This is a genomic window from Emergencia sp. JLR.KK010 (assembly GCF_037018265.1).
In the GTDB taxonomy this organism is placed as follows: Bacteria; Bacillota; Clostridia; order Peptostreptococcales; family Anaerovoracaceae; genus Senimuribacter; species Senimuribacter intestinalis.
Genome location: NZ_CP143550.1, coordinates 2,530,396 through 2,991,768, shown reverse-complemented (window position 1 = coordinate 2,991,768; position 461,373 = coordinate 2,530,396). Strand labels below are relative to the sequence as shown.

The following is a 461,373-nucleotide window of genomic DNA, read 5'->3' as shown; positions in this document are numbered from 1 at the left end:
GGTACTGTCTACGCTGAAATATTTCCGCGATGAGTATGAAGCCCACGTGGTAGACAAAAAATGTCCGGCTGGCGTATGCGTATCGATGCTGCGGTTCGTGGTGCATGATGAACTTTGTAAGCATTGTGGTCTTTGCGCGAGAAATTGTCCTGCGCAGTGTATTTCTGGCAGCAAGACAACACCTTACGTCATCGACAATGAAAAATGTCTCAAATGCGGCGTCTGCATGGAAAAATGTCCGTTTAAGGCTATCATGAAGAACGCATAAACTGGAGGGCGAAGTGATGAAGAATAAGAAAAGAGTACAATTAACCATAGATGGCATGGATGTCAATGTGCCAGAGGATTACACGATATTACAGGCGGCAAAACAGGTCAACATCAAAATTCCTACCTTGTGTTTTTTGAAGGACGTCTGCGAAATCGGTTGTTGCCGTATGTGCCTTGTCGAAGTGGAAGGTGCAAAGAACTGGCAGGCTTCCTGCGTGCAGAAGGTTGCGGAGGGTATGGTGGTCAAAACCCATACGCCGGACATTCTCAACTTTAGAAAAAAGAATTTGGAGTTGATTCTGTCCAATCATCCTGCTATGTGCCAGAGCTGCAATAGAGGTTCTACGGGATGCGAACTGAAAACGCTGGCCAATACGATGGATACAGAGTTTGCCAATTATGCAAAGAATCAGGAAGTGGTGACGGCCAATCAGGTTATGGATATCGACAACGGGATTTCCATCATGCGTGACCCGAATCGGTGTATTTTATGTAGAAGATGTATCAGTGTCTGCCACAATGTACAGACGGTTGGCGCAATTGATGTCATCAACAGAGGTTTCGGCACGGTTGTTAGCACAACATTCAATCGTCCGATTGACGAATCTAAATGTGTCAACTGTGGACAGTGCATTAACGTTTGCCCAACCGGTGCGCTGCAGGAGCATTCCAGCCTTGACGAACTTTGGGAGATTATGAAAGATTCGACAAAGCATGTCGTGGTTCAGACTGCGCCAGCTGTTAGAGCGGCTCTCGGTGAAGAATTTGATATGCCGCTGGGCATAGATGTAACAGGAAAGATGGTAACTGCACTGCGCATGATCGGGTTTGATAAAGTGTTTGATACGGATACTGGCGCTGACCTTACGATTATGGAAGAAGGCACCGAACTTCTCAATCGTCTGCAGAACGGCGGAAAACTGCCATTGATTACTTCTTGCTCACCGGGCTGGATTAAGTTCTGCGAGCATTTCTTCCCGGATATGTTGGATCATCTTTCTTCCTGCAAATCTCCGCACGAAATGCTTGGTGCGATGATCAAATCTTATTATGCGGAGAAGGCTGGTATTGATCCTGCTAATATTGCAGTTGTTTCTATTATGCCTTGTACGGCGAAGAAATTTGAGGCACAGCGAGAAGAACTTGCAGCAACAGGCTATCCTGATGTAGATTTAGTTTTAACCACTAGAGAACTAGCGAAAGCTATTCAGGCATTCGGTATTGACTTCCCGGCACTGCCTGACGGCGATTTTGACAATCCGCTGGGCGTTTCTACCGGCGCTGCCACGATTTTCGGCGCGACTGGTGGTGTCATGGAAGCAGCGCTGCGTACTGTTGCAGATATTATCACGGGTGAAAGTTCTGATTCTATCGATTACATGGATGTACGCGGAAAAGAAAAAGGAATTAAAGAAGTAGAGCTGCAGATTGGCGATGTAACGATTAAAGCGGCCGCAGCTCATGGTCTTGGCAATGCGAGGGCTTTGATGGAAAGAATCCAGGCGGGTGAGCATTTTGATTTTGTAGAAGTCATGGCTTGTCCGGGCGGATGTGTCAACGGCGGCGGTCAGCCGCAGCAGCCTTCTTCTGTTCGCAACTGGATGGATTTAGGCGCGGAGAGAGCAAAAGCGCTGTACAAGAGCGATCACGAAAGCTTCGTAAGAAAGTCTCACAAGAATCCTGTCATCAAGGAACTGTATAAGACTTATCTGGAGAAGCCGGGCAGTGAGAAGGCACACCACCTGCTCCACACCCATTATCATGCTAGATAATAATTCTAATAAACATTTTCCTAAACGCCCCGACTTGTAAAGTTGGGGCGTTCTCCTTACAAGTGGGAACGGGATTGTGATGCAGTACATTGTTTGCGCTAGCCGAACTATGGTATGCTTTGCACCTTCTTACTTTCCGGTAAAAGTGCAAAAGAAAACCCTCGCCAACAGAATGGCAAGGGGAAGTTTTTGCAAAAAACTTATTTTCTCTTGAAATCTTTCGGAGTTACGCAAGTACCAGTAGCTCTTGCAACTACGATTGGTTCTTCTAAGAAATCAGCAGCGGAAGCGTTGATGTCTTTTCTGGAAACGATAACTTTTCTTGCTTCGAAAGTCATCTTTCTGGAAGTGTTTCCGATTTTAGTGATTTCGCCGTAAGCTTCGATGTAGTCTCCAGCGTAAGTAGGAGCTAAGAATTCTACGTTGTCGTAAGCGCAGAACAGACCTTCATCTCCGTCTAGCTTGATTAACAGTTCAGTAGCAACATCGCCGAACAGGTGAACCATATGTGCGCCGTCAACCAGCTCTCCACCGTAGTGAGCATCTTTAGCGGACATTCTGACTCTGATTAATGATGTGATTTTCTCTTCCATTTTAATTCTCCTTATCATGTAAAAAAGTTACTTTTATTATATAACCAAAAAGATTATCTGTAAATAATAATTGCAAATTATGTGCCAATGGGTTATTATTGAAATTACAAAGGAAATGAACCGAAATGGGTTCGCATGAAAAAGGAGTGAATCGAAAATGACCCATAATTATGGAACCAATCGTGTATTGGAGCCACAGCATGTTTTGCCGACTTCGGCATGGCGACTTGACAACGGACGTAAGCTGTCGCCGGCAGAAATTAGGGTGGATATTAAGCGAATTCATATAGAGGGAACCAGCTTTAAACAAATTTGTCTGGAAGCCAATGACAACGACCAGCGAATCAAGCAGAAAATAATGGACATTGTAATCAGACGTGGCAAGCTGCACAATCCAGTGACGGATACAGGCGGACTGGTGTATGGTACAGTGTCAGAAATTGGACCTGAATACGACAACAAAAAAAATTTTGTGCCCGGGGAAGAGGTTGTCTGCAATGCATCTTTGGCATCGGTGCCAATCTATATAGATAAAATTCTGTCTATAGATAAAGCTTTTGGGCAAATAGAGGTAGAAGGCTACGCTATTTTATATGATGAAGTACCGCTGGTTCGAAGACCTGTAGGGATTCCGATTAACCTGCTGCTTTTTGCATTTAATGAGTCGGGAACCCTTTACAGAATCAGTAATACGGCGGTTGGCAAACGAAAATTTCTTATCGTAGGAAACAATCTTTTGTCTAATTTGCTCTTTGGCTATGCGGTACGTAAAGTGGCGCGCGAAGATGCAGAGGTTGTGTGTTTACTGGACAAAAAAACCGACGCAGTGCTGTGTGGAAAGTCCATTGACGATTTGATTGCAAAAGTATTTACTAAAGTTCATTATGTGGATATTTTAAAGCCGATGGAGTGTCTTTCCGGTCTGCAGGCGGATTCGCTATTTGATTTATCTATTAACTGTGCGGACATTCCGGGAGCGGAAACAATCAATATTCTTGCTACAAAAAGCGGTGGAACTGTTGTATTTGCGAACCTGATTAACAATTATAATATCGCCCTTTATATCACGGAATCTATCTCCAGACAGCTAGATATCAGATGTGCTGACGGCTATTTGGAGGCTTATGATGAATTCGATATTGAAATTGTCAAGGATTTGGTGCCGTATATCGAAAAGGCTGAAACTACGGACAGAAGTGTGGACGACGACCCATCCTATCCGATTAACAGGCAGACACGTCTAATGGAGGTCTCCGGGATGAGACAGACTTTGCTGGAGGATTTTGTATGTGAAAGCAGAGCCATGGCAAGCGTTTTGGACGAGATTCTGACCGTTTCAAAATACGACTGTAACGTGCTGATTACAGGAGATACCGGCGTTGGTAAAGAAAAAGTTGCCAATATCATTCACAAAAACAGTAACCGGAAGATGCAGCCCTTTATCAAAGTGAACTGCGCATCAATTTCCCCAACCCTGATAGAATCTGAATTCTTTGGATACGAGAAAGGGGCCTTTACTGGCGCTAACGCTGCGGGGAAAAAAGGCTTTTTTGAGCTTGCGGATAATGGGGATATTTTTCTGGATGAGATCGGCGAACTGCAGGCGGACATGCAGGCAAAGCTGCTTCGTGTCATTCAGGATGGTGAGTTTTTCAGGGTCGGTGGCACTACGCCAATTAAGACCAATGTGAGAATTCTGTCGGCGACCAACCGGGATCTTGAGGATATGATAGAAGAACAGCGCTTTCGTCGGGACCTTTACTACAGACTCAACGTAGTGCGCCTTAAAGTGCCAAATCTGAGGGAACGTTCCGGAGACATTCCGGCTTTGGTGAACCATTTTCTTAAAAAATATAGTGATAAGTTTGAAATTCAAAGAAAGATAGACGACGATGCTGTGGAATATCTGAAACAGTGCGAGTGGCCGGGTAATATCAGGGAACTGGAAAACATGGTGCAGAGGCTGATGATTTCGGCAAAAGGAGAGCAGATTACCCTTCTTGATGTCATGCGAGAACTTCACGCGGAGGTCTTTGAAACCAGCAGCTTGGACTTTGCTTCTATGCAGGAGGAGACTGGAAAGGTGATGGATTTGGAGAAGATGGTAGACAACTTTGAAAAAAACATTATCAAGCATGCCTGTGAAAAGTACGGGTCGACCAGAAAAGTTGCTAAAGCTATTGGAATTAGCCAGACACAGCTGGTGCGCAAGAAGAAAAAGTATGAGCTTTAAATGAGTTCTCACCACAAGCGAACACAAAACGGTTCGCATAAAAAGCTTATGAACACAAAACGGTTCGAAAAATAGAAAAACTAAACAGGAAAAACTGCAAACCCATTGGTAACAGTGGGTTTTTAGTTTTGGCACGACTTTTGCTTATTAGAATGATCGTTGCACAAATACGTTAATATAATGAAAAAGGAGATATATATGGAAAGCAAAACTTACAAAAAAGGCGACCTTTATGGCACCCACAGAGTCATCAGTCCGAAAGGAGCACTTCCGCAGCCGGCTGACATCATCGACAATACGATGGAGATTTATGATAACGAGGTTTTAATCGATGTTCACACACTGAACATTGACTCTGCTTCTTTTACTGAAATTGAAAAGAGAGCGGAGGGTGATGTAGAAAAAATTAAGGAAATCATTCTGGGCATTGTAGAAAAAACAGGAAAACACAAGAATCCTTGGACTGGTTCCGGCGGTATGCTAATCGGTAAAGTAAAGGAAATCGGACCGAACTACAAAGGGGATCTGCGCGTTGGCGATAAAATCGCAACACTGGTATCCCTGTCTCTGACACCGCTGAAGATTGACGAGATCAAAGAAGTGAGAGCTGACATTGACCAGGTTGATATCAAAGGTCAGGCTATTTTGTTCCAGTCTGGACTTTTCGGTATTCTGCCGAAAGATATGCCGAAAGAACTGGCATTGTCTGTTCTGGACGTAGCTGGTGCACCTGCGCAGACTGCAAAGATCTGTAAGCCTGGCGACACTGTTGTCGTAATGGGCGGCGGCGGAAAATCCGGTATCCTGTGCTGCTGGCAGGCAAAGAAGCAGGTAGGTATCAACGGCAAAGTTATCTGCGTTGACGGCTTCAAGAAATCCCTGAACAGAGCAATGTCTGTAAAATGTGCTGACGAATACATGGTAGTCAATGCAACTGACGCTGTGGAAATGTATAACGAAATCATGGAAGCAACTGACGGTGAACTGGCTGATGTTGTGATCAACGTAGTTAATATTCCTAACACAGAAATGGCTTCCATTATGGCATGCAAAGATGGCGGTATGGTATACTTCTTCTCCATGGCGACCAACTTTACAAAGGCTGCTTTAGGTGCAGAAGGTGTCGGCAAAGACGTAAACATGCTCATTGGTAACGGTTATACAAAGGGACATGCCAATGCAGCTCTTCAGGTTCTTAGAGAAGACGAAAGAATCATGAGACTGTTTGCTGAACTTTATGCATAAACGAATGAACCGAAAGTGGTTCTGTTCTTTTGAAAAACGAACACAAATCGGTTCGATTGTTAATTTAAAAATTATTTAGAAGTGAGCTAAAATTGGACTATGGACACTAAGCGGCAACAGTTTTATAATATAGATAGTCATAAATTATGCCTTGGCATAAATTTTAAAAGAGTTAATATTTTTCTAGGAGGATGATTATTATGAAAAAAGGATGCCCTTACGGAACCCACAGAGTTATTTCACCAAAAGGTGTTTTACCACAGCCAGCAGATGTGATCGATAACACTATGGAAATTTACGATAACGAAGTACTGATTGACGTTAAGACTTTAAACGTTGACTCTGCTTCTTTCACTGAAATCGTTAGAAGATCCTGCGATGGCAAGAAGCCTGCAGATATCGAAAACTCTCCTGAAGATCAGGAAAAAGTAAAGCAGACAATGATGAACATTGTTGCTAAAGCTGGTAAGCACAAGAACCCTTGGACTGGTTCCGGCGGTATGCTGCTTGGTACTGTTAAAGAAGTTGGTCCTAACTACGTTGGAGAACTGAAAGTCGGCGACAAGATTGCTACATTAGTATCCCTGTCCCTGACTCCACTGGTAATCGAAGAAATTCTGGAAATGAGACCAACCATCGACCAGGTTGATATCAAAGGTCAGGCTATCCTGTTCCAGAGCGGTATCTACGGAATCATTCCTGACGATATGCCGGAAGGACTTGCTTTATCCGCATTAGACGTAGCTGGTGCTCCTGCACAGGCTGCTAAACTGTGCCAGTCCGGTCAGAAAATTCTGGTTATCGGTGGCGGCGGAAAATCCGGCCTGCTGTGCTTATACGAAGCAAAGAAGAGAGCTGGCGTAACTGGTAAAGTTGTTTGCGCAGCTGGTTCCCAGAAGTCCGAAGACAGAGCGAGAGCATTAGATTTAGCTGACGAATATTTCCACATGGACGCTACAGATGCAGTTGGCATGTACAACAAAGCTATGGAATTAACTGACGGCGAACTGTTCGACGTAGTTATTAACTGTGTAAACATTGAAAACACAGAAATGGCCTCCATCTTAGCTACTAAGGATGACGGTGTTGTATACTTCTTCTCCATGGCTACTTCCTTCACTAAGGCAGCTCTTGGTGCAGAAGGTGTTGGTAAAGACGTGAACATGATCGTTGGTAACGGTTACACTAAGGGTCACGCAGCAATCACTCTGCAGTGCCTGAGAGAACACGAAGGACTGAGAAAGTTATTCGAAGAAATGTACGCATAATCAATCGATGATGTACATCAAATTATAAAATCAACATAACACAAACTTTACTGCCACGGCTTCCTTTTCGGAAGCTGTGGCTATCATAAGAAAAACTTCAATTTAATTTATAATCATACAAATTTAAATCACGAATTTAAGGAGATTTATTATTATGGCAATCAGAAATTGGAAAGACATTCCTCTGTTTAAGGATGTTACCGATGAACAGTGGAATGACTGGCACTGGCAGGTATCTCACAGACTTTCTACTCTGGAAGATATCGAACAGGTATTAAACCTGACTGACCAGGAAAGAGAAGAAATCCAGAAAGTTATCGGTGGATTCAGAGTAGGTATCACTCCTTACTATGCTTCCCTGATGGATCCAGATGATCCGAGAGATCCAGTTAGAATGCAGGCAGTTCCTACACTGGCTGAAATGCACAGATCTGAAGCTGACGATGCTGACCCTCTTCACGAGGACGCTGACTCCCCGGCTCCTGGTCTGACTCACAGATATCCGGACAGAGTACTGTTCCTCATCACTGACCAGTGCTCCATGTACTGCAGACACTGCACTAGAAGAAGACTTGCAGGTGAAACTGACGGTGCTAGATCCAGAGAAGATATCGATGCATGTATCGAATACATCAGAAAGACACCGGTTGTTAGAGACGTTCTGCTTTCCGGTGGTGACGCTCTGTGCGTAGAAGATGATACATTAGAATACATCATCAGCGAACTGAGAAAGATTGACCACGTGGAAATCGTAAGACTTGGTTCCAGAACTCCGGTTGTAATGCCAATGAGAATTACTGATAACCTGGTTAACATGCTGAAGAAGTATCACCCAATCTGGCTGAACACTCACTTCAACCACCCACAGGAAATCACTGAAGATGCAGCAGAAGCATGTCGTAAGCTTGCTGACGCAGGTATTCCTCTTGGTAACCAGTCCGTACTGCTCAGAGGTGTTAACGACTGTAAGCACATCATGAGAGAATTAGTACACAAGCTGGTTAAGAATAGAGTAAGACCTTACTACATCTACATTTGCGACCTGTCTGTTGGTATCGAACACTTCAGAACATCCGTTGCGAAGGGTATCGAAATCATCGAAGGTCTGAGAGGACACACTTCCGGTTATGCAGTTCCTACATTCGTAGTTGACGCTCCTGGTGGTGGTGGTAAGACTCCGGTAATGCCTCAGTACATTATTTCCGAGACACCTGATAAGGTAATTCTCAGAAACTACGAAGGCGTTATCACTACTTACACTCAGCCTCGTCTGCCGGATCTGAAGTGCACTTGCGACTACTGCACTGGTAAGAAGACTTATAAGTATCAGGGTGTATCTGCATTAGGAGAAGGATTACAGATTAAATCTATGGAACCTTCCAACCTGGCAAGACACGAAAGAAACAAACACTAATTGGTGTATGCGTATAGGGAGGCTTGGGTCTCCCTATACCTTTATAACGAGGAATACAGAAATTTTAGAACAAACAGGGATAAGAAATGGGTTTACTTTACGATTTGTCACAAAAATATAAAACGCTTTCCATCGTTGGCATGGCGAAGAATGCAGGAAAGACTACAGCGCTCAATTATCTCATTGAAGAAGCTGATGATGAGGGTATTACTCTGGGCATTACTTCTACCGGCAGAGACGGGGAAACACAGGACTTAGTAACGGGAACCGAAAAACCAAAGGTATATCTCTACGAAGATACCATCGTGTCCGTTCCGACACAGCTTTATGATTTGGCGGAAGCAGGACTTGAAATCGTAAAAAAATCAGATTACAGAACTTCTATCGGAGATTTGCTCCTCTGCAGAGTCGCTGATAGCGGCTATGTGCAGATAGCAGGACCTGTGGCGACTGCTCACACGAAGAAAATGTGTGAAGAGATGTTTGAAATGGGCTGTGAACTGATTCTCATCGACGGAGCTATCGACCGAAAGTCTATCGCTTCGCCGGAGACATCAGACGCAATTATCTTGTCCACTGGCGCAGTTTTGTCCCGCAGCATGAAGAAAGTAATCGAGGATACAGCGCACATCATCGGGCTTTACAGCATTCCTGAATTGGAAGAATGCAAGGCAAGAGCGCTCATTGCAGAGCATATGAATCTGGACAAGATTTTGCTTATCAAAGGTGATAATATAGAAGCCTTAGACCTTGCAACGGGTCTTGGATCCAGCCGCTTTATCGATGAAGCAATTGATGATGAAACGGAATATGTATACATTCCGGGCGCATTTACAAACAGCGTAATTGCAGACATCAACCCAAGTAAGCTAAAAAGAGTCCACTTTGTTCTCAAAGACCCGACTAAGATTTTCATCAATCAGATGGACTGGGGCAAGCTTCGCAAGAAGAAGTTCAAGGTCAGTGTCATGAAGAACATCAAAGTTGCGGCGGTAACGGTCAACCCGATTGCGCCTAGCGGCTACTCTTTCGACCACAAAGCTCTGCGAGATGCTATGCAGGAAGCGCTTCCGGATATTCCGGTCATTGACGTTAGAATATAAACAGAAGGAGGATTTATGAAACACGGTTCAAACAGGCGGCTTGCCAATGTCAAGACTAAAGCAGAAACTGGTCTTGACTATGTCATGCAGCAGATTGACTTAAATACCCCTTTTGGTAAAAATATATTAAAAGAAACCAAACCTTTTTTTCCGGGTGAAGAAGAGGAGCTTCGCGCAGAACTTGATAAGATCGAGGACATGATTGCCTTTGCGAAGGAAAATCAGCGCTGCGTAGAGCTGCTTTCAGAAGCCTTCATGGAAATTAAAGATACTACATATACCATCGAGCGAAGCAGTAGAAATGCACTTTCCGTCGTAGAACTCTACGAAGTAAAGACTCTGCTTCTGATGATGAGAAAAATTGAAAAGATTTGTGGGGAAACGACCACGAAAGTTCCGGTAGAGTTTACGCTGGAACCGACGGAAGCCCTTTTGGACGAGCTGGATCCAAGCAAAGACAGAATTAATACTTTTTATATCTATGATGACTTTTCTGAAAAGCTGGCGCAGCTGCGAAAGGAAAAGCACAGCATAGAGGTTTCCATCAGAAAGACGCAGAAGGCGAAAAAAGCGGAGATTCAGAGAGAATACGGTATCATTTTAACACCGAAGTTTGACTGTGCAGTATCGAAGACCGGCGGAGAGCTGGAAAAGTATAAAGCCGTGCCGGATTTGCAGCAGGTGGATGAAGATTACATGACCGTAACCTTTGAATTAAAACCTGATGAAAAGATTTATGCGCTGACAGAGCAGATGGAAAATCTGGTTACCGAAATTGAGGAAGAAGAAACCGTTGTAAGGCAGCGTCTTTCCCTAAAAATAGCAGAGTTTGCAGATGTGCTTCTGCGTAACTGTAAACGAATTGGACTTCTCGATGTGGCATTGGGCAAAGCCCTTTATGCCATCAAGCACGACTGCGTAAAGCCGGAAATCGTTGAGGCGCATATCGTTGAAATCGTAGAAGGCAGACAATCCAAAGTTGAAGACGTGCTGAAGTCCAAGGGGAAAACTTACTGTCCGGTAAGCATTTCCTTGACTGACGGAGTTACCTGTATTACAGGTGCCAATATGGGAGGTAAGACCATTTCACTGAAGCTTTCCGGACTGGTGCCGATTTTGGCGCAGTATGGATTCTTTGTTCCTTGTCAAAAGGCAAAGGTGGGTCTTTCTAACTATATGCAGATTCTAATTGGAGACAGCCAGTCGGTCGAGAGAGGCCTTTCCAGTTTCGGAAGCGAGATGGAAGAACTCAAAGAAATTTTAGATCACAGTGAGAATCGTTCGCTGCTTCTCATCGATGAGATTGCCAGCGGAACCAATCCGATTGAGGGTCTGGCGCTGACCAGAAGCCTTGTGGATTACCTCAAAGACAAACCGTATATTACCCTCATGACTACGCATTTTGAGGCGGTGACCGAGGAAAACGGGGTTAAGAATATGCAGGTGCGAGGCCTGGCAGATGTTGACTTCCGCAAACTCGACAGCGAGTTAAAATATGCGAATAGGAAAGAGCGGATTAATATAATTTCTAAGTATATGGACTATCGTTTATATACGGTAGAAAAACAAGGGCAAATACCAAAAGACGCGCTTAATATCGCGAAAATGTTAGGCATCAATAAGGAAATTATTGATGGAGCACAAAAATATATAAAATAAGGAGAGAGAAAAGGATGAAAAGCAAATTAAACCTTGACCCAAAAGTAGTTGACAGTGCTCGTCAGCATGCGGCAAACATTGCACATGACATGCAGGACTTCATTGACAGACACACTACAGTCAGCACAGAGAGAACAATTCTGAGACTTTTGGGAGTTGACGGTGTAGACGATGTTGACACACCGCTTCCAAACGTGGTAGTAGACCAGCTGAAGGATGCGGGTGCGCTGCCGACAGGTGTCGCTTATTGGATTGGTAATGCAATCGTACAGACTGGCAAGACACCGCAGGAAATCGCAGAAGAAATGGCTGCAGGCAAACTGGATATCACAAAACTTCCGACCTGCTCCCAGGCAGAAGCTGCTGAAGCATTAAAGCCTGCAATCAAAGCTACTTTCGAAAGAATTGACATGCAGAAAGCAAAGCGTCAGGAGTACTTAGACACTATCGGTGAAGGATCAGAGCCTTACATCTACGTAATCGTTGCTACTGGTAACATTTACGAAGACGTGATTCAGGCACAGGCTGCTGCCAGACAGGGTGCAGACATCATCGCTGTAATCAGAACTACTGCACAGTCCCTGCTTGACTATGTACCTTATGGCGCAACAACTGAAGGCTTTGGTGGTACTTACGCTACGCAGGAAAACTTTAGAATCATGAGAAAAGCACTGGACGAAGTTGGTGAAGAAGTTGGCAGATACATCAGACTGTGTAACTACTCCTCCGGTATGTGTATGCCTGAAATCGCTGCAATGGGCGCACTGGAAAGATTAGACGTAATGTTAAATGACGCTATCTACGGTATCCTGTTCAGAGATATCAACATGCAGAGAACACTGGTTGACCAGTTCATGAGCCGTGTTATCATCGGTTACTGCGGTATCATCTTTAACTCCGGTGAAGACAACTACCTGACAACAGACGACGCAATCGAAGCAGCTCACACTGTAACTGCTTCTCAGTTCATCAACGAACAGTTTGCAGTACTTGCTAACATTCCTGAAGAACAGATGGGTCTGGGTCACGCATTTGAAATGGATCCTGCTACAGAAGACGGCTTCTTGCTTGAACTGTCTCAGGCACAGATGGCAAGAGAAATCTTCCCTAAGGCAAGATTAAAATACATGCCTCCTACAAAGTTCATGACAGGTAACATCTTTAGAGGTCACCTGCAGGATGCGCTGTTCAACTTAGTAACAGTTTGGACGAATCAGTCCCTGCTGTTGACTGGTATGCTGACAGAAGCAATTCATACACCGCTGATGCAGGATAGATATCTGTCCATTGAAAATGCTCGTTACATTTTCAACAACTGCAGACACATCGGTGAAGAAGTTGAGTTCAAGAAGGACGGTATCATTCAGAAGAGAGCACAGGAAGTTCTGGGCAAAGCAGACGCTCTTCTTGCTGAAGTTGAAAAAGAAGGTCTCTTCTCCACAATCGAAAAGGGTATCTTCGGTGGCGTGAAACGTCCGTTTGACGGTGGTCACGGTCTGGAAGGTGTTTCCACTAAAGGTGAAAACTACTTCAATCCGTTTATTGAATTGTTTATGGATCATGAATAATAAGGAGGTGCAAGGTCATGACAACAGAATGCAAAGCAACAAGCAGTGTAGATTTAACTTGTGTTAAGCCTTACGGCGATGCACTTAACGACGGTAAAGTTCAGTTAGCCTTCACTCTTCCTGTACCTTACGGTGAAGAAGCTGAAGAATGCGCAAAGCAGTATGCTAAGAAATTAGGTTTGGCTGAGCCAAACGTAGCTTACTACTGCGAACTGACAACAGGATATACATTCTTTAACGTTTACGGCTCCGCACAGCCAACTATCGACTTTACAGCTATCAATGTTCCTAAGGTTGAAGGTACTGTAATGGATCGTGTGGAATGCGGCGAATGGATTGGCGAACACATCGGCAGAGATATCACCGTTGTAGGTGCATCCATCGAATCCGATGCTCATACCGTAGGTATCGACGCAATCATTCAGATGAAGGGCTTCCACGGTCACTTCGGTCTGGAAAGATTTAAGAATGTAGATCCGCATAACATGGGTTCCCAGGTTCCTTGTGAACAGTTAATTGCAAAAGCAAAAGAACTGAACGCTGATGCAATTCTGGTATCCCAGACAGTAACACAGAAGGATATTCACATCCAGCAGCTGACCAAAATGGTTGAACTGATGGAAGCAGAAGGTCTGCGTGACAAAATTATCCTGACTTGCGGCGGTCCTAGAATTTCCCACGAATTAGCACAGGAACTGGGCTACGACGCAGGTTTTGGTCCTGGAAAGTATGCAGAACACGTTATGTCCTACATCATGCAGGAAGTAGAAAAGAGAGGCTGGCAGGATAAGAAAAATATCGCTGATCGCTAATCTCATATGATAATATGACATGAGTTGCGGGCGCCTGAACTTTAAGTTCAGCGCCCATTATCACATGCGGAGGGTACAGATTTTGGACAAGAATCCTCTTGCAAGATGTATCCGTTTGGTGTATGATTTTCTCATGAACACTTATTGCCTTAGGACAACAAGGTTCCCGGGCACCCGCCCGAAGCTTTGCTTCGTGGAAGGGTGGGGTTGTTATTGTTTAAACTAATATGATATAGAAAGGTGATTGTAAAATGATTAACAAAATTATGACTGCTGATGAAGCAGTTGCAGGCGTTAAAGACGGCATGACCATTATGGTCGGCGGTTTCCTGGGCACAGGTTCCCCGGAAGTTATCATGGACGCACTTGTAAGAAAAGGCGTTAAGCATTTGACAGTAATCGGTAACGACGGCGGTCTGCCAGTAGGAACTTACGGCGCTAAGACTGCAAGAGGTATCGGTAAACTGCTCGAAGCTGGTATGGTTGACCACATCATCGCTTCCCACGTAGGTATGAACCCGCTGATTGGCGATGGCATGGTAGCAGGCACACTGAAGTGCACACTGGTTCCACAGGGTACTTTAGCAGAAAAGATCAGAGCAGCAGCTTACGGTCTTGGTGGTGTTCTGACTCCGACTGGTGTTGGTACACCGGTGCAGGAAGAGCTGGACGAATTAGGAAGAGAAAAGAAAGTTGTAGAACTGGAAGGCAAGAAGTACTTATTCGAAATGCCGCTGCGCGCTGACTATGCGTTCATCAGACCTACTGTAGCTGATAAATTTGGTAACTACTATTGTTCCAAGACAACGAAAAACTTTAACTATGTAATGGCTGGTGCTGCAGAGCACACCATCATTGCACCGGAAAAGATTGTTGAAATTAACGAGATTGACCCTGACTACTTTGCAGTTGCAGGCGTTCTCGTAGATGCTATTGTGGAAGGAGAAAAGAGATGGCAGATTTAAAACAGAGAATTGCGAAGAGATGCGCAAAAGAATTTAAAGACGGCGACTTTATTAACCTGGGAATCGGCCTTCCTACCATGGTAGCAGACTATATTCCAGATGACATTGCAGTAACCTGCCACTCCGAAAATGGATTTGCAGGTATTGATGCTGTTGCAGACGAAACCAATACAGATGTTGATATCATCAACTCTGGTGGTGTATATGTAACTGCACTGCCAAGAGCAAAGTTCTTTGATACTGCAGAATCTTTCGGTCTTGTAAGAGGCGGACACGTAAAAGCTACAGTCCTTGGTGCTATGGAAGTTGCTGAAAACGGCGACCTGGCAAACTGGATTGTTCCAGGCAAGAAGGTTGCTGGTATGGGCGGTGCTATGGACCTTTGTGCAGGCTGCCCTGAGGTTATCATCGTAATGCTGCACACCCAGAAGGGTAATCACAAAATCTTAGAAAAGTGCACATTACCTTTGACCGCTGAAAAGTGCGTCAGCAAAATCATTACTGAAATGGGCGTAATGGAAGTCAGAGAAGATGGCATCTGGGTAACAGAATTACATCCGGATTACAGCAGAGAAGATATTCAGGCAGCAACTGGCTGCAAACTTCACTTCGATCCAGAAATGAAACCGATGGAAGAAGAATAATCTTCAAACAGGACGAAAAATCTGATTGAGAATTACGGAGGAGACCCGCATGCGGATCTCCTCTTTGTTACGGGGAAAGTTATGAAAAATCATTCAAACAAAGGATATATCTATGTATTCGTTTCCGGCTGCCTTTGGGGAACCATGGGACTTTTCATTAACTTGCTTGGAAGTTACGGTGCATCGGGAGCAACGATCGTATTTTTTCGTATGGCATCGGCTGCCCTTTGGATTATACCGGTAATGCTTTTTCTTGGCGGAACGAAGCTATTTCGCATCGATGGAAAAGGGCTGCTGCTCTGTGCAGTTCTAGGTGTTGTATGTCAGGCGATGTTTAACTACGCCTATACCGAGGCAATCGGCAGTATTGGTGCTGCAACTGCTGCCGTACTGCTTTATACATCACCGATTTTTGTCTGCATTATGAGCAGAATCATTTTTAAAGAGAAGATAGGTGCAAATAAGATTGCAGGACTTGCTGTAAATATTGCAGGCTGTGCACTGACGGTAACCGGCGGTAATTTTGATACAGTTGATTTTCTAGGATATGGCGTTCTGATCGGTATTGCGGCCGGTTTTTTGTACTCGTTGATGACAATCTTCGGAACCATTGCGAAGGACTATGATACAACGACAGTGACTTTTTACAGTTTTCTCTTTGCATCTCTTACTATGGCGGTGATTGCAAAGCCATGGCTGGAGATAGGAGATTTGTGTTCTGCTGGCTTTATGGCGGGCGCTTTTGCATATGGACTGATTACAGCGGTGGTGGCATACTTTATCTATATGAAAGGGCTTTCCATGAATCTGGAAACCTCAAAGGTACCAGTCATCGCATCGGTAGAGACAGTAGTTGCTGCAATCATCGGATTTGTTATTTTACAGGAAGATTTTAGCTTGTGGAAGCTTGCCGGAATTGTTCTGGTGCTAGCGTCCATCGCCATTATGAACCTAGGTGGACAGAGACAGAAGTAAATTTAAATTACATAGAAAAAACACCTGTTAGCGCAGGTGTTTTTCTATTAGGTCGATAAAAGTATCTACATATTCGGCTTTAGGGAAGATGGCTCTGGCAGAACTTTGGTTGCCGCCGCCTTTGCCGCCGTAGATAGGGGCATTTTCTTTTACCAGTTTATCGCAGTCGTGCTGATCGGAGAACAGGAGAATGGTGTTCGTCGGCTGATGGACAAGAAAAGCGATGGTGGGGATGCAGCCGGAGAGACTGCGTCCAATCTCCAGTATATCGTTAATAGACAATTTATCGTAATATCTGACAAAAGCCGGGGAAATCTGCGCTTTTATATCTTCTATTTCTCGTGCAACGACCCATTTCTTCAAATGATAAAGTTCATCCCGGATACCCTTGTTTTTTGCGTTCTGAGCGTTATATTTGTCCAGCAGGTCGTCTGTACCTGCGGAAAGTTTATGTTCCAGATTCGTAAGGATATCGTAACGGTCCTGATAGTGGAGAAAGGCACGCTTGCCGGCTTCAAAGTAAATGCGGAACATGCCTTTATTCGGCTCTACCTTGTAGAGTTTTACTATGCCGACCTGACCGGAAGTAGCAGGGTGGGTGCCGCAGCAGGCGACACAGTCGGCAGGGTTTTCTATACTTCCCACGCAAACGATGGAAATATCTTCGTCAAAGGCAAGGGCTTTGCGCAGCGGAAGGTGTTCGGCTTCTTGTCTGTTGTCATAGTGGCGGGTAATGACCGGAAGATTTGCCCAGATTGCTTCGTTGGCAGCAAGCTCTGCCTCCTTTGCCATTTCCCAAGTGATTTTATTATATGCTGGATTTTCTTCCAGACTGATGTCGATGGTCATATAATCTTCACCCATGTGAAATCCACGGTTGACGCCGCCGAAGAGTTCATAGAATTTGCCGGATAAGATGTGCTCCCCGCAGTGTCTTTGCATATTATCAAATCTATGCTTCCAATCGATTGCAATATCTACTTCATCGCCTATCGACAATTCGCTTTCTTTTTCGACACAGCGGTGATAGATGTAGTCTTTATCTTCATACACGTGTGTTACAGTAAGGTCAGAAATGGTGCCGATATCACTGCTCTGACCGCCGCCTTCGGGAAAGAAAATCGTCTGATCGAGAATCAGCACGAGATTTTCTTCCTCCCTTTGTATATCGGTGATTACTGCCTTGGCAGTTTTTAAGTATACATCTTCTTTAAATAGTCTTCTTGTATCCATTTTGTGCTCCTTTTCTTCCTTTCAGTATAACACAGCTTTGGTCTTAAAACATCTACATGATTTTAGTTTTTACTTCATATATTGAAAAAAGAAGGAAGGAGAGAGAATTTGAGAGTAAAAAAAGGAGTGATGGTTCTTTTGCTGCTTGCATTTGTGTGTTTCAGTCCGAGCTACAGTAAGGTGGTCGAAACGGCAGGGAAGATGGAACCACAGGTGATTCTGGTGCTGGATGCTGGCCATGGAGGTATGGACGGCGGCGCGATAGGCGGTGACGGAACAAAAGAGCAGAAGATAAATTTAGATATTGTAAAGGCTTTGCAGGAAGAGGCGGAGAATTATGGTATGCAGATTATTTTAACCAGAGCAACAGAGGACGGTCTTATTGCTGAAGGGACAGAAAAATGGACAAAGGTTGGAGATTTAAAAGCGCGAAAAGAGGTAATAGAGGCGGCATCACCGACCTTGACTATCAGCATACATCTCAATAGTTTTCCATCGGATAGCAGTGTTCATGGGGCACAGGTGTTTTATCCGAAAGAAGTGGAAACGTCGCTTATGGAGGATAGCAAGGAAATTGCAGAGAAGATACAGGAGAGTCTAAAAGAGGAGCTGGGAGATGGTGCTGACAGAATTGTACTTCCTAAGAGCGGGATGTATCTGTTTCGAAATGCAGATCATCCGATGATTTTAGTGGAATGCGGTTTTTTATCTAACCCGGAGGACCTTGGAAATCTGAAAAATCCGACATATCAGCAAAAGATTGCAGAAGGAATAATCAGTGCAGTGGCAGAATATTATAATTTATCTTTGCCAAAAAATGGGCGAACAAAGATTGTAGACAGTCGAACAAATCCATGAGGATAATTTATACAAAAATTGTGGATAACTTCCTATTGACAAATTTATAATATACGAATTAGTATTGAAAAATAAACGTTTATGCTTTGTAAAGTTATCCATATCGTAATGTGCAGAAAAATGTATACAATCCGACTTATCCTTGTGGATAAGTCGCTGAAATGTCTAAATTCAAGGAATTCTCCCTTGTTGAAAAATCTTCGTTAAAAAAGAACACAGGTTGACATAAAACGACAACTTGTGTTCTTTTTGAGTGTAAATTTGGGATTAGATTTCATCACCAGGATTGTTCTGAATAATATCTACAAAAGTTTCAAAACGATCCATAGTACTTTGGATAAATTCGTAAAGAACTGGCTCCTGAAATTCATAACGCTGAGTTGGAATCAGACTTTTGGAAATGGCAGAGCCTGCGAGGTCTTTTTCCAAGAGATAGATATCTTCAAGCGTATAAGCAGCAGCAATTACCTGCCCCGCATCGGAAACGAAATACATGCCCAGGACATCTTCATTGAGACGATATTCCTTTCGTGCGACATGTTTATTATCGGAATGAAAAATCATGTAAAGTTTTCCGGTATCGTGAGGTGTTACCATTGCAGTCATGGCTTTTGGAGTCGTTTCTGAGGAGAAGGAATCTGGCTCCTCCAACATTTCATAGACGGTAACAAACTCCGAACGAGATAGCAGCATAGCGGCTTCAATCGGAGAAATTTTCATGATGCTGTTTCTTTCAAAGCTGCAAACAGTCAGACCAGACAATGTGATTTCCGTCAGTACGATATAATAGGAATTGCGAAATTCAACCAGGGACTGACACAGAAAAGTGTTCGGTGCGTCTGTGGGCTCGATCGTATTTTTGCAGAAGGTTCCTGCGTCATATTCTGGAAAAACATCCAGCAAAATGTCTCTATCAGAGAGAAATGCAGCGGCTTTGAAATCTCTGCCAAAAATACGCATGAGAAAATAGTTGATTGATTCGTAAGCATTTTCGGGTCTGACACACTGTTTTTGCATCAAAATGTAAAGCTCGGGCTCTGAAAGAGTAGCCTTTTCGTTAAGAAGGAATTCATATTCGGAAAGGCCCTCCGGCAAAGGGATATTGTGAGCACGGTTAAATTCGGCATATTCCTGCAGCAGATACTGTGCCTGTTTTTCCGTTAGGGGAATTTTTTTGCCGCCAAGACCGCCAATCAGAGAGTTTTCAATTTCAAAGATGCGTGTTCTGTTTTCTCCCAGAACGCTGTGATAGGTTTCAAAGCCGTATTCTTCGGCATCAAAGTAAAAGAATTGATGTAAATCTCGCTGGACGAGGTTATCTGGGAGTTTAAAATGCATATACATGCCCAGTACGCCCATCAATCGGGTGTTTGTTATATAAGCTGATACAAATTCTTTTCTGCTGGTAGCGGCACTGTCAAGCAAGCCGCCGCGTAAAACTGTAAATTGATTCTTTTTCAAACGTCTACCTCAATAAGCTAAAAATTTTTAAATGGTTCAATAAATAGAGTATATCCTATTTTGACAAAAATACAATATGTCATTGACAAAGAATTTAAAAAGAGTATAATTTATATGATAATCCTTATCAAGAGTGGCTGAGGGAATAGGCCCTGCGAAGCCCGGCAACCTAGGTGTCAGCTAGTACTGACAGAAAAGGTGCTAAATCCTACAGAATTATCTTATTCTGAAAGATGAGGAATGATGACCGATAATCAGACCTTTTCTTCCATATGAGAGAAAAGGTTTTTTGTTTGGTAATATTTGGGAGGAAATAAAACATGAAGAAATTATTTACATCAGAATCCGTGACAGAAGGACATCCTGACAAAATCTGTGACCAGATTTCTGACGCTGTTCTGGACGCAATTATGGAGCAGGACCCTTATGGACGCGTTGCCTGCGAGACGACAACTACCACAGGCTATGCAATGGTTATGGGAGAAATCAGCACCAAGTGCTATATCGACATTCCGAAAATTGTGAGAAACGTCATCACGGATATCGGCTATGACAAAGGGGAGTATGGCTTTGACGGAAATACCTGTGCAGTGCTGACTGCCATCGATGAACAGTCCGGCGATATCGCTATGGGTGTTGACAAGGCGCTGGAATATAAGGAAGGTACCCTCGATGACCAGATTGACACCATCGGAGCAGGCGATCAGGGGATTATGTTTGGCTATGCCTGCAATGAAACACCGGAATACATGCCGATGCCGATTCAGATGGCACACGAGCTGGCACTGCAGTTGACTAAGGTCAGAAAAGACGGTACACTTGCATATCTTCGTCCTGACGGAAAAACCCAGGTTACTGTGGAATACGATGGAAATCAGGTAAAGAGAATCGATACCGTTTTGATTTCCACGCAGCACGATCCGGAAGCGACCCAGGAGCAGATTAGAAATGATCTGATTGAGCACGTGATTAAACCGGTGATTCCTGCAGAACTTTTGGATGATGAAACCAAGTACTATGTCAATCCGACTGGCAGATTTGTCATCGGCGGACCTCATGGCGACTCCGGTCTGACCGGCAGAAAGATTATCGTTGACACCTACGGCGGTTATGCCCGCCACGGCGGCGGTGCATTTTCCGGTAAAGACCCTACAAAGGTGGACCGTTCCGCTTCCTATGCGGCAAGACACGCTGCTAAGAATGTGGTAGCTGCAGGACTTGCGGACAAGTGTGAAATCCAGCTAGCCTATGCAATCGGCGTTGCAAAACCGGTTTCCATCATGGTGGATACCTTCGGTACCGGCAAGCTTTCCGATGAGGAGATTGCTGACATTGTCGACAAGCATTTTGATATGCGCCCTGCAGCAATTATCCGCGATCTTAACTTGCGCAGACCGATTTACAGACAGACTGCCGCTTACGGACATTTCGGCAGAAAGGACGTCCAGCTGCCTTGGGAAGAACTGGATAAAGTGGATGAGTTGAAAGGTTATTTGAAATAAGCGTAAGCAGAATAATAGAGCAATACAAAATCCCCAGCAAAGGTAAACCAATGGCATTAAGTTAAGGGATTTAAAGAGAAGTTAGTATTGTTCGCGATATTAACTTCTCTTTTTTTCCTTTGATTCAAGCTGATAAATTGTTTTTTTGTAGATTTAAAAACGCAACAAATAGACAAGAGCGTTCCCTTGTCAAAAAAATAATGTATATTTCAAAAATCTATGCTATTCTATACATGAAACTTATTGCCTGTTTGGCTTTCATTTCACGAGGCCTTGAACGTCCAGGCCGAATGGGCGTTATATATCTTGCAATAAGTGATTCAATATTAGGTGGGATATTTATACTAAGCAGGAATTCACGGCATATATGTACTGCGACAGAAAAATTAACTTTATATTCATACTTTCTGTCTTTCTTTTCAATGACTACGTGCGAGGTAATCAATTCTGAAAAGTTATACATGATTAACCGTGCAAAGATTTCTTGAAGTATGTATTCCACCTTTTTTGAATGAAAATGAAGCAGTCCTACTGTATATTTCAAATCTCTAAATGAAGTTTCAATTCCCCACCGCATGCCATACAGTTGTTTCAGAGTATCCGCAGGGAATTCATCAGTATCCAGATTAGTTACTACAACTTCGTAATAATCCTCTGATATTGGAAAGCGTACAATGCGAAATGGCAAATTATAAAGTACTGCAGGATCAGATTTTCTGCTCTTAACAGGCAGATAGTCAAATGGTTTATTATGCGCGATTCTCCGATAGTGATTTCTCTGCTCAAAAAGCTTTTTCATTTCATTAGTCTGTTTCCGAGTTAATTTTAAATCGATATACTCATCGAATTCCTCAGTATCCGGCAGCTCCAAGCCATGCAGAATACCGGATGAATATTGATTAAAATCTTTCACCCGTATTAGATAAAACCATCCTTTTTCTTGGATATGAGCCATGTTGTTATATGCCTCATATCCTCTGTCTGCAATCACAATTACATTTCCCTGCAGAGCGGATCTGTCCACCATTTCAGTCAACGCTTTGTTTTCACCGGCTTCTTTGCGTTTGAAAACGACTGCATCCTCATAAGTGTGAGATTTCAGATTATATAAAGCATTCAAATGCAGCAGATTATAAGGTTTTACACCTTCTGCTATTTGAAAAAGTGAGTCTTTATCGTTTAGATTAGTTGCGATTTGAATATCTGAACCATCAACAGCCAAGAGTTTATATCCTTTATAATTATCATTACTATAAGTTGCTGCTGTAAAATCGTGGAAAAGCGACGCAAATGCTTTAGGAAGTATTTTCTTACGCTGCTGGACAAAAGCAGATGATGTTGCTGTATTTAAGCCATAGCCAAACTGCCGTAAAAGTTCATTTGATAAAGATGCTCCCTCCATTGTCAATAACGAAAGAATCATTTTCTCATATGGTATTTTTCTGTTTCTGGAAAAATCTGTTTTGGGGTTAGAAACAAGGCCTGTTAAATCCTGTTTCTGCTTATTAATAATGTCCATAATCAAATTTTTTAGTTCCAGTGAAGTCCTATTCATGCGGTATCCTCCTTGTAAAAAGATGTTATCTAATTACAAGGGCCGCTTTAGCTGCCTCTAAAATATTCAGCAGCTAAAGCGGCCGCATTTTTTTGTTCATATGTCAATACTTATTCTCAAAAAAATCCCACACCACATTTTCTGTGATGTGAGATTTTCTTAACTTAATGCCATTGAAAGGTAAACGCCGGGGATTTTTTGTGACTTTGAGGAGAAAACTGGTGAAAAAAATTTTTTAAAATAAAAAAGCGTTTTCATTTTGTTTTCATTTTTCTTCAGTATAGTAAGAGCATATCAAACAGAAATCTAATTTAGGAGGATAGAAAAATGACAAAGAAAAGAACTGGAAAAGTAATGTTAAGCATATTGCTGGCTTTATCGCTGGTAGTGACCGCCTTTGCATATGCAGGTGCAGCGGGAGGTGCTGATGCCGCCGCGGCTTCTAAGATTTCGTGGAGCAAAGCTAAAGCGATTTTTAAGGAAGAACTGCCAAAGGGTGCAACTGTAAAATATGTGCATTTGACCAGAGATGACGGGCGCAGCGTTTATAAAGGTAAAGCGGTAAAGAGCAAGTATGTGTATTCTATAGAAATAGCGGCGTCTGACGGCAGAATTTTAGATAAGGATAAGGACAACGAAGGTTCCAGATACACAGCTTCCAAGGTGGGTGCTGTAAGCAAAACCACCATTCGCAACAAAATTAAAAACAAAGTGCCTGGCGCTATCATCATCTACGTAAAATTGACTAGAGATGATGGAAGATACGTCTATGAGGCAGAGGCGTATAAGGATGGTTACGAATATGATTTTGAATTCTCAAAGAGAGGCGCAATCCTTGAGTATGAGAGAGATAAAGTGTAAAAGATGAAAAGAAAGAGGCTGTTTCAATAAGCTACTGAGCAATAGATTGCACCATTTTAGGCAAAAATGCTGGTAATGGTGCAATTCGTGTTTTTGTACCATTTGACGCTGAAACAAGAGAAATAGTGCAGTATGGCGGATTGTTCTTTCTGATTAGTGCTGAGAAGTTTCGATTACTTTTGGCTTGTATGTCATCTTGCAATAATAATTACAAATGGAAGAAAAAAATAGAAGATTAATTGTACATCTCATGGTATACTAGGAGAAGAGAATGACATTATAAATTTGACATATTGATTTGAGGCTAGGATTCAAGATTTTCATCATCGAATAGCGATGAGCGAAAATCGCATAATGTGTAAGCATCGTTAACCACATTTTCCATTGTGGTACTCTTGTGAACAATGCTTTTAGTAAAAAGCTGATACTGCATAATATTTCGCACTGCAAGCAGTCCCAATAGTCGTTTGCTAATAGCTTTGTTTAGTTGCATTTGTCTTTTTGTCAATTCCTGTAACAGCACTAACGCCTATGCCCATATATAATGGAACTTTAGACATGACATTCTTTGTTGGCTTAATATTTGTTTAATAGGGAGTTGCAGTATGAAAAAAGAAGTTAATTACATTGAAGAACATCAGTGGGACAAATCAGTTTTTGAGAAAGGGGAGGCTATGCCTTTGACAAATGAGCAAAAAGCGCATTTTGATTTGCTTCGATCACTAATAGAAACGAAAGAGTCTCAATATGAAAGAAGAAGAAATGAGCAGAAGTGGGATAATTTTGTAGAGGTACTTTACCCATCCCTTTGCCATATTGCAGAGATTCAGGGCGGATATGTTAAAATGAATGCGTGTGAAGATACCTATTTTGCAGAACTCATCTATATCGGAGAGAATCTCATATTGGATATTGACGGCGTTGAAGGTTTGGCAGACTTTAATGAGATTTTGTCTGCCGCGGATAGTTTTTCGATTGTTCCAGAAAAGGAAGGTTTTAAAATGCGTTTTACTTTTTCACTATACGATAGAGTTAAAATAGCGGACATGTCAGAGCGTATTGCGGTGATAGAGAAAAAAATGAAACAGCTGGCTACCCGAGAAGAGTAGAAAAATTCAGCTTGTGCGGTAACTGAACGACAGCCGGCATTTGGTAGATAATGACCAAATGCCGGCTGCATAGATACAAGGAAGAAATTTATAGAGGAACGGATTCTCCCTTTTTTAATACCAGAGCTATCTGCCTCAAGGCTTCGATGTCTTCGTCAGGTTTTCCGTCAAAGGCTGCCAGATTTGCGCGCTTTCCACAGGCGATAGTGCCGACCGTATCGCTGATATTTAGGATTTCAGCGTTGTTTTTCGTTGCCTGAATTAAGCATTCCAGCGGAGTGAAACCAGCAAGGTTGACTCTGGCGCGGAATTCATACAGCCCGTTTCCATGGCTGCCGGAATAAACGCCCGCATCAGTGCCCCAACCGATTTTTACCTTTGATTTTCGCAGTGCCCGCAGACCTTCAAACATGACCTCCGCCATCTGCTTCGATTTTTCGACGTAATGTGCAGGCTTTCCTTCTGGATTTTCTATAAAGTTTACCAAAGGTGAGAGTGTTGGAACCGGAAAAGAACGGTCAGCATTCTGATACATTCTGATACATTCATCGTCCATAATGGTGGAATGTTCCACGGTGCGTACGCCGCAGCGAATACACATTTTGATACCTTCTGTGCCGTGACAGTGCACAGCAACAGGAAGACCAACATAATCTGCGGCTCGGCAGGCAGCAGCAAGTTCTTCCTCGTAGAGAACAGGACTTCCCGGCACACCGCCTGGATTCATGACAGATCCGGTCCCCATGATTTTAATCCAGTCAGCGCCAAGCTGGTATTGACGGCGAACCGCTTTGGTATAAGCGTCGTTAGAATCACACTCTGCGTACATATCTCCGAAATAGTCGTTGCCTGCTTCTGTGGGTGAAAGAATCATGCCGCTTGCCAAAATATCAGGCGCCATGACCAGACCTTCCTTTACAGCGCGGGCAATACCGATTACTATGTTGTTCCGGTCGCCCACGTCGCGTACTGTGGTGTAACCCATCCGCAGGTTATCCTGCGCCAGACGAAGAGCCCGCATCACGCGGTAGCTTTCCTGCTGCACATTTTCTTCAAAGACGTCCATGCCGCAAAGATCCAAGTGCAGATGTGCTTCGATGAGACCGGGAATTAAAGTTTTTCCGGTTAAGTCGATGACCTCAGCCGCAGTGATATTCGCTGTTTTAGCAGGCTTGATTTCCTGAATCAAACCATTTTCTATGATTACGTCGCCAAACTGATCCGAAAAACCTTCGGTCAGCTGCGGAACAAGTCTTGCATTTCTTAAAACTAACATGCAGATGCCTCCCTGCTATTTTTTTTATTTATGCCTGCGAGATAACGATTCCAAATCAAGAGTGCGGCAATACCAACGACCATTACAATGCCGACGCCGATAAAGTAATATTTATAACCCAGCTCGGTATAAGTGTCAAGAACGTGACCTGCAAGGGTTGGGCAGATAACTTCAGGCAGATAGCCAAGGGTGCAGACAACGCCAATGGCAGTACCAGCTACGCTGGCTGGTATGCCACCTTCTTCCATCATGGAGAAAACGATGCCGTAGTTCAGATACATGCCAAGGTAGATGATAGCGCAGACGACAATGAAGAACGGTACACTCATATTTGGAAGCAGCGCGATGATAAATGTGCTGACACCCATGAGGAAAAAGCCAATAAACATAACCTTACTTCTGCCCAGTCTATCAGCTAAAATGCCGCCTCCCATAGAGCCTACCGGTCTAATATACTGGGACATCATGGTGACAATGGCCGCTGCTGTCGCAGTAATTCCAAATGATGACGTAGCATAAGGCGTAAAATAGTAGAAAGAAATATTCATGGTGTAGGTGCAGCACAAAATGAGAGAAAGAATCCAAATTGCCGGCATTTTAATGACTGTAATCACCTGCTTAAAGTTGAACTTTTCTCCATTTGCTGCGGTCGTATTATCCTTCATCAGGAAGAACACTAAAATGCCCAGCAGGATGACAATGACGGAATAGAAGGTGATTACACCATTAAGCCCTCCCAGATTTCCCGCTGTTTTACTGAGAAAGTTAAAAATTGCAAGGGTAATTGCAAGGTGCACGGCGTTGATGATACCGCGTCCGCCTTCCATAAAGCCATAGGCCTTACTTTGTTCGTGCTCAGCTGCAATACCGCGAAGGCCTTTTAACAGGGCAGGCCAGAAGGCAAACAGGGAAGTAAACCCCCAAATCAGATAGATGACAACCAGCATACCGTAGCTTGGGTGCATCAGATGGAGAAGCCCTGCGGCGCCTGTTAAAATCAGAGAAACAGACATAATCTTTCTTGGAGAAACCATGTCTGCGACGATGCCGCCAAAGAGATAAGAGATGGCGCCAAGAATTCCGAAAATGGAGCCAAAGGTTCCCATCTGCGTGTTGGTAAGATGATACGTTTCCAGATAAGCATCGTAATAGTAGGACCTGAAATACGGCAGACCGTAAATCAATGACCCGGCGATTGTAAGAATTACTAGACGCCAAATGTTGTTTTTTAATTTAGAAGTGATATTTTCGTTCATTTAAGTCTCCTTTCCATAAATTCTATCACAAAATAGAAGTTGGATATCATTTCAAAAAAATTATAAAATAATGTGCCGAAGCTGACAAATTATCAGGGATTTCTTTTTAAGATAGATTTAAAAGCTTTTTTTTTCGTGTTACGAGAAAAAATGGAGAATAGAGCAGATTACAAAAAAATATGCAAATCATCATCGCCATTTTTATAGAATTTTCAATTTATATGAGAATTTTTGCTGGTAAATGGAGAAATCTGATGATAGAATAAATGCAGCAGAGAAAGGAGAAGTGTCCGTGTCTGATAAGTTTTATCAAAATTTAGGCGCAAAACTGCGTGTCTATAGAAAAATACAGCAGATAACGCTGAAACAGCTTTCGGAAGCACTGAATAAAAGTCTTGCGACCGTTTCTAAGTATGAAAAAGGCGAGATTGTCGTAGATTTAGAAGTTTTGATTGATTGGTGCAGATATTTAAATGTTGACATAGCAACGCTGCTTCCGAGCTCGAAAGAGACGGAAACAGATAAGCAAAGGTATGCTGGGAATTATATAGACAGGCTGTATCTCTACAGCTATATGGGACACAAAAACAAGCTGCATATTGATGTAATTGAAATAGATAACACAAAGATGCGCGCCACTCTTTATTTAGATGTTGCGGATGTCTCTAATATTTACGAAAGCAGTTTTATCTATTTCGGAGAAGTGATTTATAGTGATATCAGCATTAATTTTGTGTTTTTTAATGCTTCACCGCCGTTTGATATGCTGACTTTTAGTATGCCAACGCTTTCAGAGGAACAGGATTATCGGATTGGAATGATGAGTTCCATGACCTTTACATATCAGAACATTGCCATCAAGGTACTGGCAAGCTGCGCACCGGTGACGGATAAGACGTTTTTGATAGAAAAGCTGCAGCTTTCCGGGGAAGAGTTTAGGAACATGAAACAGTTAAATTTTTTTAAGATATAAATTTAAGATATAAAGAGGTAATTTTATGTTATTTGATTCACATACCCATTTAAACAATGAACGGTACAGCGAAGCAGAAGTGCTGCAGCTGATGGAGGAAATAGAAAGCTCGGAGGTTTCTTATGTCATGGACGTGGGCTTTGACCTTGAAAGCTCTGTGCTGGCGGTAAAACATGCAGCAGAAAAGCCTTGGTGCTATGCGACAGTAGGCTTTCACCCGCATGATGCAAAAAACTTGGATGACATGACCTTGGAACTGATTCGCGGTCTTGCGAAAAAAGAAAAGGTACAGGCGATTGGTGAAATCGGTCTGGATTTTCATTATGATTTTTCAGAGCGAGATGTGCAGCGGTACTGGTTCAGAAGACAGATAAAGCTTGCAAATGAGCTGAAGATGCCTATCGCAATTCACAGCAGAGAAGCAGATCAGGAGACGATGGACATTTTGAAAGAGGAGGGTGCTTTTTCGGAGGAACGGCAAAGCTGGTTTCCGAAGAGGAAAGGACCAGACGGAGCGTTTTTACCGGACAGCAGAGTGCTGCTTCACTGTTTCTCCGGCAGCAAAGAGCTTGCTAAGCAGTATGTAAAGCTGGGTGCCACTCTTTCTATTTGCGGACCGGTGACATTTAAAAACAATCGCAAGACCCAGGCGGTCGTGCAGGAAATTCCATTAGAATTTCTGCTGGTGGAAACCGACGCGCCGTACTTAACGCCGGAGCCTTTTCGTGGACGTCCCAATAAAAGCCCTTATGTGGAACACACAGCAAGACGCCTTGCTGTGTTAAAGGGAATTTCTTATGAAGAGGTAGCAAGCATTACCTGCGAAAATGCAAAAGTTTTTTACGGAATTAAATAGACACACAAAAATTTCCTGCTTCGACACCCTGCTTCGACAGCTTCCTGCACAGCTTTTGTGCTATTCTGTCATTATCAAAGGAAGCAAAGGGGAAAAAATATGGAATTTATAGGAAATCAGATTCATGTAAAGACGATTTTAGCCACTTTGACAGTGGCTTTTTTTCTTGGGAGAATCAGACTGTTTGGGGATACTTTTCCAGCCGCTATTGCGCTGATTGCGGTAATGGTAGCAGTGTCGACGGTGTATATTTATTTAATACCGGTTTTGGTTGCGGCGATACTCACAAATTCCGCTGCTACAGGAGATTTCTATGGGGACATTATCGCAGTATTTCTGTGCGGACTGTTTTTTCTGTTCTTTCACAAAATCAGATTTTCTATTCATCAGACAACGGCAGCAGCGGTTATCGCTGTGGCGGTAGGAAATTGTCTTTACTACTCGGCAGCGCACATTCTTTATTTGCTGGATTTTCAGGTTTTGCTGAAAGAAGCCATTGCGGTGATGATTTACATAAGAGTTTTTAATACAGCAGCGAAGATGATTTTTGTAGGCAAAGAGCAGCGGGCAGTTTCAACGGAAAAGGCGGAGATTGCCCTGACGATTTTAACTGTTTCTATCATCGGTGCTATAGAGTATTCCCTTCTGGTGATACCTCTTTGGATTTTTGTAGTACTTGTGGTTCAGTACTGCAAAGGCATGCGGCAGGCATTGGCACAGACGGCTGTAATGGCAGTATTTGCAGCTTGTCAGGGGCAGGAGTTAGCAAAACTCATGACAGTGATTATGACAGCTGTGGTGGTATCATGGTTTCTGGCTGCTTTTGTCGATGGAAAATACCGAAAAGGGATTCTGGCAATGGTGATGTTTTTTACAGTCTGCAGCCTGTGCAGAGAAGAAATTTTTGGACTGGTAGCGGTGATATCGCTGTTTATCACTATCCCTCAGGGTCTTCTGGTAAAATGCTGGTGCGCTGGGGAGCAGCGGTTTATGCCAGAGGTTTTTAGTGAAGCAGATATGCAGCTTTATGCTGCCCAAGGGGATTTGAGGAAGAAAAAGCAGGTTTTTACTGCGCTGAGCAAGCTTTACGCCGGTGATGTGGAAAGTCATCAGATTATCTCCTACCAGTTTGCAGGCATGGCGAGAACCGTGGATAGCCTCTTGACAGATCTGCAGAAACAGAGGACGCACGCCGGCGAAGTGGAACGTGTGAAGCCGGTGATCATCGGAGAGGCGTCTTATGCCTTTGAGGCGGTGTCCGGAGACAGCAGTCTCTCTTTCTCCTTTGGGAAGCAAAAACAGGCTATTATCATTAGTGACGGGATGGGGAAAGGCAGCAGGGCGGCAGCGGAAAGCAATCTGGTCGTTAAGACCCTGTCTCAGCTTTTGGAAGCCGGGTTTGATGTGGATTTGGCAGTAAAGACGGTAAATGGAATTCTTATGACGGAAAATGGGGGAGACATGTTTGCTACGGTGGATCTTGCCATCATCGATAAAGTGACCGGAAGAACGCAGATTTACAAAATGGGTGCAGCTTCAACCTTTGTGAAACACGAGGGAAAGGTAGCCACGCTGAAAAGACCTGCACCGCCTGTTGGCATTGTGGAGGGGGTAAGTCTTGCGTATATTGACGTGCGGTTAAAGAAAGGCGACCTTTTGGTGATGGTTTCAGATGGTGTGACCGACTGCGACAGACAGGATACAGGATGCCAATGGCTGCAGGAGCGGCTGTCTCAGATTGGAACCAAAGACCCGGGAACCATTGCAGAGCTGATTGTAAATAAGGCGGCGGAGAAATACGGACTTAGGGAACGAGATGATTTAACGGTGGTGGTTGCAGCAATTTAGATACTTTTCGTATTTTGCTTTCAAAATGAAGTGAAATATGATATACTTTTAATGATGAAAAAACAAATTTTAGAAACCATACAAAGACATAATTTAGTCAAACTACATCAGCACATCGTTTTAGGACTGTCAGGCGGTCCTGATTCGGTGTGCCTTTTTCACGTATTTTTAGAGCTGGCGAAGGAGATGGACTTGCACCTTTATCCGGTTCACGTCAACCACAAATTTCGTCCCGGCGCTGCGGAGGAGGATCAGGCTTATGTGGAGCAGCTTTGCGAGACGGCAGGGTTTTCTTGCAGAACTTTTGTCATCGACTGCGTAAAGCTGGCAGAAGAAGAGCATTTGACGCCGGAGGAAGCGGGCAGAAAGGCGCGCTATTGCGCTTTTGCAGAGGTGGCAGACCAGCTTGTAAAGAGAGGCATTTCCCGCAGTGAAATTGTCATTGCTGTTGGCCACAATGCGGACGATCAGGCTGAAACGATTTTGTTCAGACTTCTTCGCGGTGCGGGCACTGACGGACTTTCTGGCATGAGATACTCCCGCTTTGATGAGACGGGGAATCGCATTATCAGACCTCTTCTCGACGTAAAACGAGAAGAAATCATGGCGTACTGCAAAGTGCAGAACCTTTTACCGAGGATGGATTCCACCAATGAGGAGGAAAAATATACCAGAAACAAAATCAGACTCAGTCTAATTCCGCATCTGGAACAGGAATACAATCCGGCGGTGAAGGATACAATGATTAGGATGGGGAAAGCGGCGGCGTGCGACAGTGATTTTCTATGGCAGCAGGCACAGGACGTATACGAAAAACTGGTGAAGAAAAGCAGTGAAACCCATGTGCTGCTCGATGGCCGCAGTCTTAAGAAGCTTCATCGGGCAATCAGACAGCGGGTGCTTGCCAGAGCCTGTGCGGACTTAGGACTTTCTCAGGATTTGGCGTGGACACATTTTGAAAATTGTGAAGCCATCGTTTTTCATGAAGGACCGTCAGCCAGCTGCAGCCTGCCGAAAGGCTATCGCCTGCAGAAGTGGTATGAGGATATTGATGTGATGCGTCCGTTTATTGAGGCGGGGGAGAATCTTCCTGCGCTGGAAGTTTATGTCCTTAGTAAAGACGCCTATGATTATTTGGCACCGGCTGAAAATCGCAGAGCGGTCTTTGACTATGATGCATTGACACAGATGTATGACAGTCAGGACTTACTGCCTGAAAAATCTATGACATTGGGCTTCCGGCAGCCGGGCGACTATATCGCCCTAAGCGAGGGAAAGACAAAGAAGCTGCAGGATTACTTTGTGGACCAGAAAATTCCTAAGTCTCAGCGTCCAGATGTTCCTCTTCTGAAAATAGGCAGAGAGGTTTTGTGGGTGCTTCCCTGCGAAGCAGACCCAAAAGGAAGATTTTCGGGAAAATATAAGCTGTGCGGGACAACAAAAAAAGTGATTTGTATTGAAATAATTTGTTAAATATGATAAAATTATAAAACTGTTTTGTTAAGAGAGAACAATTTTTTCAGAAAATTGCTATCAATAGACACGGGAGGAGAAAACTAAATTGAAAAAATTCGTAAAGAATATCAGTATTTATTTAGTGATTTTTGCACTGGTACTGGCAGCGGCTTTCTTCTATAAGGGAGGCGGCAGCGCAGAATACAAGCAAGTCAAGTTTTCGACACTGTCCAACTACTTAGAAAGCGGCAGAGTTACCGAAATCGAAATCGAGGACAGAAAGATCACTGCACAGATTGGAAAAGACAAGTATGTCTACACCTTTGCGGCAAATATTACGGATATCGACTGGATTGAGGATACGTATATTTTCCCGCAGGTACAGGAAAAGAAACTGGAATACAAGGGCGGACCGAAGCCTTCTTCTGGTTCTGTGATTCTGAATCTGCTGCCGACTCTGATTATGGTAATTGCTTTGGGATTCCTGTTCTACCTGATGATGAATCAGGGCGGAAACGGCAAAGCCTTTTCCTTTGGAAAGAGCAAGGCGAGACTTTATAAAGGTGATGGCAAACGAATTACCTTTAATGATGTAGCAGGTCTTGATGAAGAAAAAGAAGAACTTGAAGAGGTAGTAGATTTCCTCAAGGATCCTAGAAAATACAAAGAAGTCGGCGCAAGAATTCCAAAGGGAATTCTTCTTGTGGGGCCTCCGGGAACCGGTAAAACCTACGTTTCCAGAGCGACTGCGGGTGAAGCTGGCGTGCCGTTTTTCACCATCAGTGGTTCCGACTTTGTAGAAATGTTCGTAGGTGTCGGTGCGTCCAGAGTCAGAGACCTCTTTGACCAGGCGAAGAAGAACGCACCTTGCATTGTATTCATCGACGAAATCGACGCAGTAGGTCGAAAGAGAGGCGCAGGTCTTGGCGGCGGCAATGATGAAAGAGAACAGACCTTGAACCAGTTACTGGTTGAAATGGACGGATTTGGAGAAAATTCCGGCATTATCATTTTGGCAGCGACCAACAGACCGGATGTACTGGATCCGGCTCTGCTCAGACCGGGGCGTTTCGACAGACAGATTGTCATTGGCGTTCCGGATATCAAAGGCAGAGAAGAAATCATCAAGGTTCACTCAAAGAACAAGCCGTTATCCGACGAGGTTTCTCCGAAGATTCTGGCAAGAAGAACGCCGGGCTTTACTCCTGCGGATCTTGAGAACTTGCTGAATGAAGCTGCTTTGATTACGGCAAGGAGAAATGGCCGCAAAATCAGAATGGCAGAGATTGAAGAAGCTGCAACCAAGGTAATGGCAGGACCTGCGAAGAAGAGCAGAGTGATTAGCGAGGAAGAACGCAAGCTGACAGCCTATCATGAAGCCGGTCACGCAGTGGTAATGCGTACCCTGCCAAATTCCGACCCGGTACATCAGATTACCATCATTCCGAGAGGAAATGCCGGCGGATTTACCATGTCTCTGCCTGAGAAAGATAAGGCTTACGAGACCAAGAAAGGCATGCTCAATGCCATCAAACATCTTCTTGGCGGTCGTGTTGCAGAGCAGCTGACACTGGATGATATCAGTACTGGTGCCAGCAACGATATTATGCGTGCGACCGAAATTGCAAGAGGTATGGTTACCAAATACGGTTTCAGTGAAAAAATCGGACCTGTTAACTACAGCGATTCCGATGAGGTATTCCTAGGTAAGGATTTCTCCACCAGAAAGAATTACTCTGAGGGGGTTGCGGCAGAAATTGATAACGAAGTCAGAAACATCATTGAAGACGCTTACAATGAAACTGTAAAAATTTTAGAAGAAAATATGGATAAGCTGGAAAGAGTAGCGCAGGCGCTTTTAGAAGTGGAAACTCTGGACGGCGAGCAGTTCGAAGCTCTTTATACTGGAGAAGTCGACGCAAAGCAGCTGGCTGACATGGTGAGAGCAAAAGACGAAGAAATCCGCAAAATCAACGAGGAAGAGGCTGCTGAATTCGAAAGAATCCGCAAAGAAGAAGCGGAAAGAGAAGCAGCAGAGCTTGCAAAGTATGATACGGATTATATGGAAGAAGCAGAATCATCTGATTCCGATGGCGAAGAAATAAAGGAAACTGAAAGCGGCGAGGCGGAAGCTGATCCTGAAGGGGAGCATAAGGAAGAAGAATAGAGGTAATGTATGAAGATCACTGTAAATGATTGTTTGAGTTTAGAGGCATTCAGCCCCAGTATTCTTGCAGCAGGAAAGCGTAATATTGGAAATCGTGTGCGCTCTGTGTCGGTCATGGACGCAGTCAGCGTGGAAACTGCTGTTAAAAATAACGGTGTGCGTGAGCAGATTGTTCTGACATCATTTTACGGAATGCATGGCAAAGAAAAACTCCAGTGTGAGGTCATCAAGGGACTTGCCAAAAGCGGTGTCAGTGCGCTGGTTATTTTTCATGTAGAAAAGGGACTGACCAGCACTGACAGCGAGGTCATAGAAACGGCGGAAGCTGTTGGTCTGCCGCTGATTGTGATTCCTCAAAATAACAAGGCGGAATATTCTGATGCCATCGAGCAGATTATGGATAAGCTTTTATATGGCGACAACTTCAAGAATAGTCTTATCAACAACACCATCTACCATCTGCTGAACTTTGAAAAACACAAGACCTTTCAGGCGGCGCTGAGAGAGGCGGCTGTCAGCAATGATTTTCAGGTAGTGCTGTTATCTAAGGATTTTAATCCGATTCTGTCTATTGAAACGAGGCAGAGAACTACCATCGCCGACGCCATTCGCCTAGGCAAGGAACGCGATGTTGAAAAAGCTGGTATTTACACTTTTATCGATGTTAACGGCGTACTGACCTATTGGGGACCAATTACGATCAATAAAGAAAAATATTTCCTGTTTATCGTAGATAATGAGGATAATTACTCAGCAGGTGAAATCACCAAGCTGTCGGAGATTATCGAGCTTGCTATGGGCATGTGGAAGTATACGCCGGAGAGGGACGTGCGGGCAGAGCTGATTAAAGCGCTGATTCGCGGCAATAAGTCTTTAGCGTATTCTCTGAAAGACGAAATGAATGTCAAAGCAGACAACATTATCAGTGTCTTTTATGCAAAGGGCATTGAGAATAATCAGGGAAACAGTGTTATCAGTGATTTTGAAAAGCGAGAAGGCATTGAAGTGCTTCGTATTACCGAGGGTGAAGAAACTTACGGTATGATTTTAAAAAACGAAGAGAAGCGGGAGGACGAGGAAGTATCCCAGAAGACTAGCTGTCTGAACCTCTTTGATAAGCTGAAAGAAGGCAGTAAGACGGTGCGCATTTTCCATGCTACGGGCATTGACGGAATCGAGGGTGCAGGAGACGCATTCCGACTGATTAGTGAAACCTGGACTTTTGTGGAGAGCGTATTCCCATATAAGAGAGTGTTCACCAAATACGAACTTGCACTCGTATCGAACTGCATTAATCTGCAGGTGCAGGGAGGTTATTTGAAGAAGAATTATATGGATCTTTTAGAGCCATTTAAAAAGGAAATGGGTGAAAACAAGGCAAAGCAGCTTCTGGAGACTTTGGAAACCTTTGTCCTTGATGCAGGCATGAACAGCGGAAAGACTTCCGAGTTCATGGGAATTCATACCAATACCGTACAGTACAGACTGAAACGGATTAACGAAGTTTTGGGCGCAGAAATCACCGGAAACAGAGTCATTCCGGGACTTACCATGGCGCTTGCCCTAAAGCGGCTTGACCGAGTTGTGAAGTAAAATATGAAGGAGATATACGGAAATGCTTTTAGCTTTTGACGTTGGAAACAGTAATATCGTACTTGGCGTATTTAAAGACGGAAAGCTGATTACCAACTGGAGAATCAAGACTGATACGAACAAGAGTGCCGATGAATATGGCATGATTGTCAATCAGCTGTTTGCTTACGAGGGTCTAAAGACTTCTGAGGTTAAAGATGTGATTATTTCAACGGTTGTGCCGTCTGTGCTCTATACACTGCAGCATCTTTCTATGAAATATTTTGACAGACGTGCCATCACTGTGGAGTCTGGCATTAAGACTGGTCTAATCGTAAAATATGATAACCCTAAACAGGTTGGTGCTGATAGAATTGTCAACGCCGTTGCAGCAGTACATAAATATGGCGGACCGCTGATTATCATTGATTTTGGTACAGCGACCACCTTCTGCGCTATTACGGAAAATGCCGAGTATTTGGGAGGCACTATTGCACCGGGACTGAAGATTTCCTCTGAGGCGCTTTTTGAAAAGACCTCAAAGCTGCCGAAGGTTGAGCTGGAGGAACCAGGTCACACTATCTGCAAGAATACGATTCAAAGTATGCAGTCGGGTCTTGTTTACGGTCATATGGGCATGGTGGATTACATCGTCAAGATGATGAAGAAGGAACTGGAAGTTCTGACTGAGTCGGATAAGCCTGTGACAGTTGTTGCGACGGGAGGGCTTTCCACTCTCATAGATAGTGGTGTTTCCTGTATCGACTATGTAGATAAAATGTTGACCTTAGAAGGTCTGGAACTGATTTATCAGAAGAACAAAAAGGCTAGCAAGCCATGTAAAGGAACGAAAGAAAATGAATAAATCCTTGCAGATTGGAAATGTAACTTTGGACAATCCATTTTTGCTGGCACCACTTGCAGGAATTACAGACGCTCCCACTCGCAGAATCTGCCGCGAGATGGGGGCGGCTTTGGTATATTCGGAAATGGTCAGCGGAAAGGGGCTCTTTTATCGCGGGCAGAAGAGCGAGCAGCTGCTTTATGTAGATCCACAGGAAAAGCCGGTAGCTTTTCAGGTCTTTGGCAGCGAGCCGGAGATTATGGCATTTACAGCAAAGAAGTTGGACTCCTACGAAAACGCTATACTGGATGTCAATATGGGTTGTCCGGTGCCCAAAATCGTGAAGAATGGAGAGGGCTCTGCTCTTCTGAAAAATTTGGATTTGATTCACGATTTGATTGCCGCTATGGTGGCAAATACAAGCAAACCGGTTACCGCAAAAATTCGCATTGGTTTTGATTCTCACTCTATCAATGCGGTAGAGACGGCAAAGGCAGTAGAAGCTGCGGGGGCAGCGGCTATAGCAGTTCACGGCAGAACCAGAGAGCAGTATTATAGCGGAGAGGCTGACTGGAGTCAAATTGCTGCCGTCAAAGCAGCAGTGTCTATTCCGGTTATTGGAAACGGTGATGTGGTGGACGCAGTTTCCGCTATGGCGATGCTTGAAAGAACTGGCTGCGACTTTGTCATGATTGGAAGAGGGGCGCTTGGAAATCCTTGGATTTTTAGAGAAGTGACCGCCGCATGGCGAGGGGAAGAAGTACCTCCGCCACCAGAAATTACCGAAAAAAAGCAGGTGATGAAAAGGCATTTTTGTGCTATGATGGAATTAAAGGGAGATCGCGTTGCAGTCCGCGAAATGCGTAAGCATATGGGCTGGTATCTGAAAGGTCTTCCGGGAAGTGCCGCCATTCGTGGGAAAATCAATCAGATTGATGATGCGGACGCTTTATTACAAATGATAGGAGAGATTTAACGTGAGAAAGAAACTTTTTATCTGTTTGCTTGCGGTTATGCTGGTAATCGCATCCCTTTGCCAGACCGTATTTGCAGATTTTATGGATGATGTAAAACAGTCGCCCAATGCAGTGGTAATGGTAAGTGTGGACAATGAAGATTGTCTGGAACTTGAAAATTTAAAGGATTTGAAAGTGCGCCTCACATGTCCGGGCGCAGGACTGGATATGACTGTACCTGTGGAAGAAGTGCAGATGGATGGTGAAACCATGGGACTTTGGCTGGGCTTTCCATCTGAGAAAATCAGCGATGCAATCATGAACAAGCTGGCGGAGATGCAGGGAGAACTGGATTTAGGCGAGCTGGAAGAGGACCCTAAGCTGGACATGACGAGCATGGAAGATGCAGGCGATGTCATCGAAGATATTGAGAATCTTTTGACCGAAGTGGAAATCACTGTGGAGGGACTGCCGGAGGGTCACTATGTAGTGGACGGTTCTGCGGCTATTTTAACCCACGAAGTCTGCAAAGCTGCAATCGACATGATTATGGAAGCGGCAAGGGAAGAGTTTGGGGAAGTAAATAGTTTTTCTGAGCTTTTTGATAAACTGATGAAGCAGCTGGGTCTTGATCTTGATGAAGTTTTAGATACTTCAGCCTGGACCCAGGAGGACTGGGAAATCCTTGAAGAGATGGGTATTACAGAAGCGGACATCGAGAACATCAAGACTTTGATTGCAAATCTCGATCCCCTGATTGAGTACATAACCAGCGAGGAATTCAGCGGTATTCTTATCGCAAACGCGTATCTTGTCTGCGAGTGTCCGCAAATTTGTGACTATACTGTGGAACACCGCTATTACGAACGTGTAGACGGAAAATTAAAGCTTGTCGGAACTGTTAACGAAGGTGAAAAAGCGAATAACTATTATTTGATGGGAACCGAAGGAGACATCATCTACGCAGAGGATTTTAAGCAGCCGGTATATCAGGGAAAGACCTACGAGTATCTGGGAAGCTACAGTGACTATGCGTTGTATGATGATTACAATTGGAAGTATTATCGTATGAAGTCGCTGACCCTTGGTGACTATGAATCCGGTTCGGGTCTGGTGCTGCGTTATGTCTATGATAAAGATGGCAGTGCAGCTGCCGGCAGCACAGCAGGTACGTCCGGCAAGGGCGATGGGCAATCCGCGCCGGCGACCGGTGATGAACAGCCGCTAGGTATCTATGTGCTGGTGCTGGCTGCAGCATTGGGCTTAGCAATCAGCTGTGTAACCGGCAAAATGACACAATCCCGTTAAATCTAAGGCTTTTGTGTCAGTTTTGAAAATCTGGTTTTTGATGATTTGACACTTTCTCTATGAATTTTTAGAGAAAGTGTCATTTTTTGTACTTTTAGGAGTGGTAAAGCTGCAGCTCTCTGGGTCTGCAGTGCTGCACACCTCTGTAATCATAGCAATAGAAAGAAAAATTTCCTTCGTTATCATGAAAAAGTGACACAATCGGTGGAAATATCATGTCATAGTGTCAGAATTACTGAAACACGAATTTGAAAAATGACACAATGCATGGAATTTGTGAGGTTTTATGTCGTTTCTGACTAAACGTATTTATCTAGCATGCCCCCCCTTGCGATTCTCCTAAAAAATATATAGATTTTTTCTATGAATTGCGTTTTCCATAGAATATAATAGAAATCGGACAAACTAAAATGTAGATATGAAGAGAGGAACGTAGATAAGTTTGGAGAAAATTTTTAAATTGAAAGAGCATGGCACCACGGTCAGGACGGAAATCATGGCGGGTGCCACTACTTTTGTATCGATGGTATATATACTGGCAGTGAATCCTGCTATGCTGGCAGACGCAGGCATGGACAGTGCCGCAGTATTTACGGCAACGGCAGTTTCGGCGGCGCTGTTTGTTCAGAATCGGCACGCTGGTGGCGTAATAGTTTCCTTGACAATTGGGAAGAATAAGATGTATGAGTTTTTTAGAAAAAGCGAAACATTTTTAACGTTTATATTAATTGACATAACGCGGAGTTTTGTCTATAATAATAAACATTAAGAGGTGATTGCTATGAGAAAAACGTCGTATAATCTATTACCGACCACTGAGGATATACTAAAAACAATGGGCGAGCAAATCAAACTGGCTAGGCTTCGTCGCAATTTGCCTGTTGAGTTGGTTGCAAAGCGTGCGGGGATTAGCCGCGCTTCTCTTTGGAATGTGGAGAAAGGGAGTCCTTCCGTTGCCATTGGCATTTATGCAGCCGTTTTACATGCGCTGAACAACATGGATAAAGACCTGCTGCTTGTTGCCAAAGATGATGCAATGGGACGTAAAATGCAAGATTTGAATCTGACATTAAGAAAAAGAGCACCTCGGAGGGAGGATTAAAGCGCATGTCAATGAATAAAACTATCCTTGTCTATGACGATTTCAGTGGTGCTGTGCCTGTGTTGATTGGAAGACTTTATGTTGATGTAATTAAGGGCGGAGAAAGCTATTCCTTCGCATACGATGATGAATGGTTGGCTAACACAAAGTTGTCTCTTTCTCTTGACCCTGACCTGCCGACTTACGCCGGTAGACAATTCCCAAACGGCAGAACAATCTTTGGGGCCTTTGCGGATGCATCTCCCGATCGTTGGGGTCGGCTTTTGATGAATAAGCGAGAGCGTAACCTTGCAGATAAAGAAGAACGAAAACCGCGGAAACTTTACGACAGCGATTTTCTCCTTGGCGTATATGACGAAGCTCGCATGGGCGGTCTCCGCTTCAAATTAGAGGAAACGGGCGAATTCCTATCAAACGATAAAGAAACTGCCACACCCCCTTGGGCTACATTGCGAACATTAGAAGAGGCGTCGAGACAGTTTGAAAATGATGAAAGGGCTCTGAATGAAAAGTGGTTGAATCAGCTGATCCGACCGGGCTCTTCTCTTGGCGGAGCGCGTCCAAAAGCTACTGTTGTGGATACGCAGGGGCAATTATGGATCGCGAAGTTTCCGTCAAAAAACGATGATAACAATACTGGCGCTTGGGAGAAGGTTGTCCACGACCTCGCTCGCATGTGTGGTTTGAATGTACCAGAATCAAAGCTTGAGACTTTTTCGAAGCTCGGAAGCACTTTCCTTGTAAAACGCTTCGACCGAGACAGAGATAAACGAATTCATTTTGCATCAGCCATGACATTGCTTGGTAAAACGGACGGCGCCTCCGCTGCCGATGGTTCAAGTTATCTGGATCTTGTATCAATTATCACATCGAGTGGTGCTAATCCTACAGAAGATTTGATTGAACTATGGAAACGCATTGTTTTTAGCATGGCGATTTCCAATACCGACGATCATTTAAGAAATCACGCTTTTGTTTTAAAAAAGAGCGGCTGGGCACTTTCTCCACTTTACGATGTGAATCCCGTACCGTATGGTGATGAATTATCTCTCAATGTAAACGAGGCTGATAATCGCATATCCATACCTCTTGCCATAGAGACCGCATACCGTTTCAACATCGCAGAAAAAAATGCAAAAGAAATGGCAGATGCAATCACCACAATCGTTGGGAACAATTGGGAGAAGTTAGCTACCGAGTACGGTATTCCCCGCGGAAAAATCGAAGACATGCGTCCTGCGTTCAGCGCTTGTTATGAGTAAAAAATAGTCAAGTACGATTTGACAAATCTTACTTGACCAACACAAAAGATAAATAGATAATAAGGTTGTGCATATATTTTGTGTACAACCTTGTTTTTTTGAAGAGCTTGAATGTGTACCATTTCCGGTATTTTTAAAGAAAATGGTGCAGAAAAGACAAAACTAATGTTTGGACAATCCCTCATCTGCGCCCGCGCACTGCGGCAACAGCGGCGGACAGCCTGCCGACACCTTCTGCGATTTCTTCCTCGGTTACGTTGCCGTAGGCGAGACGGAGGAAGTTGTCTCCTTTGTTCATGAATGGGAAGAACAAATCGCCGGGCATATAGGAAATGCCCAGCTCATGGGCTTTGTACAGAAGTGCCTGTGGGTTGATATCTTCGTCTAGGCAGCACCAGAGGGCAGTACCGCCCTTTGGAACCTGAAACCTGTAGGCAATTTCATCGTAAGAAGAAAGTGCACTGCAGAGGCAGTCTCTGTTTTTTTTCCCGAAGTCGCAAAGAGTGTCGATGTGGTCATAGATGTAGCCTTTTTTGATAAATTCCGAAGCCAGATACTGACCGATAGGATTGACGAAGATCCGGCTGTTTTCCATCAGCATGGAAAACCTGTTTACTGTTCGCTCCGGTGCGACCATATAGCCCACCCTTACGCCGGGGCAGATGGTGGCGATAAAGGAATTGACGTAGATGACATTTCCCATGGTATCCAGAGATTTTAGGGACGGAATGGGAACTCCTTCATAGCGAAGAACGGAGTCGCAGTCTTCTTCCACGATGGGAATGTCGTATTTATAGGACAATTCCAAGAGCTCATATCGTCTGGAAAGACTCATGATGGTGTTTGTTGGAAAATGGAAGGTTGGTATGGTGTAAATCATGCGAGGTCTGTACTTTACAATGAGACCTTCCAGATACTGGGTCTGCATGCCGTTTTCATCCATGGGAATGGTGATGACATTCAGGGCGAGAGACTGCAGCACCTGCAGCATATCAGGGGAGATTGGCTCTTCGCAGATAATGGTATCACGTGCAGAGAGAAAAATTTGAGCAGCAAACTGCAGCGCTTCGTAGGTTTCGCCCACAATTTGAATTTCCTTGGGAGAAACGTGAATGTGCCGCTTTTCTAAAAGGGATTGAATGCTTTGAATCAGCTGAGGCAGCCCTTGGGAAGGTGCAAAGTCACACCAGTCGAAGCGGCCCTTTTCAGAAAGCTCGCTGAGAATCTGATTCAGCTGTTTTCTCGGATAAAGGTCAGGGGTAATGATATCAGCAGCCATGGAAATCAGCGGCACGTTGGGGCTGTCGACACCGCTGCTGTAAAACAGTTTGGCGAAAAGGTTGTCCATTTGCAGATACTCCTCTTTTAACATGAAACTCAGTGCGCCGGGATATCTGCTGCTTTTAAAGCTGCCGCCCCGTTTAAAGTCGGCAGGCTGACTGTACGTTACAAAATAGCCCCTAGGAGAGATGGAGGATTTGATTAGATCCTCGCTGATTAGTTCTTCGTAAGCCTTGACTATGGTATTTCTATGCACGCCAATATTGGCTGCCAGTGTTCGCTCCGCCGGCAGCTTGAATCCATTAGCAAGCTCACCAGAAAGAATCCTCTGCCGAATGTCATTTCGGATCTGTGCGTAGACCGGCGTGTGGGCTTTTCGATTGATAGAAATTTTCATTTGGCACCCTCCGTATAGTCCAAAAGTCGTATGATTTCTTCTTTTTTTATTATAAACCCAAAAAAAACGGCAAGTAAACAGAAATTTGGACTATTTAAAAGGGTACCATTTGGAACTTTTTATTTTTGACAGGGAGTATAAACTGATAAAAACGAAACAAGGAGGTAGACCCATGATTGTCATTCGTAATTGCAGATTGGTAAATGCTTTGACAGAAGGCTATAACGGCAGTACGGCAGATGTATATGTAAAGGGAAATAAGATTGCACAGATTCAGGCAGCAGGCACGCCCTATGAGGCAGATGAGCCGCTGACGGTAATTGACGGCACGGGGAAGACCCTAATTCCCGGACTGATTGAAATGCACGCGCATTTATATGGTTTTATCTTTAATTATTATGAACTGCAGTGTATGCCGGAGGGTAAGATTATTTTTGGCGTAGTGGATTTTGCTAATGAGTATTTGAAGCAGGGCTTTACTATGATTAGAGATTGCGGCAGTTCATATAATGCCGTGGCAACCGTAAGAAATGCCATCGAAGAAGGGATTATCAAAGGACCGAGACTGGTGCCTTGCGGTCTGATTATCACACCTACAGAAACAGGAAATGACTGCTTCAGTGATTTGTATTTGGAAGCGGACGGACCTTGGGAAATGAGAAAAGCGGTGCGCACAGAACTGCAGAAGGGCAACGACTTTATTAAGCTGATGGTTAGCGGTGCTTTTATGAACGAAGGCGCAGAGCCGGGTATTCAGGTTGCGGAGCTTGATGAGATTGAGGCGGCAGTGGCTGCGGCAAGGCGCAAGAATACTTATGTGTGCGCCCACTGCCACGGGGCAGGCTCTATCAAAGATGCCATCAGAGCAGGAGTCAGAACAATTGAACACGGTACTTTCCTCGACGATGAAGGGCTGCAGATGCTGAAAGAAAGCAAGGACTGCTACCTGGTGCCTACAGGTGCAGTAGGACTTTACTGTTTGGATACTAGCAACCCGGACATCACACAGGAACTTTATGAAAAGAGCAAAGCGGCGGCACAGATTGAAATCGATAACATCAACAGAGCGTATCGCGGAGGTCTGAAACTGGGTTTTGGTTCAGACATAGACCTTGAGGCGCTTCGCAAACACCCGGGCTATGAATTTATCGCAAGAAAAGAATATTACAATTTTGAAGATCTGGACATTCTGATTCAGGCGACAAAGAACAGCGCGGAGATTATGGGTTACGGCGACGAACTGGGTACAGTGGCGGTCGGAAAACTTGCGGATCTTGTGCTGGTTGACGGTAATCCTGACGAAGATATTTACGTCATGACAAAACCGCCGGTACACGTTTTGAAGGATGGAGAAATTCTAGTATAAAAAAGGAGAAATGACGATGAATATGAGAAAGAAATTAGGACTGGTCGTAATCGTGACCTTTTCCTGTATCGTACTGCTCATCCCTTATCTGGCGTACGATTTTTACAATCAGTTTTTGAATACATACGGCGTGACCGACACACAGATGGGCTGGCTTTTGACCATATACGGCGCGTCAGCTGTTCCGAGTTATTTTATCGGTGGTTGGGTTGCTGATATTTTCAACCCGAAAAAGCTGGTAATCGCATCTTGCGCACTGACAGGTCTGGTTGCCTTTGGCGTAGCCGTCAGTAGTTCCTTCACCATGCTGGCAATCTTATTCTTCCTCTTTGGGATCACAGCAATTACGCTGAACTGGAGTGCATACCTGAAAATTATCAAAATGCTTGGAGATGAAGACGAGCAGGGAAGACTTTTCGCTATGTCGGATATCGCTTATGCTGCGCTGTCGCTGGGTCTGCAGTATATCGTTCTTGCCATTATCACATGGGCGTTGGCAGACAATCCAAACGGATTTAAGGCAGCGTACATCATCTACGGCGCGCTGGCTATTATCGTTGGCGTTGTGGTACACTTTGCGATTCCGAACATGAGCTACGAAAAGGAAGGCAAGGGAATCAAAGAGGACCTACGCCTCATGGGACATGCCGTAAAGCTTCCAATCACCTGGTATTTATCCTTCTTTACACTGGGATATTTTCTGATTCGCTCTAATATTACCTACTTGAATCCTTATTTGACAGATGCTTTTGAAATCAGTATTCCTTTTGCCCAGGCATTTTCAGCAGCGATTAGAACTGGCATTCTAATGATTTTCTCGCCAATCGGAGGTACTCTCCGCGACAAAGGGCATACGGCAAGTTCCATGATTAACAAGCTGTCTATCGGTTGTATTATATTTTCTGTGGTGCTGATGTTAATTCCGCAGGGAAGACCGTACGTCATCTGGGTTATGCTTGCAGCCATTCTGCTCCTTGCCTGCAATGCGATGATGTCAAATTTCCTCTACACCCTGGTAACCACTGCAAAGGTGCCGAATCTCTATGTAGGAAGCGTATTCGGTATCGCCTCTGCAATCGGATATTCGTCCGATCTGTATCTTTACACCATTTGCGGTCATTATCTTGATACGATGGGTAACGCCGGGTATAAGGTTGTCTGGTTTGTCGGCGTCATAGGCGGACTTTTGATGTTTGCGATGGGGCATGCAATTAAGAAGACTTATGGATTTGAGCCGCTTGATGAAGAGGAAGCTCATTAAGATATCCGGTTAGACACCTGCTGCACTGCTGCCTGTTTTTTAGACACCGGTGTGGCAGGTGTCTATTTTTTTTCTGTGAAATTCTGGTAAACTGCAGATAAGTAAATCAATTAAGCCGAGCAAAGAGGAAAAAATCATCCAAAAAACATCCAAAAATAGCATATTTTAACCAATTAAAGCGCTTTATCGCATAACAGTGCGAAAGTGTTGGAATTTGGAGATTTTTGTTTTAAGCAGGAAGGTGTATTGGAAAAAGAACATGGAATTGCCAGAAACAGGAGCTTTTTTATCTTGACTTTGACAAGATGTCAGAGGTAATATGGGCAAAGATTCGCATTTTTGTGTTTTGAAAAATGAAAACTGGCAGCTGGCGCAGAAACGGGATATTTGAACTTGTTTTTGTGTATAATACAAAAAAGATATAGAAAGTTTGTAATTGCTGTGATTGTTTAGCAGATGGAATTGGTGGTATAATCAAATTAGGTAAAATCTTCCTGATGATAGGAAGATGCTATGGAGGTGGGAGAATGTTTGTCGAAGAACTGGAAAAAATCAGAGAAAGCGAATCTTTAGCGGATAGCCTGATAAAGCAGGCAAAACAGGATGGAAAAAAGGCTTTGGAAAATGCAAGGTGCAAAGCGGAGCAAATCATCGAAGACGCAAAAAAAAGCAGCAGTTTGCGAAAAGAAGCTCTTATCGCAGAGGGAGAAAGCATTGCAGGCAGCCAGTATGAGGAGGCGCTGAATCGCTGCAGGCAGCAGTGTCAGGAAATGACAGAGCAGGTCGCTTCCCGCGAAAATAGGGCAATTGAATTGATAATAGAAAGGATTGAGAGCGGTGTCCATTGTTAAAATGAAAAAGGCTGCTGTCATCGGTCTTGATACAGAAAAGGAAAGTCTCATCGCGGATTTGATGGATTTAGGCGTTATGCAGATTACCCAGCGAGAGGTAATGGATGAAGCTTTAGAAGACTATTCTTCTAAAGAACTGCCGCAGGAGGTAGACGAAAGTATTCTGGCTGCGCTGGAGCTGAAAATCAATGAGACATCTCTGGCACTGGAGACGCTGCAGAAGTTCAACACACAGAAAGAGCCTCTCTTTTTCACCCGGCGGGCGATGAAGAAGAAAGATTTTGCAGACCTCTGGGAAAATAGAGAGAAGACTTATGAAGACGTGGCGCATATTTTGGCGCTCAATGACAGACGGCATAAGCTAAGAGAGCTGATAAACAAAAAGCAGGCAGACCTTGCAGCCTTGCGCCCATGGCTGGTATATGACCTGCCTCTTGAACAGCGGGCGACGACAAATACGAGAATTAATCTGGGGATGCTTCCTGCTGCGGCTGATGTGGAAAGTCTGCGGCAGAGAGTTTATGACGGCAGAGAGGCAGTATTCTTAAAGGAAATCAATCGTGATAAGGATTTGATTTATCTGGCTGTTGTCACCATGAATGAAAATGATGAAGAAGTGCTGAATATCTTGAAACAGCACGGTTATACACCGGTTCCCTTCGAGGATTTTTCGGGAACTGCAGAGGAAAATCTCAGGCGAATTGCTGAAGAGATTGTGGCAGATGAAGGAGAATGCTCCCGCATAGAAGAGGAAATCACAAAACTTTGTCCGCTGAAAGAATCTGTCGAGGCCGTTTACGATCGACTTATTGTGGAACGTGATAAAGAAAAGGTAAAGGAGAAGCTCCTCAATACCAAACGTACTTTTACACTGGAAGGATGGGTACCGGAGTCCTGTCAGGAAGCGGCAGCTAAGACGCTGGAAAAACACGGATGCTGCTATGCGTTCCGCGATCCGAAGGAAGACGAAAATGTGCCTGTACTGACAGAAAACAGTGGGCTGGTGGATCCTTTTGAAGCCATTACAGAGATGTATTCCCTACCGGATTATCGGGGCGTAGATCCGACCAAGTATTTTGCTTTTTTCTATGCCATGTTTTTTGGCATTATGCTCAGTGACGCAGGATACGGCATTGTTATTGCGATTGCCTGCTTTGTGGTATTGCACAGATACGCACTGGAAGGTATGACTTACCGCATGATCAAGATGTTCTTCTATTGCGGACTTTCCACCGTGTTCTGGGGTGCGCTCTTTGGCGGCTGGTTTGGAGATTTCTTCCAGGTAGCGGCAAGAGTCATGTTTGGCAAAGAGATCACCATACCAGCGCTTTGGTTTAATCCGATTGAAGATCCGACCAAACTGTTGATCTGGTCGCTGATCTTCGGGGTGATTCATCTGTTCCTGGGTATGGGTATTAAAGCATCCATGCTGATAAAAAGAGGACAGTGGAAAGATGCAGTCTTTGATATTTTTTCCTGGTATATGGTTATCGGCGGCGCAGCTATGTGGCTTGCCGGCAGCAGTATCAGCCAGGCACTGGTAAAGCCGGGCATGTACATTGCTGTTTTAGGCGCAGCGATTCTGCTTTTGACCGGCGGAAGAAACAACAAAGGCATCGGAAAAGTTACAGGCGGCTTAAGCTCTCTGTACAATATCACCAGTTATATCTCGGATATTTTATCCTATTCAAGGCTGTTGGCTCTGGGCCTTGCCACCGGGGTTATTGCAAACGTGGTAAACACTATGGGCTCGCTGAAAGGCAGCGGTCTTGCAGGGACTATCATACTGCTTATTGTATTCGCTTTTGGACACACTTTCAATCTGGCAATCAATGCACTTGGGGCGTTTGTCCATTCCAGCAGACTGCAGTATATTGAGTTCTTTGGAAAATTCTATGAAGACGGCGGTGATGAATTTGACCCGCTGCGTAAAAATACAAAATATGTTCGTGTAGTTGAAGACACAGATGGAGGTAGAAAATGATTACGGGAAATGTTTTTGCACTGATGGGTGCAGCAGTTGCAGCGCTGGCAGGAATTGGAAGCGCAATGGGTGTTGGTATCGCAGGTCAGGCAGCAGCAGGTGTTCTTGCTGAAGATCCGAAAAAATTTGGTAAAACCTTAATTTTACAGGCGCTGCCTGGCACACAGGGTATTTATGGTCTATTGATGGCATTTCTGATTTTTATCAGAATTGGACTTCTAGGCGGTGGCATGGTTGACCTTACAGTTTCTCAGGGACTGTATATTCTGGCTTCTGGCATTCCAATCGGTCTTGTCGGCATCTGGTCCGGTATTGCGCAGGGTAAAGCGGCAGCAGCAGGTGTCATGCTTCTGGGTAAGAGATCCGATCAGATGGCAAAGGGTATTATTTATGCGGCCATGGTAGAAACTTACGCAATTTTCGCCCTGCTGATTTCCATCTTAATGCTCTTTAATCTTGGAATTTAACAGATGGGACGTGAAACCATGAGCATAGAAAAAATTACATCAAAGATTATCGCAGACGCGAGAGAGCAGGCGCTGGCCATCGCGGAAGATGCGAAAATGCAGTGTGATGAAATCCTTGCAAATGCAGAGAAAGAGGCAGCAGCCATTTTAGAAGATGGCGAAAAACGCGGTCAGGAAGAAAAAGAAAAACGGATTCAGAGAAAAAAAGCGGTGGCGGATATTGACGGACGCAAGTTGGTTCTGGAAACGAAACAAAAGCTCATTGCATCTTGCTTTGAAAAGGCGGAAGAAGCGCTGCACAATATGGAGGAAGAGCGGTATATTGCTTTTCTTGCAAGGGTTATTACTAGTACCGAAGAAGCTTCCGGCGAAGTGATTTTGAGTGCAGGCGACAGAGCGCAAATCGGCGATAAGCTGATTGCAGCGCTGAAGGAACAACTGCCCCAGGGTAATTTTACTTTGGCAGAGGAAACCAGAGAGACCGGCGGTGGACTGTTTCTGAAAAAAGGGCAGGTATATCTCAACTGCACGATTTCCGCATTTTTAGAGGAAGCAAGGGAGCAGCTGATCGGTCAGGTCGCACAGCAGTTATTTCAGTAAGGAGAACGTGCTATGGCAAAGCGAAAAATAGAAGAATACACCTTTGCAGACGCATATATTGGTAGTTTCACACGAAATCTGATGAGCCGCAAGGATATGATGAGACTGGCTTCCTGCAGGGATTTAAAGGCGGCGGAAGCTGTTTTGCAGGAGTTCGGCTACGGGGAAGCGAAAGAACTTTACGATGACGATATCGAGTGGTTTATCAGAAGAGAACAGAACAAACTTTTCAATCTGATTTACGACACGGTGCCGGAGAGAAAAGAACTGTCTATGTGCCTGTTTCCGTATGATTATCACAACATAAAGGTTTGCCTGAAGTCTGAATTTCTGGGAATTACGCCGACGGAGGACCATCTGATGTCCAACGGCGATATCGACTGGAAGCACATGGTAGCTATGGTGCGAGACAGAAACTTCACGTTTATGCCTACTGTGATGAAAGAAGCGATTATTGAGGCGACAGATCTCTTTGGCAGAAGCGGCGATCCGCAGGAAATTGACATCATTTTGGATAAAGCCTGTTACAAGCAAATGCTGCAGGCAGCAGAAGAAACAGGTGAGGATTTCCTGATCGGTATTGTAAAACGGCAGATCGACATTTTGAATTTAAAGACCTTTGTAAGACTGCGCCAGATGAAGAAGCCATGGAGCTTTTCCAGAAGGTTTATCTTGCAGGCGGAAATATCAGCGAAAGTTTTTTCTTTTCCGCATGGGAAGAAAATTACAGCCAGATTGCAGATAAGCTGACCCCGTATGGACTTTCAGAGGCGATGGCAAAAGGCGGCGCAAAGCTTTCTGAGACGGGAGATTTTGCTCTCTTTGAAAAGCTCTGCGAGGATGCGCTGATGGAATTTAACAAAAAGGCGAAATATGAGAGCTTCGGCATCGTGCCAATTGCGGGATACTGGTATGCAAAGGAACTGGAAATTGACAATCTGCGAATTATCCTGACGGGAATTTTAATCGGTTCTACGCCGGAGCAGATTGCAGAGAAATTGAGGGAGCCATATGTATAAGATAGGTGTAATTGGCGGCAGGGAATCGGTTCTGGGCTTTAAAGCTGTTGGACTTGATGTGTTTCCCGCTGCTGAAAGCGAAGAAGCAAAGAGCATCCTGCGCCGACTTGTAAAAGAGGGCTATGCGATTATTTATATCACAGAAGTGCTCGCAAAGGATATGGCGGAGGAAATTGACAAATACAAAGACAGCAGACTGCCTGCGATTATTTCCATTCCAGGAAAAGAAGGCGCAACCGGAGAAGGTATGCGCAGCGTAAGCAAGGCAGTGGAGCGTGCTGTGGGAGCAGACATACTATTTGGAGGTGAAAAATAGATGAGTCAGGGAAAAATCGTAAAGGTTTCCGGGCCGCTGGTCATCGCTTCGGGCATGGAAGACGCCGATATGTTCGACGTTGTACATGTAGGAGATCAGGGGTTAATCGGTGAAATCATAGAAATGCGCGGTGACATGGCGTCCATTCAGGTATATGAAGAAACAGCAGGAATCGGACCTGGCGCGCCGGTAGTTTCAACAGGGGCTCAGCTTTCTGTAGAACTGGGGCCGGGACTCATTGAGACCATGTACGACGGTATTCAAAGACCTCTCGTCGCCATGCGCGAAGTGGCTGGCGCAAATATCACCAGAGGTATTAAAGTACCGTCACTGGATAGAGAAAAGAAATGGGAATTTGTCCCTGCAGTCGCTGCCGGCGACAAAGTCGAGGCTGGCGACATCATCGGTACGGTGCAGGAGACCGTTATTGTAGAGCAGAAAATTATGGTGCCTTACGGCGTTTGCGGTACGGTGGAATCTATCACCGGCGGCAGTTTTACTGTAGATGAAGTGGTGTGCACCGTACGCAAGGAAGATGGAAGTCTGGCAGAGCTTACCATGATGCAGAAATGGCCGGTTCGCCGTGGCAGACCGTACAAAGAAAAACTGGTGCCTGAAATGCCGCTGGTTACAGGGCAGCGTGTGATCGACACTATGTTCCCAATTGCAAAGGGTGGCGTTGCTGCAGTACCGGGTCCATTCGGCTCCGGAAAAACTGTGGTGCAGCATCAGCTGGCAAAATGGGCAGATGCAGACATCGTAGTCTATATCGGCTGCGGTGAGCGCGGAAACGAAATGACCGACGTACTGATGGAGTTTCCTGAGTTAAAAGACCCACGGTCGGGAGAGTCATTGATGAAGAGAACTGTCCTCATCGCAAACACTTCCGATATGCCGGTTGCGGCTCGTGAAGCATCTATCTATACTGGTATTACGATTGCAGAGTACTTTAGAGATATGGGCTATTCTGTAGCTTTGATGGCTGACTCTACATCCAGATGGGCAGAAGCCCTTCGTGAAATGAGCGGTCGTCTTGAAGAAATGCCGGGCGAAGAAGGATACCCTGCTTATCTGGCATCCAGACTGGCACAGTTCTATGAAAGGGCTGGTAGAGTTATTTCTCTGGGTAAAGAAGGAAGACTCGGTGCGCTTTCCGCCATCGGTGCAGTATCTCCTCCGGGCGGTGATATTTCTGAGCCGGTTTCTCAGGCAACACTACGTATTGTAAAGGTGTTCTGGTGCCTGGATTCTTCTCTCGCCTACAAGCGTCACTTCCCAGCTATTAACTGGCTGCAGAGCTATTCCCTTTATGTAGATCGCCTAACTAAGTGGTATGAAGAAAACGTCAGCAAAGAGTTTCCTGCGCTGCGCGCACAGGCGCTGCTGCTTTTGCAAGAAGAGGCGGAACTGCAGGAAATCGTACAGCTGGTCGGCGTGGACGCTTTGTCCTTTGAAGACCGCCTGAAATTGGAAGCGGCGCGTTCTATTCGCGAAGACTATCTCCATCAGAATGCGTTCCACGATGTGGATACTTATGCTTCCTTAGACAAACAGTTTAAAATGCTGAAACTGATTTTGGGTTACTACGAGATGGCGAAGGATGCAGTGGGCAAAGGTGCTGATTTTGACGCACTGGCAGGGCTTTCTGAACGTGAGTCCATCGGTAGATTTAAGTATGTAGAGGAAGCTAAGGTTGACGAAACCTACGACGAAATTATGAACACCATGAAGCAGTCTATTGGGGATTTGACCAGAGGGGAGGCTGATGACGATGATGAAAGAATATAAGACCATATCAGAAGTTGCAGGTCCTTTAATGCTCGTCAAAGATGTAGAAAATGTGACCTACGACGAACTGGGTGAAATTATTCTGCAGAACGGCGAAAAACGATTATGCAAAGTTTTGGAAATTAACGGTACGGACGCTCTGGTGCAGCTCTTTGAAAGCGCTGCAGGCATTAACCTTGCGGAAAGTTCGGTGAAGTTTCTCGGAAGAGGCAATCAGCTTTCTGTTTCTCCGGAAATGCTGGGCAGAGTTTTTGACGGTATGGGACGCCCTGCTGATGGCGGTCCTGCTATCATTGCCGAAAAAAGATTGGATATCAACGGTCTGCCGATGAATCCGGCAGCCAGAGACTATCCGGCAGAATTTATTCAGACCGGTGTATCTGCTATCGACGGATTGAACACGTTGGTTAGAGGCCAGAAGCTGCCTATTTTCTCAGCTTCAGGTCTTCCTCATGCTGATCTTGCGGCACAGATTGCCCGTCAGGCGAAAGTAATCGGTGGTGAAAGTAATTTTGCGGTAGTATTTGCAGCGATTGGTATTACCTACGAAGAAGCGGATTTCTTTGCATCGGACTTCCGCCGCACAGGCGCTATCGACAGAACGGTTATGTTTATGAATCTTGCCAATGACCCGGCGGTTGAACGTATCGCAACGCCGCGTATGGCGCTGACCGCAGCGGAATATTTGGCATTTGATCTGGGCATGCACGTTCTGGTTATCATGACTGATATCACTAACTATGCGGAAGCTCTTCGTGAAGTTTCGGCAGCTCGTAAGGAAGTGCCGGGACGCCGCGGCTACCCGGGTTATCTTTACACCGACCTTGCGACTATGTACGAAAGAGCTGGTCGTAAGCGGGGGCAGGAAGGCTCTATCACTATGATTCCGATTCTGACTATGCCGGAAGAAGATAAGACGCATCCGATTCCCGACCTGACCGGATATATTACCGAAGGACAGATTATTTTGTCCCGCGACCTTTACAGAAAAGGTGTACAGCCGCCGATTGACGTTCTGCCGTCGCTTTCCCGTCTGAAGGATAAAGGCATCGGTGCAGGCAAAACCCGTGAGGATCATGCGGACACCATGAACCAACTCTTTGCGGCATACGCTCGCGGAAAAGAGTCGCTGGAACTGATGACGATCTTAGGTGAAGCCGCTCTCAGCGATATCGACCTGATGTACGCAAAATTCAGCCAGGAGTTTGAAAAACAGTACGTATCGCAGGGCTATGAAAAGGACAGAACCATTGAAGAAACGCTGAACCTGGGCTGGGAGCTTCTGAAACTCCTGCCGAAGAGCGAACTGAAGAGAATTAAAGACGAGTACATTGAGAAGTATTTAGGGTAGGTGAGGCATCATGGCTGAAAGAATGAATGTAAATCCTACCCGTATGATGCTGACGTCTCTGAAAAAGCGGCTAAAAACAGCTACTCGCGGTCACAAGCTGCTCAAAGATAAGCGTGATGAGCTGATGAAGGAATTTCTGGAACTGGCACGGGAAAACGGAAGACTTCGTAAGGAGGTTGAGGCGGCCCTTGCCGGCGTGTATCGGAATTTCTCTGTGGCAAGCGCCATGATGAGTCAGGAGGTTATGGAAGAATCCCTGATGTTTCCCAAGCAGGGTGTTCTGCTGGAAGTGGGAAACAAGAACATCATGAGTGTAGATGTTCCTGTCTTTGGCTTTAAGACCACGGCGGAAGATCCGACCAATATTTTCCCTTACGGCTTTGCCCGAACTTCGGGAGAATTGGATAACGCAGTAGCCGAACTGGCGGATTTATTTCCGGCGCTTCTGGAACTGGCTGCAAAGGAAAAGCAGACACAGCTTCTGGCAGCGGAGCTGGAAAAGACCCGCCGCCGCGTAAATGCTTTGGAATATGTCATGATTCCAAAACTTCAGGCAACCATCAAGTATATACAGATGAAGCTTGATGAAAACGAGCGCGGAAACCAGACCAGACTGATGAAGGTCAAGGATATGATGCTGGAAGAAACCCTTGCTGAGAAGAGAGCGAAAGATGCGGCGGTTTTTGGCGCTAAATGAAAATGGATTAGGAATAAAGAACACCTCGGCAAGATTTTGTTGCCGGGGTGTTTTACTGCAAAAATCATATTTGTTAAAGGTAAAGTTCCAAAAAGGAAAATGAAAATGCAGAGGTCTCGAATGTTTGTGCGGCAAAGTACATTTGAGAAAATGTTTTTGATAACGCTGCAACGTGAGGATTTTTTTGCAGCTGTGTGAACGTATATCCAAAGACTGGAATAGAACATACGCCTTGTAGTAAAGCTGTCTCCTTCAGAAACTCTACAAATAAGCTCCACTCTTTTCCTTCTGCTAAAACCGGCGTTTCCGATGGAACTGTAAAAGGAATACGTTCATAGGAGTTTTCGGCTTTTTTTGCTTTTGTGGGAGTTCCTAAGCAGAGATAAGAAAGACCTTCGTTAAGGAACTTTCCGGTAGCGCAATCATCAAAGGCAGATAAATATTCCTGTTTAGGTATTCCAACAGCGTAGGGTTCATTCGCCTCGGTTTTGGAGCGGTTTACAGACAAATAAGCTTTACGTAAGGTATGGCCATCAATTGGATCTATTTTTGTCACATATACATTGTCGCACAGCATAGAAGGTACAGTGAAGGTATCTGCAAAGCGCATTTTCGCTAGTGAAAATTGAAGCGCAATATGATTTATGATAACTAAAGATTCTTGTTTCATGGTCTCTTAAATGTGCCGTTGACAGCTTCTCTGGAAATCGGACCGGCAGTTGTAGTAACTTTAATATTCTTCACTCGAATCAGTACTTCTTTTACGGAAGAACCAGTGTACATGGTTTTATCATTTACGAGCGTTTTAGTTGTGCCGATTGATGGAATGTCAATTGTTGCGCTGCTTAACAGTTTATGATTAAGCAAATTAGCATCCCAAATTTCAATGTCAGCGTGATAGCTTGTCAATATTGAATGAGAACATGTAATGCCGACTCCAAAAGTAATATTAGAGCCTTTCCAGCTATGAACTTTAAAGTAGCCTTGGTAAGTCGCAATGGAAGATGGCCTGATATCTGAAGGAAGCTTCAAATTTCCATCGAACATTGGCACAATGACAGGTGCAGCCTCATCATCTGAAATAAGGATTGCAGTTCTCATTTCGGATTCTGAGTCTGTGAAAGCAATCTCTGAAAAATTGCAATCAGTTTTTGTACATTCCTCCGTGACAGAGTCAGCAAAAGAAGTACATGTCATGCTAAGAATTAGAATAGTAACAACAGTTAAAATGATGTGGAATTTTGTTTTGTTTTTCATGATTTTAGTCCTCCTTTATTTTAATAAAATCCTTATATATAAAATATAACATTAATTTAAAATTGTCAATCGTATTTCAGAAAATATAAAATATATAGAAAGATATATAAAATTGGGAATTTGCGGTTAAAATATACCTTTTGCTGTACCTGTGACAGAGTTATCCAAAAGCGTTATTTTTGTCAACGAATTTCTTGAAATATAGTGACTATAGTGACAGGCTAGCGGAAAACTGTCGCAGTTGTCACGATTTGAGGGAAAATGGAGTTGGAATTCGTTTATTTTGGTGACAAAACGGAGGCAAATTCGAAAATCTGTCACAGACTGAGCGAGAACCGTCGAAAGCGGCCATTGAAAAAATCGCAAAGTTGTGATAGCATGGTTTAGTGATATATGAAGAGGGAAAGGCAGGGAAGTCGTTTTGAATCAGACAGAATTTGTTGAAGAATTAAAGAGTGTGACGGGAAGCGCGGCGAAGCAGCCGGAGCGGCTTAATAACAGACTGGGACTTTACTATCTGGATTGTAATATTGAGGAAAAGTGGATTGAACTGGGATTTGATGTAGGGGAGTGGAGTAAGAACCCATCAGGTGATGTTCACGGCGGTGTCATTTGTAGTCTCTTCGATACGGCTACAGGCATGGGCGCTGTGGCGCTGACCCAGAAGAATGTGACAACGATAGATCTTTCTGTCAGTTTTTTGAAACCTTTTAACGGTACGCAGTACGTGTTCCATATCGATTATAACAATGTGGGGCGGCGCATGGTCAGAACCATCGGAAAAGCATATGACAGACAGAGCGGAAAGCTCTGTGCAACTTCCATGAGCAGTTTTATGGTAATCGGAGAGCGAAGCGAAGCCATGAGAGTGTAGGCATTTTTGTCAAAATAAAAAACTCGAAGGAAATGAGAGTATCTTTTCTTCGAGTTTTCTGTTTTTTGGAGTTTCTTTGTAAAAGTTTAGTCTTCTAAGAAATATCTGCGAAGGCCAACGGTGTGCTTGCCGTATTCGATGGCTTCTTCAGGGCAGCCGCAGATACATGCCATGCAGTGGGTGCAGCTACCGCCCCAGGAAGGCTTTCCGTCTTTGATAATGATGTTATTGAGCATACAGCTTTTGGCGCAAGCGCCGCAGCCGGTACATCTTTCAGTGGTATGGAATTTTTTGTCAGAAATAACCATCTTATAAAAAGTCTTGTTGACTATGCCGCTTTTTAGCTTGTCGATGGCAGTAATATTGCATGGCGGAAAGGCTTCTCTGTGGCGAATTGTCTCTGCCGCACGGGCAATTTTCTTATCAGCGGCAGTGATAATTCTTTTCTCTGTTTCTTCATCGGGTGCACGGAAGATAGCAATGTAATTTTCTGGCATTTTTATACCCAATACCCCTCGATATTGAAATCCTTTGCGAGCGCAAAAAGCTTTGATGCCTTTCTCGGCATTTCCGATTTCATCTCCGCAGTTCATGACAAAATAGCAGTCAGTGCTTCCGGAAAAAGTACTTTTATTTAAAAATTCCTCAAAGATGTGAGGCATTTGCCACGCATAGACTGGACAGACGAAGATGTAGGCTTTTTCCGAATGGAAGTCGCCGACTTTGTTTTCTTTAATATAGGAAACGGCGGAGATGCAGTCGTCGTCCAGAATTTTTGCTAGCTGCTGCGCCAGATGGCGACTGTTTCCGGTGCCGGTGAAATATATAATCATAGTATTCGTTCCTTTCTGGGGGTTTTCTAGTATCATAACACAGGTCTTGGACTGGAACAAGTCGGACTGATTTATCTTTCTTTACAACTTTCTAACATGTTTTTGTTATAATAGATCCATAACGAGAAAGAAAGCAGGGAGGCAAGATGGCGAATATTCTCATAGTTGAAGACGAAAAGGCAATCAGCGACTTGATTGTATTGAATTTGAGGCTGGCAGGACATGTGTGCCAGCAGGCATTTGACGGCAAAGAAGCGGCTGCCGTGATGGAGCAATGGCAGCCAGCGCTGATTTTACTGGATGTGATGCTGCCTGAAAGAGATGGTTTTTCGCTGATGGAACAAAAGGTATTTGGAGAAAAACCTGTAATTTTTCTCACGGCGAAAGACTCCACCGCAGATAAGGTGAAAGGGCTGAATCTTGGTGCTGACGATTATCTGACAAAACCTTTTGAGGCGGTGGAGTTGCATGCACGGGTGGAAGCAGTTTTGCGACGGACAGGCAGTGCGCAGCGGGTATTTGAAATTGGACGAACTGTGGTTTATCTGGATCAGCGAACGGCTGCGGTGGACGGCGGGACAGTAGAACTGACCAACAGAGAATTTGAACTGCTGGAGGTGCTGATTCAAAACCGCAATATCGCATTGTCCCGCGAAAAACTTTTGAATCTGGCGTGGGGCTATGACTATTTTGGCGACACCCGCACTGTGGACGTGCACATCACAAAACTGCGGAAGAAGCTGAAACTGGAAGATTACATTAAGACGGTATATAAGCATGGGTACCGTCTGGAGGTGCGATAATGAAATTTTGGCAAAAAATCTTTTTAGGCACGCTGCTCATTTTCGTGATTGCTTTTGATGCCGGCGTATATATTTTGACCAGCCGCGTCTATGATTTTAACAGGGAGAGAGAGACGAATAACAGCATTCGTGAGCAGAACGTCATTTTATCCTCGGTTACCGGCAGAATTTCTAATGCGGAAACTGTTTATGGAGATGCCGCTTGGAACGAGGACCGGCTGACTGCCCTTTTGCAGCCTCTTGGGGAGTACTATAAACCTCAAGGGGTTGTCTTGGCATTGTATGAAGAAGATACAGCGATTTATGGGGAATTGGAAGTGCCTGCGCTAAAGCTTCTGCACCTTTCGGATACGGAACATAAAAACACCATGGACGGAATGTGGGAAGGCAGGAGATATGTCTTTGTCGCATCCAAAATTCCAGATTATCCTCATTTAACGCTGGTCTACGGACGAGATATTAGCCAGCTGGACGGATTTCGTAAAGAGGTCAGCCGCATGTTCCTGATTCTGAATCTGGCGGTTATAGCCGCAATGGCAGCTGCCATTTACTTCCTGCTGAGACACATGACAAAGCCTATCGATCAGCTACATTTAATGACAGCTGAAATTGCAGGGGGCGCCTATAACAAGAGAGTTGACCTGCGCAGAAGTGATGAGTTTGGGCAGCTTGCGCAGAATTTTAATCAGATGGCGGAATCGATTGAAGAAAATATGGCGCAGCTTGCACAGGCAGCGTCTGACAGACAGCGGTTTATCGATGATCTGACTCATGAGATGAAAACCCCAGTCACATCGATTTTAGGTTATGCGGAGTATCTGCAAAAGGTCAACACCACGGAGGAAGAGCGGGAACTTGCCGCAGAGCATCTGTATGATGCGGCGCTTAGGCTAAAGAATTTGTCGGAAAAGCTGCTGGCACTGGCTTATTTGCGCGGGGAGCAAATTCAGCTTGGGAAAGTCAATGTGGCGGAGTTGTTTGAAGCCTTAAAGGCTGCAATGAGTCCAATTCTGGCAGAGAGAGGGCTAACCTTGACGATGCAGGCAAATATTTCTGAACTTGAAGGTGATGAAGTCTTGCTTCTTTCCATGCTTGCAAATCTTGTAGAAAATGCTGCAAAAGCATCTTTGCCTCAAGGCAGAATTACGGTTTGCGCCTGCAGGCAGGCTGGCTGCCGGGTGCTTTGGGTGCGAGACGAAGGTCATGGAATGAAAGCAGATGAAATTCAGAAAATCACAGAGCCTTTTTACCGGGTGGACAAGTCTCGTTCCCGCAAATTGGGCGGCGTAGGTTTGGGGCTTAGCATTGTCTCTCAAGTTGCGGAACTTCACGGTGCAAAGCTGGAAATTGAATCTGCGCCGGGGAACGGAACCACGGTGCGGATATGTTTTACAAGTTGATAATCATTTCATATTAAAGCGGAAATCTTCTGAAGCTAGACTATTTACTGTAGAGCACAGAGGTTGGAGGAAAGGAACAATGCAATACAAAGATAGGAGCGGAAAAGCTGTCACGACTGTGCTTATATGTATCCTGCTGGGCTTTAGCTTTTTCGTAATGCCGCCGGTACTGGCGGCTGTACCCGGTAATTCAAGGATACAGTCGGTATCGTTGAATCAGACGAATTTAGGAGCAGCAGAAGCTGTACAGACTGCGGATATAAATGCAGTTTCAAAGAAAACAGCCGTGGAGTCTGCAATTGCAGCCCTGAAAGAACAAGGTTTTGATATGAGGGAACTGAAAAGCCAGCCGGTTGAGGTGCGCTATATTGCAGAAAGTGCCCCTGCGGGGGATCCCGTTTGGGCGGTCATCTTTCGCAGCGATGAAAAAGGATATGCCTACGTATTTGGCGATGATATCAACAGCGAAAGCAGGAAAAAACTTGCAGCCTTAGGAAGGGTGGAAGACTGCACTGGTGCAGATGGGACGCCGGGCATTCGTGCTTACTACAGCTATACCAGATACACGTTGGTGGAAATCAATGCATTTAGCGGTGCATATATACGCCACGGAAATTCCGTTGCAGCGTATGGAGAAGCGCTGAATTTGGAGGAAACTCACTGGTTGCCGTCCAGTGAGGAAGATTGGACGCGGCAACTAGAAAAGCAAAACGCATTGGAGAAGAGTATGGAGTAATCCTATGAGAGGGGGATTTGTGATGAAGGAGAGTAAAAATAAAAAGACTGCCTGGATTTTTCTTGTTATAGCTTTGGCATTAGGAATTTTGAGCGGATGCAGCACTTTTGACGCCGGTTTTGATAAAGCCGGCAAGACGCAAGTTATGCCAGGACTGGAAGAAGAGCAGCCGCAGAATTTCACCATAAAACCGGAGCAGCTTGGCGAGATGGGAGAGCCTGTGGGCACTTACGATGTGCAAAACGGAGAAGTCGTTACCGATGCACTGTTTTACACAGTCAATGAGGTGCAGCTAGTGGATACACCACAGGAGATAAATCTGAGCCCAGAGGAACTGCTGCTTGACGGTGTGTCGGAGGAACTGATGGATGCAAACGGGAAGCTGAAGGAAAGTGTAAAGCTTTTGATGGTTGCGCTGACTGTGCAGAATGTACGGGCAGAGCCCGAGCGAAATATCACAAGCCTGGATATTCTCTGTGCAAACGGTGAGACAGAATTTTATGAACTGTATCCGACAAGTCCGGTGTATTTCTCCTGTCCGAGCGGGAAAAGAACGGCAGACGGCTGGAAGGATTACTACAAATACAGATTGCCTATCGGTCGAGAAAAAAATGTGAAGGTCTGTTGGTATGTGGATACACAGTGCTATGATCCGAAAAATCTGTATTTGACATTTGGATTTGATGAACTGCAAAAGTACATCAAATTGGTTTTTTAGGGGGGGTGAAGGGGATGCTTTGGAATATAGTAAAGCTGGAATGTAAAAAAGCGATTTGCAATAAGTTTTTTATTCTTGTTGTAGTCATTGGTATTGGTATCACTTTTTTGAGTCTGATCCCCAGTCTGGAGAGCTATCTGCAGGATATGGAAGCGCACCTACGGATTTCGGAGGAGTTCGGACTGCGCAATCCTCTGATGCCTATGGAGACCCTGTTTAACCACTGGATTGGCGGAGAACCGCACTCTACAGGCTCGCAGGATTATTTCTTGCTGTTTCCTCTTTTGATTTCGATTCCTTACGGGTGGTCTTACTGTGCTGAGCGGCGCAGCGGCTACGAAAAGAATGTAGTCATCAGGACGGGCAGGCTGCGGTACTACTTTGCTAAATATCTGGCGCTGTTCTTATCTGGCGGTCTTGCTATGGTGCTGCCGCAGCTGTTTAACTTTCTTCTTGCCGCTATGTTTTTTCCTGCAGTCACGCCCAGTGCAGTGTATGATACGGCGTATGGCATCAGCGCATCGTCTTTTATGTCGATGCTGTTTTATACCAGACCATTTCTATATGTGATCTTGTATCTTTTCATTGATTTTCTGCTCTGCGGTCTTATTGCGTGTCTGTGCTTTGTTCTGTCTGTTCTCGTGAAAAGGCCTGTGATGGTTACGCTGCTGCCCTTCTTTCTGCTGCTTGGCTTTAGCTATCTTTGCCAATCGTTTGTCTATCGGTCCAGCACGGTAATTTATACGGAACTGTCGCCTATGACGTTTTTGCGGGCTACTCCTGCGACATACGATACCAATGGATTTGTAGTCTTTGGCTGGGCAGCGGTGCTGTTTCTGCTGACTTTTTTACCAGTGGTACTAAGGGGGATCCGTCATGAAATATATTAGATTGCTTTGCTTTGATCTGGTGCATGGGCTTTTACAAAAGCCGCTGCTCTTTGCAGTGCCTGTTATTATCTGCTTGACCTCATGTCTGGATTTAAGCGCCCGCACTGCGGCTTTCGCCAGTATGGATTACTTCGGCGATGAGATCAAGGCGAGCTTTGGGGACTTTGTCATGTACATTTACGGAGGGCTGGGACCATTTCCGGAGCTGAGCGATTCGCCGGTGCGCTGGGCGGCAGTATTTCTTGTCCTTTGCTTTCTGACGCTGCAGTATCCCTATCAGGACATGCAGGGCGTGGGACAGCAGATTCTCATAAGAACAAAGAGCAGAACGGCATGGTGGCTGTCCAAATGCAGCTGGAATTTGCTCAGTGCTGCTGTTTATCACAGCATGATTTTCCTCACCGCCGGCCTGTTTTGTGCAGGAAGTAAGAACGCAGTTTTCACGGGAAAAATCCATAAGGCACTACTTTACGAGGTGTTTCGAGTGGAAAAATCGCAGATGGCGCAGGATGTCGAACCATGGTCCTTTGCAATGCTGTTTGTGCCGGTTTTTGTTTCCTTTGGAGTGAGCCTTGCACAGATGGTGCTGTCACTGTATCTAAAGCCTGTGTTCGGTTTTTTCGGGGTGGCGCTGATCATGGTTTCTTCGGCGTATTGTGCTTCGCCGTACCTGATTGGAAATTATGCTATGACGATGCGCTACGAAGAGGTTGTCACATCTGGTGTCAGTCAGATGACGGGCTTAGTACTTTGTTTGATCATGATATTTGGCTGCATAGTGATAGGATGCTGGAGCTTTCATCGCTATGATATTTTGAATAGAGATTAAAGAGCGTGGGAGGAATTTTGAATGGCAAGGATGGAATTAAAAAACGTATCGAAGGTTATACATAAACAGCCGGTGATAGAGGATGTTACCATGCTCATGGAATCGGGGCATATCTATGGGTTTCAGGGGGTCAACGGTTCTGGGAAAACTATGCTGATGCGACTTCTCTGTGGGTTAATTCGCCCAACCTGCGGCAGTATAGAAATAGACGGAAAGTGCCTGGGAAGGGATATAACTTTTCCGGAGAGTCTGGGGTTATTTTTGGAAAATGCGGCTTTTCTGGACGGCTATTCGGGATTTAAAAATTTGAAAATGCTGGCAGGGCTGCAGGGTCAAATCTGCGATGAGGAAATCAGGTGCGTACTGGATGCTGTAGGGCTTTCTGATGCTGCAGAGAAAAAATATCGCAAATATTCTTTAGGCATGAAGCAGCGGCTCGGTATTGGAGCGGCAATCATGGAGAAGCCGGATATTGTTGTTTTGGATGAGCCGACCAATGCTCTGGATACGGAAGGCATTGCACGAGTCAAAGAAATTCTGACAAGTGAAAAGGAGCGAGGCGCCCTGGTGGTCATTTCGTGCCACGATGGAGTAGTTCTGCAGGAACTGGCGGATGAAATTTTTGTGTTGGAGTCAGGTCGATTGAAAGCGCATCTGCACAGCAGTGATTTTAGCGATTTTGCGCAGGGGAGAAGGGAGCTTAAGCAATGAAAAAGGTTGTGATAGTGCTGCTGGCTGTTGTTTTGGCGATAGGAGGGGGACTTAGAGTTTATACAGTGAACCGGTCTGTGGATGTCCCTGTGATCCAGATGTTTTCAAAGGGAGAAGAGGTGCCGGTCGGCAAGGATTTTTTTAGCTATGCCGATGAGGATATGGACGGTTATATAGTTACAGTGCTGGACGCAGAACTGCTTTCTGCGACAGATTTTCTGAAAACTTATCACGCAGAAGCAAAGGCGCAACTTCTGGGGATTTTTACCGACTATATCTATACGGTGCACGTGCGTATCGCCAACAGAGATAATCCTCATACGGGGGAAAAGGGGATTTCGCTACAGCAGTATATGCTCTGTGGAACTGACTATATTTTGAGCCTTGAGGAAAGCTGTTTTCTGATAGCAAATCCAAAGATGCCGGGGTCTTCATTTTCTATGAAAAAGGGCACTAGTATGGAATTGCTGCTGACCTTTGACGTCATGTCTCAGACGGTCAGTGTAGAGCATCTGACAGAGGATGTTCCCAAACTGCTGATTAGTCAGTATCCTCATCAGAAAATGATTGAATTGGATTAGATTTGCTTTTGAGCCGGGGATGTCTCAAAATTAGTTTTGTCGCTCCTGCACCATTTTCCTTTAAAATACCGGAAATGGTGCATATGCAAAGAGGCTGTCTCATTTTATATGAGACAGCCTTGGTTTTGTTGTGTTTTCCGGCATTAATTCTGTCTTTTCGGCGGAAGGTATGGTATACTTTTATTAACGAGAAAAGAAAGTGAGAATTAAATGAATTATAATGAATCAATGATTGACAAGAGGATACTGAAAGGCCTGGATGAGATGGGTTTTGTTGAAATGACGCCGATTCAGGAGATGGCGATTCCGGTGCTTCTGGAAGGAAAGGACATCATCGGGCAGGCGCAGACTGGAACCGGCAAAACGGCAGCTTTCGGTATCCCTATGATAGAAAACCTTCGCAGCAAAGCTAGCGGTGTGCAGGGACTGATTCTCTGTCCAACTAGAGAACTCGCCATTCAGGCCTCGGAAGAACTGAAAAAAATGGCAAAACATGTGCCTGGTGTAAAAATTGGCGCTATTTACGGCGGACAGGATATTGAGAAGCAGTTCCGCCTTCTCCGCGGAAAACTTTCCATCGTAGTTGGCACGCCGGGGCGTGTGATGGATCACATGCGTAGAGGTACTTTGAAGCTGGACGCTTTGCAAATGCTGGTACTTGACGAAGCGGACGAGATGCTGAACATGGGCTTTCGTGAGGACATCGAGACCATCTGTGAGGCGATTCCTGCGGAGCGGCAAACGGCGCTGTTTTCGGCGACCATGCCTGATGAAATCATGGAAATTACAGGAAAATATCAGCGAAATGCTTTGCATATACACGTGCCCCAGGAGGAAATGACCATTCCTCTCGTCAAGCAGACCTATTATGTGGTAAAAGGAAGGGAAAAGGATACTTCCCTCTGCAGGCTTCTGGACTATATGTCACCGAAGCGGGCGCTGATCTTCTGCAATACTAAGCGGAAAGTCGACCAATTGACTTTGATTTTGAAGGGAAAAGGCTACTCGGCAGAGGCTTTGCACGGGGATTTGTCTCAGCATCAGAGAGATCGGGTCATGACCCTTTTCAGAAGTGGAAAGCTGGAGCTTTTGCTGGCGACGGATGTTGCGGCAAGGGGCATCGATGTAGACGATGTGGATATGGTGTTTAACTACGACATGCCTCAGGATATGGAGTACTATGTGCACCGAATCGGCAGAACCGGTCGCGCAGGCAGAAAGGGGAAGGCGATTTCCCTGATTACGCCGCGGGAGAAGTACAAAATTCGCTCCCTGGAGGATTACTGCAATACGAAGATTAAGGAAAAGGATATGCCGACGGCGGCAAGTGCTTTGACTGTCAAAGCGTACAAATCGGTGTCGGATGCTGTGGAATATTGTGAGGGCAAAGACCTGACTCCATATATGAAAATCGTATATAAACGATGTGTAGACGATGGGCTGGATCCGCTGGAAGTGGCGGCAGCCTTTTTGCGCATGAATCTGGGAGAAATTGAACCAGAGTCAGAGCAGGAACCTTCAGAAAAACGACGCCTGCGAGAAAAAAGTCACCGTAATGATAAAGGAAAAGGTGACAATGAATCGGGCGAAAAAAAGCGTCGAGGCGAAAAATCTGCGCGAGGTGTAAAGGAAAAGCGTAAGGCGGAAAAGTCCGGCAAGGGTTCTTCCGCAAAGAGCAAGAAAGGTAAAAAAGATGGAAAAAGGACAAATCGTTCAAATCAAAATAGAGGACATGACAAACGAAGGGCAGGGGCTCGGAAGAAGTAATGGCTTTGCGATCTTTGTAAAGGGCGCTGTGGTCGGCGATCTTGCAGAAGTGGAGCTTACTAAGGTAAAGAAGAACTACGCCTTCGGAAAGCTGCTTCGCCTAGTGGAGCCGTCACCGGACAGGATTACGCCAATGTGCGAATATAGCAGTCAGTGCGGCGGCTGCCCTTACAGCAATCTTTCCTATGAGGCGCAGCTTGCACTCAAGGAAAAGCAGGTGCGCGATAAGCTGGTACGGCTGGGCGGAATTTTGGAGCCAGAGATGGAGTCGATTATCGGTATGGAGGAGCCTTTTCGCTATCGGAACAAGGCTTCTATGCCTGTTTGGACCGGCGGCATTATCACCCGCAAAGGCGGTATCGTGGAGAATTTGGGCGAGCCGGCGGTGGGCTTTTATCGTGCAAAGAGCCACGAGGTAGTGGACTGCTACGACTGTCTGATTCAGTCAGCGCCTGCTATGGCAGCGGCGGAGGCTTTGCGTCAGTTTATGGAAAGCGACCATATTACGGCTTACGACCCCAAGTGGGAAAAGGGTTTAATGCGCCATCTGGTGGTGAAAACTGCCCGTGGCACCGGCGAGGTGATGGTAGTGCTGGTCATCAACGGCAAAGGGATTCCTAATGCTGCCAAGCTGGTGGAAATGCTGGATGATGCCATTTATGAACTGCCGGTATCCGATGACGGCGTGGAATACAGCTTGGAGAGCGTGGTCATCAGCGTCTGCAAAGGTAAAAACGGCGCGATGCCGGGCAGTGTTATGGGGGAGGAGTTGATTACCCTTGCCGGAAAACCTGTCATCAATGAGGAAGTGGGCGGTCTGGTCTTTGAAATTTCACCTCATTCTTTTTATCAGGTGAACCCAGTGCAGATGGAGAGGCTCTACGCCAAAGCCATGGAATATGCTAATCTTTCCGGCGAGGAGACGGTGCTGGATCTTTACTGCGGCGTGGGCACCATCGGGCTTTTTGCGGCAAGGCAGATGGAGGAGGCTTATATGGCGCGCCACGATGGCGTGCTGGATTATGACAAAGTGGGTCGCGTCATCGGTATCGAGTCGGTCAAAGGCGCCGTCCTCGACGCTAACCGCAATGCGGTCATCAATCACATCGTCAATGCCAGATATGTGTGCGGCCGTGCCGAAGAAGAACTGCCGAAGCTGGTCTCGGGCGAAGGCGTTGCGGCGGACGATGCCGGACTTCGGGTGGAAAAAGCCGACGTGGTGATTTTGGATCCGCCCCGTTCCGGCTGTGATGAAACGTTGCTGGAAACTGTGGTTTCTGTGGAGCCTGAGCGAATCGTCTATGTGTCCTGTGATCCGGCTACCCTGGCGCGGGATGTGAAATATCTGGGCGAGCATGGGTATCGGTTTGAGAAGGGCACGCCGGTGGATATGTTTCCTTGGGGCGTGCATTGTGAAGCCGTAACCCTGCTTACTAGGACCGAAGGGACGCGGTAAGCAGCGGTACGTCTCATGCAAAGTCTGCCCAACAAAGCGAGCGAAGTGAAGGAGGATTGGGTGCAGACGACTGCGGAAGTTGTGACGAAGCTGGTGAGGGTAGAAAGGGCGCGGTAAGCAGGGTGACAAAGGGGACGTTTTAAGATGATTTCATGACTTGAGAACAGGAGGGTAAGTATGATGGAGGATTTAACAAATTCGAGGCTGGACAGGTAAAGTATATTAAATAATGAAATTGCCATAGAGGAAATACAGCGGAAGTCAGGAATTGACGGTATTTTATGGGATGGGAAAATCTTTGTAACTCGAGAAATAACAGCCAATTTTTTTGAAGTCGATATAAGAACAATTAGTCGCTATTTGGAGCAATACGGAGAAGAACTTACTGAAAATGGATATCAGGTGCTCCGGGGTAAGAAATTGAAAGATTTTTTAGAGTGTGCAAAGGATTCTGGTAAGGACATTTGTGTCCCTACCAAAACTAAGGTGCTCGGAGTATTTGATTTTCGTGCATTTTTAAATATGGCGATGCTTTTATCTGAAAGTGATAAAGCAAGAGCACTGCGACAATTGATGTTAGATATAGTTAGTGACCTTATTAACCGAAAAACAGGTGGTGGAACGAAATATATCAATCAGAGGGATAAAGATTTTGTTTTTTCCTCAATATAAAAACACGATACAATAAAACCTTAACGGACGATATGATGAGAGAGTTTGGATGTATGGAATTTTGATTTCATACAGGTACTGGGGGACAATAAACTAGTTGCAGCCAGAGATAGCTGAGATTGTGGAAATGCCGAGTGAAGTGTATTATAAACAATGCTGTTAGTACATTATAAAACTGTGTACAACTGGAAACCTAATAGGCCATGAGGTGCTACAGTATATTGAGAGATGCGGTAATGTATGAATATCTTGTCATTGAGAGAAAAACTAAATTTTATTCATGTAGCGAATGATGGTACTGCTTGTGTAATTTTGAAGCGAGTGCAGATTTGTATTATACGATAATGCTGAAATGGCGAATACTATTGCATCCTAGGAAATATTGTCTTATAATAAAACAAAGATTGAGATTCAGGAAAGTTATTTTGAATATTGCTAATGTGATTAAAGTGTTGTATTTGAAATATAAAACAATAGACATAGTAGTTTTATATGGAAGATAACGCGACAGAATGAAACTATCATATAAAAAGTTATGGGTAAAACTGGTAGAACTAGATATGAAGAAAACAGAGCTTGCCAAGAAGGCGGGAATTAGTTCTACATTTGTAGCAAAGCTTGGCAAGGTGTTTAAACCACTATATATATGCAAGTAAGTATATGTAAGTATCTCGATTGTGGGACATTCTAATATTGTGGAAATAGTCCTAGATTAATCTTCAAAGGAGGAAAACTAAAATGGCAGATAAAAATACAGCTACAATTGGCTTTGAAAAACAGATATGGAATGCTGCTTGCGTTCTTCGAGGGAACATGGATGCATCAGAATATAAAAATGTGGTTCTGGGATTGATTTTTTTGAAATATATTTCAGACCGATTTGATGAAAAATATATGGCTTTAGTAGAAGAAGGAGACGGATTCGAGGAAGATATCGATGAATATACTTCTGAGGGTATCTTCTTTGTACCAGCTGGTGCACGTTGGAGTGAGATTGCAGCAAAAGCACATACTCCGGAAATCGGAACGGTGATCGATGATGCCATGCGTGCCATCGAAAAAGAAAATAAGCGTTTGAAGGATATTTTGCCTAAGAACTTTGCACGTCCGGAGCTGGACAAGCGTAGACTTGGTGATGTTGTGGACCTGTTCACCAACATCCAGATGATTGAACACGGTAGTGAAAAAGATATCTTGGGCCGTACCTATGAATATTGTCTTTCTATGTTTGCAGAACAGGAAGGAAAACGTGGTGGTGAATTCTTTACGCCTTCATGCGTAGTACGTACTTTGGTGGAAGTCTTGAAACCTTTCAAGGGACGAGTATATGACCCTTGTTGTGGTTCAGGTGGTATGTTTGTTCAGTCTGCGAAGTTTGTTGAGAATCACAGTGGTAATATCAGCAATATTTCTATCTATGGTCAGGACTCAAACCCTACTACATGGAAGATGGCGCAGATGAATCTTGCAATCCGTGGAATTGAGCCAGATCTTGGAACATATGCAGCAGATACTTTCCTTGATGATCGTCACCCAACCTTACGTGCAGATTATATTATGGCCAATCCGCCATTTAATCTTTCTGATTGGGGATTGGATAAACTAAAAGAAGATCAGCGTTGGAAGTATGGAACACCACCAGCAGGAAATGCCAACTTCGCATGGCTTCAGCACATGATTTTTCATCTTGCACCAGCAGGCCGTATTGGTATGGTATTAGCGAATGGTTCACTTTCTTCTCAATCAGGCGGAGAGGGTGATATTCGTAAGAATATTATCAATGCTGATTTAGTTGAGTGCATTGTTGCAATGCCAACGCAGCTTTTTTATACCACGCAGATTCCGGTTTCACTCTGGTTTATCAATAAACAGAAAAAACAGTCTGGAAAGACGCTGTTCATTGATGCACGCAAGATGGGAACAATGGTAAGCCGTAAACTTCGAGAACTTACCGATGACGATATCAAGAAAATTTCTGACACCTATGAAGCTTTTGTGGATGGATCACTTGAGAATGTGAAAGGCTTCTGTGCTGTAGCTGATACGGCAGAAATAGAAAAGCAGGATTATATTCTTACTCCAGGCAGATATGTGGGTATCGAAGAGCAGGAAGATGATAGCGAGCCGTTTGAAGAAAAGATGGATCGTCTGACATCGGAGCTTTCAGAATTGTTCACCAAGAGTCATGAGTTGGAAGCCGAAATAAGAAAGAAGCTGGGGGCGATTGGGTATGAAATATAAATTGTCTGAGCTGATGGATGTCATTGGTGGAGGCACACCTAAAACATCAAAGCCAGAATATTGGAATGGAAATATACCTTGGTTATCAGTTAAGGATTTTAACAATGATAGACGTTATGTCTATCAAACGGAAAAGAACATCACAAAAGAAGGATTAGAAAATTCATCAACAAAGTTGTTAGACAAGGGAGACATGATTGTTTCGGCGCGTGGTACAGTTGGAGAGATTGCAAGCATTCCTTACCAGATGGCATTTAATCAATCTTGCTATGGACTAAGAGCAAAAGAAGATTTAATTGCAAGCGACTTTTTGTATTATCTCATCAAACATAATATTGATATTTTAAAGAAGCAAACTCATGGATCAGTATTTGATACTATCACAAAGGATACATTTGATGGTATTGAAGTGGACATTCCAGATCTCGATGAGCAGAAGAGGATAGCCTCCTTGCTTTCAGATTTGGATAATAAGATTGAATTAAATATAAAAATAAATGAGAATTTACTTCAGCAAGCATTAGCAATTTATAAAGCTTGGTTCTGCGATTATGTGCTTTCAGATGGAGTACTCCCTGAAAGTTGGCATGTTACAACAATTGATGCACTCTCCAGCTTAGTTACCAGAGGTATTGCCCCTAAATATGATGACAGCAGCAATCAAATAGTTCTTAACCAGAAATGCATCCGAGATCACACCATTGATGTTTCTCTCGCTCGACGGCATCTGCCCAAAAAGATTAATGAGAAATGGATCTCCAAAGGTGATCTACTTATCAATTCTACAGGTACCGGAACGTTGGGACGTGTTGCTCAGGTTTGGTTTGATGCAAAAAACATAACTGTAGATTCCCATATAACTTTTGTTCGTCCAAAAGCTCCGATATTACAAAGCTACGTCGGCTTCTGGGGACTCTCTCATGAAGGTGAAATCGAAGCTCAACACACAGGAAGTACAGGACAAACCGAACTACCCAGAGACAGGGTCAAAGCTATGGAACTTCCTTTGCCTGACAGTGTGACCCTTGAAAAATTCAATGCGCTTATCATTCCAATGACCAACGCCATTGTTTCTAATCAAGAAGAAAACACAAGGCTGTATCAGCTTAGAGACACACTACTTCCTAGACTAATGTCCGGTGAACTTGATGTTTCGGATATCAATCTTTAAGCCGCTAAATTCTCATTTAAACTAGAAAGGAATGAATGTATGGGAATGTATGATTTTACATACGCGTTACCTAATGATTTTGATAATCGTGTATATCAATTGCTACAACAATTATATAAAAGTAATGAGTTAGCAAACGCGTTTGCTAATTGCAGATATGAATATGAAGATTTGGGATTGGCGTATTATGCAGGGCTTAAGGGGGATAATTGGAATAAAAACGCCATTGATATGACAATAGAAGGATCTGAAAGTGCCATTTTAGTTTTGAAAAGTAATAAAAGTGCTGTAGAAAACGCTATGTCAAAGGCTCTTAAATCTACAGAGACGGGACTTTTGCTACGAGATACGGTGTATTTAGTATCTGATGATTTTCCTGTTTTTCCTGAAACTAATGAGGAGCGACTTAATGCGGATATTAAATCTTCAGAATTAGTTCTTGCAGATTTAATCAAAGTAGGACAACGTTTGTGTTCAAACGCAACGTACGATGCTAATAGCAGTGAAAATAGTATTAACGATTTTTTTAGAGATACATTATCACTTATGGGATATAACGAAGTAAAGGACCAAACTAGACACGGTATATCTAGCAGTGGAAAGGATGCCGGAGAAGTCGATATACTGATAACAAAAGATGGTAAAGAAGCTGCTATATTTGAAGGATTAAAGCTTTCAAATGTAAATACTGCGTATATTGATAGTCACATTGAAAAAGCAATTACAAATTATAATGCACTTGGTACAGCAACATTTATTGTCTCATATGTTAGTACATCAAATTTTGAAAATTTTTGGAATAAATTTTTAGAATATTTGAAGACTCACAAATTTTCGCTGGATGTCAAAAGAAAACTGCAAAATCTATCTTATCCAAATGCTTCAACGAGAGTGGCAAAGACAGTTCTTTCTCGTGACGGATATGATTTTCCTACATATTTTATAACATTTAAACTTTTAAGATAGTAGATGTGATCTACAAAATACAGGAGGTTGAATATGCCGAGTTTATTTACAGAAGATACATACGAACAAGCAATCATTGAATTGTTTGAAAACATGGGCTATGACCACCTCTACGCTCCGGATTTTGATAGAGATTATACCAGTCCGCTTCTGGATTCTATTCTGAGAGATAGCTTGGTGCGTATCAACCGTGGTCTGCCTGTAGAAGCTATAGATGAGGCACTAGCCAAATTGAAGAATTTTGATACTGGAAGTCTGTTGCAGAAGAATATCATTTTCATGGATTATCTGCAAAATGGTATCACGGTTAAGTTCTTTGTAAAGGGCGAGGAGCAATCATCTATTGTACGCTTGATTGATTATGCAAATGTAAAGAACAACTCTTTCTATGTGGTAAATCAGTTTACGTTTTTAGAAAACGGAAACAACCGTCGCCCGGACATTATTCTATTTATTAATGGATTGCCCCTTGTTTTGATGGAATTGAAGAGCCCGGCTAAGGACGAGGTAGGAGCTGAGAATGCCTACCATCAAATCCGCAACTACATGCAAGATATTCCATCTATCTTTTATTACAATGCAATCTGTGTAATTAGCGACTTGTCTACAAATAAGGCCGGAACTATCACATCCGGATTAGATCGTTTTATGGAATGGAAAACCAAAGACGGTAATTACGAAGATACTGCGTATGCTTCCTTTGAAACCTTCTATGAGGGTATGTTCCAAAAGGAACGTCTGTTGGATATTTTGAAAAATTTTATTCTTTTCTCAGGCGTTAGCAATAGTCGTTTCAAAGTGTTAGCCGGATACCATCAGTATTTTGCTGTTCGCAAAGCGATAGAGAAAGCAAAGGTGGCAACGAAGACCGATGGTAAGGGTGGCGTGTTCTGGCATACACAGGGCTCTGGTAAGTCATTGTCGATGGTATTCTATGCACATTTATTGCAAGATGCATTAGATAGTCCAACTATCGTAGTTATGACAGACCGTATTGATCTGGATGATCAGCTTTATGCACAGTTCTCACAATGCGCAGATTTCTTGCGTCAGACACCGGTACAGGCAGAGAGCAAGGAACATTTGAAGTCACTTCTTGATGGCAGAAGTGCAAATGGAATTATATTTACAACAATGTTCAAGTTTGAACGTGGAGAGAAAGCTTTGTCAGAACGCAGAAACATTGTTGTTATGGCAGATGAAGCACATCGTGGGCAGTATGGTTTTGATGAAAAAATCGTTATGTCAGAGAATGAAAATGGTGAAAAGGAAGCGCATACTGTAATTGGTAATGCTCGTATTATCCATGACGCATTGCCGAATGCTACATTTATCGGATTTACCGGTACACCGATTTCAGCCAAAGATAGAAATACTCGAGAAATTTTTGGTGATTATATCGATGTTTATGATATGACACAGGCCGTGGAAGATGGTGCTACTCGTCCGGTTTATTATGAAAGCCGAGTTGTTCATCTGAAGTTGGATGAGAACACATTAGCGTTAATTGATTCCACTTATGATGTCTTAGAGCAACAATCTGATGCGCAAACGATCGAGAAGAGCAAAAAGATGCTTGGCCAGATGGAAAGCGTACTGGGCGCAGATTCTACGATTGAATCTCTCTGTGATGATATTGTTGAACATTACGAAAAATATAGAGCAAACCTTCTGACGGGTAAAGCCATGATTGTGGCGTATTCTCGTCCGATTGCAATGAAAATCTATCGCCGAATCTTGAAAATTAGACCTGAATGGACGGATAAAGTCGGTGTAGTTATGACTGGCGGCAACAACGATCCGGAAGATTGGAAAGAGATCATCGGAACAAAATCGCACAAAGAAGAGCTCGCAAGGAAGTTTAAAGATAACAATGACCCGATGAAGATTGCCATTGTAGTTGATATGTGGCTCACCGGTTTTGATGTACCTTCTTTGGCTACCATGTATGTGTATAAGCCGATGCATGGTTATAACTTGATGCAGGCTATTGCTCGTGTTAACCGTGTATTCAAGGATAAAGAGGGCGGATTGATCGTAGACTATGTTGGAATTGCATCAGCTTTAAAGGCTGCAATGAAGGAATATACGAAACGCGATCAGTCTAAATACGGTGATATGAACATTGCAAAGATGGCATATCCGAAGTTTCAGGAAAAGCTACAAGTTTGCAAGGATTTATTGCATGGCTTTGATTTTAGCAGATTTATAGGTGGCTCTCCACTTACAATGGCTAAGCTTATTACGGGTGGCGTAAACTTTATTCTCGATGCAAGTGTACCAGAAAGAAAAGATTTGTTCTTGAAGGAAGCCATGCTTTTGAAACAATCACACTCGCTTTGTTCCAGTATGACAACAGAGCAGGAACGCCATGAAGCGGCTTATATGGAGGCTTTGCGTTCTACGGTTATTAAGATCACGTATGGTGGAACAGGTGGGAAAAGTTTGTCGCTTACTGAGATCAATGATCAAATCAATGAACTTTTGAAAGCGGCAGTACAGAGTGAAGGTGTCATCAGCTTATTTGACAGCAGCAAGAGTGGCGGTGAAAATTTCAGCTTGTTTGATCCAGCAGTCCTGGATGAAATCTCTAGAATGAAGGAAAAAAATATAGCTGTCGAGATTTTGAAAAAACTTATGGCTGAGCAAGTGGCTCTTTACAAGAGAACAAATGTGGTACAGTCACAAAAATTCTCGGAGAAGATAGCACAACTGATGAACTCTTATTATAATGGACTAATCACTAATGAAGAGGTTATTAAAGAACTTCTGAAAACTGCAGAAGAGATTGCAAATCTCTATAAAAATGGTCAGGAACTGGGGCTTTCACAAGAAGAACTTGCGTTTTATGATGCTCTTACAAAACCGGAGCATATCAAGGATTTTTATAAGAATGATGAATTGATTGCTTTGACAAGAGAACTTACAGAAATGCTTCGTAAGAATCGCACTATCGATTGGCAGAAGAAAGAAACTGCTAGAGCGCAGATGCGTAAGATGGTTAAGCGACTCCTTAAGAAATATAAGTATCCGCCGGAAGACTATGATTTTGCAATAAGCACAGTAATTAGTCAGTGTGAGCTTTGGACGGATAATGTGGAACCACGAAAAGAGGAAAAACTCTATAAATATGTATCTGAAATAGAACTAAGCAAAGTGGCAGAGGATACGGTTTCTTATGGAGAAAAGAAGTAATGGAGGTGCGATATGGATGCACGTAAAGGCAATATTTATGAGATATTGAACGGAAATAAGCAATTCTTGATTCCGGTTTATCAGAGATTCTACAGCTGGGATATAGATCAGTGTAAACGACTTTGGAACGATATTGTAGAGATGCAGAGAAAAGGTAAAGTGGGCCATTTTGTAGGATCTATTGTTAATATTGCTGAGCAGGCAATGCCAACAGGTGTTCAGAAATACATGATTATTGACGGACAACAGCGAATGACTACCTTAACACTGCTTCTTCTGGCTTTGCGCGATTATGCAATAATGAATCCGAGTGACACAACAATTAATGCTCGTCGTATAGATAATATGCTTCTAAAAAACGAATATGAAAGTGGTGATGAACGATATAAGTTACTGCTGACTGAAACCGATCGAGATATTCTCATAAGCCTCGTTGAGAAAAAGCCAATTGCAGAAGACACTAGATCAAGACTTATTGAAAATTACAATTTTTTTGCTGGAAAACTCGCTGATAAAGAAATTCAGCCTGCAGAGGTATATGAGTCAATTGGAAAATTACAAATTGTTAATATCACATTAGATCGTGCTGTTGACGATGCACAGGCAATTTTTGAAAGTTTGAATTCTACTGGTAAGGAACTTTCTGAATCTGATTTGATTCGTAACTATGTTTTGATGGGATTAGAGCCATCTGAACAAACTTATGTATATGAACATCTTTGGCGGCCTATGGAACAGCTGTTTATCTATGAAACGCAAGGAACGGTAATGGATGCTTTCTTCCGCCATTACTTGACCATGAAACTTTCTCGTATTCCAAAGCAAGGACGTGTATATGAAGAATTTAAATTGTATCATTTGAATTGTGAATTTGGAACTATCAGAGAATTATGTCAAGATTTGCTTGAATATGCAAAATATTATACAAACATTGTATTCAAGCGAAATACTGACACGGATTTAAAGAAGTTATATGAGGACATTATCGATTTAAGAATGGAAGTATCTTACCCGTTCTTGCTGAAAATTCATCATGACTGCGTAGAAGGACTAATTACATCAGATGAACTGAAGAAAATTTTGAAGCTTTGTATTAGCTATGTTCTGAGACGTGTAATTTGTGAGATTCCGACCAACTCAATGAACAAAACATTTGCAACGTTGAAAAATTATATTAGACCAGATGATTATATGAATTCTGTTAAGGCATTTTTCGTGATGCAGGATACATATAAAGAATTCCCGGATAACGATAAGTTTGAAGGTGCATTTGAAAGCCGTGATATTTATAATATGCGTGCTAGAAACTATATTCTTAGTCGTTTGGAAAACTTTGAAAACAAAGCGCCAATTATAATAGAGAATTACACCATTGAGCATATTATGCCGCAGAACAAAAATCTTTCTTCAGAGTGGCAAGCTGATCTTGGTGCCGAGTGGCAGGAGATTCAAAAAAAGTATTTACATACAATTGGCAATCTTACTTTGACTGCATATAATTCTGAGATGAGTGACAGACCTTTCTTGGAAAAGATGGATATGCCGGGTGGATTCAAAGAAAGTGCACTTAGGCTTAATAAATATGTGGTTTTACAAAATAAGTGGAATGAAAAACATATCCAAGAGAGAGCAAACGAATTAGTAAAGAAAGCAGAATCTATCTGGCCATATCCAACTTTAACAGTTGCAGAACTTGCGCCATATCAAGTAGAAGAAAAAACAGTGCAGAAATATTCCTTGGAAACATATGATGTGAATGCTTTTACAAGAATACTATTCGAGTCTTTAGATAAGCGCATTATGAACTTATCCCCTGCGGTAAAGAAGGAATATAAAAAGTTGTATGTTGCCTATAAACTGGATACCAATTTTGTTGATATTGTTTTTCAGAAACAAAGATTGCGTATCTCGATTAATATGAAGTTTTCAGAGATTAATGACCCTAACGGTATTTGCAAAGATATTACTGGCTTAGGACGTTGGGGAAATGGTGATGTAGAATTGTTTATGGAGCATCAGGATGAATTAGATCAAATCATGGAAATTGTGAAACAATCTTTTGATGCACAGGCAGAATAATGATTTTGGGACGTTAAAGGAGGCCTCCTATTTGAAAAAGAAAAAAGACGAAATTACTATTCGTTCCAGCGCAGCAGAATACTTAACCTATGTTGCCTCTGTTGGCGATCAGCAGGACAGCATTGAGATGCGCTATGAGGATGAGAATATATGGCTGACACAGAAGATGATGGCGACTCTATATGATGTTGGCCTGCCGACGATAAATGAACATATAAAAAAAATATATGCAGATAGTGAGTTAGAAGAGACGGCAACTATTCGGAATTTCCGAATAGTTCAAACGGAAGGCTCTCGTCAGGTGAGTCGTGATACGAAACACTACAATCTTCAAATGATTATTGCAGTTGGTTTTAAGGTCAATTCTGAGCGTGCAGTGCAGTTCCGTAAATGGGTAAATCAGATTGCAAAGGACTACACCATCAAAGGCTGGGTTATGGATGATGAACGTCTGAAACGCGGCACTTATCTGACGGATAAATATTTTGATGAACAGCTTGAACGAATCAGAGAAATACGTGCAAGTGAAAGAAAGTTTTATCAGAAAATCACAGATATTTATGCTACTGCCATAGACTATGACAAAAATTCTGCAACAACGAAAAGATTTTATGCAACAGTCCAGAATAAAATGCACTTTGCGGTTCACGGTCATACGGCTGCTGAATTGATTGTAGAACGTGTCGACCATCAAAAGGAACATATGGGACTTACTACATGGGCAGATGCTCCGGACGGCAAGATTAAAAAAAGCGATGTGACAATTGCCAAAAATTATCTGAGTGAAAATGAATTGCATCAACTGAACCGAATGGTAACTGCATATCTGGATTTTGCTGAAAATATGACCTTAAGACGTATTCCTCTTACTATGGAGGATTGGGAAAAACGACTCAATAGCTTTGTTGAAATGTTTGATTATGGTATTTTACAGGATGCTGGAAAGGTTTCTGCAGAAATCGCTAAACTTCACGCTGAAACGGAGTTTGAGAAATATCGTGTCGTTCAAGATAGATTGTTTATGTCTGACTATGACAGATATTTACTTGAGTTGGAAGAGAAAACAAAAGAAGAATAAACGGGCGATTTGAATTTGGTGGTGATGTTAAAAGAATATTAAACTTGGTAACTGAATCATGCAATACAAAGCAGTACAACACAACAATAGGAGACCAACATGAAACACTTAGAAGTATGCGGTGCGATCTTACTAAAAGGAAACAAAGTGCTCTGTGCACAGAGAGGTGAAAACCAGTACGATTACCTTTCATATAGATGGGAGTTTCCCGGCGGAAAGCTGGAAGCAGGGGAAACTGCGGCGCAGGCTTTGCACAGGGAATTGATTGAGGAGATGGACGTGCATGTTGATGCGGAGGATATGGAACCATTCTATGTAGTGGAACACCAATATCCGGATTTTGAGCTGCGCATGCACTGCTTTATTTGCAAAGTGAGCGATTGTGAGGTAAGCTTAAAGGAGCACGCGGACATGTGCTGGGCTACCATCGATGAAATCGAAAAACTGGACTGGTTGCCGGCTGACCGTCCGGTCGTTGATGCGCTGGTAAAGAGAGGATTTTAACCATGGATCGTGCAGCTGAAAAGATTGCGCAAGGGCTACATTATGGCTTCATTGATAGTGAAACCACGGCTTTGGAGCAGTATGCACCGAGACTCATTGTAAACAACTATAAAGAAGGGATAAAGGTTTTATCTACCATAGAGGCGGAGCTGCGTGAATGCACGGAGTTCTACTTTTCTGTGGCGTTTATCACAAATAGCGGGGTGCAGTCCATCGTCAATTTGCTGGACATGCTGGAAGCTCAGGGTATAAAAGGAAAAATCATTACTTCACAGTATCAAAATTTTACGCAGCCAAGGGCGCTGCGGCGACTTTTGAAATACAAGAATATTGACCTTCGGATTGTGACCGAAGGTAATTTTCATGCAAAGGGATATATCTTCCGAAAGAAAGATGGCACTTTCTCTTTTTTGATTGGAAGCAGCAATTTGACGCAGAATGCCTTGAGCGAGAATAAAGAGTGGAATATTCGTTTGTCGGCTAGCGAAAATGGCTTTGCGATGCGCAGCCTGGTTAAAGAATTCAGAAACACCTTTAATGAGGCGGAAGTTGTTGATGAAGCGTGGATTCATAGGTACGAAAGAGAGTACTATTATATGAATCAGCTGCGAAAGGCTGTGGAGAAAACCCAAAAGCAAGGTCAGGTAATCAGGGTGAACCAGATTACGCCGAACAAAATGCAGAAGGAGGCTTTGAATGAGCTGGAAAAACTTCGCATGGAAGGCAAGGAGAAAGGGCTGCTGATTTCTGCAACTGGCACTGGAAAAACCTATTTAAGTGCTTTTGATGTGCAAGTCTTTGCGCCGAAGAAATTTTTATTTGTGGTACACCGTGAAAATATTGCAAGAGCGGCAAGACGTAGCTTTGAAAATGTGCTGGGATATAATCTTAATGCGGGATTTATGCTCGGCAGCAGCAAAGACTTTGACTGTGACTATATGTTTGCGACCATACAGACCATCTCAAAGCCTGACATTATGGAACGCTTTGGGAAAGAGCATTTTGACTATATTGTCATTGACGAAGTACACAAAGCTGGTGCAAGCTCTTATCAGAGAATCATTGAGTATTTTCAGCCGAAATTTTTACTGGGAATGACAGCAACACCGGAACGTACAGATGGATTTGACATTTTCAAAACCTTTGACTATAACGTGGCATACGAAATCAGGTTAGAGCGTGCTTTAGAAGAAAAAATGCTGACGCCGTTCCATTATTTTGGCATTCGTGATTTGTTCATTGACGGTGAAGTGATTGACGACTTTACGGAGTTCAATCGTTTAGTTTGTGATGAGCGTGTAGAGAAAATTTTGCAGGTTGCAAATCATTATGGACATGATGGGGATAGGGTGAAAGGCCTGATCTTTTGTAGCCGAAATGAAGAGGCGCGGCGTTTGTCGCAAAGCTTTAATTTGCGGGGTCTAAGGACCATTGCGCTGAGCGGCGCGAATAGTGAAATGGAGCGTGAGCAGGCAATTGAGCGGCTGGAAAGCGACGATGATGCCAATCGGTTGGATTATATATTTACGGTCGATATTTTTAATGAGGGTATTGATATTCCTGCGGTCAATCAGATTATTATGTTGCGTCCGACCCAGTCGACGATCATTTTTGTGCAGCAGCTGGGTAGAGGCTTGCGGAAAGCTGCTGGAAAAGAGTATTTAACGGTGATTGACTTTATTGGAAATTACAGTAATAATTATTTGATTCCAATCGCACTTTATGGTGATCGAACTTATAATAAGGACAACTTGAGAAAATTGATTAGCAATGGCAGCAGCATGATCCCAGGCGCTTCCACTGTGAATTTTGATGAGGTAACGAAGAAAAAGATTTACGAAGCGATTGATGCAGCCAACTTTAACGACATCAAGTTAATCAAAGAATGCTACTATAATTTGAAATATAAACTGGGGAGGATTCCAGCGCTTTTGGATTTTGAACGCTATGGAACGCTGGACGTCTTGCGCATTTTTGACAGCAAATCCCTGGGATCTTACTATATGTTCTTGAAAAAATATGAAAAGGATTTTGGGGTGCGGTTGAATGACGTGCAGGAGCAGATGTTGGAATATGTATCAAAGAAATTTGCTTCCGGCAAGCGTCCGCATGAGTTGATACTGGTTCAAACGATTATGAAGAAGAGGCATGATGTTTGGGATGCCTTTACTGCTGAACTGCGTGAAGGCTTTGACATTTCGCTAACCCCGTACAGCAAGGAAAATTTATGGAACTTAATGACAAATCTTTTTGCTGCGGGAGGAAATAAGAACACTTACAGTAAATGTGTTTTTCTGGAAGAAACAGAAATGCAGTGGAGTATTTCTGCGGCGTTTGAGAAAGCTTTGCAGGATGAGAACTTTGCAAAGATGCTATCCGAAGTGATTGAGTTTGGTTTACATCGCTGGGAGCAAAATTTCCGGAATACTTATGGGAGTACAAACTTCTGTCTGTATCAAAAATATACATATGAGGATGTATGCAGATTACTAGAATGGGACAAAGGTGAGGTTGCGCTCAACATTGGCGGTTATAAGTATCATGAAAAAACAAGGAGCTTTCCTGTATTTATTAACTATCATAAAGATGATGCCATCAGTGATACCATTGCCTATGAGGATGCGTTTATTAGCCCATCTCGTTTGCTTGCGTATTCTAAATCCAAACGTAAAGTCACTTCCAGTGATATTGTAACGATTTATCAGGCCAAAGAACTTGGTGTGCATATCGAACTCTTTGTGCGCCGCGATAAAAATGATGCAATTTCCAAGGAGTTTTATTATCTGGGACCGATTCATGCTGTAGGTGAGCCGGAAGGTATGGTGATGAAAAATAATGGACTGGATATTGTTCGGATTAACTATGAGCTGGAAGTACCGGTGCGGGATGATGTGTACCGGTATATTGTGATGTAAGGAAAATTGTGAACATAGGAGCACCATGAAACGTAAACCCATAAAAGTGAATATAGAAACATATCCGGAAACTGTGGCAAACTACATGAAGGACGCCAAACTTTTTGACAGTAGCAGTTCGCCGCAGGCAAGGGTGACTTTCATCGATAAAGATGATGGGTATTTTTTGAAAGAGGCTGCGGAAGGCACGCTGAAAACAGAGGCGCTTATGACTGCGTATATGCATTCGTTGAAGCGATCTGAAGAAGTGCTGTATTATGGCTTGGCAAATGGAAAGGACTATCTGCTAAGCAGGAAAATTCCGGGAGAGGACTGCACGCATCCGGATTATCTGGCAGAGCCGAAGAGGCTTTGTGATACCACTGCCGCGCTGCTTCGGGAATTGCATGAAATGGATGGGAGTGATTGCCCCGTGCAGGATAGAATCATGACGTATACGGAAGCCGTAAAACGAGGATTTGAGCAGCGCTTCTATGAGCCTGATTTGTTCAAAGGCATTTGGGAGTTTGCTTCTTTTCCGGAGGCGAAACGTGCGGCAGAAGAGGGTCTGCCGCTGCTAAAGAAGGAAGTCCTGATGCACGGCGATTATTGTTTGCCAAATATCATTTTACAGAATTGGAAGTTTTCGGGTTATATCGATCTTGACTGCGGCGGAATTGGTGATCGGCATATCGATGTACTCTGGGGAATTTGGACACTGCATTATAATCTTGGAACTACTGCGTATACAAATCGCTTTATGGATGGGTATGGGAGAGAACTGATTGAACCTGAGAAGCTTCGAATGGTTGCCGCTATGGAGATGATTGGGGCAATTTAAAAGAAAAGATGACAGATCCGGCCAGCAAGGAGATTTTCAATTTATGCTAAAACGATTCAAGTGCCCGCAGGGCGCATACACAGAAAAAATCATCGGACAGGACAGGTTTGCCTATGGGCATTCTGACACTAATGATTTTTACGATTTTGAGAACGGAACAGTTTATATGCCCTTTGAGAAGAAAAGAAATACGATTTACGGAAATCCCGTATTTGCGGACGGAGGAAATCCGGTGTATATCGTAAGCCAAGAGGAGCGCTTTGAATGCTATTATCCGCAGAGGATTTCTTTTCCAAAGAATGCCAATGAGAGCGCACTTTTCATCGAGGACAGCAGAATATACTTTGACGCATGGGTTGAAGAAGGCTGGGGTGAAGAGAATAATTGCCAGGCAGAGGCTTACAAGTACTATAACAAGGTGATTGTACGTGACTACGAAGGAAAGGCAATTTCAGAAGAGATAGGAAGCCTGTATCAAGCGGCAGACGGCATGTGGTGGATTGCCTGACTGTGTCTGACTACGATGAAGGATAAAAGAAGTTCCTACCTATTACCTTTCCTAAAAATTCACAGAAACCTGTGTCTCACTGTTGCTCTAAGATGTTCTGAGGGACAACTAAAAATTTTTCCATTCTAATCGCATCTAGCCAAAAATAAACATAGAATTCGCCATACACATAAATTATAATTGAAAAAAGTTAGAACTCTGAATCGTTATGTGCATGAATTTTAGGTTATTTTTGAACGTTTTCCTTTTTAGCAGTAAATCATACAAATATCTCCGAAAGAAGAGCACATGAAAAACGAAGGTACTTGCAAGAAGGGAGAACGGAATTACCCATGAAAAGTTTACCTAAATTGTATCAGAAGAAGGAATTTGAGCACGCCGACCGGCGAACGCTTCAAAGGAGGGTATGGCGTAAAATTGCCATCATAGCGCTTTGCATTTCTTTGATTGTTGCCAACGCAGCCGTAGCTTTAGCGGCGGGCTTTTCTGACAGCGAATCTCATGTTGTTTCGGAAACGGAAAAGACAACGGAGGAATCTGATGATATTCCCCGTGACAAAGATACCGTCTACACTCTTTATTTAACCCACATTTTTCAATTTACAAGCGGCGGACAGGGTAGAAGCATTGAGGCGTCTGAGACCCTGGAACTGACCGAGGCAGATTTTGAAAATGGGGTATGCGATTTGCGCCGCTTCACTTATGATCAGGCGCAGCTTGCGGTAACGGAGGCGAAGCCGCTGCATATCGAAGACTTTGATGAAAACAGGGAAGGCGGTGCGCGGATTGTTTATGCCGTAAAACGCGGCTGGAAGGTGGTACGTACAGAAAACGCCGCAGCCAAAGGCAGCGTACTGCGGGAAGTTTTTAACGGACAGCTTGCGGATTATGCCTTTGTGCCGGCAGAGGTGATACGGTTTCAAATGGAGTATCGATATTCCAATACGGGAGGTCTGGCAGGCAGCTTTGCGGCAGAGCCCGATACGGTGGAAGCAATGCCAGAGAAACAAGAAGACGGAACTTACCAGGTGGAATGGAAGCTGCCGACGACAGCGGGTTTCCGCATCGTTTTGAATCCGGAGCCGCTGAACCAGTATTTAGTAAAACCGCCGACCGGAAATGAAACGGCGGCGGAACTGGAAGCTGCGCTGGAACGCGGAGATTTTAATATTGATATAGAGCATCATCAGGTTTACTATGATCAAGAAAATGATGGTCAGGCGCATGCAGTGCTAAATCCAATCTATGGCAACCAATATTCGATGGAATATAATGAGGCGTGGGATCAGGCGCGTATTTTTAAGACGGATGGTTACACTGCAGCAGCCATGGGTGAGCATGACGAACCGGCGGGAATCGGTGCAAATCCGCTGGTGCATCCAAAGCTGAAAGTGACACTGACGGAGGCCCAGCTGGTGCAGGCGCTGGAAGGTGAAACGGATTTGTATCTCACTGTTTATTATCGCCGCAGTGCCGTTTCTTACACAGTAAACCATTGGGTGCCGAAGATTCTCTCTGGACTGGATGACTTTGCGGACATGGAACTGCAGACAATCGATGGTGTTGACTATGTTCGCCTCCACCGGGAAACCCTGCAGGGGCGCGTTGGAGCGACCACCAATGCGGCAGCAAAGACTGACGACATCTATGAAAAACTTACGCCAATGGATTTTTTTCAGAAACTGATTGAGAGCACATCCGATTCTGCGGGAACGACCGTAGATCTATATTATAAGGCGGCGGATTCTTATCGCGTGATTTTTGATACCAATTATACCTATATACCGAGACAACAGGTTAAATTGGGTAAGCGGGTTAATTTTGACCATGTCACAGAGCCAACGCGAACCGGGTATGCCTTTGGCGGCTGGAGATATCTGAAAAAAGACGCGCAGCCGGATGCCGACGGTGCATACAGAGATTGTGATTATGAAGAAGTGCCGCTTAATGCAGATGGCAGCCCGGAATTGACGATAAACGACGCTTTGATTGCAAAAGCAAAGCTGCAGGCGTCGGGTGGCGTGCTGGCGCTTCATCTGTATCCGAAATGGACACCGGAAAAAACGCAGGTGCGTGTCATTCTCTGGACGGAAGATTTGACCGGAACAGATGATGTACAGGCAATCGCAGAGGGCGGAAATGCGGAACAAGCAGGCAGCTACTACAAAGAACAGTACGCCGGTTATCAAAACGAACCGAAGTCCCATAAACCAGCACTAGGAAATGTCAATGCGCATTATAGCAATATGGGCAGCTTTACGATGGAAGTTACCACTGACACCCCTTTGTTAAAAAATGGGAACGAAAAAAAATTAGTCGATGCAATTCAGAGCCAGGTGACCACAGAGTTTGGAAAAACCATGGGACAGGAGCATGGCTTGGATGCGGCGCAGTTCTATTCTCAGGAAGCGTTTGAGATTGTACACGAGACCCAAAGTGGGCATGGGTCAGATCAAAACACGGCATCCGGCGACGGTAAAACCATGATCTATGTCTACTTTACCAGAAATATTTACACCCTGCAGTTTCATTATTACGGAAAGGGTTGGCAGGATTATCCATACTACGTTGCGATAAATACCGGCGGATTTAGCAAGCGCGGCGCGAAAGAGTGCGTAGTAAATGGGGAATTGAACTTTAACTTTGATCCAAATGGTATTTATGGAAATATAAAGAAACGAGCAGCGGTAAACAGCCATGAAGAAATGCCGGTGCCGCAGACGATTACCATCAAGGCAAAGTATGGTGCGGATTTGCAGGAGGTTTGGCCGATTTCAAGACCGGAAGAGTCTGTGACAGCAGAAACGAAAATAGCAGCGGTTACCTCCTGGGCGGTCACAGACGGAAAATTCCGTACAGATGCTTTGGAACCGGGAAATAGCCATTATAACGAATTTACGATTAAGGGGATCTATGAATCTATGGGAGCGGAACTGATTGCAAATCCCGAAGATCCTGGCAATGTGCATCACCTGGTCGCTTATTGGCGCTATAATATGAGTTCCAATTATTATCGCTATACTCATTGCTATGAAGTGCCGGCGTTAGATATTTCTGATATGCAGAAAGTCAGCATCTACAATGGAGATACAACAAACCCTCAAAACATGTTGTATCTGGTACCGGTGAATCATGAGGCAGTCGCGCAATACGGGTTTACGGATTTGATGCGGGTATCTTATGATCAGGGGCAGATTGTCTATCATGATCCGGAAGGGAACTATTATGCGGTGCGTGAATATACAAAAAATGGAGAGACTAAATATTATGCAGTCGCGCGGCAAGTGATTGCCATGTCTACAAACCGCATTGATAAGCAGGTGCCAAGTGCCAGACCGCATTTGACCAGAGTGAATGGCAACGCTGACCACTCCATAAAGTATCGGGATAGTGACGGCGCTAATCAGTACAATCGTATTGGTACTGCGGAAGATCCGTATGATCTGTATTTCTACTACAACAGAGATCGGTACCAGATTACCTATATCGCGCCAATCAATGCAGCAAATCGCGGGGAGAGCGAAGTGACGCTGGGAACGATTGAATTGCCTTACGGTACGCTGGTGACGCAGGAAGAATATGGATTTGCGCTAAAGGATGCGGATGATAATACCAACGGTTATCCCTGGCATATTGAGGCAGATGGCTATCGTGGTTCTGTCTGCCCCGATCGGTCAGAAAATGGAACAGCGGCATGGAAGTTCAAAGGATGGGGACTTGGACCTGCAGGTCAGAATATGCAGTGGTCTATGACGGAATATGCAGAACTGCAGCAGCATGCAGGAGAAGTTTTTGCTATTGCATCCAATTTGCATTTGTACGCAATTTGGGAAGCGCCGCTCTATACGGTGACCTTCCATCTAGACGGTGGAAAGGATGCAGGCAGAGCGCAGATTGCGTTGAAAGTTCCGGAAAACAACCGGTACTCCGCAATCGGCTTGATTCCGCAGCCGCTCAGAGAGGGATATACTTTGTCCGGCTGGTATCAGGCAGATGAAGATGGAACAATCACTGCGCCGAAAACTGAATTTGACTTCGATCAGGCGATTACAGAAAACAAGAACATTGCTGCAGCATGGTCGGCGGTCAGTGCAGAGACATTTGATTACCATATTTATTACGTGACAGACAGGCTGCGAGATGAAGATAAGGATAAGCACCATCTGACTGTACAGATTTCTGATGATAAAATCGTGGAAAGCGGTGGGAAAACCTATTATGTGCTGGAAAAATCTGTGAAGAAGGATCAGCTGTTCATTGCAGGCGCAGCACTGAATCAGACTGCAAAAATGCAAACGGGCTATGTTGCACAGGTTACAAATCAAATTTTGACGCTGCATAATCCGGATGATACCTATCACGTGATCTTCTACTATGATCCAGTCATCGCGCGTAAATATGTGATGAATTTTGTGGAAGCAGGTACAGAGCAGACGGCAAACCCGAAGATTATCAAGGGGATGGAGCTCGAAGCAGATCAGGCGGTCGTAACGCCGCAGCTCGCTATCGTCCAAGAACTAGCGGCAAAAGGGTATGTACTGGTAAATAAAAGTGCTGACGGCATATATTCACCGGCGGATAAAGCCGAAACTTTGACGTGGATGGATCAAGACGGCAGCATAAAGCCGATTGCGACTTTGACGGGAGCGAACATACCGGCTGTTGTCACTTATCTAGTGCAGCCGATTTCCTATACGATTGCATATCAGAACGGGCCGGATGCGCCGAGTGGAGCGGAGTATGCCCTTGAAGCTGTGACGGCGGCAAAAGATGTCCCGGTGGCGTCAGCAAAAGGAAAAAATCCAACCTGCTACACGGTGAAAGACAGCTTTACCATTAAAAATCCGCAGCCTGTGACGGAAAACGGGAAGCAGTATGTCTTTTCTCATTGGAGTTTGGGCAGTGATACGACAGAAAAAGATCATAAAACGGATTTCTCTGTACTCAAGGTAGAGGCGGGAACGATGGGAAATCTGACCTTTGTTGCCAACTGGATAGAAGTACCGGAAGGGTCGGACAGGCCGCAGACTCCGGAGGGGTCGAATCCGCCGAATATTCCGCAAGAACCGATGGAACCGGAACCGCCAGTCGATATAGAGGATCCCGATGTTCCGAAAGACGATCAACCGTCGATTGACATAGAGGAGCCGGATGTTCCAAAAGGCGATCTGCCGGCCATTGATTTGGATGAGCCAGAAGTTCCGAAAGCAGAGAATGCGCAGACACCGAATGTGCCTGCAGATACAAGTGTGACCGATGCGCCAGAGACAGGAGACAGCCGGCCTATATGGCAGTATCTTTGGATTTGTATATTGGCGTCGGGGCTTGCTGTTCTGACGCAGCGTAAGAGCCAGAAGAAAAAATAACAAGGAGTGTTTTATGCCAACTAAAATCGGTGTAATTTCGGATACTCACGGTCTTTTGCGGCCGGAGGTTGTAGAAGTGCTTAAAACCTGTGACTGTATCATCCACGGCGGCGATATCAACAAGACGGAGATTGTAGAGCAGCTAGAAGGCATCGCGCCGCTTTATGTAGTGCGCGGCAATAACGACAAGGAGTGGGCGGAGCATTTGCCTGCATCCTTAACATTTACAATCGAAGACTGTAAGTTTTTCCTGATGCACAATAAGAAAGAAGTGCTGGGAAAGCCAGAGGCGCTGGCAGGAATTGATGTGGTGGTTTATGGACATTCTCATAAATATGCGCAGGATATGATAGATGGCAGACTTTGGCTTAATCCGGGCAGTTGTGGCAAGCGGCGCTTCGATCAGGCGATTACCTTTGCCGTGATGGATGTGGATGGTAAGGATATCCACGTAGAAAAGATTACTATTTCGCACAACAACCCAACAAAGTAATAGGTATTCAAATGAAGAGAAGCATTGCTTTAACTATGGCGGCGGCAGTTCTGATCATCTGGCTGGGCGCATCAATCAATATGATGATTCGATATAATATGGACTGGATTGATTACGCTAGATACAGCCTTGACCTGACCGATGCGCAAAAAGAGTATTTCAGCAAGGCGCATATTACCTGCGGCGTACAGTACAATAGATTGCCCATTTCCTTTCTCAACGAGGAACAGCAGAATGACGGGATTTTTATCGATTTTATCAATCTGCTTTCTGTGGAACTGGAAAATGACATGGATATCAAATTGAATCAGGAAAGTGATTTGACTCGGGATTTTGAAACCGGGGCGATTCAGGCTGCCATTGTGGATAAGAGTCAGCTGCCGGCAGAGGACTTCCTTTTTACAGAGCCGCTGTATATCATGCACGGGAAGATACTGGTCAAGGAAAATTCGAGCTTTGATAATATTAATCAGCTTGCCGATGTGAGAATTGCAGTAGAAGAAGGAGAAGAAGATGTTGCAGAGCGGATTGAGGAACTTTACGGCGCCAAAGGCGTCAGCGTGGTCTTTGCAAAGGACTTTCAGCAGTCGCTGGACATGTTGGAAAATGATCGAGTGGCAGCGGTAGCAGGGGATGAGACGAAGCTGTCTTATCTGATTAACCAGCAGCGCAGCAATCGGTATTATAAATTCCTCAAGTATTCTTTTTCCAGAAAAGAGATCTGTGTGGCATTGAACAAAGATAACGAAGGGCTTTTAAACGCTTTTAATAAAGCGGTACTTTCCATGAAAAAGAAAAATCTCATTACCAAGACTCAGAGCAAATGGTTTGGTGCTATGGAGCCGGAGATTACCGACATGACGGAAGTAGATGTGATCTATAACATCGGTTTTTTCTTTATCATATGCGGTGCGGCTTTTACCATATGGAATTTGTCTACAGCGAAGAAGGTAACGGAAAAGACCAGAGAGCTGTTCAACAGCAAGGAACAGCTGCGGTTGATCATAGATACTTTGGATAGGGGGCTGATTATCGCTTCCGGCAGCGGAACGATTTTGGAGGTCAACGATGAGATCTGCAGGATCGCAGGCTGCAGCAAGAGGGAACTTTTGAAGAGCGATATTCATACCAACAAGTGGGTCATGCCTTATTTGCAGCAGGAGGACGAGACTGTCTACAAGCTGAAGGAACACTACTATATGAAGAATACCATGGATCTCAACGAAGGGGATAAAAAACTTTACATTGTGGAAGAGTGGACCCAGCGGTATATCAATGAGCGACGAAACATTCAGGAGGAAAAAATGATTGCGGTGGGGCAGCTTTCAGCAGGGCTTGCTCACGAGATTCGCAATCCTCTGGGGCTGATAAAAAGCTATATGTTCTTGATTCAGGATTTTGTAAAAGGTGAGGACGGTATTCATGCGGTGCGGGTTATTGATGACTCCATCAAGCGGATCAATCGCCTCATCGACAGCTTGCTGAAGTTTTCCAGGCTTTCCGGTGAGGATAATAAGGAAGTGGATATCGGTGAGCTGATCAGCAACATTTTGATTCTGGAAAAGAAACAGATGGACAGCAAGGATATTGATGTGACATTTTCTTTGAATGGAGAAAAGGCGAAGCCGGTGCTGCTTAATGAAGATCTTTTAAAGATTACCATTATCAATCTTTTGAACAACAGTATCGATGCGCTTGCGGAGGTAGAGCGCAAGCGAAAAATTGAGATTCGTGTCACAATCTGGGAAAGGACGGTAAATATCGTATTTCGTGACAACGGATGCGGTATCGAAAGTGAAAGGCTTTCGGAAATTTTCAATCCGTTTTATACCAGCAAAGAGAGGGGAACCGGTCTTGGACTTTACCTGGTGCATTCTCAGCTGGAGCAGGCGGGGGGTGCGATTCGCGCAGAAAGTGTGCGGGGAGAAGGCTCTGTGTTTTATGTAGAAATTCCCGTTAAAATGGCTTAAAGCAGGAGGAAGAATATGAAGACAGGATACAATATTTTAATTGTTGATGATGAACTGGAATATCAGAAAGTGGTGTCTATGATTTTAAGCCGGAAAGGATATCAGACCAGTACCTGTTCCAACGGGAAAGAAGCGCTGGCGTACCTTAAGGATCATGAGGTCAATCTGGTGATTACCGATTTGCGCATGCCGGAGCTTTCCGGGGAAGAGCTGATTCGTACCTTGACCGCTGAAAACGAGGACATCGATATTATCGTCATGACGGCTTACGGATCCATTGAAAGTGCGGTGGATTCTATCAAATACGGCGCAAAGGACTATTTTGTCAAGAGCAGCGATCTGGAGGAACTGATTATGAAGGTAGAGCGGCTGGCGAAGCTGAAGCGCCTGGCGGAAAAGAGCGACATCCTCCTTCGAAATCAATACGAAGAAAACGTATTCCTGGAGTCCAAGAATACGCAGTATTTGCGGCTTCTGGAACTTTGTGACAGGACCGCAGACACCAATATCAATGTGCTTTTACTGGGAGAGTCCGGTGTAGGAAAGGAAGTTTTTGCCAACTATATTCATAGCAAGGGGAGCCGAAGAAAGGAGCCTTTTGTGCCGATCAACTGTCAAAGCCTGCCGGAAAGTGTCATTGAGTCAGAGCTGTTTGGGCACGAGAAGGGCAGCTTTACCGGCGCTGTGGCGAAACGAGTCGGAAAATTTGAAGAAGCCAACTTTGGCACATTATTTTTGGATGAAATCGGAGATCTGCCTCTGGGCATGCAGGGAAAACTGCTCAGAGTACTGGAGAGCAGAAAGATTGAACGGATCGGGAGCAATAAGTCAATCGATCTGGACGTGCGGCTGATCTGCGCTACTAATAAATCCCTGGAAGAAGAAATTGCAGCAGGGAAGTTCAGGGAGGATCTGCTTTACCGAATCAACACCTTGACTTTAATTATTCCGCCTATTCGTCAGAGAAAAGAGGATCTGGAGGGACTTATAGAGTTTTTTCTCAGAAAGACCGAAGCGGAACAAAAGAAGAAAATCGAACATATCGACGGGCAGGTCATGTCTATGCTGCTGGGATACGACTATCCGGGCAACGTGCGGGAACTGAAGAATATCATTGAGCGCATGGTGGCGCTAAGCGATGGCGGCAGGATCACTATGAACGATTTGCAGCAGCCTTTGTGCGGAAAACTCCCAAAGGAACCGTTATTTTTGGAGGAACAGAAAGCATTGAAAGAGGCTAGAGCGGATTTTGAGAAGTACTATATAGAAAGGGCATTGAAAAGTACAGAAGGCAATGTGACAAAATGTGCTGTGGTCTTAGGGATTACCTCGCGGCAGCTTTGGAATAAATTAGGCGAATATGGAATAGATCCGAAAGCTGTGAAATAAATTTCATTATTAGGATTATGAACCAGGAAATAAATTTCATACTACACTGGAAATGACAGCAGGTGCAGCGGCGAAATTCCTTGAAAAATGGGGATTTTTGTTTGTGGCACAGTTCTTGCTCTTAAATATACCTGAAATATCTAATTAAAGGAGGAAATTTTATGGGTAAGAAAAGAACCCCAAGGCTTCCTAAGGTTTGGGAAGCACTCGTTCCAATCGTTTTTATGATGGTTATTATTATTTTAAGTACTGTAAAATGGGGATTGGACCCGCATATGCCAATTATTGCATCCTGTGTTGTGGCTTCTTTGATCGCAGTAAAATGCGGTTACAGCTGGGAGGACATTGCGGCGGGTGCTTATGACAGCATTCGCAGAACGGTAGAAGCATTTCTGATTATCATGTGTGTCGGTATGCTGATCGGCTCCTGGGTTTGGTCAGGCACTATGCCGGCTATGGTTTACTATGGGCTTGAAATTATTTCACCGGGCGCATTTTTAGTAGTAGGTGCGATTTTGACTGCTATTGTAGGGCTTGCAACGGGGTCTTCCTGGACTGCATCCGGTACGGTAGGCGTGGCGCTGATGGGTATTGCAATGGGTCTTGGCATTAACCCGGCTCTTGCAGCAGGTATGGTAATCTCCGGCGCATACACTGGGGATAAATTATCTCCGCTGTCTGACAGTACTAACGTTGCAGCAGCAGGGGCGGAAACGCCTTTGTATGATCATGTGGCTGCCATGATGACAACGACAATTCCGTCGTTTTTGATTTCTCTGGTGCTGTACGGCATCGTGGGCGCTATCGTTATCGACGAATCCGGCTATGACGCTTCTTTGGCGATGGATATTCAAAATGCTATCGCAGATAACTTCTATCTGTCTCCTTGGATTATGCTGCCGGTACTGGTGGTTATCTTCGGTGCAGTAAAGAGGATTCCGGCAATTCCATCGCTGCTTCTGGCTGCAGTCTGTGGTGGCGTAGTAGCAATGATTGCACAGGACGCGACTTTCCCGGAAGTGTTTGGCGGTATGCAGACCGGTTTCAGCATTGAATCCGGCAACGAAGTGACTGATAGTCTGCTCAACAGAGGCGGTATCGACTCCATGATGTGGACGATTTCCTTGATCATGTTCGCTTTGTTCTTTGGTGGCGTATTAGAAAAATGCGGATTTATCGAAGTACTGCTGGGCGGTCTTGTAAGAAGAGTAAAGAGTGTCGGCGGTCTGGTGCTGTGCACTATCGTAACCGGTATTATCTGTGATGTTGTGCTGACTGACCAGTATCTGGCGATTCTGGTGCCTGGTAGAATGTACATGAAAGCCTTTGATGAAAGAGGACTGAGCAGAAGCTTCCTGTCAAGAACCACAGAAGATGGTGCGACTCTCTGGTCACCGATGATTCCGTGGAATGGTTGCGGCGCTTATCAGTCTGCAACCTTAGGCGTGTCCAACTGGGCATTTATGCCGTACGCATTTATGAACCTGATTAATCCGGTTCTGGCAATTACAATTTCATATCTCGGCATTGGTATCAAATACAAGGAATATGATGGAAAATCCAGAGCAGAGATTAAGGAATTAAAAGCAAAGAGAAAGGCAGAAAAACGCAATGGATAAAATCAAGGCATATGATGACAGAACAATGCGGAAATCCACAAAGTTTGCAGCAGTCATATTTGGCGCAGGGCTGATTGTGTTCAGTTTCTATTCTACAGTCAAATATTCTGCAATTATCGGTGTGGTGCTGCTTCTTGCGGTGGTTTTCCAAAAGGAAACCTATGTCAGCAAGGAGGGCGTAGTTCTGGCATATGACTTTATCCTGCGCAAGCATAAAATTGTGTGGTCTTTTGAAGAGATTACAGATATTCACATCGAATATGTGGCGGATTCAAATTACGTGGTGCTTCATTTTCTTAGAGATGTCATGTCGCGGAGACTGGTGTTTCAAAAGAGGGAGTTGGAGCAGGTTTTGGAACTTGCTCGCAGTGTGAAACCGGATATTCATATTGAAAATGTGAAGTGATTTTGATGTAAATGGCGCCCGCGCCGGCTGCGAAATAGGAACAGCTGGTGCGGGCGTAGCTGGTTTTTGCAACTGGATAAGTAAAAACGTGTGGAAATGATGCCAGAAACTGCGTAAAAATGTGAAAAACCTGATATTGACACCTTGTGAAAAGTAAAATAAAATGATAACAGAAAGGAGAAGTGATATGGCGTATACTTTAATGCACAAAGAGATTTCTGTGCTGGATTTTGATTTAGATGAATATGGGCATGTAAAACAGGTGCATTGCGTATACTGCAGTGATCATCTCCCGGTAGGTCTTAAAGACGGTAAGTTTGCACAGGCTTTGGACTATCGCAAATTGAATCGCTGGTGGATGCACAGAGCCATCCCGGCAAGCAGAGATCGCATTAAAGCAGTACTTGAGGAACTATCGGCACCTTCTACAGAGTTTCTTCTTGCTAGAAGCTGGGGGTTGTCTCTTTCGGATCACTACTGGATTAAACCGGCAGGTGTGGAGTTAAAATGGTCGCAGGTTAATTTCTTTGAAAATGATTTTTCGGATGATTTGGGAGACATTCTTTTGGGTGTAAAGCATTCATCTCAGGTCAATGAAATTAGTTTTATGACCCCTGACGCTGCGTCAGATGGATGGTTAAAGAAGAAATGGAAAATTATTGACGGAAAACGCTGCTTGCTGAAAGCGGGCAGCGGTTATGGACAACAGGAGCCAGTTAATGAAGTAATTGCTTCGTGCATATGTGAAAAACTTGGAATACCGCACGTGCCTTATACCTTTCAGATCTATGACGATGGTATTTATTCTGTTTGTCCGGATTTTGTCGACAGAAATACAGAATTTGTGTCGGCATATCAGTTAGTGCAAACGCAAATTCAGCCCAATCATGTTTCGGACTATCAGCATTTTGTAAACTGCTGCGAAGCAATGGGGCTAATTGGCGCACAGGATTTTCTGGATAGAATGATTACGCTGGACTATCTAATTGCAAATACGGATAGGCATTACGGGAATTTTGGAATTGTTCGCAATGCGGATACTTTAGTGTCTTTGGGTTTTGCACCTTTATTTGATAATGGAACATCGATGTTTTCCCATACACCGACAAGTCAGATTAAGCCTCTTGCGGCGACTATTAGCGCAAAGCCGTTTAAAGGCACGCAGGGAGAACAGATTCGTCTAGTACAGTCCTTTGCATGGCTGGATTGTGAGGTATTACAGGAGATAGAGACTTTGTGCAGAGAAGTATTAAATGCTGCAACTTTCATAGATGAGGAACGAAAAAATGCTTTGTCTCAGGCAATTGCAGCCCGGGCAGAAAAACTTATAGAATTTGCAGATAAAAATAGAAGCTAAAGTCACAGCGCCGGCGATTTTCGCCGGCGCTGTGTACGTCTTCATATTTTCCTATATGGAAACCATGCAAGAAAGTATTATGTAAATGAACTTAACTGCTTTGATCACTTCTGTCGAAAATAATCTTCTATTGCATCTGCAACCTGTTTCATTTCGGGAATGCCGTATCTTTGGTCGCACTGCAGCATCAGATTGTGTGCGGATAGATACTGCGCGTCCTCTCCCGGCGTGTAATACTCCGTTGGCAGAATCCACTGAATTTCCGGGATAATATTGTGCTGAACCAGATGCTGATAAAGTCCGTTGCGGTCATCAGCTAAAATAGTCAGCCCAAAAGGAACGCAGTCACCATCTTCACCGATATCCCTGCTGAGCATGGTAAGTTCCGGAATTTGAAGAAGTCTGCTATAGAGATAGCGGAAGTTTTCGATACGCCGTCTCATGAGTGCTTGCGCGTCAGTGTCAAAGAAAATTTGTTTCGACTCCTCGGTCATTTTCCTCGGGGTCAAATTGACATAGCGGCTGGCGTTAGCTTCTTTTTCGCAAGCTAGATAAGATTCTTTTTCTAACTCCGGATTCGACGCATACAGCGGTCGCATGACTGAAATCAAAAGTTCTTTATATACGCTTTCGTCATAAGCGCTGGCAAGGGGTGGAACTGAATCACGGCTTGCATCTTCAAACACGTCATTTCTAATGGCGCAAATGCCGCCGTCGGTCATTGGAAACCATTTTCTAGTGCTGCCGACGATGTAGTCGCCAAAACCCATGCGGCGAAAAGCCGAATCCTTCGACGTCTTAGAAAAGAGAGCCTGCGTGATGTCCTCCATAATTAGCAGATTGTGCACCTTTGCAAGCTGACAGAGATATTTTACGGTATCCGAAGGCTGCGGCATGCTGAAGTAGTGAATGACATAAATCATGCCGACAGTTTCGTCCAGCTTAGACTCCAGATCTGCAAGGTCGATTTCCAGATCCTTTGTGACCCGATAGAAATCGTAAGAAAGTCCTTCCCAGCGGACGGCGCTGATGATGGAAAGGCATAGATAGTCGGGAAGAAGCACTTTTTTTCCTTTCATTTTATCTGCGCAATGCTCCATGGCATAAACCGAAGCAGTACGTCCGTTATTGGTATAAATCTTGTGCGTATATTGAGAACTTTTGCCTGCCGAACAGTCCAGCCGCAGCGCAAAATCATCGTTTTTCGGGCGCTCCATAAGCAGCGCACCGTCAACGCTGTAAAATCCTCCGATTAACATGACTTAGTCCTCACAAACGGGATAAACAGGGATATCATCGCGTTTTAAAAATGCGGTCAGGCAATGAACGGAGCCGCCGCCTTTTTTGATTTCGTCAAGGTCCAGCTCGATGACTTCGATACCTTTCTTGTTCAAAAGCTCCACAGTGCGCGGAGATCCCTTCGGCATGATAATCTTGCCCGGCTCCAGTGCGACGGAGTTTGCGGCAAAATTAATCTTTTCTTCAAAAGTCGGAATTTCTACAAATTCAAATCCCCGCTTTTCCAGCTCTTCATAGATGATATCCGGTGTGATATATGGATATGTCACGGCAACGTTGGTATCTACGATGGATAGGAAGCCATCCAGGTGGTTTTGGTTTCTGGCGATGCTGAGGGTGATGACATTTTTTACGCCCATGTGATGAAAGGTGTCTGTAACCTGTACCAGTCCTTCTTTGTTGCAGCGGCTTCCAGTTCCTACGAAGACCGTTTCACGGTCTACCCAAGTAGCGCAGGCGCCGTCAAAGATTCCGTTTCCATGGATGGTTTTGACGATGGGAACGCCGTGCTTAGCAACTTCCTGCGCAGCATATTTTACTTCGTTGTGGCGAATTTTAATCCCGGGTCTTGTGACAATTACGCCTTCTGGAGTGCCCAGAACCAGGTCGTGACAGTACATCGCGTTTGGACAGCTCGGATCGGTCTCATCAACATTGTAAACTGTGATGCCGTGGTCGCGATAGACCTGTACCAGCTGGTCGTGCTCCCATCTTGCCTTTTCCACGTCGATAAAATCGCGGAAATAGATGGCGGACGGGTCTTTGATGTTTTCGATTTCCTTGCCCGGACGATGAACCAGCACGGTGCGCAGCGTTCCGATTTCGGATGTAACACTGAAATTGTCGCCCCAGACAGCGGGCATATCTTCATAAAATGTGTTGAATTTTTCCATAGATGAGAATCTCCTTTTTTAACCTCTTGCTAGGGTTGCACTGCAGCAGTGGACAGAGCCCCAGCCCTTCAGCACTTCGTCGAAATCCAGACTGATGACTTCTACGCCGTTTTTCTCCAGCGCATCCTTAGTTTTAGGGTTTCCCTGTGCCTGGATGACGACACCGGGACGCAGTGCAACGATGTTCAGCCCCAGGGAAAATCTGGCTTCGTCCTGATCCGGCGCGTCGATGATATGATAGCCTGCGTTCATCAGGTATTCTACTACGTCGTAAGGTACCTGACGGGTGTTGATGATGACCTTGTCCACATCGACAAAATTCATGATACCGTCCAGGTGCGCATTGGTATAAGGAATTGGAACTGTCAGAATGGTTTCCACGCCTTGTTCACGGAGTACGTGAGCAACCTGATTATAGCCGGATTCGTTGGTGCGGGAGCTTCGTGCCAGAATTGCTGTCTTTCTGTCTACCCAGAGACAGTCTGCTCCTTCAAAGGTCCCCGTACCGGTAATGGTTTTCACAATTGGCACGTTAATAGCAGCAAGTGCTTTTGCCATAGCGACTTCTTCGCCGCGGCGGCAAGGTAGTGCCGGTCTGCAAATAATAGCGCCTTCCGGCGTCATAAACATCAAATCTCGGCAGTAGACTGCGTTAGGACGGTCAAGCCGCTGGTCTTCAAGAAAGTGGACTTCCACGCCCTGACTTAGGTAAAGATCCACAAGTCTTTGATGGGCCTGTCTGAATTTATCGGGATCAATGCCTTCGCGGAAACGGGCTTCCTCCCAAGAAAAGTTATCGATTTCAGCACCGGGGCGCCTGAGCATGACGCTTTTTAAAGGTGCAACCTGGGAGCAAATACCAAAGTCGCCCCAGTAAGTGGTGAGCTGATCTAAAAAAGGCGTTTCATCACGCCGCAGATTTTTATCTTTGCTGAGTTCTAAAAATGCCATACAAAACCTCCAAGATGAAAAATAGGGCGAAGCCTGTCTGCCTGCTTGATATAGAGGGAAAGACAGGCGGCTGGGCTTCGCTTCATAACTGTGCAAGAATTATGCTTCAACTTTCTTTCCGTAAAGTTTGGAAAGCGTAAGTACTGTTACGATCAGCAGGGCGATACCAACTGGCAGAGCGATCACGCTGCCGGTCATGCCTGCTACTGCGTAAGTCACGATTGATACACCGCCGACCATGAGTGCGTACGGAAGTTGAGTCTTGACATGAGCCAAAAGATCACAGCGTGCGCCGTTAGCGGATAAGATCGTAGTATCAGAAATCGGTGAGCAGTGGTCGCCGAAGAGACCGCCGGATAATACGGAAGCAATCGCTACGTGCATTGGTGCGTTCAGTGCCATAGCAGCAGGCACGGCGATGGTCATCATAATGGAGAAGGTTCCCCAGGAAGAGCCGGTGGAGAAGGAAATCACAGCACTGGCTACGAAGATAATCACTGGAAGAATCCAAGCTGGTACGCTATCCTGCAGCATATTTACAACAAATTCCGGTCCGCCCATCGTTTTTGTTACGCTGCTCAGTACCCATGCCAAAAGCAAGGTGATAAATACGCTGGCAATACTTTCAAGCCCTAATACGTAATCCCGACAAATGCTTTTAAAGGATTTGATTTTCAGTGCAACGACTAAAATGATGTTTGCGATAGAGCCGAACACGAAACCTGCAATCAGTGCGCCGCGAAGTGCGTCACCGTCAACAGACTTGAACGGGAAACCCTGCGGGCAGAGCATAAAGCACAAAGTGCCGATCATAACTACAAGAGGAATGATCATGACGATTGGGCGACTGTTTTCCAGCTTTGCGTCGGTGTCGATTTTAACAGCTTCAGCAACCTGTCCGCCAGGAGAAACCAGACCGGAAAGCGCGCGCATTTCAGCCCTGTGCATCGGTCCGAACTCTTTTCTGGTAAAAGCAATCAGCGGCACCATCAGCAGAGAGAGCAGTGCGTAGAACTGGAAAGGCCAAGCCTTCAGCAGCATGTCCCATTCACTGGACGCATATCCTGCTGCCTGAAATTCTGTACCCATCAGTCCCATGATGTAAGCGCCCCAGCCGAGGAATGGCACTAAGATGGAAAGGGGAGAAGCGGTGGTGTCAAGGATCCACGCCAGCTTTTCTCTGGAAACCTGCATCTTATCGGTTAGAGGCTGTACGATCGGACCTGCGATAATCGGGCTTCCGATATCGGAGAAAAATACCATGATACCAGCTACCCAGCCAGCCATCTGTGCTTTTGCGCGGCTGTTTACGAACTTCGTGACGCTTGATGCAAAGGCGTGAGCGCCGCCCGATACCTCCAGCAGTTTTACAAAACCGCCGATGAAAATCAGCAGTACCAGTACTTCTGCGCAATAGGAGTCTGTCATGTTCGGAACCAGATGATCGACAACGTAAGACATCATTGCGTCAAATGGATTTCCGCTGCACACGATCAGAAGCCCTGCAAAGGCGCCGGCAAATAGTGCGATAGAAATGTTTTTGAGCCACATGGCGATGACGATGGTCAGCGCGATGGGAAATAACGATAGAATACCATAATCCATAGTTAGTCTCCTTTCTGCTATGTTAATCTACGTCACACATATAGAGCAAAAAATATGCCATGTAGTTTTTGGGCGGATTTTGCAGAAAAGACGGATGGATATGTGATAAAAATTATCATAAAAGATAATTTTTATCAATTTTGATAATCTTTCAAAATGCGATACAAGGTAGCAATACCGATACCCAGACTTGTCGCTGCATGTTTTTTGCCTTTGGTATCCCAGCCGTATTTATCGAGGGCTTTTAAGACTTCGTCAATTTCAGTTTTTCGTCTGGTATCACGGAGTCTTGCAGCAGCAGACGGCACAGTTTGCGCAAGCACGGCAGCTTCTGCCTGAATCAGCTCAGCAGAATAGATATCAGTATTCTTTTTCGGAGATTTAATTCTCGCCGGAATGCTGAAACTGGTGAGAATTTCTTGACTTTCCACATTGAGTGCGCATTCAATGGTATTTTCCAGTTCTCTGATATTGCCCGGCCAGTGGTAATCCATCAGAATTTTCGCAGCCTGAGGGGTCATATCGCAGACGTGTTTGCGAAGATGTCTTGAATATTTCTCCATAAAATGACGGGAAATGACCAAAATATCCTCGCTGCGCTCGCGCAGAGGCGGAATGAAAATCGGAATGACGTTGAGTCTGTAATAAAGATCACTTCGAAATTCTCCATCCTCCATCATCGTTTCCAGGTTTCGGTTTGTTGCAGCGATTACCCGCACATTGATGGAAATGCTTTTGTTCCCACCGACCCGTTCAATGGTGCGTTCCTGCAGCATGCGCAGAAATTTTACCTGCAGGAAAATCGGGATATCGCCAACTTCGTCGAGAAAGAGAGTGCCGCCGTTTGCCAGCTGACATTTACCGATTTTACCGCCTTTTTTTGCACCTGTAAAAGCGCCGTCTTCGTAGCCGAACAGTTCGCTTTCCAGCAGCGTTTCCGGGATAGCGCCGCAGTTGATGGCAACAAAAGGTCCATCCTTTCTGCTGCTGTGATTGTGAATGGCTCTGGCAAAGAGTTCTTTCCCGGTGCCGCTTTCACCGCGGATTAGGACGGTAGAGTCGCTGCCGGCGATTTTATGAGAAAAATCGATGACTTCACAGATGGCTTTAGATTCACCGACAATATCGCTAAATTCCACCTTATAGTCGGATTTGTGTAGGATGTTAGAGGCGATATTGCTAGCTTCTGTAAAGCTTTTTATGTTGAGAATGGTGCCGTGCTTAGTGCCGCTTGCCTCGATTCGCTTGGCAGTGAGCAGCACATTGACTTCGCCTTGCTCGTTGCGAATGGTGACTTCATTGTCGATATAGAAAGGCGTCTTCTGAATATCGGCGATAACTTGGTCCGGCAGCACACAGCTGATATGGCTTCCGATGAGTTTTTCTGTAATGCCGAAGTTTCTGGTGGCAGACTCGTTGATTCGATAGATGATGGAGTCGTTATCTACAGCGATGACGCCATCATGAACTGAGTTCAAAATAGCAAGGGTTTCGTTGAGATTGACCATGAGCTGATCAGCATATTCGACGGTCTCAATTCTGCTGGAAATCAGTTCGGAGAGTTTTTCGGTGAAGTCGACGAAGAGATCGCGACCGAAGAGACCGTTGTTTTTCTGTTCGTCAGTAAAGGCAATAAAGCCGATTGCGCCGCGAATCTCACCGTTGACGTGAAGGGGCGCATAAACTGCTGCCTTTTCTTTACAGTTATTCTTATTCTCGCAGTCGGCGCAGGCAGGTTCTTTGCCGGGACTGCTGATTACTATTTTCTGATTTTGCTCTATTACACTCTTGAATACGTTGGAGTTTTCCACTTTACTTCCGATTTCTGCCTTGTACAGACCAGTGCCTGTAGTTCTGATAAAGCCTGTGTCGATGGTGGTAATGACCACATTGAAAAGCTCAGAAACGATTTCACAGGTTTCCTGAATAAAACTGTACTTTTTATTTATCATAGCGTATTTCCTTCCTGCTTTACGTGTACCTGGTTTAAGATGATTATATTCGTTCACAAAAATTTGTCAAATTTTTTGATTGGCACAAAACTTGCGGTTAGGGATATGGTATCACGAGAAATTTTCAGAACAAGGGAGGTCAATCATGACAAATAAAATGAAGCAGAGTGTGAAAATGGACACCATTCCGTTTTCTGGTATCAGAAAAGTATTTGAAGCAGCAGGAAAGCTGGAAAAGGAAGGAAGAGAAATTATTAATCTGGGCATCGGGCGCCCGAATTTTGATACGCCGGCATTTATCAAAGATGCAGCAAAGAAAGCTTTGGATGATGGGTATACCTACTATACATCCAATTACGGGACGGAAGGTCTGCGTCAGGCAGCAGCTGATAAATTCAAAAGAGACAACGGTCTTGATATGACGATGGACGACATCATCGTAACAGTCGGTGCTAATCAGGCAGTTTCCATCGCGATGACAGGGCTTCTGGATCCGGGCGATGAGGTGCTTGTTCCCAATCCATCCTGGCTCCACTATTTTTACTGTGCAGAACTTGCCGGAGCAAAGACAGTGTCTTATCCGCTGCTGGAGGAAAACGATTTTAATGTGCAGATTGAAGACATCGAAAAGCTGGTTTCACCAAAGACCAAGATGATTATCGTAAACACGCCGAACAATCCTACCGGCTCGGTACTCAGTAGAGAAAGTCTGGAAAAAATTGCAAAGATTGCAAAAGACAACAATTTGATCGTGCTTTCTGATGAAATTTATGAAAAATTGTTATATGATGGAAGTACGCACACCAGTATCGCATCTCTTCCTGGCATGGCGGAGAGAACCATCATCATCAACGGTGTATCCAAGGCTTACGCGATGACGGGCTGGAGAATCGGTTTTGCGGCTTCCAAGAATGCCGAATTCATCAGCGCTATGATTCGTGTACTGCAGTATACTGTAACCTGTGCTACTTCTGTATCACAGTATGCAGCTGAAGCGGCTCTGGCAGGACCGCAAGGATGTATTGAGGAAATGCGTGTGCAGTTTGATAGAAGAAGAAAACTGGTCTATGAGTCCATCAATAAAATCGAAGGTCTTAGCTGCAATTGCCCAAAGGGTGCGTTCTACTGCTTTATGAATATTAAAGGGCTTGGCATTACAGATGAAGAGGCTTCAGATTATTATCTGAATGAAGCTGGCGTCGCCATGATTCCGGGCTCTGCCTTCGGTGAATATGGAACAGGCTATCTGCGTATCGCTTTTTCTAATTCTTATGAAAACATCGAGAAAGCCATGGGCAAAATCAAGGAAGCGACAGAAAAGCTATTAAAAAAATAAACTGAGTTGGAGGATATTCCATGTTAAAGGTATTAGATTTTGAAATTGAAAAAGGCGATAAATGGATAAAAGATATACCGGTTTGCGATGAAGCTGGGACTGAAACCAGTTTTCCATTTTATGTTATCGCCGGAGAAAAAGACGGACCAGTGCTTTGCATTACCTCGGGCGTTCACGGTACGGAGTATCCGGGCATCGGTGCGAATTTGACGCTGTATCATGAAATTGAGCCCAGTCAGCTTTCCGGCACTATCATCGGCGTGCCTCAGTGCAACTTCGCATCTTTTCAGGCGAAGGTGCCTTTTGTGAATCCGCTGGATGGAAAAAATCTCAACGATACGTTTCCCGGCGATGCGGCAGGCACCATTACCGAGCGTCTTTGCTATACACTGGTTCATCAGGTTGCGGCAAAGGCAGACTATCACATCGACATGCACAGCGGCGACAGCATTGAGTGGCTGTACCCTTACGCCTTTTATCACATCAGTGAAAAAGACGAAAAGGTAACAGAAACAGCACGGGTGCTGGCAAAGGTATACGGGCTGGATTACGTGTCTTATACGGAAACGGATGGGGCAGGCGCAACGGACAGAGGAAATTTCTATGCCGCAGTCAGCGAGCTGGGCATTCCGAGCATTCAGCCGGAAATCGGTGGTATCGGACTCATCGAGGAGGAGACGAAAATGCTCCACTATGAAGGCGCAAAGAATGTGATGAAACACCTCGGCATGATTTGCGGCAGTGTAGCGGAAAATCCGCGCCAAAAGGAACTTTCCAGATTTTACCGTCTAAAAGCTTCACAAAACGGTATTTATAACTGCCGCGTAACCCCGGGTGAAAAAGTGAAAAAAGGTCAGCTGCTGGCAGTTTTGACAGACTACCATGGAGATCAGGTTTACAGGGAGTTTTATGCAGAAGAAGACGCAGTGATTTTATGGGTTATGTCTACTTTTGCTGCATGTGAGGGTGACAATCTCATGGCAATCGGTGTAATTTAAAGGAGGACGTGAATTTTGAACATAGGAATCATTGGTTATGGCGGTGTGGGAAAGGCACTGGTGCGACTTTTGAATATGCAGAAAGAAATGCTGGATGCGGAAGACCTCTCTGTTACGGTCAGCTATATCGTCGATTATTATGGCGGCATCTATGCTGCAAAGGGAATTGATTTGGCTGCCTTGGAAGTTTTTACAGAAAGAGAAAAGGATATTACCAAGTTTTCCGGCGGAAGTGCAGATATTACTGCAGCTGAGATAGCAGCGGATCCTGCGGTAGATCTGGCAGTGATTATGACGCCAACCAATAAGGAGACAGGACAGCCAGGGCTTTCTTATGCGGAAAGTCTGCTGAAAGCAGGAAAACACGTGGTGATCTCCGATAAGGGACCGATCATGCTGGCTTATCATAAGCTGGCAGCACTGGCAAAAGCCTGCGGTGTACAGCTTGGAATCGGCTGCACTACAGGAGGCGCTCTTCCATCCGTCAACGCCGGTGTCATGGACCTTGCGGGAAGCAGTATTACTTCCATTGAAGGCGTGCTGAACGGAACGACCAACTTTATTCTAAAATATATGGAAGATCATCACTGTGAATATGAGAAGGCATTAAAAATTGCTCAGGAGTACGGTATTGCCGAGACCGATCCGACTCTAGATGTGGAAGGCTGGGATACTGCCGGAAAGCTCCTGATTTTGACAAACGTGCTGATGGGCGAAGATAAAACGCTGGCTGATATCAAGGTAAGCGGAATTACTGCTCTCTCTGCGGCGGATATAGAAAGTGCAGCGGCAGCGGGGCTGAAATATAAGTTGGTCGGCAAAACCGTCAGAAAGGACGGACAGCTTCACATGTCTGTAGGCCTTGAGAGACTGCCGGCTGAACATCTGCTTTACAGTGTCGAGGGAAAGAACAAAGCAGTTCGTTATGTTTCAGACACTTTGGGGGAACTTGCGGTTATCGGAGGCGCCAGCGGTGTTATTCCGGCAGCAGCATCAATTTTGCGCGATATCGTCAATATACACAGAGGATATCAGTTTATCAGATAGGAGGCAAGAAATGCGTTTAGCGACTATTCAAATAAAAGGCGGGGAATTTGCAGGAATTGTAACGGAGAAGGGCATCGTTCCCATAGAAGAAGTCAATGCCACCTGCGGCACATCCTGGGAAACTCTGCTGTATGATTTAATCTGCACCGGACAGCTGGAAACTTTGACGGTCTGGTACAATGACGGCGGAAAAGAAAAGCTTGCAGAGATGAACTGTGTACCTTTTGCAGAAGTGAAGTACGCACCTCTTTACAGAAATCCCCAGAGAATTTTTGGAATCGGCTTAAACTATGTGGATCACGCCGGAGATTTAGGTGAAGGTGCGCCTAAGGGCTTTCCGGGGAGTTTCTACAAGCCGGCTTCTTGTATCGTAGGGCCGGGAGATGAAATCTGCATTCCTGCCATGGAAGAGGCGCAGAAAACCACCGGAGAGGCGGAACTGGGCATCATTATGGGAAAGAAGTGCAAGTTTATCGGTGAAGATGAATGGCAGGACTATATTGCCGGCTATACTACAATTCTGGATATGACGGAGGAATCTATTTTGCGTCAGAATCCGAGATTTCTGACCCTTGTTAAGGGCTTTGACACCTTTTTCAGCTTTGGTCCGCATTTGATTACGCCGGACGAAGTGGAAGATGTATCTGCCCTGGAAGTGCAGACGGTGCATAACGGAGAGATTCATGCGGCAAATACAGTGGCCAACATGACCCACAGTCCATCGAGACTGGTTTCGCTGATTTCTCATATGCAGGGGTGGCTGCCGGGTGATATTCTATCCACGGGAACTCCGAGAGCAGTGCATATCCAGGACGGTGATAGCTTGGAGTGTCGCATTTTTGGATCGGACGGCTTTGCCATGGAACCGCTTGTGAATCCGGTCGTGGATTTAAAATTACAGAAAGAAAAATAATGAGGAGGGAATATCTATGGATTTAGGTTTAAAAGATAAATGCGCTCTGGTGCTGGCATCAAGTTCAGGACTTGGAAAGGCAGTAGCAAGGGAACTTGCGGCCGAGGGAGCAAAGGTTATGTTGTTTAGCCCGTTTTTGGAGCAGCTGCAGGAGGCTAAGGCGGAATTGATCAGTGAAACGGGAAATGAAAATGTGGACTTTTTCTGCGGCGATATGACTCACCTTGCGGACATCAAAGCGCTGGTTGCTGCTACCTGCGAGAAATTCGGACCGATCTATGCGCTGTTCAACAATGCAGGCGGACCGCCGGCAGGACCACTTAATTCCTTTGACGATGAAGCGTGGTACAAAGCTTTTGACTTGACGCTTCTTTCTTATCAGAGAGTAGTGCGGGAGGTTGCACCGATTATGATGGAAAACGGCGGCGGCAGAATTGTCAACTCCACATCTTCTTCTGTGAAGGCAGTTCTCGACAATCTGGGGCTATCAAACACCATGCGTGCCGGTGTAGTAGGCTGGTCTAAGACTGTTTCTCAGGAGCTTGGAAAATATAACATTCTGGTCAATGTCATCGGACCGGGACGCATCGGCACTGCAAGAATCGATCAGCTGGACAAAATGCGTGCAGAAAAACAGGGTATTTCCGTAGAACAGCTGCAGGAAAACACTTGGAAGACCATTCCGCTGGGCAGGTACGGAAGACCAGAAGAATACGGCAAACTGGCAGCATTCTTGCTGTCATCTACTGCAAACACCTATATCACAGGTCAGACCATCTTAGTTGATGGCGGACTGGTAAAGGCGCTGTAACGAGTGGAAGGCTGCCTGAGCTAGTGTGCATAAATTTTAAAATAACTCTCAAAATATGCACACGGGCGTGCATAAATTTAAGAAAAACGACTGAAATATGCAGAAACGGCGAGGTTTATTCGGGATTATCCTATAAACCTCGCCTGTTTTTGGCAAAAATCTGCATATATAGCGAATTATTATGGAAAATATGCACGGATTTCTGAAGAGATGTGCATATTTTAGAGAAAATTTTCGATTATATGCACAACGGGAAAAAGGCGATGCAAGTGACTGTAAACCACTGCTACTCCATAAATGTTATCTTTCCCTGATATAAATCGGCAATGTTGATTTTTACTACCTTATCTTTCAGACTCAGCGTAAAATAGCTTTGGTCTGTGATATGGGTTTTGTTGCCGAAGGAATCATAAATGGTATCTTTGTTGATGAAGGTGTAGCCAAAGTAAGCCTTATTGCGGAGGACTTTTTTAAATGGATTTTTGTGGAAAGCTTCCAGCTCTACATAATCGACCTCTGCCTCACCGGCATTCTGGTGATAGCCGCCGACATAGCTGTTTAATATCACATTCTGCGATTTTGATGTAAAGATAATATCTACCATACCATCGAATTTTTCACAAGTAATGGTGATATCATTGATGTCAGGGCTAAAGCCGTGGGCAAAATAGTAAGTGCCGCCGCCGAAAATCAGCAGCAGGGTAAGGATTGTAATTCCCACCGCTCTGCGGGTACGCTTTCTCAGTTTGAGAAAGGGCTTAATATCGTGGTCGGCATCTGCTGCGGCGTTTTCTTTTTCCGAAGGCAGCTGGGGCATTTCAACAGCAGCTTTCATATCTTCTGCAATTTGCGCGCAGGCAGGGCATGTCTTTAGATGGTTTTCGATGGCTTCGCTGCTGGCAGGACTTGTTAGTCCCTCTAAATAGCTGGGAAGCAAATCTCTGGTTAATTCGCAAATAATTTCGTTTCTCATTCCTGTTACCTCTTATTCTTTCGATATTTTCTGCTTAGCGCGATAGAAGGTGACACGTGCCCAATTTTCTGTTTTTTCGACGATATCGCCGATTTCCTTAAAAGAAAAGGCGCCGGTCAGTCTGAGCAGAACGACTTCTTTTTCGATGTCAGAAAGCAGATGCACTTTGCGAAACAGCGCCATTTTTTCGTCTTTAACAGAAAATGCCTGTTCCAGCGTAAGTGCATCTGACACAAGGGCTTCACCGTTTAAATCTGCCAGCGGCACTGCTGATTTTCTCTGCCGCCGTGCAAGCTCCTGATACCAAAGGTGCTTGGCGATTTGACAAAGCCAGGTGGAAATTTTGCAGGAACCGTCGTATTTGTTTGCTGTGCGCACAGCCTGATAGAAGGTTTCCTGTGTCAGCTCCTCCGCCGTATTTTCTTCCATGCAAAGTGTCATCAAAAATTTGAACACGTAGTTGGCGTAGTCCTTGTATGCGGCGTCCATATCCAACATTTTATCACCTCTCTTTGTCCATATATCGGAAAAGATCGAATTTCGTTACAGGAATTTTAAAATTTATTATCGTAGGCTTTCCTCAGCCTCATCAATTGTCGCGTAGCCGTAGAGGTGCACCATGGAGTTTTGAATCATGATAGCAAGAGATTTGCCTTGGGATTTCAATTCTTTTAGATAGGCGGCGTAAAGTTCCAAAAGATCGGTCGGGTAGGTTGCAAGTTCGCCTCTCGCATAGGTTTCCTGAGAGGTAAAGCCAGTGCTGTCGCCGTCTGCGGTAATAGGTCTTCCTGCGCCGGAAAGTTTCGGATACTGCTTTGCAAAATCCTTTTCCCATTGGATCATGGTTTCCACGATTTCGTTGATTAGACGGTAATTTTTTACTGGCACGAAAGGCATATGGGATGCAACGTACTTGTTGTAGTAGTGTAGATCGGTGTATTCCATCATACGACCGTACTTCTCGGTCACCAGATTTCTGCCGTCAGCTTCGCAGGAACAGGCATACGCATAGTAGCGGGTGAGCATTTCGTCTGACCAGTTTTCGTACTGACTGCGGCGCATGATATAAAAGGTTTCAAAATCATCCTGACAGCTTGCTCTGCCGCCGATGTTTTCGACCTTTTGAAACATATTCCATTCTAAATCGATAATGTCTTCGATGAGCTTGATATCTTTTTCCATGTGAGATTTCCTTCCTTATATAATTAGTTAGGGCAGTCTGCCATGGGGTGCATGGCGGCAAGCTGCGGGTCCTTAATTCCTGCCATAAGACTTGCAAGGTGGCTCTGCAGGAAGTTATCTTCTTCCTGTGAAAGTCCCTGTGCGCGAAGCTCTGCTGCGACTGCAGCGCAAATTTCTTCCGTCAGCTTAAAGGCTGTGTCGTGGAGTTTTGCTGTAGGCTCTTTTTTCAGCAGAGCAGGAATGTCTGCAAGAGCTGTAAGCAGCGGTGCGACAGTGTCTGCCAGCCTCGGCAAAGTCTTCATGCTGAAAAATGCCCATTTATAAAATGGTGTATACCGCTTGTTCAAAAGATGCACCATAGAGATAGTCGCTTCTGTAAAGCGGGCAAGGGCAAGGGTTACCGCCACTTTATCCTGACGCTTAATTAGGCGGAGAAGATTGTATTGACCTGCCTGCGACATGATGGCGGCGCGAGCAGCAATTTTCTTGCGGCGAACATCTTCCGGATAAAAAGCGAGAAGGCTCCCCCTCGTCATAGAAAAGTCTCTGTTCTTATTATGAAAAAGCTGACCGTTTGTGGCGACAGCAAGCTGTGCTTCCGGGGTCATGAGCCAATCTAGATTGTTCTCGGGACCAGTAGGACTTCCAGTAAAACGCTGATAAAAGCTGCTGTTTGTCATCACACCCAGTCTGTCATCTGCGATGATATTTTCTCTTGAAAAGCCGCAGAAACTGTGGGGAAGCTTTTCATAAGCCTCCCGCAGTGCTTGTCCATAGCGGGCAAAGTCTTCTTCTGTGAGCCAGATGCAAAATCCCGGCGCAAAGTCGTGATCCTGAGAAATCGTATCGTCGAAACCCATGCACTGGGAGCCTTCGCCGCAAAGTCCTGCGGAAATCCGCTCAAAGAGGGACGGCTCTACACTTTCGATCATTTCTTTTCCATAGGTTTCGTAATACTTTCTTGATAGCTCTAGTCCGTTCATCTTCCAATCCTTTCGTAAATGGCGGCGGCTTTGTCTGCGAAGGATTTTGCAAGGTCTGTATCGCCTAGCTGCGTGTAACAGCGGGCAGTATTGTCTGCGAGGACGGCATAGCTTGCGTTATCATCGCCGAAATCTCTTGCCATAAGCTCCATCGCTTTTTTGAACTGATCGATTGCTGCTGCAAATTCGCCCTTTGCATAGCAGATTTCGCCAAGAACATTGACCGCTGCGGCATAGTGGACATCGCTGTCACCGCCGGCTTTTTCAAAGGACGCAAGCGCCAGCTGTACTTTTTCTTCGGCATCTTTTAGGCGCTTTGTGACGAGACAGAGCTGCGCCCAGTTGGTGTAGGTGATAGCAACTTCGGCTTCGGTTTCTGTCAGATTTTCTAAAACGGAAAGTGCAAGACGCAGGTATTTTTCTGCATTTTCAAAGTCTTCAAGATCCTGATACACAGAGCTGATGTTGTTGTATAAAGTCGCCATGCGGTAGTCTGCAGTCAGACCCTTTGCGGTAAAAATTCTGGCGGCTTCTCGGTAAAAGGAAAGTGCTTTTTCCTTTTCTCCGGTCAGCGTGCAGGTGGTGGCATAATTCATCAGGGTGGTGGCGTGGTGTTCACTACCGGAAAGTCCCAGCTGTTTCAAATAGCCGAGGGCCTTTTCGTAAAGAAGGATTCCCTCATTGTAGCGGGATAGCATGCGATAGTAGCCGCCAAGCTCACTGCAGATTGCGATGGCGGAGCCGAAATCGCCAGTGCTTTCTGCACTCTGCAAACTCTCTTTCATATATATTTCTGCCTGCTGCATTTCCTTGTTTGCAAAGAGTGCATCAAGCTTTGTAAAAAACTGATTTATATCCATAAGAAACTCCTTTCCATTGTACCTAATAGTATACCACAAAATTCCATAGGTGAAACCGGAAGATTTGGATAGGCGGGGTGGAGGGTTTTGCAAGTATATAATGATGTTTTAACTTATATTAATTTTTTTAGGGAAAAATGTATAAGTGAAAGTGTAAATCTTAACCGAGAATTGGAAAACGTGAAAAAAATGTATAAAAACACTTAGGAAAGACGATTCAATTTGAATCCAGGCAGGGCTTTATAGCCGATTTTGCAATGAAAGCTTGCATATTATGCAATATTTTGTGATTATGTTTAATATCTTGCAAGAACGTTTATACACTTTTTTCGAAATTACGCAATTTAGGTTAAATCACTTTTTTCATTTTTGTATGTTTATTGTAGAATAGGAATTGATAAAAATAAGGAAATATTGCGGACAAAGGGGAAGAAGTCTTATATTGACGAAAGAACGCACGTTTGTTATAATGAAATGACAGATGAGAAACAGGTAGTAAGCTGGAGACAGCTTCACATACCAGGGATAGAAATGCCGTTGGGCGGTTTGGTCACTCTCCAAAAGAGGGGGTGATGCGATGAACTACATAACAATATCTGATTTGCTTCAGTATACGTTAGTACTCATTGCCCTTGCGACCTTGTATAAAGGCCGCAAGTAGAGAAAACCGCCAAACGTGATTGTTTGACGGTTTAAGACAATGCTTTTGGACTAAGCCGCTCTACCACAAACGGCATATCCTTGTTAATAACAATATACCATACCACAGTCAGATATGTCAAGGGAATGGAATTGATAAAATATAACAGAATAACACATAGTAAGGAGAACTGATGATAAAAGGTTTTGTCTTTGATATGGACGGGCTTCTCTTTGACTCAGAGCGGATTGTGCAGCGCAGCTGGAATGCGGCAGGCAGTGAACTGGGCTATGAAGGCATCGGGGAGCAGATTTACAACACGCTGGGTTTTAACAGAGCGCGGCGGGCGGTATATTTTAAAGAAATTTACGGAGATGACTTTCCTGCTGAAGCGTTTCAGGAAAGGGCGGCGCGGCACTTTGTACAGATTGTAGACCTCGAAGGCATGTCCATGAAAGAGGGCGCTCGGGAGGTTCTAAAGTTTGCAAAGGAAAAAGGAATAGCTGTGGGGCTTGCTACTTCTTCATCGGAGGGCTATGCACGCGGCAATTTGCAGAGAGCTGGGATTGAATCGTATTTTGATGGACTGATTTCGGGTAATATGGTGGGACGCAGCAAGCCGGATCCGGAAATTTATCTCAAAGCCTGTGCAGCTATAGGGGTAGCGCCGGCAGAGGCGATAGCCTTTGAGGATGCAGCTGCAGGCATTTTATCTGCAAGCAAGGCGGGGCTTAGGACGGTTATGGTTCCAGATTTGGTGCAGCCTGCAGAAGAAATTTTAGAAAAAGTATGGATGCTGAAGCCCTCTTTGACGGAGGCGCTGGAAGAATTAAAGAAAATTTTGTGAGGAAATGAAATGAAGAAGAGCAAGTATATTGTCATAAGTTTATGTTTGGCGCTGGTGCTGGCATTGACCGCATGCGGCGGAGAAGAAAAAAACTACGGACCGCTTTTGGAGCAGGCAAAAGAGGCAGAACTTTATGTTGGGAGTCTGACGACAGGGCTGCTAGGGGACACTTTGTCCAACAGTTTCTTTGAATGGACGGTGAAAGATGTTCGAACCGAAAAGGAAATCTATGGAAAGACAGCAAAAGATGGCAAGAAATTTGTTATCGTAGATATTTCTGTGACCAATACAACTGATGAGGAATATGAAATCGGCAATTATGATTTTGTCGCCTATGTAGCGCCGGATATGGACAGCGGTTTGACAGATACTATGGACAGCTTTGATGACAGCATGTACCCGGATCAGGAAATGCTGGCTGCCGGGGAAAACAGAACCGGAAAACTGATCTTTGAGGTGGACGAGTCAGTAGAGGAACTGATTGTCGATTACATCGAATTTTTCGGGGATGAGGAGATGGGAAATACTAACTGGTTTGATTTGTTTGTGTAGAAATTACAAGAGGGAAGTGTAAATGCTAAGACGCAGTGATATTAAAGGTATGGCGGGGAATTCAACCTACGGGAGGGGCATAGAGCTGTACCAGAAGAGCAAGGTTTTGCAATACCATGTTGAGACAGATATGATAGATTCGGATTTTGAAAATGTCATTGCAAAGGTTAAGGGAAGCGGACGCAACACCTATACCGTTGAGATTACTTATGATATTGCAGGGGATGAAGTTGAGTCGACTTATTGTGACTGTCCGGCCTTTCAAAGCTATCGTGGGATTTGCAAGCACTGTGTGGCGGCGCTTCTTGAATATATGGAATATCAGCAGGAACAGGAGGGAAGATATAAGGCAGCTGCTGTGAAGCCACAATATCCCGGAATGATATCTAAAAACAGGCAGGATGCTGCCTGTCGGCAAGCGAAGGAAAGAGATACGACGGCAACATTCAAAGCTTTAATAGAAAAAGAGATTGCAAGAAGGACGGCACCTGCGCTGCAGCCGCAGCTACAGGGGCAGATTCGGCTGCAGCCCTACCTTGAAATGTCTGAGAATGCAGATATGCAGGTTTCATTTAAAGTGGGAAGTGAACATCTATATGTTTTAAGAGATATCTTTCAGTTTGTGGAGCGTATGCACAGGCAGGAAGAGTATGCTTACGGAAAAAAGCTCTCGTTTATTCATACACTGGAGGCTTTTGAAGAGGAGTCACGGGCTTATGTTGTGTTTCTAATGGACTGGGTGCGGGAAAATAAGAAAAGCTATCTGAAATCAAAGGGCTATTATAGTTTCTATTATGATACAGCACCGGCAATGCGATACATGGCACTTACAAGCAGTTCTTTGGAGAAACTTCTGGAAGCGACGCTGGGGCGGAGCATTGAAGCTTTTATCCCTGCTGCCAGTGCAAGAAACTGGGAAGTTTGTCAGGGAAAACCTGACCTGTCTTTAACCATTGAGGGACAGGAAAACGGCGTTGAAATGCACTTAAATTGCCCAACTGTTTACGAAAGCAGTCAATATCTGATCTTCTTTAAGAAGGGTGTAATTTATTTGCACAGGGACAGGGAAAATGCAGAACTGATGGAACTGATTCGCAGTTTTGCAGCGTCGGGAAAGACTGTTTATGTAAAGAAGGAGGATTTACCTGCGTTTTGCAGCCAGCTTCTGCCGAAGATAAAAGATTGGATGGAAGTGCAGTACGAGAACTTTGAGCCAAACGATTATGCTGCCGAGGAGGCAGCCTTTGAATTTTATTTAGATGCACCAATAAAGGATGTGATTACCTGTCAGGCAAAAGGTGTTTATGGAATGGAAAAATATAACCTTTTGGATCCATCTGTAGATTTAACCCGAAGAGATTTAGCAAAAGAGGCAGAGGTGCTCAGGCTGATTCGTCCATATTTTGAATCTGCAGCAGAAAAAAAGGATTGCCTTGCGGTGGAGAGAGACGAGGAACTGATTTTTGCGCTTCTTACAGAAGGTCTTGATAAGCTGCGGGAGATGGGCGATGTTTATATATCTGATGCTTTGAAAAAAATCAATGTGCATCCGACACCAAAGGTATCTGTACAAGTGTCTGTATCTGGAAGTCTGCTGGATTTATCGCTGCTTTGCGGGGATATGTCAAGGGAAGACCTTGTGGACATTTTGAGTCGCTACGATAAAAAGAAAAAATATCATCGCCTGAAAAATGGAGATTTTATCAATATCGATGACGAGGGCATTGATATGCTGGCGGAATTGAAAGAAAGTTTGCATTTGTCGGCAAGGGAACTTTTGGGAGACAAAGTTTTGCTCCCTAAATACAGGGCGATGTACCTCGATCAGGCATTAAAAGAAAAATCTTCACTTCCCGCTGAGAGAGACAGGGAATTTCGTGCGTTGATTCGTAATATGCGTACGACAGAGGATAATGATTATGAACTGCCTTCCGGAATTTGTGCGGCTCTGCGCGAATATCAGAAAAGAGGTTTTTTATGGATGAAAACTTTGTCCAGTTATGGATTTGGCGGCATTCTGGCAGATGATATGGGTCTTGGAAAAACACTGCAGGTGATAACCTATCTCCAGTCTGAATGGGAGGATAAAGGTCGGGGGCAAAGACCTCACCTGATTATTTGCCCTGCATCTCTTGTTTACAACTGGGAAAGTGAACTGCAGCGATTTGCGCCGGCGCTTCCTGTTCGAGTCATCGCAGGAAATGCGGCCGAGAGAAAGAGGGAAATTGCTGCTATTGAAAATGGAGATGTTTGTATCACTTCCTATGAACTTTTGCGAAGGGATATCACAGCGTATGAACAGAAGATCTTTGGCTGTCAGGTGATTGATGAGGCACAGTACATAAAAAATCACGGGACGCAGAGCGCAAAGGCAGTGAAATTGATTCGAGCGTCTTTTCGTCTGGCGCTGACGGGCACTCCAATCGAAAATCGCCTCAGCGAGCTATGGAGCATCTTTGACTATCTGATGCCGGGATTTTTGTTTGGATATGAGAGATTCCGCAAGGAATTGGAAATTCCAATTGTGCAGAGCAGTGATGAGGCTGTGATGCAGCGGCTTAGGAAAATGGTTCAACCATTTGTTCTTCGCAGGCTCAAGGCGGATGTGCTTCGGGATTTGCCGGATAAAATTGAAAAGAATACGTTTACCAGATTGACAGGTGAGCAGCAGGAACTCTATGATGCGGAAGTAAAGAAACTGCAGCTTATGCTGACGCAGCAAAGCGACGAAGACTTTAACACAGCAAAGATAAAGGTGTTGGCAGAGCTGACGAGACTGCGCCAAATTTGCTGTGATCCGGGACTTTTTCTGGAAGGATATAAAGGCGGTGCATCTAAGATGGAACTTGCTATGGAACTGATTGAAAATGCTGTATCCGGTGGACATAAAGTTTTATTGTTTTCTCAATTTACGTCGCTGTTCCCGCAGCTTATGCAAAAACTGACCGCGTCGGGGCATTCCTATTATATGCTGACTGGAGCAACGAAAAAAGAGGAAAGAACCCGGATGGTAAATGCTTTTAATCAGGATTATACCCAGGTGTTTCTAATTTCGCTGAAAGCAGGAGGAACGGGGTTAAACCTGACCGGCGCAGATGTAGTCATTCATTTTGACCCGTGGTGGAATCTGGCGGTGCAGGATCAGGCAACCGACCGGGCACACAGAATTGGTCAGAAGCGTGTTGTGAATGTGTATAAGCTCATTGCAAAGGACACCATAGAGGAAAAAATTTTGGAGATGCAGGAGAAAAAGAGACAGCTTTCGGAACAGCTTCTTTCAGGCGGCGATATGAGTGGGACGATGCTCACCAGAGAAGAATTGCTGGATCTCCTCAACTAAGAAAACCTTGTGAAAAAAATATTTATCAAAAAAGGCTGAAAAGGTTCAAATTTGCCCTTGAAAAAGGTCGCCAAATAGTATAAAATTATTGGCAACACTTTACGGCAGGAGACCTTTTCAGCCGTTTAATTTATAAGTAATTTGTTTAACATATTTTATTATTTTAGGAGAGGAGTAACATTAATGGCACACTATTTCAATGAACCTTCAAGAACTTTCAACGAGTACCTTTTGGTACCTGGCTATTCTTCCAAGGAATGCAGAGTAGAAAATGTTAGCTTGAAGACCCCGATTGTTAAATTTAAGAAAGGTGAAGAACCTTCAATTACCGCAAATATTCCACTGGTTTCCGCAGTCATGCAGGCCGTTTCCGATGATAAAATGGCAGTTGCACTTGCTAAGGAAGGTGGAATTTCTTTTATATTTGGTTCCCAGTCTATTGCTAGCCAGGCGGAGATGGTTCGCAAAGTAAAATCCTATAAGGCGGGTTTTGTAAAGAGCGATACCAACCTGAGACCGGATCAGACTTTGGAGGATGTACTGGAACTGAAGGCAAGAACTGGTCATTCTACCATTGCGATTACCGAGGACGGTACAGCAGAGGGAAAAATTGTCGGTCTGGTAACCAGCAGAGACTACCGTGTCAGCAGAATGTCCACCGACACCAAGATCAGCGAATTTATGACACCGTTTGAGAAGCTGATTTACGCCAAGGACGGATGCACTTTAAGCGAAGCTAACGATATTCTTTGGGATAACAAGCTGAACGCAGTGCCGGTCATCGACGATAAGCAGAGACTGACTCATTTCGTATTCAGAAAGGATTACGACAACCACAAATCCAATCCGAATGAGCTTTTGGATGCTCACAAAAGATATGTAGTGGGCGCCGGCGTAAATACCCGTGACTACGAGGAAAGGATTCCGGCTCTGGTCGATGCAGGAGTGGACGTGCTTTGTATCGACTCTTCTGAAGGCTACTCCGAGTGGCAGCTCGACACCATCAAATGGGTCAGAGAAAAATACGGCGACACTGTGAAAATCGGCGCTGGCAACGTTGTTGACCGCGATGGTTTTAATTTCCTGGCAGACGCTGGTGCAGACTTTGTAAAAATCGGTATTGGCGGCGGCTCCATTTGTATCACAAGAGAACAGAAAGGTATCGGCCGCGGACAGGCTTCTGCAGTAATCGAAGTTGCTGCTGCAAGAGATGAATACTTTGAGAAAACCGGTGTATACGTGCCGATTTGCTCCGACGGCGGTATCGTGTATGATTACCATATGACTTTAGCGCTGGCTATGGGTTCTGACTTTATCATGCTGGGCAGATACTTTGCCAGATTTGACGAATCACCGACCAACAAGCTGAATATCAACGGCAACTATGTAAAGGAGTACTGGGGCGAAGGCTCCAACCGTGCCCGCAATTGGCAGAGATACGACCTGGGCGGCGATCCTAGAATGAAGTTTGAAGAGGGTGTAGACTCTTACGTGCCTTATGCAGGACCGCTTCATGATAACGTGACGCTGTCTCTGAATAAAGTAAAATCCACCATGTGCAACTGTGGTGTTCTGACCATTCCAGATCTGCAGAAAAATGCGAAGCTGACGCTGGTATCTGCGACTTCTATCGTAGAGGGCGGCGCACATGATGTGATTCTGCGTGACAGTTCTCAGAATGCGATTAGATAGAGGCTGTCAAAATGAATAAAGAACTGATTATTGTTTTGGACTTTGGCGGGCAGTACAATCAGCTGATTGCCCGTAGGGTCCGTGAAGCAGGGGTTTACTGCGAAGTGCACCCTTATACAATGCCTTTGGACGAGCTAAAGGCGAAAAATCCCAAAGGGATTATTTTGACAGGAGGTCCTAACAGTGTATACGACATGGAGTCTCCTCATTATGACAAAGCGCTTTTCAGCGCAGGTATTCCGATTCTGGGCATTTGCTATGGCGCACAGCTGGTTGCCTGGGCTCTCGACGGCAAGGTGGAAACTGCGCCGGTCAGTGAGTATGGAAAGACAGAAATTACGATTAAAAATAAGGACGGGATTCTCCGTGATGTAGACGACTCTACTATCATGTGGATGAGTCATACCGATTATATTGCTAAAGCGCCGGCAGGTTTTGCGGTGACTGCAAGCACGCCGGTGTGCCCGGTGGCTGCGATGGAAAACGCAGAGGCGAAAATCTATGCGGTACAGTTCCACCCGGAAGTAACCCACTCGGTACAGGGAACTGAGGTGTTGTCTGCTTTCGTTTACGGTCCGTGTGGCTGCAAAGGGGACTGGAAGATGGACGCTTTCGTCGAAAACACTATCGCAGAAATCCGTGCCAAAGTGGGAAATGGAAAAGCGCTGTGCGCTCTGTCCGGTGGTGTGGATTCTTCCGTTGCGGCGGTTATGATGTCCAAGGCCATCGGAAAGCAACTGACCTGCGTATTTGTGGATCACGGTCTTCTGCGTAAAAATGAAGGGGATGAAGTAGAAGCTGTATTTGGTCCTGAAGGTCCGTATGACCTGAATTTTATCAGAGTCAATGCGCAGCAGCGTTTTTACGATAAGCTGGCAGGAGTGACCGAGCCGGAGGAAAAGAGAAAAATCATCGGTGAAGAATTTATTCGTGTCTTTGAAGAAGAGGCGCAGAAAATCGGTGCTGTGGATTTCCTGGTGCAGGGCACCATTTATCCGGATATCATTGAATCGGGATTAGGCGATTCTGCGGTAATCAAGAGCCATCATAACGTGGGAGGGCTGCCTGATTATGTGGATTTCAAGGAAATCATCGAGCCGCTGCGCATGCTGTTTAAGGATGAAGTTCGCCGTGCAGGTCTGGAATTAGGCATTCCGGAGTATCTGGTCTTCCGTCAGCCGTTTCCGGGACCGGGACTTGGGATTCGTATTGTCGGTGATGTAACTGCCGAAAAGGTAAAGTTGGTGCAGGACGCTGATGCGATTTACAGAGAAGAGATTGCTGCTGCTGGTCTTGATAAGGAAATCAACCAGTATTTTGCGGCCCTGACCAACATGCGTTCCGTCGGTGTCATGGGCGACTTCCGTACATATGATTATGCGGTGGCGCTTCGCGCTGTTACCACCAGCGACTTCATGACCGCTGAGGCAGCAAAACTGCCTTGGGAAGTCATCGAAAAAGTGACTACGAGGATTATCAACGAAGTGGATCACGTGAACAGAGTGTTCTATGACTGTACGGGAAAACCGCCAGGGACGATAGAGTTCGAGTAACAGATAAAATCCCGGAAATGCTGATAAAATGGGCATTTCCGGGAGTGCTTTATGCCGTTTGGCTCTAAAATGGCTCTAATTATTTGAGGAATACTGGATTTTGGGCGGGTATCATGATACCTGCTTTTTTAATACAGAGGAATTTCGCCCTCATAGTTGTCGGCTCTTTCCAACAGGGGACCGGTTGCACCCATTGTAAAAGCTATATCACTGCTTCGGATAGACAATAGTTCCATTCCAATCTTCAGATTAAGAAAATCTAATATCTGCTGATTAAGCTGAATTACACCATTCTCTGAAATATTTACCCAACAGTATGACCGCCCTTTGTATTTGACAAATTCGCCCTCTGCGGTCTGATAATTCAGTAAAGCCGGATTATCAGTAAGAATGTGTCCTAACTTTGATGGTTCTAACAATCCTTTTCTTGTCACACAAAAGCCGCCAGTGACCTTGCTTCCAGTAAAAAGATAGACTTTTCTCTCTGCTGTGGCGTTGTACTCTGTAAGAGCCTGTGTTGGGAGATGGATTGTCAAGTCATCTCGTATCAGCGATTTTCCGAAAATAAATTTACCGCCTTTATTCATCTGTGGCATATATCATCAACTCCTTTTCTTAAAAGTGGAAATCTACTATACCACAAGAAAGTTCAAATGTCACTAAGGCTCTCTAAAGTGTGGCAAATATTTTTCGGTATAGTGAGAATGGCTAATTTTCGGGATAAATTTTTACAGATATACCTCTAACACCTTTTTTAACAATCTTACTGTCATCAAGAATACTCTGCTTAACAGCGTCCAAATCCTTTGAGAGTGCTTCAATCGCCCGTTGGTGTTCTTCTTCTGACGAGAAGCGTTCCGTATCATTCAAAAGGTTCTCCTGCAATTCTCTTGCTTTCATGTATACGCCCAACTTATGATTGAGCAGGGAGTTCTTGAAAGATATTTTGATTGTAGCGGGATTAAAACTTCCGTCCTCGTACCTCTCAGCTTCAAAGTTCATATCTAATTGTTCGTCCATTTTCAAAATCAAAGACAATACATCTGACACTGTTTCTATATCAAAATCCATGAAAACATTGATACTGATACCCAAAGCATTTGCAATTTTCAGCAGTTGGTCGGGCTTGGGATTGCGGATGCCATACTCATACTTTTTAATTGTGGCGGAATTAATGCCGGAAAGCTGTCCAAGCGTTTCCTGTGATATGCCGCGCAAATTCCGAAAGTGTTTAATCTTTTCCCCGGTAGTCATGACAATACCTCCAATTTATGTGATTTTCGTTAGTGCTTAGTCTAATTCTATCATACTAGGACACATTTGTGTATAAAAATTTAAAATAAATACTTGACGTTCACAAAAGTGTACCGTATAATAAAAACATAAAGGTCACATATGTGTACCTAAAATAAAAAAGGAAAGGACAGGACTATATGGAGAATGGAAAGAAAATGTATGTAACGGTAGAGGAAGCGGCTGAAATGCTTGGTGTATCAACGGGTTATGCCTATAAGATTATCCGGGGGCTGAATGAGGAACTGAAAGCAAAGGGCTATCGGACAATCTGCGGCAAAGTCCCGACAAAATACTTTGAAGAAAAATTCTACGGTCTGACCGTAGCCATGTAGGAAAGGAGAGATTTTATGTCAGCGACAAGGGACGGAAAGATGTGGCGTTGCCAGTTCTATTATAAGGACTGGCAGGGCGTAAGCCACAAGAAGAACAAGAGGGGATTTAAGACAAAAGCGGAAGCGGAATAGTGGGAGCGTGACTTCCTGCAACAGCAGCAGAGGAATTTAGACATCAATTTTGAAAACTTCGTACAAATCTATTATGAGGATATGGAACACCGTCTGCGTGAAAACACCATGCGTACAAAGAAATTCATTATTGACTTGAAAATTATTCCGTATTTCAAGAAAAAGAACATGAATGAGATTAAGGCTTCCGATATTCGGGCGTGGCAAAATGCACTGATGAAAAAAGGATATTCGGAAACGTATCTGAAAACGGTCAATAATCAGTTGTCGGCAATCTTCAATTATGCGGTTCGGTACTATGACTTGAAAGACAACCCTTGCAGGAAAGCCGGGAGTATCGGAAAGAGCCACGCCGGGGAAAAGGAGTTTTGGACGAAGCAGGAGTTTAAGCAGTTTCTTGTGACTGTGGAGAACAAGCCGGAAACAAAAATGGCATTTTTGCTCCTTTACTGGACAGGCATGAGGATTGGAGAATTACTTGCCCTTACCTACAATGATATTGACTTAGAGAAGCGTACTATTTCCGTAAACAAGTCCTATCAGCGGATAGAGGGCAGGGATATTATCACACCGCCCAAAACGCCAAAGAGCAAGCGTGTCATAACGATACCGCCGTTTCTGACAGAGGAATTAAAAGAGTATACTTCGCACTTATACGGAATTATGGCAGACGAAAGTATGTTCCGTTTTACAAAATCCTATATGGAGCATGAGATTATCAGAGGTATCAAGGCTTCGGGAGTGAAAAGAATACGCTTGCACGATATTCGTCATTCCCACGCTTCGTTACTCGTGGAAATGGGTTTTACACCATTAGCGATTGCGGAACGGTTGGGGCATGAGAAAATCGAAACAACATTAAATACTTATTCACATTTATATCCCAACAAGCAGGGGGAACTTGCGGATAAATTGGAGATTGAGAACAGCAGGGAGGAAGAAGAATGAGTGGAGTGCATAAATACCCAACAATCAGCTTTCGCATTTCCCCCAGAGAGAGGGAAGAAATCGAAGCGAAGATTTTAGCAAGCGGACTTTCTAAGAAAGATTATTTTGTCCGTTCCTGCATTTATAACCGGGTGTGCGTGGTTGGTAAAAAAGAATTGGTTTATCAGTTGGTAGAGGAACTAAAGATAATGCAGACAAATATCCGGGAAGTGACGGAAGCGTTTGAAAAGACAGAGATTGATTTAACGCCGGAGGAATTGGAAGATATGCGGAATGACTGTCTTGATATGCTGAAAGCTATCCTGTGGGTGTTGGACGGAGCAAAATATCTGTGGCAGGGAAACGCCAACGGAGAAGAAAAAAGCCCCGACAGCGGCAACTGTTAGGGCTGTGATAACTGGAAAACCTCTGTTATCAATCTCACAATTTAAGTATAGCAGAGGTTTCTTCCAGTGACAACGATTTTTCAGAAATGGAGGGCATTATGGAAGAAACAAAAACAGAATTACAGTTGATTAAATTGTCGGAGATACAGTCGCAGGAAGTTTCTTGGCTGTGGTTTCCGTTTATCCCTTATGGCAAGCTGACTATTGTTCAAGGCGATCCGGGGGACGGAAAGACAACATTTATTCTGAATATAGCGGCGAAACTGTCTAAGGGAGATAATTTAGACAATGGAATGAATTTTACAGAGCCTTTGAATGTAATCTATCAGAGTGCGGAGGACGGTCTTGCCGATACGGTAAAGCCACGGTTAGAACAGGCGGGGGCAGACTGTGAGAAAATCTCTGTCATTGATGGAAAGATAAAATCACTTTCCATGATAGATGAACGCTTGGAGCAGGCTGTTATAAAGACAGGCGCAAAGCTGCTGATTTTAGACCCGATACAAGCCTATTTAGGCAGTGGTATGGATATGAACCGGGCGAATGAAGCAAGGGATATGACAAAGAAACTGGCGGCACTGGCAGAGAAATACCAGTGTGCGATTGTCCTTGTCGGGCATATGAACAAGGCAGCAGGAAATAAAGCGGCATACCGGGGAATGGGTTCGATTGATTTTTTTGCAGTCGCTAGAAGCGTTCTCTTAGTCGGCAGGGTTGAGGGAGAAGAAAATATAAGGGCTGTGGTGCAGATTAAAAATAATCTTGCGGCGTTCGGACACCCGAAAGCATTTGCGTTGTCAGAGAACGGTTTTCAATGGCTTGGAGATTATGAGATTACGGCTGATGAAGTCTTAGGCGGCATTGCCCCGAAAGCAAATAAAATGGAACAGGCGAAGCGTCTGATTAGGGAACTGGCAGAAACAAATAATGCCATGCAGAGCAATGAGATTTTCAGTCTTGCGGACGAACAGAACATATCAAAACGGACACTGGAAAACGCGAAAAAAGAGTTAGGTGTCCGGGCAAAGCGGATAAACAATACATGGTATTGGGAACTGGATAAAATCGGACAGTGATGTATAGGGAAAGATAACAGCGCAACAATGCAGGGTATTAGCATTTTGCAGTATTGGAATTGCGTTCTTGAAGATTGAAAGGTTGCAAAAATTATAGACATTGCAGTGTTGCGCTGTTGGGAGAAAGCAGGAAAGCGGCAGCAACAAGGCGGCGAAAAGCCGCCCCGTCCGTTAGGACGGTATGCTGTCCAACGGACAGCTAGCCCCCGGCAGGGCGCAAAGGCGCTTTTGATAGAGCGTAGCCTGTCGAAAGTGCTTTTGCGTTACTTTCGCAGAAAGTAACAAAGGCTATGCGCCGTTTCTGGCGCTCATTACCCAATAGGGAGAAAGGAAAAATTATTGAAGCGGACTATCAGCGTTATGACAGGGAAAGGCTCTGTCAACCATAACAGCAGAAAATTCCACGCAAAGAACACTGACCCGGAGCGGAGTTGTCTGAATGTGGAATACTGCAATGAAAATATCAAAGACGTATACCACGAATTATTTGCTGAAGCACTCGCCCGGTACAATGAGAAGCAGACAAGAAATGACCGCATAATTGATGATTATTATGAGAAAATCTGTTCCGGCAAACAGGAGAAGCCATTCCATGAGATTATTTTGCAGATAGGAAACAAGGACGATATGGGGGCAAAGACAGAGGACGGACAGCTTGCGGCGAAAATACTTGATAAATATATGCAGGACTTTCAGCAGCGCAATCCTACATTAAGGGTATTTTCAGCGCATCTTCACATGGACGAAGCTACGCCGCATCTGCATATAGATTTTATACCCTATAAGACTGGAAGCAAGAGAGGGCTTGAAACAAGAGTGTCATTAAAAAAGGCACTTGCGGAGCTTGGTTTTAAAGGTGGCACAAGGAGCGAAACAGAACGTAACCAGTGGGTAGCGGCAGAGAAAGAACGGCTTGTGGAGATTATGCTACAGCATGATATTGAATGGGAGAAAAAGGGAACGCATGAGAAGCATTTATCGGTTTTGGATTTTGAGAAGCAGGAACGGCAGAAAGAGGTTGCGGAATTGGAGCGGACAATCTCCGGCAGTAAAGAGGAATTATCCGATATTCTTCATCAGCAGATAGCAGCAGGACGGGAAACGGAGCAGATACGGAAAGAGGGCGAAGCAATCTGGCAGGAAGTATCGGAACTTACCACAACAAATCATCTGCTGAAAGAGCAGACGGAAGAACTAACAGAGGATAAAGAAAAGTTGCAATCTGAAAATGAAAAATTGGAAAAACAGCAGAAAAAGTTACAGCAGGAACTTAACAAAATGGTACAGTCAAAAGAAGTCATGGAGCGCAATATACACACCTATGATGAAGATGTGAAATGGCAGTTAGCAGAGCCGGGGGCATTGATAAGCGCAAAGAATTATCGGGATAAAAAAGCACTTTCGCTTGTGGAGAAATTGAAAGAAGTGGTAAAAAATCTGACTATCAAATGCGTACAGCTTACGGAACAAGGCAAGAAGCTGACCGCCAAAGTGGACGGGCAACAAAAGCAGATTAGCCGCTTGACGGATAAGGTTATGGAGCAGAACGATACCATAGAGCGATTGCAGGAAAAAGCGTCTGACTTGGGGTGTTTGGAACGTCATTTAGGCAGGGAACAGGTGCAGTCGATAGTAGAACATTCAAAGGCATTAGAACAGGCGGAGAGGGCAAATAAACGCCCGAAACGTCCCTTTGAAATGAGCCGATAGGAAAGTGAGGATTGATAGGATATGACGGATATGGAGAAGAAAGTTATGATACGGCTGTGTGCTAAAATCGTGGCAGATACAGACCTTTACGAAACGGATAAGGAAGTACAAAATTTGATAGACTGGGTATGTCTTTCGGAGCAGATAAAGGAAAACAATAATACAATCCGCAATCTGACCGGGGAGTATAAGAAGATAGAGCCGGATTGTCGGGAGGGAGTGCGGGCGCAGTTGGAACGCATGAAAGAACTGTGCAAAGAGCGGAATAATCTTTATGAGAAACAGAACGACTTGAAAGGTCAGAAACAGAAGATTGAGAAGTCGTTGGAGCGATAAGAAATGTGGGGCGTGGTGGTTGCTATGCCCTAAATTTTATAATGGCAAACAGAGAATGGAAGTAGTATAATCAAATGGAGAGATTAGGAGCGAGGGGATAACGTGAATAAGAAAACAGAAGAATCAAGAATTGCATACAATAAAATAGCATCTGAATATGATGCGTCAAGGGAAGGACAATATACAAGATTTCATATTATGGAACTATCTAACACTATAGATTTACATGAGGGTAATGTTGTCCTTGATGTTGCATGTGGAAATGGAACTCTGTTGCGGGAATTATCGAAAAAAGCAAAAATCCAGGCAAATGGAATAGATATATCTGAGAACATGATTTGTTCTGCAAAGATGCGATACCCTAATATGAGTTTTGAGGTCAAACCATGCTATCCGCTTGAATGGAGTAATGAAAGTATTGATATTATAACTGTATGTTGTGCGTTTCATCATTTTGACAATCCGCAAGGTTTTGTTAACGAGTGCAAAAGAGTTTTAAAGAAAAACGGTACAGTGTATATAGCTGACCCTAATTTTGGAGCAGTAGTCAGATTTATAGCAAATAAATTATGGTTTCCCTTTTCAAAAAGTGGAGATGTAAGAATATACAGCAAAAAAGAGTTAGAGGAAATCTTTTACAATTGTGGATTTAAAACAGTGCAGGTTTATAGGAAAGGAAAAGGGGTGTTTCTTAAAGCTGAAAAATGAGCATCAAATTTTCGTCTGTAAGAAAGGCAGAATATTTTTCCTTTGTAATGATTTGAACATGGTGCTAGCACCATGTAAGTTAATTCGGATAAGGAAAATGTGATAATGTGGCAGTTCACACTATTAAGCGAATTGCCACATTTTTATAGCAAAATAAGCGGTTATGTGGTAATATATAGGGGCAAAGATAAAAACACAACGCAAGGTAATCTTGCAGTACTGGTAGGTAGTCCAGTCGCACCGATTTGGTGTAAGTAGCCCTCCCTCCTTAGGGTCGTCCGTTCTTTGTTCATTACAATCATTTTAAGGAGGAATTGTCATGGACAAAGTATCGGGAAAGCTGACGGTATTTTTTGAAGAGCCCTTTTGGGTCGGAGTGTTTGAGCGGGTATCAGATGGAAAGCTATCTGTGTGTAAGGTTACGTTTGGTGCAGAACCAAAAGACTATGAAATATATGATTTCGTTCTGAAAAATTACTATCGGCTGCGATTTAGTCCGGCTGTGTCAACTGATGTAAAAGAAACTGGTCGCAATCCTAAACGGGTACAGCGTGAGGTACGAAAACAGGTACTGAATACCGGGATAGGAACAAAATCGCAACAGGCTTTGAAATTACAGCAGGAGCAGTTGAAAACTGAACGCAAAAATGTGAGCCGGGAACAACGTGAGGCAGAAAGACAGCGGCAGTTTGAACTGAAACAGCAAAAAAGGAAAGAAAAGCATAGGGGGAGGTAACTCCTCTCTTGCCGCTATAAAAAATGGGAGGAGAATAAGTGAAAATGGCTCTCAAGATTAGTGAAATGGAAGCAGGACAGATAATTTGATTTTCTAAATCTATATGTTTCAAGTTTGTTAGAGTATTAGAGGTGGTGGCATTGGAAAGATGATATTAATGCGGAATACTACTATCAACGCGTTATTTGTGATGTAAAACATGGTCTTAGAACCATGTAAGTAAAGCGATTAGGGTATCGTGCGCCATGATTCATAGGCAAACTTTTTTTATAAGGATGTAATTATAATGGGAGATGCAATTGGAAAAATCATAGAAGAATTAGTTGAATTATTTAAACGAAATTATAGAAGACCAAGGTTATGGCTTTTTATAGCGATTGTTTTATTTATTATTGTTCTTATTATTCCATATATAGATTCTAATTTCTTTTATTTTTCCAGGATGGAAAAAAGAATAAATGTGCTTGAAAAGGTAATGGCATTAGATGAGGAAAAAATAAATAGTAACCAAGCATATATAGATGAATATCAAAGAATTTTACAAGAAATGGAGTAGCAGGGTGAACGTTCTATAAATTCGTTAATGAATAAATTTATTATTCAGATGAATTATATAACTTCAATGGGAAATGGAGAAGGAAATAGAGCATTAAAATTTCTTTCGGGTGCATTTTGGTTATTATTAATTACTGTCTGTGTACCTTTTATGAATACGTTTAAAAAGAGAAGTGATAAGCTAATAGCATTTGTTTTGTTATTAATAATGTCTGGGATAATCGGTTGGGCTTTCTCAATGGTTCCAGTTATAATTTCTCCGATGGTTAATTATATTGGAGTACCACTTTTGCAAATTATTGCAGTAATAATTATTGTGGTAAAGAGTAGTAAAAAGAAAAGATAATGTGATACCCGTATGATACCTATTTGGTCTGAAACTGTAAATATGGCGTAAAATGTGTATATTATGGCTATGAAAAACCTTAAAGAGCATCAAATATTTAACAATTATGTTATGGTTATAGGGAGTTCGAATAAACAAAAATGTTTAGTTAATCCAGTGTTTATGCGGGTTTGCGGACTTTGGAAAGGTCTTTTGATAACAAATTGATAACAGTCGTTTGAGTGCGATTATTCTTACTGTCAAGTGGTTTGTTGATGGGGGAATGATTTGTAAGCGGTTTGGATGACTGAAATAAATCCATATTAGAAACGCCCTTAGCTGTGGGTAGGAACTCATGGCTAAGGGCGTTTTTTGTCGTGTTTGTCAATCAGTTTTTAGTTTGTCTTTAAATGATTCGACTAAGACATCGCTCAATTCCTTAGAGGGGACTTTCGCCCAATGCTGCGTGGTGTCAAATTTTGGGTAATTGTACCGCCACTGGTCGTAATCTTCCCTGCTGATTTCTTCGGCAGAGAGTTTGTCCGCCTGCTCTTTCCAAGCGCAGAGCATTTTCAGCAGCTCGTCGGCGTTCTTACTTTTGTCTTTGTTGACTTTCAAACAGACTTCCCCGTCTGTTTCGCTGATGGTAAGTCCGTAAATGTCTTCAAGGGCAAATAAGGTGTGCATAAGCCCGATGTAGCTGTCAATGTCGGGTATGTCCAGAGCCTGCGGCGCAACGTCAAGAGCCTGCGCCAGTGCAGCCGTCAAGTCTGCCTTTGGCTTGCGTGAGCCAGTTTCGTACTGTGCCAGACGCACGTCTGCGCTCCGTTCGGGAAACCCGACAAGCATACCAAGATATTTCTGTGTCATGCCCCGCATGATGCGGAAAAAATGTATTCTTTCGCCAATCGCCATAATGTTTCACTCTTTTTATTCGTGGGGATGAGGTGGTGCAGGAGCTTTCTGTATTAAATCCTTACGCATATAAGCTCATCAAGAAATTAAATGACGAGTTGAAAGAGCAAGGATTTATCACGATTGCGGGAAATTGTGGAGAGTGAGATAATCTATTCATAAGCGGTGAGTGACATTTCTGCGGTATGTGGAAGTGTCGCTCTTAAGAAAAAGCAGTTCGAGGAATTGAAAAACCTTATAATTTCATGTATACTTAGAAAAAGAAATTAGGAGCTATATTAGGAGGGCTAAAATGCTTGATACGATACCAAATGAAGAAGAAATGACAGCTTTAGTTGGAAAATCCCTATATGATGTATGGAATAAGCTATGTGCTTTAATTGATGAAAAATATGATATGGATTGTTTGTGGAATAAGGGTGGTAAAGCATGGAAATATGAATATAAATATCGTCGGGGTGGTAAAACATTGTGTGCATTATATGCAAGAGAAAACTGTATGGGTTTTATGATTATCTTAGGGAAAGACGAACGGTTGAAATTTGAAACAGATAGAGAAAATTACGGAGAGGTAGTTCAAAAAATATATGACGAAGCTCAAACTTACCATGATGGAAAATGGATAATGTTTGAACCAGTGGATACATCTTTGTTTAATGACTTCATTAAACTGTTGAGAATTAAAAGAAAACCAAACAGAAAGTAAAGTTACCGTTGAATCAGATAACTTGGAATTTGAAAGGGTGTTAGCGAATATGAAAAGATATATTGCATTTCTGCGAGGTATCAATATAAGTGGCAAAAATAAAGTATCGATGGCCGAATTAAAGAAAGAGTTTGAAAAACTTGAGTTTGGAGAGGTTAGGACATATTTGAACAGCGGTAATGTGGCTTTTTCGAGTGAGAAAGGTGACACAGAGAAGTTCACGAAACAGATTGAGATAATGATAAAAAAACAATTCACCTTGGATATTCCTGTTTTTGTCATATTAAGAGAAGAACTTGATGACATCTTGCACAATGCGCCTGACTGGTGGGGAAACGAAAATAAGGAAATCTATGACAATTTAATTTTTATTATGCCACCCGCTACATTCGCAGAGGTATATTGTGAGATTGGAGAGCCTAAAGAGGAATTAGAAAGGATTAAAGATTATAGTGAAGCAATATTCTGGTCTTTCAGCAGGAAAGATTATCAAAAAACAAATTGGTGGTCTAAGACAGCAAATGCCAATATCAGTAATAAACTAACAATAAGGACGGCAAACACTGTTAAAAAAATGGTCGGTATGTAATTATTTTTTGAATTCTCACTTGTGAAGGAGGATTTTATGCTAGTCAATATAGCGGAAATCTTTGAATTATTGTTTGATAAGAATAATAATGTTGCTTACAAGGCACTACAAGAATTACAAAGAAAAAGTGAAGAAACGGATTGCGTTTATCCTTTTATAGATAGGTTAAGTGATATGCTTGAGAGTGACAATTCTTATATTCGCACACGGGGGCTTACACTACTTGCTTATAATGCAAAATGGGATAAAGAGTATAAAATTGATGAAATCATTGATGAATATTTGAAACACATAACAGATGTTAAACCCATTACAGCGCGACAATGTATTAAATTGTTGCCTATTATTGCAAAATATAAGCCAGAATTGAGGAACGACATACTTTTTGCACTTAATAAGGCAAATATATCTATTTATGACGATAGTATGCAATCATTGGTTTGTAAGGACATTCGGAAAGCGTTGAAGGAAATAGAAAAATTATAAAAACAACAAAACGATATTTGCTAATTTGGAAGTAATATTATGGAAGAATTAAAATCTATTGTGGAGAAGTTTGTTATATCTGGTTGGGATTTAATATCTATTCTCGCACAACAATGGTTAGATGGAAAAGCTCATAAAGATACTTTAATATCAGCAATTAAACAGGCAAACGAAAAATGTGGAAGTAGTGGTTGTGATTTAGACCCACTATATAAAAGAACTTTAGAGATGATTTAACAATACAGGCAATTGTTGTTTAGAGGACTTTCGCCCTCATAATTGTCGGCTCTATCCAACAAAGGACCGGTTGCACCCATTGTAAAAGCTATATCACTGCTTCGGATAGACAATAGTTCCATTCCAATCTTTAGATTAAGGAAGTCCAATATTTGCTGATTAAGCTGAATGATACCATTCTCTGAAATATTTACCCAACAGTATGAACGCCCTTTGTATTTGACAAATTCGCCATCTTCGGTCTGATAATTCAGTAAAGCCGGATTATCAGTAAGAATGTGTCTTAATTTTGACGGTTCTAACAATTCTTTTCTTGTTACACAAAAGCCGCCAGTGACTTTGCTTCCAGTAAAAAGATAGACTTTTTCCTCTACTGTGGCGTTGTACTCTGTAAGAGCCTGGGCTGGCAGATGGATTGTCAAATCATTTCGTATCAGTGATTTTCCGAAAATAAATTTACCGCCTTTGTTCATCTGTGGCATATAGAATCAACTCCTTCTTTTGAAAGCGGAAGTCCACTATACCACAAGAAAATTCAAATGTCACTAAGGCTCTCTAAAGTGTGGCAAGCTATTTTTCAGCATAGCGAGAATGATTAGTTGCCGGGATATATTTTTTAGAGAGAGTGCCTGTTGCCTCTAATTGTTTTCGGAAACGTTGTTCTCCGAGTAATAACGGAACGCTTTTACAATATAATCAGAAGCCCCTTTTCCATATTGACTGTCAGTCATGCTTTTAATATAATCGCTTGAATATGTGTCGATAAGAACATTGATATAGAGCTTATCAAGGGATACGTTAGAGCTGTTTTTCTGTATAAGCTGCAACAGTTCATCTACAATGGATTGTATTTTAGGGGAGGAAACATCTTCTGACAAATTAGTGGTTAGTATGCCATACAGAATATCAGATTGTTTTCCAATTTCTTTCACTTCTTCCATTAGTTGTGTTTCCATGAGTTCAGAGAAATGCTCTAAATTATGTTTCATGGCTTCGGTGTACTTTTCAATACTGCCGAATTGTTGAATGGCGAGTTTAGCTAATTCGGATTCATCATCTTTGATTTTCTGAATAAACATATCAAAATTTTCAATACTTCCCCAGTGTTTGATAACATCATCAGTGCTGTTATTTTTAAAATCTTCTAAAGCGGTGATGTAATCGGACAGGTCAAATTCTTTAAAACTCATATATTGTTCTCCTTTCTCTAAGCGGCTAAGAAGCTGTATAAGTCTGTCTGTCCGATTGCGCTTCAGCAGAAGCAGTTCTTTTTATCTTTTGAAAGCCTTGATTCTATCAAAGTCAGGTTTTGGCAGGATTTCCTTAATCTTTTTCAGCTTAAATCCCAATTCCTTAATAAATAGAAGACATCTTCAATTGACTTGACAAAAATGTATGGGGGGGGTATAATTTTACCGGATAAAAAGTATTTTGTTGAAAAGACACGAATGGACGAATGAAGGAAATCTGTTTTCTTGGAAGAAAAAGATATTGGAGGAAAGAGCCTCCAGGGCATATCTAGCCAGAACATGGATTTACTGCGTTTGTCGTATTTTTGTATGAGGAAGGGAGAACAAATGAGAGGCAAACCATTAGTAAAGAAGGTAGCTAGTGTTTTGCTGTGTTTTATGGTAGTGCTTGCATACGCAACTGGATTTCGTGATATTTTTAGAGCCAGTGCAGAGGAGGCTACCGTAAGAGATGGCAAGGCAGAACAACATGCTACAGATGATTCGACTTACGTTGGCAGTTTAGTTGGCGAAAATACTCTGAATGAGGTACAGTCAGGCAGTGACGGACGACTTCCGGATGGCAGTGTGGAGAACCCAGAAAGGGTTGTGATTGCTTCCTGGACGTGGGCAGATAATGACGGATTGCTGGCGTACGATAAGAAGACAGAAAAATGGTATCTGGACACTGCGGCAGATGCAGAAAACCCGCTTACAGCAGAATTGCTGGAGGGATGTTTCCCGCAGTCCATCAAGGCAGTACTGGAAGACGGTACAGAAGAGGAATTAGAAATTACCTGGGACTTTAGCCCGTTAGGTGATGGCGTGACAAAAGGCGAACACACTTTGCAGGCTTCTTTACCAGAAGGTTATATATTGGCGGAAGATGCTGAAACGCTGGCTGCGACCATAATGCTGGGCGGCAGCATCATGATGGCAGCAGAAGAAACGCAGGAAGGTCAAGTAACTGCCGGTGGTTTAACCATTACAGGAAAAGGTATTAGTGAGGGAAATGGTGTCACCACTGGTACAGATCCTACATGGGGAGCCTATATTCAGATTGAAACCGATACACCAGTAACAATTTCTGGGACATCAACTACCCATAATATTTGGATTAAGGAAAACACAACAGCAAACATTACGCTGGCTGGTGTGACGATTACAGAGAGTGCAAAAAAAGATTCTCCAATCAACTTACTTCCGGGAAGTACATGTAATTTGACATTGAAAGATGGCGCTACAAATACCCTGACTATTTCCGGTAGTCAGTCAGCTGCAGCACTTCATGTTGCGCAGACTGCAACCCTTCGTGTCAATGGAAATGGCACGCTGAACGCTACTGGCGGACCAAATTCTGCTGGAATAGGTGGTGGACATTCAGAAATTGCGGGAACTATGATTTTCAATAGTGGAGTGGTTAATGCTCGCGCGTGGACAAGTGGCACCGGAGGAACCTGTGCAGGTGCAGGGATTGGTGCCGGTGTTGTTGGTGGTTCCACACATATTGAACTAAATGGTGGAGACATTAACGCTTGGGGAGCCTATCATGCCGCGGGAATTGGCGCAGGATATGGCAATTTAGATGTCGTACCTTATAGTGAGGGTAATTCTCAGCATGGCGCAGTGAAAGGCGCAAATCGTCACAAATTTTATAGAAAATGTGGCGATATAACCATTACCAATGGATTTATCAAATCTACAGGTGGCACACATGGCGGCGCATTTGGAGCGGCCTGTGTTACAACTGCGCAGGGCTGTGTCATCAGGGTTACAGGCGGAACCTTGATTGGAAAGGCAACCTCAGCAGATATGTATGCAATTGATGGTAACGGAGGGAAAATCTACATAACCGGAGGTTCCGTTCACCCGGATGGAGGCAAGGGATTCCGTATGGAGAATGGCGTTAACTATGCATATGACGCAGAGGGAGGTCATGTATTTATGACTACAATCGATCTTTCTGCAGATCTTGCTGGCAATCTTAATGCGATTATAGACCGTAGTGGTGGGGAAGTAACCATTGGCGGTAAACCGTACAACTATGGCCCTCCATATTGTATGGATAATGGAAAACTTTATTTATGGGTACCGGAATCAGCCAAAGGAGAAAGACTTTCTATCAAGTTCTCTTACTGGGATAAAGATGGGAAGTTACAAGGATTAGACCCTTTATTTGTTGAAGAAGCTGATGGAAACGGTTCTTCTCTATTAAAGAGATATGTTGAGTTCGAAATACCAGTAGATTATATAAAGGACCTCAATAAATTCTACGATGGACTTAATTTTGAGAACTTCGATTTTACAAAGAATGGAGGAATCAAGGCGTCAGACGATAGAATCTTAGACGAGAATGATGATATCACCGTTATGACGCAGAGATATGATAAAGAGAATGGCACGCCGATTGAAAAAGAAGTATCATCTGACAAGATGCCGGCAGATGCGGGCATATATAAGTTCACTTTGATTTCCAAACAGTACGCAAAACCAGGAAGTGCTTTCGAGACGTCTTATTGGGGACATCAAGCTACAAGCTGGGCAACAATCAAGAGAATCCCATCAAAGATTGACGGAGCAGAGTATTCCATTGAGACGGAAGAAAAAGACGGCGAAAAGGTTGTAAAATCGATGACCTTTAAAGCGAATATAAAACAGGGAGATAAATATAGAAAGACGACCTGTAAAGCGCCAGATGGAGAAATGCAGTTCTATGTAAATGGTGTAAAAGTAGGCGCACCGATTAAGAATCAAGTATCCAAAGCAACGTCGGGGGATATAGTAAAGAATACTGTGTTGACAGAGGACGGCGGATATGCGTATAGGGAAGTAGAACTTGTAGTTGACTTTAGTGGAACAAAGTATCCCGCCATTCCTAATTTAGATTCCGGAAAAATTGACGTAGAGGTGAAATACACTGGTGGATATAACTACGAAGAATCCAGCGCTGTAGCAAAGATACAAAAGGATAAACCGGACAACTTCCCATTTGTCAATCCACCGATTCCGATGATTCCAAATGGAGAGGTGGATCCGGATGATCCAGACAGTGAGCCGGATGGAAAGAAGCTGTTTCCAGACGAGATTGAGCGAATTGAAGATGGTACTGATCTTTTACGACTGCATGGTAAAGTGAATGATAGTATCTCTCGGAAGACAGAAAAAGATAAAACAGTTGCCTTGGACGAATTGGAAGCATTATTCGAGAAAAGATATGTATTCGTTGGCTTGGATGGACGTCTGCTGGAAGTGGATCGTTCTGAAATTTCTATCGTCGATCGAGATGGAAACCCGGTTACAGAAATCGATTTATCAAATCCGGGGAAATATATTGTAACCCAGACGGTAACCGATAAACAGGGAAATAAGACCACCATCAATTTGACCTATAATGTACGGAAACCGAGCTTGCTTGATCCAGATTTGAACAAGGACACCAACGATGACGGGATTCCAGATATCAACATTGATACCGACGATGACGGATTGCCAGATATTAACATCGATACCGACGGAGATGATAAACCAGATATCAACATCGACACCGATGGAGACGGAAAGCCGGATGTAGATATCGATACGGATGGAGACGGAAAGCCAGACATCAACATCGATACAGATGATGATGGCAAACCAGATATCGACATTGATACCGACGGAGATGGCAAACCAGATATCAACATCGACACCGATGGAGATGGAAAACCAGACATTAACATTGATACCAATGACGATGGAAAACCGGATGTAGATATCGATACCGACGGAGATGGCAAACCAGATATCAATATCGATACCGATGGAGACGGCAAACCAGATATCGACATCGACACCAACGGGGACGGAAAGCCAGACATCAACATCGACACCAACGGAGATGGAAAGCCGGATATCAATATTGATACCAATGGGGACGGCAAACCAGATATCGACATTGACACCAATGGAGATGGAAAGCCGGACATCAACATTGATACCAATGGAGATGGAAAGCCAGACATTAACATCGACACTAATGGAGATGGCAAACCGGACATTAACATTGATACCGATGGAGATGGAATTCCAGACATTAACATTGATACGGACGGAGATGGGATTCCGGATCTCAACGTGGATATCGATGGAGATGGAATTCCAGATATTAACATCGATACAGATGGAGACGGTATTCCGGACAAGAATATCAAAACACCAGAAGAAGTTGAGAATATCATCAAGGAGCAGAATCCGGAAACAGATGAACTGCCGTGGTGGATTCCAAGAACAGGCGATGCAGCGAATATGCTGGCATGGCTTGCGGTGCTGGTAGCGGCGGCAATTGGGCTGGGCGGTACAGCATATGCAGTGAAAAAGAAATATAGATAATCCATTTTTTATGATTTGGGCAGGTATCGTGATACCTGCCCTTTTAAGATGACAATTTTGAAAAAATCTATTATGCGTATACGAAACACGATCGTTATGAAAATACTAGCGGGGGAAAGATGCTTTGGACAAAGCCGGAATTCAAGTGATTTCTTGTGACAGGCGGGACGATATCGACATTACAGAGGGGATACAATGCTTGAAAATATATCATCTGAATCGACGGTGACTGAATTGCTCGGACAATCCTTGTTTGAAGTCTGGCAAAAGTTATGTACGGCGATTGACGAAAAATACGAAATGAAGTTAGACAGAGGTTTTTCCTGTTTTTAAAATATAAAAAGGAGTTACGTCATAAAAGATATGAATGGCAAGAAGATTTTTATAAATGTAGCAGATACTTTTTGTTAAACCGTGACAAAAATAAAAAAACAAGTTATACTAATTTTGAAAAAGCAAATTTGATGTATTTATTTATAGCGCATAATATAAGAAAACGGAGAGTCTTAATTCGAATAGCTATTCGCCCTTTGTATTAGATTACATTTTTATTTATCATTCTGGGGGATTTTGTTTTGAAAGGGGATTGATTGAACTCATGAATGAAGTTGAGGCTGCGTGTAAAGAGTATAAACGTCAATTTAAGAGGTGAAGTGTTTGTGTGTAATCAAGAAGAGAAATCAGTATTATGTAAACACCTGATTGATGATGAAATTGAAGAATTAAAAAGAGAATCATTAACTTCGCTTGGACGAGCTGCAGAATATAATGAAAAAAGCAATTTTCTTAAAGAACAAAGTGATGCATTTTCAGATTGACTTTTTTCATGGAAAGTCCTTTATTGAGCCTCAATCTAAAATTTATTATGAGATAAGGAATACGGGAGTTTTGCTGTATGAAAAATAGAAATGTTATGCAGAAACAAGACATCTATGCCTATTTAAAAACGAAGAATATCCGGCATGAGATTATAGAGCACAAGGCGGTGTATAATATGGAAGAGGCTTCCAAACTACAATTGCCTTATCCGGAAGCCGATGGGAAGAATTTGTTTATTCGAGACGACAAGAAAAGAAATTACTATTTGCTCACCGTGAAGGGTGATAAAAAAGTAAACCTGAAAGCGTTTAGAGAAAAGAATCATACCCGTGCCTTGAGCTTTGCGCCGGAGCATGATTTGATGGATATGCTGGGAGTAACTGCGGGCGCTGTAACGCCCTTTGGCTTGCTGAACGATAGTGAGCGAAAGGTGCAGTTTTGTATTGATAAAGATTTTTTTGGTGGTTCCCAAATGATTGGGGTGCATCCAAATGACAATACGGCAACCGTATACCTCAAGGTGGAAGTCTTGATTCGCATCATAGAAGAACATGGAAATCAGGTATACGTCGTAGAGTTTTAAAAAGGAGAAGCATATGAATTTGATCGAAACTGAAAACAGAACCGAAGAACTGATACAGCAGCTTACAGCTTGGATTCATGGGAGTGGAAAACCGGAAACTGGAAATGCTGTTTATCGTGCCGCAGGCGGTTGGCTTCTATACCCACATGGGATTTCGGCTTGCTCGGCGGACGGAAATCGATGAGCAGGGGCATCCGTATCCGATTTTGTATATGAAATTGGATGCATAAAGCAGCGTGCAGGGGATTTTTGATTCTGTACTATAAAGCAGATGCTGATTTTCTGTATTGCGCACTGAACTTTTGTGAAGTATAATAATGCCATATGCATGGAAAGGAGGGGAAGTGCTTGAAAGTGGAATCTTTGACAGGTTATTTGATGTCAGAAGACAGAAAAATCGCTGAGATTGAGAATGGGAAAATCCTTAAGTTTGACAGCGCTTTGCTGCCGCTGTATTTAAAGAGAACAGAGGACATAGCGGGATGGCTGGCAGGTCGTGCCATTGATACGCATCGGGTAAATTCCCGTCTGCTGAAAAAAGTGTTTCGTCTGCATACCGCTGATGATGCGGAAACTGCCTTGTCCGTCAATGGTGCAACCATTACAGATACTTACTGGATTTGCTCTGCGAATCATCTGGTGCATTACGCAGATGTTTGCTTTAAAGAAAATGATTTTGATGGTCTTGCCCTTTATGGTGACCCTGACAGCTTTTCACAGAGACCTTCCAGAACACCGGAGTTGACCAACATTGGGAGTTATGAAAAATGCTGGCGTCGAAAGGATGGCGCCTGGTGGATGTATAAGGCGGGAACACCTTGGGAGTATTTTTCGGAGTTGTTCATTTGCAGACTGGGTCTTGAGATGGGGTTTTCTATGGCATGGTATGAGATGGAAGAAGGTTATATCAGAACCAAAGATTTTACAGGCGGTGCCAAAATGAATTTTGAAACGGCAGATGGTGTGATGGGCGAAGAGGACGATTATGCCCGGAGCTATAAAAAGTTATGCGCGCTAAATCCTGCTTTGGGGTCTGATTATTTGAAAATTCTCTGGATGGATACCCTTTGCTTTAACATGGATCGACATACGAAAAATTTTGGACTGCTGCGAGATAGGACGAGTGGCAGGATTTTAAAAATGGCGCCGAACTATGATAATAATATTGCACTGGTTTCCAGAGGTTACAGCCGTGATATCAGCCGCAGCGCAGATGGATTGATTCGATTTTTTCGCGAGTTTATACAAGAACAGCCGGAAGCAAAAGATGTGCTTTGTAAATTAATCGCCTCCAGCGAAATTCCACTTGTTACAGAGGAAATGCTTTTGAGTGTTCTTGCGGAAACAGATGCCGAGCTTCCCGGCGCAGGCGTGGATCTGGATTATATAAAACAATTTGTGGAAAACGGGCAGAAGCAGCTGCTTGCAATATTAGATTTATAAAACATTGCTGGAACTTTCGCTATACTTTTTCTGATGGGAACAGATCCCCTTGTACTATAGGTGCAAATACGTTACAATAAAACACACTACAGGAGGAAAGAACATGAAACCGGTTATCAGCAAATCTGCCCATATTGCGAAAGAAAGTATTTTGATTGGAGATGTGCATGTAGGCAATGAGGCAACGGTGCTGTATTATGCTGTTTTACGGGGAGATAATGGGCGTATCAGTGTTGGAGAACGGACCAACATTCAGGAGCACTGTGTGCTGCACACTGACCCTGGACATCAGGTTCTGATTGGAAATAACGTAACAGTAGGTCACGGCTGTATTCTTCACGGCTGTCAGATTGACGATGAAACGATGATTGGCATGGGCTCCATCGTTATGAATGGTGCGAAGATTGGAAAGCACTGTCTGATTGGCGCGGGCAGCCTGGTCACAGAAAACACAGTAATTCCGGATGGATTTCTTGCTCTTGGCAGACCGGCAAAACCTATAAGACCGCTGAATCAGGATCAGCTGGCGATGCTAAAAGAGAGTGCTGCTGAGTATGTGGAAACGGGGCGGAAGCTACTGGATTAAAATAACTATTTTCATTTTAGATGATATGAGTACAAACGGGCATTTTTATGGTAATATATATATGCAAAGATAAAAACACAAACGCAGAAATTTTATTGCAAGATTCCTGCAGAACCGGTAGGTAGTCCGGTCGCACCGATTTGGTGTAAGTAACCCTCCCTCCTTAGGGTCGTCCGTTCTTTGTGCATTACAATTATTTTAAGGAGGAATTGTCATGGACAAGGTATCGGGAAAGCTGACCGTATTTTTTGAAGAACCTTTTTGGGTAGGCGTCTTTGAGCGTGTAGAAAAGGGAAAACTATCAGTGTGCAGGGTGGTTTTCGGTGCAGAGCCGAAAAGCTACGATGTATATGATTTTGTTTTAAAGAACTACAATCAGTTGCGATTCAGTCCGGCTGTGGAGGCGGCCTTTCAGAAGGCCAGTATCAATCCGAAGCGCGCCCAGCGCCAGATTCACAGGCAGGTGCAAAACCAAGGTATTGGAACCAAATCTCAGCAGGCGTTGAAACTGCAGCAGGAACAGATGAAAACGGAGCGCAAGGCAGAAAGCCGAAAGAGGAAAATGGTCGAGAAGAAGCGCCAGTTTGCGTTGAAACAGCAAAAAAAGAAAGAAAAGCATAGGGGCAGATAGCTGCCTCTATGTTTTTTATCTTAAGTATGATAAACTATAAACGAAAAATAAAGTGGAGGATTGCGATGGAACTTGGAATTACTATCCCGCTGCAGCGTTTTTTGAAACGAAAACAGCCAGCCTACGGTGGAATGACTGACCTTTTTTTCTGCTGGGATTTGCACAATGTCACTTACCAGGGCAGAGATGTCCTTTTAGTTGTAAATGCGTCTAATCGATTTACCTGTGTCACAGCGAACTTGTGCGCAGCAGATTGGACAAACCTGGAGGAAATGGTGCAAAAAACCATAACCGAAGGATTACTGGCAGAGGGATACAGCTGGGAACAGGTGTATTGCTATCTGCAAGCAGCAGGCGAGGTATGGATTACAAAGACTCATGGGCGCAGACCGGTTGCTGCATTGAATCGCGCAGTGGAGCGGCTTAGCTGGATGGCAGAGCCGATGTCAGAAGAGCGACAGTTTCAAGAAGTCCACAGTAGATGGGTCAATGAAGAACTTTGCAAAACCGCAGGTTTTGTACAGCGAGGAAAACCCAAAGACTTTTTTTCTGCTGAGCTGGAACAGATATTATAAAGAAATCTTATCATTTCTCAGGAACTCCTAGATATATTTGCTGTGCTGCAGATTCTCGTAAGCCTTGAGAAGAAGAAAAAAATAGTATATAATGAACACAACTTTTCAACGGAAGAAATAATTTTAAACTGAGAGGAGAAGCAAATGGGAACAGAGACGATTAAGACGGAGAGGTTGACACTTAGAAAATTTTACATAGACGATGCGAAGGCGATGTACCGCAATTGGGCGTCTGACTGCGAAGTAACCAGGTTCTTAACATGGCCTGCCCATGATAATATAGAAGTAACCAGGACAGTGCTGAAGGATTGGGAACAGCAGTATGCTGATGAAAATTTTTATAACTGGGCTATTGTGCTAGATGAGGTTGGCGAACCAATCGGCAGTATTGGCATGGCTGCAGCGGATTCGGACACTCGTATGATTGCCATTGGATACTGTATTGGAAAAAAATATTGGCATCAGGGTATTGCGTCGGAGGCACTGCAGGCTGTCATCGATTTTCTGTTTCAGAAAACTAATTATAATCGGATTGAAGCCAGACACGATGTATTCAATCCCCATTCCGGTATGGTGATGAAAAAATGCGGTATGCAGTACGAGGGGACTTTGCGCGAAGTAGCGAGGGATAATACAGGGCTTTCAGACTGCCGATATTACTCCATTCTCAGAAAGGATTACGAAGCAAAAGCAGAAACCGGGCAGATTGCCTTTGAAGAAACGGAGAAAACCGATGTGATTGCGTCCTTTGAAGGAAAGCTGCGGGAGAAGACGGTTGGATACGCTCGTATTGCCCACTATGATGGAAGAGCAACGGAGCTTTGCGGCATCTGGCTGACCGATGAGGGAAAAGAGCTTTTGGAAATTACCGCTTTTGCGGAAGGCTTCTTCACGTTTTTAAAAGAACGTGGATATGAGGAGTTGTATCTGGAAAATGAGGATATGGATTTTGGCGATAGGTTTGGATTTACGTTGGAGTCGCGGGACGCTTCAGGCTGGTATCCGAAGTATGAGTTCCGGAGAAAACTAGTGTAGCCTTAAAAATAATTGCGACAAAATCAAAGCAAACATGACACACTGCTGTCGTGTTTGCTTTGCTATTATGAGGATACTATACAAAAGAGGAGATTTTATTTATGAAAATCGACCGGCTAATCGGCATTTTATCTGTGCTTTTGCGATGTGAACAGGTTACAGCGCCAGAACTTGCAGAACGCTTTGAAGTGTCCAGAAGAACCATCAACAGAGATATCGAAGCCCTCTGCAAGGCGGGGATTCCTATTGCGACCAGTCAGGGAAGCGGCGGAGGCATTTCTATTATGGATGGCTACAAAATTGACAGAACACTGCTTACGACAAAGGATATGCAGATGATTTTAGCAGGTCTGCGGAGCCTTGACAGTGTTAGCGGAAGCAGTTATTATGAGCAGCTGATGGAAAAGTTAAAGCCTGGCGCGTCGAGCTTTACCTGCGGCAGCGATTTTATGCTGATTGATTTGTCTTCTTGGTACAAAGAGACTCTGGCGCCGAAGATTCAGTTGATGCAGGAGGCGATTTCGGAGAAAAGGAAGCTGACATTTCGGTATTATTCGCCGAAAGGAGAAGAAATGCGAACGGTGGAGCCGTATTACCTGGTATTTCACTGGTCCAGCTGGTATCTGTGGGCGTGGTGCGAAAAGAGACAGGATTTTCGTCTGTTTAAGCTCAATCGGATGACCTACGTGGAAAAGGTGGGGGAATGCTTTGCTGGGCGTGATGTACCTTTTCCGGAACTTTCTAACGAGAAAATTTTTCCAGGAGAAATCAAGGTAAAAGCACTCTTTGAAGCCGGGGCAAAATGGCGATTAATTGAGGAGTTTGGAGCGGACTCTTTTCGAGAGCAGGAAGATGGAAGGCTGCTTTTTTGTGCGGACTATACCGACAAGGAAAATCTGCTGATATGGTTGCTTACTTTCGGAGCGCAGGCGGAACTTTTGCAGCCGGAAGAACTACGAGAAGAATTGCGCCAGATAATCCAAAAAATGGAGGAAAAATACAATGGAGTACATCAAACTGACTGAAGAAAATCTGGAAAAAGAGCACATTTGCTGTGCCATATCATCGAATAGAGACCCGCAGGTGACCAGCAAGAAAGGCTGGCTGAAAGAACGGTTTGCAGATGGTTTAGTGTTTCTGAGGGCTGATACCAGGGGAAAGTGCTTTATCGAGTATATCCCTGCGGAAAAGGCGTGGCTGCCTATTGAGGCTGAAAATTACATGCACATTAACTGCTTCTGGGTGTCGGGTGCAAGCAAGGGGCACGGCTATTCCAGCGAACTTCTGCGCACCTGTATTGCAGACGCAAAAGCACAGGGTAAATCGGGTCTTTCAATCATTTCATCTGAAAAAAAGAAAGGTTTTCTGTCTGATCCAAAGTATCTGCAGCATAAAGGCTTTCTGCTTGCTGATACGGCGGAACCGTATTTTACGCTGCTGTATCTGCCGTTTTCGGCGGACGCGGCAAAACCCGTATTTCGTCCCAATGCGAAGCAACCGGCGCTGAAAGAGGAGGGCTTTACGCTGTATTACACCAGCGGCTGTCCTTTCACCGCAAAATATGTGCCGGTGATTGAAAACCTGGCAGAGGCAAAGGGTATCGCTTTTGAGAAGAGAAAAATCGAAACCTGTGAGCAGGCGCAGAATGCGCCCATGGCATGGACCAATTACGGACTGTTTTATAATGGAACTTATATCACCCATGAAATTCTTTCAGAAAAAAAGTTTGAACGTCTCTGTGAAACTTTGCTTTGACGAAATCGGGTAAGAAAGGAGTAAAAGGATGGCATCTCATTTAGAATTCGTAGAATATGTGGCAGGACAGCTTTCGGAAGCGGGAGAAATCACATACCGGAAAATGTTCGGCGAGTACGGCATGTATCTGGACGGTAAAATTTTTGCGGTCATTTGCGATGACCAGCTGTTCATCAAGGTAACTGAGGCAGGGCGCAGGCTCGCACCCCAGCTGACCCTTGCGCCGCCTTATGAAAGTGCGAAGGATTATTTTCTTTTTGAAGATATCGACAATCGGGAATTTCTAGTCAGCTTTGTGAAAACAACGTGGGCGGATTTGCCTATGCCGAAACCGAAGAAAAAGAAGGTGAAGTAACAATGGCGTTTGATTATAAAAAGGAATACAAAGAGTTTTATCAACCGGGGAAGAAGCCGTCTTTGGTGGAAGTGCCCAAGATGCGTTATATTGCAGTTAGGGGAGAGGGAGACCCCAATGAAGAGGGAGGCGCGTACAAAGAAGCTATCGGATTACTATATGCCATTGCTTTTACGATTAAGATGAGCAAATTGGGCAGCCATCGCATTGAGGGCTATTTTGACTATGTAGTGCCTCCGCTGGAAGGATTTTGGTGGCAGGAAGGCGTGCAGGGCGTCGATTTCAGCAGGAAAGAAGATTTTCAGTGGATTTCAGCCATTCGGCTGCCGGATTTTGTGACCAGAGAAGAATTCGACTGGGCGATCTCGGAAGCAACAGCAAAGAAGAAACGGGATTTCTCCAAAGTGGAATATCTGACGATGGAGGAAGGACTTTGTGTTCAGTGCATGCACGTGGGGGCTTATGATGACGAGCCGCAAACGGTGGCGCTGATGGAGGCATACGTGGCAGAGCAGGGTTTTGTGACAGACTTTACAGAAAACCGGCGGCACCACGAAATTTATCTGTCCGATCCAAGAAGAGTCGCCGCACAGCGGTGCAAAACTGTGATTCGGCATCCTGTGAAGAAAGCTTGCGCAGCGGAGGAAAATAGAGTATGATAAGAAAAAACAAGGAGGCGCTACAACATGGGGAAAGTGAGTTTTTGTACCTGCAATGACTATGATTGTCCTTTTAACCCGGTCAATCATAATGAAGGATGCACGCCTTGTATTGCGAAGAATCTGAAAGAAAGAGAAATTCCTAGCTGCTTTTTTAATGCACAGGATCCGGATCGAGAGACTGATCGGGGCAGCTATAAATGGGAGGATTTTGCAAGAGTGGTAGCAGAGTCTTCTGGCGAGGACGGCAAGCAAGTGAACATGTAAAATGGATAGACTGAAAGCAGAGGCTTTCGGTCTATTTTTTTCTTTGTCCGCATATTCTGGTAGGAAGTACAAAGGGGGATTCGCGTTGAAAGAAAAAATTAGTATCATCCGGGTTATGAAGTATGCTGGAGCCTATATCGCCTTTGAAATCGGCTCTGGTTTTGCAACGGGACAGGAAATTTTACAGTTTTATACATCTTATGGAACTATGGGAATCGCTGGAGCCATTGTCAGTATGATTCTTTTTTCCTGGGCAGGTGGCAGCCTGATGAAGATTGGACATCGGGTAGGTGAAAAAGCTGCAGAAAAGCCATACCAGCTTTTTTGCGGAAAAATACTGGGAACTTTCTATGAATATTTTGTTCTGTTTTATTTATTTGCAGTCCTTGCTGTGATGATTTCCGGTGCAGGAGCGTCGCTTTCGGAGTATTGCGGGGTCAGTTACTATGTAGGGGGACTGATTATGGCGCTTCTGGTCTTTGGCGCTTTTGCTTTTGGACTTGATAAACTCATTGATATTGTAGGGCTTATGGGACCGCTTATCATTGGTTTTTCTGTGTTTATTGCAATCTGCACGATTACAGCGAACTTTGGTGATCTGATGGCGGGAAATGTAGATGTGGAATTTTTACAGAATGCACGCCCTGCACAGAACTGGTGGTTTAGCGGCATTTTGTATGTTGCCTATAATACAGTCAGTTCAGTTGCATTTCTGATGGCGCTGGGAAGGGATGCGAAATCTGAAAGAGAGGCAGCGGCTGGCGGCATTGCGGGTGGCGTACTGCTGATGATTACGGTGATCTTCATGAATTTGGCATTGACCTCACGGCTGGATTTGGCAGAAAGCAGTATCGTGCCTTCTCTGAAACTGGCAGAAAACGTATCATCTGCAGCGGGAACGGTGTTTGTCTGTATTATGATCTGCGGCATCTTCTCTACAGCAGCGCCGGTGCTCTGGTCCATCTGCAATGGTCTTGCAAGACCGAAGAGTAAAGCGTCTCTGATTATTGCTTTTCTGGTCAGCGCTGACAGTTTTATCCTGGGGCAGCTGCCTTTTGACAAACTGGTAGCATTTATTTATCCTTTTACGGGATATCTGGGCATTATACTGCTGTTCTGTGTGTTTCGGTGGCAAATTGGACATAGGAAGAACACTGTGCAAAGAAATTAATTTTTTCATGAAAAAAGCTCTTGCCAGAAAGGGGAGAGGCAAGAGCTTTCCTATTGCATACTTCAATTCTGAAAGAATAGGAGGGAGTATGCAGAAGGGATGGAAGAATTTAGTTTGTTTCGTTTAGTTGGAAGCGATTATAATGGGCAGACAGCAAATCCTTTGCGGTGCTGTAATCGCCGCTGATGATAGCGCTCAGAATCTGCTGGTGTTCCATGACAGTGTGATTTCTGCTTCTGTCAATATGCCAGTGATTATAGAGTACAATCATGTAAAATAAATCTTCGATTTGACCGTACTGCCGTGTGATATAAGGATTGTCACAGCAGGTGATGAAAGCGGACTCGAAACTGATGGAATAACGAACGTATTCCTGCATATTGTCTACCTCCAGATGGTCAATCTGTGCTTTCAATGTTTTCTGTAAAAGTTCTACAAGCTGATCCATTCTGCCGGTCTGCTGGCAGATCTCAAAGGCGCCAAGAAGCATGCTCAAAATTGCCTGTGCAATCTGTGCAAGTCTTCGCTCGGAAAATTTAATGACGCTGGGTCCGGAATTGGGATAAATGTCGATGATACCGTCGCGATTCAGCATGGAAAGTGCTTCTCTCACTGGAGAATTACTGACATTCAGTTCTTTGGAAAGGGCTGTAATGCTTAGGCGGCTTCCGGGTTCGTATTTTCCTTCAATTATATTTTTCTTGATGATGTCGTAAATCTGATCCCGTATAGGGGCTTTCTTAATCGGCTTGTTCATAGTCTGGTATTCCTTTGTCTAGTCTTCATATCGATAGGCATATTTTAAGGGATTTTCACCATAATGTCAATAGTTTTCTGATTTCTTTGAAAAGGGTTTGACGAAAAATAATGAATGATTGATAATGCCTTATTTTTACGGGAAAAATATGGTGAAAATGCGGGAAATGTGTAATTATATGCACCTTTATCATTGGAAAAATCGGATTTATGGAAAAAATAGAGCATTCACGGTTTATTGTATACAATAATTACAAATAAATAAAAAATAGATATAAAAATTGTTTACGTATACATAAAGCAGAAAAAATTGAAAAAAATATAGGTTGATTTGGTGAAATCAATTGACAACGGAAATTTCCGGTTCTAAAATGTGGTTAAGAAGTTAATCATGTAAGAGATTACTTGGTAGATAGAAGAAGGAGGATTCACCCTTATGAAAAAATTATTAACAGGCGATGAAGCTATTGCAAGAGGGGCTTATGAGGCTGGCGTAACACACGCATCTGCATATCCTGGAACGCCTAGTACAGAAATTTTGGAAAATGTTGCTAAATATAAGGAGATTTACGCTGAATGGGCACCGAACGAAAAGGTAGCCATGGAATCCGCAGCAGGGGCATCAATGGCTGGGGCAAGAAGCATGGCTTCCATGAAGCACGTAGGTGTAAACGTAGCTGCTGACCCGATGATGACCTTTGCCACCATGAGAGTAAACGGCGGTTCCGTACTGGTAACAGCTGATGAGCCGGGCATGTTCTCCTCTCAGAATGAACAGGACAACAGAAACTTTGCTAAGATGGCAAAGATGCCGATGTTTGAGCCTGCAGACTCTCAGGAATGCCTTGACATGATGAAGGAAGCTTATGAAGTTTCCGAAACCTATGGCGCATTGGTGCTGATGAGAATGGTTACTCGTGTATGTCACTCTAAATCGCTGGTAGAAGTTGGCGAAAGAGTAGAAGTTGCCAACAGACCTTGGGAAAAGGATCTGGCAAGATTCGTCTGCGTGCCTGCTAACGCAAGAGTCAACAGAGTAAACATGGAAGAAAGAACCAAGAAGTTGGAGGCGTACTCCGAACAGTCCAAGTTCAACTTTGCTGAGATGAACGGAACCAAAATCGGTGTTATCGCATCCGGTCCTTCCTATTACTATGCGAAGGAAGTATTCGGAGAAGATGCTTCTTATCTGAAATTAGGCTTCACATTCCCGCTGCCGACAGAGATGATCAAAGAGTTCTGCAGCAAGGTAGAAACGATTTATATCGTAGAAGAAGACGATCCATATATCGAAGAATTTGTACAGCGTCTCGGATTTGCATGCCACGGCAAGGACACATTCCCTGCATACGGTGAAATGACTTCCGACGTGCTGAGAAAAGCGCTTTACGGTGAAGAACTGCCGCAGATTTCTTATGACAAAGAAAAAGTCATCAAGCGTCCGCCGACACTTTGTGCAGGATGTCCGCACAGAGGACTGTTCTATAGACTGGGCAAGAGAAAAGATGTGATGATTACTGGCGACATCGGCTGCTATACTTTGGCATACGGCGCGCCTTATAATGCAATGGACGCTGCGATCTGTATGGGCGCATCTATTTCTATGGGGCACGGCGCGCAGAAAACCTTCAACAGAGAAGGCATTAAGAGAAAGGTTGTTACCGTACTGGGTGACTCTACATTCTTCCATACCGGCGTAAACTCCCTGATGAACACCGTTTACAACAACAGCAATACCATCAACGTAATTCTCGATAACAGAATTACCGGTATGACGGGTCATCAGCAGAATCCGGGTACTGGCTACACCGTAAAAGGTGAAGAAGCTAACATGATCAACATGGAAGCGTTGGTTAAAGCCATCGGTATCAAGCATGTAAAAGTAATCGATCCGAACGACCTGAAAGCAGTTGACGCCGCCTTTGATGAATTTTGGGATCTGGATGAACCATCTGTTATCATCACAAGATGGCCGTGCGTGCTGAAGAAATTCTCTCAGGCTGATCTGGAAGAATTCCCGGGTCTGTTCCAGACAAAGGATGTTGTAGATCCTGACAAGTGTATCGGATGTAAGGCATGTCAGAAGACTGGATGTCCTGCACTGATCTTTGACAAAGATACTAAGAAAGTACATATCAATAGAGCTGACTGTGTAGGCTGCGACGTTTGCGCACAGGTTTGCCCGGTAGATGCCATCGTAAAGGAGGAGAAATAAAATGACAAAGAATATTTTATTATCAGGTGTCGGCGGACAGGGCACCATCACTGCTGCAAAGATGCTGACCTTCGGTCTGATGGAAGCAGGCTACGACGTAAAGATGAGTGAAATTCACGGCATGAGCCAGAGAGGTGGCGACGTGGTTTCTCAGGTTAGATACAGCAAAGAGAAAGTATTCTCTCCTGTCATCGAAAAGGGTACTGCAGATATCATCGTTTCCTTTGAAGAAATGGAAGCGCTGAGAACTCTGGATTATCTGAAACCAGATGGCGCAGTGGTTGTCAATACAGAGAGAATTCCTTCCATGACCGTACTGACCGGCGTAGAAGAATATGCAAACGATGTCATTGAAGAAATTGAAAAGGCAGCAGACCGCGTACATACCATGGACGCATCCAAAATGGCTGCGGACCTGGGCAACGTAAAAGCGGCTAACGTCATTCTTCTAGGCGCCCTTGTAAAATTGATGGGGCTTGACGATATCGACTGGGAAGATATCATCAGAAAGAATGTAAAAGAAAAGTTCATCGATCTGAACCTGAAAGCATTCAAAGTAGGCGCAGACGCTGTAAAATAACTATAAAATTTAAAAGACAGGAATCTCTTGCATGAAAGGGATTCCTGTTTTTCTGTTTTTGGTACTACGGATTTTTTTATTAAGTAGGAAAAATAGGTAGAGAAGCTGATGATTGACAATATGTAAAAAACTATCTAAAAAGTAAGGAAATGAGACAGTTCTTTTGAAGTAAAAGTGATATTGGAGCGAAAAAGAATCCAAGATAAATGCCAGGATGAAGTTTAATCTGATTTAATGATTGGTATGCAGTATTTCATGCTGTGGAGAAACCGGTGCGCCATAATCTCAGGATTTTTTTGTATATATGGCGTTCATCTCCTGGAAAACGCCATATTTTAAGCGTTTTTTTGTATACATGGCGCCAGCCATCCGCCAACCGCCATATTTGGATTCATTTTCTCAAATACTGGCACGAGCCTGCCGCCCGATACTTGCTTTTTTGATATTTTACTGTAGGATACCAAAGTTTTTCCGACTATCTGTCTGCATTTCTTTCTGCAGCCGCCATTTTTTCTTAAAAAGCTTTTGTATCTGGCACTTTCTCAAAGGTCCGCGCCATGTATACAGAAATCAAGCTAAAATATGGCGCGGGGTAAATCATCGGCATATCTTGATTCTCTTTCTGCCAGGTTTGCTCCCGTACATGAACTTGCCGGACTAGCTGCTTGTAGCGGGCGCTGGCCTAAAGCCGAAAAGAAGCTGTCTCATTTTATTTTGAGACAGCTTCTTTCAACCTTATGCAAGAAGGGGTTGTTATTTTTTCTTCGAGACAGCGATGCTGATCAGACCGCATATTGCCATCAGGTAAGGATAGAACAGATACGGAATAATATCAAAGGAGGTTAGTCCTGTCAGTGTTGCAGCAGACAGCAGCTGGGCGCCGTAAGGAATAATCCCCTGAAATACGGAGGCAAACATATCCAGAAGGGAAGCGCTTCGTTCCGGTGAAATGCCGTAGTCGTCGCTGATTTCTTTTGCGATTGGGCCCGCAATTACGATAGCCACGGTGTTGTTGGCGGTCGCTGCGTCAACAACAGAAATCAGAGCAGCAATACCAACTTCCGCGCCTTTATATGTATGAATACGGCTATGGATTTTTTCGAGAATAAAAGCGAATCCTCCGTTTTCTTTGACCAGTGCGCTGATGGCAGCAACCAGCATGGAAATTACAGTGATATCATACATACCGGTGACGCCGCTGCCGATAGAAGTGAATACTTCAGATACGACAAGGGAGCCGGTGAAAAGACCAACGAGAATGGAAAGTACGGTGCCGCTGATTAAAACAACAAACACGTTGATTCCGATTACGGCAGTCACTAATACAAAGATATACGGCATAACCTGCCAGATATTATAATTGAGCTCTGCCTCTAATGTAAAAGAAGCGCCGCGAGTCAGGCAGAACAGTATGACAACGGTGATAATTGCTGCTGGAAGTACAATCAGAAAGTTCTTTCTGAATTTATCTTTCATCTCACAGCCCTGGGTTCTTACCGCTGCGATGGTGGTATCTGAAATCATGGACAGATTGTCGCCGAACATAGCACCGGACACAACTGCACCGATACAGATTGGCAGCGCAAAGCCGGTCTTGTCCGCAATGCCTACAGCGATTGGTGCAAGGGCTGCGATGGTACCCATGGAAGTACCCATGGAAATTGAGATAAAGCAGCCGATGACAAACAGACCGATTACTGCAACGCTTGGCGGCATCAGGGAAAGCCCCAGATTGACGGTACTGTCGACTCCCCCTGCTGCAGATACTGCTCCTGAAAAAGCGCCTGCGGCAAGATATATCAAGCACATTGTGATGATATTATCTTCCCCGATTCCAATAGCAGCAATGTGCAGCTTTTCGGTAAAGGTTTTGCCCTTTGTCTGGACAAATGCTACGATAAGCGCGATTAAGAAGCCTACAACAGCTGGCATGGTATAAAAGTCATTGAGTAGAATTCCGGTTCCTAGAAATAGGATTAGAAATACCAGAATTGGAAGCAGAGCCCAGCCGTTTGCCTTTGGTTTTGATTCGTTCATTTCTTCGTCTCCTTTTTGCGTAAATTAATAATAAAATCCTGAGAAAAAAAGTCGGACCTTTGTGGGGTTCGACTCAGGGACAATTGCTATTTACATTTTATCAAATTATTATTTGCGGTGCAAGGGTAATTTGCGAAGTTTTAGCTGTCTGTAAGGGGAATAAAGCAGACCCAGACTGCGATTGTAGGCGCGGAATCCAAGGGAGGCAGCTATAGAATGTCTTTTTTTGTGCTTCGGGAGCATGATTCGTTCTGTACCTCCGAAAGCAATGATTCCACCGCAGGTAATAGCGGAGATTAAATCATTGTTGCAGGTGATATTCTCATGGAAAGCAGTAAATGCCATGCCAACATAATCTTCTTTGTGAGAGTCTGAACCGCCGATACAGGGTTTGCCATATGCTTTTGCAAGGGCCTGCGCTTTCTGGTTGGCAAGGGGACTTTCACAGGTGTTAAAGCCTTCAATAAAATCAAAGTGGTTGACAAGCTGAGGATTTTTGCGCAGCTTGCGGAGAAGCAGAGCGCTGTTGTAGCGAGTGCCGAAAGGATGAGCAGGTCCTAGAATTCCGCCATACTGATGGACCAGCTTTATCAGTCGCGCAATGGACATGCCGCGGATTTTTAGCACAGGCAGAAAAATGCCATCTGGCATAATCACCAGAATGTGACCGGCGTCCCTGGTATCGTATTCCACTCCGACCAGTACTGTAAAATCGCTGGTTATGCTGTGGCAAAAATTTTTAAAATACCGATAGCCTTTGTATGTATCGTGGTCAGTTATCAGCATACCGGAGAAACCGTGAGATATTAAAAGTTCAATATAGCGTTCGATTGGAATTTTTGCATCGATGGAACCGGCTTTGGTGTGACAGTGCATATCGAATTTTATCATCAAATTCACTTCCTTTCGCGATATAGCCTTTACATATGAAATGGATTTTATACAGGTATTTTATGCAAAAATGCAGTTTGAAATGTGCTGCATCATTGTCACCTTTTATTAAAAAACAAGGTTGACATGAAGAGGCGTAGATGTTATACTCTCTTTAGTTCAAGAAAGAAGGAGTATTTAATTATGACTACAACAAGAAATAAAACCTATGATATGATTTGTGTGGCAATGTTTGCAGTTATTATGGCAGTATGTTCCTGGATATCAATTCCTACTTTGGTTCCTTTTACGATGCAGACCTTTGCGCTGTTTTTAGCCTTTGGTGTGTTAGGGGGCAAGAGGGGCACTCTGGTCGTTGTTATCTATGTTCTGCTGGGAGCTGTTGGTGTTCCAGTCTTTGCAGGATTTTCCAGTGGGCTTGGTGTGCTGATGGGTACTACCGGCGGATATGTGCTGGGATTTTTGCTCAGCGGACTTCTCTATTGGAGTTTAGAGCGGCTGCTCGGTGAGAAAATCTGGGTGCGTGCTCTCTCCATGGTTTTGGGAATGGTTACCTACTACGTATTTGGGACTATTTGGTTTATGGTGGTGTATACCCAAAACACGGGAGCTATCGGTCTCAGCGCAGTGTTGGGCTGGTGTGTATTCCCATTTTTGCTGCCGGACAGCATAAAAATGGTGTTGGCACTTATACTTAGTGACAGGCTGAAAAAAATCATGAAGAAAAGTGGATGGGAGTAAGCTCATCTGTGCGGGCTACTTCCGATAATCCAGATATTCCAGAAAACGCTTTACCGCAAGGGAAGCGTTTTTTTTGCTGCGCAAAATCAGTGCAAGGTCACGGTAGGCGGGTTCTTCTAAAGGCTTTGTGATGATGTTGTAGGGGGAACGCTTTAAAATCAGGCTGGGCAGAATGCTGATTCCCAGACCGCTTTCCACCATTGCCATGATGGCGTAGTCATCGAAAGTAGAACAGCGAATCTTGGGCGTTAACTGATGATAGCGAAAAATCTGTTCAGCGTCCACGCGCTTTCCTGTTTTTGGAAGAATAAAGGGATCGTCGCACAGCGCCTTTAGAGGGAATTTTTTGCAGTGTTCAAGGGGGTGACCTTTGGGAAGTGCCACCAGCAGTTCGTCCATTTCAAGATGAATGGTTTCCAGTGAGGATCGGATGGGGAGAGGCAGAAAGCCGCAATCCGCTTTGCCGCTGACGACCCAAGCTTCGATTTCTTCGTAGTCACCCATGAGCAGTTCATAGTCAATGCCGGGATAGTCCGCTTGAAAATGTTTGATGATGTTAGGAATCCAGTGAGTAGCAATACTGGAGAAGGTAGCAATTCGGATTAGTCCTGTGTGAAGACCGGAAAGCTCGTCTACCTGTTCTGTAAGGGCATCGTATTCTCTGCATAAAGACTGAATAAACGGAAGCAGCTTTTTGCCCTGAGAGGTCAAGAAGACGCCAGCTTTACCGCGCTCTAGAAGCGTTAGATTCCATTCTTTTTCTATGTCGGAAATCATGCGGCTGATTCCTGACTGGGAATAGTTCAAAAGTTCAGCGGCTTTGGTAAAGCTGCCATATTCCACAGTCTTGAGAAAGGCTTGGTATTTCTGTAAATTGGATTCCATCGTTTTCACTCCTATATATCTGATTTTATAATGTAAAACATGAAAAAAATTCGCTTTTGTGATTTATACTTTTATGATACAGTATGAGAGAGAAAAATACAAGACAGATAAAAAAGAAAGTGAAAAGAAGGAAGGAATTTGTAATGCAGGAGAATTTATCTGTGCAGAGAGAACCGCAGCTGACAAAACCACAGATGAAAATTGTGGAAAATAGAAAGCCCCGGGTGAAAAATGCGTTTAGTCTGGAAACATTAGTATTTTTAGGAATCTTTGGCGTGATATTTGGGTACCTTGGAATTACCATGGGAACTGTCAATATGATGAATACGCTGATGAATACAGCCTATGACCTCTTACTGAACACGGTATTTTATATTATGGCAATCGCCGTACTTGCTGGTGCGGCTGCTGGATTATTAACGGAATTCGGCGTTGTAGCAGCGATTAATAAAATTTTGTCACCTTTAATGAAGCCTCTTTACGGGCTTCCAGGCGCAAGCATAGTAGGCGTAGTTACTACTTATTTGTCCGATAATCCAGCAATTTTATCTCTGGCAGAGGACGATAATTTCAGAAGATATTTCAAAAAATATCAGCTTCCGGCATTGACTAACATTGGGACGGCCTTTGGTATGGGCATGATTATTACTACCTTTATGATTGGGATTAAGGCACCGGCAGGCGAAAGCTTTGTGGTGGCGGCTCTGATTGGTAATCTGGGTGCAGTCATTGGCAGTATTGTCAGTGCAAGATTAATGCTTCGCCATACAAAGAAAATTTACGGAACAGAAGCGGAAGTCGATGTGAAATCCGGTTGTGGTCAGATTTCCCTTGACGAAAGAATGATTCGTGAGGGCAGCCTGGGTGAACGTTTCATGGGTGCTATGCTGGAAGGCGGAAAAAATGGCGTATCTATGGGATTTGCCATTATTCCTGGCGTGCTTATCATCTGTACTATCGTGATGATGCTGACTGGCGGACCTTCTGCTGATGGAACTTTTACTGGTGCAGCTTATGAAGGCGTTGGATTTTTGCCGTGGCTTGCGGAAAAAGTAGAATTTATTCTGACCCCATTGTTTGGCTTTACTGCGGCAGAAGGGATTTCTGTGCCAATTACGGCGCTGGGCGCTGCGGGTGCTGCCATTGGACTGGTGCCGAATTTAGTAGCAGATGGTCTGGCTTCTGGTAATGATATCGCAGTTTTTACAGCGATGTGCATGTGTTGGAGTGGTTATCTGAGTACGCACGTTGCGATGATGGATTCTTTGAGATTCAGAGAATTGACAGGAAAGGCAATTCTCTGCCATACAATCGGCGGTCTGATTGCTGGTGTCAGCGCACACTTATTATATATGCTTATTGGATAAAGCTTTCTTAAATTATATCGTAAAATGCGGATGCTGCATGATTAGGCATCCGTATTTTATTTCACTAATTCTGACTGGGTGTAGCGGAAGGCGCGCCATAATTGACGTCCGCAAAGGAACGGAAAAGATAGAAAAGAAGTGATAACAAGAGTTGATTTTCATATAGGGAAGCGTATATAATAGAACCATGATTTTACTAAATGCAGAACATATTAAAAAGAGTTATACAGAAAAGCCGCTGCTGATGGATGTGAACCTTTCCATCGATCAGGAGGATAAAATTGGACTAATCGGCGTCAACGGAAGCGGAAAATCTACTTTGCTGAAGATTCTTGCGGGTGCAGTCGATGAGGAAGGCGGCACCATCACAAAATCCAGAGAGCTTCGCAGCGCATATCTGGCGCAGAATCCGCCCTACGACCCAGGGCTGTCTGTGATGGAACAGGCATCGCGGTATCTTTTGGAAACTGGCAGTCAAGTTGAGCAGTATCAGTACCAGTCCATGCTGACAAAGCTTGGCATTACCGACTTTGAACAGAAGATGGGGCAGCTTTCCGGCGGACAGAGGAAACGGGTTGCCATGGCAGCAGTTTTGACGGCGGAAAGCAATTTGTTAATCCTGGATGAGCCGACCAACCATATGGACAGCGATGTCATTATTTGGCTGGAAGAATATTTGCTTCGCTACAAAGGTGCGATATTCATGATTACCCATGATAGGTATTTTTTGGATCGAGTGGCTAACCGAATTGTGGAAATCGACGGCGGAAAGCTTTACAGCTATGATGGCAATTACGATTACTATTTGGAGACCCAGGCTGCCAGAAAGGAGATGGAACTGGCATCGGAGAGAAAGCGGCAGGCCATTTATCGCAAGGAACTTGCTTGGATTCGTAGAGGTGCTAAGGCGCGTACTACAAAGGCAAAGGGCAGAATTGAGAGGTTCCATCAGCTGGAAGAAAGTAAATTGGTAATAGACGATGCCGCGCTGGAAATGACTGCCGCATCCAGCAGACTGGGCAAGAAGATTATCGAGATTGAACATCTCAGCAAAGCCTACGGCGATCTGCGGCTGATTGATGATTTTAGCTATATCCTTTTACGAAATGACAGAGTCGGTATCATCGGACCTAACGGCTGTGGAAAGTCGACCCTTCTCGGTATGCTTATGGGGCAAATCGCCAGTGATAGTGGTAAAGTGGAAAAAGGTGATACCGTAAAAATTGGCTATTTCTCGCAAGAAAATCAGGCTCTCGATGAGGATGCCAGAGTGATTCGTTATATTTCTGATATTGCAGGCACTGTGCAGACCAGCGAAGGGAGTTTCTCAGCCTCCCAAATGCTGGAGCGCTTTCTGTTTCCGCCCCATATGCACTCTGTCAAAATCGGACATCTTTCCGGTGGTGAGAAGCGAAGACTGTACCTGCTCAGTATTTTGATGACAGCACCAAATGTACTGATTTTGGACGAACCGACCAATGACCTGGATATCGAAACCCTGACGGTGTTGGAGGACTATTTGGACGATTTTAATGGTGCGGTCATCGCCGTATCCCATGACCGATATTTTCTGGATAGAGTGACCCGAAAGACCTTTGCATTTTTGCCGGGTGGTGAGATACGCCAGTACAATGGAGGGTTTACAGACTATGAGGCAAAGCACAGTTTAGAGCTTTTGGAACAGCAGACAATAGCAAAACAGGAAAAGGCACCAGAGCCTAAGCGGCGAGAAACAAAGCCGCAGAAACCCCGTTTCACATATAATGAACAGAAAGAGTTTGAGACGATTGATGCGGATATTGAGGCGCTGGAAAGCCGGCTGGCAGAAGCGGAAGCAGAGATGAGCCGACATGCCACGGATTTTTCAAAGCTGGCAGAGCTGCAGATGGAGAAGGAAGAACTTGAAACACAGCTGCTTGAAAAGATAGAACGGTGGACGTATCTGAACGAGTTAGCAGAGGAAATTGCCAATTACAAGAAATAAGAAGAGTGAGGAGAGAGTTATGGCAGATATTAAATATGAAATCATAGAGGAAATCGGCGTGTTATCAGAAGGTGCAAGAGGTTGGCGCAAGGAGCTGAATTTGGTCAGCTGGAACGGTGCTGCACCGAAGTATGATCTGCGAGACTGGGCGCCTGCGCATGAGAAAATGGGAAAAGGCGTTACCTTAACAAAAGATGAGGCAAAAGCGCTGGCAGCCTTGCTTGGCGAGATACAGTAGGAGGCGAGAAATGGAAAAACTGTTATTCATAGACGCATGTGTCAGGGATGAAAGGTCCAGAACTAAGATTTTGTGCGACGTTTATCTGGAAGAATTTCTGAAAAAAAATCCGGAGACTGAGGTTGAAACGGTAGTCCTCAGAAACGGCAGCGTGCAGCCTCACACTATGGAGAAATTGGATATTCGGGACGACCTGGTTCGCAAAAAAGACTTCACGCATCAGATGTTCAGCCTGGCGAAGCAGTTTAAGGAAGCGGACTATATCGTAATCGGCACACCTTATTGGGATTTGTCCTTCGCAGCAATTCTTAAAGTCTACATCGAAAATATTATGGTAGCAGACTTGACCTTTAAAGCTACTAATACAGGATTTATCGGACTGTGCAATGGAAAAAAGCTGACATATATTACGACAGCGGGCGGCTTCATTGGAGAAAAAAATTATGGTTACGATTATATGTGTGGAGCAGCCGATATGCTTGGCATTCCTGAAACAGAATGCATCAAAGCAGAAGCGCTGGATATCGAAGGATTTGATGCAGAGAAGATTGTGGCGAAAGCCGTCGAGGAAATTCGCTGCAAATTCAAATAGACTAGGTATGCTTGGGAAATACAAACAAAGAAAAGAAAAAATGTTTGTAGAATATAAACAAAAACTGTTGACATTCTGCTGGCAAAAAGGTAGAATAGTCATGAATTAAATTTCATATGAACCAAAGACTTTGACGGAGACAGTAGATTTACGCCAAAAAGGTAAGAGCGAGCCGGGGATGGTGAAAGCCCGGTACTGAATGTAGGCATAGATTGAATATCACTCCTGAGTTGCAGGGCTGAAAGACTAACCTGTGTTAATAAATGCGGCGGTTGAGTAAGTGCTGACGGGCCTTCCCCGTAATCGGAAGAACATATGATGGTATGTTGTAGCAGGTGGTTAAGCGAAGATTTTATATCTCCGTCCTGATACAGGACGGAGTTTTTTTATGACATAGGAGAAATATTGGGTCTTCGATATTTCCGTATGTTTCAAGAAAAGCACCTTGCGAAGCGTCGCCTCATAGCGAGCGACATTGACAAATTTCGCGAAATAGGACATTTTTGTCAACAGGCTGCAGCAAAGCAAGTGATCTGGAACAGATCTTTAATTAATAGGAGGAAAACGAATGCAAAAGAATAACGATACGGTAGAGATCAGATGGCACGGCAGAGGCGGTCAGGGCGCCAAAACAGCATGTTTGCTATTAGCCGATGTAGCGTTTAGCTCCGGAAAACAAGTACAGGGATTTCCTGAATACGGTCCGGAGAGAATGGGCGCGCCAATTACGGCTTATAATCGGATTTCTGATCATGAGAATAAAGTTCACTCTAATATTTATAACCCTAATTATGTGGTTGTGGTAGATGAAACCCTGCTGCATACTGTAGATGTGACAGCGGGACTTTCTGAAGATGGCGCGATTATCATTAACAGCAGCAAGGAGCCTTCAGAACTGAGACCGCTGCTACGCGGCTATCGGGGAAAGGTGTGCACAGTAGATGCAGAGAAAATTTCTGTTGCTACACTGGGAAAGAACTTTCCAAATACACCGATGCTTGCTGCTGTAGTAAAGGTCAGCAATGTCGTTGACAATGAGAAATTTCTGCAGGATATGGAAACTTCCTTCAGCCATAAATTTGCGAACAAGCCCGGCGTGATTGCAGGCAATATGGAAGCGCTGAAGATGTCCATGAACGAAGTAAAAGTAGGTTAAGTTAAAAGGTAGGTTAAGTCGAGATGAAATTAGCAAAGAATATCAACGAGCAAAGTGCGTGGCAGGAGCTGACCACAGGGGCAGAGATCTATGAACCGGGCACTTCCAGATTAGTAAATACCGGAGAATGGAGAGTATTAACCCCTTTCTTCGATGCAGAAAAATGTAAGCACTGTATGCTGTGCGTGCCGTTTTGTCCAGATGTTTCGATACCGGTGAAAGACGGAAGAAGAGAGGATACAGACCTTTATCACTGCAAAGGCTGCGGCGTCTGTGCAAAAGTATGTCCCTTTGGGGCAATCACTATGGGAAAGGAGGAAAAGTAAATGGCAGTAAAAGACAGAATGAGCGGCAACGAAGCAGTTGCAGTGGCGATGAGACAGATTAACCCCGATGTGATGGGGGCGTTTCCGATTACACCATCTACAGAAATTCCACAGTATTTTTCCAAGTATATCGCTGACGGTCTGGTAGACACAGAGTTTGTAGCAGTAGAATCTGAACATTCCGCAATGTCCACCTGTATCGGAGCTTCCGCAGCAGGTGCAAGAGCAATTACGGCAACCTCTTCCGCAGGTCTTGCCTTGATGTGGGAACTGCTTTATGTAGCGTCTTCCTCCAGACTGCCGATTGCCATGGCAGTGGTAAACCGTGCGCTGACCGGTCCTATTAATATCAATAACGACCACTCCGACTCCATGGGCTGCAGAGATGCAGGCTGGATTCAGATTTATGCAGAAAATAATCAGGAAGTTTACGATAACTATATTCAGGCAATGCCGATTGCAGAAAGCTGCCGCCTGCCGATTATGATCTGTCAGGACGGCTTTATTACGAGCCATGCTGTTGAAAATATCGAGCTTCTCGATGATGCAGATGTAAAAGCTTTCGTTGGAGAATACGAACCGGAAAACTATCTTTTAAAGGCTGAAAATCCTCTTGCGGTAGGTCCTTATGGCGTTTCTCCATACTATATGGAAATTAAAAAAGCGCAGGCTGAAGCCATGAAAGACGCCAAGACAAGAATCTTGGAAGTTGCAAAGGAATACGAGAAAGTTTCCGGCAGAAAATACGGGTTCTTTGAAGAGTACTATATGGATGACGCAGAAGCGGCGGTAGTAGTAATCGGCTCCTCCGCAGGAACTGGAAAAGCTGCGGTGGACATGCTTCGTGCAGAAGGCAAAAAGGTTGGTCTCATTAAGCTGAGAGTGTTCAGACCATTTCCGATGGAGGAGCTGGCGGCAGCCCTTTCCAAAGTAAAAGCTGTAGCGGTAATGGACAAGAGCGAAGGTTTCTCTGCTTGCGGCGGTCCTATTTTTGCAGAGACGCGAAGTGCTTTATACGATCTTGCAAAAAGACCGATGGCAGTCAATTACGTATATGGTCTTGGTGGCAGAGATGTAACCATTTCCACTTACGAAGAAATTTACGACGCCCTCTTTAAAATGATAGAAACAGGTCAGGTCGGCCAGGTTTACAGACATATCGGCGTTAGAGATTTGGAGGATAGATAGACATGGCTTACAGTTTAAAGACAGAATTAGAAAAGAAAAATAGATTTGTACCAGGACACAGACTCTGTGCTGGCTGCGGTGCGGGCGTTGCCGTAAACGGCGTGCTTCGTGCCCTTGACGAAGGAGATAAAGCAGTAGTATCCAATGCGACAAGCTGTTTGGAAGTTTCCACTTTTATGTATCCATATACAGCTTATGAGGACAGCTATATTCACAGTGCTTTTGAAAATGCAGCAGCCATGACCGGCGGCGTAGAGACGGCTTATCATGTGCTGAAGAAGAGAGGTAAAATTAAGGACAACTATAAGTTTATCTGCTTTGGCGGAGACGGCGGTACTTATGATATCGGTTTTCAGTCTCTATCGGGGGCGATGGAACGTGGACACGATATGGTCTATGTATGCTATGACAACGAAGCGTATATGAATACGGGGATTCAGCGTTCATCTGCAACACCTCGTTTTACAGATGCGACGACTACACCGGTAGGAAGCAAGTCCTATGGAAAAGTACAGAACAAGAAGAATTTGACAGAAATCATCGCTGCGCACAACGTGCCTTATGCAGCGCAGACTACTTTCCTTGGAGATTTTAGAGACCTGCATAACAAAGCACACAAGGCGATTTACACTGAAGGACCGTGTTTCCTCAACATACTTTCTCCTTGTCCCAGAGGCTGGAGATACGAGATGGAAGATCTTGCGGAAATCTGTAAACTGGCTGTGGATACTTGCGTTTGGCCGCTTTATGAGATTGAGCAGGGCGTATGGAAGCTGACTTATGAGCCTGCAAAGAAACTGCCGGTGGAACGTTTCCTCGAAAAGCAGGGCAGATTTAAGCACATGTTTGCAAAGGGCAATGAGTGGATGATTGAAGATGCGCAGAATTATGTGGACGAACAGTGGGAAAAACTGAAAGAAAAATGCCAGCGATAAAATCGTTTTAAAAATGACCAGCTCCTATCACGCTGATAGGAGCTGGTCATTTTATATATAAGAAAACCACGCGTTGGATGCGTGGCGGGTGTTTATTTAGGGGCTGTGCTGTGAGTTTTTTACCTTTTTCAAAACATGTGTTAGGAACGAAAATTTTCTTTGGTGCAGTTTTCAAGGATAAGATTATATGATATACTTTTACTTAGAATTTTGCATGAAGGGAGTGAAAATGATGAAACTGGCTATTGCAGCAGCTCCATGCAAGGCTTAAGGGTGAACTTGTATGGAGTGAACGGAGATTCGCCCAAGGGCTTTGCAGTCTATTTGGAAATTATCTAAATAAAAAGGAGCAAAGTCTTATGAACAATTTAAAAATGATATGTAAGGAACTTCACAGTTTCCTAATTTTGTGGTCTACTCAGTCCTTGTCGCTGCTGGGCAGTTCGATGACCAGTTTTGCGCTGATTTTGTGGACATATGAGGAGAAGGGATCTGCTTTGACGACGGCGCTTTTGGCAGTATGCTCGTATGCGCCTTATGTTGCGATGAGCATTTTTGCAGGCGCCCTCAGCGATAAGTGGAACAAAAAGCTGACATTGCTGGTAAGCGACAGCTTTGCAGCGGTCTGCACATTCGTGGTGCTTGTGCTTTTAAAAACGGGGCAGCTGGAAATCTGGCACCTTTATGCGCTAAACGCATTGAACGGTCTCATGGGGACGGTGCAGCAGCCGGCAGTAGATGTGACGGTGACTTTGATTGTGCCGAAGAAGCATTACCAACGGGTGTCAGGCTTGCGGTCGCTGTCCAGCTCTGTGGTAAATATTTTGACTCCAATAGCAGCAACGACACTATACGCAGTGTTTGGTCTATCCGCGGTGGTTTACTTTGACCTGGCAACTTTTCTATGCGCCTTTGTAACGCTGTGCCTATGGATAAAAATTCCTGAGGGCAAGTGTGCAGGAGAAGGCAAGGAGCCTCTGGTACAGTCTGCAAAGGCAGGACTTTCCTATTTGTGGAGCAATAGAGGGATTCTCGACCTAATGTTGTTTCTGGCGGCAATTAATCTGACGGCATCTATGTACAATGCAGCTTTTCCGGCAATGCTGCTGTCAAGAGCAGGCGGAGGAGAAACCGCTCTTGCGGCAGTCAATACGGCAACGGGGCTTGCTATGTTGGCAGGCAGTATTGCAGCTTCGCTGCTGCCGGAGCCGAAAAGCCGAATCCGTGTTATCTGTAATACGCTTCTATTAGCTATGAGTACGGAGAATTTTATCTTAGCCTTAGGTACTTCGATACCGGTGTGGTGTATCGGCGGAGTGCTGGGATGGATCTGGATTCCGATTATGAACGCCAATATGGATGTAGTTATGCGCAGCCATATCCCTGTTGAAATGCAGGGCAGAGTGTATGCGGCAAGAAATACGCTGCAGTTTTTCACCATTCCTATCGGTTATCTTTTAGGTGGTCTGCTGGTTGACAGGGTCTTTGAGCCGTTTATGGCAGTACAGTCTTCTGCCGGTACTGCCAGCCTGTGGTGCAGTCTGTTCGGCAGTGGAAAAGGCGCTGGTGCAGCGCTATTCTTCTTCGTGATTGGCATTTTGGGTGTGGTTACCTGTTTGATGTTTCGCAGGGATAAGCACATATGGAAACTGGAGGAGTGATAGGTTATATATAAAAAAGCAGGGTCGCTGAGCGGCCCTGTTTTAATGTGCGTTTGAAATTGAGTTAGAATCCACCGTTTGCATACGCGCGGGCGATAAAGTAGGAAGGCTCGTAATAGGCGCCGGTTGTGTAGTCGTCCAGTATATCACATATGGGCGCGTTATAGATGCGAAGCAGGGCGTCTATATAGGTTTCATCATTGGTGATCGTGTCGACGATAAGCCGCTGATAAACTTTTCCCATTTGCGTAGCTGTGGGCAGGTTTTCTGGCGCCAGGTCAGTGTTTATTTCCATAATGTCAAAATCCCCTTGGGTCAAATCATAATTTGCAATCCAGTCGTCTTCCACCTGTAATGGATTTTCACAATGCAGGACTGCGGCGCTTTGGATGAGGTGCAGCCACTGGTCTTTGCTGATAGTATTTACGATGTAACTGTTATGCCTGTGAAGCCGTCTGCTGATCCGTTCAATCATATAGCAGAGAAAATAAAGGTCATTTTCTGTTACTGGTTCATCTAAAAAATAAATCTTTTTCATAAAGAAACACTCCTGTTGAATTTTAGAGTAGGAAGAGATTTTTCTGTACAAAAGACAATCTGGTGTGTTGGATATTTGAATTTTGCAAGTGCCCAAAAGGCCTCTCTGGAAATGATACCGCGTGTAAAATCTTCTACATAATCCCAAATGGTGTCATCTGCCATAGGACCTTCTACTATATCGAAGTCATGTTCAATTCCGCGTCTGCAATTGACTACAAAATCAAGCCATGCTTCTGTTAATGCAGGAAAATGCAGCATGTGTAAATTTTTATCTTCTTCATAATCATATACATTGATGATATGCGTTGGCTGTTTTGTGAGCGCCCATCTTGCGGCTTGTTTTTCTAATTCAGTACAGTAGAATCCATAGCCGAAATCTTTGAAGTGTCCATGTATCAGGATACGAGGTGTTTCTACAATTGTATTACTTCCGTGGTATAAAAGCATGTTTGTTTACTCCTATTTTGGGGTTTTGGTAAAGAGTTTGATTCGATAAGAAAACCGAAACAAACTCTTTTTATTATCCATTTTAACATTTCAATCCACTGGAATTTCCAGACACGAAAATTCTAACATAGCCAAAATAGAAAATCAAGTTGCAAAATGATTTTCCATTTTAACGAAAATATGATTGCATATATTTACGTTAGAGAGTATAATAGAGAAAAAATAAAGCAACAAGGAGGTGAAAAAATGGCTAGAAAAAAAGATGTCCATTTAGCACATCTGGTGGAAAGAGATGGGAATTCTAGAGAGCAGTCTGTGCGCGAACATGCGCGCCAGACTGCTGCATATGCAGGGGAATGTCTGAAACATGCAGGGCTTGCCAACACAGGATTTCTTGCAGGATTATTACACGATATGGGAAAGTGTAGAGCAGCCTTTACAACGTATCTTGAAGAATCTGTAGCAGAGCAACATCCTGCCAAAATCAATCATACCTTTGCAGCGGTAAAGTTTATTATGGAAAAAGCAGAGCACTTAGAGAAAAAAGATACCCTTAGTACACTTGCCTGTGAAATACTGGCATCAGCAGTGGGGATGCATCATGGACTGTGGGATATTTACAAGCCGTTAGATCCTAGTGCCAAGGACGGACTGTCGCATCGGGTTGAAACGCCGGAAGAAGAAATAGGCTATTCGGAAGTGGTGCACAATTTTTTTCAAGAAGTTGCAGATGAGCAGGAAGTTGACGCCCTGTTTCTGAAATCAATAGAGGAATTAAGGCATGTGGTGCAGAAGATTTTGCAGATTAAGGATTTTCAGAGCGAAGGAAAGAAACTTTGCTGCGGATATCTCACCAGACTGATTTCCTCTGCGGTAATAGAAGGCGATCGCAGAGATACGGCGGAATTCAATGATGAGAAGAACGATGAGAAAACCAAAGAAAAGAATGGAGCACGATACCAGGGCAGCAAGGATTTCTGGCAGGAGCAGCTTACTGTTATGGAAGAAAAGATGCGGACAGAATTTAAGTATACGACAGCTATTTCCAAGGTGAGAGGTCAAATCTCGGAGCAGTGTAAAGCCTTTGCGAAACGGGAAGGTGGTATCTATAGATTGACTGTTGATACGGGAGGCGGCAAGACTTTATCGTCCTTGCGTTATAGCCTTGCCCATGCCATGGAATACGAAAAAGACAGGATTATATTCATCATTCCACTTCTCAGCGTGCTGGATCAGAACAGCCAGGATATTAAGGATTATTTGAAAGATCCTAATGCGGTGCTGGAACATCATTCTAATGTGGTGAATACGGAGGAAGATGAGGAAGCTTGCAGTCAACGCGAGCTTCTGACGGAAAGCTGGGACGCGCCGGTTATAGTCAGCACGATGGTACAGCTTCTGCATGTTTTATTTTCGGAGAAAACCAGCGCGATCAGGCGTATGCAATCCTTGTGCAACAGTGTCATTGTGATTGACGAGATACAGATGCTTCCGCTGAAATTTATGCAGCTTTTTGCCGCACAGCTGGAATTTCTGGCTGCATGCTGCGGTACCACCATTGTACTTTGCTCTGCAACGCAGCCGGCATTTGATCGATTAAATTGGCCGGTGCATTTTGGCGAAAAAGCAGAGATGGTGCGTCTGGATCAAGAAACGAACAAAGTGTTTAAACGGGTAAACATTGTGGATCGGACAACTCCGGAGGGGATGTCTTTGGAAGAACTAGCGGATTTTGCGCAGGAGCAGATACTGCAAAAGGATTCGTTGCTTGTCATATGCAATACAAAGAATACGGCGAAAGAACTTTATCGTAAACTGGAACAGTGCAAAGAAAACGACTGGGAACTGTATTACCTTTCGACAGCGTTATGTGGAAAACATAGAGAACAGGTGCTTGCTGCCATTGGGAAAACGCCGGGACTCCGTGAAGACCGAAAAGTGATCTGTATTTCAACGCAGATGGTGGAATGCGGGATCGATTTTTCGTTCCAGTGTGTCATCCGGGTTCTTGCCGGGATTGAGAATATTGTGCAGGCAGCAGGTCGGTGTAACCGAGGCAACGAGTGGAACCACATCTGTGATATGTTTATCGTGAATTTGCAGGAAGAAAGCTTGCGATTTCTGCGGGAGATTAAAGAGGTACAGGACTGCTGCAGACAGATTCTGAATCTGCAAAGAGGTAAAGTTGATTTGTTGTCCAAAGATACAATCTCTGCATATTATAAAGCTCTTATGGAGTCTACATATTTTAAAAAGCAAATTACCTACCCTGTAAAGACATCCGACCTCGATTTTTCGATATTGGAGTTGCTCAGTGTGAATCGGTGCAATGAAGATCGGAAACGCATTTTACGGCAGGCTTTTTTAACAGCAGGCAAGAACTGTGAGGTATTTGATACAAAAAAGACAGATGTGATTGTGGAATTTGACGATGATGCGAAAAAAGCGATTGACAATCTGACGTCAAAACACGGCTTCAGCAATGGCGTAATCAGAGACTTATCTTTTGTAAAACAACAACTGGCGGAGCTGCGCCCCTATACAGTCAGTCTGTTTGATTGGGAACTTGCCAAATTACGAGAAGATCAAAAGATTGACGAAAATCGGGTTCCCGGTGTTATCTTCCTTGACTCAGCAGCCTACGACAGTAGGGAAGGCGTCAGGATCGATCAATATGAAAAAAAGGGAGACTTTTTAAACGCTTAAAGAATGGAGGGATTACATGCAGTATAAAAACATCGTAGAATTTGAAGTTTCCGGTGATTATGCACTTTTCTCAGATCCGATCAATCGGGTCGGCGGTGAAAAGTTTTCGTATCAGGTGCCGACTTATGAGGCTTTGAAGGGCATCTTACATAGTATTTACTGGAAACCGACACTGACCTGGATTGTTGACGCGGTCAGGGTGATGGAACCGATTCAGACAGAATCCAAGGGAATTCGTCCCATCAAGTATACCAGCAGCAAAAATGATTTGTCTTTTTATACGTATTTAAAAGGCTGTCGATATCAGGTTAGAGCACATTTTGTCTGGAATGAAAACAGACCGGAGCTTGCAGAAGATAGAAATGAACATAAACATTTTCAGATTGCGAAACGAATGATTGAACGCGGAGGACGGCGGGATATCTTTCTGGGCACGCGAGAGTGCCAGGGGTATGTGAAGCCTTGTGTTTTCGGCGAGGGAGACGGTGCATACGATCATACGCCGGAATTGGATTTTGGCATGATGTATCATGGCATCACCTATGCGGATGAGGCTTACTCTGAGGAAACGAAAAACAAAATGACAGTGCGGCTTTGGAGGTGCGTGATGCATAACGGGGTGATTACCTTTGATCGTCCGCAGGCATGTATCCATCGTCCGGTACGCGAAATGGAAGTCAAACCGTTTGGCGCTGTCTATGGGAATTTTGAAACAGTTGATAAAACAGGAGGTGATATTTTTGACCTGGATGAAAATGGCATGTGATACCTATGATCAAAATCCCGGAATGGTCGCTAATTTTCAAAGTGACGTGTATCTTTGTCCTATTGCGCATATGGAATCCAGCGCGCAAATTGAAGTCAGTCTGGATTTACAGGGCAATCTAACCGGTGCTCGTTCGATCGAAGACAAAGAGGCTGCTGCCTGTATTATTCCTGTGACTGAAGAATCAGCAAGCCGTTCCAGCGGTGATGCGCCTCACCCCCTTTGTGATAATCTGACCTATGTAGCGGGAGATTATGCCGGGTATGCGAGGTCAGAAAAGGAAGCGAAAACTGCAAAAGGACGGTTTGCAAAGTATATAGAAGGGCTGGCAGCATGGAAAGATTCTAATTACAGTAATGCAACAATAGAAGCAGTGTATGCGTATCTGTCTAAAGAACAGCTTATGGCAGATTTGATCCAGGCTGCAGTGGTGAAACTTGACGGAGAAGGAAAGCTAACAACAAACAAAATTGGCGGAAATACTTATGATAAGTGTATCGTCAGGTTTCAGATCGACGTGCTTTCCGGTGAAAAAAATTGCTGGCAGAATTTACAGGTAATAGAGGATTATCAGCATTACTATCTGGAGAAAAAAGCACAGGAGGCAAGAGAGGATATTTGTTATCTGACGGGAGAAACAGGTGTGATTTCTGCGAATCATCCGAAAGGCATACTGGCAGCCAGTTATGGCGCGAAGTTGATTTCTGCCAATGATGATAAAGATTTTACCTATCGGGGGAGATTTTATACGGGAGAAGAGGCGTATGCTGTCAGTTATGAAGCATCCCAAAAAGCGCATAATGCATTGCGCTGGCTGGCGAAACAGCAGGGGTTCTATGTTGGTAAAACGGATAAACGCTTTTATCTATGTTGGAATCCTGCGGGAAAGCATGTGCCGCAGGTTGGAGAGAATCTGTTTGGCTCGTCCTCTGATGAGGGTATTTTTTCGAAACCAACCACAATGCCGGAGTATAAGACGCAGCTGAAAAAGTGCATCAACGGGCATAAGAATCAATTTAAGACTTCAGATGATATTGCAATTATGGCGATGGAAGCGGCGACCACGGGACGGCTTTCTATTGTGTATTATCATGCAATGAAGGCGCCGGAGTTCTTCGCAAGAATTGAAAACTGGTATCAAGACTGCTGTTGGACGTTTCCCGTATTTGATGCGGATCGAAAACGGAAGCTTGTTGTAAAAACACCGGAAATTATACAAATCGTAAACAACGCATTTGGTGTGGAACGAGAAAACCAGCAGGGAAAATCGATGCTGTATGTCAATGACAAACTGATGATTATGCAGTATCAAAGATTGTTTCACTGTATCGTGGATGGAAAAATACTGCCGCGAGATTTTGTGGATGGGATTTTCAGACAGTGCAATAAACCGCTGTCGTTCTCAAAGAGAAACAGAGAATACATATTGTCCACAGCTTGCGCATTGATTCGAAAATATTGGAAACAGACGTATGGAAAGGAGATTGAAATGGCGCTGGATAGAAAAGAGCAAAATAGAGATTATTGTTATGGACGGCTGCTGGCGGTATATGAGAAGATAGAGCGCAGTACCTATGGGAAGGATGAAAACAGAGAACCGAATGCGATTAGGATGCAAAGTATGTATGTGCAGCGTCCAGCATCGACTTTGGCTTTATTAGAACAAAAATCGATTCCATATTTAGAGAGCTTACCGCCGCAGAAGAGGGAATTTTATCGACAGGAAATTGGCGAAATTCTAAATCTAATAGGAATTGATAAAGAAAATAAAGCGTTGGGCTATCTCTATCTTACCGGATATTATGCTGAACGGGAAGACCTAAGATGGAAGAATAAAGCGAAAAGTGAGGAAAAAGAGGAGGAAACCAAATGAGTATTTTACAGAACAAGATTGATTTTATTGCGCTGGCAGCAGTAACAGACGCCAATCCAAACGGCAACCCACTGGATGGAAATCGCCCAAGAACTACTTATGATGGGAGAGGCGAGATTTCAGACGTATGCATTAAAAGAAAACTGCGTAACCGTTTGCAGGATAATGGAGAAAAGATTTTTGTGCAGTCTGAAGAACGTTGTGATGACGGAGAAAAGAGTCTCAGTGATCGGGTCAAAACCAATCTCCCGACAGGACTTTCCTCGGAGGAATTCGCAAAACAAGCCTGTGAACTTTGGTATGATGTGAGAGCGTTTGGACAGGTGTTCGCTTTTAAAGGAGCAGCGCCGAAGGAAGGCGTTTCTGTGGGTGTACGGGGGCCGGTATCGATTCATCAGGCAAAGAGTATATCTTCCGTAGAAGTGATCAGCCAGCAGATTACAAAGAGTGTAAACAGTGAGCCTGGCAACAAAAAAGGGTCTGATACCATGGGAATGAAGCATCGGATTGGATTCGGTCTTTATGAGATCAAGGGTTCAATCAATGTACAACTGGCGGAGAAAACAGGCTTTACGGAGGAAGACGCAGAGGCGCTGAAAGAAGCGCTGCGCACACTCTTTGTCAATGACGCATCTTCGGCACGTCCAGATGGAAGCATGGAAATTGTTAAGCTATTTTGGTGGAGACATAACAATAAGATTGGACAGTATTCTTCTGCTAAGGTGCATGATTCTCTGCAGATTCAGCAGAAAGAACCAGAAAAATTGGCAACCTGTTTGGACGATTATGATATTACTCTGCTACCTTTAGAAGATTTGGAGCCTGAAATCATAGAGGGCATATAAAATGGCTATGTATACGGAGGAAGAATACATCCAGCTTTCGGGCATTCAGCACTTTGCCTTTTGTCGCAGGCAGTGGGCGCTCATTCATGTAGAACAGCAGTGGGCGGAAAACTATCAGACCACAGCAGGGATTTTGATGCATAAGAAGGCGCATGATGAATCGTCTGCAGAAAAGCGTGGAGATTTAATCATCATGCGAGGTCTTCGCATTGCCTCACGGCGGCTGGGGCTTTCCGGGCAGTGTGATGTAGTGGAGTTTCACAGAGCGTGTGGTGGCATAACATTGTCCAATTATGACGGAACGTGGGATGTTGTACCGGTGGAATACAAGCGAGGAACAGAAAAAGATGGATGCGAAGATGCAGTACAGCTTTGTGCTCAGGCAATATGTCTGGAGGAGATGTTTCTCACGGATATTCCCAAAGGGTACCTGTTTTATGGCGAAAATAAGCGCCGGACGGAAGTTATTTTTGATATGACACTTCGAGGACAAGTTGAGAAGCTATGCGAGGAAATGCATACACTTTACAGGAAGGGAAATACGCCAAAAGTCAAAACCAGTAAAAAATGTCGCAGCTGTTCGTTAAAGGATCTTTGTTTGCCGAAATTGAACAAGAAACTTAATGTGGAACGGTACATCGCAGATAGACTGGGAGAAGGAGGTGCATTGTAGTGAAGAAGCTGCTCAATACATTATATGTACTTTCTGAGGATGTGTATTTGGCACTGGACGGAGAAAATGTAGTAATCCTTCGTGATGCGGAAACTGCCGGAAGATTTCCGCTTCATACGCTGGAGCAGATTGTCAGTTTCTCGTATAAAGGTGCTTCACCAGCGCTGATGGGTGCCTGTGCACGGAAAGAAATTGGGCTGAGTTTTTTCTCGCCGCAAGGCAAATTCTTGGCTCGCACTTCAGGTATACCATATGGAAATGTGCTGCTACGAAAAGAGCAATATCGAATTTCGGATGATACAGATAGAAGTTTGTCATATGCAAAGGCAATGATTTTGGGAAAAGTTTTTAACTGCAGGTGGAGTTTGGAGCGGACTGTCAGAGATCACGGTCTGCGTGTTGATATTGAGCGTATCAAAGAAATTTCTGGACAGCTTCATCAAGGGATTTCCGGGATTCGCACATGTGATACGCTGGATTCCTTACGTGGCATTGAAGGTGAGCTGGCATCTCGATATTTTGCAGTTTTTGATGATTTGATTATCAATCAGAAAGAAGATTTTCAGTTTTGCGGTCGCAATCGCAGACCGCCGCTGGATAAAGTGAATGCGCTGCTTTCCTTTGCATACACTTTGCTTGGAAATGATTGTGCAGGTGCACTGGAGGGCGTTGGACTGGATGCTTACGTAGGATTTTTACACAGTGATAGACCTGGTAGAAAGTCTTTGGCACTGGATATGATGGAAGAACTGCGTGGGATTATGGCAGATCGGTTTGTGCTTTCTTTAATCAATCGAAAGATTATGAAAGCGGCGCATTTTGAGACGCAAGCAGATGGAGCGGTATTGCTCAATGAAGACGGAAGAAAACAGTTCTTGTCGGCATGGCAGCAGCGCAAGAAAGAGATGATTACCCATCCATTTCTTGAGGAAAAGCTTTGCTGGGGGCTGGTGCCTCATATACAGGCAATGCTGTTAGCGCGGACTATTCGTGGAGACCTGGAAGGCTACCCGCCATTTTTATGGAAGTAGGAGGTTTCAGATGCTAGTATTAATTACATACGATGTGTCAACGCAGGACAAAGCTGGAAAGACCAGGCTTCGAAAGGTCGCAAGGGAATGTGTCAATTATGGTCAGCGTGTACAAAATTCGGTATTTGAATGTATAGTGGACAGTTCGCAAATGCTGCTCTTAAAGGATAAACTTTTGTCTTTGATTGACGAAAAACAAGATAGTCTCAGGTTTTACTATTTGGGAAATAATTATCAAACAAAAGTAGAGCATTTCGGAGCCAAAGAAAGTTATGAAGCTGAAGGCGTTTTGATGGTTTAAGAAAGGTGCGAAAGGCAAGTGGACATAAAATCCTTGGGGCTTTCGCACCAGAATTATAGACAAAATAGTTACTTTTCTGGAAGTATATGTATTTATACTTTTGGAAATTATAAAGAATTTACAAATAAATGGTGATTCTATTGGGAAATTGGCGTTTATTTGCAGTCGCACCCCGTGAGGGGTGCGTGGATTGAAATAGACAGGGGTAAATTGGCATCGTCGTACGTAAGTGTCGCACCCCGTGAGGGGTGCGTGGATTGAAATCATAATTAATGATAATGTCGTAATAGAACCAGTCGGTCGCACCCCGTGAGGGGTGCGTGGATTGAAATAAATGCAAGTCGCTGTTCTACACAGAAGAAGAATTCGTCGCACCCCGTGAGGGGTGCGTGGATTGAAATCCAACCAAAAGCTGATCCTCCGGGAAAAGGCCATGTCGCACCCCGTGAGGGGTGCGTGGATTGAAATCGTAATACTCACATGCGACCATTATCATACCCTCGTCGCACCCCGTGAGGGGTGCGTGGATTGAAATACCAATATTGGCAAGTACTGGCCAGTAATAATCGTCGCACCCCGTGAGGGGTGCGTGGATTGAAATATTTTGCCACTTAGCAATTTTTTGCGCACTAGCAATGTCGCACCCCGTGAGGGGTGCGTGGATTGAAATCTTATTCAAAACAGCTTGTTCGCCGATATTAGCGTCGCACCCCGTGAGGGGTGCGTGGATTGAAATTTTTTTACCGTCTCATCGTCCCAGTCTGCCGCTTCGTCGCACCCCGTGAGGGGTGCGTGGATTGAAATTAAGCCATCATCTAAGCCGCAGCAGCATAAAAATCGTCGCACCCCGTGAGGGGTGCGTGGATTGAAATTGAAGACTGCTTGTAAAGCGTCAAATCATCAAGGTCGCACCCCGTGAGGGGTGCGTGGATTGAAATTCGCCGTTAAATTGTTTCCAATGCTCCCAAACTAGGTCGCACCCCGTGAGGGGTGCGTGGATTGAAATCATTTACCTTTGCGCCCTGAAAGAAAATCACTTTGTCGCACCCCGTGAGGGGTGCGTGGATTGAAATTTTAATAACACTTGCAGGTTCGGATTTAGTGAACCGTCGCACCCCGTGAGGGGTGCGTGGATTGAAATGTATCTCACACTATCGATATTTCGGTTAGTTTCGGTCGCACCCCGTGAGGGGTGCGTGGATTGAAATTGGATAACCTTGGTTTGCCATACTTTCTCAGCATGTCGCACCCCGTGAGGGGTGCGTGGATTGAAATTCTTGTTCAAGCATTTCTGATTCTTTCATGATTTGGTCGCACCCCGTGAGGGGTGCGTGGATTGAAATAGTAACAAGGTTGTGGAATATGAATGTAACGGTCGTCGCACCCCGTGAGGGGTGCGTGGATTGAAATTTTTCCATGCGGAAAATGTTCTTTTCAGCCTTGTGTCGCACCCCGTGAGGGGTGCGTGGATTGAAATTATTCAGGACGACATGAATTCTGAAAAGAAAAAAGTCGCACCCCGTGAGGGGTGCGTGGATTGAAATGTTGTTTTACACCCATGCCGCAGACTATAGCCTGTCGCACCCCGTGAGGGGTGCGTGGATTGAAATGCGCCGGGGTTATCGTTACCGTAACCTTCTATGATCACTGGTACCAACTTGTGCCTATTTATAGTCACGAGTTGGTGGCTGTGAAAATACTAAAATATATAGAATTTCAGTTAGTTTCAATTTATATTCCTCTATATAAAATGGATGAGAGATTATTAATTTTTAATAATAGATTTTGACAATCATTCTTAAATGCTATGCATTCTTTTTTATTTGTGTTATGATAAATGCAAGTAAATGCGAGAGGTAGCGACATGAAATTATTTGTATATAGTATGAGAGACTTTGACGAAAAGCCTTTCTTTGACAAATTTTGTGAAAAGTATGATGTGGAGTATGGTTACACTGCAGAAGCGCCTTGCTTAGCAAATGCAGAGTTAGCAGCGGGTTATGATGCCGTGGATATTATTACAACTGTTATTGACAGAGAGTTAATTGATAAATTTTATCAGCTTGGAATAAAATGTATTTCGACTAGAACGATTGGATATGACCATATTGACTGGAAATATGCGAAAAAACTTGGTATGGGTATTACAAATGTAACCTATTCGCCATCCAGCGTGGCAGATTTTACTGTTATGTTGATTCTTATGGGGCTTCGTAAAATGAAGCATATCATGATGCGTGGGGATGTACAAGATTTTACACTTCGGGGAAAATTGGCGCGCGAACTACCAGGTTGCACTGTCGGCGTGATTGGAACTGGTCGGATAGGAGAAACGGTAATTCGTAATTTAACTGGATTTGGGTGTGAAATTTTAGCTTATGATCCTTATCAGAAAGAGTCTGTCAAAGCTTTGGGTGAGTATGTTGAACTTGAACAGCTGTTTTGTGAGTCAGATATTATTACACTTCACGTACCTGCAACAGATGAAAATTATCACCTGATTGATAATAATGCACTGCGCATGATGAAAAACGGAGTCGGGATTGTAAATTGTGCCAGAGGTGCTTTAATTGATAGTGATGCACTGATTGATGCGATCGAATCGGAAAAGGTTGGATTTGCGTGCCTAGATGTAGTCGAGCACGAAAGTGGTCTGTACTATTTTGACCGCATGGGTGAACCTCTGGGAAATCCGCGATTAGCAATCTTAAGGTCTTATGCCAATGTTATCGTTACATCCCATATGGCGTTTTACACGGATGAAGCAGTGGCGAATATGGCAGAGAACTCTATTTTAGGAGCAAAAAAATACTTTACAGGTGAAGAAAATCCTTTTGAGGTATAATTGCGACAGATAAAATACACTTGTCCTAAAAATATTTTGGAAAAGATGGAATTTTGTTGGTGCGAAAACGAAGTGAACATGACTTTCTGGGATGTTTCGCACCTGTAATTCAATGAAAAGAGGTGATCTTAAGAGGCTTTTGACAGTTTAGTAGTATGTAGAAATAGAAATAAAACAAAAGATTGATAAAAATTATAGAAATCTTTTACAATTTTGCAGTCGCGCCTCTTGCAGGCGCGTGGATTGAAATAAAGTTATTGCGCATTGATGCAGATGGCACGATTAGTCGCGCCTCTTGCAGGCGCGTGGATTGAAATTTTCGGTTTTGGTATATCTACCAAGTCTTTCAACAGTCGCGCCTCTTGCAGGCGCGTGGATTGAAATCAAAACGTAGCATTTTGCCTTTCTACGGTTAATTGTCGCGCCTCTTGCAGGCGCGTGGATTGAAATAATCTACGAGTTTACCGTATCTTGAAATGCTTGGTCGCGCCTCTTGCAGGCGCGTGGATTGAAATTCGGCGATTTGGTATGCACTTGACCTATACGACATGTCGCGCCTCTTGCAGGCGCGTGGATTGAAATTTTGACCTTTGCAGCATACCGGAAATAAACGTCATGTCGCGCCTCTTGCAGGCGCGTGGATTGAAATACTTCTTGCGGGCTTTTGCCATTAACCATTTGCAGTCGCGCCTCTTGCAGGCGCGTGGATTGAAATATAGACTGTCGTTTTTAAATACTTTTTACCCATTCGTCGCGCCTCTTGCAGGCGCGTGGATTGAAATTATGCTTATTCATCTCTATATGAAGCAACACAAAGTCGCGCCTCTTGCAGGCGCGTGGATTGAAATTTCTGCGGAAAGCCTTAGCGGTCACCGTAATCGGTCGCGCCTCTTGCAGGCGCGTGGATTGAAATCGTTCTAAGGAGGTTGGATATGGAAATTGTATGTGGTCGCGCCTCTTGCAGGCGCGTGGATTGAAATCCCTTACACCGCTTACCCAACTGGTAATGTGTTTGGTCGCGCCTCTTGCAGGCGCGTGGATTGAAATTTCGCTTGCATTTATTATAGCCAGCATACCAGACGTCGCGCCTCTTGCAGGCGCGTGGATTGAAATTTGCTAAAGACAAAGCTTGGAAAAGTCGCATTAACGTCGCGCCTCTTGCAGGCGCGTGGATTGAAATTTTTCAACATAGGCTTGTCTATATCGACACCAAAGTCGCGCCTCTTGCAGGCGCGTGGATTGAAATCGCAATTCTTCCAATCCAAATTCGCAGGGTCAGGTCGCGCCTCTTGCAGGCGCGTGGATTGAAATATCTGGTAATGCGTGAAGTTTTTTTACGTAATCTGTCGCGCCTCTTATAGGCGCGTGGATTGAAACTGGCGTTGGAGCAGAAGCATAATTGGAGTGTATTTGTCGCGCCTCTTGTAGGCGCGTGGATTGAAACGTGGTTTGATTTTGCTGATGGTACGAATATGGGAAGTCGCGCCTCTTGTAGGCGCGTGGATTGAAATCGTGGACCGGGACAATTACCGGACGGTCTATGCATTCGTGTCCCCTTCGCGGGTGCGTGGATTGAAATCTTGTGACAAGGACAGAAACTTCTATAAATCCTGGGAAAAACGGAAATAATTTTGAAAATCCCCTATCACTACAGCAAACCTTACGGCAATCTTTTCCGGCAATTAGCATATCCGCTGCACTTTTCTCATATATTACACCAAATGAGAGAGGTGTTTTTATGATAAGGAAGAATCGAAAAAGAGCGTTATGCCTACTTTGTGCCCTTTGCCTTTGCGGAACTGGTGGAATTTTAGGTGTGAAATACTATTCTAACCCGCAGGAGCCTGTAGTGCTGGAAACAGTGTCTGATAGTTTGACGTCTGAGGGTGCCCCAACCGAAGAGCAAAAGAAAGCTAATTTGAATTTAGATGTAAAGGCAGCAGTACTCATTGATGCGGATACGGGCAAAGTCCTTTATCAGCAGGATGCTCACAAAGAGCTGCCACCAGCGTCAGTAACCAAAGTTATGACCATGCTTCTTGCAATGGAAGCAGTTGAAGATGGGAAAGTTAAATTGACCGACCCAGTAACAATTTCTGAGAGAGCAGCGTCTATGGGAGGCAGCCAGATGTATATGGAAGTTGGTGAAACCCATACACTGGAGGAACTTTTGGAGGGGATTGCCATTGTCAGTGCTAATGATGCCTGTGTTGCTACGGCGGAATACATTGCGGGCAGTGAAGAAGTTTTTGTGGAAAAAATGAATAAGCGGGCTGAAGAACTTGGCATGAGGGATACGCACTTTGTAAATACCAACGGATTACCTGTAGCAGATCATTACACCAGTGCATATGATATAGGAGTGATGTCGCAAAAGCTTTTGAAGCACGAGCACACGCAAAAATGGTTTAATACCTGGCAGACGACGATACAGGTTGGGCTTCCTGGAAAAGAAAAGGAGTTCGGACTGACCAATACCAACAAATTAATCAAACAGTATCCCGGTGCTAATGGTATAAAAACTGGCTTCACTCAGGAGGCGGGCTTCTGCCTTTCTGCTTCGGCGACAAAGGATGATACTACGCTGATAGCCGTGGTGTTAGGTGCAAAGACTTCAAAAATCCGGTTTGAAGAAGTTTCAAAGCTTTTGAATTACGGATTTGCCAACTATGCGTCGGTCACCTTGGCAGACAAGGGGCAGCGCATGAAAAAAGTGTCCCTTGATAAAGGAGAACCTTATTATTTTCAAGCATTAACTACCGAAAAAATAACAGCTTTTGTTAAAAAAGGAGAAGAAAAGCAGGCGGCGTGTAAAGTTACCATAGATAAGAACATAAAGCTGCCGCTGCGAAAAGGTGACAAAGTAGGCACTTTGACTGTATATATCGGAAAAGAAAAAGCAGGTACCTACGATCTGGTGTCCGACAGAGATGTAAAGAAAGTTTCCTTCCTAACCTATTACATACGGAAGATAAAAAATTTATTCTGATTTCAGAAGCACATAGAAGGAGACTACCATGGAGAATGAGTATATTCTTTCCTTTTCTTCTTTTTATAAAGCAGCCTATGCCAAAGATGTCCTGGAGGAAAATGGATTTCATGCTGCCCTGCGAAAGTTGCCTCCGCAGATAACTCATTCCTGCAGCACTGGTCTCTATCTGAGGATTGACTCAATAGAACGGGTGCGGGGAGTGTTGGCAGAACGGCAGATTACAACTCGAGGAATCTATCAGGTGACTCGTATTGGCGGAACAAAGTCTTATAGAAGTGTGTAAAAAGAGATAGGATCCAAACTGTGCATTCAGTGCCACATTGAATGCACAGTTTTTCTTTTTTTGAAAATAGCCCTTGACGAACGAATGTTCTTTTGGGATAATGAAATAGAATAAATAGATAGGAGCGTGCAGGAATGGATTTATACAAATTGTTTTATAATAAGAATAGAGTTTTAATACTGATTTTAACTTTGACAGTATTATTGTCCGGGTGCAGTCAGCTTGAGCAGATGGGGATTTTAGAAACTTCAGAGACTGCGTCTTATTCTCTTTCAGAAATTCCGCCTTATGAGAACAGCCCTTATGTTGTACTGGAAGATAATATGCCAGCGTTTTCAGAAGCAGATATGTCCACAGAATCCTTTGAGACATATAGCGATCTGGACCGTCTTGGACGCTGCGGTGTTGCTTTTGCCAATGTAGGCAGGGATTTAATGCCCACCGAAAAGAGAGGCAGCATCGGCATGGTCAAGCCGTCTGGCTGGCAGCTTGCCAAATACGACATTGTAGACGGAAAATATCTTTATAATCGCTGCCATCTTCTGGGATATCAGCTAACTGGAGAGAATGCCAATGAGCAAAATCTCATTACCGGCACCAGATATATGAATGTGGACGGAATGCTTCCCTTTGAGGATATGGTGGCGGATTATGTAAAAGAAACAGGCGGACATGTGTTGTATCGTGTAACGCCAATTTATGATGGAAACGATTTAGTAGCCAGAGGAGTGCAGATGGAAGGATATTCTGTGGAGGACGATGGCGAGGGTGTTTGTTTTAATGTATTTGTTTATAATGTACAGCCAGGAATCGAAATTGATTACAGCAATGGGGCTAATCGACTCGACCTAAATAATGCAGCAGCGCAGGATGATGAAGAGGAGAAAATTGTCGAAGAGATAAGGGGTAATAAACGCTCTAAGATTTATCACTGCCCGGGTCAGCGAGCTTATGAGGAGATGGAAGATTCCAAGAATCTGATTATTTTTGATTCAGAGGAAGAAGCGATTGAGGCAGGATATCGAAAGGCAAAACAGTAGATGGAATAGACTGAATAATATATATTAAAAAATATTATACATATATTAGGAAATTTTGTCAAGAAATTAACAAAATCGTTGCTAGTACTAAAGTACTATGCTAGAATAAGATATAAAACTGCCTATTTAATAAGAGGAGCGTGATTGAATGAGTCAAAATAAGGCAAAAAAAGGAGCTCATCCGTATGAAGGGAAGGAGCTATCCAAAGATAGTCCTATCACTTCTGTCTCTGCGACAAATACCATGGTATATCCTTTGCTGCAGCATATTGGAGCGCCGGCGAAAGCAATTGTTTCACCGGGTGAACGTGTACTAAAAGGACAAATGATTGCAGAATCTGACGGGTATATTTCTGCTTCAATTTACAGCGCAGTGTCAGGAACGGTAAAGTCCATTGAAAAGCGAACTGTTGTAAACGGAGAAAAAACAGACTGTATTATAATCGAAAACGATAATGTGAATGAAACCGTAGATGGTTATGGTGAGAGCCGTGATTTGGACAACGTGTCAGCAGAAGCAATTATTGATGCGATTACAGAAGCTGGTATTGTCGGTCTAGGCGGTGCAGGTTTTCCTAGCGGAGTGAAGCTTTCTCCGAAGAATCCGCAGGATATCGATACCATTATTATCAATGGTGCAGAGTGCGAGCCATATTTGACGGCAGATTATCGTTTAATGCTGGAAAGAAGTAATGAAATGATTCTGGGCATCAAAGCTATCCTGAAGCTCTTTGAGAAAGCGAGAGCAGTAATCGGAATAGAGGACAATAAGCCGCAGGCGATTGCGCTGCTTCAGGAAAAGGCTGCAGGCGAAGAGCGAATTTCTGTCGTTTCTTTGAAGACCAAATATCCGCAGGGTGGCGAAAGACAGCTGATTTATGCCGTGACAGGAAGAAAAATCAATTCTAAAATGCTGCCGGCGGACAAAGGGTGTTTGGTTGTCAATGCAGCTACTTGCTTTGCAATATATGAAGCAGTATATCAGAATATGCCGCTGATTCACAGGGTTATGACAATTACAGGTGAGGGTGTAAATACGCCTTGTAATTTAGATGTTCCGCTGGGGATGTCTTTCGGTGAAGTACTGGAAGCTGCCGGGGGTGCGAGAGAGGACGCAGTGAAATTTATTGCCGGAGGACCTATGATGGGGGCAGCACTTAGCACTTTGGATGTTCCTGTGGTGAAAACCTCCTCTGCGATTCTTGTATTCAATCAGGATGATGTAGCTGCACTTGCCCAGTCGGCATGTATCCATTGTGGCAGATGTGTAGGCGTTTGTCCGAGTGATTTGGTTCCGCAAATGCTCGCAAAAGAAATTAAGGCAGAGAATTATGAGAAGTTCGACCGTTTAGGTGGTATGGAATGTATGGAGTGCGGTTGCTGTACTTATGGCTGTCCAGCAAAGATTCCACTCACGCAGATGTTTAAGCTAGGCAAGGCAAAAGTGCGTGAAATGCGTATCATTGGTTAAGAAGTAGAGGTGTTTTATGTATAATGTTTCAGTGTCTCCTCATGTGAGGGAGCAAAGTACGACCCAGTCTATTATGCGGGATGTAATCATTGCACTTCTTCCGATTCTCGCCTTTGGCGTGTATCATTTCGGAATAGGTGCACTGCAGGTAATTATTATTTCAGTAGTGACCTGTGTAATTGGAGAGATTTTATTTGATTTAGCAGTCAAGAAACCGGTGACTGTCTTTGATGGCAGTGCAGTAGTGACAGGATTGATTCTCGCAATCAATCTGCCGGCTACAGCAATATGGTGGATGCCAGTACTGGGAGGTCTCTTTGCTATCGTTGCAGTAAAAATGCTGTTTGGCGGTCTGGGGCAGAACTTTATGAATCCTGCGTTGGCAGCAAGATGTTTTCTGTTAATTTCATTTTCAGGAAGAATGACAGATTTTACTATGGATGGTGTTTCCTCTGCAACTCCGCTTGCAGCAATGAAGGCCGGAGAACTGCCTGATTTGCTGTCATTGTTTTTAGGCTTCCACGGCGGATGTATCGGAGAGGTATCCGCGCTGGCAATTTTTGCGGGAGGTATTTATCTGATTGTAAAGAAAGTGATTTCTGTGAGAATTCCGCTTACTTATATACTGTCAACGGCAGCATTTATTCTGCTGATTAATTTGATTAACGGTGGTGACATCAGTACGAATTATCTGTTAGCACAGGTTCTTTCTGGTGGTCTTCTTGTAGGAGCATTCTTTATGGCGACAGATTATGCGACTAGCCCGATTACGCCGAAGGGACAATTACTCTATGGCATTCTTCTGGGATTGTTCACAGCTCTGTTTAGAACCGTAGGTTCTTCCGCAGAAGGTGTGTCCTATGCGATTATTATCTGCAACCTTCTTGTTCCGCTGATTGAGAATATTACAATTCCAAAGCCTTTCGGCAGTGAAAAGGCGAAAGGAGGAAGCAAAGCATGAAAAAGAAAACGGCAACGGTTGCCAATACATTAGTATTAGTAGTTGTTACTTTTATAGCGATTCTGGCATTATCGGTTGTCTATCAGGTTACCAAGGGTCCGATTGACCAGGCAGAAATCAACGCCAGAGCAGAAGTTTACAAAGTTGTGTATCCAGAGGCAAAGGGTTTTGCTCAGATTGATAACACAGATGCGCTTCTTGAAGGCTCGGCAGAAATGCTGGCTGGAGCAGGATACGACGGATGTTTTATTAACGATGTTTTAGCAGTAATCGACCCGGCAGATTCCAGTGCGACACCAAAGGGTTATGTTATCGCAGCAACTTCCCCTAGCGGATACGGCGGTAACATTCAGATTGCAGTCGGAATTACTTCTGATGGCACATTGACAGGGTTTAATGTAGTATCCCATTCGGAAACTGCAGGACTTGGCTCCAAGTGTACAGAGCCTGCTTTTACAGAGCAATTTAAAGGAAAAAAAGCAGAACAGCTCGCATATAGCAAGACTGGCGCTTCTGCTGACAATGAAATTGATGCTATTGGCGGTGCAACCATTACGACAGGTGCTGTAACCGATGCAGCCAATGCAGCCATCGTATTCTACCAAGCTAACTTCGGCGGCGGGCTTGCGCCGACAGAGGAAGCAGACCCGATGGAAAAAGCGTTCCCGGGCATTGCTCCGGAAGAATTGACAGACATTGAATTCAGTGAAGTCAGCGGTGAAGACTATACAGTCAATGAGGTCAAAGATGCAAAGGGCGAAGGCTATGTCGTTATTGTAACTGCACATAATGGTTATGATGGAGATTTACAGATTGCACTGGGAATCGGAAGCGATGGAGTCATCAAAGGCTTTTCCACGCTGATTTGTAACGAGACAAAGACCCTTGGCGGACAGTGTACCAGCGATGAGTTTGCAGCGCAGTTTATCGGAATGAAGGCAGCGACTGTTTCCCACGTTTCTTCTGGTGCAAAGCAGGAAAACAATGAAATTGACATGATTGCTGGTGCGACAATTACAACGGATGCTGTATTGACAGCGGTAAACGGTGCAATTGAGTATTACAATAATGAACTGAAAGGAGCGTGAGGTAGATGAAAGCAGTATTAGAAAGATTATATAACGGCATCATCAAGGAAAATCCAACCTTTGTGCTCATGCTCGGCATGTGTCCGACTCTTGCAGTAACTACCAGTGCCAGCAACGGTTTCGGTATGGGTATCGCTACCATGGCGGTACTGATTATGTCGAATCTCATCATTTCACTTTTACGGAAGGTGATTCCAAACGGTGTCAGAGTACCGGTTTATATCATCATTATTGCATCATTTGTAACAATTGTGGAACTTTTGATGCATGCATATATGACATTCCTTTATGAAAGTCTAGGAATCTTTATTCCTCTGATTGTAGTAAACTGTATCATTTTAGGAAGAGCAGAGACTTATGCGTCCAAATATGGACCATTCCTATCCATCTTTGATGGTGTAGGCATAGGCCTTGGATTTACCCTAGGGCTTACCGTTATCGGTATGGTGAGAGAACTGATTGGTAATGGGACCATTTTCAACATACAGATTATGCCGGAAAGCTATGAACCGATTTCTATTTTCGTCATGGCACCAGGTGCGTTTTTCGTACTGTCCATACTCTGTATGATTCAGAACAAGCTAAAATTGAAAGGGGCTAACCGTCATGTCAAAGGTGAAGGTGGCTGCAGCGGCAACTGCAAGCAGTGCCCGGCTGTATGTAAGGAGGTAGAAGCAAATGAGTAACAGCTTATTTTTAGTACTTCTTACAACAGCGCTGATTAACAATGTTGTATTGAGTCAGTTTTTAGGAATCTGTCCATTTCTAGGTGTATCTAAGAATGTAAAAACAGCTGCTGGTATGAGTGGTGCAGTAATCTTCGTTATTACTATTGCTTCCGCAGTGTCCAGCTTGCTCTATGATTACTTGCTGGTAAGGTTTGATTTGACTTACCTGAGAACTATCGTGTTCATTATGGTAATCGCTTTTCTGGTACAGCTTGTAGAGCTATTCCTGAAGAAAGCTATTCCGCCGCTTTATCAGAGCTTAGGTGTATTCCTGCCGTTGATTACGACCAACTGTGCGGTGCTTGGTACAGCGCTGACCAACGTGCAGTCAGGAAATGACTTCATCACAAGTGTTGTATCCGGAATTGGAACTGCTGTCGGCTTTGGTATTGCCATCATTATCATGGCGGGTGTGAGAGAAAAGAGCGAGACTAATGATTTCCCTGATTCCTTCAGGGGAACACCGGCTGTATTAATGACAGCTTGTTTGATGTCTATCGCATTTTATGGATTCGGTATGTTAGCATAGAGGAGGGACCAGATATGAATATGAGTGAAATTGTAATCGCAGTCGTTTCTCTGTGTGTGATTAGTGCAATCATCGGTATTGCGCTCAGTATTGCTGAAAAAGTGTTCCATGTAGAAGTCAATGAGCAGGAAGTTGCCGTGCGAGAAGCTTTGCCGGGCAGTAACTGTGGCGGTTGCGGCTATGCGGGTTGTGACGCCCTTGCAAAAGCCATTGCAGAAGGCAGCGCTCCAGTAACAGCATGCCCTGTAGGTGGTAAGCCCGTTGCAGAGGAAATCGCAAGGATTATGGGGCAGGAAGTAGGCGACATGGAGAAGATGGTTGCTTATGTCAGATGTAACGGAACCAGCGACATGAAACAGGTGGATTATCAGTACATCGGTATCGAAAGCTGTGCTTATGCGGCTAAAATGCCGGGTTCCAGCCCGTATGCCTGCAAATATGGCTGTTTGGGCTATGGTTCCTGCGCAAAGGTTTGTCCGGAGAGAGCAATCCGTATCATCGATAAGAAAGCCGTTGTAGACGAAGCGCTTTGTATTGCCTGCGGAAAGTGTATCAAAGTTTGTCCGCACGACTTAATTGAATTGGTACCGGCTGCTTCAACTCACAGAGTGCAGTGCATATCTCTTGCTAAGGGCAAAGAGGTAATGAACGCCTGCAAAGCAGGATGTATCGGCTGTGGGCTTTGCGCAAAGAACTGCCCGTCAGATGCAATTGTAATGGAAAATAACATTGCAAGAATCGATTACAGCAAATGTACGCATTGCGGTGCATGTGCGGAGAAGTGTCCGAGAAAGATTATTAAAGTATTTGAGTAATCATGAATCTTTGATAAAATATTGACAATTGTGAGATTGTTCGATATAATATAACTATACGCTAATACTAAAATATGAAAAGAAAATTAGGAGAGAAAACTATGCTGAAGATGAAAAAATTATTAATTTCCGCATTGGCGCTCGCTATGGTATTTTCCTTTGCTGCTTGTGGCAGCTCTGATGATGGTGGTGACAATGCTGGCGGCGACGCAAATGCGGCTGGAGCAAAGACTGGTTATGCAGTAGTAAGCTCTATCGCAGATGTTGAAGATGAAACCTTGACTATCGATTCTGTAGTTGCTGCTGTTCTGGTTGATGCTGACGGCAAAATCGTTAGCCTGAAAGTTGACGAAATGCAGATTAAGCCGGACCTTGGAACTGATGACGGCTCTGTTGCTGATCTGAGATCCAAGCTGGAAAAGAAAGAAGACTACAACATGAAGGGCGCTTCCCCAATCGAAAAAGAGTGGTATGAACAGATTGCTGCATTAGAAGAATGGGCAGTAGGTAAATCTGCTGACGAAGTAGCTGCTGGTATCGGTGAAGACGGTTATCCGACTGACGAAGATTTGACTGCCGGCTGCACTATCTTCTTAAACGACATCGTAACAGCAATCACTAACGCAGTTAACAATGCACAGGATTTAGGCGCTTCTGCAGATGATACTCTGAAGCTGGCTGTAACAGCTGAAAAATCTTATCAGAGCAGCGATGAAAATCTGCAGTATGACGCAGCTTATGCAGCTGTAACTGTAGACGCTGAAGGCAAAATTACTTCTTGCCTCATCGACGCTTCTCAGGCAAAATGCGCATTAGACGGCGGAAAATTCAAGGTTGAAGCCGGAAGCTACATGACTAAAAAAGAATTGAAGGAAGACTATAACATGAAGGGTGCTTCCCCAATCGAAAAAGAATGGTATGAACAGGCTGCTGCTTATGAAAAGTGGGCAGTAGGCAAAACTGTAGACGAAATTACTGGAGCTGTTGATGGCGATGGATATCCTACAGATGAAGACCTTCTGGCTGGCTGTACAATTGTAATTTCCGCTATCGCTGCTACTATTGAAGCTGCAATGGCAAAATAATTACTGACGGAGTTTGAAAGAGAGCAAGGGCTTCTTTGCTCTCTTTTCCATAGTAAACATGAAGAAAAAAATTATCCTGTTATTCATCGCATTTGTGATGGTATGCACTGGGTGTGGGAATTCCGAAGGCGGTAAGACGGAGAGGTTTTCCTCAAGTTTTATCGACGTCTTTGATACGGCCTCGACGGTGATTGCTTACGATAATAGCCAGGAGGACTTTGATGCCCATTTAGAAACCTTTCATCAAATGCTGGAAGAATATAATAAGCTGTATGATATTTACAATACTTACGATGGTATGGTGAATCTTGCTGTCATCAATCAGCGTGCAAAAGACGAACCGGTAGAGGTCGATCAAAGGATTATTGATCTTCTGGAATATTGCCGGGAAGTTTACGATATGAGCAATGGACAGACCAACATTTGCTTTGGCACAGTACTTTCTCTCTGGCATGACAGCAGAACCTATTCTGTAAACAACCCCGAAAAAGCGTATCTTCCGGATATGCAGGAGTTGAAGCAGGCGGCAGAACATACAGACTTTGACGACTTAATCATTGATAAAGAAAAACGTACTGTTTATTTTAAGGATCCAAATCTGCGTTTAGATGTAGGTGCTGTAGCAAAGGGATTTGCGGTCAGAGAGGCCTCAGCTTACGCAAAAGAAAATCTCTGGTCCTCGGCGGCAATCAGTATCGGAGGAAATGTAGTAACCTTCGGTTACAAGAATGACGATGGGAAGACACTTTGGAACATCGGGATAGAAAGTCCTGACCCTGACAGCAAGGAAAACCTTGAGAGTCTTGCAATCACAGAGCTTTCAGTAGTAACTAGCGGAGATTATCAGAGATATTATATCGTTGATGGAAAGAAATACTGCCACATTATCAATCCGAAGACTCTAATGCCGGCGGAATATATGGCAAGCGTTTCGGTGCTTTGCAAGGATTCTGCGCTGGGCGATGCCTTGTCCACAACTCTTTTCAATATGTCAATTGAGGAGGGACGCAGTCTTGTGGATTCCATGGACGATGTGGAAGCCGTTTGGGTGGATAAAGACTATAAAAAGACCTATAGCGCAGGTTTTGAGCAATATATAAAATAGGAGGAATAGTATGAAACAGAGTGCACATTTTAATCCGAAATTTACCAGCTGGGTGATTTCGCTGGTTGTCATGATTGCAGTTTCTGCGGCAGTGATTTTTGGTTCAGAGGCGATTTATGGCAGTGCAAATAAGAAATATACAGAACCTGTGGAAGTGGACTTTACCATTGCCTCCACACAGGATATTGATATCGCAGGCACCAATGCAGCAGACTATAACGTAACTGCAGTGGAAGAAGCGTACGATACAGCTGGTGCTTTGGTAGGCTACGTTGTAAAGGGAACTACAGTAGGCTACAATGCTGAAGAGCCGATTGAACTGGCTGTCACTATTTCTGCGGATGGCACGCTAGTACTTGGCATTGATGTGTTGCGCCAGAAGGAAACTGAGTATCTGGGCGAAAAAATCGCAACAGACGCTTTTAAAGGTCAGTTTACAGGAAGATATCTGCCGGTTGTGATTGCAGGCGAAACTGCACAGGGCTCTCCAATTGATGCAATTTCCAAGGCAACCATTTCTTCTAAGGCGGTGGTGGACGGTGTAAACCGCGCACAGGAATTTGTATTGGCAAACTATACAGTATCTGCTGCTGAATAAATATCGAGTATAAAAGACCTGGCAAATCATTGTCAGGTCTTTTAATATGCGTGCGGTTATTTAAATGTATCCTTTGCTTTTGGAGCTTCTTTGTAGGCGTTGAGTGCGTATACCATGTTGTATTGCAGGTGTAGCCGCATGATATTAGCAGCTTCATCAAAATCTCCTAGCTTGATATTCTCTAAAATCTCGCGGTGCCCCATATGAATGTTTTCTACATGAACAGGATCGTCATAATAGTACATATTAGAGAAGAAGTAAATCTTAGCACGTACTTTTTTAGCGGCTTCATCTAGGTAATGATTTTGGGCATGGCGGTAAAACACGGTATGTACATCATCGGAATAATGCCGCCACTGATCAATGTTACCTTCTGCCAGGTATTTATCTCCAGCTTCCATGATTTTTTCAAGTTCATAAATAAGAGGTGCTGTAGTGAAGGAATTTTTGCAGAAAAGGATGGCAAGTGCGTCAAGTTCGCTGATACATTGATAAAGTTCTTGAATATCCGATTCAGTGAATTCTGTTACTGCAACACCTAAATTGGAATAGTAGTTGACAAGTCCATCATCAATTAGTCTGGCTAAGGCTTCTCGAACCGGTGTCTGGCTGACCTGAAAACGGGTCTTTAGGTCGTGCAGGGTCAGTTTCTGACCAAATATGAGTTTCTGTGTTGTGATATCGTGGAAAAGTTCCTGATAAATTTGCTCAGATAAAGTTGTTTTATTGCTCATTGAAGTCCTCGCAAAATCAATAAAATAATAGCTATATTTTACCACATTACATAGAAAAATGCAAATTATTTATAATATAAAGAAAAATTTTGCAAAATAGTAAAGAAAAATTTGTGCAGAAATAAGAACGCAATAAACCGTCTTATGAAGAATTGATTTTAAAATCAGTGCTTTTATGCTATAATGATGACAACTTTGGCAAGGAGGAGTTCAACATGATAAAGCAATATGTGGTTGACGCTTTTACGGATCGCGTATTTGGGGGTAATCCTGCCGCGATCTGTATTTTAGAACAGTGGATATCAGATGAACTGATGATGGATATTACAATAGAAAATAATTTGTCCGAAACAGCTTTTGCAGTGAAGGAGGGAGACGGATACCATTTGCGGTGGTTTACACCGGGTGGAGAAATTGACCTTTGTGGACATGCTACCCTGGCGACAGCTTTTGTTTTAATGCAGGAATATGAAAGGGGTGCAGAGCAGATTATATTTCATACCTTGAGCGGCAAGCTGACAGTGGTGAAAGCCGGCGATCTTTACGAGATGGATTTTCCCGCTTATAATCTGCAGCCGGTAGCGGTGACAGAAGAAATGATAGCGGCAATAGGTGCAAGACCGAAGGCGGCCTATATGGGACGCGACCTTCTTTGCGTATTTGATGATGTTGGGATTATAGAAAGCCTTGCGCCGAATCAGGAAAAGCTAAAAGCTCTGGATGGTTTACTGTTGCAGGTAACTGCACCGGGAAACGATGTGGACTGCGTGTCTCGCACCTTTGCGCCGAAACTAAATGTGTCGGAAGACCCAGTTTGTGGTTCTGGGCACTGCCATATCATACCATACTGGGCAGAGGTCTTGGGGAAAAAAAGAACTAATCGCATATCAAGCGTCTAAAAGAGGAGGTACCCTGTACTGCAGACTTGACGCAGATCGCGTAAAGCTGGCAGGAAAAGCAGCGCTTTATTCTGTCGCAGAACTTAACGTAGACAGATAATCTCATCAATTTAAAAAGCTGTCTTGCATTTTATAGGCAAGACAGCTTTTGCTTTTAATTATTCTTTTTTTGATATTCCTGATAAGCATTCAGAGCATAGACCATATCGAACTGGAGATGCTTGCGCATGAGGTTTGCTGCGCTGTCAAAATCACCTATACTGATATACTGGAAGATTTCACCGTGACGGAGGTTGATTTCGTCCACATTGACTGGCTGATAATATAAGCAGGACAGTACCTCGACCTGGGAGCGCAGTCTCTTGGCTGCATCGTTAAGATACTCATTCTGTGCATGCCGGTAAAAGGCAATGTGGAACTCCTCAGAGTAATCTTTCCATTCATTTATCTTGTTATCAGCAAGAAGGGCATTGCCTTTCTTGATAATCTGCTCCAGCTCAAAGACAAGGGGAGCTTCGGAAAAGGAATTTTTACAAAACTGGATTGCCAGTGCATCAAGTTCCCCAATCAGCTGGAAAATTTGGCGAATATCACTTTCGGTAAATTGCCTTACGGTAACGCCGCAGTTGGAGTAGTAGGTAACCAGCCCATTTTCAGAAAGCCGGGTCAGCGCTTCTCTAATCGGGGTATGACTTACATTGAATCGCTCTTTTAGCATTTTTAGCGTAAGCTTTTGACCGCAGACCAGTCTCTGGTCAGTAATATCATGATAAAGTTCATCGTAAATCTGCTCAGATAATGTAGTACTGTTTGCCATGATGAATCCTCCTAAAACAATCTATTTATATTTTAGCAAAATTTTGAAGAAAATTCAAGAGATAAATAAAAAAAGATAATATATTGCAAAATATTACAATTTTAATCAAAAATATTTGAGTACAGTACAAAATATTGCGAACGATTTGCAAGAACTGTTGACAGAAAAATAGAACTAGTGATATAATTAGACTATAGTACAAACCGAAGTTCAATAAAATAAAGGAAATGATTGATGACATACATAACCAATATTCAGAAATATTGCATTCATGACGGAGCGGGCATCAGAACCACAGTATTTTTCAAGGGGTGTCCATTGAAATGCAAGTGGTGTCACAACCCGGAAACGCAGAATCCGGACAGACAGATTCGCATCTTTCAAGAGCGGTGTGTCTCTTGCGGCAGCTGTATCAAGACCTGCGGAATTGGTGCGATTCAAATGCAGGAAGATGGAATATCTATAGATATGAATCTTTGCAGAAAATGCGGCAAATGTGTAGACTCTTGCAAGCATCAGGCGCTTGAAAGAGTAGGGCGCAGCTATGAAGCTGCGAAACTGGTAAAAATGTTGGAAGCAGATCAGATTTTTTATGAGGAATCTGGTGGAGGTGTAACCCTTTCCGGTGGTGAAGTTATGGGGGTTGAGACGGGCTATTTGAAGAACTTGGTGCAGGCGCTTTACGATAGAGGAATTTCAGTCAATATTGACACCTGCGGCTTTTGCCCGTGGGAAAATTTTGAAGAAGTTTTACCTTATGCAGATACTTTTTTATATGATTTAAAAGCGTTAGATTTGGAAAAACACCAGCATTATACAGGCGTGGACAATAATCTGATTTTAGAAAATCTGCAGAAGCTGTCAAAAACAGGTGCGAAGATCTGGCTCAGGCTGCCTCTGGCAAAGTCGGTCAACAGTTCGTCAGAAGATATAGAATCTGTTGGACGCTGGCTCAGAGAGAATCACATAGCGCCGGCACAAATCAATTTAATTCCGTATCATGATCACGGCAAAGATAAATACCGGCAGCTGGGTGAAACCTACGAAGATGTATTTGCGCCGCCGACAGATGGCGAATTGTCGGATTATCAGAACATATTACAGCAAATGGGATTTCAGAACGTAAAGATTGGAGGATAAGAAGATGGAACAAAGAGGCATGAATGAGAGAGTGCAGAAGCTGCGGGAAAAGAGCGTAACCACTCAGCCTTACATCGACATGGAGCGCGCGAAGATTATGACGGAAACCTATAAGCAGTTTGAGGGAGTGCTTTCCGTACCGGAGCTGCGGGGACAGGCGCTGAAGGATTACTGTGAGAAAAAGACCCTTTACATCGGCGAAGGGGAATTGATTGTGGGAGAAAAAGGTGCGTCGCCCCAAGGTGCGCCGACCTTTCCAGAACTTTGCTGTCACAGTATGGAAGACATGCACGTGATGAACGACAGGGATTTAATCAATTTTTCTGTCGATGAGGCGGGGTTTGCCCTGCAGGAGACGGAAATTATCCCTTACTGGCAGAATAGAACCATTCGGAAGAAAATTTTAGACCACATGAGCCAGGAATGGAAAGATGCTTATGAAGCAGGGATTTTTACAGAGTTCATGGAGCAGAGAGGTCCGGGACATACCGTTTGCGGCAATCGGATTTACGTGGAAGGATTTGCGGAGCGTATTGAAAGAATTGAAACAGAGCTAAAAAACATCGATTATTATAACGACCCGCAGGCACTGGCAAAGGAACACGAACTGAAGGGCATGAAGCTGGCATGCGAAGGCATTATCGCACTGGGCGCAAGATATGCAAGCTATGCAGGCGAGCTTGCGGAACAGGAAACTGACGAAAAACGCAAGGCGGAGCTTCAGCAGATTTCCGAAAACTGCAGGGTAGTACCGGAGCATGCGCCGAAAACCTTTTGGCAGGCGATTCAGATGTACTGGTTTGTACATATCTGCGTGACTGGCGAACTGAACAACTGGGATGCGTTTTCACCGGGCAGACTGGATCAACATTTGATTCCATTTTATAGAAAAGACACCGAAGACGGCGTCCTGGACAGAGAAAAAGCGCTGGAACTTTTGGAGTGCCTGTGGGTAAAATTCAACAACCAGCCGGCGCCGCCGAAGGTAGGCATCACCTTGAAAGAAAGCAGCACCTATACGGACTTTGTAAACATCAATACCGGCGGGATCACGCCGGACGGGGAAAACGGCGTCAACGAGGTCAGCTATCTGATTTTAGACTGTATGGACGACATGCGTCTGCTACAGCCTAGCTCCAACGTGCAGATCAGCAGAAAAACGCCGAAAAAATTCCTGAAAAGAGCCTGTGAGATTTCCAGACAGGGATGGGGACAGCCGGCATTTTATAATACAGAAGCCATCGTCATGGAGCTTGTCAACGCGGGGAAAACCATTGCGGACGCTCGTCTTGGCGGAACCAGCGGCTGTGTGGAAACCGGCGCGTTCGGAAACGAAGCATATATTTTGAACGGGTACTTCAACCTGCCGAAGATTTTGGAAATCACTCTGCACAATGGCTTTGACCCGGTAGGCGGAAAGCAGCTGGGACTGAAGACCGGCGAGGCTACAGATTATCACAGCTATGAGGAGTTAGAAAAAGCATACTTCGCGCAGGTGGAATACTTCCTGGACATCAAGGTGAGAGGCACCAATGTGATAGAGCAGATTTACGCGAAGAACATGCCGGTACCCCTTCTTTCCTCCATTACCAACGACTGTATCGCAAAAGGCATGGATTACAATGCAGGAGGCGCCAGATACAATACCAGCTATATTCAGGGGGTCGGCATCGGCACCATTACCGACTGTCTGTCCGCGATTAAATACAACGTTTACGATGAAAAGCGTTTTGATATGAAGCAGCTGATGGAAGCGCTGGCAGACGACTTTGCAGGCCACGATGATATCTATCACTGGGTACACGACGCTAGCCCGAAATACGGCAATGACGACGATTACGCGGACGACATCATGAAAAAAGTTTTCGCCTATTTCAGAGATTCCGTAACGGGAAGACCGAATACTAAGGGCGGACATTTCCGCATCGATATGCTGCCGACTACCTGTCACGTTTATTTCGGCGAGGTGATGCTGGCAAGCGCCAACGGCAGACACGCCCACATGCCGGTATCCGAGGGGATTTCACCGGAAAAAGGGGCGGACATTTACGGACCGACCAGCGTCATCAAATCGGCGGCAAAGATGGATCATCTGACCACAGGCGGCACCCTGCTCAACCAGAAATTTACGCCGAAAACCGTGGAAGGAGATACGGGTCTGGAACAGATGGCAAACCTGATTCGATCCTATTTTGCCATGGATGGTCACCACATCCAGTTTAACGTGGTGGGCAGAGATACGTTGATTGAGGCGCAGAAACATCCGGAGGAAAACAAGGATTTGATCGTGCGCGTGGCGGGTTACAGCGACTATTTCCGCAACCTGTCCAAAGCGCTGCAGGATGAAATCATCATGAGAACCGAACAGGATTTTAACTAGGAGGAAAAAAGATGGAACTGAACTATAAGCGTACCAATATTTGGAAGAATGCTTCCGCAGAAAAGAAAAACAGTATTATGGAAACGGCAGCAGATTTTAAGGCGTTTAACGACGCGTCCAAGACAGAACGCCTCTGTGTGGCGGAGGCGGTCAGACGGGCAGAGGCGAAAGGCTTTGTTGATATCACGAGAAAGGACAGCGTGAACGCCGGCGACAAGGTGTACTATAACGATAACGGAAAGCTGCTCTATTTGACTGTGGTCGGAAAGAAGCCGCTAACGGAGGGCGCAAACATTGTGGCAGCTCATACTGACTGTACACGTCTTGACTTTAAGATTCTGCCAATCTTTGAAAAAGATGGTTTTGCTTACGGAAAGACCTGCATGTACAGCCTTTCCAAGCTGGAGAAATGGACCAGCACGCCTCTGTCCATGTACGGCACCGTGGTGCGCAAAGACGGTTCTGTCATAGAAATTGCAGAGGGTGCGTCGGAAGACGAACCGGCTCTCTTTATCACCGATATGTCGCTGCACTATTCTGTGGAGCAGGGGCAGAGAAAGCAGGAAGAAGCCTATAACCATGAGCAGATGAATGTGTTCCTGGGCGCAACCCCTGCGGAAGGAGATATGGCAAACGCCGTAAAAGAAAATATTTTGCAGTATCTTTACGAAAAGTATGGTATGATAGAAGAAGACTTTATCAGTGCGGAAATCGAAATCGTACCGGCAGGCAGAACCAGAGATATCGGTCTTGACAGCAGCGCGCTGTGCGGCTACGGTTTTGACGATCGGGCGGCAGTATATGCGCAGCTTCATGGTATTTTGGCGTGCGAGGCGCCAGAACGAACCGCAATTGCCATCTTTGCGGATAAAGAAGAAATTGGTTTTGAAGGACGTTCCGGTTCCCATTCCAGAGTAACGGACTATTTCCTCCGTTTGCTGGCGGAAAAGAGCGGATGCGGCGGAGATGGCATCGCCTTAAACCGCATTCAGCTGGGCAGCAAAGTGATGTCGTTGGAAGCGGTCTGCGGTAATGACCCGAATTATCCAGAGGTTTGTGAGCCGTATAGCGGTTCCCTTTTGGGACATGGTTTGCAGGTGATTAAATATGCCAGCCGTTATGGAAAAATGGACACCAGTGAAGCCAGCGCAGAATTTTTGGGGCAGGTTCGAAAGATATTCAATGACAACGATATCATCTGGCAGCCGTTTGCAGGCATCGAAAAGTTTGGCGGTTTTGGTACTATCGCAGTGGATTATTCCAACATGGGTATGGAGAGCTTTGATGCGGCAATTTGCGTGCTGGGTGCGCATTCGCCTTACGAATTTATGCTGAAAAGCGACTTGTACGAGGCGTGCCTTGCCTGCCGTGTATTCTTTGAAAAATTACAGTAAAGAGAAGAGGGTTTGACTATGAAGATAGGATTTATCGGATGCGGAAATATGGCTTCCGCAATTATGGGCGGTATCATTAAGGAAAAGGTCTTTGCACCGACGGATATTTATGGAACAGATGCACTGCCGGCTGCTATAGAAAAAGCCGTCAGCCAGTTCGGGATTCAGACTGCACCGGACAACGTGGCGCTTGTCAAAGCTGTCGATATAGTGGTTTTAGCGGTAAAACCGCAATACTATCAGTCCGTAATTGCGGAAATCACAGATGCAGTCAGCGAACAGTTAATCATCACTATTGCACCGGGAAAAACGCTGCAGTGGCTTTCTGACCAGTTTGGCAAAGACGTGCGCATTATCAGAACTATGCCGAACACGCCAGCTATGGTGGGCTGCGGCATGACGGCTATGTGCTGCAATACATTTGTTACAGAAGAAGACAAGGAAACTGCCAGCAGAATTTTAGGCGGTTTTGGAGACTATGAGATTATTGCTGAGAACGTGATGGATGCTGTAGTTGCAGTTAGCGGCAGTTCTCCTGCCTACGTATTTATGATGATCGAAGCCATGGCGGACGCGGCAGTCATGGGCGGCATGCCGAGACCGCAAGCATATAAATTTGCAGCGAAAGCGGTGGAAGGCAGTGCAGCAATGGTCTCCCAGCTGGGCAAGCACCCAGGCGAACTGAAGGATATGGTGTGTTCGCCGGCAGGTACGACGATAGAGGCGGTGCGTGTGCTGGAAGAAAGAGGATTCCGCAGCGCTTTGATCGAGTGTATGCGGGCATGTATGGATAAAGCAGCGAGCATGTAAGGCTGTCATGAGGGAAACGATGGGTAAAGAAACTCGCAGGGACATGAAAAGCCGAATTATCGATGCCGCGTGGAAGCTGTTTCGGGAGAAAGGATATGAAGATACAACACTGGACAATATTCTGGAGGAAGCAGGGATTGCCAAGGGTTCTTTTTACTATTATTTCCGGAGCAAAGGAGACTTGCTTGCGACCTGGTCTGATATTTTGGATGAGAAATACGCGGAGCTGGAGAAAGAACTGAAACCGGAAATGGACAGCTTTCAGAAACTGCTTTTTCTCAACGGTGAAGTCCACGCTATGATAGAAGATATGACCTCGCCAAATCTGATCGCTTCGATGTATGCGGAGCAGCTGCAGGGCAAGGGATATCGTCATCTGCTGGATACCAATCGTGTGTACTTTCGCCTGATTACCAGAATCATCGAGGAAGGACAGCACAGCGGAGAATTGACAGGTGATTTGACTGCCAGTCAGCTGGTGCGCGCTTATGTGATGACGGAGCGTGCCATTGTAACAGACTGGTGCCTCACCGGCGGCGCATATTCCCTTTCGAAATACAGCAGGCAGATGATGCCGCTGCTGCTTGGATTTTTTCAGAGAAAGGAAAGCAAGGCATGAATGATTCCACTGCAGTGATAGAATTCGCAATGGATGATACGCAGCTGGGCAGTGTAGTAATCCGATTATATGAAGAGGAAGCGCCGGAGACGGTCGCTTCCTTTATTCGCATGGCAAAGGCAGGGCTTTATGACGGCAGGCAGATTCGCCGCATTGTGCCGGACTTTGTTTTGCAGCCCAGCTATACCCATTTTGATGATTCACGCTGCGATGTGGAACTAGTCGCAGAGTGCGCGCTGAATGGATTTGTCAACCGCGTGCCCTTTGAAAAGGGAACAGTTGCCATGAGCGGCGATGGAAAAATCGCATCAGGCAGTGAGTTTTACATTGTACTGTCCGATGAGGCAGGCAAGCGGCTTTCCGGAAATTTTGCCGCTTTTGGCAAAGTGATTTCCGGCTGGGACGTTGTGGAACGCATTACGAATCTGCCACTCATTCCTGTGCCTAATGATGACGGCGTGGAGATCAACGTGCCCAAGACGCCGGTTTATATGCAACGAGTGAATATAGAAAAATCCCTTGACTCTAACGTTACGTCATCGTTTATACTGTAGTTACACGGGAGGAAATCAGTATGAAAACAGTAAAAGAGGTCAGTGCATTTACCGGCGTCAGTGTGCGCACACTGCATCATTATGATGCCATCGGGCTTTTGAAACCGGACGCTGTGACGGAGGCAGGCTACCGGCTGTACGGTGATACAGCACTGGCACGGCTGCAGCAGATTTTGCTGTTTCGAGAACTGGAATTTCCCTTAAAGGAGATCAAAGAGATTCTGGGAAGTCCGGACTTTGACAGAGACAAGGCGCTTACGCAGCAGATTACTTTGCTGACGATGAAAAAGCAGCACCTTGAAAATCTTATTGAACTTGCCCGTGAAATCAAAACGACAGGAGTGAGCAATATGGATTTTACACCATTTGATACAAGTAAAATGGACGAATACGCGGCGCGCGCAAAAGCGGCATACGGAAAAACCTCTGCGTACAAGGAATTTACCGAAAAGACGAAAAACTGCACCGGAGAGGAGATGCAGCATATGGGCATGCAGATGATGGAAATTTTTGCGGAATTCGGCGCTATGCGGGAAAGCGCGCCGGAATCTGATAAGGTGCAGAAGCTGCAGGATTTTATTACGGAACACTACTATACCTGTACCGATGAGATCTTAGCAGGGCTTGGCGCGATGTATATCGCAGACGCGGAATTTTCGGCAAACATCGATAAAGCTGGGGGCGCCGGTACGGCGGCCTTTGTCAGCCGGGCGATAGAGGTATATTGCAGGCGGTAAAAGGATGTAAGCTGCAGAGTTGTGCATATGAATGTGATAAAACCGTTTCTGCACAACTTTTAGCCTAGTTGATTGTGCAAGGAAGGATTGAAATGCGTAATTTGCACAACTTTTAGTGAAGAAGGGCAAACTGGCATGCAGTATGTTGTGCAAAACAGGATGAAACCATCTCGTTTTGCACAACTTTTTTGATGGAAAAAATGTTTTTCGTGTTACAAAGCGCAAAAGTTGTGCAAGAGGCAGCATGGTCAGCAGGATTTGCACACCTTGCATCGTGAAAGTTGTGCGGATTGGAGATAAATTGACAGCATATGCACAACTGACGAAGTATAAGAAAGATATGGGTTAGTGTGCACTTGTTGCATTTTATTAAAAAGTACCATAATTCCGTCGTATAATCCATCGCTTTCCTGCAGAAGGGACTGTGCGTGGAATGGCATTATCCAAATCAAAACTGGGAACTCTATTATGTGGCGGACGGCAAAATTCGTTTTGATGTGGAAGGTGAAACCTACATTGCAGAGAAGGATTGTCTGGTACATATTCCGCCGTACCATACCCACGAACTTGAGGTGCTGGAAGACGCGCAGATGTTTGACTATGGTGGAGAGACTTATACCCTTGAACTTTTGGAAGACTACAAATCACTTCAGACTCATCAGCCGGAAAAGCTGAAAGACCCGGAATTCGGATTCTGCATTTATGACAATATTGACGACAGCGCTTTTGGGGATTCGGCAGCTTTTGCACATCGGCATCCGTTTTATGAGATTGTGTTCCTTGAAGAGACAGATGGAGCGCATATCATCGATTACACGGCGTACGATGACCTGAAAAATGTGGTTTTTCTTATCAGTCCCGGTCAGGTACACTACTGGAAAAATGTCACCAGGGCGAAAGGCATTCTTATTTATTTCCAGGAGGAGTTTCTGTTTCAGTCCAGCATCAGTGTCAGTTCTGTTTGGGAAATTCAACTTTTTAAGGAAATGGTAGAAATGCCTGCCATCTATATGGACGAGGATTTTGCACAGACCATGCGGGCAGTCTGCAGGATGATGCTGAAAGAATATGAAAGCAAGTCGCCCGACTATGGGCAGGTGCTGCGGGCATGTCTCAATATTTTGTTGATTTATTTTCACAGGCGGCATCGAGAAATTGCACATCAGGGCATAGAACGAACGCCTGGTATGGCAGGGGAACTGCATCTGCGGCTTCAAAATCTAATCGATCAGCGTGTTTGTGAAAACTTATCAGTATCGGAATATGCGGAAATTTGGGGGGTTAGCCAGAGTCATCTTAATGAGCAAATTAAAAAAATCACCGGCAAAACAGTAGGTACTTTGATCCGTGAGGCACAGTTTTCGGAGGCGAAGCGACTATTAGTAAATACAGAACTTAATGTAACTGAAATTGCAGAAACTATGCGCTTTCAGGATACCGCATATTTCTGCAGGGCATTTAAGCGGCAGGTCGGCATGTCCCCAAGTCAGTATCGGGCGAAATGCCGGGAAAATAAAGTCTCACAATAATATACGGTCGGAACAAACAGGAATTTCAATCTGCACGATGTACTTCTCCATAGACTCTGTTACGTTGTCGTTAATTATCATTTCATAGGAGTATCCTGAAAGCTGCAGATTATGGTCTGTGGCATAAGAAAAAATTTCCTCGTATTTGGAGGACATTTGACTCCAATCACCCTGGTAAAATGCTTGCAGATAGTCGCCCGCAGGCTGCATATGCAGTCCCTCGCTTTGAATGGGGAAAGGAACTTCGATGAACAGACTGCTGTAATCTTCAAATTGTTTTTCCAGCAGACTTTTGACAGAAATCATCGTGCCGTAGGAAGCGTCGTGAAGGCGGCGCAGTTGATATTTTTGTGTTTCTTCCAGAATCATTTCTACTTGTTCATCATAGGATGTCTGTTTGTCGATAGGAACTGTGACCAGACAGGAGGCATCTTTTTTGATGCGGCGGATTTCTGATAAATCCATATGCAGCAGATGCTCTATGTGCTGACGGCGCGTAGAAAGGTTTTTGCGCATCGCCTGCATATGAGCGATTTTTTTATCGAGCAGAAGTATGTTCTTGTCCAGCAGCTTTTGCAGCGTTTCTGCGGATCGATGTGCGATAAAGGTTTGTATTTCGCTGACAGGAACATCTAATTCTCTGAGCATTAAAATGGTTTCGAGCAGCGCGCTTTGATGATAATTGTAGTAGCGATAGCCATTTTCAGGGTGGATGAGAGCGGGTTTGAATAGTCCGATTTCGTCATACCACATGAGTGTTTTTTTATTGATTCCGTGGAGGGCGGCAAATTGACCAATCGTGAGAAGTTTTGCGTTCGTATCCATAAAAATTCTCCTTTTTCTCTTGACTGTACAGTTACTGTATGGTTTATGATACTACATACAGTAGAGAAAAACAAGTGCGAGGAGAAGAAAAATGGAAAAACAAAATGCATATGCACAGCCTGTAACACTAGGAAATATCTTGAAGTTCGCGGTACCGACCATTGCAATGAGCGTATTTATGTCTTTTTATACCATGGTGGACGGTCTGTTTGTTTCTAATTTGATTGGCACCAAAGCGCTGTCTGCCATCAATTTGACAGCGCCGTTCATTCAGCTGGTTACGGCAATATCAACCATGCTTGCTACAGGCGGCAGCGCGGTGATTATGCGCAAAATGGGCGAACAAAAGACAGAGGAAGCCAGAGAAGATTTCACTTTTCTCATTCTAGTGAATGTTGTTGTGGGGATTTTTATGTGCGGGCTTGGCTATGGGGTGATGAAGCCAATTCTCACGAATATGGGATTATCTGCGGATGTTATGGGTTATTGCACGGCCTATCTGAGTCGCTATCTATTATTTACGGTTCCCATTTTGCTGATGAACAATTTTACCCTGTATATGATTGCCAGTGAGAAGTCAAGCCTTTCACTGATTTGCTCTGTCAGCGGCGGCATTTTGAATATGGTGCTTGATTATGTGCTGATTGCATGGTTTGACATGGGAATCAGCGGTGCGGCTTTGGCAACGGGGCTTGGCTATTCTGTGACGGCGGTCGTAGGTTTGGTTGTCTTCAGCAAGAAAAAAAGCTTACTGCATTTCAGAAAGCCAGTATTTCGTTTGCGCGTTCTTCGCAGTGCCGCATCCAATGGCTGCTCTGAGATGGCAACTGCGCTTGTTACCGGGATTGTCACCATGCTGTTTAACTGGACCATACTGCGTTATGCAGGAGAAGACGGTGTCGCAGCTGTCACGATTATTATGTACGTGCTGATGTTTGCAAGTTCTTTGTATACCGGCTATTCTTATGGCGTCGCACCGATGATCAGTTTTTATGACGGAGAAAAAAATCGTGAAAAATTACAGAAGCTGATTAAGATCAGTCTGAAAGTCATTGGCTGCATTTCCGCAGCAACAGTTGCGCTGTCGTTGCTTCTTACAAAACCGTTGGTTTCTGTTTTCGCGCGGCCAGATAACCCGGTGTTTGATTTAGCGGCAGGCGGAAATCGTATTTGTACGATTGCGTTGTTATTTATTGGCTTTAATATTTTTGTCAGCGGTATGTTTACCGCGTTGTCAAATGGTATTGTATCAGCAGTACTGGCTTTTATGCGATCCTTTGTGTTCATGGTGGTTGCGATGATTGTGCTACCGTCACTCTTTGGCATTACAGGAATTTGGGTGGCGACACCGGCTGCAGAATTTGGTGCTGTTTGCCTGTCTGCGTTTATGTTCCTGAAATACCGTCGCCGATACGGATACGGTACAGGAGTTGAGGTTTAGGCTTTCTCAAAATCGTCTAATAGCTTTATATGAGCCGGGCAAAGTATTGCGAAAAAGCAAGGCTGCGAAGCGCAGGCGAAATGATTTCGTCTGCGCTTCGCAGCCTTTTGTATGATGAGAACAACTATCTGGTAATTTCTTTTGTTTCCTCTGCTAGCCACCTTTTTATATCTTCTTCCAGCAGCGGCGCCAGCTTCTGATAAACCTCTCTGTGATAGGCGTTGACCCATGTCAATTCTTCATCAGTGAGAAGCTCTGGCAGGATGGCGGCTCTGTCCAGTGGGCACATGGTGATGCATTCAAAGCTGCGGCTGCCGTCCGGATTTTCCACGCAGAGTAGTTCGCTTTCGATGCGTACACCGTGACTGCCTTCGATGTAGATTCCCGGTTCATTGCTGGTAATCATGCCCGGCAGCATGTGGTTGTCGGTCGGTCCAATCATACGAGGACCTTCGTGAACGCTGAGAATGTGTCCTACGCCGTGACCGGTATCGTACTGATAGCTAGGACCCGCTGCCTTTACCTTTTCGCGCGGAAGCTGATCTAGCTCACGTCCTGTGGTTTCCGCGGTAAACTGGGCGTGTTCCAGCGCCAGATAGGCCTGCAGTACCATGGTGTAGTGTGTCTGCATTTCCCGGGTTAGAGCACCCAGAGAAATGGTTCTGGTGATATCCGTCGTACCGCCATCGATATACTGTCCGCCAGAATCTACCAGCAAAAGCCCTTCATCCTTCAGATAGCATGGGTGTCCAAGCTTTGTATCGTAGTGGATGCTGGCGGCGTTGACGCCGTAGCCCGCCATGGTTTCAAAGCTCAGCTCGATCAGTCCCTTCTGCGCAAATCTGCACTGCTTCAGATATTCGCTGGCGGAAACCTCGGTGATTTCTATTTTGCCGGCGTTTTTCTTTAACCAGTAAATGAAATTTGCCATGGCGGCGCCGTCTTGAATATGGGCGAATTTGGTCGCCGCGATTTCAGACGGATTTTTGATGGCTTTCATCAGTTCAATCGGTCCTGCGCCGTTTACAATCTCCATATCGGCAGGGAGCGCCTGCATAAGCGCATAGCTGACCAGCCGCTTGTTTAAAAGGCACTTGCCGACGGAAAGGGTCTTTAAATCTTCAAATATTTGCAGGTAAGGAAGAACAGTAACCCCTGCAGGTACCAGCGCCGGATCAAAGGTTTCGTCCAGAATGTAAAGACGGGCGTCCTTTGGCGTAAGCAGGGCGAATGCGAAAAATACTGGCGTATCTGCTACATCATTGCTTCGTAGGTTAAAAAGCCATGCGATATCCTCCAGACTGGTAAGCAGGTGGTAATCTATCCCTTCTTCAGTTAGTGCAGCCTGCACGCGAGCAAGCTTGGACTCTGCGGTTTCTCCAGTGACAGCATCGGGCAGGGCGTAGATTTTTGACGCTTTGATGGCAGGACGATTCTCCCAGATTTCGTCTACCAAGTCCAAATCGTAGACCACTTCGCAGCTGGCAGCGTACTTTTCGCCGTTTTGGAAGCTGACAATGCGCCCGTCAAAGCCTAGTTTAAAACCTTCTCCCGCGATGGTAGGCAGATAGTCTTCGATTTCTGGGACACCTGGCTGCTGGCATTGCATCATGGAGATGCCGGTGCCGTCAAGCTGCTTTGCCGCCTGGATAAAATAGCGGCTGTCTGTCCAGAGTCTGGCGTCATCTTCGGTTACCAGCAGGGTGCCGTTGGAGCCGGTGAAGTCAGACAGGTATTGTCTGCATTTAAAATAATCGTTGACGTATTCGGAGCCGTGAAAATCGGTGGTCGGCACCAGATAGCCGTCCAGTCCATGTTCCTTCATGACGGTGCGAAGACGTGTAATTTCCTGTTTCATTTGAAGGACTCCTCTTTATTTCAGATTTTCCGGGTTCAGCGGTAACAGTTCCGGCAGAACAAATAGTCCGTCTTTTCTGACCAGCACGTCATCAAACCACATTTCTCCGCCGCCGTATTCTGGACGCTGAATCAGGGTTAAATCCCAGTGTACAGCGGAATTATTGCCGTTATAGGCGTTTTCGTAAGCTCTGCCCGGCGTCAGGTGGAAGCTGCCGCAGATTTTCTCGTCGAAGAGGGTATCTTTCATCGGATGGAGAATATACGGATGCACACCGATGGCGAATTCACCGAAGTAGCGAGCGCCTTCGTCGGTATCTAACAGTTCGTTGATTCGTTTGTTATCGTTGCAGGTAGCGTCGATAATTTTTCCGTCTTTGACTTCGAAACGAATGTTTTCATAGGTATATCCCTGTTCTTGGGAAGGGGTATTATAGGTAATCACGCCGTTAACAGAATCTCTGACAGGGGAGGTGTAGATTTCACCGTCTGGAATATTGATTTTGCCGTCGCATTTGATGACTGGAATGTCCTTGATAGAGAAGGTAAGGTCAGTGCCTGGACCTACGATATGTACCTGATCAGTCTTTTCCATCAGCTTCACCAGCGGATCCATGGCTTTGCTCATTTTTGCGTAATCCATGGTGCAGACGTCGTAGTAAAAGTCTGTGAACGCGTCTTCGCTCATGCTGGCAAGCTGCGCCATCGCTGCGTTGGGATATTTCATCACCGACCATTTGGTATCGTTGACCAGCTGTTCTCTGGTCGGGCTGTTGACGCGGAAATACAGGTTCATTTTATCTGCTGGCACGTCAGCCATTTCGGATACGTTGTTGAAGGCTCTAACGCCGATATATACATCCATTTCCCGTCCCTGATAGAGCAGGTAGTCGGTCTGGTATGCAAGTTGTTCTTCTGTGCATCCCATGCAGAGGGCGCGTATAATCGCGGACTCACGGATATTGACGTAAGGCAGGCCGCCTGCTTTGTATACATCGGCAATCAGCTGTTTCACAAGCGGAATGCAGACTTCGTTTTCGTATTCAATGAGCACCTTTTCACCTTTTTGCACATTGGTAGAATAGTTTACGATCATTTCGGACAATTTTTGATTTCTGGGATCCATGTCAGTACCTCCTTTAGGGTTGATAAAAGAAAAGGATATGGAGACGATGCTCCATATCCTCTTTAGAATTTTGGTTCATTGGGAAACAGGATATCATCCTTTACCATGAGAAGTCATAGAAGAAATACTCACCCTCAAGCGGCAGGGTATGTACATTCAGATTTGCATTGGCAGCATACAGCATGCCAGGGTTATACAGAATTGCATAGACTGCTTCTTCCTGTACTTTTGTGAAGAGCTTTACATACAGTGCTTCTCTGTCTTTATCATCGATGATGGTAGTTGCTTCTTTGAACATATCTTCGATTTCTTTGTTGGAGTAGCGGGCGTTATTTGCCATACCGATGTAATCTTTGGTCAGTGCCATGGACAGCATCTGTGTATCGCCTTCCAGTCCCATCTGCAGCGCAGTAATGCCGAAGTCTCCCTGTCTCAGTTTATCCAGATAAGCGTTGAATTCCAGAATTTCGATCTGTACTTTCAAACCAACGGCCTCTAAGTTTGCTTGTACCATCTGGGCTAACAGCTTGTATTGTTCTGCGACATACATTTTTCCAAGGTCAGTACCTTCTTTTACGCCGGCTTCTTTCAGCAGGGCTTTTGCTTTTTCTACATCATAAGTGTACTGGATCTGTTCTTCGCTATAGCCCATTCTGCCTGGTGTTAGCAGGTTGGAGTTTGGTTCACCAAGGCCTTCACATACGCTTGCTACGATGGATTCACGGTCGATCGCATAGTTGATTGCTTGACGGAATTTTACGTTGTTGTACGGTTCTTTTTCGGTGTTCATGGCAACGAATCCGAATGTAGTCTGGTCTGCATCAAGAAGCCGCACGCTGTCAACGCCTTCCAGCGTGCTCTTTACAGATGCGTCGATTTCAGCAAAGTCAACTTCGCCGGTCTGGATTGCCATACCCATGGAAGCAACGTCACTGATGACTTTCCAGGTTACCTTTTTAATAGGTGCTTCGCCCTGATAGTATCCGTCGTATGCTTCAAAGACTGCTTTGTCGCCGATATCGTGGCTGACAAATTTGTAAGGACCGCATCCAATCGGTTCCTGTGCAAACGTATTTTCATCTACGGATTCGTAGTATTTTTTACTTGCAATGTAAAGGTCTGACATGCTGGTCAGGAATGGGGCGTATACGTGGGTGGTATAGATTTTGATGGTGTGTGCATCTACGATGTCGTAGTGATCCAGTCCATCTACGACAGCACCCTGATACTGAGATTTTTTGAATAAATCCAGGGAGAAACCAACGTCTTCTGCTGTAACAGGATCTCCGTTGTGGAATGTCACATCATCTCTGAGATAGAAAGTGTAACATTTTCCATCTTCGCTGACTTCCCATTTTTCCGCCACTCTTGATTCCAGCTTGGTCTGGTCTTCATAATTTCTGAAAATCAGTGGATCGTAGATCTGCGCAGTCATACGTGCTTCTGCTGCGGACATGGTGTCGGCAGGGTGCAGCGTTGCATAGTCAGCGTCGATTGCTACGGTCAAATCAGTTTTGGCTTTTTCGCCGCTGTTGTCACCGCCGCCGCCGCAGCTTGCGAACAGACCCATCACGAGGGTTAGGGACAGCATCAGGGCAAGTCCCTTCATCAATTTCTTTTTCATAATTCTTCTCCTTTCGGTTCTATCACGACTCACAGAATGGACAACGTGTCTATTCTGTAAATTGGAAGACTTGTTTGGTGTATAAGTCAGTCAGTTTGATGGCACCTCTGACATCTTCCTTGGAGATGATGGAGCTCTGACTGTGTGGAAATCTGTCCACGACGGAAATGCCGCAGACACGAACACCCATGCCACTCATGTTAATGCTGCTGGCGTCTGTGCCGCCTCTGTCCATGACGTCTCTCTGATATTTGATGTCGTTTTCTTCGCAGCATGCAATCATAGAGTCGACCAGATATTCGTCCAGCATCGCTGATGGATTGCCCACACTGACGCCGATTCCTTCGCCTACAGCGTTTGCGCCGGTTAGGTCAGTTGGGTAGAAGTGATCCGGCGTTACATCGACAGAAATACCGATGTCCGGCTTGATTCTTTCAGCAGAAACGATCGCACCGCGGCAGCCGACTTCTTCCTGTACCGTGAAGACATAGTAAATATCATTGGGACCGGTGCCGTCGTTTTTCTTTAAAGCCTCAATCAGAATGTAACAGCCGACCCGGTTGTCGAAGGATTTGGCCGTAATTCGTTCGTTTTTCAACTCGTAGTAGTTGCCGATAAAGCCGCAGTAGTCACCGACCTTGACATATTTTTCGGTTTCTTCTTTGGACGTGCAGCCGATGTCTATGTACAGTTTATCTAAATCATTTTTGGCATCCCAGATCATGCCTTCGCAGCCAACCACACCGACAGTGCCGTTCTGGAAGACCACTTTGTCGTTGAAGAGGGCGCCTGCCCAGACAAAACCGACATGGCATACTTTGATGCGACCATCGCCTTCGATTTTTTTCACCTGCAGACCGATTTCGTCCATGTGGGCAGCCAGCATGATTTTTTTCTTGTCAGGATGTTCTTTTCCGTATTTGACAGCGATTAAATTACCTACCGCATCTGTCAACATTTCATCACAGTGACCTTCAATTTCTCTTTTGATGATAGCGCGGATATTTTTTTCGCGACCTGCCACACCCCAGGCCTGGGTCAGTTCTTTTAACAGTTCCATTATTTTTCAGTTCCTTTCGCAAGTAAGCTTGCCTTTTCTACCCAGCGGGTCTGATTCATCAGCGGATGGTGCAGTTTGATGGCGTCCTTCGGACATTCCATGACGCAGCAGCCGCAGTACCAGCACTCGTCGGCGTAAGCAACTTCAGGATGTGCGCCTTTTTCTGCCGCCGGGATTAAAATGTCCATCTGGCATGCTTCCATGCAGCGACCGCAGCCGATGCACTTTTTTGTATCAAAGGTGAGAGGTACAGCAGGAGGCGTCTTTCTAATGGTAAATTCTTTCATCGGTTTCATTCGCAGCAGCCTCCTTTCTTTTCCTCAATATAATCTTGATTGTGTTTTTCGTAGTTTTCCTTGATGTTGCCTGCATAATCCAGCGGTACTTCTCTGCGAACTACTTTTTCGCCGTCCTGACTGATTACGATGAACGGTGCTTTTTCTTTGCCGTCATCGTCGGAGCGGAAGAATTCCAGCTTTTCGCAGGTTTGATGTCTTGCTAGGCAAGCCTGCAGAATCATCTGAGATACAGTGAGGATATCGAATACTTCCAGCAGTCTCGTAAGTTCATGCGGGTTTGCAGCGTAAGCATTTGGAACGAATTCCTTTTCGTATCTTGCAAGAAGTTCCACACCAGACTCGAGGAGTTCATCACGCTTGATTTCACCGCAGTAATTCTGCATCGCTTTTGCGGTGGCCTCGTTGAGTTCTTTCCAGCTGATGCCTGTTTCCGGATCTGCGTAAAGGGGAGCGTAAACTCGTTCGATTTCTGCGTCAATCTGCGGCTGGTAAGGGGATACCTGTTCTTTGCCCTCTGCAAAGGCGGCAGCCTTTCTGCCTGCATAGCTTCCTGTAGAAGCGGCGTGACCGAAGCAGTTGGAAGAGTACAGGCTGTCGCCTGCCACAAAGAGTCCTTCGATGTTAGTCATCAGATTCCAGTCGTTCATGAAACCACCAGGCATACCGAAGAGCTGCCGTTCCTGCGGCAGGAACTCTGCACTGGTCCAGCCTACGCCGTAGCACTGCAGCACGTGCTTCTCAGGATCGAATCCAGCTTCTGTGAAATTTTTATAGACCGGTACGTTGGTCTTGCCTTCCTGCCCGACCATCATGCCCCAGATGACTTTTCTCTCAAGTTCCGGCATGGAGGAAAGATCTGCATAGAAAGGAAGCTTATAGCCCATTTCTTTCAATTTATCATATGGAAGGGTTTCCGGTCCGTCATATTCATATTTCGCCTGCTCGATATTGCCGCCCTTCATAAAGTAGTGCTGTCCTTCGGCAGGGTAGAATCTGGATTTGACATCCTTTAAGATATTGCCGTCTCTGTCTGCGTATGGGATTTCTTTTCCCTCTGCATCGATGAGAGAAGCCGGATACCAGGTGTTGTGGTTGTTGCCTGCGCTGTACGGCGGGAAGGAACGTCCTGCGGAGGAAAACTCTGCGCGAACGGATTTTTCCATCATATTGAATTCAGCGCCTGCGCGCCATCCCATCGCGTGACCGTCACCGATGGTTGTCATCGGGCGGAATTCACAAAGACCGGGGTGTGCCGATGAGAACAGCCATACTCTTGCAGGTCTTGACATGGTGATGATACTTGCTTTTCCGGAGAATACGTAAAATTCGCCGGTTCTGGTGTGAATGCCGGTAGCGCCGATGCATTTAGCACCGACTTTTCCGCTCTCAGTCAAGAGGGAAGTGACCATGACACGATCAACGATTTTGACACCCAGTCTCTTCAACTCTTTTTCCATAGCTGGTTTAAAAGTAGTACCCCAGATACGGATGGTAAATTTATTCTTATAATCGTAGGCAAACATCAGCTTGGTCTTCTCATCGCGGAAGTCGGCTCCTGCGAATTCGTCCTCTGTGTCTCTGATTTTGCCTCCCATTTCTTCAATTTCCTGCAGATGGTCCCAGCCTTCTCTACATTCTATGTAATGGGAAATAGCGTTGTTGTAGCCGTCATTATCGTCCAGCATAGCTTCAACCAGTTCTTCCGGTGTAACTCCGGAGCACGGATTGGTTGCTGCGGACTCCCAATGGTCACAGCCGCTGCCGCCTGCACCGCTGCGCTTTGTTGCGCCTTTTTCTACGAGAATGACGCTTTTGCCTTTTCTCGCCGCCGAAATCGCTGCCATACAGCCTGCGATACCGCCGCCCAGCACCAGCACATCAGCTTCCATATGGGTGGTTTTGCCGACCTGTGATGGATAGGGCCACCTTTGATTGGTAGTCATTGGCGTTCCTCCTTTATTTTTGATTGATTCTTTGTTTGCAACACCATATTATCAAATTTTAAAAAAATTTGCAATATAAATTTTGCGAATTTATTGACGAATTTTACAAAATGAGTTAAAATGTCGATAAAAGAAAATTGGTATTATACAAAACCTAAATGAAAAAGACGGAGGAAACAGTATGTATAAGTACGTAATCAAAAGGCTATTACTCACCATCCCCGTTCTGTTTGGTGCCACGTTCCTGGTGTTTACTATTATGTATTTGACACCGGGCGATCCGGGATCGCTGATTCTGGGGATGACCGCCAAACAGGCAGACATTGACGCGCTTAATCATGCCCTCGGTGCAGATCAGCCATTCTTTACACAGTTTTTTAACTATATAAAGGATATTGTTACCGAGTTTGATTTCGGCATTTCTTACAGAACCCGCATGCCGGTGTTCAATGAGATTTTGGCAAGATTTCCTGCGACCTTCTGGCTCACTTTGTGGTCCTGCCTTCTGGGCGCGGTCATCGGCATTATCCTCGGTGTGATTTCTGCCGTAAAGCAGTATTCGGTACTGGACAATGTGCTGACGACGACTTCCATGGTGCTTTCCGCAGTTCCGGGATTTTGGCTGGCGCTGATGCTGATGCTGATCTTTTCCTTAAAGTTGGGGCTTTTGCCATCCAACGGACTGGATTCCTGGCAGGGCTATATTCTGCCGGTGATTACCCTGAGTTTGTCCAACATCGCAGCGGATATTCGTTTGACGCGTTCCACCATGCTGGAAACCATTCGCATGGATTATATCAGAACGGCAAAATCCAAAGGGGCACCGTCTAAAATCGTCATTTTCCGTCATGCACTGAAAAATGCACTGCTGCCGGTTTTGACCTCGATTGGTATGGGTTTTGGTGCAAGCCTTGGCGGCGCAGTCATCATCGAAACCGTATTTGGTGTACCGGGTGTTGGTCAGCTGATGGTGACGGCAATTCGTCAAAAGGATACGCCGACTGTCATGGCAGCGACACTGTTTTTGGCAGTTCTGTTCTGTCTGATTATGCTGATCGTCGATTTGCTCTACGCATATATAGATCCAAGGCTAAAGGCTAAGTATAAGAGTTAATCAGGAGGGAACTTACATATGAACAAGAAAACATCGAAAAAGAACAGCCAGGTGAAAGAAATCTGGCGTAGATTCAAAAAAAGTAAGACTGCTATGCTGGGCCTTGTACTTCTGGTTTTTATTTTGCTGATTGCAATCTTTGCAGATTTGATTGTTCCGTATCAGGAAGCAATTACCCAAGATCCTGCCAACAGACTGCAGGGACCAAGCGCTGAACACTGGTTTGGCACCGATGAAATTGGTAGAGATCTCTTTGCCCGTATTGTCCACGGTTCCAGATATTCTCTGCTCATCGGCATTTCTACCAGTATCTTTGCCCTGCTCATCGGTGGACTGCTTGGTGCAGCAGCAGGCTATTACGGCAAGACAGTGGATAATGTGATTATGCGTCTTGTGGACGTAGTGATGACTGTTCCGCCGATTCTGCTGTCGCTGGCTGTTGTAGCGGCGCTGGGTGCGAATCTTAGAAATCTGCTCATTGCCATTACCATATCCTGTGTGCCGAGCATGGTACGTATGGTGCGTTCTGTGGTGCTGACTGTCATTGACAACGATTATATTGAAGCAGCAAGGTCTTATGGCGGTTCTGACCTGCGTATTATTTTAAAATATGTGATTCCAAATGCGCTGGGACCAATCATTGTAACGACGACCATGAACGTTTCCAGCATGATTTTATCCGCTTCCGGACTTTCTTTCCTGGGCATGGGCGTACAGCCGCCTGCGCCAGAGTGGGGGGCACTGCTCTCTGATGCGAGACAGTATATGTTTAACGCGCCGTATCTTTTGTATATTCCGGGTATCTTCATCGTCCTGGCAGCACTGTGCTTTAACCTTGCCGGTGACGGGCTGAGAGATGCGCTGGATCCAAAGCTGAAAGACTAGGAGGAATAAAAGATGAAAGAAAAATTCTTACAGGTGCAGGACCTGGAAGTGATCTATAAGACGGATTTGGAAACAGTTTATGCAGTCAACAACATCTCCTTTGATTTGGATAAAGGAGAAACCCTGGGGTTGGTGGGAGAAACCGGCGCAGGAAAAACGACGACGGCACTTTCCATTCTCCGCCTGCTGCCGGAGCGTACGGCGCAGATTACAAATGGCAGCATTGAACTAGAGGGTAGAAACGTACTGGAACTTTCCGAGAAGGAAATGCAGAAAATCCGCGGCGAGAAGGTATCTATGATTTTCCAGGATCCAATGACGGCGCTGAATCCGGTTTTGACTGTAGGGGATCAGATTGCAGAGTCTCTGCAGCTCCATGATGATCAGGGCAGAAGTAAGGAAGTGATTGATGCTCGAGTGGAAGAAGTACTGGAGCTGGTTGGCATTCCAGCTGCCAGAAAAAAAGATTATCCGCACCAGTTCTCCGGTGGGATGAAACAACGTGTTGTCATCGCGATTGCCCTTGCCTGCAATCCGGGACTGCTCATCGCAGACGAGCCGACTACAGCCCTGGATGTAACCATTCAGGCGCAGGTACTGGCTATGATGCAGGAACTGAAGGAAAAGCTGGATACGGCGATGATAATGATCACCCATGACCTTGGGATTGTCGCACAGACCTGTGATAAGGTGGCTGTTATGTATGCTGGTGAAATCATCGAGTATGGTACAGTGGAAGACATTTTTACAGGAGACGCACATCATCCGTATACGGTAGGGTTGTTCGGATCAATTCCAAGCCTGGAAGGAGACGAAGAAAGACTGCACCCAATCGACGGTATGATGCCTGATCCGACCGACTTGCCAAGCGGCTGCTATTTCTCACCGAGATGTCCAAAGTGCACGGAACAGTGCAGAGAAGTTCATCCAGAAGAAGCTGTTTCCGGCACGCACAAAATTAGATGCCATCTTTTTGAGAACCTAGCGAAGGAGGTATAACCGTGGGAAAACCGTTAATAGAATTACAAAACCTCAAGAAGTATTTTGATATATCCAAAGGGGTACAGCTTCATGCGGTGGACGGCGTTACGCTGTCTATCAACGAAGGGGAAACCTTGGGCGTTGTAGGCGAATCCGGATGCGGAAAGTCCACGCTGGGAAGAACTGTTCTGAAGCTCCATGCGCCGACCGACGGTAAAATTATCTTTGATGGAAACGATATTACGGATTATAAGCATAAACAGATTCATAAAATCAGGCAGGATATGCAGATGATTTTCCAGGATCCGTATTCTAGTCTGAATCCACGTATGAGTGTGCAGGAGTTGATTGCAGAACCACTGATTATTAACAAAGCCTGCGGAAGCAGAGCGGAAGTTTTTGATAAGGTTTCTGAGCTGATGGAAACCGTAGGCCTTGCGGAACGTCTTTCCGGCGCATATCCGCATGAACTGGACGGCGGTCGCCGCCAGAGAATCGGTGTGGCAAGAGCCCTAGCGCTAAATCCGAAGTTTATCGTCTGTGATGAACCGGTTTCCGCGTTGGACGTATCCATTCAGGCACAGATTTTGAACCTTTTGATGGATCTGCAGGACGAACGAAACTTGACCTATATGTTCATTACCCATGACCTTTCTGTTGTACGTCACATCTCCGACCAGATTGCTGTTATGTATCTGGGTCAGTGCGTGGAGTTGGCTCCGTCTAAGGAACTGTTCAAAAACCCGATTCATCCGTACACAAAGGCGTTGCTGTCTGCGATTCCGGTGCCTAGCATCGAGATGAAGGGGAAGAAAATCGAAGTTATCAAGGGTGAAGTTTCCAATCCGATTAATCCGAAACCGGGCTGTCGTTTTGCGAACAGATGCCCGTTTGCAAGTGATGAATGCCGCGCTGCTGATATTCCGTTTGAGGAAAGAGAGCCGGGACATTTTGTTGCATGCTGTAAAGCGTAAAGTACTTGCCGTATTTGACAAAGGTTGTGCAGAATTTGGAATTATTTCTGGTTTTGCACAGCTCTTTGTTGGTTATGTTGTGTAAAACCAATGGAAAAATATGAAATTGCACAACTTCCACGTTATTAAGCCCAATGTTAGTAAAGATTTCTGAAGATAGTTGTGCAACGGATATTCTTTTTCTATAGATTGCACAACTTTTTCTTTGAAAAGAGAACTGTTGTAGTTCAAGTTGTGTAAAATTGGGATAAATCTAGGGATTCTACACAACCTTGTCGATGATGAGTTGTGCAATTAACCAGAGAAAGAAGGGTTTTACACAACCGATGAAAGAGGAGGAAACAGCAATGAATTTAGATGATAAAGTAAAAGCCTTGAAGGAACATCAAAAAAAGCTGAAGGCATACAATCATGCTGCCAGCCTTCTGTTCTATGATGCTTCTACATCCATGCCGGCGGGTGCGGCAGAGTCTATGAGTGCAACGACAGGTGTGCTCAGCGGGGAAATTTACAGTCTGACTGTGAATCCGGAGTTTAAGACTTTATTAGAGGATTTGTATGGACAGCGGCAGGAACTGGATTTTCAGACGCGCCGTGAAGTTGAGGAGCTTAACGAGGAGCAGGTGAAGATGGCGAAGGTTCCAAAGGAAGAGGTTGTCGCCATGGAGGAAGCGCAGACCAAAGCGAATCACTACTGGGAAGTGGCGAAGAAGAACAATGACTTTTCGATTTTCGCGCCGCATCTTGAGAAGCTGATTGCAATGAAAAAACGCTACGCGGGGTATATCAACCCGGACGGTGGTGTATATGATACGTTGCTTAACGAGTTTGAAAAAGGCATGACCAAAGCACAGATGGATTCTTTCTTTGACGCACTGCGGGAAAAATTGGTGCCGCTGATTCAGGCGGTAGGCGCGGTGCAGCAGCCGGACACCTCATTCCTGACAGGACCTTTTGATCTAGAAGCACAGAAGGAACTGTCAGAATATGTGATGGATGTGATGGGAATTGACAAAGAACGCTGCATCCTGCGGGAGACTGAACATCCTTTTACGATTGAGTTTTCTAAGAATGATGTGCGTATTACGACCAAATATCTGGAAGAGGATTTGACTAGTAATTTGTACAGCGTCATTCATGAAAGCGGTCATGGTATGTATGAATTGTCGATAGACGATGCACTGCAGTTTTCAGTACTGGGAGCAGGAGCTACCACGGCAATCCATGAGTCGCAGTCCCGCCTTTGGGAAAACTACATCGGGCGCAGTTTGCCGTTTTGTCAGTTGATTTTTCCAAAGGTGAAGGAATTGTTTCCTGCGCAGATGAAGGATGTGACAGCTGAAGCGTTTTATCGGGCTGTCAATGTGGCAAAACCATCTTTGATACGTACTGACGCAGATGAACTGACCTATGCGCTCCACGTTATGGTGCGTTATGAAATTGAAAAGCGGATGTTCGACGGCACGCTTTCCGTCAGCGAACTGCCTGCAGAATGGAATCGTTTATATAAGGAATATCTGGGCATCGATGTGCCGGATGATACTCGCGGCGTGTTGCAAGATGCGCACTGGGCAGGCGGCGCCTTTGGATACTTCCCGAGCTACGCTTTGGGAACAGCCTATTCCGCACAGATTTACGCGGTGCTGCGTGAGGCTGTCGATGTGGATGCTTGTTGCGAAAAAGGCGACTTCGTACCGGTGCGTCAGTGGCTGACTGAAAAAATCTATCGTCACGGCATGCTGTACACAGCGGATGAACTGATTCAGATGACCTGCGGAAAGCCATTTAATCCGGCTTATTATATAGATTATCTGGAAAAGAAGTTTAAAAATTTATATGCGTTATAGGATTGTTGTCCTGTAAAATAACTGGTTCATGCGCTCCGGGGGAATCCTTGGGGCGTATGGGCTTTTTTGAGGTTTTTTTCTATGGTTTCCTGTCTTTGCTGATGCACTGCTTTTTTAACTTAAACCTCGATTTTTCTAAAAAAATGTATAAGAAGATAACTCGTCTAAGGGAGCTGCCTTGCGTAGAATGTAAGACATTAGGAAAATTTCTTTGAAACTTGCGCCAGATGCAAGTTTTGAGAATGAATTTGGTTGAAACCGCAGCTAAACTATTGCTAAAGTGCGATGAAAACCGAGTTGACAGATGCGGCATGGAATCTTCTTATACATTTTTTAAAAGAAATTCTATTTTAGGTTAAGGATACGGTGCCAATATCAGTGTCAACCGTAATTGAAAAAGTCCAAAAATAAGTGCAATATTAGCACCAAAAAGCAAGGGTTACCGTGAGCAGTTAAACAGCCCAGGTTGCTTCGTTACCATACATAGCGTAGACATGTTTCATAAAGTTATCTTTGCGCCAAGGATGATGCATAGGCGGGATATTTTGCTTCTTTGGCTTCTTCGCTGCTGCAAGTTCTTTTTCTGTATTGAAATTCCGAGATACTTCTTCATGCAACGGAATCTCTTCCAAGGCGTAAATTCGCCCGTTTACGTTGCAAAACAGCCTGCCGCTAAGGGTCTGCGCTACCAGCACCTGCGTTCCTTTGTAGTAGTTTGTATGCATGCCGGATTCATCCAACATTTTGTACCGATGGTTGTTGAACCGAATGGAATGACCGGCATCCACTATACGGGGTGTGAGCAAGGAAAGAAACAGGTCGATTTTGTCTTTTGAGGGTTGTGTTTCAAATACAGACGTGGTAGGATTAAGGGGTAGAGCGAACTGTGCGTTGAATTTCTTTATGTAGGAGTGAAGGAATTCATTTGCCTGCTCCAGGGTTTTCACGCCTGCCAGTCGTAATTCGACAGGCAGGCGTGATTGTAAGGTTTTAAAAAGACGTTCAACTCTGCCCTTGGCTTGTGGTATACTGGTTGTTTTTAAATCGACACCGAATTGCTTGCATGCATAAGCAAACTGCGTAAATGTATCATTCTCCAAATTTGGAGAATTTTTCTTTTTGTATTCAAATACGGTTCTGCGGTCAGTGTAGAACATATAGGGAATGCCATAATTTTCAAGAATTTGGCGGAAGACGTGGTAGTATCCATGTAAGGTTTCCTGGCTGTCAAAATATGCGCCGACAAGGGTTCCCGTGGCATCGTCAATGGCGGCATGCAGATGGCTTTTGTTTTCGCCAAACCAAAGATGTACAGACGCATCCATTTGAATCATCTCACCGGCATAGGAACATCTGGCTCTGGTAGGATGTGCATCTTCCAGGTCAACGATTGCAGTCTGAAGGCTTTCTTTTTCTGTCTTTGATGTTGCAGTATCCTTTTGGGTTTTTAGCTTGTCTTTGAGTTTCCTGCGAGTCCGTTTCCATGCAAGGGGAGAGAGAATGTCATGAGAGTAAAGCAGATTTCTGACGGTTCCCTCTGAGACCCGGATATCTTCATTCTCAGCCAATTTTTCTGTGAAATGCGTAAGGTTCGAATCATAGTATTTGTTCTGGTAGAGAAGCAGGATAGACTCTTTTAACTCCTCAGAGAGAGCAGATGCAGGTCTTCTGCCTTTGTTTCCGTGGGAAAAGAATTCTTTTCCCTGCGTCTCATAACCTTTGAGCATTCGGTTTACGTGGCGGACGGTACAGCCTAGCTCGACGGCAGCTCTTTTCTTGTTTCCGTTTGTTTCTTTTAGCTTTTTAATCACTTCGTACTTTTTCTGTTCTTTCATTCTAAGTTCAACCTTTCTGATAAAAACCACCTCCGAAGAGATAGTTTACTATGATATGTGTTTTTTAGGAATCCTTTTGGGACATTTTCTCTTGCGCTTTCTTAAGACATTATCACTTTTGGAGCAGATAGGTTAAGGATACGGTGCCAATATCAGTTGACATACTTTCATCGCTGGTGTATACTGTAGCTACAATCATATCGAATATCGATACGATATTCGATATGATGAGATGGGACTGAGAAAGGAATTATGAAATCATGCCGCGGGAAAAATTTAAAACCTTAACGGAACAGATGTATTATGTACTCCTTGCGCTCCAGCAGGAACTTTGCGGCGTTGACGTAATGGAGGCTGTCAGAGTGATGACTGACGGACGCGTTCGCCTGGGACCGGGCACATTGTACGCGCTTCTTGGTGATTTTCAAAAAGAAGGTCTGATTGAAGAGACCACAGGCAAAGTGGCAGGGGGAAAGCGAAGCTATCGTATGACAGAGGAAGGAAAGAAGCGGCTCTTGCAGGAGCATCAGCGGCATCAGCTGCTGGTTTCGGATTTTGAAAAGTATTACGAGGAGGAGAGGTGAGAAGATGAAACTGAAAGACATGAACACCATGACAGTACGTTTTGCCTGTGAATATAATGAACTGGACGCACTGGCAGAATTTCTTGAGAAAAAAGCGGCTGAGGGCTGGCAGCTGACTAGCAAGACGGGCGTAAGTTTGGGCTTTCGCAGGAGTGCGCTGCGGAAAGTCAGAGTCAGTGTAGAACTGGTTTATTCCGATGACAATGACTACGACAACGCAAGATTTATCGAGTACTGTGAATCAGCTGGCTGGCGGCATATGTTCAGCGATGGGAAGATTCAGATTTTTGAAACTGATGATTTAGATGCAACGCCTATTCATACAGATCCGGCATTGAAGCTTGCGGCAGTTCACCGCAAAGCAAAGAAGATGAATCTCTGGCTTCCGGTTATCGCTTTATTTTTTTCTTGCCTTTGGATGAAGCATTTCAGATTGAACTTTGATTATGGTACTTTAATGAGCAGCAGAGAAATTCTTGCTGTATTCGGTATGCCGTTTCTTATGCTGGTGCTTGTGTTGTTGGCAGGCAGTTATCTGCATTGGTATTTAAAGGCTAAAAAAGCTGTCGCGGACGGTCAGTCTCCGGATTATAGGAAGAAACGGCTGAATCGAATCTTGGATAAGGTTATACTGCTGTATATTTTCGGCGGCATTTGGGGCGCACAGCTTTTGGACGCCTATTTCAGCGGAAAGCGAACGGAGATGATAACAACGTTGGCGCTGTTTGCGGTGATTCTGCTATTTATCATACTGTTTCCTTTTTTTAGCGCTAGATTTGGCAAAGCGAGGAAGGGGAATTACGGAACTTATTTATTGATTGGAATTGGATTGGCGGTGCTGACTTCGGCAGTGACTGGTGTAATTATAGAAACCGCAGAGAGTGGCGAATATGTGCAGGTTGACGGTAGTTACCAAATGGTTTCCCTGGATGAATTGCCGCTTACGATGGAAGATTTGGGCATCGAAACGGCAGCCTATGCGGACCGGTACTGCGACAGAGGTGGAACGCCATTTATTCGGTATATGGAATGCGACGATTTTTCGAACAATGAAGAAAATTACTTTCTTTCATATAGAGTCTATGTTGGAAATGCCAGGAAGCTTGTGCAGTGGATGATAGAATCGCGGAGGGAATTCATGGAATTTTCCGAGATAGAAGATGAGGGATTTCATGGGGGAAAGACTTATATTTCCGTTGGTGAAGGCGGCAGCAAAGAGAATAAGTGGATTCTTCAATATGGTGACAGAGCGATTTGGATAAATACGAATATACCGCTCAGCGACAGTCAGAAAAAAATAATCCGCGAGAAGCTGCTGGCAGTAAAATGATAAAATACGGGGCGTCTGTTTTTCGGCAATGGTTTGCCTTTGCAGACGCCCTGCGGCTTTTAAAACTTTGGCTATTTCAGGTTTTCAGGGTTGAGACCTTTCAGTTCCGGCAGAACAAAGAGCCCGTCTTTGCGCACGAGGACGTCGTCCAGCCAGATTTCGCCGCCGCCATATTCCGGACGCTGAATCATGACTAAATCCCAGTGAACGGAGGATTCATTGCCGTTTGGCGCATCTTCGTAGCACATGCCCGGCGTCAGGTGGAAGCTGCCGGCGATTTTTTCATCGAAAAGGGTATCCTTCATTGGATGCAGGACGTAAGGATTGACACCGAAGGCAAATTCTCCGAAATATCTTGCGCCTTCGTCGGTGTCGAGTAGCTTGTTGATTCGCTCGGTGTTGTTGGCGGACGCATTGACGATGCGACCTTTTTCGATGTCGAAATGAATATTTTCGAAGGTAAAGCCCTGCTCCTGACTGACGGTATTGTAAGTGATATAGCCGTTCATGGAGTCCTTGACAGGAGCGGTATAGACTTCACCGTCAGGAATATTGGCTTTGCCGTCGCACTTGACAGCGCCGATGCCCTTGATAGAAAATTCCAAATCTGTATCAGGTCCTTTGATGTGGACTTTGTCGGTTTTGTTTAGAAGGTTTACCAGTGGATCCATGGCTTTGCTCATCTTTGCGTAGTCCAGCGTGCAGACATTGTAGAAAAACTCCGAAAAAGCTTCCTGGCTGGTGCCCGCAAGCTGTGCCATCGCGGCGTTTGGATATCTGAGAATACACCATTTAGTTTTGTTGACTCGGTAGTCCTGCAAAGGCTGCATAAGTTTGCTGTGCAGATTCAGTTTTTCGGAAGGTACATCCGCCATTTCGGAGGCGTTATCACCGCCGCGCACCGCGATAAAAGCGTCCATGCCTTTCATCTGGTGAAGCAGATAGTCGTTTTTAAATTTGACCTGTTCTTCGCTGCATTCCAACAGAAGTTCACGGTTGATTTCGCTATCGATAATTGCGATAAAGGGTCTGCCGCCGGCTTTGTAGGTGCTGCGAATCAGCTCCTTGATCAAAGGCTTGCAAGCAGCGCCTTCATAGTCGATTAAAATATTTTCGTCCGGTTTTATATCGCAGGAATAATTGATCAGCAAATCTGCCAATTTTTTGTCTCTTGGATCCATCGGGATACCTCCTTGTTTTTTTGTTTCTTCGATATATTATAGCCGAAACCCCTTGTAATTAAAAGGAGATTAGCGTAAAATAAAACTACTTATGATAAAAGGAGCATATAATGATCAGCTATTTCTTTGTGAACCCGGTTGCGGGTCAGGGGAAAGGGATTGAACGATTTATTGCGGATATTAAAGCCTCAGCCGAGGCTTTGTCTATGCAGTATGAGATATATATTACAAAGGCAGAGGGTGACGGTGAGACTGCTGCTCGCCGAATTTCGCAGGAATTGCAGGGGAAAGAAGCTAGATTTTACGCTTGTGGCGGAGACGGCACTTTGAATGAGGTGATCAACGGCAGTTTTGGATTTGACAATATTGCAGTAGGTTGTGTGCCTATCGGAACAGGCAATGATTTTGTGCGGAATTTTCCTGAAGCGGGAAGTTTTCTCGACCTCAAGGCACAGTTTGAGGGGGCGGATACACAGGTGGATTTGATGCGATATAGCGGCGTGATTGCCGGAAAAGCGCAAACGCGGTACTGCGCTAACATGTTTAATATCGGTTTTGACTGCAACGTGGCAGAACTGGCTGGACGGCTGAAGAAGAAACCCATGATTTCCGGCAGTATGGCGTATCTGTTAGCGGTGCTTGGCATGTTCATCAAAAAGAAGGGGATTTGTCTGCATCTAACTGAACGCGATGCCGTGCATATCGATGGTGAAGTGTTGCTTTGCGCAATTGCCAACGGAAGTTTTTGCGGTGGCGGATTGAAAACATCGCCGCAGTCAGCGTTGACAGACGGCGTCTTTGATTTGAATATCATTCACGATGTATCTCGACTGAAATTTCTCAAACTGTTTCCTAGCTATATGAAGGGTAATCATTTAGAAATTCCAGGGATTGAAGAGGTTATAACGGTGAAACAGTGTACTGCCTTAAAGATTTCGCCTATGGCGCAAAATTTTATTCTTTGTGCAGATGGAGAGATTCAGGTTGCGGGAGAAGTGGAATTTTCTATCGTGCCTAATGGACTGCGGTTCATTGTGCCGAAGGCTGCAATGGTTTTTGCATCGTCACGACAAACGCACGAAAAAGCTTTCAGAAATTGAACATTGACAAATTCTTGGATATTTTGTATTTTTGTCAATAAATGCGCGTTAAAATACCGATTTGTTCATATTTTACGCTCTAATATTGACAAGATTGACAAACTCTTGATTTTTTGTCAATTTAGTCAATGTTTTTGCCCTAAAACCTTGACAAAATTGACAGATTTTCTGGATTTTGTCAATTCTGACAAAGTTGAAGGGATTTAAGAGCGCTTTTGACCTGCTGCACTGATGGTTTATTGACAAAAATACACGGGGTGAAAGAAATTTGTCAATGTTAGCTGGCATAGAACGTTTTTGTGCGTTTGCCGTGTTTGCATCGTAGAATTTAGTTGAAACTTAAATGGATTTATGATAGAATAAATAAGCTGTTTTGGAGAGTTGTCAGAGTGGTCGATCGTGCAGCACTCGAAATGCTGTGTCCTTAACCGGACCCAGGGTTCGAATCCCTGACTCTCCGCCAAGTGTTATAAAAGCGCGCCGCAGGCGCGCTTTTTTCGTGGAAATCAGAGTCAGGGATTCGAAGCCGAAAGGTCGAAATTGTAAAGGATTATGGGAAAGGCTTCTACTGCACAGAGCATATTGAGCTTGCTAAAGAATGGGCTTGTAGCGAGAATGTAGACGGCTTTGCTAATCGGTATGAAATCGATCTCTCTGATTTAGCGATTCTGAACCTTTCTTCGAATGATTTCACAATACTAAACTGGCTTGCCATTTTGATGCTTCATCGGAAAGCAAGACTATCAACCCCTCTTGCAAGACGAGAAAAAGACTATTTGATTCAAAATTTTCTTCCGGAGTTCCAATCCTATGATGTCATTATAGGATATCGTGCAGATGACTCTTACTTTTCGTTTGCCCGCTCTTTTGTGAGCAATGAGATATCGCTGAAGCAGTTAGGTTATGCCATGAAGCTCGGAAAGCTCGGTGAGCAGTTTGTTTTAAAATCTCAAAAAGCATTTGAAAGCATCCGTTTTCTTAATTATGAGATTGCGGATAATACTCTTTATTATGCAAGGCGTAAAGTGAGAGATAATAAGGCGAGAGACGCCTACAACAAAGAATTGGAAAATGAGGATTTGGATGGGATTTTCATGCGAGATATTATACGAAAGGAGATAAAGCCAAATGATCCACGCTTACACTGAACAGTATTTGCATGACGCTATGATCAATTTAGGCGAAGCCTTTGACTATGCCGTAAACGCCTGCAAAATGAAAGCTGATGCTTTTATGGAACTGTTCATTGCCAGCGGTTATGCAGATAAGTTTGGCAAAGGTAATCCAAAGGTTATATCAGGATTTTCAGGAACCGAACTTGTTATGGAGGTCTGTTTAAAATCTGGGATTGCTATAAACTTCCCGGAGGCGCAAATTGAATACGCCGCATCGGCTGAATACTGGAGTGGTTGGATACTTGCTTTTTACCAGTGGTACACGGATCAGTCGTTTAAAGACATACACGCAAATATCTCAATGATTGAGGTGCTGAAGATGTACTCCACGCACCATGAAGCGGCAGAAGAAAAGTTTTTATATACCGTAAACGCTATATTACGGCGAAAAAAGCAAACAACAAAGCTACAGGCTCAGAGGAAAACATGCGGGTACTCACAAAGAGAACTTGCCGAAAAGTCAGATGTTAATCTGCGCACACTGCAACAGTATGAACTTGGCACGAAGGAGATTGGGAAAGCGTCTGTACGGGCGGTTGCCTCCCTTGCTAATGCGTTGGGCTGCAGAGTGGAGGATCTACTGGAAACTGTTGCTATATCAGAAGAGTAACGGTGTAACATAAATTGAGATAAAAGCAAATGACAGGCTGGCTTATTTCAAATTGGATTAACAAATTGATATAAAGGAGTTTAAAGCGAGGGCCCTTCGCAGTTTACCTTTAAAACATCTAATTCCCTTAAAAAATCCGAATGTTATGGGAATGAAAACACAGCATAAGAAAGCACCTATCGTAGTCAATAGGTGCTTTTTTCGTGAAATGAAATTTATTTATAAACCGTATAGTTATAGTCAATCGCGTTGGTATAGAGGGAAATCGCATAGCGGACAACCCTATTGTCGGAAAGACACAGTGAATCGGTCGCCTCCAAAAGATTATCAAGGGGAGATACGCAGAGCCATTCGGCTTGTTCTTCTGTAGGTACAGAGATAGACATGGTTACATTGAGATGGCTGATGTTAAGTCCGTAGTCTTTTTCTATGATTTCGTAAAGAGGCCTGTCTTTTAAAGCAAAAATGTCAAGATCCGTAAGCAGCTCTTTGTTCAGATAAACAGACTGAATTGTAAACGGCTTGCCGTTATAGTATCGTAAAATATTGATATAGTATGTTTTTTCTTCCTGTTCGTACTGGAAAATCTGTTGCAGCTTATCAGAAGCAGATAGTGTATCAAAAGAGATGATTTTTGACGTAATATTAGGGTCATCGTCGGAAAGTCCGAAAGAATAAATTGGAGAATCGGAATGCATTTGCATTTCCTTTTGAGATACATAAAGTCCCTGATAAGGACGACGTTCTATGACGCCTTCTGCTATGAGATGGTCGATAGCCTTTCTGACTGTGACACGACTAACGTTAAAATGTTCTATAAACCAACTCTCAAAGGGCAGACGGTCACCTGCCATGAGCTCTTCATCTTCGATATGTTTCTTAATCCTAGCTGCGATTTGCAGATATAGGGGTAAAGTAGTACGCCCTTTAGCCATAAATTTTCCTCCTGAGTATGTCCTATTATAGTCGATTATAATACAAATAAGAGAAAAATGCAAGAGACAATTCTTTTGAAGTGTATTATAAATGTATTAAAAAATGATTAAAAATGTATTGACAAGAATTCGGAAGTGGTATATACTTTGTATTACAAATTCTTTGAAAATTGTAACACATAAACTGAGAAGCGAAGAAGGAGATCATTATGACAATTAGACTTTCAGACATGATGAAAGGCACGCTGAACTGTGCAAGAAATGCGTGCCCTATTACCGAAGGCGAATCTGTGCTGCTGATTGCAGATACCACAACGGATTCTTTAATCGTAGATGCATATAGAATTGCTTACGAATCGGAGGGAGGGTATGTAACAGCAATTACGATTCCGGCGGCAGGAGTCGGCTGCTGCTCCAGTGAAATCACCAACAATACCCTTTGCGGTCCGTATCCGGAGGTGCTGATAGAGGCAATGAAAGCTGCTGATTTGTGTATTAATCTAAGTGGATATGCCGATATGCACGGAATTTACGGCACAGGATTCAGTAAATACGGACTGCATCCGACAGATTTTTGGTGCAAATATCATACGAGAATGCTCAGCGTGGCTATTTCTAATAAAGAAGCGCTGACAAGCGATTGGGCAACCTATCCGAACGATTTGCTTAAATATTTGAATTTCAAGGCTCATGAGCATCTTTTAAATGCCATCGGCGGTGACCCGGATCATGCAGTTATGCACATTACTGATTTGCAGGGAACAGATATTACCATAAAAGGTTTTAAAATGTGTACAAAGGGAGAAATCAAGAACGAAAACGGAAAGGATCCGATTAATACCTTTGGAACGGAGCAGGTAGGCATGATTCCTTACGAACCAAAGCCTAATGGCGCCAATGCAGAAGGTGTAATCGTAGCGACATCTATTCATACCGGTTATGTGCCTGAAATGAAAGCCTTCGTGAAAGGCGGACGCATTGTAGCAATGGAGGGCGGCGGCGCAGTCGCAAAAGAATGGATGAGAGATTTTGAGAAAGGAAAAAATGCCAGTGCAGAGGGCAGATGCACGACCTTTGGGGTATCTCCGGGACCTGGAATTAACTGGATAGAAGAAATTATGTACGGTGTACATCCTCGTGCGTTCAGATTGGGTTATAAATATCGATATCAGGGTTCTGAAACTTTCCAGGCATGGGTTGGCGGTACCAGACGTTCCGGCGTACTGCACTTTGGAATCGGCGGCGGTAAAGATGAGTGGTATAGACACAGAGATATGGAAGTGTTCTTCCCAACACTGACTGTAAATGGGGAAGTTTTAATTAAAGATGGACGCTTAATGATTTTGGACGATCCGGAGGTAATTAAAGAGGCAGCAAAGTACGGAGATCCGGATGTACTGTTGCAGGAAAAATGGATACCGGAAATGCCACCCCTTGACTAAAATTTCAAAGAAAAAGGAGGTCCAAGAATATGGCAAAAGAAGATGCCAGATATACGGGGAGCTTTTTTAACAGCTATACCAATACGAGAATGAAGCTATACAGGCACTGCGTGCCGCTGGACAATGACGCCGAAAAGATTGCAGAAATCTATGGGTATTCTTTGGAAGAAGTGGAAAGGATTTTTTCGGAAATGGATCGGATATTACAAGACGAAGTCGAGTTGTTGAAAGAGGAGTTTGGCGAGAAGCTTTATGAAAAACTTAAAAATCGTCCAGCCAGCTTTGTTTTTATTGGAGATCAGATGACTAGCGAATGTTTGAGCTACTATAATATTCTGAAGCGGCTTTTCGCAGAGTTTCCGGAAATAAAGCTTTCTATTGCAGGAAATACGGGGGATACCTCTAATCAGTCGCTGCAATACATTTACGGTCTTGCAGTGTCTCAGGAACCTACGGTTACTTCTATTTTGATTGGAACCAATGACGCCTTTTGCGGTAAAGATGCTTTCGTGAAGACGATTTCCTCCAGAGAAGAGTTTAGAGATAACGTGGACTACCTCACTAAGGTTATGCTTCACACTGGGAGCAAGGTGGTTTTAAACACTTTGCCTCCAGTGGAGCAAAAAGCGGCGGAACATGCATATGCGCATATGAACTGGACAATCAGTAATGACGAAATTGAGATTAGGAACAGACTGATTTATCAGATTGCAGAAAAAAATCAGTGTGCACTCAACGATATTGCAGCTGTTTTGCGTGAGATAGAAAAACCTGTAGTTTTAGATGGGAATGGAGTTTTACTGACAGAAAAAGCGCAATTTGCCATTGCAAGAGGCTTTATAAAGGTGCTGCTGGCACAGCTTTGAAGGAGGTGAAAGTGTGAAACAGATTGGAAATGTCAGCGACTATTATGACGCATATACCAATATCCGATTTAAAAGCTACGACCAGGGGGTTATGTGGATGGAAGATAATATTCCACTTCTGGCCAAGGGCTTTGATTATACCGAAAAAGAAATTGAGGATATTATCAGCGCGCTTAAATTCCAGGTAGATGAAATGGCGGAAACTGTAAGGTCAGAATATGGAGAGAGAATGGAGAAGGTTCTGACTGAAAAAAATTTTCGCTTTGCGATTATCGGCTGCTCCTTTTCATCGGAATATTTGAGCTATGTCAATGTAGTGACAGATTTACTGCGCCGGTATTATCCGCAAATTGAAGTTATCGACGCAGCAGTAACTGCCGAGACTGTGCCGCAAACCATGGCACACCTTTATAACCGGGTGCTGAGGTATAAGCCGGATTTGTGCTCGATTTATATGGGCATTAACGATATGCGAAGAAACCGGGACGTCTATACAAAGAATAATGTGAGTCCGAGAGAATTTGCAAGAGATATGAATTACATTATCGATATGGTGAAACAATACGACAGTCAGGTGATTCTCCACACCCTAACTCCGTGTAACATTCCTGCGCAGGAAAGAGGAGTGCGTGATAAAAGATGGACCTACAGAATTGATGACTGGGATGTTTTTAACGGCGTTATCAGAGAAATTGCAGAAGTGAAAGACTGTGTATTGAACGACCAAACGGAGAATTTAAAAGCTTTTGAGGGCGATGTGAATATTCCAGAAAACGGATTGCATTTGACAAAAGAGGCGCAGGAATTTCTTGCAAAGCATTTTATGAAAGTTCTACTGGACACAGTGGAAACCATGTTTGGAGAAAGATAAAAAGAGGAAAGAATCATGAAGAAAATATTAGCGGCAATATTGACCCTTACTTTGATTTTAGGACTTTCTGCGTGCAGCGGCGGTTCTGATGAACCGGCTGGCTCAGATGGTGAAGCAAAAGCGATGGAAATTACTATTGCAACTCCGCATCCGAATAACGAAAAAGATCCTGTCTACATATACTGCAAAACATTTGCGGATTTAGTGACAGAAAAGACAGAAGGAAGAATCACATTTGATATTCAAGGTGACAGTGTTTTGGGTGATGATGTGGAAATTGCAGAAGGACTGACCCTGGGCACTTTAGATATGGGAATTACTTCAAACGCGGCAATCAGTGGGTACAATCCTGCCCACCAGCTGTATGCACTGCCGTTCCTCTTTGACGATGATGAACAGGCAAATGCTTTCATTGACAGTGATATTGCAGCAGAAATGAATCAGGGTCTGGAGAGCAAAGGAATGAAGGTGATGAGTATATTGGACGGAGGATTCCGCCAGTCTCTGAACACGAAGAAGACGATTAAGGCAATGGCTGATTTCAAGGGAATGAAGTGGAGAGTTCCGCCGATGGATTTGTTTACAGATACTTTTAATGCCCTTGGTGCCAATGCAACACCGATGGGTGGGGCTGAGGTGTTTACAGGTTTGCAACAGGGTACCATAGACGGCTGTGAGTTTCCGGTTTCTTCCATCTATTCCATGCAGCTTTATACCGCAGCGAAGTACATCGATATGACCAATCACATGTTTGCAGCATGGTATATGTGTACCAGTGATGACTTGTGGAATAAATTGTCTGCTGAAGAGCAAGAAATTTTTTCTGAAGCAGCAAAAGCGGCTAATGAGGCTTCAAGAAAAGCACAGATGGAATCTGTGGAATCTCAGCTTGCTGAAATTGAAAAAGCTGGCGCAGTAGTAAACCGTGATGTAAATACAGAGGAAATGCGTAAAGCAGTGCAGCCGATTTTGGACAGCTATCGCGATAAAATTGGCGCTGAGCTCTATGACAAGGCTATGGACTATGTCGATTCACTGAGAAAGTAGGCGCTGCCGGAAAGGACGGAGACTATGTTAAAGGGATTAAATAAAATCAGTAACGTAGTAAATGAGGCGTGCAAAGCAGTTTGTGCAGTAATGATGGCATATCTTGCCATCGTTTGCACCCTGCAGGTGATATTCCGCCGATTCTTAAATAATTCCCTCACATGGAGTGAGGAAACCATGCGATATGTATTTGTGTGGATGATTCTTCTTGCCACGGCTGTGACAGTAAAAGAGGGCAGTGGAGCGGCTATTGACCTTCTAAAAAAGAGGCTGAAAAGTGAAAAGCAGATTGCGCTGCAGGAGACAATTATTTTCATATTAACAGGAGTGACTGCAGCTATTTTGACAAAGTATGGCATTACTTATGCGGCATCTGCCTCAGGATTAACCAGTACGGCGGTACATCTTCCTATGAGTCTGGTTTATGGGGCGATTCCGGTAGGAAGCATTTTGACACTGCTTCACTGTGTTGATGGGGCAGCCACTGGCATCGCAAAGCTTTGCGGAAAGGCGGGTGCATAAATATGGGCGCAATTTTAATTATTTCTCTATTAGTTTTGATGTTAATCGGTATGCCGATTGCCTATGCCCTTGTGCTTTGCAGTGGAATTACACTGGTGAGTACCGACTTTGCTGATTTAATCATTATGGTACAGAGAATGTTTGGAGGTCTTGACAGTTTTCCGATTCTTGCCTGTCCATTGTTCATTTTGGCAGGATATATTATGGAGGGCAGCAGTATGTCGCAGCGCCTTGTAGACTGGGCATCCTGTGTATGCGGACGTACCAGAGGCGGTGTAGGTACCGTTACAATTGTAGCGTGTGCGATTTTTGCGGCACTAACAGGTTCCGGACCTGCAACTGTTGCGGCTATCGGAGCGATTATGTATCCGGCGCTAATTGACGCAGGATATCCGAAAAATTCTTCTGCGGCGCTGGTTGCTGCCGGAGGGGCTTTAGGACCGGTTATTCCGCCGAGCATTGTGATGATTATTTACGGGACAACCATGGGAGTCAGTGTGCCGGATATGTTTACAGGAGCAATTGTTCCAGGCGTACTCATGGCTGTTGCACTGATTGCAGCAAACAATTTAATGGCGAGAAGATGGGGAATAGAGGTCAGCGATAAAAAGTATACGGCAAGGGAAGTGCTTGGCTATACATGGAAGGCTGCAGGAACTTTGTTTATGCCTGTGCTGGTACTTGGCGGTATTTATAAAGGCATTTTTACTGCAACGGAAGCGGCGGCGATTGCATGTGCGTACAGTCTTTTGATTTCAATTTGTTATAAAAGCATGACCTTTAAAAAGCTCTTTGAGATTTTGAAAAAATCCGCTACAGTTTCGGCGATGGGACTACTGATCGTAGGCTCAGCTAACGTATTTGGCTGGCTTCTTGCAGCAGGAAAAATTCCGGCAACTATTACGACATTTTTGGTGCCGTTGCTACATACCAAAGTACTATACATGGCAGTGCTTCTAATTCTGCTTTTTATCATCGGTACTTTGATGGAAACCAGCGCTTCTGTTGTTATTTTGGCACCGATTATCGTGCCGACAGGACTTGCTCTCGGATTTGATCCGCTCCATTTGGGATTGGTCTTTGTAATTGCGCTGGTAGTTGGTTATATTACGCCTCCTTTTGGGGTCAACTTGTTTACTGTTTGCTCGACGACGGGAGAAAGTTATGTAGACGTGGTAAAAGGGCTGGTTCCGTATATTTTGACGGTAATTGCGGCGGTGATTTTGATTGCTGCATTTCCAGTACTGACCACAGTGCTGCTATAATATAGTTTGTTGAGATAAAACCCGGTTTGCGAGAAGCAGACCGGGTTTTCTTATGGAATTAAAGTGTCAGTATTATTTGGGTTGTGCTGAAAAAACATGATATAATAAAAGTGTTTCTATTTTTCGAAAAAGCATGAGAGCCTCCAAAATGACTTTTCAATAAAAAGAAATGTTGAATTACTGGGGTATTTGATTTATCATAGGAAATACAGTAATAGCAGAAAGAAGGACGGACATGACAGAACATCCGATTACTTTGCAGGAACTTTTAGACTCCCGAGAAAAGCGGGCGCAGAAGCAAAGAATGCTGCTTGACCAGCATGATGGCGTTTTGGTTTCGGTGACTTTGAACATTCCGGGGCCTGTAAAAGATAAGCCTGCTTATAGGGAAGCTTTGAAGGTGGGAATGGAACTTCTTGCGGAAAAAATTTCGGCAGAACAGATTTTATATAGAGAAGAAAAATTTCTTTCGACCGGCGCAGAAGGCTATCTAATGATAACAGGTATGCAGCCTGAAGAGGTGAAAAGGGTGACTGTGGAAATCGAAGATACGACGCCTTTGGGAAGAATTTTTGATATGGATGTTTTATCTGAAAAAGGGAGTATTTCACGGTCAAACCTTGGAATGCCAGGCAGGCGGTGTCTTCTTTGTGGTGAAGCTGCGAAGGTCTGTGCTCGCAGTCAAAGCCATCCGATGGAGCTGCTCCTTGCGGAAATTAATCGGATTTTAAGCAAGTTTTTTTAGTAGAATAGAAAGGCTAAAAATGTCAATTCAGTCTGTGAATTTGCTGGCTGAATTGTTTTTTTGTTTACACGCATAAAGATAGTATGACATAAAATGGTATGGGATAATTTCATACAAATCGGTTAGATTTTGCACGAATATGAAAGGTGTTACTACGAAATCTAACCAGAGGAATTTAATGGAAAACGGTATAAAATTTCCATTTTTGAACATGATATTTCGGATTTTTTACCAAAAAAACGAATTGATATCCGAACTTGAATTGAGAATAAATGGCTAAAAATAAACGTTTAATTAAAGTGTGGTGTTTTCTTGGGAAGAAAGTTCGGAAAGATTATATTTTTTTTCAAAAAAGGGGTTTTCATTCCGCAAATTCTGTGGTATACTTCTAACCGTAGAAGAAAAGATACAAATTTTTATGGAGGTGATTTTGTGTATATAAAGAAAACCCTATCCTTGCTTTTGGCGCTGATATTGGTTCTGACATCACTCACGGCTTGCGGGCAGGATTCTGAGGACAGTGTAGCTATGGATGACATTCCTTATATCGAGCAGGTTGCACTTGTTGATGCGGAAGATGTAGAGATTCCGGATGAACCGGCAATCTTAGCGAAAGCGCCTTCCATCCCTAATATATTAACTCCGGAACCGTCTGGAACCAGCGTGAAGCAGGATGACCGTGCAATCATTGACTATTCTAATGTTGAAGACGGGTATGTTATGGTCAAGTTTATCGGTTCCACCAAAAAACGCCTTAAGACACAGGTTGCAGGTCCGACTACAACTTATACGTATAACATTAACGTAGACGAGTGGACTACATTTCCGCTGTCAGATGGCAACGGAAGTTACAAGGTTACGGTATTCGAGAATGTAACGGACAATAAGTACTCCACAGTGCTTTCTGTAAGCTTCAAGGCAACTCTTGATGATGAATTTGCACCGTTCATTCGTCCGAATCAGTATGTAAACTATGAGGATGCGCCTAATACAGTCAAGAAGGCGAAGAGCGTCGTAGGCAAAACCAAAGATCCACTGAAGAAAGTGGAAAAAGTTTATAAATATGTCATAAAGAATTTATCCTATGATACCAAGCTTGCAAAGACTGTGCAGTCCGGTTATCTTCCTGATTTAGATAAAGTTCTGAAGAAGAAAAAGGGAATCTGCTTCGACTATGCAGCGTTGATGACCGGTATGCTGAGAAGCCAGGGTGTTCCGTGCAAACTGGTTGTAGGATATGCCGGCAGTGCATATCATGCCTGGATTAGTGTATGGAGTGAAGATACAGGCTGGGTTGATGGTGCTATCTACTTCGACGGTGTTAAATGGCAGCGTATGGATCCGACATTCGTTTCCTCTGCTAAGAATAGTAAATCTATCAAGAAATACGTCGGTGACGGAAGCAACTATGCACCAAAACTTTTCTATTAAAAACTGCGAAATAAATCGTTAGGGAGCTGTTAAAGCAACCTAACGATTTGTTGCGCATTTAAAACTTTTTAGAATGAAAGACGAGGACGGAATAATTATGAATCAAATACTTTCAAATGAGATGATAGCAGCTTTATGCCTTGAACTTTCTTTGCTGTTTCATGCAGGAATTCCTGTGGGGGATGCGTTGGCGCTGCTGTCAGAAGAAGCAGACTACAAAGAAATTTTGGAGGGTATGGCGCAAAAGGCAGACGATGGAGTATCTCTTTCAGAGTGTTTTCGTGAAAGCGGCAGGTTTCCGGCATATGTATGCGGGCTGATTGATGTGGGCGAGCATGCAGGTCGTACCGAGGAAGCGCTGACGGCCTTGGCTACATATTATGAGCGCCGCGTCAGACTGAATAAGCGTATTAAGAGCGCGCTTCTTTATCCTGCAGTTATGCTGGTTTTAATGCTGATTGTAATAGGCATTTTATTGGTAAAGGTGCTCCCAATTTTTGATGATGTATATGCGTCTTTAGGCGGACAACTCACCGGTGTTGGCGGCGGACTTTTGATGCTGGGACGCTGGCTTGATAAGGCAATGCCGGTTTTATGGATTCTTTTAGCCGCTGTGATGATTTTCCTGGTGGCTTTTGCAGCGATTGGAAGCTTTCGTGAGAAGCTTCTCGGCGCATGGAGAAACAGCCGCGGTGATAAGGGCATCTTTCGTCAGTTAAATACTTCCAGGCTGATTCAGGCCTTTGCTATGGGTGTATCCAGCGGACTTCAGACAGAGGAAGCGCTGGAACTTTCTGCGGAACTGCTTTGTGACGTTCCAGGGGCGAAAATGCGCTGCGAAACTTGCAGAAATCTAATCGATGAGGGAAAGAGCCTGAATGCTGCCATGCAGGAAAGCGGAATGCTTCCGGCGGCTTCCTGCAGACTGATGGAACTGGGTCAGAAAAGCGGCACCATGGACGCAACCGTAGAAAAAATTGCTGCAGATTTATCTGAAGAGAGCGAGTTTGCGATTGAAGCGATGGTCGGCAAGGTAGAACCTGCACTGGTGCTGGTTTGTGCACTTCTGGTAGGGCTGATTCTCCTTTCTGTAATGCTTCCGCTTATGCATATTATGTCAGCAATTGGTTAATAGGCGGTGCAAAAGATGAAAAGAAAATTTTCCAAATGGAGTGGACTGATAAAGGGACTGCTGCTTCCGGCCGTTGCAGTTTGCGTGCTTTTGTGCTTTGCGACAGCGTTTAATAGCCTGGATAGCGGTAGAAATCAAGAAAGTTTAGAGCAGCTGCAAGAGGCCATCAGACGAAACTGTGTGGCGTGCTATGCTGCTGAAGGAGCATACCCTCCAAGTCTTGAATACCTGAAGGAACATTATGGCGTTCAAATTGACGAGGAGCGTTACACGGTGCACTATATGGTGATTGCCGATAACCTGATGCCGGATATTACAGTACTGGAGAATGATCAATGAAGATACAGAAGAATCATTTAGAAGGTCTAATCGCCTTATTGCTGTTTGGTGTATTTGCAGTATGCCTGCTAATTGCTTTGCTTGCAGGCGCTGATGCATACAACGGTTTGACAACCAAGGACAGGATTGCGTATGACAGCCGAGTTTGCGGACAGTACATTGCGACTCAGGTGCGTCAAAATGATGATATGAACAGTGTTTCTGTAACCGATTTTGGGGATGGAAATGCGCTTTCCCTTGCGAAAGAAATCGAAGGAAATACTTATGTAACTTTAATTTATAGTTATGACGGCTATCTGATGGAACTTTTTTGTGCCGAAGGAGCACAGCTGGCGCCAGAAGATGGAGAGAAAATTATGCCGATTTCCAAGTTTTCCCTCTCTATGAAGGGTAGCAGACTGGAAATTTCCTACGGAAATGAAGGAACGCAGGAGTCTGAGACTGTTATGTTTTTGACTCTGCGAAGCGGAGAGGAGGCAGCGTCATGAGAAGCAAAGCACCTCTAGTGATGATAGAGCAGATGATTATGCTGCTGGTATTTGCCCTTGCGGCAGTTTTGTGCTTGCAGGCTTTTACAACTTCCAAAGAGATTTCTGAGGAAAGCATTTGCCGTGACCGGGCAGTCGTGGAAGTGCAGAATGCAGCGGAGTCCATGAAAGCTGGCGATGGAGAGACCTATTTTCGTGAAATGGGCGCAAACTTAGGAGAGGAAGGCGGCCAGATATTTTACAATGAAAAATGGAAACCGTTCGAAGATAGTAAGGGTGAGATGGAGGCAGCATTCCGCTTGCAGCTCAGTTATAAGGATACGGACATAGCATATTTGCAGAGTGCGGAGATTGCAGTATATGATGCTGAGGGAGAGCTTCTGTTCAGCATGCCGGTATCGTGGCAGAATCGGGAGGTGGAGTAATGAGAAAAATCAGCAAAGAATCATTTTCGCCGCCTGCAGTAGGGGGAACATCCCTTTTGGTCATCTTTGCAGTATTGTGCCTGACTGTGTTTTCGCTGCTCAGTCTTTCCACGGTGCGGGCAGATGAGAGACTCAGTAAGGCTTCGGCAAAGGCTGTGTCAGACTACTATGAAGCGGATTCTCGTGCGGAAGAAATACTGGCGCAGATTCGTCAGGGCAAAGTGCCGGAGCATGTAACAATTAGGGGAAACAGATATACTTATACCTGTCCGATTTCGGAGAACCAAAACCTAAAAGTTTCGATTCGGTTTAACGGAGCCGATTATACGATAGAACATTGGCGAGTGGAAACCAGTAGAGATGAGGAGATTGATGAAAACCTTCCTGTTTGGGACGGCACGGAACCTGAAGACAGCATAGAAAACGAGTGACCAGGAGGATTTGATTATGGCAGATTTGATGAACTATTTAGGTAAAGCAGTCGAATGCGGAGCTTCGGATATTTTTATTGTGGCAGGCGGTCCAGTTTGCGTGAAACTGGACAAAAGCGTGACACCTATTGGTGAAGAGCGAGTTCTTCCGGATACCAGCGCAAAACTGGTCACAGAGATTTACGAAAAAGCGGGAAGACCCATGGAGCATTTTTTGAGTTGCGGTGATGATGACTTTTCCTTCTCTGTGCCGGGACTGGCGCGATTTCGTGTAAATACCTATCAGCAGCGCGGCTCGATGGCGGCTGTCGTGCGTGTGGTTGCTTTTGGGATTCCTGATTGGAAAGAAATGGGGATTCCGGCTCAGGTGATGGAACTGTCGGAGGCAAGTCACGGGCTGATTCTGGTGACAGGTACTGCAGGAAGCGGGAAATCTACGACTCAGGCATGTATCATTGACCGAATCAATCACACCAGAGAATGCCACATCATTACCATGGAAAATCCCATCGAGTACCTGCACAGAAATGACAGGAGCATTGTAAGCCAGAGAGAAATTTCTATTGATACGGAGGACTATCTTTCCGGACTTCGTGCTTGCCTGCGCCAGGCACCGGATGTGATTTTGCTGGGAGAAATGCGTGACCACGAGACGATTCGTACAGCCATGACCGCAGCGGAAACAGGGCATTTGATTATTGCAACGCTGCACACGAAAGGAACTGTAAATACCATCGACAGAATTGTGGATTCTTTCCCAAGTGAGCAGCAGGCACAGGTGAGAACCCAGTTGAGCATGGTGCTTCGCACAGTCGTATCACAGCAGCTGCTGCCAGGCACTTCTGGAAATCTGGTGCCGGCTTTTGAAATCATGCATATGAATAATGCAATCAAGAGTTTGATTCGAGATAACAAGAGCCACCAGATTAACAACGCAATTGCCGCAGGGGCAAATGAGGGTATGTTATCCATGGATCAGTCTATCTTGACTCTTTGTAAAAATGGTGAGATTAGTAAGGATACGGCACTTATCTATGCGGACAATGCAGAACAGATGCAGAGACGGTTGGGATAAGGAAGGACCACTTTGGACTGCGTATTAAAATAAAATAAAAGCTGTATAACAGTCTCAAACAAGTGAGGTTAGATTGTTGTACAGCTTTTTTATTGAGATTCTGTTAATTTTTAGATATTGTTATAAAAAAGCACACTGGTGGCACAATAGGGGTATTTGGAGGTTATTGCAATGGAATCAATCTGGACAAAAGATATCAAGATGCCGGAATTTCCCACGGCAGAGCATAATATGAAAGTAGATGTGCTGGTGGTTGGCGGCGGTATGTGCGGTCTTTTAATTGGTCATTTTTTGAATGAGCAAGGGGCGAACTACGCGGTGGTGGAGAAGGATACTATCGCAGGCGGTGTGACGAAAAATACGACGGCAAAGATTACCGCCTTTCATGGACTTTCCTACAGAAAACGCCTTGCTCGTTTTGGAAGGGAAAAGACTGCAGCATATCTATCGGCAAATGAGAAAGCGATAGAGATGTACAGGCGTTTAGCTGTGCGTATCCCATGTGATTTTGAAGAGAAGGATAACTACGTTTACACGATGAACGATGTGGGTGCGGTACTTTCTGAGATTGAGGCTATCACAGAGGTTGGCGGAAAAGTATCCTACACGGAGCATGTGGATATACCGCTGCCGGCAGCCTGTGCAGTTAAGGTGAAGGGGCAGGCCCAGTTTCACCCGCTGAAATTTGCGTCAGAGATTGCCAAGGGGCAGGCAATTTACGAGCACAGTTTTGTGAGCGACGTAAAGAAGCAGCGTTTTGGCTGGCAGGCTTTTGTTATAAATGGCTGGGGTCGGGATATAAGGATTCATGCGGATAAGGTAATTATCGCAACCCACTTTCCGTTTATTGACCGCAGAGGCATGTATTTTATGAAGATGTACCAGAGCCGGTCCTATGTGTTAGCGCTTTCAGCACAGAATGACGAGGGAAAGGCAGAAATGCAGCAGGTCTGCGGCATGTATATCGGAAATGGCGGTGAAAAGGGTAATCCTCTGGATCTATCCTTTAGAACCTATGACGACTATTTACTTTTAGGCGGAGGAGGTGGCAGAACCGGAACCAGCCATGCGGCTTTTGAACAGCTGAGACAGCAGGCAAAGCGCCTTTATCCGGGCAGCCGGGAAGTGGCAGCATGGGCGGCGCAGGACTGCATGACGTTAGATGAAGTTCCTTACGTTGGCAGCTATAGTCGAAAAAAGGACGGGCTGCTGGTGGCGACGGGTTTTAACAAGTGGGGGATGACCGGCGCGATGACAGCGGCAATGGCCCTGACCGGAGAACTGGATCGGGAGATTGGAAGGGTGTTTTCACCTCAGCGGACGATACTGAGACCGCAGCTCTTGGTAAACGGTTTTGAGACGACAAAAAATTTTATGCGGCCAACTGCACCTCGCTGCACCCATCTTGGCTGTGCGCTGAAATGGAATGCGGCGGAGAAAACCTGGGATTGCCCTTGCCACGGCTCAAGATTTGCAGAGGATGGAAAGCTGATTGATAATCCGGCGCAAATGGATATGAAAAGAAGGATTTAGAAGTAACAAGAGTTTAACCTAAAATAGAAATTTAAAAAAAAGTGTATAAGGGAATATGAAAATCCTAACCGAGAATTTAAAGAATTTAAAAAAATGTATAAAAGCACTTGAATTCCTTTGGCAAATGTTTCGTTTACAAGGATGTTTCGACCATGTTTCAAGTTTCTCTTATACACTTTTTTAATACTTTTTCATTTTAGGTTAAGATTTGCCGTTAGACTTATACATTTTTGGTATAAAAACAAAATTTAGGTTAAGCTTCCCATTGATAAACTTGTCGAGATCCCTTCTTCATGTGAAGAGGGAAAGACGGTTGCTTTTTTTCGGCAAGGTGATATACTATTAAATTGCGGCAGAGGGACAAGCTGCAATTTTAGATAGAAACGAGGAAATCAATGAAATATATACGACAGGTTTTAATTGTAATGATAGTTTCTTTTGCAGGAGAGATGCTTAACTTTTTACTTCCGCTTCCGGTACCTGCCAGCATTTATGGACTGGTAATTATGCTGATATGTCTTTTGAGTGGGATTATTCCTCTGGAAGCGGTCAGAGAGACCGGAACGTTTATGGTAGAGATTATGCCGCTGATGTTTGTGCCTGCGGCAGTAGGGCTTCTGGAATCCTGGGGCGTACTGAAGCCGGTGTGGATTCCAGTTATTTGCATCACCGTCATTTCAACTGTAGTAGTGATGGCGGTCTCCGGCAGAGTGACCCAGTTTGTGATTCGAAAAGGCGGTGAAGCTGATGAATGATATTCTGATTGAGTCTGTATTCTTCGGCGTGGGGCTTACGCTGCTCTGCTTTGAAATTGGACAAATTGCAAAGAAAAAGCTGAAAATTCCCCTGTTTAACCCCATTTTGATCGCAACGGTGCTGATTATCGGTGCGCTTCTGCTTTTAGATATGGACTACGATACATATTACGAAGGTGCAAAGTATATTAGTTATTTGCTGACGCCGGCTACAGTATGTCTTGCCATTCCTATGTACGAACAGATGAGTCTTTTGAAAAAGAACTGGAAAGCAGTTATGGCTGGAATTATTGCAGGCTGTTTGACAAGCCTTGTCTCCATACTTGCTATGGCAGTCCTCTTTGGCCTCAGCCACGAAACTTATGTGACTCTACTGCCAAAATCTATTACGACAGCTATTGGCATGGGTGTTTCGGAAACGCTGGGCGGCTATGTCACGATTACGGTAGCCGTCATAATCATTACGGGGATTTTAGGAAATATGTTCGGCGAAGCGGTTTGCAGACTGTTCCGCATAGAAGAGCCTATCGCAAAGGGTGTGGGCTTTGGCACAGCGTCTCATGCCGTCGGCACGGCAAAGGCGATAGAAATAGGAGAAATTGAAGGTGCTATGAGCAGCCTTTCCATTGCGGTGGCGGGTCTTGTCACAGTGGTAGGTGCCAGTGTATTTGCTTGTTTTTGGTAAAGGAGAATCAAATGAAAGAAATTCAGCTGAGGATGGACCCTCCCTTTTTTAATAGTGTAGATGTAGCAGTGCTGGACTTTCCAAAGGGGTTAAAAGAAGCGCCGCGGCAGCGCTGTAAAATTACAGTAGAGTTTGCTGCCTTTGATATTAAGCAGCTGCAGAAACAGGGGCTGAACTTTGAGGCGGCGATAGAACACTATAAGACATGGCTTTATGAGGTAGTAAAGGTACATCTTGCGCAGGACTGGATCTGTATCGGCGGCTGGAATCAGGTTATGGCACTTGTAGAAAGCAGAGTCAAAGCGTATTATGACGCAGAATAGAAAATTTCTATATTTCCGGTGAGAATTATGGGAATTTGTGGTATACTATAAAGTAGAACTTTACAGGAGAGAGATGATAATATGACAAAGGTAGATATTTTTTCCGGATTTTTAGGTGCCGGAAAGACAACGCTAATTAAGAAACTCATTGAAGAAGCGTATCAGAATGAGAAAGTAGTTCTCATCGAAAATGAATTTGGAGAAATCGGGATTGACGGCGGATTTCTCAAAGATGCAGGAATTGAAATTAATGAGATGACTTCTGGCTGTATCTGCTGCAGCCTCGTTGGTGATTTTGGAAAGGCACTAGAAAAGGTACTGGCAGAGTTTGCGCCTGACAGAATTCTCATCGAGCCGTCCGGTGTAGGAAAACTTAGCGATGTGATAACTGCTGTGACAAATCTGCATAACGAAGCATTGTGCTTAAATGCTGCGGTTGCGGTTGTGGACGCAAAGAAGGCGAAGATGTACATGCAGAACTTTGGGGAGTTTTATAATAATCAGATTGAACATGCGGCAGCAGTTATTCTCAGCCATACGGCGGGGCTTGCGCAGAAGAAACTGGACGACTGTGTAGCGCTTGTTCGTAAATATAACGAGAAAGCGCCTGTAGTAACAACAGACTGGGAAGAACTTACAGGACAGCAGCTTCTGGAAACGATCGAGCAGAAGAATACACTGGCAGCGCAGCTGGCAAGTCTTGAGAACGAAGCGCATGAACATCACGACCATGGTCATCATCATCACGATGAGGATTGCGGCTGCCACGACCACGCACACGAGCATGAACATCATGACCATCATCACCACGATGAAGATTGTGACTGCGGCTGTCACGAACATGAACATCATCATGACCACCATCATCACCACGCCGATGAAGTATTTCAGAGTTTTGGACTGGAAACATCTCATAAGTTTACAAAAGAGCAGATTGAAGAAGCGCTGAGCGCTTTGACAAATTTTGCAATGTATGGACAGGTGCTTCGTGCGAAAGGAATTGTAGAGGGAGAAGACGGTAAGTGGTTACATTTTGACTATGTGCCGGGTGAACCTGATGTTAGATATGGCACTGCGGCAGTAACAGGTATGCTGTGTGTCATTGGTGCAGGCATCGAAGAGGACAGCATTAAAGAGTTGTTTGGACTGTAAAGAGGTAGTAGCATATGGAAATACCAGTATATTTGTTTACCGGATTTTTAGAAAGCGGTAAAACCACGTTTATTCAGGAGGCGCTGGAGGGCGATGACTTCAATGCCGGAGAAAGAACCTTGCTGCTTCTGTGTGAAGAGGGTGAGGAAGAATATCATCCGGTCAAGTTTTTCGGAACCAACGTGTTTATTGAACGGGTTGAAGAGGAAGAAGATTTAACGGAAGAGACGCTTAGCGCTTTGCAGAAAAAGCATAAGGTCGAACGGGTAATCATCGAGTATAACGGCATGTGGAGTTTGGACACGATCTACAGAAATATGCCGAAGGAGTGGATTACCTATCAGGAAATGTTTTTTGCAGATGCGCAGACTTTTTCTGTGTATAATCAGAATATGCGGCAGCTGGTCTTTGATAAACTGAAAAGCGCTGAGATGGTTGTGTTCAACCGCTGCGAAAAAGGCTTTGACAAGATGGAATTTCATAAAATTGTTCGCGGAGTTAACCGAAAGAGCCAGATCCTCTATGAATATGATAAAGACGATGTGGAGCTGGATCAGATTCCGGATCCTTTGCCTTTTGATCTCAATGCGCCGCTCATTGAGATTGCAGACAATGCCTATGCGGAGTGGTATAGAGATATCAACGAGGAGCAGGACAAGTATGACGGCAAGGTGATTACTGTAAAGGGTCGCAGCGTTCTTGGCGGCGGTATGCCGGACGACAAATTTGTCTTTGGTCGTCATGTGATGACATGCTGTGTAGAGGATATTCAGTTTGCAGGACTTGTATGCAGATGGGAAAATGCAGCAAATTTGCTGGAACACGGCGGCTGGGTAACGATTATAGCTAAAGTGAAAGTGGAAGATGATGAAACCTATGGCGAGGTGGGACCTGTGCTCTACTGCACAAAAGTGGAAGAGACAGAAGAAGCCGATCCTGAAGTAGCACAATTTTAACTGGCAAGAATTTAGGGAACAGACGCATTTGTGCTGTTCCCTTTTGGTTGCAAAAAATGGTATGATAAAAATATTTTGGAATTGTATACAAAAAACTTACATTTTCTTTCAAAAACGTGTTATAATAATAAATGAGATAGAAATAATGGAAGAAGAAAGGAGATGTGAGCCGAAATGTATAACATTGATGACCTGATTATGTATGGCACGACAGGCGTTTGCAAAGTATCGGATATTCGTAAGTCGGATTTTGCCGGTGGAGATGAGGACAGGCTGTATTATGTACTGGAGCCTCTTTATCAAAGCGGCGTCATTTATGCACCAGTAGATAATCAGAAAGTGTTTATGCGTGCGGTAATCTCCGAAGATGAAGCGAAAGATCTGATTGACAATATTCCGCAGATTCACACGGAAATTTACAAAAACAGTAGCATGCAACAGCTTACGAAGTATTATCAGTCAGTCATTGACAGCCATAAATGTATAGACTTGCTTAAACTGACCAAGTCCATACATCAAAAAAAGCTGGATGCACTTGCTCAGAATCGCCACCTTGGGCAGATTGACAAAAAATTTATGAAACGTGCAGAAGACCTTCTTTTCGGAGAGTTCGCAGCAGCGCTGGGAATTTCCAGAGATGATGTACAGGATTATATCCGAAACAGGCTAGGTGATGAGGAGCTGTAAGTAAATATAAGAAATAGATCGGAATACCAGACAATGCAAATTGTTTTGACATCCGATCTTTTTTTGACAAAAAATTTGTAAAAGTTAAATCACCTATTGACATGTTATCAAAAACGAGTATAATAATCTTGCACTACAGTTTAGAAATACTAAACTTGAAGTTTAATGTTTGTGACACAGTAAGGGAGTAGGAATATGGAGATTGGTTCCAAGATTAAAGCCCTGCGCATTGTCAATGGACTGACGCAGGAGGAACTAGCTGACAGGGCGGAGCTTTCTAAGGGCTTCATTTCTCAGCTGGAACGAGATTTGACATCTCCATCTATTGCAACACTTTCAGACATATTGCAGTGCCTGGGAGTATCTGTTTCAGAGTTTTTTGCAGAGGACAGCGATGAACAGATTGTATTTGCAGATGAAGATTATTTTGAGAAAATAGACCTTGAATTAAAGAATAAAATAGAGTGGATTATTCCAAGTGCGCAAAAGAACGTTATGGAGCCTATTCGCCTGAGCCTTGAGGCGGGCGGCCAGACATATCCTGACAATCCGCACGAGGGAGAGGAGTTTGGATTTGTACTGAAAGGTGAGATTACCATTCATATAGGAAAGAAAATCCATCAGGCAAAGGCCGGCGATTCATTTTATTATACACCAGCAAGAAAACATTATATTTCATCGAAAGCAGGCGCAGAACTGATATGGGTAAGCTCGCCGCCAAGCTTTTAAGATGTAAAGAAAGGAACTTAAATGACATCATCACTCATCGAATTAAAGCATATTTACAAGTCTTTTGAAGATACACAGGTGCTGGATGACTTCAATTTAACGGTAAATGAGAACGAATTTATCACACTGTTGGGACCTTCTGGATGTGGAAAGACTACAACGCTTCGTATTGTAGGCGGTTTTGAAAAGCCTGATGCAGGGCAGGTGTTCTTTGAAGGAAAGGATATTACCGATGTGCCGCCGAATCAGCGCCATCTGAATACTGTATTTCAGAAGTACGCGCTTTTTCCACATATGAATGTGGGACAGAATATCGCCTTTGGCCTTAAGATTAGCGGGAAGAGCGAATCGTATATTAAAGATAAAGTTGAATATGCGCTGAAACTTGTCAATCTGGACGGCTATGAGAAACGAAAAATCGATCAGCTTTCCGGCGGTCAGCAGCAGAGAATTGCTATGGCAAGAGCTATTGTCAATGAACCGAAGGTGCTTTTGCTTGATGAACCTTTGGGAGCATTGGATTTGAAATTGCGCCAGGATATGCAGTATGAGTTGATTCGCCTGAAGAATGAACTTGGCATCACCTTTATTTACGTTACTCACGATCAGGAGGAAGCCCTGACTATGAGCGATAAAGTAGTGGTAATGAACGGTGGATATATTCAGCAGATGGGTACGCCGGAAGAGATTTACAACGAGCCGGAAAATGCTTTCGTTGCAGATTTTATCGGTGACAGCAATATTATTGATGGCACAATGATGGAAGATTTTTATGTGAAGATCTGTGGTACAGTATTTCCTTGTATTGACGACGGCTTTGGCAGAAATAAGCCAGTCGATGTTGTAATCAGACCGGAGGATCTGATTATTGGAAAACCGGGTGCAGGCAGGCTAGATGGTGAAGTGACTCACAATGTATTCATTGGTGTACACTATGAAATGGAAATTGAAGCAGGCGGATTCACCTGGCTTGCACAGAATACCACCAGCTATCCGGTAGGAACTAAGGTTAGTCTGGATGTGATTCCGGAAAATATTCAAATTATGCATAAACCACAGTCCAAGGAAGAGGAGGCGATAGAAATCGATGTCTAAAAAAAGTTTTGCAACGCCATTTCTCTTGTGGATTATCTGCGGTACTGTGATTCCTTTGGCAGTTGTTGCTTATTATGGTTTTACAGACAGAAGCGGCACATTTACTTTTGCTAATTTGATTGCAATGCTGAGCGCAGAGCATGCGCAGGCGCTTTTACTGTCTCTTTTGCTGTCATTAATCAGTACTGTGATTTGCTTTGTGATCGCTTTTCCGCTGGCGCTGATTTTAAAAGGGAGCAAGCTTGGACGGCAGGGCTTTATGGTGTTCATTTTTATCTTGCCGATGTGGATGAACTTTTTACTACGAACGATGGCGTGGCAGGTAATTCTGGAAAAGGGCGGATTGATCAACGGTCTGCTGGGACTTTTACATCTGCCGCCTCTTGCGCTGATCAATACACCGGCAGCAATTGTACTGGGAATGGTTTATGATTTTCTGCCTTTTATGGTACTGCCGATCTATAATACACTGATGAAGATAGATGATCATATTATAGAAGCTGCTTACGATCTTGGAGCGACCAAGCGGAAGGTACTGACAGATATCCTGCTGCCTCTCAGCATTCCGGGTATTGCCAGCGGTGTTACCATGGTGTTTGTACCGTCCCTGACCACTTTTGTAATCTCCAACATGCTGGGCGGAGGGAAAATCAATCTGATTGGAAATATCATCGAGCAGGAATTTACGACAAGTTCCAACTGGAATCTGGGCTCGGGCCTGTCTCTTGTCATGATGGTATTTATTGTTATCAGCATGGCAGCGCTCTCTAAATTAGACAAAAATGGGGAGGGGACGCTGATATGAAAAAACTTGGAAAAAGCATTTATCTGATCCTCGTTCTGCTGTTTTTGTATCTGCCAATTCTGATCCTGATGTTTTTTTCCTTCAACGAGAGCAAGTCTATGTCTCTGTGGACGGGCTTTTCTTTGAAATGGTACAAGGAAATGCTGTCAAATACCATGATTATGGAAGCAATCTGGAACACATTCACGATTGCGCTGGCAGCTGCCGCCATAGCAACCCTCATCGGGACTGCTGCATGTATCGGGATTATGGCGATGAAAAAGCGCTCAGAAAATGTAATCATGGCGCTGAACAATATTCCTCTGCTCAATGCAGATATTGTTACAGGTATTTCTCTGATGATGGCATTTATTGCCTTCGGTATTTCACTGAGCTGGGGTACAGTACTGCTTGCGCATATCACTTTCAGCATTCCTTATGTGATTCTGTCGGTGATGCCAAAATTTAAACAGATTTCTGGAAATACTTATGAAGCTGCACTGGATCTTGGAGCAACGCCGCTTTATGCGTTTTATAAAGTCGTTCTTCCTGATATTAGACCGGGCATTGTCAGCGGATTTCTGCTGGCGTTCACCATGTCTGTAGATGATTTTGTAATTACACACTTTACAAGAGGCGCTGGCATTAATACGATTTCGACTTTGATTTATAGCCAGGTGAAAGTAGGAATCAGACCGACACTTTTTGCACTGTCTACAGTTATTTTTGTTACCGTGCTGCTGGTTTTGACTACTTCCAATGTTGCGTCGGCCAAGGCAGGCGGAAAGACGAAAAAGCGTATTATGGCAGTGCTGACAGCGCTGGTGATTTGTTTGCTTTGCGGAACTCTTTATCTCAGCGGTTCCACAGGAGGCAACACCGGAAAGGAAGTCCATGTCTATGCTTTTGGAGATTATATTGATCCTGCGCTCATTAAAGAATTTGAACAGGAAACAGGGATATCTGTGGTCATGGACACTTTTGACACAGCAGAGGAAATGTATCCTGTCATAAAAAATGGTTCGGTTAATTACGATGTGATTTGTGTTTCCGATTATATGATTGAAAAACTTATCAGCGAGGATTTGCTTGCAGAAGTAGATTATTCTTCGATTCCAAATATCTCTAATTTGGAGAAAAAATATCTGCAGCTTGCGGAGTCTTTCGATTCGGGAAATAAATATGCGGTTCCTCATACATGGGGCACGCTGGGAATTTTATACGATACGGATAAAATTCCTGAGGGAGAGATCACTTCCTGGAATGATCTTTGGAAGACGGAATATGCGGGCAGAATTGTTATGCCTGATAGTATGCGTGACACTATGGGAATTGCGTTGAAAGCAAAGGGATATTCGTTAAATACTGTCAGCGAGGCGGAACTTTCTGAAGCAGCAGCTTATCTGACAGAGCAAAAATCTCTGGTATACAAATATGCCAATGATTCGGCGAGGGATATGATTCTCGGCGGATCTGCGGATATTGCAGTCATCTGGAATGGTGAAGTTTTGTATTGTCGCGAAGAAAAAGAAAATTTAGCTTATGTCGTTCCAAAAGAAGGCAGTGAGTATTTTACCGATGCCTGGGCGATTCCGAAAGCTGCGAAAAATCGGGATAGTGCCCACGCCTGGATCAATTTTATGCTGGAAAAGGAAACGGCGATGATAAACTTCGATTATTTGACATACTCAATTCCAAATATCAGTGTTATAGATAGTGTTAAGGGTGATTCGGACAAGATGGATATCCTGTTTCCGGATGAAATAGTGCTGAAACAGTGTGAGTCTCTTAGAAATCTTGGCGCAGAAGCGGACGATTTGTTCACCAAATACTGGAAGAAATTTAAGTCGTAGGATTTCCTCCCTGCGCCTTAGAAAAAACCGCAGATCAGAAGGTCTCAGAAATTCCTGAGTCTTCCGGTTTGCGGTTTTTATTAAGAGGGCAGGATTTGACTTTTTTCCTCAAAAAAAGTACAATATAATGCAAAGTAATTTTTGAAAAGAGGACGAGGATGTCTAAGAATTATAAAAAGAAACGCGGTGACCGCAAGGATGGAAGATGGCTGAGAGAGCTGGATTCCCTTCATGGTATCATGCCATATATCTATCCCAATCGTGCGGATAACGAGGCTTACATCTGTGAGCGAATTGATTTAACCAATGTGAATGCCTATATGGAAAAGAAAAACGCCGAGAACCCTGAAATGAAGTATAAACTATTTCAGGTTCTTATTGCTGCTTTTGTCAAGACTGTAACGCTCAGACCGAACATGAATCGCTTCATCAAGGGCGGCAGAATTTTTCAGAGAGATGATTTGACGGCTGCTTTTGTGGTAAAGAAGGAGTTTTCTGACGACGGCGGGGAAGCCCTCGCTTATCTGTCTTTTGATGAGGATACCACCATTGAAATTGTTAGAGAAAAGGTCTATGATATTATTAATCGATACAGAGGAAGCAGTGAAAAAGCGGCGGAAACCGATAATACGACAGGCGCTATGGATATGCTGATGAAACTGCCAAGACCTGTACTTCGCTTTGTCATGTGGATTTTGCACAAGTTGGATTACTATGGGAAAGTGCCTGATGCGCTGATCAAGGAAGACCCCAATTTTGCGACAGTCTTTATGACGAATCTGGGGTCTATTGGACTGAAGTCAGGCTACCATCACCTGTCAAACTGGGGTACCAATTCCATTTTCGTGGTGCTGGGTGAGAAAAAGATAGTAGATGGCAGAGAGATCATTGATATTGGTTTAACTTTGGATGAGCGAATCGCTGATGGCTACTACTATTCTAAAACTGTGAAACTGCTGAAATATTTATTGCAGAATCCGGAGCTTCTGGAGACTGCAGCAAGGGAGGAAGTAGATTATGACAACTGAGTTAAAAGCGCCTTGGATTAAAAATTTAGGCGGTGTGCCGGCAAGCTTGACCTATCGCCAGTGTTCCATGTACGAAATGGTGGAAGCTGTTGCCGAGAAGTATCCGGATTACATTGCCTATGATTTTATGGGAAGCAAGACTACATATAAAACTTTTATCAAGGAAATCAATGATTGTGCAAGAGCTTTGAAAGCCATTGGTGTGCAGGAGGGAGAGTCCGTTACAATTTGTATGCCTAATGCGCCTCAAACCATGATAATGTTCTATGCGGTAAATCTGGTAGGCGCTATCGCCAACATGGTACATCCTCTTTCCAGCGAAAAGGAAATTGAATTTACCATTAGAGAATCAGGAAGTGCAGTCTGCCTAACACTGGATCAGATGTACGGTAAGTTTGCAAACATCAGACAGAATGTACCGCTGCGCAGTCTGATTATCACCAGTGTAAAGGATGTGCTCAGCCCGATTAAAAAGAAGGGCTATTATCTTATGGAAGGTCGCAAAATCAAAGTGCCTAAGGATGCTGTGATTATCTGGTGGGAGAATTTTTTGAAAAACGGTAAGGGCTACAAGGCGCCGTATGAACGGCAGCGCGTGGGAGAAGATCCTGCGGTTATTCTTTATAGCGGCGGCACCACTGGCACTATGAAGGGAATTCTCTTATCCAATCTGAATTTTAATGCTTTGGCGGCACAGATTTTGGCAACCAATAAAATGTTTAAGCCTGGTGACAAGATGCTGGCAGTTATGCCGATGTTTCACGGTTTTGGTCTTGGTGTAAGCATCCATTCTATGGTAGCTAACGGCGGCAGATGCATTCTGATTCCGCGCTTTACGCCGGAAAGTTACGCTAAGCTGATCAAAAAGCACCAGCCTAATTTCATCGCAGGGGTGCCTACCCTCTATGAGGCGCTGCTTCGCCTGCCGACTTTAGATAAGGTGAATCTGGCATGTCTGAAAGGCGTGTTCAGCGGCGGAGATTCTCTGTCGGTAGAATTGAAAAAGCGGTTTGACGCATTTTTAAAATCTCATGGTGCCCATATCGTTGTCAGAGAAGGCTACGGCACTACTGAATGTGTTACTGCAAGCTGTCTGACACCGGTACATATGGAAAAAGAGGGAAGCATTGGCTTGCCATTTCCGGATACCTACTATAAAATCGTTAAAGTGGGAACGACGGAGGAAGTGCCTTACGGAGAAGAAGGTGAAATCTGCCTTTGCGGACCTACGGTTATGATGGAATATATCAATCACCCGGAGGAGACAGTAGATACGCTGAAGACTCACGAGGATGGTCACACTTGGCTGCATACCGGGGATTTGGGCATGATGGATGAAGACGGGTTTGTGTATTTCCGTCAGAGAATTAAGCGCATGATCGTTACCAGTGGATACAATGTATATCCATCTCAAATCGAAAATGTGCTGGACGCTCATGACGCGGTACATATGAGCTGCGTTATCGGTGTGCCTGACCCGTTGAAAATGCAGAAAGTAATCGCTTTTGTTATGCTGAAACCGGGTTTTTCGCCGAGTGAAGAAACCAAGATCAGCATTATGAAGCATCTTGAAAAGAATGTAGCAAAATACGCAATGCCAAAGCGTATCGAATTTCGGGATATGCTGCCGACGACACTGGTTGGAAAAGTAGCATATCGGAAGTTAGAAGAAGAAATGGCAGGGAAAGAAATATAAGAACGTTTATATACGATATATATAAGGGCGAAGGGCAGTCTCAAAAGAAATCATTTCTTTGAGACTGCCCTTCGCGTTTATAGAAAGCGTTAGTTAATTGCTCGTTAATTGTAAGTTCTGTATGCCTGATTAGACCATTTGGAATAATAAGTGATACCATCAATGGTACGCACGCCGCGAATTCTGAAATAGTAGCGGGTGCCTTTTGTTAGGCTTTTAGTATTTTTGTAAGTCAGTACAGTACCTCTGGCTGTCTTAAAGAAAGGGGTACTGTCATAGGTCCCCGACTTTGTGGATCTATAGATTTCGTAATAGTCCATCTTGTATCCTGCAGATTTTTCCCAGTTGATGCGGATAAAACCGCTGCCCAATTCAGATTTTGCTGTTATCGTGGTTGCTTGAACCCCCGCAATCAGCTTCTCGTTTGAATTCGTATTTGCCGGAGCTTGATAGGTCCTGTATGCTTGATTGGACCACTGCGTGTAGTATTTTTTACCATCGATGGTGCGTACACCTCGGATCCTATAGTAATACTTGGTACCATTAGTCAAGCTTTTTGTATTCTTGTAAGTGACAGCAGTACCAGACGTAGTAGTGTAGAAAGGTGTGTTGCTGTAGCTTCCGGATGTTGTGCTTCTATATACTTCGTAGTAATCTACCTTATAGCCTGCGGATTTGGTCCAGTTTAGCTGGATAAATCCACTGCCTAAAGCAGAACTTGCTTTGATTGTCGTATTTTCGACGCCTGCAATTGTGCCATTTGCAGCAGGAGGCTGCGGTGTAACCGGATCTTCTGGCTGAGCGGCAGCGGTTACTTTTATATTGACCTGCCTGGTTGCTTTTTCGTAGTTGTTGGTTTCCGCGCAGGTTACGGTAATGACCGCTGTACCGGTGCCTCCTTTTAGGGAAACTTTACCTGTATTGCTGACTGTAGCGATGGAAGTATCACTGGATTTGTAGGTCAGCTTTCCATCGCTGTCGCACTTGGTGTTGATGGTGAAATCATCTCTGTCAGTGGTCCGGTTATAGGTGGTGTATCCGGTAAACTTTGGAGTCGCTTTTTTGATTTTAAAGGTCTTGGTTAAGGTGCCGTGATAGTTTCTTTTTCCTGTAATTTTCGCTGTTGCTGTGCCTGCGTTCTTGTTGTTGGAATAGGAAACGGAGTAATCACAGGTTTTAAGCGTAGTGCCTTTGTACTGAACTTTTACAGTTGGCTTTTTTGCGCTGCCGCTGTAGGTTACATCGGCAATACTGCCGACAGTGCCGCCGTCTGCAATATCGGTGGTAGTAATGGTAAATGGAACCATTTTTACGTTGGAATACTTGCCGATACCTTCAATGCGTGCATAAGCAGTGCCAGCCAATACGTTTTTGATGTAATTGACTTTATAGTCGACTCCTTTCGTCAATTTTGTGCCGTTGTAGGTAACGGAGACTGAAGGGTATTTTCTGTATTTTGTATATTCGTAGGACGTTTTTCCGAGAGAAACGGAAGCGTTTTTTATGGATTTCGTGCCAGATTTTGTTTCTTCGGCATTATTATCATAGTACCAGAAGTTGCAGTCCACCCGACCGCTGATACCGGTGATGCTTCCGCTGGAAGTGTACTGCCAGTATTCGTAAGGTCTTTCGTAGCTATTGTCAGTTGAGTACTGTGCCAGCCATACTTTGAATTTATTGTCAATTAGATTCATGTTTATTTTGTTGCTGCTGGGACTTCCGTAGGGGGAGGTGATGGCGCGATAAGAGTAAAACATGGACTCATAGTCGGAGTTCTTTTTTATGTAGTTTAGAAAAGCAAGGGAGTTGGTCGCAGCCTTGTCCTTTCTGGTGGAAGAGGACCAGCTGTTATATGCACTGGTGAGTCTGCTACCAGAAGGCATCTCAAAGTCATAAGCAACTGGTAAATCCAATTCTCTGCCGTCCAGCACATCCAGCACATACTTGGCTTCCTTCTGTGCTTCTGTCGGGGAAGTTGCTGTGGAATAGTAGTATACGCCGACCATGATATCGTTGGCACGGGCTTCTTTATAGTTGTATTCAAAATATGAGTCAGTGTTAGTGCGGTGAGGTGAGGCAAGATAAGAAAAACCGACGCGAATGTAGGCGTAGTCGATACCTTGTCTTTTCACCTTGGCCCAGTCAATCTGCTGCTGATACTCGGATACATCAATGCCGTCGATGACCAGGGTGTTTCCGAATTTGGAAGCATGGGAATAACCGCCGGAATCCACAACGGCGCTGCTGGCAGAGGCGACTATGCAGGTGGCAAAGAGAGCGGCAATGGATAAAACCGCAGTTAATAGTAGTTTTTTTGTATTCATTTCATCTCTCCTAAAATTATAATTTTACTATGCCCTTCTATCTTAACAAATTTGTCCGAATTTGTCGACAGCATGAGTAGAATTTTCACATAGACTTCTTGAAAACTTCATGAAAATGGTTTATTATCAAGATATTATGTTGGGTTATGTTACCATAGAGAAAAATGAATTGAAGGTGCGGGATTATACCCTGTACCAGGGCTATTACTGCGGTATCTGTAAATCCATAGCCAGAAGAATTGGCCAGATTCCAAGGCTTGGGCTCAGCTATGACGCAGTATTTCTTGCACTGGTTTTGGCGGGCTTTGAAGATACAAAAGATACGCCAAAACTGGAGCATTGTATCACTCACCCCATAGAGAAAAAACCTGTGATTTACGATAATGCTGCTATTGACTATGGAGCGGACGTTATGGTAATTTTAACGTATCATAAATTTTTAGACGACTGGAAAGACGAAAAAAGTGTTGCAGGCTTTGCGGGAAAAACCGCTTTGCGCCATGCCTACAAGAAACTAGAAAAGCGTTATCAGAACCTTTGTACAAACGTTGAGAAAGCACTGACAAAGCTATCTTTGTTGGAGGAGGGAAAGTCAACCTCTGTAGACCAGACCGCGGAGGCTTTTTCTGATTTGATGGAAGTGCTGTTTACCGGATTTTTGGAGGGAAGTTCTCTATCCGCGAAAGAAGAGAAGCAGACCAGAGTGCTTGCCCAGCTGGGTCGTGCGCTGGGGCGGTGGATTTATATCATAGATGCATTGGATGACTATGAAAAGGATATGGAAAAAGGCTGCTATAATCCTCTGATTTACAGAAAAAATCACCTTGATGGCATGGACACTTTGCTATATCAATGTCTGGGGGAAATTGCGATGACATATGACTTACTGGAACTAAAGCAAAATACAGAGATTGTCGAAAATATTATTTTTATGGGACTGCGCGCACGCACAGACCAGATTCTTAGAGAAAGGATAGATACAGATGAGCAATCCATATGAAGTACTGGGCGTTTCACAGAACGCTTCAGATGAAGAAATCAAAGCGGCGTATAAAGCGCTTGTAAAAAAATATCATCCGGATAAATATCAGAACAATCCCCTTGCAGATTTAGCAGAGGAGAAGCTGCAGGAGATTAATGAGGCGTATGATGTGCTGATGAAGGGAAGAGCCGGCGGTGGCTCTGGTAGCTGGTCCGGCACATGGGCTTCAGATTCTGGCAGGGGGTATGCAGGTGGCTCAAATAGCCGTGCTTCTGGCAGCAGTGATTATTATGCAGTTCGCCAGGCCATTGACCGAGGTGATTTTATAGGAGCGGAACAAATGCTGATTCATGCACCTATGCGAGATGCTGAGTGGTTTTTCTTAAGTGGAGTGCTATCTTATCGGAAAGGCTGGATTGATGATGGAATCAGCAATTTGCGCCAGGCTATTGATATGGATCCAAATAATTTTGAATATCAGAGAGTTTATCAGCAGATGATAGCGCAGGGAAGTATGTATAAAAACCGTTCTGACGGGCAGGGATATAATCGAAGTGATGACTGCTGCGCAAATTGCTGCACATTTTATTGCCTTACGACCTGGTGCTCACCTTGCTGGTAAAAAATGGAATTTTATTAAGCCTTAAGAGAACATTTACAGGGGTTATTTTCCAGTATTTTTAGCCATTTGTAAGGGGAAGAATCTAAATTGCAGAACTTTGAGGATCTCACTCCAAGAGACTGGTAGACAGTATAATTGTGTGCTATGATGAAGTCACCAATTTAGCAGACGAGAAATTGGCGCCAATCTATAATCGTCTCAACCAAATTGAAGAGCGTCTTGTTAGAATATAAACCTAAAAAGCTGACTTGCTGAAGAAGGCGCCTTGCGGCATACCTTTCCGGCAGATCAGCTTTTTCGTTTATTAGGCGATTAAATAATATGAATATAATCTTTCAGTTCTTTTTCCATCTCAACACGGTGGTGTGCAGTGTAAATACCAGGAATGCCACCGGTATGCAGCATGATGACATTTTCGCCATGCGCGATTGTGCCTTTTTTTATCATATCCAAAATGCCTGCAAAGGTTTTTCCTGTATAGCAAGGATCTAAGATTACGGCTTCTTTGCGCCCCATGTAATAAATGGCTTCGCGCACTTCCTTAACCGGGTTATTGTAAGCACCGCAGTCGTATTCAGTCGTGATATCAAAATCAGATTTGTTCATTTCCTTTGGCAGATTGAAAAGAGTTTTCATACGATCATAGTAATCAGCCGCCATGGCGTAGATATCTTTCTTTGGAGAAATGCTGATACCAGTTAGCCGAAGGGGCAATCCTTCGTTTTTGATGGCACAGGCAAGACCCATGTAAGTACCCATGCTACCTACAGTAGAAATCAGACGAACGTCAGAAAGCTGCATTTCTTCTACCTGTGCAGCCAGCTCTAAAGCACAGTCATAGTAACCTAACGCACCGATTTCGTTAGAGCCGCCAACCGGAATAAAGTAGACTTTTTCACCCTTTGCCTCCCACTCTTCTGTCACTTTTTTAACTGTTGCTGCCTCAAGCTCGTCTGCGGTATGTACGCCGTCGTCCTGCACCAGATAAACAGGACAGCCCATGATACCGTCAAGAAGAAGATTAGCTGATATTTCGCCTGGATAAGGGTCAACGGCTACGATGGCAGCTTTAAGACCGTATTTTGCAGCGACAGCAGCAGTTAGTCTGCCGTGATTGGTCTGTGCGCCGCCGACGGTCAGCAGCATAGTCGCATCCTGGTCCAATGCATCTTTTACCAGATATTCCAGCTTACGTAGCTTATTGCCGCCGGTACCGAAATTGGTCAAATCGTCTCTTTTCAGATAAAAATTGACGCCTAGTTCTTTTGAAATATTTTCGAGATAGGTTATCGGGGTTGGTGAATTGAGAAAATGTAATTTCTCACGTCCTAAAGTCATATAAAATCCTCCTGTTCATTTACTGAAAGATATTGTATCACATATTTGAAAGAAAAAACAGGGGGAAAAGCTTGTATATTTATGAATTATCTAGTATAATAATGAGGGCTGAGCAACGATGTGTATAAGAAGTGAAGGAGGAATACAATTTGGCAAGCTTATGGGGTGGCAGATTTGAAAAGGAAATGGATGAAATTGTAAAGGTGTTCAATGCATCTATCGGATTTGATCAAAGAATGTATAACGAAGATATAGACGGCAGTATTGCGCATGTAACAATGCTTGCGGCGCAGGGGATTGTCACAAAAGAAGAGAGTGGGAAAATTATCGCAGGTCTTGAAACCATACGTGAAAAAATTAGAAGCGGTGAAATTATATTTAACGTAGAAGATGAAGATATTCATATGGGAATTGAAAGCCGGCTGATTGCTGAGATTGGCGATGTGGGTAAGAAACTGCACACAGCTAGAAGCAGAAATGACCAGTGCCAAGTCGATGGCAGAATGTATCTAAAGAAAGAAATTGGAGAGATTCTGGACAGACTCTATTATCTGGAAGAAGTAATTTTGGAAAAAGCTGAGAAATATGCGGATTGTTTGACCGTGGGATTTACCCATATTCAGCATGCGCAGCCAATTACCTTAGGATTTGTGTTCATGGCGTATTTCCAGATGTTTAAAAGAGATATCGAAAGGCTTCATGATACTTACCACAGAATGAACTTGTGTCCTTTAGGAGCAGGTGCTCTTGCAGGGACGACTCTTCCCATTGACAGGCATAAAACCGCGAAGCTTTTGGGTTTTGCAGCGCCAACAGAAAATGCCATGGACAGTGTCAGCGATCGGGACTACAGTATTGAATTTTTAAGCGATGCGTCCATTTCCATGATGCATCTATCCAGATGGGCGGAAGAGTTTGTATGGTGGAACTCTCAGGAGTTCAGTTTTATTGATATCGATGACAGTTACTGTACAGGCAGCAGCATTATGCCGCAGAAAAAGAACCCGGATATGGCGGAACTGCTTCGCGGAAAAGTGGGCAGAGTCTATGGAGATTTGATGCAGCTTCTGACCGTGATGAAGGGGACGCCTCTTGCCTATAACAAGGATTTTCAGGAGGATAAGGAAAGCCTCTTTGACGCGGTAGACACATGGAAGGCCAGCATTACCATCTTTGCTAATATGCTGGAAAAGACGGAGTTCAGATTGGATCAGATTGAGGCGCAGATGGCAAAGGGATTCCTAAACGCTACCGATATTGCGGAGCATTTCGTTAAGCAAAACATTCCATTCAGAGAAGCACACGAAATTGTTGGGCGCATGGTGAAAGTCTGTGAGGTTAATGGTTGTCAGCTTGAGGATTTAACCGATGAACAGCTCAGCGAAATCGACGGCAGAATTTCGAAGAAATCCCTTGGCGATATCAGTATTAAGGCCTGCGTCGACGCCAGAATTTCTTTTGGTGGGACAGCGCCGTCAGAGGTCAGAAGACAGATTGCAGCGGGAAGGGCATTCCTTGAAAGTTTAAAATAAGTAGTAATAGATAAAAAAAGGTTTAAAAGAACGAGAATTTGGGAAATCTCGTTCTTTTGCACGTTTTGAGAGAGGATTACAACAGATATAGTTTTATAATGCGGTCAATATAATCGGCATTCAGACTGCCGTCAGCTTGATCAAAGGTAATAATCAGATTATCCCAAAGGTTAATGCCTGCATTGTGGTAGTCCTGCAGCTTAAAAAATATCTTGCGCACATATTCTTCATCGTCGATTTTTCCAAAATGTTCCCAGAGGAATATTTTTTTATCGTGGGGACGCTCTATGAGAAAATCAGGATAATATTTAAAACCGTTTACTGTGTATTCAACCTCATATTTGAAACGAAATTGGTAAGAGGTCAGTATGGAAGCAATAAGTGTCTCGGATTTAGAGCGGTAATAGACACCCTGATAAAGATGTTTTTTATCCTGCTTCCAGCCAGTATTCTGCTCAGCGGCAAAGTTGTGCCAGTCGTTCTCAAGAGGGATAATTGGCTGGTAAGTATTTAACAATTTTTTTAACAGGGGAATATCAATTTGTAGAGAGCGAAGTTGCTGCAGGAGTGCTTTTTTACTTTTGTATTGCTGGTATAATTCAGGGCTGTTTTTCAAACTGACAAGTGCAGTGCCGGTATCTATGTAATAGTATTCTTTTCCCTTGCTGCTTTTCTTTACTAGATTTCCCATAGGAAGGTCAGATAATTGATTTTTACAGTATTGCTGCTGCCTTTTTAGAAAATCAAGTTGTGCGGTAGCTGTATCGACGAAATTCATTTTTGAATCATCTCCTTTCATGTGCAGGTATGTCGTGTAATTGTCTTCCAGTTTTCAGCTTTTTAGAAGAAGGTTTTCAAAAGTACCCAAAAAGGTTTCTTTTTGCGAATGAAATCGGGATTTTGAAAACCGATTGGAGAAAATCTGAAAACTGGTAAAAAACGGTTTCAAACTGGAACGGACATACCGTAATTTAATCCGATTATACCATGAATAAAATGTAAAATGCAATAAAAATTTACAAAAAATAGAAATTGATATAAAAAATAGAATTAAATTGCCGGAATCCTCAAAACCATTTCTTCTTTCGAAAGAAAATCAAAAGACCTACGACCAGTCCTAATGATAGAGAAACCACAAAAGGGTAGCCATAGGACCACTGATATTCGGGCAGAGAGAAGTTCATACCGTACCAAGCAGCAATCAGGGAAAGAGGAAGGAAAATTGACGTGACTACAGTGAAAACTTTCATGATGTTATTCTGCTCAATATCGATTTGGGACTGATAGGCCTCCCGCACCGATTCCAAATAAGTCTGCAGATGAAAGGTGAACTCCAAAAGACGGTCAAATTTTTTGTCAATATAGGCAAAGCTGGAATCTACCGCACATAGCGCATCTGTGAGAAATTCCATCTGTTCATAATAGCGCTTAACCTTGATTAAATCCTTGCGGACTTTGACGATGTCGGAAATGCCATCCTTTCCTGGTGTGCTATCCATGAGCAGCTTATCCTCAAGGGAAATGATCAGGTTTTCCAGAGATTCCAGCTTGTGTACATCGCTTGCAGTCATTTCCAGCAGAAATTCGTGAAGCTGCAAAACTCCGTCAAAAGGGGTATCTATGTTTTGTGCAAATTCACAAATTGCAGTGCTGTCGCTGGCAATGAGCAGATGATTTTTGTCCGCGAAGATGGTGACCTTCTTTCCATCCATCCAGTAGAAGGTCAGAAAATATGTCCGTTCTGAAAGTACTGTAAAAAAACTGCGGCTATCATCTAAACGGCGGATGATGTCATCATTCACATATTCTTTTAACGTTGAGACATCCTTTTCTTCTAAAATTTTAATCATCGTGCACCTCTTTCAGTATAAAAGACGGCAGGGTTTAGAATCTGCCGTCAATAGTATGTGCAACTTTTCTTTATTTATAAATTCTTGCGACTCTGTGTCCCAGCGTGCCGTACAAAAACTCAAAGGTATTTTCGCAGAACTGTTCCATCTCCCACGTTGTAATCTGCTCATCGCCGTCGCGTCCCACCATGATTACTTTATCCCCGATCTCACAAGGAATACCTGTTACATCGATAAAAGCTTGATCCATACAGCAGCCGAGGAATCGTGTGCGGCGGCCATTTACCAGGACGGGTCCTTGTTTTCTCATCCAGGCAGGATAAAATCCATCGGCGAATCCTACTGAAAGTGTAGCAATTTTCATCGGTTCGCTGGCAATGAATGCGCGGCTGTAACCTACACTGTCGCCCGTATCAATCTGGTGTACGTTGGTGATATAGGTGCCGATTTCTACAGGTTCTGTAAGGCCTAGAGGCTCTCTGCCGTCTTCCATGGCCATATGCCCTAGAATCGAAGTACAGGAACGGACATGGGTGCTGTAGTCTATAGCTTCCCTGTACCATGAAGTAGCAGCGGAATTGCAGCAATGCACGTACTGCAGCGAAAAGCCAGCCGCCTTTATTTGAGAAACCCCTTCCTGAAAGCGTGCAAACTGTTCCAAAGTGAAGGGATCATAATAATCGGCAGTCGAAGATACAAAGTGGGTATAAGCGCCGACTACTTCAATGTTGTCAAAAGATTTTACCAAATTCAAAAGATTTTCCAAATTTTGACCAGGTTTTACGCCGAGCCGGTTCATGCCGGTGTTAATTTTGATATGGACTTTGGTCTTTTTTCTTGCTTCGCCAGAAAGAGCATTGAGCCGGCGGGCGGTGACTTCTTCAAAGAGTGGAATCTGCAAATCGTATTCGATTGCACCGTGGAGAAGATGCTGTGGGATGCCGCCAACGATGAGAATCTCGCAGGAAAGACCTGCATGTCTGAGCTCTACAGACTCGTGCATCGCTGAGTTTGCAATCAGTTTAGCACCGCAGCGCTCTACAAAAAGTTTTGCCATAGGTACAAGACCAAAACCGTAGCAGTTGCCTTTGACGACAGGGATAATATCCGTATCAGGACCGATGTGTTTTTTTACAATCTTATAATTGTTCACAACAGTGTCCATATCTACTTTAAAGTAGGAGTTATAGTAGTTGTTTTCCATAAGGATGCCTCCTTATTCGTTCAGATGCAGATAATTGATATGGGAAACGGTAATATTGTCTGCTTTGCGACAGCGCTGCCCCAGAATGCGAACCTTTCCCAAAGCAAATAAACATGCGTCCTTGTATGGCATCTTTTCGTCAAGCTCAAACTTTCGCCACTGCGCTTTTTCAAAGCCGGTCAGAAGGAATGAAGTCTTGGGGCAGAGATGTACGATGCAGTCTGCCGGAAGCGTTTCATCCAGTTTTCTCAAGAACGGAACAGTGAAGTTTTCTGTGATTTGCTTTGCAAATTTTGGACCGAGTATATTCAGACTTCCCGGAGAATCGGTATAGTAGATGATGCGGCAGCCGGCATCGTAAGCCGCCAGCGCAAAATCTACAAGTCCATCAGAAACTTTCGTGAAGAACTGATCCATGACTTCCGGCTTTTTTCGCCAGCCCATAAGTATTTTCATTAGATCACTGACGCCGTTGATGATGGTAACTGGTCCGTGAAGCTCCACCGTTGCATTGCCGCCGGCTTCATTGATCGCTTTGACTGCTTTCAGGGTTTCGCTGATTCGTCTGCTGGTAATGTCCATAGGAGAAAGGTTTGCAAGCTCATCGATTTTTGTGACAATATCGGTGTCCTTGCGGGGGCCCAGTGGGGAATCGTCAAACTTAATTTTTGCGCCCATGCTTTCAGCCTCAAGAACTGGGTCAAAGGGCAGCACTGCATTTTCGCCTGCCAGGGCGGCGATTGCTTCTGCGCTAAAATATGCCTCAGGAAGAGAAAGTCCCTTTGCTGCAGCTTCTTCCTTTGACATGCCGATGTACTCTGCGTATTTACAGCTGTAATCGATTAGTTTTGCCATTGCTTGTTACCTCCTTTATAAAAATCCCGGCAAACAAGGCTTTCTTGCCGGCCGGGGATTTTATGCGTCGTGGATAAGAATATTTTATACGAATACAATCTGTACGTTTTTACAGTTGGTCAGATATACGATAGAAGCGTAGTTGATGCCGAAGGATACGATATCGCCAGGCTTCAGATTTCTTTCTGCATCTTCAATATCTAAGATAGTGTGGTCGGAGGAAGCGCCGATAACCTCAACACCTTTATCTTTCGGGAAGATTTCATCGATACTGCCGTAATCAACCTTGCCGATACCAAGAAGAGCTCTTTTTCTGATGCCTCTGTCAACGTATTCAGGCGTATGTCCGAAAGCATCGATGGAAATTTTGCCAACCGGGTGGGAAGGTTTGTCCTTGACTTCGATGACTTCAGCTTTTAGCGTATAAGTGTCCTGGTGCATCCAGCTCATGTCGTAACCGTAGAATACATCCAAATCTCTTGCGAGAAGAATACCTTCGCCGACTCTGAGCAGATTGATTCTCTTTGGCATGTCGTGATTGATAATTCTAGGCAGGCTTGTAGTAGCGCCGCCGGAGATGTATTCCAGCTGTCTGCCGATTTTGCCTTCGATTCTTTCTGCGATAGCAACCAGTTCGTCCAGTTTGTCAGCTGTTGCTTCGATGGAGCCGTAGCAGCCCAGATTGGTGCCAACGCCACCTAGTTCCAGATTCTTAAGCTCATTTTCTACCATGACAGCAACATCAACCATTTCGTCCTTGTCCCAGAATCCTTCACGAAGGTCTCCAAGGTCAGCCATCAGAATGACTTTGTGCATCTTGTTCTGCTTTGCAGCTTCTTCGTTCAAAGCTTTCAGTACGGAGACCTCACTGTTTAAGCTGACATCGCAAAGTCTTACAACTTCTGGAAGTTCGCTGAGCATAGGAACACGCAGCAGCAGCATTGGAAGATCAATACCGCAGTCAATAGCGTCTTCAATCTGCTCCAGTCTGGAGGAAGCGATTAGCTTTGCACCGCCTTCAGCAAACATTTTAGCACATTCAGGAATACCTGTTGTTCCTTTGATAACGCCGGCAATGTCAATACCAAAAGGTTTGCACTTTTCAACGACTGCGGCTACATTTTCTTTTAGATACTGTAAGTTGATTTCAACTCTCGGATAAATTTGTTTTACCATGGTGTTCTCCTTTTTTATAAGCTCATATCTTCATTTTCTATTCTAATGGACCTATTTTACCATGGAAAAAGTGGGGAAGTCCATATATAAAGATTATTTCCTTTGGTATTTTTTTGAGGAAAAATTAAGTCTAAGACAGGAAAACAGACTTTGTCTGATAATTGACAATGTGTGATAAATGTTGATAAATCAGGGAGGAAGGACATGCAGCAGCACTGTATAAAAAGGCTATATTGAAATGGCAATTTTTTTTCTAAAATATCTGAAAAAAGACCTAAAATGATATTCAGAAATTATGTATAATTTAATAGATAAACAAAGTATGAAAGGCGAAGGAAAAAGAATGAACAAATTTACATTTGACAACATGCCCCAGCTTAGAGTACTGAGCAACGAGCAGGTAAAAGAAATGCATGAAAAGGCATTATATGTGTTGGAAAATTTAGGAATCATTTTTGCTTATGACGAGGCACTTGATTTACTTGAGGGAGCAGGCTGCGAAGTAGACAGAACAACGCAGAAAGTTAAGTTCCCGAGAGAAGTAGTCGAGAATGCAATCAAATCTGCGCCGAGCACTTTTGATTTATATGACAGAAACGGCGAATTTTACTGCACATTCGGCGATGGCAAGACCCGTTTTAATCCGGGAAGCAGTGCCGGCAACGTACTGGAAAGCGACGGCGAGACTGTTAGACTATCCGGCGTAAAGGATCTGAAACTTTTGACGAAAGTTGCACAGAGCCTGCCGCACATCGACTTTGTATCTTCTTCTATCGTTTGTGAGGAGGCGCCGGGAGAGCTTGGATCTCAGTATCTGTATTACACCGAAATGCAGAATTCTATCAAACCGATTATCGGCGGTTCTACTGATGCAGAAGGCGTACCTAGAACCTTCAAGCTGTTAAAGGCTGTTTTAGGGTCGGAAGATGCAGTTAGAACCAAACCGTATACACTCTTCGATATCTGCGTGACATCTCCGCTGAAGTGGTCCCATATCGGAGCAAGAAATATCATCGACTGTGTCAGAATGGACATCCCTATTAATCTGATTTCTGCACAGATTGCAGGCGCAACTGGTCCAATTACCCTGGCAGGCTGCATCCTGAACCACACCGTAGAAATTCTGGCAGGTCTGGTACTTGCACAGGTTACTAAACCGGGACATCCTGTTTCCTACGGCGGTGCACCTTGCATCTTCAACATGAAGACCATGTACACCCCGATGGAATCCATGGAATGCAGCATGGTAATGGCAGGCTATGCGCAGATGGGTCACTACTACGGACTTCCGGTACATACTTATGCTGCAATGTCTGATGCAAAGATTGTAGACTATCAGGCAGGCAGTGAATCTGCAAGATCCGGCCTCATGGCTATGATGGCAGGCGTGTCTAACGTATCCGGTCCGGGCGGACTGAACGTTATTGCTGAAATGTCCATCGAAAAGCTGGTTATCGACAACGACTATATCGGCACATTGAAGCACTTGCAGAAAGGCATTCGCTTTGATGACGAAGCGCTGGCTGCAGATTTGCTTTTGGAAGTTGGTTCCGGCGGAAATTTCATGACCCAGAAACACACATTAAAGAATTATAAAAAAGAACAGAATTACAGCAATATCACCATGAACTATCAGGAAAGAGCTGCTTGGATCAAAGAAGGCAAGAAGTCCATCATGGACAAGGCGAGAGAGTATGTACAGGAAATCGACAAACAGACTATCTGCCCGCTGTCCGATGAACAGAGAAAAGCCCTCGATGCTGCTTTCATTGAAGTTTGTGCTGACGCTGGACTTTCCGAAGAGGTCGCAAAGGACCTGATTAAAAAGTATGATGAAGCTTAATCGCTAGTAGGGTAGACGTTTAGGTTTTTATCATAAAAGAAATTATACTTTACTTAAATTATAAGAAAGGAAAAGTACGACTTAGAAGCCCCTATCTTCTATGTTGCACTAAGGTAAACTTATGGGTAGACGAGTTCCTATGTGGCAAGTGTTACTATGCGTGGTATTTACGCTAGGCGTAATTTGTTACTCCATCTTCCTTACACCGGATTATGGTGAAGCACATATGCCGATGATTCTGGCAGCTGCTTTCGTAGCGATTGTTGGCGCCCTCAATGGCTGGAAATGGAGTGTCATGGAAAAAGGTATGGTTCAGGGTATCAGCCGCTCTATGCAGGCAAACCTGATTCTGCTGACAGTAGGTATCCTGGTATCCACCTGGAAAGCAGGCGGCATCATTCCTTCCATGATTTACTATGGACTGGACATCATCAGTCCTGCACTGTTCTTAGTAACTGCGGCTCTGCTGTGTACGATTATTTCTTTCGTAATCGGATCTTCTTACACCACTGCAGGTACCATCGGCGTAGCGATGATTGGTATTGCAGTTGGTCTTGGCATCAATCCGGCGCTGGCTGCAGGCGCAGTCGTATCCGGCGCATACACCGGTGACAAGATGTCTCCGATGTCCGATACTACAAACATGGCACCGGCTGTATCCGGTTCTAACATTTTCGATCACATTAAGCACATGGTGTGGACTGTAACACCATCTTATGTCATCGCACTGGTTCTGTGGTTCATCTTAGGAAGAAGTGCAGCGCCGAGCGGCGGAATTCAGATGGAAATGAAGGATATCCTCCAGGATGCAATTCAGAATGAATTTACAGTAAGTCCATTCCTGATGCTGCCGGTTCTGTTCCTGCTTGCAGCAGTAGTGCTTAAGATTCCTGCACTGCCGGCAATGTTTGTTGGCGTAGTTATGGGTATCTTCTGCATGGGTGTTGTGCAGGGAATTGATGCGGATCAGTGGTTCTCCATCATGCACTACGGCTATAAATCCTCCAGTGCTGACATCGTTCTGACTGAAGAATATTCCGTAGCTGACGTAGTCGGCGGCGGCGGATTTGACGGCATGCTGTGGACTGTATCCATCGTACTTTGCTCTATGTCTTTCGCGGGCGTACTGGAAGCAACAGGTATGCTGGGACAGCTGGTAGAAAAGATTCTGAAGGTTGCAAAGACCAACGGACTTCTGATTATGACTACCGTACTGACTTGTCTGTTCATCAACCTGCTCTGCGCAGACCAGTACTTGGCAATCATTCTGCCGGGCAGAATGTACAAGACTGCTTTCGAAGACAGAAAGCTGAAGAACAAGAACCTGTCCAGATGTCTGGAAGACTCCGGTACACTGACTTCACCGCTGATTCCTTGGAACGTATGCGGCGCAACTATGACAGGCTTCTTGGGACAGCCGACAATCGCATATGCACCATATGCCTTTGTTAACTATCTGTGTCCGATTATTTCTATCATCTACGGATTCACCGGATTTACCATCGAAAAGATGACCGACGAAGAATACGAAAAGATGTTAGAAGCTAGAAGAGCAGAAGAAGAAGCGACAAAGAGAGAATTAGAAGCTTAAGCTTTAGCTATTAGAGCTGATATAAATACTTCTTTCAAAAGGAAAGGAGCCGGCCTGCGGGCTGGTTCCTTTCCTTTTTTGCATATTTTTGAAAAAAGTACTTTACTACTTTACTAAAGTAGAGTATTATAGTAATGCTACGTTTTTAAGAAAGGAAATTTACGACATGAAAAATTTTAAGAAAGTATTTATTTTAATGATGGCATTGGTGATGACTTTTGTCATGGCAGCATGCGGCGCAGACGATGCCCAGTCCGATATGGAGTATGTAAAGGAAAAGGGCACGCTGGTTGTCGGCATTACAGAATATGAACCGATGGATTACAAAGCTGAAAACGGCGACTGGATCGGTTTTGATGCAGATATGGCAAAAGCCTTTGCGGAGAGCCTGGGCGTAGATGTGGAATTCACTGTCATCGACTGGGACAACAAGATTGCTGAGATTAAAGGCAAGAGCATTGACGTGGTTTGGAACGGCATGACCCTTATAGACGAAGTAACTTCTGCCCTGGGCACTACCAATCCTTACTGCAAGAATGGTCAGGTAGTAGTTGTTAAGAAAGAGAAAGCAGATCAGATTCAGTCTGAAGAAGATTTGCAGGGTCTGACCTTTGCTGCAGAAGCAGGTTCTGCAGGAGAAAAGACGCTGAAAGGCATGGACTTTGAGGTGACTGCCGTGCAGACACAGGCTGACGCTCTCATGGAAGTATCTGCAGGCACATCTGATGCTTGCGTTATCGACCTGATCATGGCAGGAGCTATGATTGGCGAAGGCACCAGCTACGAAGATTTGACTTACACTGTACAGCTGAATAACGAAGAATATGGCGTGGCATTCCGTCCGGAATCCGACCTTGTGGAAGCTTTAAATCAGTTCTTTAAGGACAGCTATGCTGACGGCACTATGATGGAAATCGCTAAGAAGTACGGTGTACAGGAATCTATCATCGAACAGAAATAAAGGAAGTTTATAGAAATTATGATGCAGGAAGTAATGCTGGCGCTGTCCAGTGGATTTTTAGTCACAATTAAATTATTTGTGCTGACGCTGATTGGGTCGCTTCCTCTGGGACTTTTGATTGCTTTTACCTCTATGAGCAGAATCAAGGTAATCAAGGTGCTTTCCAGAACGGTTGTCTGGATTGTCAGAGGAACGCCGCTTTTGCTGCAGCTGATTGTAATTTATTACGGTCCGGGTCTGATGTTTGGAAATAACCTCTGGGGCGGCAGCAATGCAGGCAGATTCATTGCTGCGCTGGTTGCTTTCATCTTTAACTATGCCTGCTACTTTTCTGAGATTTACAGAGGCGGCATCGAAAGTATTTCCAAGGGACAGTACGAGGCAGGTCAGGTGCTTGGTCTTACCAAACGGCAGATTTTCTTCAAAATTGTGCTGCTGCAGGTAATCAAGAGAATCATACCGCCTATGGGGAACGAACTGATTAACCTTGTTAAAGATACTTCCCTGGCCCGCGTCATTGCGGTTTACGAGCTGATTTGGGCAGGACAGGCATTTATCAAGAGCAGCGGTATCATCTGGCCGCTTCTGATGACCGGTGTATTTTATCTGGTATTCAGCGGCATTCTGGTGCTGGCATTTAACGCTCTGGAAAAGAAACTGAGCTATTTTGAAAGTTAAGGAGGAAAGGATATGTCGATTTTAGAAGTCAAGAATCTGAAAAAGAGCTTCGGCAAAGTCAGTGTTCTCAAAGGCATCGATTTTTCTCTGGAAAAGGGCGAGGTTTTGGCAATTATCGGCTCTTCCGGCGGCGGAAAGACTACGCTGCTTCGCTGTTTGAACTTCCTTGAGTATGCAGATGAGGGAACTATTTCCGTTGGCGGAGAGGTGATTTATGAGGGCGGCGTGACCAATCGTTATAACGAAGCCGAAATCAGAAAGAACCGGCTTCACTTCGGTTTGGTATTTCAGTCTTTCAACCTGTTTCCGCAGTATAACGTGCTGCGCAACGTAACCTTGGCGCCGGAACTTTTGAAGATCAGCACGGCGGCAGACATTAAAGAACATGCGCTCAAAACCATTGAACGGGTCGGTTTGACCGATAAGCTGGAAAACTATCCTTGCCAGCTCTCTGGCGGACAGCAGCAGCGTGTGGCAATTGCTCGCGCTCTGGTGATGGATCCAGATATTTTGTGTTTCGACGAGCCGACGTCGGCGCTGGACCCGGAACTGACTGGCGAGGTACTGAAAGTAATCAAAGGACTCAAAGGCAGTGACAGCACTATGATTGTTGTTACCCACGAGATGGAGTTTGCCAGAAGCGTGGCGGATAAAGTCATCTTTATGGCGGATGGACTCATTGAAGAAATGGGCACGCCAGAGGAAGTCTTTGATCATCCAAAGTCTGCGCGCACCCGCGCGTTCCTGCAAAAGTCGCAGGAAAAAATTTAATACATATTTAAAATGAGCCGCCGGTGGTTATGCCGGCGGCTTTTGGACTTTTGCGGACGGGCGCCGTGGGGCGTCCGCGGAACTCTTTGTTGTGAGAGAACGTGCATATTTTTAGTGATTTTGCCGGTAATATGCACAATCGTGTGCATATTTTTGTAGGAAACACTTCTTATATGCATAATGACATCGCAAAAACGGAGAAAGCTGGCAAAGAAACAGAAAAATCGTCCTTTTCCAGCTTTAAATGTACATATTTTAAGGATTTTTTCAAAATATATGCAGAGCGCTGTGCATATTTTGGGGGATTTTTGCAAATATATGCATTTCCGCTAACTATGACCGCCCCATGCTCAGTTGCTCCGGTTGTAACTAGCTGTAAGTTGCCAGCCCTTAAATTTCTTCCACTATGCCGTGGGCGGCACGATAAGCTTTCGGTGTCATGCCCTTGGCTTTTTTAAATACTTTGGTGAAATAGCTCTGGTCATCAAAACCTGTGGACAAGGAAACATCGATAATGTTTAAATTGGTATTTGCCAAAAGATTGCATGCATGTTCTATCTTTAAGGTGTTAAGATAATCAGTAAAGGTCACACCCATTTCTTGTTTGAACAAGGTGGAAAAGTAAGAAGAGTTGACATGGAGATTGGTCTCGATGTCCTTTAGGGAAATTTTCTCCTTGTAGTTTTTGTTGATGAACTGCAGTGCTTTGGTTACTATCTGGGAACGTCCATTATAAATAGAAGTCAGCATGTTCTTTGTAATCATCTCGATTAGAGACTCTGATACAGAAAGCAGCTCATTGTAGCTGTCAGTTTCGCTGAGTCTGTTGATGATGTCAAGGTCGGTGTCGATGACCTGATTGAGATTGCTGTCGCTTTCGCTGGCGATTCGGATAATGATGGCAAAGAGCCAGAGAACTTTTGCCTTGATTCCTTCCATATTGCCCGCTTCCAAAATGGAGAAGGTGCTGAGCAGTTTGGCTACATTTTCTTTTGCGGCAGCAACCTGACCGTTGCTGACATTGTCGATTAGGACTTTTTCTAAGTCGTAAGGGTATTCTACAGTGAGATGCTCTTTTTTATAGTGTTGAATGTCGATATTAATCTTATTCTGCTCACTGTATTGGTTGCGCAGTGCACTGTAATCGTCGCTGCCAGATACTGATGTGATGATACAATTGTAAAACAGCAGTGCAATTTGTGAAATCTGACTAGGATGATATATTTTCATCTTGCCTGCGAACATCTTTGCCATAGCGGCAGCCTGCTCGTCCAGCGCATTGAGGTTGGCGAAGCTAGATGCAGTGCTGTTTCGGAGTTCCCCCATGATAACAGGACCTGCAACGAAATAACCGGCGAATACTTCGTCGATAATCAGTGAAATTGCGATGTTAGCAAGACCGGCTTTGCAAAGAAAGATATAGGGTTCTCCGAGACGAGAGGCAAATTGTCCGGCGGAAGCTAGGTTCTTTCGACACGGACTGTCTTCTTTTTTATAAATACTGAAGATATTACAAATTTTATCTTCAGTTTTGAATTCTTTTATAATTTGGTCGTGGTTGTTAAAATAGGTAACAGGTATGTCTGTAATATCTGAAAAAGCTTCTAAAGAAGTATTCAAGTACTCTGACAAAGTTTCTGCATTGGGTGTGTCAAGGCTTGGAATTACAAAGTTTTTCATAACAAATACACTCCCTTTCGTCGGTTTCACATTATGTAAAAAATATACAATTTTTTATAAAAATTTTCATTCACATTATAGCACAGGCAGAAAGTAAAAACAATTCCAATTTATATAAGGCGGCAAAGAAATATAAAAATATTACTTTTTTGAGGGTGACAAAAATAGTACTAAAATTTCTAAAAAGTTCTATATACCGCACTCGTTTAAAACCTGTACAATGAGAGTATAAAAAGCATAGTCTTTATTATTTTAGTTTTTAATTAATAATTTGGAGGTAACAAGAATGAGCAAAGAAGCAATCATGGAAAAAGCAAAGCAGTCAATCGTTGAAGCTGACGAAGATATCGCTATGGAAGCCCTGGCTGAAGCTGAAGCTGAAGGTGTAGATCTGGTTGAATTACTGAGCGACGGATATTCCGCAGGTATGAAGGAATTAGGCGACCTGTTCGGAATGGGAGAAATCTTCCTGCCAGAACTGATCTTCGCAACAGAAGTTATGAAGGCAGTAAGTGCTGAAATCGAAGGCAAGATGGACATGTCCGAAGTTAAATCCGCTGGTACTTTAGTAATCGGTACTGTAGAAGGAGACGTACACGACATCGGTAAAGGTATCGTTGCATCCCTGGTTAAGACCAATGGTGTAGAAGTGATTGACCTAGGAAGAGAAGTTCCTGCACAGAACTTTGTTGATGCTGCAATCGAGCACAACGCTGAATTTGTAGGAAGCTCTGCTCTTTTAACTACTACAATGACAGTACAGAAGGACATCGAAGATGCGCTGAAAGAAGCTGGCATCAGAGATAAAGTTAAGACTATGGTAGGCGGCGCTCCTGTAACCAATCGTTGGGCAGAAAAAATCGGTGCTGACGCTTATTGCGAAGACGCTTCCGATACAGTAAACTTCATCATGGACTGGATTGCAAAACTGTAAGCCGGACAACCGTAACTGATAGTAACTGAATAAATATTGGAGGTAAGTGAGATGGGTAAATTTATCCACGAAACTGACATCACAGGATATAACATTTTATCCAATGATGATTTAGACGCACTTCACGAAGCGACCCTCCAGCTGATGGAAGACTACGGCCTTCAGATGCATGGAAAAGAAGCGTTAGACATCTTAGCCGGCGCTGGCTGTGAAGTTGATTATGAAAACGACAGAGTAAAATTCCCTAGAAATCTGGTAAACGATGCAATCGAAAAATGTCCTGCAGAGTTCACTCTTTGCGGTAGAACTCCTGACAAAGATACTTTGATCGGTGGTAAGAAAGTTGCATACAAGAACTTTGGTACAGGCGTATTCATCTTTGACCCTTACACAGGAGAACTGAGAGAATCCACCAAAGAAGACCTGGGAAATGTAGCAAGATTCATCGACGCGATTCCTGAAATCGACGTATTCTCTATCGCTGTAACAGCAGGTGATGTAAACCAGAAGGTTCGTTCCCTGCACGAAGCAGAAGTTGTATTCAACAACTTGACTAAGAACTTTGCGCACGACCTTGAGGGTGTAAAGAATACACAGAGATTTATCGACATGGCGGCTGCCATTCAGGGCGGTTATGATAAGCTGAGAGAAAGACCGATCGTTGCGATGGGCGCTTGCCCGAACAGCCCGCTGGAAATCAATGAAAATGAAACCAGCATCATCATTCTGTCCGCTAGACACGGTCTGCCAATCGACATTCTGTCCATGGGGCTTTGCGGCGCTACCACACCGGCAACTCTTGCAGGTACACTGGTTTGCACCAACGCAGAAATCCTGGGCGGTATCGTTTTAGCACAGATTGTAAACCCTGGCAACAAGATTCTCTACGGATCTTCCACGACTATCATGGATATGAAGACTGCACAGTCTCCAGTCGGTGCGCCTGAGCACGCAATGTGTTCCGCAGCTGTAGGTCAGCTGGGTCACTACTATGGAATTCCTACCAATGTAGGCGGTACATAGGCTGACGGCAAGTGCTTTGACGTACAGTTAGGACATGAAAAGACCATGACTAACATGCTGCCTGCACTGACAGGAAGTAACGTCATCTATGGTATGGGTATGATGGAAATGGGTATGACCATGAGCTATGAACAGCTGTTGACCGACGCAGAAATCGTAAGAATGACGAGAAGAATTCTGCAGGGAATTCCTGTAAACCAGGATACAATGGCGCTTGACGTAATTAAAGCAGTAGGACCTGCTAACAATTACTTAGCACATAAGCATACCAGAAAGTACATGAGACAGGAACTGTCTACGACACAGTACATCGACCGTACACAGAGAGAAACCTGGGAAAAGAAAGGCGCTATGACGATGACCGAAGCGACCAGAGCTAAGGCAATCGACATCTTAGAAAATTATAAGCCGGAGCCGCTTCCAGAAGATGTTAAGAAGAGGATTCATGACATCGTAGTTGAAGGGGAAGAAGAAGCTGAAGAATTAGCTAAGTTTGAAGCGAAGAAACACTAATCCCGTTTAAGATTTTTTTTCAAATGAATATCACAGGAAAGGAAGGATTCGATATGGCTGAAGAAAAGAAATACTTTACCCGTATGGGTGACGGTTCCGTCGTATACATGACAGAAGCCGAAATCCGTGCGGACATGGCTGAAGGTATTGCTGATGCTGTAAAGAGAGGCAAAATTGACCCTCTTACTGATGAAGAAGTCGAGCATCTTTACGATATCATCACAATGCCGGGCAGTATCGTTGGCGTAGAACCTGGAAAACAGATTGTACTGACCAATGACTCCGGCGCTTACAAATTAAACATCAAGAGCCAGATTCCTATCGTAAAGGACAATGAGGTTCTCATTTACGAAAGATGTCTGGGTGTTGACTCTGTAGACGTTGGTAACTCCGACTACAACTACAAGACTGCAAAAGGCGTTGCGCAGCGTGAAGCTGGCGCCCTGAAGCAGGCTTTGAACATCAGTACTATGCCGTTGTTCTACGGTGCTATGACTAACCTTGGTTTCTACACGAAACCAGATGGTCCTGTAGAAAACTGGGCAGAACTGTTGCCGCTGGGACAGATCAAAGAAGCAATGGCTGCGCAGGAAGATGCAATTCCGCACGCAGTAAAAGATATCGTATACGTTGCAAAACAGATGTACGATGTTGGTGCTGATGGTATCAACTTAGATACTTCCGGAGCTGCTGGCGACGCAGACTTCTTAGCTGCTCTGCAGGCTTGCGAAGAGATTAAAAAACAGTTCCCAGATATGGGCGTTGAAATCGGTATGGCGGGCGAATTCGTACTGGGTATGCACGGCAAACTGAAATACGACGGAAAGAGACTGGCTGGTCTTTATCCGCATGACCAGGTTAAACTGGTAGAAAAAGCTGGCGCAAGCATCTTTGGTGCAGTAGTAAACACCAACTGCAACAAGACTTTCCCTTGGAACATTGCAAGAGTTTGCACATTCATCAAAGCTTGTACTGCTGTTGCAAACATTCCGGTACACGCAAACGTTGGTATGGGTGTATGCGGCGTTCCAATGGTAGAAAATATGCCTTCTGATATGATTTCCAGAGCCGACAAAGCCTTAGTAGAAATAGGCAAAGTCGACGGGTTCTAGGTAGGCGTAGGTGACCCTGTAGGAGCTGAAGCTACACACTCAATTTGTGCTGGTATGGGCGGCGTTCGTACTGCCGGAGATCTGGTATTACGTATGCAGCTTGCTGAAAAGATGAAAATCGACGAAGCCAAAGCGTATGTAGCTGAAAAACTCGGCGTATCTCTCGATGAATTACATGACATCGTGACTATGACCGATAAGAGAACTGACCTTGGTCTTGGTCTGACACACGTTGAGCCTTGCGCAGAAGAAAACAACGGTATGGCAGCTAAGTTCAGAATCGCTGAAGTTCTTGACATCAAGATCAACTCCGTTGAAAGATTCAAAGAAAGAGCCGGCATTAAATAATCAGAAGTTTCTTTGACCGAACAGTCTGCAAGGAGTAGGCTGGACGCAAAACAACAGTCTGATTGAGTAGACGACTCAAATTACAAAAAATATAAAATGGAATAGGTTTGCAAGGAGTAAGCCTATTCCATATTATTAAACTTGAAATTACTGAATTTTAGAATAGTTCAAATTCAGTAACCTGTTGCAATATGATAAGATATGTGAAGATAAAACGCAGCTGCTAAAATAATCAGCAGAAAACAGAGAATAATCTTACAAAAATTCTATAGCAAATTCTAAATTTGTGTGATAGAATAAGAAAGACTATAAATTTGTTATTTTTCTATTCACACGTATGTAAAGGAGGCGCATATTTGGATAAGCAGGATTTATTCAGAAGAGCGAAAGATGCCATTGTTGATGCTGATGAGGCAAAAGCTCTGCGTATTATCGAGGAGGCAAAGAACGCAGAATTTGATCTCCTGGATTTACTGCTGTCTGGGTTTGGTGCCGGCAATGACGAGATAGGTTCACTATTTGATAGAGGTGCTCTGTCTCTGCCTGAATTGATCTACGCGGCAGAAGTGATGAAGAGTGTGACAAACACAATTCTAGATTTATTAAATGAAAATGAAAGACCGGTTCCTGAGAAAAGAGGAAGAATCTTACTGGCTACCGTAGCGGGTGATGTACACGATATAGGCAAAGGTATCGTGGCTTCTACCTTGCGGACAGCGGGATTTGAGGTAATCGATCTTGGGTGCGAAGTTCCCGTTGAGACGATTATTGAAGAGGCCAGACGATATAAAGCAGATATTATAGGCACCAGTGCGCTGCTCACCTCTACTATGACAGAACAGAAGAAGCTGGAGAAGCTTCTGATGGAAACCGGCGAAAAAGAAAGCTTTATTACCATGGTTGGAGGAGCGCCGTGTACACCGCGCTGGGCTAAGAAAATTGGCGCCGGCGGCTACAGTGAAGATGCCATTGAAGCGGTTAAGGTAGCACTTCAGCTTATGAAAGAAAAAGAAGAGCAAGAAAAGAATTCGTAAATGTGGAGGAAAATAAAATGGGCAAAGAACTTATTTTTCAGGCGCTGAGACATGAAGAAACCAAGGAACTTCCTTGGGTGCCTTTTGCAGGTGTGCACGTTGGTAAACTGAAGGGCTACACTGCAGAAGAAGTTTTAAGAGATGAAGACAAATTGGTAGAATGCTTGATTGAAGCAAACAAATTATATACACCGGATGGACTTCCTGTCATCTTCGACCTGCAGGTTGAAGCAGAAATTCTGGGATGTGACCTGATGTGGGCTGAGAACAATCCGCCTTCAGTAAAGAGCCATCCGCTGGCAGCAGAAAAGACTATCCCTTGCAAATGCAAGATTCCTACAGAAAATGACGGCAGACTTCCTATGATTCTGTCTGCTATGAGAAGAGTCAAAGAAGCAATTGGTGAAGACACTGCGCTGTATGGTCTGATTTGCGGACCATTCACTTTAGCATCTCACCTGCGCGGTACTGATATCTTTATGGATATGGTAGGGGACTCCAACTACGTAAAGGAACTGGTAAACTATTGTGCTGAGGTTTCCATCGCTATGGCTAAGATGTACATCGATGCTGGTATGGATGTTATCGCAGTAGTCGACCCGCTGGTATCCCAGGTATCCCCTAAGCACATCGAAAAGATGCTGTCTGATGGATTCAAAGCAGTATTTGACTATGTAAGATCCAGAGGTGCTTACTCTGCATTCTTCGTATGTGGTAATGCTACTAAGCAGATCGAAGTAATGTGCAAGATGAACCCGGATGGCGTTTCTGTTGACGAAAACGTTAACTTGGCAGAAGCTAAGAAAGTTACTGACCAGTACAACGTTACTATTGGTGGTAACATTCCTCTTACTACTACCATGCTGCACGGTAATCAGGAAGACAACATGAAGGGTGTTATTGACCTGATTGACTCCATTGATAACCATAAGAACCTGATTATTGCTCCGGGATGCGACATGCCTTATGATACACCGATTGAAAATACAATCGCTTGCGCACAGGCAGTGAAGAATCCTGACAGCACCAGAGAATTAATTAAAAACTACGAAACTGTCATCGATGATTCCAACATCGAAATTCCTGACTATGAAAACCTGGATAAGGTTCTCATCGAGTTGTTCCTGCTCGACCCTGAACAGTGCGCAGCCTGCACCTACATGCTGGCTTCCGTAGAAGATAACTGGGATGATCTGAAGGATATGGCAGAATACAGAGTATACAAATACTTCATCAAAGATGATATCGCAAGAACCAGAAAGATGGGCATTGCAAATCTGCCGACTATGTGCATTAACGGTGAGCAGAAATATATTTCCATCATCCCTTCCAAGGATGAATTAGTTGCATCTGTAAAAGAAGCACAGGCTAAATTAAAGAAATAAATCACTTTGAATGATTGGTAAGGTGGTAGGCCGGTGGTCTATCACCTTATTATTTTGTTCAGCGAGGCAAGGTATGAAAAATCAAAAAATATCTATAGAAGAGGCGAAAGCGTTTCCTCTGGCAGAGAAGCGCTTTATCAGAACTTGCGGTTTTAATCTGGAAACAGAAAAGCATCAGCGCATGATGAAGATGGGCATGGATGTGAGAAACCAGGGGATAGACGGCATCAAAATCGATGCCCTGGTGTCATATTATGGCAGTGAAGTTTATCACGACAGCAAGGTGCAGGTAGGAGATACGCAAGTCTACTGCAACTATTTCGAACAGATTCCCAAAGAGTGGGTAGAGGGTGTTTACTTCTATATGCTCACCGTTGGTGAATGTCTTTTTTCCAGTGAAGAAAATATAATGGATTTTTTATATGCTGATATTTGGGGAACGAATTATGTAGACGCTGGCGTTGAAATCTTGAAAACAAGACTTCTAGAGGATTTGAAGCAGAGGTTTCCAAAGCGAGATCTGTATTTATCCGATGAGTTTGGTCCGGGATACTTCGGTATGCCGGTCATAGAATCCAAAAAATTTTTTAATATATTGGACGGAGATTCCATCGGGGTTTGGGTGAAGGACAGCGGACTGATGATTCCGCAGAAAACTTGTGCTGGTTTATATTTGGTACTGAATAGGCAGGGGGTAAAGGCAGAACCGGAGTGTATGCAGTGTAGGGGCAATGCTTCTGGATGTCAATTTTGTGCAGTTAGAGCGGAAGCTGAGACGAATTAGAGGGAGGTAGCTATGAAAATTACTTTTTTACCACAGAACATAACTTGGGAAGCAGAAGCTGGCGAAACCATTTTGCAGGCAGCGGTGAAAGCCGGCGTAAATATAGACGGAAACTGTGCAGGTATGGGAACCTGCGGAAAGTGCAAGGTAAAGATTATTGAAGGCGATAGAGAAATCGTAAATGACCATCACCACAAACTGTCTGAAAATGAAATTGAGGCAGGGTGGAGACTGGCATGCTGTCATCCCGTATCTGAGGGCATGATCATCGAAATGCCGGAGTCTGAAACTACAGCTTCCAGAAAGAAAAAGCTGATTCATCTGCCGGAAGGCTTTGAAAAAGTGCCGCAGGTAGAAAAAATCTGTGTGGAAGTGCAGGCGTCTGACATCAACGATCAGAGAAGCGATGCGGAGAGAATGATTGAAGCGCTGGGCTTTGAAAACCTCAGCTGTACTTTTTCTGTAACGAAAAAAATCCCGGAAGTGCTTAAAGCTGGCAATCTGGTTACAGCAACTCTTCGCGGCGATGAAATGATTGATTTGGAAGCTGGAGACACCACTTCTGAAAATTACGGCGTTGCAGTGGATATTGGTACGACTACAGCGGTTGTTATGCTTTGGAATGTACAGACAGGTGAGATGATGGATGTTTCTGCATCTACTAACCCGCAGGGGGCATACGGTGCCGATGTTATTTCCAGAATCACGTTTGTAATGGAAAAAGAAGGCAATCTGGATGTGATTCACGACGTTATTATCGATTGTATCAATAAGGCGGTGGAAGGCTTTGCTGCGGAGCACCACTTTAACCCTGCAAATATATATCAGTACGTGGTAGTAGGCAATACGACAATGAGCCATATTTTCCTCGGTGTAAATCCTGCCCAGCTGGCGGTATCGCCGTTTACACCAGTATTTACTGAAGGTCTCTCTGCAAGATGCGAAGAGCTGGCGCTGACAGGGCATAAAGATGCGCAAGTACACGTGGCTGGCAATATTGCAGGTCATGTGGGCTCCGATATTACAGCGGGCATTATCACAAACGATTTGATGGACTGCGATAAAGGACACCTTTTTATCGATATCGGCACCAACGGTGAAATCGTACTGACCGGAAACGGAAGAGCGGTAGCTTGCTCCACAGCGGCAGGACCTGCTTTTGAGGGAAGTTCCATCAAACAGGGTATGCGTGCTGCAAGAGGCGCCATTGAGAGAGTGGACATTCTAAAAGATCGTGTAGAGATTGCGGTTATTGGCGATGCAGAGCCAATCGGTATTTGCGGATCCGGCATTATCGATGCTGTAGGTGAGCTGATTCGTACCGGTATCGTGGATAAATCAGGCAGACTTCTTGGAAGAGAAAAGCTGGCAAAGAAGGGCATTTCAGAAAATATCCTGAAACATATAAAAGAGGACGACAAGTCCAATGATTTTGTGTTATACTTTAGTAAAGACGGCAAAAGTGATGTAGTCATCACCCAGAAGGACGTCAGAGAAGTGCAGCTTGCAAAGGCGGCTATTTCTGCTGGCATTACGATTATGATGAAAGAAATCGGGATTACCAAAGATACTCTTGAAAAAATCAGTATCGCAGGTGCTTTCGGCAACTACATCAGAAACACCAGTGCAATCAATATCGGTTTGCTACCGAAAATTGCAGAGGAAAAGATTTACTCTCTTGGAAATTCCGCAGGTATCGGCGCTTCCATGATTCTCCTTTCAGAAAGAAGCAAAGAAGAAGCAGAGGTGGCGGCAAGAAGAATCGAGCATATCGAGCTTGCGGCAAGAAGCGATTTTCAGGATCAGTATATGATGGCAATGATGTTTTAATGTCTGCTTGTGAGAAAGGATTGACAAAAAAGACGAGACGGAGGAAATCATGTTAGATTTTAGCAGAAAAGATTATTCCAAAGAAGAACTGCTGCGTATCATGGCTTCAGATGACCCTGAGATTTTACAGGCTTTATTCAGCCAGGCGCGGAAAATCCGAAAGGAAGTGCAGGGTAATAAAATCTTTGCATATGGATTTGTGTATTTTACGACCTATTGCAGAAATAACTGCAACTTCTGTTATTACAGAAATTCTAACAAAATCGAGAGATACAGAAAGAATAAAGACGAGGTTCTTGCTATTTCAAAGTCCTTGATTGACTCCGGCGTCAATCTCATTGATTTGACCATGGGAGAGGATCCGCAATATCATGCTGAGGACTTTGAAACTGTCTGTCAGATTATTAAAGAGATAAAAGATGTTTATGATACGCCGGTGATGATTTCACCGGGTGTGGTAAATCACAATATTATCGATAAATTTGCAGAAGCAGGAGCGGATTTTTATGCGCTTTATCAGGAAACCCACAACAGAGAACTTTATGCGAAGATGAGAGTTGGACAGGATTACGATGCTCGTATGAATGCGAAGCTTTACGCGAAGGAGAAGGGGATTTACATCGAAGAGGGGCTTCTTGCAGGCATTGGCGAAACGAGCGAGGATATCGTGGATTCTCTTTTGACTATGGGTGAAATCGGCGCGAGACAGGTGCGCGTCATGAGCTTTATTCCCCAAGAGGGAAGTCCGATGGAAGACTGCAAGACTCCAGACCGAATTGAGGAGCTGAAGATTATCGCTCTGATGAGACTTTTGTATCCGAGTGCCCTGATTCCGGCGTCTTTGGATGTGGACGGCATAAGGGGCTTAAAGGATCGGATCAATGCAGGCGCTAATCTGATTACTTCCATTATTCCTCCTAAATCCGGCTTTATGGGGGTTGCCCACAGTACTATGGATGTAGATGAAGGTGGTAGAACTGTGGAAGAAGCAGCTTCTATTCTGGATGAAATGGGACTGCGAATTGCAAGCAAAGAAGAATACGAAGCATTCCTTCGGCAGGTGCGCCCATGAAGGTCGCAATTATCGGAGGAAAGCTGCAGGGAACAGAGGCGGTATATCTAGCCTCTGCCTGCGGTTTTGAGAGCATTTTAATCGATAGTAATCCGAATGTTCCCGCTGCCGGTCTTGCAGACCGCTCTATCTGCGGGGATATTACGGCCAGCGATGAAGCTGTGATAGCTGCCATGATGGAAGCGGACTTTGTGCTACCTGCCAACGAAAACGACCGAGTGCTTGAGGCGGTTTGCAGAATTTGCGAGGAAAAGGGTCTGCCCCTTGCTTTCGACAAAGCAGCTTATGAAATTACCAAATCCAAGAAAAAGTCGGACAGACTGTTTCTGGAAAACGGCATTCCGGCACCTCGCTATTACCCAAAAGGAAAGGCGCCGTATATCATGAAACCTTCAGGGGAAAGCGGTTCGGCAGGCGTGACTTATGCCCGCAGCAAAGAGGAGGTAGAGGCGTTTTTAGCAAAATGCACAGATCCTGAAAACTGGATTGTACAGGAGTATTTGGAAGGACCGTCCTATTCTATTGAAGTCATCGGTATTCCGGGCAATTACAGAACCTATGCGGTGACGCAGATTCATATGGATCAGTTCTACGACTGTTGCAAAGTGACCTGTCCGTGTCCAATTACAAAGGAGCAGGAAGCGAAATTTTCTGTATTGGGTAAAAAACTGGCGCAGCTTGTCAAGTTGCACGGCATCATGGATGTGGAAGTCATTGACGACGGCGAGGACTTTAAGGTACTGGAAATCGACGCCAGGATTCCGAGTCAGACTCCTATTGCTGTGCTGTACGCATCGGGAATAAACGAACTATCGGAACTTGCAGATATCATTGTAAAAGGCGAATTTGTATCGCCGCAGTGCGATTTGGGCAGATTCAGTGTCTATGAGCATTATCGCCGTGACAAAGGCGCAGTTGTGCAGGAAGGTGAACATATGATGAGCGATGCCGGACCGCTGGAGAAACGAATGGACTTTTGCGGCAGCAAAGTGAGTCTTCTCGACGAAAAAGAAAACGGAGATTTCTGCGGCATTTTTGTAAACTGGGCTGATTCAAAGGAGAAATTGGAAGCACAGAGAGAACAAATTTTGAGAAATCTAAAAACCTTACCATAAAATTAAAAAATATTGTTAACAAAACAATATTGGTTATGATACAATACTGGTAGAATGAATTTGAAAAAGTTGCAGAGGAGTGCTGATTATGGAGAAATTTACCGTAACACAGGCAGAAAGAATCGGAGAACTCAACGGCAGCAAAGAACTGATTGAAGCTGAGTTTGAAACAAAGGCGGAGCGTGATCAGGCTTTTCGCAAGGCTGAGAAAGAGTTGGTTCGTGAGAGTCGTGCCAAGATTAAGTCGCTCCTCGATGAGAAGCATATCACACAGAATATTCTAGTTGGCAGAAGTCTGGAAGACTGGCTGATGGGTGAAGGTTTTACCAAGGTGGTGACGCCTACCATTATCACCAGGGATATGCTTGCGAAGATGACGATTGATGAGTTTCACCATCTGTCAGAGCAGGTGTTTTGGCTGGACAAGAAGAGATGTCTCAGACCTATGCTTGCACCGAACCTCTATGTAGTGATGAGAGAACTTCATCGGATTACGGGAGAGCCTGTTAAGATTTTTGAGCGCGGCTCCTGTTTCCGAAAGGAATCTCAAGGAGCGCAGCACATGAACGAGTTTACCATGCTCAACTGTGTGGAGCTTGCCGCCATTCCAGAAGGCGGACAGCTTGAGGAAATGAAGCGCCTGGCAAGATGTGCCATGGAAGCACTGCAGGTGCCGGAAGATGAATATGAGTTTGTTGTGGAGGAATCCACTGTTTACGGGCATACTTTGGACATTGAGATTAACGGCATGGAAGTCGCTTCCGGCTCCTATGGTCCGCATTTTCTCGATGCGCAGTGGGGCGTGTTCGATACATGGGTGGGAATCGGCTTTGGCATTGAGCGTCTGACCATGGCGCTAAACAAAAGCAAGACCATCAAACGTTATGGCGGAAGTATCGCCTTTATTGACGGTCAGCCGCTGAATGTATAATTTTGAGATAGATAAGAGGAATTTCTGATGACAAGACTTAGAACCGAATGGATTACTTACATGCTGGATGGCATGGAGGAATATAACAGGGATTTAGCTGCTAAGACAGGCATGGATCTTGCTGCACTTATGGCGGATACTTTCTGTGTCAGCAAGTTCGATTTAGCTGCGGCACAAAAGAACATAAAAGTTGCTGTAGTTCCAATCACCCAAGGTGAAGGGATTATCGGAAGTTTCAGCGAGTCTGTGGCAGCCATTGTGAGATCCATGGGATTTTGCGCAGACGTAATGCCTAATACCGATGTAGACGGAATTTACGATGCAACTCTCGGTGGCTATGACGTACTGTTCTTTGCTGATGATATCCGATACTTAGCACTGAATATCCGTTCTGGAAAGGCGTCTGACAATAATTATGCTACAGCGCTTGGCTTTGTTAAGACTCTGCTTGCAATGATGAAAAGACAAGGTGAGAATATTGCTGAGGCAAAGATTCTGCAGATTGGCTACGGTATCGTAGGAAGAGAATCTGCAGCAATTTTAAAAGCAATGGGCATAGATTTTGACTTATATGACAACAATCCTGCTGCGATTACTGATTTTGAAGGAAAGACTATTTCTACAAAGGAAGAAATCAAGGATTATCAATATATTTTGGATTTTACCAATGAAGGTGAATGGCTGCACAGAGAAGATCTGCGTGCGGATGTCATTTACGCAAGCCCGGGCGTGCCATATTCCATGGATGAAGAGACAGCTGCAGCTTTTGAAGCGCAGTCTGTTCACGACAATCTGGAAATCGGCACAGCAATTATGCTCGGAGAAAGTTTGTTTGGTAAATAAAACTGATGTGGGGTGCGGATCGTATGGATCACATGGACTCTAAATCCATGCAGCCGGGTGAGACTCCCGGGCACCTCGCCATGAAGCCCTAGCCCGGTTTGCTGTGAAGCAAACCGTTGGCAGGTCTCACATCAGGCTTTCCCAAGAATGAGAAGCATGATTGGAAGAATGCTACGGTGAAAGCCGATTTTCATAAGGTTGTGCAAAATACGCTGGAGCCATTTGAAATGCAAAACTTTGAATGTAAGGGTTGTGCAAAATGAACAAGATTAGTTTAAAATGCACAACGCAACGAATCAAGGTTGTGCCAAAATGAGTGAAAACACCTAGCAATGCAAAACTTTATACACTGGGAATGGCGTAAAACGGACTAAATGTGCCTAATTGTAAATGCTAGCAGGGATAAGGTTGTGCAAAATGAATATAATTAATCCGAAATGCAAAACTTTGAAAGCTGGAATTGTGCAAAATGTACGAGATAAGCTGAAAATGCACAACACGGCAGCGCAGGATTGTGCAAACTAAGTGAAAATCATCAAATATACAAAACTGTTGCCGAAGAAAAGCGGCATTCTAACATAGAAGGAGAGTAAACCATGATTCAGATTGTACTGCTCAGTGGATTTTTAGGTGCTGGTAAGACTACCTTAATGCAGAGGCTGTTAGATACCTATCAAGAACACAAAATTGGTGTTATTATCAATGAGTTTGGCGAAATTAATATTGATGCAAAGCTTGTAAGCAGAGATGGTATTGATATTGCGGAACTGTCAAATGGTTCTATTTTCTGTGCTTGTATTAAAGACAAGTTTGTAGACGGGTTGATTGAGATGTCGAAAACCGACATTGAATATCTTTTCATCGAGGCGTCCGGTCTTGCAGACCCATCCAACATGGGCGACATCGTTGATGGAATTAAGAAGGATACCAACGATAATTACCTGATTAAAGGAAATATCTGTGTAGCTGACTCCTGCAACTTTTTGGAACTGGTAGAAGTGCTGCCAGCGCTGGAGAGACAGGTGAAGCATGCCAATGCAGTGATTGTCAATAAAATGGATTTGATTGATGACGAAACTTTTAAAGAAATTGCTGAAAAAATTGCTGAAATCAATGAGAGCACTAAGATTTATGCGGCAACCCAATGCGACGTAGATATTAAAGATATTGTAGATAACTTTGCGCCGAGCCTGGTGAGAAGCGAAGATACAACCAACACTTATGAGAGCAGACCGCAGACTTTTATCGTCAAGGCAGATCAGCCTGTGGAAAAAGAAAAACTCATCGCTTTTATCAAGTCTATTTCTGACAGCAGCTATAGAATCAAGGGGTTCTGTCAGACCATCGAAGAAGGCACGGTGGAAGTCAGCGGTGTGGTCAATAACTTGATTATTACACCGTGGAAGACTGAGGAAAAAACAGAAATCGTCGTAATTTCATCGGTAGGGATTAAGATGATGAGTCTGATTACAGAGAACGCAAAGAATATTCTGGAAGGAAGGTTCTATATTTAATGGCAGAGGCAAAGAAGAGGTACTATCGAAAAAACGTAGAACTCTTTGTTTTACTCAATAAGATGAAGCTATGGCCGGCGAGAAGCGGTCAGCTTCATGGAATTAGAGAGATTGATCTTGCGGGAAAGTACATTACCATTACGACCCATTGCGGAAAAAGCATGCGTCTTTACAATTCTCGTAATTCCAGGGCGGCAAGGTGGCTGAGGAATAAATGGGCACTGAAGCCGTGCAAGCAGTGTAAAGTTCCTGAGTGGAAGCTGGAAAAGTATTCTAAGACCATGTTTGATTCTCATTATGGAAGCGATTTAGTGCATAAAGAATAGGAGATTTTCATGTATATTGATATGGATTGCCCTTGTCAGGGCAAGAATTTGGATAAGTTATTACAACCATTGATCCTTTGCATTTTACTGCAGGGTGGCGATATGCACGGTTTTGCAATCCTGAAAGAAATCGGGAAGATTCCAAGGTTCGCAGACAAAGTACCTGATGCGACAGGTGTGTACAGATATTTGAAAAAAATGGAAAGCTCCGGACTTTTGACTTCCAAATGGGAGCTTGAGGATTTGGACGATGCGGGAAAACCTAAACGAATTTTCAGCATCACACCCGAGGGAAAGGGTTGTCTTGCCAACTGGGCGCAGGCGCTTTCTGATTATGAAAGCTATATTCATCAGCTGATTGAAATGATTCACCATTCGATTTAAGTGCATATAAAAAATTGAAAACGGAGCGCAATGCTCCGATTTTCGCTATATGAGTAAAAATAGGAGGAATTTTATGGCATACGTTTTACTGTATCTGACATGTATGATTATTTGTTATTTTGTTGCCAGCAAATTGCGCAATCACAGAGAAATCCTCAGTAAGATTATTAATGTGGTAACTTTAGCCAGCGTTTTTATGCTGGTTTTGATGATGGGGATGCGCATGGGCTCTAATGAAGAGATTATTGCCAGTCTTGGCACCATTGGACTGCAGGCTTTCATCTTTACTATTGTAGTTGTAATCGGCGGTGTTTTTTCAGTCATGGCGGCTAGAAAGCTGCTGGGAATTGATAAGTTCGGCAGATTAAAAGCGCAGGCAAAAGGTCAGACTAATGATGAAATCGCAGAGAGTGAAGCAGAAGCGGATACAGAAGAAGGCGGTGGTTCAGCGGCTTTGATGACCTGGCTGATTATCATTGCTGTGGTGCTGGGACTTTTGTTCGGTTACTTCTATCTTCGTGTCAATGTAGCAGATATTGATGGCTTTAATGATAAAGTGGGTAATGTAATGACTTTAGGGCTTTGCATTATGATAGGAAGCATTGGATTTGATATGGGGCTTTCGGGAACAGTCATTGCGCAGGTGAAGCATATTGGATTTCGGGTGCTGATATTTCCGGCGGCGGTTATCGTTGGAACGGCTGTTTCTTCTGTGATTATAAGCTTTTTTTTGCCGCTTTCGGTTCGTGAGTGTATTGCAATCGGTTTTGGATTTGGCTGGTATACCTTTGCACCGGTGGCGATTTCCAGTGCAGGTTACGTTATGGCGGGAGCAGTGTCCTTCATGCACAATGTCTTTAGGGAAACCTTTGGCATTATTCTGCTTCCGATTCTAGCAAAGAAAATCGGCTATATTGAGGCGTGCAGTCTGCCCGGTGTGGCAGCGGGGGATATGGGCTTATCGCTGGTGGAGAAGGCCTTGCGACCTGATATCGTAGTGTATTCCTTTGCTATCGGCATGTCGGAAAGCATTTTGATTCCGCTGCTGGTTACGATGGCGATCGGTGCATAAGGTAATTTGTAAATATATGTAGGAGTAAGAAATAGATGAAAGAAAGAAAAAGATTTACGGGAAGTGAAGAGTATGTCGCTTCAAAAGAGTTGATGAATGCAGTCAATGTGGCTATTGCACTGGAGAAGCCTTTGCTGATTAAGGGAGAACCGGGAACTGGAAAAACCATGTTGGCAGAAGCAATCGCAAAAGCGCTGGAAATGAAATTAATCATATGGGGTATTAAGTCCACCACCAAGGCACAGGAAGGGCTTTATGTCTACGATACTGTGCAGCGTCTATATGACAGCCAGTTTGGCGAGGGGGATGTGTCCGACATCAAACAGTATATTAAGCTGGGCAAACTAGGCGAAGCCTTTACGGCGAACGAACAAGTGGTGCTTCTCATCGATGAAATCGATAAGGCGGATTTGGAGTTTCCAAACGATTTGCTTTGGGAACTTGACAAAATGGAATTCTACATCAATGAGACAAAGGAAACGATTAAAACGAAACACCGGCCTATTGTCATTATTACCTCCAATGCAGAAAAAGAATTGCCTGACGCATTTTTGCGCCGGTGCATTTTTCATTATATCGATTTTCCTGACAGTGAAAAAATGGAAGAAATCATCAGGGTTCACTTTGGTGACATGGACAAGAAACTGGTGCATGCTGCCATGGAAGCTTTTTATGCAATTAGAGACATGCGGCAGATTCAGAAGAAGCCGAGCACATCAGAACTGCTCGACTGGGTACAGGCACTTTCTATCAGCGGCGCTTCTGTGGATGAAATCAGAGAACGGATTCCTTATATCGGCGTGCTTTTAAAGAAAAATCAGGACATCGATATAGTTAAAGGATACAGACATGTTTATTAAGTTCTTTTATTTACTTCGAGATAGAGGACTGAACATATCCTTGGATGAGTGGCTGTGTCTCGTCGAGGCTTTGGACAAGGGGCTTGCTATGAACTCTTTGCTGGAGTTTTATTATCTGTGTCGCAATGTACTGATAAAAAATGAGGCAGACTACGATAAATTTGATCTGGCATTTGCAGAGTATTTCCAAGGCGTAGAGACAGTAGAGGAAATCCCAGATGAACTTTGGCAGTGGCTGCATACAGAGGAGCGGGAGCGGGATATTCTGGACAGACCTGACTGGGCAAAGGAATATGATTTCGACAAACTGATGGAGATGTTTCGGGAAAGACTGGCTGAGCAGACAGAGAAACATGACGGCGGAAATTACTGGATTGGAACCGGCGGTACCTCTGCCATGGGGCATGGCGGCTACAATCCGTCAGGCATTCGTGTAGGCGGTTACAGCCGCCATCGAACAGCGGTGCAGGTTGCTGGAGATAGAAACTTCCGCGATTTCCGGCAGGATCAGTCGCTGGATACCAGACAGTTCCAGATGGCATTTCGAAAACTGCGTCAGTTTTCAACCAGAGTGGATATGGCAAAGACGGAACTTGACGTAGAAGGAACCATTGATGCAACTTGTAATAATGCGGGGATGCTGAAATTGGTCTATGAGAAGCCTCGTAAAAATACTGTAAAACTACTGCTGCTTATGGATTCTGACGGCTCTATGTCGCCTTATACCAATCTTTGCAATCAGCTGTTTCAGGCAGTGCATCAGTCGACCCATCTGAAAGACTTGAAAATCTACTATTTTCATAACTGTATCTACGATTATCTTTATACAAGTCCAAGGTGTCAGCATGGAGAGTGGGTAGAAACTGACTGGGTTTTCAATAATCTGGACAGTGAATATAAAGTGATTTTGGTAGGCGATGCCGCTATGTCACCTTATGAGCTCATCGCAAAGGGCGGCAATAACGACTGGAGTCTGTATAATGAAGAGCCGGGTATTCTCTGGCTGCAGAAATTTCCGAAGAGATATAAGAAGTGTATTTGGCTGAATCCAATCAAAGAACAGCGGTGGGAGCATGCTTATGGAAGTAGGACGATTCAAATGGTTCGTCAGGTTTTTCCTATGTTTGAGCTGACTTTAGACGGGCTGGATAAAGGGATACAGAGACTGCTGGTGAGATAAAAACCAAATAAAAAGATTCCCATTTGGGAATATAATTTGAAAAAAGAATAAAATATGCTATATTTAGAAAAGGAGGTGCGGCTATGGTAAAAAGAGAAGTATATTTGGAGCAGCTGTTTTCATGGAAAGATGAACAGGTTATTAAGGTAGTAACGGGCATTCACAGGTGCGGAAAATCCACACTGCTGAAGCAGTATCAGGCAGAATTGACTGCCCAGGGTGTATCGCAGGCGCAAATTGTTTCTGTGAACTTTGAAGAATTAGAATATGAGCACCTTCTTGACTATCAGGCATTATATCAATACTTGAAAGAACGTCTATGTGCTGATAAAATCACGTATATTTTTCTAGATGAAATTCAGAAAGTACCTTCTTTTGAAAAAGTGGTAGACAGCCTTTATGTAAAAGAGAACACAGATATCTATATTACTGGTTCTAACGCATATATGCTTTCTGGTGATTTGGCAACATTGCTGACCGGGCGCTATGTAGAAATATCTATGCTGCCTTTTTCTTTTCGAGAATATGTTGAGGTTACAGGGCTTTCTGATGAGCAGGCTTTTTCAGAATATATGAAAACCGGAGGCTTGCCTTATGTTGTTGCCATGAATCGCACCGATGAAAAAGTGGAAACATATTTAGAAGGCATTTATAATACTGTAATTATTAGAGATATTGAAGAGCGGCAGAGCCGCAAAGAAAAGTATTGCGGCATTCGCAAAATTACTGATATCGTATTGCTGAAAAGTATTGCGCAGTATCTTGCAAGTGTAATCGGCAGTCCGCTTTCTATTAAGAAAATAACAGATTATCTGATATCTTCCGGACGCAAAGTATCGCCCAATACAGTGAGTGATTACGTGGAGGCTTTAACGGAGTCGTTTATTTTCTACCCTGCAGAACGGTTTGACATAGTAGGTAAGCAGCTTTTAAAGGTCAATAAAAAGATGTATATGGTAGATTTGGGATTGAGAAACCATATTTTACCGAGAAAAAGATATGATATAGGCTTTTCCATAGAAAATATCGTATTCTTTGAACTGCTCCGAAGAGGATATAAAGTGACCATCGGGAAGAATGGGATGATGGAAGTTGACTTTGTAGCTCAAAAACAGGGTGTCATAACGTACTATCAGGTTACAGCGGATATGACAGCGGAGGTAACTTTTGAGCGGGAAATGAGAGCACTTAGGAGTATTCCTGATCATTATGAAAAGATAGTTCTCACGCTGGATCGTTTTTCTACGGGAAATTATGAGGGGATTAAAGTCGTCAATGTGCTGGACTGGCTTTTGGAAAAATAAGAAAAAAGGTATTATGCAAAGTGAAATAGTTTTACCTGCATAATGCCTTTTTTATGAGATTTTGCACAATTATTCTTTAGTTACGCAGACCGCCAGGATAAGTCCTACTGCAGCAAAGGCTGTAGCAAGGAAGCCCACAGCGGAGAATCCCTGTGCTTCAGAAGCAAAGAGTCCGAAAACACCTGAAAAGAGGGAGGAACCGATACAGCCCGCAATCTGAAAGCCTGTACTCATTACGGTGACACCATGAGGATTCTCCTGCGGAGAAAGTTTTGCCAGAGCAAAGGACTGTACAGGACCGATGATCAGTGCACTACCGCAGATAACAGGAATGTACAAAATTGCCAGCAGAATCGAAGATTCTGTGTGAACCAGAGAGAGTGCAGCGGTGCAAACTCCGATACAGAGGAAACCCAGCGGCAGCAGTACTTTTCCGCCTTTTTTATCATAAATCTGTCCTGCAATCGGTGCAATCACACAAGATAAACAAATAGCAGGGAACAGCACCATTGACGCATTGAACGGTGACATACCTATGCCGCTTTGCATAAACAATGGTATTACAATGTTCATTGCGAAGATAACCAGCAGGGAAATCATGTTGATGATAACGCCGATGGAGAATGCTTTGATTTTAAGCGGACTTAACTGAATAAGCGGCTCAGTCAGAGTTCCCTGTCTTTTAACAAAGAAGATCAGGAAGATAATGCCGATAATTGCAGCTAAAAGAGCGATGGTTACATTACCTGCTAAAACAGTAGAAATACCGTAAAGTATACCGATCAGTGCCAGACTGATGAAAATGACCGACAAAACGTCCAGCTTTGGATGGGTCAGTTTTGCGATATTCGGCAGAAGTACTGCGCCGCAAAGGAAGCAAAGCAGAGATAAGCCGCCGAAGACCCATAATAGCACATGCCAGTCAAAGAATTCTAACAGTGCGCCTGCAACGATGACACTGCTGGAAGGTCCCAGTGTTGTCATGGCTCCCATAATACCCATGAAAGTACCCAGTTTTTCTTTTGGAGCGACTTCCAGCGTGATATTCATGCCGATTGGAATCAGCATACCTGTACCCAGAGCCTGGACGATACGTCCAATGAGAAGAACTGAAAAATTGCTGCTGACAGCGCCAATAACACTGCCGACAATGAGAAGACCTACGGTAAATAAGTACAGTTTTTTAGTCGGAATGCTTTTATATGCAAAAGCAGAGACCGGAACCATGATTGCAGCGCCGAGCATATATGCGGCTGCCAACCATTGTACAGTGCCGACACTGACATGAAAATCTTCCATGACAGCAGAAAATGATACATTTAAGAACGTTTCGTTAAACGTTGCGAGAAAAGCAGAAAAGGCAGCAACAAAGATAATTAGTTGATACTTGGTTGTTTTTTCTTTGGCGCCAGATTGCGTCTTTGGGTTGTGTGTTTCAACCATTTCAAAACTCCTTTCGATTTTGACAAGAATAAACACACAAAACTAAACGCTTTTCAAAACTTCGGAAAGGCGCAGCGTGAGACAATAAAAAACACACGCTTAGCCTGTACCGTAATCAGATTTACGAGCGCTTGCTCTACGTGTGTCGTTTGCCATTTATATAATTGATAATATTATTTTAACAGATTTTAAAAATCGGGTCAAGTGTGGAAAAAATTGTAAATTCTTCCTGCGATATGATTGGGTTTAACTAAAATATCGGAAGACACCTTTGACCTTGCCAAGAACCTTGACGTCCTGCACGATAATAGGACTCATAGTGTCATTCTCCGGCTGCAGTCTGATGTGACCGTTTTCTTTGTAGAAGGTTTTGACTGTGGCTTCGCTTTCGAAGCCGTCAATCATAGCGACTACGATTTCGCCGTTTCTGGCAGTGCTTTGCTGTTCAACGAGAATCAGGTCGCCATCCATAATGCCTACATTAATCATACTCTCGCCGCAAACTCTGAGCATGAAATTGGAACCGCCTGCATACTGGGCAGGAATCGGAAAGGTTTCTTCTATATTCTGTTCTGCAAGGATCGGTGTACCTGCAGCAACTCTGCCGACTACGGGAACATCGATAATATCTTCGCGATGAAAGTCCTCTGCATAAGATGGTGCAGTGGAAGTCGAAGATTCTGATACCTCTTTCTCCATGTCGACAACCATAAGCGCTCTCGGTTTGGACGGGTCCTTCTTCAGATAACCCTGCTTGACAAGGCTTGCGATGTCCTTGTGAGCGGTAGAGGTGGACTTGATATTCAGAGCACTGCAGATTTCTCTGACCGTAGGAGGGTAGCCCTTGGTTCTGATCTCATCCTTCATAAAATCTAAAATTTTCTGTTCGCGTTCTTTAAGCTGATTCATAATACCCTCCGTTTATTTGCTTAATTGAAATTCTTTGTTCGTATTATATCATAAAACGAACAAAAAGTAAACATTTGTTCACGATTATTTAAAAATGATTTTGCAATTATGCAGAATAGATGATAAAATAAAAAAGCTGGCATTTGCTGCCGATACATTTTATCAGGAAATATATAAAGGAAAATTTTATGATTATCGTTACTCTTTGCAAATTACTGCTAGCGCTTACAGTTGGCTACTATTTGAACAAGAAAGACATATTTACAAAGGACGTGAATCAGAAGCTTTGCACTTTTGTCATTGATGTCTGTCTGCCGCTGATTATCTTAACCTCACTCAGTGAAGCCGATGGAGATATGAGCAAGGGTCTTTTGATCAAGTTTGTATTAACTGGCGGCGCATTTTACTGTGTGATTCCGTTTATTGCAAAGGCAATCAACGTAGTTACAAGAATCCCAAAGGAAGACCGAGCCGTCTACGAACAGTTTTACATCTTTGGTAACACGCTGTATATGGGATATCCTGTGACGGCATCCCTCTATGGAACTGGGTGCATTTTCCAGCTGAGCATCTTCCATTTGGGTTTTGATATTTTATACTATACCTACGCGAGATGGCAGATTTGCAAGGGTGCTGGTACAGCAAGCGAAAGACTTTCTCTGCGGGAGCTTTTGAATCCCGGAACGGTGGCTTCGCTTCTGGCGCTTGCCATGTTCTTTGGTGGGGTAAAAATGCCAGATGGCGCAGCGGAGGTGTGCAATTTTATCGGAGAGATGGCGTCACCTCTTTCTATGGTCGTAATCGGTGCAAATATCGGAACTTATTCCATCAAAAGTATTTTTCGCTGTGATAAGAAGCTGTATTCGGTTGCGGCGATTCGCCTTTTAGTATTCCCGGCGGCAGTTTATGCGGCGATGACTTTCCTAGGTTTTGAGGGTGTGTTTCGTGGTTCTGCTGTGATTTCTTTAGGAATGCCGGTTGCGGCTATGGTTTCTATGGGATGTACGGAACAGGGCTATAAGGAAGAATTGGCATCTGCCGGCGTAATTTTATCGACTTTACTGTCGCTGCCGATGATTCCGGTGCTTTTGACGCTGCTGGGATAAAAGTTATTTCAATCCCAGGCTGGTTAGCTTATAGTTGAGAGCCTGTTTTGTGATACCAAGTGCTTTAGCAGCCTCAGTTTTTGTCGGATAAGAGGCTAGGGTTTTTGTTAGAAGTTGTTTTTCGAAAGCTGCCAGGTATTCCTGATAGGTGCAAGGCTGCTTACTGCTGTTTTCAGGTGTGGTGCTAGCACGGTCTCTCATGTAGTCCGGTAGGTCATCTGCAGAGATGAATGCATTCTCAGTTATAGCAAAGGCTCCCTCAAGCATATTTCGCAGTTCACGGACATTGCCGGGCCAGTCGTGCAGATGGAAAAGACGTATCGCTTCTTCAGTAAGGCCGCAGATATCCCGGTTGAATTTTTTATTAAATTGATCAATATAGAATGCCGTCAGGTGGTCAACATCACCCTGACGGTCTTTTAATTGCGGAAGTTTGAAGGAGATGATGTTGAGTCTGTAGAACAGGTCGCTTCGCAGATGCCCTGCCGCAATTGCCGCAAAGGGCTCTTCGTTGATGGCAGCAATGATACGAACATCGACATGAATTGGCTGATGGCCGCCAAGGTGAAGCACCGATTTTTCTTCGATGGCTTTTAATAGTTTTGCCTGCAGCGCAATATCTAGGGAGTTGATTTCGTCGAGAAACAGCGTGCCCTGATCTGCAAGTTCGATGAGTCCTTTGCGTGTAACGGCGCCGGTATAACTGCCCTTTTCTGTACCGAACAATGTGCTTTCCAGAAGATTGGCAGGAATTGCGGAACAGTTCAGGGAGATAAAGGGCATGGGTGCACGGTTGCTGGAGTAGTGCAAAGCTTGTGCAATCAGTTCCTTGCCGGTACCGGTGCTGCCTTCAATCAGCACTGATGAATCCATATTACGTACTTTTATAATCTTCTGTTTTAGCTTTTCCATATCCGGGTCGATGGTAATAATATCATCGATCGTGTAGTTTTCAGCGCCTTTGCTTCGCCTACTGGAAAAATCCTGCACGCTGATATATTCGTTCTTGTATTCGTTGCCGATAAATTTAAGCGCAAGCGCAGCGCCAATGAGTTTTTTTTTATGATATAGCGGAAATACGCTGCTATAGCCTTTTACGTGGTCGCCTTTATAGGTGATGCCGTTTTCTTCATAGCCAATGATCGGCTGACCGGTCTTTACAACACTGTATACTTCGCTATTTTCTTCGCTGGCAGATGGGAAAATTTCAAAGAGATGTTTGCCGATGATTTCGTCGGCAGTAAAACTGTAAGTATCTGGATTGGTGATTTCACAATATCTGCAGATACAATCTGTATCAAAAATGGTAAGCTCATCGAAAAAATTCTGCATTTGAAAGACAGAACGAGCGATTTCTTCATAACGCATATCAGCAACCTCCGATTCGATCAAGAGTAAAAAATTATATTACTATTATAAAGAAAATTGATACGAAAGTAAACGGATATCTCAAGATTATGGCTGAAAATACTGATTTTTTGTTTGGCACGGAATTTGCGCTATATTACAGTAACGATATCGTAAACCAGCGAAAGGAGATAATAGTATGGAGTGGAAAGATATGCCCAGACGGGCGTATTACGAGAAATACGAGAGAATGGATGTAAAAAATGATGGGGGCTGGTATGAGGTTTATCGTCTGCCTAAGAATGTCTATGCGATTGCGGAACCGCGGCATTTTCAGGAAGTAAATTTCTTTCTGATTGTAGGAACAGACAGGGCGGTATTATTTGATACCGGTATGGGAATTGTTCCTGTAAAGCCGCTGATTGATGAGCTTTATCAAGGGGAAATGATTGCGGTAAACAGCCATTTTCACTTTGATCATATTGGAAGCAATCATATTTTTGAACCAGTTAACAGCTGTGTGGATTCCTATGTGTCTGGGATTGCAAAAAGAGGACTGACTTGCGCAGATGTAGGTGCGCAGATGGATGAAGATATGTTTAAAGGAGGCTATCCGCAAGGTTTTGCACCGGACCGATATGCAGTGCCGTCGTATCAGGTAAAAGCTGTCAGGGAGGGGTATATCTTTGATTTAGGAAATCGTAAACTGCGCGTTCTGCATACACCGGGGCACAGTTTCGACTCCCTTATGCTGTATGATGAAGATAATAAAATTCTTTTTACAGGAGATACGTTCTATATGGGTGCATTGTACGCACACTTTCATTGTGCGCAGTTTGGCTGTTCGGACATATCTATGTATTGGCAGACGATGGACAGACTCAGCAGAGAGATTCCAGAAGATGTGCAGCTTTACTGCTCTCATAACGATTTTATTGCACCGGCAGCAAAGCTCAGAGAGACTGCAGAAGTGCTCCGCACGATTATAGAAAAGGAATCTGTACCGGATGGAGAAAAAGGTGTCGGCAAAGGTCATCAGTATCTGGAGGAAGAAAGCATTTTGTGTGAGAAGAAGGGCGATGGATTTTCTGTCGTATATACCAATGAAAAGGTAAAGGAGAAAAAGAAATGAACGAGAAAAAGAAATTTAAGATGCCTCACGTGTACATTTTATTGATTGGAATTGTTTTTGTTTGTGCGGTATTATCTTATATTATTCCGGCGGGTGCTTATGATATGATTACCCTTGAAAACGGAAAGGAAGTGCTGAACCCGGAAACTTATCACAGAATTGATCAGACACCTGTATCGTTAATACAGTTTCTGACTGCAATTCCAAGAGGATTACAAAGCAGCGCGTCCATTATCTTTCTGATTTTTATTGTGGGCGGAAGTTTCAATGTGCTGACTGAGACCGGTGCTGTAGAGTCAGGCCTTGGCAAGCTGGCAAAAGTAGCTGCCAGAAAAGAAATTTTACTGGTTCCTATCGTGATGATTGTATTTTCTCTGGGTTCTGCTTTTGTAGGAATGGCAGAAGAGCTGATTCTGTTTGTTCCAATTATGGTTGGACTGGCAAAAGCACTGGGCTTTGACTCTATTACAGGTATGGTGATGGTTATGTCGGCGACCAGTGCCGGTTTTGCAGGTGCTGTAACAAATCCGTTTACGGTCTGTGTGGCACAGGACATTGCAGGGATTCCGCTTTTCTCCGGATCTTCGTTTAGAATCGCAGTTTTTGTTGTAATGGTTGGGATTTCAATCATTTGTACGATGCGGTATGCGATGAAAGTAAAGAAAAATCCGCAGCTGTCGTCCATGTATGAACAGGATCGTTTGGAAATGGACAATGATGCAATGGCGAAGTTAAAAGAATTTGGAGGAAAGCAAAAACTGATTTTGCTTGCGTTTATTGCGTCTCTGATTCTGCTGGTTGTTGGTGTCACCAAATGGGGCTGGTATCTGGACGAAATTTCCGGACTCTTTTTCGGCATGGGAATTGTTGTTGCTGTTATTGAAGGTATGGGCTTTAACAACTATGCAAAGGCGCTGGGGAAAGGCATGGCGGAAATCGCAGCCGGCGCGCTGGTTGTGGGCTTTGCCAGTGCTGTTATGGTTACACTGACCGATGGAAATATCATGCACACAATTCTATATTATGTTGCAGGCGCAATGGAAGGGCTGCCGGCGGCAGTCAGTGCAGCATGTATGTTCCTGTTCCAAACTTGCCTGAATTTCCTGATTCCATCTGGAAGCGGTCAGGCAGCCGTTTCCATTCCGATTCTGGCGCCGCTGGGTGATATGGTGGGAGTATCCAGACAGTCGGTTGTTCTTGCATATCAGATGGGCGATGGTTTATCCAACATTATTATTCCAACAGGCGGAATCATGATGGCGGCTCTGTCTCTTGCAAAAATTCCTTACGAGAAGTGGGCAAAATGGATTTTGCCGGTTTTCCTCTTGCAAGTTTTAGCGGGCGTGATTATTATGGTAATTGCAGGTGTCATCGGGTATTAAAATGGAGGAATTGACATGTGGTCAGAGAAAACACATAAAAAGCTGCTCCGTGAAGGTCTTGCAGCTTTTGAAGAGGAAGCGTATGCTCTCAGCGATTGTATGGCGGCAAATCCAGAACTTGGATCGGCGGAGTTTGAATCCTCAAAGAATATCGTAGCATTGCTTGAAAAATATGGAATAGAGGTGGAATATCCTTTTGCCGGCATGGCGACAGCATTTAAAGCGTCTATCAATCCTGGAGGCAGGAAAAAAGCGGTCTTTCTGGCAGAGTACGATGCCCTGCCGGAAATAGGACACGGCTGCGGTCATTGTGCATCGGGAGCAGCAAGCGTTCTGGCGATTTTGGCAGTCAATGCAGTGAAGGCGCAGTTGGGTGATGTGCAAATTGATATCATCGGTACGCCGGACGAAGAATGGGGCGGCGGCAAAGTAATTATGCAAAGACAGGGCATCTTTGACCAATATGATTTTGCGGCAATGGTGCACATGATGGGCGAAAATCAGTCTGCGGTGCAGTTTTACGCCTTGGACGGCATGGAGTTTGTGTTTAAAGGTGCGCCAGCGCATGCGGCGGCATGTCCGGAGAAAGGAAGGAATGCGCTGAATGCAGTACGTCTGTTATTTGAAAGTACAGATATGATGAGACAGCATGTCATTAAAGAAGCGATTATTTCAGGCTATATTTCCGATGGAGGAAAGGCAGCGAACATCATACCTGACAAGACCCGAGCGGTTTTTATCACTAGAGCGCCCAGAAGACATCAGCTCAACGATATTACAAGCTGGGTGAAAGATTGCGCAAAGGCGGCAGCAATGGCAACACGCACAGAAGTGGAAATTTTGCCGGCGGGCGAAGACTATGACGATTATTTTACGGGACCTCTAAAGGAAGAAGTGATGGACACTTGTTTTCATAGTTTGGGACTTGAAGTAGTCAGACCGGAAAATCAGGGCAATGGTTCTTCTGATATCGGGAATGTGGCGACCGCTTGCGCAGCATTCCACCCATGTATGGGCATTGGAAAAGGACTGGTACCACATACCTATGAATTTGCAAAAGCAATGACGACGCCAGCTGTCCATGAGGCTATTTTAAACAGTGCAAAGTTTTTGTTGGAATTGACCTATAGGCTGTTTACAGATGAGGAACTTTTGGATAAAATCAAGAAAGAACACTTTTCACTATAAGGAAAATTTCTTGAAAGTCGTTGGAAATCCAAAAACTTTCCTTGACACAGGCGTGGAAATATGATAACCTATTTCAGTAATGAAGAAGAAGTTATCCGCTTCTCACCTTTCAGACAGTCAGTTTGCTGGGTTAATAATTTTGAAACATGCGCGTTTTAGCGTGTTTTGAGGCGGGTACATGAAGTGCCCGCTTTCTTGTTTGTGTAGAAACCACAGGAGGTGCGAACCATTAGTAAGGAGAACAAGATCAACGAAGAAATTCGTGACAAAGAACTGCGTGTCATCGATGAAACCGGTCAGATGCTCGGTATTATGAGCAGAGACGAGGCGCTTGCTTTGGCAGATGAGAAGAAGCTTGACCTGGTCAATATTTCACCTAACGCCAAGCCGCCGGTATGTAAGATTCTCGATTATGGAAAGTACAGATACGAAATCCAGAAGAGAGAAAAAGAAGCCAAGAAAAAGCAGAAGAACATGCAGGTAAAGGAAATCAGACTGAGTACCTTTATCGAAGATCATGACATTCAGGTGAAGGCTAAGACCGCTTGCAAATTCCTGCAGGATGGGGACAAAGTCAAGGTGAGTCTCAGATTTAGAGGAAGAGAAAAAGACTATACTGCAAAAGGTCGCGAAGTTATGGATAAGTTCGCAGAATGCTGCAGCGAAGTCAGCACCATTGATAAGAAGCCGACATTTGAAGGCAGAAGCCTTACCATGTTCCTGGCACCGAAAACTGATAAGTAAAACTTTGTATTAACATAGGAGGAAAAAATCATCATGGCAAAGAATAAGATGAAGTCCCACAGAGGCGCATGCAAAAGACTGAAATTAACCGGAACCGGTAAAATCAAGAGAAACAAGGCATACAAGAGCCATATTCTTACTAAGAAGACTCCGAAGAGAAAGATGGGTCTTAGAAAATCCACAATTTTAACCAGTGCTGACACTAAGAGAATGTTAAGATCAATGGCAAAATAGTTTTAGGAGGTAATGAATCATGGCAAGAGTAAAGAAAGGCGTAAACGCCCACAAGAGACATAAGAAAATTTTAAAATTAGCAAAGGGTTACTATGGACAGAAGAGCAAGGTCTTCAGAGCAGCTAACCCTGCAGTAATGAGAGCACTGAGATCTGCTTACGTTGGCAGAAAGTTAAAGAAGAGACAGTACAGACAGATGTGGATCGCAAGAATCAACGCTGCTGCAAGAATGAACGGCATGTCCTACAGCAGACTAATGGACGGTCTTAAGAAGAGCGGTATCGAAATCAACAGAAAGATGCTGTCTGAACTGGCTATCCACGACGCAGCTGCATTTGCACAGCTTTGCGAAACTGCAAAGAAGAACTGCGGAAAATAAATCATATAATAATTTGAGAAGATGGCATGAAGTCATCTTCTTTTTTTAGGAGTTTCTGTCGCGTTAGCCCAGTGTGCATATTTCAGGCGATATTTCCTAAAATATGCACAAATGTGTGCATAAAATCAAAGAAACTGTCGAAAATATGCACAATCACAGGAGTTTGCGCCGTTAAAAGCGCGTTGATAGACCTGTCTGCAGGCAAAAAGTGCATACATTCTATGATTTTGTAAGAAATATGCACAGACTTTCTGAAGAACGTGCATATTTTGAGGGAAAACTTGAAATTTATGTACAGAGGGCATTGCTAGTGGGCATTGTCTGCGGGAGAGAAGCGGGAAAAGCAAATTGCACCAAAATTGTATCTGATACAAAATAGTAGATGTATCATAAAAAATGTGATACAATGATGACAATGAATACGTAAAGAAAGTAGGTTGGAAAAATGCCGAAACAAAGAAATTATATGGTCAATTCTCCTCATTTATATAGCGTGTTTTTTGCACCCCGAGGAAACAGGCGTATGCTGGAGCTGGGGATGCAGATTGCGCAGCAGTATTTGGATCCAGAAGATAAACTCATTGGAATTATCGGCGAGGCAGGCGCCGGAAAGAGCATGCTGATTAAGGGCATGTTTCCGGGTCTGGACCTCTGCAACGATGACAGCGGCGTCAATGTAAGACCACTGCCGATTTTAGATGTAGATGAAGACGAAGGGTTTTATGCACCTCATACTTATCACATGGATGTGCGCTTTGAGTCTGCATTTACACAAATGCACGAACTGGCAGAAGCGACCGAAAAAGCCATCAAGAAGGGACGCAGAGTTATCATCGAGCACTTTGAACTACTGTTTCCTTTCCTGAAAACCAACGCACAGCTTTTAATCGGTGTAGGGGAGCAGATTATCATTACCAGACCGAACTTATTTGGACCGCTTCCTCAGGATATTGCGGAGACTGTGCACAAGTCCGTTCGTTATCGTAAGATGGCGCATACCGCAGAAGACCTTGTGGAGCACTGCATGCCCCAGGAACTTTTCCAGAAGTGCTATCATGGAGATATCAAGAGGGGCTTTTCTTTGGGATTTAAGGAAAAACCGGATATCGACATCGATGCGCTGAAAAATGCAGTCAACGAATACATCGCGCAGGATCTTTCCGTCAGCTTTTTTGACGAGGATCACGTGAAAATCGGCGAGCTGGTACACCCTTGCACGGGCCCTAGAATCCACGTCCGTTCTACCGGTGAGATTGAAAACTTCCGCCTGCTGAAAGAAATCTTTTATGACTCCATGCAGGAGATGTATCTGATTATCGGTCTTGTAGGCGAGCGCTGGGATGTTGAAACCGGCGATTTGAACAGAATTAAGCTGCACATTTAAGGAAGGAACATATCATGAGAGAAATCAAAGCGGAACAGATTACACAGACGGTCAGAGACCTTTGTATCGAGGCAAACTGCCATCTGCCGGAGGATATCAAAGGTGCTATTGCAGGATGCAAAGCCTGTGAGCCTTTTGACATTGCAAAAAATATTTTAGATAAAATCGAAGAGAACTATCAGATTGCAGATATAGACGAAGTGCCAATCTGTCAGGACACCGGTCTTGCATGCGTTTTTCTTGAGATTGGGCAGGAGGTGCACATCGACGGAAATTTGAAGGACGCTGTAGACGAAGGCGTGCGCCAGGGCTATACGGAAGGTTTTCTGCGCAAATCCTGCGTCAAGGATCCCATCGATAGAGTCAATACAGGAGACAATACGCCGGCGGTGATTTACTATGACATCGTGCCAGGCAACGCCTTAAAAATTACCGTTGCGCCAAAGGGCTTTGGCAGTGAAAACATGAGCCAGATTAAGATGTTGAAACCCTCTGACGGTCTTGCCGGTGTAAAAGAATTTATTCTGAAGGTGGTAGAGGATGCAGGACCTAATCCATGTCCGCCTATCGTGGTGGGCGTAGGCATTGGCGGCACCTTTGACAAAGCGGCATTTCTTGCGAAGAAAGCACTTATGCGTCCGGCAGATGAGAGAAATGCAAATCCGTTCTATGAAGACCTTGAAAAAGAAATGCTGGAGAAAATCAACGCACTTGGTATTGGACCGCAGGGCTTTGGCGGAAAAACTACGGCGCTTGCAGTCAACATCGAGACCTTGCCAACCCATATTGCAGGGCTTCCGTGCGCAGTCAATATCAACTGCCATGTAACCAGACATAAGAGTGCAGTATTATAGAAGGAGAGGCGGAAAGATATGGAGAAGAAAATTACGATGCCGCTGACGGCAGATAAGACAAAAGACCTGCGCGCAGGAGATAATGTACTGATTAGTGGCGTGATTTATACGGGAAGAGATGCTGCGCACAAGCGGCTTTGCGAACTTTTGGCAGAGGGAAAGGCGCTTCCCATTGATGTGAAGGACAGCATTATTTACTATGTAGGACCTGCACCGGCAAAACCGGGCCAGGTAATCGGTTCTGCGGGACCAACGACCAGCTACCGTATGGACGCATATGCACCGGCGCTTTTGGATTTGGGCCTTAAGGGCATGATTGGAAAAGGCAAGCGTTCGCCAGAGGTAATCGAGGCCATGAAACGAAACGGTGCGGTATACTTTGGCGCCATCGGCGGTGCTGGAGCGCTCCTTGCCAAGTGCATCAAAAAAGCGGAAGTAGTCTGCTATGAAGATTTGGGCGCAGAGGCGGTGCGCCGTTTGGAAGTGGAAAACCTTCCGGCAGTTGTGATCATCGATAGTCAGGGAAATAATCTGTATGAAGATGGCAGGAAAGCATATCTTGCCGTGGAGAAATAGCTATGTTTGTGGATTTTAAACTGGACACGGCAGGTCAAAAGCCGATTTACAAGCAAATTGCGGAGCGAATTTCCGATGCAATTAAAGACGGGAAGCTGGCTGCGGGGTTTAAATTGCCAACGGTGCGGGATCTTTCCGGAGAAATCGGCGTAGCGTGCGGCACCATTAAGCACGCTTATGAATATCTGGAGGAGCAGGGCTTTGTCGAGATGGTACAGGGCAGCGGTTCTTTTGTCATAGATCAGAAAGAGGATTTTGCCAGCCGTAAAGAAAAAGCCATGATAGCAATCGACCAACTCTTCACCAGACTGGAAAGTCTGGGGTTTACGCCGAGAGAAATGGAAATCTATCTAGATCTGAAGCTGAGGGGGCTTGCGGAAAAATACGATGTGGTGAAGGTTGCTTTGGTGGACTGTAATCCTGAGACGCTACAGATGATTGAGGGGCAGCTTTCCCAGATTGGCTATGCTGAGACGGCAGCCTTTGATCTTGATAGAATCGAGGAAGCGGCGGAAAGTCTCAATGCGGATTACGATTTGATTTTAACTACGTCCACCCATTTTACAGAGGTGGAATCCTACCTCAGAAGCAATAAACCGCTTGCGATGGTTGCCATGACGCCGTCGGTGCATACCATTGTCCGTCTGGCTAAAATTGGAGATACGCAGAAGGTGGGCATTTTCTGCGCCAGCGACGCATTCGCGGGTGTAGTCAGAAATAACTGCCAGGGGCTGGGCAGCTGGAGTGAAGGGATGGCGACGCAGCTTGCGGGGTTCTTTGGAAAAGAGGAACAGTTCTTTGCTGAGAACGATGTAGTCATCGTGCCGGAAGGCTATGAAACGTTTATAGTGTCTAAGGAAAAGCAGTTTTTGCGCAGCTTTTGCGAGCGGGGCGGGGAACTGGTTTCCTATAGTTATAAGGTGGACAAGGGGTCTTTTCTCCACGTGGTAGATCAGATTAAACGGGTGATGAACAAGAAGCGGAGCATGTGATTGCGTTATCTGTGATATTTAATCGCAGGGTCAGAAGAATGTATTGCGGGAGATACGCGTTTTCAGATTGCGGTTGTGCAGATGATGCGATAAAAATTGTTTCTACACAACTTTTTGTTGGTTCGGTTGTGCAGGGAAAGCTTGAAAAAAGTAATTTGCACAACTTTTACGAAAATCGTGGCGTTTAATATTATGTATGTTGTGCAAAGCAAGATAAAAATGACTCGTTTTGCACAACTTTTTTGATGAAAAAAATGTTTTTTCGCGTTACGGAGCGCAAAAGTTGTGCAAGAGGCAGCGTGGGCAGTAGGATTTGCACAACCAGCAGGAGTGGAAGTTGTGCAAATTAGTGATGAAGTGGCGACATATGCACAATCATATGCAAAACCTGCCGTAGGAAAATACCAGGAAACTGGATAGAAGGAATTGCACCCTTCTCAAAATCGGTCAACGGCTTTATAATAGAATAAAGTCGGTCGGGAATGGAGGAGTTACCGTGAACGAAAAATTTTTTTCTTTGCCGGAAGAAAAACAGCAAGCAATCATCAATGCAGGTTACAAGGTTTTTTCGCAGAATACATATCATAACAGTCCTATGCGTGAAATCGCAGAGGCAGCGGGAATCAGCAAATCGCTGCTGTTCCACTATTTTCACAACAAGAAGGAATTATATCTGTTTTTGTGGGATACTTGTGCAAAGAAGACCATTGCTTATTTGACCGAATGCGAATGCTACAGCCAGCAGGGGCTGTTTGAGAGCATGGAACGGGGCATGCGGGCAAAAATGGAACTGATCAGTCAGTATCCGGACATGGCGAATTTTACCATCAAAGCATTTTACGAAAAGGACCCGGAAATCTGCGCAGCTGTTTCTGAAAGCTATCACCAGTATTTTAACCTGAAAGCGGATCGCGCCCGTATCAACTTTGATCCGGCGCAGTTTGTGCCAGGACTGGATATTCCCATGATGTACAGGGAGATGTACTGGGCGTCGGAAGGATATCTGTGGGAGATGGTGCAGCGAGGACCTGTGAATACGGCAGAAATGGAAAAGGATTTTACCAGACTGATCGCATTTTGGAAAAGTATTTATCTTTGGAAGGAGTGACGAGATGGATGCAATCAAGTTAGAAAATTTGACTAAATATTATGGAAAAAACCGGGGAATCTCCGGCGTCAGTCTGACCGTTTCCGAAGGAGAATTCTTTGGATTCATCGGTCCCAACGGCGCAGGGAAATCTACGACAATCCGCACGATGATGGGGCTCATAAAAAAGACCGGAGGAGACGCCTGGGTGAGCGGACTTGCTGCTTGCGAAGAAAGAGAGCAGATTCTTGCCAGGACTGGATATCTTCCGTCGGAAGCAATTTTTTATCGCGGAATGCGGGTGAAAGATATCTTGAAGCTGTCTGCGGACTTGCGAAAAAAGGACTGCAGAAAGGAAGCTGTGCGGCTTTGTGAAAGATTACAACTTTCTGAGAAACGAAAAGTGGAGGAACTCTCTTTTGGTAACAGGAAAAAAGTCGCCATTGTCTGCGCGCTGCAGCATCAGCCGGAAATTTTAATTCTGGACGAACCGACCAGCGGTCTTGACCCACTGATGCAGAAAGAATTTTTTGAAATCCTTCGGGAGCGCAATGCAGATGGAACGACTATTTTTTTGTCCAGTCATATTTTGTCAGAGGTGCAGCGAAACTGCAGCCGTGCCGCAATCATTCGTGAAGGGAAGATCATTGCCTGCGATCGTGTAGAGGCGCTTTCTCGCACCAGCGCCAGGCGTGTTGCGGTTTGCGGCAGCGTAAATCTTGACGGACTTTGCGGAATTCGTGACCGGAAAGAGATTGCGGGGCAGACCAGCTTTCTTTACAGCGGCGATATGAACAAGTTGCTGAGAAGGCTTGCGGATGGACAGATTGCGGATCTCGCCGTATCTGAGCCGGATTTGGAAGAGGTATTTCTTCACTATTATGAAAAGGATGGTGAGGCGCTGTGATATTGGTTAGACATGAGTTGAGACAGGGACGCGTTTCGTTTTTGATTTGGACTGCTGCCATTTCTTTTCTTCTGGCAGTTTGCATCTTCCTCTTTCCGGAGATGAAAGGACAGATGGAGAGTGTTGGCGATGTGTTTGCTTCCATGGGCTCTTTTTCCGACGCTTTTGGAATGGACCGTCTGAACTTCGGCATGCTGACCGGATTTTATGCTATTGAATGTGGGAATGTGCTGGGGCTTGGCGGCGCATTCTATGCCTGTCTGTGCGCGGCTGGCATTTTGAGCAAGGAAGAAAAAGATGGAACGGCTGAATTCCTGCTGACCCATCCGATTAGCCGCAGGCGGGTCGTGACGGAAAAACTCCTTGCGGTATTGGTGCAGGTGACGGCGATGAATCTGCTGGTTTATGGGATTTCTGTGTGCGCTATAGCGGCGGTAGGTGAAGCGATTCCCTGGAGGGAAATCAATTTGCTGCATCTTGCGTATTATCTGCTGCAACTGGAGCTGGCGGGGATTTGCTTCGGGATTTCTGCTTTCACACGTAAAGGCAGCGTGGGCGCCGGACTTGGCATCGCTTTTATGATGTATTTTCTGAATCTCATTGCCAACATTGCGGAAGCGGCGGCGTTTTTAAAATATGTGACGCCTTTCGCCTACTGCGAAGGAGCGGATATCGTGACAGCGGGCAGTCTCGATGGGACACTGGTGACAATCGGGATGGTAATTGGGCTGCTTGGGATTGGAGCCGGCTATTTGCGGTATGTAAAAAAAGATATTTATTAAATCATGTTCTCCCGATTGGATTGGGCGCTAAGATGGAAGCAGGTGAGAATCCTGCACGGTACCGCCACTGTAAGGGAGAGTTCTTGTTCGAGGGTTTTAGACTAGCCCCTGGAAACGGGAAGGTGAGTAAGAACGATGCCCTTTGAGTTAGGAGACATGCAGAAAATATGGGCTGCACCATTTTGGTGCAGCTTTTGATTAGTCAAATCCAGGAAATTGTCTAGTTCTAATTTTTGAAAAGTGCAGTATAATATGTTACGAAAAAAAGGAAATATATCTTCATAGAGACGAATAAACTGGAGGTGGAATATTTTGGTAAAGGATGTAAAACATATCATGGAAAGAAAAGCCTTCGAAAAAGGCTTGGAGTCGATTATCAACAAGGGACAGGAAAAGGATTTGACCGAAGTTATGCTTCCTATGATTAATATGCTGGAGAAAATTTTAGGAGACGCATGGGAAGGTTCTTCCTATGAACTTTTGAGAAAGCTGGCAAAAGACCCGAATAGCAAGTGGACCCATTATACACAAAATATTTTGCGCAATGTGGATCCGCATATTTTGAAGACCGTTGCTTTAAATGCTGGATATGAGTCTGGTTTTCGTGGTTACAAGACTTCTCTGAAAATGTCTGAAAAATACCAGTGCAATATTCCATGGATTATTCTGATGGACCCTACAACAGCGTGCAATATGCACTGTACCGGTTGTTGGGCTGCGGAATATGGCGATAAAATGAACCTTTCTTTTGAGGATATGGATAGAATTATCACAGAAGGTAAAGAATTGGGTATTCACGCTTTTCTGTTCACCGGCGGCGAACCGCTGATTAAGAAAAAGGAAATTATCCGTCTGTGCGAAAAACACAGCGATTGTGCATTTCATGCGTTTACCAACGGTACACTGATTGATGGAGCATTCTGTGACGACCTTCTTCGAGTAGGTAATTTCTTTGTATCGGTTAGCATTGAGGGCTTTGAAGAAAGCAACGACGGGAGAAGAGGAGAAGGCCATTTCCAGAAAGCCTTGGCGGCGATGGATTTGATGCATGAAAAGAGAATTCCTTTCGGTGTGTCGATTTGCTATACGAGCAAGAACTATTTGACTGTAACCAGTGATGAATTCCTGGATATGCTTATCGATAAAGGCTGTGTTTTTGCATGGTATTTCCATTATATGCCGGTGGGTGTCAATGCGAGTACAGAACTGCTTTTGACACCGGAACAGAGAGTTTATATGCACGATAAAATCAGGGAAATCCGCGGTATTACAGGTGGTAAAGAGATATTTGCGATTGACTTTCAAAACGATGGAGAGTTTGTACATGGCTGCATTGCGGCAGGGGAAAGGTATTGCCATATCAATGCCAACGGAGACGTGGAACCTTGTGTATTTATTCACTACTCCGGCGCTAATATCAAAGAAAAGTCACTTCTTGATTGTTTGCGTCAGCCGCTATTTCTTGCATATCGTGATGGACAGCCGTTTAATGACAATCATCTGCGGCCTTGCCCTATGCTGGAAAACCCAGGAATTCTGCAGGAATTAGTAAAGAAGACCGGAGCAAAATCTACGGATTTAGAAGCGCCGGAATCCTGTGAGCATCTTTGTGGAAAGTGCACAGAATATGCAAAGAACTGGGCGCCGGTGGCAGATAAACTGTGGGAGCAGGATAGGAAATAAACATATGCTGCAAGAGATAAGCTGCGCTGTTTGATGAGGAAATATCAAGCAGTGCAGTTTTTTTAAAATTGACTATAAGTCATTGACTGATAGTCAATTATACAGTATAATAAAGAAAAAGGAGGCACGCTTATGACGAGCAGACAGATTGCTGCCCTTGCAACAAAGAAAAAACTGCTGGATGCAGGCAGCAAAATTATCGCAGAGAAAGGACTTTCTCAGGCGACAGTTGACGAGATCACTGCACTGGCAGGTGTTTCGAAGGGCACCTTTTATACTTATTTTAAGAAGAAAGAGGATATTGTATTTGCGCTTGGATATGGTGCTTTCAGCGAGGTTTTGGATAAGGCCATGAGCCTGCAGGATACTTTCATAGAAAAAATCATCTATTATATGGTGCATTTTTCGGCATATATTGAAGACAGCGGATATAAGCTTTCTCAGGAGTGGATCAGAAGTTTGTCTGATATTTCTTCTTCGGAGGAGACAGGTCCCCGTGGAAAGCTCAAGTTTGATCTGGATTCGATCAGCCGATTGATTCAGGCAGGGGTAGAAGAAGGAAATCTGGCAAAAGATACGCCGGCAGAAGTTTTAACCCATACTTTGGCGGATATACTTTACGGGCAGATGTTCTGCTGGAGTGTAAGTGACGGCAGCTACAGTCTGAGAGCGCGCACAGAAGAATTTTGCGAGACCTGTCTGCCAGAGATTTTCAAAGCGTACGCACTTTAATTCAACAAAAAGGAGGAAATGTGATGAATGACCTTGGGAAAGACATTAAGAAGCTGGGATTCGGATTGATGAGACTGCCGCAGAAGGACGGCGTCATCGATGTAGAGGAAACCAGTAAAATGGTCGATTTGTTTATGGAAGCGGGATTTACATATTTTGATACAGCCTGGGCTTATGCTGGTTCGGAAGATGCGATTCGCAAGGCGCTGGTTGAAAGATATCCACGGGAAAGCTTTCAGCTAGCCACAAAGAATGCAGCATGGATTAATTGCAAGACCAAGGAAGAAGCCTATGAACAGTTTGAGGTTTCTTTGAAACAGACAGGCGCAGGATATTTCGATTTTTATTTGCTGCACAATTTGGGAGAGGGCAGAAGCCGTTATTTCGACGAGTATGATATGTGGAACTGGGTGCAGGAAAAGAAAAAGGCGGGACTGATTAAGCATGTCGGATTTTCTTTTCATTCTACCCCGGAGGAACTGGAAGAAATTCTGACAGCCCATCCGGAGATGGAGTTTGTGCAGCTGCAGATTAACTATGCGGATTGGGAAAATCCGACTGTACAGTCCAGAGGCTGTTACGAAGTGGCAAAAAAACACGGCAAGCCGGTTATCGTTATGGAACCAGTAAAAGGGGGCATGTTGGCAACACCGCCGGAATCTGTCGTTAAGATTTTTAAAGAAGCAGAACCGGATTCATCGGTTGCTTCGTGGGCAGTTCGCTTTGCGGCTGATTTAGACGGGGTGATGACAGTACTTTCCGGCATGAGCAATGTAGCGCAGATGGAAGATAATCTGTCCTACATGAGGGAATTTACAGGACTTACTGCAGAGCAGAGAGAAACGCTGAAAAATGCGCAGGAGGAACTGGCAAGGATACCGATGATTCCGTGTACTGTCTGTAATTATTGCGCAAAGGTCTGCCCGATGCAGATTGGCATCTCCGGATCCTTTACTGCCATGAACTACCTGACCCTTTATCGGGACAAAGCCATGGCGCAGCATCAGGAAAGCTGGCTGGTTTCCGGTCACGGTCTGAAACAGGCGAAGGAATGTATCGGTTGCGGTAAATGTGAGGAAGCATGTCCGCAGCACATCGCAATTAGAGAAGAGTTGAAAAAGGTAACGGAAGAGTTGTTATAAGAATTAAAGCAGCTGTAGGTAAAAGATGCCTGCAGCTCTTTATAATTTTGTATGGATTTTCTATAATGGAAATAGTATAATAGGGATAAATAAGCAAGGAGGTGGTGCAAGTGAGAATCCTGGAACTGAATCATATTTTAGAAGAGCTTCGCAGCGCACTGTGCCATATTTTTGGGAACAAACTAAATCATATTTGGCTTTATGGTTCTTATGCTAGAGGGGATAATGATGAAGAGTCAGATTTGGATATTCTGGCACTTGTGGATCTTTCAAAAAATGAGCTGGCGGCTTACAGGAGAGAAGTCAGTGACTTGTCTTCGGAACTTGACTTGCAGTATGGCGTACTGCTTTCGATTAAGCTGCAGGATACAGAAACCTTTCATCGCTATTCTGATTCTTTGCCTTTTTTTCAGAATGTAATAAAGGAGGGAATCAGTATTGTATAGTGAGGAGCAAAAGGACTTATGCTTATACAGATTGTCAAAGGCTGAACGGTATTTGACTGACGCTAGGCGAACTCTGGAAATGGGGATGTATGATACTGCAGCAAATCGTTCTTATTATGTAATTTTTCATGCAGCACGTGCAGTACTTGCTTTAGATGGGTTGGATTTCCGCAAACATTCAGGAGTGATTTCCAATTTTCAAATGAGATATATAAAGACGGGTGTATTTGAAAAGCAGCTCTCTAATATTATTAAGAGCGCATTTTCTTTAAGAACAGAGAGTGATTATGAGGATTTCTTTGTGATTGAAAAGGAAGATGTAAAGCGTCAGGTAGACGAGGCGGAAGTTTTTTTCATGCAATAGAGGCATATATAAAGTCACAAAATTTATAGTGAAATGACTATGACGCAGACCCGAATAGGGTCTGTTTTTTCGTGCAAATTTTTCACAAAATGCATATTGAATAAGAAGTGCCAAAAAAAAACAATCTGGTTGTAGACAAATGAGATATAACAATGTACTATAAAGATGTAATACATTTATCGATTTTGAATTTCGAGGTGAATCATGGAAGAAAACAAAAAGAAGTTAGTCATCGGCGTCATTGGCGCAGATGTTCATGCAGTAGGGATCCAGATATTGAATCACGCCTTTGAAGAAGCGGGGTTTGATGTGACTAATTTGGGCGTCATGGTATCCCAGGAAGAATACATTGCTGCAGCAGTAGAAACTGATGCAGATGCTATCATGGTATCTTCCCTTTACGGTCACGGTGAGCTTGATTGCCGCGGTCTTAGAGAAAAGTGCAGCGAAGCAGGTCTTTCTGATATTCTGCTCTATGTAGGCGGCAATATCGTAGTCGGCAAGCAGCCTTTTGACGAAGTGGAAGCAAGATTTAAGAAAATGGGCTTTAACCGGGTATTTGGACCGGGAACAGCACCGGAAGACACCATTTCGTGTCTGAAGGAGGACTTGGGGCTGTAATGGGTCGGTGAAGTCATGAAGAACATACTATTAATAGATTTCGGCAGCACCTATACTAAGGTAACTGCCGTGGACCTTGCAGAAGAGCGGCTTTGCGCAACAGCGGCAAGCTACACCACTGTAAAAACCGATATTAATGAAGGACTGGCAAATGCGCTGGCACTTTTAGAGGAAAAAATCGGTCCGGTGGATTTTGATGCAAGGTATGCTTGCTCCAGTGCCGCTGGCGGTCTGAAAATGATCAGCTGCGGATTGGTGCCGGAATTGACTGCCGAGGCAGCAAAGATGGCGTCTCTTGGGGCAGGGGCGAAGGTCATGAAGGTTTATTCCTATCAGCTGACCGAAGAGGACGCAGAAGAAATCGAAAATCTGAAACCTGACATCTTCCTTTTAACGGGAGGTACTGACGGCGGCAATAAGGACACCATTATAGAAAATGCACAGATGCTGGCAGGAATTTCCGCAGAATTTCCAATCGTCGTTGCGGGCAATCGCAATGCAGCAGGTGCTTGCAGAAAGATTTTAGAGGAAGCCGGAAAGCAGGTAATCGTAACAGAAAACGTGATGCCGCGGTTTGGGGAACTGAACATCGAGCCGGCACAAAACTGCATTCGGGAAATTTTCCTTGACAGAATCATCAAGGCAAAAGGACTTTCTAAAGCCAGTCAGCTGATTTCGGGCATTATGATGCCGACACCGGCGGCGGTGCTTTCCGCTATGGAGCTATTGGCAAAGGGCACAGATAAGGAGCCAGGACTGGGAGATTTGGTTGCCGTAGATGTAGGCGGCGCTACCACAGACGTTTACTCCATGAGTCTGGGCGAGCCAAGCGGTGTCAATACGGTCATCAAAGGATTGCCTGAGCCTTATGCAAAGCGAACCGTGGAAGGGGATATCGGTATGCGCTACAGTGCAGCAGGCATTGTAGAAGCTGCCGGAATAGGCGCAGTTTCCCGGCTTTCGGGGTTGTCTACAGAGAGGGCGCAGCAGCTGCTTACTCTGATTACAGATAAAACAGATACACTGCCTGAAAATGAAGAACTTGCGGCGCTGGATTTTGCGCTGGCGTCTTTGGCAGTCAAGGTGGGTATGACCCGCCATGCAGGACGCGTGGAAAAAGTTTATACGCCGGTTGGTGAAACATGGCTGCAGGAAGGTAAAGACCTGACAGCTGTAGAAAAAGCGGTTATCACGGGCGGATCTCTCATTCACGCAAAGAATATAGAGAAAATCGCAAGAGGGGTGCTTTACGATGTGGCAGAAGCCGCATCCTTAAAACCGAGGCAGGCGGAAATCCTGCTGGACAAAGCATATATTTTATCGGCCATGGGCCTTCTCGCCAAACATGCGCCGGATACAGCACTAAGAATCATGAAAAAGGAGTTGATATCCTATGGAATTGAAAAATAAGAAACTGACAAACGACGAATTCTATGGAATTCAGAAAGAAATTTTGACCCAGTGGCCGACCGGCGCAGATGTAAATTTTGAGAAGGCAGTAGACTTTCATCAGAGCCTGCCGGAGAACAAAAACTTTGGAAAGAAGCTGGTAAAGGCAAAGAAAGAAGGCAAGACTTTAGTACAGCCGAGAGCCGGTGTTGCTCTGGTACAGGAGCATATCGACCTTTTAACTTATCTGCAGGACAAGGGTGGCGCAGACCTGCTGCCGACTACAGTAGACAGCTATACAAGACAGAATCGCTACAAAGAAGCGGAAGTGGGCATTCAGGAATCGGTTAGAGAGAGCAAGTCCATGCTCAACGGTCTTCCCATCGTAAACCACGGTGTAGATGCATGCCGCTCCATTATCAATGAACTGAACACACCGGTACAGGTGCGTCACGGCACACCTGACGCAAGACTTCTGACGGAAATCTCCTACGCTGGCGGTTTCACAAGCTATGAAGGCGGCGGTATTTCCTATAATATTCCTTATGCAAAAAATGTCAGCCTGGAAAAAACCATCAGGGACTGGCAGTACTGCGACAGACTGACCGGTATTTATGAAGAAGCTGGCGTCAGCATTAACAGAGAGCCATACGGACCACTTACCGGTACTCTGGTTCCGCCTTGCATTTCCCATTCTGTAGCCATCATCGAGAGTTTGCTGGCTGCTGAACAGGGGGTAAAGAACATAACAGTCGGCTACGGTCAGTGCGGCAATCTGGTGCAGGACGTTGCAGCCATCCGTTCCCTTGGCAGTCTGACTGAAGAATACCTTAAGAGATACGGTTATAATGATGTAGAAGTAACGACTGTTTTACATCAGTGGATGGGCGGTTTCCCGCAGGACGAAGCTCAGGCGTTTTCCGTTATTTCCTGGGGCAGCGCCATCGCAGCGCTGTCAAAGGCAACAAAAGTTATCGTAAAGACACCGCACGAAGCAATCGGCGTTCCGACCAAGGAAGCAAACGCACAGGGACTGCGCTGCACTAAACAGATGATCAACATGCTCTGCGACCAGCAGCTTTCCAACACCAGCCATGTTGTAAATGAAATGATGATTATTTCCGCAGAAACCCGCTGTATTGTAGATAAGTGCTTTGAACTGGGCGAAGGCGATTTGGCAGTGGGCACTGTTAGAGCATTCCAGGCAGGTGTTTTAGATATTCCGTTTGCACCGAGCAAACTAAACGCAGGAAAAATGCTGCCGGCAAGGGACAATGACGGCGCAATTCGTATCTTAAATGCTGCCAATGTGCCGCTTTCCAAAGAGTTGATCGATTTCAACAGAGAAAAAATTGAAGAACGTGCACAGGCAGAAAAGAGAGATGCTTCTTTCCAGATGGTAATCGACGATGTTTACTCCATCAGTAAAGGAAAACTGGTCGGCAGACCTTGGAAATAATCGAGAGCCGTTGGTGGGCGTTGGTGATGCTAGGCGAAAAAACGGGCGAACGTTGACAAAATTGACAAAAAATCGGTTTTTTGTCTAATCTGTCAGCAGTTTTGGGAAAAATGCTGACAAAACTGACATTTTCTTTGGATTTTGTCTGGTTTGTCAGTGTTCAGACAGAAAAATTCATGTTTTTGCGGTAAAAATCGCAAAAAGACTGACAAAAATGCAGTTTTTTTGGAAATATGTCAGCGCAGAAAATTGTGTAAATGGTAGTTTGAAATATAGACGAGGGAATTGAAATGAAAATTAAAAAAATAATTTGTTCTGGCGGAAGAACCGGATTCTTCTTTGACGACCAGAGAGCGATTAAAAAAGGTGCAAAATCTGATGGTTCTGCATATATCGGAGAGCCGGTAACTGACGGCTTTAAGGCAGTAAGACAGGCTGGTGAATCCATTTCTGTTATGGTGGTTTTGGAAGATGGTCAGGTTGCCTACGGTGACTGTGCAGCTGTACAGTACAGCGGAGCAGGCGGAAGAGATCCGCTGTTCCTTGCAGAAGACTTTATTCCTGTTATCATGGAACATGTAGCGCCAGTGCTGGAAGGGAAAGAACTGGATTCTTTCCGCACTTTGGCAGCGGAAGTAGAAGCCGTAGAAGTGGATGGCAAGCGTCTGCACACTGCCATTCGCTACGGTGTGACCCAGGCGGTGCTGGACGCAGTGGCAAAGGCAAAGAAGCTGCTGATGTGTGAAGTTATCGCAGACGAATACGGTCTCACGCCGGAATATCGCCAGATTCCAATCTTCACTCAGTCCGGCGATAACCGTTACGATAACTCCGATAAGATGATTATGAAGGGTGCTGACGTTCTACCTCACGCTCTGATTAACAACGTAGATACAAAACTGGGAAAAGACGGCAGCATTTTACTGGAATATGTAAAATGGCTGAGAGACAGAATTATCGCCCTCCGTCATGATGAGGACTATCTGCCGGTGCTGCATATCGACGTGTATGGTACTATCGGTATGGCATTCGGTGTCAACAATTATGAAGTGATGGCAGACTATATCGCTACTTTAGTAGAGGCAGCAAAACCTTTCAAGCTGCGTATCGAAGGCCCGATGGACGCAGAAGAGAGAGAAGCCCAGATGAAAGCGCTGGCAGCGCTGACTGCAGAGGTTGATCGCCGCGGAATCGACGTGGAACTGGTAGCAGACGAATGGTGCAACACTTTAGATGACATCAAATATTTCGCTGATAACAAGGCAGGTCACATGGTACAGATTAAGACCCCAGACCTTGGCGGAATCAACAATATCGTAGAAGCAGTTATCTACTGCAAAGAAAAAGGAATCGGCGCTTACCAGGGCGGCACCTGCAACGAAACAGACCGCTCTGCGCAGGTTTGCGTCAACCTGGCTATGGCAACCCAGCCTGATCAGATTCTGGCAAAACCAGGCATGGGCGTAGACGAAGGATACATGATTGTGTACAATGAAATGCAGAGAATCCTTGCACAACTGTCAGCAAAAAATGCGTAATGTGATAGAAGATGGACTGATCACAGAACTAATTAGCGACGTAGACCTGTGGGACGCGAAGGGGCAGTCGGCGCTATCGCTGCTTACAGCAGAACAAATTGGAGAACTGGCGGTGACCGCCCTGCGAATTGAGGCAGCGGTGACACCAAAGCCGGGACTTGTAGACAGAGAAAACAGCGGAGCCCATGACGACATGGACTATCCGCTGTTTCTGGCAAGCAGCGCAGCGCTGTTTCCTTGCTTTACAGCCTGTGCCAAAGCCGGCATTGACGGATACAAAAAAAGTCCGGCGCAGTTGGTTCCTGTATTACGCCGTATCGGCAGATGTGGAGAAACCGCCATGTATGCGGCGACAAAAGGGGTCAATACCCACAAAGGGGCTATTTTCTCTATGGGGATTTTGTGCTGCGCGCTTGGCATGCTTTTAGCTAAAGTAACAAAGGGAACGCATACTGCAGTTCAGGTGCCAAAGGCGCAGGCAGGCCTAAAAGAAGCTGAATTACAGGCGCTTTGCGCCCAGCTTTCAGCCGCCCTGCTGCGGCAGGATACTGCCGCAGCAACCCACGGGCTGCACGCCCGTGGTCACGCCGCCTGCGGCGGCGTGCGGGCGGAGGCTAGCTCCGGATTTGCTACTGCATTTCAGGTAGGATTGCCTGTTCTCAGAAGCGCCCTCTACGAGGGTCTGGTGAAGGAAACAGCACTGGTAAAAGCCTTGCTGGCGCTGATAGAGCGGGCAGAAGACAGCAATGCAGTCTACAGAGGCGGCGCCGAAGGTCTCGCTTTTATGCAGAAGAAAGCAGGTGAGATTTTGCGAAAGGCAGATTGGAAGAGTGAAAAAAGTTTAGACATGGTGAGAGAGTTTGACCGCGCATGTGTCCAGCGAAATTTAAGTCCTGGCGGCAGTGCGGATTTGCTGGCGTTTTGCACCATGTTATATATGATTTTTGATGAGGTATCGCTATGATTAAAACAAATGCGTGCGCTGGAACCCTTGAATCCAGCGATATTTATGTAGAAATTGCACCCTTGCCTTCTGGCAGCGGCGTTGTGCTTTCAGTAACATCTGTGGTTTACGAGCAGTTTGGCGCTGAAATCGAGGCAGTCATCAGACAGACCCTGGAGGAACTGGGAGAAACCGACGTAAAGGTCACCGCCAGTGACAGAGGTGCGGTGGACTGCACGATTCGTGCAAGAGTTGAAACGGCAATATGCCGCGGGAAAGGAGAGCAGTAAATGAGAAGAAGTATGCTATTTTTTCCGGGAAACAGTGCAAATATGCTGCTCAATGCAGATTTTCTCGGCTCTGACAGCGTGATTTTGGACCTTGAGGACGCAGTTGCCCAGACCGAAAAGGATTCTGCAAGAATTTTGGTGAGAAACGCAATCCGTTCTCTTGATTTTACAAAAGAAGTCATCGTTAGAATCAATCCAATCGACAGTCCTTACTGGGAAAAGGATCTTGATGCCATCGTACCCGTCAAACCGGACATGATTATGCCGACCAAGGTCAGCAGCGCAGATGATGTAAAGACCATCTCTGACGCAATCGCCAAGGTGGAAAAGACCAGCGGTATGGAAGTTGGCACAATTAAGCTGATTCCGTTGATTGAAACAGCTTTGGGTGTGGAAAAATCTTTTGAAATTGCAACGGCAGATTCCAGAGTTGCGGCGATTTTCCTTGGAGGAGAAGACTTGACTGCAGATTTACAGTGCAAGCGTACCAAGGAAGGAACAGAAATTTTATATGCTCGCTCTCGTATGGTTATGGCGGCACGGGCTGCAGGAATCGACGTTTACGATACACCTTGGACTGATGTGGAAGATTACGAAGGTCTCATTGCCGACGCGAAATTTGCAAAGAGCCTTGGATTTTCTGGAAAGTCCTCTATTTCACCGCGCCACGTGCGCTTTATCAATGAGATTTTTAGTCCGACAGAGGAAGAAATCCGCTACGCCCGTGATGTCTTTGAGGCAATCGAAAAGGGAAAAGCCGAGGGTAAAGGCGTGGTATCTCTGCGGGGCAAGATGATTGATGCACCGATTGTAGCTAGGGCAAGACAGGTCCTTGCGGCGGCAGAGGCAATGAAGGGAGGTCCTGTAAAATGAAAACAAAATTAGTAAAAGATTTGAAAGAGGCGATTAAACTTTCGGGACTTTCTGACGGCATGACGATTTCCTTTCATCATCACCTGCGCAATGGCGACATGGTAGCAGTGATGGTGCTGGATGTCATCAGTGAGCTTGGCATCCGGGATTTGAATGTCAACATCAGCTCGATTTTTGATACCCATGCGCCTTTTATCGAATACATTAGAGACGGTGTAATTACCGGCATTGAAACAGACTATATGGGCGGCGTTGTGGGCAGGGCTGTCAGCGAAGGGATCTTGGATAAGCCGGTGATTTTCAGAACCCACGGAGGCAGACCTTCTGACATTATCAGCGGTGTGTCGCCTATCGACGTGGCATTTATCGCGGCGCCGACCGCAGACCCTATGGGCAACTGCACAGGTAAGTACGGAAAATCCGCCTGCGGTTCCTTGGGCTATGCTTTTGCGGATGCGATGTATGCGAAAACTTCTGTGGTAATTACAGATAATCTGGTAGACTATCCTTTGACGGATTTTTCCATTGCGGAGGATTACATCGATTATGTGGTTTGTGTCGACAAGATTGGAGAGCCATCAGGCATCGTCTCTGGCACAACCAAAATCACAAAAGACCCGGTAGGGCTTGTGATTGCCGATTACGCGGCAAGAGCCATTGAAGCATCCGGTCTTCTGGTCGATGGATTTTCTTTCCAGACCGGTGCAGGCGGTGCCTCCCTTGCAGCTGCAAAATACCTGCAGGACATCATGCTTGCCCGCGGTATCAAAGGCAGCTACGGTCTTGGGGGAATCACCAGTTACATGGTAGATATGATGAAAAGCGGTTGCTTCAAAGCTCTGCTGGATGTGCAGTGCTTTGACCTTGGTGCGGTGGAGTCCATCAGAACCAATCCAAATCATAGGGAGGTGAGCGCATCTCACTATGCAAGTCCTTCTGCTGCTAGCAGCGCTGTTGACAGCTTGGATGTGGTAATTTTAGGTGCAACTGAAATCGACACTAATTTTAATGTCAACGTTCATACCGATTCCAATGGCTATATCATGGGCGGCAGCGGCGGCCACAGTGACACAGCTGCCGGCGCAAAGATGTCCATGATTGTTGCGCCTCTTTCCCGTGCCCGTCTGCCAATCGTAGTGGACGAGGTTCTCTGCAAATCCACACCGGGCTCCACAGTCGATGTGCTGGTAACCCAGCGTGGCATCGCAGTAAATCCGCTGCGTCCGGAGCTTTCTAAGAGGTTTGCGGAAAGTGGACTTCCGGTAGTAGATATCAGAGAATTGCGGGATGCAGCTGAAAAGCGGAGCGGAAAAGCAAAGAAACCGACACTTGGTGACAAGGAAGTAGCGAAGATTTTATATCGAGATGGAACGCTGCTGGATACCATTTATAACGTGCCGGTGAAATAGAAAGTGCACTATTGTTTGCAGAGGCGGGCTTTTGCATAGATATTGGATATAATCTGATTTGCACAACTTCCTCAATGCGGATTAGTCCGCAGTTGTGCAAACCCTCCTGATTTAGACAAATCTGCACAATCCGGTCGCATGCGATTCCCAAAAGTTGTGCATCAGAAGTGGTAATAGGGTTTGCTTGCACAACTTTTTCACCGTCACTTACTTGGCGGTTGTGCAAATCCTTCTATAGAAGAACTGTCTGTACAACTTTTACAGCGAAAGACTGTTTTGGGTTTTGCTAAGTTGTCTGTAAACAGTCTAATCTGCACAACTCTGCACAGCTTTCTCAGCGCAGATTAGTCCGCAGTTGTGCAAACCCTCCTGCTTTAGATGCATCTGCACAACCTGGTCGCATGCAATCCCCAAAGGTTGTGCAAATGCCCTACTCAAAAGTGGGATTACATAATTTTCCTATTACGAAAGCTGTCGACCGGCAATGAGCTGACAGTTTTCTGCAAAATTCACAAAAATGGAACGGAATGAGAACCATGTTTTATATTGAAACCGTCAACATAGAACAGGCGGAAAGCCTGCTTTCCCTTTGCGGACTTACACTGCCCCAAGCGGTGGACTATACTGCTGGGATATTTTTCCATGACAGGCTGGTCGCCTGCGGCAGTCTCAAGGGTGATATGATTCAGGGTATCGCTGTCCATCCTGAATTTCAAGGTGAAGATTTAACTGCTAAGGTGATAACCCATCTGGCGCAGAAAGCCGCAGAGCAGGGGCTCCGCAGCCTGTATCTTTTCACCAAACCAGAAAAAGTAATGCAGTTTACTGGTCTTGGATTTCGCCTTGCAGCAACGGCAAGACCCTATGCGGCGTTGCTGGAATGGGGCGAGGCAGGGATTGCGCAGTATGTAGAAAAATTGAAAACTTACAGACAAGAGGCATCCGCTGCCTTCGACGATGCATTTTTTGTCGGTGCGCTGGTGATGAACTGTAATCCGTTTACGAGGGGGCATCGTTATCTGGTGGAGAAAGCTGCCTCAGCCTGCAGCCATGTATTTCTTTTAGTAGTAGAAGAAGATGTTTCGCAGTTTTCCTTTGCGGATCGTTTTGCCATGGTAAAGGCAGGAACAGCAGATTTAAGGAATGTGACCGTAATACCCGGCGGCCGCTATGCGGTATCTAGCCTGACTTTTCCCAGTTATTTTACGAAGGAAGAAAATCTGGCTTTTGCACATGCTGCCATAGATGCAGAGCTGTTCGCAGAATATATCGCTCCGGCGCTGGGCGTATCGGTGCGTTTTCTGGGGACAGAGCCTTTTTCTCCGGTGACAGAAATCTACAATGAAACTCTGAAAAAAAGACTGCCTAAAGCAGGAATCAGCGTGGAAGAAATTCCTCGCCTGACCGCGGGTGGAGAGGCCATCAGTGCCAGCAGAGTCAGAGCACTTTTGAAGAGCGAAGGCGCAGAAAGCAAAGAACTTGCGCAGTTGCTGCCAGAAACGACCTTAAAATATCTGCAAAGAGAACTAAATACAGAAAATGACCGCAGCTAGCATAATTTGATAGCATGCGGTCATTTTTGTAATTATTTCTTCAATTGCTCCCGATAATCCTTTAGATTCTTTTCAAGTAATGCCGGTGTATCCAGTCCGTAAGGACAGCGTTCTTTACACTGATTGCAGTGAAGACACTCTGCAATCTGTTCCATATCCTCCTGATGAGCTTGATCCATGTAGATACCTGTCGGCGCGCGGCGAATCATCAGTGACATACGGGCGCAGTCGTTGATTTTAATGCCTGCAGGACAAGGCATGCAGTAGCCGCAGCCGCGGCAGAAATCACCTGCAAGTTCTGCTCGCTCCTGCGCAATAAAATCCTTCATGGCAGCATCCATCTGCGGCGGATTTTTCTCACAGTCCAGAAACTGTTGCAGTTCCTCCTGCCTTTGTACACCCCAGATTGGAAGTACATTTTCGTACTGCGCACAGAACGCATAAGAGGCGTCTGCGCGGGTAATCAGCCCGCCGCCCATAGCTTTCATAGCGATAAATCCCATATCCGCTTCTTTGCATTTTTCTACCAGCTGGACTTCTTCTTTGCTGGCAAGGTAACTGAACGGAAACTGCAGTGTTTCGTAAAGCCCGGATTCGATGGCTTCGTGAGCCACAGCCAGCCTGTGATTGGTAATGCCGATGTGGCGAACTTTCCCTTGGGCTTTAGCCTCCAACATTGCCTCGTAAAGCCCTGTGCCATCGCCAGGTTTTGGACAGAAAGCGGGATTGTGAAACTGATAGAGATCCAGATAATCGGTCTGCAGATTAGTGAGGGTGGTTTCAAGCTGCGACCAAAATTCTTCAGTGCTATTGCACATGGTTTTGCTGGCGATGTAGACTTTCTGACGAAGTCCCCGCTCGCTCAGCGCTTTTCCCAGTTTAGCTTCACTGTCAGTATAAAATCTGGCAGTATCAAAGAAAGTGATACCTGCCTCGTAAGCCTTCATAATCAAAGCATCAGCTTCTTCATAAGAAATTCTCTGAATCGGCAGTGCGCCGAATCCGTTTTTATTTGTAATAATTTCTGTTTTTCCAAGTCTGATTTGTGTCATAAAATATCACCTCAATCTTTTTCTAAAAGCATTCTATGGAAGTATTATACCATCAATTGGCGGGTTTGTTTATACTATCTTTCTGATGACCGGCGTCATTTCGACCGCCATTTCAGCGCGGCGTCTTAACCTAAAATCGACTTTTTTACAGAAAATCGAGATTTGGGTTAAAGATATACCCTGTGCCCGTCTTTTAAGAGAAGCGTAGCAGGGCGTCCGTACACTGCTCCCCCGTGCGTTTCCTTTTCTTGCAAAGAAAAAAGAAGAATGGTAAAATAGAATCAAAAAAGGGGGAAGAGAACATGCACAAAATACTCATTGTAGAAGACGACGTGGTGATTGCAAAATCTATCGCCCATCATATAGAAACATGGAATTGCAGCGCCCACTGTGTGGAAAATTTTAAGGATGTGATGGGAGAATTCGAAAGCTTTGAACCGGATTTGGTTCTGCTTGATATCGGGCTGCCCTTTTTTAACGGCTATTATTGGTGCACCCAGATTAGGGCGGTTTCCAAGGTTCCAATCATCTTTATTTCCTCGGCATCAGATAATATGAATATCGTCATGGCTATGAATATGGGTGGAGATGATTTTATTGCAAAACCTTTCGACCTTGCGGTGCTGACTGCAAAGGTGCAGGCGCTGCTTCGCAGAACCTATGATTTCGGTGTGCAAAGCCCTGTTTTGACTCACATGGGTGCGGTGCTGAATATGGGGGATGCAAGCTTAACCTATGAGGGAGAAAAGATCGACTTGACCAAAAACGAGTTTCGCATTTTGCAGATTCTGCTGGAGCGAAAAGGAAATGTCGTCAGCAGAGATGATATGATGGAGCGGCTTTGGGAGACCGACAGTTTTGTAGATGAGAATACACTTACTGTCAATGTGGCAAGACTTCGCAGAAAGCTGGAGGCCAGCGGACTGAATGATTTTATTAAGACGAAGAAAGGTATGGGATATCTGGTAGAATAATTATGATTGGAAAATATATTAGAAGCAAATGTAAGACGGCGCTGCTGTTTTTGGTGTATCTGGGGATATTTTGTCTGGTGGCATTTCTCTTTGGGATGCCTTTTGACGCCCTCATCTATGCGATTGTGCTTTGTCTGTTTTTTGCCTTAGTGTTCATGATTTACAGCTATGCAAGATTTCGGCAGAGGCAGGAAGTTTTGCAGGATATCAGGGCGAGAATCCAGTTTGGACCGGAGCAGCTGCCAATGCCTGCCAATGCCATTGAAGAAGAATATCTGAAAATTATCAAATCCCTGTATGCAACGACTTCGGCGGCGGTGTCGGAAAGAGACAAGGCTATGAGCGATATGATTGAGTACTATACGCTGTGGGCGCACCAGATTAAAACGCCGATTGCTGCTATGGATTTACTGCTGCAGAGTGAAATGCCTGGAGTGTGCAGAGATCAGCTTGTTATGGAACTGTTTAAGGTGGAACAGTACGTGGAGATGGTGCTGCAGTATTTGCGGCTGGGTGCGGATAGCACGGACTTTCGCATTGAACGGCAAGATCTTGACAGGATTATCCGTGAAGTAGTAAAAAAATATTCTACAATCTTTATTAAGAAAAAGATATCTCTGGATTATCAGGGAGTCGATGCAAAGACGATTTCCGATGAAAAGTGGCTTTCCTTTGTGCTGGAGCAGGTGCTTTCCAATGCGCTGAAATATACACCGTCCGGAAAAATTTCTATTTATATGGACAAGGTGCTGCCTTGTACGCTTGTGATTGAGGATACGGGAATCGGTATCCAGGAGGAAGATCTGCCGCGGATATTTGATAAAGGATATACTGGCTATACTGGACGCAAGGATAAGAAGTCAACGGGTATAGGGCTTTATCTTTGCAGGATGATTATGAATAAGCTGGGACACACTATGACCATCGAATCGCAGGTGGGCAAGGGCACGAAGGTGAAGCTGGGGCTTGGGACTTACGAAAATGTAAGATTTGAATAAAGGATTGTAAGGGAATGTATAGGACTTATGTTCCCTTTTTTGCTATCATAGAGCCATGTTCATAGAAAGGGGTTCAAAAAATGACCATTTTAGAAGTTAAAAATTTGAAGAAAATCTATACGACCCGCTTTGGAGGAAATCAGGTGCAGGCACTTTCCAATGTGTCTTTTTCTGTTGAAGAGGGTGAATATGTGGCAATTATGGGGGAATCAGGTTCCGGTAAAACCACGTTGCTCAACATTTTAGCGGCGCTGGATAAGCCGACCAGCGGCGAGGTGCTCCTTGCCGGCAGAAATATCGTAACGATTTCTGAGCGGGAAATTTCCGCATTTCGCCGTGATAATCTTGGATTTGTGTTTCAGGATTTCAATCTGCTGGATACCTTTTCACTGCAGGACAATATTTTCCTGCCTCTGGTGCTGGCGAAGAAAAATTATAAAGAAATGGCAAAGAAGCTTGCTCCTATTGCGGAACATCTGGCAATTAAAGATATCCTGAAGAAATATCCTTATGAAGTATCTGGCGGACAGAAGCAGAGAGCGGCGGTTGCAAGAGCGTTGATTACAAGTCCGCAGCTGATTTTGGCAGATGAACCGACAGGTGCGCTGGACTCTGCTGCATCCGACAGTCTGCTCAAACTTTTTGGTGAGATCAATGAAGCGGGACAGACGATTCTGATGGTGACCCACAGTACCAAAGCGGCAAGTCACGCCAGCAGAGTGCTCTTTATTAAAGACGGTGAAGTGTTCCATCAGATTTACAGAGCAAATATGACCGAAGATGAGATGTTCGCAAAGATTTCGGACACACTGACGGTTTTGCAGTCAGGTGGTGGTAAACGTGGCTAAAAATTTTTCATGGAAGCTTGCGCTGACCAATATTAAAAATAATCGAAAGTTTTATCTGCCGTATTTTTTGGCTTCAGCAGGAATTACGGGGATGTTTTATATCATTTGTTTTCTTGCCATGAATGAGGGAATATCGACTATGTCTGCCAGTCTCAGCATGATTATGGGACTGGGCGTAGGAGTTATGGCAATATTTTCCTTTATCTTCCTGTTCTATACCAACAGCTTCCTTATGAAACGGAGAAAAAAGGAAATCGGTCTTTACAATATTCTCGGTATGGAAAAGCGACACATCGGCAGAATTCTGGTGATAGAAGGGATGCTGATTTCGATGTCATCCTTTATCTGCGGCATGTTCAGTGGAATTCTGTTCAGCAAGCTGGTACACTTGTTTCTAAACTGGGTCTTTGGCGCAGAACCACCTTTTGGAATTGAGATTTCTAAAGATGCCATCATCTACAGTGCGATTCTCTTTGGTGCGCTTTTTGTGCTGACGACACTGGCAAACCAGATGAGTATTCGCCTTGCAAAGCCGATTGAACTTCTTCACGGAGGAAATGTAGGGGAGAAAGAACCGAAGGCAAAAGGCGCATTGGCTCTGGTAGGATTTTTATGCCTGGGGGCAGGATATTACATTGCAATTACTACAGAAAATCCGCTGAAGGCGTTAATGCTTTTCTTTGTGGCGGTGGTGCTTGTTGTAATCGGCACCTATTGTCTTTTCACTGCGGGAAGTATCGTCATTTTAAAGGCACTGCGTAAGAATAAAAAGTTTTACTATAAGTCGGGCAATTTTACGGCAGTTTCCGGATTGATTTACAGAATGAAGCAAAATGCGGTGGGACTTGCAAACATCTGCATTTTGTCTACTATGGTGCTTGTCATGGTATCTGGCACGGTCAGCCTGTTTTTCGGTATGAATGATACTGTTGACAAGATGGCTCCGGGAGATATTAATATTCAGGAGTGCACGGCAAAAATAAACGATGATATGGGAAAACTTGAAAATGCCGCAAAAAATCGTGCTGACAGCATGGGTGTAAAAATCGAAAATATTAGGGCGTATCAGTTCCTTCCCTTTGTTGCAATAAGAAGCGAAGAAAACTACATTTTTGAAAGGGGAACACAGGAGAATATAAAAGACATGGTAAGCTTTGCAGCTATGACAGAGGATTCATATACTAGGTTGACAGGCAAAAAACTAGGACTTACCGGAAACGAAGTTGCTATGTATACAACTCTGTCTGATGTTTCTGAGGATTTCAAAGTGGGAAACATACAGTTTCATCTGAAAGAGAAAGTAGACGGTTTTCTGGAGCTGGCAGAGATAGAAAATGGTATGACCGATGTCAGCTATTTAATTCTGGCAGATGACGAAGCACTGCAGAATCTTCTTACAGTGGTAAATGGTGGATACGAAAACAGCTGTTACCTCTATACCCACCTGAACATTTATACTGACTGCGATGAACAGCTGAATGCCAACTATGCACAGGCGCTTAGAGAAGATGACAGTGAGCTTGGTTTGCACTACGAAATGCTTAGGGTTGCCACGCAAGAAGAAGAAACAGGTGATTATGTAGAGATGGTTGGCGGCTTTCTGTTTCTGGGCATCTTCCTGGGGATTGTATTCACATTTGCGGCAGCGCTCATCATCTACTATAAACAGATTTCCGAGGGCTACTATGATAAAGAGAAATTTGAGATTATGCAGAAGGTAGGCATGAGCAAGAAGGAAGTAAAAGCGACCATTCGTAAACAGGTGCTGATGGTGTTCTTCGTGCCTCTTGTCATGGCAGGCATTCATATTGCTGCGGCATTTAAGATGATTACTAAGTTGCTTTTAGTATTTGCTATGACCAATGTGGGGCTCTTTGCAATCTGCACTCTGGTGACTTTCCTGATTTTTGCAGGGATTTACGCTCTGGTGTACATGGTGACGGCGAGAGAATATTACAAGATTGTGGGATAAAAAAAATTATGTTATAATACCTTTCAGACTGAATAGAAAGAAGGGTGGAAATGAGATACACGGACAATTATGTAATCACCAGTCATGATGTGGATATTAATAATCATCTGCGGCCGTCTCTGGTACAGCGGTATATGATTGAGACTGCAGACCATCAAATGCGCGACCGCAAACCGACTTATTACGAGCTGTTTGTGGACGGCAAGGCTTTTATCCTGACGCGAATTTCCATTGAAATTTACAAACAGACGGAAAAGTACGATGAGATTACGGTACAGACTTGGCGCTGCCCGGAAAAGGGTGCAACCTTTATCAGATGTTTTGTCATGGTCTGCAAAGGTGAAATCGTGGCAAAGGGCTATAGCGTCTGGGCAGTTGTCAATCATGAGACTGGAAAGCTTTGCAAAGCCTCTGAGGTGGATCTTAGCAATTATGAGATGGAAGAACCTCACGAGATGGGGCTGAAAGACAGGTTTCGCCTGCCGAAGGATTTGAAATTTGAAAAAGTCGGTACGAAGCAGGTGGCTTACAGCGATGTGGATATCAATCTGCACATGAACAACACTTACTATCCTGACATGCTTTGGGGACTTATTCCTGATATTCAGGAAAAAGAGGTTACATCGGTGAACCTTCGTTACCAGAAGGAAGCACCCCTTGGAGGTGAAATTACCATTTATATGGCAAAGCTGCCTGCACCGGTGCCAGAAGACAGCCGTGCGGAGGAAACCTACTGCTTCTATACAGAGGTAGAGGCGGGAACCAATGTGGAAGCTATGATTGGTGTTCGGAAAGTAAACCGATGCATTGCTGCCGGTGGGTGACTCTAAGGTGTACATAGAATCGCCATTTTCTTTAAAAATATGCATAATTTTCTCGGAGAATGTGCATATTTTCGGACTATACAAGAAATATATGCATTTTTGGGAATGAAATATCGCAGATTCAGTAGATGAATCAGCGTGAAACAGCTCAAAAGTGCATATTTTTTTGCTTTTTACTAATTCTATGCACACCTGCGTGCATAGTTAGAGGATTTTTACGAAATATATGCACAGGCGAGAAAAAATACTTGATTTAATATACCCTACAGGGGTATACTATATGTATCACGAGAAAACAGGAGGCGCATTATGAGCGAAAAATCATGCTCTGCTTGCTCTGAGCGTGTCAAACACAGAGAAGAAGCAGAATTAAAGGATTTAATCAATAGATTAGCACGGATAGAGGGACAGATTCGTGGAATCAGAAAGATGGTAGAGGAAGACAGATACTGTATTGACATTGTCAATCAGGTAGCTTCCGTCAGCGCTGCAATCAATTCTTTTAATAAAGTTTTGCTTTCTGCACATATTAAATCGTGTGTAGTGGAAGATGTGAAGCAGGGCGGCAGCAAGATGGTCGACGAGCTTTGCGATACCCTGCATAAACTGATGAGGTAATAGTTATGAAAGAAAAATTTAGAGTGACGGGAATGACCTGCTCGGCATGCTCATCCAGAGTAGAAAAGACTGTGACGAAGCTTGCGGGCAGTCAGGAGGTCAGCGTTAATCTTTTGACAGGCACTATGCAGGTCGAATACGATGAAAACCAACTGGATACGGAAGGAATTATTACAGCAGTTGAAAAAGCCGGCTATGGCGCATTTGTTGACGATGGAGGGAAAAGTGCTGAGGGCGGTGCAGGAAACGGCGCAGCCCGCGGGGGCAGTAATGGCAGTGCATCTAAGGCTGCGCTTGATGAAACCAAACAGATGAAGCAAAGATTAATTTGGTCGGTGGCGCTTCTGATACCCATGATGTGTTTTTCCATGGGGCCAATGCTGACAGGTCATCATATGGATATGGAGCATCCTTTGACCAATATACTGGCACAGGTGCTGTTTCTCATACCGATCGTGTTTTTGAACCGGAAATACTTTCTCAAGGGATTTCCAAGTCTTTTCAGAGGAAGCCCCAACATGGACAGTCTCATTGCTATGGGGGCTTCGGCAGCGATTCTTTACGGAACCTTTGCAATCTTTCGTATTGTTCACGGCTTTGAGACGGCAGATATGGCGCTGGTACATCACTATGCAGGGGATATTTATTTTGAATCTGCAGCCATGATTCTGACCTTGATTACAGTAGGGAAATATATGGAAACCCGTTCCAAAGGAAAGACCAGTCAAGCTATCGAAAAGCTGATGAATCTGGCACCGAAAACAGCTACAGTAGAGAGGGACGGAAAAGAAATCAGTATTGAAACCAGTGCACTGATGCAAGGAGATATTCTGGTCGTAAGACCGGGCGAAAGCATCGCTGCAGACGGTGAAATTATCAGTGGAACAACCAGTGTTGATGAGTCTGCTATTACAGGCGAGAGCATTCCGGTAGAAAAGCAGCCTGGTGACAGAGCAGTTTCTGCGACAATCAACAAAAACGGTTTTATCAAAGTGCGCTGTGACAAAGTGGGGGAAGATACCACCATCAGCCAGATTATTCGTTTAGTTGAAGAGGCCAGTGCCAGCAAAGCGCCTATCGCCAGAATGGCGGATAAAATCGCAGGAGTTTTTGTACCGACAGTTATTGCTATCGCTATCATTGCTGCAGTTATATGGATGATTGCAGGGTATGGCTTTGAGTTTGCGCTATCTATCGGCATTTCTATTCTGGTGATTTCCTGCCCGTGCGCACTGGGGCTTGCAACGCCGGTAGCAATTATGGTTGGAACCGGAAAAGGCGCCGAAAACGGTATTCTCATCAAATCCGGCCAGGCACTGGAAACGGCGCACAGTATTGACACTGTTGTTATGGATAAAACAGGCACCATTACAGAGGGAAAACCAAAGGTAACGGATATTGCTGCCTTTGGTATGAGCGAGGAAGAACTTACAAAAATTGCAGCGACTTTAGAGGCAGGAAGCGAACATCCACTGGCGGAAGCTGTGATGGAGTATGCAAAAGAAAGACAGGTGCAGCAGGAAGCAGCCGAAGGCTTTGAGGCGGTATTTGGAAGAGGCGTAAAGGCTGTCATCGACGGAAAGAAATACTTTGCGGGAAATGCTGCACTGATGAAAGAGTCTGGAATTTCAACAGAGGGTATTGAAGATAAACTGGGCGTTCTTTCCGACCAGGGAAAAACGCCGCTGATTTTTGCTGAAGAAAAGAGTATAATCGGCATCATTGCTGTCGCCGATGTGGAAAAGGAAAGCAGTAAAGCGGCGATAGATGCTTTTGCAGAGATGAAGATTGATGTGGTCATGCTGACGGGAGATAATAAACGGACGGCGGAAGCCTTACGAAAAAGGCTGCAGATTCCAAAGGTTATTGCAGAGGTTTTGCCTAGCGACAAAGAAAAGCATATTGCAGGACTGCAGGCTGAAGGTCATAAGGTTGCCATGATTGGTGACGGTATCAACGATGCACCAGCGCTTGCCAAAGCAGATATCGGTATCGCTATCGGTGCGGGAACCGACGTTGCTATTGAAAGTGCGGACGCTGTGCTGATGAGAAATGATCTTTTGGATGCAGTGACTGCCGTAAAGCTTTCCAAAGCGGTCATTCGAAACATCAAAGAAAATCTGTTCTGGGCATTTTTCTATAACGTTATCGGTATTCCTGTTGCGGCGGGAATTTGGTATCCGATGTTCGGTCTGAAACTGTCGCCGATGATTGGGGCGGCTGCCATGAGCCTGTCCAGTGTATGTGTAGTGCTCAATGCACTGCGTCTTAGAAATTTTAAAGTAAAACGATTATCCGCACCGGCTGCTTCTTGCACAGGTGCTGAGGAAATAAGGAGGAAAGAAAAAATGAAATATGAACTGATGATTAAAGGCATGATGTGTCAGCATTGCCAGAAACACATGGCTGATGCTCTTAACGCAATGGAAGGTGTTACGGCTGAGGTTAATCTGGAATCCGGTATTGCCAGCGTAGAAAGCGAAAAGGAAATTTCCATGGATGCTTTTGAAGCAGTGGTAAAGGATGCGGGCTACGAGCTGGTAAGATAGCATCGCGCCGCTTGCGGAAAAATGAAAGAAAGCAGCCTTTTGGTGACGGGAAGAACCGCCTGTCAGAACGGCTGCTTTTTTCTTGTGCGCCCTGCGGGCTGCTTTGAAGCAGAAGGAACGCAAAATCTTGGGAAAATAGTATCGAAGTTGGCGCAGAACCCCTTTACTGATTCCCTGCCTCTGTGCTAAAATATATTATATTGTGTATGAGGCTGTGAACAAGGTTAATAAGCCAGGAACGAAACGAGGGGGAATAAAATTTGGACTGGAATAAGAAAAACATAAAAACGACCATACTCATTGCATTTGCGTGCATTTTGTTTTATTTGGGTGTGAAAAATATTGGACTTGTAATGGAATCTTTGGGCAGTGTTCTTGACGTTACATTTCCGTTTATATTGGGTGCTTGTATTGCATTTGTGCTTAACGTGCCTATGACAAAGATTGAGAACAGACTTTTTCGTGGTGAAAGCAGAAAGAAAAAGGGCAGCAGAGCAGTTTCTTTTCTGGTGACGCTGACGCTGGTTCTTGGCATTATTGTAGTTGCCATGTATATCATCATTCCGCAGCTTTCGGAAACCATGATGAGTATTGCAGAGCAGCTGCCAGTAGCGTTTAATACAGTACAGGAATGGATTAGTGCAAATATGGGCTATTTTCGTGTGGTACAGAATATTTCAGAGCAGCTAGCGGTTGACTGGGGTGAAATTGTGCAAAAGGTTTCTGTACTGATTCAAGATGCCGCAACAACTATGATAAACAGCGGAATCAGCACCGTGAGCAATATCATCGGGGCGCTTGTTAGCTTTTTCATTGGCTTTGTCTTTGCGGTATATATTCTTATGGCAAAAGAAAAACTGGCAGGACAGGGCAGGCAGATTCTCTATGCGTTTTTGAAAGAGCAGACTGCAGACAAGGTTCTTTATGTACTGGGCCTGTCCAGTAAGACTTTTTCAAAATTCATTTCCGGACAGTGCCTGGAAGCCTGCATTTTGGGTCTAATGTTTTTTGTGACGATGACAATTTTCGGGCTGCCGTATGCTATGCTGATTTCTGTACTGATTGCATTTACAGCACTCATTCCTATGGTGGGAGCGTTTATCGGCTGTGCAATCGGTGTGCTTCTGATTCTCATGGTAAGCCCGCTGAAAGCTCTGATTTTTTTAGCTATGTTTTTGGTGCTGCAGCAAATAGAAGGAAATTTGATTTATCCGCACGTAGTAGGCGGTTCCATTGGCCTTCCGTCGATTTGGGTTCTGGTTGCTATTACTGTAGGTGGAAACCTGATGGGTGTTGCCGGCATGATTATCTTCATTCCGATTTGCTCTGTGCTGTATGCCCTGTTTAGACTTTACGTGAAGAACAGGCTGGCTGAAAACAATGTATCGCCAGAAAAATGGCAGGAAAAAGCTGAATTTGCTGAAGAGGTCCTTCTGATAAAAAAGGACAGGCAGGTCTAAATCGGCTGTACTAAAACCAGTCTTCTTTTCCAGGCGTGAAAGACGCAAAAGGAAGAGACGACAATGAGAATCAAAAGACTCAAAAGGAAGGACGCCGGACTTACTGATTTTGACCAGTCACTGATGTAGAAATATCTAAAAACTCCCCAGCAAAGGGCGGCGCTTGCCGCTGAGACGGGATACATGCGAAGAAAATTCTCTTGTCCGTAGAATGCAGAAAAAAGCAAAGGCATGAGCACGAAAAAGCCGGAAATAGAAAAAGATAGAAGAAAATTTCCGATGACAAAGAGCAAAGCGCTGCTTTGAGCGGTTCCGGCGAAAAGGATGGAAAGCTCTGCCGACAGGGAGAGAAAAACTGCGGCGCTGAAAGGTCCTTTGCGGTCACACCGATTTCCAAGAACAAGAGGACCTAACAGAAGACCAAAGCTTGCACACTGTTTTCCCAAGGCAAGGATTTTTTCATCTAGTGACAGAAACAACCCATAGTGATAGAACGCATCTCCAAAAGCGCAGAAAATTGCCATAGAAATGAGAAATATAGTCATCATAAAGGAAAAAGGATTTTTTACAAAGGCAGATTGCTCTCTTGCAGGGACTGCCCTTTTTCTTTCCATGAAAAAAAGAAATACAGCGCTGCTGATAGGAATGATAAGCGTCAAAAGACTGCCATTTCCCAGAAAGAGTAGCAGTATAAACAGGCTTGTAACGAGACCTTTCCGGAAGGTGCGCAGCCTGCCCAGAAGAAACGGAACAGAAAAAAGAGCAATCAGAAGTGGGTAATCAGTCATAAATCCTCCTATACAATAGAATTTTCAATAGCGTATTAGTTGTTTCTATTGTCTGAAAGTTGGAGGAAAATATACCAGGTCTTTTTTGTTATTTTGTGATATACTGTGTAGAGAGTACGAGGTGGATTTATGAATTATACCTATATGGTGCGGTGCAGCGACGGCAGCCTGTATACGGGTTACACTACAAATCTTAAACGCAGAGAAAAAGCTCATAACAGCGGAAAGGGCGCTAAGTACACAAGAGGAAGGCGCCCAGTGACCCTGGTATACTTTGAAGAATTTGAAACCAAGGAAGAGGCTATGCGCAGAGAGGCTGCTATCAAGAAGCTTTCTAAAGAGAAGAAAGAACTACTGGTGGCACAATTCGACAAACTGTGATAAAATAGACAAAAAATCGGATAAAATCCGGTAAACAGAGAATATGAGGCAATATGATGAAAAAAATACTGGCAAAAGCACTGGTCCTTTGTATGACCCTGATGATGATTGTTCCGTCGACAGCTTTGGCGGACACAGTGGGAAATGATGCGATTTCCATCGTATTTTCCCACGACATGCATTCCCATCTTGAAAAATTTGCGAAGATCAAGACTGTTATCGATGGGAAAAAGAAAGAAAATGCCCAGACTTTCGTTTTTGATGCGGGAGATTTTTCCATGGGCACACCTTTTCAGACCATTTTCAAACAAGAGGCAAGTGAACTTCGGATGATGGGAGCTGTGGGATATGATGCGACCACCTTTGGTAATCATGAGTTTGACTATCGTTCAAAAGGTCTTGCAAAAATGCTCCGCACGGCAAAGACTTCCAAAGATAAAGTGCCGGCGCTGGTGATTTCTAACATAGACTGGGAGCAAACCCTTGGGGAAGAAGCTTTGCGCGCTGATGGAGAAAATCTTCAAAATGCCATGAATGAATATGGGGTCAATCAGACGTATCAGGTCTTTGTTCGCGGCGGTGTCAAAGTAGCTGTTTTCGGTATTTTCGGAAAGGAATCGGCAAGCTATGCGCCGGAAAGCGGTACTTATTTTAAGGATCCTGTGGAAACCGCGCAGGCTATCGTAGAGCAGATAGAGAGCAAGGAGGAGGCTGATCTGATTGTATGCATTTCTCACAGTGGTACCTCAGCAAATCCGGAAGCTTCTGAGGATGAAATTCTGGCAGAATCAGTGGACGGCATTGATTTGATTATCAGTGGACACAGTCACACTGAGTTTTCGCAGCCAATTATAAAGGGTGATACAGTAATCGCTTCCTGCGGACAGTACAACGAAAAATTGGGTGCCGTGACCTTTGTGAAAAAGGGAGACGACTACCAACTTGATGACTATGAACTGATTCCTCTTGATAACAAAATTAAGGAGAATAAGAAAACTGCAGATGCAGTAAACAAATTCAAGAAACTGGCAGACAGGAAATATTTCAACCTCTACGGTTATAGCTGGGATCAAACTTTAGTCAGCAATCCAGTAGATTTTACGGGGATTGACGTTTTTGGACAGGAGCAGGGAGAGGATGCTTTGGGCAATCTCATTGCCGATTCTTATGTGTATGGTGTGCGCAGGACGGAGGGTAAAAATTATGTACCAGTAGATGTTGCGGTGGCACCGGCTGGTGTTATCAGAGGCTCTTTTTCGAGAGGAAGAGTTACTGTAGCTGACGCATTCAACGCGCTGTCTTTAGGCACGGGAAAAGATGGTGTTGCAGGCTATCCGCTGGTCAGCGTGTATTTGACAGGGGATGAACTGAAACTGGCGGCTGAAATCGATATATCCGTTTCTGAAATCATGAGCCCTGCAAGACTTTATTTCAGCGGTTTGACCTACACGTATAATCCGAATAGACTGATTTTGAACAGAACCTTTGATATTAAAGTGCTGGACGAAGAAGGAAATATCACTGAGCCCGAGTCCGACAAGTTGTACCGGGTGGTTGCAGACCTTTATTCTGCGCAAATGCTGGGCACGGTTAACTCTATGTCTTACGGTCTTTTGTCGGTTGTGCCAAAAGATAAAAATGGAGTGGAAATCACTGATTTTGAAGATCACATTATTTACGATAAAAATGGAAGTGAGCTGAAAGAGTGGTATGCGTTGGCATCCTATCTGGACTCTATGGATCCCCAGGACATTACTGAAAAGTATGGGGCGCCTGAGGGGAGAAAAGTGCTTGAGGACAGTAAGACTCTGGAGGATATTTTCAAGAAGCCTAATAAATTTTTCAGAATGATGATTGCAGCAGCAATACTGGTTATAGCTATTATAGCACTGATTCTTGTGCTGATTGTCAAACTGATTAAGCGACTTCGATATGGGAAAAACCCAATTCGAAAGAAAGATATGATGTTCAGTCGAAGATAAAAAGGAGCGTGCTGACGATAATTCGTCGGCACGCTCCTTTTTTATAGAAAGAAAACCCAGCGTTTCATATGGGAATTATTTTTGGGGGACAGTATTTGCGGAAAAGCGCAGGCGAAAGCACTGGCGTTTTAACGGTTATTTTCGTCTCTTACGCTGCTTATCTCCTGAAGCTGAAATCGATATTTCTGCTTCACATCAGGATATTTTTCATGATCGACTTCTTCCAGAAACATGTCTAAAGGTCGAATCCAGAGCCCGCAGTCTTCGTATAGTTTTCGATAAACCGCATAGGTCTCCCCAGTCTCTGAGTGGTTGGCCGTGCCAACCAGTAAATAGTAGTCGCCTTTGAAGTGGCGATATATACCGTTGATTTTTATAGTATTCATCTTCGTTTCTCCTCGTTGTGTGTGATAAATTCACTGCAGAATGCTGCGGGATAAAATATTCCTGTCACAGTTTTCCAGTACTTCTTGATTGGAAGCAAGCACGTAAAAGAAAATTGACGTGTCCCATTCTGCAAAGTACCTGCCGTACAATCTGCCTATCATATCCACCGGCGCAAAGTCTGCTTCTGGCGGGATATCCGGCAAAGGATATCCCGGCGGGCCATACTGCAGATAGGATCTGCGGAAATCTTCTTTTTGGTGCTGCATCCCGTTGACCGTCAGCCTTGCATCTGTCTGCGTCCAGCCATCAATTCCAAGATAAGCTACCTTCGTCCGGATTTTTTCTATTTTCCAGTCAAATACCAGCGTATCTGTTTTGATGCCAAAATCCTGCAAAACCAGTTTCTGAAAGTCAAACCGGGGCACTTGTGCAGCAGCTTCAGGGTCCAGGCTTCCGTCAGGCAGGAAGCCGTAAGGCACGGTTTCGTCTTCTCCGCGGCAAACCAGATAAGCGCCGTAAAACCCGTTGTAATACGGCGAAGCTGAATCATAGACCATGCTGCAGCCTTTCCAAAGATTAAAAGCCGGAAAGTTGTACAGGATGGTCAGCTTCAGGTTCGACTCTCCCGTAAATCGCTGGAATCCTACATCGGCATTGAAAGTCATCACAAAGGGATACCAATTCTTCTCTTTCGCGGCACTGCCGCCGGGAATATGAAGCTTGATTCCCTTTTCTTCCATGATGCTGTCACGCGCATGGATTTCGCTGTAGATTTTCATAACCGCCAGACTTACCGGATAATTTGACAGAGGCGACCGAATAAACACAGCCAATGCTACGAGGCTTACAACTATTGTCAGCAGTTTCTTCTTCATGCCGGCTACCTCCGTTTTGCAAGCTTTTCTTTATGATATCTATTATATCCCGATTTCTCTGTATCATAAAGGGAATTTTGCCCGAACATGTATGGTAGAGTCTTCTTTTTTACATGGAAAGTCTATGATTATGAAAACCGTTTGCTGAAAAACTGAAAACTGGAAAGAATATACATAGATTTTCAATATCCAAAATACCGACATAAAAGTGCCGGTACAAAGGTGCTGTAGTGCTAGGTTCAAAATGTCGGCACAAAACCGCCAGCGCGAAGGCGCTGGCGAATTGTTTTCATATTAGCAAATTAGAAATTACAGCCGTTACGACCGTTGAACTGACAGGCGATAGAAGTGGTGCGGTTTTCTCTGGAAGCAGTAGTGCAGCCACAACCACAACTGCAGCTGTCGGCTTCCTGCTCTGTACGCCTACCGTCATCACAACATCTGTGTCTCAGAGAAAATGCGTTGCTGTCATCGTCAGCAAGACCGCATTCGCCTATACTCTGTCTGCATTTTTCGATATCATCACAAGGTACAGGAAGCGCCTCTGCATCCAGTCTGAATAAAGTCTGTCTTGTAACCTGTACGCTTGCGATAGGTTCTGTTACTAGGCAGCCGGTGACAGACAGGTTGCAGTTTCCGTTTGTCTGGCAGGCAGTAATCATAGGATTCAAAAGGGTGCCGTTTGCGGAGAAGGAGAAATTGATAATCGGGGCAATTCCGCCAGTTGTGCAAGGCAGGCACAGCTGGGACGTAGCGAAAGTTGACTGTCCTGGGATATTGAAGCAAATGTTGTTTCTTGTGGTAAAAACTAATTTAAACTTTTTGCAGCATCCACCGCTGAAAACGCTGCCTCGCAGAATGATGGAAAGCTTTGCGTGGAAACCGCCTACGCCGGAAATCAGCAGATATCCTTTGGTTGAATTTCCGCTTTCCATGCAGGAGCAGTCGCCGATTCGGCTCATTAAATCATTGGTTGCTGCCATGTATCTTTCGTTGAACACTTCCAGCATATCTACAGGAATGCCGTCTACTGTGACGTTGCAGGGTTCAATAGAAGATGGGCACGATAGGTCGAAATCACTGATGATAACTTCGGTGCTGTCAACAACAAAATTCAAATCGGAGCAATCAAGATCGGAAGCGCATCCACAGGAACATCCGCAAGAACATCCGCAGTTATGGCAGCAGGAGCAGTCGCCGCAGGAACAGTCGCTGCAGCCGCAAGTTTCTTCCTGTGGATCAAAGACAGACAGCTGCTGCTCGAAGGTTTCAGGTGTTGTGCAAACCTGAGTCATCAAAGGACAGGATTTTATCTCAAGATCGGTGAAAACCTTGTTCAGGTATACCAGAGATTCATTGTTCATATTTCATTACCTCACTTTATATTTTAAACGACTTCGGAGAAGATTCGCCGAAGGCATAGCTGTCGCTATGTAAGTTTAATATATCCTATGCGAAAGGCAACATTTAGGTGCAAAGAAAATGGGTAGTACAAGATGTAGTTAAGCTGTTTTTTTTCGTGAATTGAAAGGTGAAAAAATCAAAAAAATGGGGGAGAAATTCAAAAAAGTGGGGAACAAATCTTGAAAAGTGGAGGGAAGTGGTGTAAAATGGGGTGTGTAAAATCGTAGTAGTATATCGTATTTGCATAAAACTGGAGGAAAATCCATGTTCATGGGGACTTTTAACAACTCAATAGACGCCAAGAACAGAATGATTGTTCCTTCCAAACACAGGGATCAGCTGGGAGGCAGGTGCGTACTGACTAAGGGTATGGACAAGTGCCTTTACATCTACTCTATGAATGAATGGGACAAGCAGATGGATAAGATTGAGGCGCTGCCTGAATCGGATCCAAAGGTTAGAGCATTTATTCGTCACTTCTGTGCAAATGCGGTTGACTGCGAATTTGATAAACAGGGGAGAATCGTTATACCGGCGGAACTAAAAGAATACGCAGGCATCGATAAGGAACTGGTGACAATGGGCGCTATGCGAAAGATTGAGGTCTGGAGTAAAGAAGTCTGGGACGCACCGGATAACGAAAACAAAATGGATTCTGAAGAATTTGCAGAGTCCTTGGCGCAGTATAGATTTTAGGGGATAAGATGGAGTTTAAACACACTTCAGTTCTGTTGGAAGAATGTATTGAAAATCTGAATATCAAACCTGATGGCGTTTACGTGGATGGCACTCTTGGCGGCGGCGGACATGCCTCCGAAATTTGCCGCAGGCTGTCAAAGGACGGACTCTTAATCGGGATTGACCGTGACAGAGACGCGCTGGCAGCTTCCCAGCTCAGACTTTCCGGCTATCCGTGTAAAAAACTCTTTGTGCAAACCAACTATTCAGACATCAGACAGGTATTGCAGGAATTTGGGATTGCTAACATTGATGGCGCATTGTTAGATTTAGGGGTATCATCCTTCCAACTGGACAATTCCCAAAGAGGTTTTTCTTACATGCATGATGCACCGCTGGATATGCGGATGAGTCAGGACGATAATTTTACTGCCTACGATGTAGTGAACAGCTATGATCAGAAAGAACTGAGACGTATCATTTCCGGATACGGCGAAGAAAAGTGGGCCTCTCGCATTGCGAGTTTTATCGTAAATGGAAGAAAGGACGGGCCTATCGAAACAACCGGTCGGTTGGTGGAGTTGATTAAAAGCGCCATTCCAGCAAAAGCAAGAAGAGAAGGTCCTCATCCTGCAAAGAGAACTTTTCAGGCAATTCGCATTGAGGTAAATGATGAACTGGGACAGCTAAAGGACGCAATTTCAGAGTTTTGTGATGTTTTGGCGCCGGGCGGCAGGCTTTGTGTGATTTCCTTCCATTCGCTGGAGGATCGCATTGTCAAAGAAACTATTGCGCAAAGAGCCAATCCGTGCACTTGTCCTGCAGAATTTCCAGTATGCGTTTGCGGAAAAAAAGCAGATATTGACAAAATCACTAAGAAACCAATTCTTCCCAGCAAGGAAGAACTAGAGATAAATCCGAGATCCAGAAGTGCAAAGCTTAGGGTCTGCGAAAAAATTTGATGGGGAATACTAATGAGAAATCAAGACAAAAGAAGAATATTAACAGGGGCGTTGATGATTGGACTGATTTGTATTGTGATGGTCGTAGTGACTGCATACTCTGCTGAACTGAAGGTAGAGAACAACAGCCTGGTTTCATCCAATGAGGCAATCCAGGGAGAAATTGATACTCTCAACATCAAAATAAAAAGTGCCAATAATGTAGAACATATAGAAAAAGTTGCCAAAGGGAAGCTCGGTATGGTATATCCGACAGATGGGGAGTGTGTTTATGTGACGGAGGATGACAGACCATCAGAAAATTTTGCTATGGCGATCAAAGAACAGGCATACAACTAACGGAGAAACCGTATACTATTTTTGGGAATAATTTCATAGAATGCAGCCGGACAATTGAATAATCTAGAACGTCTGGCTCTTTTTGCTATCTATGGAGAAAACATCAGACAGGAGTTATAAAGGAATATGGCGAGAGTTAGCGGAAAAAATAAAAAGAGAGTGATTATCACCTTTGGCATCATCAGTGTATTGATCTTGCTTCTGTCTTTTCGTCTGGCATGGATTCAGGTAGTAAAGGCGGAAGAATACAGTGGTATGGCAATTGATCAGCAGACCAGCGATATTCCAATTGAAGCCAAACGCGGCTCTATTCTTGACCGCAACGGAGAAAAGCTGGCTACCAGCGCTGCATGCTATACTGTCTGGGCAAGACCTTCCGATGTGAAAAAAGCCTACACTACTGACAAAGAAATCAAAGAGATAAGCGGTAAGCTTGCCATGGTTTTAGATATGGAAGCTGCTGAAGTCGAAGAGAAAATCACGAAACAACAGGCGCTGATTAAAATTGCCAAGTATTTGGATAAAGAAACAGCGGATAAAATCAGAGAACTGGAAATTTACGGAATTGAACTTGCTGAAAACGCAAAACGCTATTACCCTCTGGGGGATTTTGCTTCTCAGCTTCTGGGCAGTGTCAACGATGATAACGAAGGCCGCAGCGGCGTAGAATTTCAGTATGATGAATATCTCAGTGGCGTAGCTGGCAGATGGATTAAGAATACTGATCTTAACGGAAATTCTCTGGCTTATGGAGAAGAAAAATACTATCAGGCAGAAGACGGGCTTAACGTGGTTCTTACCATAGACGAGGTGCTGCAGCACTATGCAGAAAATGCTGTGGCAAACGGTATGAAGGAAACCAACGCCAGCAGAATTATGTGTCTTGTCATGGATCCTGCAACTGGCGACGTTCTCGCCATGGCGACCAATCCAGGCTTTGATCCTAATGAACCTTTGACGCCTGTTAAGAAAAGCGAACAGAAAAAATTTGACAAGATGACAACGGAAGAACAAGGCACTTACCTGAACCAGATGTGGAGAAATCCTATCATCAGTGACACTTATGAGCCGGGTTCAACCTTTAAACTGCTTACCACATCATCTGCACTGGAAGAAGGTGTAACATCGCTTACCACTAAGTATCAATGTAACGTAGGTTACGAAGTGCCCGGCACGCATGTTACGCTCCACTGCTGGAGCAGTGTACCTCATGGAACTGAAACTTTGAAAGAGGCTGTAGGAAATTCCTGCAACCCAGTACAGATCCAGATGGCGATGAAGCTGGGCAAAGAGAAGTACTATGATTATTTGGAAATGTTTGGAATTACCAGCGTTTCTTTGACTCATATTGATTTGCCAGGAGAGGCGACAGCGCAGGTACAGCCGGAAGATTTGATTGGACCAGTTGAACTTGCAACCATCTCCTATGGGCAGGGAGTTGCGGTAACACCGATACAGCTGGTTTCGGCGGTCTGTGCTATCGGAAACGATGGTGTGCTCATGCAGCCCAGAGTGGTAAAAGAATTGACCGATTCCAACGGGGATACGGTGAAGACCTTCGAAACGAAAGAGGTCCGCAAAGTTATTTCCTCCAAAACAGCAGATGAAATGAAGGAAATTATGGAGTATGTCGTATCCGAGGGTGGCGGCGGTAAGGCAAAAGTTGCAGGTTATCGTATCGGCGGCAAGACAGGTACAGCAGATAAGCCATCGGCTACAGGAGGCTATTCAGAAGATACTTATTCTTCCTTTATTGGTATGGCGCCGATGGATGACCCTCAGTTTGTCATTCTGGTTGTTGTAGACAGCCCGAAAGGCATTCAGTTCGGAAGTACCACAGCAGCACCGATTGCCAAGGAATTCATGGAAAATGCACTTCCTTATTTAGGCGTCAATCCGAAGTACACCGAGGAAGAAGAAAAAGCGCTTAAGTCCGAATACGTCTATGTACCGAATGTAAAAGGCAAGAGCTACAGTGCGGCTATCGGCGTTTTAGGAAAATATGATTTGGAATACCAGGCAATACCGAAGGAATCTGAGAACGAAGACTTTACAGTCGTAGAGCAGTATCCGAAGGCAGGTAAGAAGATAAAGAAAGGCGGAAAGGTATACTTATATAGAGAATAGACTGAAAGCAAAGAATCGGGGAGATTTGAACTGAAACTTTTTGAACTGCTGCAAAATGCAGATTATGAGTGTATGCAAGGTTCTTTGGAACTTGCGGTTACAGGAATTTTCTACCATTGTGATAAAGTCATAGAGGGCTGCGTCTTTGTCTGCATTGAAGGTGCGGAAGATGATGGTCACGACTATGCAGAGGAAGCAGTTAAGCGAGGGGCGAGGGCAGTGGTCTGCCAGAAAGCTCTTAGCTTGTCAGATGATATTACGATTGTCAGAACTACAGACAGCAGACAGCTGATGGCGGAAATGGCAGGCGCGTTTTATGGCTATCCTGCCCGAAAGCTCTGTCTTATCGGGGTAACCGGTACTAAGGGAAAAACGACGACGACTTTTATGATACAGGCAATACTGAAAAGAGCAGGACAAAAATGCGGGCTAATTGGAACGGTGCATACGGATACAGGAGAAGAAATCATTGAAAGCACCCATACGACGCCGGAATCGGTGGAGCTGCAGGCGTACCTTAGAAAGATGGCAGACTGTGGCTGTACCGCTTGTGTGATGGAGGTGTCGTCTCAGGCGCTGAAGCTTAAGAGAGTACACGGACTGTATTTTGACTATGCCGTGTTTACTAATCTGTCAGAAGATCATATCGGGCGCGGTGAACATCGGGATTTTGCTGAATATGCGGCTTGCAAGGCGCAGTTGTTTCAGACCTGTAAAGAAGCGGTGATAAATGCAGATAACCCATATGCACAGCGAATGGTAGAGGACAGTGCTTGCAAGATTGTTACTTATGGAATGGAGAAGCACTGCGGTTTTAAGGCAAAGAACTTGGATTATGTCAAAATTCCCGGAAAATTAGGAGTGGAATTTGAGATTACAGGCGATTATAATATAGACTTGGTTGTGGGATTACCCGGGAAATTTTCTTGTTACAATGCTATGGCAGCAGCGGCGGTTTGCAGCAGGATGAAGATAGGCAAGGAAAGCATTCGTACGGCACTGCGTGAAATCTTGGTGCCGGGCAGACAGGAAATGTTTGCGGCAGGTCCCGGTAAAGTCATCATGGTGGACTATGCACATAACGGCGTAGCCCTTGAAAATTTACTGAAGTCTTTGCGGGATTATCACCCGAAGCGTCTGACTGTGGTTTTTGGCTGCGGTGGGCAGAGAGACAAAAACAGACGAACAGACATGGCGAAAGCGGCAGCTGCCCTTGCAGATTTCTCAGTGGTCACTTCCGACAACCCGAGAAAAGAAGAGCCGGAGGTAATTATCAGCGATATTACCAGAGTTCTTGCAGAACAGAGAAGCTGTTTTACGGTGATTGCAGACAGAAGAGCGGCGATTCGTTATGCGGCGGAGCATTTGCAGGATGGTGAAATAGCCATCATTGCAGGTAAAGGACACGAAAACTATCAGATTATTGGAGAAGATAAAATACATTTTGACGATCGTGAGGAAGTTCTGGCGTCAATAGAAAAGGTGAAACATGAACACGATAACTTTAGGAGAAATTGAAAAGGCGACGGACGGAAAGATTATTTCTGGACAGAGCAAAGAAGAGATTTTTGCAGTTTGCACAGACTCCCGCACGGCAAAAGCAGGAGACTTATTCGTCCCCATTGTGGGAGAGGTACATGATGCTCATAAATTTATACCACAGGTAAAAGAAAAGGGTTGCACGGCGGTGCTTACTGCAAGAGAAGATGCAGTGCCCGAGGGCATCAGCGCAGTTCTGGTTTCCGATACCACAAAAGCATTGCAGCGGCTAGCTGCCTGGTATCTTGAGAGATTGCAGCTGAAAACGGTTGCTGTTACTGGCAGTGTGGGCAAAACCAGTACCAGAGATATGGTGCATGCTATCTTAAAACAAAAGTATTGTACCGGTGCCACAGTAGGAAATTTCAATAATGATATCGGCGTTCCACTGACGATTTTTTCCTTTGATGATACAATGGAAGCTGCGGTTTTGGAAATAGGAATGGATCACTTTGGTGAAATCCATCGCCTTGTAGACATCATTAGACCTGACATCGGCATTATTACCAATGTGGGGATTTCTCACATCGAGAATTTGGGCAGCAGAGAAGGCATTTTCTCCGCCAAGATGGAGATTACCGATTACTTCGGGAAAGAAAATACTCTGGTTGTAAACAGCTCCTGCGATATGCTGCAGAAAGCAGAATTTAGGGGTGACTATGATGTGATTAAGGTTTCTCTGGAAGAAGATCAGGGAGACTATACTGTAAAGGATATAGAAGATTTCGGGACGGAGGGCATTGCTTTTACTTTGGCGGCGGAAGGACAGACGTACAGGATTTCTCTGCAGGTTCCAGGCGCGCATAATGCGCTTAACGCAAGCCTTGCCGTTGCGGCATGCAGAAAGCTGGGTGTTTCTATCGAGGAAGCAGCAAGAGGCCTTGTAGCTATGGAACTGACTGGAAAGAGGCTTTCCATCAGGGAAGCCGGAGGAATTAAGGTGATTGATGACACCTACAATGCGGCGCCTGACTCCATGAAGTCAGCCTTGAACACTTTAGTCAGCGCTAAGGGAAACCGTAAAATCGCTATTTTAGGCGGCATGAATGAACTGGGAGAAAACTCTGCTGTTTATCATCAGGAAATCGGTGCTTACGCTGCAGAAAAAAATATCGATCTTTTGATTGCTGTAGGAGAGAAAGCAGGAGATATAGCTTTGGGGGCAAACCACGCAGGGATGGATACGAAGGTGTATTTCTATAATACAAAGAATCAATTCTATGAGGAAGCTATGGGACTCTTTAAACCGGGAGATACCGTTCTGGTAAAAGGTTCCAGAGCCATGGGCATGGAGGAGATTGTGGATAAAATTTTGAAGGAACAGGAGTAACACACATGCAGATTTTTCAACTCGTATTTTTAGCAGCTTTAGGAATGATTGCGGGCACGATATTGACCTCACTGGAAATTCCTATTCTCAAACATAAACAGTTTCAGCAGTTTATCAGGGAAGAGGGCCCGCAGTCTCATCTTTCTAAGGAAGGAACGCCTACCATGGGCGGCATCGCTATCTTTGCGGCACTGGTTTTAATGACTTTTATCGGTGGGTATGTGTCCACGGACACTTTCGTTATGTTGGCGGTGACACTGCTCTTTGGATTAATCGGCTTCTTTGATGATTACATCAAGGTTGCAAAAAAACATAATCTGGGACTTCGTGCATGGCAGAAGCTGGTGCTGCAAATTCTTTTTGCAGGGGCACTGGCCGTATATATGGCAAATTATTCTGGTTACGGAACTGAGGTATGGATTCCGTTCATCGACAAGTATATTGATTTTGGCGCGCTATACATTCCTTTTGTCATCTTTGTCGTTGTTGCTATGGCAAATGCGGTGAATCTGACTGATGGACTGGACGGCTTATCTTCTGGCGTTACAGCGCTGGTAGCATTCTTCTTTGCCATCGTCGGCATGGAGTTTGGGCATAATAGCGCAGCGATTTTCTGTACAGCGCTGACCGGTGCATGTTTAGGTTTTCTGGTATTCAACAGATACCCTGCAAAGCTGTTCATGGGAGATACCGGTTCTATGGCTCTTGGCGGTGCGCTGGCGTCTGCGGCGATTATTATGAAAGTGGAATTTCTGTTGCCGATTGCAGGACTGATTTATGTACTGGAAGCACTGTCTGTTATCATTCAGGTGGGATATTTTAAAATGACCGGCGGCAAACGCTTTTTCAAAATGGCCCCGCTGCACCACCACTTTGAAATGTGCGGCATGAAAGAAAAATACGTAGTTGCTATGTTCTGGTTTATTGCACTGGTTTGTTGCGGCATCGCATATCTTGTTGCAAATATCTAATCGCACGTATTTGACAGTGTATATATGATTTGAAAATGGAAAGATTAAACAGGAAAGAAAAATGTTAGGGTAAGAGGTAAGACTATGAGTGGAAATTTAAACAACATTCGAAATAAAAAAGTTTTAATCGTAGGTCTGGGAAAATCAGGAATTGCTGCAGCACAGGCAATGCTTCGCCTTTCCGCAGAAGTTTCCATTCAGGATTCAAAAAAGGAAGAAAAGATAGATGGACAGCTTCTTGCCTTCCTCAGGGGCAGAGGGGTAACCTGTTACTTTGACAGGGTGCCGGCTGATATGGGGCAGTTCGATATGCTGATTTTAAGCCCGGGTGTGAGCCCTGAGCTTGCTTTTATCAAGGAAGCCCAGGAAGCCGGTGTGGAAATCATAGGAGAAATTGAAATTGCTTATCGAATCGGACACGGTCGGTATGCTGCGATTACAGGAACCAATGGGAAGACTACCACAACCACGCTAGTTGGCGAAATTTTCAAGGCGGCGAAGAGAAAAACCTACGTGGTCGGCAATATCGGTGTGGCTGTGATTTCTGCTTCTATGGACGCAGAGGAGGACGCATGGCTGGTAACGGAAACCAGCAGTTTTCAACTGGAAACCACCAGGTACTTTAAGCCAGTGGTGTCGGCAATTTTGAATCTGACCCCGGATCATTTAAATCGTCATCATACCATGGAAGCTTATGGAAAAGCGAAAGCGAAGATCTTTGAAAACCAGAGAGAAGACGGTTATCTGGTCATCAATTACGATGACAAAGCCTGTTATGCGTTGGCAAAGGACTGCAAGGCAAATATCGTGCCTTTCAGCAGAAAAGAAGAACTGCCTTTTGGCGCATTTGTCAAAGACGGGCAGATTGTCATGAAAACGAAAAATGGAGATATAATAGAAATATGCGCAGTTGATGATCTTTTAATCATCGGCAGTCACAATTTGGAAAATGCGCTAGCGGCAGCAGCGATTTGCTATTTTGCGGGGATTGAACCTAAGGTGATTGCAGATACTATCAAAAGCTTTGGCGGTGTTGCCCACAGACTGGAATACTGCGGTGAGGTAGACGGCGTAAAATACTATAACGATTCCAAGGGAACCAATGTGGATGCGGCAGTGACAGCAATCAGGGCTATCAAAAAGGATATCCTGCTCATTGCAGGCGGCGATGCCAAGGGACAGGATTTCGCAGAACTGGTGAAGGAATTTGACGGCAGCATAAAACAGTTAATTCTTCTTGGTAGAGATGCGCATATGATTAAAGAAGCGGCGGAAAAGGCGGGATTTACCGACTTTGTAAGCTGCAAGAATATGGACGAATGTGTGCGCATGGCGGCGCAGATGGCAGAGCCGGGAGATACGGTGCTGCTTTCCCCTGCTTGTGCAAGCTGGGATATGTATGATAATTTTGAACAAAGGGGAGACCACTTTAAGCAGTGTGTCAGCGGGTTAGACAGATAATGAAATTAAACTTATGGAGCAGGAAAAACTTAAGAGCGAGCGATTTTGTAATTATTGCTATGGTGACAATTTTAGTCATCTTTGGGGTAGTTATGGTTTTCAGCGCTAGCTATTATAAATCTATCAACGAGTCAGGCTCTCCTTATGATTACCTGATCAGGCAGGGTATCTTTGCCCTCAGTGGATTTGTGATTATGGCGGTCTGCTCCTATTTGGATTACCACCTTTTCAGGCGGCTTTCTATCCTGATTCTTCTTGCCAGCTTTATCCTTCTGCTTCTGGTATTGACTCCACTGGGCAGAGAGGAAGGCGGTGCGACGAGAGCCCTTTACATCGGCTTCACCATTATGCCGGGAGAAATTGCAAAGGTTGCCGTGATTATTTTTACGGCGTCATTTCTGGCAAGCGATACAAAGCTGATATTGTCTTTTAGTAAAGGTGTTTTACCGCTGCTGATACTAATGGGGGTCTTTGGCGGTCTGATTATCAAGCAGCCGAACCTTTCTACGGCTATCACGGTGTGCGGTATTATTGCGGGAATCATGTTTCTTGCAGGACTGCAGTGGAGATACGTGATTGGTGCAGCAGTCGCCGGAAGCGCGGCTGTGGTCGGACTGATTGCTATCGGAGACGACATCGGTATGCGGCATTGGAAGAAGAGAATTGTAGCATTTACAGATCCTTTTGCAGACGCTCTTGGCGATGGCTTTCAGGTAGTACAGTCTCTGCTTGCTCTCGGCTCCGGCGGACTGTTTGGTTTGGGCCTTGGCAAGAGCATTCAGAAGAACTTGTACCTGCCGGAACCACAAAACGATTTTATCATCGCCATCATTGGCGAAGAACTTGGACTTGTGGGGCTTTTGATTCTGCTGGCCGTATATGCGGTGCTGATTTGGAGATGCTTTCACGTATGCCTCAATGCGCCGGACCGTTTCGGTATGCTTCTTGCGGGCGGAATCACCATCATGATTGGTCTGCAGGTTGTTTTAAATATTGCGGTTGTGACTTCATCTATGCCGGCAACAGGTATCGCCCTGCCGTTTATCAGTTACGGCGGTAATGCCCTCTGGATTTTCATGGGGTGCTCGGGGATTATACTGAACATTTCCAGACAGAGCGGCAGCAGTGAAGAAAGCGGCAAGACAAAAATGCATTAAGACAGGTTAAGGCAGATTGAGGAGAGAAAAAATGAGAGTGATTGTAACAGGCGGCGGCTCCGGCGGACATATTTATCCTGCCATTGCCATTGCAGATAAAATAAAAGAAAAAGAACCGGATTCAGAAATTCTCTATATTGGAAATGACATCGGACTTGAAAAGGACATCGTGCCGGGTACGGGCTATCCGATGGAGCTGGTATCAGCAAAGTGGCTTGATCGGCGTAACATTTTTAAGATTTTCGACACTGGACTTTCTACGATGCGCGGGATTGGTCAGGCGCTTAGGATTATGAAGAAGTTTAAGCCTGATGCTGTGGTAGGAACCGGCGGCTTTGTCTGCGTGCCAGTCATGTATGCAGCGCATAAATACGGTGCAAAGTGCTATCTTCACGAGCAGAATGCTTATCCTGGTGTAGCAAATAAGACGCTGGAAAAATTTGCGGATAAAATTTTCCTGGGATTTCCGGAGGCAAGTCATTATTTTCATCAACCGGAAAAACATGTGAATGTAGGAAATCCGGTACGCCAGCGGTTTTATGATGTGGATCAGCGGGCTGCAAGAGAAAAACTTGATATTGGAAGCAATGATTTTGTAATATTTTCCTTTGGCGGAAGCCAAGGCGCTGAAAAAATCAACGAAGTAGCTTTTGATTTGATGGAAGCGGTAAACGGTCATAAAGGTGTGACCTTTATCTTTGGAACAGGCAGTCAGTACTATGATGAAATTTTGAAAAAAGCTGAAGAAAAGAATATCGAGATACAGCCCAACATTCGGGTGAAGTCCTATATCAATGACATGGAAACTTATCTGGGTGCGTCAGACCTTATCATAAGCCGTGCAGGGGCTTTGTCTGTAGCTGAAACCACGGTCTGCGGAAAGGCTTCGATCCTGATTCCGTCACCAAACGTAACGGGCAACCACCAGTTCTTTAATGCAAAATCTGTAGCGGACAAGGGCGGCGCAGTTCTTATCGAAGAAAAAAATCTGACTTCGGAGCTGCTTCTTTCTGAAGTGATGAGACTTAGAAATAATCTAACGACTCTTACTGAGATGAGCAACGCCAGCAAAGCCTGCGCACCTCTTGAGGCAACTGAACTGATTTATGCGGAGATGAAAAAGGATGAGCGAGTATAAGGACATAGAGTTTAAAGAGGTTGAACGAAAAAAGAAGGTCAGAAAGAAGAAAAACTATTTGCTGCGGTTTTGTGTGTTCATTGGGATTTTTGCAGCGGCAGCTTTATTTCTTTCGTCCAGTTTTTTCGACGTCAAGACTATTGAGGTAGACGGAAACGGATATTACGATGCAGAGGAAGTGAGAAACCTGGCAGTAGCAACCACAGGCAACAATATTTTCTGGGGCGGTGATGTTAGCACAATTGAGGACAACCTTTTGAAGGATCCTTATTTTGAGGAAGTCAGTGTAAGGCGGAAGCTTCCGTCGACGCTGATTATTGAGGTTAAGGAGCGGACTCAGATTGCGGCTATTGTTTATGGCGAGCAGTATGTGGTCATCGATAAAGATGGACTAGTTCTTAGAAAAAGCAAGGTCGATCCTAAGATTACGCTGCTTACGGGATTTACTATCAGTAAGTTGTCAGCAGGTGAAAAAGTGGAGGCAGAGGAGGCAGCGACGCTGAAAACCACGCTGACTATGCTTCACGCAATGCAGAATGGAGATGTTTATTTTAAACGTATTGATGTATCCAGTATCGTGCTGCGGGCTTACATATACGACACACTTGTGGTAAAGGGCACTGCAAAGCAAATTTTAAGCGGACTGGAAAGCGGAGACTTACAGAAAGTAATTAACAATTTATTGAAAAGCGACACCACGAGAGGCACAATTCATCTGGGAGAGCATAATTATATGCCGTTTTCACCAGAATTTGAATAAAAAAATGGTGCAAAGAAATAAATTGTGTGATAAAATAAAATATATTATGGGATGCAAGGAGGCAATTTAGCATGTTGCAATTTGAGACAAGTCAGGATAATGCAGCAGTCATCAAGGTCATCGGGGTCGGTGGCGGCGGCTGTAACGCAGTCAATAGAATGATGGAGGCTGATTTGAAGGGCGTGCAGTTTATCGCAGTCAATACCGATAGGCAGGCGCTGAATAGATGTAAGGCAGAAACCAAAATTCAGATTGGTGAGAAGCTGACAAGGGGTCTTGGAGCAGGAGGAAATCCAGAAGTTGGACAGAGATCTGCAGAAGAGACTTTAGATGAGATTACAAGCCTTTTAGAAGGTTCCGATATGGTCTTTATTACCGCCGGTATGGGCGGTGGTACTGGCACAGGGGCAGCGCCGATTATTGCCAAGGCTTCCAAAGATCTTGGAATCCTTACTGTAGGCGTTGTAACCAAGCCTTTCTCCTTTGAAGGAAAGAAGAGAAAGGATCAGGCTGAACTGGGGCTGGGCTTTTTAAAGAAGTATGTAGACTCATTGGTTGTTGTACCAAACGATAAATTGTTACAGAACTGCGAGAGAAACACCTCCATGCTGCAGGCATTTACTATGGCAGACGACATCCTGAGACAGGGTGTACAGGGTATTTCTGATTTGATTTCGGATTTTGCATTAATCAACGTAGACTTCGCCGATGTCAAGAGCGTCATGACGGACAGAGGTATTGCACACATGGGTGTGGGCAGAGGAAGCGGCGAGAACAGAGCCAAGGATGCAGTTACATCCGCCATCGAAAGTCCGTTGCTTGAGACCACCATTGCAGGTGCAAGAGCTATCCTGCTGTACGTATCCGGCGGATATGACCTGGGTATGCTGGAAGTCAACGAAATTGCAAGTCTGGTAGAAGAGCAGGCAGATAGAGAAGCAATTCTGATCTTTGGTGCGGCTGTCAGCGAAGAAATGAATGATGAGGTTGCAATCACTGTTATTGCAACAGGCTTTGGAGAGGGTCTTGATGAGGCTCCCGTAAACTATAGCAATTTCCAGAAGAAATCACCGCAGGAGGTTGTGACCACTGAAAATGGATTGACAGGAAGAAGCGTAACCCTTGGTGAAATCTTTGAAGAGACCAAAGACGAGGATCAGAGCAATTCCAGATTCGATTTGCCTGACTTCTTAAGTGGGCAGAAATAAGACACAAGCGCTATGTTTAAAAGCCGGCATTTTTTGACCGGCTTTTTCGTGTAATTACTATGATAAAAGAAATTAGTTCTAAGGAAAACAGAATATTCAAGGAATGCCAGAAACTATCTCAAAAGAAATATCGGGATAGAGAAGGACTTTATCTCGTCGAGGGAGAAAATCTTTTGGCGGAGACACCTTCTGAGCAGATTCATTACATAGTGAGCAAAAAAGGGAAGGAATCACTGGTTCCGCCAGCATTAAAGACGCAGCAGATTTATGTCATGGATGAGAAACTCTTTGACAAAATTGCACAGACTGAGACCAGCCAGGGCATTATGGCCGTCATAGAAAAGCAGACCTATAGCGCAGAAGAGCTGGGGAGTCTATGCGGTGCAGGTACCAATCTGGTGGTTTTGGATAGATTACAGGATCCGGGCAATATCGGCACCATTTTGCGGACTGCCGAGGGTGCAGGGTACGCTGCTGCTGTGATTGTCAAGGGCACAGGTGATGTCTATTCGCCGAAGACCATTCGCAGTGCAGCTGGATCTGTCTTTAGGATCCCTATTATTCATGTCGAGGATAATAGGGAGCTTAGAAAGCTTGTGGACAGTCTGGGCAAACGCCTTACGGTCACCTGCTTTGATACCGACAATGATTATTTTGATGTGGACCTTTCCAAAGACACAGCCCTGGTCATCGGAAACGAAGGCAATGGCGTATCTTTGGAACTGATAGAAATGGCGGACATCAAAGTCAAGATTCCGATGAAGGGCAGATTGGAATCTCTCAATGCTTCTGTAGCGGCGGGCATTCTAATGTACGAGGCTGCGAGGTACAAATAAATTTAGTATATAAGGGCAAAGAAATATTTGAAAAGAGGTTTAAGAACATGCAAGAGAAACTGAAGCAAATGCTGGAAGAAGCAAAATCGCAGCTTGAAGCTGCCACTTCTTTAGCAGATACGGAAGACGTAAGAGTAAAGATTCTCGGTAAAAAGGGAGAACTGACAGCAATCCTGAAATCCATGGGCAAGCTTCCGCCAGAAGAAAAGAAAGCGCTGGGTATGGCTGCCAACAAAGCAAAGGCGGAGTTTGAACAGCTCCTTTCCCAAAAGGCTGCCGAAGTAAAAGAAAAGGCAAGAGAAGCTAGGTTCAAGGCAGAAAAAATTGATGTAACCGAGCCGGGCAAAGAAGTCGTATTCGGTGTAAAACATCCGATTACGCAAGTAATCGACGAAGTAGTAGAAATCTTTAAGGGCATGGGCTACTCCGTTTACGAAGGACCGGATGTAGATACGGTGTATAACACATTTGATGCGCTCAACTCTCCGGAAAACCATCCGGCAAGAGATATGACCGATACATTCTATGTAAGCGAAGATACGGTATTAAGACCTCATACCTCTTCGGCAGAAATCAGAGCAGAGCACGATTTGGCGCTGCCATATAAAGTTTTGATTCCGGGCAGATGTTACAGAGTAGATACCCCGGATGCTACTCATTCTCCAACGTTCCATCAGATTGAAATGATGGTTATCGGTGAGGGTATTAATATGGGCGACCTAAAGGGATCTCTTGACCATATGGCGAAACAGCTCTTTGGTCCGGAGACAAGAACCAAGTTCCGTCCGAGTCACTTCCCGTTCACCGAGCCGAGCGCAGAAATGGACGTTTCCTGTTTCAAATGCGGCGGCAAGGGCTGCCCTGTTTGCAAAGGAAGCGGCTGGATTGAAATTCTGGGCTGCGGTATGACGCACCCGCACGTACACCAGGCAGGCGGCATCGATACAGAAAAGTATACCGGCTTTGCAGTAGGTATGGGTGTAGAGAGAATCGCTATGCTGAAGTACGGAATCGATGACATTCGTTACCTCTATGAAAACGACATGAGATTCATCGAGCAGTTCAAATAGGAGGTTATATACAATGTTAGTATCATTAAATTGGTTAAAAGATTATACAGATGTCAATGTGCCAATTGAGGAATTTTGCAACCGCATGATTATGTCCGGCTCTGATATGGAAACTTGTGATGAGCTTGGGACTGGTATTGAAGGTGTTGTGGTTGGCAGAATCGATAAAATCGAACAGCACCCTGACGCAGATAAACTGGTCGTTTGCCAGATTAACGTGGGAGAAGATGAGCCGCTGCAGATTGTAACGGGAGCGACCAACATTTACGAGGGTGGTTACTGCCCGATTGCAAAGCATAACAGCCATATTCCGGGACCGCTTCACGGTCAGCCAAAGGTAGAAGGCGGTGTAAAGATTACCAAGGGCAAGCTGAGAGGCATTGTTTCCAATGGTATGATGTGCGGACCACAGGAACTGGGGATCGAAGATAAGATTGCACCGTATATTTCCAAAGATGGTATTTGGATGCTGCCAGGCAACTGGGACGAACATCTGGGTGAAGACTTTGTGGAAGCTTTGGAACTTCACGATTATGCCATCGACTTCTGCATTACGCCAAACCGTCCGGACTGCCTGTGCATGCTGGGTATGGCAAAGGAAGCGGCTGCAGTATTTGAAGAGAGAATGACTTATCCGGAAAACGAATGCGAAAAGACCGATGAGAATGCGTCCGACTACATTTCCGTAGAAGTCAGAAACGAGAACTGTCTGCGTTACACTGCAAGAGTCATTAAAGACGTAAAAATCAAGCAGTCTCCGTGGTGGCTGCAGAAAAGACTGATGGCAGCCGGCATGAGACCGATTAATAATATGGTAGATATCACCAACTTTGTCATGATGGAATACGGTCAGCCACTTCACGCATTTGATATTAGAAGCGTTGCAGGCAGAAAAATCATCGTTGACGTGGCAAAAGACGGCGACAAGTTTACCACTCTGGATGGACAGGAAAGAGATATCTACTCCGATACGCTGATGATTAACGATGCTGAAAAACCAATCGGTATCGCAGGCATCATGGGTGGTCTCAACTCTGAAATCGTAGATGATACCAACACAGTACTGGTAGAGTCCGCATGCTTCCACAAGAATTCCATTCATCGCTCTATGAAGAAGCTGGAAATGAGAACGGAGGCCTCTGCAAGATACGAAAGAGGACTGGATCCGAACCTTGCTGAAGCAGCAGCTGACAGAGTTTGCAAGCTGGTAGAAATGCTGGGCTGTGGTAAAGTCTTAAACGGCAGCGTGGATGTGTATCACAATCCGCAAAAGCCTGTAACTATCAGCTGTAGAGTTAGCAAGGTGAACAAGGTGCTTGGCACTGATATTCCTAGAGAAGAGATGGAAGGATATCTGAGAAGACTTGACATGCAGGTAGAAGGTGAAGGCGATATCATGCTGGTAACTCCGCCGACTGTTCGTCAGGATATGAAGGAAGAAATTGACTGTGTCGAAGAAATTGCAAGATTGTATGGATTTGATAATTTACCGCTGACACTGCCGAAGGCTGATACCGTTGGAACCGTTTCCAAGAGCTGGGGACTGCGTGATATGACTAGAAACCTGCTCTGCGGCATGGGTCTTAATGAGATTCAGACCTATTCTTTCTCCAACAACAAAATTTTAGATAACATCGGAATTGAAGAAGATTCCTGGGAAAGAAATCTGGTTGAAATCATCAATCCGATGGGAGAAGAAACTGCTGCCATGAGAACCCTTCTGACACCAGGTATGTTAGAAGTTCTGGGCAGAAACTATGCAAGAAATATCGAAAGAGTAGGAGCCTATGAGCTTGCTTTGACCTTTATGAACAATCTGATGGATCCAAAGGCTCTTCCGATTGAATCTTATAACTTGTCTCTCGGTCTTTACGGCAAAGATGAAGATTTCTTTACACTGAAAGGAATCATCGGTACCATGCTGGAGAGACTGGGAATTAAAGAACTGGATTTTGTAGCTGAATCTGACTACAAGGTATATCACCCGGGCAGATGTGCTCGTATTATCACCAAAGACGCAAATGGTCAGGAGGTTGAACTGGGCATCATGGGTGAAGTACATCCAGACGTGAGCGAAAGATACGGAATTGGAACACGTGCATATATCAGTGAACTGTTCTTTGACGTGATTGTAGAACTTTCAAATAGAGAAATTCTGTACCATCAGCCGCCGAAGTATCCGTCAACTTCAAGAGATATCGCAATGATTGTTGACGAGGATTTACAGGTGCGTGACATTGAAAAAGTAATCAGGGAGTCTGGTACAGAGATTCTCAGAGATGTGAAACTCTTTGATGTTTACAGAGGTCAGCAGGTGGATGAAGGCAAGAAGAGCGTTGCGTTCAGCTTGACCTACAGACACGACGAAAAGACCCTGACCGACGAAGAAACCGACAGCGTACACAGCAAAGTTTTAGAAGCCCTGAAAGACGCATTCAAGGCTGTAATAAGGGAGTCCTAACCCGGCGAGTCGAGCCGGAAGAATGACGGCGAAGAGGAGTCGTAGGTAGGACCCCCGTCAGGAGTGCAGCACCAAGAAATGGTGCGTGGCACTCTACGGCGAGAGTCCGAGGTCCGGCGGGAGGGCCGGAAGAATGACGGCGAAGAGGAGTCGTAGGTAGGACCCCCGTCAGGAGTGCAGCACCAAGAAATGGTGCGTGGCACTCTACGGCGAGAGTCCGAGGTCCGGCGGGAGAGCCGGAAGAATGACGGCGAAGAGAGTTCTAACTGATTTTAGCAATACACAAGATACAGAAAAGGTGAACATATGGATAGCAAAGTAACTGTAAAAATTTACGGACAGGAATACACAATCGCAGGAGATAAATCCGAAGAAGAAATTACGAGAATTGCCGAGTATGTCGATAACAAAATGCGTCTCATCAGCAGAGCTTGCGGAGACGCAATGCAGGGCAATATCAGTATCCTTTCTGCCATAAATATTGCAGAGGAGTACTTTGAGGCACTGCGTGAGGTGGAACTGCTTCGCACTGCCAAACAGCAGATGGAAAACGACTCCAAGTATTATCTGAAGATGTGGGAGGACGCAAAGAAAAACTTTGCCCAATATAAGGATAATATGGCGGAGATGAAAAACCAGAAGCAGGAAAGCGACGAACGCTTCAAAGAACTGCAATCCAAATGCACGGAGTTCGAGAATTCCTTTTTCGATTTACAGATGGAGAACATTCAGCTCAAGAGTGAACTTGAAAAACTGAAAAATAATCGATAGAGGATATATTATGAACAAAAAAGCACTGGATGTGTTAGAATATCACAAAATTATTGAGCTTCTGAAATGCGAGGCAGGTTCAGAGATGACCCGGGAAATCATCTCTGAACTTTCTCCCTATACCGATGAACGGGTAATTTCAGAAGAGCTAAGGTCAACCACGGAAGCGGTTGACCTTATTGTGCATAAAGGAGCGCTGCCTACAGGCGGTATCTATGATATCGTCTCAAGCGTTGAATTTTCAAGAAAAGGCGGCACATTGACCATGAAACAGCTTTTGCAGATTCTTTTCAATCTGCGCATTGCTGAGCGGGTTATTTCCTTTACTAAGGGGAGCGATTTGCCTCCTATGCCGCTAATTTCCTCCATGACGGAGCTGCTTGTGGCAATGCCCAGACTTTCTGAGAGAATTGACCGCTGCATTCTGTCTGAAGATGAGATGAGCGACAATGCGTCACCTGCGCTTAGGGATATCAGGCGCAGCATTGCAAGGCAAAATGACGCAATTAAAAACAAGTTAAACCATATTTTGAATACAGCAGATAACAGAACCTATTTGCAGGATGCGCTGGTTACCATGCGCGACGGCAGATATGTGATTCCGGTTAAGCAGGAGCATCGAAGCAGATTTCCGGGGATTATCCACGATCAGTCCAAGGCAGGGGCAACCCTCTTTATTGAGCCGCAGGTCATTGTCAACCTGAACAATGAGCTCAGAGAACTGGAGCTTGCCGAGGAAGGTGAAATCGCAAAGATTCTCAAAGAACTGTCTGAAGCAGTGGCAGAACACTACCACGATATTAAAAATAATCAAAAGCTGCTCTTGCAGCTGGACTTTATTATGGCAAAGGGAAAACTTTCTCGTAAGATGGAGGGAGAGGAACCCCTCATTGATTCGAAAGGCGTGCTTGATATCAGAAGGGGCAGACATCCGCTGATTGACAGCAAGAAGGTAGTTCCGATCAACGTATCGGTGGGAGATGGATACAGGACCTTGGTGGTGACAGGTCCCAATACCGGTGGCAAAACTGTCACTCTGAAAACTATCGGACTTCTTTCCATGATGGCGCAAAGCGGTCTGCACATTCCGGCAAGCAGTCAGAGCAGAATCCCAATTTTTACAGAAATTTTTGCGGATATCGGCGACGAGCAGAGCATCGAGCAGAGCCTGTCCACCTTTTCTTCTCACATGAAGAACATCGTAAAAATTGTGGGTAAGGCAGACCGGCATTCCTTGGTGTTGGTAGACGAACTGGGCGCGGGTACGGATCCGACAGAGGGCGCAGCCCTTGCTATTGCGATTTTGGAAACCCTGTACAGGCAGGGAGCGGTAACGGTTGCCACGACCCATTACAACGAAATTAAAAAATATGCCCTTTCTACAGAGGGAGTAGAGAACGCTTCTATGGAATTTGATGTGGAAACCTTAAGTCCGACTTACAGGCTATCCATCGGCATTCCCGGTAAGTCCAACGCTTTTGAAATTTCAAAGAAGCTGGGGCTTTCGGACAGTCTCATAGAAAGAGCCTCTAAGCTGATTGAGCGAGGCGATATCGAGTTTGAAGACGTCATCGGCGCCATTGAAGCAGATAAGAAAAAAGCTGAAGCTGAGCGTGACGAAGCTATTGCCATTCGCATTACAATGCAAAAACAGCAGGAAGAGGCGAAAGCAAAGCTTGATGAAATCAATAGAAAAAAAGACAAAATTATTGCAGACGCAAGGCAAGAGGCAAGGGAGATGCTCAAAGATGCCAGAGAAACGGCAAGCGAGGTACAGAAAGAGCTGAAAGAGCTTGCTAAGCTTGAAAGCATGGGCGAGCGTAGCAAGCGCTACGATAAGAGCAGGAAGCGTTTGCGGGAAAAAGAAGATAAATATGCAGAGCGAATTGTTGCCAAGGTCAACAGCAACCCGGTCAGTGCTGCAGAAATCAAAGTAGGCGACAGGGTCAAAGTGGTGTCTCTCGATCAGAACGGCGAGGTTTTATCCCTGCCAGATGAAAAGGGAGATTTACAGGTAAAAATCGGTATCATGAAAGCAAACCTGAATGTGGATGATTTAATGCTGATCAATGATGGCACCAAGAAGAAAAAGAAACCGAAAGCCACTGGCTACGGCAGTCTTTATAAGAAGAAAGCCCAGAATATTTCCATCACTATCAATGTACAAGGAAAGTATCTGGACGATGCCATTGTGGAGGTGGACAAATACCTGGACGACGCTTATGTAGCAGGACTTTCCGAGGTGACCGTTATTCACGGCAGAGGCGAAGGTGTTTTACAAAAAGGTCTGCGAGACATGATGAAACGACACAAACATGTGGTCAGCTTCCGCAAAGGAAACTATAATGAAGGCGGCGAGGGCGTGACCATTGTCAGGTTAAAAACGGAGTAAAGAATATGTATGTAATCAGCGGATGTCTTCTTGGACACAATTGCAAATATAACGGTGGCAATAACCGAAATGAAGCGGTCATTGAGTTTTGTAAAGGACGCAGTTTCTGTGTTGTCTGCCCGGAAGCTTTAAGCGGGCTTCCCGTGCCGAGACCGCCTGCAGAGTATATAGGCGGCCATATTGTAGACAAAGAAGGCAGTGATGTTACGAAGGCTTTTGAGAAAGGGGCGCAAATCTCCCTTGAGAAGGCCATAAAAGAAGCCGAAAAGCTCGGCGAACCAATAGATGGAGCAATCCTGAAGGCCAACAGTCCTTCCTGCGGCAGCGGGCAGATTTATGACGGCACCTTTACAGGAACATTAACAGCAGGCTATGGCTGCTTTGCAGGAAAGCTTCGGGACAGAGGAATCAAAGTCATTTCAGAAAAGGAGATTATGGATGGTAAATTTTAAAGAAGAAATTGCAAAGATCATTGCGAAACACGTAGATGGTCTGGAACTTGCAGAAATTATGGATATGGTCGAGGTGCCGCAGGATACCAAAATGGGTGACTATGCGTTTCCTTGTTTTAAACTGGCCAAGGTGCTCAGAAAGGCGCCGCCGCTCATTGCAAAAGGAATCGCTGAGGGAATCAGTGCAGAGCCTCTCTTTGAAAAGGTTGAGCAGGTTAACGCCTATGTGAACATGTTCATTTCCAAAGAAGAATTTGTGAAAGATGTGTTGGATGAAGTTTTGACAACTGGCGAAGATTTTGGAAAATCCAACGTGGGCGAAGGCAAGAAAGTCATCGTGGAGTACTCTTCCCCGAACATTGCAAAGCCGTTCCATATCGGTCACATCAGAAGTACCGTAATCGGTAACTCCATCTACAAAATTTATGATGCCCTCGGCTACGATGTAGTCAGAATCAACCACCTGGGCGACTATGGCACCCAGTTCGGCAAGATGATCTGTGCTTATAGACATTGGGGCAACAAAGAAGATGTCATCAAAGAGCCGATTAAGACTCTGCTCAGCTACTACACTAAGTTCCACGTAGAAGTAGAGGAACACCCGGAACTGGACGATGAAGCCAGAGAAATCTTTACAAAGCTGGAACACGGTGAAAAGGAAGAAACCGAGCTATGGCAGTGGTTCAGAGACGAATCACTGAAGGAATTCAGCCGCGTATACGACATGCTGGGCATTACCTTCGACTCCTACGCCGGCGAAAGTTTTTACTCCGATAAGATGCCGCGTTTTGTAAAGGAATTAGAAGAAAAAGGTCTTTTGGAAGAATCTCAGGGCGCTCACATTGTAAATCTGGAAGAAGAAGGTCTGGGAGTTGCGCTGATTACAAAGTCGGATGGTTCCACCCTTTACATTACCCGAGATATTGCGGCTGCCGTTTATAGAAAAGAAACCTACGATTTTTATAAAAACATTTATGTTGTTGCGTCTCAGCAGAATCTCCACTTCCAGCAGTGGTTCACCATTTTAGGCAAGATGGGCTATGCATGTGCTAAGGACTGCGTTCATGTTCCGTTTGGTCTTGTCAGCCTGGAAGAAGGCACGATGTCCACAAGACATGGTAGAGTGGTATTCCTGGAGGACGTGCTGAACAAAGCTGTAGAAAAGACCAGAGAAATCATCGCAGAGAAGAACCCGAATGCTTCCGAAGGGGATATTGACGAAATTGCAAAGACTGTCGGTATCGGCGCTGTTATTTTCCAGGAACTGTCTAACAACAGAATCAAGGACTATGTTTTCAAGTGGGATAAAGTCCTTAACTTCGACGGTGAAACCGGTCCTTACGTACAGTACACTCACGCAAGATGTGCTTCTGTACTGCGCAAAGCCGGTGATGAGATTACCGCAAAGGCAGCAGCCCTTGAAAACATCGACTGCAAATATCTGTGCAGTGAAAGCGCATATGAACTGGCTAAACTGTTATACAAATTCCCAGAAGTTGTGGCTGACGCAGGTGAAAAATATGAACCGTCTATCGTAACCAGACATATTGTAGATATTGCGCAGAGTTTCAACCGCTTCTATCACGATGAGCATATTCTCACTGACAACGAAGCAGAAAAGACTGCCAAGGTAGCGTTGGTACTGGCCGCGAAAAATGCAATTAGAAACGGCCTTGCGCTTCTTGGCATGAAAGCGCCTGAACGTATGTAATTTTGAAAAGACGGAAAGGAAAAGATAGAAACTATGAGATATGAAGGGGATATTTACAGACCGCCAAGTGAAGCCTACAGTTTGCTGATTCAGGTGACGATAGGCTGTTCTCACAACAAATGTACCTTCTGCAGCATGTTCAAGGACAAAATGTTTCGCGTGCGGGAGGTTTCAGAAGTCATGGAGGATCTGGAAACGGCGAGAAAGACCTATCGCAAGGTGGAAAGAATTTTTCTCTGCGACGGGGATGCCCTTTGTCTGTCAAACGATAAGCTGTTAGTTATTTTGGACAGAATCAGAGAGCTGTTTCCGGAGTGCAAAAGAGTCAGCGTATACGGATCTGCCAAAGACGTACTGCGCAAGACGCCTGCTGAACTTAAAACCCTTCGTGACCACGGCATGGGCATGATTTATCTGGGTGCGGAGTCGGGTAGCCAGAAGGTGCTGGATATGATCTGCAAAGGCGTCAGCCGCGAGGAAATGATTGAGGCTGTCTGCAAAATTGAGGATGCGGGAATCCCAGCATCGGTAACCTTTATTTCCGGTCTTGCAGGAAAAGAGGCCTGGGAAGAGCACGCGGTCGAGACAGGCAAGATGATCAGCGAGATGAACGCTTCCTACGTGAGTCTTCTGACACTGATGTTAGATAATCGTGCGCCTATTGTGGGGCAGATTAATAGAGGTGAGCTTACTCTGCTTTCTGCGGAGGAAGTGGTGGCGGAGGCTTATCTTCTCTTAAAGCACGCAAATCCGACAAAACCTTGCGTATTTAGAAGCAATCACGCCTCCAACTATGTGTCCCTTAGAGGTAATTTGCCGGCTGATAAACCGAGATTGATGGAGCAGCTGGAGCGAGCCATGGCAGATACCGGACTTCTCAAAGACGAAAGATTCAGGATGCTGTAATGAAAATTTTACTGACGACGCTGAATTCAAAATATGTCCATTCTAATCTGGCGCTGAAATATCTCTACAGTGTGGCGGTTGGCTCCGGGCTTGACATTGCCCTTAAGGAGTTTACCATCAACAACGAGATGGGCTACATCTACGGTGAAATTTTGCGAGGCGGCTATGATTTAGTGTGTTTTTCTACTTACATTTGGAATGTGGAGAAAATCTGCCAGCTGGGCAGGCAGCTGAAACAGGCAAATCCATCAATTCGAATTATGCTGGGTGGACCTGAGGCTAGTTATGAGGCGGCATCCTTTATGGAAGAGAACCCTTGGTCAGACTATATTCTACGCGGCGAGGGAGAACTGGGATTTTTCCAGTTCTGCAAAGAACTGGTTCTTGGCGGCAGCGTGCTTTCTGGACTCAATCCGGAAAAGGTCTGCGGGCTTACCTATCGCAAGGACAAAGAGGTGCGGGAGACTGCAGACGGTCCTGTGCTCGCTATGGAGAAACTCCCTTTTCCTTATGAGATTTTGGAGATGGAGACGGACAAAGTGGTCTACTACGAATCGGCAAGAGGATGTCCATATCGGTGCAGCTACTGCCTGTCGTCCTTAGAAAAGACTATCAGAGCCCTGCCCCTTGAGAGAACTTTTAAGGAACTGGATTTTTTTCTTGCTGAGAAGGTCAAGCAGGTTAAGTTTATCGACAGAACCTTTAATTATGATAGAAATCGGGCGAGGGAAATCTGGAAACATCTCATTGAGCAGGATAACGGAGTGACCAACTTTCACTTTGAAATCTGTGCGGAACTTTTGGACGAGGAAACTTTTGCGCTGCTTGGGATGGCGAGGGACGGTCTGTTTCAGTTTGAAATCGGCATTCAGACGACCAATGAGAAAACGCTTACCGCCATCGAGCGAAGCAGCAACATACCGAAACTGCTTTCCAATGTGGAGCAACTGATTGCTCTTGGAAACAGTCATATCCATGTGGATTTAATCGCAGGGCTTCCCTTTGAGGGATATACTTCCTTTGGACATTCCTTCAATGCAGTCTATGCCTTGGGTGCGGACAACCTGCAGCTGGGATTTTTGAAGCTTTTGAAAGGCACAAAGGCACGCAGTAAGGCGGAAAGCTATGGCTATGTGTACCGTAGTGAAGCGCCTTACGAGGTGATTGCAAATGATTTTATATCTGCTGGCGAACTGGTGAGGCTGAAGATGATTGAGCACGTACTGGACCTGTATGCAAACAAGGGCGGATTTTCACAGAGTTTGCACTACCTTTGCAAAGCTTCTTCTGCGACTGCTTTTCGGTTTTATGAGAAATTGTCGGCATTCTTCTATGAGGAAGGCTACCAGCACAGATCGCACAAAAAAGAAGATTTGTACCGTATTTTGTTTCGCTTTGCTTTGCATCTGGAAGAAGATTTTCCGGGCATTTCCGAAAAGACAAAAAGGCTGCTTTCTGCCGATTTAGAGCAGACCATGAATTTTGACGCAGTAAAGAAATTTCATAAAAAAGGATGGGAATTTTAATGGATTTTGAACATAAAGAACCGCAAATTTTGCAGGACCGTATCGGTGAATATCTGCTGCCCCATGCAGACCAGTTTATCTTTGATGAACTGTCGGACAGCTACCTTGAAAAAGCAGGCATTGCAGATATTCTGACCGGTGTTCCGGTGCCAATTCGCAAAACTGCCATGACAGGACTTTCGACCTTGGTAATTGCTAAGAATATGGCATTTATTATCGGCTGTGACATCAACTTCAAATATAGAGATCATTATGTGGCATATATTACCAGAACCTTTACCAAGGAGTTTGTAAAGCCTTTGATTAACGAAGGTGTGGAATCTGCTGCTAAAAATGATTTTGACTATGCCTGTATCTGCTTTCGTAGCGCTCTCTTAATTGATCCTGAGTCCGCTGACGCGCTGTACTGCTACGGCAGAGCCTGCAAGGACTCCTATGAAATCGGAGAAGGGGAAGAGTATGTCGGACGCTATAAGGCAGAGTCCCTGGAAGCCTTTGAAAAACTGACCCTGATGAAACCGGACTTCGACATGGGATTTTACTTCTTGGGTTATGGTTATCTGAATATGGGACTTTACGTAAAAGCGAAGCTGACCTTCGATACCTTTATGGAACTTTCGGATAACAAGGAGCAGAAAGAAGAAGTCAGCGGCTGGCTGGAAAAACTGGCTGAGCCTGTAAAAATCGAAGAGGGCTATAATCATGTGCTGGCAGGCCGCTTTGCAGAAGGAATCACCATTCTGGCCGGCTACAAGGAGGACGAACGTTTCAATACCTGGTGGCCTCTGTGGTACTATCTGGGCGTTGCCTACGAAGCAGAAGAACAACTGGAAGATGCCGAAAGCTGTTATCTTCGAGTTCTGCAGCTTTCACCAAGCAATGTAGAAGCGATGGAAAGCCTGGCCGCCTACTATACGGCCTCCGGAGAGATAGAAAAAGCGGAAAAATATACTAAGAAAATTGCAGTAGTTAAACATAACGCGCAGCTGGATAAAGCAGAGAAAAGCAGCAGCCTGTCCTAAGGATAGGCTGCCGGCTTGTGCGCCAGTCGGCGGCTGGTTGCCTGGTTTAATGAGTTGCGGTCAGCGGCTGGCAGCTGTTTGCGGGCATTGAGTCTGTCAAGCAGTCGCCCACATCCCCTCCTGCGTTGACAAAATTGACAAGAAAGCTGAAATTTGTCAATTTAGTCAAAAAATATCCGAATTTCAGTTGTCTTTTGCTGAATTTTTAAGGAAAGATTGACAAAAGTAGCGAAAAATCGAGAATTTGTCAATGCAGGAAATCTATAACCCCGAGGTCTTCTGATAATTTTTTTGGAAATCAGTAAAAAGCAGGAATAAAACCGGAATTTATTGTTATAATAGACTGTAGATGGTGAGCGGAAGCCTAAATTCGAATTGAATCTGAAAATATAAAAAAAGTAGAAAAAGATATGTCAACCGTAATTGAAAAAGTCCAAAAATAAGTGCAATATTAGCACCAAAAAGCAAGGGTTACCGTGAGCAGTTAAACAGCCCAGGTTGCTTCGTTACCATACATAGCGTAGACATGTTTCATAAAGTTATCTTTGCGCCAAGGATGATGCATAGGCGGGATATTTTGCTTCTTTGGCTTCTTCGCTGCTGCAAGTTCTTTTTCTGTATTGAAATTCCGAGATACTTCTTCATGCAACGGAATCTCTTCCAAGGCGTAAATTCGCCCGTTTACGTTGCAAAACAGCCTGCCGCTAAGGGTCTGCGCTACCAGCACCTGCGTTCCTTTGTAGTAGTTTGTATGCATGCCGGATTCATCCAACATTTTGTACCGATGGTTGTTGAACCGAATGGAATGACCGGCATCCACTATACGGGGTGTGAGCAAGGAAAGAAACAGGTCGATTTTGTCTTTTGAGGGTTGTGTTTCAAATACAGACGTGGTAGGATTAAGGGGTAGAGCGAACTGTGCGTTGAATTTCTTTATGTAGGAGTGAAGGAATTCATTTGCCTGCTCCAGGTTTTTCACGCCTGCCAGTCGTAATTCGACAGGCAGGCGTGATTGTAAGGTTTTAAAAAGACGTTCAACTCTGCCCTTGGCTTGTGGTATACTGGTTGTTTTTAAATCGACACCGAATTGCTTGCATGCATAAGCAAACTGCGTAAATGTATCATTCTCCAAATTTGGAGAATTTTTCTTTTTGTATTCAAATACGGTTCTGCGGTCAGTGTAGAACATATAGGGAATGCCATAATTTTCAAGAATTTGGCGGAAGACCTGGTAGTATCCATGTAAGGTTTCCTGGCTGTCAAAATATGCGCCGACAAGGGTTCCCGTGGCATCGTCAATGGCGGCATGCAGATGGCTTTTGTTTTCGCCAAACCAAAGATGTACAGACGCATCCATTTGAATCATCTCACCGGCATAGGAACATCTGGCTCTGGTAGGATGTGCATCTTCCAGGTCAACGATTGCAGTCTGAAGGCTTTCTTTTTCTGTCTTTGATGTTGCAGTATCCTTTTGGGTTTTTAGCTTGTCTTTGAGTTTCCTGCGAGTCCGTTTCCATGCAAGGGGAGAGAGAATGTCATGAGAGTAAAGCAGATTTCTGACGGTTCCCTCTGAGACCCGGATATCTTCATTCTCAGCCAATTTTTCTGTGAAATGCGTAAGGTTCGAATCATAGTATTTGTTCTGGTAGAGAAGCAGGATAGACTCTTTTAACTCCTCAGAGAGAGCAGATGCAGGTCTTCTGCCTTTGTTTCCGTGGGAAAAGAATTCTTTTCCCTGCGTCTCATAACCTTTGAGCATTCGGTTTACGTGGCGGACGGTACAGCCTAGCTCGACGGCAGCTCTTTTCTTGTTTCCGTTTGTTTCTTTTAGCTTTTTAATCACTTCGTACTTTTTCTGTTCTTTCATTCTAAGTTCAACCTTTCTGATAAAAACCACCTCCGAAGAGATAGTTTACTATGATATGTGTTTTTTAGGAATCCTTTTGGGACATTTTCTCTTGCGCTTTCTTAAGACATTATCACTTTTGGAGCAGAAAAATATAAAAAAAGTAGAAAAAGATATTGACAATAACTGTGATACTGGTGTATAATAATATCTGCCGTCAGGAATGACGGAACATTGTTCCGAGATAGCTCAATGGTGGAGCAACCGGCTGTTAACCGGTAGGCTGTGGGTTCGAGCCCCACTCTCGGAGCCATTTTTTTGACAGATTTGTATTGATGTGCCGGAATGGCGGAATTGGCAGACGCACAGGACTTAAAATCCTGCGATCCTTACCGATCGTACCGGTTCGACCCCGGTTTCCGGCACCAATTTCTTATCTGTACAACTTAATATCGCGGGGTAGAGCAGCTGGTAGCTCGTCGGGCTCATAACCCGGAGGTCGCAGGTTCAAGTCCTGTCCCCGCAACCAGAGAAAAAGAAAACACCTTTCTGATGAATGGTGTTTTTTTGTTGCTTGCGATGACAGGGCTTAAACCTTAGAAGGCTTGCGATATGAAGGAGGAAGCTCCATACTGTTTTTTCCATTCTTTTCGAATAAAGGAAATATTCTTTCCAGCGCTTCCGAAACTGGAAAAAAGTTCAATTTCGAGAGAGAAAAAAGCGGCAGCAGACGTATCAAGATAATTTATTTTAAAACTTTTTTCCCTTACATTCCAACGACTATGGGGAAATGTCAGCTTTTTTCCCTTTCTTTTTGGGAAAAAGTCGGATACAATAACGGCAAAGAAAAGAGCAGGGGGGGAATAAGTGTGATAAAAAATAAGATGCAGATGAGATTCATAGTGTGGATGATTTTTGCAATGGTTTTGCTCGTGCAGCTGCACGCCACAGCAAATGCAGCATATGTAGAAGCCGCACCAGTGCTGGAAACAGCTGATATGACGGAAACATTGACATTGGAGGCTTATGCAAAACGTTATCAAAGAGAAGCTTTGAAGCTGCTTAATGCGTATCGCAAGGCTCACGGAGTAAAACCTCTTTCTCTCAATAAGAAGCTGCAGAAAGCAGCAGATTTGAGAGCGACGGAGGCGTTGCAATATCCACAACTAAGCCACAGGCGCTATAATAAAAAAGGAGAACTTCGAAGTTTTTCCAGCGTGTATACAGATTTGAAATTGCGTATCTCTTATCGGGGCACTGGAGAAAACTTAGCATGGAGAGCTTATCAGACTTCGCCGGAAGCCGCAGCAAAGGGAATGTTTCAGCAGTGGAAGAAATCATCGGCCCACCGCAAAAATATGCTGGAATCCAGGTATGACACTGTGGCTACTGCTATCGCTTATGACAGGACTGGCAGCAGAGGATACGAGTATGGTGCAGCTTCGGTGCAGCTTTTTATCAGCAGCAGGAAGTAGCGAGGGTATTCTTAATAATTCTTAAATCTCAGAAATCCTATATATTTTTCCCTTAGAAAGTTGTAGAATGAATTTTACAGAGAAAACTTTGGGAAAGGGGAAAAACATGAAGAAAATAATAAAAACTATGACGTTAGTAACTTGTATTCTACTTACTGTAAGTGTGCTTTGCAGCTGTAGTGAGGACAAGGACGAAGGGCGATGTAATGAGGCGGTGAAAACTGTACTGGAACAGTTTGACACCACGCCGATGGATACAACCGTCAGCTTAGGGGAAGATGTATATGCTGATAATTTTGAAAGGCTGTACAATTTCTCCATAAAGAAGATTGACGGAGGAACTATTGCCTATGCAGCAGATGGTGGTAATGCAGATGAGATTTCCATCGTTAGAGCAGGCGAAAATGCAGACGTTAGCGAAATCAAAAAATACATGGAAGCAAGGCTCGCAAAACGGCTCCATGATTTTGAGAACTACAAGCCGGATGAGGTTTATAAGCTAGAAAATGCAAGGGTTACAGTGTTAAAGAATTACGTATTTCTGGTAATTTCAGATCAGCCGGAAGAGATGATTACAGTAATTCAGGGTGTATTAAATCAGGATTAATAGGAGATGCAGAAAATGACAAAGAAGACAAAAATTTTAACAGGGATTTTAATCGGAATGCAGGCGATTTTGCTTATTTCTGTTGCGGGTGTTTTTTTGCAAAACAATGCTCTGGCAGATATGCTAAAGGAATATGTTGCTTCAAAAGGTGAAATTCACGAGATTTACGATGATACGGCAGTGGTAGAAGCCTACAAGTCAGGAACGACAGAAGGACTCAATGAACAGGATAAATATGTGCTGGAGCAGGCAAAGAAAGTCATCGACGAGAATATAACAGATGGCATGAGCGACTACGAAAAGGAAAAGGCAATCTACGACTGGCAGATGGCATATACGGCATATAATGATAATTCTCTGGCTCCAATTGCAAGCGGCGGACAATACAGCCATCTTCCATACGGAGTTTTCAAGTATCATCAGGCAATTTGCGTGGGTCATGCGACTACCTTTAAACTACTGATGGATATGCTGGATATTGAGTGTCAGATTATTCATTCTACAGAGGAAGGCGAGCATGCATGGGATTTAGTTAAGCTGGACGACGAATGGTATCACTGCGATGTAACTTTTGATGGAGGCACCGGCGAAAAACCGGGATATACATATTTTAATGTGCCTGACAGTGTTAAAGATGATGGAAGTTATCCATGGAATCACGAGGAAATTCCGGCTGCTGACGGTACCAAGTACTGTTACCTTGCAGAAAATGCCGGTGATTTAAAGGATATCTACGATATACCGGAATACGTGAAAACACAGATGGACGAAGGCAGCCGTAGAATTGCTTTTACTTTAAAGAATGCTGAAAACTATAATGAAGATGTTGCAAGCTATATTACCAGTGCGTTTAATGACGGTATGACTGAATTGTGCCAGGGTACAACTATGCAGGTTGGGGATAAAACTATTTACACGATAGAAGCATATCAGGCAGATGACGGAATGGGTGGACAGCTTGATCCGGAAATTTTAGAGAAGCTGCAGGAGATCATCGATGGTCTTCAGTAGTACAGCTTTTCTGCTGGCATTTTTGCCAACTGTGATAATCTTGTATTATCTTGTGCCCAAGGGTATGCGAAACGGTGTACTGCTCTTAGGAAGCCTCTTATTCTACGGCTTTGGAGAGCCCAGATATTTACTGATTATGCTGGTGTCCATTCTATTTAACTACGGATGCGGGCTGGCAATACCGTGTTGTAAAAATTTCGGAAATAACGAGCATAGGCCAGCGAGGCTTATGCTCTGTTTCGCTGCTCTTGGAAATTTGATTATATTGGGGTATTTTAAATATGCAGGTTTCTTCTTTGGACGTCTGGGATTTCCGGAGGTGGTACTGCCTATCGGCATATCATTTTACACATTTCAGGCTATGTCCTATGTGATAGATGTGTACAGGGAAAAGGCAGCATCACAGAAGAATCTGCTTCGATTTGCACTTTATATTACTTTATTTCCGCAGCTCATTGCGGGGCCTATCGTGCGTTATGTAACCATCCAGATGCAGCTTGCTGAAAGAGAGAGCAATCTGGAAAATTTTGCGGAGGGCGCACGACGTTTTGTCATGGGTCTTGGGAAAAAAGTCCTTCTTGCCAATCAGGCGGGGCTTATATGGGACGAAATCTCGTCTATGAATATCGATCAGATGCCGGCAGCGACGGCGTGGCTGGGCGCAATTGCCTTTACCTTTCAGATTTATTTTGATTTTGGCGGTTACTCGGATATGGCAATCGGTCTTGGACGAATGTTCGGTTTTCATTTTGAAGAGAATTTCAATTATCCGTACACTGCAAAGAACATTACCGACTTTTGGAGAAGATGGCATATTTCGCTGAGCACATGGTTTAAAGAGTATGTGTACATTCCGCTGGGTGGAAATCGCAAAGGAATGAGCCGTCAGGTGGTAAATATTTTTATTGTTTGGGCGCTGACCGGATTTTGGCATGGCGCCAGCTGGAATTTTCTGTGGTGGGGTGTGTATTTCGGTATTCTGCTGATTTTAGAAAAAGTATTTTTGCTGCGGGTTTTGGAAAAGCTGCCGTGTTTTGTGCAGCATGCGTACGCGCTGTTTTTTATCGTGCTGGGCTGGGTCATTTTTGCTCTGACCGATGGTACAACGTTTTTCACCTATTTGAAGGCCATGGCTTTTTGCAGTGGTCTTTGGAACGGGCGAAGCGGGTACTTCCTTGCAACGTCTGGGCTGCTGTTTGTCATCATGGCTTTTGCGTCTACGCAGCTTCCATCAAAATGTGCAAGAGCGCTGCTTGGAAAGCTTCAGACAAAGCCAGCAGTTTATCTGACTGTAAAGAATGTCACATATTTGCTGATTTTAACAGCATCTATGGCGTTTTTAGTCAGCGATACATATAATCCGTTTCTGTATTTCAGGTTCTGATAGGAGGCGTGTGGAAGATGAGAAAGAAAGATGACATTATCATGACTGTGCTGTTTGCTGGATTTCTGCTGATTCTTCTCCTGGGAGGAATCTTCCTGAAGGATAAGGTTTTTTCTGACAACGAAAACCGGATGCTGCAGCAAGCGCCGAAATTTACCGCAGAACGTGTGCTCTCAGGAGCGTTTGAGGAGGATTTTCAGCGGTATATGGACGATCAGGTACCGCTTCGCAACCAGTGGATTTCTGCAAAGACTGCCTTACAGCGGCTGTTATTGAAAAAAGATATCGGCGGCGTTTATCTGGGTAAGGATGGCTGGTTTATAGAAAAACTCACCGAAGAACAGATGGATCACCAACAGTTTTTAAAGAATCTGCAGGGGATAAAATCCTTTTATGAGGAGTTGCCTTCTGACATGGAAAAATCCGTTATGCTGGTGCCGACTACTGGCGCGGTGATGGGAGATAAGCTGCCTGGCGGGGCTGCTTGCTTTGATGAGGCGGCTTACGCAAAAGAAGCAGCGCAGCAGCTGACAAACTGCGGTTATGTGGATCTTTACGAGACCTTTAGCTTCATTGCAGGCCGCGGAAATACCCAGCTTTACTATAGGAAAGACCACCACTGGACCACAGACGGGGCGGCTATTGCCTTTGGTGTGTGGAAGCCGTGGCTGGATTTTTTGGGAACGAAAGAAAACGTGCTGACCGAGGATTTTCAGGGCACGCTGTATTCTAAGGTCCTCTGGGACGATGGTCATCGGGATACCATCAGTGCGTTTACAGCGCCGGAGCAGGATGGCTACAAAGTGACTGCAGACGGCAAGGTGATGCTGGGAGGCATGTACCAAAGGCAGTTCCTTGAGAAAAAGGATAAGTACGCTGTGTTTTTCGGCGGAAATTACGGCAGACTTGCCATTGAAACAGGAAAGAAGGAAACCGGGCAGAATCTGCTGATTATCAAGGACTCCTTTGCCAACTGTTTTGCACCTTTGGCGGCATACCATTACGACAACGTATATATGGTAGATTTGCGCTATTTCAGTGGCAATCTGGCAGAATACGCAGCGGAACAGGGCATTACCGAGGTGCTGACGCTCTACAGTATGGAAAATATGATAAACGACAGGAACTTGTCAGCGCTTTCAGCAGGGGGAATGATTCTTTCGTAAAAAGAAAACTTCCTCTTGAAAGTCGGGCGGATTTGTCGCATAATAGAAATGATAGGACTGTTTGTCCCAAGGATAGAAGGAGACGGACAGTCCATTTTTTTAGTAGAGGAGGCGTTTGTTTATGCCAATTAAAGTACCAAATAATTTACCGGCAATTGAGACCTTGACTTCGGAGAATATCTTCGTCATGACCGATACCCGTGCCATGACACAGGATATCAGACCGCTGCAGATTTTGATTCTCAACCTGATGCCGACCAAAATAGATACGGAAACGCAGCTGACAAGACTCCTTGGAAATACACCGTTGCAGGTGGAACTGGAACTTTTGCAGACCAGTACTCACAAGGCGTCCAATGCGTCGCAGGAGCATATGATTGCTTTTTACAAGACTTTTGATCAGATAAAACATAAAAATTATGACGGAATGATTATTACAGGTGCACCGGTGGAACTGCTGCCCTTTGAGGAAGTGGACTACTGGGATGAACTTTGTGAAATCATGGAGTGGTCCAAGCGTCACGTTCACAGCACCTTCCACATTTGCTGGGGAGCGCAGGCAGGACTTTACTACCACTATGGCATTGAAAAGAGAAAGCTGCCTAAGAAGCTTTCCGGCGTGTATAAGCATACCCTGGATTACAAAAAAGGCATGCTGTTCCGAGGTTTCGACGATGAGTTTTTTGTGCCTCATTCCAGAAACACTACGGTGGACAGGGAAGATGTGGAGAGGATTTCGGAACTGGAAATCATTTCCACTTCCGACGAAGCGGGAATCTATGCTATCAAATCCAGAAATGATAAGCAGATTTTTATCATGGGGCATTCGGAATATGACGGCGATACTCTGCTGAAGGAATATTTGCGTGACAAGAATGCAGGTCTTAATCCTGATGTGCCGTGCAACTATTTTCCTGAAGATGACGACACCAAACAACCTATCGTAAAGTGGCGCTCATCGGCCAATCTGCTTTACTGCAACTGGCTGAACTATTTTGTATACCAGACAACCCAGTATGATGTGAATCAGATTAACGATGCGACCTTGTCCGATGCATTTACGCAGAAGGCTGACTGCAAAGTTGCCAAGTTTGGAGGCACCTCGCTTGCTGACAGCGGGCAGTTCAAAAAGTGCGCCGCTATTATTGAAGAGGATACGGCAAGAAAGTATATTGTTGTGTCTGCACCGGGAAAGCGGTCTGCAGATGACGTAAAAGTGACTGATTTGCTCATCGCCTGCATCGAAAAGAAAGGCGAGCAGGCAGAAGAAATTCTTGACAAAATCCAGTCCAGATACAAGGTTTTGGTCAGAGGACTTGGTGTGAAACTCGATATTGATCAGGAGTTTAACCAGATTAGAAATGCGTTGTCAGATAATACCAAATCTGACTATATCATCAGCCGAGGTGAATATCTTAACGCTAAGATTATGGCAGCATATATCGGGGCGGACTTTATCGATGCAAAAGACCATATTTTCTTAAAGGAAGATGGGACTTTCGATGAAGAAAAAACCAAAAAGGTTCTGGGTAAAGCGCTGGCAGAAACTAATCGTGCAGTAATTCCGGGTTTTTACGGGACGCTTCCGAGCGGAGAGGCTAAGACCTTTGCAAGAGGCGGTTCTGATATTACAGGTGCTATCGTGGCTGCGGTAGCAGGTGCAGACCTCTATGAAAACTGGACTGATGTATCGGGACTTCTTATGGCAGATCCTAGGATTGTAGATAACCCGCGCAGTGTACCGGTGATTACTTATAAAGAACTGAGGGAACTTTCCTATATGGGCGCCGCCGTTCTTCATGAGGATACGGTTTTCCCTGTAGTAAAGCTGGAAATTCCAATCAACATCAGAAATACCAATAAGCCGCAGGAGCACGGCACGCTGATTGTAAAGAATGCGGACTATTACCAGAGCAGTCTGGAAATCTCCGGCATTTCCGGAAAGACAGGCTATACTGCAATCCTAATCGAAAAGGGAAAGATGAGCGAGCAGCCGCAGCTTCGTGCAGAGATTTTGGAAATCTTTGATGAGAGAAAAATCGCTGTCAAGAATATCCTGTCCAGTATCGACTCTCTCAATATCATCGTCCATGAGTTTGACGTGAGAGACTGCATTTCTGTGCTTACCGAAGAAATCTGGGACAAAGTGCCCCAGGGAACAGTGACGGTTACCAGCGATGTGGCTTTAATTGCCATCGTCGGACGGGAGCTTGGCACTTCGCCAGCTGTTGCCGTAAAGGTGCTTGGTGCTCTGGCAAACCGCAAAATTAATGTGAAGCTTATAGACCACGGCGCACAGAAAATCAACATGATGGTCGGTGTGAACAGCGCAGACTATATGGCTGCAATTCAGGCGATTTATACAGAATTTGCGAGGGTGGAACAGTAAACAATGATTATTAAAAAAGCAATTTTACATATTATGGACTTTAACTCGGATATTTGTATCTTTTCTCAGAAAGAGCTGGAAATTGGCGATTATGGAACGGGTGAGTTTATAGAAAAACATTTGCTGCGCATTATGGAAGATTCGTCAAAGAAAAAAGGTGAGTTTTTAGAGTATAGTATTTTAAAACAGACCTTGGACCGGTATCTTTCTGGAAATATCGATTTTGCGGAGTTTTCTACGGCGGCGGGCAATCTGCTTCATGACCAGATTTCTCAGGCTGATGAGCCGGAATCCATGGATTTTCTGGTATGCCAGTTTACTGAAGAAAGCAGGGAATATATCGGACTTCTGCTGCTTCCCAACAAGACTGCTTACACGCACCAGGTAGAAAACGGTCAGGAAGGTGTTGCCAACAAAATTATCCGTTATTTCACTATGCTGCCAGGTACCAACCAGAAGATTTCCTGTTATGCGATTATCGACACAGAGGATTTGTCGGTGGTGGTTTGTGATAAAAAACGTGCTATTAACGGAGATGAAGTTATGGTGCTGCCTGATAAGGTTTTGCAGTGTACTTATGGTCAGTCGGCAAGAGAAACTGTGCGCATGATTAAAAAAATCACCAGTGAAGTGGCAGAGGAATACGGCAGCAATTCGGCTGTGGCTGTGAGCCGAGCGAAAAGCTGCATCATTGAGCGTGCGGAGCAGAACGTACCTTTTACGCCATCGGATCTTTGTGAAGAGGTATTTCACGACAACGAGGTGATGAAAAAGACTTTCAGGCAGAAAGCAATGGAGGCGGATATGCCGCCGAAAATTTCTGTAGAAAACCCGAAAGTTGTCAAGAGTATTCGCAGCCACAAGATAAAGACCGACACGGGCATTGAAATCAAAATTCCGACGGAATATCTGGAAAACAGTAGATATGTAGAGTTTACCAATAATCCGGACGGAACCATTTCTATTGCTCTGAAAAATATCGGAAAGATTGTGAACAGATAAATGATTTTAAATACAGGAAACAGAACAGACATACCGGCCTTCTACAGCAAGTGGTTTTACCGCCGCCTCAAAGAAGGCTTTGTCTTTGCAAGAAACCCATATCAGTCTCAGCAGGTGACCCGTTATCTCCTGGATCCGACCGTCATTGACTGCATTACCTTCTGCACAAAGAATCCTGCGCCTATGCTGGAAAATTTGGAGCAGCTAGCACCTTTTCGCCAATTTTGGTCGGTGACGATTACGCCTTATGGAACGGATATTGAACCATATGTACCGCCTGCTGATGTTGTAATGGAAAGCTTTTGCGCTCTTTCTGAAAAGGTAGGAAAAAGCTGTGTCAGCTGGCGGTACGATCCGATTTTTATTACGGAAAAGTATTCAGTAGATTTTCATTTGGAAGCCTTTGAGAATATGGCAAAAAAGCTTTCCGGTTACACAGAGCATTGTGTCATCAGCTTTCTAGATCTTTATGATAAGACCAAGCGAAACTTTCCGGAAGGGAAGACCGTGTCAAGAGAAGACCGGCTGCGCCTTGGTGAAGCCTTTGTAACGATTGCGGAAAAAGAAGGCATGAAACTGTACCCTTGCGGTGAAGGTGATGAGCTTGCGCAGTTTGGCGCTGACTGCAGCGGTTGTCAGAGCCAGAAAGTGCTCGAAAAGGCCATAGGACTGCCCTTATCGGTTCCAAAATCTGCCATGACAAGAGATGGTTGCAGCTGTATTTTGGGCAGCGATATCGGTGCGTACAATACCTGCGGACACGGCTGTCTTTATTGCTATGCTAACTACGACAGGGAGACTGTGGAGTACAATATGAAACAGCACGATCCTTTTTCACCTTTTTTAATCGGGGATTTTATGGATGGGGATATTATAAAATCCTGCGAGCAGGAAAGCTGGATTCGCTGGCAGATGTCTTTGGATGAACTGCTGTAATTTTATTTCAGGAAGTTACCTCTTTGGTCAGCTGGCAAAGGGATCCCTACCCCATCTGCCGCTCTAGTGCATAGATTTGGGAAAAATCGTAAAAATATGCACATAGCTGTGCGTAAATTTAAAAGAATCATTAAAAATATGCACATATGGGGCACCTTTCAGCGCATAACTAGCCAGTATTGAGTGGATTTGTGCATATTTTTTGTGATTTACTCGAAAATCTGCATGGATTTCTGAGAAAATGTGCATATTTTGATGGAAAATTTGGATTATATGCACGTGAAGTCTTTGCTATGAAGAAGTGAACGGGCGGGCTTTTCATTGCGCCGTATTTATGATAGAATAATAAATAAGAAAGAAAAGGAGTTTGAGCAATGCAAATTACAGATAGAGTAAAAAATTGTAACGGATGTGAGGCCTGCACCGTCGGCTGCAAGTATGCCTGCATCAAAATGGAAAGAGACGAAAACGGCAATAAGAAACCGGTCATCAACGAGGACGGCTGTTCCAAGTGCAACAACTGTGTTCTTTACTGTCCGGTCTTCAACCCGGTGGATTTGCCGGAGTTTGAGAATTTTTACGAGTATAAAGATGAGTATTATGAAAGGGATATGGCAAAGGTTTATAGAGAAACCATGCGCCAGCTAAAGGCGGGCACTACTACGGAGTTTGTAGGAACTCTGTGTCAGATTGCTGCTCTGAAATCCCTGATGGGAGATAAGCTGAGCCACGACCTTCGGATTTTCCCCCTTCACTGCGATCCGGAAAATCCAAGAAGACCGGAGTGCGCAGCATGTCCTTTTTATAAGTAATGCTTAGTAATTTTATCATAGCCCTGGAAGCGGTACTTCCCATGTTCATCCTCATGGCGATTGGCGTAGCGGTCAAAGAAACAAAGCTGATGGAGCCGCCTGAAATCAAGAAGATGAACCATATGGTCTTTGTGGTATTTTTTCCAGCCATGATGTTTCACAGCCTTTACGGAAAAGACCTTGGGGAAGCCTTTAACGGAAAGCTGCTTGCCTTTGGTGTCATTGCAGTGCTGGTAATCTATGCAGTAGCTATGGCGGTGACTTTTGCCGTAGAGAAGAATCCAAAGAGCAGGGGTGCTATGATTCAGGGACTCTACCGGAGCAATTTTGTCATCATGGGGCTTCCCATTGCGGTGAATCTTCTTGGCAGAGAAAACTTAGGTGTAACTGCTATGATGGTAGCGGTGATAGTACCTATGTACAATGTGATGGCGGTGATTACCCTGGAACTGTTTCGGGGAGGAAACCCCAGCCCCAGCGAGATTGTCAGAAAAGTGTTGACCAATCCATTGATTTTGGGTGCAATGGCGGGACTTGCAACAGTGATTTTTAAGATTCGACTTCCAGAGATGCTGGAAGATGTCATCAGCGATATGGCGGCTGTGACAACACCTCTTGCACTTGTCATTTTGGGCTCTTCCATTGATTTTAAGGAGATGGGAAACAGGGGCAAGAATCTCTTTATCTGCGTCATCGGAAGGCTGGTGGTGATTCCGGCAGTTGGGCTTTGCGCAGCGGCGCTTTGCGGATTTCGCGGTATTGAGTTTGTGACGCTGCTCGCTATGTTCGCATCCCCTGCGGCGGTATCCTCTTTTACGATGGCGCAGTCCATGGACAGCGACGGACAGTTGGCGGGAGAAATTGTAATTTTTACCACGGCATTTGCAAGTTTTACCATGTTTTTATGGATATTCCTGTTTAAAAACTTGGGAATGTTTTAAAATATGAATGAGAGATAAAGGAGAAAAAAGCGATGAGTGATTGTAATCATGATTGTGGATCCTGCAGTGCAACCTGCGGAGAAAGACAAGAAGATCCGGGCATCAAGAAAGCCCCGATGAACGATTTGTCTGATGTGAGAAAAGTAATCGGTGTTGTCAGCGGTAAGGGCGGCGTAGGTAAATCCTCCGTAACTTCCATGCTGGCAGTCGCTGCAAAGAGACAGGGCAAGAACGTTGCCATTTTAGATGCGGACATTACTGGCCCGTCCATTCCAAAGGCTTTCGGTCTTACTGAAAAAGCGCAAGGTAACGACCAGATGATTCTGCCGTCGGTAACTGGCAGCGGCATTAAGGCGATGTCTATCAACCTGCTTCTCGAAAATGAAACCGATCCGGTTGTTTGGAGAGGTCCGATTCTGGGCGGCGTGATCGAGCAGTTCTGGAGCGATGTATGCTGGGGTGATGTAGATGTGATGTTTGTCGACATGCCGCCGGGAACCGGTGATGTGGCGTTGACTGTATATCAGAGCCTGCCTGTAGACGGCATTATTATCGTAACTTCTCCGCAGGAACTGGTAGGCATGATTGTGGAAAAAGCTGTGAAGATGGCGGAACTGATGGATATTCCTGTTCTTGGAATCGTAGAAAACATGTCCTATTTCAAATGTCCAAGCTGCAATGAAAAGCACATGATTTTCGGTGAAAGCCACATTGAAGAAGTAGCTGCAAAGCACGGTATTCCAAACGTTGCCAAGCTGCCGATGGATATGGAGGTTGCAAAGGCATGCGACAGCGGCCGCATTGAAGATTATGTGAGCGAGGAAATGGAGCGGCTGGCAGCACAGCTGTAAAAGGTGAACAAAATGAAGAAAAGTCTTATAAAAAAGTTGTTGCTATATCTGGTGATTCTGGCTGGTGTTTTCGTTTTTTGTGCCTGTGGAGATGCAGAAGTGACTCTTCAGATGGGAGAGACTTCCGTCATTTCTGAAAAGGCTGAGATTACGCCCAAGAATGTGCTGGTAACGCCGCAGGTTTATGCGCCTCTTACTCAGAACTTCAGTATGGGCTGGGAAGCTGGTAAAGATGAGAGCTTTGTTGTGGTAGAAGCTACTGTAAAAAATCTGGCAGCAGAGGATATGACTCTTGCAGATATCTGCGCTTTCAGGCTGGAAAGAGACGAAGAAACCTTTACAGAACAGATGACGGCAGCCGTTGATGAAGGAGGCAAGACGCTGACATCCTACCCGACTATCAAAGCTGGGGAAGAAAGCACGGTGTATTTTGTCACAAAGCTGGAAGAATCAGAGGCTAGTGCAGGCAACATGATAGCAGCATTTGCTTTCGATACCGATAAAGATAAAGCTTCATATAACTACAGACTTCCAATTGATACATCAGAGCCAGTAGCAGTATATCAGAAACTGGAATTGAAAGAGAAGGTTATTGTTGATGGGCTTTGTGAGTTGACCCCAGGTAAGCTGCGCTTTACCACAAAGATTGAGCCGGAAAACCCTGGCTATTTCTACAACTATTTTAAAGCCAGCAACAAGGACGAGAAACTTCTTGTTCTTTATGTGAAGGTGAAGAATCTTTCCAGCGAGAAGAAAGACGCTGACAGTTTTTATGGTGTTCGTATCGTGACGGAGGATGGGGAGAACTATATCGGCAACGTGGTGGCTGACGATGAAAACAAAGCCAACATCACCTCTTACGAGGATATCGGGAAGGGAAAAAACCGCGGGACTTACGGCGTGGCAAGCATTCCAAAAGCTGCAGGAGATGGCAAGTGCAGTCTTTATCTGTATACAGGCGGAAACTATTATTTGTATGAATATGAGAAATAGATGAGAAAGCCCTCGGCAGTATGTCCGGGGGTTTGCTACTGCTTGCAAGTATGTGAAGAAAGCGCGGAAGATAATACGCAAGTAGGAAGAGGCACTTTAACCTAAATCGCTATTTTTCTAAAAAAGTGTATAAGAAGGTGGGCAATTTTTAACCGAAAAACAGAAAGCATTGAAAAAGTGTATAAGTCAGGGTAAGGTGTATTGCGGTACATCGTGAATTTTCCTTAAATCCTTATAGATTATGCAAGAATATCGAGATGTTGAGAAGTATCTTGCAGAAAATGCAAGCCATGCAGTGATGGAAGGCAAAAGTTTTATACATTTTTCAGGTAAAAATAGAAAATGGGTTAAACGAGGTACTAAAAAACAGCAAATCAACTAACGGTTCCTGTTCAAAAAAACGTATTGCCCTATAATAAAAGGGTAAGGAGGAAGGAATTTTGAATCAAGTAAAAATCGGCAGATTTATAGCAGACTGCCGCAAGGAGAAACACATTACCCAGGCACAGCTTGCGGAGAAATTGAACATTACCAACAGAGCAGTGTCAAAGTGGGAAACCGGAGTTTCCCAAAGTTAAAAATATAGAAATACAATCCGTGTTTACTTGCTTGCACCACAGCGATTTACTAATAAAGAAAAATTAAATGATTGATAGACTATGGAACGCCTAAATTGACGTTCCTTTTCTATTTCTAGCCGTTCTTATTGGACGGCTATTTTATTTACCCAAAATGAAAGGAGCATTTAGAATTATGAAAAAGATATTGAAACGATTGTGTACGGGCGTACTTGCCTTTGCGACTGTCGTTACTGCCTTACCGACTACACTTGTCCATGCAGAAAGCAAGCAATACTGGACGGAAAGTGAAGAACGTGTCGGTATCGTAGAAAAAGTAATGAATGACGGTTCGATTGGTTCTACATTTAACGAGGGACATTTGACCGTTGAGGGCGAGGACGCTTACTGTATTGACATTAACACAGATTTTAAGAACGGCTATAAGACCAGAGCTGACGCAAGTTCCCGTATGAGTGCCGACCAGATAAGTGATGTTGCTTTATCTATCGAATATGTGAAGCAATATACCAATAGCCATAACGAAATAAGCAACAATCACACCTACCTTTTAAGACAGCTTGTTGTGTGGCAAAGATTGAGTGTTCACTTAGGCTGGCAATGTGATAACGTGCGAGCTTCTTATGATGAAATACCAAAGGCAACGCAAGATGAAGTGTTCGCTGGTGCAAAAGCCTTTGTAAAAGAAAACAAAGGACGCTATGAATGTGGCGGTTATATCTACTCTGGCGAGGGGCAGGAATTAGGGCAATTCTGGGTGAAGTTAAATGTCGGAAATGCCAAACTTCAAAAGACTTCCAATAATACCAGCATTACAGGCGGTAACGGGAATTACTCTATCGCTGGTGCGACTTACGGTGTCTTTTCTGATAAGGACTGTACAAAACAGTTTGCTACCCTTACGACCGACAACAGCGGAAATACAGACGTTGTAGAAGTCAAGGCAGGAACAGTCTATATCAAAGAACTGTCTGCACCATTGGGATATAAAGTGGATAAAACTGTGTATTCCTTAAAAGTTGAAGCTGGAAAGACGGCGACTTTGAAAGTATCTGATACGCCAAAAGTTACCGATACTTTGATTGAGCTTTTTAAAATTGACATGGAAACACAGAAAAATAACCCACAAGGAAACGCTTCTTTAGAGGGTGCAGAGTTTACATGGAAATATTATGCAGGCTTCTACAATAAAGACAATCTCCCAGCCGAAGCTACTCGTACATGGGTTACAAGACAATCGCTGAAACAGACAGCAACGGGACAACCCACTACATCACAAAATTAGCAGACGCATACAAGGTATCTGGCGACAGTTTCTATATGCAGGACGGCAAAGCAGTTTTACCTCTTGGTACACTAACTTGCGAAGAAACGAAATCGCCAACGGGTTACTTATTAGACGGTGCATATATGCAGGCTAACGGTAGTGAAGAACAGATAAAAGGCTTATACCTTACACAGATTACCGAGGACGGCGTCCTTGCCGTATTAACTGGAAGTAACCAGTTTTCCGTATCAGACAAGGTTATCCGTGGCGGTGTCAAAATTCAGAAACGAGATTTAGAAACCAAAGACACAAAAGCTCAAGGCGGTGCAACTTTGAAAAATACAGCTTTTGACATCATTTCCTTAAATGATAATTCTGTTTTGGTTGAGGGCAAGCTCTATAAGAAAAATGAAGTCGTAAAAACAATCCATACGGATATTGAGGGTATCGCTTCTACTTCTGCCGACCTTTTGCCTTACGGAAATTTCCGTATCGTTGAGAGTGAAGCTCCAAACGGTTACTTGACAGACGGTGCAAAACCGATTGATTTTACAATCACAGAAAACGGAAAAATCGTAGACTTAACAGACGAAGCCCACTCTATCTACAATCAGATTAAGCGTGGAGATATTGAGGGTGTGAAAATCGGTGCAGGCACACACAAGCGTCTTGCTGATGTTCCTTTTAGGATCACAAGCAAGACGACTGGGGAAAGTCATGTTGTCATAACTGATGATAACGGGCAGTTCTCCACTTCTTCAAAATGGGCTTCACATAAGCACAATACCAATGCAGGCAAAACAAGCGAGGACGGTGTATGGTTTGGCACTTCTGAACCAGACGACAGCAAAAGTGCATTGCCTTACGATACTTACATCATTGAAGAATTAAAATGCGACAGCAACAAAGGCATGGAACTTATCCCACCATTTGAAATCGTAGTATCAAGAAATAACCTTGTGATTGATTTAGGGACTTTGACTGATGAATACGAAAAGGAAATCTCTATCCATACCACAGCAACCAGCAAAGACGGCGAAAAGACTATCCTTGCAGGAAAAGAAGTTACGATTGTTGATACTGTCAAATTAGACGGACTTACCAAAGGCACAAAATATCAGTTAAAAGGCTGGCAGATGTTAAAGGAAGAAAACGCAGAGCTTGTTATTGACGGGAAACGTGTAGAAAATGACTATACCTTTATCGCTGATGATGAAGAAATGAAAGTGGAAATTTCTTATACATTCAATGCTTCTGCTTTAGGTGGCAAGAACCTTGTTACCTTTGAAGAATTGTACGATTTAAGCAACCCAGACGAACCCGTGAAAGTTGCGGAACACAAGGACATTGAGGACGGCGGACAAACTGTGTTGATTACAGAACGTATCATCAAGATACATACAACCGCTACTGATAAGGACGGCAACAAAGAGCTTGAAGCAGGAAAAGACGTAACAATCATTGATACTGTAACCTTAGAGGGATTGGAAGTTGGTACAGAGTATAAACTTATCGGCTGGCAGATGTTAAAAGAAGAAAATGCAGAACTTCTTATCAATGGAAAACGTGTGGAAAGCGATTATATGTTTACCGCTGACAGCGAAACTATGAAAGTAGAAGTTGCCTTTACCTTTGACGCTACTTCCCTTGACGGCAAACAGCTTGTAACGTTTGAGGAATTATATGATTTAAGCAATCCAGACGAACCGAAGAAAGTTACCGAACATAAGGAAATCACGGACGAGGGACAAACGATTACCTTTAAGGAAAAACCAGAAGTCCCAGAGAAACCCGAAACGCCACAGACACCAGAGAAGCCAGACAGACCGAGCGACAGTCCAAAAACGGGCGACAGCACAAACCTTTACGGACTACTTGCATTGTTATTTACATCTGGTGGTGGACTTGCTGGAACATTCCTTTATAAACGCCGTAAAATGAAACATTCATAAGGTGGTAACAGTATGATGAAAGAAAAATCACGTTCTCTGCCGAAGCTGTAAACGGCAGACTTATACTTATTCTGGCTTGTCTGCCAACAACCTGCAAGCACACGAATAGTCAAGGGTGCAAAGCATTTATTTACCCTTTACTATCTGGGGGATTGCTGGTATTTCCCTAATTGCCAGAATAAGAACTCACAATCAACAAACTTATTAAATAGAGAAAGAAACGAGGTAAAACACTATGGAATTAAAATATGTAGTGCCGAACATGGCACAGACTTTTGGAAACTTGGAATTTGCAGGCGAAAACAAGATTGAACAGCAACGCATTAACGGACGCTTCACGCCCGTATCAAGAAGCTATAACTTGTACTCTGACGTACAAAGGGCTGATGATATTATCGTAACCATTCCAGCGAAAGCAGGCGAAAAGCATTTCAAACCAGAACAGCGAGTAAAACTAATCAATCCGAAGATTACCGCAGACGGTAAAGCGGTTAAAGGACGAGGGTTTACAAACTATATCTTAACGGCTGATGATATGTTGCCAGCCGAGGAAAGCAAGTAAGGGGGTAAATGATTATGAGATTAGCAAACGGTATTGTATTAGACAAGGAAAAAACTTTCGGTGTATTGAAGTTCTCTGCCCTTAGACATGAGGTGCGAGCAGAAAATGACGACGGTTCAACAAGTGAGGAGATCACACGCAGAACCTATGATTTGAAATGTAGTGTGCAGGAACGCATGATACAAGTATCAATCCCTGCTGATATTCCCGTCAAAGACTATCCGTATAATGCAGAGGTAGAGCTTGTCAATCCCGTAGCCGATACGGTGACAAATGCCAGCTATCGAGGTGTCAATGTGGACTGGTATATCAAGGCTGACGATATTATCTTGAAGAATAAAGGAAGTCAAGCAGGCAATCCACAGAACCATGCACCACAAGGACAACCAAAGAAATAAACTTGCAAACTAGATTTTCATTGTAGCGGATATAAGCAACTGTTATAATATGGATGTGGAAACAGTTAATTTAGACTTATAAAGGAGAAATGTGTATGCTAGATAAAATACCTAATGCAGAGGAAATGACTGCTTTGGTCGGACAATCATTATATAGTGTATGGAATGAATTGTGTGCCTTGATTGATGAAAAGTATGAAATGGAATGTCTATGGAATAAAGGTGGCAAAGCATGGAATTATGAATATAAGTATCGTCGAGGTGGCAAAACATTATGTGCCTTATATGCTAGAGAAAACTGTGTGGGATTTATGATTATCTTAGGTAAAGATGAACGGTTAAAATTCGATACAGATAGAGATAATTATTCTAAAGAAGTTCAGAGAATTTATGATGAAACAAAAACTTACCATGACGGAAAATGGCTGATGTTTGAGCCAACAGATACAACTTTGTTTGACGATTTTGTTAAACTTTTGAGGATAAAAAGAAAACCAAATAGAAAGTAGTTTATCACACCATTAGCAAATGGATAGTTTCTTATAATAGCGGATATATGAAAATGCTGTCATGTGGACATAAAGAAAATTGGAAGTTGTGGAGGTAGCAAAAATGAAATTAAAAAACCCTATGTTGGTAGTAACTGATATAGATAAATCAGTTGAGTTTTATAAAAAGGTTTTTGGACTTCATGTCATTATGGATTTTGGGGCAAATAAAACTTTAACAGGTGGCTTAGCCTTACAGGCAAGAGAAACATACAAAGAGTTTATCGGTACAAGTGATATTTCTTTTGGTGGTAACAATTTTGAAGTCTATTTTGAAGAAGATGATTTTGATAAATTTGCTGATAGGCTGAAAGAATATGATATTGAATATGTCCACCCTATTATAGAACATTCATGGGGACAGCGTGTAGTCCGCTTTTATGACCCAGATAAACATATTATCGAAGTTGGAGAAAACATGAAGATAGTGTGCAAACGTTTCTTAAATAGTGGAATGACACCAGAACAAGTTGCAGAACGTATGGATGTACCTATGAAATTTATAAATGCCTGTATGCGATAAATTGAAAGTTAGGAGACTAATACTATGAAAGGATTTGAACGCAAAAATCAATTATTTTCTCTTTGCGGATTGAATTGCGGACTATGCCCTATGCTTTTGGGAAATTACTGTGGCGGTTGTGGCAATGGTAATCAATCATGCAGAATTGCAAAATGTAGTCTTGAACAAGGACAGATTGAATATTGCTATGAATGCAGACAATATCCATGCGAAAAATATCAACACATTGATGATTATGATTCTTTCATCACGCATAAACGGCGAAAAGCAGATTTAGAAAGAGCAAAAAACATAGGCATTGAGCAATATAATCTTGAACAGCAGGAAAAAACACAAATTCTTTCTTACTTACTTTCTAACTATAATGACGGGCGTAGAAAGACTTTCTTTTGTGTGGCAGTCAATTTATTAGAACTTTCAGAATTACAAGAAGCAATGAAACAAATACAATCCAATGACGAATTGTCCTTACTACCATTTAAGGCACAATGCTTGTATGTGGTGGAGGTGTTTCAGAAGATTGCTGAAAGAAGAAATATAAAACTGAAACTTATCAAGAAAAAGTGATTTTCAAATTTCAGTTTTACAATTTTATATCCATACACACAAAGCAGTTGGTCTTAGGATTAACTGCTTTTTTCGTACTCAGAAAGGAGTGATTGATTTATGAGAATGATTTTTAATAAAGGACACCGTATCAGAGCCAGCGACAAGCACCTTGTCTACCATTTTTCCATAGGGACGCTTCTGTTTGTATTCGTGGTAGTTCTTCTGCTACTGAATATGAAACAGCTCATGCGTACCGATTGGGAGCATATCAGCTTGTTAGAGAACGGCTTGACGCTTTCCCCTTACAACTTCATAACCATACTGATAGCGACTGGTGTTTGTGCATTGGTCGCTTTTCTGTATTACCGTTTCTGTTATGACAGCTTCAAGAAGCTACTGCACCGTCAAAAGCTGGCACGAATGATACTGGAAAACAAGTGGTATGAAGCAGATACCGTACAAAACAACGGTTTTTTTACTGACCTGCAAAGCAGATCAAGGGAAAAAATCGTCTGGTTTCCGAAGATTTACTATCAAATGGAAAAAGGCTTGCTTCATATCCGCTGTGAAATCACGCTGGGAAAATATCAAGACCAGCTCCTGCGATTAGAGGACAAGCTGGAAAGTGGCTTGTATTGCGAGCTGACCGACAAGACGTTACATGACGGTTATATCGAATACACCCTGCTTTATGATATGATTGCGAACCGCATTACCATTGATGAAGTCAAGGCAGAAAACGGCTGTCTTAGGCTGATGAAAAATCTTGTGTGGGAATATGACGCACTCCCTCACGCTCTGATTGCTGGTGGGACTGGCGGTGGTAAAACATACTTTCTGCTGACGCTTATTGAAGCTCTGCTACATACGAACGCTATTCTTTACATCTTAGACCCGAAGAACGCTGACCTTGCAGACTTGGGGACAGTTATGGGAAATGTGTATCACACCAAAGAAGAAATGATTGATTGCGTCAATGCCTTTTATGAGGGAATGGTACAGCGAAGCGAAGAAATGAAGCGACACCCAGACTATAAAACGGGCGAAAACTACGCCTATCTTGGTTTACCGCCCTGCTTTCTTATCTTTGATGAATATGTGGCGTTTTTTGAAATGCTGGGGACAAAAGAAAGTGTGAGCCTACTTAGCCAGCTAAAGAAAATCGTCATGTTAGGACGACAAGCAGGATATTTCCTTATTGTTGCCTGCCAGCGTCCAGACGCAAAATATTTCTCGGACGGTATTAGAGATAATTTTAACTTCCGTGTTGGCTTGGGGCGTATCAGCGAATTAGGTTACGGTATGCTGTTCGGTTCTGATGTGAAAAAGCAGTTTTTCCAGAAGCGTATCAAGGGACGGGGCTATTGTGATGTGGGAACAAGTGTCATAAGTGAATTTTACACACCCTTAGTTCCAAAAGGACATGATTTTTTGCAGACCATAGGCTCTCTTGCATACGCAAGGCAGGACGGGACGGCGACGTGCGAAGCGAAAGGCGACGGCACGGACTAGCCGTTGCTGGTGTGGCGTTAGCCACGCCAGCAGATACAAGCCCCTCATTATCTAACAGAGGGGCACAATTACGGCGGAAACTTCCACAAAAACCTTTGCAAGACCGCATGAAATAAGGGCTTTTCGTACATTTCGTCTTTTGTGATAAAGCCTTGAAATTATCACAATATCACAAAAATATCACGATTGGGGGTATGACAACTGAATGAAACTGATTTTTTAACCGCCTTGAAAGAAAAACGCTGTGCATACGGCGTATCGCAGACAAGGCTTGCAATCATGGCAAATATCAGCCGTGAACATTTGAGCCGTATCGAAGCAGGAAAGGTAACGCTGACCGAGGACATGAAACATACGCTTTTAGAAGCGGTGGAAAAATTTAATCCCGACAATCCCATGTTCCTGCTGTTTGATTATGTGCGTATCCGTTTTCCCACAATGGATATAAAGCATATCATCAAGGATATATTAAAGCTCAATATCAACTATATGCTTCACGAAGATTACGGACATTACAAATACACCGAGCATTATCATATCGGAGATGTGTTTGTGTATGTATCGCAGGACGAGGAAAAAGGTGTCCTGCTGGAACTGAAAGGCAAAGGCTGTCGCCAGTTTGAAAGTTATCTGCTGGCACAAGAGAGAAGCTGGTACGACTTCTTCACGGACGCATTGGTTGAGGGCGGTGTAATGAAGCGTCTTGATTTGGCAATCAATGACCGAACAGGTTTGCTGGATATTTCAGAACTGATACGAAAATGTGAGAATGAGGAATGTATTTCTAAATTCCGTTCTTTCAAAAGCTATGGTTCTGGCGAACTGGTAAAGCATAATGAAACGGATAAATACGGTATGGGACACACGCTGTATATCGGTTCATTTTCAAGTGAAGTGTACTTCTGCTGTTATGAAAAGAATTACGAACAGTACGCAAAACTTGGCATATCGATTGAAGAAGTCCCCATAAAAAATAGATTTGAGATACGTTTAAAAAATGAACGTGCCTATTATGCTGTTGTGGAACTGCTGACACATTATGACGCAGAACTGACAGCATTTTCTATTATCAACCAGTATATCCGCTTCGCTGATAAAGAACCAGACAAACGAAAAAGCGACTGGAAAACCAATATACGTTGGTCTTGGTTCATTGGCGAGGGGCGACCACCCGTGAAGCTGACAACAAAACCAGAGCAATACACGTTAGAACGTACACTCAACTGGCTACAAAGACAAGTTGCACCGACCTTGAAGATGTTGAAACAGATAGACAAGGACAATCAGACCGAGTATCTGGAAACGATTGAGAAGCAGGCAAAACTGACCGAGCGACACCACCAGATAATCAAGCAACAGACAGCCACGGTTGAAGAAATGGTTGTCAAAGTAAAGGAGTGATGAAAAAATGTGGGAATCATTGAAAGACTTACTGCTGGTATCATTTGGAATGGGTATCGGTGTAGTCCTTATGTGCATTTTTACTGTCGGCAAAGAAGCTGACAGAGGTATGGAAAAAATCAAAGAAAGAGAGGAACATTAAATGAATTTCGGACAAAATTTATACACATGGTTTTTAAGCAACGCACAGAGCTTAGTGCTTATGGCGATTGTGGTTATCGGTATCTACTTAGGGTTCAAGCGTGAGTTTTCAAAGCTCATTGGCTTCTTAGTAGTTGCCTTAATTGCTGTCGGTTTGGTATTCAATGCAGGCGGTGTGAAAGATGTACTGTTAGAGCTGTTCAATAAGATTATCGGTGCGTAAAATTTTATTGTGGTGTTGATATGATAATGTTATAATATGGGTATGAAGAAAACGATAAATTGGAATTTGAGAGAGGAAAAGTTAATGGCAAAAGAAAAGGGTTCATTTAAAGAGTTTCTATCGGCAGTTGCGCCAGAACACCAAGCGTTTGTCGAGGAACTGAATAACAAACTTATTGAACAGGGCGTCAACCTTGTAATCAAGGAAGCAAAAAGCGGTTATGCGGCTTCGTACCAGCTAGAGAAGAAAACAATAATGAATTGGGTATTTCGCAAGTCAGGTATTTTGGCACGTATTTACGGTGACAATGCTGGTAAGTATGAGGATATACTCGCTTCTCTGCCTGCTGATATGCAAGAAAAAATGACAGCTTCTCGTGACTGCAAGAGACTGATTGACCCAAATGCTTGTAGCGATACCTGTGTGAAAGGTTTTGTTTATGCCTTGAATGGCGATACACATAAAAAATGCCGTAATGACGGAATGTTCTTTCTGTTGACAAATGAAACAGCAGAGCATATAGCTCGGCTAGTCTGTGCAGAGGTTGCGGTGCGTAAGTCGGCTTCATAGCGACAGAAAAGTTAAGCCCGATAATTTTCAGTTTATCAAACTGGAAATTAGAAGTTGGAGGAACAATAATGGACTACAAAGTAGATGATAAAAACCTTGATGTATCAATGTTTATTTCTTTTGTCAATCAAGTATGGCAAGGCAATTATGACATGGAACAGACAAGGCAAGCATTATCTAAAACACTAAACATAACAGCCTATGACAATAAAAAGTTAGTTGGGTGTTTGCGTATTCTTTCCGATGGTTACTATTTTGGAACAATTACAGAGCTACTTGTTCTTCCTCAATATCAAAAACAGGGTATTGGAAGTAAACTTCTTCAACTTGCAAAAGACAATACACCTACAAGGTTATATTTCGGTTCTCAACCAGAAGCAGAGAAATTTTATGAAAAGAATGGCTGTCAAAAAAGCTTACAATCTTACATGATAAATAAGGAAAAGTAAGAGATAACTTTCAGTTTTACAACTTCATATCCATACATACAAGCAGTTAGTCTTAGGATTGACTGCTTTTTTCTTACCTAAAATTTCAGATTGGAGTGATGAAATGAATGATATTTTTAAGGATATGCAGGCAAAGATTAGCTGTGAAAACATTTCAGACCTGCCCTCTTACAAGCGTAAGGTGTGGCATGAAATGAAGCAACTGAACATTGCCGACTACGAAGAAAAACAGTTAGAAGATTTTTCAAAGTATGTGTTTGGTATGTCATACCAGACCTTAAAAGATGTGATAAAACAGCAGAAAGGACGTGAGGAACAATGCAGGAAACAAGGGTGCTGGTGGAAACGAGCGGAACAACTGGCGAAGAAACAACGTCATACTGGTTCGACCTGCCAATAGATGTTGCAGAGTTTGAAGAAAAGTTAGGTGTCGGTGCAGAAAGTCAAGATTACCGCATTATCGAAAAGGTGTTGCCCTATGCTGATGAAGTCCACGAACATACAAGCGTGTATCAGCTCAATGAATTAAATTTTATGTACCGCCAGCTTTCAAGCGATATGCAGGAAGAATATACAGCACTTCTTACCGTGTTTGAGAACTTAGAAGCACTTTATATTTGCAGGAACGTGATTATCGTTTATCACGACTGTAAAAGCATGATAGATGTTGCAAGGCAAAAGCTGATGAACGACCCGACGTTTAAACATTTATCCGAGGACTGTCAAGAATATTACTTTGACTTTGAAGCCTATGCTTCTCATTTGCTGGGAAATAGACGCTATCTTGTAACAGAACACAGCGTCTTTGAACTGCCAGAGTAGGAAATGAGGTGGTGCTTATGATTGATGATATGGCGGTTTATATTGCTAATCTTGGAAAGTACAACGAGGGCGAGCTTGTAGGTGCTTGGTTCACGTTCCCTATTGACGAGGAAGATGTAAAAGAAAAAATCGGCTTGAATGAACGTTATGAAGAATACGCTATCCATGATACCGACAACTTTCCTATCGACATTGGGGAATATGTTTCCATTGATGAACTCAATGAAATGTATGAAATGATAGAGGAACTTCCCGACTATATTGTGGATTGTCTGGACGAATTTATCAGTCATTACGGTACGCTGGAAGAAGTCGTGGAACATAAGGACAATATTTATTATTATCCCGACTGTGATACCATGACAGATGTTGCCTACTACTACATAGACGAATTGCAGGCACTTGGAGATATTCCACCCAGCTTGCAGAACTACATTGACTATGAAGCCTTTGGGCGAGATTTGGATATAAGCGGTTGCTTTATTGAAACAAGCCGAGGTATGTGCGAGATACCATATTAAAGCTGGAAGATCAGCAGCAGCATTGTTGCTACTGACAGCGATTTTATTTAGGGACAGTCTGAAACATGGCTGTCCTTTTCTATTTTGAAAGGAGCTGAAAGAACTTGAAAAAGATTAAAAGTTACACGGGTATCTGGAACGTGGAAAAAGTATTGTATGCCATCAACGATTTTAACTTGCCCTTTCCCGTTACCTTTACACAGATTACATGGTTTGTGATTACGGAATTTATCATCATTCTGTTTGGGGACTTACCGCCACTTTCCATGATTGAGGGAGCGTTTCTCAAATACTTCGGTATTCCCATTTTCCTCACTTGGTTTATGAGCCAGAAAACCTTTGACGGTAAGAAGCCGTACAGCTTTCTAAAATCACAGATAACCTATGCGTTGCGTCCCAAAATCGCTTATGCAGGAAAAGCCGTAAAACTGGATAAGCAGATACTACATGAAAAGATTACGGCAGTTAGGAGTGTGAACTATGTTCCCGATAAAATATATTGACAACAACCTTGTCTGGAACAAGGACAATGAGGTGTTCGCTTACTATGAGCTGATACCCTACAACTATTCTTTTCTATCCGCAGAAGAAAAGTTTATCGTGCATGACAGCTTTCGCCAGCTAATCGCACAGTCCCGTGAGGGTAAAATCCATGCGTTGCAGATTGCCACCGAAAGCTCCATACGAAGTATGCAGGAGCAGTCAAAGAAACTGGTAACGGGGAAACTTCGTGAAGTGGCATTAGAAAAAATAGACGAACAGACCGAAGCGTTGGTATCTATGATTGGCGACAATCAAGTGGACTACCGCTTTTTTCTTGGCTTTAAGCTCATGGTTACGGAAGAACATCTCAATCCGAAGAACCTCAAAAAATCGGCGTGGCTGACATTCAAAGAGTTTCTCCATGAAGTGAACCACACGCTGATGAATGACTTTGTTTCCATGCCCAGTGATGAAATCAACCGCTACATGAAAATGGAAAAGCTACTGGAAAACAAAATATCAAGGCGTTTTAAGGTGCGACGCTTGGAAACAAACGACTTCGGGTATCTCATAGAACATCTTTACGGCAGGGACGGTGTCGCTTATGAAGATTATGAGTATCAGCTACCAAAGAAGAAATTTAAGAGAGAAACACAGATAAAGTATTATGACCTTATCCGTCCGACAAGATGTGTGATTGAGGAAAGCCAGCGGTATTTGCGATTGGAACATGAGGACAAGGAAAGCTATGTATCCTACTTTACCGTCAATGCGATTGTAGGCGAGCTTGATTTTCCGTCCTCTGAAATCTTCTATTTCCAGCAACAGCAATTTACCTTTCCCGTCGATACGTCCATGAATGTAGAAATCGTAGAAAACAGAAAGGCGTTATCCACTGTCCGCAACAAGAAAAAGGAATTGAAAGATTTGGATAATCACGCTTATCAAGCAGGAAGTGAAACCAGTTCAAACGTGGTGGACGCATTAGACAGCGTGGACGAGCTGGAAACCGATTTAGACCAGACAAAAGAAAGTATGTATAAGCTGTCCTATGTGATACGGGTATCGGCTGACAGTCTGGACGAGCTGAAACGCCGTTGTGATGAAGTCAAGGACTTTTACGACGACCTCAATGTAAAGCTGGTGCGTCCTGCTGGCGATATGCTGGGACTTCATTCTGAATTTTTACCAGCCAACAAACGCTATATCAATGACTATGTGCAGTATGTCAAAAGTGACTTTCTAGCTGGGCTTGGCTTTGGAGCGACACAGCAGTTAGGGGAAAACACGGGTATCTATATCGGATATTCCGTTGATACGGGAAGAAATGTATATCTGCAACCGTCCCTTGCCAGTCAAGGCGTAAAAGGCACAGTTACCAACGCCCTTGCTTCTGCTTTTGTCGGTTCGCTTGGCGGTGGGAAGTCGTTTTGCAACAATCTGCTTGTATATTATGCGGTACTCTTTGGCGGTCAAGCACTTCTGTTAGACCCAAAATCCGAACGTGGAAACTGGAAAGAAACACTCCCAGAGATAGCCCATGAAATCAATATCGTAAACCTTACCAGCGACAAGGACAATGCAGGACTTCTTGACCCATTCGTGATTATGAAGAATGTAAAAGACGCTGAAAGTCTGGCAATCGACATTTTGACATTCCTTACGGGGATTTCCTCTAGGGACGGCGAAAAGTTCCCCGTACTTCGTAAGGCGGTACGTTCTGTTACCCAAAGCGACAAACGGGGCTTACTTCATGTGATTGACGAGCTACGCCGTGAAGATACGCCAGTATCAAAGAACATTGCCGACCATATCGACAGCTTCACGGACTACGATTTTGCACATCTGCTGTTTTCAGACGGTACGGTGGAAAATGCTATCAGTCTGGATAACCAGCTCAATATCATTCAAGTAGCTGACCTTGTACTGCCAGATAAGGACACGACCTTTGAGGAATACACGACCATTGAATTGTTGTCGGTGTCTATGCTGATTGTGATTAGTACCTTTGCCCTTGATTTTATCCATTCGGACAGAAGTATTTTTAAGATTGTAGATTTGGACGAAGCATGGGCGTTCTTAAATGTGGCACAAGGCGAAACACTTTCTAACAAGCTGGTACGAGCTGGACGTGCTATGCAGGCAGGTGTTTATTTCGTTACACAATCCTCTGGCGACGTGTCAAAAGAAAGTCTGAAAAACAATATCGGCTTGAAATTTGCCTTTCGTAGTACCGACATTAACGAGATAAAGCAGACCTTAGAGTTTTTCGGTATCGACAAGGACGACGAGAACAACCAGAAACGCTTGCGTGATTTAGAGAACGGACAATGCTTATTGCAGGACTTATACGGACGTGTCGGTGTGGTGCAGATACACCCAGTCTTTGAAGAACTGCTACACGCTTTTGATACCAGACCGCCCGTACAGAGAAATGAGGTGGAGTGATGAAAGAAAGGATAAAAGGTGCGTTCACAAAAAAGAAGATACTTCACTTTCTCAAAATGGTTCTGTTCGTTGTGGCACTTTCCCTTATCCTGCTTTCACTTCTGGGGACGGTGGCTCATGCGACGGGGCTTGTGGACGACACTATCAATGCAGAAAATCTTTATTCCAAATATCCGCTTTCCAATTACCAGCTTGATTTTTATGTGGATAATAGCTGGTCGTGGTTGCCGTGGAACTGGCTGGACGGTATCGGAAAATCGGTGCAGTATGGGCTTTATTGCATTACCAACTTTGTCTGGACGATAAGCCTTTACCTATCCAATGCAACGGGCTATGTGGTGCAGGAAGCCTACAAGCTGGATTTTATCAATGATATGGCAGACAGTATCGGAAAGAGCATACAGACCTTGGCAGGCGTAACCGAGAACGGCTTTTCTTCTACGGGCTTCTATGTTGGTTTTCTGCTTCTCATTATCTTAGTCGTGGGAATGTATGTTGCTTATACGGGACTTATCAAACGGGAAACCAGCAAGGCACTTCACGCCGTTATCAACTTTGTTGTGGTGTTCATTCTGTCGGCTTCGTTTATTGCCTACGCTCCCGACTACATAAAAAAAGTCAATGACTTTTCATCAGACATTAGTACCGCTTCGCTGGACTTGGGAACAAAAATCATGCTCCCCCATTCTGACAGCGAGGGCAAAGACAGCGTAGATTTGATACGGGACAGCTTGTTTTCCATTCAGGTACAACAGCCGTGGCTCTTGCTTCAATTTGGGAACAGCAACGTAGAGGAAATCGGAACAGACCGTGTCGAAGCTCTAGTATCGGCAAGCCCAGAGGACGAGGACGGCGAAACAAGAGAAGAAGTCGTAAAAACAGAAATCGAGGATAACGACAACAACAATCTGACGATACCGCAGGTCATTAACCGCTTGGGTATGGTGTTCTTCCTGCTGTTCTTCAATCTTGGTATCACGATATTTGTATTCTTGCTTACGGGCATGATGATATTTAGCCAGATACTTTTTATCATTTTTGCAATGTTCCTGCCTATCAGCTTTTTATTATCCATGATACCGAGCTATGAAAGCATGGCAAAGCAGGCAATCGTAAGGGTGTTTAATACCATAATGACACGGGCAGGAATTACCCTCATTGTAACGGTGGCATTCAGCATTTCCAGTATGTTTTACAACATTTCCGCAGACTATCCGTTCTTTATGATAGCGTTCTTACAGATAGTGTGCTTTGCAGGTATCTACATGAAGCTGGGCGACTTAATGAGTATGTTCTCACTTAATGCTGGCGACAGTCAAAGCATGGGACGCAGGATATTCCGCAGACCGTATTTGTTCATGCGACATAGGGCTAGACGTATGGAACACCGTATCGCAAGGGCGGTCAGTGCTGGCGGTATTACGGGCGGTGTGGCTGGTGCGGTAGCTGGAAGTGCCGTTGCTGGCAAGCGGACGGAAAGAAAAAATACGGCTTCTAAAGAAAATCGGGGCAATGCCACTTCCAGCATGGGACAGCGAGCAGGCTCAAAGGTGGGTGCTGTCTTAGATACGAAAAATAAAGTGAAAGACAAGGCAAACGCTGTCAAAGAGAATATCAAAGATATGCCGACACAGACCGCTTATGCCGTCCACTCCGCAAAGGAAAAGGCAAAATCCAGTATTTCCGATTTCAAGCGTGGTGTCGTGCAGGAACAGAAAGAACGGCAATCGGGGCGTTTAGCAAAACAGCAACAGCATAGACAGAATATCGCTGACAAGCGAATGGAACTTCAAAAGGCACAAGAAGCAAGGCAGGAAAGAACGCATACGGACGGATCGACGACAAAAGGAGCTACCCGTCCACATGAACGACCAGCCACAGCTTCAACTATTCCAAAACCGAGCGTGGAAAAAATGCAGGAAGTCAAACGCCCTGCCACAGCGACAACTTCTAAAGCAAGTGAGCCAGTCAAGACAAATGCTGTGAAAGAACGTCCGCTATCTTCGGGTGGTTCTGATGTGAAAACTCCACAGATAAATCATAGGAATGTAGAAAAGACCGTATCGCAGGAAACACGCCAGAATTATAAAGCTGACCGAACCACAAGAACACAGACAAGCCAGCAATCAAAGCAGACAACAACATCTACCGAGAAGAACCGTAAGACCGTATTACAGAAAGGACGAAAGAAAAAATGAGATTGAAGCATATCGCCATGATTGGCAGTCTGTTTCCTATCCTCATTTCCATTGTATTGTTTTTCGGGGTGCTGATTAGTGCAGAGGACGACGACGGGGGCGGTAACTATTCTTCTTCCTTTGGTGGTATGAACCTATCCGCAGAAGTGTTGAAACATCAACCTATGGTGGAAAAATACGCCAGAGAATACGGTATCTCCGAGTATGTCAATGTGTTACTTGCTATCATTCAAGTAGAAAGTGGCGGTACAGCAGAAGATGTCATGCAGAGTTCGGAAAGCCTTGGTTTACCGCCTAATTCCTTAGATACAGAAATCTCAATCAAGCAAGGGTGTAAATATTTTGCGTCCTTGCTTTCTTCCTGCAAAAGTCAAGGTATCGACGATTTGAATGTAGCAATACAGTCCTATAACTATGGAGGTGGCTATGTGGGCTATGTGGCAGGAAAAGGAAAGAAACACACCTTTAACCTTGCAGAGAGCTTCGCCCGTGAAAAATCGGGTGGAAAGAAAGTAACCTACACCAACCCGATAGCCGTTGCGAAAAATGGTGGCTGGCGTTATGGCTATGGAAATATGTTCTATGTGGAATTAGTCAATCAATATCTGACTGTACCGCAGGTATCGGGAGAGCTGGCACAAAAGGTAATAAATGAAGCGTTGAAATATCGAGGCTGGAAGTATGTGTATGGTGGCAGTAACCCGAACACTTCCTTTGATTGTAGCGGACTTGTGCAATGGTGCTATGGAAAAGCTGGTATCTCTTTACCGAGAACGGCACAGACGCAATATGACGCAACCCAACATCTTCCACTTTCGCAGGCAAAGGCTGGCGATTTGGTGTTTTTCCATTCTACCTACAATGCGGGTACTTATGTAACGCATGTTGGCATTTATGTAGGAAATAATCAGATGTATCATGCAGGCGACCCGATAGGATATGCGGATTTGAATAATAGTTACTGGCAACAGCACTTAATCGGTGCAGGACGAGTAAAATAATAGAAAGGACTTAGAAAATATGTTTAAGAAAAATAAGAAACAGACAGAAAATGTCAAAGAAAAAAAGGTGCGTACTGTCAAGGTAGGCACACATAAGAAAACTGTAATTGCGTTTTGGGTGGTGCTTATCGTAAGTGTAAGTTTTGGGGTATATAAGAATTTTACCGCCATTGATATGCACATCGTACATGAAACAGAAACCATACAATTAAGACTTACCGATACTAACGGGATTGAAAATTTCGTGAAGAACTTTGCGAAGTCCTATTATACATGGAATAACAGCAAAGAAGCGATTGAAGCAAGGACGCAGGCAATCAGCGGTTATCTGACAAAGGAATTGCAGGACTTGAATGTTGATACCATTAGAACCGATATACCGACCAGTTCCACGGTTACAGATGTGATTGTTTGGAATATCGAACAGTCAGGAACGGACACTTTTTCTGCTACCTACGAAGTAGATCAGCAGATAAAAGAGGGAGAACAGACAACAGCAGTCAAGGCAACCTATACGGTAAAAGTCCATGTGGACGTTGACGGGGATATGGTAATCATACAGAACCCTACTCTTGCACCAACAATCGAAAAATCGAACTATGAGCTAAAGACACCAGAAGCAGACGCAAGTGTGGACGCTGATACCATAAATGACGCTACTTCATTTTTGGAAACATTCTTTAAGCTGTACCCAACAGCGACGGAAAAAGAGCTTGCCTATTATGTATCGGGAAATGTGCTTGAACCTATCGGCAAGGACTATCTTTATTCTGAATTGATAAACCCAGTCTTTACAAAAGACGGGGACAATGTGAAAGTCAAAGTTGCCGTGAAATTCCTTGATAATCAAACAAAGGCGACGCAGGTATCGCAGTATGAACTTGTGCTACATAAGGATAGTAACTGGAAGATTGTAGGATAACATGGAAAAGGGCTTGTATCATAATTATGGTGTGCAAGCCCTTTTTATATTGAAGTATAAATTAACAATAATTATAATTAGGTACATGAATGGAGGGATAAAATGTTCAAAATTGGTGAGTTTTCAAAATTGACACAAGTTTCTACTCGCATGTTGCGTTATTATGATGAAATGGGTTTGTTAAAACCTGCTAAAGTTGATTCATTAACTGGATATCGTATGTATTCAGCAGAACAAATTTCAACTTTAAATAGAATTATATATTTACGTGATAGTGGCTTCAATGTTGCTGAAATTGCATTAGCCCTCAATTACAGTAATAATGCCATTATAGAACAGCTTGATAAAAAGTCTGTTGAAATTATGGATAATATACAAAAAGAACAAGAAAAATTAAAGAAAATTGAGATTGCTAAAAAAGAATTGTTATATAGTAAAAGTGAATTGTATTTTAACATAACCATAAAAGAGATACCGAGTTATTGCGTTTTATCTTTAAGAAAAGAAATACCCAATTATTATTATGAGGGCGAACTCTGGAAAGAACTCTCTGCTTTTGCTAAAGAAAATAAAATAAATATTTCTGATGAAACATTCTCAATATATCACAATGAAGAATATAAAGAAAAAGATGTTGATGTAGAATTATGTGCCATTGTAAATAAAATAGGAAAAGCTACAGGTGATTTTAAGTTTCGTTTTACCGAACCAGTTTCTATGATGGCTTGTACTATGGTATATGGAGATTTTTCTAATATTTCTTATGCTTATCATTCATTTGCTAAATGGCTTCAAGAAAACAGTCAATATAAGATGAAAGGTTCAAGCCGTCAAATAGTTCATCGTGGACCGTGGAACGAGAAAAATCCAGAGAACTATCTAACAGAAATCCAAATTCCTTTAGAAAATCTCTTGTAAAAAATGATAATATGCCTTGACTTTAACATGGTGTTAAGGTTTATCGTTTATTTATCAAGAAGAAAACGGAGGAAAATATAATGACAACTTATAAAGTAAATTCAATAGGTACTATCTACAACAATGAAAAAGGTGCTTTCATTCAACTAGAAGCGCCATATATTCCAGCATTAAAGGAATTAGACGGATTCAGTTATATCAATGTTTTATGGTGGTTCAGCGATTTTGACAATGCGGATTTTAGAAGCGTATTGGAAACAGACCAACCTTATAAAAAAGCTCCAGAGAAAATGGGGATTTTTGCAACAAGGTCGCCAGTACGCCCAAATCCGATTGCTTTATCAGTAGTAGAAATTATCAATATTGATTATATGAGTGGGCTGATACAAATTGCTTATATTGACGCTAATGACAAAACGCCTATCTTGGATATTAAACCATACACGCCGAGTTTGGATAGAGTGGAAAATCCGCAAGTTCCAGATTGGTGTAGTCATTGGCCTCACAGCTTAGAAGAATCTGCTTCTTTTGCATGGGAAAACGAATTCAATTTTTAAGGAGTGATGAACCATGAGTTTGCAGGATTACATTTTTGAAAAACCAGTAATTGAAACAGAACATCTTATTTTAAGAACAATGAATAAAAGCGATATTGATGATTTGAAAGAATGGATTAGTGATATTTCTTTATACGAGTATTGGGGCAAGCGTCCCTCAAAAAGCGAAAAAAATCCAGAATTACTCTTTGATAAGTCAAAAAAATCTACTAAAAGTTTTCATTGGGGTATTGTCCATAAACAAGATAGCAAAGTTATTGGTGAGATATGGATATATCTTATTGAAAATAATAGAATGGCAAAAGTGGCTTTCAGACTTTCTAAGCAATATCAAGGTAATGGACTAATGAGTGAAGTGTTGAAAAGCGTAATTGAATTTTGTTTTTCAAAAACAGAATTACAAAAAATATGGACAGATGTGCATATTTTAAATCATGCTTCTTATAAAACATTAGAGAAAGTAGGTTTTCAAAGGGAAGGACATATTCGTGAGGGGAAAATGGTAAATACCTATTGCGACTATTATCTATATGGGATTTTGAAATCTGATTATAGCACTATCTGATGTTATAGCTAATATTGAAGCGACGATTGACGAAGCAATGAACAACACAGTTCCAAAGGTCTATGATACGAAAAGCATTAAAAGATATGTGATGAATTTGTTAGATATGGCTCATTAAAAAGTACCAAAGAAATAAAAGTTACCATATAGACAAAGTTGGTTTTTATATCTTTTGATTTCTTGTAAGATAATGGCATTGTGCGACAAGCCATACAAAAAATTTTCATGTATACTTTGATTATAAATTATACAAGGAGGTACTGATATGTACGCATATGAAAATATTGAAATGTCATTAAACTATATTGAACAACATTTAAGTGAGAAAATCGAAACAGAGAAACTGGCGGAAATCGCCTGTCTTTCTACATTTTATTACCAGCGCTTGTTTAAAAGATTAGTTAAGAAATCAGTTCAAGAGTATATCAAACTTCGCCGTTTAGCAATGGTAATAGCAGAATTGAATAATTCAGAGGAAAGAATATTAGACATAGCTTTAAAATATGGATTTTCAGACCATGCTAATTTCACAAGAGCATTTAAAGAAGTTTACCATATTACTCCCGATGAATACAGAAAGAGTGTTCCTATGCTAAATACATTTGACAAGCCAGAACTTTCTTCTCATTATGTTATGATTGATGAAAATGTTCCATTGGTTATAGGGAATATTGTTTTGGAAATTCAAAGAAAAACATCAAGAACAAAGGAAACGTATTTTGGTTTTGAAAAAACAGTAAATATTGCTGAACAAATTCCTGCTGGAGAAAGTACAGGAATTGATGTTCCAGGTCAGCTATGGCGCGAATTCCACGCAAAGAAACTGCAAACCGAAAATGCCATTTTTAACAATGATATTGAACTTGGTGTATCTCACTTAGCAAGTCCAGATAAAGGAACATTCCTTTACTTTGCAGGAGGTATGGTTTCATCAACAGATGTATGTCCTAAAAATATGGTACAACATACATTACCAGCAGGTGAGTATATTGTATGCAAAATTGAGGCAGAATCTTTTGAAGAACTTGTTACTACTGCTTTAAATCAAGCAAATAAGTATCTGTTTGAAACTTGGCTTCCAAATCATAATTTGGTTACAAAGCCATTCATGGCAGAAAAATATTACAAAGGAAATGCAGAGATTAATTATATGGAAATATGGGTAATTCCTGTGTAAACAGTAAATGCTAAATAGGAATTATCTGACGTAATGAAAAGGAAATAGAAAGCTTATAAAGGAGGGCATAGTCCGTTGTGATAAACATAAAAGATATAAATTATGTACCTAATATTAGTGAAATAAGCGTTTATATTGAAAACCCTGCATTTGATGAGTTGTATCAGCATATGAACAATGAATATAAAGCAGTTTGCAAAATCGAATACAGTAAAGATGTCTGGGCACGAGGTTGGAACGTAAAGTTTAAAAAATCTGGGAAATCATTGTGTGTTGTCTATCCGAAGAAGAACTACTTTACTGTATTGGTGGTTGTAGGTAATAAAGAGAAAGAAGATGTTGAAAACTTGTTACCCAGGCTTTCTGAATATGTACAGGAAATTTATCGTAACACTAGAGAGGGAAATGGACAAAGGTGGCTTATGATAGACTTAAAATCTAAAAATAATGTATATCAAGATGTATTAAGGCTTATTGCAATTCGTTATGCTATAAAATGATGTTTTTAGATACTTAAGAAAGTATCTTAAGGAGGCTAACGTTATGGAAAATTTTAAGTACAATTCTACACAATCAAATACAATCTAATAAAGCTTTACTAAAAATTGAATGCAATACAGCTTTAAAGGCTCGTACAAACTATATGTTTTGTGCGGGCTTTTTTAATGCAAAAAATTTTTTTTCAATTTTTTTGGATTTTAACTTAACAAATCACACCTGCCATTCCCTATATGGTGCGGAAAGAGGGATAACCACTTTTCAAGTCATAGCAGGAAAGGGGGTGGGATTATGAAACCGTCTGACTTCCAGAAAACAGTTCAATGCCGTTTTGAAAGTTGTTTGAAGAAAGTTGTCCGTCATGTTGTGAAAGACTACCAGCAAGGATTGAAACGACGAAAAGAAAAGGAAATTTCATTTTGTGATCTTCCAGAAATCGTTGTTGAAAAGCTGGCTGTCTGGGACGACTACGAAACAGATTATACAATTTTCAATGTATGCGGTAATGATATTCGTGTCTATGATGATGAATTGGCAGAAGCCTTAAAACAGTTGTCCGAGCGTAACCGTGAAACTTTGCTAATGTATTATTTTTTGGAAATGAACAATGAAGAAATTGCAAAAAAGCAGAATATTTCCAGAAGCGGAGTATTTCAAAATCGGCATAACTCATTGGCACTCATGAAAAAATTACTAAAGGAGAAATGATAGCAAATGATACACACATTTAAGAAGCCGTCCTACTATTTGCTTTCACAAGCTATGGACGGGGACGAAAAAGCGATTGAAAAGGTACTTGCATTTTATGACCCTTACATATCGAAGTGCTGTTTGCGTCCGCTCTATGATGAATACGGTAATGTTTATATCGTTGTAGATATGGAGTTAAAGGGACTTATCCGAGAAGCACTTATCAAAATGATTTTAGGGTTTGATATTGCCTTAGAAATTGAAGAAGAATAACAAGCAGTAACGCAGAACATGATTTGTTCAATCCCCTCTTTCCTGCTCTGCTCCTGCTTTTACACGAAAGCAACACGCTTTCGCCACAGCTCTTTGACAACTGAATAAAGCAGATAGATACGTTTGTGATACGGCGAGCCACAGAAACTATACGCCATGACCTTTTCCATAAAGAAAAGTGAGCGACCCACATAGTGATCCGAGAGCGACTGTTGGAAAAGTCGTTTTGCCATGACCTGTGTTACAGAATAATGATACGTCCCAAAGGTGGTTTTGCTCATAGGAATGAGATTGGTTGAGATACCAGCGGAGCTTTTCCAGAGCCGTCTGTCTGCTTATGAAATGACACATAGAAAGGGGGATTTTATTATTGAAACTATTAAAAAACAAGATATGAACACTTCTCTGAAAAAGAAAATGTCTAAAGGAACAGTAAAGACCAAAATTATCGTAAAAGAACATTTTGCAGAGCAAGGCAAAAATCTTGAAGAATTGCTGACCGACATTATTGTAGAAAGAGCGAAGCGTATTTCAATGTAAAATTACCAGCTTTGATAAATTTTTATTGAGCTATGAAATCAACCAATGGTATAATGTGCTTGCAAGCAAGTATTGTAATCATGGGTTGGTTATAAAGGAGGATAACTGACAAATGAAACAACAAATTTACAATACTGCACTTTATCTTAGGTTGAGTCGTGATGATGAATTGCAGGGTGAAAGTTCTAGTATCACGACACAGAGAAGTATGCTTCGCTTATATGCTAAAGAACACCATTTGAATGTGATTGATGAATACATTGATGATGGCTGGTCTGGAACAAACTTTGACAGACCCAATTTCCAACGAATGATTGAGGATATTGAAGCTGGCAAAATCAATTGTGTAGTAACAAAAGACCTTTCACGTCTTGGAAGAAATTATATTATGACTGGACAATATACAGAGCTGTATTTTCCTAGCCATAATGTTCGTTACATAGCGATTGATGACGGTGTAGACAGCGAGAAAGGCGAAAGTGAGATTGCACCATTTAAAAACATTATCAATGAATGGGTGGCTAGAGATACCAGCCGTAAAGTGAAGTCTGCATTTAAAACAAAGTTTGCAGAGGGTGCGTATTACGGTGCTTATGCTCCGTTAGGATATAAGAAACACCCAGAAATCAAAGGGAAATTGCTGGTTGATGATGAAACTAAATGGATTATCGAAAAGATATTTTCACTTGCCAGTCAAGGATATGGTAGTGCCAAAATTACAAAGTTATTGCGAGAAGATGAAGTCCCAACACCTGCATGGTTGAACTTTACAAGATATGGCAAATTTGCACATATTTTTGAGGGACAGTCTGAAAGCAAGCGTTATGAATGGACTATTGCTCATGTCAAGGCAATATTGAAGAATGAAGTCTATATTGGAAACAGCGTCCATAACCGCCAATCTACAATTTCTTTTAAAAGTAGAAAAAAGGTGCGAAAACCCGAAAGTGAATGGTTCAGAGTTGAGAATACGCATGAACCTATCATTGAAAAAGAGGTGTTCTATCATGTGCAGGAACAGATTAAATCAAGACGTAGGGAAACCAAAAATAAAACAACGCAGATATTTGCTGGTTTGGTCAAATGTGCAGACTGTGGCTGGTCTATGAGGTTTGGAACGAATAACGCTAACAAAACACCTTATAGTTATTATGCTTGTAGCTTCTATGGACAGTTTGGCAAAGGATATTGTTCCATGCACTATATACGTTATGATGTTCTATACAGAGCTGTATTGGAAAGATTACAGTATTGGGCGAATGAAGTTCAGCAGGACGAGGAAAAGGTCTTAAAGAAGATACAGAAAGTCGGTAATGCAGAACGAATTAACGCACGCAAGAAAGCAACGTCCTCATTGAAAAAGGCGGAAAACAGACAAAAAGAAATAGACCATCTGTTTATGAGAATGTATGAGGATAGAGCAGAAAAAAAGATAACAGAACGAAACTTTGTTATGCTTTCAAGCAAATATCAAAAAGAGCAAATAGAGCTTGAAGAACAGATAGCTAACCTAAGTGAAGAATTAAGAAAAATGGAGCAGGAAATGATTGGAGCTGAAAAATGGATTGAGTTAATCAAAGAATATTCAGTACCCAAAGAATTAAATGCTACGTTGTTAAATGCTATGATTGAGAAAATACTCATTCATGCTCCACAGACTAATGAGAGTGGAGAAAGAACACAAGAAATAGAGATTTATTATCGCTTTATTGGTAAAGTCGATTGATTATATAAAACCATATTTTTAACTAAGGGAAACCGGAAAGAGTATGCCGGACGTATCCATCATGGTTGAACTATGCGGCATTTTGGGTATTACGGTCAATGAGCTTTTGAGCGGAGAAAGGATTTCCATGGAGCATTATCAGAAAAAAGCAGAAAAAAATTTAATTGAACTGCAGGAGAAAAAAGAAAAAGCAAGAAAGGCCCTAAACAGGGTGGAATTGATTTGGACTATCGCTGCCGTATTGCTGGCACCTGTTCATTTTATGATTAATTATTATTATCCGCAAAATAATGGAACAGGCATCGGCCTATTAATCTTACTGATTGGTCTGTTCCTGTTCACGGGATATTTTCTGCGATATTATGAATTGCGGCTGAAGTAGTCTGGGAGCGCTGGACTTACGCATTGCTGGTCGGCTAAGTGCAGCAAGCTGACCGGCATAAACGCCTAAAATACAGCAAAAAACGCTGAGCACAGCGTAAATGATTTCGATGGAAATTTTCCTTCTTCAAACAGGGTTAGCGTTTCCAATGAAAAAGTGGAAAAGGTTGTAAAACCGCCGCATACGCCGACTTTCGGAAAGAGCATGAGGGTCGGCGATACGTCTTTTTTGACTGAAGTCATACCGAACAGAAATCCTTACATGGTTTTCATAAAATAAATGAAAACAAAAATTACAATGAAAGCAAAAGCTAAACAGCCGTAATGGGACTCTTGATTTCTGTAAGATGACTGCGATGAATAAGATGGCTTTTTTTGAAGAGGCTCTTGCTTTGGCTTCATGCATCTCTTGCTCTGCTGCTGTTTATAAAGCAATGCCAGCGGATCAGTTTGATTTAAAATCCGTCGATAAAATGAACGAACCCAGTCTATGTCTTCCTGATCACATAGGTCTTCAGAAAATGCGTCCTCTTCGTGGGCCAGATAGTTACGTATGTGGCGAAGGTGTTTCAGCTGCTTCAAATCAGAGTACCAGTTGGGAATGCCCTGACATTCCCGCGCGTAGGTTTTTTGCATTTCATCAATATAAAGCGTCACACCGTGGTTTTCACCATAGAGGTCGCCGCACAGCTTGTCCAGTCGTTTGAATTCTTCAAAGAATGTATAATTTGAATTTCTCATAACAAATCCTAACAGAAACGTTACAGCTTTTCGATATGTTTTTTAATCGCTTCAAAGCTGGTGTCGCTGATGCAGTGTTCCATGCGGCAGGCGTCTTCGTAAGCAAGGGATTCCTCTACACCCAGAAGTATCAGTGCTTTTGCCAGCACATTGTGCTTCTCATAGGTCTTTTCAGCGATAAATAGTCCCTGTTTTGTCAACTCAATCTGTCCATCACTGTCCACTGTCACAAATCCGTTCTCGCGAAACTTTTTCATGGCGACGCTGACGGTAGGTTTGGAAAAACCCATTTCATTGACGATGTCAATAGCGCGCACGGAGCCGTTGCGTTTCTTTAAAATATATATCGTTTCAAAATAATCCTCTGCGGATTGCTGAATTTTCATGATTAATCCTCGTTTCATTTTTTTCTATTCTATCATAAAAAAAAAGTGTTGACAAGGAGGTTAGGGTGTGCTAACCTATAAAAGTAATGAGGTTAGCGAATGCTAACCAGAAAGGATGCTGAGACGATGAGTGTTGTAATTATTGGTGGACATGAGCGAATGGAACACAGATATCAGAAGATTTGTGAAGAATATGGCTGCACTGCAAAGGTTTATACGAAAGAAAAGGGCGCCATGAAAAAGAAAATTGGCTCGCCGGATTTATTGATTTGTTTTACCACTACAGTATCACATAAAATGGTACATACCGCCGCCCAAGAGGCAAAGAGAGGCGGCTTTCCAATTGCACATTGTCACAGTAGCAGCGGGTCGGCTTTAGCAGAAGTACTGAGAAAGCAGGGACTCGTATCTTTTAAACTTTAGGTTAGCAAAAACTAACTTTATGCGAAAAGAATTATTAAAGGAGGATTTATGATGCCTTTATCTATGGCAAAGCCGGGAGAAACCGTGACGATAAAAAAAATAGGAGGCAAACCCGAAGTACGCCAGCACATGGCAGAACTGGGATTTGTGGTTGACGAGAAAGTAACTGTCGTCAGTGAAGCCGGCGGCAGCCTGATTCTGCAGGTTAAAGACAGCAGAATTGCTTTGGGCAGAGATATGGCCGGAAAAATTATGTTTTAAATTTGGAGGTAACAATGCGAACTTTAAAAGATGTCAACGTAAAAGAGACTGTAACCGTAGAGAAAATCAATGGAACAGGTGCAATTAAAAGAAGAATTATGGATATGGGATTAACCAGAGGCACAGTTGTTTATGTGCGAAAAGTTGCACCGCTGGGAGATCCTATTGAGCTTACTGTTAGAGGTTATGAACTTAGTATCAGAAAAGCAGATGCAGAAATGATAGATGTAAAATAGGGGAGGAAGAAAGAATGCAGTATAAAATAGCCCTTGCCGGAAACCCTAACAGCGGCAAGACAACTTTGTTTAACGCCTTGACAGGAAGTTCCCAGTATGTGGGCAACTGGCCTGGCGTAACCGTGGAAAAAAAGGACGGAAAATTAAAAGGTCACAGCGATGTAGTGATTCAGGATTTACCTGGTATTTACTCACTGTCGCCGTATACTTTGGAAGAGGTTGTATCCAGAAAATATCTGGTCAGCGAAAAACCGGACGCTATTTTGAATATTATCGATGGAACCAACATCGAAAGAAACCTTTATCTGACCACACAGCTCATTGAACTTGGCATTCCTGTGCTGGTATGCGTCAATATGATGGACCTTGTCAGAAAGAATGGAGACAAGGTAGACCTTGGTAAACTCAGCAAGGAACTTGGCTGTCAGGTGGTTCCAATCAGCGCACTGAAGGGAGAGGGATGTATTGAGGCTGCTGAAAAAGCACTGAAAATTGCAGAATCTCATAAGACTGTGGATATGCCCCATGTTTTCACTGGCAGTGTGGAACATGCGCTGGCTCACATAGAGGAGTCTATTTCCCTAATGGTAGAACCGGGATTTTTGCGCTGGTATGCTATCAAAATCTTTGAAAGAGATGAAGATGTGCTGGAAAATCTCCGTATAGATGCAGGTCTTTTAGAGCATTTGGAAGAACATATCACAGACTGTGAAGCTGAACTTGACGACGAAGCGGAAAGCATTATCACCAACCAGCGATACAGCTACATCAGCAAGGTCGTAGATAGCGCAGTAGTCAAAAAAGAAAGAAGAGAAAACCTGACAATTTCTGATAAAATTGACAGGATTGTTACCAATCGAATTCTAGCACTTCCAATTTTTATCGTGGTTATGTGGCTGGTATACTATATCGCCATGTCTACAGTCGGTGCTATGGCAACAGATTGGACCAACGATGTGCTCTTTGGAGATATTGTACCGCCTGCAGTTTCCGGATTCTTAGAAGGAATCGGCTGTGCAGACTGGCTGGTCGGCTTAATTGTAGATGGCGTTGTTGCTGGTGTAGGTGCAGTGCTCGGTTTCGTACCGCAAATGTTGGTGCTCTTTATCTTGCTGGCATTTCTGGAAAGCTGCGGCTACATGGCAAGAATTGCTTTCATCATGGATAGAATCTTCCGCAGGTTCGGACTTTCCGGAAAATCCTTTATTCCGATGCTGGTGGGCGTTGGCTGTGGTGTGCCAGGCGTTATGGCTTCAAGAACCATTGAAAGCGACCGCGACAGAAAAATGACTGTTATGACGACAACCTTTATTCCGTGCGGCGCAAAGATGCCAATCGTGGCGCTCATTGCAGGTGCGCTCTTTGACGGAGATGCATGGGTGGCAACAAGTGCGTACTTTGTAGGTGTTGCAGCTATCGTAATTTCAGGAATCATCCTGAAGAAGACAAAGATGTTTGCGGGAGAACCTGCACCGTTTGTGATGGAACTTCCGGCATATCATATGCCGACCATCGGTACACTTCTTCGGAGAATGTGGGAAAGAGGCTGGTCTTTTATCAAAAGAGCTGGTACAATTATCTTATTATCCACAATCGTAATTTGGTTCCTGTCCAACTTCAGTGTAGAGGGTGGATTCCATATGATTTCCGATGTACTGGAACAGGATACGACCCTTCTTGCAAATCTGGGGACACTTCTTGCATGGATTTTCGTTCCACTGGGATTCGGAAGCTGGAAAGCGACCGTTGCGGCTATTACCGGTCTTGTAGCGAAGGAAAACGTAGTTGGTACATTCGGCGTACTTTATGGATTTGCAGAAGTTGCTGAAGATGGTGCAGAATACTGGAGTGCATTGTCCGCAGACTTTACCGCCGCAGCAGCTTACGCATTCTTAGTATTCAATCTGCTCTGCGCTCCATGCTTTGCGGCAATGGGTGCAATTAAGAGAGAAATGAACAACACCAAGTGGTTCTGGTTTGCAATCGGTTATCAGACAATCCTTGCTTATCTGGTATCTATGTGTGTATATCAGTTCTGGACAGCTTTCGCTGGCGGCGGATTCGGAATCGGAACAGTCGCAGCAATTGTAGCGGCAGCGTTCATCATTTATATGTTGGTTCGTCCGGCTTCTCAGAGCACTGAAAGTATTAAAAAAGTTGCGTATAAGAATAATAAAGCGGCATAAAAAAATATAGGAGGGGTGATAGCATGAATGCAGCGACGATTGGTGTACTGCTCATTGTAGTAATACTGGCAGGGCTTGCGCTTTGGTCGATTATCAAGAGCAAGAAAAATGGCGGCGGCTGTGCGGGCTGCGATGGCTGCGGCGGTGGCTGCAGTCACTGCAATGTTGAAAAGGGAAATTGAAGAGAGTATGAAAGAAAAGGACGGTGCGCCAAAATGACGTACCGTCCCTTTGATATTGTACTAGATAATCTCTGCGATTTCTTCAAAACTCTTTTTCTTTAGTATAGGAAGTTTGTAGTTAGGATCAGGTTTACCCACGACAAGAACCATAACCAGAGTTTCCTCTTCCGGACGCCCGAGAAGGGTGCGAAGGAAGGTTGGCGGTGCCGGTGTATAGGTCAGACTGGCAAGACCGGCGTTTCGCAGTGCATTGATCAGAAAACCGATGGAAATACCGATGGATTCGTTGACATAATAATTCTGATCTTTGGTACCGTCTTCCAATGTTTTATACCATTCCTTGAAGATAACGATGAGACAAGGTGCTTGTGTAAGGAAAGGCTTTTCCCAGTTGACGTCCAGCTTGTCAAGGTCAGCTTGCCATTCGGCAGTAATTTTGCTTTCGTAAAATTTCTTTTCGACTTTTTCGGCTTCTTCTCGAATTTTTGCTTTCATAGCCGGATTGGTTACGATACTAAAATGCCAAGGCTGCTTGTCTGCACCGTTAGGGGCAGTTCCCGCAGTTAAAACACAGTTTTTGATCACTTCCATGTCAATGGGATCTGGCAGGAATTCTCTGTATGTACGGCGCTTGCGGGATTCTTCCAAAAGTTTTTTCGATTTCTCTTTCATGAAAAAATACCTCTTGTAAAATAACTAAGAAAAGAATAGCACAGTTTTTTTGACAATGCAAGGTATAATTGTTATACTTGAACAAAAAATATTCATATATATTGTGGTTTATAAACATGAAACGCTATTTCTCTGTACAGTGGAACAGTGCATGCATTCACCAAAAATACACAAAAACATCATAAAAAAATGTGAAAATCCTGTTGACATTAGGGCAGAATAGGACTATATTATATATAGTGATTAGCACTCGAAAGAAGTGAGTGCTAATAAGGAGAAGCGTTATGGAATTAACAGATAGAAAATTGAAGATTTTACAGGCCATTATCAGTGACTATGTCAGATCAGCAGAGCCTGTGGGTTCCAGAACCCTCTCGAAGAGATTTGATCTGGGCATCAGTCCGGCCACAATCAGAAATGAAATGAGTGACCTAGAGGAGATGGGATATCTGACCCATCCGCATACTTCGGCTGGAAGAGTTCCTTCTGATAAGGCGTACAGATTATATGTGAATAAGCTGATGGAGAAACGTGAGCTGAGCCCGATTGAGAAAAATCTCATTGCAGAAAAACTCAGGGCAGATGTCAGCGAATTTGATGAGACCATCAAGCACGCTGCCAGAATCCTTTCAGAGATTACCAATCTGACTTCTTTTGCGATGACGCCGACCAAAAATGAGGATACTCTGAAGTTCATCAACCTATTGCCGGTGGATGAGACCACAGTGGTTTTGATGATCGTGTCAGAGAGTGGAAAGATTTCCAACACAGCCCTAAGAATGCGGGTACCATATACCGAAGAAGGACTGCAGATTCTGGCAAAGAATATGACCTATAATTTTAACGGCAAGAAGATTACAGATGTTCTGAAAGAACACATTATCGCAAGTTTTGAGTCTGACATAGAGGCGATGAGCAAGCTGGCTGAGAATATCATGCCAAACTTTATGAAGACATTGGAAGATATGCTCAATGTGAATCTCTATATGGATGGACTTACTAATATATTCGACATTCCGGAATATAACGATCTGGAAAGGGCAAAGAGCTTTCTTTCGCTTCTGGATAAGAAAGAAGACTTTGCGAAGAAGTTAATGGAGAGAGAAGATGGTATCATCGTTACCATTGGAGATGAAAATGCTGATGATTTGATGAATGATTGTTCCATGATTACGGCAACCTATCATGTAGACGGCAAGATGGTCGGCAAGATCGGCGTTATTGGTCCGACTCGTATGAAGTATGGAGAAATTACTTCTATCATCGAGTATCTGACTGACAATCTCAGCAGCACATTTCAACTAGAAGGCGGTGAAGACGAAGAGTGAGTGAGGAGACTAAGGTGAACCAGGAAGAATTAAAAGAAGAATTGAACCAAGAAGAAGCATCAGAAATGGAAGAAAATGAAATGCCAGCGGATGATAACGCTGAGGAATCCTGCGAAGAGCAGACAGAAACCAAAGAAGAGACATCTGAGGAAGGCGAAGCGCTGAATACCAAATATCTTAGATTGATGGCAGACTTTCAGAACTATAAGAGACGGGCAGAAAAAGAGAAAGGCGATATTTATGCCTATGCCAATGAGAAAATTATTGTAGAACTTTTGACCGTCATGGATAATTTTGAAAGAGCGCTGCAGCACGAATCCGCAGACGAAAGCTTTGCAGAAGGCATGAAAATGATTTTCAAACAGCTGACTGACGTATTAGAAAAAGCCGGTCTGGAAGAGATCAAGGCACAGGGCGAGGATTTCGATCCGAACTTCCACAATGCTGTCATGACTGAAGACAATGCAGAGTATGAAAGCGGCAAAGTGACAGAAGTGCTTCAAAAGGGATATTTGCTTAATAAGAAGGTTATTAGACCTTCGATGGTTAAAGTCAATAATTAACTTGTCAAATTGTCCCACAGCGTTGTTGCTCTTGATGTTTCGCTTCTCACGTACCAGGAGTACGCTCCGAGGCTCAACATCTTCGGCGCCTAGCTGTGAAACAATTTTACGGCGTTAATTAAAAGGAACGGCTTTAACGAAACTAATGTAAAAAAAGAAAATTTATTATAATCCAAAAGGAGGAATTTTAAATGGCTAAAGTAATCGGTATAGATTTAGGAACAACAAACAGTTGCGTATCCGTGCTGGAAGGTGGCGATCCTGTCGTAATCGCAAATGCAGAGGGTAACAGAACTACACCATCTGTAGTGGGTTTTGCAAAGAATGGTGAAAGACTGGTAGGTGAAACTGCAAAGAGACAGGCAGTAACCAACCCGGACAGAACCATTGCGTCCATCAAGAGACACATGGGTGAAGACTACACTGTAGAAATCGACGGCAAGAAATATACGCCGCAGGATATTTCTGCAATGATCCTTTCCAAGCTGAAGGCGGATGCAGAGGCTTATTTAGGTGAAAAAGTAACAGAGGCAGTTATCACTGTTCCTGCTTACTTCTCCGATGCCCAGAAGCAGGCAACTAAGGATGCAGGTAAAATTGCAGGTCTGGAAGTAAAGAGAATCATCAACGAGCCGACTGCTGCATCTTTGGCATATGGTCTTGACAAGGAAGAAGGATCTCACAAGATTCTGGTATATGACCTGGGCGGTGGTACTTTCGACGTATCCATTCTGGAACTGGGCGACGGCGTATTTGAAGTACTGGCAACCAACGGTGATACCCACCTGGGCGGTGACGACTTTGACAATGCAGTGATGAACTTCCTGGCTGACAGCTTTGCGAAGGAAAACGGTGTAGATCTTCGTGCAGACAAGATGGCACTGCAGAGACTGAAAGAGGCAGCTGAAAAAGCGAAGAAAGAATTATCCAGTGCACAGACCACTAACATCAATCTGCCGTTTATTACAGTAACCGCAGACGGTCCGCTGCACATGAATATGGATCTGACCAGAGCGAAATTTGACCAGCTGACTGCTGATTTAGTAAAGAAATCAATCGAGCCAATGAAGAAAGCTATGGCAGACGCAGGTGTTACCAATGCTGACCTGGCAAAGGTTATCTTAGTCGGCGGTTCCACCAGAATTCCGGCAGTACAGGAAGCTGTTAAGAATGTAACCGGAAAAGATCCGTTTAAGGGTATCAATCCTGACGAATGTGTATCTATCGGTGCTGCTATTCAGGCTGGCGTATTAACCGGCGAAGTTAACGATGTACTGCTTCTGGATGTTACACCGCTGTCTCTGTCCATTGAAACACTAGGCGGCGTAGCTACTAAGCTGATTGAAAGAAATACAACGATTCCAACTAAGAAGAGTCAGATTTTTTCCACAGCTGCTGACAATCAGACTGCTGTAGATATTCACGTAATGCAGGGCGAGCGCGAAATGGCTTCCGGCAATATTACACTAGGTCGTTTCCAGTTGACCGGCATTGCACCGGCTCCTCGCGGCATTCCGCAGATTGAGGTTACTTTCGACATCGACGCAAACGGTATTGTAAACGTTAGCGCAAAAGACTTGGGTACCGGTAAAATGCAGAACATTACTATCACTTCTTCCACCAATCTGTCTGAAGATGAAATCAACCAGAAGGTAAAAGAAGCAGAACAGTACGCAGAAGAGGACAAGAAGAGAAAAGCTGAAATCGAAGAAAGAAACAAGGCTGAAAATCTGGTATACGAAACAGAAAAGGCGCTGGGTGAATTAGAAGGCAAGATTTCTGATGATGAAAAGAAATCTGTAGAAGACGCAAAGGAAGACCTGAAGAAAGCATTAGAAGCAAACAATTCGGATGATATTAAGGCAAAGACTGAAGCTTTAACTGAAAAGTTCCATGCAATTTCCACCAAGCTTTACGAGCAGGCTGCGCAGGCACAGCAGGCGGCAGGCGGAGCAGGTTTTGATCCGAATATGGCTGGCGGATTTAATCCGAATGCAGGCGCAGATAGCGCAGCAGGTCCTGCAGGGGATAATGTTGTGGATGCAGATTACGAGGTTGTGGACGACGACAAATAAAATGCTTGCTAAAATCGCTTGTGGCGTTGTTGAAGCCCTAGCCCGATTTGCATGAGCAAATCGATGGTTGGCAAACCTGTGCACTACGAAAATTTTTCGACGTGAAAACAACTAGCTGCTAAATGAAATTTATGAATTTGCTCACGGCGGAGGGACTCCGTCGCGGGCAAATTTCTGCGTTATTGTAAATTAAGTAATGGAAGGTGAAAGTAATGGCAGAAAAACGAGATTATTATGAGGTCCTGGGGCTACAAAAGGGTGCCAGTGACGATGAAATAAAGAAGGCCTTCCGAAAGATGGCGATGAAGTATCATCCTGACAGAAATCCGGGTGATAAGGAGGCCGAAGAAAAATTCAAAGAAGTCAATGAGGCGTATGGTGTATTATCGGATGCTGATAAGAAGAGTAAATATGATCGCTTCGGTCATGCCGGTGTGGATCCAAATGCCGGTTTTGGCGGAGGTGGTTTTGGCGGCTTCGGCGGAAGTGGTGGCTTTGATGATATCTTTGATATTTTCGGCAATATGTTCGGTGGCGGAGGCGGCTTTGGCGGCGGCAGTGCCAGAAGGAACGGACCGAAAAAAGGTCGGGATCTGCAAAAGGCGATTACGATTGAATTTGAAGAAGCTGCTTTCGGAACAAAGAAAGAGATTAGTATTAATAAATATGTAAAGTGCAGCACCTGCGGCGGCGAAGGAAATGCGCCCGGAACCGAGAAGAAAACTTGTGCAAACTGCGGCGGAACAGGTCAGGTTCATACCGTGCAGAGAACGCCGTTTGGGCAGTTTCAGAGCACAGGTCCGTGTCCTGAGTGCGGCGGTAAAGGTACTGTGATTGAGACACCGTGTCCTGACTGCAGCGGTAGCGGTAGAGTTCGCAAGACCATTAAAATCAACGTGGATATTCCTGCCGGCGTGGACAACGACAGCGTAATTCCAATCAGAGGGCAGGGTGAACCGGGAGAAAACGGCGGACCAAACGGAGACCTCTACGTTGTAATTACTGTAAAACCGCACAAGGTTTTCAGACGTGAACGTGACAATTTATACTTAGATATTCCAATCACATTTAATCAGGCGGCGCTAGGCGATGAAATCACCGTGCCAACTCTGGACGGCAAGGTTTCCTACAAAGTGCCTGCCGGAACACAGCCCAACACAGTATTCCGGTTAAAAGGCAAAGGGATGAAGAATGTACGCAGCGGCCGCATGGGTGACCTCTATGTGAAAGCAGTGCTGGAAGTTCCAACCAAGCTGAACACAAAGCAGAAAAAGGTCATTGAGGATATGGGAAAAGCAGTAGACCATAAGTGCTATCAGAAAAAATCCAGCTTTGCGGAGAAGATGAAGGAACTGTTTAAATAGCAATTTTCGAGAGAAAAATAAGCGTGTATATGCTAAAAGCATATGCACGTTTTTTTGTAGATAAGAAAGTTAAGCTGGCATATTTCTTGCTTTTTTATTGATCAGAAACAAATGGAGGTACAGATATGTTTGATTTTCATTTTAGTATACCGACGGAAATCTATTTCGGAAAGGGATGTGAAGAGCGGGCTGGCGCTCTCATGAGCCAATATGCCAGCCGGGTACTGATGGTGTATGGAAGCGAGCGGATTTTTCAGATGGGGCTGGGTGAAAAACTGGTCTCATGGCTGGAAGAAGCGGGCTGCACTGTATTTCGATTAGGCGGAGTGAAGCCTAATGCGAGCACAGACTATATTCGCAGCGCGATAGAGCTGGTTCGCAGGAAACAGATTGACGGCATTTTGGCCATTGGCGGCGGCAGCGTCATGGATTCAGCGAAAGCCATTTCCGCAGGCGCTTATTTTGAGGGAGACATCGTGGAATTGTATTCGGATCCACAGGCTGAGCCGAGTCGATTCTTGCCTGTGGGTGCAGTGGTGACGATGCCGGCTACAGCCAGTGAATCCAATGAAATGTCGGTAATCAGTGACAGTATATCGGGAAAGAAAATTGCCCGGGCATTTGCCCAGTCAAAGCCTAAGTTCGCGTTACTTAATCCGGCGCTGACCCTTAGCATTAGCTGCTTTCAGACTGCCAGCGGAGGTTTCGACATCTTTGCGCACGCCTTTGAGCGGTATTTTGACTTAAACAGAAAGAGTAGTCTCTTGGATCGTATGACACTTGCGCTCATAAAAGAAGTGGTGGAAACTTTGCCTAAAGTGCTCAAAAATCCGGAAGACGAAGGGCTGCGCGCAGAACTCATGCTGGCGGCGACAGCAGCGCATAATGACATGCTCGGCCCGGGCGGTGATTTTGCCTGCCATGAAATGAGTCACCAGATCACAGAGACCTTCGGCGTGGCGCATGGCGCTGCTCTGGCCATACTAATTCCGGCTTGGTGCGAATCTGTCAATCATCGCGCGCCACAACGCTTTTGTGAATTTTTCCGGGAAATCTTTGGCGCTGAGGGAACCTGCGAACAAGAGATTATCCAAAATGGAATTGCTGCCTTAGAGCGTTTTATTGCGGAGATTGGCCTTTCTCAAAGACTGGAAATAGAGGAAAGAGATTTTGCTAAGTTGGCTGAACAGACGCTGAATGGAAGACTGTTTATCGGATGGGGCCTGGCAGGGCTTTCTGCCGCAGATATAGAAAAAATTTATAGAAAATGCCTGGTATGTGTTGCATAAGCGCAACAGGTTTGCGAGTACACGCAACAAGATTTGTTATTTTCATAACAATTCCTTGCAAAAATCACATTTTTTCTTTGGCACAGTTTTTGCTCTAGTTAGAAATGTAATTATAAATTATGTCGGAATTTTTAAGGAGGAGAAAAATGAGTAAAGCGAAATCACTGGTTGCTCTTGCAAAAGGCGATGATATTCAGGCAAATGTAACAAAGGTATTTGACCTGATGGGCGGTGTTACCAATGTCATTCGCAAAGGGACTACTGTGGTTCTAAAACCAAACGCAGGACATGCGGAACCACCAGAAACTTCTGTATGTACCAATCCGGAGGTAGTAAGGGCGGTTATTCGCGAGGTAAAAAAGGCAGAACCGAAGAGAATTATCGTAGCGGAAGCTGCTGCAATTGGATGTGATACGATGGAATGCTTTAAGGTCAGCGGCATTCAGGCTGTTGCTGAAGAGGAAGGCGTTGAACTGATGGATATCAAACGCGACAAGGATTTGGTAAAGGTCGCAGTTCGCGGATTCCGCTCTAATATCGATTCCGTAAAGCTGCCTAGATTCCTGCTGGAAGCGGATCATCTAATCAACCTGCCGATTCTGAAGGCACATGCTTCCATGGTATTCTCCGGCGCGCTGAAGAATATCAAGGGAGTGGTACAGGACAAAGTACATATGGATATGCACAAGCAGAACTTGACGATGGCGATGATGGACGTGTGGTCCGTATGCCGCGCTGATATCAATATTATGGATGCGCACCGTGCAGCGTCTGGGTACAGCCCGCATATGCCGGTTCCAATTGAATCTCATATGATTTTGGGCTCTAAAGATCCGGTTGCCATCGACCGTGTTGCTTGTGAAGTGACCGGTATCGATACGACAGCCGTAGATTATTTCAAAGTAGCAGAAGAAACCGGTTTAGGAAACTATGCCATGGATCAGATTGAAGTCGTGGGCAATACCATCGAAGAGTCCTTCATGAAGATGTGGATTCCGTATATCGGAGATATGAGCACCAGATGGCCGGAATACGATGTAAGATGCAAAGGCGGATGCTCCAGCTGTCAGGCGCTGCTTGCCATTAATATGGAAGAACTCAAGGCGGTAAACGCTTACGATGAGAATGCCGGAATGACTGTTGTAATCGGCGGACTCAACGAAATTCCGGAAGACATTCCAGATGAAAAGATTGTACTTCATGGAAACTGCACCAAGAAATATCTGAAACAGCATCCTGGCGCATATCATATCCTGGGATGTCCTCCGAATGAACCGGCTCTGTATTTGACCATTCAGAGGCATGAAACAATTGATGGAACAGGTGATCAGGAGGATGAAATCATTCGTCCGTGCATGGCAAGAGATGCACAGGTATGGCACGATTACGTTTTCGCTAAATTTGAAGAATACAAAAAAGAAAATCCGGAGGCAAAATAATGGACGGTTATATCAGAGTAAAAGCTGGGAAGGAATTTTGGGATATTCTGAATCTCATTTTTACCGATGAATTCATGCAGAAACATACCAACTTTGAGAACTTTGAGTACTTCCGTTATTCCAGCGCGGTAATGTGCAGTTGGAGCGGGGAATATATGATTTATCCGGAAATTGTCTTCAATAATTTTGTGGTCGAAAGCACTGTTTTCAAGACTTGGGACGAGATGGTCATGAAAGCGGCGGACGAAAAATTTGAGAAGAAAATAAGCTAAAACTAAAATGATAAAGAGGAGATATAGATATGGCTGACAACAAACAAAAGCTCCAGTCTGAAAACACCAAATCTAACTTTGGTAAAGGCTGGCTGATCATATTTTATTCAATGATTATGTTTTTCTTTCTGATTGGCTTCTCTATCGATGGGCAGAATATCGTAATCGATCAGTGGATCAATGCGAACGGCGGCGGAGCTGATCCAACCGAATTAAAACCGCAACTGCTGAAATTGGCCATGTATGCCGGATTCATCGGCGTAGTTGCTTACTTTGTCATCGGTAGAATCCTGGTCAAGGTTGGAGGAAGAGCGCTCTCTGCAGCATGTCTTGCTTTAGCAGGCGCTTCCTACATCTACTACGGACATTCAACGACAACTACAGGATATTTCATCGGTTTAACGCTGGTTACAGTATTTATCAACGGCGCTGCTTACATCGGAGGCGGCAACCTGGTTACGCAGTGGTTCCCGAAGAAAAAGGGTCTGGCAAACGGATACACCACCATGGGTCACAATCTGGGCTCTGCATTTTATGTACCACTGATTAGCGGATTGATCGGTGCATTCGGCATTGCGAAAGGGATGATGATGCCTGGTATCGCTGCGATTATTATCGCTGTAATCGCTTACTTCATCATAAGAAACACACCGCAGGAAAGAGGTATGTATCCCGATAATGTATCAAAGGAAACATATGAATCCGAATATGCGCAGGAGACAGAAAACGGCGAACCAAGATGGACCGTCGCGAAGCTGTTAAAGACCAAAGAGATGTGGTTCGTTGCCATCATCATCGGCATCAACCAGCTGGTTACCACCGGCGTAATGAGCCAGATGGTTCCAAGAAACATCGAACTGGGTTTTGCGCCTGAAAAGGCTGTATGGTTAATGACAGTCTGCGCCGTTGTCGGCGTCTGCGGATCTTACGGATTCGGCTGGCTTGACCAGAAGCTGGGTGTTAAGAAGGCGGTCATCATGTTCCTGGTATGGTATTGTGCAGCTCTGGCTGTAAACTACGTCCTGAACAGTATGTTAGGCGGATATATCTGCGTGGCAATGGTAGGCGTAGCCATCGGCGCTGCCGCCAACTTCATGACTTCACTTCCTGCATCTGTATTCGGAAGACAGAGTTTTGACGTTGTATACTCCATCTACTTCCCGGTGATGCAGATCGTATTGATGATGAACTACTACATCAACGCGAAGGCTCTGGAATTGACCGGATCCCTGAGAGGCGCTTACCTGGTATTCATCGGTCTTTTAGTTGTCAATGTTGTACTGATCAACTGCTTCGATACGAAGAAGTACAACCTGGACTACAAGAGAGAAGAAGAGCTGGGTGCGTAAACAGTTTTAGAAAATCTGGACAGGCTGCTTCCGTAGTGAAGCGGCCTGCCCGTATATATAAACGGAAAGGTGGAATTTCACATGAGAAACGTAGTGATTACAGCGGGCTGCAGAACGCCGATTGGAGCGCTTGGCGGCCAGTTTAAAACTTTGACATCCTTAGATCTTTCTATTCCGGTCATGCAGAACCTCATCGAGCGCGCAGGCATTGATCCGGTTATCATCGAGGACGTAATTTGGGGATGCAACTATCAAAGAACCTATAAAGAAAACAATCTAGCCAGAGTAGCTGCAGTCAAAGCGGGGCTGCCGGTGACCGTTCCCGGTATCACCATTCACAGAAACTGCACCTCCTCCATGTCTTCCATTCAGTTCGGCTATTATCAGATTAAAGCTGGTGAAGCGGACTGCATCATGGCAGGAGGCGCGGACAGCATGAGTACGGCGCCGCATATGGTATTCAACGCTCGCTACGGGCAGAAATACGGCCATATGGAGCTTCGGGATTCTATGTGGGATTCTCTGACTAATCTGGGCGTAGGCCCTGCCATGGGTATCACGGCAGAAAATGTGGCGGACGAGTACGACGTGACCAGAGAACAGATGGACGCCTATGCTCTGCGTTCTCAGCAGAGAGCCGTAGCTGCCATTGACGCCGGCAAGTTTCAGGACGAAATCATTCCGATTACTATAAAAGGTAAAAAAGGCGATACCGTCATCAATACAGACGAGTATCCGCGTCGTGATGCCAGTCTCGAAAAGCTGGCAAAGCTGAAGCCGACTTTCAAAGAGGACGGCAGGGTAACGGCAGGCAATGCCTCCGGCATGAACGACGCGGCTTCCGGCGTGATTCTCATGGCGGAGGATAAGGCAAGGAAGCTGGGTGTTCCGATTCTTGCCCGCATCAAAGCAGTGGCAACCACAGGCGTGCGTCCTGAGGTGATGGGAATCGGTCCAATCAGCGCATCCCAGAAGGCGCTGGAAAAGGCAGGTCTGGCAGTGGACGACATCGACCTCTTTGAAATCAACGAAGCTTTTGCAGCGCAGTGTCTCGCCTGCCAGAAGACGCTGGGTATCCCTGATGAAAAGCTGAACGTCAATGGCAGTGGAATTTCTCTGGGACATCCGGTAGGTGCGACCGGTTCTCGTCTTGTCATTACCTGTATGTACGAACTGATGAAGCGGAAGCAGAGGTATGGACTTGCAACCCTTTGTGCTGGTGGCGGTATGGGAACTGCAGTCATTATAGAGATGGTATAGTGGATCAAACTATGGATAGAAATGTGGAAAGCGGACTGAAATACCAGCTGGACGACAGGGTGCCTTTTGGAGAAAATATGATGTACGGCTTTCAGCAGATTGTCCTGTTTGTCGCGTCGGCTGTGGTGATGCCGGTTGTCGTGGGATACGCCTTAGGACTGGCGCCGGCGGCGGTGGCGGCTATGCTGCAGAGAACCTTTGTCCTCTGCGGTGTGATGACGTTGCTGCAGGTTAGATGGGGTCATCGCTTTCCGATTCAGGACGGTCCGGCAGGTCTCTGGTCGGGACTGTTTCTGCTGATGGTTTCCTCCGCACCGGCCCTTGGCATTTCTTTGGAGAGCCTTCGGACAGATCTGGAAATGGGCATGCTGCTTGCAGGAATTCTGGTCATGGCGCTGGCGGCAAGCGGTTTGATTTGTCGGATGGCAAAGCTGTTTACACCAATCATCAATGGACTTCTGATTCTTCTCATGGTGCTGCAGATCAGCGCCAGCATCATGAAAGGCATGCTGGGCGTCAGCGAGGAATCGCCGGGCATTGACGGAACAGCATTTCTCGTAGCAGTTTTTACCATGGTAGTAATTCTTTTCATCAATCTGTTTACAAAGGGATTCATCCGCAGTATTGCGACCTTTATCGGTATGGTGGCGGGATGGATTTTAGCGGTGGTGCTGGGGATTACAGAAAAGGTGAATTTTCTGCAGAACGGGATCGTGACGATGCCTACGCTTTTAGCCTGGGGAAAACCGACCTATGACGGTGGTGTCGTTTTGACCTGCATGATTAGCGCTTTTGTACTGATTTCTATGGTGTTTGCCAGTATTAACGGCATGGGCGCTATGGTAGGAGAAACGATTACGGAGAAGAAAATGCAGCGTTCTATCTTCTTTCACGGGATGGCGACCTTTATGACCGGCGGATTTTCTTCGATTGCATTTATGCCGTATGTTTCTTCTATCGGGGTGGTGGAAATGACCGGCGTAGCATCCAGGAGACCCATGTATCTGGCGGCGGGCGGTATGATTGTCATGGGATTAATCGCGCCCTTCGGTGCGCTCTTTGCGACTATTCCTGCCTGCGTGGGAAACGGTGCGCTGATTATCATCTTCGCGCTGTGCATCGGGCAGGCGCTCAGGGAATTTCGTAAAGTGGAATTTGAGAGTAGAGAAAACCTGATCGTAGGATTGTCTATGATTATCGGCTGCGGCATCATGTTTCTGCCGGCGGGCACGTTCAGCAAGCTTCCGGCTACGGCAGCCTGCCTCTTGTCTAATGGACTGATTGTAGGAATGGCAGCAGCGTTTTTGCTAGAACATGTGGTAATGCGGAAGAAATCATAGATTTATATAGTTTCAAAATTTGAAAAGCTGTTTGCAGGTAGGGATGAACTGCAGATAGCTTTTTCTTCTTGTGTTTTTTATATGCGATTATTTCGCTCCCGGATAGTCGATGCCGTACTGCTTGATCTTGCGGGATATGGTAGAGGCGTTGACACCCAGCTTTGCACCGGCGTCCCGAAGACTTCTGGAGTTTTGCAGAGCAGACTCTATCAGACTCTTTTCGTAGTTTTCCAGCGACTGAGACAGGGAACTGCCAGAAGACGGGAGCATATCATCACCTTGGGAGATATCTAAAAGACCGTAAAGCATTTCATCGGCGACTTCTTTTGTGCCGGAGGAGCAGATGGTCAGATATTCGATGACATTTTCCAGCTCACGGATGTTACCTGGCCAAGAATACTGTTTCATAATCGTAAGCTGGTCGTCGGTAAGCGTAAAGGGACGATTGTGCTTTTCGGTAAAATATCTGACAAAGTGTCTGCAAAGCTCGTCCAAATCGTTGAGCCGCTCTCGAAGGGGCGGAATGGAAATTGGGATGACGTTGAGACGGTAGTAGAGATCCTGGCGGAATGTGCCGTCTGCAATCTTCAGTTTCAGATTGCTGTTCGTTGCAGCGATAAATCGAATGTCCAGTTTAATTGGTTTTGTTCCGCCTACGCGGGTGATTTCTTTGTTTTGAATCGCGCGAAGGAGCTTGACCTGCAGATCCATGGACATATCGCCGATTTCATCCAGCAGCAGGGTACCGCCGTTTGCCATTTCAAACAATCCCTGTTTGCCGCTTGCGTTTGCACCGGAAAATGCGCCCTTTTCGTAGCCAAAGAGCTCACTTTCCAGAAGATTCGCGGGGATAGAGGCACAGTTGACTTTGACAAAGGTTTTGTCGGAAAGTTTGCTGAGCCGGTGTATTTCATCGGCAACAACTTCTTTGCCTACTCCTGATTCTCCTGTAATCAAAACGGTTGCATCGGTAGGAGCGGCCATTCTGATGGTGTTCCAGACCTTCTGTAGAGAATAGGAGGATCCAACCAGTCGCTTGGAATTTTCTGTGCTTTCGATAATGCGCACATTTTCGCGGCTCTTGTCCAAGGCATTGGCCTCTGCCAGAAATTTACCGAAATCCTCCTGCAAGGATTGCAGAGACAGAATGGGGCGGCTGCTGACCACCACCTGGTGCAGAGTGCCATTTTGGTTAAAAATCGGTACACCTACTGCATAGCCGACGCTGGGCGGATTGGTTTTCTGTACGGTGGAAAGACGAAACACTTTTTTCTGTGTTCTGAGAACGTCTAGTGTGGCGCCACCGGTGAACAAATGCCCATCTTCCACAATGTCAGACACTTTGTGCCCAATCACTTCTTCCGGCAATATGGTCGTGTTGCGCTGATGGGCGGGATTTACGTATAGGCAGACGCCGTCCTTGTCGGTGATAAAAATGCTGTCATCCAGCGCATCGACAACAATCTTAAAATCGACACCCTGTGCCAGGAATACCGATAAATCCTGATAGATTTCCCGCAAGATGTGTGCGCTTTTCTCCGGACTCTGATGGTCGTTTGCTTCTAGTGAATGTTTGATTTTTTCCTGTACCTTCTGAATTGCTAAAACCTGATCCATACGACTGTCTCCTTTATGAAATTACTATTAGTATAACAAAGTTGTTGCTTTGACGCAACAGTGATTTGACTGATGCAACGCAAAGCAGAAAAATTGGCTGAATTTCAATCATTATGCTTTGGCATGGTATTTGCTTTTAATATTGATAACAGATAGAAAAGGAGGCGGCGTTTCGTGAAAAAACTGTATATCAATTGCCAGTCAGGCGTCAGCGGCGATATGATGCTGGGCGCAATGCTGAATTTAGGAGTACCGGAGGAATATTTGACGGAAAATCTGTCCCATCTGAAGCTTGATGAATTTCAGCTCGCTGTAAAGAGGAAAGAAACTGGCGGTGTGGTCGCAACCGATGTAGATGTAGTGCTGAATCAGCCGAGCGATTTGACTACTGCGCCTTACAGTGGAAACTACAGGAATTATGGCCAGATAAAGAAGATAATCGCGGGGAGCAATCTAAGCAACAACGCAAAGGCATTGAGTCGCAGAATTTTCGATATCAAGGCGAAGGCAGAAGCGAAGGTTCACCGTGTATCAGAAGATGAGGTGCAGTTTCATGAGGCGGGTGCCGTGGATTCTATCGTGGATATTGTAGGCATTGCCATCTGCTGTGACTATTTAGATGCCGGTGAGATTATTGCAAAGGAAGTTCCAACTGGTTTTGGCACAGTACAATGTGCCTGTGGAGAACTGCCGGTTCCGGCTCCTGCAGTCAGACAGATTTTGAGCGATGAACAGATTCCGCATTATCGTTCAGATATTCACCAGGAAGTTTTGACGCCAACCGGCGCGTCAATTTTAGCAGGTCTAACCGATACGTTCGGCTGGGACGAAATTCGAGAAGATATATTATCCAGAGGCTACGGAACGGGGAAACGAGATACCGGTCTTGCGCCGCTGGAACTGATATTAGTAGAAGCAAAGGAGAGTTAGAATATGTTTGAAACCAGAAGATTAAATCACAAAAGTAAAGTGATTATTTCGGCAGCTTTGACGGGTGCCGTTACGACAAAGGAGAATAATCCCAATTTACCGACGCAGCCAGCGGAAATCGTAAAATCTGCGATCGCTTGCTATGAAGCTGGTGCTGCGGTAGCGCATATTCACGTCAGAGATGATGAAGATAGGGCCAGCATGCGCTTTGATAAGTTTGAGGAAACGGTTAAGTTGCTGCGCGAGTCCGGCTGCCCGGTTATCATCAATCTGACATCTTCCGGAGGACAGGGCTTTTCCTGGGAAGAAAGAATCCGTCCGTTTAAAGAATTGAAACCGGACATGGCTTCCTTCGATGCAGGAACGATGAACTGGCTCAATTCAGTAGTGTTTATGAATGAGCCGGGATTTCTGGAACTATGCGGCAAGGAAATGATTGCGGCAAACGTAAAGCCCGAAATAGAGGTTTTCGATATGGGCATGCTGAATACCGCCAAATACTATATTAAAAAGGGTTTGATCAAAGAACCTGCCCATTTCCAGCTGTGCCTTGGTGCGCCGGGCGGTATGGAAGCAACCACAGAGAATCTGGTATATCTTGTAAATCATTTGCCGGAAAACTGTACCTGGAGTGCTTTCGGCATCGGTAGAGGCGCCAACGAGATTCTGCTTTCTGCCCTTGCCATGGGCGGAAATATTCGTGTCGGTCTTGAAGATAATGTTTATTATAATGCGGGACAGTTGGCAGAATCCAATGAACAGTTTGTGGCTCGTGTGAAACGGCTTGCGGAGGAAATGGGCAAGTCCGTCGCAACCCCAGATGAAGCCAGAGAAATTCTGGGTCTTGGAAAATAAGTAAGAAATTGTCTGTGTTGTCCTTTCGCAACGGAGGTGCCGCTTTGCAACAGAAAAAGCCTGTGATAGAGAAAAGGCGGGCGGGACATCCTTTGATGGAAAAAGAGCAATTTCAGGGCAAGAGAGTTTTTTTGAGCCCTGGTTAAAACTTTGGCACAACCTTTGCGATACAATATAGCATCAAGAATTAAAATTTCTCTTTTGGTGTCGGAGGAAAAATTGCTACACCAAAAAATATAAGATGAAAAGGAGAACTTATCATGTCAGAAATCGCTGTAAGACACACGCGCGAAGAGTGCTTCGCTCATACAAATGATTGGAAAAAACCTTATGATGGAAGTATCTTTGATATGTTTAGAGATGGCTCATTTGAGCTGATTGATCTTTCAAACCCGTTTGGCAGAGGTAATCCGCTCTGGCCGTCCAACGGAGATTTTCATATTGACAGAGTACAGCATATGCCGATGCACTACAGATTACTACAGACTTTCAATGATTTTCATATGCACAATTCTACTCATGCGGATTCTCCGTCCCATGTCATTCCGGAGAGTCCGTTTACCCATGAGCTGCCAATTCAGAACTATTTTGGCGAGGCAGTTTGTCTGGATATTCCAAAGGGAAAATGGGAACTGATTACTGTTGAAGACATTGAAGAGGCGGCAAAGAAGGTTCCGGGCGGTATCAAAGAGGGTGACTGGGTGCTTCTGAACACCGGCACACACAGACGCTGGGGTGAAAACGATGACTACTTCGCATATAGTCCTGGTCTTTCTATTGATGGCGCGAAGTGGTTTGTAGAACACCATGTAAGAGGTGTTGGCTTTGATATGCAGGCTATTGACCATATTCTGTACACCTATGCTGCAGATCATGGCCCTGGACCATATGTACCGCGTATCGTAGAAGAGTATGAGGAACAGTTTGGACATCCTGCATTGGAAGATTTCCCGGAATGGGAGCCATGCCACGATATTTTGATGGCAAACAACGTCATGGGAATTGAAAATCTGGGCGGAGATTTGGACAAAGTAACCAATCAGAGATTCCTGTTCTGCGCGTTCCCACTTCGCTGGTACATGGGTGATGGTACCATCGTTCGTGCCGTTGCATTTGTTCCGTCTGACAGAATTGACAGAAACGTTCCGGATAAAGAATATCCGTACGGCGTATATTAAAAACTTCATGGGAAATTCCGCACGCAGGAGTTTCCCATATTCATAGGAAAGAAGATGGAGAAAGGAAAAACTGACATGAACGAAAAGAAAAGGATTGCGGTTTTGGGCGCCGGCGTCATGGGCACGGGAATCGGACAGACCTTTGCGATGAAAGGACATGAGGTCATGATGATCTATGTCTATGATGACAAATTGCGGGCAAAACCGATTGAAACCATGACTGAAAATTTGAAGATACTGGCTGAAAACGGCGTCATTGAAGAAGCTGCAATACCGGAAGTTATAGGAAGAGTCAGATGCACAGAAAGCCTAGAAGAAGCAGCAGAATTTGCAGATGTAATCTTTGAATGTATCGTAGAAAATTTGGCGGTGAAGCAGGATTATTTTGCCAAGCTGGATGCGATGTGCAAAGAGAGCACGATTTTGGCTACCAATACATCAGCAATCAGTGTGACGGAAATTGCGGAAAAATCAATACATAAGGAAAGAATTATCGGGACTCACTTCTGGAACCCGGCATATTTGGTGCCGCTGGTCGAAGTCATTAAGACCAGATATGTGGCGGAGGATATCGTGCAGGAAACCTATGATCTCCTTGAAAAGGCTGGGAAATGTCCGGTTATCGTACAGAAGGATGTTCCGGGATTTCTTGCCAATAGAATGCAGCATGCTTTGTTTAGAGAAGCGATTTCCATCGTGGAAAACGAAATCGCGACTGCAGAGGATGTGGACAAGGCGATTAAATATGGGTTTGGCATGCGCCTTGGCGTGAGAGCGCCGATGGAAGTCATCGATGCAGGCGGTACCGATTTAACCTACAGTATTCATGAATATCTGTTTCCGCATATTGAAAACAGTAAGGAACCGTCTCGGCTGCTGAAACAGAAAATGGAGGAGGGAAAATTGGGCTTTAAGAGCGGCGAAGGCTTTATGAAGTGGTCCAAAGAAGAAATCGAAAAATCCCAGAAAGATTTGCTGGAAGGTCTGATTAAAGTGGCGAGAGCCCTGGATCGTATTTAGGAGGTAAAACAGATGGCATTGATGACAGCAGCAGAATATATCGAGAGTCTGCGTAAATTAAAAACTAGAGTATATATGTTCGGAGAAAAGGTTGATAACTGGGTGGATCATCCGATTATTCGCCCGTCTATCAACTGTGTGGCGATGACTTATGCACTGGCGCAGCAGCCGGAATATGCAGACATTATGACAGCGAAATCCAGCATTACAGGTAAGACTATCAATCGTTTTACGCACCTGCACCAGAGTGCGGATGATTTAGTGAAGAAGGTAAAGATGCAGCGGCTTTTGGGGCAGAAAACAGCAAGTTGCTTCCAAAGATGTGTGGGAATGGACGCATTTAATGCAGTATTTTCTACCACCTTTGAGCTAGACGAAAAGTATGGTACTGACTACCATCAGCGCTTTGTTAAATTCCTGGAAATGGTGCAGGAGGAAGATTTAACGGTAGATGGAGCCATGACTGACCCGAAGGGTGACCGTGGTAAGGCGCCGCACCAGCAGGAGGATCCGGATCTTTTTTTACATATCGTAGAGCGAAGAGAAGATGGCATCGTAGTCAGAGGTGCAAAAGCACACCAGACAGGCTCCATCAATTCCCATTGGCATATTATTATGCCGACCCAGGCCATGAAGGAGGCCGATGCGGATTATGCCGTTTCATTTGCTTGTCCAAGCGATGCGGAAGGTCTGTATATGATTTACGGCAGACAGTCCTGCGATACCAGAAAACTGGAAGAGAAAGCAGATATCGATCTGGGCAACCGGAAGTTTGGCGGGCAGGAAGCACTGGTTGTCTTTGATGATGTCTTTATTCCGAATGCATACATCTTTATGGCAGGCGAATATGACTTTGCGGGCATGATGGTAGAACGGTTCGCAGGTTACCACAGACAAAGCTACGGTGGATGCAAAGTCGGCGTTGGCGATGTGGTCATCGGTGCAGCAGCATTGGCGGCGGAATACAACGGCGCAGAAAAGGCTTCTCATGTAAAAGATAAGCTGATTGAAATGACCCACTTAAATGAAACCCTGTATTCCTGCGGCATTGCATGTTCCTGCGAAGGATGTGCGACCAAAGCAGGAAATTATCAGATTGACCTTTTACTGGCAAATGTCTGTAAGCAGAACATTACCAGATATCCTTATGAAATCGTCAGACTGGCAGAAGACATTGCGGGAGGCTTGATGGTTACCATGCCGTCTCAGGCGGATTTTGAATCCGATACGGTAGTAGGGAAAAACGGAGAAACCGTCGGTGAAATCTGTCAGAAATATTTTGCAGGCAGAAGTGATGTAAGCACGGAAGACAGAATGCGCGTCCTTCGTTTCCTGGAAAATATCTGTTTGGGCTCCGCCGCGGTAGGCTACAGAACAGAGTCGCTTCACGGCGCAGGATCTCCGCAGGCTCAGAGAATTATGATTGGAAGACAGGGAAACATTGAGGGAAAGAAAGACTTGGCGAAGACCATTGCAGGCATAAAAAAATAAAGAACCTTCTAAGTAAAATACGAAAACAGGCGGAACCGCTATGGGGCTGTCTGTTTTCGCTTTTTTCTTTCTTCTATGATTGCCAAGTCGGCGGTTTTACGGTAGAATAGTAGAGCAGGAGGACAGGAACATGAAATATTTGGAAATTAACATAGAAACTTCAGCCGCCGGAATCGAGCCGGTAGTCAGTGCGCTTTTGAACCTGGGTATTACGGATACGGCGGTAGAGGATCCCAGAGATATCGAGGATCTGATGGACAAGAAGCAGACCTATGACTGGGATTATCTGGACGACAGTATTATCGAAAAGATGAAGGAAAGTCCAAAGGTGACGGTCTACTTGGAGGATACCGAAGAAAACAGAACCCTGGCAGAGCAAATTGCGCCGGCTATGGAGGAATTACGCTCGAAGGCAAGGGAAGGCATCTTTGGAGAAGGCGCCGATTTTGGAAGCCTGCGTGTAAGCAAGAAACAAGAAGACGACACGCAGTGGAAGGACAAGTGGAAGGAGTACTTTAAGCCGGCAAGGATTGCAGAGAACATTGTCGTAAAGCCGACTTGGGAGAGCTACGAAAGGCAAGGCGATGAAAAGGTCATCGAAATTGACCCGGGTATGGCTTTCGGCACAGGCACCCATGAAACGACTTCCCTCTGCGTGAAAATGCTGGAAAAGTATCAGAAAGAAAGCGATAAGGTACTGGACGTAGGCTGCGGAAGCGGTATTCTTTCCATAGCGGCGGCGCTCCTTGGAGCAGAAGACGTATTGGGCGTGGATATTGACCCAGTTGCTGTGGAAGTTGCGGCGGAAAACATCGAATTAAACGGTGTTGCCAATGTGGCAAAGGCACAGTATGGAGATTTGACCAAGGGAATCGACTATAAGGCGGACATTGTGGTCGCTAATTTGATGGCAGACCTTGTTATGATGTTATCAGAAGATGTGGCAAGGCATATGCAGCCGGGTGGGCTTTTTATCTCCTCCGGTATTCTGGTGGAAAAAGAAGTGCAAGTCACAGAACATCTGCGCAGTCAAGGCTTTGGTATTGTAGAAGTTAGAGAAGACGGCGGTTGGTGTTGTATTGTCTGCAGAAAATAGCACATGGGAGGAAACTATTTGAAAAAGGGTAACGCAAAACAAAGAAACGATATTATATTTATGTTGTTTGCGCTGGTTTTGGGACTGTTCATGGGATGGGCAGCTTATGACCTTGAGGGCATCGGCATTGCCGGTGCAATTATAAAAAATATTGGAATTTGGGTATTTGTTTCGGCTCTTCTTGCTGTGTATACTCCAGAGGCTTTTAAAGCGGCGCTTCACGTGCTGCTGTACTTTATCGGCGTGATTGCTGCATATTTTACGAATTTTGTCGTTATGGGCGGCAGCGTATCTTTCCGGACACTGATTTATTGGCTGATATTTGGCGCAATCGGGGCGCTGGTCGGCTTTATCGACTGGCATGCCTGCGGAAAGGAATGGCTCGGGGCAGCCTGTGCGGCGGTGCCGATTTCTCTTCTGGTGGCGGAAGGCTACTATATATAAGGGATTTTCTATTTCCCTGGCTTTTGATATCGTGTGCGCAGTGGTGCTTTATATCATCATGGCACCGGGTAAAATGCAGAAGTTGATGGCGCTTCCGTTTATCATTGTCTTTACTTTTGCACTGGTGTATTTTCATGTTCTGTCAGGGATTTTAGGAGGATGGATATGAAGATTTTTACAGATGCAGCTAATATAGAAGAAAGTCTGATTCGTATTACCGACAAAGGAGACATTCGCCATATGATTAAGGTCATGCGCATGAAAGAAGGCGATATGCTTGATGTTTCTGATTCGACAGAATGGGAATATCAGGCAGAGATTCTGTCTATTGATGAAGATTTGGTGTTGCTGTCTGTTTTGGATAAGCAGAAATTTGCCAGAGAGCCGCGGCTTCAGGTGACTTTATTTCAAGGCGTGCCAAAGGCGGGAAAGATGGAAACCATTATTCAAAAGTGCGTAGAACTGGGGGTGTCTTCTGTGGTTCCAGTCTTTATGGACAGAACAGTTGTGGTCGAAAAGGGGAATTTTGCAAAAAAATTGGAGCGCTGGCAGAAGGTAGCAGACGAGGCGGTCAAACAGTGTAAGCGCGGCGTTATTCCAAGTGTTTGCCAGCAGATAAAATTTGCAGAGATCGGTGAGCAGTTGGCAGAATTTGATTTAGTGTTGTTTCCATACGAAAATGAGGAAAATTACTCTATTAAGGATTGCCTGCGAGGACTTTCCGAAAATCCGCAATCTGTTGCTATTGTCATTGGACCGGAGGGTGGTTTTTCTGATAAGGAAGCAGCGTTGATGAAAGAGTGGAATACCTCTTGCGTGACTTTGGGAAAAACCATTTTACGTACGGAGACTGCCGGTATGGCGGCTCTTGCCATGACTATGTACGAACTTGAACTGTAACCGAAAAGGACTGTTATAAAACAGTCCCTTTTAGTCGTTAAGACATTCTGCGATATTAGAACGAGGAGTTCTGATATTACGTTTTAACAAGAATAATCCTTCTGTATCGCCTTGTTGGATTTTGTTGACACCGCCGTTACAGCTGAGACTTGCCTCAAAGCCAAGAGTTTTCAGTAAACTGCGGCAATCCTTCGTGTAAGCACCATAGGGCCAGGTGAATGTGTTGGGAACAGTATTCAATGTTTTTTTTAGCTCTGTCTGAAGTGAAGACAAATCTTCTTTGAGCATCTTTTCGTACGCTTCTTCGGCTTCACCGGCTTTGCGACTGGCGCCTTTGCGTCCTTTGTTTAGATCGTGCAGATCATAGGTATGATTCTGAACTTCCCAGACACCGGATTTTTGCATCTCTGAAAGTTCTTCCCAAGTGACAGCACAGGTCTTTTTATTCTTATAAAGCGTATTTGACATCTCTTCGGTGGCGCTGCCGATGACGGAGATGACAGCTTTCATTTGATATTTTTTCAGAAGATCCGTACCATAGGTATGATTATTGAGAAATCCATCGTCGAAGGTGAGGATGACAGGCTTTTCTGGAAGGGCCATTTTTCCTGTTTTATCATAGACATAGTCTATGAGTTCGCTCATGGTAATGGTAGTATAACCGTTTTCTTTCAGGTATTTCAGGTCACTTTCAAAAGCTGCTTGACTGACATAGTAATCTCCCATAGCGATGCTGCCGTCGCTTAAGCCATGGTACATCAAGATTGGAACCTCTTTCGTATCGGCAGGATCAGCTGGGATTTCTGTTTCTGCGGCGGCAGGGGCAAGAGCCTGTGAACGGTTTGCAGAGAGCAGACGAATCAGCGGATATGTGTCAATCCAGATCTCCGAAAGACATTCTTTTTGAGATTCGTCAAAGATGAGCTGCATGCCAAAATGTAGATGCGGCACATTGATATTATTGACGTTTTCTTTGATACTGTAACCGGTTTGACCGGAGTAGCCAATGACTTGACCTGCTTTTACACTGTCTCCGATCTTTAGATTTTTGATGTAAGGAGTGTCTTTTCGCAGGTGCGCATAATAATAGTAACGCTGTCCGTCACCGGAGCGAATGCCGATACGCCAGCCGCCGTATTGGTTCCAACCTAACGCTTCGACTTTTCCGTCTTCTACGGCGATAATCGGTGTGCCTACAGAGCAAAACATATCGTGTCCCAGATGTTTTCTTGCAAAACCGTAGCTGCGGCCGTTGCCAAAGTCATCGCTTTCGGTGTACCAGTAGCCGGCAGCGACAGGAGAATAGGCGGTAAGCCCGTAGGTGCCGTCTTTGCGAAGTCCCAGCAGGTTGCCGATGACAGCTGAGTATGCGTTGTAATAATAATCGTAGACCTTTAAGTTTTTGGTCAAATCGTCCATGGAACTGCCTGCCTGGCGGGCTTCTGCAAACTGCTGCAGATTCGTTTTTTTATAACTTTTAAAGTTTCCGCCATTTTGAGCCGCAAGATAAGCCAGACTTTCTACCCAGGGCAGGTGCAGATCCTGCTCAAAGGTTTCAATATCCAGTTCCATAGCGTCTTTTAAAGCTTCGTAAGTGATATTAAAATCCACCCATTTGATATAGTCTGTCTGTTTGCTTGTACTTGCGACAGCAGAGACGGCAGTGGCAGAAGATTCGGCGGGCGGTGTGGATTTTTCTGCGACCGTTACAAAAACCAGCAGACATAAAAGAAAAACAGAAAAAAATTTTTTTAGCATGATACTATCCTTTCAAGATAATATATCGGGAAAAGACAAGATTATTCTTGAAGAAAAGGGAAAAAGGTTGTACTATTTATATAGAAAGAGCAGAAAGGAATTTTATGAGAATTGCATTTCACACATTGGGCTGCAAGGTCAATCAGTATGAAACGGAAGCCATGAAGGAGCAGTTTGCTGCTGCAGGGCACCAGATTGTAGGGGAAGAGGACTTTGCTGACGCCTATGTTATCAATACATGTACGGTGACGAATTTGGCAGATCGTAAGTCACGCCAGTATATTCGCAGAATGAAAAAAGTAAACCCAAAGGCGCTTGTAGCGGTAACGGGATGCTACGCTCAGGTCAGTCCTCAGGAAGTACAGGCTATTGCAGAGGTAGATATTGTTGCAGGAACTGGCGAAAAGCAGAACTTGCTCAGCTATATTGAGGCTGGTGTTTCCAGTTGTCATGTGCTTGCCTATGAGGAGCTGACCGAATATCAGTCTACAGGGATTATTACGTCTATGGAATCTCGGACGAGAGCTTATATCAAGATTCAGGAGGGCTGTAACAGGTTTTGTTCTTACTGCATCATTCCCTATGCCAGAGGCAAAGTTCGCAGCCGAACTTTAGAGGAAATTGTTGAGGAGGCCAAAGGGCTTATTGAGAAAGGGTTCAAAGAAATCATCTTGACCGGCATTAATACCGCCCTTTACGGAGAGGATTTAGGCTACGATGGAATAGAGCCGCTGATAGCAAGACTGAGCGCTCTTGCCGGTGATTTTCGCATACGCCTCAGCTCTCTTGAGCCTACGGTTATCAACAAAGATTATGTAAAGGGACTTTTAGGCTACGAGAAGTTGTGTCCGCATCTGCACCTGTCCATTCAAAGCGGTGCTGACAGCGTACTTTCCCGCATGAACAGGCATTACAGTCGGGAGGAGTATCTGGATATTGTGAAAGTTCTACAGGGTTTTGATTCCCTTTACGGCATTACAACGGATATTATTGTAGGTTTTCCCGGGGAAACGGAGGACGAGTTTGCTGACAGTCTGCGCATAGTGGATCAAGCCGGTTTCTTAAAAGTACACGTCTTCAAATACTCTCCGCGCAAAGGCACCAAAGCTGCTGACATGACCGAACAAGTAGGTGGAACAGTTAAGAATGCGCGCAGTCAGAGACTTATAGAAAAAGCCGACGCTGCCAGTCAACAGTTTTTTGAAAAGTGTACCGGCGCTGTTCGCAGGGTTTTGTTCGAGGAATTGACAGAAGATGGACTTCTGACGGGATATTCGGATAATTATGTTAAGGTTTATGCTATGGGAACGCCCGAAATGCTAAATCAGTTTTACTGGGTAAAACTTTTAGAACCATATCAAGACGGCATGAAAGGAGAGATTGAAAATGGCTGATTGTATTTTTTGCATGATTGCAAATCACGAGATTCCTTCCAATGTGGCATATGAAGATGATCAGATTATTGCATTTCATGATTTGGATCCGCAGGCGCCAGTTCACGTGCTGGTGATTCCGAAAAAGCATATTGCGTCTCTGGATGATGTTAAGGAAGAGGACCGGGAGCTGATGGGACACATCATGTTCAAGATTCATGAAATTGCGACCGATTTGGAGCTGGAAAATGGCTACAGAGTTGTCAGCAATAACGGCGCAGATGCTTTCCAGACTGTAAAGCATTTGCATTTCCATATCCTTGGAAAACGTAAGCTGACCTGGCCACCAGGCTGATAGCGGGCTGCGGTGCGGAACAAAGCGAATATCGACGCATGTGCATATTTTGGAGAAAAAGTCCCGAAATATGTACAGCGACGTACATATTTCAAGAGAAAATCAAAAATATATGCACGTTTGTAACTGCTAGACACGAATTTTACGTCTGTTTAGCAGTTATTTTATTGGAAATTCACATATTTTGAAGGAAAATCCAAAAAATATGCACACCTTTCGAGAAGAATGTGCATATTTTTGAGGTTTTTTGTTGAAATATGTATGGTCATGAAGTTGATGACATCGCCACGCACTACAGCTTAAAGGTCTGGAACTTTTCCTCGGTTCCCTCTTCCTCACTGAACTCGTAGTCGTTGCCCGGCAGAATTGCGTTAGCAACGATGCCGACGATTGCAGCAATAGCAAGTCCGGATAAAGTGATGGTTGCACCTGCGATGGTGAAAGAAATACCTCCTGCAGCGTTAAAGCCCAGTGCGCAGACCAGAATCAAAGCTGCGATGATGGTGTTTCTTGATTTTGTGAAATCAACCTGATTTTCGACTACGTTGCGGATTCCGATGGCGGAAATCATGCCGTAGAGAATCAGGGAAACACCGCCGATGACAGCCGCCGGAATAGAAGAAATTGCAAAGCTGATTTTTGGAATAAAGGAAAGCAGAATTGCGAAGCAGGCTGCGATTCTGACAACGCGTGGATCATAAATCTTTGTTAGAGCAAGAACACCGGTGTTCTCACCGTAGGTAGTGTTTGCAGGACCGCCGAAAGCTGAGGAAAGGCAAGTAGCAAGTCCATCGCCCAGAAGGGTTCTGTGCAGTCCCGGATTGGAAATGTAATTCTTACCTGTGGTAGCGCCGATTGCGGAAATATCTCCGATGTGCTCCATCATGGTTGCAAGAGCAATCGGCATAATGGTGATAATGGCGGAAATGTCGAATTTCATCACTGTCAGGTGAGGAAGTCCGATGATGGCTTCTTCACTGATTGCTGACAAATCGACTTCGCCCATGAAGATTGCTGCAATGTAGGAAATGATTACACCAAGAATGATTGGAATGATTTTAACCATGCCTTTTCCCCAGATGTTAAAAATAATGATGGAAAGCAGGGCAATCAGTGCAAGGGGCCAGTTGGTCTGGCAGTTAGTGATAGCAGTCGGTGCCAGAATCAGTCCGATGGAAATGATAATCGGACCTGTTACAACCGGCGGAAAGAAGCGCATAACTCTTCTTGCGCCGAAAGCTTTAATTAGCGCCGCCATAATTACGTAGATGATGCCGGCAGCAAAGACACCGCCGCATGCGTAAGGCAGCATCTCTTCGTTAGGCGTGCCGTCTACCATCGGTGCAACAGCAGCATAACCGCCAAGGAATGCAAAGGACGAACCTAGAAAGGCAGGAACTTTGCCTTTGGTCAGTAAATGGAATAAAAGGGTTCCAAGACCTGCCATCAGCAGGGTAACAGATACGTCAAGACCTGTCAGAATCGGAACCAGTATGGTCGCGCCAAACATGGCGAAAGTGTGCTGCAACCCTAGAATCAGCATTTTTGGCATGCCTAGGGAAGAAGCGTCATAGATACCGTCAGCTAGTGTTTCTTTCTCAGTCATATATTGATTCTCCTTTATTGAAACGGTAGGGATAATTACTCAACTATTCATACTACTTTAATTTTGGGAAGATGTCAATATAAAATACGGCATTAGTGTGACTTCTCTCTATAGCGTTAGCACATGGAATAAAGCTTGACAAAATGTATGGGGGGGGGTTACAATTTATTATGAGATAAAGAGCGATTTTTCTGTAATAAGACAGAAAGAGAAAGCAAAGTCAATACATGCTTTCCCTAATGAATGGTAAAAGTGACGCTGCGTAAAAAGTAATAATTTTGTGTAGCGTATATTGTCTTGCTGCTTTTTATTGATATTTTAGTATACTTTATTAAGAAAGGAGAAATGATGAAAAGTAAATCATTAAAAAAGAAAGCAATTAGTATTTTGCTATGCTTTATGGTTGTTTTTGCTTATTCGGCTGGATTCAATGATTTATTCCTGGTCAGTGCAGAAGAAAACACTGTAAGTGATAGTGAGAACGGAGACCGTATAGATTCCACTGTGACTCCAGACCATACCAGTGGTGAACCATCAGAAGCGAACAAGCCGGGCATGGAACTCTCAGGCGATGATACTGAGAACAGAGAACCTATTGTAATTTCTTCTTGGAAATGGGTAGATGATTCTGAGATATTGACCTATGACAAGAAGGCTAAAATATGGTGGGTGAGCCCTACGGCAGATGAAGAGAATCCTGTTACAGCAGAACTTCTGAAGGAGTATTTACCGAAGTCTATCGAAGCAGTACTTGCGGATGGTACAGAAAAGAGTGTTGAAATCACTTGGGATTTCGGCGAAATCGGTGATGGCGTAACCGCGGGAGAGTACACCTTTACGGCTTCTTTGCCGGAAGGATATGCTTTGACAGACGATGTGGAAGCGCTTGTAGCAGTTGTCAGAATAGACAGTTCGGCATTACTGGATGCAAGCTATAGCGCTGGTGGCTTAACCATTACAGCAGATGATGGGCAGGAACTGACTTCTGGTACGACCAACGACAGCGAAGTTTACCTGAGCGGCAATGTCATTTATATCAACACCAACAGAGCACTGACGCTGGCAGGAACCAGTACTACGCATACGCTTGCAATTGCACAGGGGGTGAAGGCAAATCTGACATTGGACAATGTGTCTATTAAGAATGCCGCTGCTTCTCCGATTAATTTGATTCCTAACACTGTGGCGGATCAAACCACTTTATATTTAACACTGAAGGATGGAAGCAGTAATACAATGGACCCGTTAACTGGGACTAACAATGCAGGTATTCATGTTTCTTATGGAGCAACGCTTACCATTGATGACAGTGTCAAAAACCCAGTTGCGGTCTATGGCGGCAGACTGACGAAGGATTGTACCATAAACGGAGAGGCGGCAAAGAAAGATGATCCTGCATGGCTGATGGACAGCAAAAATCCTGGCTCCCTCACTGTGTATAGCGGTACTAGTGCTGCTTGTATCGGTGGTAATAATAGAGAAAACAGCGGTAAAATTACCGTAAATGGCGGCAATATTGTGGTAAACGCATATAAGAATGGCGGAGGCAGTAGCGCGGGCGCTGGTATTGGAGGCGGCGATTATGGCGGCGCTGGTTGTTTGCTGGATGGCGGCGGTGTTGTTATCAACGGTGGTATTATCGATGCAACTGCCAGCTACCACGGTGCTGGTATTGGTGCTGGTTGGCATGCGAATATTGTAGGAACAGGACATAGTGGTAATAAGCCTGGAGATATTACTATCAATGGCGGATATATTACTGCTACAGGAAAGGATCATGGAAATGCCTTCGGCGGTGCGTGCGGTAGTGCAGCTAATATAGGGCATGGAGATGCAAGTACACCGCACGAAATCGTGATTACAGGCGGTACGTTATTACCAAAATCAAACAATAATGGTACGCAGTACGATGTTGGTGCAGTGGGCGGTAAAGTTATCGTTACCGGTGGCTCTTTCTGCCCGGCTGCGAATTCAGGAACTGCGACTAAATATAGTATTCAAGGGGCGTCGGTTATCAGTTCCGACGGTACTTCCCTTACTATGGTAAAGGTAGACCTTTCCAGCTATGCATATGAAGATAAGGACGGCGTAAGTCATACTTTACAGCCTGGCGATTATCTGCACAGCTATTCTGTTGCAGTTGATGGCGTGCCTGTAAGCCCAGAATACGGTCTTGCTATGAAGCTGGACAGCACGAAGCAATTGTATTTTTGGCTTCCTACGTCTGCTGTAGGAAAAACTGTAGCAATTTCCAATCTAAAGCTTTTGGCAGCTGACGGCACACTGATAGATACAGAATATCCGTTTACGAACACAGTTCCTGTGCCAGGAAATCCAAGTGAAACCAAGCGTTACGTTACATTTACCGTAGATACGGACGAGTTTAGTGCGGAGCTGAAAAAACAGCTGAACAAGCGTTATGACGGACTGACCTTTAACTGGGATCAGCTCAAAGAGGAGATTGCGAAGCAGGAGATTACAGTACCGCAGCCGCACGGTGGTAAAATTTCTAAGGTTGAAGAGATGAAGCCTTCCGCAGTGCGTTTAACCGGCGCTGACGGAAAACCGACAGGAGAAGGTAGCAGTGATGCCGGAATTAAAAATGCCGGAGGATATTCAATTACAGTAAACTACATGGAATATGCGAAGGATGCAGATTTCAGCAAAACTTTCTGGGGACATCAGACTAGCCTGTCAGCATCCATTACACCAGCAGATACTCGTCTTGTAGATGTGACTTACAAACCTACGATGGAAGAAGTTACAGACGCTGATGGAAAGAAAGCGATGAAACTGACACAGATGGACTTTACAGCAACTGTTCTACCGAAAAAGGGAGAAGCAACAACTTGTGAAGCGCCGGATGGATTTATTCAGTTCTATATCAATGGCGTAAAGGTGGGAAATCTGGTCAGTCTCAATGACAGCAAAACCAGAAGCGCGGGTACAGTAGAAACCGGAACCACAGATGGCTATAACTCAAAGACAGTTACGAAGAGTGTTTCATTCAGAACAACTACGCCGCCGGTTCCGGAGGCAGGAGAGTTTGTTGTTGAAGCGAAGTATTACGGCGGAACAAACTATACTGGCTCAGAGGCGCAGGCAACAAAGGTAGAGGATGATACAACAAAATTTGATCCAGATAAGGATTTTCCATATATTGCACCACCAACACCTGTTTTGAAGCCTGCGGGATCAGATGGTGAGATAAATCCGGACGATCCAGATCAGGTAATTCCGGGTCAAAAATTACCGCCGGTAGAAGTAGAACGAATTGATCCACCAGGCGGTGCGACAGCGGATGAAAACAATTATAGACTTCACGGAATCTACAGAGACAGCGTTTCACAAAAAACAGAAAAGGATGCAACGGCAGATGTATCTTACTTTGAGACGCTGCTTAATAAAAGATATGCCTTTGTTGATAAGGCAGGGCATCCTTTGCTTGGTGCAGATAAACAACCGTTGAAGATTAAAACAGATGATATTGTGATTACCGATGCTACGGGCAAGAAGATTGACGAGATTGATCTCTCTGAAAAGGGCAAGTATCTTATCACTGCAGAGGTAGAAGATGCCAATGGGAATAAAACAACGATAGAGTTAACTTTCAATCTTCGTTCACCAGTGCTGATTGACCCGGATATTAACAAAGATACCAACGATGACGGTATTCCGGATATCAATATCGACACAGATGATGACGGTATCCCAGATATCAACATCGACACCGACGGAGATGATAAGCCGGACATCAACATCGACACCGATGGGGACGGTAAACCTGATGTAGACATCGACACAGACGGAGACGGTAAACCGGATATCAACAAGGATACAGATGGAGATGGCAAACCGGATGTGGACATCGACACAGATGGAGACGGCAAACCGGATGTGAATGTAGATACCAATGGAGATGGCAAACCGGATGTGAATGTAGATACCAATGGAGATGGCAAACCGGATGTGGACATCGATACAGACGGAGACGGTAAACCAGACATCAACAAGGATACAGATGGAGATGACAAACCAGATTTAGATATCGACACTAACGGAGATGGCAAACCGGATGTAAATGTAGATACCAATGGAGATGGCAAGCCGGATATCAACAAGGATACAGATGGAGATGGCAAACCAGACGTGGATATCGACACTAACGGAGACGGCAAACCGGATGTAAATGTAGATACCAATGGAGACGGTAAACCGGATATCAATGTAGATACCAATGGGGACGGCAAACCGGATATCAATATCGATACAGATGGAGACGGTAAACCGGATATCAATATCGACACCGATGGCGATGGTATTCCGGATCTGAATGTAGATACGGACGGAGACGGCAAGCCAGATACCAATATCGATACAGATGGAGACGGGAAACCAGATAAGAATATCAAAGACCCGAGCGAAATCAAGGATATTTTGAACGAGAATGAACCGGCAGATACAGATGAACTGCCTTGGTGGATTCCAAAAACAGGCGATACAGCAAATATGCTGACATGGCTTGTAGTGCTTGGCGCAGCAGTCCTTGGACTTTGCGGCACAGTATATGGAATTAGGAAAAAGAGATCCTAGAAGAAAACAGCTGTAGATTAATAGCATAAATAAAATGGGTGGTTTGTGTAAACCATCCATTTTTTACGTCTGTTCAGCAGTTATATTTGTTGAAAGTTTACATGTTTTGTAAAGAAAAACCTCAAAAAATGCACACCTTTCGAGAAAAATATGCATATTTTTGAGGTTTTTTATTGCAATATATATGATTATGGGGATGATGTTGCCACGCACTACAGTTTAAAGGTCTGGAACTTTATCTTTTGTCAATGTGTCTTCGGTTATTGATCCGGAGAACCCTCTTCCAGCTTTTTCAGCTTTCGGTAGAGGGTGGTTCTGCTGATTCCCATCTTTTTTGCCAGTTCTTCACGAGTGATGACTCCGCTTTCTAAGTCTTGCAGATGTTTATACAGAACCAGATTTTCATATTTTTCTACATTGGATTTCAGAGTTTCTCTTTCGTCTGCTTTTATTTTGGAGTGGGTTAGGGACTGGAAGAGCGGCGGAAAGTCTGCCGGCAAAACCAATGTGCCTTGGGCAACATTGGAAATGTATTCTACAACATTTTCGATTTCACGTACATTGCCGGGCCAACGGTGGAGAAGTAGCAAATCTGCGGCCTCAGGCGAAAAATCCAGATGCTCTTTGCCTAACATTTGTGCATATTTTTCCAAGAAGTATTTGGCTAGAGGGAGTATATCGTCTGTTCGCTTGCGAAGAGGCGGTATTGTGATAGGGATTACATTGAGACGATAATACAAATCCTCGCGGAATTCCTTTGTTTTACACATTTCTGCTAGATTTCTGTTGGTCGCAGCGATGATACGTACATCAATATCGATGAGCTTGTTACTGCCGATTCGTTCAATCTGCCTGTTTTGGATGACGTGAAGAAGTTTGACCTGCATAGCAAGAGGAAGCTCTCCGATTTCGTCGATGAATATGGTGCCGCCGTTTGCGGCTTCAAATTTGCCGATGTGTCCGCCTTTCGAAGCTCCCGTAAATGCACCGTCAGCATAGCCAAAAAGCTCACTTTCGATAAGGTTTTCCGGAATAGCGCCACAGTTAATTGTGACAAATGGTGCGCTAAACCTAGGACTTTCTGCATAAATGGCACGAGCAAACATTTCTTTGCCTACGCCGCTTTCGCCGGTAATCAGTACGGTAGAGGTGCTTTTTGCAATATTACGGGCAAATTCTTTTACTTTTGCGATTTCATCGCTGCAGCTGATAATAGAATCGAAATTCATAGTGTTTGAGCCTAACACTTTGTAGGCAGTTTTCTTGACTTCAGCAATATCGTCAAAGAAAATAATAACCCGTTGCAGCGCATTTTCATCATAAACAGGCTTGCATGAAGCCATGATTTTAATATTCTCTTCTTTGAAATGAAGCTCTCTGTTCTGAAATCCTGTCTTTGTATTTAAAAAGATAGCGGTGGCAGCAGGCCAGAATGCATCAAGATGAAGTCCGATAAGACCCCAGCTGAGATTAGCATTTGTTAAAATGTGGTATTCTGCTTTTTTGTTTGCATTAGTGATATAGCCATCGCAATCGATGACAACAATACCTTGTGGGGAACCGTTGACAATTTCAGTCAGCAGGTTAGACTGTACGTTTAAGTCCCGCACATGGTCGATATTTTCTAAATAGGAGGAAAGGAGCGTTGCCATATTTTTTAAGTAGTTGCAAATTGAAAACTGGTTATCAATCAGATGATTGTATTGTTCTTCTGTAAAAGCAACCAGTGAAATGATGCCGATATGTTTCTCGTGATAGGAGATCGTGCAGCAGATTTCGCCTTTTTCCCCACTGATCCATTCTGTAGGACCATACAGGGGATCTTTGATATCATCTACCACATAGGTGCCGCCTACACGCAGGAGGTATTTGTACAGAAATTCTTCGACGTAACGGCTTTCTGCTTCATAGGTGCCGATGCGTTCCTGATACTGGCCTGTACCGGCAATAATCTTTAAATTCTCATCGAGAATCAAGGTTTCGATGTTTAGAACCGTGGATATGGCATTGGCAACTTGCTGGACGGTAGGCTGAATTTTAACTAATCTGCTCATGTATTTTTCCTCCATTTATGATATGGTAGAATTATAAAACTGGTACGGCGACCTGTCAAGGAAATGTTACTTTTTTAGGACTAAAAAAATGAAATGTTTCAAACATGAAACACAGTTCTTGGAGAAAATTAGGCACATGCCGAAAGTTTTTTTCAAAATCATTGAAAAATTAAGGGATTCAAGCGGCTGATTTGAAAAAAACGCATTGGCATACTCCTTGCTTTATATATGAAAGAAGACAGCACAAGGCTGTTCACAGTGCCATAATGGAAAAGGAGGATACATATGGACAAGAAATTACCTTTGAGAGCCAAGATCGCCTATAGTATGGGCGGATTTGGTGAAGCGATGCCACTGAACTTATTTAATGTTTACTTCGTATATTTTATGACCGACGTGGCTGGAGCTCCTGCAGCGTTAGCGGGTACGATTGCTTTAATCGGCGTGCTGTGGGATGCAATTACAGACCCAATTGTGGGAAAATTGTCGGATAACTGTACGTCCCCAATGGGTAGAAGAAGGGCGTATATGTGCAGAGCGATTATTCCGTTGGCATTATTTGTAATTATGCTTTTTACACCGGTAAACTTTACAGGAATTGCACAAATGGCATACTATGTTGTGGCAGCACTGGGTTTTTGGCTGACTCTCACAATGTGGGTAATTCCATTCTTTGCTTTTGGAGCAGAGATTACTACCGATTATAACGAAAGAAATACCCTTAGAACTGTAGTTATGATTTTAGAAAATGCGATTCTAATTTTGTGTACGTCAGGTCCGATGTGGGTACTCAGCTGGACCCTGAACCATGGAGGAGAAGAAGCTGACGCTTGGAAATATACTGCATGGATTACTGGGGCAATTCTTTTAATCACTTGTGCGGTATGCGTTTATTTCACAAAAGGATGGGATCAGCCTTATCAGAAGTCCGAAAATGTGAAAACAGAAAACCTGCTGGTAACCTTTAAAGAACTGTTTAAGATTCGCACTTTTAAAATTTTGACAATTTCTATGATGCTTGCTTTGTTTGGACTGCTTCTAATTTCTACCAATTTAGTCTATGTTATGAATAATCTGGCAAGATTGACTCCTGAGGAGCAGAGTCTGTTCTGGATAGTATTCAGTGTAGCGATTATGGTAATGCTCCCATTTGCCAATAAGCTTTGTAACAGTATAGGCAAGAGAGAAGTTTTGATGGGTGTAGCCATAATTCAGGTTATTGTAGGTATTATCTGTTTCTTTATGAGTTTGGAAAATAGAATTGCCTTCTACATTTATATCGTTGGGCTGGTACTCTGCAACGGATGTTTTGTTGCACACTATGTTACCTTGTCCTATGACAGCTGTGAAGTAGATGAGTTTGTCAATGGAAAACGCCGTGAAGGAAGTATTGTGGCCTTAATGTCCTTTATCCAAAAAGCTGGCGGAGCCCTTGCAATGTGGGTTGCAGGTCTTTCTCTTACCTTTATCGGCTATGACGGTATGGCGGCAGAACAGACTCCGGAAGTACTGTCCGGACTTAACACAGTGATTACTGTGATTCCGACGATATTCTTTATCTTAGCAACCATAGCGCTTTATAAGTATCCAGTAACGAAGAAGAACTTCGCGGCGTTGCAGGATGCCCTTGAAAAGAAAAAGGCTGGACTTGCGTATTCAACAGAAGAATTTAAGGAACTGCTGTAATTGAAAAGGGGAAATTATGATGGAGAATAAGATTTTACTTGAAAATGCAAATGTGATAGACGTATATGAAGGAGAGAGCCGTAAAGGTTACGATGTCTATATCGAAGGTGATATGATAAAGGAAGTCTGCCCCCACGGGCAGCTTTCCTTTGGAGAAGACACAGAGCGGGTGAATTGTACTGAAAAGACCATTATGCCGGGGCTGATAGATTGTCATGTACATCTCTGTATGGATTCTTTCTGTCCTGATCCCGGTGTTATAGCGGCAAGAAGCGATGCAGCACTGACAATAGATGCAATCAACCATATGGATGCGCTGCTAAAAAATGGAATCACCTATGTAAGAGGCATGGGAGATCCACGGAATATCGATATTGACCTTGCAAGAGCAAAGAAAGCAGACCAGATTGCAGGACCTGATATTTTGCCGTGTGGTAAGCTGATTTGCATGACTGGCGGTCACGGGTGGCAGCTTGGCGTAGAGGTAGATAGTCCTGATGAGATGAGAAAGGCCGTCAGACAGCTTTTAAAGGATGGTGCAGGTCATCTGAAAATGATGGCAACTGGCGGCGTGATGACGAAAGGCGTGAAAACTACATCAACGCAGCTGACCTATGAAGAGCTGAGAGCAGGTATCGAAGAAGCAGAACATGCAGGCGTTCGGACTGCGACTCACGCTCAGGGCAATGCAGGAATTAAAAATGCAGTGCGTGCAGGTATTCATTCTGTAGAGCATGGATTTTATCTGGACGAGGAAGTCATTGGCTGGATGCTGGAAAAGGGAACTTTCTATGTGCCGACCTTGGTTGCGGTCTATGAGATTTTAAAACAAAAGGACAGTCTGCCTGCCTATTTAGTAGAAAAGGCACAAACGGCAAAGGATGCGCACAGGGCAAGTTTTCAGCTGGCTTTAAAATCCGGTGTAAAAATTGCGCTGGGTACAGATGCGGGTACCCCGTTTAATGAATTTGGCAGTGCAAGAGATGAATTTCTCTATATGATTGAAGCGGGTATGAGTCCGGTGCAGGCGGTAAAAAGTGCAACTTGCGTTGCGGCGCAGCTCATTGGCGTAGAAGACAGCCACGGGAGCGTAGAGCCTGGAAAAGCTGCTGATTTGTTGATTTTGCAAAAATGTATTTACGATGAACCCAGCGTAATCAAAGAGCCGTTTACTGTTTATAAAGGGGGAAAACGCTATGTATAAGTTTCCGGAAAATCTGTATACGGATATTAGAATTGACAATTACAGTGAAACCCAGCTGACTTATGACGTAGAAGTTTTGGCAGAAATAAAAGAGAAAGATGTTGAAGGTATATTCCTTCGCATTTACGACGGTCATCGCTGGTACTACAGTTCCTTTACCGGAAAAGAGAACATTCAGACGGAAATTGATGTGCTGGCGGAAAAGGCTACGCCAAATCCCAATGTATACGATAGCCCGATTATAAAGAAGCTGGAGGCAAATCAGTATCGAAAGCTTTCTTATGAGGACGGATTTCAAAACCTGTCTTTGGATGAGAAAATTGCAGTGGTTTCAAAATATCCAAAGCAGTACGTATCTCAGTGTTCTTTGATGACCGATTTAACAACGCAGCTGCTTCTAATTCACAATGTGAGAGAGTTTTATTCCAGCAAAGGTGCAAATCTTTATTACGATGAAGAGGTTTTATCGCTGGTACTGTCCGGAACTTTTGCTTGCGGAGAGAATGTGCTTGTAGAAAATTATGAAAAGTTTGGACATCGGTTATCTGACCTTGATGAAAGTGTGGACAGAGAGATTACGGAGCACATTCAGAAGGCAGAAGAGTTTGTGCGCGAGTGTGTCAGTGCAGAGCCAGGCGCCTACCCTGTAGTATTTTCTCCAGAGAATACCGGACTTCTCTGCCACGAAAGTGTGGGGCATAAAAGTGAAGGCGATTTCTTCGTAGATTCACCAGGTATGGAAAAGATTTGGAATATGGGCGAGGAGTTTTGTGATAGGGGTATTTCCATTGTGGATGATGGAGAAATTGAGTCATCTATTTATTTGCCTTTTGATGATGAGGGAACTAGGTCGAGACCAACTGCTATTGTAAAAGAAGGCTGTGTCGGTGATAGAATGACAAATGCTGCTGCAGCAGCTGAACTAAATCTTCCGATGACGGGAAATGCCAGAGCGATTGATTATACATGGGAGCCTATGGTGAGAATGACCACGGTTTACCTTAATCCGGGCACTATGCCTATGGAAGATTTATTCAAAGGAATCGAAAAGGGCATTTTTGCGGATACCTATATCGCAGGTGGAGGCATGGATGTGTTCAGTATTGCGCCCGGTAGATGTTACCTGATTGAAAATGGAAAGATTACAAAACCAGTTGCTGTATCACTAATTTTTTCAAGATGTAAAGATGCGCTGGCAGCCATCGAGGGCAGAACGGCTGAGGTTATTTTGAAGCCGGCATACTATATTCGCTGCGGTAAGCCGCCACAGCTAGGACTTGCAACTTCTGACGGCGGACCGTATGTCAGATTTAAGTCTATGAGTGTCGTATAAGGAGGAATGGCAATGATCAGAGAAAAATATGAAATTAACAGCACTGAGTATGCAGCTGTATTCCTCAATTCGAGATTGGACGCAACTCGCAAGCGCAGGAGCAAGAAGAAAGGCTTTCGAGTTTATGACAACGGTTTAATTGGGCTGAAATACACTGAAAGTGACTGCGACGAAGATAAGATGTTTCGCGGGGCGGAGGAAATGCTCCGCTATCAAGTGCCGTATGAGCCGGCTCCGGAAGAAGAAAAAGTTTGTCACATGGATATGACAGAAGGAGAAAAAGAGCCGGATTATAAGGCGTTCGAGAATCAGTGTGAGGATTTGGTAATTCGCTTAAAAAAGAGATTTCCGGGCATTATTTTCAGCAATTCTATTCGGATTGTAGAAGAAGAGCATAAGCTTGAAAATACCCAAGGATTGGATTTGTCTTTCAAAGACCGGTATTATTTAGGGGAAATCAATCTAAAAATGCGTGATGGAATCAACATCAGCGATGGCGCAATTCCGTATAAAAGCAGAACCTTCGAGCCTGATGAGATATTTGCCCATGCAGAGCGGGTTCTTGCAAATTATGAGAATGTAATCACCGTCGAAGAGGGAAAAACTTATCCGATTATTATATCGACAACGGATTGCTTCAACGTTTATTATGGATTCATCAACACCTGTTTTGAACGGGAACTCAACGGGCAGCATTATGGTGCCGGCGGCTCGCTGCTTTGCGGGCAGCAGGGCAAGCAGGTGTTCAGCAAGGATTTTAACTTGATACAGTATAGTGACCCTGTAAAGTATATCGGAAGACCTTTCTTTGACGCGGAGGGCACCATCATCGACGGCGGCGTGGTAGAGTTTGTCAAAGACGGTACTTTTTTAAGACCGTACACCGATAAAAGCGTCAGTCTGAAATACGGGCTTGAAAATACGGGAAGCGCAGAGGCTAAGCCGGAGAATGTACCTTGTTTGGGCGGCATTGGTGGCACAGGAATTCCTGAAATCCGTCCAGTGGGTCTGACAATTACTGGTCAGCACCAAGCACTGGATACCCTGGTAGGAGAAGAGCGGGCAATCTATGTGTTCTTCTCTTTGGCAGGTTCCTATAACAACATAGGAGGCTACGCCCTTCCGATACAATTTGGCATGGTGTATGAAAATGGTGAGTTTATAGGCAGAACCCAGGAACTGATGTGCAATACCAATATTTGGGATATGTACGGTAAGGATTATCGAGGCCTTGCAAAGAATACCTTGATGCCGGCATCGGCCCACGACTACATGGTAATTGACATGAAAGCAAATTCAAACGGCTAAATAAAATAACAGGTGGCATGATTTTAAGTTGTGCTCCCTGTTATTTCTTTAGATACATGTTTCAAGAAAAGGTTGCAATGATGAAACTGTATATCGAAATTGAAACAATAAAAGGAACGTTGGAGAGAACATGATTTAGTTGAAAGGATTGAAATTTACAGCAGGACAGAGAGTTATGCTGCGCAGAAGAGTACTGGCATATATTTTGCTTTATATAAAGATATATGGAGGAAGGAGTAGAAAGTCATGGAGAAAGTAAAAACCCATTATGTACCAAGGGAACAGAAACGCTATATGGGTACATACAGGCCAAAGATTGATGCTAAGGAGAAAACTTTGGGGAAAACCCAATATCTCGACGATATTACCTTGAAGGGAAAACTGCCGGGAATGCTCTATGCAAAGATTTTAGAGTGTCCTTATCCACATGCGAAGGTTCTTAAGATGAATACGGAAAAAGCAGAGGCCTTGCCTGGTGTGTGGGCAGTGCTTCGATGTGACGATCCGGAAATTCGCGCATTAGGAAGAACTACCCATTGCTGGACAGATATTGCGATTACACCGAAGGATGTCGACACCGTCATGCGATATTGGGATCGGGAGTTTTTGCCGGAAACAGGACTTTGGGTTGGCGACCATATGGGCGTAGCAGTTGCAGCGGAGTCACCGGAGATTGCTGAAGAGGCGCTAAAACTGGTGGAGATCAAGTGGGAAATTTTGCCCGCTATTTATGAGATGGAGGAAGCCAAACAAGCAGATGCGGTTATCATTCATCCGGAATTAGATGAGACGACAAACCAGCTGCGCCACAGTGAAGATGGCATTGAAAACGATCTTTACTACAGTCGCGGAGATGTGGACAAAAATATGGAAGCTGCAGACTTTATTTTAGAAGTGGACAAGACCTATGGTGGGGTATCGACTCACGGCTGCTTGGAGTACCGTGGCTGTGTCATCGACTGGAGAGAGGACAAGATGGATGTATGGACCAATCACTATATGTCCGATCAGACGAGAATGTTTCTCCATGATTACACCCACGTGCCTCTTAACAAAATTCGCGTCAGAAACGGAAACAGCGGCGCACATATGGGAAAATGGAATACAGGAGAAGATATCTTTTTCATCATTACAGCTTACTTATCTAAGCGGGCAGGAAAACCGGTGCGCTACAAGATGACCAACCATGAGGAATTCCATGAGACAAGAAATCTAAATCGGTACAGAGTAAAGGCCGGATGCACCAAGGAAGGAAAGGTGCTGGCGCTGGATATGATTTGCGAGGGTAATACGGGGGCATATATTGGGGCCTGCGACCATAATGTGGAGTTTCTGGTACGGGAAGTGCTGGACAGAGACTTTGCGCCGGTAAACCATATCCGAATGCATTCCTATACCTGGTTCACCAACAGAATTCCGGGCGGCGTGGTACGCGGCATTGGTAATGTGCAGCTATGTTGGACCTTCATGGCGCTGCTTGATGAACTGGCAGAAAAAACGGGCATTGATGTGCTGGAAATTTTAAAAATGAATTGTGGTAACGATGTCAACTGGCAGGGGGAAGCCAATCACAGCATTTGCAAGGTGTTAGACCTCGGCGCAGAGGCAATCGGCTGGGGTAATCGCCACAAGGCGGGCAAGGGTCCTTTCATTGATGGGTACAAGAAAAGAGGCAAGGGAGTAGCTATCTGGAATCAATGGCACGCAGAATTAAACGAGCTGACACGAGGGTTTTACGAAGTCAGCATTCGATTAAATCCCGATATGTCTGTAATCATTCAAGCGCCAACCTCAGAGACTGGTGCAGGAGGCAACAGCGCCGCAGTTTTTGCCTGTGCGGAAAATCTTGCCTATCTGGATGTAAAACCGGAGGATATTTTGTGGACGCCTCTTGGCGATACAGAGCTTGGATTAAGAGATAATGCGCCAACCGACAGTGTAATTTCTTTCCTTTATGCCGAGGCAATGGTAGAGGCTGCAGAGAAATTGAAAGCTGAGATTTTGCGCAGAGTCGGCGAATATATGGAGAAAGAACCTTCTCTTTTAGACATTGAACACGGGGAAGTCTATGAGCGAGCTAATCCGGAGAACAGAGTCGGTGTAGAGTGGTTTATGCTACATACAGATTGTGTGCCGATTCATATTCATCATGCAAGACACAACGTGAGAGAACAGGCGGGGCTTCCTTTCGGAGCCTGGTTTGTGGAAGTTGAAGTGGATACAGAGCTGGGCAATGTAGAAGTTGTCGATATGGTCGTTGTCAACGATGTGGGGTGTGTTATGCACGCTTCCGGCGCAGAAAGTCATCAGATCAGCGGACAGGCTATGGGCGTAGGCGAGGTGCTGATGGAGCAGCTGCACTATGACTTTGAAACAGGAACAATACTCAATAACAACTACATCGATTACAAGATGATGACCATGGCGGATTTTCCAAAGCAGATTACACCGATTTTGGTAGAAGAATGGCAAGGACTTGGCAGATATGGTGCAGCTGGCATGGCAGAAGGCGCTTTTACGGGAACGGGAGCAGCCATTGCAAACGCCATATATAATGCGGTGGGGATAAGGGTTGACGAGCAGTCCATTACGCCGGAGGCTGTACTTGATAAAATTGTGAAGTTACAAAAATGAAACTAAAATCGATAAATGTTTCAATTTAGAAACTATTGCCGGCGAAAGAAAAAGATGGGGACCCGAAAAGGGTTGAAAAACAACAGAAAATCATGAAAACAGCCTTTGGCATATTTTTTGCTGTATTTATAGGTATAAGTAAAAAGTGATTGCCATGGAGAGAAAGGGGCAAACAAAATGAACAAAGATGTAATTCAAATGAATGTAAATGGACGTGCCTATGCCTTGAAAAAGGGAAGGGATTATGAAGAGGCGGATACACTGTCAAAGGTGCTGAGAGAACACTTCGGTTTGACAGGCGTACGCGTATCCTGCGAGCAGGGTGCTTGTGGTGCGTGTACGGTTTTAATAAATGGTAAATCAGCACTTTCGTGTATGATGCTGGTAACCGATGCAGATGGATGTGATATTTTGACTATAGAGGGCTTAGATGGAAGTGATCCTGTGGTTGATGCTTTTGTCAATACATACGGACCCGGAGAAGGGACTGCCATGCAGTGTGGTTTTTGTACGCCGGGCTTTGTTATGGAAACGCATTCTTTACTCAATGAAAATCCAAACCCCACAGACGAAGAAATTACGGAAGCATTGTCAGGTCATATTTGCCGCTGCGGTTGCTATCACGGAATCCACAAAGCGGTAGAAAAAGCCGCAGACCATATTTGCAAGTGCAGGGAAGAGGCAAAGGAGGCTTCAAATGAGTAAAGATAGGATTGCCTATGTGCCGAGAGAGCAAAAACGTTATATGGGTACATATCGTCCGAAGATTGATGCCAAGGAGAAGACCCTCGGGAAAACCCAGTATTTGGATGATATCACCTTGAAGGGAAAACTGCCGGGCATGCTCTATGCAAAGATTTTGCAGTGCCCGTATCCCCATGCAAGAATTTTAAAGATGAATACGACGAAAGCCGAGGAGCTGCCGGGCGTTTTTGCAGTGCTTCGCTATGACGATGAAGAAATCCGGGCGCTTGGCAGAACCACCCATGCGTGGACAGATATTGCCATTACGCCAAAAGAGTCGGATACGATTACGCGTTATTGGGACAGGGATTTCTTACCGCAGACAGGTCTTTGGGTCGGAGATCATATGGGAGTTGCAGTTGCGGCTGAAACCCCTGAAATTGCAGATGAAGCTTTAAAACTAATCGACATTAAGTGGGAAATTTTTCCGGCTGTATATGAAATGGATGAGGCGAAAAAGCCGGATGCACCGATTTTGCATCCGGAACTGAACCCTTCTACAAACCAGCTTAGACACAGTGAAGATGGAATTGAGAACCATCTCTTCTATAAGAGAGGAGATGTAGAAAAATCTTTGCGGGAAGCTGACTTTGTACTGGAGGTAGAAAAAACCTATGGCGGGGTCAGCACCCATGGCTGTTTGGAGTACAGAGGCTGCGTGATACGCTGGGATGAGGACAAAATGGACGTTTGGACCAACCATTATATGAGTGACCAAACCAGAATGTATCTTCACGATTATACCCATGTTCCTTTAAATAAAATCCGTGTCAGGAACGGAAACAGCGGCGCACATATGGGTAAATGGAACACTGGGGAAGATATCTTCTTTATGATTACTGCGTATCTGTCAAAAAGAGCGGGAGGCAGGCCTGTCAGATATAAGATGACAAACCATGAAGAGTTTCACGAAACCCGAAGTGAAAATCGATATAAAATTAAAGCAGCCTGCACAAATAGCGGAAAGATTACCGGTATGGAAATGATCGCAGAGGGAAACAGCGGCGCATATATCGGCGGCTGTGACCATAATGTAGAGTTCATTGTCAGTGAAACCATGAACAGAGCCTTTGCTCCTGTTGAACATGTCAGCCTGTATTCCTATACTTGGTTTACAAATAAAGTTCCGGGTGGTGTCGTACGCGGTATCGGGAATGTGCAGCTTTGCTGGTGCTTTATGTCGCTGTTAGATGAACTGGCGGAAAGAACCGGCATTGATGTGATAGATATTATTAAGCTGAACTGCACCAATGACTTTAATTGGCCGGGGGAAAAGAATCGGAGTATTTGCAGAGTGCTGGACGAAGGTGCAAAAATAATCGGCTGGAAAAATCGCCATAAGGCCGGTGAAGGGCAGTTGATTGAAGGATGTAAAAAACGTGGCATGGGTGTAGCTGTATGGAATCAGTGGCATGCAGAACTTAATGAATTAACGCGCGGCTTCTATGAAGTGAGCATCAGACTGAATCCGGATATGTCGGTAATTATTCAAGCGCCGACCTCAGAAACAGGAGCTGGCGGCAACAGTGCAGCAGTCTTTGCCTGTGCAGAAAATCTGCATTATCTCAATATTAAACCGGAAGATATTCTGTGGACACCACTTGGCGATACGGAATTGGGACTGCGGGATAATGCACCGACAGACAGTGTCGTTTCTTTCCTTTACGCAGAGGCGATGGCAGAAGGTGCGCAGAAGCTAAAGAGTGAAATCCTGCGCAGAGTCGGCGAATATATGGAAAAAAGTCCGGAAGAATTGGAAATCGAAGACGGGTATGTCTTTGAAAAGGTAAAGCCGGAAAACCGTATTGGTGTTGAATGGTTCATGCTGCATACCGACTGTGTACCAATTCATATTCATCATGCGCGCCATAATGTGAGAGAGGAAGCAGGATTGCCATTTGGCGCATGGTTTGCAGATGTAGAGGTAGATATTGAAACAGGCCAGGTTGAGGTAACCGATATGGTAGTCCTCAATGATGTGGGCTGCGTTATGCACGCCTCCGGAGCAGAAAGTCATCAGATCAGCGGACAGGCCATGGGAATCGGAGAAGTCCTCTTTGAAGAACTTCACTACGATAAAGAGACTGGAACTGTTTTAAACAATAACTATATCGACTATAAAATGATGACCATGGCAGATTTTCCAAAACAGATTATCCCTGTTTTGATAGAGGAATGGAAAGGTCTTGGAAAATATGGCGCTGCAGGCATGGCAGAAGGGGCATTTACAGGCGCCGGTGCAGCCATTGCCAACGCAATTTATAATGCTGTGGGAATCAGAATTGACGATCAGTCCATTACACCTGCGAAAGTTTTAAACAAACTGATGGAAAAGGGAGGAAACAGAGCATGAAAGATTTAGAAGTATATTATGCAGGAAGCGCAAAGGAAGCTTCCGCGCTGCTGAAGGAAAAAGGTGATTCCTCCTGGCCTATGGGAGGCGGCACAGACCTGATCGGCGTCATTAGGGAAGGCATTTTGCCACAGCAAATTAATGAAATAGTATCTTTGAAAAAGGCGGAGGATTTACAAGGTATTATCAAAGATGAAAACTATTTAACGCTGGGCGCGGCAACAACACTTTCTGAAATTGAGAAAAATGCGGAAATCAACCAAATTTTTCCGGCATTGGCAGAGGCGGCAAGAACAGTTGCATCGCCACAAATCAGACACGTTGCGACAGTCGGCGGCAACATCTGCCAACAGGTACGCTGCTGGTATTATCGCTATCAGGGCGATAAGTTTAACTGTCTTAGAAAAGGCGGAGAACGCTGCAACGCAGTGGTAGGAAACAATCTATATCATTCAGTTTTCGGAGCTTTCAAAGTCTGCGATCCGCCGTGCCAAGTGGAGTGTCCAAACTCTACCAACATACCGGCTTATATGGAGCGGCTGCGCAGCGGCGATATTGCAGGTGCTGCAAAGATTCTCTTTGAAGTCAATCCATTGGCAGCGGTAACGGGCAGAATCTGTCCTCATACCTGTGAGCAGACCTGCAACAGAAAGAAATTTGATGAAAGTGTCTCCGTTAGGGAAGCAGAACGTTTTCTCGGCGATTATGTGCTGGAACATCCGGAAGATTTCATTACCCCGCCTAAGAAAGAAAGCGGCAAAAAGGTTACCGTTATCGGCAGTGGTCCTGCCGGATTATCAGCGGCATTTTATCTGCGGCAGGCGGGACATACAGTGACGATACTGGATCAGAATCCGGAAATCGGCGGTATGCTGTATTACGGAATTCCGTCCTACAGACTGCCAAAGGAAATCTTGGCAAGATATAAGGAAATCTTGCTGGGTCTGGGTGTGAACTTCAGGATGAATACCAAGGTAGGAGAAACTGTTACACTGGAAGATTTATACAAGGAATGTGATATTGTTCTTGTAGGAATTGGTGCATGGGTTTCACTGGGTCTTGAATTTGAGGGAAAAGATGCAGAAGGCGTACTCAATGCCCTTGAATTTCTGCAAAAAGCAGCGGACAGAGTACCGCAGAAGCTGGGAGAAAAAGTAGTCGTTATCGGCGGCGGTAATACTTCCTTCGACGTTTGTCGAAGTGCAAGAAAGATGGGAGCAAAGGAAGTTACTCTGCTGAGTATTCTGCCATATGACGAAATGCCGGCAGAAGAGGAGGAAATTACAGAAGCGCTGGAAGAGGGCGTACAAATTCTGGATTTGACCACCTTGCAGAAGGTCATCAAAGGAGAAAACGGAGAAGTTAAAACGCTGGTACTACAGCAAATGGAAAAAATCGATGAGGATGAAACGGGGCTTGGGAATATTGCGCCGGTTCAGGATGTAACCAGAGAGCTTGAGGCAGATAATGTCATAGTTGCAATCGGACAGACCATTGATTTAGAAGGCTTTGAGTCCTTAAGCAGCGGCGGCAGACTGATTGCGCTTTCTGAAAAAGAAAGCGGAAAGACCTTTGAAGAAGCAATCTTTGCAGCAGGAGATGCAGCCTATGGCCCGGCAACTGCAGTCAAGGCAATTTTCCAAGGAAGAAACTGTGCAAAGTCCATCTGCGAAACCATCGGCGGAATGGAGGAAGTGGTACAGACTGAAAGAGGCGAAAAAATCTCCTTCAGCTCATATGCGCTGCAGAAAACGGAAAAAGCAAAGACTGCCAATGCACCTTTAGAGGAGCGGGAACTGTATAAAGAAATTTCTACGACCCTCAACATAGAAGAAATTTTGCAGGAGGCAGAGCGCTGCTTAAACTGCGGATGTGTAGCTGTCAGTCCTACGGATGTAGGCACAGCCCTAATTGCACTTGATGCGATGATCGTAACAAATGAACGGGAGATTTTGGCAGAGCATTTCTTTAAGGCGGCTGTTATGGGCTCTACCGTGCTGGAAAAAGGCGAAATCGTTACGAAAATTCGTGTGCCGCAAGCGGCAGCCGGAAACAAGCAGATTTACTACAAGCATAGAACCAGAAAGTCCATCGATTTCCCAATCCTAAGCATCGCGTTAAATGCGGATATGGACGGACAGAAGGTCAAGGACATCAGAGTCGTATTTGGAGCGGCAGCGCCGGTTCCAAAGCGGATGCACCAAGTAGAAGAGTTTCTTCGCGGAAAAGATCTGACTCGCCAAGTAGCAGAGGAAGCAGCAGCCCTTGCTGTTGAAGATTGTGTACCCCTTGCAGAAAATGCCTATAAGGTACATCTGCTAGAAGTACTAACCCGCAGAACTTTGGAAAAGCTGATATAACCAATATGGAAAAGTAAGGCAGGAATGAAAGAATTCCTGCTTTACTGGAAGCACCGTTATTCTTGTAGGAATATAACGGTATGATGAGGAGGCAAGCGATGAAAAAAACATGTAAACAGGCAGCAATATTGCTGACAATGATACTTCTGCTTTTACTTGGGAGCTGCGGAGAAAGGGAGAAAGAAACAGAGCCTGCAGAGCTGCACGTATTTGCAGCAGCTTCTATGACTGAAGTCTTGACAGAACTTGGAAATACATATATGCAGGAGAATAAAGAAGTAAAGCTGGTATTTAATTTCGACTCTTCAGGAACGCTGCTGACCCAAATTGAAGAAGGTGGAGCGTGCGACATCTTTATATCCGCAGCCCAGCAGCAGATGGATGCTCTTTCTGACCGTGTAGAGGACAGCCGCTTTGATATTTTGGAGAACAAGGTGGTTCTAACAGTGCCGGAGGGAAATCCCGCAGAAATAGAATCCTTTGAGGATCTAAAAAAAGGGCTTGAAGAGGGAACGATTATTTTAGCCATGGGTAACAGCGATGTACCTGTAGGGCAGTATACCCAGAAGATTTTGGATTACCTGGGGCTTTCAGAACAGGCGCTGTCTAAGGCAGGACTGATTACCTACGGCAGCAATGTAAAAGAAGTTACAACCCAGTTGACAGAGGCAATGGTAGATTGCGGCATTATCTATGAGACAGATGCAAAGACTGCGGGATTAACCGTAGTGGATACTGCGGAGGAAAAGATGTGCGGACAGGTTATCTATCCGGCGGCTTTGCTGGATACATCAAAAAAACTTGAAGAGGCAAAAGCATTTTTAGACTTTTTGCAGGGCGAAGAAGCTGCTGCTGTATTTTTAAAGTATGGCTTTACACCCGTGTAGCAGTGATAACTTGAAGTATAGAAGGAGAGAAAAGTATGGATTGGTTTCCGCTGCTGAATTCGCTGCGTATTGCCTTAATCAGTACAGTTTTGGTATTTTTTTCAGGGATTGCTGCGGCATACTGCATTTCCAAATTACCGCGACTTGTCAAAGGCTGTTTAGACGTAGCTCTAACCCTGCCCCTTGTACTGCCGCCTACGGTGATAGGCTTTCTGCTGCTGAAAATACTGGGTCCAAGGCGAATGGTTGGAAGCTGGCTTCTTGAGATGTTCGATGTCAAACTGACTATGCAGTGGTGGTCTGCTATCTTTGCAACTGCAGTAGTCGTTTTTC

At 44.3% G+C, this 461,373-nt stretch carries 416 protein-coding genes, 4 tRNA genes, 5 pseudogenes, 2 CRISPR repeat arrays, 2 riboswitches and 1 other annotated feature (2 of these 430 cut by a window edge); of the genes and pseudogenes, 357 read left to right on the top strand and 68 right to left on the bottom strand.

Features of this window, described 5'->3' with window-relative positions; translation table 11 throughout:
• Window positions 1–268, top strand: the end of a protein-coding gene (gene nuoF, locus V1225_RS14355; protein ID WP_243151062.1) for an NADH-quinone oxidoreductase subunit NuoF. Its footprint begins 1,472 nt before the window's first position; the window shows 268 of its 1,740 coding nt (coding positions 1,473–1,740); its start codon lies beyond the left edge, outside the window; the stop codon is at window positions 266–268.
• A 16-nt stretch (window positions 269–284) separates the two neighbouring features.
• Window positions 285–2,042: an NADH-dependent [FeFe] hydrogenase, group A6 gene (locus tag V1225_RS14350; RefSeq protein ID WP_338547010.1), complete on the top strand. Its 1,758-nt coding sequence runs from the start codon at window positions 285–287 to the stop codon at window positions 2,040–2,042.
• A gap of 200 nt (window positions 2,043–2,242) precedes the next feature.
• Here V1225_RS14350 and V1225_RS14345 read toward each other — a convergent pair whose 3' ends face one another.
• Window positions 2,243–2,635 (bottom strand): hotdog fold domain-containing protein, encoded by a 393-nt coding sequence (locus V1225_RS14345; protein ID WP_160202136.1) that lies wholly within the window; start codon window positions 2,633–2,635, stop codon window positions 2,243–2,245.
• A gap of 157 nt (window positions 2,636–2,792) precedes the next feature.
• Here V1225_RS14345 and V1225_RS14340 point away from each other — a divergent pair, with 157 nt between their 5' ends.
• The 11 genes from V1225_RS14340 to V1225_RS14290 all read left to right on the top strand — a co-directional run bounded on the left by V1225_RS14340 (window position 2,793) and on the right by V1225_RS14290 (window position 16,521).
• Entirely contained in the window at window positions 2,793–4,868 is a 2,076-nt protein-coding gene (locus V1225_RS14340) for a sigma-54 dependent transcriptional regulator (RefSeq protein WP_161908069.1), read from the top strand.
• A 198-nt stretch (window positions 4,869–5,066) separates the two neighbouring features.
• On the top strand, window positions 5,067–6,113 hold the full coding sequence (locus V1225_RS14335) for a zinc-binding dehydrogenase (protein ID WP_160202138.1): 1,047 nt from the start codon (window positions 5,067–5,069) through the stop codon (window positions 6,111–6,113).
• Between the two features lie 200 nt (window positions 6,114–6,313).
• Window positions 6,314–7,381: a zinc-binding dehydrogenase gene (locus tag V1225_RS14330; protein ID WP_160202139.1), complete on the top strand. Its 1,068-nt coding sequence runs from the start codon at window positions 6,314–6,316 to the stop codon at window positions 7,379–7,381.
• 154 nt (window positions 7,382–7,535) lie between these two features.
• Entirely contained in the window at window positions 7,536–8,795 is a 1,260-nt protein-coding gene (gene ablA / locus V1225_RS14325) for a lysine 2,3-aminomutase (protein WP_160202140.1), read from the top strand.
• Window positions 8,796–8,881: 86 nt separating this feature from the next.
• Window positions 8,882–9,898: a hypothetical protein gene (locus V1225_RS14320; protein ID WP_251631085.1), complete on the top strand. Its 1,017-nt coding sequence runs from the start codon at window positions 8,882–8,884 to the stop codon at window positions 9,896–9,898.
• A gap of 15 nt (window positions 9,899–9,913) precedes the next feature.
• The gene (locus V1225_RS14315) at window positions 9,914–11,557 is read left to right on the top strand and encodes a DNA mismatch repair protein MutS (RefSeq protein WP_160202142.1); all 1,644 of its coding nucleotides are present in this window, start codon (window positions 9,914–9,916) and stop codon (window positions 11,555–11,557) included.
• Between the two features lie 14 nt (window positions 11,558–11,571).
• Window positions 11,572–13,125: a lysine 5,6-aminomutase subunit alpha gene (locus tag V1225_RS14310; RefSeq protein WP_160202143.1), complete on the top strand. Its 1,554-nt coding sequence runs from the start codon at window positions 11,572–11,574 to the stop codon at window positions 13,123–13,125.
• Window positions 13,126–13,142: 17 nt separating this feature from the next.
• Complete coding sequence (locus V1225_RS14305; protein WP_160202144.1) at window positions 13,143–13,937, top strand: OAM dimerization domain-containing protein; 795 nt, start codon at window positions 13,143–13,145, stop codon at window positions 13,935–13,937.
• Between the two features lie 251 nt (window positions 13,938–14,188).
• Window positions 14,189–14,902 (top strand): CoA transferase subunit A, encoded by a 714-nt coding sequence (locus V1225_RS14300; RefSeq protein WP_160202145.1) that lies wholly within the window; start codon window positions 14,189–14,191, stop codon window positions 14,900–14,902.
• Window positions 14,890–15,546 (top strand): 3-oxoacid CoA-transferase subunit B, encoded by a 657-nt coding sequence (locus V1225_RS14295; protein WP_160202146.1) that lies wholly within the window; start codon window positions 14,890–14,892, stop codon window positions 15,544–15,546. The genes V1225_RS14300 and V1225_RS14295 overlap by 13 nt, the downstream gene beginning before the upstream one ends.
• Window positions 15,547–15,627: 81 nt before the next feature.
• A complete protein-coding gene (locus V1225_RS14290) occupies window positions 15,628–16,521 on the top strand; it encodes a DMT family transporter (RefSeq protein WP_160202147.1) in 894 nt (297 codons plus the stop codon).
• A gap of 27 nt (window positions 16,522–16,548) precedes the next feature.
• Here the strand turns inward: V1225_RS14290 and V1225_RS14285 are convergent, their stop codons facing one another.
• Window positions 16,549–17,754: an alanyl-tRNA editing protein gene (locus V1225_RS14285; protein ID WP_338547003.1), complete on the bottom strand. Its 1,206-nt coding sequence runs from the start codon at window positions 17,752–17,754 to the stop codon at window positions 16,549–16,551.
• Between the two features lie 108 nt (window positions 17,755–17,862).
• Between V1225_RS14285 and V1225_RS14280 the strand changes: the two genes are divergently transcribed.
• A complete protein-coding gene (locus tag V1225_RS14280) occupies window positions 17,863–18,612 on the top strand; it encodes an N-acetylmuramoyl-L-alanine amidase (RefSeq protein ID WP_338547001.1) in 750 nt (249 codons plus the stop codon).
• Between the two features lie 267 nt (window positions 18,613–18,879).
• On the opposite strand, the gene V1225_RS14275 is transcribed toward V1225_RS14280, so the two are convergent.
• On the bottom strand, window positions 18,880–20,073 hold the full coding sequence (locus tag V1225_RS14275; protein WP_251631081.1) for a hypothetical protein: 1,194 nt from the start codon (window positions 20,071–20,073) through the stop codon (window positions 18,880–18,882).
• A 121-nt stretch (window positions 20,074–20,194) separates the two neighbouring features.
• Window positions 20,195–20,313: riboswitch (SAM riboswitch) on the top strand.
• A gap of 80 nt (window positions 20,314–20,393) precedes the next feature.
• Between V1225_RS14275 and metK the strand changes: the two genes are divergently transcribed.
• A complete protein-coding gene (metK, locus tag V1225_RS14270) occupies window positions 20,394–21,575 on the top strand; it encodes a methionine adenosyltransferase (protein WP_338546998.1) in 1,182 nt (393 codons plus the stop codon).
• Window positions 21,576–21,792: 217 nt separating this feature from the next.
• On the opposite strand, the gene V1225_RS14265 is transcribed toward metK, so the two are convergent.
• Window positions 21,793–23,130, bottom strand: coding sequence for an IS4 family transposase (locus V1225_RS14265; protein WP_338546076.1), 1,338 nt, complete (start codon window positions 23,128–23,130; stop codon window positions 21,793–21,795).
• A gap of 327 nt (window positions 23,131–23,457) precedes the next feature.
• Between V1225_RS14265 and V1225_RS14260 the strand changes: the two genes are divergently transcribed.
• Together V1225_RS14260 and V1225_RS14255 are read left to right on the top strand one after the other, a co-directional pair.
• Window positions 23,458–23,991: a PepSY domain-containing protein gene (locus V1225_RS14260; RefSeq protein ID WP_160202152.1), complete on the top strand. Its 534-nt coding sequence runs from the start codon at window positions 23,458–23,460 to the stop codon at window positions 23,989–23,991.
• A gap of 605 nt (window positions 23,992–24,596) precedes the next feature.
• Complete coding sequence (locus V1225_RS14255; protein WP_161908036.1) at window positions 24,597–25,100, top strand: hypothetical protein; 504 nt, start codon at window positions 24,597–24,599, stop codon at window positions 25,098–25,100.
• An 88-nt stretch (window positions 25,101–25,188) separates the two neighbouring features.
• On the opposite strand, the gene V1225_RS14250 is transcribed toward V1225_RS14255, so the two are convergent.
• Together V1225_RS14250 and V1225_RS14245 are read right to left on the bottom strand one after the other, a co-directional pair.
• Window positions 25,189–26,376: an amidohydrolase family protein gene (locus tag V1225_RS14250; protein WP_160202154.1), complete on the bottom strand. Its 1,188-nt coding sequence runs from the start codon at window positions 26,374–26,376 to the stop codon at window positions 25,189–25,191.
• Window positions 26,370–27,632 (bottom strand): MFS transporter, encoded by a 1,263-nt coding sequence (locus V1225_RS14245; RefSeq protein WP_251631075.1) that lies wholly within the window; start codon window positions 27,630–27,632, stop codon window positions 26,370–26,372. Before V1225_RS14245 ends, V1225_RS14250 begins: the two co-directional genes overlap by 7 nt.
• Before the next feature lie 292 nt (window positions 27,633–27,924).
• Here V1225_RS14245 and V1225_RS14240 point away from each other — a divergent pair, with 292 nt between their 5' ends.
• The 12 genes from V1225_RS14240 to V1225_RS14185 all read left to right on the top strand — a co-directional run bounded on the left by V1225_RS14240 (window position 27,925) and on the right by V1225_RS14185 (window position 41,975).
• On the top strand, window positions 27,925–28,605 hold the full coding sequence (locus V1225_RS14240; protein WP_160202156.1) for a helix-turn-helix transcriptional regulator: 681 nt from the start codon (window positions 27,925–27,927) through the stop codon (window positions 28,603–28,605).
• 25 nt (window positions 28,606–28,630) lie between these two features.
• Window positions 28,631–29,461, top strand: a complete 831-nt coding sequence (locus V1225_RS14235) for a TatD family hydrolase (RefSeq protein ID WP_251616781.1) — start codon at window positions 28,631–28,633, stop codon at window positions 29,459–29,461.
• 99 nt (window positions 29,462–29,560) lie between these two features.
• Window positions 29,561–31,309 (top strand): SpoIIE family protein phosphatase, encoded by a 1,749-nt coding sequence (locus V1225_RS14230; RefSeq protein ID WP_338546993.1) that lies wholly within the window; start codon window positions 29,561–29,563, stop codon window positions 31,307–31,309.
• A gap of 51 nt (window positions 31,310–31,360) precedes the next feature.
• Window positions 31,361–32,782 (top strand): tRNA lysidine(34) synthetase TilS, encoded by a 1,422-nt coding sequence (gene tilS, locus V1225_RS14225; protein ID WP_338546991.1) that lies wholly within the window; start codon window positions 31,361–31,363, stop codon window positions 32,780–32,782.
• An 88-nt stretch (window positions 32,783–32,870) separates the two neighbouring features.
• A complete protein-coding gene (ftsH, locus tag V1225_RS14220; protein WP_160202160.1) occupies window positions 32,871–34,931 on the top strand; it encodes an ATP-dependent zinc metalloprotease FtsH in 2,061 nt (686 codons plus the stop codon).
• Between the two features lie 9 nt (window positions 34,932–34,940).
• Window positions 34,941–36,524 carry a PucR family transcriptional regulator gene (locus V1225_RS14215; RefSeq protein ID WP_160202161.1) on the top strand — a complete coding sequence of 528 codons (1,584 nt, stop codon included), beginning with the start codon at window positions 34,941–34,943 and terminating at the stop codon, window positions 36,522–36,524.
• Window positions 36,525–36,546: 22 nt separating this feature from the next.
• Window positions 36,547–37,368: a type III pantothenate kinase gene (locus V1225_RS14210; RefSeq protein ID WP_160202162.1), complete on the top strand. Its 822-nt coding sequence runs from the start codon at window positions 36,547–36,549 to the stop codon at window positions 37,366–37,368.
• Entirely contained in the window at window positions 37,361–38,323 is a 963-nt protein-coding gene (gene dusB / locus V1225_RS14205; RefSeq protein ID WP_160202163.1) for a tRNA dihydrouridine synthase DusB, read from the top strand. Before V1225_RS14210 ends, dusB begins: the two co-directional genes overlap by 8 nt.
• A 1-nt stretch (window position 38,324) precedes the next feature.
• Complete coding sequence (locus tag V1225_RS14200; protein WP_338546986.1) at window positions 38,325–39,611, top strand: hypothetical protein; 1,287 nt, start codon at window positions 38,325–38,327, stop codon at window positions 39,609–39,611.
• Window positions 39,612–40,053: 442 nt separating this feature from the next.
• Entirely contained in the window at window positions 40,054–40,380 is a 327-nt protein-coding gene (locus V1225_RS14195; protein ID WP_251631271.1) for a hypothetical protein, read from the top strand.
• A gap of 12 nt (window positions 40,381–40,392) precedes the next feature.
• Window positions 40,393–40,713, top strand: coding sequence for a helix-turn-helix domain-containing protein (locus tag V1225_RS14190; protein WP_160202165.1), 321 nt, complete (start codon window positions 40,393–40,395; stop codon window positions 40,711–40,713).
• Window positions 40,714–40,718: 5 nt separating this feature from the next.
• Window positions 40,719–41,975, top strand: a complete 1,257-nt coding sequence (locus tag V1225_RS14185; protein WP_338546985.1) for a type II toxin-antitoxin system HipA family toxin — start codon at window positions 40,719–40,721, stop codon at window positions 41,973–41,975.
• A gap of 181 nt (window positions 41,976–42,156) precedes the next feature.
• Here the strand turns inward: V1225_RS14185 and V1225_RS14180 are convergent, their stop codons facing one another.
• Complete coding sequence (locus V1225_RS14180) at window positions 42,157–43,653, bottom strand: PLP-dependent aminotransferase family protein (protein WP_338546983.1); 1,497 nt, start codon at window positions 43,651–43,653, stop codon at window positions 42,157–42,159.
• Between the two features lie 172 nt (window positions 43,654–43,825).
• On the opposite strand from V1225_RS14180, the gene V1225_RS14175 reads away from it, so the two are divergent.
• The 11 genes and pseudogenes from V1225_RS14175 (at window position 43,826) to V1225_RS14120 (ending at window position 55,353) form a co-directional block, all read left to right on the top strand.
• On the top strand, window positions 43,826–45,019 hold the full coding sequence (locus tag V1225_RS14175; protein WP_338546982.1) for an amidohydrolase family protein: 1,194 nt from the start codon (window positions 43,826–43,828) through the stop codon (window positions 45,017–45,019).
• Window positions 45,020–45,041: 22 nt separating this feature from the next.
• Window positions 45,042–46,280 carry an MFS transporter gene (locus V1225_RS14170; RefSeq protein WP_251616769.1) on the top strand — a complete coding sequence of 413 codons (1,239 nt, stop codon included), beginning with the start codon at window positions 45,042–45,044 and terminating at the stop codon, window positions 46,278–46,280.
• Window positions 46,281–46,807: 527 nt separating this feature from the next.
• A complete protein-coding gene (locus V1225_RS14165) occupies window positions 46,808–47,131 on the top strand; it encodes a hypothetical protein (RefSeq protein WP_338546981.1) in 324 nt (107 codons plus the stop codon).
• Entirely contained in the window at window positions 47,118–49,115 is a 1,998-nt protein-coding gene (locus tag V1225_RS14160; RefSeq protein ID WP_338546979.1) for a V-type ATP synthase subunit I, read from the top strand. The genes V1225_RS14165 and V1225_RS14160 overlap by 14 nt, the downstream gene beginning before the upstream one ends.
• The gene (locus tag V1225_RS14155) at window positions 49,112–49,582 is read left to right on the top strand and encodes a V-type ATP synthase subunit K (protein ID WP_161908017.1); all 471 of its coding nucleotides are present in this window, start codon (window positions 49,112–49,114) and stop codon (window positions 49,580–49,582) included. The genes V1225_RS14160 and V1225_RS14155 overlap by 4 nt, the downstream gene beginning before the upstream one ends.
• An 18-nt stretch (window positions 49,583–49,600) precedes the next feature.
• Complete coding sequence (locus V1225_RS14150) at window positions 49,601–50,182, top strand: V-type ATP synthase subunit E family protein (RefSeq protein WP_338546978.1); 582 nt, start codon at window positions 49,601–49,603, stop codon at window positions 50,180–50,182.
• A gap of 12 nt (window positions 50,183–50,194) precedes the next feature.
• Window positions 50,195–51,201: pseudogene (locus V1225_RS14145) on the top strand (V-type ATPase subunit).
• A complete protein-coding gene (locus tag V1225_RS14135) occupies window positions 51,194–51,517 on the top strand; it encodes a V-type ATP synthase subunit F (RefSeq protein WP_161908014.1) in 324 nt (107 codons plus the stop codon). Before V1225_RS14145 ends, V1225_RS14135 begins: the two are co-directional and overlap by 8 nt.
• A complete protein-coding gene (locus V1225_RS14130) occupies window positions 51,518–53,305 on the top strand; it encodes a V-type ATP synthase subunit A (RefSeq protein WP_338546973.1) in 1,788 nt (595 codons plus the stop codon).
• On the top strand, window positions 53,289–54,656 hold the full coding sequence (locus tag V1225_RS14125) for a V-type ATP synthase subunit B (protein WP_338546970.1): 1,368 nt from the start codon (window positions 53,289–53,291) through the stop codon (window positions 54,654–54,656). Before V1225_RS14130 ends, V1225_RS14125 begins: the two co-directional genes overlap by 17 nt.
• A gap of 10 nt (window positions 54,657–54,666) precedes the next feature.
• Window positions 54,667–55,353, top strand: coding sequence for a V-type ATP synthase subunit D (locus tag V1225_RS14120; protein WP_338546968.1), 687 nt, complete (start codon window positions 54,667–54,669; stop codon window positions 55,351–55,353).
• 73 nt (window positions 55,354–55,426) lie between these two features.
• Here the strand turns inward: V1225_RS14120 and V1225_RS14115 are convergent, their stop codons facing one another.
• Complete coding sequence (locus V1225_RS14115) at window positions 55,427–56,023, bottom strand: hypothetical protein (RefSeq protein WP_161908010.1); 597 nt, start codon at window positions 56,021–56,023, stop codon at window positions 55,427–55,429.
• Window positions 56,020–56,610, bottom strand: coding sequence for a hypothetical protein (locus V1225_RS14110; protein ID WP_338546967.1), 591 nt, complete (start codon window positions 56,608–56,610; stop codon window positions 56,020–56,022). The genes V1225_RS14115 and V1225_RS14110 overlap by 4 nt, the downstream gene beginning before the upstream one ends.
• A gap of 421 nt (window positions 56,611–57,031) precedes the next feature.
• Here V1225_RS14110 and V1225_RS14105 point away from each other — a divergent pair, with 421 nt between their 5' ends.
• On the top strand, window positions 57,032–57,484 hold the full coding sequence (locus V1225_RS14105) for a PaaI family thioesterase (RefSeq protein WP_161908008.1): 453 nt from the start codon (window positions 57,032–57,034) through the stop codon (window positions 57,482–57,484).
• Between the two features lie 86 nt (window positions 57,485–57,570).
• On the opposite strand, the gene V1225_RS14100 is transcribed toward V1225_RS14105, so the two are convergent.
• Window positions 57,571–58,317 (bottom strand): EFR1 family ferrodoxin, encoded by a 747-nt coding sequence (locus tag V1225_RS14100; RefSeq protein ID WP_161908007.1) that lies wholly within the window; start codon window positions 58,315–58,317, stop codon window positions 57,571–57,573.
• 146 nt (window positions 58,318–58,463) lie between these two features.
• Here V1225_RS14100 and V1225_RS14095 point away from each other — a divergent pair, with 146 nt between their 5' ends.
• The 29 genes from V1225_RS14095 (at window position 58,464) to V1225_RS13955 (ending at window position 96,957) form a co-directional block, all read left to right on the top strand.
• The gene (locus tag V1225_RS14095; RefSeq protein WP_161908006.1) at window positions 58,464–59,120 is read left to right on the top strand and encodes a response regulator transcription factor; all 657 of its coding nucleotides are present in this window, start codon (window positions 58,464–58,466) and stop codon (window positions 59,118–59,120) included.
• Window positions 59,120–60,520, top strand: coding sequence for a HAMP domain-containing sensor histidine kinase (locus tag V1225_RS14090; protein ID WP_161908005.1), 1,401 nt, complete (start codon window positions 59,120–59,122; stop codon window positions 60,518–60,520). Before V1225_RS14095 ends, V1225_RS14090 begins: the two co-directional genes overlap by 1 nt.
• A 79-nt stretch (window positions 60,521–60,599) precedes the next feature.
• Window positions 60,600–61,256, top strand: coding sequence for a hypothetical protein (locus V1225_RS14085; protein ID WP_161908004.1), 657 nt, complete (start codon window positions 60,600–60,602; stop codon window positions 61,254–61,256).
• Window positions 61,257–61,278: 22 nt separating this feature from the next.
• Window positions 61,279–61,974, top strand: coding sequence for a hypothetical protein (locus tag V1225_RS14080; protein ID WP_338546963.1), 696 nt, complete (start codon window positions 61,279–61,281; stop codon window positions 61,972–61,974).
• 14 nt (window positions 61,975–61,988) lie between these two features.
• Window positions 61,989–62,864 carry a hypothetical protein gene (locus V1225_RS14075; RefSeq protein ID WP_161908002.1) on the top strand — a complete coding sequence of 292 codons (876 nt, stop codon included), beginning with the start codon at window positions 61,989–61,991 and terminating at the stop codon, window positions 62,862–62,864.
• Window positions 62,851–63,693 carry a hypothetical protein gene (locus V1225_RS14070; protein ID WP_338546961.1) on the top strand — a complete coding sequence of 281 codons (843 nt, stop codon included), beginning with the start codon at window positions 62,851–62,853 and terminating at the stop codon, window positions 63,691–63,693. Before V1225_RS14075 ends, V1225_RS14070 begins: the two co-directional genes overlap by 14 nt.
• A 21-nt stretch (window positions 63,694–63,714) precedes the next feature.
• Window positions 63,715–64,404 carry an ATP-binding cassette domain-containing protein gene (locus V1225_RS14065; protein ID WP_338546960.1) on the top strand — a complete coding sequence of 230 codons (690 nt, stop codon included), beginning with the start codon at window positions 63,715–63,717 and terminating at the stop codon, window positions 64,402–64,404.
• A complete protein-coding gene (locus V1225_RS14060; RefSeq protein ID WP_338546958.1) occupies window positions 64,401–64,985 on the top strand; it encodes a DUF5028 domain-containing protein in 585 nt (194 codons plus the stop codon). Before V1225_RS14065 ends, V1225_RS14060 begins: the two co-directional genes overlap by 4 nt.
• A gap of 210 nt (window positions 64,986–65,195) precedes the next feature.
• Complete coding sequence (locus V1225_RS14055; protein ID WP_338546956.1) at window positions 65,196–66,752, top strand: DEAD/DEAH box helicase; 1,557 nt, start codon at window positions 65,196–65,198, stop codon at window positions 66,750–66,752.
• Complete coding sequence (gene rlmD, locus V1225_RS14050) at window positions 66,679–68,208, top strand: 23S rRNA (uracil(1939)-C(5))-methyltransferase RlmD (RefSeq protein ID WP_338546955.1); 1,530 nt, start codon at window positions 66,679–66,681, stop codon at window positions 68,206–68,208. Before V1225_RS14055 ends, rlmD begins: the two co-directional genes overlap by 74 nt.
• Window positions 68,209–68,628: 420 nt before the next feature.
• The gene (locus tag V1225_RS14045) at window positions 68,629–68,880 is read left to right on the top strand and encodes a hypothetical protein (RefSeq protein WP_338546953.1); all 252 of its coding nucleotides are present in this window, start codon (window positions 68,629–68,631) and stop codon (window positions 68,878–68,880) included.
• Window positions 68,881–69,392: 512 nt separating this feature from the next.
• Window positions 69,393–69,536 carry a helix-turn-helix domain-containing protein gene (locus V1225_RS14040; RefSeq protein ID WP_338546951.1) on the top strand — a complete coding sequence of 48 codons (144 nt, stop codon included), beginning with the start codon at window positions 69,393–69,395 and terminating at the stop codon, window positions 69,534–69,536.
• 82 nt (window positions 69,537–69,618) lie between these two features.
• A complete protein-coding gene (locus V1225_RS14035; protein ID WP_338546949.1) occupies window positions 69,619–71,121 on the top strand; it encodes a class I SAM-dependent DNA methyltransferase in 1,503 nt (500 codons plus the stop codon).
• Window positions 71,111–72,292 (top strand): restriction endonuclease subunit S, encoded by a 1,182-nt coding sequence (locus V1225_RS14030; RefSeq protein ID WP_338546947.1) that lies wholly within the window; start codon window positions 71,111–71,113, stop codon window positions 72,290–72,292. The genes V1225_RS14035 and V1225_RS14030 overlap by 11 nt, the downstream gene beginning before the upstream one ends.
• 39 nt (window positions 72,293–72,331) lie before the next feature.
• Window positions 72,332–73,258 carry a hypothetical protein gene (locus tag V1225_RS14025; protein ID WP_338546946.1) on the top strand — a complete coding sequence of 309 codons (927 nt, stop codon included), beginning with the start codon at window positions 72,332–72,334 and terminating at the stop codon, window positions 73,256–73,258.
• Between the two features lie 33 nt (window positions 73,259–73,291).
• Entirely contained in the window at window positions 73,292–76,453 is a 3,162-nt protein-coding gene (locus tag V1225_RS14020) for a type I restriction endonuclease subunit R (RefSeq protein WP_338546944.1), read from the top strand.
• 12 nt (window positions 76,454–76,465) lie between these two features.
• Entirely contained in the window at window positions 76,466–78,532 is a 2,067-nt protein-coding gene (locus tag V1225_RS14015; protein WP_338546943.1) for a DUF262 and DUF1524 domain-containing protein, read from the top strand.
• A gap of 31 nt (window positions 78,533–78,563) precedes the next feature.
• Complete coding sequence (locus V1225_RS14010) at window positions 78,564–79,610, top strand: virulence RhuM family protein (protein ID WP_338546941.1); 1,047 nt, start codon at window positions 78,564–78,566, stop codon at window positions 79,608–79,610.
• A gap of 99 nt (window positions 79,611–79,709) precedes the next feature.
• Complete coding sequence (locus V1225_RS14005) at window positions 79,710–80,114, top strand: (deoxy)nucleoside triphosphate pyrophosphohydrolase (RefSeq protein ID WP_338546938.1); 405 nt, start codon at window positions 79,710–79,712, stop codon at window positions 80,112–80,114.
• Between the two features lie 2 nt (window positions 80,115–80,116).
• The gene (locus V1225_RS14000) at window positions 80,117–83,029 is read left to right on the top strand and encodes a DEAD/DEAH box helicase (RefSeq protein WP_338546936.1); all 2,913 of its coding nucleotides are present in this window, start codon (window positions 80,117–80,119) and stop codon (window positions 83,027–83,029) included.
• Window positions 83,030–83,054: 25 nt separating this feature from the next.
• Window positions 83,055–83,849: a phosphotransferase gene (locus V1225_RS13995; protein WP_161907824.1), complete on the top strand. Its 795-nt coding sequence runs from the start codon at window positions 83,055–83,057 to the stop codon at window positions 83,847–83,849.
• Between the two features lie 43 nt (window positions 83,850–83,892).
• Entirely contained in the window at window positions 83,893–84,357 is a 465-nt protein-coding gene (locus tag V1225_RS13990) for a hypothetical protein (protein ID WP_251631034.1), read from the top strand.
• Between the two features lie 332 nt (window positions 84,358–84,689).
• Complete coding sequence (locus V1225_RS13985) at window positions 84,690–89,723, top strand: InlB B-repeat-containing protein (protein WP_338546935.1); 5,034 nt, start codon at window positions 84,690–84,692, stop codon at window positions 89,721–89,723.
• Between the two features lie 13 nt (window positions 89,724–89,736).
• On the top strand, window positions 89,737–90,216 hold the full coding sequence (locus V1225_RS13980; protein ID WP_338546933.1) for a metallophosphoesterase family protein: 480 nt from the start codon (window positions 89,737–89,739) through the stop codon (window positions 90,214–90,216).
• 11 nt (window positions 90,217–90,227) lie between these two features.
• Window positions 90,228–92,186 (top strand): transporter substrate-binding domain-containing protein, encoded by a 1,959-nt coding sequence (locus tag V1225_RS13975; protein ID WP_338546931.1) that lies wholly within the window; start codon window positions 90,228–90,230, stop codon window positions 92,184–92,186.
• A 15-nt stretch (window positions 92,187–92,201) separates the two neighbouring features.
• Complete coding sequence (locus V1225_RS13970) at window positions 92,202–93,575, top strand: sigma-54 dependent transcriptional regulator (RefSeq protein ID WP_338546929.1); 1,374 nt, start codon at window positions 92,202–92,204, stop codon at window positions 93,573–93,575.
• A gap of 161 nt (window positions 93,576–93,736) precedes the next feature.
• The gene (gene nhaC, locus V1225_RS13965) at window positions 93,737–95,194 is read left to right on the top strand and encodes a Na+/H+ antiporter NhaC (protein WP_338546927.1); all 1,458 of its coding nucleotides are present in this window, start codon (window positions 93,737–93,739) and stop codon (window positions 95,192–95,194) included.
• Window positions 95,187–95,600, top strand: a complete 414-nt coding sequence (locus V1225_RS13960) for a hypothetical protein (protein ID WP_338546926.1) — start codon at window positions 95,187–95,189, stop codon at window positions 95,598–95,600. Before nhaC (V1225_RS13965) ends, V1225_RS13960 begins: the two co-directional genes overlap by 8 nt.
• A gap of 187 nt (window positions 95,601–95,787) precedes the next feature.
• The gene (locus V1225_RS13955) at window positions 95,788–96,957 is read left to right on the top strand and encodes a HipA domain-containing protein (RefSeq protein WP_338546924.1); all 1,170 of its coding nucleotides are present in this window, start codon (window positions 95,788–95,790) and stop codon (window positions 96,955–96,957) included.
• A gap of 104 nt (window positions 96,958–97,061) precedes the next feature.
• Here V1225_RS13955 and V1225_RS13950 read toward each other — a convergent pair whose 3' ends face one another.
• The 5 genes from V1225_RS13950 to V1225_RS13930 form a co-directional block, all read right to left on the bottom strand.
• Window positions 97,062–98,216, bottom strand: a complete 1,155-nt coding sequence (locus tag V1225_RS13950) for an aminotransferase class I/II-fold pyridoxal phosphate-dependent enzyme (protein ID WP_338546922.1) — start codon at window positions 98,214–98,216, stop codon at window positions 97,062–97,064.
• 3 nt (window positions 98,217–98,219) lie between these two features.
• Window positions 98,220–99,149, bottom strand: a complete 930-nt coding sequence (locus tag V1225_RS13945; RefSeq protein WP_338546920.1) for an arginine deiminase family protein — start codon at window positions 99,147–99,149, stop codon at window positions 98,220–98,222.
• An 18-nt stretch (window positions 99,150–99,167) separates the two neighbouring features.
• Entirely contained in the window at window positions 99,168–100,100 is a 933-nt protein-coding gene (locus tag V1225_RS13940; protein WP_161907814.1) for an arginine deiminase family protein, read from the bottom strand.
• Window positions 100,101–100,199: 99 nt separating this feature from the next.
• Window positions 100,200–101,705: a Na+/H+ antiporter NhaC family protein gene (locus tag V1225_RS13935; protein ID WP_338546918.1), complete on the bottom strand. Its 1,506-nt coding sequence runs from the start codon at window positions 101,703–101,705 to the stop codon at window positions 100,200–100,202.
• 134 nt (window positions 101,706–101,839) lie between these two features.
• Window positions 101,840–103,657, bottom strand: a complete 1,818-nt coding sequence (locus tag V1225_RS13930; protein WP_338546917.1) for a sigma 54-interacting transcriptional regulator — start codon at window positions 103,655–103,657, stop codon at window positions 101,840–101,842.
• A 145-nt stretch (window positions 103,658–103,802) separates the two neighbouring features.
• On the opposite strand from V1225_RS13930, the gene V1225_RS13925 reads away from it, so the two are divergent.
• From V1225_RS13925 to V1225_RS13905, 5 genes are read left to right on the top strand one after another with little or no spacing between them, the layout of a single operon-like run.
• The gene (locus V1225_RS13925; protein ID WP_338546915.1) at window positions 103,803–104,993 is read left to right on the top strand and encodes a pyridoxal phosphate-dependent aminotransferase; all 1,191 of its coding nucleotides are present in this window, start codon (window positions 103,803–103,805) and stop codon (window positions 104,991–104,993) included.
• A gap of 20 nt (window positions 104,994–105,013) precedes the next feature.
• Window positions 105,014–105,991, top strand: coding sequence for a succinylglutamate desuccinylase/aspartoacylase family protein (locus V1225_RS13920; RefSeq protein WP_338546914.1), 978 nt, complete (start codon window positions 105,014–105,016; stop codon window positions 105,989–105,991).
• A gap of 15 nt (window positions 105,992–106,006) precedes the next feature.
• Window positions 106,007–107,038: a Gfo/Idh/MocA family oxidoreductase gene (locus V1225_RS13915; protein ID WP_251631013.1), complete on the top strand. Its 1,032-nt coding sequence runs from the start codon at window positions 106,007–106,009 to the stop codon at window positions 107,036–107,038.
• A gap of 10 nt (window positions 107,039–107,048) precedes the next feature.
• Complete coding sequence (locus V1225_RS13910) at window positions 107,049–107,951, top strand: fumarylacetoacetate hydrolase family protein (RefSeq protein ID WP_338546912.1); 903 nt, start codon at window positions 107,049–107,051, stop codon at window positions 107,949–107,951.
• A gap of 16 nt (window positions 107,952–107,967) precedes the next feature.
• Window positions 107,968–108,762, top strand: coding sequence for an SDR family oxidoreductase (locus tag V1225_RS13905; RefSeq protein WP_161907808.1), 795 nt, complete (start codon window positions 107,968–107,970; stop codon window positions 108,760–108,762).
• A gap of 286 nt (window positions 108,763–109,048) precedes the next feature.
• Here the strand turns inward: V1225_RS13905 and V1225_RS13900 are convergent, their stop codons facing one another.
• From V1225_RS13900 to V1225_RS13880, 5 genes are all read right to left on the bottom strand, one after another.
• A complete protein-coding gene (locus tag V1225_RS13900) occupies window positions 109,049–109,735 on the bottom strand; it encodes a zf-HC2 domain-containing protein (protein ID WP_251631007.1) in 687 nt (228 codons plus the stop codon).
• A 12-nt stretch (window positions 109,736–109,747) separates the two neighbouring features.
• Window positions 109,748–110,233, bottom strand: a complete 486-nt coding sequence (locus V1225_RS13895) for a sigma-70 family RNA polymerase sigma factor (protein WP_251631005.1) — start codon at window positions 110,231–110,233, stop codon at window positions 109,748–109,750.
• A gap of 66 nt (window positions 110,234–110,299) precedes the next feature.
• Window positions 110,300–110,917, bottom strand: a complete 618-nt coding sequence (locus V1225_RS13890; RefSeq protein ID WP_251616630.1) for a DUF4125 family protein — start codon at window positions 110,915–110,917, stop codon at window positions 110,300–110,302.
• A 23-nt stretch (window positions 110,918–110,940) separates the two neighbouring features.
• Window positions 110,941–111,900, bottom strand: a complete 960-nt coding sequence (locus V1225_RS13885; RefSeq protein WP_251631001.1) for a DUF4037 domain-containing protein — start codon at window positions 111,898–111,900, stop codon at window positions 110,941–110,943.
• Window positions 111,897–112,760: a tetratricopeptide repeat protein gene (locus V1225_RS13880; RefSeq protein WP_338546911.1), complete on the bottom strand. Its 864-nt coding sequence runs from the start codon at window positions 112,758–112,760 to the stop codon at window positions 111,897–111,899. Before V1225_RS13880 ends, V1225_RS13885 begins: the two co-directional genes overlap by 4 nt.
• A gap of 833 nt (window positions 112,761–113,593) precedes the next feature.
• On the opposite strand from V1225_RS13880, the gene V1225_RS13875 reads away from it, so the two are divergent.
• From V1225_RS13875 to guaA, 5 genes are all read left to right on the top strand, one after another.
• Window positions 113,594–114,247: an HAD family phosphatase gene (locus tag V1225_RS13875; RefSeq protein ID WP_338546910.1), complete on the top strand. Its 654-nt coding sequence runs from the start codon at window positions 113,594–113,596 to the stop codon at window positions 114,245–114,247.
• A 9-nt stretch (window positions 114,248–114,256) separates the two neighbouring features.
• Window positions 114,257–114,799: a DUF4352 domain-containing protein gene (locus tag V1225_RS13870; protein WP_338546908.1), complete on the top strand. Its 543-nt coding sequence runs from the start codon at window positions 114,257–114,259 to the stop codon at window positions 114,797–114,799.
• Between the two features lie 22 nt (window positions 114,800–114,821).
• Window positions 114,822–118,139, top strand: a complete 3,318-nt coding sequence (locus tag V1225_RS13865) for an SNF2 helicase associated domain-containing protein (RefSeq protein ID WP_338546906.1) — start codon at window positions 114,822–114,824, stop codon at window positions 118,137–118,139.
• A gap of 183 nt (window positions 118,140–118,322) precedes the next feature.
• The gene (locus tag V1225_RS13860) at window positions 118,323–119,831 is read left to right on the top strand and encodes an IMP dehydrogenase (RefSeq protein ID WP_160203099.1); all 1,509 of its coding nucleotides are present in this window, start codon (window positions 118,323–118,325) and stop codon (window positions 119,829–119,831) included.
• Window positions 119,832–119,842: 11 nt separating this feature from the next.
• Entirely contained in the window at window positions 119,843–121,384 is a 1,542-nt protein-coding gene (guaA, locus tag V1225_RS13855; protein ID WP_161907800.1) for a glutamine-hydrolyzing GMP synthase, read from the top strand.
• 128 nt (window positions 121,385–121,512) lie between these two features.
• Here guaA and V1225_RS13850 read toward each other — a convergent pair whose 3' ends face one another.
• Window positions 121,513–121,980 carry a hypothetical protein gene (locus V1225_RS13850; protein WP_016281900.1) on the bottom strand — a complete coding sequence of 156 codons (468 nt, stop codon included), beginning with the start codon at window positions 121,978–121,980 and terminating at the stop codon, window positions 121,513–121,515.
• Between the two features lie 112 nt (window positions 121,981–122,092).
• Entirely contained in the window at window positions 122,093–122,638 is a 546-nt protein-coding gene (locus tag V1225_RS13845; RefSeq protein WP_161907798.1) for a helix-turn-helix transcriptional regulator, read from the bottom strand.
• 179 nt (window positions 122,639–122,817) lie between these two features.
• Here V1225_RS13845 and V1225_RS13840 point away from each other — a divergent pair, with 179 nt between their 5' ends.
• From V1225_RS13840 to V1225_RS13795, 10 genes and pseudogenes are all read left to right on the top strand, one after another.
• On the top strand, window positions 122,818–123,012 hold the full coding sequence (locus V1225_RS13840; RefSeq protein WP_251616650.1) for a helix-turn-helix domain-containing protein: 195 nt from the start codon (window positions 122,818–122,820) through the stop codon (window positions 123,010–123,012).
• Between the two features lie 15 nt (window positions 123,013–123,027).
• Window positions 123,028–124,092: pseudogene (locus tag V1225_RS13835) on the top strand (site-specific integrase).
• Window positions 124,089–124,478, top strand: a complete 390-nt coding sequence (locus V1225_RS13830) for a hypothetical protein (RefSeq protein ID WP_338546900.1) — start codon at window positions 124,089–124,091, stop codon at window positions 124,476–124,478. Before V1225_RS13835 ends, V1225_RS13830 begins: the two are co-directional and overlap by 4 nt.
• Window positions 124,479–124,576: 98 nt before the next feature.
• Window positions 124,577–125,554, top strand: a complete 978-nt coding sequence (locus tag V1225_RS13825; protein WP_251613893.1) for an AAA family ATPase — start codon at window positions 124,577–124,579, stop codon at window positions 125,552–125,554.
• Window positions 125,555–125,893: 339 nt separating this feature from the next.
• Entirely contained in the window at window positions 125,894–127,264 is a 1,371-nt protein-coding gene (locus V1225_RS13820; RefSeq protein ID WP_338546898.1) for a plasmid recombination protein, read from the top strand.
• A gap of 30 nt (window positions 127,265–127,294) precedes the next feature.
• Window positions 127,295–127,600: a hypothetical protein gene (locus V1225_RS13815; RefSeq protein ID WP_300939772.1), complete on the top strand. Its 306-nt coding sequence runs from the start codon at window positions 127,295–127,297 to the stop codon at window positions 127,598–127,600.
• A 102-nt stretch (window positions 127,601–127,702) separates the two neighbouring features.
• Entirely contained in the window at window positions 127,703–128,308 is a 606-nt protein-coding gene (locus V1225_RS13810; protein ID WP_251613883.1) for a class I SAM-dependent methyltransferase, read from the top strand.
• Window positions 128,309–128,627: 319 nt separating this feature from the next.
• Window positions 128,628–129,044 (top strand): YjdF family protein, encoded by a 417-nt coding sequence (locus V1225_RS13805; RefSeq protein ID WP_251613880.1) that lies wholly within the window; start codon window positions 128,628–128,630, stop codon window positions 129,042–129,044.
• Between the two features lie 286 nt (window positions 129,045–129,330).
• Window positions 129,331–129,600: a hypothetical protein gene (locus tag V1225_RS13800; RefSeq protein WP_251613877.1), complete on the top strand. Its 270-nt coding sequence runs from the start codon at window positions 129,331–129,333 to the stop codon at window positions 129,598–129,600.
• Between the two features lie 66 nt (window positions 129,601–129,666).
• Window positions 129,667–129,945, top strand: a complete 279-nt coding sequence (locus tag V1225_RS13795) for a hypothetical protein (protein ID WP_251613874.1) — start codon at window positions 129,667–129,669, stop codon at window positions 129,943–129,945.
• A gap of 363 nt (window positions 129,946–130,308) precedes the next feature.
• On the opposite strand, the gene V1225_RS13790 is transcribed toward V1225_RS13795, so the two are convergent.
• Window positions 130,309–130,839, bottom strand: coding sequence for a helix-turn-helix transcriptional regulator (locus V1225_RS13790; RefSeq protein WP_251630959.1), 531 nt, complete (start codon window positions 130,837–130,839; stop codon window positions 130,309–130,311).
• A 292-nt stretch (window positions 130,840–131,131) separates the two neighbouring features.
• Here V1225_RS13790 and V1225_RS13780 point away from each other — a divergent pair, with 292 nt between their 5' ends.
• The 4 genes from V1225_RS13780 to V1225_RS13765 are packed head-to-tail and all read left to right on the top strand — an operon-like array spanning window position 131,132 to window position 132,857.
• A complete protein-coding gene (locus tag V1225_RS13780; RefSeq protein WP_161907792.1) occupies window positions 131,132–131,545 on the top strand; it encodes a DUF3788 domain-containing protein in 414 nt (137 codons plus the stop codon).
• Window positions 131,546–131,594: 49 nt separating this feature from the next.
• Complete coding sequence (locus tag V1225_RS13775) at window positions 131,595–132,134, top strand: DUF1697 domain-containing protein (protein WP_251630958.1); 540 nt, start codon at window positions 131,595–131,597, stop codon at window positions 132,132–132,134.
• Between the two features lie 36 nt (window positions 132,135–132,170).
• The gene (locus V1225_RS13770; protein ID WP_251613868.1) at window positions 132,171–132,620 is read left to right on the top strand and encodes a SufBD protein; all 450 of its coding nucleotides are present in this window, start codon (window positions 132,171–132,173) and stop codon (window positions 132,618–132,620) included.
• A gap of 39 nt (window positions 132,621–132,659) precedes the next feature.
• The gene (locus V1225_RS13765) at window positions 132,660–132,857 is read left to right on the top strand and encodes a hypothetical protein (RefSeq protein ID WP_251613865.1); all 198 of its coding nucleotides are present in this window, start codon (window positions 132,660–132,662) and stop codon (window positions 132,855–132,857) included.
• Here the strand turns inward: V1225_RS13765 and V1225_RS13760 are convergent.
• Together V1225_RS13760 and V1225_RS13755 are read right to left on the bottom strand one after the other, a co-directional pair.
• A complete protein-coding gene (locus V1225_RS13760) occupies window positions 132,854–133,339 on the bottom strand; it encodes a hypothetical protein (protein WP_251630955.1) in 486 nt (161 codons plus the stop codon). The genes V1225_RS13765 and V1225_RS13760 overlap by 4 nt on opposite strands.
• 156 nt (window positions 133,340–133,495) lie before the next feature.
• Window positions 133,496–134,047 carry a TipAS antibiotic-recognition domain-containing protein gene (locus V1225_RS13755; RefSeq protein WP_251630953.1) on the bottom strand — a complete coding sequence of 184 codons (552 nt, stop codon included), beginning with the start codon at window positions 134,045–134,047 and terminating at the stop codon, window positions 133,496–133,498.
• A 387-nt stretch (window positions 134,048–134,434) separates the two neighbouring features.
• Here V1225_RS13755 and V1225_RS13750 point away from each other — a divergent pair, with 387 nt between their 5' ends.
• From V1225_RS13750 to V1225_RS13680, 15 genes are all read left to right on the top strand, one after another.
• On the top strand, window positions 134,435–138,454 hold the full coding sequence (locus V1225_RS13750) for an Ig-like domain-containing protein (protein ID WP_338546887.1): 4,020 nt from the start codon (window positions 134,435–134,437) through the stop codon (window positions 138,452–138,454).
• A 659-nt stretch (window positions 138,455–139,113) separates the two neighbouring features.
• Window positions 139,114–139,272 carry a hypothetical protein gene (locus V1225_RS13745; RefSeq protein ID WP_161880242.1) on the top strand — a complete coding sequence of 53 codons (159 nt, stop codon included), beginning with the start codon at window positions 139,114–139,116 and terminating at the stop codon, window positions 139,270–139,272.
• 77 nt (window positions 139,273–139,349) lie between these two features.
• Window positions 139,350–139,856 carry a prolyl-tRNA synthetase associated domain-containing protein gene (locus V1225_RS13740; RefSeq protein WP_338546885.1) on the top strand — a complete coding sequence of 169 codons (507 nt, stop codon included), beginning with the start codon at window positions 139,350–139,352 and terminating at the stop codon, window positions 139,854–139,856.
• A 13-nt stretch (window positions 139,857–139,869) separates the two neighbouring features.
• On the top strand, window positions 139,870–140,040 hold the full coding sequence (locus V1225_RS13735; RefSeq protein ID WP_338546883.1) for a hypothetical protein: 171 nt from the start codon (window positions 139,870–139,872) through the stop codon (window positions 140,038–140,040).
• A gap of 164 nt (window positions 140,041–140,204) precedes the next feature.
• The gene (locus V1225_RS13730; RefSeq protein WP_338546881.1) at window positions 140,205–141,299 is read left to right on the top strand and encodes a hypothetical protein; all 1,095 of its coding nucleotides are present in this window, start codon (window positions 140,205–140,207) and stop codon (window positions 141,297–141,299) included.
• 103 nt (window positions 141,300–141,402) lie between these two features.
• The gene (locus V1225_RS13725) at window positions 141,403–141,885 is read left to right on the top strand and encodes a gamma carbonic anhydrase family protein (RefSeq protein ID WP_160202832.1); all 483 of its coding nucleotides are present in this window, start codon (window positions 141,403–141,405) and stop codon (window positions 141,883–141,885) included.
• A gap of 214 nt (window positions 141,886–142,099) precedes the next feature.
• Complete coding sequence (locus tag V1225_RS13720) at window positions 142,100–142,516, top strand: YjdF family protein (protein WP_161907784.1); 417 nt, start codon at window positions 142,100–142,102, stop codon at window positions 142,514–142,516.
• Window positions 142,517–142,581: 65 nt separating this feature from the next.
• Complete coding sequence (locus V1225_RS13715; protein WP_160202830.1) at window positions 142,582–143,091, top strand: hypothetical protein; 510 nt, start codon at window positions 142,582–142,584, stop codon at window positions 143,089–143,091.
• A gap of 144 nt (window positions 143,092–143,235) precedes the next feature.
• Entirely contained in the window at window positions 143,236–144,126 is an 891-nt protein-coding gene (locus V1225_RS13710; protein WP_160202829.1) for a GNAT family N-acetyltransferase, read from the top strand.
• Window positions 144,127–144,227: 101 nt separating this feature from the next.
• A complete protein-coding gene (locus V1225_RS13705) occupies window positions 144,228–145,151 on the top strand; it encodes a YafY family protein (protein ID WP_338546878.1) in 924 nt (307 codons plus the stop codon).
• Window positions 145,129–145,881: a GNAT family N-acetyltransferase gene (locus tag V1225_RS13700; RefSeq protein WP_160202827.1), complete on the top strand. Its 753-nt coding sequence runs from the start codon at window positions 145,129–145,131 to the stop codon at window positions 145,879–145,881. Before V1225_RS13705 ends, V1225_RS13700 begins: the two co-directional genes overlap by 23 nt.
• Before the next feature lie 28 nt (window positions 145,882–145,909).
• Entirely contained in the window at window positions 145,910–146,236 is a 327-nt protein-coding gene (locus tag V1225_RS13695) for a TfoX/Sxy family protein (protein WP_160202826.1), read from the top strand.
• A 2-nt stretch (window positions 146,237–146,238) separates the two neighbouring features.
• Complete coding sequence (locus V1225_RS13690; protein ID WP_160202825.1) at window positions 146,239–146,895, top strand: GyrI-like domain-containing protein; 657 nt, start codon at window positions 146,239–146,241, stop codon at window positions 146,893–146,895.
• A gap of 27 nt (window positions 146,896–146,922) precedes the next feature.
• The gene (locus V1225_RS13685) at window positions 146,923–147,162 is read left to right on the top strand and encodes a DUF6485 family protein (RefSeq protein ID WP_160202824.1); all 240 of its coding nucleotides are present in this window, start codon (window positions 146,923–146,925) and stop codon (window positions 147,160–147,162) included.
• Window positions 147,163–147,247: 85 nt separating this feature from the next.
• A complete protein-coding gene (locus tag V1225_RS13680; protein ID WP_251613839.1) occupies window positions 147,248–148,333 on the top strand; it encodes a hypothetical protein in 1,086 nt (361 codons plus the stop codon).
• A 109-nt stretch (window positions 148,334–148,442) separates the two neighbouring features.
• Here the strand turns inward: V1225_RS13680 and V1225_RS13675 are convergent, their stop codons facing one another.
• On the bottom strand, window positions 148,443–149,090 hold the full coding sequence (locus tag V1225_RS13675; protein ID WP_160202822.1) for a GntR family transcriptional regulator: 648 nt from the start codon (window positions 149,088–149,090) through the stop codon (window positions 148,443–148,445).
• Between the two features lie 435 nt (window positions 149,091–149,525).
• Between V1225_RS13675 and iorA the strand changes: the two genes are divergently transcribed.
• Together iorA and V1225_RS13665 are read left to right on the top strand one after the other, a co-directional pair.
• On the top strand, window positions 149,526–151,304 hold the full coding sequence (gene iorA, locus V1225_RS13670) for an indolepyruvate ferredoxin oxidoreductase subunit alpha (RefSeq protein WP_160202821.1): 1,779 nt from the start codon (window positions 149,526–149,528) through the stop codon (window positions 151,302–151,304).
• A 1-nt stretch (window position 151,305) separates the two neighbouring features.
• A complete protein-coding gene (locus tag V1225_RS13665; RefSeq protein WP_160202820.1) occupies window positions 151,306–151,884 on the top strand; it encodes an indolepyruvate oxidoreductase subunit beta in 579 nt (192 codons plus the stop codon).
• A gap of 753 nt (window positions 151,885–152,637) precedes the next feature.
• Here V1225_RS13665 and V1225_RS13660 read toward each other — a convergent pair.
• On the bottom strand, window positions 152,638–153,921 hold the full coding sequence (locus V1225_RS13660; RefSeq protein ID WP_251613836.1) for a Na+/H+ antiporter NhaC family protein: 1,284 nt from the start codon (window positions 153,919–153,921) through the stop codon (window positions 152,638–152,640).
• 108 nt (window positions 153,922–154,029) lie between these two features.
• Window positions 154,030–154,812 (bottom strand): PHP domain-containing protein, encoded by a 783-nt coding sequence (locus tag V1225_RS13655; RefSeq protein WP_160202818.1) that lies wholly within the window; start codon window positions 154,810–154,812, stop codon window positions 154,030–154,032.
• Window positions 154,813–154,995: 183 nt separating this feature from the next.
• Here V1225_RS13655 and V1225_RS13650 point away from each other — a divergent pair, with 183 nt between their 5' ends.
• Window positions 154,996–155,553, top strand: a complete 558-nt coding sequence (locus V1225_RS13650) for a biotin transporter BioY (RefSeq protein ID WP_161907723.1) — start codon at window positions 154,996–154,998, stop codon at window positions 155,551–155,553.
• 15 nt (window positions 155,554–155,568) lie between these two features.
• Here the strand turns inward: V1225_RS13650 and V1225_RS13645 are convergent, their stop codons facing one another.
• Entirely contained in the window at window positions 155,569–156,438 is an 870-nt protein-coding gene (locus tag V1225_RS13645) for a LysR family transcriptional regulator (RefSeq protein ID WP_338546868.1), read from the bottom strand.
• Window positions 156,439–156,632: 194 nt separating this feature from the next.
• On the opposite strand from V1225_RS13645, the gene V1225_RS13640 reads away from it, so the two are divergent.
• The 9 genes from V1225_RS13640 (at window position 156,633) to V1225_RS13600 (ending at window position 165,885) form a co-directional block, all read left to right on the top strand.
• The gene (locus tag V1225_RS13640) at window positions 156,633–157,805 is read left to right on the top strand and encodes a hypothetical protein (RefSeq protein WP_161907829.1); all 1,173 of its coding nucleotides are present in this window, start codon (window positions 156,633–156,635) and stop codon (window positions 157,803–157,805) included.
• Window positions 157,806–157,992: 187 nt separating this feature from the next.
• Window positions 157,993–159,789, top strand: coding sequence for an ABC-F family ATP-binding cassette domain-containing protein (locus V1225_RS13635; protein WP_338546866.1), 1,797 nt, complete (start codon window positions 157,993–157,995; stop codon window positions 159,787–159,789).
• A 19-nt stretch (window positions 159,790–159,808) separates the two neighbouring features.
• Window positions 159,809–160,027, top strand: coding sequence for a YdbC family protein (locus V1225_RS13630; protein ID WP_160202814.1), 219 nt, complete (start codon window positions 159,809–159,811; stop codon window positions 160,025–160,027).
• 10 nt (window positions 160,028–160,037) lie between these two features.
• Window positions 160,038–160,619, top strand: coding sequence for an NAD(P)H-dependent oxidoreductase (locus tag V1225_RS13625; RefSeq protein ID WP_160202813.1), 582 nt, complete (start codon window positions 160,038–160,040; stop codon window positions 160,617–160,619).
• A gap of 568 nt (window positions 160,620–161,187) precedes the next feature.
• Window positions 161,188–161,775: a 2-oxoacid:acceptor oxidoreductase family protein gene (locus V1225_RS13620; protein WP_251632307.1), complete on the top strand. Its 588-nt coding sequence runs from the start codon at window positions 161,188–161,190 to the stop codon at window positions 161,773–161,775.
• 23 nt (window positions 161,776–161,798) lie between these two features.
• Window positions 161,799–162,101, top strand: coding sequence for a 4Fe-4S binding protein (locus V1225_RS13615; RefSeq protein ID WP_160202811.1), 303 nt, complete (start codon window positions 161,799–161,801; stop codon window positions 162,099–162,101).
• Window positions 162,102–163,289, top strand: a complete 1,188-nt coding sequence (porA, locus tag V1225_RS13610; RefSeq protein ID WP_338546862.1) for a pyruvate ferredoxin oxidoreductase — start codon at window positions 162,102–162,104, stop codon at window positions 163,287–163,289.
• A 2-nt stretch (window positions 163,290–163,291) separates the two neighbouring features.
• Window positions 163,292–164,224 carry a thiamine pyrophosphate-dependent enzyme gene (locus tag V1225_RS13605; protein ID WP_338546860.1) on the top strand — a complete coding sequence of 311 codons (933 nt, stop codon included), beginning with the start codon at window positions 163,292–163,294 and terminating at the stop codon, window positions 164,222–164,224.
• Between the two features lie 359 nt (window positions 164,225–164,583).
• Window positions 164,584–165,885: an MFS transporter gene (locus V1225_RS13600; protein ID WP_160202808.1), complete on the top strand. Its 1,302-nt coding sequence runs from the start codon at window positions 164,584–164,586 to the stop codon at window positions 165,883–165,885.
• 64 nt (window positions 165,886–165,949) lie between these two features.
• Here the strand turns inward: V1225_RS13600 and V1225_RS13595 are convergent, their stop codons facing one another.
• Both V1225_RS13595 and V1225_RS13590 read right to left on the bottom strand, forming a co-directional pair.
• On the bottom strand, window positions 165,950–166,423 hold the full coding sequence (locus tag V1225_RS13595) for a hypothetical protein (RefSeq protein ID WP_160202807.1): 474 nt from the start codon (window positions 166,421–166,423) through the stop codon (window positions 165,950–165,952).
• Window positions 166,420–166,872, bottom strand: a complete 453-nt coding sequence (locus V1225_RS13590) for a DUF3990 domain-containing protein (protein WP_160202806.1) — start codon at window positions 166,870–166,872, stop codon at window positions 166,420–166,422. Before V1225_RS13590 ends, V1225_RS13595 begins: the two co-directional genes overlap by 4 nt.
• A 246-nt stretch (window positions 166,873–167,118) precedes the next feature.
• Here V1225_RS13590 and cas3 point away from each other — a divergent pair, with 246 nt between their 5' ends.
• From cas3 to V1225_RS13490, 20 genes are all read left to right on the top strand, one after another.
• Window positions 167,119–169,578 (top strand): CRISPR-associated helicase Cas3', encoded by a 2,460-nt coding sequence (gene cas3, locus V1225_RS13585; RefSeq protein WP_338546856.1) that lies wholly within the window; start codon window positions 167,119–167,121, stop codon window positions 169,576–169,578.
• Between the two features lie 16 nt (window positions 169,579–169,594).
• Entirely contained in the window at window positions 169,595–170,344 is a 750-nt protein-coding gene (cas5c, locus tag V1225_RS13580; RefSeq protein ID WP_160202804.1) for a type I-C CRISPR-associated protein Cas5c, read from the top strand.
• Window positions 170,328–172,217 (top strand): type I-C CRISPR-associated protein Cas8c/Csd1, encoded by a 1,890-nt coding sequence (gene cas8c, locus V1225_RS13575; protein WP_243151097.1) that lies wholly within the window; start codon window positions 170,328–170,330, stop codon window positions 172,215–172,217. The genes cas5c and cas8c overlap by 17 nt, the downstream gene beginning before the upstream one ends.
• The gene (gene cas7c / locus V1225_RS13570; protein WP_160202802.1) at window positions 172,214–173,062 is read left to right on the top strand and encodes a type I-C CRISPR-associated protein Cas7/Csd2; all 849 of its coding nucleotides are present in this window, start codon (window positions 172,214–172,216) and stop codon (window positions 173,060–173,062) included. Before cas8c ends, cas7c begins: the two co-directional genes overlap by 4 nt.
• A gap of 1 nt (window position 173,063) precedes the next feature.
• Window positions 173,064–173,735, top strand: a complete 672-nt coding sequence (cas4, locus tag V1225_RS13565; RefSeq protein WP_251632301.1) for a CRISPR-associated protein Cas4 — start codon at window positions 173,064–173,066, stop codon at window positions 173,733–173,735.
• Window positions 173,735–174,766 (top strand): type I-C CRISPR-associated endonuclease Cas1c, encoded by a 1,032-nt coding sequence (cas1c, locus tag V1225_RS13560; RefSeq protein ID WP_338546855.1) that lies wholly within the window; start codon window positions 173,735–173,737, stop codon window positions 174,764–174,766. The genes cas4 and cas1c overlap by 1 nt, the downstream gene beginning before the upstream one ends.
• 10 nt (window positions 174,767–174,776) lie before the next feature.
• Window positions 174,777–175,067, top strand: a complete 291-nt coding sequence (cas2, locus tag V1225_RS13555) for a CRISPR-associated endonuclease Cas2 (RefSeq protein WP_160202799.1) — start codon at window positions 174,777–174,779, stop codon at window positions 175,065–175,067.
• Between the two features lie 164 nt (window positions 175,068–175,231).
• Window positions 175,232–176,677: a CRISPR direct-repeat array (repeat unit 33 nt; unit sequence GTCGCACCCCGTGAGGGGTGCGTGGATTGAAAT).
• A 254-nt stretch (window positions 176,678–176,931) separates the two neighbouring features.
• Window positions 176,932–177,912: a D-isomer specific 2-hydroxyacid dehydrogenase family protein gene (locus tag V1225_RS13550; protein ID WP_160202798.1), complete on the top strand. Its 981-nt coding sequence runs from the start codon at window positions 176,932–176,934 to the stop codon at window positions 177,910–177,912.
• Between the two features lie 218 nt (window positions 177,913–178,130).
• Window positions 178,131–179,491: a CRISPR direct-repeat array (repeat unit 32 nt; unit sequence GTCGCGCCTCTTGCAGGCGCGTGGATTGAAAT).
• A 159-nt stretch (window positions 179,492–179,650) separates the two neighbouring features.
• On the top strand, window positions 179,651–180,901 hold the full coding sequence (locus V1225_RS13545; RefSeq protein WP_338546852.1) for a D-alanyl-D-alanine carboxypeptidase family protein: 1,251 nt from the start codon (window positions 179,651–179,653) through the stop codon (window positions 180,899–180,901).
• Window positions 180,902–180,929: 28 nt separating this feature from the next.
• Window positions 180,930–181,187: a DUF3343 domain-containing protein gene (locus tag V1225_RS13540; RefSeq protein ID WP_160201486.1), complete on the top strand. Its 258-nt coding sequence runs from the start codon at window positions 180,930–180,932 to the stop codon at window positions 181,185–181,187.
• A 134-nt stretch (window positions 181,188–181,321) separates the two neighbouring features.
• A complete protein-coding gene (locus tag V1225_RS13535; protein WP_160201487.1) occupies window positions 181,322–182,227 on the top strand; it encodes a DNA/RNA non-specific endonuclease in 906 nt (301 codons plus the stop codon).
• 148 nt (window positions 182,228–182,375) lie between these two features.
• Complete coding sequence (gene rsxC / locus V1225_RS13530) at window positions 182,376–183,698, top strand: electron transport complex subunit RsxC (protein WP_160201488.1); 1,323 nt, start codon at window positions 182,376–182,378, stop codon at window positions 183,696–183,698.
• A 16-nt stretch (window positions 183,699–183,714) separates the two neighbouring features.
• Window positions 183,715–184,659 carry an RnfABCDGE type electron transport complex subunit D gene (locus V1225_RS13525; protein WP_160201489.1) on the top strand — a complete coding sequence of 315 codons (945 nt, stop codon included), beginning with the start codon at window positions 183,715–183,717 and terminating at the stop codon, window positions 184,657–184,659.
• The gene (locus V1225_RS13520; RefSeq protein WP_338546848.1) at window positions 184,656–185,747 is read left to right on the top strand and encodes an RnfABCDGE type electron transport complex subunit G; all 1,092 of its coding nucleotides are present in this window, start codon (window positions 184,656–184,658) and stop codon (window positions 185,745–185,747) included. The genes V1225_RS13525 and V1225_RS13520 overlap by 4 nt, the downstream gene beginning before the upstream one ends.
• 5 nt (window positions 185,748–185,752) lie before the next feature.
• Entirely contained in the window at window positions 185,753–186,433 is a 681-nt protein-coding gene (locus tag V1225_RS13515; RefSeq protein WP_338546846.1) for an electron transport complex subunit E, read from the top strand.
• Window positions 186,426–187,004, top strand: coding sequence for an RnfABCDGE type electron transport complex subunit A (locus tag V1225_RS13510; protein WP_160201492.1), 579 nt, complete (start codon window positions 186,426–186,428; stop codon window positions 187,002–187,004). The genes V1225_RS13515 and V1225_RS13510 overlap by 8 nt, the downstream gene beginning before the upstream one ends.
• Before the next feature lie 14 nt (window positions 187,005–187,018).
• Entirely contained in the window at window positions 187,019–187,819 is an 801-nt protein-coding gene (locus V1225_RS13505) for an RnfABCDGE type electron transport complex subunit B (protein WP_338546843.1), read from the top strand.
• A gap of 101 nt (window positions 187,820–187,920) precedes the next feature.
• Complete coding sequence (locus tag V1225_RS13500) at window positions 187,921–188,904, top strand: hypothetical protein (RefSeq protein ID WP_251630645.1); 984 nt, start codon at window positions 187,921–187,923, stop codon at window positions 188,902–188,904.
• Window positions 188,905–188,962: 58 nt separating this feature from the next.
• Window positions 188,963–190,009, top strand: coding sequence for an FAD:protein FMN transferase (locus V1225_RS13495; RefSeq protein WP_160201495.1), 1,047 nt, complete (start codon window positions 188,963–188,965; stop codon window positions 190,007–190,009).
• 10 nt (window positions 190,010–190,019) lie between these two features.
• Window positions 190,020–190,607 carry an FMN-binding protein gene (locus V1225_RS13490; protein ID WP_338546842.1) on the top strand — a complete coding sequence of 196 codons (588 nt, stop codon included), beginning with the start codon at window positions 190,020–190,022 and terminating at the stop codon, window positions 190,605–190,607.
• A 56-nt stretch (window positions 190,608–190,663) separates the two neighbouring features.
• On the opposite strand, the gene V1225_RS13485 is transcribed toward V1225_RS13490, so the two are convergent.
• Window positions 190,664–191,341: a GntR family transcriptional regulator gene (locus V1225_RS13485; RefSeq protein ID WP_338546840.1), complete on the bottom strand. Its 678-nt coding sequence runs from the start codon at window positions 191,339–191,341 to the stop codon at window positions 190,664–190,666.
• 215 nt (window positions 191,342–191,556) lie between these two features.
• On the opposite strand from V1225_RS13485, the gene V1225_RS13480 reads away from it, so the two are divergent.
• The gene (locus tag V1225_RS13480; RefSeq protein ID WP_338546838.1) at window positions 191,557–192,240 is read left to right on the top strand and encodes a PhzF family phenazine biosynthesis protein; all 684 of its coding nucleotides are present in this window, start codon (window positions 191,557–191,559) and stop codon (window positions 192,238–192,240) included.
• 154 nt (window positions 192,241–192,394) lie between these two features.
• Here the strand turns inward: V1225_RS13480 and V1225_RS13475 are convergent, their stop codons facing one another.
• Window positions 192,395–193,057, bottom strand: coding sequence for a GntR family transcriptional regulator (locus tag V1225_RS13475; protein WP_160201498.1), 663 nt, complete (start codon window positions 193,055–193,057; stop codon window positions 192,395–192,397).
• A 234-nt stretch (window positions 193,058–193,291) separates the two neighbouring features.
• Here V1225_RS13475 and V1225_RS13470 point away from each other — a divergent pair, with 234 nt between their 5' ends.
• The 8 genes from V1225_RS13470 to V1225_RS13435 all read left to right on the top strand — a co-directional run bounded on the left by V1225_RS13470 (window position 193,292) and on the right by V1225_RS13435 (window position 202,220).
• Window positions 193,292–194,197 (top strand): glycyl-radical enzyme activating protein, encoded by a 906-nt coding sequence (locus V1225_RS13470; protein ID WP_338546835.1) that lies wholly within the window; start codon window positions 193,292–193,294, stop codon window positions 194,195–194,197.
• A gap of 4 nt (window positions 194,198–194,201) precedes the next feature.
• On the top strand, window positions 194,202–196,577 hold the full coding sequence (gene hypD, locus V1225_RS13465) for a trans-4-hydroxy-L-proline dehydratase (RefSeq protein WP_338546833.1): 2,376 nt from the start codon (window positions 194,202–194,204) through the stop codon (window positions 196,575–196,577).
• An 11-nt stretch (window positions 196,578–196,588) separates the two neighbouring features.
• The gene (locus V1225_RS13460) at window positions 196,589–197,971 is read left to right on the top strand and encodes an aminopeptidase (RefSeq protein ID WP_160201500.1); all 1,383 of its coding nucleotides are present in this window, start codon (window positions 196,589–196,591) and stop codon (window positions 197,969–197,971) included.
• 18 nt (window positions 197,972–197,989) lie between these two features.
• Window positions 197,990–198,781, top strand: a complete 792-nt coding sequence (gene proC, locus V1225_RS13455) for a pyrroline-5-carboxylate reductase (RefSeq protein WP_251630633.1) — start codon at window positions 197,990–197,992, stop codon at window positions 198,779–198,781.
• Between the two features lie 19 nt (window positions 198,782–198,800).
• Entirely contained in the window at window positions 198,801–199,400 is a 600-nt protein-coding gene (locus V1225_RS13450) for a TetR/AcrR family transcriptional regulator (RefSeq protein WP_338546829.1), read from the top strand.
• The gene (locus V1225_RS13445; protein ID WP_338546827.1) at window positions 199,397–199,954 is read left to right on the top strand and encodes a peptidylprolyl isomerase; all 558 of its coding nucleotides are present in this window, start codon (window positions 199,397–199,399) and stop codon (window positions 199,952–199,954) included. The genes V1225_RS13450 and V1225_RS13445 overlap by 4 nt, the downstream gene beginning before the upstream one ends.
• A gap of 20 nt (window positions 199,955–199,974) precedes the next feature.
• Window positions 199,975–200,691: a MerR family transcriptional regulator gene (locus tag V1225_RS13440; protein WP_338546825.1), complete on the top strand. Its 717-nt coding sequence runs from the start codon at window positions 199,975–199,977 to the stop codon at window positions 200,689–200,691.
• Window positions 200,692–201,119: 428 nt separating this feature from the next.
• Window positions 201,120–202,220: a helix-turn-helix domain-containing protein gene (locus tag V1225_RS13435; RefSeq protein ID WP_338546823.1), complete on the top strand. Its 1,101-nt coding sequence runs from the start codon at window positions 201,120–201,122 to the stop codon at window positions 202,218–202,220.
• Here V1225_RS13435 and V1225_RS13430 read toward each other — a convergent pair.
• Window positions 202,212–203,045: a MerR family transcriptional regulator gene (locus V1225_RS13430; protein WP_338546821.1), complete on the bottom strand. Its 834-nt coding sequence runs from the start codon at window positions 203,043–203,045 to the stop codon at window positions 202,212–202,214. The genes V1225_RS13435 and V1225_RS13430 overlap by 9 nt on opposite strands.
• A gap of 91 nt (window positions 203,046–203,136) precedes the next feature.
• On the opposite strand from V1225_RS13430, the gene V1225_RS13425 reads away from it, so the two are divergent.
• Window positions 203,137–204,486: an MATE family efflux transporter gene (locus V1225_RS13425; protein WP_338546820.1), complete on the top strand. Its 1,350-nt coding sequence runs from the start codon at window positions 203,137–203,139 to the stop codon at window positions 204,484–204,486.
• A 124-nt stretch (window positions 204,487–204,610) separates the two neighbouring features.
• Here V1225_RS13425 and V1225_RS13420 read toward each other — a convergent pair whose 3' ends face one another.
• The 6 genes from V1225_RS13420 to V1225_RS13395 all read right to left on the bottom strand — a co-directional run bounded on the left by V1225_RS13420 (window position 204,611) and on the right by V1225_RS13395 (window position 212,395).
• Window positions 204,611–206,344 carry an aminopeptidase P family N-terminal domain-containing protein gene (locus V1225_RS13420; RefSeq protein WP_338546818.1) on the bottom strand — a complete coding sequence of 578 codons (1,734 nt, stop codon included), beginning with the start codon at window positions 206,342–206,344 and terminating at the stop codon, window positions 204,611–204,613.
• A gap of 15 nt (window positions 206,345–206,359) precedes the next feature.
• Window positions 206,360–207,469 carry an aminopeptidase gene (locus tag V1225_RS13415; protein ID WP_160201509.1) on the bottom strand — a complete coding sequence of 370 codons (1,110 nt, stop codon included), beginning with the start codon at window positions 207,467–207,469 and terminating at the stop codon, window positions 206,360–206,362.
• Window positions 207,470–207,569: 100 nt separating this feature from the next.
• Complete coding sequence (locus tag V1225_RS13410; RefSeq protein ID WP_338546816.1) at window positions 207,570–209,093, bottom strand: ABC transporter substrate-binding protein; 1,524 nt, start codon at window positions 209,091–209,093, stop codon at window positions 207,570–207,572.
• A gap of 49 nt (window positions 209,094–209,142) precedes the next feature.
• Window positions 209,143–210,153, bottom strand: a complete 1,011-nt coding sequence (locus tag V1225_RS13405) for a M20/M25/M40 family metallo-hydrolase (protein WP_251613768.1) — start codon at window positions 210,151–210,153, stop codon at window positions 209,143–209,145.
• Window positions 210,153–210,449 (bottom strand): ferredoxin family protein, encoded by a 297-nt coding sequence (locus V1225_RS13400; protein ID WP_338546813.1) that lies wholly within the window; start codon window positions 210,447–210,449, stop codon window positions 210,153–210,155. The genes V1225_RS13405 and V1225_RS13400 overlap by 1 nt, the downstream gene beginning before the upstream one ends.
• Entirely contained in the window at window positions 210,446–212,395 is a 1,950-nt protein-coding gene (locus tag V1225_RS13395; protein ID WP_160201513.1) for an FAD-dependent oxidoreductase, read from the bottom strand. Before V1225_RS13395 ends, V1225_RS13400 begins: the two co-directional genes overlap by 4 nt.
• A 181-nt stretch (window positions 212,396–212,576) precedes the next feature.
• Between V1225_RS13395 and V1225_RS13390 the strand changes: the two genes are divergently transcribed.
• From V1225_RS13390 to V1225_RS13370, 5 genes are all read left to right on the top strand, one after another.
• Window positions 212,577–213,509, top strand: a complete 933-nt coding sequence (locus V1225_RS13390; RefSeq protein WP_160201514.1) for an ABC transporter permease — start codon at window positions 212,577–212,579, stop codon at window positions 213,507–213,509.
• Between the two features lie 18 nt (window positions 213,510–213,527).
• Complete coding sequence (locus V1225_RS13385) at window positions 213,528–214,394, top strand: ABC transporter permease (RefSeq protein ID WP_160201515.1); 867 nt, start codon at window positions 213,528–213,530, stop codon at window positions 214,392–214,394.
• 12 nt (window positions 214,395–214,406) lie between these two features.
• Window positions 214,407–215,393 (top strand): ABC transporter ATP-binding protein, encoded by a 987-nt coding sequence (locus V1225_RS13380; RefSeq protein WP_251613762.1) that lies wholly within the window; start codon window positions 214,407–214,409, stop codon window positions 215,391–215,393.
• Between the two features lie 2 nt (window positions 215,394–215,395).
• On the top strand, window positions 215,396–216,349 hold the full coding sequence (locus V1225_RS13375; protein WP_160201517.1) for an oligopeptide/dipeptide ABC transporter ATP-binding protein: 954 nt from the start codon (window positions 215,396–215,398) through the stop codon (window positions 216,347–216,349).
• Window positions 216,350–216,696: 347 nt separating this feature from the next.
• Window positions 216,697–218,196 (top strand): carboxypeptidase M32, encoded by a 1,500-nt coding sequence (locus V1225_RS13370; RefSeq protein ID WP_251613759.1) that lies wholly within the window; start codon window positions 216,697–216,699, stop codon window positions 218,194–218,196.
• Window positions 218,197–218,648: 452 nt separating this feature from the next.
• Here V1225_RS13370 and V1225_RS13365 read toward each other — a convergent pair whose 3' ends face one another.
• Window positions 218,649–220,031 (bottom strand): ISNCY family transposase, encoded by a 1,383-nt coding sequence (locus tag V1225_RS13365; protein ID WP_338546808.1) that lies wholly within the window; start codon window positions 220,029–220,031, stop codon window positions 218,649–218,651.
• Window positions 220,032–220,291: 260 nt separating this feature from the next.
• Between V1225_RS13365 and V1225_RS13360 the strand changes: the two genes are divergently transcribed.
• Complete coding sequence (locus V1225_RS13360; RefSeq protein ID WP_160201519.1) at window positions 220,292–220,615, top strand: helix-turn-helix transcriptional regulator; 324 nt, start codon at window positions 220,292–220,294, stop codon at window positions 220,613–220,615.
• 4 nt (window positions 220,616–220,619) lie between these two features.
• Window positions 220,620–221,945, top strand: coding sequence for a DUF2812 domain-containing protein (locus V1225_RS13355; protein WP_338546807.1), 1,326 nt, complete (start codon window positions 220,620–220,622; stop codon window positions 221,943–221,945).
• Window positions 221,946–222,016: 71 nt separating this feature from the next.
• Here the strand turns inward: V1225_RS13355 and V1225_RS13350 are convergent, their stop codons facing one another.
• On the bottom strand, window positions 222,017–223,126 hold the full coding sequence (locus V1225_RS13350; RefSeq protein ID WP_160201521.1) for an aminopeptidase: 1,110 nt from the start codon (window positions 223,124–223,126) through the stop codon (window positions 222,017–222,019).
• Between the two features lie 110 nt (window positions 223,127–223,236).
• Between V1225_RS13350 and V1225_RS13345 the strand changes: the two genes are divergently transcribed.
• The 4 genes from V1225_RS13345 (at window position 223,237) to V1225_RS13330 (ending at window position 226,011) form a co-directional block, all read left to right on the top strand.
• Window positions 223,237–224,226, top strand: coding sequence for a diacylglycerol kinase family protein (locus tag V1225_RS13345; protein ID WP_160201522.1), 990 nt, complete (start codon window positions 223,237–223,239; stop codon window positions 224,224–224,226).
• Between the two features lie 375 nt (window positions 224,227–224,601).
• A tRNA-Ser gene (locus tag V1225_RS13340) sits at window positions 224,602–224,689 on the top strand.
• 55 nt (window positions 224,690–224,744) lie between these two features.
• Entirely contained in the window at window positions 224,745–225,374 is a 630-nt protein-coding gene (locus V1225_RS13335) for a DUF3990 domain-containing protein (protein ID WP_160201585.1), read from the top strand.
• On the top strand, window positions 225,355–226,011 hold the full coding sequence (locus tag V1225_RS13330; RefSeq protein WP_161880229.1) for a helix-turn-helix transcriptional regulator: 657 nt from the start codon (window positions 225,355–225,357) through the stop codon (window positions 226,009–226,011). The genes V1225_RS13335 and V1225_RS13330 overlap by 20 nt, the downstream gene beginning before the upstream one ends.
• A gap of 215 nt (window positions 226,012–226,226) precedes the next feature.
• Here V1225_RS13330 and V1225_RS13325 read toward each other — a convergent pair whose 3' ends face one another.
• The gene (locus V1225_RS13325; RefSeq protein ID WP_160201524.1) at window positions 226,227–226,946 is read right to left on the bottom strand and encodes a GntR family transcriptional regulator; all 720 of its coding nucleotides are present in this window, start codon (window positions 226,944–226,946) and stop codon (window positions 226,227–226,229) included.
• Between the two features lie 209 nt (window positions 226,947–227,155).
• Here V1225_RS13325 and V1225_RS13320 point away from each other — a divergent pair, with 209 nt between their 5' ends.
• The 27 genes from V1225_RS13320 (at window position 227,156) to V1225_RS13190 (ending at window position 252,301) form a co-directional block, all read left to right on the top strand.
• On the top strand, window positions 227,156–228,388 hold the full coding sequence (locus V1225_RS13320; RefSeq protein ID WP_160201525.1) for a hypothetical protein: 1,233 nt from the start codon (window positions 227,156–227,158) through the stop codon (window positions 228,386–228,388).
• A 29-nt stretch (window positions 228,389–228,417) separates the two neighbouring features.
• Window positions 228,418–229,254 carry a hypothetical protein gene (locus V1225_RS13315; protein WP_338546804.1) on the top strand — a complete coding sequence of 279 codons (837 nt, stop codon included), beginning with the start codon at window positions 228,418–228,420 and terminating at the stop codon, window positions 229,252–229,254.
• Between the two features lie 13 nt (window positions 229,255–229,267).
• Complete coding sequence (locus V1225_RS13310) at window positions 229,268–230,125, top strand: SGNH/GDSL hydrolase family protein (RefSeq protein WP_338546802.1); 858 nt, start codon at window positions 229,268–229,270, stop codon at window positions 230,123–230,125.
• Between the two features lie 15 nt (window positions 230,126–230,140).
• A complete protein-coding gene (locus tag V1225_RS13305) occupies window positions 230,141–231,172 on the top strand; it encodes a TRAP transporter substrate-binding protein (protein ID WP_338546801.1) in 1,032 nt (343 codons plus the stop codon).
• A gap of 24 nt (window positions 231,173–231,196) precedes the next feature.
• Window positions 231,197–231,694: a TRAP transporter small permease gene (locus tag V1225_RS13300; protein ID WP_160201529.1), complete on the top strand. Its 498-nt coding sequence runs from the start codon at window positions 231,197–231,199 to the stop codon at window positions 231,692–231,694.
• A gap of 2 nt (window positions 231,695–231,696) precedes the next feature.
• Window positions 231,697–232,959 (top strand): TRAP transporter large permease subunit, encoded by a 1,263-nt coding sequence (locus V1225_RS13295; protein ID WP_160201530.1) that lies wholly within the window; start codon window positions 231,697–231,699, stop codon window positions 232,957–232,959.
• Between the two features lie 235 nt (window positions 232,960–233,194).
• Complete coding sequence (gene citX / locus V1225_RS13290; RefSeq protein WP_160201531.1) at window positions 233,195–233,704, top strand: citrate lyase holo-[acyl-carrier protein] synthase; 510 nt, start codon at window positions 233,195–233,197, stop codon at window positions 233,702–233,704.
• 432 nt (window positions 233,705–234,136) lie between these two features.
• Window positions 234,137–235,135 carry a transglutaminase-like domain-containing protein gene (locus V1225_RS13285; protein ID WP_251613735.1) on the top strand — a complete coding sequence of 333 codons (999 nt, stop codon included), beginning with the start codon at window positions 234,137–234,139 and terminating at the stop codon, window positions 235,133–235,135.
• A 97-nt stretch (window positions 235,136–235,232) separates the two neighbouring features.
• Window positions 235,233–236,267, top strand: a complete 1,035-nt coding sequence (locus tag V1225_RS13280) for a type II secretion system F family protein (RefSeq protein WP_338546800.1) — start codon at window positions 235,233–235,235, stop codon at window positions 236,265–236,267.
• A gap of 15 nt (window positions 236,268–236,282) precedes the next feature.
• Window positions 236,283–236,606, top strand: a complete 324-nt coding sequence (locus tag V1225_RS13275; protein ID WP_160201533.1) for a hypothetical protein — start codon at window positions 236,283–236,285, stop codon at window positions 236,604–236,606.
• Window positions 236,603–237,094: a DUF4860 domain-containing protein gene (locus tag V1225_RS13270; protein ID WP_338546799.1), complete on the top strand. Its 492-nt coding sequence runs from the start codon at window positions 236,603–236,605 to the stop codon at window positions 237,092–237,094. The genes V1225_RS13275 and V1225_RS13270 overlap by 4 nt, the downstream gene beginning before the upstream one ends.
• Window positions 237,091–237,519 (top strand): hypothetical protein, encoded by a 429-nt coding sequence (locus tag V1225_RS13265; RefSeq protein WP_160201535.1) that lies wholly within the window; start codon window positions 237,091–237,093, stop codon window positions 237,517–237,519. The genes V1225_RS13270 and V1225_RS13265 overlap by 4 nt, the downstream gene beginning before the upstream one ends.
• Window positions 237,519–237,950, top strand: a complete 432-nt coding sequence (locus tag V1225_RS13260; protein WP_160201536.1) for a hypothetical protein — start codon at window positions 237,519–237,521, stop codon at window positions 237,948–237,950. Before V1225_RS13265 ends, V1225_RS13260 begins: the two co-directional genes overlap by 1 nt.
• Window positions 237,951–237,966: 16 nt before the next feature.
• A complete protein-coding gene (locus V1225_RS13255; protein ID WP_160201537.1) occupies window positions 237,967–239,025 on the top strand; it encodes a PilT/PilU family type 4a pilus ATPase in 1,059 nt (352 codons plus the stop codon).
• 171 nt (window positions 239,026–239,196) lie between these two features.
• Window positions 239,197–240,558: an FAD-dependent oxidoreductase gene (locus tag V1225_RS13250; protein WP_338546798.1), complete on the top strand. Its 1,362-nt coding sequence runs from the start codon at window positions 239,197–239,199 to the stop codon at window positions 240,556–240,558.
• A gap of 395 nt (window positions 240,559–240,953) precedes the next feature.
• Window positions 240,954–241,313, top strand: a complete 360-nt coding sequence (locus tag V1225_RS13245) for a CidA/LrgA family protein (RefSeq protein WP_160201539.1) — start codon at window positions 240,954–240,956, stop codon at window positions 241,311–241,313.
• Window positions 241,306–241,998 (top strand): LrgB family protein, encoded by a 693-nt coding sequence (locus tag V1225_RS13240; RefSeq protein WP_161907672.1) that lies wholly within the window; start codon window positions 241,306–241,308, stop codon window positions 241,996–241,998. The genes V1225_RS13245 and V1225_RS13240 overlap by 8 nt, the downstream gene beginning before the upstream one ends.
• An 11-nt stretch (window positions 241,999–242,009) precedes the next feature.
• Window positions 242,010–242,321, top strand: a complete 312-nt coding sequence (locus V1225_RS13235) for a hypothetical protein (RefSeq protein ID WP_338546797.1) — start codon at window positions 242,010–242,012, stop codon at window positions 242,319–242,321.
• Window positions 242,322–242,402: 81 nt separating this feature from the next.
• Complete coding sequence (locus V1225_RS13230; protein WP_338546796.1) at window positions 242,403–243,473, top strand: GTP-binding protein; 1,071 nt, start codon at window positions 242,403–242,405, stop codon at window positions 243,471–243,473.
• Window positions 243,474–243,487: 14 nt separating this feature from the next.
• The gene (locus tag V1225_RS13225) at window positions 243,488–244,429 is read left to right on the top strand and encodes a hypothetical protein (protein ID WP_160201543.1); all 942 of its coding nucleotides are present in this window, start codon (window positions 243,488–243,490) and stop codon (window positions 244,427–244,429) included.
• A 174-nt stretch (window positions 244,430–244,603) separates the two neighbouring features.
• Window positions 244,604–245,116: a CarD family transcriptional regulator gene (locus V1225_RS13220; RefSeq protein ID WP_160201544.1), complete on the top strand. Its 513-nt coding sequence runs from the start codon at window positions 244,604–244,606 to the stop codon at window positions 245,114–245,116.
• Window positions 245,117–245,311: 195 nt separating this feature from the next.
• Window positions 245,312–245,845 carry a cupin domain-containing protein gene (locus V1225_RS13215; RefSeq protein WP_160201545.1) on the top strand — a complete coding sequence of 178 codons (534 nt, stop codon included), beginning with the start codon at window positions 245,312–245,314 and terminating at the stop codon, window positions 245,843–245,845.
• 21 nt (window positions 245,846–245,866) lie between these two features.
• A complete protein-coding gene (locus tag V1225_RS13210) occupies window positions 245,867–246,940 on the top strand; it encodes an ABC transporter ATP-binding protein (protein ID WP_161907669.1) in 1,074 nt (357 codons plus the stop codon).
• Window positions 246,933–247,745 carry an ABC transporter permease gene (locus V1225_RS13205; RefSeq protein WP_251613713.1) on the top strand — a complete coding sequence of 271 codons (813 nt, stop codon included), beginning with the start codon at window positions 246,933–246,935 and terminating at the stop codon, window positions 247,743–247,745. The genes V1225_RS13210 and V1225_RS13205 overlap by 8 nt, the downstream gene beginning before the upstream one ends.
• The gene (locus V1225_RS13200) at window positions 247,742–249,577 is read left to right on the top strand and encodes an extracellular solute-binding protein (RefSeq protein ID WP_338546791.1); all 1,836 of its coding nucleotides are present in this window, start codon (window positions 247,742–247,744) and stop codon (window positions 249,575–249,577) included. Before V1225_RS13205 ends, V1225_RS13200 begins: the two co-directional genes overlap by 4 nt.
• 158 nt (window positions 249,578–249,735) lie before the next feature.
• Window positions 249,736–250,605 (top strand): hypothetical protein, encoded by an 870-nt coding sequence (locus V1225_RS13195; protein ID WP_251613709.1) that lies wholly within the window; start codon window positions 249,736–249,738, stop codon window positions 250,603–250,605.
• Window positions 250,595–252,301 (top strand): AMP-binding protein, encoded by a 1,707-nt coding sequence (locus tag V1225_RS13190; RefSeq protein ID WP_338546790.1) that lies wholly within the window; start codon window positions 250,595–250,597, stop codon window positions 252,299–252,301. Before V1225_RS13195 ends, V1225_RS13190 begins: the two co-directional genes overlap by 11 nt.
• A 104-nt stretch (window positions 252,302–252,405) precedes the next feature.
• Here V1225_RS13190 and V1225_RS13185 read toward each other — a convergent pair whose 3' ends face one another.
• Window positions 252,406–254,625 carry a GH25 family lysozyme gene (locus V1225_RS13185; protein WP_338546789.1) on the bottom strand — a complete coding sequence of 740 codons (2,220 nt, stop codon included), beginning with the start codon at window positions 254,623–254,625 and terminating at the stop codon, window positions 252,406–252,408.
• A 115-nt stretch (window positions 254,626–254,740) separates the two neighbouring features.
• Between V1225_RS13185 and V1225_RS13180 the strand changes: the two genes are divergently transcribed.
• Complete coding sequence (locus V1225_RS13180) at window positions 254,741–255,625, top strand: DUF5685 family protein (protein ID WP_338546788.1); 885 nt, start codon at window positions 254,741–254,743, stop codon at window positions 255,623–255,625.
• Window positions 255,609–256,229: a J domain-containing protein gene (locus V1225_RS13175; RefSeq protein WP_251613701.1), complete on the top strand. Its 621-nt coding sequence runs from the start codon at window positions 255,609–255,611 to the stop codon at window positions 256,227–256,229. The genes V1225_RS13180 and V1225_RS13175 overlap by 17 nt, the downstream gene beginning before the upstream one ends.
• 312 nt (window positions 256,230–256,541) lie before the next feature.
• On the opposite strand, the gene V1225_RS13170 is transcribed toward V1225_RS13175, so the two are convergent.
• Window positions 256,542–257,567 carry a pyridoxal-phosphate dependent enzyme gene (locus tag V1225_RS13170; RefSeq protein WP_338546785.1) on the bottom strand — a complete coding sequence of 342 codons (1,026 nt, stop codon included), beginning with the start codon at window positions 257,565–257,567 and terminating at the stop codon, window positions 256,542–256,544.
• A gap of 149 nt (window positions 257,568–257,716) precedes the next feature.
• Here V1225_RS13170 and argH point away from each other — a divergent pair, with 149 nt between their 5' ends.
• Window positions 257,717–259,099 carry an argininosuccinate lyase gene (argH, locus tag V1225_RS13165; RefSeq protein WP_251613696.1) on the top strand — a complete coding sequence of 461 codons (1,383 nt, stop codon included), beginning with the start codon at window positions 257,717–257,719 and terminating at the stop codon, window positions 259,097–259,099.
• Window positions 259,100–259,175: 76 nt separating this feature from the next.
• On the opposite strand, the gene V1225_RS13160 is transcribed toward argH, so the two are convergent.
• From V1225_RS13160 to V1225_RS13140, 5 genes are all read right to left on the bottom strand, one after another.
• Window positions 259,176–259,898 (bottom strand): hypothetical protein, encoded by a 723-nt coding sequence (locus tag V1225_RS13160; protein WP_161909217.1) that lies wholly within the window; start codon window positions 259,896–259,898, stop codon window positions 259,176–259,178.
• Between the two features lie 268 nt (window positions 259,899–260,166).
• The gene (locus V1225_RS13155) at window positions 260,167–260,949 is read right to left on the bottom strand and encodes a CorA family divalent cation transporter (protein ID WP_160200615.1); all 783 of its coding nucleotides are present in this window, start codon (window positions 260,947–260,949) and stop codon (window positions 260,167–260,169) included.
• A gap of 70 nt (window positions 260,950–261,019) precedes the next feature.
• Complete coding sequence (gene alr, locus V1225_RS13150) at window positions 261,020–262,153, bottom strand: alanine racemase (RefSeq protein ID WP_338546783.1); 1,134 nt, start codon at window positions 262,151–262,153, stop codon at window positions 261,020–261,022.
• Window positions 262,154–262,165: 12 nt separating this feature from the next.
• On the bottom strand, window positions 262,166–263,008 hold the full coding sequence (locus V1225_RS13145; protein WP_251613687.1) for a uroporphyrinogen decarboxylase family protein: 843 nt from the start codon (window positions 263,006–263,008) through the stop codon (window positions 262,166–262,168).
• A gap of 84 nt (window positions 263,009–263,092) precedes the next feature.
• Complete coding sequence (locus V1225_RS13140) at window positions 263,093–264,184, bottom strand: alanine/ornithine racemase family PLP-dependent enzyme (protein WP_338546780.1); 1,092 nt, start codon at window positions 264,182–264,184, stop codon at window positions 263,093–263,095.
• 343 nt (window positions 264,185–264,527) lie between these two features.
• On the opposite strand from V1225_RS13140, the gene V1225_RS13135 reads away from it, so the two are divergent.
• From V1225_RS13135 to V1225_RS13115, 5 genes are all read left to right on the top strand, one after another.
• Window positions 264,528–266,027, top strand: a complete 1,500-nt coding sequence (locus V1225_RS13135; protein WP_338546779.1) for a trimethylamine methyltransferase family protein — start codon at window positions 264,528–264,530, stop codon at window positions 266,025–266,027.
• 139 nt (window positions 266,028–266,166) lie between these two features.
• On the top strand, window positions 266,167–267,618 hold the full coding sequence (nhaC, locus tag V1225_RS13130) for a Na+/H+ antiporter NhaC (RefSeq protein WP_207709505.1): 1,452 nt from the start codon (window positions 266,167–266,169) through the stop codon (window positions 267,616–267,618).
• A gap of 166 nt (window positions 267,619–267,784) precedes the next feature.
• A complete protein-coding gene (locus V1225_RS13125) occupies window positions 267,785–268,579 on the top strand; it encodes a transporter substrate-binding domain-containing protein (protein WP_160200609.1) in 795 nt (264 codons plus the stop codon).
• An 18-nt stretch (window positions 268,580–268,597) separates the two neighbouring features.
• On the top strand, window positions 268,598–269,257 hold the full coding sequence (locus V1225_RS13120; RefSeq protein ID WP_160200608.1) for an amino acid ABC transporter permease: 660 nt from the start codon (window positions 268,598–268,600) through the stop codon (window positions 269,255–269,257).
• 12 nt (window positions 269,258–269,269) lie between these two features.
• Entirely contained in the window at window positions 269,270–270,028 is a 759-nt protein-coding gene (locus V1225_RS13115; RefSeq protein WP_160200607.1) for an amino acid ABC transporter ATP-binding protein, read from the top strand.
• A gap of 390 nt (window positions 270,029–270,418) precedes the next feature.
• On the opposite strand, the gene V1225_RS13110 is transcribed toward V1225_RS13115, so the two are convergent.
• Entirely contained in the window at window positions 270,419–271,708 is a 1,290-nt protein-coding gene (locus tag V1225_RS13110; RefSeq protein WP_338546775.1) for an AraC family transcriptional regulator, read from the bottom strand.
• Between the two features lie 286 nt (window positions 271,709–271,994).
• Between V1225_RS13110 and V1225_RS13105 the strand changes: the two genes are divergently transcribed.
• From V1225_RS13105 to V1225_RS13020, 18 genes and pseudogenes are all read left to right on the top strand, one after another.
• On the top strand, window positions 271,995–272,642 hold the full coding sequence (locus V1225_RS13105) for a methyltransferase cognate corrinoid protein (protein WP_160200605.1): 648 nt from the start codon (window positions 271,995–271,997) through the stop codon (window positions 272,640–272,642).
• A 51-nt stretch (window positions 272,643–272,693) separates the two neighbouring features.
• A pseudogene (locus V1225_RS13100) lies at window positions 272,694–274,178 on the top strand (trimethylamine methyltransferase family protein).
• 23 nt (window positions 274,179–274,201) lie between these two features.
• Window positions 274,202–275,638, top strand: a pseudogene (gene mtbB, locus V1225_RS13095) ([dimethylamine--corrinoid protein] Co-methyltransferase).
• A gap of 356 nt (window positions 275,639–275,994) precedes the next feature.
• Complete coding sequence (locus tag V1225_RS13090) at window positions 275,995–276,672, top strand: cobalamin-dependent protein (RefSeq protein WP_251613681.1); 678 nt, start codon at window positions 275,995–275,997, stop codon at window positions 276,670–276,672.
• 17 nt (window positions 276,673–276,689) lie between these two features.
• Entirely contained in the window at window positions 276,690–278,057 is a 1,368-nt protein-coding gene (locus V1225_RS13085) for a uroporphyrinogen decarboxylase family protein (protein WP_160200600.1), read from the top strand.
• A gap of 73 nt (window positions 278,058–278,130) precedes the next feature.
• Window positions 278,131–278,841 carry a hypothetical protein gene (locus tag V1225_RS13080; protein ID WP_251630596.1) on the top strand — a complete coding sequence of 237 codons (711 nt, stop codon included), beginning with the start codon at window positions 278,131–278,133 and terminating at the stop codon, window positions 278,839–278,841.
• Between the two features lie 12 nt (window positions 278,842–278,853).
• Complete coding sequence (locus tag V1225_RS13075) at window positions 278,854–280,671, top strand: ASKHA domain-containing protein (protein ID WP_251630595.1); 1,818 nt, start codon at window positions 278,854–278,856, stop codon at window positions 280,669–280,671.
• Window positions 280,672–280,720: 49 nt separating this feature from the next.
• Window positions 280,721–281,743, top strand: coding sequence for a methylornithine synthase PylB (gene pylB / locus V1225_RS13070; protein WP_160200597.1), 1,023 nt, complete (start codon window positions 280,721–280,723; stop codon window positions 281,741–281,743).
• Window positions 281,740–282,858 (top strand): 3-methylornithine--L-lysine ligase PylC, encoded by a 1,119-nt coding sequence (pylC, locus tag V1225_RS13065; RefSeq protein ID WP_160200596.1) that lies wholly within the window; start codon window positions 281,740–281,742, stop codon window positions 282,856–282,858. The genes pylB and pylC overlap by 4 nt, the downstream gene beginning before the upstream one ends.
• Window positions 282,859–282,946: 88 nt before the next feature.
• Window positions 282,947–283,789 (top strand): pyrrolysine--tRNA(Pyl) ligase large subunit, encoded by an 843-nt coding sequence (gene pylSc, locus V1225_RS13060; RefSeq protein ID WP_161909202.1) that lies wholly within the window; start codon window positions 282,947–282,949, stop codon window positions 283,787–283,789.
• Between the two features lie 27 nt (window positions 283,790–283,816).
• Window positions 283,817–284,632, top strand: a complete 816-nt coding sequence (pylD, locus tag V1225_RS13055; protein WP_160200594.1) for a 3-methylornithyl-N6-L-lysine dehydrogenase PylD — start codon at window positions 283,817–283,819, stop codon at window positions 284,630–284,632.
• Window positions 284,633–285,228: 596 nt separating this feature from the next.
• Entirely contained in the window at window positions 285,229–286,146 is a 918-nt protein-coding gene (locus V1225_RS13050) for a CobW family GTP-binding protein (protein WP_160200593.1), read from the top strand.
• Window positions 286,146–286,472 (top strand): pyrrolysine--tRNA(Pyl) ligase small subunit, encoded by a 327-nt coding sequence (pylSn, locus tag V1225_RS13045; RefSeq protein WP_160200592.1) that lies wholly within the window; start codon window positions 286,146–286,148, stop codon window positions 286,470–286,472. Before V1225_RS13050 ends, pylSn begins: the two co-directional genes overlap by 1 nt.
• 9 nt (window positions 286,473–286,481) lie before the next feature.
• On the top strand, window positions 286,482–286,856 hold the full coding sequence (locus V1225_RS13040; RefSeq protein WP_160200591.1) for a PadR family transcriptional regulator: 375 nt from the start codon (window positions 286,482–286,484) through the stop codon (window positions 286,854–286,856).
• Window positions 286,857–286,929: 73 nt separating this feature from the next.
• A complete protein-coding gene (locus V1225_RS13035) occupies window positions 286,930–287,928 on the top strand; it encodes a lysine exporter LysO family protein (protein WP_338546766.1) in 999 nt (332 codons plus the stop codon).
• 35 nt (window positions 287,929–287,963) lie between these two features.
• The gene (locus V1225_RS13030) at window positions 287,964–288,788 is read left to right on the top strand and encodes a MoxR family ATPase (protein ID WP_338546764.1); all 825 of its coding nucleotides are present in this window, start codon (window positions 287,964–287,966) and stop codon (window positions 288,786–288,788) included.
• Window positions 288,778–289,968 carry a VWA domain-containing protein gene (locus V1225_RS13025; protein ID WP_338546762.1) on the top strand — a complete coding sequence of 397 codons (1,191 nt, stop codon included), beginning with the start codon at window positions 288,778–288,780 and terminating at the stop codon, window positions 289,966–289,968. Before V1225_RS13030 ends, V1225_RS13025 begins: the two co-directional genes overlap by 11 nt.
• An 83-nt stretch (window positions 289,969–290,051) precedes the next feature.
• A complete protein-coding gene (locus tag V1225_RS13020) occupies window positions 290,052–291,272 on the top strand; it encodes an ATP-binding protein (RefSeq protein ID WP_338546760.1) in 1,221 nt (406 codons plus the stop codon).
• 69 nt (window positions 291,273–291,341) lie between these two features.
• Here the strand turns inward: V1225_RS13020 and V1225_RS13015 are convergent, their stop codons facing one another.
• Window positions 291,342–292,715, bottom strand: a complete 1,374-nt coding sequence (locus tag V1225_RS13015; RefSeq protein ID WP_160200586.1) for an MFS transporter — start codon at window positions 292,713–292,715, stop codon at window positions 291,342–291,344.
• Between the two features lie 246 nt (window positions 292,716–292,961).
• Entirely contained in the window at window positions 292,962–293,624 is a 663-nt protein-coding gene (gene lexA / locus V1225_RS13010) for a transcriptional repressor LexA (protein WP_160200585.1), read from the bottom strand.
• Between the two features lie 188 nt (window positions 293,625–293,812).
• Between lexA and V1225_RS13005 the strand changes: the two genes are divergently transcribed.
• Window positions 293,813–294,730 (top strand): AEC family transporter, encoded by a 918-nt coding sequence (locus V1225_RS13005; protein WP_338546757.1) that lies wholly within the window; start codon window positions 293,813–293,815, stop codon window positions 294,728–294,730.
• A 3-nt stretch (window positions 294,731–294,733) separates the two neighbouring features.
• On the opposite strand, the gene V1225_RS13000 is transcribed toward V1225_RS13005, so the two are convergent.
• A complete protein-coding gene (locus V1225_RS13000) occupies window positions 294,734–296,098 on the bottom strand; it encodes a sigma 54-interacting transcriptional regulator (RefSeq protein ID WP_160200583.1) in 1,365 nt (454 codons plus the stop codon).
• Between the two features lie 178 nt (window positions 296,099–296,276).
• Between V1225_RS13000 and V1225_RS12995 the strand changes: the two genes are divergently transcribed.
• From V1225_RS12995 to citC, 27 genes are all read left to right on the top strand, one after another.
• Entirely contained in the window at window positions 296,277–297,209 is a 933-nt protein-coding gene (locus tag V1225_RS12995; protein WP_338546755.1) for an MBL fold metallo-hydrolase, read from the top strand.
• Window positions 297,206–298,591 (top strand): SLC13 family permease, encoded by a 1,386-nt coding sequence (locus V1225_RS12990; RefSeq protein WP_338546753.1) that lies wholly within the window; start codon window positions 297,206–297,208, stop codon window positions 298,589–298,591. The genes V1225_RS12995 and V1225_RS12990 overlap by 4 nt, the downstream gene beginning before the upstream one ends.
• A 15-nt stretch (window positions 298,592–298,606) precedes the next feature.
• Window positions 298,607–299,779, top strand: a complete 1,173-nt coding sequence (locus V1225_RS12985) for a M20/M25/M40 family metallo-hydrolase (RefSeq protein ID WP_338546752.1) — start codon at window positions 298,607–298,609, stop codon at window positions 299,777–299,779.
• Between the two features lie 76 nt (window positions 299,780–299,855).
• Window positions 299,856–299,984 (top strand) — a sequence feature (ribosomal protein L20 leader region).
• Between the two features lie 23 nt (window positions 299,985–300,007).
• Window positions 300,008–300,523, top strand: coding sequence for a translation initiation factor IF-3 (gene infC / locus V1225_RS12980; protein WP_330588343.1), 516 nt, complete (start codon window positions 300,008–300,010; stop codon window positions 300,521–300,523).
• A 33-nt stretch (window positions 300,524–300,556) separates the two neighbouring features.
• Window positions 300,557–300,757 (top strand): 50S ribosomal protein L35, encoded by a 201-nt coding sequence (gene rpmI / locus V1225_RS12975; RefSeq protein WP_160200578.1) that lies wholly within the window; start codon window positions 300,557–300,559, stop codon window positions 300,755–300,757.
• 19 nt (window positions 300,758–300,776) lie between these two features.
• A complete protein-coding gene (gene rplT / locus V1225_RS12970; protein ID WP_160200577.1) occupies window positions 300,777–301,136 on the top strand; it encodes a 50S ribosomal protein L20 in 360 nt (119 codons plus the stop codon).
• A 523-nt stretch (window positions 301,137–301,659) separates the two neighbouring features.
• Window positions 301,660–302,520 carry an alanine-tRNA synthetase second additional domain-containing protein gene (locus V1225_RS12965; protein ID WP_243150974.1) on the top strand — a complete coding sequence of 287 codons (861 nt, stop codon included), beginning with the start codon at window positions 301,660–301,662 and terminating at the stop codon, window positions 302,518–302,520.
• 14 nt (window positions 302,521–302,534) lie between these two features.
• Entirely contained in the window at window positions 302,535–303,374 is an 840-nt protein-coding gene (locus V1225_RS12960; protein WP_160200553.1) for a fumarate hydratase, read from the top strand.
• A gap of 18 nt (window positions 303,375–303,392) precedes the next feature.
• The gene (locus V1225_RS12955) at window positions 303,393–303,950 is read left to right on the top strand and encodes a Fe-S-containing hydro-lyase (RefSeq protein WP_160200552.1); all 558 of its coding nucleotides are present in this window, start codon (window positions 303,393–303,395) and stop codon (window positions 303,948–303,950) included.
• Between the two features lie 2 nt (window positions 303,951–303,952).
• On the top strand, window positions 303,953–304,942 hold the full coding sequence (locus V1225_RS12950) for a GntR family transcriptional regulator (protein WP_338546749.1): 990 nt from the start codon (window positions 303,953–303,955) through the stop codon (window positions 304,940–304,942).
• A 496-nt stretch (window positions 304,943–305,438) separates the two neighbouring features.
• Window positions 305,439–306,050 (top strand): TetR/AcrR family transcriptional regulator, encoded by a 612-nt coding sequence (locus V1225_RS12945; protein WP_251630581.1) that lies wholly within the window; start codon window positions 305,439–305,441, stop codon window positions 306,048–306,050.
• A 4-nt stretch (window positions 306,051–306,054) separates the two neighbouring features.
• Window positions 306,055–306,936, top strand: coding sequence for an ABC transporter ATP-binding protein (locus V1225_RS12940; protein ID WP_160200549.1), 882 nt, complete (start codon window positions 306,055–306,057; stop codon window positions 306,934–306,936).
• Window positions 306,933–307,718 (top strand): ABC transporter permease subunit, encoded by a 786-nt coding sequence (locus V1225_RS12935; protein ID WP_338546746.1) that lies wholly within the window; start codon window positions 306,933–306,935, stop codon window positions 307,716–307,718. The genes V1225_RS12940 and V1225_RS12935 overlap by 4 nt, the downstream gene beginning before the upstream one ends.
• Window positions 307,705–307,897: riboswitch (cobalamin riboswitch) on the top strand. (Overlaps the previous gene by 14 nt.)
• Before the next feature lie 133 nt (window positions 307,898–308,030).
• Window positions 308,031–309,401: a radical SAM protein gene (locus V1225_RS12930; RefSeq protein ID WP_338546745.1), complete on the top strand. Its 1,371-nt coding sequence runs from the start codon at window positions 308,031–308,033 to the stop codon at window positions 309,399–309,401.
• Between the two features lie 132 nt (window positions 309,402–309,533).
• Window positions 309,534–310,133, top strand: a complete 600-nt coding sequence (locus tag V1225_RS12925) for a TetR/AcrR family transcriptional regulator (protein WP_338546743.1) — start codon at window positions 309,534–309,536, stop codon at window positions 310,131–310,133.
• Window positions 310,134–310,156: 23 nt separating this feature from the next.
• Window positions 310,157–311,275, top strand: a complete 1,119-nt coding sequence (locus V1225_RS12920; protein WP_338546741.1) for an aldo/keto reductase — start codon at window positions 310,157–310,159, stop codon at window positions 311,273–311,275.
• Between the two features lie 110 nt (window positions 311,276–311,385).
• A complete protein-coding gene (locus tag V1225_RS12915; protein ID WP_160200545.1) occupies window positions 311,386–311,721 on the top strand; it encodes a nucleotidyltransferase domain-containing protein in 336 nt (111 codons plus the stop codon).
• Complete coding sequence (locus V1225_RS12910) at window positions 311,714–312,085, top strand: HEPN domain-containing protein (protein WP_161909001.1); 372 nt, start codon at window positions 311,714–311,716, stop codon at window positions 312,083–312,085. The genes V1225_RS12915 and V1225_RS12910 overlap by 8 nt, the downstream gene beginning before the upstream one ends.
• A 204-nt stretch (window positions 312,086–312,289) precedes the next feature.
• A complete protein-coding gene (glmS, locus tag V1225_RS12905; protein ID WP_160200542.1) occupies window positions 312,290–312,706 on the top strand; it encodes a methylaspartate mutase subunit S in 417 nt (138 codons plus the stop codon).
• A 15-nt stretch (window positions 312,707–312,721) separates the two neighbouring features.
• Window positions 312,722–314,116: a methylaspartate mutase accessory protein GlmL gene (gene glmL / locus V1225_RS12900; protein ID WP_161909000.1), complete on the top strand. Its 1,395-nt coding sequence runs from the start codon at window positions 312,722–312,724 to the stop codon at window positions 314,114–314,116.
• Entirely contained in the window at window positions 314,100–315,554 is a 1,455-nt protein-coding gene (locus V1225_RS12895) for a methylaspartate mutase subunit E (protein ID WP_338546737.1), read from the top strand. Before glmL ends, V1225_RS12895 begins: the two co-directional genes overlap by 17 nt.
• Before the next feature lie 290 nt (window positions 315,555–315,844).
• Window positions 315,845–317,092: a methylaspartate ammonia-lyase gene (locus tag V1225_RS12890; RefSeq protein ID WP_338546735.1), complete on the top strand. Its 1,248-nt coding sequence runs from the start codon at window positions 315,845–315,847 to the stop codon at window positions 317,090–317,092.
• Window positions 317,046–318,056, top strand: a complete 1,011-nt coding sequence (locus tag V1225_RS12885) for a triphosphoribosyl-dephospho-CoA synthase (protein ID WP_338548189.1) — start codon at window positions 317,046–317,048, stop codon at window positions 318,054–318,056. Before V1225_RS12890 ends, V1225_RS12885 begins: the two co-directional genes overlap by 47 nt.
• Window positions 318,053–318,325, top strand: coding sequence for a citrate lyase acyl carrier protein (gene citD / locus V1225_RS12880; protein WP_201759497.1), 273 nt, complete (start codon window positions 318,053–318,055; stop codon window positions 318,323–318,325). Before V1225_RS12885 ends, citD begins: the two co-directional genes overlap by 4 nt.
• Window positions 318,326–319,198 (top strand): CoA ester lyase, encoded by an 873-nt coding sequence (locus tag V1225_RS12875; RefSeq protein WP_202620424.1) that lies wholly within the window; start codon window positions 318,326–318,328, stop codon window positions 319,196–319,198.
• The gene (gene citF, locus V1225_RS12870) at window positions 319,195–320,607 is read left to right on the top strand and encodes a citrate lyase subunit alpha (protein ID WP_338546733.1); all 1,413 of its coding nucleotides are present in this window, start codon (window positions 319,195–319,197) and stop codon (window positions 320,605–320,607) included. The genes V1225_RS12875 and citF overlap by 4 nt, the downstream gene beginning before the upstream one ends.
• Before the next feature lie 536 nt (window positions 320,608–321,143).
• Window positions 321,144–322,160, top strand: coding sequence for a [citrate (pro-3S)-lyase] ligase (gene citC / locus V1225_RS12865; protein ID WP_160200536.1), 1,017 nt, complete (start codon window positions 321,144–321,146; stop codon window positions 322,158–322,160).
• A gap of 32 nt (window positions 322,161–322,192) precedes the next feature.
• Here citC and V1225_RS12860 read toward each other — a convergent pair whose 3' ends face one another.
• Window positions 322,193–323,212: an aldo/keto reductase gene (locus V1225_RS12860; RefSeq protein WP_251613638.1), complete on the bottom strand. Its 1,020-nt coding sequence runs from the start codon at window positions 323,210–323,212 to the stop codon at window positions 322,193–322,195.
• A 302-nt stretch (window positions 323,213–323,514) separates the two neighbouring features.
• Between V1225_RS12860 and V1225_RS12855 the strand changes: the two genes are divergently transcribed.
• The 8 genes from V1225_RS12855 (at window position 323,515) to V1225_RS12820 (ending at window position 333,455) form a co-directional block, all read left to right on the top strand.
• A complete protein-coding gene (locus tag V1225_RS12855) occupies window positions 323,515–324,186 on the top strand; it encodes a response regulator transcription factor (RefSeq protein ID WP_161908995.1) in 672 nt (223 codons plus the stop codon).
• A gap of 2 nt (window positions 324,187–324,188) precedes the next feature.
• Window positions 324,189–325,184 carry a sensor histidine kinase gene (locus V1225_RS12850; protein ID WP_338546729.1) on the top strand — a complete coding sequence of 332 codons (996 nt, stop codon included), beginning with the start codon at window positions 324,189–324,191 and terminating at the stop codon, window positions 325,182–325,184.
• Window positions 325,185–325,264: 80 nt separating this feature from the next.
• Window positions 325,265–326,032 carry an ABC transporter ATP-binding protein gene (locus V1225_RS12845; RefSeq protein WP_160200532.1) on the top strand — a complete coding sequence of 256 codons (768 nt, stop codon included), beginning with the start codon at window positions 325,265–325,267 and terminating at the stop codon, window positions 326,030–326,032.
• Window positions 326,025–328,004, top strand: coding sequence for an FtsX-like permease family protein (locus tag V1225_RS12840; RefSeq protein WP_338546727.1), 1,980 nt, complete (start codon window positions 326,025–326,027; stop codon window positions 328,002–328,004). The genes V1225_RS12845 and V1225_RS12840 overlap by 8 nt, the downstream gene beginning before the upstream one ends.
• A 50-nt stretch (window positions 328,005–328,054) precedes the next feature.
• The gene (locus tag V1225_RS12835) at window positions 328,055–328,828 is read left to right on the top strand and encodes an acyl-ACP thioesterase domain-containing protein (protein WP_160200530.1); all 774 of its coding nucleotides are present in this window, start codon (window positions 328,055–328,057) and stop codon (window positions 328,826–328,828) included.
• Between the two features lie 309 nt (window positions 328,829–329,137).
• Window positions 329,138–329,446, top strand: a complete 309-nt coding sequence (locus tag V1225_RS12830; protein WP_160200529.1) for a metal-sensing transcriptional repressor — start codon at window positions 329,138–329,140, stop codon at window positions 329,444–329,446.
• A 5-nt stretch (window positions 329,447–329,451) separates the two neighbouring features.
• Window positions 329,452–331,995, top strand: coding sequence for a heavy metal translocating P-type ATPase (locus V1225_RS12825; protein ID WP_338546724.1), 2,544 nt, complete (start codon window positions 329,452–329,454; stop codon window positions 331,993–331,995).
• Window positions 331,996–332,255: 260 nt separating this feature from the next.
• Complete coding sequence (locus V1225_RS12820; RefSeq protein ID WP_161908991.1) at window positions 332,256–333,455, top strand: AI-2E family transporter; 1,200 nt, start codon at window positions 332,256–332,258, stop codon at window positions 333,453–333,455.
• Here the strand turns inward: V1225_RS12820 and V1225_RS12815 are convergent.
• On the bottom strand, window positions 333,452–334,243 hold the full coding sequence (locus V1225_RS12815) for a hypothetical protein (RefSeq protein ID WP_251613630.1): 792 nt from the start codon (window positions 334,241–334,243) through the stop codon (window positions 333,452–333,454). The genes V1225_RS12820 and V1225_RS12815 overlap by 4 nt on opposite strands.
• Before the next feature lie 129 nt (window positions 334,244–334,372).
• On the opposite strand from V1225_RS12815, the gene V1225_RS12810 reads away from it, so the two are divergent.
• A complete protein-coding gene (locus V1225_RS12810) occupies window positions 334,373–334,624 on the top strand; it encodes a GIY-YIG nuclease family protein (protein ID WP_160200525.1) in 252 nt (83 codons plus the stop codon).
• A gap of 53 nt (window positions 334,625–334,677) precedes the next feature.
• Entirely contained in the window at window positions 334,678–336,606 is a 1,929-nt protein-coding gene (locus tag V1225_RS12805; RefSeq protein WP_338546721.1) for a bifunctional UDP-sugar hydrolase/5'-nucleotidase, read from the top strand.
• A 128-nt stretch (window positions 336,607–336,734) separates the two neighbouring features.
• Here the strand turns inward: V1225_RS12805 and V1225_RS12800 are convergent, their stop codons facing one another.
• From V1225_RS12800 to V1225_RS12790, 3 genes are all read right to left on the bottom strand, one after another.
• Window positions 336,735–336,992, bottom strand: coding sequence for a DUF1653 domain-containing protein (locus V1225_RS12800; RefSeq protein WP_160200523.1), 258 nt, complete (start codon window positions 336,990–336,992; stop codon window positions 336,735–336,737).
• 30 nt (window positions 336,993–337,022) lie between these two features.
• Window positions 337,023–337,868, bottom strand: a complete 846-nt coding sequence (locus V1225_RS12795) for a hypothetical protein (RefSeq protein ID WP_338546719.1) — start codon at window positions 337,866–337,868, stop codon at window positions 337,023–337,025.
• 302 nt (window positions 337,869–338,170) lie between these two features.
• Window positions 338,171–339,232, bottom strand: a complete 1,062-nt coding sequence (locus V1225_RS12790) for a hypothetical protein (protein ID WP_201759495.1) — start codon at window positions 339,230–339,232, stop codon at window positions 338,171–338,173.
• A 304-nt stretch (window positions 339,233–339,536) separates the two neighbouring features.
• On the opposite strand from V1225_RS12790, the gene mraZ reads away from it, so the two are divergent.
• The 22 genes from mraZ to V1225_RS12680 all read left to right on the top strand — a co-directional run bounded on the left by mraZ (window position 339,537) and on the right by V1225_RS12680 (window position 366,089).
• Window positions 339,537–339,968: a division/cell wall cluster transcriptional repressor MraZ gene (gene mraZ / locus V1225_RS12785; protein WP_160200521.1), complete on the top strand. Its 432-nt coding sequence runs from the start codon at window positions 339,537–339,539 to the stop codon at window positions 339,966–339,968.
• Between the two features lie 8 nt (window positions 339,969–339,976).
• Window positions 339,977–340,912, top strand: coding sequence for a 16S rRNA (cytosine(1402)-N(4))-methyltransferase RsmH (gene rsmH / locus V1225_RS12780; protein WP_160200520.1), 936 nt, complete (start codon window positions 339,977–339,979; stop codon window positions 340,910–340,912).
• Window positions 340,913–340,924: 12 nt separating this feature from the next.
• Complete coding sequence (locus V1225_RS12775) at window positions 340,925–341,251, top strand: cell division protein FtsL (RefSeq protein ID WP_160200519.1); 327 nt, start codon at window positions 340,925–340,927, stop codon at window positions 341,249–341,251.
• 126 nt (window positions 341,252–341,377) lie between these two features.
• Window positions 341,378–343,378 carry a penicillin-binding transpeptidase domain-containing protein gene (locus V1225_RS12770; RefSeq protein ID WP_161908988.1) on the top strand — a complete coding sequence of 667 codons (2,001 nt, stop codon included), beginning with the start codon at window positions 341,378–341,380 and terminating at the stop codon, window positions 343,376–343,378.
• A gap of 30 nt (window positions 343,379–343,408) precedes the next feature.
• A complete protein-coding gene (locus V1225_RS12765) occupies window positions 343,409–344,896 on the top strand; it encodes a UDP-N-acetylmuramoyl-L-alanyl-D-glutamate--2,6-diaminopimelate ligase (protein ID WP_338548187.1) in 1,488 nt (495 codons plus the stop codon).
• Window positions 344,868–346,247 (top strand): UDP-N-acetylmuramoyl-tripeptide--D-alanyl-D-alanine ligase, encoded by a 1,380-nt coding sequence (gene murF / locus V1225_RS12760; protein ID WP_338546714.1) that lies wholly within the window; start codon window positions 344,868–344,870, stop codon window positions 346,245–346,247. Before V1225_RS12765 ends, murF begins: the two co-directional genes overlap by 29 nt.
• Before the next feature lie 5 nt (window positions 346,248–346,252).
• Window positions 346,253–347,218: a phospho-N-acetylmuramoyl-pentapeptide-transferase gene (gene mraY, locus V1225_RS12755; protein WP_338546713.1), complete on the top strand. Its 966-nt coding sequence runs from the start codon at window positions 346,253–346,255 to the stop codon at window positions 347,216–347,218.
• Window positions 347,219–347,302: 84 nt separating this feature from the next.
• The gene (murD, locus tag V1225_RS12750) at window positions 347,303–348,679 is read left to right on the top strand and encodes a UDP-N-acetylmuramoyl-L-alanine--D-glutamate ligase (protein WP_338546711.1); all 1,377 of its coding nucleotides are present in this window, start codon (window positions 347,303–347,305) and stop codon (window positions 348,677–348,679) included.
• On the top strand, window positions 348,679–349,836 hold the full coding sequence (locus V1225_RS12745; RefSeq protein WP_338546710.1) for an FtsW/RodA/SpoVE family cell cycle protein: 1,158 nt from the start codon (window positions 348,679–348,681) through the stop codon (window positions 349,834–349,836). The genes murD and V1225_RS12745 overlap by 1 nt, the downstream gene beginning before the upstream one ends.
• A 31-nt stretch (window positions 349,837–349,867) precedes the next feature.
• On the top strand, window positions 349,868–350,974 hold the full coding sequence (gene murG / locus V1225_RS12740; RefSeq protein ID WP_161908983.1) for an undecaprenyldiphospho-muramoylpentapeptide beta-N-acetylglucosaminyltransferase: 1,107 nt from the start codon (window positions 349,868–349,870) through the stop codon (window positions 350,972–350,974).
• Window positions 350,961–351,734, top strand: a complete 774-nt coding sequence (locus V1225_RS12735; protein WP_338546707.1) for an FtsQ-type POTRA domain-containing protein — start codon at window positions 350,961–350,963, stop codon at window positions 351,732–351,734. Before murG ends, V1225_RS12735 begins: the two co-directional genes overlap by 14 nt.
• Window positions 351,735–351,805: 71 nt before the next feature.
• Window positions 351,806–352,942 (top strand): cell division protein FtsZ, encoded by a 1,137-nt coding sequence (gene ftsZ / locus V1225_RS12730; RefSeq protein WP_160200510.1) that lies wholly within the window; start codon window positions 351,806–351,808, stop codon window positions 352,940–352,942.
• Between the two features lie 59 nt (window positions 352,943–353,001).
• Window positions 353,002–353,778 (top strand): RNA methyltransferase, encoded by a 777-nt coding sequence (locus tag V1225_RS12725; RefSeq protein WP_160200509.1) that lies wholly within the window; start codon window positions 353,002–353,004, stop codon window positions 353,776–353,778.
• Between the two features lie 47 nt (window positions 353,779–353,825).
• A complete protein-coding gene (gene pheS, locus V1225_RS12720; RefSeq protein WP_338546704.1) occupies window positions 353,826–354,848 on the top strand; it encodes a phenylalanine--tRNA ligase subunit alpha in 1,023 nt (340 codons plus the stop codon).
• 13 nt (window positions 354,849–354,861) lie between these two features.
• Window positions 354,862–357,309, top strand: coding sequence for a phenylalanine--tRNA ligase subunit beta (gene pheT / locus V1225_RS12715; protein WP_338546702.1), 2,448 nt, complete (start codon window positions 354,862–354,864; stop codon window positions 357,307–357,309).
• A 306-nt stretch (window positions 357,310–357,615) separates the two neighbouring features.
• Complete coding sequence (locus V1225_RS12710; RefSeq protein WP_160200506.1) at window positions 357,616–358,080, top strand: cell division protein ZapA; 465 nt, start codon at window positions 357,616–357,618, stop codon at window positions 358,078–358,080.
• A gap of 10 nt (window positions 358,081–358,090) precedes the next feature.
• The gene (locus tag V1225_RS12705; protein ID WP_251613614.1) at window positions 358,091–360,472 is read left to right on the top strand and encodes an endonuclease MutS2; all 2,382 of its coding nucleotides are present in this window, start codon (window positions 358,091–358,093) and stop codon (window positions 360,470–360,472) included.
• Window positions 360,473–360,477: 5 nt separating this feature from the next.
• The gene (locus V1225_RS12700; protein ID WP_160200504.1) at window positions 360,478–360,924 is read left to right on the top strand and encodes a DUF523 domain-containing protein; all 447 of its coding nucleotides are present in this window, start codon (window positions 360,478–360,480) and stop codon (window positions 360,922–360,924) included.
• Entirely contained in the window at window positions 360,911–362,635 is a 1,725-nt protein-coding gene (argS, locus tag V1225_RS12695) for an arginine--tRNA ligase (RefSeq protein ID WP_160200503.1), read from the top strand. Before V1225_RS12700 ends, argS begins: the two co-directional genes overlap by 14 nt.
• Before the next feature lie 33 nt (window positions 362,636–362,668).
• Window positions 362,669–363,541, top strand: a complete 873-nt coding sequence (locus V1225_RS12690) for a radical SAM protein (protein WP_160200502.1) — start codon at window positions 362,669–362,671, stop codon at window positions 363,539–363,541.
• Window positions 363,541–365,067 (top strand): B12-binding domain-containing radical SAM protein, encoded by a 1,527-nt coding sequence (locus tag V1225_RS12685; RefSeq protein ID WP_161909260.1) that lies wholly within the window; start codon window positions 363,541–363,543, stop codon window positions 365,065–365,067. Before V1225_RS12690 ends, V1225_RS12685 begins: the two co-directional genes overlap by 1 nt.
• A complete protein-coding gene (locus V1225_RS12680) occupies window positions 365,067–366,089 on the top strand; it encodes a tetratricopeptide repeat protein (protein ID WP_160200500.1) in 1,023 nt (340 codons plus the stop codon). Before V1225_RS12685 ends, V1225_RS12680 begins: the two co-directional genes overlap by 1 nt.
• A gap of 484 nt (window positions 366,090–366,573) precedes the next feature.
• On the opposite strand, the gene V1225_RS12675 is transcribed toward V1225_RS12680, so the two are convergent.
• Window positions 366,574–367,956: an ISNCY family transposase gene (locus V1225_RS12675; RefSeq protein ID WP_338545996.1), complete on the bottom strand. Its 1,383-nt coding sequence runs from the start codon at window positions 367,954–367,956 to the stop codon at window positions 366,574–366,576.
• Between the two features lie 217 nt (window positions 367,957–368,173).
• On the opposite strand from V1225_RS12675, the gene V1225_RS12670 reads away from it, so the two are divergent.
• The 46 genes and pseudogenes from V1225_RS12670 to V1225_RS12445 all read left to right on the top strand — a co-directional run bounded on the left by V1225_RS12670 (window position 368,174) and on the right by V1225_RS12445 (window position 407,896).
• Window positions 368,174–368,248, top strand: a tRNA-Asn gene (locus V1225_RS12670).
• A gap of 26 nt (window positions 368,249–368,274) precedes the next feature.
• A tRNA-Leu gene (locus V1225_RS12665) sits at window positions 368,275–368,363 on the top strand.
• Between the two features lie 25 nt (window positions 368,364–368,388).
• Window positions 368,389–368,464, top strand: a tRNA-Met gene (locus V1225_RS12660).
• Window positions 368,465–368,804: 340 nt separating this feature from the next.
• On the top strand, window positions 368,805–369,410 hold the full coding sequence (locus V1225_RS12655) for a CAP domain-containing protein (protein WP_338546699.1): 606 nt from the start codon (window positions 368,805–368,807) through the stop codon (window positions 369,408–369,410).
• Window positions 369,411–369,516: 106 nt separating this feature from the next.
• Window positions 369,517–370,017 (top strand): DUF4358 domain-containing protein, encoded by a 501-nt coding sequence (locus tag V1225_RS12650; protein ID WP_160200498.1) that lies wholly within the window; start codon window positions 369,517–369,519, stop codon window positions 370,015–370,017.
• Window positions 370,018–370,032: 15 nt separating this feature from the next.
• On the top strand, window positions 370,033–371,028 hold the full coding sequence (locus tag V1225_RS12645) for a transglutaminase domain-containing protein (RefSeq protein WP_160200497.1): 996 nt from the start codon (window positions 370,033–370,035) through the stop codon (window positions 371,026–371,028).
• Window positions 371,015–372,412, top strand: coding sequence for an MBOAT family O-acyltransferase (locus V1225_RS12640; protein ID WP_251630559.1), 1,398 nt, complete (start codon window positions 371,015–371,017; stop codon window positions 372,410–372,412). The genes V1225_RS12645 and V1225_RS12640 overlap by 14 nt, the downstream gene beginning before the upstream one ends.
• Window positions 372,413–372,429: 17 nt before the next feature.
• Entirely contained in the window at window positions 372,430–373,578 is a 1,149-nt protein-coding gene (locus V1225_RS12635; RefSeq protein ID WP_251630558.1) for a DHHW family protein, read from the top strand.
• A gap of 121 nt (window positions 373,579–373,699) precedes the next feature.
• Window positions 373,700–375,967, top strand: coding sequence for an aspartate kinase (locus tag V1225_RS12630; protein WP_338546695.1), 2,268 nt, complete (start codon window positions 373,700–373,702; stop codon window positions 375,965–375,967).
• A 3-nt stretch (window positions 375,968–375,970) separates the two neighbouring features.
• Window positions 375,971–376,969, top strand: a complete 999-nt coding sequence (locus tag V1225_RS12625) for a nucleoid-associated protein (protein ID WP_161909253.1) — start codon at window positions 375,971–375,973, stop codon at window positions 376,967–376,969.
• Complete coding sequence (locus tag V1225_RS12620) at window positions 376,970–377,905, top strand: DUF1848 domain-containing protein (protein ID WP_251613599.1); 936 nt, start codon at window positions 376,970–376,972, stop codon at window positions 377,903–377,905. It begins immediately after the preceding gene.
• 374 nt (window positions 377,906–378,279) lie between these two features.
• The gene (locus V1225_RS12615) at window positions 378,280–378,717 is read left to right on the top strand and encodes a 4Fe-4S dicluster domain-containing protein (RefSeq protein ID WP_160200491.1); all 438 of its coding nucleotides are present in this window, start codon (window positions 378,280–378,282) and stop codon (window positions 378,715–378,717) included.
• Window positions 378,717–379,658, top strand: coding sequence for an AEC family transporter (locus V1225_RS12610; RefSeq protein ID WP_160200490.1), 942 nt, complete (start codon window positions 378,717–378,719; stop codon window positions 379,656–379,658). The genes V1225_RS12615 and V1225_RS12610 overlap by 1 nt, the downstream gene beginning before the upstream one ends.
• A 32-nt stretch (window positions 379,659–379,690) precedes the next feature.
• Window positions 379,691–380,509, top strand: coding sequence for an Mrp/NBP35 family ATP-binding protein (locus V1225_RS12605; RefSeq protein WP_160200489.1), 819 nt, complete (start codon window positions 379,691–379,693; stop codon window positions 380,507–380,509).
• A 12-nt stretch (window positions 380,510–380,521) separates the two neighbouring features.
• Window positions 380,522–381,502, top strand: coding sequence for a hypothetical protein (locus V1225_RS12600; RefSeq protein ID WP_338546692.1), 981 nt, complete (start codon window positions 380,522–380,524; stop codon window positions 381,500–381,502).
• A gap of 440 nt (window positions 381,503–381,942) precedes the next feature.
• On the top strand, window positions 381,943–382,080 hold the full coding sequence (locus V1225_RS12595) for a helix-turn-helix transcriptional regulator (RefSeq protein ID WP_338546691.1): 138 nt from the start codon (window positions 381,943–381,945) through the stop codon (window positions 382,078–382,080).
• 175 nt (window positions 382,081–382,255) lie between these two features.
• Window positions 382,256–385,299, top strand: a pseudogene (locus V1225_RS12590) (SrtB-anchored collagen-binding adhesin).
• Between the two features lie 235 nt (window positions 385,300–385,534).
• Entirely contained in the window at window positions 385,535–385,861 is a 327-nt protein-coding gene (locus V1225_RS12585; protein WP_010776653.1) for a YdcP family protein, read from the top strand.
• 14 nt (window positions 385,862–385,875) lie between these two features.
• Window positions 385,876–386,259, top strand: coding sequence for a YdcP family protein (locus V1225_RS12580; protein WP_338546689.1), 384 nt, complete (start codon window positions 385,876–385,878; stop codon window positions 386,257–386,259).
• A gap of 95 nt (window positions 386,260–386,354) precedes the next feature.
• A complete protein-coding gene (locus tag V1225_RS12575; protein WP_021360144.1) occupies window positions 386,355–386,768 on the top strand; it encodes a DUF3788 domain-containing protein in 414 nt (137 codons plus the stop codon).
• Window positions 386,769–386,871: 103 nt separating this feature from the next.
• Complete coding sequence (locus V1225_RS12570) at window positions 386,872–387,330, top strand: VOC family protein (protein ID WP_338546688.1); 459 nt, start codon at window positions 386,872–386,874, stop codon at window positions 387,328–387,330.
• Between the two features lie 24 nt (window positions 387,331–387,354).
• Complete coding sequence (locus V1225_RS12565; RefSeq protein WP_338546687.1) at window positions 387,355–387,897, top strand: DUF3795 domain-containing protein; 543 nt, start codon at window positions 387,355–387,357, stop codon at window positions 387,895–387,897.
• Window positions 387,898–387,996: 99 nt separating this feature from the next.
• Window positions 387,997–389,391 carry an FtsK/SpoIIIE domain-containing protein gene (locus V1225_RS12560; RefSeq protein WP_338546686.1) on the top strand — a complete coding sequence of 465 codons (1,395 nt, stop codon included), beginning with the start codon at window positions 387,997–387,999 and terminating at the stop codon, window positions 389,389–389,391.
• Window positions 389,392–389,592: 201 nt separating this feature from the next.
• Complete coding sequence (gene mobT / locus V1225_RS12555) at window positions 389,593–390,792, top strand: MobT family relaxase (protein WP_338548185.1); 1,200 nt, start codon at window positions 389,593–389,595, stop codon at window positions 390,790–390,792.
• A 7-nt stretch (window positions 390,793–390,799) separates the two neighbouring features.
• Window positions 390,800–390,934: a DUF3789 domain-containing protein gene (locus tag V1225_RS12550; RefSeq protein ID WP_338546685.1), complete on the top strand. Its 135-nt coding sequence runs from the start codon at window positions 390,800–390,802 to the stop codon at window positions 390,932–390,934.
• A complete protein-coding gene (locus tag V1225_RS12545) occupies window positions 390,935–391,156 on the top strand; it encodes a hypothetical protein (protein ID WP_009265886.1) in 222 nt (73 codons plus the stop codon).
• 84 nt (window positions 391,157–391,240) lie between these two features.
• Window positions 391,241–391,726, top strand: a complete 486-nt coding sequence (locus V1225_RS12540; RefSeq protein ID WP_338546683.1) for a hypothetical protein — start codon at window positions 391,241–391,243, stop codon at window positions 391,724–391,726.
• Between the two features lie 68 nt (window positions 391,727–391,794).
• Entirely contained in the window at window positions 391,795–392,175 is a 381-nt protein-coding gene (locus V1225_RS12535; protein WP_338546681.1) for a GNAT family N-acetyltransferase, read from the top strand.
• A 103-nt stretch (window positions 392,176–392,278) separates the two neighbouring features.
• Window positions 392,279–392,575: a conjugal transfer protein gene (locus V1225_RS12530; protein WP_338546679.1), complete on the top strand. Its 297-nt coding sequence runs from the start codon at window positions 392,279–392,281 to the stop codon at window positions 392,573–392,575.
• Window positions 392,494–392,997, top strand: a complete 504-nt coding sequence (locus V1225_RS12525; RefSeq protein ID WP_338546677.1) for an antirestriction protein ArdA — start codon at window positions 392,494–392,496, stop codon at window positions 392,995–392,997. The genes V1225_RS12530 and V1225_RS12525 overlap by 82 nt, the downstream gene beginning before the upstream one ends.
• Before the next feature lie 17 nt (window positions 392,998–393,014).
• Window positions 393,015–393,518: an antirestriction protein ArdA gene (locus V1225_RS12520; RefSeq protein ID WP_101871560.1), complete on the top strand. Its 504-nt coding sequence runs from the start codon at window positions 393,015–393,017 to the stop codon at window positions 393,516–393,518.
• Window positions 393,519–393,622: 104 nt separating this feature from the next.
• On the top strand, window positions 393,623–394,021 hold the full coding sequence (locus tag V1225_RS12515; protein ID WP_101871559.1) for a conjugal transfer protein: 399 nt from the start codon (window positions 393,623–393,625) through the stop codon (window positions 394,019–394,021).
• Window positions 393,999–396,449, top strand: coding sequence for an ATP-binding protein (locus V1225_RS12510; protein WP_338546672.1), 2,451 nt, complete (start codon window positions 393,999–394,001; stop codon window positions 396,447–396,449). The genes V1225_RS12515 and V1225_RS12510 overlap by 23 nt, the downstream gene beginning before the upstream one ends.
• Window positions 396,449–398,647: a CD3337/EF1877 family mobilome membrane protein gene (locus tag V1225_RS12505; RefSeq protein WP_338546671.1), complete on the top strand. Its 2,199-nt coding sequence runs from the start codon at window positions 396,449–396,451 to the stop codon at window positions 398,645–398,647. The genes V1225_RS12510 and V1225_RS12505 overlap by 1 nt, the downstream gene beginning before the upstream one ends.
• A complete protein-coding gene (locus V1225_RS12500; RefSeq protein ID WP_338546669.1) occupies window positions 398,644–399,648 on the top strand; it encodes a C40 family peptidase in 1,005 nt (334 codons plus the stop codon). Before V1225_RS12505 ends, V1225_RS12500 begins: the two co-directional genes overlap by 4 nt.
• 19 nt (window positions 399,649–399,667) lie before the next feature.
• Window positions 399,668–400,570, top strand: coding sequence for a conjugal transfer protein (locus V1225_RS12495; protein WP_338546667.1), 903 nt, complete (start codon window positions 399,668–399,670; stop codon window positions 400,568–400,570).
• 102 nt (window positions 400,571–400,672) lie between these two features.
• Entirely contained in the window at window positions 400,673–401,488 is an 816-nt protein-coding gene (locus V1225_RS12490; protein ID WP_338546665.1) for a MerR family transcriptional regulator, read from the top strand.
• An 80-nt stretch (window positions 401,489–401,568) separates the two neighbouring features.
• Window positions 401,569–402,045, top strand: a complete 477-nt coding sequence (locus tag V1225_RS12485; protein ID WP_338546663.1) for an SAM-dependent methyltransferase — start codon at window positions 401,569–401,571, stop codon at window positions 402,043–402,045.
• Window positions 402,046–402,058: 13 nt separating this feature from the next.
• Window positions 402,059–402,610 (top strand): GNAT family protein, encoded by a 552-nt coding sequence (locus tag V1225_RS12480; protein ID WP_338546662.1) that lies wholly within the window; start codon window positions 402,059–402,061, stop codon window positions 402,608–402,610.
• Window positions 402,611–402,875: 265 nt separating this feature from the next.
• Complete coding sequence (locus V1225_RS12475) at window positions 402,876–403,787, top strand: AraC family transcriptional regulator (protein ID WP_338546661.1); 912 nt, start codon at window positions 402,876–402,878, stop codon at window positions 403,785–403,787.
• A gap of 77 nt (window positions 403,788–403,864) precedes the next feature.
• Window positions 403,865–404,287 (top strand): DUF3788 domain-containing protein, encoded by a 423-nt coding sequence (locus V1225_RS12470; protein ID WP_338546659.1) that lies wholly within the window; start codon window positions 403,865–403,867, stop codon window positions 404,285–404,287.
• Between the two features lie 289 nt (window positions 404,288–404,576).
• On the top strand, window positions 404,577–404,993 hold the full coding sequence (locus V1225_RS12465) for a sigma-70 family RNA polymerase sigma factor (protein ID WP_054344583.1): 417 nt from the start codon (window positions 404,577–404,579) through the stop codon (window positions 404,991–404,993).
• 6 nt (window positions 404,994–404,999) lie between these two features.
• Entirely contained in the window at window positions 405,000–405,248 is a 249-nt protein-coding gene (locus tag V1225_RS12460) for a helix-turn-helix domain-containing protein (protein WP_338546658.1), read from the top strand.
• Window positions 405,249–405,590: 342 nt separating this feature from the next.
• Window positions 405,591–405,788, top strand: a complete 198-nt coding sequence (locus V1225_RS12455; protein WP_338548183.1) for a tRNA wybutosine-synthesizing protein 3-like protein — start codon at window positions 405,591–405,593, stop codon at window positions 405,786–405,788.
• Window positions 405,789–405,900: 112 nt separating this feature from the next.
• The gene (locus V1225_RS12450) at window positions 405,901–407,514 is read left to right on the top strand and encodes a recombinase family protein (RefSeq protein ID WP_338546657.1); all 1,614 of its coding nucleotides are present in this window, start codon (window positions 405,901–405,903) and stop codon (window positions 407,512–407,514) included.
• A 61-nt stretch (window positions 407,515–407,575) separates the two neighbouring features.
• The gene (locus V1225_RS12445; RefSeq protein WP_338546656.1) at window positions 407,576–407,896 is read left to right on the top strand and encodes a hypothetical protein; all 321 of its coding nucleotides are present in this window, start codon (window positions 407,576–407,578) and stop codon (window positions 407,894–407,896) included.
• 65 nt (window positions 407,897–407,961) lie between these two features.
• On the opposite strand, the gene V1225_RS14755 is transcribed toward V1225_RS12445, so the two are convergent.
• From V1225_RS14755 to V1225_RS12435, 3 genes are read right to left on the bottom strand one after another with little or no spacing between them, the layout of a single operon-like run.
• On the bottom strand, window positions 407,962–408,138 hold the full coding sequence (locus V1225_RS14755; RefSeq protein ID WP_350339725.1) for a CrcB family protein: 177 nt from the start codon (window positions 408,136–408,138) through the stop codon (window positions 407,962–407,964).
• A 15-nt stretch (window positions 408,139–408,153) separates the two neighbouring features.
• Window positions 408,154–408,636: a DUF6548 family protein gene (locus V1225_RS12440; protein WP_338546655.1), complete on the bottom strand. Its 483-nt coding sequence runs from the start codon at window positions 408,634–408,636 to the stop codon at window positions 408,154–408,156.
• Window positions 408,637–408,656: 20 nt separating this feature from the next.
• On the bottom strand, window positions 408,657–409,022 hold the full coding sequence (locus V1225_RS12435) for a metal-dependent transcriptional regulator (protein WP_338546654.1): 366 nt from the start codon (window positions 409,020–409,022) through the stop codon (window positions 408,657–408,659).
• Window positions 409,023–409,121: 99 nt separating this feature from the next.
• On the opposite strand from V1225_RS12435, the gene V1225_RS12430 reads away from it, so the two are divergent.
• From V1225_RS12430 to V1225_RS12410, 5 genes are read left to right on the top strand one after another with little or no spacing between them, the layout of a single operon-like run.
• The gene (locus V1225_RS12430; RefSeq protein ID WP_338546652.1) at window positions 409,122–409,445 is read left to right on the top strand and encodes a DUF2325 domain-containing protein; all 324 of its coding nucleotides are present in this window, start codon (window positions 409,122–409,124) and stop codon (window positions 409,443–409,445) included.
• Window positions 409,446–409,493: 48 nt separating this feature from the next.
• Entirely contained in the window at window positions 409,494–409,706 is a 213-nt protein-coding gene (locus V1225_RS12425) for a FeoA family protein (RefSeq protein WP_338546651.1), read from the top strand.
• Window positions 409,707–409,720: 14 nt separating this feature from the next.
• Window positions 409,721–409,942, top strand: coding sequence for a ferrous iron transport protein A (locus V1225_RS12420; RefSeq protein WP_338546650.1), 222 nt, complete (start codon window positions 409,721–409,723; stop codon window positions 409,940–409,942).
• Between the two features lie 14 nt (window positions 409,943–409,956).
• Window positions 409,957–412,128: a ferrous iron transport protein B gene (feoB, locus tag V1225_RS12415; RefSeq protein ID WP_338546649.1), complete on the top strand. Its 2,172-nt coding sequence runs from the start codon at window positions 409,957–409,959 to the stop codon at window positions 412,126–412,128.
• 23 nt (window positions 412,129–412,151) lie between these two features.
• Complete coding sequence (locus V1225_RS12410) at window positions 412,152–412,310, top strand: FeoB-associated Cys-rich membrane protein (protein ID WP_160200479.1); 159 nt, start codon at window positions 412,152–412,154, stop codon at window positions 412,308–412,310.
• A 60-nt stretch (window positions 412,311–412,370) separates the two neighbouring features.
• On the opposite strand, the gene V1225_RS12405 is transcribed toward V1225_RS12410, so the two are convergent.
• A complete protein-coding gene (locus tag V1225_RS12405; protein WP_251630553.1) occupies window positions 412,371–412,982 on the bottom strand; it encodes a nitroreductase family protein in 612 nt (203 codons plus the stop codon).
• Between the two features lie 284 nt (window positions 412,983–413,266).
• Here V1225_RS12405 and hrcA point away from each other — a divergent pair, with 284 nt between their 5' ends.
• The 10 genes from hrcA (at window position 413,267) to V1225_RS12355 (ending at window position 425,261) form a co-directional block, all read left to right on the top strand.
• Window positions 413,267–414,310 carry a heat-inducible transcriptional repressor HrcA gene (gene hrcA / locus V1225_RS12400; RefSeq protein WP_160200477.1) on the top strand — a complete coding sequence of 348 codons (1,044 nt, stop codon included), beginning with the start codon at window positions 413,267–413,269 and terminating at the stop codon, window positions 414,308–414,310.
• A gap of 14 nt (window positions 414,311–414,324) precedes the next feature.
• On the top strand, window positions 414,325–414,873 hold the full coding sequence (gene grpE, locus V1225_RS12395; RefSeq protein WP_338546647.1) for a nucleotide exchange factor GrpE: 549 nt from the start codon (window positions 414,325–414,327) through the stop codon (window positions 414,871–414,873).
• Between the two features lie 191 nt (window positions 414,874–415,064).
• A complete protein-coding gene (gene dnaK / locus V1225_RS12390; protein ID WP_338546646.1) occupies window positions 415,065–416,948 on the top strand; it encodes a molecular chaperone DnaK in 1,884 nt (627 codons plus the stop codon).
• 212 nt (window positions 416,949–417,160) lie between these two features.
• Window positions 417,161–418,312, top strand: coding sequence for a molecular chaperone DnaJ (gene dnaJ, locus V1225_RS12385; protein WP_338546644.1), 1,152 nt, complete (start codon window positions 417,161–417,163; stop codon window positions 418,310–418,312).
• A gap of 125 nt (window positions 418,313–418,437) precedes the next feature.
• Window positions 418,438–419,601 carry an iron-containing alcohol dehydrogenase gene (locus tag V1225_RS12380; protein ID WP_338546642.1) on the top strand — a complete coding sequence of 388 codons (1,164 nt, stop codon included), beginning with the start codon at window positions 418,438–418,440 and terminating at the stop codon, window positions 419,599–419,601.
• 146 nt (window positions 419,602–419,747) lie between these two features.
• Window positions 419,748–421,040 carry a DUF362 domain-containing protein gene (locus tag V1225_RS12375; RefSeq protein WP_160200472.1) on the top strand — a complete coding sequence of 431 codons (1,293 nt, stop codon included), beginning with the start codon at window positions 419,748–419,750 and terminating at the stop codon, window positions 421,038–421,040.
• Window positions 421,040–421,312 carry a hypothetical protein gene (locus V1225_RS12370; protein ID WP_251630549.1) on the top strand — a complete coding sequence of 91 codons (273 nt, stop codon included), beginning with the start codon at window positions 421,040–421,042 and terminating at the stop codon, window positions 421,310–421,312. Before V1225_RS12375 ends, V1225_RS12370 begins: the two co-directional genes overlap by 1 nt.
• Window positions 421,313–421,341: 29 nt before the next feature.
• Window positions 421,342–422,661 carry an MFS transporter gene (locus V1225_RS12365; protein ID WP_161909241.1) on the top strand — a complete coding sequence of 440 codons (1,320 nt, stop codon included), beginning with the start codon at window positions 421,342–421,344 and terminating at the stop codon, window positions 422,659–422,661.
• 81 nt (window positions 422,662–422,742) lie between these two features.
• Complete coding sequence (locus V1225_RS12360) at window positions 422,743–423,921, top strand: thiolase family protein (RefSeq protein WP_251630548.1); 1,179 nt, start codon at window positions 422,743–422,745, stop codon at window positions 423,919–423,921.
• A gap of 11 nt (window positions 423,922–423,932) precedes the next feature.
• On the top strand, window positions 423,933–425,261 hold the full coding sequence (locus V1225_RS12355; RefSeq protein ID WP_251630547.1) for a purine/pyrimidine permease: 1,329 nt from the start codon (window positions 423,933–423,935) through the stop codon (window positions 425,259–425,261).
• An 87-nt stretch (window positions 425,262–425,348) separates the two neighbouring features.
• Here V1225_RS12355 and V1225_RS12350 read toward each other — a convergent pair whose 3' ends face one another.
• The gene (locus V1225_RS12350; protein WP_160200467.1) at window positions 425,349–426,878 is read right to left on the bottom strand and encodes a sigma 54-interacting transcriptional regulator; all 1,530 of its coding nucleotides are present in this window, start codon (window positions 426,876–426,878) and stop codon (window positions 425,349–425,351) included.
• A gap of 174 nt (window positions 426,879–427,052) precedes the next feature.
• On the opposite strand from V1225_RS12350, the gene V1225_RS12345 reads away from it, so the two are divergent.
• The 8 genes from V1225_RS12345 (at window position 427,053) to V1225_RS12310 (ending at window position 434,792) form a co-directional block, all read left to right on the top strand.
• Entirely contained in the window at window positions 427,053–427,808 is a 756-nt protein-coding gene (locus V1225_RS12345; protein WP_160200466.1) for a LarC family nickel insertion protein, read from the top strand.
• Window positions 427,809–427,811: 3 nt separating this feature from the next.
• On the top strand, window positions 427,812–428,663 hold the full coding sequence (locus tag V1225_RS12340; protein WP_160200465.1) for a 3-keto-5-aminohexanoate cleavage protein: 852 nt from the start codon (window positions 427,812–427,814) through the stop codon (window positions 428,661–428,663).
• A 260-nt stretch (window positions 428,664–428,923) separates the two neighbouring features.
• Complete coding sequence (locus tag V1225_RS12335; protein ID WP_160200464.1) at window positions 428,924–429,841, top strand: cyclase family protein; 918 nt, start codon at window positions 428,924–428,926, stop codon at window positions 429,839–429,841.
• A 75-nt stretch (window positions 429,842–429,916) separates the two neighbouring features.
• Complete coding sequence (locus V1225_RS12330) at window positions 429,917–430,861, top strand: 3-hydroxyacyl-CoA dehydrogenase NAD-binding domain-containing protein (protein ID WP_160200463.1); 945 nt, start codon at window positions 429,917–429,919, stop codon at window positions 430,859–430,861.
• Between the two features lie 12 nt (window positions 430,862–430,873).
• The gene (locus V1225_RS12325) at window positions 430,874–432,352 is read left to right on the top strand and encodes a 4-hydroxyphenylacetate 3-hydroxylase N-terminal domain-containing protein (RefSeq protein WP_160200462.1); all 1,479 of its coding nucleotides are present in this window, start codon (window positions 430,874–430,876) and stop codon (window positions 432,350–432,352) included.
• A gap of 130 nt (window positions 432,353–432,482) precedes the next feature.
• On the top strand, window positions 432,483–433,448 hold the full coding sequence (gene prmA / locus V1225_RS12320) for a 50S ribosomal protein L11 methyltransferase (RefSeq protein ID WP_338546637.1): 966 nt from the start codon (window positions 432,483–432,485) through the stop codon (window positions 433,446–433,448).
• Window positions 433,449–433,466: 18 nt separating this feature from the next.
• Complete coding sequence (locus tag V1225_RS12315; protein ID WP_338546636.1) at window positions 433,467–433,892, top strand: hypothetical protein; 426 nt, start codon at window positions 433,467–433,469, stop codon at window positions 433,890–433,892.
• Window positions 433,893–434,057: 165 nt separating this feature from the next.
• Entirely contained in the window at window positions 434,058–434,792 is a 735-nt protein-coding gene (locus V1225_RS12310; protein ID WP_161909236.1) for a 16S rRNA (uracil(1498)-N(3))-methyltransferase, read from the top strand.
• Between the two features lie 30 nt (window positions 434,793–434,822).
• On the opposite strand, the gene V1225_RS12305 is transcribed toward V1225_RS12310, so the two are convergent.
• Complete coding sequence (locus tag V1225_RS12305; protein WP_338546635.1) at window positions 434,823–436,550, bottom strand: polysaccharide deacetylase family protein; 1,728 nt, start codon at window positions 436,548–436,550, stop codon at window positions 434,823–434,825.
• Window positions 436,551–436,654: 104 nt separating this feature from the next.
• Between V1225_RS12305 and mtaB the strand changes: the two genes are divergently transcribed.
• Both mtaB and V1225_RS12295 read left to right on the top strand, forming a co-directional pair.
• Window positions 436,655–437,944 carry a tRNA (N(6)-L-threonylcarbamoyladenosine(37)-C(2))-methylthiotransferase MtaB gene (gene mtaB / locus V1225_RS12300; RefSeq protein ID WP_251613567.1) on the top strand — a complete coding sequence of 430 codons (1,290 nt, stop codon included), beginning with the start codon at window positions 436,655–436,657 and terminating at the stop codon, window positions 437,942–437,944.
• A complete protein-coding gene (locus V1225_RS12295) occupies window positions 437,937–438,278 on the top strand; it encodes a histidine triad nucleotide-binding protein (RefSeq protein WP_338546631.1) in 342 nt (113 codons plus the stop codon). The genes mtaB and V1225_RS12295 overlap by 8 nt, the downstream gene beginning before the upstream one ends.
• Before the next feature lie 292 nt (window positions 438,279–438,570).
• Here the strand turns inward: V1225_RS12295 and V1225_RS12290 are convergent, their stop codons facing one another.
• Window positions 438,571–439,884 (bottom strand): uracil-xanthine permease family protein, encoded by a 1,314-nt coding sequence (locus tag V1225_RS12290; RefSeq protein ID WP_161909233.1) that lies wholly within the window; start codon window positions 439,882–439,884, stop codon window positions 438,571–438,573.
• A 345-nt stretch (window positions 439,885–440,229) separates the two neighbouring features.
• On the opposite strand from V1225_RS12290, the gene V1225_RS12285 reads away from it, so the two are divergent.
• The gene (locus V1225_RS12285; protein WP_338546629.1) at window positions 440,230–444,477 is read left to right on the top strand and encodes an Ig-like domain-containing protein; all 4,248 of its coding nucleotides are present in this window, start codon (window positions 440,230–440,232) and stop codon (window positions 444,475–444,477) included.
• Window positions 444,478–444,737: 260 nt separating this feature from the next.
• On the opposite strand, the gene V1225_RS12280 is transcribed toward V1225_RS12285, so the two are convergent.
• Entirely contained in the window at window positions 444,738–446,531 is a 1,794-nt protein-coding gene (locus V1225_RS12280) for a sigma 54-interacting transcriptional regulator (RefSeq protein ID WP_338546627.1), read from the bottom strand.
• A gap of 285 nt (window positions 446,532–446,816) precedes the next feature.
• On the opposite strand from V1225_RS12280, the gene V1225_RS12275 reads away from it, so the two are divergent.
• The 10 genes from V1225_RS12275 to modB form a co-directional block, all read left to right on the top strand.
• The gene (locus tag V1225_RS12275) at window positions 446,817–448,217 is read left to right on the top strand and encodes an MFS transporter (protein ID WP_251630540.1); all 1,401 of its coding nucleotides are present in this window, start codon (window positions 446,817–446,819) and stop codon (window positions 448,215–448,217) included.
• Between the two features lie 16 nt (window positions 448,218–448,233).
• Window positions 448,234–449,421, top strand: a complete 1,188-nt coding sequence (locus tag V1225_RS12270; protein WP_338546624.1) for an amidohydrolase family protein — start codon at window positions 448,234–448,236, stop codon at window positions 449,419–449,421.
• Entirely contained in the window at window positions 449,414–450,754 is a 1,341-nt protein-coding gene (locus tag V1225_RS12265) for a TldD/PmbA family protein (RefSeq protein WP_338546622.1), read from the top strand. The genes V1225_RS12270 and V1225_RS12265 overlap by 8 nt, the downstream gene beginning before the upstream one ends.
• Before the next feature lie 12 nt (window positions 450,755–450,766).
• Window positions 450,767–452,062 (top strand): metallopeptidase TldD-related protein, encoded by a 1,296-nt coding sequence (locus tag V1225_RS12260; RefSeq protein WP_338546620.1) that lies wholly within the window; start codon window positions 450,767–450,769, stop codon window positions 452,060–452,062.
• A gap of 246 nt (window positions 452,063–452,308) precedes the next feature.
• Window positions 452,309–454,696 carry a molybdopterin cofactor-binding domain-containing protein gene (locus V1225_RS12255; protein ID WP_160200448.1) on the top strand — a complete coding sequence of 796 codons (2,388 nt, stop codon included), beginning with the start codon at window positions 452,309–452,311 and terminating at the stop codon, window positions 454,694–454,696.
• A gap of 177 nt (window positions 454,697–454,873) precedes the next feature.
• Entirely contained in the window at window positions 454,874–455,401 is a 528-nt protein-coding gene (locus V1225_RS12250) for a (2Fe-2S)-binding protein (RefSeq protein WP_160200447.1), read from the top strand.
• A complete protein-coding gene (locus V1225_RS12245; protein ID WP_338546618.1) occupies window positions 455,394–457,793 on the top strand; it encodes a xanthine dehydrogenase family protein molybdopterin-binding subunit in 2,400 nt (799 codons plus the stop codon). Before V1225_RS12250 ends, V1225_RS12245 begins: the two co-directional genes overlap by 8 nt.
• The gene (locus tag V1225_RS12240) at window positions 457,790–460,153 is read left to right on the top strand and encodes an FAD-dependent oxidoreductase (RefSeq protein ID WP_160200445.1); all 2,364 of its coding nucleotides are present in this window, start codon (window positions 457,790–457,792) and stop codon (window positions 460,151–460,153) included. Before V1225_RS12245 ends, V1225_RS12240 begins: the two co-directional genes overlap by 4 nt.
• Window positions 460,154–460,251: 98 nt before the next feature.
• Window positions 460,252–461,040, top strand: a complete 789-nt coding sequence (modA, locus tag V1225_RS12235) for a molybdate ABC transporter substrate-binding protein (protein WP_161909383.1) — start codon at window positions 460,252–460,254, stop codon at window positions 461,038–461,040.
• A gap of 35 nt (window positions 461,041–461,075) precedes the next feature.
• On the top strand, window positions 461,076–461,373 hold the 5' portion of the coding sequence (modB, locus tag V1225_RS12230; protein WP_251616005.1) for a molybdate ABC transporter permease subunit. It continues 392 nt past the right edge of the window; 298 of the gene's 690 nt are visible here — the first part of the coding sequence; the start codon lies at window positions 461,076–461,078; its stop codon lies off the right edge, out of view.

What these genes read in the sequence shown, in the direction of transcription:
- V1225_RS13550 (WP_160202798.1), top strand. Translation starts at nt 176,932, where the DNA reads ATGAAATTATTTGTATATAGTATGAGAGACTTTGACGAAAAGCCTTTC.
- V1225_RS14085 (WP_161908004.1), top strand. Translation starts at nt 60,600, where the DNA reads ATGCAATACAAAGATAGGAGCGGAAAAGCTGTCACGACTGTGCTTATA.
- V1225_RS13175 (WP_251613701.1), top strand. Translation starts at nt 255,609, where the DNA reads ATGAGCAATCCATATGAAGTACTGGGCGTTTCACAGAACGCTTCAGAT.
- V1225_RS14265 (WP_338546076.1), bottom strand. Translation starts at nt 23,130, where the DNA reads ATGAATAGGACTTCACTGGAACTAAAAAATTTGATTATGGACATTATT.
- V1225_RS12350 (WP_160200467.1), bottom strand. Translation starts at nt 426,878, where the DNA reads ATGGATCAGGTTTTAGCAATTCAGAAGGTACAGGAAAAAATCAAACAT.
- V1225_RS13240 (WP_161907672.1), top strand. Translation starts at nt 241,306, where the DNA reads ATGAATGATATTCTGATTGAGTCTGTATTCTTCGGCGTGGGGCTTACG.
- V1225_RS13980 (WP_338546933.1), top strand. Translation starts at nt 89,737, where the DNA reads ATGCCAACTAAAATCGGTGTAATTTCGGATACTCACGGTCTTTTGCGG.
- rlmD (WP_338546955.1), top strand. Translation starts at nt 66,679, where the DNA reads ATGGAAAAAGGACAAATCGTTCAAATCAAAATAGAGGACATGACAAAC.
- pylSn (WP_160200592.1), top strand. Translation starts at nt 286,146, where the DNA reads ATGGCAGAGGCAAAGAAGAGGTACTATCGAAAAAACGTAGAACTCTTT.
- V1225_RS12450 (WP_338546657.1), top strand. Translation starts at nt 405,901, where the DNA reads ATGAAACAACAAATTTACAATACTGCACTTTATCTTAGGTTGAGTCGT.
- V1225_RS13860 (WP_160203099.1), top strand. Translation starts at nt 118,323, where the DNA reads ATGGCACACTATTTCAATGAACCTTCAAGAACTTTCAACGAGTACCTT.
- V1225_RS13960 (WP_338546926.1), top strand. Translation starts at nt 95,187, where the DNA reads ATGGATAAAATCAAGGCATATGATGACAGAACAATGCGGAAATCCACA.
- V1225_RS12295 (WP_338546631.1), top strand. Translation starts at nt 437,937, where the DNA reads ATGGCTGATTGTATTTTTTGCATGATTGCAAATCACGAGATTCCTTCC.
- V1225_RS12825 (WP_338546724.1), top strand. Translation starts at nt 329,452, where the DNA reads ATGAAAGAAAAATTTAGAGTGACGGGAATGACCTGCTCGGCATGCTCA.
- V1225_RS13925 (WP_338546915.1), top strand. Translation starts at nt 103,803, where the DNA reads ATGACAAATAAAATGAAGCAGAGTGTGAAAATGGACACCATTCCGTTT.
- glmS (WP_160200542.1), top strand. Translation starts at nt 312,290, where the DNA reads ATGGAAGAAAACAAAAAGAAGTTAGTCATCGGCGTCATTGGCGCAGAT.
- V1225_RS13245 (WP_160201539.1), top strand. Translation starts at nt 240,954, where the DNA reads ATGAAATATATACGACAGGTTTTAATTGTAATGATAGTTTCTTTTGCA.
- V1225_RS13535 (WP_160201487.1), top strand. Translation starts at nt 181,322, where the DNA reads ATGGATTTATACAAATTGTTTTATAATAAGAATAGAGTTTTAATACTG.
- V1225_RS13520 (WP_338546848.1), top strand. Translation starts at nt 184,656, where the DNA reads ATGAAAAAGAAAACGGCAACGGTTGCCAATACATTAGTATTAGTAGTT.
- V1225_RS12985 (WP_338546752.1), top strand. Translation starts at nt 298,607, where the DNA reads ATGTGGTCAGAGAAAACACATAAAAAGCTGCTCCGTGAAGGTCTTGCA.
- V1225_RS12535 (WP_338546681.1), top strand. Translation starts at nt 391,795, where the DNA reads ATGGACTACAAAGTAGATGATAAAAACCTTGATGTATCAATGTTTATT.
- mraZ (WP_160200521.1), top strand. Translation starts at nt 339,537, where the DNA reads ATGTTCATGGGGACTTTTAACAACTCAATAGACGCCAAGAACAGAATG.
- V1225_RS13140 (WP_338546780.1), bottom strand. Translation starts at nt 264,184, where the DNA reads ATGGTAAAACAAATTTATCCGAGAGTTGAAATCAACTTACAGTATCTA.
- alr (WP_338546783.1), bottom strand. Translation starts at nt 262,153, where the DNA reads ATGGAAAACAACTACTATAACTCCTACTTTAAAGTAGATATGGACACT.
- V1225_RS12245 (WP_338546618.1), top strand. Translation starts at nt 455,394, where the DNA reads ATGAGTAAAGATAGGATTGCCTATGTGCCGAGAGAGCAAAAACGTTAT.
- V1225_RS13255 (WP_160201537.1), top strand. Translation starts at nt 237,967, where the DNA reads ATGGCAGATTTGATGAACTATTTAGGTAAAGCAGTCGAATGCGGAGCT.
- rplT (WP_160200577.1), top strand. Translation starts at nt 300,777, where the DNA reads ATGGCAAGAGTAAAGAAAGGCGTAAACGCCCACAAGAGACATAAGAAA.
- V1225_RS13480 (WP_338546838.1), top strand. Translation starts at nt 191,557, where the DNA reads ATGATAAAGCAATATGTGGTTGACGCTTTTACGGATCGCGTATTTGGG.
- V1225_RS13300 (WP_160201529.1), top strand. Translation starts at nt 231,197, where the DNA reads ATGTTAAAGGGATTAAATAAAATCAGTAACGTAGTAAATGAGGCGTGC.
- V1225_RS13665 (WP_160202820.1), top strand. Translation starts at nt 151,306, where the DNA reads ATGACAAAGAATATTTTATTATCAGGTGTCGGCGGACAGGGCACCATC.
- V1225_RS12510 (WP_338546672.1), top strand. Translation starts at nt 393,999, where the DNA reads ATGTTCCCGATAAAATATATTGACAACAACCTTGTCTGGAACAAGGAC.
- V1225_RS14060 (WP_338546958.1), top strand. Translation starts at nt 64,401, where the DNA reads ATGAAAAAGGTTGTGATAGTGCTGCTGGCTGTTGTTTTGGCGATAGGA.
- V1225_RS14025 (WP_338546946.1), top strand. Translation starts at nt 72,332, where the DNA reads ATGGGAATGTATGATTTTACATACGCGTTACCTAATGATTTTGATAAT.
- V1225_RS13715 (WP_160202830.1), top strand. Translation starts at nt 142,582, where the DNA reads ATGGAACTTGGAATTACTATCCCGCTGCAGCGTTTTTTGAAACGAAAA.
- V1225_RS14155 (WP_161908017.1), top strand. Translation starts at nt 49,112, where the DNA reads ATGATTACGGGAAATGTTTTTGCACTGATGGGTGCAGCAGTTGCAGCG.
- V1225_RS12255 (WP_160200448.1), top strand. Translation starts at nt 452,309, where the DNA reads ATGGAGAAAGTAAAAACCCATTATGTACCAAGGGAACAGAAACGCTAT.
- V1225_RS13315 (WP_338546804.1), top strand. Translation starts at nt 228,418, where the DNA reads ATGGCAAAAGAAGATGCCAGATATACGGGGAGCTTTTTTAACAGCTAT.
- V1225_RS12265 (WP_338546622.1), top strand. Translation starts at nt 449,414, where the DNA reads ATGTATAAGTTTCCGGAAAATCTGTATACGGATATTAGAATTGACAAT.
- V1225_RS13600 (WP_160202808.1), top strand. Translation starts at nt 164,584, where the DNA reads ATGAACAATTTAAAAATGATATGTAAGGAACTTCACAGTTTCCTAATT.
- V1225_RS13415 (WP_160201509.1), bottom strand. Translation starts at nt 207,469, where the DNA reads ATGGATCCCAGAAATCAAAAATTGTCCGAAATGATCGTAAACTATTCT.
- V1225_RS14115 (WP_161908010.1), bottom strand. Translation starts at nt 56,023, where the DNA reads ATGAAACAAGAATCTTTAGTTATCATAAATCATATTGCGCTTCAATTT.
- V1225_RS13345 (WP_160201522.1), top strand. Translation starts at nt 223,237, where the DNA reads ATGATCAGCTATTTCTTTGTGAACCCGGTTGCGGGTCAGGGGAAAGGG.
- pylSc (WP_161909202.1), top strand. Translation starts at nt 282,947, where the DNA reads ATGGAGAAATTTACCGTAACACAGGCAGAAAGAATCGGAGAACTCAAC.
- V1225_RS13395 (WP_160201513.1), bottom strand. Translation starts at nt 212,395, where the DNA reads ATGACTACCAATCAAAGGTGGCCCTATCCATCACAGGTCGGCAAAACC.
- V1225_RS13225 (WP_160201543.1), top strand. Translation starts at nt 243,488, where the DNA reads ATGGAAATACCAGTATATTTGTTTACCGGATTTTTAGAAAGCGGTAAA.
- hypD (WP_338546833.1), top strand. Translation starts at nt 194,202, where the DNA reads ATGGAACAAAGAGGCATGAATGAGAGAGTGCAGAAGCTGCGGGAAAAG.
- V1225_RS13220 (WP_160201544.1), top strand. Translation starts at nt 244,604, where the DNA reads ATGTATAACATTGATGACCTGATTATGTATGGCACGACAGGCGTTTGC.
- V1225_RS12310 (WP_161909236.1), top strand. Translation starts at nt 434,058, where the DNA reads ATGAAGATTTTTACAGATGCAGCTAATATAGAAGAAAGTCTGATTCGT.
- V1225_RS12365 (WP_161909241.1), top strand. Translation starts at nt 421,342, where the DNA reads ATGGCTGACAACAAACAAAAGCTCCAGTCTGAAAACACCAAATCTAAC.
- V1225_RS12960 (WP_160200553.1), top strand. Translation starts at nt 302,535, where the DNA reads ATGAGAGAAATCAAAGCGGAACAGATTACACAGACGGTCAGAGACCTT.
- V1225_RS14080 (WP_338546963.1), top strand. Translation starts at nt 61,279, where the DNA reads ATGAAGGAGAGTAAAAATAAAAAGACTGCCTGGATTTTTCTTGTTATA.
- V1225_RS14350 (WP_338547010.1), top strand. Translation starts at nt 285, where the DNA reads ATGAAGAATAAGAAAAGAGTACAATTAACCATAGATGGCATGGATGTC.
- V1225_RS13540 (WP_160201486.1), top strand. Translation starts at nt 180,930, where the DNA reads ATGGAGAATGAGTATATTCTTTCCTTTTCTTCTTTTTATAAAGCAGCC.
- V1225_RS12355 (WP_251630547.1), top strand. Translation starts at nt 423,933, where the DNA reads ATGGATAGAAATGTGGAAAGCGGACTGAAATACCAGCTGGACGACAGG.
- V1225_RS13725 (WP_160202832.1), top strand. Translation starts at nt 141,403, where the DNA reads ATGAAACCGGTTATCAGCAAATCTGCCCATATTGCGAAAGAAAGTATT.
- V1225_RS13380 (WP_251613762.1), top strand. Translation starts at nt 214,407, where the DNA reads ATGAAAGAAAAATTCTTACAGGTGCAGGACCTGGAAGTGATCTATAAG.
- V1225_RS12335 (WP_160200464.1), top strand. Translation starts at nt 428,924, where the DNA reads ATGTCAGAAATCGCTGTAAGACACACGCGCGAAGAGTGCTTCGCTCAT.
- pheT (WP_338546702.1), top strand. Translation starts at nt 354,862, where the DNA reads ATGTTAGTATCATTAAATTGGTTAAAAGATTATACAGATGTCAATGTG.
- ftsZ (WP_160200510.1), top strand. Translation starts at nt 351,806, where the DNA reads ATGTTGCAATTTGAGACAAGTCAGGATAATGCAGCAGTCATCAAGGTC.
- V1225_RS14170 (WP_251616769.1), top strand. Translation starts at nt 45,042, where the DNA reads ATGAGAAAGAAATTAGGACTGGTCGTAATCGTGACCTTTTCCTGTATC.
- V1225_RS13085 (WP_160200600.1), top strand. Translation starts at nt 276,690, where the DNA reads ATGGGCAAAGAACTTATTTTTCAGGCGCTGAGACATGAAGAAACCAAG.
- V1225_RS14120 (WP_338546968.1), top strand. Translation starts at nt 54,667, where the DNA reads ATGGCTGAAAGAATGAATGTAAATCCTACCCGTATGATGCTGACGTCT.
- V1225_RS12290 (WP_161909233.1), bottom strand. Translation starts at nt 439,884, where the DNA reads ATGACTGAGAAAGAAACACTAGCTGACGGTATCTATGACGCTTCTTCC.
- metK (WP_338546998.1), top strand. Translation starts at nt 20,394, where the DNA reads ATGAAGAAATTATTTACATCAGAATCCGTGACAGAAGGACATCCTGAC.
- V1225_RS12370 (WP_251630549.1), top strand. Translation starts at nt 421,040, where the DNA reads ATGGACGGTTATATCAGAGTAAAAGCTGGGAAGGAATTTTGGGATATT.
- porA (WP_338546862.1), top strand. Translation starts at nt 162,102, where the DNA reads ATGGCAGTAAAAGACAGAATGAGCGGCAACGAAGCAGTTGCAGTGGCG.
- citF (WP_338546733.1), top strand. Translation starts at nt 319,195, where the DNA reads ATGAAAACAAAATTAGTAAAAGATTTGAAAGAGGCGATTAAACTTTCG.
- V1225_RS13845 (WP_161907798.1), bottom strand. Translation starts at nt 122,638, where the DNA reads ATGACTACCGGGGAAAAGATTAAACACTTTCGGAATTTGCGCGGCATA.
- guaA (WP_161907800.1), top strand. Translation starts at nt 119,843, where the DNA reads ATGAATAAAGAACTGATTATTGTTTTGGACTTTGGCGGGCAGTACAAT.
- V1225_RS12250 (WP_160200447.1), top strand. Translation starts at nt 454,874, where the DNA reads ATGAACAAAGATGTAATTCAAATGAATGTAAATGGACGTGCCTATGCC.
- V1225_RS13405 (WP_251613768.1), bottom strand. Translation starts at nt 210,153, where the DNA reads ATGGAACTGTTAAAAGAACTGACCCAGGCCTGGGGTGTGGCAGGTCGC.
- V1225_RS12950 (WP_338546749.1), top strand. Translation starts at nt 303,953, where the DNA reads ATGTTTGTGGATTTTAAACTGGACACGGCAGGTCAAAAGCCGATTTAC.
- V1225_RS12850 (WP_338546729.1), top strand. Translation starts at nt 324,189, where the DNA reads ATGATTGGAAAATATATTAGAAGCAAATGTAAGACGGCGCTGCTGTTT.
- V1225_RS12965 (WP_243150974.1), top strand. Translation starts at nt 301,660, where the DNA reads ATGCTGGAGCTGGGGATGCAGATTGCGCAGCAGTATTTGGATCCAGAA.
- V1225_RS13880 (WP_338546911.1), bottom strand. Translation starts at nt 112,760, where the DNA reads ATGGATATAAATCAGTTTTTTACAAAGCTTGATGCACTCTTTGCAAAC.
- V1225_RS14125 (WP_338546970.1), top strand. Translation starts at nt 53,289, where the DNA reads ATGATGAAAGAATATAAGACCATATCAGAAGTTGCAGGTCCTTTAATG.
- V1225_RS12800 (WP_160200523.1), bottom strand. Translation starts at nt 336,992, where the DNA reads ATGAATACTATAAAAATCAACGGTATATATCGCCACTTCAAAGGCGAC.
- V1225_RS13160 (WP_161909217.1), bottom strand. Translation starts at nt 259,898, where the DNA reads ATGAAAGGAGATGATTCAAAAATGAATTTCGTCGATACAGCTACCGCA.
- V1225_RS13985 (WP_338546935.1), top strand. Translation starts at nt 84,690, where the DNA reads ATGAAAAGTTTACCTAAATTGTATCAGAAGAAGGAATTTGAGCACGCC.
- V1225_RS13625 (WP_160202813.1), top strand. Translation starts at nt 160,038, where the DNA reads ATGGAAAAACTGTTATTCATAGACGCATGTGTCAGGGATGAAAGGTCC.
- V1225_RS12735 (WP_338546707.1), top strand. Translation starts at nt 350,961, where the DNA reads ATGAGCGAGTATAAGGACATAGAGTTTAAAGAGGTTGAACGAAAAAAG.
- V1225_RS12550 (WP_338546685.1), top strand. Translation starts at nt 390,800, where the DNA reads ATGTGGGAATCATTGAAAGACTTACTGCTGGTATCATTTGGAATGGGT.
- rsxC (WP_160201488.1), top strand. Translation starts at nt 182,376, where the DNA reads ATGAGTCAAAATAAGGCAAAAAAAGGAGCTCATCCGTATGAAGGGAAG.
- V1225_RS13360 (WP_160201519.1), top strand. Translation starts at nt 220,292, where the DNA reads ATGCCGCGGGAAAAATTTAAAACCTTAACGGAACAGATGTATTATGTA.
- V1225_RS12600 (WP_338546692.1), top strand. Translation starts at nt 380,522, where the DNA reads ATGAAGAAAAGTCTTATAAAAAAGTTGTTGCTATATCTGGTGATTCTG.
- V1225_RS12340 (WP_160200465.1), top strand. Translation starts at nt 427,812, where the DNA reads ATGTTTGAAACCAGAAGATTAAATCACAAAAGTAAAGTGATTATTTCG.
- V1225_RS13695 (WP_160202826.1), top strand. Translation starts at nt 145,910, where the DNA reads ATGGCATCTCATTTAGAATTCGTAGAATATGTGGCAGGACAGCTTTCG.
- V1225_RS12860 (WP_251613638.1), bottom strand. Translation starts at nt 323,212, where the DNA reads ATGACACAAATCAGACTTGGAAAAACAGAAATTATTACAAATAAAAAC.
- V1225_RS12645 (WP_160200497.1), top strand. Translation starts at nt 370,033, where the DNA reads ATGACAAAGAAGACAAAAATTTTAACAGGGATTTTAATCGGAATGCAG.
- V1225_RS12620 (WP_251613599.1), top strand. Translation starts at nt 376,970, where the DNA reads ATGATTTTAAATACAGGAAACAGAACAGACATACCGGCCTTCTACAGC.
- V1225_RS13135 (WP_338546779.1), top strand. Translation starts at nt 264,528, where the DNA reads ATGAACAAATTTACATTTGACAACATGCCCCAGCTTAGAGTACTGAGC.
- V1225_RS13430 (WP_338546821.1), bottom strand. Translation starts at nt 203,045, where the DNA reads ATGGATACGAACGCAAAACTTCTCACGATTGGTCAATTTGCCGCCCTC.
- V1225_RS13955 (WP_338546924.1), top strand. Translation starts at nt 95,788, where the DNA reads ATGGCGTATACTTTAATGCACAAAGAGATTTCTGTGCTGGATTTTGAT.
- V1225_RS12625 (WP_161909253.1), top strand. Translation starts at nt 375,971, where the DNA reads ATGATTATTAAAAAAGCAATTTTACATATTATGGACTTTAACTCGGAT.
- V1225_RS13050 (WP_160200593.1), top strand. Translation starts at nt 285,229, where the DNA reads ATGATTCAGATTGTACTGCTCAGTGGATTTTTAGGTGCTGGTAAGACT.
- V1225_RS14090 (WP_161908005.1), top strand. Translation starts at nt 59,120, where the DNA reads ATGAAATTTTGGCAAAAAATCTTTTTAGGCACGCTGCTCATTTTCGTG.
- V1225_RS14330 (WP_160202139.1), top strand. Translation starts at nt 6,314, where the DNA reads ATGAAAAAAGGATGCCCTTACGGAACCCACAGAGTTATTTCACCAAAA.
- V1225_RS13775 (WP_251630958.1), top strand. Translation starts at nt 131,595, where the DNA reads ATGAAAAGATATATTGCATTTCTGCGAGGTATCAATATAAGTGGCAAA.
- V1225_RS13885 (WP_251631001.1), bottom strand. Translation starts at nt 111,900, where the DNA reads ATGAACGGACTAGAGCTATCAAGAAAGTATTACGAAACCTATGGAAAA.
- V1225_RS14135 (WP_161908014.1), top strand. Translation starts at nt 51,194, where the DNA reads ATGTATAAGATAGGTGTAATTGGCGGCAGGGAATCGGTTCTGGGCTTT.
- V1225_RS13145 (WP_251613687.1), bottom strand. Translation starts at nt 263,008, where the DNA reads ATGGCAAAACTAATCGATTACAGCTGTAAATACGCAGAGTACATCGGC.
- V1225_RS12405 (WP_251630553.1), bottom strand. Translation starts at nt 412,982, where the DNA reads ATGAAAGAGAAATCGAAAAAACTTTTGGAAGAATCCCGCAAGCGCCGT.
- V1225_RS13720 (WP_161907784.1), top strand. Translation starts at nt 142,100, where the DNA reads ATGGACAAGGTATCGGGAAAGCTGACCGTATTTTTTGAAGAACCTTTT.
- V1225_RS12815 (WP_251613630.1), bottom strand. Translation starts at nt 334,243, where the DNA reads ATGACTGATTACCCACTTCTGATTGCTCTTTTTTCTGTTCCGTTTCTT.
- nhaC (WP_338546927.1), top strand. Translation starts at nt 93,737, where the DNA reads ATGGGTAAGAAAAGAACCCCAAGGCTTCCTAAGGTTTGGGAAGCACTC.
- V1225_RS13660 (WP_251613836.1), bottom strand. Translation starts at nt 153,921, where the DNA reads ATGAACGAATCAAAACCAAAGGCAAACGGCTGGGCTCTGCTTCCAATT.
- V1225_RS13450 (WP_338546829.1), top strand. Translation starts at nt 198,801, where the DNA reads ATGGGTAAAGAAACTCGCAGGGACATGAAAAGCCGAATTATCGATGCC.
- V1225_RS12505 (WP_338546671.1), top strand. Translation starts at nt 396,449, where the DNA reads ATGAAAGAAAGGATAAAAGGTGCGTTCACAAAAAAGAAGATACTTCAC.
- V1225_RS12835 (WP_160200530.1), top strand. Translation starts at nt 328,055, where the DNA reads ATGAGATACACGGACAATTATGTAATCACCAGTCATGATGTGGATATT.
- V1225_RS12845 (WP_160200532.1), top strand. Translation starts at nt 325,265, where the DNA reads ATGACCATTTTAGAAGTTAAAAATTTGAAGAAAATCTATACGACCCGC.
- V1225_RS12570 (WP_338546688.1), top strand. Translation starts at nt 386,872, where the DNA reads ATGAAATTAAAAAACCCTATGTTGGTAGTAACTGATATAGATAAATCA.
- V1225_RS12305 (WP_338546635.1), bottom strand. Translation starts at nt 436,550, where the DNA reads ATGCTAAAAAAATTTTTTTCTGTTTTTCTTTTATGTCTGCTGGTTTTT.
- rsmH (WP_160200520.1), top strand. Translation starts at nt 339,977, where the DNA reads ATGGAGTTTAAACACACTTCAGTTCTGTTGGAAGAATGTATTGAAAAT.
- V1225_RS12650 (WP_160200498.1), top strand. Translation starts at nt 369,517, where the DNA reads ATGAAGAAAATAATAAAAACTATGACGTTAGTAACTTGTATTCTACTT.
- V1225_RS12485 (WP_338546663.1), top strand. Translation starts at nt 401,569, where the DNA reads ATGACAACTTATAAAGTAAATTCAATAGGTACTATCTACAACAATGAA.
- V1225_RS12560 (WP_338546686.1), top strand. Translation starts at nt 387,997, where the DNA reads ATGAGAATGATTTTTAATAAAGGACACCGTATCAGAGCCAGCGACAAG.
- V1225_RS13490 (WP_338546842.1), top strand. Translation starts at nt 190,020, where the DNA reads ATGAAACAGAGTGCACATTTTAATCCGAAATTTACCAGCTGGGTGATT.
- murF (WP_338546714.1), top strand. Translation starts at nt 344,868, where the DNA reads ATGAACACGATAACTTTAGGAGAAATTGAAAAGGCGACGGACGGAAAG.
- V1225_RS14020 (WP_338546944.1), top strand. Translation starts at nt 73,292, where the DNA reads ATGCCGAGTTTATTTACAGAAGATACATACGAACAAGCAATCATTGAA.
- V1225_RS12770 (WP_161908988.1), top strand. Translation starts at nt 341,378, where the DNA reads ATGGCGAGAGTTAGCGGAAAAAATAAAAAGAGAGTGATTATCACCTTT.
- V1225_RS12435 (WP_338546654.1), bottom strand. Translation starts at nt 409,022, where the DNA reads ATGAAAATTCAGCAATCCGCAGAGGATTATTTTGAAACGATATATATT.
- V1225_RS14255 (WP_161908036.1), top strand. Translation starts at nt 24,597, where the DNA reads ATGAAAAAAGAAGTTAATTACATTGAAGAACATCAGTGGGACAAATCA.
- pylB (WP_160200597.1), top strand. Translation starts at nt 280,721, where the DNA reads ATGTTAGATTTTAGCAGAAAAGATTATTCCAAAGAAGAACTGCTGCGT.
- V1225_RS13995 (WP_161907824.1), top strand. Translation starts at nt 83,055, where the DNA reads ATGAAACGTAAACCCATAAAAGTGAATATAGAAACATATCCGGAAACT.
- V1225_RS12920 (WP_338546741.1), top strand. Translation starts at nt 310,157, where the DNA reads ATGAATGACCTTGGGAAAGACATTAAGAAGCTGGGATTCGGATTGATG.
- V1225_RS13040 (WP_160200591.1), top strand. Translation starts at nt 286,482, where the DNA reads ATGTATATTGATATGGATTGCCCTTGTCAGGGCAAGAATTTGGATAAG.
- V1225_RS13190 (WP_338546790.1), top strand. Translation starts at nt 250,595, where the DNA reads ATGACAACTGAGTTAAAAGCGCCTTGGATTAAAAATTTAGGCGGTGTG.
- V1225_RS12260 (WP_338546620.1), top strand. Translation starts at nt 450,767, where the DNA reads ATGATCAGAGAAAAATATGAAATTAACAGCACTGAGTATGCAGCTGTA.
- V1225_RS13850 (WP_016281900.1), bottom strand. Translation starts at nt 121,980, where the DNA reads ATGCCACAGATGAATAAAGGCGGTAAATTTATTTTCGGAAAATCGCTG.
- V1225_RS12500 (WP_338546669.1), top strand. Translation starts at nt 398,644, where the DNA reads ATGAGATTGAAGCATATCGCCATGATTGGCAGTCTGTTTCCTATCCTC.
- cas7c (WP_160202802.1), top strand. Translation starts at nt 172,214, where the DNA reads ATGAGTATTTTACAGAACAAGATTGATTTTATTGCGCTGGCAGCAGTA.
- V1225_RS13510 (WP_160201492.1), top strand. Translation starts at nt 186,426, where the DNA reads ATGAGTAACAGCTTATTTTTAGTACTTCTTACAACAGCGCTGATTAAC.
- V1225_RS14075 (WP_161908002.1), top strand. Translation starts at nt 61,989, where the DNA reads ATGCTTTGGAATATAGTAAAGCTGGAATGTAAAAAAGCGATTTGCAAT.
- V1225_RS14040 (WP_338546951.1), top strand. Translation starts at nt 69,393, where the DNA reads ATGAAACTATCATATAAAAAGTTATGGGTAAAACTGGTAGAACTAGAT.
- V1225_RS13460 (WP_160201500.1), top strand. Translation starts at nt 196,589, where the DNA reads ATGGAACTGAACTATAAGCGTACCAATATTTGGAAGAATGCTTCCGCA.
- V1225_RS14165 (WP_338546981.1), top strand. Translation starts at nt 46,808, where the DNA reads ATGTTTGTCGAAGAACTGGAAAAAATCAGAGAAAGCGAATCTTTAGCG.
- V1225_RS12790 (WP_201759495.1), bottom strand. Translation starts at nt 339,232, where the DNA reads ATGAACAATGAATCTCTGGTATACCTGAACAAGGTTTTCACCGATCTT.
- V1225_RS14035 (WP_338546949.1), top strand. Translation starts at nt 69,619, where the DNA reads ATGGCAGATAAAAATACAGCTACAATTGGCTTTGAAAAACAGATATGG.
- V1225_RS13420 (WP_338546818.1), bottom strand. Translation starts at nt 206,344, where the DNA reads ATGAAACAGGAAATTACACGTCTTCGCACCGTCATGAAGGAACATGGA.
- V1225_RS12325 (WP_160200462.1), top strand. Translation starts at nt 430,874, where the DNA reads ATGGCATTGATGACAGCAGCAGAATATATCGAGAGTCTGCGTAAATTA.
- V1225_RS14150 (WP_338546978.1), top strand. Translation starts at nt 49,601, where the DNA reads ATGAGCATAGAAAAAATTACATCAAAGATTATCGCAGACGCGAGAGAG.
- V1225_RS13910 (WP_338546912.1), top strand. Translation starts at nt 107,049, where the DNA reads ATGCGTTTAGCGACTATTCAAATAAAAGGCGGGGAATTTGCAGGAATT.
- V1225_RS14290 (WP_160202147.1), top strand. Translation starts at nt 15,628, where the DNA reads ATGAAAAATCATTCAAACAAAGGATATATCTATGTATTCGTTTCCGGC.
- V1225_RS13990 (WP_251631034.1), top strand. Translation starts at nt 83,893, where the DNA reads ATGCTAAAACGATTCAAGTGCCCGCAGGGCGCATACACAGAAAAAATC.
- V1225_RS13260 (WP_160201536.1), top strand. Translation starts at nt 237,519, where the DNA reads ATGAGAAAAATCAGCAAAGAATCATTTTCGCCGCCTGCAGTAGGGGGA.
- V1225_RS13410 (WP_338546816.1), bottom strand. Translation starts at nt 209,093, where the DNA reads ATGAAAAAGAAATTGATGAAGGGACTTGCCCTGATGCTGTCCCTAACC.
- citX (WP_160201531.1), top strand. Translation starts at nt 233,195, where the DNA reads ATGACAGAACATCCGATTACTTTGCAGGAACTTTTAGACTCCCGAGAA.
- V1225_RS12530 (WP_338546679.1), top strand. Translation starts at nt 392,279, where the DNA reads ATGAATGATATTTTTAAGGATATGCAGGCAAAGATTAGCTGTGAAAAC.
- V1225_RS12805 (WP_338546721.1), top strand. Translation starts at nt 334,678, where the DNA reads ATGATGAAAAAAATACTGGCAAAAGCACTGGTCCTTTGTATGACCCTG.
- V1225_RS12275 (WP_251630540.1), top strand. Translation starts at nt 446,817, where the DNA reads ATGGACAAGAAATTACCTTTGAGAGCCAAGATCGCCTATAGTATGGGC.
- V1225_RS13620 (WP_251632307.1), top strand. Translation starts at nt 161,188, where the DNA reads ATGCAAAAGAATAACGATACGGTAGAGATCAGATGGCACGGCAGAGGC.
- V1225_RS13115 (WP_160200607.1), top strand. Translation starts at nt 269,270, where the DNA reads ATGTCGATTTTAGAAGTCAAGAATCTGAAAAAGAGCTTCGGCAAAGTC.
- V1225_RS14260 (WP_160202152.1), top strand. Translation starts at nt 23,458, where the DNA reads ATGACAAAGAAAAGAACTGGAAAAGTAATGTTAAGCATATTGCTGGCT.
- V1225_RS13195 (WP_251613709.1), top strand. Translation starts at nt 249,736, where the DNA reads ATGTCTAAGAATTATAAAAAGAAACGCGGTGACCGCAAGGATGGAAGA.
- V1225_RS14250 (WP_160202154.1), bottom strand. Translation starts at nt 26,376, where the DNA reads ATGTTAGTTTTAAGAAATGCAAGACTTGTTCCGCAGCTGACCGAAGGT.
- V1225_RS13780 (WP_161907792.1), top strand. Translation starts at nt 131,132, where the DNA reads ATGCTTGATACGATACCAAATGAAGAAGAAATGACAGCTTTAGTTGGA.
- V1225_RS13325 (WP_160201524.1), bottom strand. Translation starts at nt 226,946, where the DNA reads ATGGCTAAAGGGCGTACTACTTTACCCCTATATCTGCAAATCGCAGCT.
- V1225_RS14300 (WP_160202145.1), top strand. Translation starts at nt 14,189, where the DNA reads ATGATTAACAAAATTATGACTGCTGATGAAGCAGTTGCAGGCGTTAAA.
- V1225_RS13595 (WP_160202807.1), bottom strand. Translation starts at nt 166,423, where the DNA reads ATGAAAAAGATTTATTTTTTAGATGAACCAGTAACAGAAAATGACCTT.
- V1225_RS14315 (WP_160202142.1), top strand. Translation starts at nt 9,914, where the DNA reads ATGAAACACGGTTCAAACAGGCGGCTTGCCAATGTCAAGACTAAAGCA.
- V1225_RS13735 (WP_338546883.1), top strand. Translation starts at nt 139,870, where the DNA reads ATGAATTTGATCGAAACTGAAAACAGAACCGAAGAACTGATACAGCAG.
- V1225_RS13905 (WP_161907808.1), top strand. Translation starts at nt 107,968, where the DNA reads ATGGATTTAGGTTTAAAAGATAAATGCGCTCTGGTGCTGGCATCAAGT.
- V1225_RS13280 (WP_338546800.1), top strand. Translation starts at nt 235,233, where the DNA reads ATGAATCAAATACTTTCAAATGAGATGATAGCAGCTTTATGCCTTGAA.
- V1225_RS14070 (WP_338546961.1), top strand. Translation starts at nt 62,851, where the DNA reads ATGAAATATATTAGATTGCTTTGCTTTGATCTGGTGCATGGGCTTTTA.
- V1225_RS12490 (WP_338546665.1), top strand. Translation starts at nt 400,673, where the DNA reads ATGTTCAAAATTGGTGAGTTTTCAAAATTGACACAAGTTTCTACTCGC.
- V1225_RS13000 (WP_160200583.1), bottom strand. Translation starts at nt 296,098, where the DNA reads ATGCGTTATGAAGAAATCGCTCGTTCTGTCTTTCAAATGCAGAATTTT.
- V1225_RS13590 (WP_160202806.1), bottom strand. Translation starts at nt 166,872, where the DNA reads ATGCTTTTATACCACGGAAGTAATACAATTGTAGAAACACCTCGTATC.
- V1225_RS12575 (WP_021360144.1), top strand. Translation starts at nt 386,355, where the DNA reads ATGCTAGATAAAATACCTAATGCAGAGGAAATGACTGCTTTGGTCGGA.
- V1225_RS13180 (WP_338546788.1), top strand. Translation starts at nt 254,741, where the DNA reads ATGGTTTATTATCAAGATATTATGTTGGGTTATGTTACCATAGAGAAA.
- V1225_RS13840 (WP_251616650.1), top strand. Translation starts at nt 122,818, where the DNA reads ATGGAGAATGGAAAGAAAATGTATGTAACGGTAGAGGAAGCGGCTGAA.
- iorA (WP_160202821.1), top strand. Translation starts at nt 149,526, where the DNA reads ATGAAAAAATTATTAACAGGCGATGAAGCTATTGCAAGAGGGGCTTAT.
- V1225_RS13630 (WP_160202814.1), top strand. Translation starts at nt 159,809, where the DNA reads ATGGCAGATATTAAATATGAAATCATAGAGGAAATCGGCGTGTTATCA.
- V1225_RS13895 (WP_251631005.1), bottom strand. Translation starts at nt 110,233, where the DNA reads ATGTTGGATATGGACGCCGCATACAAGGACTACGCCAACTACGTGTTC.
- V1225_RS12540 (WP_338546683.1), top strand. Translation starts at nt 391,241, where the DNA reads ATGGCAAAAGAAAAGGGTTCATTTAAAGAGTTTCTATCGGCAGTTGCG.
- cas2 (WP_160202799.1), top strand. Translation starts at nt 174,777, where the DNA reads ATGCTAGTATTAATTACATACGATGTGTCAACGCAGGACAAAGCTGGA.
- V1225_RS13355 (WP_338546807.1), top strand. Translation starts at nt 220,620, where the DNA reads ATGAAACTGAAAGACATGAACACCATGACAGTACGTTTTGCCTGTGAA.
- V1225_RS12705 (WP_251613614.1), top strand. Translation starts at nt 358,091, where the DNA reads ATGAACAAAAAAGCACTGGATGTGTTAGAATATCACAAAATTATTGAG.
- V1225_RS12995 (WP_338546755.1), top strand. Translation starts at nt 296,277, where the DNA reads ATGGAGTGGAAAGATATGCCCAGACGGGCGTATTACGAGAAATACGAG.
- V1225_RS13700 (WP_160202827.1), top strand. Translation starts at nt 145,129, where the DNA reads ATGGAGTACATCAAACTGACTGAAGAAAATCTGGAAAAAGAGCACATT.
- V1225_RS13795 (WP_251613874.1), top strand. Translation starts at nt 129,667, where the DNA reads ATGGGAAATGGAGAAGGAAATAGAGCATTAAAATTTCTTTCGGGTGCA.
- V1225_RS13205 (WP_251613713.1), top strand. Translation starts at nt 246,933, where the DNA reads ATGTCTAAAAAAAGTTTTGCAACGCCATTTCTCTTGTGGATTATCTGC.
- V1225_RS13920 (WP_338546914.1), top strand. Translation starts at nt 105,014, where the DNA reads ATGTTAAAGGTATTAGATTTTGAAATTGAAAAAGGCGATAAATGGATA.
- V1225_RS13015 (WP_160200586.1), bottom strand. Translation starts at nt 292,715, where the DNA reads ATGGTTGAAACACACAACCCAAAGACGCAATCTGGCGCCAAAGAAAAA.
- V1225_RS12925 (WP_338546743.1), top strand. Translation starts at nt 309,534, where the DNA reads ATGACGAGCAGACAGATTGCTGCCCTTGCAACAAAGAAAAAACTGCTG.
- dnaJ (WP_338546644.1), top strand. Translation starts at nt 417,161, where the DNA reads ATGGCAGAAAAACGAGATTATTATGAGGTCCTGGGGCTACAAAAGGGT.
- V1225_RS14345 (WP_160202136.1), bottom strand. Translation starts at nt 2,635, where the DNA reads ATGGAAGAGAAAATCACATCATTAATCAGAGTCAGAATGTCCGCTAAA.
- V1225_RS12610 (WP_160200490.1), top strand. Translation starts at nt 378,717, where the DNA reads ATGCTTAGTAATTTTATCATAGCCCTGGAAGCGGTACTTCCCATGTTC.
- V1225_RS13485 (WP_338546840.1), bottom strand. Translation starts at nt 191,341, where the DNA reads ATGAGCAATAAAACAACTTTATCTGAGCAAATTTATCAGGAACTTTTC.
- V1225_RS12675 (WP_338545996.1), bottom strand. Translation starts at nt 367,956, where the DNA reads ATGAAAGAACAGAAAAAGTACGAAGTGATTAAAAAGCTAAAAGAAACA.
- V1225_RS14285 (WP_338547003.1), bottom strand. Translation starts at nt 17,754, where the DNA reads ATGGATACAAGAAGACTATTTAAAGAAGATGTATACTTAAAAACTGCC.
- V1225_RS12640 (WP_251630559.1), top strand. Translation starts at nt 371,015, where the DNA reads ATGGTCTTCAGTAGTACAGCTTTTCTGCTGGCATTTTTGCCAACTGTG.
- V1225_RS12710 (WP_160200506.1), top strand. Translation starts at nt 357,616, where the DNA reads ATGGATAGCAAAGTAACTGTAAAAATTTACGGACAGGAATACACAATC.
- V1225_RS13870 (WP_338546908.1), top strand. Translation starts at nt 114,257, where the DNA reads ATGAAGAAGAGCAAGTATATTGTCATAAGTTTATGTTTGGCGCTGGTG.
- V1225_RS13105 (WP_160200605.1), top strand. Translation starts at nt 271,995, where the DNA reads ATGAGCAAAGAAGCAATCATGGAAAAAGCAAAGCAGTCAATCGTTGAA.
- dnaK (WP_338546646.1), top strand. Translation starts at nt 415,065, where the DNA reads ATGGCTAAAGTAATCGGTATAGATTTAGGAACAACAAACAGTTGCGTA.
- V1225_RS12630 (WP_338546695.1), top strand. Translation starts at nt 373,700, where the DNA reads ATGCCAATTAAAGTACCAAATAATTTACCGGCAATTGAGACCTTGACT.
- V1225_RS13235 (WP_338546797.1), top strand. Translation starts at nt 242,010, where the DNA reads ATGAAAGAAATTCAGCTGAGGATGGACCCTCCCTTTTTTAATAGTGTA.
- lexA (WP_160200585.1), bottom strand. Translation starts at nt 293,624, where the DNA reads ATGAATCAGCTTAAAGAACGCGAACAGAAAATTTTAGATTTTATGAAG.
- ablA (WP_160202140.1), top strand. Translation starts at nt 7,536, where the DNA reads ATGGCAATCAGAAATTGGAAAGACATTCCTCTGTTTAAGGATGTTACC.
- V1225_RS14095 (WP_161908006.1), top strand. Translation starts at nt 58,464, where the DNA reads ATGGCGAATATTCTCATAGTTGAAGACGAAAAGGCAATCAGCGACTTG.
- V1225_RS13830 (WP_338546900.1), top strand. Translation starts at nt 124,089, where the DNA reads ATGAGTGGAGTGCATAAATACCCAACAATCAGCTTTCGCATTTCCCCC.
- V1225_RS13305 (WP_338546801.1), top strand. Translation starts at nt 230,141, where the DNA reads ATGAAGAAAATATTAGCGGCAATATTGACCCTTACTTTGATTTTAGGA.
- V1225_RS12480 (WP_338546662.1), top strand. Translation starts at nt 402,059, where the DNA reads ATGAGTTTGCAGGATTACATTTTTGAAAAACCAGTAATTGAAACAGAA.
- V1225_RS14055 (WP_338546956.1), top strand. Translation starts at nt 65,196, where the DNA reads ATGAATTATAATGAATCAATGATTGACAAGAGGATACTGAAAGGCCTG.
- V1225_RS12420 (WP_338546650.1), top strand. Translation starts at nt 409,721, where the DNA reads ATGCGAACTTTAAAAGATGTCAACGTAAAAGAGACTGTAACCGTAGAG.
- dusB (WP_160202163.1), top strand. Translation starts at nt 37,361, where the DNA reads ATGAATAAATCCTTGCAGATTGGAAATGTAACTTTGGACAATCCATTT.
- V1225_RS13500 (WP_251630645.1), top strand. Translation starts at nt 187,921, where the DNA reads ATGCTGAAGATGAAAAAATTATTAATTTCCGCATTGGCGCTCGCTATG.
- V1225_RS13890 (WP_251616630.1), bottom strand. Translation starts at nt 110,917, where the DNA reads ATGGAAAAAGATATCAAGCTCATCGAAGACATTATCGATTTAGAATGG.
- V1225_RS14185 (WP_338546985.1), top strand. Translation starts at nt 40,719, where the DNA reads ATGTCAATGAATAAAACTATCCTTGTCTATGACGATTTCAGTGGTGCT.
- V1225_RS12360 (WP_251630548.1), top strand. Translation starts at nt 422,743, where the DNA reads ATGAGAAACGTAGTGATTACAGCGGGCTGCAGAACGCCGATTGGAGCG.
- V1225_RS13445 (WP_338546827.1), top strand. Translation starts at nt 199,397, where the DNA reads ATGAATGATTCCACTGCAGTGATAGAATTCGCAATGGATGATACGCAG.
- pylD (WP_160200594.1), top strand. Translation starts at nt 283,817, where the DNA reads ATGACAAGACTTAGAACCGAATGGATTACTTACATGCTGGATGGCATG.
- V1225_RS13740 (WP_338546885.1), top strand. Translation starts at nt 139,350, where the DNA reads ATGAAAAATAGAAATGTTATGCAGAAACAAGACATCTATGCCTATTTA.
- V1225_RS14030 (WP_338546947.1), top strand. Translation starts at nt 71,111, where the DNA reads ATGAAATATAAATTGTCTGAGCTGATGGATGTCATTGGTGGAGGCACA.
- murG (WP_161908983.1), top strand. Translation starts at nt 349,868, where the DNA reads ATGAGAGTGATTGTAACAGGCGGCGGCTCCGGCGGACATATTTATCCT.
- V1225_RS13970 (WP_338546929.1), top strand. Translation starts at nt 92,202, where the DNA reads ATGAAGACAGGATACAATATTTTAATTGTTGATGATGAACTGGAATAT.
- V1225_RS12875 (WP_202620424.1), top strand. Translation starts at nt 318,326, where the DNA reads ATGAGAAGAAGTATGCTATTTTTTCCGGGAAACAGTGCAAATATGCTG.
- V1225_RS13975 (WP_338546931.1), top strand. Translation starts at nt 90,228, where the DNA reads ATGAAGAGAAGCATTGCTTTAACTATGGCGGCGGCAGTTCTGATCATC.
- V1225_RS13080 (WP_251630596.1), top strand. Translation starts at nt 278,131, where the DNA reads ATGAAAAATCAAAAAATATCTATAGAAGAGGCGAAAGCGTTTCCTCTG.
- cas8c (WP_243151097.1), top strand. Translation starts at nt 170,328, where the DNA reads ATGAAAATGGCATGTGATACCTATGATCAAAATCCCGGAATGGTCGCT.
- V1225_RS12520 (WP_101871560.1), top strand. Translation starts at nt 393,015, where the DNA reads ATGATTGATGATATGGCGGTTTATATTGCTAATCTTGGAAAGTACAAC.
- V1225_RS13685 (WP_160202824.1), top strand. Translation starts at nt 146,923, where the DNA reads ATGGGGAAAGTGAGTTTTTGTACCTGCAATGACTATGATTGTCCTTTT.
- V1225_RS12615 (WP_160200491.1), top strand. Translation starts at nt 378,280, where the DNA reads ATGCAAATTACAGATAGAGTAAAAAATTGTAACGGATGTGAGGCCTGC.
- V1225_RS12855 (WP_161908995.1), top strand. Translation starts at nt 323,515, where the DNA reads ATGCACAAAATACTCATTGTAGAAGACGACGTGGTGATTGCAAAATCT.
- V1225_RS13440 (WP_338546825.1), top strand. Translation starts at nt 199,975, where the DNA reads ATGAAAACAGTAAAAGAGGTCAGTGCATTTACCGGCGTCAGTGTGCGC.
- V1225_RS13635 (WP_338546866.1), top strand. Translation starts at nt 157,993, where the DNA reads ATGATTTTACTAAATGCAGAACATATTAAAAAGAGTTATACAGAAAAG.
- V1225_RS13385 (WP_160201515.1), top strand. Translation starts at nt 213,528, where the DNA reads ATGAACAAGAAAACATCGAAAAAGAACAGCCAGGTGAAAGAAATCTGG.
- V1225_RS12375 (WP_160200472.1), top strand. Translation starts at nt 419,748, where the DNA reads ATGAGTAAAGCGAAATCACTGGTTGCTCTTGCAAAAGGCGATGATATT.
- V1225_RS12830 (WP_160200529.1), top strand. Translation starts at nt 329,138, where the DNA reads ATGAGCGAAAAATCATGCTCTGCTTGCTCTGAGCGTGTCAAACACAGA.
- V1225_RS12565 (WP_338546687.1), top strand. Translation starts at nt 387,355, where the DNA reads ATGAAAGGATTTGAACGCAAAAATCAATTATTTTCTCTTTGCGGATTG.
- pylC (WP_160200596.1), top strand. Translation starts at nt 281,740, where the DNA reads ATGAAGGTCGCAATTATCGGAGGAAAGCTGCAGGGAACAGAGGCGGTA.
- V1225_RS13615 (WP_160202811.1), top strand. Translation starts at nt 161,799, where the DNA reads ATGAAATTAGCAAAGAATATCAACGAGCAAAGTGCGTGGCAGGAGCTG.
- V1225_RS13505 (WP_338546843.1), top strand. Translation starts at nt 187,019, where the DNA reads ATGAATATGAGTGAAATTGTAATCGCAGTCGTTTCTCTGTGTGTGATT.
- mraY (WP_338546713.1), top strand. Translation starts at nt 346,253, where the DNA reads ATGCAGATTTTTCAACTCGTATTTTTAGCAGCTTTAGGAATGATTGCG.
- V1225_RS12700 (WP_160200504.1), top strand. Translation starts at nt 360,478, where the DNA reads ATGTATGTAATCAGCGGATGTCTTCTTGGACACAATTGCAAATATAAC.
- V1225_RS13075 (WP_251630595.1), top strand. Translation starts at nt 278,854, where the DNA reads ATGAAAATTACTTTTTTACCACAGAACATAACTTGGGAAGCAGAAGCT.
- V1225_RS12455 (WP_338548183.1), top strand. Translation starts at nt 405,591, where the DNA reads ATGACACATAGAAAGGGGGATTTTATTATTGAAACTATTAAAAAACAA.
- V1225_RS13705 (WP_338546878.1), top strand. Translation starts at nt 144,228, where the DNA reads ATGAAAATCGACCGGCTAATCGGCATTTTATCTGTGCTTTTGCGATGT.
- V1225_RS14230 (WP_338546993.1), top strand. Translation starts at nt 29,561, where the DNA reads ATGGAATTTATAGGAAATCAGATTCATGTAAAGACGATTTTAGCCACT.
- V1225_RS12795 (WP_338546719.1), bottom strand. Translation starts at nt 337,868, where the DNA reads ATGAAGAAGAAACTGCTGACAATAGTTGTAAGCCTCGTAGCATTGGCT.
- V1225_RS12725 (WP_160200509.1), top strand. Translation starts at nt 353,002, where the DNA reads ATGATAAAAGAAATTAGTTCTAAGGAAAACAGAATATTCAAGGAATGC.
- V1225_RS13400 (WP_338546813.1), bottom strand. Translation starts at nt 210,449, where the DNA reads ATGAAACCGATGAAAGAATTTACCATTAGAAAGACGCCTCCTGCTGTA.
- V1225_RS13120 (WP_160200608.1), top strand. Translation starts at nt 268,598, where the DNA reads ATGATGCAGGAAGTAATGCTGGCGCTGTCCAGTGGATTTTTAGTCACA.
- V1225_RS13645 (WP_338546868.1), bottom strand. Translation starts at nt 156,438, where the DNA reads ATGGAATCCAATTTACAGAAATACCAAGCCTTTCTCAAGACTGTGGAA.
- V1225_RS13030 (WP_338546764.1), top strand. Translation starts at nt 287,964, where the DNA reads ATGAAAGAAAGAAAAAGATTTACGGGAAGTGAAGAGTATGTCGCTTCA.
- V1225_RS12940 (WP_160200549.1), top strand. Translation starts at nt 306,055, where the DNA reads ATGGATGCAATCAAGTTAGAAAATTTGACTAAATATTATGGAAAAAAC.
- V1225_RS13690 (WP_160202825.1), top strand. Translation starts at nt 146,239, where the DNA reads ATGGCGTTTGATTATAAAAAGGAATACAAAGAGTTTTATCAACCGGGG.
- V1225_RS13350 (WP_160201521.1), bottom strand. Translation starts at nt 223,126, where the DNA reads ATGGATCCAAGAGACAAAAAATTGGCAGATTTGCTGATCAATTATTCC.
- V1225_RS14335 (WP_160202138.1), top strand. Translation starts at nt 5,067, where the DNA reads ATGGAAAGCAAAACTTACAAAAAAGGCGACCTTTATGGCACCCACAGA.
- V1225_RS13330 (WP_161880229.1), top strand. Translation starts at nt 225,355, where the DNA reads ATGATCCACGCTTACACTGAACAGTATTTGCATGACGCTATGATCAAT.
- V1225_RS13825 (WP_251613893.1), top strand. Translation starts at nt 124,577, where the DNA reads ATGGAAGAAACAAAAACAGAATTACAGTTGATTAAATTGTCGGAGATA.
- V1225_RS13110 (WP_338546775.1), bottom strand. Translation starts at nt 271,708, where the DNA reads ATGAAAAACTTTGTAATTCCAAGCCTTGACACACCCAATGCAGAAACT.
- cas5c (WP_160202804.1), top strand. Translation starts at nt 169,595, where the DNA reads ATGCAGTATAAAAACATCGTAGAATTTGAAGTTTCCGGTGATTATGCA.
- V1225_RS14000 (WP_338546936.1), top strand. Translation starts at nt 80,117, where the DNA reads ATGGATCGTGCAGCTGAAAAGATTGCGCAAGGGCTACATTATGGCTTC.
- V1225_RS12440 (WP_338546655.1), bottom strand. Translation starts at nt 408,636, where the DNA reads ATGAGAAATTCAAATTATACATTCTTTGAAGAATTCAAACGACTGGAC.
- V1225_RS14340 (WP_161908069.1), top strand. Translation starts at nt 2,793, where the DNA reads ATGACCCATAATTATGGAACCAATCGTGTATTGGAGCCACAGCATGTT.
- V1225_RS13650 (WP_161907723.1), top strand. Translation starts at nt 154,996, where the DNA reads ATGACTACAACAAGAAATAAAACCTATGATATGATTTGTGTGGCAATG.
- V1225_RS13170 (WP_338546785.1), bottom strand. Translation starts at nt 257,567, where the DNA reads ATGACTTTAGGACGTGAGAAATTACATTTTCTCAATTCACCAACCCCG.
- V1225_RS12810 (WP_160200525.1), top strand. Translation starts at nt 334,373, where the DNA reads ATGAATTATACCTATATGGTGCGGTGCAGCGACGGCAGCCTGTATACG.
- V1225_RS13020 (WP_338546760.1), top strand. Translation starts at nt 290,052, where the DNA reads ATGGTAAAAAGAGAAGTATATTTGGAGCAGCTGTTTTCATGGAAAGAT.
- V1225_RS12495 (WP_338546667.1), top strand. Translation starts at nt 399,668, where the DNA reads ATGTTTAAGAAAAATAAGAAACAGACAGAAAATGTCAAAGAAAAAAAG.
- V1225_RS13265 (WP_160201535.1), top strand. Translation starts at nt 237,091, where the DNA reads ATGAGAAGCAAAGCACCTCTAGTGATGATAGAGCAGATGATTATGCTG.
- V1225_RS14310 (WP_160202143.1), top strand. Translation starts at nt 11,572, where the DNA reads ATGAAAAGCAAATTAAACCTTGACCCAAAAGTAGTTGACAGTGCTCGT.
- V1225_RS12410 (WP_160200479.1), top strand. Translation starts at nt 412,152, where the DNA reads ATGAATGCAGCGACGATTGGTGTACTGCTCATTGTAGTAATACTGGCA.
- V1225_RS13865 (WP_338546906.1), top strand. Translation starts at nt 114,822, where the DNA reads ATGCTAAGACGCAGTGATATTAAAGGTATGGCGGGGAATTCAACCTAC.
- argS (WP_160200503.1), top strand. Translation starts at nt 360,911, where the DNA reads ATGGTAAATTTTAAAGAAGAAATTGCAAAGATCATTGCGAAACACGTA.
- V1225_RS12580 (WP_338546689.1), top strand. Translation starts at nt 385,876, where the DNA reads ATGAGATTAGCAAACGGTATTGTATTAGACAAGGAAAAAACTTTCGGT.
- tilS (WP_338546991.1), top strand. Translation starts at nt 31,361, where the DNA reads ATGATGAAAAAACAAATTTTAGAAACCATACAAAGACATAATTTAGTC.
- V1225_RS12475 (WP_338546661.1), top strand. Translation starts at nt 402,876, where the DNA reads ATGTACGCATATGAAAATATTGAAATGTCATTAAACTATATTGAACAA.
- V1225_RS12280 (WP_338546627.1), bottom strand. Translation starts at nt 446,531, where the DNA reads ATGAGCAGATTAGTTAAAATTCAGCCTACCGTCCAGCAAGTTGCCAAT.
- V1225_RS12240 (WP_160200445.1), top strand. Translation starts at nt 457,790, where the DNA reads ATGAAAGATTTAGAAGTATATTATGCAGGAAGCGCAAAGGAAGCTTCC.
- V1225_RS12680 (WP_160200500.1), top strand. Translation starts at nt 365,067, where the DNA reads ATGGATTTTGAACATAAAGAACCGCAAATTTTGCAGGACCGTATCGGT.
- V1225_RS12885 (WP_338548189.1), top strand. Translation starts at nt 317,046, where the DNA reads ATGAAATGCAGAGAATCCTTGCACAACTGTCAGCAAAAAATGCGTAAT.
- V1225_RS12465 (WP_054344583.1), top strand. Translation starts at nt 404,577, where the DNA reads ATGAAACCGTCTGACTTCCAGAAAACAGTTCAATGCCGTTTTGAAAGT.
- V1225_RS13805 (WP_251613880.1), top strand. Translation starts at nt 128,628, where the DNA reads ATGGACAAAGTATCGGGAAAGCTGACGGTATTTTTTGAAGAGCCCTTT.
- V1225_RS13370 (WP_251613759.1), top strand. Translation starts at nt 216,697, where the DNA reads ATGAATTTAGATGATAAAGTAAAAGCCTTGAAGGAACATCAAAAAAAG.
- V1225_RS13710 (WP_160202829.1), top strand. Translation starts at nt 143,236, where the DNA reads ATGGGAACAGAGACGATTAAGACGGAGAGGTTGACACTTAGAAAATTT.
- V1225_RS14110 (WP_338546967.1), bottom strand. Translation starts at nt 56,610, where the DNA reads ATGAAAAACAAAACAAAATTCCACATCATTTTAACTGTTGTTACTATT.
- V1225_RS12380 (WP_338546642.1), top strand. Translation starts at nt 418,438, where the DNA reads ATGTTTGATTTTCATTTTAGTATACCGACGGAAATCTATTTCGGAAAG.
- V1225_RS12430 (WP_338546652.1), top strand. Translation starts at nt 409,122, where the DNA reads ATGCTAACCAGAAAGGATGCTGAGACGATGAGTGTTGTAATTATTGGT.
- V1225_RS13640 (WP_161907829.1), top strand. Translation starts at nt 156,633, where the DNA reads ATGAAAATTGTGGAAAATAGAAAGCCCCGGGTGAAAAATGCGTTTAGT.
- V1225_RS14245 (WP_251631075.1), bottom strand. Translation starts at nt 27,632, where the DNA reads ATGAACGAAAATATCACTTCTAAATTAAAAAACAACATTTGGCGTCTA.
- V1225_RS12895 (WP_338546737.1), top strand. Translation starts at nt 314,100, where the DNA reads ATGGAATTGAAAAATAAGAAACTGACAAACGACGAATTCTATGGAATT.
- proC (WP_251630633.1), top strand. Translation starts at nt 197,990, where the DNA reads ATGAAGATAGGATTTATCGGATGCGGAAATATGGCTTCCGCAATTATG.
- V1225_RS13655 (WP_160202818.1), bottom strand. Translation starts at nt 154,812, where the DNA reads ATGATAAAATTCGATATGCACTGTCACACCAAAGCCGGTTCCATCGAT.
- V1225_RS12605 (WP_160200489.1), top strand. Translation starts at nt 379,691, where the DNA reads ATGAGTGATTGTAATCATGATTGTGGATCCTGCAGTGCAACCTGCGGA.
- V1225_RS12285 (WP_338546629.1), top strand. Translation starts at nt 440,230, where the DNA reads ATGATGAAAAGTAAATCATTAAAAAAGAAAGCAATTAGTATTTTGCTA.
- V1225_RS13250 (WP_338546798.1), top strand. Translation starts at nt 239,197, where the DNA reads ATGGAATCAATCTGGACAAAAGATATCAAGATGCCGGAATTTCCCACG.
- V1225_RS12685 (WP_161909260.1), top strand. Translation starts at nt 363,541, where the DNA reads ATGAAAATTTTACTGACGACGCTGAATTCAAAATATGTCCATTCTAAT.
- V1225_RS13470 (WP_338546835.1), top strand. Translation starts at nt 193,292, where the DNA reads ATGACATACATAACCAATATTCAGAAATATTGCATTCATGACGGAGCG.
- V1225_RS12955 (WP_160200552.1), top strand. Translation starts at nt 303,393, where the DNA reads ATGGAGAAGAAAATTACGATGCCGCTGACGGCAGATAAGACAAAAGAC.
- V1225_RS13760 (WP_251630955.1), bottom strand. Translation starts at nt 133,339, where the DNA reads ATGCCACAGATGAACAAAGGCGGTAAATTTATTTTCGGAAAATCACTG.
- V1225_RS13125 (WP_160200609.1), top strand. Translation starts at nt 267,785, where the DNA reads ATGAAAAATTTTAAGAAAGTATTTATTTTAATGATGGCATTGGTGATG.
- V1225_RS13875 (WP_338546910.1), top strand. Translation starts at nt 113,594, where the DNA reads ATGATAAAAGGTTTTGTCTTTGATATGGACGGGCTTCTCTTTGACTCA.
- V1225_RS13035 (WP_338546766.1), top strand. Translation starts at nt 286,930, where the DNA reads ATGGCATACGTTTTACTGTATCTGACATGTATGATTATTTGTTATTTT.
- V1225_RS13320 (WP_160201525.1), top strand. Translation starts at nt 227,156, where the DNA reads ATGACAATTAGACTTTCAGACATGATGAAAGGCACGCTGAACTGTGCA.
- V1225_RS13025 (WP_338546762.1), top strand. Translation starts at nt 288,778, where the DNA reads ATGTTTATTAAGTTCTTTTATTTACTTCGAGATAGAGGACTGAACATA.
- V1225_RS12425 (WP_338546651.1), top strand. Translation starts at nt 409,494, where the DNA reads ATGATGCCTTTATCTATGGCAAAGCCGGGAGAAACCGTGACGATAAAA.
- V1225_RS13790 (WP_251630959.1), bottom strand. Translation starts at nt 130,839, where the DNA reads ATGGCGATTGGCGAAAGAATACATTTTTTCCGCATCATGCGGGGCATG.
- V1225_RS13495 (WP_160201495.1), top strand. Translation starts at nt 188,963, where the DNA reads ATGAAGAAAAAAATTATCCTGTTATTCATCGCATTTGTGATGGTATGC.
- V1225_RS14190 (WP_160202165.1), top strand. Translation starts at nt 40,393, where the DNA reads ATGAGAAAAACGTCGTATAATCTATTACCGACCACTGAGGATATACTA.
- V1225_RS12990 (WP_338546753.1), top strand. Translation starts at nt 297,206, where the DNA reads ATGAACGAGAAAAAGAAATTTAAGATGCCTCACGTGTACATTTTATTG.
- mtaB (WP_251613567.1), top strand. Translation starts at nt 436,655, where the DNA reads ATGAGAATTGCATTTCACACATTGGGCTGCAAGGTCAATCAGTATGAA.
- V1225_RS13515 (WP_338546846.1), top strand. Translation starts at nt 185,753, where the DNA reads ATGAAAGCAGTATTAGAAAGATTATATAACGGCATCATCAAGGAAAAT.
- V1225_RS12460 (WP_338546658.1), top strand. Translation starts at nt 405,000, where the DNA reads ATGATACACACATTTAAGAAGCCGTCCTACTATTTGCTTTCACAAGCT.
- V1225_RS13950 (WP_338546922.1), bottom strand. Translation starts at nt 98,216, where the DNA reads ATGTTAATCGGAGGATTTTACAGCGTTGACGGTGCGCTGCTTATGGAG.
- citC (WP_160200536.1), top strand. Translation starts at nt 321,144, where the DNA reads ATGTTTTATATTGAAACCGTCAACATAGAACAGGCGGAAAGCCTGCTT.
- V1225_RS13005 (WP_338546757.1), top strand. Translation starts at nt 293,813, where the DNA reads ATGATTATCGTTACTCTTTGCAAATTACTGCTAGCGCTTACAGTTGGC.
- V1225_RS12745 (WP_338546710.1), top strand. Translation starts at nt 348,679, where the DNA reads ATGAAATTAAACTTATGGAGCAGGAAAAACTTAAGAGCGAGCGATTTT.
- V1225_RS13900 (WP_251631007.1), bottom strand. Translation starts at nt 109,735, where the DNA reads ATGAGAAACGAAATTATTTGCGAATTAACCAGAGATTTGCTTCCCAGC.
- V1225_RS14180 (WP_338546983.1), bottom strand. Translation starts at nt 43,653, where the DNA reads ATGAAAATTTCTATCAATCGAAAAGCCCACACGCCGGTCTACGCACAG.
- V1225_RS14235 (WP_251616781.1), top strand. Translation starts at nt 28,631, where the DNA reads ATGTTATTTGATTCACATACCCATTTAAACAATGAACGGTACAGCGAA.
- V1225_RS13185 (WP_338546789.1), bottom strand. Translation starts at nt 254,625, where the DNA reads ATGAATACAAAAAAACTACTATTAACTGCGGTTTTATCCATTGCCGCT.
- cas4 (WP_251632301.1), top strand. Translation starts at nt 173,064, where the DNA reads ATGGCTATGTATACGGAGGAAGAATACATCCAGCTTTCGGGCATTCAG.
- V1225_RS14015 (WP_338546943.1), top strand. Translation starts at nt 76,466, where the DNA reads ATGGATGCACGTAAAGGCAATATTTATGAGATATTGAACGGAAATAAG.
- V1225_RS13930 (WP_338546917.1), bottom strand. Translation starts at nt 103,657, where the DNA reads ATGATAAATAAAAAGTACAGTTTTATTCAGGAAACCTGTGAAATCGTT.
- V1225_RS13940 (WP_161907814.1), bottom strand. Translation starts at nt 100,100, where the DNA reads ATGGCATTTTTAGAACTCAGCAAAGATAAAAATCTGCGGCGTGATGAA.
- V1225_RS12545 (WP_009265886.1), top strand. Translation starts at nt 390,935, where the DNA reads ATGAATTTCGGACAAAATTTATACACATGGTTTTTAAGCAACGCACAG.
- V1225_RS13390 (WP_160201514.1), top strand. Translation starts at nt 212,577, where the DNA reads ATGTATAAGTACGTAATCAAAAGGCTATTACTCACCATCCCCGTTCTG.
- V1225_RS12585 (WP_010776653.1), top strand. Translation starts at nt 385,535, where the DNA reads ATGGAATTAAAATATGTAGTGCCGAACATGGCACAGACTTTTGGAAAC.
- V1225_RS12525 (WP_338546677.1), top strand. Translation starts at nt 392,494, where the DNA reads ATGCAGGAAACAAGGGTGCTGGTGGAAACGAGCGGAACAACTGGCGAA.
- V1225_RS12775 (WP_160200519.1), top strand. Translation starts at nt 340,925, where the DNA reads ATGAGAAATCAAGACAAAAGAAGAATATTAACAGGGGCGTTGATGATT.
- V1225_RS13365 (WP_338546808.1), bottom strand. Translation starts at nt 220,031, where the DNA reads ATGAAAGAACAGAAAAAGTACGAAGTGATTAAAAAGCTAAAAGAAACA.
- V1225_RS13295 (WP_160201530.1), top strand. Translation starts at nt 231,697, where the DNA reads ATGGGCGCAATTTTAATTATTTCTCTATTAGTTTTGATGTTAATCGGT.
- glmL (WP_161909000.1), top strand. Translation starts at nt 312,722, where the DNA reads ATGAAGAACATACTATTAATAGATTTCGGCAGCACCTATACTAAGGTA.
- rpmI (WP_160200578.1), top strand. Translation starts at nt 300,557, where the DNA reads ATGGCAAAGAATAAGATGAAGTCCCACAGAGGCGCATGCAAAAGACTG.
- V1225_RS13425 (WP_338546820.1), top strand. Translation starts at nt 203,137, where the DNA reads ATGGAAAAACAAAATGCATATGCACAGCCTGTAACACTAGGAAATATC.
- V1225_RS13755 (WP_251630953.1), bottom strand. Translation starts at nt 134,047, where the DNA reads ATGAGTTTTAAAGAATTTGACCTGTCCGATTACATCACCGCTTTAGAA.
- V1225_RS14130 (WP_338546973.1), top strand. Translation starts at nt 51,518, where the DNA reads ATGAGTCAGGGAAAAATCGTAAAGGTTTCCGGGCCGCTGGTCATCGCT.
- V1225_RS13945 (WP_338546920.1), bottom strand. Translation starts at nt 99,149, where the DNA reads ATGGAAAAATTCAACACATTTTATGAAGATATGCCCGCTGTCTGGGGC.
- prmA (WP_338546637.1), top strand. Translation starts at nt 432,483, where the DNA reads ATGAAATATTTGGAAATTAACATAGAAACTTCAGCCGCCGGAATCGAG.
- V1225_RS14295 (WP_160202146.1), top strand. Translation starts at nt 14,890, where the DNA reads ATGGCAGATTTAAAACAGAGAATTGCGAAGAGATGCGCAAAAGAATTT.
- V1225_RS13765 (WP_251613865.1), top strand. Translation starts at nt 132,660, where the DNA reads ATGGAAGAATTAAAATCTATTGTGGAGAAGTTTGTTATATCTGGTTGG.
- V1225_RS13200 (WP_338546791.1), top strand. Translation starts at nt 247,742, where the DNA reads ATGAAAAAACTTGGAAAAAGCATTTATCTGATCCTCGTTCTGCTGTTT.
- V1225_RS13750 (WP_338546887.1), top strand. Translation starts at nt 134,435, where the DNA reads ATGAGAGGCAAACCATTAGTAAAGAAGGTAGCTAGTGTTTTGCTGTGT.
- V1225_RS13935 (WP_338546918.1), bottom strand. Translation starts at nt 101,705, where the DNA reads ATGGATTATGGTATTCTATCGTTATTTCCCATCGCGCTGACCATCGTC.
- V1225_RS13545 (WP_338546852.1), top strand. Translation starts at nt 179,651, where the DNA reads ATGATAAGGAAGAATCGAAAAAGAGCGTTATGCCTACTTTGTGCCCTT.
- V1225_RS13270 (WP_338546799.1), top strand. Translation starts at nt 236,603, where the DNA reads ATGAAGATACAGAAGAATCATTTAGAAGGTCTAATCGCCTTATTGCTG.
- V1225_RS13675 (WP_160202822.1), bottom strand. Translation starts at nt 149,090, where the DNA reads ATGAACAAGCCGATTAAGAAAGCCCCTATACGGGATCAGATTTACGAC.
- V1225_RS12270 (WP_338546624.1), top strand. Translation starts at nt 448,234, where the DNA reads ATGATGGAGAATAAGATTTTACTTGAAAATGCAAATGTGATAGACGTA.
- cas3 (WP_338546856.1), top strand. Translation starts at nt 167,119, where the DNA reads ATGGCTAGAAAAAAAGATGTCCATTTAGCACATCTGGTGGAAAGAGAT.
- V1225_RS12635 (WP_251630558.1), top strand. Translation starts at nt 372,430, where the DNA reads ATGAGAAAGAAAGATGACATTATCATGACTGTGCTGTTTGCTGGATTT.
- V1225_RS13230 (WP_338546796.1), top strand. Translation starts at nt 242,403, where the DNA reads ATGACAAAGGTAGATATTTTTTCCGGATTTTTAGGTGCCGGAAAGACA.
- V1225_RS13800 (WP_251613877.1), top strand. Translation starts at nt 129,331, where the DNA reads ATGGGAGATGCAATTGGAAAAATCATAGAAGAATTAGTTGAATTATTT.
- V1225_RS13275 (WP_160201533.1), top strand. Translation starts at nt 236,283, where the DNA reads ATGAAAAGAAAATTTTCCAAATGGAGTGGACTGATAAAGGGACTGCTG.
- V1225_RS12445 (WP_338546656.1), top strand. Translation starts at nt 407,576, where the DNA reads ATGGTTGAACTATGCGGCATTTTGGGTATTACGGTCAATGAGCTTTTG.
- V1225_RS14175 (WP_338546982.1), top strand. Translation starts at nt 43,826, where the DNA reads ATGATTGTCATTCGTAATTGCAGATTGGTAAATGCTTTGACAGAAGGC.
- V1225_RS14210 (WP_160202162.1), top strand. Translation starts at nt 36,547, where the DNA reads ATGCTTTTAGCTTTTGACGTTGGAAACAGTAATATCGTACTTGGCGTA.
- V1225_RS13215 (WP_160201545.1), top strand. Translation starts at nt 245,312, where the DNA reads ATGGAGATTGGTTCCAAGATTAAAGCCCTGCGCATTGTCAATGGACTG.
- V1225_RS14065 (WP_338546960.1), top strand. Translation starts at nt 63,715, where the DNA reads ATGGCAAGGATGGAATTAAAAAACGTATCGAAGGTTATACATAAACAG.
- V1225_RS13155 (WP_160200615.1), bottom strand. Translation starts at nt 260,949, where the DNA reads ATGATTAAAATTTTAGAAGAAAAGGATGTCTCAACGTTAAAAGAATAT.
- hrcA (WP_160200477.1), top strand. Translation starts at nt 413,267, where the DNA reads ATGGAATTAACAGATAGAAAATTGAAGATTTTACAGGCCATTATCAGT.
- V1225_RS12890 (WP_338546735.1), top strand. Translation starts at nt 315,845, where the DNA reads ATGAAAATTAAAAAAATAATTTGTTCTGGCGGAAGAACCGGATTCTTC.
- V1225_RS13770 (WP_251613868.1), top strand. Translation starts at nt 132,171, where the DNA reads ATGCTAGTCAATATAGCGGAAATCTTTGAATTATTGTTTGATAAGAAT.
- V1225_RS12330 (WP_160200463.1), top strand. Translation starts at nt 429,917, where the DNA reads ATGAACGAAAAGAAAAGGATTGCGGTTTTGGGCGCCGGCGTCATGGGC.
- feoB (WP_338546649.1), top strand. Translation starts at nt 409,957, where the DNA reads ATGCAGTATAAAATAGCCCTTGCCGGAAACCCTAACAGCGGCAAGACA.
- V1225_RS13525 (WP_160201489.1), top strand. Translation starts at nt 183,715, where the DNA reads ATGTATAATGTTTCAGTGTCTCCTCATGTGAGGGAGCAAAGTACGACC.
- V1225_RS14755 (WP_350339725.1), bottom strand. Translation starts at nt 408,138, where the DNA reads ATGACTTCAGTCAAAAAAGACGTATCGCCGACCCTCATGCTCTTTCCG.
- murD (WP_338546711.1), top strand. Translation starts at nt 347,303, where the DNA reads ATGAGTGGAAATTTAAACAACATTCGAAATAAAAAAGTTTTAATCGTA.
- V1225_RS14005 (WP_338546938.1), top strand. Translation starts at nt 79,710, where the DNA reads ATGAAACACTTAGAAGTATGCGGTGCGATCTTACTAAAAGGAAACAAA.
- nhaC (WP_207709505.1), top strand. Translation starts at nt 266,167, where the DNA reads ATGTGGCAAGTGTTACTATGCGTGGTATTTACGCTAGGCGTAATTTGT.
- V1225_RS14215 (WP_160202161.1), top strand. Translation starts at nt 34,941, where the DNA reads ATGAAGATCACTGTAAATGATTGTTTGAGTTTAGAGGCATTCAGCCCC.
- V1225_RS14320 (WP_251631085.1), top strand. Translation starts at nt 8,882, where the DNA reads ATGGGTTTACTTTACGATTTGTCACAAAAATATAAAACGCTTTCCATC.
- V1225_RS13815 (WP_300939772.1), top strand. Translation starts at nt 127,295, where the DNA reads ATGGAGAAGAAAGTTATGATACGGCTGTGTGCTAAAATCGTGGCAGAT.
- V1225_RS14305 (WP_160202144.1), top strand. Translation starts at nt 13,143, where the DNA reads ATGACAACAGAATGCAAAGCAACAAGCAGTGTAGATTTAACTTGTGTT.
- V1225_RS12690 (WP_160200502.1), top strand. Translation starts at nt 362,669, where the DNA reads ATGAGATATGAAGGGGATATTTACAGACCGCCAAGTGAAGCCTACAGT.
- pheS (WP_338546704.1), top strand. Translation starts at nt 353,826, where the DNA reads ATGCAAGAGAAACTGAAGCAAATGCTGGAAGAAGCAAAATCGCAGCTT.
- modA (WP_161909383.1), top strand. Translation starts at nt 460,252, where the DNA reads ATGAAAAAAACATGTAAACAGGCAGCAATATTGCTGACAATGATACTT.
- citD (WP_201759497.1), top strand. Translation starts at nt 318,053, where the DNA reads ATGATTAAAACAAATGCGTGCGCTGGAACCCTTGAATCCAGCGATATT.
- V1225_RS13605 (WP_338546860.1), top strand. Translation starts at nt 163,292, where the DNA reads ATGGCTTACAGTTTAAAGACAGAATTAGAAAAGAAAAATAGATTTGTA.
- V1225_RS13475 (WP_160201498.1), bottom strand. Translation starts at nt 193,057, where the DNA reads ATGGCAAACAGTACTACATTATCTGAGCAGATTTACGATGAACTTTAT.
- V1225_RS14100 (WP_161908007.1), bottom strand. Translation starts at nt 58,317, where the DNA reads ATGATTATATATTTCACCGGCACCGGAAACAGTCGCCATCTGGCGCAG.
- V1225_RS13210 (WP_161907669.1), top strand. Translation starts at nt 245,867, where the DNA reads ATGACATCATCACTCATCGAATTAAAGCATATTTACAAGTCTTTTGAA.